General features: G+C 64.0%; 402 protein-coding genes, 9 tRNA genes, 1 pseudogene and 1 riboswitch (2 of these 413 only partly in view). Of the genes and pseudogenes, 219 read left to right on the top strand and 193 right to left on the bottom strand.

All coding sequences use genetic code 11. The annotated features are described in order from the left end of the window. The 4 genes from dprA to AC1VVM_RS13795 form a co-directional block, all read left to right on the top strand. On the top strand, positions 1-932 hold the 3' portion of the coding sequence (dprA, locus tag AC1VVM_RS13810; protein ID WP_482955198.1) for a DNA-processing protein DprA. Its footprint begins 205 nt before the window's first position; only the last 932 of its 1,137 coding nucleotides appear in the window; its start codon lies beyond the left edge, outside the window; it ends in the stop codon at positions 930-932. A gap of 82 nt (positions 933-1,014) precedes the next feature. After that, positions 1,015-1,737, top strand: a complete 723-nt coding sequence (locus tag AC1VVM_RS13805) for a glycerophosphoryl diester phosphodiesterase membrane domain-containing protein (protein WP_482955197.1) — start codon at positions 1,015-1,017, stop codon at positions 1,735-1,737. Between the two features lie 127 nt (positions 1,738-1,864). After that, on the top strand, positions 1,865-4,483 hold the full coding sequence (topA, locus tag AC1VVM_RS13800; RefSeq protein WP_482955196.1) for a type I DNA topoisomerase: 2,619 nt from the start codon (positions 1,865-1,867) through the stop codon (positions 4,481-4,483). Further along, on the top strand, positions 4,480-4,659 hold the full coding sequence (locus tag AC1VVM_RS13795) for a hypothetical protein (protein WP_482955195.1): 180 nt from the start codon (positions 4,480-4,482) through the stop codon (positions 4,657-4,659). Before topA ends, AC1VVM_RS13795 begins: the two co-directional genes overlap by 4 nt. 2 nt (positions 4,660-4,661) lie before the next feature. Here the strand turns inward: AC1VVM_RS13795 and AC1VVM_RS13790 are convergent, their stop codons facing one another. After that, a complete protein-coding gene (locus AC1VVM_RS13790) occupies positions 4,662-6,170 on the bottom strand; it encodes an ArnT family glycosyltransferase (RefSeq protein ID WP_482955194.1) in 1,509 nt (502 codons plus the stop codon). Positions 6,171-6,376: 206 nt separating this feature from the next. On the opposite strand from AC1VVM_RS13790, the gene AC1VVM_RS13785 reads away from it, so the two are divergent. After that, positions 6,377-7,795, top strand: coding sequence for an MFS transporter (locus AC1VVM_RS13785; RefSeq protein WP_482955193.1), 1,419 nt, complete (start codon positions 6,377-6,379; stop codon positions 7,793-7,795). Here AC1VVM_RS13785 and AC1VVM_RS13780 read toward each other — a convergent pair. Genes AC1VVM_RS13780 through lepB form a run of 4 tightly spaced genes read right to left on the bottom strand, consistent with a single transcriptional unit; the run spans position 7,792 to position 11,278 of the window. Next, a complete protein-coding gene (locus tag AC1VVM_RS13780; RefSeq protein WP_482955192.1) occupies positions 7,792-8,802 on the bottom strand; it encodes an SGNH/GDSL hydrolase family protein in 1,011 nt (336 codons plus the stop codon). The genes AC1VVM_RS13785 and AC1VVM_RS13780 overlap by 4 nt on opposite strands. Continuing rightward, positions 8,802-9,740, bottom strand: coding sequence for a GTPase Era (gene era / locus AC1VVM_RS13775; RefSeq protein ID WP_482955191.1), 939 nt, complete (start codon positions 9,738-9,740; stop codon positions 8,802-8,804). Before era ends, AC1VVM_RS13780 begins: the two co-directional genes overlap by 1 nt. Then, complete coding sequence (gene rnc / locus AC1VVM_RS13770; RefSeq protein ID WP_132385603.1) at positions 9,737-10,405, bottom strand: ribonuclease III; 669 nt, start codon at positions 10,403-10,405, stop codon at positions 9,737-9,739. Before rnc ends, era begins: the two co-directional genes overlap by 4 nt. Beyond that, the gene (lepB, locus tag AC1VVM_RS13765; protein ID WP_482955190.1) at positions 10,406-11,278 is read right to left on the bottom strand and encodes a signal peptidase I; all 873 of its coding nucleotides are present in this window, start codon (positions 11,276-11,278) and stop codon (positions 10,406-10,408) included. 212 nt (positions 11,279-11,490) lie between these two features. Between lepB and pgi the strand changes: the two genes are divergently transcribed. Further along, positions 11,491-13,011: a glucose-6-phosphate isomerase gene (gene pgi, locus AC1VVM_RS13760; RefSeq protein WP_482955189.1), complete on the top strand. Its 1,521-nt coding sequence runs from the start codon at positions 11,491-11,493 to the stop codon at positions 13,009-13,011. 231 nt (positions 13,012-13,242) lie between these two features. Next, positions 13,243-15,495, top strand: a complete 2,253-nt coding sequence (locus AC1VVM_RS13755) for a S8 family peptidase (protein WP_482955188.1) — start codon at positions 13,243-13,245, stop codon at positions 15,493-15,495. Between the two features lie 47 nt (positions 15,496-15,542). Here AC1VVM_RS13755 and AC1VVM_RS13750 read toward each other — a convergent pair whose 3' ends face one another. Continuing rightward, on the bottom strand, positions 15,543-16,190 hold the full coding sequence (locus tag AC1VVM_RS13750) for an RBBP9/YdeN family alpha/beta hydrolase (RefSeq protein ID WP_482904371.1): 648 nt from the start codon (positions 16,188-16,190) through the stop codon (positions 15,543-15,545). A 271-nt stretch (positions 16,191-16,461) separates the two neighbouring features. Here AC1VVM_RS13750 and gor point away from each other — a divergent pair, with 271 nt between their 5' ends. The 10 genes from gor to AC1VVM_RS13700 all read left to right on the top strand — a co-directional run bounded on the left by gor (position 16,462) and on the right by AC1VVM_RS13700 (position 28,625). Next, complete coding sequence (gene gor / locus AC1VVM_RS13745; RefSeq protein ID WP_482955187.1) at positions 16,462-17,808, top strand: glutathione-disulfide reductase; 1,347 nt, start codon at positions 16,462-16,464, stop codon at positions 17,806-17,808. A gap of 290 nt (positions 17,809-18,098) precedes the next feature. Next, entirely contained in the window at positions 18,099-19,625 is a 1,527-nt protein-coding gene (locus AC1VVM_RS13740; protein WP_443478670.1) for an acyl-CoA carboxylase subunit beta, read from the top strand. A gap of 102 nt (positions 19,626-19,727) precedes the next feature. Then, entirely contained in the window at positions 19,728-20,909 is a 1,182-nt protein-coding gene (bktB, locus tag AC1VVM_RS13735) for a beta-ketothiolase BktB (protein WP_482955186.1), read from the top strand. A gap of 4 nt (positions 20,910-20,913) precedes the next feature. After that, positions 20,914-21,351, top strand: coding sequence for a methylmalonyl-CoA epimerase (gene mce / locus AC1VVM_RS13730; RefSeq protein WP_482955185.1), 438 nt, complete (start codon positions 20,914-20,916; stop codon positions 21,349-21,351). A 137-nt stretch (positions 21,352-21,488) separates the two neighbouring features. Continuing rightward, a complete protein-coding gene (gene scpA / locus AC1VVM_RS13725) occupies positions 21,489-23,648 on the top strand; it encodes a methylmalonyl-CoA mutase (RefSeq protein ID WP_132385594.1) in 2,160 nt (719 codons plus the stop codon). A gap of 89 nt (positions 23,649-23,737) precedes the next feature. Continuing rightward, entirely contained in the window at positions 23,738-24,808 is a 1,071-nt protein-coding gene (gene bioB, locus AC1VVM_RS13720) for a biotin synthase BioB (protein ID WP_482904367.1), read from the top strand. A gap of 7 nt (positions 24,809-24,815) precedes the next feature. Further along, positions 24,816-25,184, top strand: coding sequence for a lysozyme inhibitor LprI family protein (locus AC1VVM_RS13715; RefSeq protein WP_482955184.1), 369 nt, complete (start codon positions 24,816-24,818; stop codon positions 25,182-25,184). A gap of 262 nt (positions 25,185-25,446) precedes the next feature. Beyond that, positions 25,447-27,471 carry an ATP-binding protein gene (locus AC1VVM_RS13710; protein ID WP_482955183.1) on the top strand — a complete coding sequence of 675 codons (2,025 nt, stop codon included), beginning with the start codon at positions 25,447-25,449 and terminating at the stop codon, positions 27,469-27,471. Then, a complete protein-coding gene (locus AC1VVM_RS13705) occupies positions 27,472-27,843 on the top strand; it encodes a tRNA-binding protein (RefSeq protein WP_482955182.1) in 372 nt (123 codons plus the stop codon). Next, positions 27,843-28,625: a thioesterase family protein gene (locus tag AC1VVM_RS13700; protein WP_482955181.1), complete on the top strand. Its 783-nt coding sequence runs from the start codon at positions 27,843-27,845 to the stop codon at positions 28,623-28,625. Before AC1VVM_RS13705 ends, AC1VVM_RS13700 begins: the two co-directional genes overlap by 1 nt. 144 nt (positions 28,626-28,769) lie before the next feature. Here the strand turns inward: AC1VVM_RS13700 and AC1VVM_RS13695 are convergent, their stop codons facing one another. From AC1VVM_RS13695 to AC1VVM_RS13680, 4 genes are all read right to left on the bottom strand, one after another. Continuing rightward, the gene (locus AC1VVM_RS13695) at positions 28,770-30,164 is read right to left on the bottom strand and encodes a peptide MFS transporter (protein WP_482955180.1); all 1,395 of its coding nucleotides are present in this window, start codon (positions 30,162-30,164) and stop codon (positions 28,770-28,772) included. A 123-nt stretch (positions 30,165-30,287) separates the two neighbouring features. Further along, positions 30,288-30,473: a DUF3008 family protein gene (locus tag AC1VVM_RS13690; protein WP_482955179.1), complete on the bottom strand. Its 186-nt coding sequence runs from the start codon at positions 30,471-30,473 to the stop codon at positions 30,288-30,290. 83 nt (positions 30,474-30,556) lie between these two features. After that, a complete protein-coding gene (aroB, locus tag AC1VVM_RS13685; protein WP_482955178.1) occupies positions 30,557-31,672 on the bottom strand; it encodes a 3-dehydroquinate synthase in 1,116 nt (371 codons plus the stop codon). Continuing rightward, positions 31,663-32,238, bottom strand: coding sequence for a shikimate kinase (locus tag AC1VVM_RS13680; RefSeq protein ID WP_132385586.1), 576 nt, complete (start codon positions 32,236-32,238; stop codon positions 31,663-31,665). The genes aroB and AC1VVM_RS13680 overlap by 10 nt, the downstream gene beginning before the upstream one ends. 213 nt (positions 32,239-32,451) lie before the next feature. Between AC1VVM_RS13680 and AC1VVM_RS13675 the strand changes: the two genes are divergently transcribed. Together AC1VVM_RS13675 and AC1VVM_RS13670 are read left to right on the top strand one after the other, a co-directional pair. Beyond that, the gene (locus tag AC1VVM_RS13675) at positions 32,452-34,323 is read left to right on the top strand and encodes a hypothetical protein (protein ID WP_482955177.1); all 1,872 of its coding nucleotides are present in this window, start codon (positions 32,452-32,454) and stop codon (positions 34,321-34,323) included. A gap of 52 nt (positions 34,324-34,375) precedes the next feature. Beyond that, positions 34,376-35,221, top strand: coding sequence for a tyrosine recombinase (locus tag AC1VVM_RS13670; protein WP_482956353.1), 846 nt, complete (start codon positions 34,376-34,378; stop codon positions 35,219-35,221). Here AC1VVM_RS13670 and AC1VVM_RS13665 read toward each other — a convergent pair. The 3 genes from AC1VVM_RS13665 to AC1VVM_RS13655 all read right to left on the bottom strand — a co-directional run bounded on the left by AC1VVM_RS13665 (position 35,105) and on the right by AC1VVM_RS13655 (position 37,533). Continuing rightward, positions 35,105-36,601 (bottom strand): IS110 family RNA-guided transposase, encoded by a 1,497-nt coding sequence (locus AC1VVM_RS13665; protein WP_482955176.1) that lies wholly within the window; start codon positions 36,599-36,601, stop codon positions 35,105-35,107. The two genes, AC1VVM_RS13670 and AC1VVM_RS13665, sit on opposite strands and share 117 nt — an antisense overlap. 445 nt (positions 36,602-37,046) lie before the next feature. Next, positions 37,047-37,217, bottom strand: a complete 171-nt coding sequence (locus AC1VVM_RS13660) for a Flp family type IVb pilin (protein WP_482904356.1) — start codon at positions 37,215-37,217, stop codon at positions 37,047-37,049. Positions 37,218-37,344: 127 nt separating this feature from the next. Then, complete coding sequence (locus tag AC1VVM_RS13655; protein ID WP_482955175.1) at positions 37,345-37,533, bottom strand: Flp family type IVb pilin; 189 nt, start codon at positions 37,531-37,533, stop codon at positions 37,345-37,347. A gap of 147 nt (positions 37,534-37,680) precedes the next feature. Between AC1VVM_RS13655 and AC1VVM_RS13650 the strand changes: the two genes are divergently transcribed. The 4 genes from AC1VVM_RS13650 (at position 37,681) to AC1VVM_RS13635 (ending at position 38,440) form a co-directional block, all read left to right on the top strand. Further along, positions 37,681-38,049 (top strand): NUDIX domain-containing protein, encoded by a 369-nt coding sequence (locus AC1VVM_RS13650; RefSeq protein WP_482956352.1) that lies wholly within the window; start codon positions 37,681-37,683, stop codon positions 38,047-38,049. 44 nt (positions 38,050-38,093) lie between these two features. Further along, positions 38,094-38,170, top strand: a tRNA-Arg gene (locus AC1VVM_RS13645). 58 nt (positions 38,171-38,228) lie between these two features. Beyond that, positions 38,229-38,305, top strand: a tRNA-Arg gene (locus tag AC1VVM_RS13640). A gap of 58 nt (positions 38,306-38,363) precedes the next feature. Further along, positions 38,364-38,440, top strand: a tRNA-Arg gene (locus AC1VVM_RS13635). Between the two features lie 101 nt (positions 38,441-38,541). Here AC1VVM_RS13635 and AC1VVM_RS13630 read toward each other — a convergent pair. Both AC1VVM_RS13630 and AC1VVM_RS13625 read right to left on the bottom strand, forming a co-directional pair. After that, positions 38,542-39,804 carry a chloride channel protein gene (locus AC1VVM_RS13630; RefSeq protein WP_482956351.1) on the bottom strand — a complete coding sequence of 421 codons (1,263 nt, stop codon included), beginning with the start codon at positions 39,802-39,804 and terminating at the stop codon, positions 38,542-38,544. Positions 39,805-40,134: 330 nt separating this feature from the next. Continuing rightward, a complete protein-coding gene (locus AC1VVM_RS13625) occupies positions 40,135-40,704 on the bottom strand; it encodes a hypothetical protein (protein WP_482955174.1) in 570 nt (189 codons plus the stop codon). A gap of 413 nt (positions 40,705-41,117) precedes the next feature. Between AC1VVM_RS13625 and AC1VVM_RS13620 the strand changes: the two genes are divergently transcribed. The 3 genes from AC1VVM_RS13620 to AC1VVM_RS13610 all read left to right on the top strand — a co-directional run bounded on the left by AC1VVM_RS13620 (position 41,118) and on the right by AC1VVM_RS13610 (position 44,822). Next, positions 41,118-42,650, top strand: coding sequence for a phospholipase D-like domain-containing protein (locus AC1VVM_RS13620; RefSeq protein WP_482955173.1), 1,533 nt, complete (start codon positions 41,118-41,120; stop codon positions 42,648-42,650). Then, positions 42,647-43,258, top strand: a complete 612-nt coding sequence (gene folE / locus AC1VVM_RS13615; protein WP_132385581.1) for a GTP cyclohydrolase I FolE — start codon at positions 42,647-42,649, stop codon at positions 43,256-43,258. Before AC1VVM_RS13620 ends, folE begins: the two co-directional genes overlap by 4 nt. A gap of 112 nt (positions 43,259-43,370) precedes the next feature. Beyond that, entirely contained in the window at positions 43,371-44,822 is a 1,452-nt protein-coding gene (locus tag AC1VVM_RS13610; RefSeq protein WP_482955172.1) for a hypothetical protein, read from the top strand. 86 nt (positions 44,823-44,908) lie between these two features. Here AC1VVM_RS13610 and AC1VVM_RS13605 read toward each other — a convergent pair whose 3' ends face one another. Then, the gene (locus AC1VVM_RS13605; RefSeq protein ID WP_482955171.1) at positions 44,909-45,589 is read right to left on the bottom strand and encodes an SDR family NAD(P)-dependent oxidoreductase; all 681 of its coding nucleotides are present in this window, start codon (positions 45,587-45,589) and stop codon (positions 44,909-44,911) included. Between the two features lie 169 nt (positions 45,590-45,758). After that, positions 45,759-46,238, bottom strand: coding sequence for a redoxin family protein (locus tag AC1VVM_RS13600; RefSeq protein WP_482955170.1), 480 nt, complete (start codon positions 46,236-46,238; stop codon positions 45,759-45,761). Between the two features lie 96 nt (positions 46,239-46,334). Between AC1VVM_RS13600 and AC1VVM_RS13595 the strand changes: the two genes are divergently transcribed. Beyond that, positions 46,335-46,559, top strand: coding sequence for a hypothetical protein (locus tag AC1VVM_RS13595; protein WP_482955169.1), 225 nt, complete (start codon positions 46,335-46,337; stop codon positions 46,557-46,559). Between the two features lie 18 nt (positions 46,560-46,577). On the opposite strand, the gene AC1VVM_RS13590 is transcribed toward AC1VVM_RS13595, so the two are convergent. From AC1VVM_RS13590 to AC1VVM_RS13575, 4 genes are all read right to left on the bottom strand, one after another. Continuing rightward, positions 46,578-47,234, bottom strand: a complete 657-nt coding sequence (locus tag AC1VVM_RS13590) for a molybdenum ABC transporter ATP-binding protein (protein ID WP_482955168.1) — start codon at positions 47,232-47,234, stop codon at positions 46,578-46,580. Continuing rightward, complete coding sequence (gene modB, locus AC1VVM_RS13585) at positions 47,224-47,925, bottom strand: molybdate ABC transporter permease subunit (protein ID WP_482955167.1); 702 nt, start codon at positions 47,923-47,925, stop codon at positions 47,224-47,226. Before modB ends, AC1VVM_RS13590 begins: the two co-directional genes overlap by 11 nt. Positions 47,926-47,950: 25 nt before the next feature. Beyond that, on the bottom strand, positions 47,951-48,721 hold the full coding sequence (gene modA / locus AC1VVM_RS13580; RefSeq protein WP_482955166.1) for a molybdate ABC transporter substrate-binding protein: 771 nt from the start codon (positions 48,719-48,721) through the stop codon (positions 47,951-47,953). A 79-nt stretch (positions 48,722-48,800) separates the two neighbouring features. Beyond that, positions 48,801-49,184 (bottom strand): winged helix-turn-helix domain-containing protein, encoded by a 384-nt coding sequence (locus AC1VVM_RS13575; protein WP_482955165.1) that lies wholly within the window; start codon positions 49,182-49,184, stop codon positions 48,801-48,803. Positions 49,185-49,407: 223 nt separating this feature from the next. Here AC1VVM_RS13575 and AC1VVM_RS13570 point away from each other — a divergent pair, with 223 nt between their 5' ends. Then, positions 49,408-49,611, top strand: coding sequence for a hypothetical protein (locus AC1VVM_RS13570; RefSeq protein ID WP_132385574.1), 204 nt, complete (start codon positions 49,408-49,410; stop codon positions 49,609-49,611). A 12-nt stretch (positions 49,612-49,623) separates the two neighbouring features. On the opposite strand, the gene AC1VVM_RS13565 is transcribed toward AC1VVM_RS13570, so the two are convergent. The 4 genes from AC1VVM_RS13565 to AC1VVM_RS13550 all read right to left on the bottom strand — a co-directional run bounded on the left by AC1VVM_RS13565 (position 49,624) and on the right by AC1VVM_RS13550 (position 54,780). Then, entirely contained in the window at positions 49,624-51,072 is a 1,449-nt protein-coding gene (locus AC1VVM_RS13565; protein WP_482955164.1) for an efflux transporter outer membrane subunit, read from the bottom strand. Beyond that, the gene (locus AC1VVM_RS13560) at positions 51,069-52,541 is read right to left on the bottom strand and encodes an MDR family MFS transporter (protein WP_482904345.1); all 1,473 of its coding nucleotides are present in this window, start codon (positions 52,539-52,541) and stop codon (positions 51,069-51,071) included. Before AC1VVM_RS13560 ends, AC1VVM_RS13565 begins: the two co-directional genes overlap by 4 nt. Before the next feature lie 82 nt (positions 52,542-52,623). Beyond that, positions 52,624-53,733, bottom strand: coding sequence for an HlyD family secretion protein (locus tag AC1VVM_RS13555; protein WP_482955163.1), 1,110 nt, complete (start codon positions 53,731-53,733; stop codon positions 52,624-52,626). Between the two features lie 147 nt (positions 53,734-53,880). Further along, positions 53,881-54,780: an alpha/beta fold hydrolase gene (locus tag AC1VVM_RS13550; protein WP_482955162.1), complete on the bottom strand. Its 900-nt coding sequence runs from the start codon at positions 54,778-54,780 to the stop codon at positions 53,881-53,883. A gap of 158 nt (positions 54,781-54,938) precedes the next feature. Here AC1VVM_RS13550 and trxB point away from each other — a divergent pair, with 158 nt between their 5' ends. Then, the gene (gene trxB / locus AC1VVM_RS13545; protein ID WP_482904342.1) at positions 54,939-55,907 is read left to right on the top strand and encodes a thioredoxin-disulfide reductase; all 969 of its coding nucleotides are present in this window, start codon (positions 54,939-54,941) and stop codon (positions 55,905-55,907) included. Positions 55,908-56,145: 238 nt separating this feature from the next. Here trxB and AC1VVM_RS13540 read toward each other — a convergent pair whose 3' ends face one another. Genes AC1VVM_RS13540 through AC1VVM_RS13525 form a run of 4 tightly spaced genes read right to left on the bottom strand, consistent with a single transcriptional unit; the run spans position 56,146 to position 58,943 of the window. Next, the gene (locus AC1VVM_RS13540) at positions 56,146-56,931 is read right to left on the bottom strand and encodes a hydrolase 1, exosortase A system-associated (protein ID WP_482955161.1); all 786 of its coding nucleotides are present in this window, start codon (positions 56,929-56,931) and stop codon (positions 56,146-56,148) included. After that, positions 56,928-57,602, bottom strand: a complete 675-nt coding sequence (locus AC1VVM_RS13535; RefSeq protein ID WP_482955160.1) for a hypothetical protein — start codon at positions 57,600-57,602, stop codon at positions 56,928-56,930. The genes AC1VVM_RS13540 and AC1VVM_RS13535 overlap by 4 nt, the downstream gene beginning before the upstream one ends. A 34-nt stretch (positions 57,603-57,636) precedes the next feature. After that, positions 57,637-57,900, bottom strand: coding sequence for a phosphopantetheine-binding protein (locus tag AC1VVM_RS13530; RefSeq protein WP_132385567.1), 264 nt, complete (start codon positions 57,898-57,900; stop codon positions 57,637-57,639). 38 nt (positions 57,901-57,938) lie between these two features. Then, positions 57,939-58,943: a GNAT family N-acetyltransferase gene (locus AC1VVM_RS13525; protein ID WP_482904339.1), complete on the bottom strand. Its 1,005-nt coding sequence runs from the start codon at positions 58,941-58,943 to the stop codon at positions 57,939-57,941. 36 nt (positions 58,944-58,979) lie between these two features. Here AC1VVM_RS13525 and AC1VVM_RS13520 point away from each other — a divergent pair, with 36 nt between their 5' ends. The 13 genes from AC1VVM_RS13520 (at position 58,980) to AC1VVM_RS13460 (ending at position 77,246) form a co-directional block, all read left to right on the top strand. Then, positions 58,980-60,515, top strand: coding sequence for an acyl-CoA ligase (AMP-forming), exosortase A system-associated (locus AC1VVM_RS13520; RefSeq protein WP_482955159.1), 1,536 nt, complete (start codon positions 58,980-58,982; stop codon positions 60,513-60,515). Continuing rightward, positions 60,512-61,738: a pyridoxal-dependent decarboxylase, exosortase A system-associated gene (locus AC1VVM_RS13515; RefSeq protein WP_482904337.1), complete on the top strand. Its 1,227-nt coding sequence runs from the start codon at positions 60,512-60,514 to the stop codon at positions 61,736-61,738. Before AC1VVM_RS13520 ends, AC1VVM_RS13515 begins: the two co-directional genes overlap by 4 nt. A gap of 169 nt (positions 61,739-61,907) precedes the next feature. Further along, positions 61,908-62,552, top strand: a complete 645-nt coding sequence (locus AC1VVM_RS13510; RefSeq protein ID WP_132385564.1) for an XrtA/PEP-CTERM system exopolysaccharide export protein — start codon at positions 61,908-61,910, stop codon at positions 62,550-62,552. A gap of 17 nt (positions 62,553-62,569) precedes the next feature. Then, positions 62,570-64,090 carry an XrtA system polysaccharide chain length determinant gene (locus AC1VVM_RS13505; RefSeq protein ID WP_132385563.1) on the top strand — a complete coding sequence of 507 codons (1,521 nt, stop codon included), beginning with the start codon at positions 62,570-62,572 and terminating at the stop codon, positions 64,088-64,090. 11 nt (positions 64,091-64,101) lie between these two features. Next, the gene (locus AC1VVM_RS13500) at positions 64,102-65,088 is read left to right on the top strand and encodes a P-loop NTPase family protein (RefSeq protein WP_482904336.1); all 987 of its coding nucleotides are present in this window, start codon (positions 64,102-64,104) and stop codon (positions 65,086-65,088) included. A 47-nt stretch (positions 65,089-65,135) separates the two neighbouring features. After that, positions 65,136-66,836 carry a preprotein translocase subunit YajC gene (locus tag AC1VVM_RS13495; protein ID WP_482955158.1) on the top strand — a complete coding sequence of 567 codons (1,701 nt, stop codon included), beginning with the start codon at positions 65,136-65,138 and terminating at the stop codon, positions 66,834-66,836. Between the two features lie 49 nt (positions 66,837-66,885). Continuing rightward, a complete protein-coding gene (locus AC1VVM_RS13490; RefSeq protein WP_482955157.1) occupies positions 66,886-68,079 on the top strand; it encodes an XrtA/PEP-CTERM system-associated ATPase in 1,194 nt (397 codons plus the stop codon). Between the two features lie 33 nt (positions 68,080-68,112). Continuing rightward, positions 68,113-68,982, top strand: coding sequence for an XrtA system polysaccharide deacetylase (locus tag AC1VVM_RS13485; RefSeq protein WP_482904333.1), 870 nt, complete (start codon positions 68,113-68,115; stop codon positions 68,980-68,982). Next, positions 68,979-70,052 carry a FemAB family XrtA/PEP-CTERM system-associated protein gene (locus AC1VVM_RS13480; RefSeq protein WP_482904332.1) on the top strand — a complete coding sequence of 358 codons (1,074 nt, stop codon included), beginning with the start codon at positions 68,979-68,981 and terminating at the stop codon, positions 70,050-70,052. The genes AC1VVM_RS13485 and AC1VVM_RS13480 overlap by 4 nt, the downstream gene beginning before the upstream one ends. Next, a complete protein-coding gene (locus AC1VVM_RS13475; RefSeq protein WP_482955156.1) occupies positions 70,049-71,275 on the top strand; it encodes a TIGR03087 family PEP-CTERM/XrtA system glycosyltransferase in 1,227 nt (408 codons plus the stop codon). Before AC1VVM_RS13480 ends, AC1VVM_RS13475 begins: the two co-directional genes overlap by 4 nt. Beyond that, positions 71,265-72,812, top strand: coding sequence for an exosortase A (gene xrtA, locus AC1VVM_RS13470; RefSeq protein ID WP_482955155.1), 1,548 nt, complete (start codon positions 71,265-71,267; stop codon positions 72,810-72,812). The genes AC1VVM_RS13475 and xrtA overlap by 11 nt, the downstream gene beginning before the upstream one ends. Positions 72,813-72,823: 11 nt before the next feature. Further along, a complete protein-coding gene (locus AC1VVM_RS13465) occupies positions 72,824-74,719 on the top strand; it encodes an XrtA/PEP-CTERM system amidotransferase (protein WP_482904329.1) in 1,896 nt (631 codons plus the stop codon). 226 nt (positions 74,720-74,945) lie between these two features. Next, positions 74,946-77,246, top strand: a complete 2,301-nt coding sequence (locus tag AC1VVM_RS13460; protein ID WP_482904328.1) for an EAL domain-containing protein — start codon at positions 74,946-74,948, stop codon at positions 77,244-77,246. A 545-nt stretch (positions 77,247-77,791) separates the two neighbouring features. Here the strand turns inward: AC1VVM_RS13460 and zapE are convergent. Together zapE and AC1VVM_RS13450 are read right to left on the bottom strand one after the other, a co-directional pair. Further along, complete coding sequence (gene zapE, locus AC1VVM_RS13455; protein WP_132385555.1) at positions 77,792-78,907, bottom strand: cell division protein ZapE; 1,116 nt, start codon at positions 78,905-78,907, stop codon at positions 77,792-77,794. 157 nt (positions 78,908-79,064) lie between these two features. Next, a complete protein-coding gene (locus AC1VVM_RS13450; RefSeq protein ID WP_482904327.1) occupies positions 79,065-79,844 on the bottom strand; it encodes a succinate dehydrogenase iron-sulfur subunit in 780 nt (259 codons plus the stop codon). Positions 79,845-80,139: 295 nt separating this feature from the next. Here AC1VVM_RS13450 and AC1VVM_RS13445 point away from each other — a divergent pair, with 295 nt between their 5' ends. Beyond that, complete coding sequence (locus AC1VVM_RS13445; RefSeq protein ID WP_243652385.1) at positions 80,140-80,424, top strand: DUF4242 domain-containing protein; 285 nt, start codon at positions 80,140-80,142, stop codon at positions 80,422-80,424. Between the two features lie 123 nt (positions 80,425-80,547). Here the strand turns inward: AC1VVM_RS13445 and AC1VVM_RS13440 are convergent, their stop codons facing one another. Further along, positions 80,548-83,379, bottom strand: coding sequence for an Rne/Rng family ribonuclease (locus AC1VVM_RS13440; protein WP_482955154.1), 2,832 nt, complete (start codon positions 83,377-83,379; stop codon positions 80,548-80,550). Here AC1VVM_RS13440 and AC1VVM_RS13435 point away from each other — a divergent pair. The 4 genes from AC1VVM_RS13435 to AC1VVM_RS13420 all read left to right on the top strand — a co-directional run bounded on the left by AC1VVM_RS13435 (position 83,360) and on the right by AC1VVM_RS13420 (position 88,803). Next, a complete protein-coding gene (locus tag AC1VVM_RS13435; RefSeq protein WP_482955153.1) occupies positions 83,360-83,491 on the top strand; it encodes a hypothetical protein in 132 nt (43 codons plus the stop codon). The two genes, AC1VVM_RS13440 and AC1VVM_RS13435, sit on opposite strands and share 20 nt — an antisense overlap. Positions 83,492-84,098: 607 nt before the next feature. Next, a complete protein-coding gene (locus AC1VVM_RS13430; protein ID WP_482904325.1) occupies positions 84,099-84,968 on the top strand; it encodes an N-acetylmuramoyl-L-alanine amidase family protein in 870 nt (289 codons plus the stop codon). An 89-nt stretch (positions 84,969-85,057) separates the two neighbouring features. After that, a complete protein-coding gene (locus tag AC1VVM_RS13425; protein WP_482904324.1) occupies positions 85,058-87,607 on the top strand; it encodes a penicillin-binding protein 1A in 2,550 nt (849 codons plus the stop codon). A gap of 110 nt (positions 87,608-87,717) precedes the next feature. Then, positions 87,718-88,803: an alpha/beta hydrolase gene (locus AC1VVM_RS13420; protein WP_482955152.1), complete on the top strand. Its 1,086-nt coding sequence runs from the start codon at positions 87,718-87,720 to the stop codon at positions 88,801-88,803. 119 nt (positions 88,804-88,922) lie between these two features. Here AC1VVM_RS13420 and AC1VVM_RS13415 read toward each other — a convergent pair whose 3' ends face one another. Next, the gene (locus AC1VVM_RS13415) at positions 88,923-89,990 is read right to left on the bottom strand and encodes an AraC family transcriptional regulator (RefSeq protein ID WP_482904322.1); all 1,068 of its coding nucleotides are present in this window, start codon (positions 89,988-89,990) and stop codon (positions 88,923-88,925) included. 164 nt (positions 89,991-90,154) lie between these two features. Here AC1VVM_RS13415 and AC1VVM_RS13410 point away from each other — a divergent pair, with 164 nt between their 5' ends. The 3 genes from AC1VVM_RS13410 to AC1VVM_RS13400 all read left to right on the top strand — a co-directional run bounded on the left by AC1VVM_RS13410 (position 90,155) and on the right by AC1VVM_RS13400 (position 92,890). Then, positions 90,155-91,126, top strand: a complete 972-nt coding sequence (locus AC1VVM_RS13410) for an enoyl-CoA hydratase/isomerase family protein (protein WP_132385550.1) — start codon at positions 90,155-90,157, stop codon at positions 91,124-91,126. Between the two features lie 237 nt (positions 91,127-91,363). After that, a complete protein-coding gene (locus AC1VVM_RS13405; RefSeq protein WP_482904320.1) occupies positions 91,364-92,428 on the top strand; it encodes a helix-turn-helix domain-containing protein in 1,065 nt (354 codons plus the stop codon). Between the two features lie 126 nt (positions 92,429-92,554). Continuing rightward, positions 92,555-92,890: a DUF4286 family protein gene (locus tag AC1VVM_RS13400; protein WP_132385548.1), complete on the top strand. Its 336-nt coding sequence runs from the start codon at positions 92,555-92,557 to the stop codon at positions 92,888-92,890. A gap of 46 nt (positions 92,891-92,936) precedes the next feature. Here the strand turns inward: AC1VVM_RS13400 and AC1VVM_RS13395 are convergent, their stop codons facing one another. Next, positions 92,937-93,746, bottom strand: coding sequence for an enoyl-CoA hydratase/isomerase family protein (locus AC1VVM_RS13395; RefSeq protein ID WP_482904319.1), 810 nt, complete (start codon positions 93,744-93,746; stop codon positions 92,937-92,939). 212 nt (positions 93,747-93,958) lie between these two features. Between AC1VVM_RS13395 and AC1VVM_RS13390 the strand changes: the two genes are divergently transcribed. Next, positions 93,959-95,647: an FAD-binding protein gene (locus tag AC1VVM_RS13390; protein ID WP_482904318.1), complete on the top strand. Its 1,689-nt coding sequence runs from the start codon at positions 93,959-93,961 to the stop codon at positions 95,645-95,647. Between the two features lie 279 nt (positions 95,648-95,926). Here AC1VVM_RS13390 and AC1VVM_RS13385 read toward each other — a convergent pair whose 3' ends face one another. From AC1VVM_RS13385 to AC1VVM_RS13375, 3 genes are all read right to left on the bottom strand, one after another. Further along, on the bottom strand, positions 95,927-96,352 hold the full coding sequence (locus AC1VVM_RS13385; RefSeq protein WP_482904317.1) for a hypothetical protein: 426 nt from the start codon (positions 96,350-96,352) through the stop codon (positions 95,927-95,929). A 60-nt stretch (positions 96,353-96,412) separates the two neighbouring features. Continuing rightward, entirely contained in the window at positions 96,413-97,168 is a 756-nt protein-coding gene (locus AC1VVM_RS13380; protein WP_482955151.1) for a hypothetical protein, read from the bottom strand. A 147-nt stretch (positions 97,169-97,315) separates the two neighbouring features. Beyond that, complete coding sequence (locus tag AC1VVM_RS13375; protein ID WP_482904315.1) at positions 97,316-97,624, bottom strand: hypothetical protein; 309 nt, start codon at positions 97,622-97,624, stop codon at positions 97,316-97,318. Positions 97,625-97,924: 300 nt separating this feature from the next. Here AC1VVM_RS13375 and AC1VVM_RS13370 point away from each other — a divergent pair, with 300 nt between their 5' ends. From AC1VVM_RS13370 to AC1VVM_RS13360, 3 genes are all read left to right on the top strand, one after another. After that, a complete protein-coding gene (locus AC1VVM_RS13370) occupies positions 97,925-99,691 on the top strand; it encodes a class I adenylate-forming enzyme family protein (protein ID WP_482904314.1) in 1,767 nt (588 codons plus the stop codon). Positions 99,692-99,772: 81 nt separating this feature from the next. Then, on the top strand, positions 99,773-100,771 hold the full coding sequence (locus tag AC1VVM_RS13365; protein ID WP_132385542.1) for a thiamine pyrophosphate-dependent dehydrogenase E1 component subunit alpha: 999 nt from the start codon (positions 99,773-99,775) through the stop codon (positions 100,769-100,771). Beyond that, positions 100,768-101,790: an alpha-ketoacid dehydrogenase subunit beta gene (locus AC1VVM_RS13360; RefSeq protein WP_482955150.1), complete on the top strand. Its 1,023-nt coding sequence runs from the start codon at positions 100,768-100,770 to the stop codon at positions 101,788-101,790. The genes AC1VVM_RS13365 and AC1VVM_RS13360 overlap by 4 nt, the downstream gene beginning before the upstream one ends. Positions 101,791-102,154: 364 nt before the next feature. Here AC1VVM_RS13360 and AC1VVM_RS13355 read toward each other — a convergent pair whose 3' ends face one another. From AC1VVM_RS13355 to AC1VVM_RS13340, 4 genes are all read right to left on the bottom strand, one after another. Beyond that, complete coding sequence (locus AC1VVM_RS13355; protein ID WP_482955149.1) at positions 102,155-103,099, bottom strand: cation diffusion facilitator family transporter; 945 nt, start codon at positions 103,097-103,099, stop codon at positions 102,155-102,157. Positions 103,100-103,173: 74 nt separating this feature from the next. Beyond that, positions 103,174-104,175 carry an acyl-CoA dehydrogenase family protein gene (locus AC1VVM_RS13350; RefSeq protein WP_482904311.1) on the bottom strand — a complete coding sequence of 334 codons (1,002 nt, stop codon included), beginning with the start codon at positions 104,173-104,175 and terminating at the stop codon, positions 103,174-103,176. Next, positions 104,172-105,353, bottom strand: a complete 1,182-nt coding sequence (locus AC1VVM_RS13345) for an acyl-CoA dehydrogenase family protein (protein ID WP_482904310.1) — start codon at positions 105,351-105,353, stop codon at positions 104,172-104,174. The genes AC1VVM_RS13350 and AC1VVM_RS13345 overlap by 4 nt, the downstream gene beginning before the upstream one ends. Positions 105,354-105,625: 272 nt before the next feature. Continuing rightward, the gene (locus AC1VVM_RS13340) at positions 105,626-105,940 is read right to left on the bottom strand and encodes a Rieske (2Fe-2S) protein (protein ID WP_132385796.1); all 315 of its coding nucleotides are present in this window, start codon (positions 105,938-105,940) and stop codon (positions 105,626-105,628) included. Positions 105,941-106,145: 205 nt separating this feature from the next. Here AC1VVM_RS13340 and AC1VVM_RS13335 point away from each other — a divergent pair, with 205 nt between their 5' ends. Together AC1VVM_RS13335 and AC1VVM_RS13330 are read left to right on the top strand one after the other, a co-directional pair. Further along, on the top strand, positions 106,146-107,864 hold the full coding sequence (locus tag AC1VVM_RS13335; RefSeq protein ID WP_482904309.1) for an FAD-dependent oxidoreductase: 1,719 nt from the start codon (positions 106,146-106,148) through the stop codon (positions 107,862-107,864). A gap of 181 nt (positions 107,865-108,045) precedes the next feature. Next, entirely contained in the window at positions 108,046-108,819 is a 774-nt protein-coding gene (locus AC1VVM_RS13330; RefSeq protein ID WP_482904308.1) for an SDR family NAD(P)-dependent oxidoreductase, read from the top strand. 1 nt (position 108,820) lies between these two features. On the opposite strand, the gene AC1VVM_RS13325 is transcribed toward AC1VVM_RS13330, so the two are convergent. Further along, complete coding sequence (locus tag AC1VVM_RS13325) at positions 108,821-109,309, bottom strand: hypothetical protein (protein WP_482904307.1); 489 nt, start codon at positions 109,307-109,309, stop codon at positions 108,821-108,823. A gap of 193 nt (positions 109,310-109,502) precedes the next feature. Here AC1VVM_RS13325 and AC1VVM_RS13320 point away from each other — a divergent pair, with 193 nt between their 5' ends. Both AC1VVM_RS13320 and AC1VVM_RS13315 read left to right on the top strand, forming a co-directional pair. Next, entirely contained in the window at positions 109,503-110,648 is a 1,146-nt protein-coding gene (locus AC1VVM_RS13320; protein WP_482955148.1) for an acyl-CoA dehydrogenase family protein, read from the top strand. After that, positions 110,648-111,565: an acyl-CoA dehydrogenase family protein gene (locus AC1VVM_RS13315; RefSeq protein ID WP_482904306.1), complete on the top strand. Its 918-nt coding sequence runs from the start codon at positions 110,648-110,650 to the stop codon at positions 111,563-111,565. Before AC1VVM_RS13320 ends, AC1VVM_RS13315 begins: the two co-directional genes overlap by 1 nt. A 143-nt stretch (positions 111,566-111,708) precedes the next feature. Here the strand turns inward: AC1VVM_RS13315 and AC1VVM_RS13310 are convergent, their stop codons facing one another. Then, on the bottom strand, positions 111,709-112,494 hold the full coding sequence (locus AC1VVM_RS13310) for an SDR family NAD(P)-dependent oxidoreductase (protein WP_482955147.1): 786 nt from the start codon (positions 112,492-112,494) through the stop codon (positions 111,709-111,711). A 140-nt stretch (positions 112,495-112,634) separates the two neighbouring features. Here AC1VVM_RS13310 and AC1VVM_RS13305 point away from each other — a divergent pair, with 140 nt between their 5' ends. Next, positions 112,635-113,453 carry an SDR family NAD(P)-dependent oxidoreductase gene (locus tag AC1VVM_RS13305; protein WP_482904304.1) on the top strand — a complete coding sequence of 273 codons (819 nt, stop codon included), beginning with the start codon at positions 112,635-112,637 and terminating at the stop codon, positions 113,451-113,453. 67 nt (positions 113,454-113,520) lie between these two features. Here AC1VVM_RS13305 and AC1VVM_RS13300 read toward each other — a convergent pair whose 3' ends face one another. The 3 genes from AC1VVM_RS13300 to AC1VVM_RS13290 form a co-directional block, all read right to left on the bottom strand. Then, positions 113,521-114,054, bottom strand: a complete 534-nt coding sequence (locus tag AC1VVM_RS13300) for a nuclear transport factor 2 family protein (protein ID WP_482904303.1) — start codon at positions 114,052-114,054, stop codon at positions 113,521-113,523. Between the two features lie 26 nt (positions 114,055-114,080). Then, positions 114,081-114,893, bottom strand: a complete 813-nt coding sequence (locus tag AC1VVM_RS13295) for an SDR family NAD(P)-dependent oxidoreductase (RefSeq protein ID WP_482904302.1) — start codon at positions 114,891-114,893, stop codon at positions 114,081-114,083. A gap of 114 nt (positions 114,894-115,007) precedes the next feature. Then, positions 115,008-115,469, bottom strand: a complete 462-nt coding sequence (locus AC1VVM_RS13290) for a hypothetical protein (protein WP_482904301.1) — start codon at positions 115,467-115,469, stop codon at positions 115,008-115,010. Positions 115,470-115,575: 106 nt separating this feature from the next. Between AC1VVM_RS13290 and efp the strand changes: the two genes are divergently transcribed. The 9 genes from efp (at position 115,576) to prsR (ending at position 126,534) form a co-directional block, all read left to right on the top strand. After that, positions 115,576-116,139 carry an elongation factor P gene (efp, locus tag AC1VVM_RS13285; protein WP_132385529.1) on the top strand — a complete coding sequence of 188 codons (564 nt, stop codon included), beginning with the start codon at positions 115,576-115,578 and terminating at the stop codon, positions 116,137-116,139. Further along, the gene (locus AC1VVM_RS13280) at positions 116,139-116,579 is read left to right on the top strand and encodes a hypothetical protein (protein WP_482904300.1); all 441 of its coding nucleotides are present in this window, start codon (positions 116,139-116,141) and stop codon (positions 116,577-116,579) included. Before efp ends, AC1VVM_RS13280 begins: the two co-directional genes overlap by 1 nt. Before the next feature lie 72 nt (positions 116,580-116,651). Further along, positions 116,652-117,470 carry an inositol monophosphatase family protein gene (locus AC1VVM_RS13275; RefSeq protein ID WP_132385527.1) on the top strand — a complete coding sequence of 273 codons (819 nt, stop codon included), beginning with the start codon at positions 116,652-116,654 and terminating at the stop codon, positions 117,468-117,470. An 80-nt stretch (positions 117,471-117,550) separates the two neighbouring features. Then, positions 117,551-117,634, top strand: a tRNA-Leu gene (locus AC1VVM_RS13270). A gap of 582 nt (positions 117,635-118,216) precedes the next feature. Continuing rightward, complete coding sequence (locus AC1VVM_RS13265; protein WP_482904299.1) at positions 118,217-120,049, top strand: tetratricopeptide repeat protein; 1,833 nt, start codon at positions 118,217-118,219, stop codon at positions 120,047-120,049. A gap of 76 nt (positions 120,050-120,125) precedes the next feature. Continuing rightward, the gene (locus AC1VVM_RS13260; protein ID WP_482904298.1) at positions 120,126-121,466 is read left to right on the top strand and encodes an amidohydrolase; all 1,341 of its coding nucleotides are present in this window, start codon (positions 120,126-120,128) and stop codon (positions 121,464-121,466) included. Between the two features lie 187 nt (positions 121,467-121,653). Continuing rightward, on the top strand, positions 121,654-123,039 hold the full coding sequence (locus AC1VVM_RS13255; protein ID WP_482904297.1) for a TIGR03013 family XrtA/PEP-CTERM system glycosyltransferase: 1,386 nt from the start codon (positions 121,654-121,656) through the stop codon (positions 123,037-123,039). Then, the gene (prsK, locus tag AC1VVM_RS13250; RefSeq protein ID WP_482904296.1) at positions 123,036-125,159 is read left to right on the top strand and encodes an XrtA/PEP-CTERM system histidine kinase PrsK; all 2,124 of its coding nucleotides are present in this window, start codon (positions 123,036-123,038) and stop codon (positions 125,157-125,159) included. Before AC1VVM_RS13255 ends, prsK begins: the two co-directional genes overlap by 4 nt. 1 nt (position 125,160) lies before the next feature. Further along, complete coding sequence (prsR, locus tag AC1VVM_RS13245) at positions 125,161-126,534, top strand: PEP-CTERM-box response regulator transcription factor (protein ID WP_482904295.1); 1,374 nt, start codon at positions 125,161-125,163, stop codon at positions 126,532-126,534. An 80-nt stretch (positions 126,535-126,614) separates the two neighbouring features. Here prsR and lpdA (AC1VVM_RS13240) read toward each other — a convergent pair whose 3' ends face one another. The 10 genes from lpdA (AC1VVM_RS13240) to AC1VVM_RS13195 form a co-directional block, all read right to left on the bottom strand. Next, positions 126,615-128,015, bottom strand: coding sequence for a dihydrolipoyl dehydrogenase (lpdA, locus tag AC1VVM_RS13240; RefSeq protein ID WP_482904294.1), 1,401 nt, complete (start codon positions 128,013-128,015; stop codon positions 126,615-126,617). 134 nt (positions 128,016-128,149) lie between these two features. Next, entirely contained in the window at positions 128,150-129,388 is a 1,239-nt protein-coding gene (odhB, locus tag AC1VVM_RS13235) for a 2-oxoglutarate dehydrogenase complex dihydrolipoyllysine-residue succinyltransferase (protein ID WP_482904293.1), read from the bottom strand. An 8-nt stretch (positions 129,389-129,396) separates the two neighbouring features. Next, positions 129,397-132,261 carry a 2-oxoglutarate dehydrogenase E1 component gene (locus tag AC1VVM_RS13230; protein WP_482904292.1) on the bottom strand — a complete coding sequence of 955 codons (2,865 nt, stop codon included), beginning with the start codon at positions 132,259-132,261 and terminating at the stop codon, positions 129,397-129,399. Positions 132,262-132,439: 178 nt separating this feature from the next. Continuing rightward, positions 132,440-133,330, bottom strand: coding sequence for a succinate--CoA ligase subunit alpha (sucD, locus tag AC1VVM_RS13225; RefSeq protein WP_132385518.1), 891 nt, complete (start codon positions 133,328-133,330; stop codon positions 132,440-132,442). A gap of 176 nt (positions 133,331-133,506) precedes the next feature. Then, positions 133,507-134,469, bottom strand: a complete 963-nt coding sequence (mdh, locus tag AC1VVM_RS13220) for a malate dehydrogenase (RefSeq protein WP_132385517.1) — start codon at positions 134,467-134,469, stop codon at positions 133,507-133,509. A gap of 460 nt (positions 134,470-134,929) precedes the next feature. Then, on the bottom strand, positions 134,930-135,292 hold the full coding sequence (locus AC1VVM_RS13215) for a hypothetical protein (RefSeq protein ID WP_482904291.1): 363 nt from the start codon (positions 135,290-135,292) through the stop codon (positions 134,930-134,932). A gap of 116 nt (positions 135,293-135,408) precedes the next feature. After that, complete coding sequence (locus AC1VVM_RS13210; RefSeq protein ID WP_482904290.1) at positions 135,409-136,527, bottom strand: cell wall hydrolase; 1,119 nt, start codon at positions 136,525-136,527, stop codon at positions 135,409-135,411. A 204-nt stretch (positions 136,528-136,731) separates the two neighbouring features. Further along, the gene (locus AC1VVM_RS13205; RefSeq protein WP_482904289.1) at positions 136,732-138,906 is read right to left on the bottom strand and encodes a M3 family metallopeptidase; all 2,175 of its coding nucleotides are present in this window, start codon (positions 138,904-138,906) and stop codon (positions 136,732-136,734) included. A gap of 314 nt (positions 138,907-139,220) precedes the next feature. Further along, positions 139,221-139,382 (bottom strand): hypothetical protein, encoded by a 162-nt coding sequence (locus AC1VVM_RS13200; RefSeq protein WP_165912071.1) that lies wholly within the window; start codon positions 139,380-139,382, stop codon positions 139,221-139,223. A gap of 134 nt (positions 139,383-139,516) precedes the next feature. Beyond that, positions 139,517-139,936 carry an Rrf2 family transcriptional regulator gene (locus AC1VVM_RS13195; RefSeq protein ID WP_482904288.1) on the bottom strand — a complete coding sequence of 140 codons (420 nt, stop codon included), beginning with the start codon at positions 139,934-139,936 and terminating at the stop codon, positions 139,517-139,519. 93 nt (positions 139,937-140,029) lie between these two features. On the opposite strand from AC1VVM_RS13195, the gene AC1VVM_RS13190 reads away from it, so the two are divergent. Then, a complete protein-coding gene (locus AC1VVM_RS13190; RefSeq protein ID WP_132385514.1) occupies positions 140,030-140,479 on the top strand; it encodes a globin domain-containing protein in 450 nt (149 codons plus the stop codon). Positions 140,480-140,503: 24 nt separating this feature from the next. Here the strand turns inward: AC1VVM_RS13190 and AC1VVM_RS13185 are convergent, their stop codons facing one another. Continuing rightward, on the bottom strand, positions 140,504-141,094 hold the full coding sequence (locus AC1VVM_RS13185) for a septal ring lytic transglycosylase RlpA family protein (RefSeq protein WP_482904287.1): 591 nt from the start codon (positions 141,092-141,094) through the stop codon (positions 140,504-140,506). A 118-nt stretch (positions 141,095-141,212) separates the two neighbouring features. On the opposite strand from AC1VVM_RS13185, the gene AC1VVM_RS13180 reads away from it, so the two are divergent. Further along, positions 141,213-142,736: an ABC1 kinase family protein gene (locus AC1VVM_RS13180; protein WP_482955146.1), complete on the top strand. Its 1,524-nt coding sequence runs from the start codon at positions 141,213-141,215 to the stop codon at positions 142,734-142,736. 225 nt (positions 142,737-142,961) lie between these two features. Here AC1VVM_RS13180 and AC1VVM_RS13175 read toward each other — a convergent pair whose 3' ends face one another. Both AC1VVM_RS13175 and AC1VVM_RS13170 read right to left on the bottom strand, forming a co-directional pair. After that, positions 142,962-144,635 carry a M28 family metallopeptidase gene (locus tag AC1VVM_RS13175; protein ID WP_482955145.1) on the bottom strand — a complete coding sequence of 558 codons (1,674 nt, stop codon included), beginning with the start codon at positions 144,633-144,635 and terminating at the stop codon, positions 142,962-142,964. Positions 144,636-144,770: 135 nt separating this feature from the next. Further along, positions 144,771-145,238, bottom strand: coding sequence for an SRPBCC family protein (locus tag AC1VVM_RS13170; protein WP_482904284.1), 468 nt, complete (start codon positions 145,236-145,238; stop codon positions 144,771-144,773). A gap of 48 nt (positions 145,239-145,286) precedes the next feature. On the opposite strand from AC1VVM_RS13170, the gene AC1VVM_RS13165 reads away from it, so the two are divergent. Continuing rightward, on the top strand, positions 145,287-145,652 hold the full coding sequence (locus AC1VVM_RS13165) for an ArsR/SmtB family transcription factor (protein WP_482904283.1): 366 nt from the start codon (positions 145,287-145,289) through the stop codon (positions 145,650-145,652). Here the strand turns inward: AC1VVM_RS13165 and AC1VVM_RS13160 are convergent. Then, on the bottom strand, positions 145,644-146,120 hold the full coding sequence (locus AC1VVM_RS13160; RefSeq protein WP_482904282.1) for a GNAT family N-acetyltransferase: 477 nt from the start codon (positions 146,118-146,120) through the stop codon (positions 145,644-145,646). The genes AC1VVM_RS13165 and AC1VVM_RS13160 overlap by 9 nt on opposite strands. 7 nt (positions 146,121-146,127) lie before the next feature. After that, positions 146,128-146,997, bottom strand: coding sequence for a 3-methyl-2-oxobutanoate hydroxymethyltransferase (gene panB, locus AC1VVM_RS13155; RefSeq protein WP_482955144.1), 870 nt, complete (start codon positions 146,995-146,997; stop codon positions 146,128-146,130). Positions 146,998-147,183: 186 nt separating this feature from the next. Here panB and AC1VVM_RS13150 point away from each other — a divergent pair, with 186 nt between their 5' ends. The 3 genes from AC1VVM_RS13150 (at position 147,184) to AC1VVM_RS13140 (ending at position 149,926) form a co-directional block, all read left to right on the top strand. Continuing rightward, positions 147,184-148,749 (top strand): amino acid permease, encoded by a 1,566-nt coding sequence (locus AC1VVM_RS13150; protein ID WP_132385790.1) that lies wholly within the window; start codon positions 147,184-147,186, stop codon positions 148,747-148,749. A 216-nt stretch (positions 148,750-148,965) separates the two neighbouring features. Beyond that, positions 148,966-149,163, top strand: coding sequence for a hypothetical protein (locus AC1VVM_RS13145; RefSeq protein ID WP_482904280.1), 198 nt, complete (start codon positions 148,966-148,968; stop codon positions 149,161-149,163). 43 nt (positions 149,164-149,206) lie between these two features. Continuing rightward, a complete protein-coding gene (locus AC1VVM_RS13140; protein WP_482904279.1) occupies positions 149,207-149,926 on the top strand; it encodes an extensin-like domain-containing protein in 720 nt (239 codons plus the stop codon). Positions 149,927-149,966: 40 nt separating this feature from the next. Here AC1VVM_RS13140 and AC1VVM_RS13135 read toward each other — a convergent pair whose 3' ends face one another. Together AC1VVM_RS13135 and AC1VVM_RS13130 are read right to left on the bottom strand one after the other, a co-directional pair. After that, positions 149,967-151,148 (bottom strand): acetate/propionate family kinase, encoded by a 1,182-nt coding sequence (locus AC1VVM_RS13135; protein WP_482904278.1) that lies wholly within the window; start codon positions 151,146-151,148, stop codon positions 149,967-149,969. A gap of 97 nt (positions 151,149-151,245) precedes the next feature. Then, the gene (locus AC1VVM_RS13130; protein WP_482904277.1) at positions 151,246-152,193 is read right to left on the bottom strand and encodes a phosphate acetyltransferase; all 948 of its coding nucleotides are present in this window, start codon (positions 152,191-152,193) and stop codon (positions 151,246-151,248) included. Between the two features lie 467 nt (positions 152,194-152,660). Here AC1VVM_RS13130 and AC1VVM_RS13125 point away from each other — a divergent pair, with 467 nt between their 5' ends. The 10 genes from AC1VVM_RS13125 to ppk2 all read left to right on the top strand — a co-directional run bounded on the left by AC1VVM_RS13125 (position 152,661) and on the right by ppk2 (position 167,974). Beyond that, entirely contained in the window at positions 152,661-154,280 is a 1,620-nt protein-coding gene (locus tag AC1VVM_RS13125; RefSeq protein ID WP_482955143.1) for an L-serine ammonia-lyase, read from the top strand. A 7-nt stretch (positions 154,281-154,287) separates the two neighbouring features. Continuing rightward, on the top strand, positions 154,288-155,577 hold the full coding sequence (locus AC1VVM_RS13120) for an MFS transporter (RefSeq protein WP_482904275.1): 1,290 nt from the start codon (positions 154,288-154,290) through the stop codon (positions 155,575-155,577). 25 nt (positions 155,578-155,602) lie between these two features. After that, positions 155,603-157,873, top strand: a complete 2,271-nt coding sequence (gene pflB, locus AC1VVM_RS13115) for a formate C-acetyltransferase (RefSeq protein ID WP_482955142.1) — start codon at positions 155,603-155,605, stop codon at positions 157,871-157,873. 1 nt (position 157,874) lies between these two features. After that, positions 157,875-158,720, top strand: a complete 846-nt coding sequence (pflA, locus tag AC1VVM_RS13110) for a pyruvate formate-lyase-activating protein (RefSeq protein WP_482955141.1) — start codon at positions 157,875-157,877, stop codon at positions 158,718-158,720. Between the two features lie 220 nt (positions 158,721-158,940). After that, the gene (locus AC1VVM_RS13105; protein WP_482904272.1) at positions 158,941-159,972 is read left to right on the top strand and encodes an HlyD family secretion protein; all 1,032 of its coding nucleotides are present in this window, start codon (positions 158,941-158,943) and stop codon (positions 159,970-159,972) included. Next, complete coding sequence (gene rbbA, locus AC1VVM_RS13100) at positions 159,969-162,770, top strand: ribosome-associated ATPase/putative transporter RbbA (RefSeq protein ID WP_482955140.1); 2,802 nt, start codon at positions 159,969-159,971, stop codon at positions 162,768-162,770. The genes AC1VVM_RS13105 and rbbA overlap by 4 nt, the downstream gene beginning before the upstream one ends. 72 nt (positions 162,771-162,842) lie before the next feature. Continuing rightward, complete coding sequence (locus AC1VVM_RS13095) at positions 162,843-163,901, top strand: ABC transporter permease (RefSeq protein ID WP_482904270.1); 1,059 nt, start codon at positions 162,843-162,845, stop codon at positions 163,899-163,901. 8 nt (positions 163,902-163,909) lie between these two features. Next, positions 163,910-165,379, top strand: coding sequence for an efflux transporter outer membrane subunit (locus AC1VVM_RS13090; RefSeq protein WP_482904269.1), 1,470 nt, complete (start codon positions 163,910-163,912; stop codon positions 165,377-165,379). 67 nt (positions 165,380-165,446) lie between these two features. After that, entirely contained in the window at positions 165,447-167,120 is a 1,674-nt protein-coding gene (locus AC1VVM_RS13085; protein ID WP_482955139.1) for a SulP family inorganic anion transporter, read from the top strand. A 29-nt stretch (positions 167,121-167,149) separates the two neighbouring features. Next, positions 167,150-167,974, top strand: a complete 825-nt coding sequence (ppk2, locus tag AC1VVM_RS13080) for a polyphosphate kinase 2 (protein ID WP_482904267.1) — start codon at positions 167,150-167,152, stop codon at positions 167,972-167,974. A gap of 25 nt (positions 167,975-167,999) precedes the next feature. Here ppk2 and fabI read toward each other — a convergent pair whose 3' ends face one another. Together fabI and AC1VVM_RS13070 are read right to left on the bottom strand one after the other, a co-directional pair. Further along, positions 168,000-168,773, bottom strand: coding sequence for an enoyl-ACP reductase FabI (gene fabI / locus AC1VVM_RS13075; RefSeq protein ID WP_482904266.1), 774 nt, complete (start codon positions 168,771-168,773; stop codon positions 168,000-168,002). Then, complete coding sequence (locus tag AC1VVM_RS13070) at positions 168,770-171,001, bottom strand: DUF3141 domain-containing protein (protein WP_482955138.1); 2,232 nt, start codon at positions 170,999-171,001, stop codon at positions 168,770-168,772. The genes fabI and AC1VVM_RS13070 overlap by 4 nt, the downstream gene beginning before the upstream one ends. A gap of 509 nt (positions 171,002-171,510) precedes the next feature. Here AC1VVM_RS13070 and AC1VVM_RS13065 point away from each other — a divergent pair. Genes AC1VVM_RS13065 through AC1VVM_RS13050 form a run of 4 tightly spaced genes read left to right on the top strand, consistent with a single transcriptional unit; the run spans position 171,511 to position 174,972 of the window. Continuing rightward, the gene (locus AC1VVM_RS13065; RefSeq protein ID WP_482955137.1) at positions 171,511-172,629 is read left to right on the top strand and encodes an ABC transporter permease; all 1,119 of its coding nucleotides are present in this window, start codon (positions 171,511-171,513) and stop codon (positions 172,627-172,629) included. A gap of 5 nt (positions 172,630-172,634) precedes the next feature. Then, on the top strand, positions 172,635-173,417 hold the full coding sequence (locus AC1VVM_RS13060; protein WP_482904263.1) for an ABC transporter ATP-binding protein: 783 nt from the start codon (positions 172,635-172,637) through the stop codon (positions 173,415-173,417). Further along, the gene (locus AC1VVM_RS13055) at positions 173,417-174,328 is read left to right on the top strand and encodes an MlaD family protein (RefSeq protein ID WP_482904262.1); all 912 of its coding nucleotides are present in this window, start codon (positions 173,417-173,419) and stop codon (positions 174,326-174,328) included. The genes AC1VVM_RS13060 and AC1VVM_RS13055 overlap by 1 nt, the downstream gene beginning before the upstream one ends. Then, positions 174,325-174,972, top strand: a complete 648-nt coding sequence (locus tag AC1VVM_RS13050) for an ABC-type transport auxiliary lipoprotein family protein (RefSeq protein ID WP_482904261.1) — start codon at positions 174,325-174,327, stop codon at positions 174,970-174,972. The genes AC1VVM_RS13055 and AC1VVM_RS13050 overlap by 4 nt, the downstream gene beginning before the upstream one ends. Positions 174,973-175,085: 113 nt before the next feature. Here AC1VVM_RS13050 and AC1VVM_RS13045 read toward each other — a convergent pair whose 3' ends face one another. Beyond that, the gene (locus AC1VVM_RS13045) at positions 175,086-175,544 is read right to left on the bottom strand and encodes a hypothetical protein (protein WP_482904260.1); all 459 of its coding nucleotides are present in this window, start codon (positions 175,542-175,544) and stop codon (positions 175,086-175,088) included. Between the two features lie 527 nt (positions 175,545-176,071). On the opposite strand from AC1VVM_RS13045, the gene AC1VVM_RS13040 reads away from it, so the two are divergent. From AC1VVM_RS13040 to AC1VVM_RS13030, 3 genes are all read left to right on the top strand, one after another. After that, entirely contained in the window at positions 176,072-176,857 is a 786-nt protein-coding gene (locus AC1VVM_RS13040; RefSeq protein WP_482904259.1) for a bestrophin-like domain, read from the top strand. A 401-nt stretch (positions 176,858-177,258) separates the two neighbouring features. Continuing rightward, positions 177,259-177,909 carry a MarC family NAAT transporter gene (locus AC1VVM_RS13035; protein WP_482904258.1) on the top strand — a complete coding sequence of 217 codons (651 nt, stop codon included), beginning with the start codon at positions 177,259-177,261 and terminating at the stop codon, positions 177,907-177,909. A gap of 106 nt (positions 177,910-178,015) precedes the next feature. Beyond that, entirely contained in the window at positions 178,016-178,882 is an 867-nt protein-coding gene (locus AC1VVM_RS13030; protein ID WP_482955136.1) for a bile acid:sodium symporter family protein, read from the top strand. Between the two features lie 30 nt (positions 178,883-178,912). Here AC1VVM_RS13030 and AC1VVM_RS13025 read toward each other — a convergent pair whose 3' ends face one another. The 4 genes from AC1VVM_RS13025 to AC1VVM_RS13010 all read right to left on the bottom strand — a co-directional run bounded on the left by AC1VVM_RS13025 (position 178,913) and on the right by AC1VVM_RS13010 (position 182,509). After that, positions 178,913-179,812 (bottom strand): transporter, encoded by a 900-nt coding sequence (locus AC1VVM_RS13025; protein ID WP_482904256.1) that lies wholly within the window; start codon positions 179,810-179,812, stop codon positions 178,913-178,915. Between the two features lie 351 nt (positions 179,813-180,163). After that, positions 180,164-180,976: an OmpA family protein gene (locus tag AC1VVM_RS13020; protein ID WP_482955135.1), complete on the bottom strand. Its 813-nt coding sequence runs from the start codon at positions 180,974-180,976 to the stop codon at positions 180,164-180,166. Positions 180,977-181,064: 88 nt separating this feature from the next. Next, a complete protein-coding gene (locus AC1VVM_RS13015) occupies positions 181,065-181,874 on the bottom strand; it encodes a hypothetical protein (protein WP_482904254.1) in 810 nt (269 codons plus the stop codon). Beyond that, positions 181,871-182,509, bottom strand: coding sequence for a DUF2092 domain-containing protein (locus AC1VVM_RS13010; RefSeq protein ID WP_482904253.1), 639 nt, complete (start codon positions 182,507-182,509; stop codon positions 181,871-181,873). The genes AC1VVM_RS13015 and AC1VVM_RS13010 overlap by 4 nt, the downstream gene beginning before the upstream one ends. 1,309 nt (positions 182,510-183,818) lie before the next feature. Between AC1VVM_RS13010 and AC1VVM_RS13005 the strand changes: the two genes are divergently transcribed. The 11 genes from AC1VVM_RS13005 to AC1VVM_RS12955 all read left to right on the top strand — a co-directional run bounded on the left by AC1VVM_RS13005 (position 183,819) and on the right by AC1VVM_RS12955 (position 194,954). Beyond that, on the top strand, positions 183,819-184,469 hold the full coding sequence (locus tag AC1VVM_RS13005; RefSeq protein WP_482905105.1) for a response regulator: 651 nt from the start codon (positions 183,819-183,821) through the stop codon (positions 184,467-184,469). A gap of 174 nt (positions 184,470-184,643) precedes the next feature. After that, positions 184,644-185,165 (top strand): YqhA family protein, encoded by a 522-nt coding sequence (locus AC1VVM_RS13000; protein WP_482904252.1) that lies wholly within the window; start codon positions 184,644-184,646, stop codon positions 185,163-185,165. Positions 185,166-185,769: 604 nt separating this feature from the next. After that, positions 185,770-186,498, top strand: a complete 729-nt coding sequence (locus tag AC1VVM_RS12995; protein ID WP_482904251.1) for an outer membrane protein — start codon at positions 185,770-185,772, stop codon at positions 186,496-186,498. Positions 186,499-186,914: 416 nt separating this feature from the next. Next, the gene (locus AC1VVM_RS12990) at positions 186,915-188,522 is read left to right on the top strand and encodes a tol-pal system YbgF family protein (RefSeq protein ID WP_482904250.1); all 1,608 of its coding nucleotides are present in this window, start codon (positions 186,915-186,917) and stop codon (positions 188,520-188,522) included. Between the two features lie 255 nt (positions 188,523-188,777). After that, complete coding sequence (locus tag AC1VVM_RS12985) at positions 188,778-189,335, top strand: hypothetical protein (RefSeq protein ID WP_482904249.1); 558 nt, start codon at positions 188,778-188,780, stop codon at positions 189,333-189,335. A gap of 37 nt (positions 189,336-189,372) precedes the next feature. After that, entirely contained in the window at positions 189,373-190,383 is a 1,011-nt protein-coding gene (locus AC1VVM_RS12980; RefSeq protein ID WP_482904248.1) for a hypothetical protein, read from the top strand. Positions 190,384-190,390: 7 nt separating this feature from the next. Then, on the top strand, positions 190,391-191,734 hold the full coding sequence (locus tag AC1VVM_RS12975) for a Dyp-type peroxidase (RefSeq protein ID WP_482955134.1): 1,344 nt from the start codon (positions 190,391-190,393) through the stop codon (positions 191,732-191,734). Beyond that, positions 191,731-193,155 carry a dihydrolipoyl dehydrogenase family protein gene (locus tag AC1VVM_RS12970; RefSeq protein ID WP_482955133.1) on the top strand — a complete coding sequence of 475 codons (1,425 nt, stop codon included), beginning with the start codon at positions 191,731-191,733 and terminating at the stop codon, positions 193,153-193,155. The genes AC1VVM_RS12975 and AC1VVM_RS12970 overlap by 4 nt, the downstream gene beginning before the upstream one ends. 178 nt (positions 193,156-193,333) lie before the next feature. Further along, positions 193,334-194,614: a glycoside hydrolase family 130 protein gene (locus AC1VVM_RS12965; RefSeq protein ID WP_482904245.1), complete on the top strand. Its 1,281-nt coding sequence runs from the start codon at positions 193,334-193,336 to the stop codon at positions 194,612-194,614. 154 nt (positions 194,615-194,768) lie between these two features. Further along, positions 194,769-194,843 (top strand) — tRNA-Glu (locus AC1VVM_RS12960). A gap of 36 nt (positions 194,844-194,879) precedes the next feature. Then, positions 194,880-194,954, top strand: a tRNA-Glu gene (locus tag AC1VVM_RS12955). Positions 194,955-195,673: 719 nt separating this feature from the next. On the opposite strand, the gene AC1VVM_RS12950 is transcribed toward AC1VVM_RS12955, so the two are convergent. Together AC1VVM_RS12950 and recJ are read right to left on the bottom strand one after the other, a co-directional pair. Continuing rightward, a tRNA-Glu gene (locus AC1VVM_RS12950) sits at positions 195,674-195,748 on the bottom strand. 105 nt (positions 195,749-195,853) lie between these two features. After that, complete coding sequence (gene recJ, locus AC1VVM_RS12945) at positions 195,854-197,653, bottom strand: single-stranded-DNA-specific exonuclease RecJ (protein ID WP_482955132.1); 1,800 nt, start codon at positions 197,651-197,653, stop codon at positions 195,854-195,856. Positions 197,654-197,845: 192 nt separating this feature from the next. On the opposite strand from recJ, the gene AC1VVM_RS12940 reads away from it, so the two are divergent. From AC1VVM_RS12940 to AC1VVM_RS12930, 3 genes are all read left to right on the top strand, one after another. Next, entirely contained in the window at positions 197,846-198,319 is a 474-nt protein-coding gene (locus AC1VVM_RS12940) for an NAD(P)H-dependent oxidoreductase (RefSeq protein WP_482904243.1), read from the top strand. 112 nt (positions 198,320-198,431) lie between these two features. Next, the gene (locus AC1VVM_RS12935) at positions 198,432-199,202 is read left to right on the top strand and encodes a hypothetical protein (protein ID WP_482955131.1); all 771 of its coding nucleotides are present in this window, start codon (positions 198,432-198,434) and stop codon (positions 199,200-199,202) included. Between the two features lie 91 nt (positions 199,203-199,293). Further along, positions 199,294-199,758, top strand: coding sequence for an AHH domain-containing protein (locus AC1VVM_RS12930; RefSeq protein ID WP_482904241.1), 465 nt, complete (start codon positions 199,294-199,296; stop codon positions 199,756-199,758). On the opposite strand, the gene AC1VVM_RS12925 is transcribed toward AC1VVM_RS12930, so the two are convergent. Beyond that, positions 199,713-200,663 carry an NAD(P)H-dependent flavin oxidoreductase gene (locus tag AC1VVM_RS12925; RefSeq protein WP_482904240.1) on the bottom strand — a complete coding sequence of 317 codons (951 nt, stop codon included), beginning with the start codon at positions 200,661-200,663 and terminating at the stop codon, positions 199,713-199,715. The two genes, AC1VVM_RS12930 and AC1VVM_RS12925, sit on opposite strands and share 46 nt — an antisense overlap. A 201-nt stretch (positions 200,664-200,864) precedes the next feature. Between AC1VVM_RS12925 and AC1VVM_RS12920 the strand changes: the two genes are divergently transcribed. Continuing rightward, positions 200,865-202,049 carry an FAS1-like dehydratase domain-containing protein gene (locus AC1VVM_RS12920; RefSeq protein ID WP_482904239.1) on the top strand — a complete coding sequence of 395 codons (1,185 nt, stop codon included), beginning with the start codon at positions 200,865-200,867 and terminating at the stop codon, positions 202,047-202,049. A 7-nt stretch (positions 202,050-202,056) separates the two neighbouring features. On the opposite strand, the gene AC1VVM_RS12915 is transcribed toward AC1VVM_RS12920, so the two are convergent. The 3 genes from AC1VVM_RS12915 to AC1VVM_RS12905 form a co-directional block, all read right to left on the bottom strand. Next, the gene (locus AC1VVM_RS12915) at positions 202,057-202,557 is read right to left on the bottom strand and encodes a DUF805 domain-containing protein (RefSeq protein WP_482904238.1); all 501 of its coding nucleotides are present in this window, start codon (positions 202,555-202,557) and stop codon (positions 202,057-202,059) included. Between the two features lie 8 nt (positions 202,558-202,565). Next, the gene (locus tag AC1VVM_RS12910; RefSeq protein WP_482955130.1) at positions 202,566-203,858 is read right to left on the bottom strand and encodes an ammonium transporter; all 1,293 of its coding nucleotides are present in this window, start codon (positions 203,856-203,858) and stop codon (positions 202,566-202,568) included. A 90-nt stretch (positions 203,859-203,948) separates the two neighbouring features. Then, a complete protein-coding gene (locus AC1VVM_RS12905; protein ID WP_482904236.1) occupies positions 203,949-204,968 on the bottom strand; it encodes a 2-hydroxyacid dehydrogenase in 1,020 nt (339 codons plus the stop codon). An 81-nt stretch (positions 204,969-205,049) separates the two neighbouring features. Between AC1VVM_RS12905 and AC1VVM_RS12900 the strand changes: the two genes are divergently transcribed. Continuing rightward, complete coding sequence (locus AC1VVM_RS12900) at positions 205,050-205,550, top strand: SH3 domain-containing protein (protein WP_482904235.1); 501 nt, start codon at positions 205,050-205,052, stop codon at positions 205,548-205,550. A gap of 83 nt (positions 205,551-205,633) precedes the next feature. Here the strand turns inward: AC1VVM_RS12900 and AC1VVM_RS12895 are convergent, their stop codons facing one another. Beyond that, positions 205,634-206,827, bottom strand: coding sequence for an acetyl-CoA C-acyltransferase (locus AC1VVM_RS12895; protein ID WP_132385497.1), 1,194 nt, complete (start codon positions 206,825-206,827; stop codon positions 205,634-205,636). Between the two features lie 438 nt (positions 206,828-207,265). Between AC1VVM_RS12895 and AC1VVM_RS12890 the strand changes: the two genes are divergently transcribed. The 20 genes and pseudogenes from AC1VVM_RS12890 (at position 207,266) to AC1VVM_RS12795 (ending at position 225,570) form a co-directional block, all read left to right on the top strand. Beyond that, on the top strand, positions 207,266-207,640 hold the full coding sequence (locus AC1VVM_RS12890) for an NADH-quinone oxidoreductase subunit A (protein ID WP_132385496.1): 375 nt from the start codon (positions 207,266-207,268) through the stop codon (positions 207,638-207,640). After that, the gene (locus AC1VVM_RS12885; RefSeq protein ID WP_132385495.1) at positions 207,637-208,206 is read left to right on the top strand and encodes a NuoB/complex I 20 kDa subunit family protein; all 570 of its coding nucleotides are present in this window, start codon (positions 207,637-207,639) and stop codon (positions 208,204-208,206) included. The genes AC1VVM_RS12890 and AC1VVM_RS12885 overlap by 4 nt, the downstream gene beginning before the upstream one ends. Before the next feature lie 8 nt (positions 208,207-208,214). Then, positions 208,215-208,826 (top strand): annotated as a pseudogene (locus tag AC1VVM_RS12880) (NADH-quinone oxidoreductase subunit C); the annotation flags it as partial. 14 nt (positions 208,827-208,840) lie between these two features. After that, entirely contained in the window at positions 208,841-210,052 is a 1,212-nt protein-coding gene (locus AC1VVM_RS12875; protein ID WP_482955129.1) for an NADH-quinone oxidoreductase subunit D, read from the top strand. After that, positions 210,049-210,399 (top strand): nuclear transport factor 2 family protein, encoded by a 351-nt coding sequence (locus AC1VVM_RS12870; protein WP_132385492.1) that lies wholly within the window; start codon positions 210,049-210,051, stop codon positions 210,397-210,399. The genes AC1VVM_RS12875 and AC1VVM_RS12870 overlap by 4 nt, the downstream gene beginning before the upstream one ends. A gap of 13 nt (positions 210,400-210,412) precedes the next feature. Next, positions 210,413-210,613 carry a hypothetical protein gene (locus AC1VVM_RS12865; protein WP_132385491.1) on the top strand — a complete coding sequence of 67 codons (201 nt, stop codon included), beginning with the start codon at positions 210,413-210,415 and terminating at the stop codon, positions 210,611-210,613. Continuing rightward, a complete protein-coding gene (locus tag AC1VVM_RS12860; RefSeq protein ID WP_132385490.1) occupies positions 210,606-211,274 on the top strand; it encodes a complex I 24 kDa subunit family protein in 669 nt (222 codons plus the stop codon). Before AC1VVM_RS12865 ends, AC1VVM_RS12860 begins: the two co-directional genes overlap by 8 nt. Next, positions 211,274-212,575: an NADH-quinone oxidoreductase subunit NuoF gene (nuoF, locus tag AC1VVM_RS12855; RefSeq protein ID WP_132385489.1), complete on the top strand. Its 1,302-nt coding sequence runs from the start codon at positions 211,274-211,276 to the stop codon at positions 212,573-212,575. The genes AC1VVM_RS12860 and nuoF overlap by 1 nt, the downstream gene beginning before the upstream one ends. Then, positions 212,575-214,593 carry an NADH-quinone oxidoreductase subunit NuoG gene (gene nuoG, locus AC1VVM_RS12850; protein WP_482904234.1) on the top strand — a complete coding sequence of 673 codons (2,019 nt, stop codon included), beginning with the start codon at positions 212,575-212,577 and terminating at the stop codon, positions 214,591-214,593. Before nuoF ends, nuoG begins: the two co-directional genes overlap by 1 nt. Next, a complete protein-coding gene (nuoH, locus tag AC1VVM_RS12845) occupies positions 214,590-215,636 on the top strand; it encodes an NADH-quinone oxidoreductase subunit NuoH (RefSeq protein WP_132385487.1) in 1,047 nt (348 codons plus the stop codon). Before nuoG ends, nuoH begins: the two co-directional genes overlap by 4 nt. Next, a complete protein-coding gene (nuoI, locus tag AC1VVM_RS12840; RefSeq protein WP_132385486.1) occupies positions 215,633-216,118 on the top strand; it encodes an NADH-quinone oxidoreductase subunit NuoI in 486 nt (161 codons plus the stop codon). Before nuoH ends, nuoI begins: the two co-directional genes overlap by 4 nt. 12 nt (positions 216,119-216,130) lie before the next feature. After that, positions 216,131-216,748 (top strand): NADH-quinone oxidoreductase subunit J, encoded by a 618-nt coding sequence (locus AC1VVM_RS12835; RefSeq protein WP_482904233.1) that lies wholly within the window; start codon positions 216,131-216,133, stop codon positions 216,746-216,748. Continuing rightward, positions 216,745-217,050: an NADH-quinone oxidoreductase subunit NuoK gene (gene nuoK, locus AC1VVM_RS12830; RefSeq protein WP_132385484.1), complete on the top strand. Its 306-nt coding sequence runs from the start codon at positions 216,745-216,747 to the stop codon at positions 217,048-217,050. The genes AC1VVM_RS12835 and nuoK overlap by 4 nt, the downstream gene beginning before the upstream one ends. 4 nt (positions 217,051-217,054) lie before the next feature. Beyond that, a complete protein-coding gene (nuoL, locus tag AC1VVM_RS12825) occupies positions 217,055-219,148 on the top strand; it encodes an NADH-quinone oxidoreductase subunit L (protein WP_482904232.1) in 2,094 nt (697 codons plus the stop codon). A 4-nt stretch (positions 219,149-219,152) separates the two neighbouring features. Further along, complete coding sequence (locus tag AC1VVM_RS12820; protein ID WP_482905104.1) at positions 219,153-220,685, top strand: NADH-quinone oxidoreductase subunit M; 1,533 nt, start codon at positions 219,153-219,155, stop codon at positions 220,683-220,685. Beyond that, positions 220,685-222,148 (top strand): NADH-quinone oxidoreductase subunit NuoN, encoded by a 1,464-nt coding sequence (gene nuoN / locus AC1VVM_RS12815; protein ID WP_132385481.1) that lies wholly within the window; start codon positions 220,685-220,687, stop codon positions 222,146-222,148. Before AC1VVM_RS12820 ends, nuoN begins: the two co-directional genes overlap by 1 nt. Beyond that, a complete protein-coding gene (locus AC1VVM_RS12810) occupies positions 222,145-222,858 on the top strand; it encodes a biotin--[acetyl-CoA-carboxylase] ligase (protein WP_482904231.1) in 714 nt (237 codons plus the stop codon). Before nuoN ends, AC1VVM_RS12810 begins: the two co-directional genes overlap by 4 nt. A gap of 10 nt (positions 222,859-222,868) precedes the next feature. Next, positions 222,869-223,648 carry a type III pantothenate kinase gene (locus AC1VVM_RS12805; RefSeq protein WP_482904230.1) on the top strand — a complete coding sequence of 260 codons (780 nt, stop codon included), beginning with the start codon at positions 222,869-222,871 and terminating at the stop codon, positions 223,646-223,648. Beyond that, positions 223,645-225,270 (top strand): ribonuclease J, encoded by a 1,626-nt coding sequence (locus AC1VVM_RS12800; RefSeq protein WP_482904229.1) that lies wholly within the window; start codon positions 223,645-223,647, stop codon positions 225,268-225,270. The genes AC1VVM_RS12805 and AC1VVM_RS12800 overlap by 4 nt, the downstream gene beginning before the upstream one ends. Positions 225,271-225,279: 9 nt before the next feature. Then, entirely contained in the window at positions 225,280-225,570 is a 291-nt protein-coding gene (locus tag AC1VVM_RS12795; RefSeq protein ID WP_132385787.1) for a DUF1467 family protein, read from the top strand. Between the two features lie 51 nt (positions 225,571-225,621). On the opposite strand, the gene AC1VVM_RS12790 is transcribed toward AC1VVM_RS12795, so the two are convergent. Beyond that, entirely contained in the window at positions 225,622-228,180 is a 2,559-nt protein-coding gene (locus tag AC1VVM_RS12790) for a coiled-coil domain-containing protein (protein ID WP_482904228.1), read from the bottom strand. Between the two features lie 150 nt (positions 228,181-228,330). Here AC1VVM_RS12790 and AC1VVM_RS12785 point away from each other — a divergent pair, with 150 nt between their 5' ends. The 4 genes from AC1VVM_RS12785 (at position 228,331) to AC1VVM_RS12770 (ending at position 232,280) form a co-directional block, all read left to right on the top strand. Continuing rightward, positions 228,331-228,633: an Hpt domain-containing protein gene (locus AC1VVM_RS12785; protein ID WP_482904227.1), complete on the top strand. Its 303-nt coding sequence runs from the start codon at positions 228,331-228,333 to the stop codon at positions 228,631-228,633. A gap of 90 nt (positions 228,634-228,723) precedes the next feature. Further along, positions 228,724-229,905, top strand: coding sequence for a hypothetical protein (locus AC1VVM_RS12780; RefSeq protein WP_482955128.1), 1,182 nt, complete (start codon positions 228,724-228,726; stop codon positions 229,903-229,905). 36 nt (positions 229,906-229,941) lie between these two features. After that, positions 229,942-230,886, top strand: a complete 945-nt coding sequence (locus AC1VVM_RS12775) for a hypothetical protein (protein ID WP_482904225.1) — start codon at positions 229,942-229,944, stop codon at positions 230,884-230,886. After that, positions 230,886-232,280, top strand: coding sequence for a sensor histidine kinase (locus tag AC1VVM_RS12770; RefSeq protein WP_482904224.1), 1,395 nt, complete (start codon positions 230,886-230,888; stop codon positions 232,278-232,280). Before AC1VVM_RS12775 ends, AC1VVM_RS12770 begins: the two co-directional genes overlap by 1 nt. 85 nt (positions 232,281-232,365) lie before the next feature. Here AC1VVM_RS12770 and AC1VVM_RS12765 read toward each other — a convergent pair whose 3' ends face one another. The 3 genes from AC1VVM_RS12765 to gltX all read right to left on the bottom strand — a co-directional run bounded on the left by AC1VVM_RS12765 (position 232,366) and on the right by gltX (position 235,492). Beyond that, positions 232,366-232,593, bottom strand: a complete 228-nt coding sequence (locus tag AC1VVM_RS12765) for a hypothetical protein (RefSeq protein WP_482904223.1) — start codon at positions 232,591-232,593, stop codon at positions 232,366-232,368. 147 nt (positions 232,594-232,740) lie between these two features. Then, on the bottom strand, positions 232,741-234,024 hold the full coding sequence (locus tag AC1VVM_RS12760) for a citrate synthase (protein ID WP_132385471.1): 1,284 nt from the start codon (positions 234,022-234,024) through the stop codon (positions 232,741-232,743). 13 nt (positions 234,025-234,037) lie between these two features. Then, on the bottom strand, positions 234,038-235,492 hold the full coding sequence (gene gltX, locus AC1VVM_RS12755) for a glutamate--tRNA ligase (RefSeq protein ID WP_482955127.1): 1,455 nt from the start codon (positions 235,490-235,492) through the stop codon (positions 234,038-234,040). Between gltX and AC1VVM_RS12750 the strand changes: the two genes are divergently transcribed. Beyond that, positions 235,474-237,723 carry a ComEC/Rec2 family competence protein gene (locus tag AC1VVM_RS12750; RefSeq protein WP_482955126.1) on the top strand — a complete coding sequence of 750 codons (2,250 nt, stop codon included), beginning with the start codon at positions 235,474-235,476 and terminating at the stop codon, positions 237,721-237,723. The two genes, gltX and AC1VVM_RS12750, sit on opposite strands and share 19 nt — an antisense overlap. 132 nt (positions 237,724-237,855) lie before the next feature. Here the strand turns inward: AC1VVM_RS12750 and lexA are convergent, their stop codons facing one another. The 3 genes from lexA to moaC all read right to left on the bottom strand — a co-directional run bounded on the left by lexA (position 237,856) and on the right by moaC (position 240,362). Continuing rightward, positions 237,856-238,545: a transcriptional repressor LexA gene (gene lexA / locus AC1VVM_RS12745; RefSeq protein ID WP_482904221.1), complete on the bottom strand. Its 690-nt coding sequence runs from the start codon at positions 238,543-238,545 to the stop codon at positions 237,856-237,858. A gap of 114 nt (positions 238,546-238,659) precedes the next feature. Next, the gene (locus tag AC1VVM_RS12740) at positions 238,660-239,880 is read right to left on the bottom strand and encodes a molybdopterin molybdotransferase MoeA (RefSeq protein ID WP_482904220.1); all 1,221 of its coding nucleotides are present in this window, start codon (positions 239,878-239,880) and stop codon (positions 238,660-238,662) included. Beyond that, complete coding sequence (gene moaC, locus AC1VVM_RS12735) at positions 239,880-240,362, bottom strand: cyclic pyranopterin monophosphate synthase MoaC (RefSeq protein ID WP_482904219.1); 483 nt, start codon at positions 240,360-240,362, stop codon at positions 239,880-239,882. The genes AC1VVM_RS12740 and moaC overlap by 1 nt, the downstream gene beginning before the upstream one ends. Before the next feature lie 219 nt (positions 240,363-240,581). Between moaC and AC1VVM_RS12730 the strand changes: the two genes are divergently transcribed. Then, complete coding sequence (locus AC1VVM_RS12730; protein WP_482955125.1) at positions 240,582-241,487, top strand: AraC family transcriptional regulator; 906 nt, start codon at positions 240,582-240,584, stop codon at positions 241,485-241,487. A gap of 12 nt (positions 241,488-241,499) precedes the next feature. On the opposite strand, the gene trpC is transcribed toward AC1VVM_RS12730, so the two are convergent. From trpC to AC1VVM_RS12700, 6 genes are read right to left on the bottom strand one after another with little or no spacing between them, the layout of a single operon-like run. Beyond that, positions 241,500-242,291, bottom strand: a complete 792-nt coding sequence (gene trpC, locus AC1VVM_RS12725; protein ID WP_482904217.1) for an indole-3-glycerol phosphate synthase TrpC — start codon at positions 242,289-242,291, stop codon at positions 241,500-241,502. Between the two features lie 19 nt (positions 242,292-242,310). After that, positions 242,311-243,303: an anthranilate phosphoribosyltransferase gene (gene trpD / locus AC1VVM_RS12720; RefSeq protein WP_482905102.1), complete on the bottom strand. Its 993-nt coding sequence runs from the start codon at positions 243,301-243,303 to the stop codon at positions 242,311-242,313. Between the two features lie 5 nt (positions 243,304-243,308). Next, positions 243,309-243,908, bottom strand: coding sequence for an anthranilate synthase component II (locus AC1VVM_RS12715; RefSeq protein WP_482955124.1), 600 nt, complete (start codon positions 243,906-243,908; stop codon positions 243,309-243,311). Further along, complete coding sequence (locus AC1VVM_RS12710; protein ID WP_482955123.1) at positions 243,905-244,717, bottom strand: phosphodiester glycosidase family protein; 813 nt, start codon at positions 244,715-244,717, stop codon at positions 243,905-243,907. The genes AC1VVM_RS12715 and AC1VVM_RS12710 overlap by 4 nt, the downstream gene beginning before the upstream one ends. After that, positions 244,714-246,225, bottom strand: a complete 1,512-nt coding sequence (locus AC1VVM_RS12705; protein ID WP_482904214.1) for an anthranilate synthase component I family protein — start codon at positions 246,223-246,225, stop codon at positions 244,714-244,716. Before AC1VVM_RS12705 ends, AC1VVM_RS12710 begins: the two co-directional genes overlap by 4 nt. 40 nt (positions 246,226-246,265) lie before the next feature. Then, on the bottom strand, positions 246,266-248,236 hold the full coding sequence (locus AC1VVM_RS12700; protein WP_482904213.1) for a peptidylprolyl isomerase: 1,971 nt from the start codon (positions 248,234-248,236) through the stop codon (positions 246,266-246,268). Positions 248,237-248,569: 333 nt separating this feature from the next. On the opposite strand from AC1VVM_RS12700, the gene tpiA reads away from it, so the two are divergent. The 3 genes from tpiA (at position 248,570) to AC1VVM_RS12685 (ending at position 251,687) form a co-directional block, all read left to right on the top strand. Then, a complete protein-coding gene (tpiA, locus tag AC1VVM_RS12695; protein ID WP_482904211.1) occupies positions 248,570-249,328 on the top strand; it encodes a triose-phosphate isomerase in 759 nt (252 codons plus the stop codon). A 156-nt stretch (positions 249,329-249,484) separates the two neighbouring features. Next, positions 249,485-249,898 carry a preprotein translocase subunit SecG gene (secG, locus tag AC1VVM_RS12690; RefSeq protein ID WP_482905101.1) on the top strand — a complete coding sequence of 138 codons (414 nt, stop codon included), beginning with the start codon at positions 249,485-249,487 and terminating at the stop codon, positions 249,896-249,898. 160 nt (positions 249,899-250,058) lie between these two features. Then, the gene (locus tag AC1VVM_RS12685; protein ID WP_482904210.1) at positions 250,059-251,687 is read left to right on the top strand and encodes a CTP synthase; all 1,629 of its coding nucleotides are present in this window, start codon (positions 250,059-250,061) and stop codon (positions 251,685-251,687) included. A gap of 59 nt (positions 251,688-251,746) precedes the next feature. Here AC1VVM_RS12685 and AC1VVM_RS12680 read toward each other — a convergent pair whose 3' ends face one another. Then, positions 251,747-252,682 (bottom strand): AEC family transporter, encoded by a 936-nt coding sequence (locus AC1VVM_RS12680; RefSeq protein ID WP_482904209.1) that lies wholly within the window; start codon positions 252,680-252,682, stop codon positions 251,747-251,749. Positions 252,683-252,839: 157 nt separating this feature from the next. Continuing rightward, on the bottom strand, positions 252,840-253,307 hold the full coding sequence (locus AC1VVM_RS12675) for an Hsp20 family protein (protein ID WP_482904208.1): 468 nt from the start codon (positions 253,305-253,307) through the stop codon (positions 252,840-252,842). Positions 253,308-253,468: 161 nt separating this feature from the next. Between AC1VVM_RS12675 and grxC the strand changes: the two genes are divergently transcribed. The 6 genes from grxC (at position 253,469) to AC1VVM_RS12645 (ending at position 256,609) form a co-directional block, all read left to right on the top strand. Beyond that, the gene (gene grxC, locus AC1VVM_RS12670) at positions 253,469-253,732 is read left to right on the top strand and encodes a glutaredoxin 3 (RefSeq protein WP_132385456.1); all 264 of its coding nucleotides are present in this window, start codon (positions 253,469-253,471) and stop codon (positions 253,730-253,732) included. Positions 253,733-253,744: 12 nt separating this feature from the next. Beyond that, the gene (locus AC1VVM_RS12665) at positions 253,745-254,566 is read left to right on the top strand and encodes a carbon-nitrogen hydrolase family protein (RefSeq protein ID WP_482904207.1); all 822 of its coding nucleotides are present in this window, start codon (positions 253,745-253,747) and stop codon (positions 254,564-254,566) included. A 25-nt stretch (positions 254,567-254,591) separates the two neighbouring features. Then, positions 254,592-255,101: a DUF1178 family protein gene (locus AC1VVM_RS12660; protein WP_482904206.1), complete on the top strand. Its 510-nt coding sequence runs from the start codon at positions 254,592-254,594 to the stop codon at positions 255,099-255,101. 369 nt (positions 255,102-255,470) lie between these two features. Then, the gene (locus AC1VVM_RS12655) at positions 255,471-255,596 is read left to right on the top strand and encodes a hypothetical protein (RefSeq protein WP_482904205.1); all 126 of its coding nucleotides are present in this window, start codon (positions 255,471-255,473) and stop codon (positions 255,594-255,596) included. Continuing rightward, entirely contained in the window at positions 255,593-256,288 is a 696-nt protein-coding gene (locus tag AC1VVM_RS12650) for a hypothetical protein (protein ID WP_482904204.1), read from the top strand. Before AC1VVM_RS12655 ends, AC1VVM_RS12650 begins: the two co-directional genes overlap by 4 nt. Before the next feature lie 244 nt (positions 256,289-256,532). Continuing rightward, positions 256,533-256,609 (top strand) — tRNA-Arg (locus AC1VVM_RS12645). 42 nt (positions 256,610-256,651) lie between these two features. On the opposite strand, the gene AC1VVM_RS12640 is transcribed toward AC1VVM_RS12645, so the two are convergent. The 4 genes from AC1VVM_RS12640 to AC1VVM_RS12625 all read right to left on the bottom strand — a co-directional run bounded on the left by AC1VVM_RS12640 (position 256,652) and on the right by AC1VVM_RS12625 (position 262,975). After that, entirely contained in the window at positions 256,652-259,864 is a 3,213-nt protein-coding gene (locus AC1VVM_RS12640; protein ID WP_482904203.1) for an error-prone DNA polymerase, read from the bottom strand. Further along, complete coding sequence (locus tag AC1VVM_RS12635) at positions 259,861-261,396, bottom strand: Y-family DNA polymerase (protein WP_482904202.1); 1,536 nt, start codon at positions 261,394-261,396, stop codon at positions 259,861-259,863. The genes AC1VVM_RS12640 and AC1VVM_RS12635 overlap by 4 nt, the downstream gene beginning before the upstream one ends. Further along, a complete protein-coding gene (locus AC1VVM_RS12630) occupies positions 261,284-262,048 on the bottom strand; it encodes an ImuA family protein (RefSeq protein ID WP_482955122.1) in 765 nt (254 codons plus the stop codon). The genes AC1VVM_RS12635 and AC1VVM_RS12630 overlap by 113 nt, the downstream gene beginning before the upstream one ends. A gap of 114 nt (positions 262,049-262,162) precedes the next feature. Next, complete coding sequence (locus AC1VVM_RS12625; protein WP_482904200.1) at positions 262,163-262,975, bottom strand: alpha/beta hydrolase; 813 nt, start codon at positions 262,973-262,975, stop codon at positions 262,163-262,165. A 295-nt stretch (positions 262,976-263,270) separates the two neighbouring features. On the opposite strand from AC1VVM_RS12625, the gene AC1VVM_RS12620 reads away from it, so the two are divergent. The 5 genes from AC1VVM_RS12620 to AC1VVM_RS12600 all read left to right on the top strand — a co-directional run bounded on the left by AC1VVM_RS12620 (position 263,271) and on the right by AC1VVM_RS12600 (position 271,869). Next, on the top strand, positions 263,271-265,574 hold the full coding sequence (locus AC1VVM_RS12620; protein ID WP_482955121.1) for a TonB-dependent receptor: 2,304 nt from the start codon (positions 263,271-263,273) through the stop codon (positions 265,572-265,574). Between the two features lie 26 nt (positions 265,575-265,600). Continuing rightward, a complete protein-coding gene (locus AC1VVM_RS12615) occupies positions 265,601-267,217 on the top strand; it encodes an alkaline phosphatase D family protein (RefSeq protein ID WP_482955120.1) in 1,617 nt (538 codons plus the stop codon). A 108-nt stretch (positions 267,218-267,325) separates the two neighbouring features. After that, on the top strand, positions 267,326-269,011 hold the full coding sequence (gene acpA, locus AC1VVM_RS12610) for an acid phosphatase (protein WP_482904197.1): 1,686 nt from the start codon (positions 267,326-267,328) through the stop codon (positions 269,009-269,011). 144 nt (positions 269,012-269,155) lie between these two features. Then, the gene (locus AC1VVM_RS12605; protein ID WP_482904196.1) at positions 269,156-270,565 is read left to right on the top strand and encodes a M20/M25/M40 family metallo-hydrolase; all 1,410 of its coding nucleotides are present in this window, start codon (positions 269,156-269,158) and stop codon (positions 270,563-270,565) included. 5 nt (positions 270,566-270,570) lie between these two features. Next, positions 270,571-271,869 carry a Xaa-Pro dipeptidase gene (locus AC1VVM_RS12600; protein WP_482904195.1) on the top strand — a complete coding sequence of 433 codons (1,299 nt, stop codon included), beginning with the start codon at positions 270,571-270,573 and terminating at the stop codon, positions 271,867-271,869. Between the two features lie 5 nt (positions 271,870-271,874). Here the strand turns inward: AC1VVM_RS12600 and AC1VVM_RS12595 are convergent, their stop codons facing one another. The 3 genes from AC1VVM_RS12595 to AC1VVM_RS12585 all read right to left on the bottom strand — a co-directional run bounded on the left by AC1VVM_RS12595 (position 271,875) and on the right by AC1VVM_RS12585 (position 275,898). Continuing rightward, positions 271,875-272,957, bottom strand: a complete 1,083-nt coding sequence (locus AC1VVM_RS12595; protein WP_482955119.1) for an acyltransferase family protein — start codon at positions 272,955-272,957, stop codon at positions 271,875-271,877. Between the two features lie 173 nt (positions 272,958-273,130). Then, positions 273,131-274,735, bottom strand: coding sequence for a phytoene desaturase family protein (locus tag AC1VVM_RS12590; protein ID WP_482955118.1), 1,605 nt, complete (start codon positions 274,733-274,735; stop codon positions 273,131-273,133). Then, complete coding sequence (locus AC1VVM_RS12585; RefSeq protein WP_482904192.1) at positions 274,732-275,898, bottom strand: aromatic ring-hydroxylating oxygenase subunit alpha; 1,167 nt, start codon at positions 275,896-275,898, stop codon at positions 274,732-274,734. The genes AC1VVM_RS12590 and AC1VVM_RS12585 overlap by 4 nt, the downstream gene beginning before the upstream one ends. 36 nt (positions 275,899-275,934) lie before the next feature. Here AC1VVM_RS12585 and AC1VVM_RS12580 point away from each other — a divergent pair, with 36 nt between their 5' ends. Further along, entirely contained in the window at positions 275,935-276,579 is a 645-nt protein-coding gene (locus AC1VVM_RS12580) for a TetR family transcriptional regulator C-terminal domain-containing protein (RefSeq protein ID WP_482955117.1), read from the top strand. Here AC1VVM_RS12580 and AC1VVM_RS12575 read toward each other — a convergent pair. The 4 genes from AC1VVM_RS12575 to ggt form a co-directional block, all read right to left on the bottom strand. Then, entirely contained in the window at positions 276,523-277,752 is a 1,230-nt protein-coding gene (locus AC1VVM_RS12575; protein ID WP_482956350.1) for an amino acid permease, read from the bottom strand. The two genes, AC1VVM_RS12580 and AC1VVM_RS12575, sit on opposite strands and share 57 nt — an antisense overlap. 85 nt (positions 277,753-277,837) lie before the next feature. Continuing rightward, a complete protein-coding gene (locus AC1VVM_RS12570) occupies positions 277,838-280,249 on the bottom strand; it encodes a TonB-dependent receptor (protein ID WP_482905100.1) in 2,412 nt (803 codons plus the stop codon). Between the two features lie 158 nt (positions 280,250-280,407). Further along, on the bottom strand, positions 280,408-282,189 hold the full coding sequence (locus AC1VVM_RS12565; protein WP_482904189.1) for a tetratricopeptide repeat-containing sulfotransferase family protein: 1,782 nt from the start codon (positions 282,187-282,189) through the stop codon (positions 280,408-280,410). 62 nt (positions 282,190-282,251) lie between these two features. Next, a complete protein-coding gene (gene ggt, locus AC1VVM_RS12560; RefSeq protein ID WP_482904188.1) occupies positions 282,252-284,003 on the bottom strand; it encodes a gamma-glutamyltransferase in 1,752 nt (583 codons plus the stop codon). A gap of 326 nt (positions 284,004-284,329) precedes the next feature. On the opposite strand from ggt, the gene AC1VVM_RS12555 reads away from it, so the two are divergent. Genes AC1VVM_RS12555 through AC1VVM_RS12535 form a run of 5 tightly spaced genes read left to right on the top strand, consistent with a single transcriptional unit; the run spans position 284,330 to position 289,431 of the window. Continuing rightward, positions 284,330-284,710 (top strand): MarR family winged helix-turn-helix transcriptional regulator, encoded by a 381-nt coding sequence (locus AC1VVM_RS12555; RefSeq protein WP_482904187.1) that lies wholly within the window; start codon positions 284,330-284,332, stop codon positions 284,708-284,710. Further along, the gene (locus AC1VVM_RS12550) at positions 284,707-286,779 is read left to right on the top strand and encodes an FUSC family protein (RefSeq protein WP_482904186.1); all 2,073 of its coding nucleotides are present in this window, start codon (positions 284,707-284,709) and stop codon (positions 286,777-286,779) included. Before AC1VVM_RS12555 ends, AC1VVM_RS12550 begins: the two co-directional genes overlap by 4 nt. Then, positions 286,776-286,991 (top strand): DUF1656 domain-containing protein, encoded by a 216-nt coding sequence (locus AC1VVM_RS12545; protein WP_132385438.1) that lies wholly within the window; start codon positions 286,776-286,778, stop codon positions 286,989-286,991. Before AC1VVM_RS12550 ends, AC1VVM_RS12545 begins: the two co-directional genes overlap by 4 nt. Next, the gene (locus AC1VVM_RS12540; RefSeq protein ID WP_482955116.1) at positions 286,988-287,992 is read left to right on the top strand and encodes an efflux RND transporter periplasmic adaptor subunit; all 1,005 of its coding nucleotides are present in this window, start codon (positions 286,988-286,990) and stop codon (positions 287,990-287,992) included. Before AC1VVM_RS12545 ends, AC1VVM_RS12540 begins: the two co-directional genes overlap by 4 nt. Positions 287,993-288,009: 17 nt before the next feature. Next, a complete protein-coding gene (locus AC1VVM_RS12535; protein ID WP_482956349.1) occupies positions 288,010-289,431 on the top strand; it encodes an efflux transporter outer membrane subunit in 1,422 nt (473 codons plus the stop codon). Positions 289,432-289,482: 51 nt separating this feature from the next. Here AC1VVM_RS12535 and AC1VVM_RS12530 read toward each other — a convergent pair whose 3' ends face one another. From AC1VVM_RS12530 to AC1VVM_RS12510, 5 genes are all read right to left on the bottom strand, one after another. Further along, positions 289,483-290,634: a glycosyltransferase gene (locus AC1VVM_RS12530; RefSeq protein WP_482955115.1), complete on the bottom strand. Its 1,152-nt coding sequence runs from the start codon at positions 290,632-290,634 to the stop codon at positions 289,483-289,485. 27 nt (positions 290,635-290,661) lie between these two features. Beyond that, positions 290,662-291,165, bottom strand: coding sequence for a DUF2141 domain-containing protein (locus AC1VVM_RS12525; RefSeq protein ID WP_482904183.1), 504 nt, complete (start codon positions 291,163-291,165; stop codon positions 290,662-290,664). Further along, the gene (locus AC1VVM_RS12520) at positions 291,162-292,106 is read right to left on the bottom strand and encodes a hypothetical protein (RefSeq protein ID WP_482904182.1); all 945 of its coding nucleotides are present in this window, start codon (positions 292,104-292,106) and stop codon (positions 291,162-291,164) included. The genes AC1VVM_RS12525 and AC1VVM_RS12520 overlap by 4 nt, the downstream gene beginning before the upstream one ends. A gap of 28 nt (positions 292,107-292,134) precedes the next feature. Beyond that, positions 292,135-293,325: a glycosyltransferase gene (locus AC1VVM_RS12515; RefSeq protein ID WP_482904181.1), complete on the bottom strand. Its 1,191-nt coding sequence runs from the start codon at positions 293,323-293,325 to the stop codon at positions 292,135-292,137. A gap of 207 nt (positions 293,326-293,532) precedes the next feature. Further along, entirely contained in the window at positions 293,533-294,321 is a 789-nt protein-coding gene (locus tag AC1VVM_RS12510) for a DUF2334 domain-containing protein (RefSeq protein WP_482955114.1), read from the bottom strand. Between the two features lie 247 nt (positions 294,322-294,568). Between AC1VVM_RS12510 and AC1VVM_RS12505 the strand changes: the two genes are divergently transcribed. Beyond that, a complete protein-coding gene (locus tag AC1VVM_RS12505) occupies positions 294,569-296,395 on the top strand; it encodes a DEAD/DEAH box helicase (protein WP_482904179.1) in 1,827 nt (608 codons plus the stop codon). A 280-nt stretch (positions 296,396-296,675) separates the two neighbouring features. Here the strand turns inward: AC1VVM_RS12505 and AC1VVM_RS12500 are convergent, their stop codons facing one another. Both AC1VVM_RS12500 and AC1VVM_RS12495 read right to left on the bottom strand, forming a co-directional pair. After that, positions 296,676-297,134, bottom strand: a complete 459-nt coding sequence (locus tag AC1VVM_RS12500; RefSeq protein ID WP_482904178.1) for a GreA/GreB family elongation factor — start codon at positions 297,132-297,134, stop codon at positions 296,676-296,678. Then, positions 297,131-299,008, bottom strand: coding sequence for an ABC-F family ATP-binding cassette domain-containing protein (locus AC1VVM_RS12495; RefSeq protein ID WP_482904177.1), 1,878 nt, complete (start codon positions 299,006-299,008; stop codon positions 297,131-297,133). The genes AC1VVM_RS12500 and AC1VVM_RS12495 overlap by 4 nt, the downstream gene beginning before the upstream one ends. Positions 299,009-299,157: 149 nt before the next feature. Here AC1VVM_RS12495 and AC1VVM_RS12490 point away from each other — a divergent pair, with 149 nt between their 5' ends. The 10 genes from AC1VVM_RS12490 to AC1VVM_RS12445 all read left to right on the top strand — a co-directional run bounded on the left by AC1VVM_RS12490 (position 299,158) and on the right by AC1VVM_RS12445 (position 310,255). Next, a complete protein-coding gene (locus AC1VVM_RS12490) occupies positions 299,158-300,174 on the top strand; it encodes an HlyD family secretion protein (protein ID WP_482904176.1) in 1,017 nt (338 codons plus the stop codon). Further along, complete coding sequence (locus tag AC1VVM_RS12485) at positions 300,171-301,979, top strand: ATP-binding cassette domain-containing protein (protein ID WP_482904175.1); 1,809 nt, start codon at positions 300,171-300,173, stop codon at positions 301,977-301,979. The genes AC1VVM_RS12490 and AC1VVM_RS12485 overlap by 4 nt, the downstream gene beginning before the upstream one ends. Then, on the top strand, positions 301,976-303,130 hold the full coding sequence (locus AC1VVM_RS12480) for an ABC transporter permease (protein ID WP_482904174.1): 1,155 nt from the start codon (positions 301,976-301,978) through the stop codon (positions 303,128-303,130). The genes AC1VVM_RS12485 and AC1VVM_RS12480 overlap by 4 nt, the downstream gene beginning before the upstream one ends. 4 nt (positions 303,131-303,134) lie before the next feature. Then, on the top strand, positions 303,135-304,271 hold the full coding sequence (locus AC1VVM_RS12475) for an ABC transporter permease (protein WP_482904173.1): 1,137 nt from the start codon (positions 303,135-303,137) through the stop codon (positions 304,269-304,271). Positions 304,272-304,289: 18 nt separating this feature from the next. Next, complete coding sequence (locus AC1VVM_RS12470; RefSeq protein WP_482904172.1) at positions 304,290-305,804, top strand: efflux transporter outer membrane subunit; 1,515 nt, start codon at positions 304,290-304,292, stop codon at positions 305,802-305,804. 162 nt (positions 305,805-305,966) lie between these two features. After that, complete coding sequence (locus AC1VVM_RS12465; protein ID WP_132385425.1) at positions 305,967-306,281, top strand: FtsB family cell division protein; 315 nt, start codon at positions 305,967-305,969, stop codon at positions 306,279-306,281. 181 nt (positions 306,282-306,462) lie between these two features. Next, a complete protein-coding gene (pdhA, locus tag AC1VVM_RS12460; protein ID WP_482904171.1) occupies positions 306,463-307,548 on the top strand; it encodes a pyruvate dehydrogenase (acetyl-transferring) E1 component subunit alpha in 1,086 nt (361 codons plus the stop codon). After that, positions 307,548-308,909 carry a pyruvate dehydrogenase complex E1 component subunit beta gene (locus AC1VVM_RS12455; RefSeq protein WP_132385423.1) on the top strand — a complete coding sequence of 454 codons (1,362 nt, stop codon included), beginning with the start codon at positions 307,548-307,550 and terminating at the stop codon, positions 308,907-308,909. The genes pdhA and AC1VVM_RS12455 overlap by 1 nt, the downstream gene beginning before the upstream one ends. 117 nt (positions 308,910-309,026) lie before the next feature. Next, positions 309,027-309,707, top strand: coding sequence for a hypothetical protein (locus AC1VVM_RS12450; protein ID WP_482904170.1), 681 nt, complete (start codon positions 309,027-309,029; stop codon positions 309,705-309,707). Positions 309,708-309,787: 80 nt separating this feature from the next. Further along, the gene (locus AC1VVM_RS12445; protein ID WP_482904169.1) at positions 309,788-310,255 is read left to right on the top strand and encodes an EF-hand domain-containing protein; all 468 of its coding nucleotides are present in this window, start codon (positions 309,788-309,790) and stop codon (positions 310,253-310,255) included. A 1-nt stretch (position 310,256) separates the two neighbouring features. On the opposite strand, the gene trmFO is transcribed toward AC1VVM_RS12445, so the two are convergent. From trmFO to gyrA, 3 genes are all read right to left on the bottom strand, one after another. Further along, positions 310,257-311,633: a methylenetetrahydrofolate--tRNA-(uracil(54)-C(5))-methyltransferase (FADH(2)-oxidizing) TrmFO gene (trmFO, locus tag AC1VVM_RS12440; RefSeq protein WP_482904168.1), complete on the bottom strand. Its 1,377-nt coding sequence runs from the start codon at positions 311,631-311,633 to the stop codon at positions 310,257-310,259. A 98-nt stretch (positions 311,634-311,731) separates the two neighbouring features. Beyond that, a complete protein-coding gene (locus tag AC1VVM_RS12435; RefSeq protein ID WP_482904167.1) occupies positions 311,732-312,073 on the bottom strand; it encodes a DUF952 domain-containing protein in 342 nt (113 codons plus the stop codon). Continuing rightward, positions 312,070-314,862 (bottom strand): DNA gyrase subunit A, encoded by a 2,793-nt coding sequence (gene gyrA, locus AC1VVM_RS12430; protein WP_482904166.1) that lies wholly within the window; start codon positions 314,860-314,862, stop codon positions 312,070-312,072. Before gyrA ends, AC1VVM_RS12435 begins: the two co-directional genes overlap by 4 nt. Positions 314,863-315,181: 319 nt before the next feature. Between gyrA and AC1VVM_RS12425 the strand changes: the two genes are divergently transcribed. Beyond that, positions 315,182-316,513, top strand: a complete 1,332-nt coding sequence (locus AC1VVM_RS12425; protein WP_132385417.1) for a hypothetical protein — start codon at positions 315,182-315,184, stop codon at positions 316,511-316,513. A gap of 90 nt (positions 316,514-316,603) precedes the next feature. Here AC1VVM_RS12425 and AC1VVM_RS12420 read toward each other — a convergent pair whose 3' ends face one another. Beyond that, positions 316,604-317,278 carry a carbonic anhydrase gene (locus AC1VVM_RS12420; protein WP_132385416.1) on the bottom strand — a complete coding sequence of 225 codons (675 nt, stop codon included), beginning with the start codon at positions 317,276-317,278 and terminating at the stop codon, positions 316,604-316,606. A gap of 83 nt (positions 317,279-317,361) precedes the next feature. On the opposite strand from AC1VVM_RS12420, the gene lipA reads away from it, so the two are divergent. Together lipA and AC1VVM_RS12410 are read left to right on the top strand one after the other, a co-directional pair. Next, complete coding sequence (lipA, locus tag AC1VVM_RS12415) at positions 317,362-318,318, top strand: lipoyl synthase (RefSeq protein WP_482956348.1); 957 nt, start codon at positions 317,362-317,364, stop codon at positions 318,316-318,318. A 40-nt stretch (positions 318,319-318,358) separates the two neighbouring features. Continuing rightward, positions 318,359-318,805 (top strand): type II toxin-antitoxin system RatA family toxin, encoded by a 447-nt coding sequence (locus AC1VVM_RS12410; protein ID WP_132385415.1) that lies wholly within the window; start codon positions 318,359-318,361, stop codon positions 318,803-318,805. A gap of 93 nt (positions 318,806-318,898) precedes the next feature. On the opposite strand, the gene AC1VVM_RS12405 is transcribed toward AC1VVM_RS12410, so the two are convergent. Genes AC1VVM_RS12405 through AC1VVM_RS12395 form a run of 3 tightly spaced genes read right to left on the bottom strand, consistent with a single transcriptional unit; the run spans position 318,899 to position 321,181 of the window. Continuing rightward, the gene (locus AC1VVM_RS12405) at positions 318,899-319,408 is read right to left on the bottom strand and encodes a CinA family protein (protein ID WP_482904165.1); all 510 of its coding nucleotides are present in this window, start codon (positions 319,406-319,408) and stop codon (positions 318,899-318,901) included. A 1-nt stretch (position 319,409) separates the two neighbouring features. Further along, a complete protein-coding gene (locus AC1VVM_RS12400) occupies positions 319,410-319,985 on the bottom strand; it encodes a hypothetical protein (protein WP_482904164.1) in 576 nt (191 codons plus the stop codon). An 11-nt stretch (positions 319,986-319,996) separates the two neighbouring features. Next, positions 319,997-321,181 carry a bifunctional 2-C-methyl-D-erythritol 4-phosphate cytidylyltransferase/2-C-methyl-D-erythritol 2,4-cyclodiphosphate synthase gene (locus AC1VVM_RS12395; protein ID WP_482904163.1) on the bottom strand — a complete coding sequence of 395 codons (1,185 nt, stop codon included), beginning with the start codon at positions 321,179-321,181 and terminating at the stop codon, positions 319,997-319,999. A gap of 117 nt (positions 321,182-321,298) precedes the next feature. Here AC1VVM_RS12395 and dusB point away from each other — a divergent pair, with 117 nt between their 5' ends. The 7 genes from dusB to hflX all read left to right on the top strand — a co-directional run bounded on the left by dusB (position 321,299) and on the right by hflX (position 330,831). Continuing rightward, positions 321,299-322,342 (top strand): tRNA dihydrouridine synthase DusB, encoded by a 1,044-nt coding sequence (dusB, locus tag AC1VVM_RS12390; protein ID WP_482904162.1) that lies wholly within the window; start codon positions 321,299-321,301, stop codon positions 322,340-322,342. Then, positions 322,339-323,481 carry a two-component system sensor histidine kinase NtrB gene (locus tag AC1VVM_RS12385; RefSeq protein ID WP_482904161.1) on the top strand — a complete coding sequence of 381 codons (1,143 nt, stop codon included), beginning with the start codon at positions 322,339-322,341 and terminating at the stop codon, positions 323,479-323,481. Before dusB ends, AC1VVM_RS12385 begins: the two co-directional genes overlap by 4 nt. Next, complete coding sequence (locus AC1VVM_RS12380; RefSeq protein ID WP_482904160.1) at positions 323,478-324,923, top strand: sigma 54-interacting transcriptional regulator; 1,446 nt, start codon at positions 323,478-323,480, stop codon at positions 324,921-324,923. The genes AC1VVM_RS12385 and AC1VVM_RS12380 overlap by 4 nt, the downstream gene beginning before the upstream one ends. A gap of 60 nt (positions 324,924-324,983) precedes the next feature. Further along, positions 324,984-327,215 (top strand): sensor histidine kinase, encoded by a 2,232-nt coding sequence (locus AC1VVM_RS12375; RefSeq protein ID WP_482904159.1) that lies wholly within the window; start codon positions 324,984-324,986, stop codon positions 327,213-327,215. A 52-nt stretch (positions 327,216-327,267) separates the two neighbouring features. Further along, positions 327,268-328,671, top strand: coding sequence for a nitrogen assimilation response regulator NtrX (gene ntrX / locus AC1VVM_RS12370; protein WP_482904158.1), 1,404 nt, complete (start codon positions 327,268-327,270; stop codon positions 328,669-328,671). Positions 328,672-328,892: 221 nt separating this feature from the next. Next, the gene (gene hfq / locus AC1VVM_RS12365; protein ID WP_132385407.1) at positions 328,893-329,471 is read left to right on the top strand and encodes an RNA chaperone Hfq; all 579 of its coding nucleotides are present in this window, start codon (positions 328,893-328,895) and stop codon (positions 329,469-329,471) included. Between the two features lie 19 nt (positions 329,472-329,490). Continuing rightward, on the top strand, positions 329,491-330,831 hold the full coding sequence (gene hflX, locus AC1VVM_RS12360; RefSeq protein ID WP_482955113.1) for a GTPase HflX: 1,341 nt from the start codon (positions 329,491-329,493) through the stop codon (positions 330,829-330,831). Here hflX and mazG read toward each other — a convergent pair. The 11 genes from mazG to AC1VVM_RS12305 all read right to left on the bottom strand — a co-directional run bounded on the left by mazG (position 330,808) and on the right by AC1VVM_RS12305 (position 341,135). Then, positions 330,808-331,593 carry a nucleoside triphosphate pyrophosphohydrolase gene (gene mazG, locus AC1VVM_RS12355; RefSeq protein WP_482955112.1) on the bottom strand — a complete coding sequence of 262 codons (786 nt, stop codon included), beginning with the start codon at positions 331,591-331,593 and terminating at the stop codon, positions 330,808-330,810. The two genes, hflX and mazG, sit on opposite strands and share 24 nt — an antisense overlap. Before the next feature lie 11 nt (positions 331,594-331,604). After that, a complete protein-coding gene (locus AC1VVM_RS12350) occupies positions 331,605-332,816 on the bottom strand; it encodes an ISNCY family transposase (protein ID WP_482955111.1) in 1,212 nt (403 codons plus the stop codon). Between the two features lie 159 nt (positions 332,817-332,975). Then, positions 332,976-333,161, bottom strand: coding sequence for a hypothetical protein (locus AC1VVM_RS12345; RefSeq protein ID WP_482904154.1), 186 nt, complete (start codon positions 333,159-333,161; stop codon positions 332,976-332,978). Beyond that, positions 333,158-333,937, bottom strand: coding sequence for an MBL fold metallo-hydrolase (locus AC1VVM_RS12340; protein ID WP_482904153.1), 780 nt, complete (start codon positions 333,935-333,937; stop codon positions 333,158-333,160). Before AC1VVM_RS12340 ends, AC1VVM_RS12345 begins: the two co-directional genes overlap by 4 nt. Beyond that, positions 333,934-334,722, bottom strand: a complete 789-nt coding sequence (locus AC1VVM_RS12335; RefSeq protein ID WP_482904152.1) for a TatD family hydrolase — start codon at positions 334,720-334,722, stop codon at positions 333,934-333,936. Before AC1VVM_RS12335 ends, AC1VVM_RS12340 begins: the two co-directional genes overlap by 4 nt. Beyond that, a complete protein-coding gene (metG, locus tag AC1VVM_RS12330; RefSeq protein WP_482904151.1) occupies positions 334,722-336,287 on the bottom strand; it encodes a methionine--tRNA ligase in 1,566 nt (521 codons plus the stop codon). The genes AC1VVM_RS12335 and metG overlap by 1 nt, the downstream gene beginning before the upstream one ends. 26 nt (positions 336,288-336,313) lie before the next feature. Then, entirely contained in the window at positions 336,314-337,291 is a 978-nt protein-coding gene (locus AC1VVM_RS12325; RefSeq protein ID WP_482904150.1) for an AAA family ATPase, read from the bottom strand. Next, the gene (gene tmk, locus AC1VVM_RS12320) at positions 337,288-337,938 is read right to left on the bottom strand and encodes a dTMP kinase (protein WP_482904149.1); all 651 of its coding nucleotides are present in this window, start codon (positions 337,936-337,938) and stop codon (positions 337,288-337,290) included. The genes AC1VVM_RS12325 and tmk overlap by 4 nt, the downstream gene beginning before the upstream one ends. Next, complete coding sequence (locus AC1VVM_RS12315; RefSeq protein ID WP_482904148.1) at positions 337,935-339,098, bottom strand: D-alanyl-D-alanine carboxypeptidase family protein; 1,164 nt, start codon at positions 339,096-339,098, stop codon at positions 337,935-337,937. The genes tmk and AC1VVM_RS12315 overlap by 4 nt, the downstream gene beginning before the upstream one ends. 62 nt (positions 339,099-339,160) lie before the next feature. After that, positions 339,161-340,102, bottom strand: coding sequence for an SPOR domain-containing protein (locus tag AC1VVM_RS12310; protein WP_482955110.1), 942 nt, complete (start codon positions 340,100-340,102; stop codon positions 339,161-339,163). Beyond that, on the bottom strand, positions 340,086-341,135 hold the full coding sequence (locus AC1VVM_RS12305) for a lytic murein transglycosylase (protein ID WP_482904146.1): 1,050 nt from the start codon (positions 341,133-341,135) through the stop codon (positions 340,086-340,088). Before AC1VVM_RS12305 ends, AC1VVM_RS12310 begins: the two co-directional genes overlap by 17 nt. Positions 341,136-341,308: 173 nt before the next feature. Here AC1VVM_RS12305 and AC1VVM_RS12300 point away from each other — a divergent pair. After that, positions 341,309-341,398: transfer RNA gene (locus tag AC1VVM_RS12300), tRNA-Ser, on the top strand. Positions 341,399-341,489: 91 nt separating this feature from the next. Here the strand turns inward: AC1VVM_RS12300 and AC1VVM_RS12295 are convergent. From AC1VVM_RS12295 to AC1VVM_RS12280, 4 genes are all read right to left on the bottom strand, one after another. Then, on the bottom strand, positions 341,490-342,716 hold the full coding sequence (locus AC1VVM_RS12295; RefSeq protein ID WP_482904145.1) for a CaiB/BaiF CoA transferase family protein: 1,227 nt from the start codon (positions 342,714-342,716) through the stop codon (positions 341,490-341,492). Between the two features lie 373 nt (positions 342,717-343,089). Continuing rightward, positions 343,090-343,875 carry an enoyl-CoA hydratase/isomerase family protein gene (locus tag AC1VVM_RS12290; RefSeq protein WP_482904144.1) on the bottom strand — a complete coding sequence of 262 codons (786 nt, stop codon included), beginning with the start codon at positions 343,873-343,875 and terminating at the stop codon, positions 343,090-343,092. A gap of 63 nt (positions 343,876-343,938) precedes the next feature. After that, entirely contained in the window at positions 343,939-345,036 is a 1,098-nt protein-coding gene (locus AC1VVM_RS12285) for an AraC family transcriptional regulator ligand-binding domain-containing protein (protein ID WP_482904143.1), read from the bottom strand. 147 nt (positions 345,037-345,183) lie between these two features. Further along, positions 345,184-345,924 carry a FadR/GntR family transcriptional regulator gene (locus AC1VVM_RS12280; RefSeq protein WP_482904142.1) on the bottom strand — a complete coding sequence of 247 codons (741 nt, stop codon included), beginning with the start codon at positions 345,922-345,924 and terminating at the stop codon, positions 345,184-345,186. 258 nt (positions 345,925-346,182) lie between these two features. On the opposite strand from AC1VVM_RS12280, the gene AC1VVM_RS12275 reads away from it, so the two are divergent. After that, a complete protein-coding gene (locus tag AC1VVM_RS12275) occupies positions 346,183-347,121 on the top strand; it encodes an alpha/beta hydrolase (RefSeq protein WP_482904141.1) in 939 nt (312 codons plus the stop codon). Positions 347,122-347,141: 20 nt separating this feature from the next. Here the strand turns inward: AC1VVM_RS12275 and AC1VVM_RS12270 are convergent, their stop codons facing one another. The 8 genes from AC1VVM_RS12270 to AC1VVM_RS12235 form a co-directional block, all read right to left on the bottom strand. Continuing rightward, positions 347,142-348,053, bottom strand: a complete 912-nt coding sequence (locus tag AC1VVM_RS12270) for an SDR family NAD(P)-dependent oxidoreductase (protein ID WP_482955109.1) — start codon at positions 348,051-348,053, stop codon at positions 347,142-347,144. Further along, the gene (locus AC1VVM_RS12265) at positions 348,050-348,937 is read right to left on the bottom strand and encodes an SDR family NAD(P)-dependent oxidoreductase (RefSeq protein WP_482955108.1); all 888 of its coding nucleotides are present in this window, start codon (positions 348,935-348,937) and stop codon (positions 348,050-348,052) included. Before AC1VVM_RS12265 ends, AC1VVM_RS12270 begins: the two co-directional genes overlap by 4 nt. A gap of 25 nt (positions 348,938-348,962) precedes the next feature. Further along, on the bottom strand, positions 348,963-349,856 hold the full coding sequence (locus tag AC1VVM_RS12260; RefSeq protein WP_482904138.1) for an SDR family NAD(P)-dependent oxidoreductase: 894 nt from the start codon (positions 349,854-349,856) through the stop codon (positions 348,963-348,965). Next, complete coding sequence (locus AC1VVM_RS12255) at positions 349,853-350,395, bottom strand: nuclear transport factor 2 family protein (protein ID WP_482904137.1); 543 nt, start codon at positions 350,393-350,395, stop codon at positions 349,853-349,855. Before AC1VVM_RS12255 ends, AC1VVM_RS12260 begins: the two co-directional genes overlap by 4 nt. A 107-nt stretch (positions 350,396-350,502) precedes the next feature. Next, complete coding sequence (locus AC1VVM_RS12250) at positions 350,503-351,486, bottom strand: phosphotriesterase family protein (RefSeq protein WP_482955107.1); 984 nt, start codon at positions 351,484-351,486, stop codon at positions 350,503-350,505. A 12-nt stretch (positions 351,487-351,498) separates the two neighbouring features. Then, entirely contained in the window at positions 351,499-351,621 is a 123-nt protein-coding gene (locus tag AC1VVM_RS12245) for a hypothetical protein (RefSeq protein WP_482955106.1), read from the bottom strand. A gap of 176 nt (positions 351,622-351,797) precedes the next feature. Continuing rightward, positions 351,798-353,504: a class I adenylate-forming enzyme family protein gene (locus AC1VVM_RS12240; protein ID WP_482904134.1), complete on the bottom strand. Its 1,707-nt coding sequence runs from the start codon at positions 353,502-353,504 to the stop codon at positions 351,798-351,800. Between the two features lie 10 nt (positions 353,505-353,514). Further along, complete coding sequence (locus tag AC1VVM_RS12235) at positions 353,515-354,702, bottom strand: FAS1-like dehydratase domain-containing protein (protein WP_482904133.1); 1,188 nt, start codon at positions 354,700-354,702, stop codon at positions 353,515-353,517. Positions 354,703-355,048: 346 nt separating this feature from the next. On the opposite strand from AC1VVM_RS12235, the gene AC1VVM_RS12230 reads away from it, so the two are divergent. After that, the gene (locus AC1VVM_RS12230) at positions 355,049-355,867 is read left to right on the top strand and encodes a sugar phosphate isomerase/epimerase family protein (protein ID WP_482904132.1); all 819 of its coding nucleotides are present in this window, start codon (positions 355,049-355,051) and stop codon (positions 355,865-355,867) included. Between the two features lie 50 nt (positions 355,868-355,917). Here the strand turns inward: AC1VVM_RS12230 and AC1VVM_RS12225 are convergent, their stop codons facing one another. Then, entirely contained in the window at positions 355,918-357,168 is a 1,251-nt protein-coding gene (locus AC1VVM_RS12225) for a glycosyl transferase (RefSeq protein ID WP_482904131.1), read from the bottom strand. 491 nt (positions 357,169-357,659) lie between these two features. Between AC1VVM_RS12225 and AC1VVM_RS12220 the strand changes: the two genes are divergently transcribed. The 6 genes from AC1VVM_RS12220 to AC1VVM_RS12195 all read left to right on the top strand — a co-directional run bounded on the left by AC1VVM_RS12220 (position 357,660) and on the right by AC1VVM_RS12195 (position 368,755). Next, complete coding sequence (locus AC1VVM_RS12220) at positions 357,660-358,328, top strand: response regulator (RefSeq protein WP_482904130.1); 669 nt, start codon at positions 357,660-357,662, stop codon at positions 358,326-358,328. Then, a complete protein-coding gene (locus AC1VVM_RS12215) occupies positions 358,325-359,680 on the top strand; it encodes a sensor histidine kinase (RefSeq protein WP_482904129.1) in 1,356 nt (451 codons plus the stop codon). The genes AC1VVM_RS12220 and AC1VVM_RS12215 overlap by 4 nt, the downstream gene beginning before the upstream one ends. Positions 359,681-359,755: 75 nt before the next feature. Next, positions 359,756-361,036: an efflux RND transporter periplasmic adaptor subunit gene (locus AC1VVM_RS12210; RefSeq protein WP_482904128.1), complete on the top strand. Its 1,281-nt coding sequence runs from the start codon at positions 359,756-359,758 to the stop codon at positions 361,034-361,036. After that, the gene (locus tag AC1VVM_RS12205) at positions 361,033-364,167 is read left to right on the top strand and encodes an efflux RND transporter permease subunit (RefSeq protein ID WP_482904127.1); all 3,135 of its coding nucleotides are present in this window, start codon (positions 361,033-361,035) and stop codon (positions 364,165-364,167) included. The genes AC1VVM_RS12210 and AC1VVM_RS12205 overlap by 4 nt, the downstream gene beginning before the upstream one ends. After that, a complete protein-coding gene (locus AC1VVM_RS12200) occupies positions 364,164-367,352 on the top strand; it encodes an efflux RND transporter permease subunit (protein ID WP_482956347.1) in 3,189 nt (1,062 codons plus the stop codon). The genes AC1VVM_RS12205 and AC1VVM_RS12200 overlap by 4 nt, the downstream gene beginning before the upstream one ends. Then, positions 367,349-368,755, top strand: coding sequence for an efflux transporter outer membrane subunit (locus AC1VVM_RS12195; protein WP_482904126.1), 1,407 nt, complete (start codon positions 367,349-367,351; stop codon positions 368,753-368,755). The genes AC1VVM_RS12200 and AC1VVM_RS12195 overlap by 4 nt, the downstream gene beginning before the upstream one ends. Positions 368,756-368,762: 7 nt before the next feature. On the opposite strand, the gene AC1VVM_RS12190 is transcribed toward AC1VVM_RS12195, so the two are convergent. Continuing rightward, a complete protein-coding gene (locus AC1VVM_RS12190) occupies positions 368,763-369,872 on the bottom strand; it encodes an acyltransferase family protein (RefSeq protein ID WP_482904125.1) in 1,110 nt (369 codons plus the stop codon). A 124-nt stretch (positions 369,873-369,996) separates the two neighbouring features. On the opposite strand from AC1VVM_RS12190, the gene AC1VVM_RS12185 reads away from it, so the two are divergent. Then, a complete protein-coding gene (locus AC1VVM_RS12185) occupies positions 369,997-370,266 on the top strand; it encodes a hypothetical protein (RefSeq protein WP_132385379.1) in 270 nt (89 codons plus the stop codon). A gap of 112 nt (positions 370,267-370,378) precedes the next feature. Here the strand turns inward: AC1VVM_RS12185 and AC1VVM_RS12180 are convergent, their stop codons facing one another. The 10 genes from AC1VVM_RS12180 to AC1VVM_RS12135 form a co-directional block, all read right to left on the bottom strand. Further along, entirely contained in the window at positions 370,379-370,771 is a 393-nt protein-coding gene (locus tag AC1VVM_RS12180; RefSeq protein ID WP_482904124.1) for a Dabb family protein, read from the bottom strand. Positions 370,772-370,807: 36 nt separating this feature from the next. Further along, complete coding sequence (locus AC1VVM_RS12175) at positions 370,808-371,845, bottom strand: LacI family DNA-binding transcriptional regulator (protein ID WP_482904123.1); 1,038 nt, start codon at positions 371,843-371,845, stop codon at positions 370,808-370,810. Positions 371,846-371,924: 79 nt separating this feature from the next. Further along, the gene (locus AC1VVM_RS12170) at positions 371,925-373,607 is read right to left on the bottom strand and encodes a GMC family oxidoreductase (protein WP_482955105.1); all 1,683 of its coding nucleotides are present in this window, start codon (positions 373,605-373,607) and stop codon (positions 371,925-371,927) included. A 16-nt stretch (positions 373,608-373,623) separates the two neighbouring features. Next, complete coding sequence (locus AC1VVM_RS12165) at positions 373,624-374,463, bottom strand: sugar phosphate isomerase/epimerase family protein (protein WP_482955104.1); 840 nt, start codon at positions 374,461-374,463, stop codon at positions 373,624-373,626. A 2-nt stretch (positions 374,464-374,465) separates the two neighbouring features. Next, positions 374,466-375,035 (bottom strand): gluconate 2-dehydrogenase subunit 3 family protein, encoded by a 570-nt coding sequence (locus AC1VVM_RS12160; protein WP_482905096.1) that lies wholly within the window; start codon positions 375,033-375,035, stop codon positions 374,466-374,468. Beyond that, positions 375,032-375,859: a 3-keto-disaccharide hydrolase gene (locus AC1VVM_RS12155; RefSeq protein ID WP_482955103.1), complete on the bottom strand. Its 828-nt coding sequence runs from the start codon at positions 375,857-375,859 to the stop codon at positions 375,032-375,034. Before AC1VVM_RS12155 ends, AC1VVM_RS12160 begins: the two co-directional genes overlap by 4 nt. A gap of 13 nt (positions 375,860-375,872) precedes the next feature. After that, a complete protein-coding gene (locus AC1VVM_RS12150) occupies positions 375,873-376,793 on the bottom strand; it encodes a hydroxypyruvate isomerase family protein (RefSeq protein WP_482904119.1) in 921 nt (306 codons plus the stop codon). Then, positions 376,790-378,094, bottom strand: coding sequence for an MFS transporter (locus AC1VVM_RS12145; RefSeq protein ID WP_482904118.1), 1,305 nt, complete (start codon positions 378,092-378,094; stop codon positions 376,790-376,792). Before AC1VVM_RS12145 ends, AC1VVM_RS12150 begins: the two co-directional genes overlap by 4 nt. 63 nt (positions 378,095-378,157) lie before the next feature. Then, complete coding sequence (locus tag AC1VVM_RS12140; protein WP_482956346.1) at positions 378,158-379,201, bottom strand: sugar phosphate isomerase/epimerase family protein; 1,044 nt, start codon at positions 379,199-379,201, stop codon at positions 378,158-378,160. Between the two features lie 14 nt (positions 379,202-379,215). Continuing rightward, positions 379,216-379,587, bottom strand: a complete 372-nt coding sequence (locus AC1VVM_RS12135) for a c-type cytochrome (protein WP_482904117.1) — start codon at positions 379,585-379,587, stop codon at positions 379,216-379,218. Between the two features lie 107 nt (positions 379,588-379,694). Here AC1VVM_RS12135 and AC1VVM_RS12130 point away from each other — a divergent pair, with 107 nt between their 5' ends. Together AC1VVM_RS12130 and AC1VVM_RS12125 are read left to right on the top strand one after the other, a co-directional pair. Further along, positions 379,695-380,864, top strand: coding sequence for a Gfo/Idh/MocA family protein (locus tag AC1VVM_RS12130; protein WP_482904116.1), 1,170 nt, complete (start codon positions 379,695-379,697; stop codon positions 380,862-380,864). Between the two features lie 133 nt (positions 380,865-380,997). Beyond that, a complete protein-coding gene (locus AC1VVM_RS12125; RefSeq protein ID WP_482955102.1) occupies positions 380,998-382,581 on the top strand; it encodes an EAL domain-containing protein in 1,584 nt (527 codons plus the stop codon). A gap of 9 nt (positions 382,582-382,590) precedes the next feature. Here AC1VVM_RS12125 and AC1VVM_RS12120 read toward each other — a convergent pair whose 3' ends face one another. The 4 genes from AC1VVM_RS12120 to AC1VVM_RS12105 are packed head-to-tail and all read right to left on the bottom strand — an operon-like array spanning position 382,591 to position 385,281. Further along, positions 382,591-383,025: a hypothetical protein gene (locus tag AC1VVM_RS12120; RefSeq protein WP_482904114.1), complete on the bottom strand. Its 435-nt coding sequence runs from the start codon at positions 383,023-383,025 to the stop codon at positions 382,591-382,593. A gap of 43 nt (positions 383,026-383,068) precedes the next feature. After that, complete coding sequence (locus tag AC1VVM_RS12115) at positions 383,069-383,845, bottom strand: SDR family NAD(P)-dependent oxidoreductase (RefSeq protein WP_482955101.1); 777 nt, start codon at positions 383,843-383,845, stop codon at positions 383,069-383,071. Further along, the gene (locus AC1VVM_RS12110) at positions 383,842-384,336 is read right to left on the bottom strand and encodes a nuclear transport factor 2 family protein (RefSeq protein ID WP_482904112.1); all 495 of its coding nucleotides are present in this window, start codon (positions 384,334-384,336) and stop codon (positions 383,842-383,844) included. The genes AC1VVM_RS12115 and AC1VVM_RS12110 overlap by 4 nt, the downstream gene beginning before the upstream one ends. Positions 384,337-384,348: 12 nt before the next feature. Beyond that, on the bottom strand, positions 384,349-385,281 hold the full coding sequence (locus AC1VVM_RS12105) for a class I SAM-dependent methyltransferase (RefSeq protein WP_482955100.1): 933 nt from the start codon (positions 385,279-385,281) through the stop codon (positions 384,349-384,351). A gap of 378 nt (positions 385,282-385,659) precedes the next feature. Further along, positions 385,660-385,901, top strand: a riboswitch (cobalamin riboswitch). Positions 385,902-386,075: 174 nt separating this feature from the next. On the opposite strand from AC1VVM_RS12105, the gene AC1VVM_RS12100 reads away from it, so the two are divergent. Beyond that, positions 386,076-387,155: a HoxN/HupN/NixA family nickel/cobalt transporter gene (locus AC1VVM_RS12100; protein WP_482904110.1), complete on the top strand. Its 1,080-nt coding sequence runs from the start codon at positions 386,076-386,078 to the stop codon at positions 387,153-387,155. 49 nt (positions 387,156-387,204) lie between these two features. Here AC1VVM_RS12100 and acs read toward each other — a convergent pair whose 3' ends face one another. Further along, on the bottom strand, positions 387,205-389,154 hold the full coding sequence (gene acs, locus AC1VVM_RS12095; RefSeq protein WP_482904109.1) for an acetate--CoA ligase: 1,950 nt from the start codon (positions 389,152-389,154) through the stop codon (positions 387,205-387,207). 373 nt (positions 389,155-389,527) lie between these two features. On the opposite strand from acs, the gene AC1VVM_RS12090 reads away from it, so the two are divergent. Continuing rightward, positions 389,528-390,043 (top strand): GNAT family N-acetyltransferase, encoded by a 516-nt coding sequence (locus AC1VVM_RS12090; protein WP_482904108.1) that lies wholly within the window; start codon positions 389,528-389,530, stop codon positions 390,041-390,043. A gap of 94 nt (positions 390,044-390,137) precedes the next feature. After that, entirely contained in the window at positions 390,138-390,446 is a 309-nt protein-coding gene (locus AC1VVM_RS12085; RefSeq protein ID WP_482904107.1) for a PilZ domain-containing protein, read from the top strand. Positions 390,447-390,530: 84 nt separating this feature from the next. Here the strand turns inward: AC1VVM_RS12085 and lpdA (AC1VVM_RS12080) are convergent, their stop codons facing one another. From lpdA (AC1VVM_RS12080) to AC1VVM_RS12070, 3 genes are read right to left on the bottom strand one after another with little or no spacing between them, the layout of a single operon-like run. After that, positions 390,531-391,946 (bottom strand): dihydrolipoyl dehydrogenase, encoded by a 1,416-nt coding sequence (lpdA, locus tag AC1VVM_RS12080; RefSeq protein WP_482904106.1) that lies wholly within the window; start codon positions 391,944-391,946, stop codon positions 390,531-390,533. 4 nt (positions 391,947-391,950) lie between these two features. Next, on the bottom strand, positions 391,951-392,343 hold the full coding sequence (locus AC1VVM_RS12075; protein WP_132385360.1) for an acyl-CoA thioesterase: 393 nt from the start codon (positions 392,341-392,343) through the stop codon (positions 391,951-391,953). Position 392,344: 1 nt separating this feature from the next. Beyond that, positions 392,345-393,667 carry a pyruvate dehydrogenase complex dihydrolipoamide acetyltransferase gene (locus tag AC1VVM_RS12070; RefSeq protein WP_482904105.1) on the bottom strand — a complete coding sequence of 441 codons (1,323 nt, stop codon included), beginning with the start codon at positions 393,665-393,667 and terminating at the stop codon, positions 392,345-392,347. A 173-nt stretch (positions 393,668-393,840) separates the two neighbouring features. Here AC1VVM_RS12070 and AC1VVM_RS12065 point away from each other — a divergent pair, with 173 nt between their 5' ends. Further along, positions 393,841-394,296, top strand: coding sequence for a universal stress protein (locus tag AC1VVM_RS12065; RefSeq protein ID WP_482904104.1), 456 nt, complete (start codon positions 393,841-393,843; stop codon positions 394,294-394,296). Between the two features lie 127 nt (positions 394,297-394,423). Here AC1VVM_RS12065 and rnr read toward each other — a convergent pair whose 3' ends face one another. Next, entirely contained in the window at positions 394,424-396,697 is a 2,274-nt protein-coding gene (rnr, locus tag AC1VVM_RS12060) for a ribonuclease R (RefSeq protein WP_482904103.1), read from the bottom strand. Between the two features lie 300 nt (positions 396,698-396,997). Here rnr and AC1VVM_RS12055 point away from each other — a divergent pair, with 300 nt between their 5' ends. After that, positions 396,998-398,974: a M3 family metallopeptidase gene (locus AC1VVM_RS12055; protein ID WP_482955099.1), complete on the top strand. Its 1,977-nt coding sequence runs from the start codon at positions 396,998-397,000 to the stop codon at positions 398,972-398,974. Between the two features lie 18 nt (positions 398,975-398,992). Here the strand turns inward: AC1VVM_RS12055 and AC1VVM_RS12050 are convergent, their stop codons facing one another. The 10 genes from AC1VVM_RS12050 to radA all read right to left on the bottom strand — a co-directional run bounded on the left by AC1VVM_RS12050 (position 398,993) and on the right by radA (position 409,486). Continuing rightward, entirely contained in the window at positions 398,993-399,844 is an 852-nt protein-coding gene (locus AC1VVM_RS12050; protein ID WP_482955098.1) for a sulfite exporter TauE/SafE family protein, read from the bottom strand. Between the two features lie 183 nt (positions 399,845-400,027). Next, positions 400,028-401,407, bottom strand: a complete 1,380-nt coding sequence (locus tag AC1VVM_RS12045) for a M20/M25/M40 family metallo-hydrolase (RefSeq protein WP_482904101.1) — start codon at positions 401,405-401,407, stop codon at positions 400,028-400,030. A 51-nt stretch (positions 401,408-401,458) separates the two neighbouring features. Continuing rightward, positions 401,459-402,043 (bottom strand): DUF805 domain-containing protein, encoded by a 585-nt coding sequence (locus AC1VVM_RS12040; protein WP_132385353.1) that lies wholly within the window; start codon positions 402,041-402,043, stop codon positions 401,459-401,461. A 21-nt stretch (positions 402,044-402,064) separates the two neighbouring features. After that, positions 402,065-403,603 carry a proline--tRNA ligase gene (gene proS, locus AC1VVM_RS12035; protein ID WP_482955097.1) on the bottom strand — a complete coding sequence of 513 codons (1,539 nt, stop codon included), beginning with the start codon at positions 403,601-403,603 and terminating at the stop codon, positions 402,065-402,067. A 96-nt stretch (positions 403,604-403,699) separates the two neighbouring features. After that, positions 403,700-404,257, bottom strand: coding sequence for a polyhydroxyalkanoate synthesis repressor PhaR (gene phaR / locus AC1VVM_RS12030; RefSeq protein ID WP_132385351.1), 558 nt, complete (start codon positions 404,255-404,257; stop codon positions 403,700-403,702). Between the two features lie 96 nt (positions 404,258-404,353). Beyond that, positions 404,354-405,397 (bottom strand): alanine racemase, encoded by a 1,044-nt coding sequence (alr, locus tag AC1VVM_RS12025; protein ID WP_482956345.1) that lies wholly within the window; start codon positions 405,395-405,397, stop codon positions 404,354-404,356. After that, positions 405,387-407,018, bottom strand: a complete 1,632-nt coding sequence (locus AC1VVM_RS12020; protein ID WP_482904099.1) for an MFS transporter — start codon at positions 407,016-407,018, stop codon at positions 405,387-405,389. Before AC1VVM_RS12020 ends, alr begins: the two co-directional genes overlap by 11 nt. 50 nt (positions 407,019-407,068) lie before the next feature. Next, positions 407,069-407,500, bottom strand: a complete 432-nt coding sequence (locus AC1VVM_RS12015) for an iron-sulfur cluster assembly scaffold protein (RefSeq protein ID WP_482904098.1) — start codon at positions 407,498-407,500, stop codon at positions 407,069-407,071. 5 nt (positions 407,501-407,505) lie between these two features. Continuing rightward, positions 407,506-408,033 (bottom strand): CvpA family protein, encoded by a 528-nt coding sequence (locus tag AC1VVM_RS12010; protein ID WP_132385348.1) that lies wholly within the window; start codon positions 408,031-408,033, stop codon positions 407,506-407,508. Between the two features lie 85 nt (positions 408,034-408,118). Next, complete coding sequence (gene radA, locus AC1VVM_RS12005) at positions 408,119-409,486, bottom strand: DNA repair protein RadA (RefSeq protein WP_482904097.1); 1,368 nt, start codon at positions 409,484-409,486, stop codon at positions 408,119-408,121. Between the two features lie 71 nt (positions 409,487-409,557). Between radA and AC1VVM_RS12000 the strand changes: the two genes are divergently transcribed. Next, entirely contained in the window at positions 409,558-411,861 is a 2,304-nt protein-coding gene (locus AC1VVM_RS12000) for a patatin-like protein (RefSeq protein WP_482904096.1), read from the top strand. A 135-nt stretch (positions 411,862-411,996) separates the two neighbouring features. Here AC1VVM_RS12000 and dnaJ read toward each other — a convergent pair whose 3' ends face one another. Next, on the bottom strand, positions 411,997-413,130 hold the full coding sequence (gene dnaJ / locus AC1VVM_RS11995; protein WP_132385345.1) for a molecular chaperone DnaJ: 1,134 nt from the start codon (positions 413,128-413,130) through the stop codon (positions 411,997-411,999). Positions 413,131-413,211: 81 nt separating this feature from the next. After that, positions 413,212-415,122 carry a molecular chaperone DnaK gene (gene dnaK, locus AC1VVM_RS11990; RefSeq protein ID WP_132385344.1) on the bottom strand — a complete coding sequence of 637 codons (1,911 nt, stop codon included), beginning with the start codon at positions 415,120-415,122 and terminating at the stop codon, positions 413,212-413,214. 233 nt (positions 415,123-415,355) lie between these two features. Between dnaK and AC1VVM_RS11985 the strand changes: the two genes are divergently transcribed. Both AC1VVM_RS11985 and AC1VVM_RS11980 read left to right on the top strand, forming a co-directional pair. After that, on the top strand, positions 415,356-416,006 hold the full coding sequence (locus tag AC1VVM_RS11985) for a copper chaperone PCu(A)C (protein WP_482955096.1): 651 nt from the start codon (positions 415,356-415,358) through the stop codon (positions 416,004-416,006). Then, positions 416,003-416,506 carry a vgr related protein gene (locus tag AC1VVM_RS11980; RefSeq protein ID WP_482905093.1) on the top strand — a complete coding sequence of 168 codons (504 nt, stop codon included), beginning with the start codon at positions 416,003-416,005 and terminating at the stop codon, positions 416,504-416,506. The genes AC1VVM_RS11985 and AC1VVM_RS11980 overlap by 4 nt, the downstream gene beginning before the upstream one ends. Positions 416,507-416,513: 7 nt before the next feature. On the opposite strand, the gene AC1VVM_RS11975 is transcribed toward AC1VVM_RS11980, so the two are convergent. From AC1VVM_RS11975 to hrcA, 3 genes are all read right to left on the bottom strand, one after another. Further along, positions 416,514-416,768: a glycine zipper domain-containing protein gene (locus AC1VVM_RS11975; RefSeq protein ID WP_132385342.1), complete on the bottom strand. Its 255-nt coding sequence runs from the start codon at positions 416,766-416,768 to the stop codon at positions 416,514-416,516. Positions 416,769-416,898: 130 nt separating this feature from the next. Beyond that, positions 416,899-417,462 carry a nucleotide exchange factor GrpE gene (gene grpE / locus AC1VVM_RS11970; RefSeq protein ID WP_132385341.1) on the bottom strand — a complete coding sequence of 188 codons (564 nt, stop codon included), beginning with the start codon at positions 417,460-417,462 and terminating at the stop codon, positions 416,899-416,901. Positions 417,463-417,479: 17 nt separating this feature from the next. Then, the gene (hrcA, locus tag AC1VVM_RS11965; protein WP_132385340.1) at positions 417,480-418,523 is read right to left on the bottom strand and encodes a heat-inducible transcriptional repressor HrcA; all 1,044 of its coding nucleotides are present in this window, start codon (positions 418,521-418,523) and stop codon (positions 417,480-417,482) included. Positions 418,524-418,621: 98 nt separating this feature from the next. On the opposite strand from hrcA, the gene rph reads away from it, so the two are divergent. The 4 genes from rph to AC1VVM_RS11945 all read left to right on the top strand — a co-directional run bounded on the left by rph (position 418,622) and on the right by AC1VVM_RS11945 (position 422,106). Then, a complete protein-coding gene (rph, locus tag AC1VVM_RS11960; RefSeq protein ID WP_132385339.1) occupies positions 418,622-419,338 on the top strand; it encodes a ribonuclease PH in 717 nt (238 codons plus the stop codon). A gap of 84 nt (positions 419,339-419,422) precedes the next feature. After that, positions 419,423-420,052: an RdgB/HAM1 family non-canonical purine NTP pyrophosphatase gene (rdgB, locus tag AC1VVM_RS11955; RefSeq protein ID WP_132385338.1), complete on the top strand. Its 630-nt coding sequence runs from the start codon at positions 419,423-419,425 to the stop codon at positions 420,050-420,052. Between the two features lie 9 nt (positions 420,053-420,061). Beyond that, complete coding sequence (gene hemW / locus AC1VVM_RS11950) at positions 420,062-421,213, top strand: radical SAM family heme chaperone HemW (RefSeq protein ID WP_482955095.1); 1,152 nt, start codon at positions 420,062-420,064, stop codon at positions 421,211-421,213. Then, complete coding sequence (locus AC1VVM_RS11945) at positions 421,210-422,106, top strand: tyrosine recombinase XerC (RefSeq protein ID WP_482904093.1); 897 nt, start codon at positions 421,210-421,212, stop codon at positions 422,104-422,106. Before hemW ends, AC1VVM_RS11945 begins: the two co-directional genes overlap by 4 nt. A gap of 47 nt (positions 422,107-422,153) precedes the next feature. On the opposite strand, the gene aqpZ is transcribed toward AC1VVM_RS11945, so the two are convergent. The 5 genes from aqpZ to rsmI form a co-directional block, all read right to left on the bottom strand. Next, complete coding sequence (gene aqpZ / locus AC1VVM_RS11940) at positions 422,154-422,852, bottom strand: aquaporin Z (protein WP_482904092.1); 699 nt, start codon at positions 422,850-422,852, stop codon at positions 422,154-422,156. A gap of 89 nt (positions 422,853-422,941) precedes the next feature. Next, a complete protein-coding gene (locus tag AC1VVM_RS11935; RefSeq protein ID WP_482955094.1) occupies positions 422,942-423,565 on the bottom strand; it encodes a DedA family protein in 624 nt (207 codons plus the stop codon). A 27-nt stretch (positions 423,566-423,592) separates the two neighbouring features. Further along, positions 423,593-424,579: a glutathione synthase gene (gene gshB, locus AC1VVM_RS11930; RefSeq protein WP_482904090.1), complete on the bottom strand. Its 987-nt coding sequence runs from the start codon at positions 424,577-424,579 to the stop codon at positions 423,593-423,595. 151 nt (positions 424,580-424,730) lie between these two features. Continuing rightward, positions 424,731-425,093 carry a YraN family protein gene (locus AC1VVM_RS11925; RefSeq protein WP_482955093.1) on the bottom strand — a complete coding sequence of 121 codons (363 nt, stop codon included), beginning with the start codon at positions 425,091-425,093 and terminating at the stop codon, positions 424,731-424,733. A gap of 10 nt (positions 425,094-425,103) precedes the next feature. Beyond that, complete coding sequence (gene rsmI, locus AC1VVM_RS11920) at positions 425,104-425,931, bottom strand: 16S rRNA (cytidine(1402)-2'-O)-methyltransferase (RefSeq protein WP_482904088.1); 828 nt, start codon at positions 425,929-425,931, stop codon at positions 425,104-425,106. Positions 425,932-425,971: 40 nt separating this feature from the next. Between rsmI and AC1VVM_RS11915 the strand changes: the two genes are divergently transcribed. Both AC1VVM_RS11915 and parE read left to right on the top strand, forming a co-directional pair. Beyond that, positions 425,972-427,147, top strand: coding sequence for a penicillin-binding protein activator (locus tag AC1VVM_RS11915; protein WP_482904087.1), 1,176 nt, complete (start codon positions 425,972-425,974; stop codon positions 427,145-427,147). A gap of 133 nt (positions 427,148-427,280) precedes the next feature. Next, positions 427,281-429,290, top strand: coding sequence for a DNA topoisomerase IV subunit B (gene parE / locus AC1VVM_RS11910; RefSeq protein ID WP_482904086.1), 2,010 nt, complete (start codon positions 427,281-427,283; stop codon positions 429,288-429,290). 27 nt (positions 429,291-429,317) lie between these two features. Here the strand turns inward: parE and AC1VVM_RS11905 are convergent, their stop codons facing one another. Both AC1VVM_RS11905 and AC1VVM_RS11900 read right to left on the bottom strand, forming a co-directional pair. Beyond that, positions 429,318-430,034, bottom strand: a complete 717-nt coding sequence (locus AC1VVM_RS11905; RefSeq protein WP_132385328.1) for an NYN domain-containing protein — start codon at positions 430,032-430,034, stop codon at positions 429,318-429,320. A gap of 15 nt (positions 430,035-430,049) precedes the next feature. Continuing rightward, positions 430,050-431,237 (bottom strand): glycosyltransferase family 87 protein, encoded by a 1,188-nt coding sequence (locus tag AC1VVM_RS11900; RefSeq protein WP_482905092.1) that lies wholly within the window; start codon positions 431,235-431,237, stop codon positions 430,050-430,052. Positions 431,238-431,376: 139 nt separating this feature from the next. Here AC1VVM_RS11900 and AC1VVM_RS11895 point away from each other — a divergent pair, with 139 nt between their 5' ends. The 5 genes from AC1VVM_RS11895 (at position 431,377) to AC1VVM_RS11875 (ending at position 435,388) form a co-directional block, all read left to right on the top strand. Then, positions 431,377-432,222 (top strand): AAA family ATPase, encoded by an 846-nt coding sequence (locus AC1VVM_RS11895; RefSeq protein WP_482904084.1) that lies wholly within the window; start codon positions 431,377-431,379, stop codon positions 432,220-432,222. 111 nt (positions 432,223-432,333) lie between these two features. After that, positions 432,334-432,762 (top strand): GFA family protein, encoded by a 429-nt coding sequence (locus AC1VVM_RS11890; RefSeq protein ID WP_482955092.1) that lies wholly within the window; start codon positions 432,334-432,336, stop codon positions 432,760-432,762. Then, positions 432,707-433,660 carry a DUF817 domain-containing protein gene (locus tag AC1VVM_RS11885; RefSeq protein ID WP_482904083.1) on the top strand — a complete coding sequence of 318 codons (954 nt, stop codon included), beginning with the start codon at positions 432,707-432,709 and terminating at the stop codon, positions 433,658-433,660. Before AC1VVM_RS11890 ends, AC1VVM_RS11885 begins: the two co-directional genes overlap by 56 nt. 191 nt (positions 433,661-433,851) lie before the next feature. Continuing rightward, entirely contained in the window at positions 433,852-435,033 is a 1,182-nt protein-coding gene (locus AC1VVM_RS11880; protein WP_482955091.1) for a vWA domain-containing protein, read from the top strand. 64 nt (positions 435,034-435,097) lie between these two features. After that, positions 435,098-435,388, top strand: a complete 291-nt coding sequence (locus AC1VVM_RS11875; protein ID WP_482904081.1) for a hypothetical protein — start codon at positions 435,098-435,100, stop codon at positions 435,386-435,388. On the opposite strand, the gene AC1VVM_RS11870 is transcribed toward AC1VVM_RS11875, so the two are convergent. Beyond that, positions 435,382-436,578: an exo-beta-N-acetylmuramidase NamZ family protein gene (locus AC1VVM_RS11870; RefSeq protein ID WP_482905091.1), complete on the bottom strand. Its 1,197-nt coding sequence runs from the start codon at positions 436,576-436,578 to the stop codon at positions 435,382-435,384. The genes AC1VVM_RS11875 and AC1VVM_RS11870 overlap by 7 nt on opposite strands. An 11-nt stretch (positions 436,579-436,589) precedes the next feature. Beyond that, a complete protein-coding gene (locus AC1VVM_RS11865; protein ID WP_482904080.1) occupies positions 436,590-437,126 on the bottom strand; it encodes a DOMON-like domain-containing protein in 537 nt (178 codons plus the stop codon). Between the two features lie 150 nt (positions 437,127-437,276). On the opposite strand from AC1VVM_RS11865, the gene tyrS reads away from it, so the two are divergent. The 6 genes from tyrS (at position 437,277) to AC1VVM_RS11835 (ending at position 444,244) form a co-directional block, all read left to right on the top strand. Then, positions 437,277-438,506, top strand: a complete 1,230-nt coding sequence (gene tyrS, locus AC1VVM_RS11860) for a tyrosine--tRNA ligase (protein ID WP_482904079.1) — start codon at positions 437,277-437,279, stop codon at positions 438,504-438,506. A gap of 117 nt (positions 438,507-438,623) precedes the next feature. Next, positions 438,624-438,962, top strand: a complete 339-nt coding sequence (locus tag AC1VVM_RS11855) for a PilZ domain-containing protein (RefSeq protein ID WP_132385319.1) — start codon at positions 438,624-438,626, stop codon at positions 438,960-438,962. Positions 438,963-439,134: 172 nt separating this feature from the next. Continuing rightward, complete coding sequence (locus AC1VVM_RS11850) at positions 439,135-441,249, top strand: TonB-dependent receptor (RefSeq protein WP_482955090.1); 2,115 nt, start codon at positions 439,135-439,137, stop codon at positions 441,247-441,249. A gap of 63 nt (positions 441,250-441,312) precedes the next feature. Next, positions 441,313-442,623, top strand: a complete 1,311-nt coding sequence (locus AC1VVM_RS11845) for an MFS transporter (RefSeq protein WP_482956344.1) — start codon at positions 441,313-441,315, stop codon at positions 442,621-442,623. Next, positions 442,623-443,540 (top strand): cysteine synthase A, encoded by a 918-nt coding sequence (gene cysK, locus AC1VVM_RS11840; protein ID WP_482955089.1) that lies wholly within the window; start codon positions 442,623-442,625, stop codon positions 443,538-443,540. The genes AC1VVM_RS11845 and cysK overlap by 1 nt, the downstream gene beginning before the upstream one ends. Before the next feature lie 5 nt (positions 443,541-443,545). Next, positions 443,546-444,244 (top strand): dienelactone hydrolase family protein, encoded by a 699-nt coding sequence (locus tag AC1VVM_RS11835; RefSeq protein ID WP_482904075.1) that lies wholly within the window; start codon positions 443,546-443,548, stop codon positions 444,242-444,244. Between the two features lie 63 nt (positions 444,245-444,307). Here AC1VVM_RS11835 and AC1VVM_RS11830 read toward each other — a convergent pair whose 3' ends face one another. The 3 genes from AC1VVM_RS11830 to AC1VVM_RS11820 form a co-directional block, all read right to left on the bottom strand. Further along, positions 444,308-444,712 carry a hypothetical protein gene (locus tag AC1VVM_RS11830; protein WP_482955088.1) on the bottom strand — a complete coding sequence of 135 codons (405 nt, stop codon included), beginning with the start codon at positions 444,710-444,712 and terminating at the stop codon, positions 444,308-444,310. Positions 444,713-445,112: 400 nt separating this feature from the next. Then, a complete protein-coding gene (hisI, locus tag AC1VVM_RS11825; protein WP_132385313.1) occupies positions 445,113-445,490 on the bottom strand; it encodes a phosphoribosyl-AMP cyclohydrolase in 378 nt (125 codons plus the stop codon). Between the two features lie 361 nt (positions 445,491-445,851). Further along, positions 445,852-446,592: a double zinc ribbon domain-containing protein gene (locus tag AC1VVM_RS11820; protein WP_482955087.1), complete on the bottom strand. Its 741-nt coding sequence runs from the start codon at positions 446,590-446,592 to the stop codon at positions 445,852-445,854. 133 nt (positions 446,593-446,725) lie between these two features. On the opposite strand from AC1VVM_RS11820, the gene AC1VVM_RS11815 reads away from it, so the two are divergent. Further along, positions 446,726-447,493: a methyltransferase domain-containing protein gene (locus tag AC1VVM_RS11815; protein ID WP_482904072.1), complete on the top strand. Its 768-nt coding sequence runs from the start codon at positions 446,726-446,728 to the stop codon at positions 447,491-447,493. 36 nt (positions 447,494-447,529) lie between these two features. Here the strand turns inward: AC1VVM_RS11815 and ppdK are convergent, their stop codons facing one another. The 3 genes from ppdK to AC1VVM_RS11800 all read right to left on the bottom strand — a co-directional run bounded on the left by ppdK (position 447,530) and on the right by AC1VVM_RS11800 (position 453,274). Next, positions 447,530-450,193, bottom strand: a complete 2,664-nt coding sequence (gene ppdK / locus AC1VVM_RS11810; RefSeq protein ID WP_482904071.1) for a pyruvate, phosphate dikinase — start codon at positions 450,191-450,193, stop codon at positions 447,530-447,532. Positions 450,194-450,254: 61 nt separating this feature from the next. Continuing rightward, positions 450,255-452,372 carry a glycine--tRNA ligase subunit beta gene (gene glyS, locus AC1VVM_RS11805; RefSeq protein WP_482904070.1) on the bottom strand — a complete coding sequence of 706 codons (2,118 nt, stop codon included), beginning with the start codon at positions 452,370-452,372 and terminating at the stop codon, positions 450,255-450,257. Then, positions 452,369-453,274, bottom strand: a complete 906-nt coding sequence (locus tag AC1VVM_RS11800) for a glycine--tRNA ligase subunit alpha (RefSeq protein ID WP_482955086.1) — start codon at positions 453,272-453,274, stop codon at positions 452,369-452,371. The genes glyS and AC1VVM_RS11800 overlap by 4 nt, the downstream gene beginning before the upstream one ends. 178 nt (positions 453,275-453,452) lie before the next feature. Between AC1VVM_RS11800 and AC1VVM_RS11795 the strand changes: the two genes are divergently transcribed. The 5 genes from AC1VVM_RS11795 to ychF all read left to right on the top strand — a co-directional run bounded on the left by AC1VVM_RS11795 (position 453,453) and on the right by ychF (position 457,824). Then, entirely contained in the window at positions 453,453-454,343 is an 891-nt protein-coding gene (locus AC1VVM_RS11795; protein WP_482955085.1) for a TraB/GumN family protein, read from the top strand. A gap of 7 nt (positions 454,344-454,350) precedes the next feature. Beyond that, entirely contained in the window at positions 454,351-455,202 is an 852-nt protein-coding gene (locus AC1VVM_RS11790) for a TraB/GumN family protein (RefSeq protein ID WP_482955084.1), read from the top strand. Positions 455,203-455,353: 151 nt separating this feature from the next. Then, the gene (locus AC1VVM_RS11785; RefSeq protein ID WP_132385305.1) at positions 455,354-455,965 is read left to right on the top strand and encodes a 50S ribosomal protein L25/general stress protein Ctc; all 612 of its coding nucleotides are present in this window, start codon (positions 455,354-455,356) and stop codon (positions 455,963-455,965) included. Positions 455,966-456,081: 116 nt separating this feature from the next. Further along, positions 456,082-456,651: an aminoacyl-tRNA hydrolase gene (gene pth, locus AC1VVM_RS11780; RefSeq protein ID WP_132385304.1), complete on the top strand. Its 570-nt coding sequence runs from the start codon at positions 456,082-456,084 to the stop codon at positions 456,649-456,651. A gap of 72 nt (positions 456,652-456,723) precedes the next feature. Then, a complete protein-coding gene (gene ychF / locus AC1VVM_RS11775) occupies positions 456,724-457,824 on the top strand; it encodes a redox-regulated ATPase YchF (protein WP_482904066.1) in 1,101 nt (366 codons plus the stop codon). Between the two features lie 4 nt (positions 457,825-457,828). Here the strand turns inward: ychF and AC1VVM_RS11770 are convergent, their stop codons facing one another. Continuing rightward, positions 457,829-458,266, bottom strand: coding sequence for a MerR family transcriptional regulator (locus AC1VVM_RS11770; RefSeq protein WP_482904065.1), 438 nt, complete (start codon positions 458,264-458,266; stop codon positions 457,829-457,831). A 42-nt stretch (positions 458,267-458,308) separates the two neighbouring features. Between AC1VVM_RS11770 and AC1VVM_RS11765 the strand changes: the two genes are divergently transcribed. Next, positions 458,309-459,064: a MauE/DoxX family redox-associated membrane protein gene (locus AC1VVM_RS11765; RefSeq protein WP_482904064.1), complete on the top strand. Its 756-nt coding sequence runs from the start codon at positions 458,309-458,311 to the stop codon at positions 459,062-459,064. A gap of 43 nt (positions 459,065-459,107) precedes the next feature. After that, positions 459,108-460,379, top strand: coding sequence for an alkaline phosphatase family protein (locus AC1VVM_RS11760; protein WP_482955083.1), 1,272 nt, complete (start codon positions 459,108-459,110; stop codon positions 460,377-460,379). Positions 460,380-460,401: 22 nt separating this feature from the next. On the opposite strand, the gene AC1VVM_RS11755 is transcribed toward AC1VVM_RS11760, so the two are convergent. Next, positions 460,402-460,444, bottom strand: the 3' end of a protein-coding gene (locus tag AC1VVM_RS11755; protein ID WP_482904062.1) for a hypothetical protein. It continues 512 nt past the right edge of the window; the window shows 43 of its 555 coding nt (coding positions 513-555); its start codon lies off the right edge, out of view; its stop codon occupies positions 460,402-460,404.

Genomic DNA, 460,444 nt, shown 5'->3' with positions numbered 1-460,444 from the left:
TGGTCGAGGCGGAAGTGGCCCGCATCCGCAAGGCGGGGGCCAGTTATCTCTTCCACGATTCCCCGGACTATCCGCGCCTGCTGGCCCAGAGCGAGGGCGCCCCGCCGATCCTGACGCTGCGCGGCGATCCGGCACTGCTGGGCAGGCCCTGTGTCGCCGTGGTCGGCGCGCGCAATGCCTCGGCCGGCGCGGTGCGACTGGCGCGCGGGTTCGCGCAAGGGCTGGCGGAGGCCGGTTTCACGGTGGTCTCCGGCCTTGCGCGCGGGATCGACGGTGCTGCGCATCAGGGCGCGCTGGCCGGTGGGGCGACGATCGGCGTGATCGCCAGCGGGATCGACATTGCCTACCCACCCGAACACGCAGAGCTTCAGGAGCGCGTGGCCAAAGAGGGCCTGCTGATAGCCGAGCAGCCACCGGGTACCGAGCCGCTGGCCCGCCACTTTCCCAGCCGCAATCGCATCATTGCCGGGCTCTCGGCGGGAACGCTGGTGGTGGAGGCGGCGCCCAAGTCGGGTTCGCTCATCACCGCACGGCTTGCGGGAGAAATGGGGCGCGAGGTCATGGCGGTACCGGGCTCACCGCTCGATCCGCGGTCTCAGGGGTGCAACCAACTCATCCGTGATGGTGCGGTGCTGGTTCAGTCGGTCGCGGATGTGATCGAACTGCTCACCCATTTCGACGGGACGCCGCGCGCGACTTTTCGGGAAGGCCAGGCCGAAAGGCGGCAGCCGCCGGAAGAAGCCGGTTCGGAACCTGCTGGTCCGGGTGAGCCGGCCGGGCTCGCCCAAATGCTCACCACGGCGCCAGTCGCCGTGGACGAAATCATCCGGCAGTCCGGAGCAAGCCCGTCTGTCGTGCAACTGGAATTGCTGGAACTGGAGATCGCCGGAAGGCTGGTCCGCCACGCCGGAGGCAGGGTGAGTCTGGGGTGACTATCCGCAGGTCGATGGGGCGACTTGCCAAACATTGTATATTTTCAGCAGTTTGACTGCGGAATTCTTTATGGGGGACATCTTGAGCGGTTATTTGGGCGCCTTCACAGTGGGCGATATCTTCACCAAAACTTTTGCCGTCTTCGTTGCGAATTGGCGAGCCACAGCCATCTATGCGGTCTTCGTGGCCTTGCTCACAAGCGGGTTGCAATTCACGCTTGCGCGCAACGGCGGATATCCCTTCTCAGGGGGCGGCTTGGCGGCCACGATTGCTGCAACGCTCCTCTCCAACATCGCCGGATATGTACTTGTGTGGCATATCCTCGATCACCTCGATTTTGCCACGACTTCGTTTTCCGGAGGGCGTTATTTCCTCTATCTCGGCGCCACTATCGTCATGGGTATCGCAAGCTGCTTTGGCATGCTGCTCCTGATCGTGCCGGGCCTGCTGCTCATGGCGCGCTGGTCTGCGGCGCTCCCGCTGATTACGGCCCGAGGAACGGGAGTGTTCGATGCGATGGCCGAAAGCTGGGAGATGACTCGGTCGCGTATGTGGACGATCATAGGATTCTATTGCCTGTTCGGGCTGGTGATCATGGCAATTACGTTTCCTGTCATGGCGGGAATTGGCATTATCAGTCTTCGCGAGGGCCTTCCCACAGAGGTCAGTGTGACCAAATTGGGGCTTCAGCTTGTCGGCAGCGTGCTGCAAAATCTCGTTTCGGGTGTCGTCGTCTGTTCGAGCGTGGCTCTTTTTGCCCTCTTGCTTGAAAATGCGGGCGCCGAAACCGAAGTCTTCGCTTGATACCCGCCGCTGACATCCTTTTGTCGCATCGGGGTGCTTGACGAAGCGCCCCAAAGCTTCTCACCCTATGCGTGTACACACATGCGCCCGCGTGGGAGCGCGCGCGTAGGGGCTATAAGAGTAACGAATGCAGCTAGTCATCGTCGAATCGCCGGCCAAGGCCAAAACCATCGAGAAGTACCTCGGCAAGGACTACAAGGTCCTCGCCAGCTACGGTCACGTCCGAGACCTGCCGCCCAAGGACGGCTCGGTCCGCCCGGACGAGGGCTTCGAAATGGACTGGGAACTCTACGGAGACAAACAGCGCCAGGTGAAGGCCATCACCGACGCCGCGAAGGAGGCTGACCGCCTGATCCTCGCCACTGACCCTGATCGCGAGGGTGAGGCGATTTCGTGGCACGTGAAGGAACTGCTGGCCAAGCGAAAGGCGCTGCCGAAGGACGTGCAGCGGGTGACGTTCAACGCCATCACCAAGGAAACGGTGACCAAGGCGATGCAGCACCCGCGCGAGCTCGATCAGGACCTGATTGATGCCTATCTCGCCCGCCGCGCGCTGGATTACCTGTTCGGCTTCACTCTTTCGCCGGTGCTCTGGCGCAAGCTGCCCGGCGCCAAGTCGGCGGGCCGCGTGCAGTCGGTCGCGCTGCGCCTGATCGTCGACCGCGAGCGCGAGATCGAGGCGTTCACGGCGCAGGAATACTGGTCGGTCGCGGCGCAGATGGCGCATGACGGCACGGACTTCACCACCCGTCTGGTGACGTTCGAAGGCCAGAAGCTGGACCGTCTCAGCATCGGCGACGAAGGCACGGCACTGCGCGCCAAGGCCGCTGTCGAGAGCGGCGCGTTCCGCGTCGAATCCGTCGAGACCAAGCCGCACAAGCGCAACCCGCAGCCGCCGTTCACCACGTCCACGCTCCAGCAGGAGGCCGCCCGCAAGCTCGGCTTCTCGGCCAGTCAGACGATGCGCGTGGCGCAGACGCTCTACGAAGCGGGCGCGATCACCTACATGCGTACCGACGGCGTGCAGATGGACCCGAGTGCGGTTTCAGCCTGCCGCTCGGCGATCTCGGACCGTTTCTCGGGCCACTACCTCCCCGAGAAACCGCGCCACTACGAGACCAAGGCGAAGAACGCGCAGGAAGCGCACGAAGCGATTCGCCCCACCGAGTTCACCAGGGACCGTTACGGCTCGGGTGACGAGGGCCGTCTCTACGACCTCATCTTCAAGCGCGCGATGGCCAGCCAGATGGCCTCGGCCAGCCTTGAGCGCACCACGGTCACCCTGCGGGACGGCACCGGCCAGCACGAACTGCGCGCAACCGGTCAGGTCGTGAAGTTCCCGGGCTTCCTCGCGGTTTACGAGGAAGGTCAGGACAACAAGTCCGACGACGACGATTCGGGCCTGCTGCCCTTCATGAAGGCGGGCGACATGCCGGCCAAGAAGGACGTCACCGCCGAACAGCACTTCACGCAGCCGCCGCCGCGCTTCTCGGAAGCGAGCCTCGTCAAGCGTCTGGAAGAGCTGGGCATCGGCCGTCCGTCGACCTATGCGGCGACGATTCAGGTCATCAAGGACCGTAACTACGTCCGCACCGAGAAGAACCGTTTCTTCGCGGAAGAATCGGGCCGATTGCTGACCTCGTTCCTCGAACGCTTCTTCCAGCGCTATGTCGCCTACGAATTCACGGCGGGCATGGAGGACGAGCTCGACGACGTTTCTGGCGGCCGCCAGGAATGGAAGGCGCTGCTCGAAGCCTTCTGGCGCGATTTCAAGCCGAAGTCGGACGAAGTCATGGAGAAGAAGCCCTCGGAAGTGACCGAGGCGCTCGATGAATTCCTGTCCGACTACCTGTTCCCGCCCAAGGCTGATGGCACCGATCCGCGCCTTTGCCCGAAGTGCGGCGAGGGCCGTCTGTCGCTGCGCGGCGGGCGTTATGGCGCGTTCGTCGCCTGCTCGAACTATCCGGAGTGCAAGTTCACGCGCAAGTTCGCGCAGCCGGGCGGCAGCGCCGATGGCGGCGGCGATGATGAGGCGCTGGGCAAGGATCCGGAAACCGGGTTGGAAATCGTGCGCCGTACCGGCCGCTTCGGTCCCTACATCCAGCTTGGCGAAGGCAAGGAGGCCAAGCGCGCATCGATTCCCAAGGACATCGACGAGTTGACGCTGGAATGGGGCATCAAGCTGCTCAGCCTGCCGCGCGCGATCGGTCCGCACCCGGAGACGGGTAACGAAATCACCGCGAGCATCGGCCGCTATGGCCCCTATCTGGCGCACAACGGCAAATATGCACGCCTGCGCAATACCGCCGAAGTGTTCGAGACGGGCATGAATGCCGCCGTTTCGCTGCTCGCCGATGCCGCCAATCGTGGCGGCGCCGGATCGCGCACCAAGGCGGAGCCGATCAAGGTTCTGGGCGCACACCCGACCACGGCCGGTGAGATCAAGGTCATGGCGGGCCGTTATGGTCCCTATGTGACCGACGGCACCACCAACGCGACGCTCCCGCGCGACCAGAAGCCCGAGGATCTGACGGCCGAGCAGGCGATCGCTCTGATCGATGCCAAGGCTGCCAAGGGGCCCGTGAAGGGCAAGAAGAAGGCCGCACCGAAGAAGGCTGCTGCCAAGAAGGCCCCGGCCAAGGCGGCTTCGGAAAAGGCACCTGCTGCGAAAAAGGCTCCCGCCAAGAAGGCTCCGGCCAAGAAGGCCGCTCCCAAGGCGGCAGCGAAGAAGGAGGCCGCCGAATGAGCGACAAGATCGCCAAGCACAAGCAGCCGTGGAAGCCCGAAGAGCTTCAGAAGCTTCAGGTCCTTGCCGGAAAGGGCAAGGGTCTGAAGGAGATCGCCAAGGCTCTCAACCGCACCGAGGAATCGACCAAGGAGGCGGCGCGCCAGCATGGGTTCGCCGTCGCCAAGGCCCGCTAAGCTCACGCCCTGAGGCGGTATAGCCCGTATTGGCGGGTGCCGAGGGTCACCCCCGCATAGCGCTCGTAGGCCGCGGCAAGCCGCTGGCGGACGAGCGCGCGGGTGGCGAGGTTGGGCAGGTTCGGGCGGCCGGATTCGTCCACCACGACCACGCCCGGGCGGGTATCGAACACGCGCCCGACTTCGGCGCTGGGATCGACCCCCAGCGCACCGGCCTCGTTCATGGCATTGAGGTGGCTGGGATAGGCGAAGCGGGTGGGGATGCAGGCGTTCGTCGTGCGGTAGAGCGCACTGTCGCCCTCATAGACGTAGAGGCAGCGGCCGTGGAGTTCGCGGGCGACCTGATCGCTCGCCAGCGCGAAATCGGCTGCCGTGCCTTTTTCGCGGATCTGGAAAGCGGGCACCAGCACGGCGCCGATCAGGCCAAGGCCGATCAGCAGGTTGCCGTACCAGCGCTCACCCTTGCGCGTCCGCGCAAGGGCAGGTGCGGCGAGCACGGACAGCGGCACCAGAACCGGGCCAAGGTAGTGATCGTACCAGGTCCCGAACACCAGAAAACCGCCGATCGCGAAGAGCGCCCAGATCCGCAGGGCCGGAAGCACCCCCGGCCGCTCGCCGCGCGAGGTGGAGAGCCGGATCGGCGAGAGGCGGTAGGGCGCGAGCAGGATCGCCAGCGCAAAGGGCGTCATCGCCAGCACTTCCTTGCCGAGCTGGGCAAAAGCGTCGGCATGGTCGGTGGCCCGGCCGAAAATCGACAGCATGTTGCTCTGGACGAAAGCATCGAAGTGCCCGGCCATGGCATAGCCGGCGGCGACCGCGATCGTCGGCAGCAGGGCCACGAAAGCCCAGAGCGCTCCGGTGGCGACAAGGCGTGGCAGCCGCCAGCCATCGGCACGGCCGCGCGCGAGCAGTAGCAGGCCGAAGCCGATCCCCTCGAACAGCACCGTGTACTTGACCTGCATGGCCAGGCCGAGCAGCAGCATCGGCACGAGCGCTCGCCGTCCCAGCAGCGGATCGCGGACCCGTTGGCAGGCCTCGATCGTCAGCATCGCGGCCAGTGCCACCGGCAGATTGTAGAACACCGGAGCCTGCCCTAGCGCTGCGTTGAATACGACCTGCCAGAGCAGATAGACGATCCCCGCTGCCTGCGCGGCGCGCGGCGGGGCGATCCAGCGGGCCATGCGCTCGATCACCAGCGCGGTCAGCACCGAGCACGCCAGCCCCAGCAGTTGATAGGTCAACACGGGGTCGAAGGGCAGCAGGTAGACCCCGCGATAGATCGCGAAGAGGCCCCAGGGCTTGCGGTCCCAGATATCGACGAAGGGCAGCGCGCCCGCCGCCATGCGCTGGCCGACCAGCAGATAGAACTGCTCGTCCGACTGGAAGGCAGGTTTGCCCAGCATCATCAGCCGCACCACAAGGCCGACGACGATGTAGAGTGCGGGAGATGCCATGCCCGGGCGGACAATCCGTCCGGTACGGGCAAACAGGCGCCCGGTTGCTGCGATCATGGTCGACCCTTCGTATTGTCCGCGCCCGCCGCAGGATGGGGCAATGATGTCGCCGCTTCGTCATGGAAGTTGAAGATGGCAATTTAGAGACGCCGCCACGGGTCGGAATCAGCAGCTTGCCTTTGCGGCGCAGCCTGCGACAATTTCTTACAGCGCCGGACTTGCTTCGAAGGCGGCCTTGGGGCGTTGGTCAAGACATGCTGCAAATGCGAGATGATGGTCGGGCCAATGCGCCCGAGGCCCGGCAATCCGACATCGGTGCGCCCGATATGGCCGATATCGACACCGGTCTGGAAATGCCGCGCCGGCTCTGGGCGATCGTGGCGATTTCCTTCGGCACGGCGCTTTTCGTGCTGGACGGCACGATTGCCAATGTCGCGCTGCCCACCATCGCTCGCGACTTGTCGGTGGAGCAAGGCGTCGTCGTCAATGTGGTGACGGTCTACCAGTTGGTCATGGTCATGGCGCTGCTGCCTTTCGCCAACCTTGGCGAGCGGCTGGGCCTGCGACGGGTCTACCAGACCGGGCAGCTGATCTTCATGGCCGCTTCGGCACTGGCGTTTCTGGCCCACTCGCTGCCCACGCTGCTAATCGTGCGCGCGGGACAGGCGTTCGGCGCGGGCATGGCGATGAGCGTGTCGGCCGCGCTGATCCGGCAGATCTATTCGAAGCGCAGCCTTGGCAGCGGGCTGGGCATCAACTCGGTGATCGTCGCCAGTTCCAACGCGCTCGCGCCGGTTCTGGGCGGCTTGATCGTGGCCCATGCCGACTGGCGCTGGGTCTTTGTGGCGGCGGTGCCGCTGGCGGCGCTGTCGCTGCTGATCGGGCGATTCCTGCCGGACCCCGTGCGAGGATCCACGCCGTTCGATTGGCGTTCGGGCCTGTGGAGCGCGGCGAGCTTCGCCCTGCTGATCGGCGGCATCGAACTGGCCGCCCATGGCGGCATGGTCGCTCTTGGCGTCGTGATCGCGCTGGCGGGCCTCGGCTCGGCACTGGCGCTGGCCTGGCGCGAGCGGCAGCGGACGAACCCGGTGTTTCCGGTCGACCTTCTGGCCATGCCGTCGATCGGCCTGTCGACACTGGCCGCCATCGCCGCCTTCGTCGGTTCGGCCGCGCTGGTCGTAGCGCTGCCGTTCCGGTTGGAGCAGGGGATGGGCTACACGCCGCAGGAAGTCGGCCTGCTGGTCCTGCCGTTCCCGCTCACCATGCTGGTGGTGGCGCCGATTGCGGGCTGGCTTTCGGATCATGCCTCGCCCTCGATCATGGGGCTGATCGGCATGATCATTGCCGTGGCCGGCCTGTGCTTTCTGGCGTTCCTGCCCGATCATGCAGGCGTGGTCGCGATTGCATGGCGACTGGTGGTCGCCGCACTCGGCTTCTCGCTGTTCTTCTCTCCCAATGCGCGCATGATCGTCGGTAACTCGCCGCGTGAGCGCGCGGCGGCGGCGGGCGGACTACTCGCGACAGGTCGCCTCTTCGGCCAGACGCTGGGTGCGGCGCTGGTCGGCATCACGCTGTCGTTGGGTTTGGGAGAGGGCCCGGTGCCGATGCTCGCTTGCGCGGTGCTGGCGGCCGTGGCGGCTTTCGCCAGCCTCGTGCGGTGGAGGCTGGCGGAGAAGGCCTAGTTACGGTTGCGGGTGCCGGTCGGGGACGTCGTCTGCGGGGGCACGGGCGGCGGCACCACGAGTGGCACCGGCTGCGGCAGCAGGTTGGGCCGCACCGACTTGACCCCAACGCGCGTCAGCCACCAGGCGATTTCGTTGGCGGTGGCTTCCATGCCCGCATAGTTGAGGTGCCACTGCAGGCCGAGATGACCGTCATAGCCATCGGGAGAACCGATCATCCACGGCATCGCGTCGCAAGGCGTGTGCGTGGCCGAGGACTGGTTCATTTCCACCAGCACGGCGCCGTTGGCTGAGGCTACGCGGGTGGTGATGTCGGCCAGACGAACGCCGATCTGGCGCACGATCGCGGCGTGTTCCTCGCTGATCGGCGTATCGGCGCAGAGCTTGCCGGGCGCGGGCAGCGGGGTCAGGTACTGGACGAAGACGAGCCGCGCATGGGGTGCCTGCGTGCGGATGCGCCGGGCGATCTCCATCAGCTGCATTTCGTCGCGCGCATAGTCGTATTCGGTCGGGATCTTGACCGCCGCACAAGGGCGCGGCTTGCCGCCCGCCGCAAGCGACTGTTTCGCACGATAGGCGCAGGACGCGTTGAACAGGTTGCCGACGTAGTTGAGGTCGTTTCCGCCGATGGTGAGCGTGACCAGCCGGGTCTGCGGCGTCACCGCGTTGATCTGCGGCGCAATGTCGCCCCAGGGGCCCAGCACATTGTCGGTCGTCGCGCCGGAGCACGACCGGTCGGTGAGCACCATGCCGAAGCGTTCGGCCAGCAGCGAGGGATAGTTGTTGAGGCTCTGCCCGCAGCGCGCCGGCGCGCCGCCCTTGGCGGGCGGCAGCATCGGCCCGGCCGCGAAGGACGAGCCGATGGCGACGTAACGCTGGCCGGCCAGCGTCTCTTCCACTTGCGCGGTGGGATCCGCCTGGGCGGCGTGGGCAGTCGTGAACGATGTGGCGCAGCCGCCGAGCAACAATGCCGTGGCGGTCAAGCCCGCCAGGGTATTCCTTGGCATTACTTCACCCAGTCCAGTCCGATTTCCTCATAGAGGTCGCGTGCGTCGGCCCAGTTTTCCTCAACCTTCACGTGAAGGAAGAGGTGGACCTTCTGGCCCAGCACGTCGGCGAGTTCCTTGCGCGCCGCTTCGCCAATCGCCTTGATCTTGGAGCCACCCTTGCCCAGCACGATGGCGCGCTGGTTGTCGCGGGTGACGACGATCTGCTGGCGGATCTCCACCGAACCATCCCTGCGCTGCTCGTAGGCTTCGGGGCGCACGGCGGCATCGTAGGGCAGTTCCTCGTGAAGCTGGCGGTAGAGCTGCTCACGCGTGATTTCGCAGGCGAGCAGGCGCTCGCTGGCGTCGGAGACCTGATCCTCGGGATAGTGCCAGGGGCCTTCGGGCATCAGCCCGGCGAGGTGCGTCTTGAGTTCCGGCACGCCGTCGCCCGAGAGCGCCGAGACGAAGAACACTTCGTCGAACTGGACTTTGCCGGTCAGTTCCTGCGCCAGCACCAGCAACGGTTCCTTAGCGCCGGCATCGACCTTGTTGATGACCAGGATCTTGCGTTCCGGGCGCGTCGCCAGCGATTCGAGCAGGGGCTCCAGCTCGTGGCGGCGCTTCTTGATCGGATCGACCACCAGCAGGACCGCGTCGGCCTCCTGCGCGCCTTCCCAGGCGGCGGCGACCATTGCGCGGTCAAGGCGGCGCTTGGGGGCGAAGATACCGGGAGTATCGGCCAAGATGATCTGGACCGGACCGTCCAGCGCGATGCCCATCAGGCGGGCGCGGGTGGTCTGCGCCTTGGCCGAGGTGATCGCCACCTTCTGGCCGACGAGCGCGTTGACCAGCGTCGACTTGCCCGCATTGGGCGCGCCGATGACCGCGACGAGGCCGCACTTCTGGGGCAAGCCGTTATTCTCGCCAATATTCTCGGGAGCGCCGTCCTGGCTCATCCGAATTTCCTCATGAATTCCTCGGCGGCGTGCGTTTCCGCATCCTGCTTGGAGTTCGCGGTTGCGCGCGCCGAGCCGACATTGTGAATCGAAACCTCGACAGTGAATTTCGAGGCATGGTCGGGGCCTGAGCGCTCGACCAGCTTGTATTCGGGCATTCGCCGGCGATTGCCGGCTGCCCATTCCTGTAGCGCGGACTTGGGGTGCTTACGCTTCCCGGCCTTGCCCTGCATAGCATCGTGCCAGAGCTTGCGCACCATGGCGCGCGCGGATTCAAAGCCGCGCTCGATGAAGCAGGCGCCGATCAGCGCTTCCATCACGTCTCCAAGGATGTTGTCGCTGTCCAGCCCGCCATCGTCGCGCGCCTGCTTGCCCAGCCGCATGCGCGGACCCAGATCGATGCCGCGCGCCACCAGCGCGCACGTGGCGCGGGCGACAAGCGCGTTCAGGCGCTGCGAGAGGCGGCCCTCCGCTTCTTCGCTGTTCTCGTAAAGCCATTCGGCGACCGTGAGCCCAAGCACGCGGTCGCCGAGGAATTCGAGGCGTTCGTAGTTGCGCTTCTCGCCGGTGCTGCCGTGGGTTAGCGCGGCGAGCCAGAGGGCTTCGTCGGCGGGCACGGCGCCCGAAATTTCGGCGATGAAGGCGCGATCCTGCGCGTCAAGCACTCAGATCAAGCTCCCGATGCGGCTCCAGCGCGCCGCTGTGAACCAGGTCCAGGGTTCGAACCAGCTGGCCGAACCGTCGGTGGAGAACATCATGATGGCCGCACGGCCGACCAGATTGTCCTGCGGAACGATGCCGATGCCCTGTCCTTCGACGGCGGGGAAGCGGCTGTCGAGCGAGTTGTCGCGGTTGTCGCCCATCAGGAACATATGGCCTTCGGGCACGACATAGACGCCGGTATCGTCCTGCGGCGTGTGGCCGAGGTCGAGCACGTTGTAGCTCTTTCCGTTCGGCAGCGTCTCGCGGTACTGCGGATAGTTGCAGACCGGGCCGCCCTTGGCGTCGGTGCCCTCGAACTCGGGGGCGTAGCAATGGGTATTGGGCGTGACGGGCAGCGCGAAATCGGGCTGCTTCACGCGCGGCACCGGCTTGGCGTTGATCCAGACCTGACCGCCCTTGACCTGAATCTCGTCACCCGGAAGGCCGATCACGCGCTTGATGTAGTCCACGTCGTTGCCGGGAGGGGCCTTGAAGATCACCACATCGCCGCGCTCGGGCTGGCTGGCGAAGACGCGGCCCGGGATCAGCGGCAGGCTGAACGGCAGCGAATACTTCGAATAGCCGTAGGACCACTTGGTGGCGAACAGGTAGTCGCCATTGAGCAGGCGCGGCAGCATCGATTCGCTCGGGATGTTGAACGGCGAGATGATGAAGCTGCGCAGCACCACCACGCCGAGCACCAGCCAGAACAGGAACGCGAGGAAGCTCTCGTCCTTCTTGGCGGGCTGATCGGAGCGCTTGTCGCGCGCGGCCGACGTGGCTGCACCGGGGTTTGGGGTGGGGTTTGCGGAGGCCGCTGTGTCGGTTTCGCTCATGAGGCAAACCCTTGTTGCGCGCGCGCGCTTCCGTCAAGCGCAATCCCGCCGAATTGGCGACGTTGATCGACCAAAATCGTCATCATCCGGGGATGATTGGTCTGCAACAATGGTCTTGGCCAAGTGGGTCAAGCCCTGCATAACGCCCCGCGCGATTAGGGTGCAATTCGGGCCGGAATTTGGCCGCAAATTCGAATGAAGGGATACAAGGCATGAGCAAAGCGGCGTGGAACAAGCTGGAGAGCCTTCCCAAGCTGAGCCTGAAGGAGCTCTTCGCTGCCGATTCCGGCCGTCTGGACACTTTTGCCACGCGTTTCGAGGCGGGCGATCCGGAAGCCGCCTGCGGCATGCTGTTCGACTGGTCGAAGACCCATCTCGATGCCGCCCATGTCGCCGCTTTCGAGGAACTGGCCGAAACGATGAACTTCGCCGGTCGCCGCGCCGCGCTGTTCGCCGGTGAGATCGTCAACCCCACCGAAGGACGCGCCGCCGAACACACCGCGCAGCGCGGCGTCGGCAAGGAAGAGAGCGTCGAACTCGCCGCCGAGTATCACCACCGCATGGCCGCCATCGTCGAGGCCATCCACCGCGGCGCGATGGGCGAGGTAAAGCACCTCATCCACATCGGCATCGGCGGTTCGGCGCTGGGTCCGGCACTGGCGATCGACGCCTTGGCGCGCGATGGCGCCATGGTCGACGTTCACGTCGTCTCCAATATCGATGGCTGCGCGCTTGAAGCGGCTTTCGCCAAGTGCGATCCGGCCACGACCATGCTGGCGGTGGCATCCAAGACTTTCACCACCATCGAAACCATGACCAATGCCGAGAGCGCGATCACGTGGCTGCGCGAGAACGGTGTCGAGGATCCCTATGGCCGCATCGTCGCGCTGACCGCCGCGCCGGACAATGCGATCGAATGGGGCGTTGACGAGACCCGCATTCTGCCGTTCTCGGAAAGCGTCGGCGGGCGTTATTCGCTGTGGTCTTCGATCGGGTTCCCGGTCGCCATGGCGCTCGGCTGGCCGGATTTCGCCGAGTTCCTGAACGGGGCAGCGGCGATGGACGTCCACTTCCGCGATACCGACGGCCTTGCCAACCTGCCGCTGCGCGCGGCATTCGGCGACCAGTACTATACACGCCTGCGCGGCTGCCAGACGCGCGGCGTCTTCGCCTATGACGAGCGTCTTGCACTGCTGCCGGACTATCTCCAGCAGCTGGAAATGGAATCGAACGGCAAGTCGGTCACGGCCGACGGTGCGCCGATCGATGGGCCGACCGCGCCGATTACCTGGGGCGGCGTCGGCACCGATGCCCAGCACGCGGTGTTCCAGCTCCTGCATCAGGGCACCAACATCGTGCCGGTGGACTTCATTGCCGCCATCGCGCCGGGCGACGATCTCAACCCCGCGCATCACCGCATCCTGCTCTCGAACTGCTTCGCGCAGGGCGCCGCGCTGATGGCCGGCAAGGAAAGCGACGATCCGGCGCGCGCCTATCCGGGCGACCGTCCTTCGGCAACGATCCTGCTTGACGAAGTCAGCCCCGCCACGTTCGGCGCGCTGGTTGCGTTCCACGAGCACCGCACCTTCGCCAATGCCGTGCTGATGGGCATCAATCCCTTCGACCAGTTCGGCGTCGAACTGGGCAAGGAAATCGCCAAGCAGATCGAGAAGGGCGACACCGCGTTCGACCCTTCGACCGAGGCGCTGCTCGCATTGGCGGGCATCAAGTAAGTCGGCGGGGACACTGCTCGCAAATTGAAGGCCTCCGCAGCAATACTGCGGGGGCCTTCAATCGTCTTGCGATGTCCCGCTCTATAATGACCCCATGGGGACATGGCCGGGGCCACCGGTGCCGAAAGGCACGGGCGGCCGGCCGTATCATGGGGAATGGCGGCAATGGGGGGAGCGCGAAAAGCTCCGGGGCGTACGGCTTCGGCATGGCACGGCGCTGCGACGGCGAGTTTGCTGGCACTTGCTCTGGCCGGCTGCGGTGGAAGCACCGGTGGCGGCGTGAATTCGACGCCCGTTCCCACGCCGACCCCGACGCCCGTTCCGACCCCAACACCAACCCCGACGCCCACACCCACGCCGACATCCTCGATACCGTCCGGCTATGTCATCACGCCCGCCGCCCAGCAGGTAAAGCGCTCCGCCAATGATGACGCCGAATACCGGCGTAATTACGTCTCATTCGAATATGTAAACGCGCTCTACGCGCTCGATTCCGGACATACCGGGCAGGGCGTATTGGTCGGCGTGCTCGACGACGGGGTGAAGGCCGTGTCCGAACTTTCCGGGCAGATTTCCTCGCTCAGCCGTGACTTCGGCACCGTCACGCAAGGCGGCGTGACGACGAGCCGCAATGTCTTGGGGGACGACTGGTCGGATCACGGCACCATGGTCGCCGGGGTGATCGCCGCGAAGAACGACGGGGCAGGGGTTCAGGGCATAGCGCCCGGCGCCAAGATCGTCGCGCTGCGCATCAGTGCTGTCGATCTCGACGAGAGCGACACGACAAAAGCGGAGACGCTGGGCATCCACATGGCCGAGGCGCTCGACTACGCCGGACAGAACGGGATCAAGGTGGTCAACGCCTCGATCGCCAAAGCCGATTCTTCCGTGCCCAGCGCCTATTGGTCGCAGGCAGTGGCGAAATATGCGGCGACCGGCGGCCTGTTCGTCAATGCGGCGGGCAACGAAGGCCTTGCCAATGCCGATGGCTATCTGGATGTCACCGCCGCCAATCGCGATGCCTGGCTTTTCGTGGTCGCGCTCGAAGGCACGCAGACCAGCTACCAGCTTACCGATTATTCGAACCGGTGCGGCGCTGCCGTCATGGACCACTGCGTTGCGGCGATGGGCACCAGTGCCACGCAGGCGGTGGACGGCAGCTATGATTGGTTTTCAGGCACCAGTGCGGCGGCGCCGCAAGTCTCCGGCCTTGCCGCGCTGATCTTGTCCAAGTGGCCGCAGCTTACCGGCCAGCAGGCGGGGCAAGTGATCCTCGCCACCGCGCGAGACATCGGGGTTCCCGGCGTCGATCCGGTTTTCGGCCACGGGCTGATCGATGTGCAGGCCGCGCTCTCTCCGGTGAATCCCACGCTTTCGAACGGAACCGTCGCCACGGCGGCGGGGACTACCGAGCTGTTGCTGCCGGATGCCATTGCGGCAACGGGAATCAAGGCCAAGGCACTGTCCTCGGTGACAGTGCTCGATGCGTTCGGGCGGGATTTCAGCGGCGATCTGTCCGGTCTCGTGGCCCGGCCGCGCGATGTGCCGCGCAGCATGGAGCGGCAAGTGGAAGTGCAAAGCCGCGCCGGGAGCACCCGCTTCGATACCGGGGATTTGCACGCCAGCATGGGCTTCTCCGCGCTGCGGACCGGGCCGGACGGCAGCGAAATGCGCGGGTTCCTCACTAGCGGCGAACTGGCGGTGCGCACGGGCTCGACATGGCTCACGGCCTCGCTCCATTCCACCGACGCCGTCTCGCCCGAGTTCTTGGGCATCGCGCCGAGTTCGGACGCGGTGTTCGCCTATTCGCCGCTCGCCGACATGGCGTTCGGCGCGGAACATCCGCTGGCGGGCGGCAGGCTGGGGATCGCCGTGGTGGGTGGATCCGAGCGCGGGGAAACGGCCCGCCAGCCCCGCGCGGCGGGTGCGGTGGTGAACTGGCGCACGCAGGGGACCAGTCTCAAGGCGGGCGTGATCGATGAGGATAACGCCGTCTTCGGCACGCCGACAGGCGGCGGTGCGCTGCGCTTCGGAGACGGCGCGACCACTACGTTTGTCGAGGCGGCGCAGTCCGTGCCGCTGGGCGGAGGCTGGGGGCTGTCAGGCTATGCCAGCCTTGGCGCAACGCGGCTCAAGCTGGCGGACGACATGCTGCTCACCCATGTGGGCATGATGACCACCACACGTTTTGCGCTGACGGCGAACCGGGGCCTAGCGGGCGGCGTGCTGCGCATCGGCTTCGCGCAGCCGCTGACCGTGATCGCGGGCCAAGGCACTTACACGCTGGCGACCGGCTACGATCTCGAGGGCCGCTCGCTGGTGTTCGGCCAGCGCAAGGTCGGCTTCGGCAAGGGCATCGATCCGCTGCTCACGTTCGGCTTCGAGAAGAGCGGCAAGGCGTCGCAATTGCAGCTCGCGGCGGCGGCGAGCGCGGACGGCGGCGACGTTCGGCTGCTCGGCACGTGGCGCCTCTCGCTGCGCTGAGGCCGCATCGGGGCCGGAGCGCACGCAGCGTCCCCGGCCCTTCGCTTTCAGGAGCGGTATTCAAGCCCTTCCGACCAGTCGCCGTTCAGCGGGACGTGCGACGTGGCGGCAGCAGGCTGCGTATTCATCAGGCGGTGCAGCAGGCGTTTGCCTTCGTCCCAGCTTCCAAGCTTGGAATCGGCATTGATATGGCCGGCGTCGCCCGCGTCCTCGAATTGGCTGCCCCATTGCTTGGCGAGGAGCTTGGCCGTCGGAAAGCCGATCCACGGATCGTTGCGGCTGGCGACAAGGATCGAGGGGAAGGGCAGCGCATCCGCCGGAGTGGGTGCAAAGCCGTTGAGCCGATCGTCGCGCGGGAAGAAGTCGACCTCGGGTGGGGCGACCAAGAGCGCGCCGATCACGGGATTCGACCATCCGGGCTGCTCGAACTTGGCCCACCACGCAGTGAGCAGGCAGCCCAGGCTATGGGCAACCAGCACCACCGGACGTCCGGCGCGTTGCACGGAAAGGTTCAGCCGGTTGATCCAGGTGTTGCGATGCGGCTTTTCCCATAGGCCGAGGTCGACCATCTGGGCGTCTTCCATTTCGTCTGCCCAGCGGCGCTGCCAATGACCTGCCCCACTGCCGTCAAGGCCGGGGATGAGCAGGACGAGCGGCTTTTCGGCAGGCGCTTCAGGGATTTGCGTCTGTGCCATTTATCTTCTCCCGTAAGGGGCGCCCGCCGGCGATGAGGGGGGAGACCGGAGGGCGATGCGACTCCTATAAACTCAACCAAATGAGTTGACAATGAGTCTGCGCCCAGCGGAGGGCCGCTTTCGACGATCCGTTAAGGGGAGGGCAGCCGGGCCCCATGCACCTGTCCGCAAATGATGCGTTGGCAATCGGCCCGCCCATGCCCCATATGCCCCCGGCCCGGGACCGGGCCCCGAACCAAGCGCGCCAAGGGGCGCATCAGGAGCAAGCCGCATGTCCGAATTCGACTACGACCTCTTCACGATCGGCGCCGGATCGGGCGGCGTGCGGGCCAGCCGGATTGCGGCGTCGCACGGTGCGCGGGTGGCGGTGGCGGAGGAGTACCGGGTCGGCGGGACCTGCGTGATTCGCGGCTGCGTGCCCAAGAAGATGCTCGTCTACGGCGCGCACTTTGCCGAGGATCTGGAAGACGCCAAGCAGTTCGGCTGGGACATTCCCGAAGCGAAGTTCGACTGGGTGAAGCTGCGCGATAACGTGCTGGGCGATGTCGACCGGCTCAACGGGCTCTACACGCAGACCCTAGAGAACAACAAGGTCGAGATCTTCCACGAGCGCGCGACGATCACCGGCCCGCACGAGATCACGCTGTCGAGCGGCGAGAAGAAGACCGCCAAAGTCATCCTCATCGCCACCGGCGCGCGCCCGCAAGTGCCCAATTGCCCGGGGCACGAACTGGGCATCACGTCGAACGAGGCGTTCCATCTCGATGCCATTCCCCAGCGCATCCTGATCGCCGGGGCAGGCTATATCGCCAACGAGTTCGCCGGCATCTTCAATGAATTCGGCACCAAGGTGACGCTCATCAACCGCTCCGACCAGCTCCTGCGCGGCTATGACGAGCAGCTGCGCGACCGCCTGCTGGAGATCTCGATCGCCAAGGGCATCGACTTCCGCTTCAATGCCGACTTCCGCGGCATCGAGAAGAATGCCGATGGCTCGCTGACCGTCTCGATGACCAACCACGAGCCGCTCGAAGTGGACTGCGTGATGTTCGCCACCGGCCGCGTGCCCAATGTCGAGGGGCTGGGGCTGGAGAACGTCGGCGTCGCACTGGACGACAAGAACGCCATTCAGGTCGACGACTATTCGCAGACCAATGTCGACTACATCTATGCCGTGGGCGATGTGACCAACCGCGTGCAGCTGACCCCGGTCGCGATCCGCGAGGGGCAGGCCTTTGCCGACACCGTGTTCGGCGGCAAGCCGACGACGGTCGACTATTCGTGCATTCCCTCGGCAGTGTTCAGCCATCCGCCGATCGGTTCGGTGGGTCTTACCGAGGCGCAGGCGCGCACACAGTACGGCACGGTGGAGATCTACACGAGCGACTTCCGGCCGATGAAGAACGTGGTCGCGCACCGCAACGAGCGTTCGCTTTACAAGATGGTCTGCGAGGCGGGCACCGGCCGCGTGCTGGGCTTGCACATGATCGGGCCGGAATCGCCCGAGATCATCCAGGCCGCCGCCATCGCCGTGAAGGCGAAGCTGACCAAGGCCGATTTCGACGCCACCATCGCCGTTCATCCGACGATGTCCGAGGAACTCGTGCTGATGAAATGATCGCGGGCGGTTTCGTCCGACTGATTGGCAACCGGGGCTGCGGCGACTGTTCGTTCAGTTGTCGCGGCCCTTTTGCGTTTGCTTCGGGGCGCCGGAAAGGTGGAGGGCGGGAGCATCTTGTCGCACAGGCGATGGCTGCATGCCCAAACCCATCGGTGGGGCGAAATCGGCCCGAATGTGCCACTTTTGTCGTTTAACCGTGCGATTAAAACTATTGACCTTGGCGTTTCAACCTGCCTTAGCAAGTGCAACGAATTCGTGCCGTCAAGGTCACTGCCAAGGGATAACGGATGTCAGCCAATATCGCCGAAATGGAGAAGCGCCGCGCCGCAGCAAAGCTGGGTGGTGGTGAGAAGCGCATTGCCGCGCAGCACGCCAAGGGCAAGCTGACCGCGCGCGAACGCCTCGATATCCTGCTGGACGAAGACAGCTTTGAAGAGTTCGACCTTTACGTCGAGCATGACTGCACCGATTTCGGCATGGAGAGCCAGAAGATCCCGGGCGACGGCGTCGTCACTGGATCGGGTACCATCAACGGCCGCCTTGTCTACGTGTTCAGCCAGGACTTCACGGTGTTCGGCGGCTCGCTCTCGCACCGTCACGCGCAGAAGATCTGCAAGCTGATGGACAACGCGATGAAGGTCGGCGCGCCGGTGATCGGTCTCAACGATTCCGGCGGTGCGCGCATTCAGGAAGGCGTGGCTTCGCTCGGCGGCTATGCCGAAGTGTTCCAGCGCAACGTGCTCGCTTCGGGCGTGGTGCCGCAGCTTTCGCTGATCATGGGCCCCTGCGCGGGCGGCGCGGTCTATTCGCCTGCCATGACCGACTTCATCTTCATGGTGAAGGACAGCTCCTACATGTTCGTCACCGGGCCCGACGTGGTGAAGACCGTGACCAACGAGGTCGTCACGCAAGAGGAACTGGGCGGTGCGATCACGCATTCCAGCAAGACCTCGGTGTCCGACCTCGCGCTGGAGAACGATATCGAGGCGCTGCTGGCCGCGCGCGATTTCTTCGACTTCCTGCCGCTCAACAACCGCGAGGAAGTGCCCGAGCGTCCCTGCGCCGATCCGTGGGACCGTGCCGAGGAAAGCCTCGACACCGTGATCCCGCCTTCGGCCAACCAGCCTTATGACATGCATGAGGTGATCAAGAAGACGCTCGACGAGGGCGATTTCTTCGAGGTTCAGCCGCTGCATGCCGGCAATATCATCGTCGGTTTCGGCCGTATCGAGGGCAAGACCGTGGGCGTCGTCGCCAACCAGCCGATGGTGCTGGCGGGCGTGCTGGACATCAACTCGTCCAAGAAGGCCGCGCGTTTCGTGCGCTTCTGCGATGCCTTCAACATCCCGATCATCACTTTCGTGGACGTTCCGGGCTTCCTGCCGGGCACTGATCAGGAGCACAACGGCATCATCAAGCACGGCGCCAAGCTGCTGTTCGCCTATGCCGAGGCGACCGTGCCGAAGATCACCGTGATCACCCGCAAGGCCTATGGCGGCGCTTACGACGTCATGGCGTCCAAGCACCTGCGCGGCGATCTCAACTATGCCTGGCCGACCGCCGAAATCGCGGTGATGGGCGCCAAGGGCGCGGTGGAGATCATCTTCCGCGGCCTCTCGCCCGAAGGCATTGCCGAGAAGACCAAGGAATACGAAGACCGCTTCGCCAATCCCTTCGTGGCGGCGAGCCGGGGCTATATCGACGAGGTTATCTACCCGCACTCGACCCGCAAGCGCATCGCGCTCGGCCTGCGCAAGCTGCGGACCAAGAGCCTCGAAAATCCTTGGAAGAAGCACGACAACATTCCGCTTTGATAGCGTCACGGATCGCGACGCATCGCCTTTGGGCGAGCACCGCGATCCACCCCAGCCGCGAAAGACGGCACGCATCGAAAAACCAGATTGGGAAGTCAGGTCATGGAAGACATCTACATCGTCAGCGGCGTACGCACGGCAGTTGGTGATTTCGGCGGCTCGCTGAAGTCGTTCATGCCCTCCGATCTCGGCGGCAAGGTCGTGACCGAGGCGCTGGCCCGCGCGGGCGTTTCTCCTGAAGACGTCGGCCATATCGTCATCGGCCAGGTCATGCCGACCAGCGCCAAGGACGAGATGCTCAGCCGCGTGATCGGCCTCAATGCCGGCGTGCCGTTCGAAGTGCCTTCGATGACGCTGAACCGCCTTTGCGGATCGGGTGTGCAGGCGATCGTTTCGGCCGCGCAGATGATGAAGCTGGGCGAGGCGGGCATCACCGTCGCGGGCGGCGCGGAATCGATGTCGAACGTGCCCTATCACGACCACGGCGTGCGCTGGGGCAAGAAGATGGGCGATAACACGCAGGAAGACGCCCTGACCGTCGGCCTGTCGGACGCCATCGGCGGCTACCACATGGGCATCACCGCCGAGAACGTGGCGGAGCGCCACTGCATCTCGCGTGAGGATATGGACACGGTCGCCGCGACCAGCCACCAGCGCGCCGCCAAGGCTATCGCGGAAGGTCGCTTCAAGGAGCAGATCCTCCCCGTCGAAGTGAAGACCCGCAAGGGCGTCACTGTCTTCGATATCGACGAACATGTCCGCGCCGACACCACCGTCGAGACGCTCGGCGCGATGCGTCCGGCCTTCAAGAAGGACGGCACGGTCACGGCGGGTAATGCCTCGGGCATCAACGACGGTGCTGCCGCGGTGGTGCTGGCGACGGCTTCGGAAGTCGAGAAGCGCGGCTTGAAGCCGATGGCGAAGATCGTCGCCTGGGGCCACGCCGGTGTCGAGCCCGCCTACATGGGCGAAGGCCCGATCAAGGCGGTGCCGGTGGCGCTGAAGCGCGCTGGACTTTCGCTCGACCAGATCGATGTGATCGAGAGCAACGAGGCTTTTGCCGCGCAGGCTGCCGCCGTTTCCAAGGTGCTGGGCTTCGATCCGGAGAAGGTGAACCCCAACGGTTCGGGCGTCTCCATCGGCCACCCGGTCGGCGCGACCGGCACGATGCTCGCGATCAAGTGCATGTACGAGTTGAAGCGCACCGGCGGGAAGTACGGCCTTGTCACCATGTGCATCGGCGGCGGGCAGGGCATCGCTCTCGTCCTTGAGAACGTAGGATAATCCGATGAAGCTGGGTCGTCTCAACCACATCGGCGTCGCCACGCCTGATCTCGATGCCTCGATTGCGTTCTATCGCGACGTGATGGGCGCTACCGATATTACCGAGCCGTTCGTGCTCGAAAGCCAGCAAGTGCGCGTCTGCTTCGTCAACACGCCCGGTGAAGAGGGCACGACGGGCACGCAGATCGAACTGCTCCAGCCCACCACGCCGGACTCGGCCGTGGGCAAGTGGCTGGAGAAGAACCCGCTCGGGGGCCAGCACCACATCTGCTACGAAGTGCCGGACATTCACGCGGCCAAGGCGTGGTTCGAAGGCCTTGGCAAGCGCGTGCTGGGTGAGCCGCGCATGGGCGCGCACGGGACGCTGATCTTCTTCGTCCACCCCAAGGACATGGGCGGTCAGCTCACCGAGATCATGGAAACGCCCAAAGAGGCGCATTGAATAGAAGCCGTCGCCTAAGCTCCACCGTCATCCTGAACTCGTTTCAGGATCCATTTCGCCTCCGGGCGACGACGGTGAGAGGGTGAGGAATGGATCCTGAAACACGTTCAGGATGACGAAGCTGCAAGGGTAGTGCGATGACCGAGGGACCGAACATCAACGACTGGAAGGCAGCCGCCGACAAGGAGGTCAAGGGCAAGGACCTGACCTGGAACACGCCCGAGGGTATCGCGGTAAAGCCGCTCTACACCGCCGAGGACGTGACCGTCGATCCCGGCCTTCCCGGCTTCGCGCCGTTCACGCGCGGCGTGCGTGCCTCGATGTATGCCGGCCGTCCCTGGACCATCCGCCAGTACGCGGGCTTCTCCACTGCCGAGGAATCGAACGCCTTCTATCGCCGCAATCTTGCGGCCGGTCAGAAGGGCCTTTCGGTCGCCTTCGACCTTGCCACCCATCGTGGTTACGACAGCGACCATCCGCGCGTCGTGGGTGACGTGGGCAAGGCGGGTGTCGCGATCGATTCCGTCGAGGATATGAAGATCCTGTTCGACGGTATTCCGCTCGACAAGATGTCGGTCTCCATGACGATGAACGGCGCGGTGATCCCGATCCTGGCCTTCTTCATCGTTGCGGGCGAGGAGCAGGGCGTCGATCGCAAGCTGCTCGACGGGACCATCCAGAACGACATCCTCAAGGAGTTCATGGTCCGCAACACCTATATCTACCCACCCGAACCTTCGATGCGGATCATTTCGGACATCTTCGGCTACACCAGCCGTGAGATGCCGAAGTTCAACTCGATCTCGATTTCCGGCTATCACATGCAGGAAGCCGGCGCGACGCAGGTGCAGGAACTGGCCTTCACCATCGCCGACGGCGCGGAATACGTGAAGTACGGCGTGGCCTCAGGCCTCGATATCGACAAGTTCGCGGGCCGCCTGTCGTTCTTCTTCGCCATCGGCATGAACTTCTTCATGGAAGTGGCCAAGCTGCGCGCCGCGCGCGTGCTGTGGCACCGGGTCATGACCGATCTGGGTGCCAAGGACGAACGTTCGAAGATGCTGCGCACCCACTGCCAGACTTCGGGCGTGTCGCTGCAGGAGCAGGACCCCTACAACAACGTCATCCGCACCACGATCGAGGCGATGGCTTCGATGCTGGGCGGCACCCAGTCGCTGCACACCAACGCGCTGGACGAGGCGATTGCGCTGCCGACCGACTTCTCGGCCCGCATCGCCCGCAACACGCAGATCATCATCCAGGAAGAGACCGGCATGTGCAATGTCGTCGATCCGCTGGGTGGGTCCTACTACATTGAATCGCTGACGCAGCAGCTGGTCGACCAGGCCTGGGAGATCATCGAGCGCGTTCAGGCCGAAGGCGGCATGGCCAAGGCCGTCGCTGCCGGCTGGCCCAAGGCGATGATCGAGACCGCCGCCGCCGCCCGTCAGGCCCGTGTGGACCGGGGCGACGACGTGATCGTCGGCGTCAACAAGTACCGCCTTGCCAGCGAAGACCTGCTGGAAACGCTGGAAGTGGACAACGCCAAGGTCCGCGAAGGCCAGATCGCCCGCATCAACAAGATGAAGGCTGACCGTGACGAGGCTGCCTGCCAGGCTGCGCTCAAGGCCCTGCGCGACGGTGCCGCCGCGCCTGCCAGCATCGAGAACAACCTGCTCGCACTCGCCGTCGAATGCGCCCGCGCCCGCGCTACGCTGGGCGAGATCAGCTCGGCCATGGAAGACAGCTTCCAGCGCTACGGCACCCAGCCGACCCCGGTGAAGGGCGTCTATGCCGCGCCTTACGAGGGCGACAGCCGCTGGCAGCAGGTGCTGGACGGCGTGCAGGCCGTCGAGCGTCGTCTCGGCCGCAAGCCCAAGGTGCTGGTCGCCAAGATGGGTCAGGACGGCCACGATCGCGGCGCGAACGTGATCGCCTCCGCCTTTGGAGACATGGGCTTCGACGTCGTGTCCGGCCCGCTGTTCCAGACGCCGGAAGAAACCGTGGTGCTGGCGCTGGAGAGCGCGGTCGACGTGGTCGGCGCGTCCAGCCTTGCGGCCGGTCACAAGACGCTGATCCCCGAACTGATCCAGAAACTGCGCGAAGCCGGTCGCAGCGACATCAAGGTGATCGCCGGCGGCGTCATCCCGCCGCAGGACTATGAGTTCCTGCGCAACGCGGGCGTTCAGGGCATCTACGGCCCCGGTACGAACGTGGTGGAATGCGCCGCTGACGTGTTGCGCTTGCTCGGCCACAACATGCCGCCGCTCGGTTCTTCGCTGGAAGCGGCGGAATAAGGACGGCGATGCTGGATCGACGCCGCGCTTGTGATTATGGCGGAGCTTTGGCCCCGCGTTATCCCGCGCGCGTTCCGGCTGCCTGAGGAATGACTATGACCGAGACCCCCGCCGTCACCACCCGCCCCTTGGCCCGAAACGACTGGACCCGCGAGGAAATCGCGGCGCTGTTCGATCTGCCGTTCACCGAACTGGTGTTCCGCGCAGCCGAAGTCCATCGCGCCAGCCATCCGCACAACGAAGTGCAGCTTTCCACGCTGCTTTCGATCAAGACCGGCGGCTGCGTGGAAGACTGCGGCTATTGCTCGCAGTCGGTTTCGGCCAACAGTGGCGTCAAGGCGACCAAGCTGATGGAAGTGCAGCAGGTGCTGCAGCGCGCGGCGCAGGCGGCGGATCAGGGCTCGACCCGCTTCTGCATGGGCGCCGCCTGGCGCAACCCCAAGGACCGCGATATGCCCGCTATCATCGAGATGGTGAAGGGCGTGCGCGCCATGGGCATGGAAACCTGCATGACGCTGGGCATGCTGACGCCCGATCAGGCGGACATGCTCTCTGAAGCGGGCCTCGACTACTACAACCACAACATCGACACCTCGCCCGAGCGTTACGATCAGGTGATCACCACGCGCACGATGGACGACCGTCTCGATACGCTGTCCAACGTGCGCATGGCGGGCATCAACGTCTGCTCGGGCGGCATCGTCGGCATGGGCGAGACGCGGGCTGACCGCGTGGGCTTCGTCCACACGCTGGCGACGCTGCCCGATCACCCGCAGTCGGTGCCGGTCAACGCGCTGGTTCCCGTGAAGGGCACCGTGCTGGGCGACATGCTGGCCGATACCCCGCTCGCCAAGATCGACGACGTGGAATTCGTGCGCACCGTGGCGGTGGCGCGCATCACCATGCCGCTGTCGATGGTGCGCCTCTCGGCAGGCCGCGAATCGATGTCCGAAATGACGCAGGCGATGTGCTTCATGGCCGGCGCGAACTCGATCTTCACCGGCGACAAGCTGCTGACCGCGCCGAACTCGGGCGACGACAATGACGCGGCGATGTTCGCGCGCCTCGGCATCAAGCCGATGGCCATCGAACTGACCCCGGCGCAAGTCGAAGCCCAGCGCATGCCCAAAGGCTGTGCGAAGCTGGAAGCGGCTGAGTGATCCAAGGATGATCCTGCCGATCCTTCTCCTGGCCTCGGAGCCCGCGATCGATTGCGCCAATGCGATGACGCAGACGGACATGAATGTGTGTTCGTACCGCGACTTCCAGTCGGCCGACCGCGCGATGAACGAGGCCTGGGGGAAGGCGGCAGCGGCGGCGAAGGGGGGCGACAAGCAGGGCCCGGGCGGAAATTTCAATCGGCTGCTCGATGCGCAGCGCAAGTGGCTCGCTTATCGCGACGCTCAGTGCCTCGCAGTGAACGGCCCGCGTGAGGAAAGCGGCACGATCTGGCCGCTCCAGCAGAACGGTTGCCTTAAGGAATTGACCGAGGCGCGCACAAAACAACTGCGTGACTATGGGAATGCGGGGAATTGATGCTCCACGCCTTCCGCTCGCAAACCCGTCATGCTGAACTTGTTTCAGCATCCATTTCTCGCCTCGCGCCGATGGTCTGTGCGGCGCGATGGACCCTGAGCCGTCAGGCCAGCAGAGCTAAACGAGTTCAGGGTGACGATGGGGGAAGGCGCGGGAAGTGAATGCAAAGACGACCATGCCGGAATGGCCTTGGTCGTCGCGGCACTGGTTTTGATGTTCAACGCCGGGTTCAAGCACGGCGACTGAGTTGGGAGTTACGGGGTTGTTCAAGAAAATCCTCATCGCAAACCGGGGCGAGATTGCCTGCCGCGTGATCAAGACCGCGCGTCGCATGGGCATTCAGACGGTGGCCGTCTATTCGGACGCCGATGCCCGCGCACCGTTCGTGCAGATGGCCGATGAGGCCGTCCACATCGGCCCAGCGCCGGCCGCGCAGTCGTACCTGATTGCCGACAAGATCATTCAGGCCTGCAAGCAGACCGGCGCCGAAGCCGTCCATCCGGGCTATGGCTTCCTGTCCGAGCGTACCTCCTTCGCAGAGGCGCTGGCCGCAGAGGGCATCGAGTTCATCGGCCCCCCCGTCGGCGCGATCGCCGCGATGGGCGACAAGATCGAGTCCAAGAAGCTTGCCAAGCAGGCCGGCGTTAATGTCGTGCCCGGCTTCGTCGGTGAGATCGAGGACACCGAGCACGCCGTGCGCATCTCGAACGAGATCGGCTATCCGGTGATGATGAAGGCCTCGGCGGGCGGCGGCGGCAAGGGCATGCGCCTTGCCTACGACGAAAAGGACGTGCGCGAGGGCTTCGAGTCCGTGAAGCGCGAAGGCCTGAACTCCTTCGGTGATGACCGCGTCTTCATCGAGAAGTTCATCCTCAACCCGCGCCACATCGAGATCCAGATCCTCGGCGATAAGCACGGCAACATTCTCTACCTGAACGAGCGCGAATGCTCGATCCAGCGCCGCCACCAGAAGGTGGTCGAGGAAGCGCCGTCGCCCTTCGTCACCGAGAAGATGCGCAAGGCCATGGGCGAGCAGTGCGTCGCCCTGTCGCGCGCGGTGGGCTACTATTCGGCCGGCACCGTCGAACTGATCGTCTCGGGCGCCGATCCGACGGGCGAGAGCTTCTACTTCCTGGAAATGAACACCCGCCTTCAGGTCGAACACCCGGTCACCGAAGCGATCACCGGCGTCGATCTGGTCGAGCAGATGATCCGCGTCGCCGCCGGTGAGAAGCTGGAGATGACGCAGGCCGACGTGAAGATCGACGGCTGGGCCATCGAAAACCGCGTCTATGCCGAAGATCCCTATCGCGGCTTCCTGCCCTCGACCGGCCGCCTCGTGCGCTATCAGCCGCCGGTTGACGGCTGGGACGACGACGGCTCCGCAAACGGCCGCCGCGGGATCGACGGCGTGCGTGTCGATGACGGCGTCTATGAAGGCGGAGAAGTGTCGATGTTCTACGATCCGATGATCGCCAAGCTGATCACCTGGGGCGAGACCCGCGACGAGGCAGCCGACAAGCAGGTCGCCGCGCTCGACCTGTTCGAGATCGAGGGCCTCGGCCACAACATCGATTTCGTCTCGGCCATCATGCAGCACCCGCGCTTCCGCTCGGGCGAGCTGACCACGGGCTTCATCGCCGAGGAATATCCCGAAGGCTTCACCGGCGCGCCTGCGTCGGAGGAACTCAAGGGCAAGCTGGCCGCCGTTGCCGCCTTCGTCGCCACCGCTCGGGCCGACCGTGCGCGCCGGGTCGACGGGCAGCTCGCCTCGCGCCGTCTGGCGCCGCCGTCGGAATGGACCGTCATCATCGACAAGGCGCCCTACGAAGTCGTCATCGACGATGAGGACGTGACCGTGAACGGTATCTCCGTCGATCTCGCGATGGAATATACGCCGGGCGACCGCCTGATCGACGCCGAGATCGACGGCGAGGCCATCGGCATCCGCGTCGCGCCCACGCGCACGGGTCTGAAGATGACCACGCGCGGGGCGATCCACGACGTGCAGATCCTGCCCAGCCGCGTGGCTTCGCTGACCAAGCACATGATCGAAAAGATCCCGCCGGATCTTTCGAAGTTCCTGATCTGCCCGATGCCGGGTCTGCTCGTCGCACTCCATGTGGGCGAGGGTGACAAGGTCGAAGCCGGACAGCCGCTTGCCGTCGTCGAGGCCATGAAGATGGAGAACATCCTGCGCGCCGAGAAGTCGGGCGTGGTGAAGGCGGTCAACGCCAAGGCAGGCGAAAGCCTTGCAGTGGACGCCGTGATCCTCGAAATGGAATAAATGCATCTAGATCATGACCCCGCCGCACCTGCCGGCGAAGAAATCACCTTTGATCAGTTCCTTTCCGTAGACATCCGCATCGGCACCATTGTCGCGGCGGAAGTCTACGAAGGGGCTCGCAAGCCGAGCCTCAAGCTGCGGATCGATTTCGGTCCCGGTATCGGCGAGAAGAAAAGCGTCGGGCAAGTCGCGGCGCTCTATTCTCCCGAGGAACTGATCGGCAGGCAGGTGGCGGCGGTCGTGAACTTTCCCAAGCGGCAGATCGGCAAGGCGCTGTCCGAAGCGCTGACGCTGGGCTTTGCGGACGAGGAAGGCCGGGTGGTTCTCTTCGCGCCGGACAAGCCGGTTCCCAACGGTTCGAGGTTGTTCTGATGGCGGGTTTTGCCGCGCTCCTGTCCGAAGCGCCGGAGATCGAGGGCGGCTTCGCGTTCGATATCACAGAGGATTGGCTGCAGGGGCGCACTGCCTATGGCGGGCTGACGTCAGCGATCGCGCTGGCCGCCGCGCGGCGGGTCGATCCAGAACTGCCGCCGCTGCGCTCGGGCCAGTTCGCGATGATCGCGCCGCTGGCCGGACGCGTCGAGGCGCGGGCGCGGATCGTGCGCAAGGGGCGCAATGCCACCTGGGTTGCGGCGGAACTGTCGGACGGGAAGGGCGTCGGTTTCAGCGCCAGCTTCGTGTTCATGCGCCAGATCGAGAGCGCGGCCGATATCGCGGGCTATACGATGCCGGAAGGCGTGAGCCCGGTCGAGAGCGCCAAGCCGGTGCCGATGGACCATGCGCCGGTGTTCCTGAAGCAGAACTTCGATGCGCGTTTCGCGCTGCCGAAGTCGGCGCTGGGTGAGGCGGACTTGTGCTGGTGGGTACGGCTCAAGGAACGCGAGGGCCTCGATCCGGCCGTGGAGGCTGTGCTCGTAGGGGACGCACTGCCAACGGCGGTGCTGCCGCTGCTCAATTTCCGCGTGCCGATCAGTTCGATGCACTGGCACGTCAACATGCTTGAGCCCGCGCCTACGACCGAGGACGGCTGGTGGCTGCTGCGTTCGACCAGCGAATTCGCCCGCGATGGCGGGGCGAGCGAGCATATCCTTCAGTGGAGCAGCTCGGGCCGGCCGGTGATTGCCGGCTTGCAGTCGGTCGCCGTCTTCGGCTGAGCGCGAGCCGCCACTCCACCTGCCATTTCAACAAAAATCCCCGTCGCCCCCGCGAAGGCGGGGGCCCCGCTTTTCTTGCTCCATGCACCAGGCTTGAAGAACAAGCGGGATCCCCGCCTTCGCGGGGATGACGGGTTTATCCGGTCAGGCGGGGTTCGGCTCACCCGCCAGAGTCTTGCCCAGCAGCAACTTGAACACCGAGAAGGCGACGAGCCCCAACGTGGCCGCGCCGACGTGCATCAGCCAGAACGACACGATGTCCATCGTCGAGTACCAGCCGCCGACCACGCCGACGATCTTGTTGGCCCCGAAGAACGCCAGATAATAGATGCCCACCACGGTTGCATTGAGGGAGCGCGGCGCGATCTTGGTGAACAGGGCAAGGCTCACCGGCATGATGTGGGCAAAGCCGATCGAGTTGAACAGGTGGAACATCACCGGCCAGAACAGGCCGATCTTGCCGCCGCCGGCCGTTGCCGCAGCGATCACCAGGCACATGCCGCCGGCCATCGAGAACAGCGATCCGATGATCATCTTGCCCAGTTCGTCCGGCTCGCGCCCGGTGCGGCTGGAATGCCACTTCCAGAACGCCGCGACCGCGACCAGCATCGAGAAGCTGAGCGTCGCATCCACCGTGATCATCCAACTCGTCGGCAGGGTCTCACCGAAGAAGGTCAGCTGGAACTTCGCGTCCGCCCACACGAGGTAGGCGTTGAAGATCTGCTGGTTGCTCATCATCGAAATGGCCAGCACCGGGACCAGCACGGCCAGCGCCCCAAGCCGCGGCCAATCGCTGCGGGTGAGGGGTTGGCGGGGCACCTTTTGCCCGCGCGCCGCGCGATTGTCTTCCGGCAGCCAGGGGCGCGCCTTCAGGTAGATCAGCAGGCCGATCACCATGACAACGCCGGCAGTGCCGAAACCGTAGTGCCAGCCGACCTTCTCGCCCAGCGTACCCGCGATCAGCGGGGCGGCGATCACCGAGACGTTGATGCCGATGTAGAAGATCTGGAACGCCATGGCGCGGCGCAAGTCTTCCGGTTTGTAGAGTTCGCCCACCTGGCTGGCGATGTTGCCCTTGAACAGGCCCACGCCCACCACCAGCGAGATCAGCGCGAGCAGGAACATCCCCTCGAACGCCATCAGGAAGTGGCCGAGCGACATGACGATCCCGCCGGCGATCAGCGTGGCCCGGCGGCCCAGCCAACGGTCCGCGATCACGCCGCCGAGGATCGGCGTCAGGTAGACCAACGAGGTATAGTCGCCGAAGATCGCCGATGCGAGCGGCTGACCTTCCAGCCCGGCATAGTGCCAGCCGCGCAGCCACGAAAGACCCAGCACTTTGCCCACGTTCTCAGGCAAAAGCAGATACTTGACCATGTAGAGCACGAGCAGCGTCTGCATCGAATAGTACGAAAAGCGCTCACAGCCTTCGACGAACGAGAGGTAACCCAGTCCGCGCGGATGGCCGAGGAAGGCGCGGTCGTCGCGCTCGGCTTCCTCGGGGAAGTCCTGCTCGGGGGTGGCTTCGGCAATAGTCATCGCATTCCCGGAAATATTGTTATATTTTAAGGATGTTTGTGTTCTTGGCGCATGCCTATAATGACGTGCCCCGGAAATGTCACGTCGTTGACGTCATGGCGTCGGATTCCACTGCTTAGCTCGTCAGCTTTTGACGTGCTCGGGCTTGCCCTTCCGCTTGGTGGCGGCAAGCTCTTCAAGCTGCTTTTCGCTCATCGAATCGACCATCTCGCGCGAGGCGCCTTTGAGCGCGCTCTTCGCCGTCTCTCCGCGCTTGGCGGAGAGGGCTGCACCGGCGGCTTTCTGCTGGGCTTTGGACTTGGCGGGCATGGCGGTCTCTCCCTTGCCGTGATGCAAGGAAGGACGCGCATCACGCCATCGAAGTTCCCGAAAAACGCCGAAACCGCGCCCGATCAGGCCGGGCTGCGCGCCAGTTCTGCGTCGAGGAACTGGGCCACGTCCTCAAGCGAGACTTCGCGGTCCAGATAAGTCTGGCCGATGCCCTTCATCAGCAGGAAGGGCAGGGTGCCTGCGTCCATCTTCTTGTCGTGGAGCATGTGATCCACCAGCGCCTTGCCGTCGCAATCGAGGCCCAGCGCCGCGAGGCTCGCGGGTAGCCCGATCTCGCCGATATGGCGGGCGACATGCTCGGCAGTGGCCTGCGGCATAAGGCCCTTGCGCGCCGAATAGCGGGCGGCAAGCACCATGCCCAGCGCGACGCCTTCGCCATGCAGCAGGCGGTTCGAAAAGCCGGTCTCGGCCTCCAGCGCATGGCCGAAAGTGTGGCCAAGGTTGAGCAGGGCGCGCTTGCCGGTGGTCTCGAATTCGTCCTCGGCAACGATTCGGGCCTTGCTCGCCACCGAATGGGCCACGGCATATTCGCGCAGCGCGGCATCGCCATCGATCATCGCCGCCCCATGCGCGTCGCACCAGGCGAAGAAGTCCGCATCGTCGATAAGGCCGTATTTCACGACTTCGGCATAGCCTGCCAGCAGTTCGCGCCGCGGCAGGGTTTCAAGCGCGGAGAGATCGGCCAGCACCAGCGAAGGCTGGTGGAACGCGCCCACCAGGTTCTTGCCGGCGGGGGTATTGATCGCGGTCTTGCCGCCGACGCTCGAATCGACTTGTGCCAGCAGCGTGGTGGGCACCTGGATGAACTTGCAGCCGCGTTTGAGCACGGAGGCGCAGAAGCCGGTGAGATCGCCGATCACGCCGCCGCCCAGCGCGATCACGCTGTCCCCGCGCTCGACGCCGAGTTCGAGCAGCCAGTTGACCGTGGCGGCCAGTTCTTCCCAGGACTTGGTTCCCTCGCCCGCAGGGAGGATGCGCCAGTGCGGCTCGTGCCCGTTTTCGCGCAGCGAGGCTTCGATCACGCCTCCCCATGCGGCGTGGACATTGCTGTCGGTGACGATCGGCACGCCGCGCTTGCGCAGCAGCCCCCGGCAGTTCGGTACGAGTTCGGCCAGCAGCCCGGCGCTCACGCGCACTTCGTAAGGGCGTCCAGCGATGTCGACGGAGATCACAGCCATTGCGAGAGTCCCTGAAGTACCTTGTTGATCGTCTGGACGTGCGGTCCGCTGGCGCTGACCACGTGAATCGGTGCCTGCGCATAGTGCGGCCGGCGATCCTCGCGCAGGCGCGCCAGAATTTCGCGCGGCTCGCCGCCTTGCAGCAGCGGGCGATTGTCCTTGCGCGCGGTGCGTTCGACCAGCGTGTCCACCTCGCTGTCGAGCCAGACAGTGATAGCATGATCGAGGATCAGCGCGCGCGTCTCTTCATTGCAGAAAGCGCCGCCGCCGGTCGCCACGACGCAGGGGGCAAGGCCCGCTCCGAGCAGGCGTGCAATCACGCGGCGCTCGCCGTCGCGGAAATAGGCCTCGCCATAGGTTTCGAAGATCTCGGGGATCGTCATCTGGGCCGAGCGTTCGATTTCCTCGTCCGCATCGACGAAGGGAAATTCGAGCAGGGTGGCCAGCCGCTTACCCACGCTGGACTTGCCCACGCCCATCATGCCGACCAGCACGATAGGCCTGTCGATCCGCCGGGCGAGAGCGGCAATTTCTTGCGCGGAAAAGCGGGTCTGTTGAACGTCCATTGCCCCACCGCCTATAGTTGCGCTAGGTCGCAGCGCAAGCATCGGTGAAGGAAGGTGAGTGACGATACCAAAGGGCAGGCGAAGGCTTCCGGGCGTGACTGCGGCTGTGGTCGTCGCGATTGTGGTGGTTGTCGGGGGCATGGCCTGGGCTGACGGTGGTCGCCGGCAGATCCGCGATATCGTTCAGCCGGTGTCTGTTCCGGAGCTTCCGCGATGAATTCCCGTATCCGCGCCTGGCATGTCATGGTCGGCACCGCCCTTGCGCTCACGTCGGTATGGGCGGTGGCGCAGGATGCGCCCGAATCGCTCCTGCCCAAGGGTTTTGAGGAACCCACGCCCACACCTACGCCCGCTGCGGCACCGGCTGCGGGCGGCAACGCCGCCGCGCCGCGTGCGATTTCCACGCCCATGGTGCAGCCGATTCCCGGTGCCGCGCCTGCGGCCGTCGATGCGGGAGCGGCGATTCCCGCGCTTCTCGGTCAGGGCGGGTTGACCCGCGTGCCCACGCTCGAAGAGCTTGAGCGCATGTCGCCCGAGGATTTCGAGGATCTGCTCGGCAACAAGATCGATCTCGACATGCCGCCGCAGGCGCGTCGCTCGATGGAGCAGATCGGCCTGATGGACGATAGCGAAGGGGGCCTGCCTGCCTCCTCGCTGAGATCGCAGAGCGCCTCGGTGGTAGAAGCGGCGCTGGCGGCCAATCAAGGCCAGCTGGTGTCGCGCTGGGGGCATATCCTGCTCCGCCGTGCGCTGATCTCGCGCCTTGCCCCGCCTGCCGGGATGAGCCCGCAGCGCTTCCTTGCACTGCGCGTGGCGCTGCTGCTGCGCATGGGCGAAAGCGATGCCGCGCGGGCCGTGTTGCAGGACATCGACATTGCCAATTACACGCCGGAACTCGGCGATCAGGCGTTCGAGACGTACCAGCGCGCGGCCGATTTCACCGGTCTTTGCCCGGTCTTCTCGTCCGTGGGTTCGCTGCGCGACGATGCGCAGTGGGATGCGGCCAAGGCGATCTGCGAGGCATTCCGCGGCAGTGGCGCTTCGGCCATGGCCAAGCTCGACAAGATGCGCGTGCACGGTTCGATGGAGCGCATCGATCTGCTGCTTGCACAGAAATATGCCGGTGCCGCAGGTCGTTCGCGCAAGGCCGTGACGATCGAGTGGGACGGCGTCACGACGATGACGCCCTGGCGCTTCGGACTGGCCAATGCCGTTGGTCTGACGCCGCCGGACAGTGCCATGGCCGATGCCGATCCGCTTTATAATGCGATGACCGCGCTTGCGCCGATGGTCGGGCTGGAGCGGCGCGCCGCCGCGGCCGATCACGCCGGTTCCAGCGGCGTGCTGTCGAATGCGGCGATGGTCGACCTCTACGGCCAGCTCTATTCCGATCCCGAAGTGACCGGCGACTGGCAACAGCGTGCGGAAACTCTGCGCAATGCCTATGTGCTGGAGAATCCCTCCGCGCGCTTCTCGGCGATGCAGAGCTTGTGGAACGGGGCCAATGGCGCCGATGCCGTTTATGCGCGGCAGGTGCTGACCGCCGCTGCTGCTGCACGCATCGCGCCCACCAAGGATATGGAGGATCAGGCTCCGGCGCTGCTGACCTCGATGCTGGCGGCCGGATTCGATTCCAACGCGCTGGCCTGGTCGCCGGTAGTGGCATCCGGCAGTCAGGGCTGGGCCTTGCTGGTTCTTGCCGCTCCGGGGCGCATTCGCACGGTCGGGGCCAGTCCGGTGAACACCTATATCGATGCGGACAACAGCACCGACAAGCGCCGCAGTGCTTTCCTCGTTGCCGGTCTGGCAGCGCTGGGGCGCATCGATTCGAGCGATGCAGGCAGCCTTTCCGGCCAGCTGGGGCTGGGGCTGGATAGCAGTACCCGCTACACCGCCGCGCTCGACCGCGCCGCTGCCAATGGCGATTCCGCCGGCGTGGCGCTGCTTGCCGGGCTTGGCATGCAGGGTGACGACTGGCACCGGATGACGCCGCGCTATCTCTTCCACATCGTTTCGGCGCTGCGCACCGTGGGGCTTGAGGCCGATGCGCGGATGATCGCGGCCGAGGCCGTGGCGCGGGCCTGATCCGGTGACGTCGCGCGGCTCGCCGGTCGGCGCGCCCGAGCGCTTCCTCACCATGCTCGCCGCCGAGCGCGGGGCGGCCGCCAATACGTTGGCGGCCTATCGCCGCGATCTCGATGCGGCGGCCGACGAACTGGGCGATCTGGTCGTTGCTGACGGCGATGCGCTCGCCTCGCTGGGCGAGGCGTGGAGTGCGGTTTCGCCCGCGACACTCACGCGGCGCTGCTCGGCATTACGGCAGTTTTACGGCTTTCTTGTCGATGAAGGGCTGCGCGAGGACGATCCTTCCCCCGCCTTGCCGCGTGCGCGGGCACGGCGTCCGCTGCCGCGCGTGCTTTCGCGCGATGAAGTCGAGCGCTTCCTGACGCAGGCGGAAGAGGAAGCTGCGGGAGATCGGTCCGAATCGGTGCGCCTGCTGGCCTTGCTCGAATTGCTTTACGGCTCCGGCCTGCGCGCGAGCGAACTGGTCTCGCTGCCGGTCACGGCGGTACCGCGCGATGCGCCTTTTCTCCATGTCACGGGCAAGGGCGGGCAGCAGCGGATGGTGCCGGTCAGCACCCGAGCGCGGGCCGTGCTTTCGCGGTGGCTGGCCGTGAGGAAAGGCACCTCGCGGCATCTGTTCCCCTCGCGGGGCGAGAGCGGCCATCTCACGCGCGTGCGGCTGTTCCAGCTTCTGCGCGAACTGGCGGCGCGTGCCGGGCTGGATCCGGAGCGCGTCTCGCCCCACGTGCTGCGCCATGCCTTCGCCACGCATCTGCTGGAAGGTGGCGCGGACTTGCGCGTGTTACAGACGCTGCTCGGCCATGCGGACATCGCCACCACGCAGATTTACACGCATGTCGAGAGCGCGCGGCTGGTGGCCCTCGTCAACACGCGGCACCCGCTGGCTCGGCGCGGCTAAGGCTATCTCTGCTGAGCGGGGGGGGGCTCCCCACCGTTTGGCAAGGGATGCGCTGAACGTAGGGCACTTGGTTGGGCAGGCGCGCGAAATGGCGACGCTACGGAGCATGCTCCGTAGCGGAGTCCATTGATTTTTAGTGCCGTGCTCAGGCTGTGTGCAACGGGTCAAAAGTAGTTTGGTTTTCAGCATCGTGCACGCAACGGCGAGAAGTCGATCGGCAACTGATCGCAGCGCCCGGCCGTGGCCGTGCCCGCGTGCAAGAAGTGCGGCGTATTTCGCTTTGCTGAGCAGACCGTGTTGAACGGCAACGCGTGCCCAATGGTAGACGCTGTTTCGTAACCTGACGTGGACTGCCTGGTGCATCAGGACAATCCGGCTTTTGCCAGATCGCTTGGTGATTGGGGCAACGCCGGACAAACAGCGTAGCGCGTGGTAATCTCGACGCTGCAGAGCATCGGATGCTTCTGCGAGCAGCGTGGCGAGGACGATTCTTCCGACGCCCGGCAAGGATCGCAGGATCGTCACGTCACGCTGCTCAGCTTGGTCGCCGTCCTCAGGAGTTTCCTTTTCCGCGAGTTGGCCGGTGAGCTTGTCGAGTTGGGCCTCGGCTTGAGATACCTGTCGGTTGACGAGAGCCAGGCGGATAGCAATGGCACCAAGGTGGCCTGTTGCAGCTTCGATCGTTCCCGGGGCAACTGGGATGGCCGGCTCATGCAGTTTCTCAAGCACTTGGCATGCGGTGAGCCGGGGTATTCGATGATGTTTGAGGAGCTTGGCAACGGTCACTTCACGCACGCGCGCTGCTTTTCCTGGGGTGGGTACAAGGCGCCAGAGGTCGAGGAACCAAGTTGCCGCGACATCGTCGGTCAATTCGAGAAGCTGCGGGTAGTATCGCCACAGGAGCTCTCGCACGCGGTTGCTGAGTCGGTTGCGTTCATGGCGCAACTCCTCGGTAATGCGTGACCATTCGCGCAGCTCGACAAGGATGGGATCGAGAGTGGCTAGCGCGCGGAAGCAACGGGCATCGGTTCTCAAGACATCGCACAAGACCCAGGCGTCCCAGCTGTCATTCTTCGCCCCGGCCGGCGAGAAGCGGTCTCTGAATCGATCGAGTTGCTTCGGGTTGATCGCGTAGACGTGAAAGCCGCGCTCCACGAGGCTTTCGACGACGGGCCCATGAGGCACCTCGATGGCGATATGAATGCAGCCCGGCGGCGCCTGGGTCAGCTGCAGTATCCAGTTCGCCAGTTCGGCTAGCCCTTCACCGCCGTGCTTGACGGACCGCTCCCCAATTTTGGTGCCGTGAACATCCGACAACCGGACTTGATGAATTTCAGAAGCCCAGTCGATACCGACGAACCAACGCCTCTCGTTTTCCATGGCCTTGACCTCCTATGGTCCGGGCCAACCGCGATCTTCGTCGTTCCCTGTACTGGCGCTCCAGGCGCAAACTCCCCACGGGACGACATCGCGGCCACCTGTCGGGGCACATGTCCCCCCCCCCCTCAGGGGCTCAAGGCGCAGGGGGCGAATTGGTCGCTCCCGGCAGGGTGGCCCATCCGCAGAACCTACAGCAGGTTCGCGCGGACACGAACGAGGTACAGGGGGCGTTTCGCTGACGGGGCGTCAACGGCTTTCGATGTCTCCGGGACTTGTTACTGTCAAGCAGGACGACACTTTCGCGTCGTCGGCCCCGCGTATGGCCTTTCCCGATAGGAGATGGATCGCTTTCCAGTGTCCAACGGCCCGTAGATGGGCCGCTAAAACGGAAAGGGGCGGCAGGTTTTGCCTGCCGCCCCGAACCGTTTAGCTCGAAAGCTTCCGATTAGTTCGTCGAGGCGAGCGTCGACGAAGTCTTCGAGAAGGTCGAGGTGAGCTGCGAGCCCATGCCCTGGAGAGCGGCGATCGCGGCAACGGCGATCAGAGCGGCAATCAGGCCGTATTCGATAGCGGTGGCGCCTTCTTCATTGCGACGCAGCTTGGCGAGAAACTTCATGGTATGTCTCCTGATGTAAGCAGTCTTCATGTACCCGGTCCTTCCCGCCTGGCGTCTTGCTTCAGCGCTCCGGACAATTTCGCTTTTAGAGAGGAAGTGTTGAAAAATACTTAAGTTTGCGTGACTTTTATTGGGAACCGATTGCAGTAGCTGACTTCGATGCAATGGTATTCCACATGCCGATGATCTCATTGGCGGCACCGCTTAAGGACACGATCATCACCATTACAATCATCCCGAGGATGAGGCCGTATTCCACAGCGGTCGCGGCTGTATTGTCCTTGAGAATACGGATGCCGATCGATCGGATAGTCATGAGCAACCCTACAGTTCGCCAGATCAATCGAGGAAATGCCATCTTGGCGTTAATGAGTTCCTAAGAAGGATATCGAAGCTGGAAAATTCTTTTACACCGCTGCTGGTTGTCGCCGTGGCGCTGATACGCGCGGACGGGCGCGTGCTGATGCAGCAGAGACCTTTTAAGAGCGCGCATGGCGGACTCTGGGAATTTCCGGGCGGGAAGGTGGAGCCCGGTGAAACGCCGGAGCAAGCCGCCGTTCGCGAGCTGGAGGAGGAGCTGGGACTGTCGCTTCACGCCGAATCCCTGGCGCCGGTAGCCTTCGCGAGCGGGCACGCGGGCGCGCATGCAGGCGCGCGTTCGCTTGTCATACTTCTTTACGTTTGCCGGGAATGGCAGGGGGAGCCGCATGCGCATGAGGCGGAAATGCTGGACTGGTATGCCCCGGATGCGGTTCCGGGCCTGATAATGCCGCCGCTCGATTATCCGCTGGCGGCGGCGCTGTGCAAATTCCTTCACCTGAGTGCGATATAGGCGTTGACGGGGTGAGAATCCCCTCCTATTGGCGCCTCTCCAACGCGCCCGTAGCTCAGCTGGATAGAGCATCAGACTACGAATCTGAGGGTCGGACGTTCGAATCGTTCCGGGCGCACCATTCTCCTTCTGGGGTCTTTGTGGCTTCGTGTTGGTGGATGGATACATAAAGCACTTTTGCGCCCGTAGCTCAGCTGGATAGAGCATCAGACTACGAATCTGAGGGTCGGACGTTCGAATCGTTCCGGGCGCACCATTCTCCTTCGGGAGTTTTCGTGGCTTTGTGTTGATGGTTGGATACATAGGCAATCTGTGCGCCCGTAGCTCAGCTGGATAGAGCATCAGACTACGAATCTGAGGGTCGGACGTTCGAATCGTTCCGGGCGCACCAATTGCCAGCGACATACGAAAAACCCCGCAAGGCTTTGACCTTGGCGGGGTTTTTCGTGTTTTGGTCTCACGCGGGCCGGACAGTCGGTGCCGGCACCCGAATCAGCTATGCGCCGGCTCGGCGTCGTCCGGGCGCTTCGGCCGCGCGAAGCCTTTCGAGAGGCCGTGGTAGAGCTTTTCCTTGCAGACCAGCGTGCTTGCACCATCCGCGATGATCGCGGTCAGGAACAATGGCACGATCATTCCCCGGCTCGCCGTCGTCTCCATCAGGATGATGACGGCGGTCAGCGGCGCGCGCACCACGCCGACGAAATAGCCGACCATGCCCAGCAGCACGATGGCCGGCATCGGATAGTCGGGGAAGCCGTAGGCGAGCAATTGCCCGAGCCCGGCGCCGACCGAGAGTGAGGGCGCAAAAATGCCCCCCGGCGCACCTGAGACCGCCGTGGCGGCGGTCGCCAGGAATTTGGCGGGGCCGAACCAGGGAGAGGCGGTGCCGTGCCCTTCGATCATGTGGCGGGTGGTTTCGTAGCCGGTGCCCCAGGTCGATCCGCCGCTCACCACGCCGACCACCGCGACCACGAACCCGCAGGCGAGGGCGAGCAACACCGGGCGTCGCCGTACGGCCAGGAAGGCGGGATGGGCGCTACGCGCGAAAGCCAGCAATGTGCGCGAGAACAGTCCGCCCAGCACACCGCCCGCGATTCCCGCAACTGGCGTCACCAGCAGCACCGGGACCACGCCCAGCGTCTCGCGCATCGTGCCGAAGTAGACATAGTCGCCCGCCACCGCGAGGCTGACGAGGCCCGAAATGACGACGGCGCCCATGACCAGTACAGCGACTTTCTGCTCGAAAGCGGCCGCCAGTTCCTCGATGGCGAACACGACACCGGCCAGCGGCGTATTGAAAGCGGCGGCAACACCCGCCGCGCCCCCGGCGATGAGCACGCCGGCCGAGATCGGCACGCGCAGGATGCGGTGGCAGGTCACCATGATCGAGGCGGCCACTTGCACCGTGGGCCCCTCGCGTCCCACCGAGGCGCCGGCCAGCAGCATCACCGTTGTCAGCAGCAGCTTGGTGACGGCAGTGGGCAAGGCGAGCAACCGCGAACGGGTAAGTTCAAGATCCTGTCCGGCGGCCATGACTTGCGGAATGCCGGACCCTCGGGCTCCCGGAGCCCAGCGATGGGCGATCGCCACCGTGGCGGCGAAGACCAGCGGCGTGAGCACCAGCGGTGCGAACCGGTGCTCGGCCTGGAACTGGCTGAAAATCTTCTGGGCAAGGTCGCCCATCCACGCGAACAGGATCGCAACGAGGCCAAGCAGGATGGCGCCGATCACGGTGGCGGCGCGGCGGCGGGCCATGTCCAGCGATTGGTCGATACCGGGTACGGACTTCTGGAAGGTCCGGAGGTGATCCGCGAGAGGCAATGGAGTTCCGTTCGCAAAGGAGGCAAGGGATCGCCGCACCGGAACCGTGCGGCGGGCTTGCGGCACCCCCTTGGTAGCCGCACTTTCCGAGTCGACAGGATTTCACCCGATCCGGAAATGCTCCAATGCCCCCGTGCGGCCGCGCATCGCAAGGACTTTCCCCGAAAATACGCAAAAGGGCCGGGAGCGCACATGGCGATCCCGGCCCTTCCGGATTTGTCGATTCGGAGCGGTTTGCGCCGCAGCCCGATTCGTGTCCGGCGTTTACTTGCCGGCGCCTGTGGTGCCTGCGGCGGCGGCGCCCGAAGCGGCAGCACCGGCCTGAACCTGCGAGTTGAACTGGGCCGCCGTCACGCCAAGCGCGAGGCTTCCATCAGTGCCGACGCCGATGGCGCTCTTCTGGAGAGCGACGGCGGAGCCGGTCTTTAAAGCCACGGTCACGTTGTCGCCGTCGACCTTGCTGACGGTGCCGAGCACGACGCCATCGGCGCTTTTGACCGGGGCATCGACGACGAGCGCGGAAGACAGCGTCTCAGCCGACTTCGCTTGTGCGCCCTGAACGGCGGCTTCGAGCTGGGCCTTGGTCATGCCGATGGTCAGGCCCTTGTCGCGCGTGGCGAAGGCCGATTTGGGCAGGCCGGCGCGCGCGGTGCCGGTGTTGAGCGTCACGACGTCGCCCTGAACCGCCTCGACCGAACCCACTTCATTGCCTTCGGGGTCATAGACCTTGGCGCCTGCCGTGGGGGTGGCAGCGGCCGGTGCGGCCTGTGCCATGGCAGCGGCGGGAACGAGCGTTGCGGCAGCCAGCGCGGCAGCGATGAGCGATTTCTTCATGGCGTAACTCCTTCTCCATGCGGGCGCCGACCCGGCGGCGACCGACACGCAACCCTCCAACGCGAGAGGGCCTCAAAAAACTGGTCCGGAAAATGACGACCCGGACGGCTCTACCCGGCATTTGCCGGAACCCGCTCCGCGCGCTTTTGCGCGTGGGAAGGAGCGGGGATGAAAGACATGCGATGTGCATGTTTGTAACGGAATGGCGGGTGAACGGTGCCGGATCAACCGTCGGACCGACCGCGATTTGCGGCGAATCGGCGTAAATCCGGCGCCTCGGTGGCTACATGCGATGAACTGTGTGGTCATCCCACCGTCATGTGATCGAAGCCTTCCGCTTGCTCTCGGGAACATGTTGCGCTCTGGTTCGCTGGGGCCCCTGGTGGTGGTTACCGGATCGGACGGGTGGACGCGTGAATACCGAGAATTCGAGCGGGATCGACGATGGGGCGGTCTCCCCGTCGGTCTGGCGCTATGCCAAAGCCCGGCGCGCGCATGTCGTGATCGATGCCGCAGCGTATTTTGGAGTCATCCGGGAAGCGATGGACGATGCCCGGCAGCGGATCTTCTTGATCGGCTGGGACTTCGATTCGCGCATCCTGCTCCCCGCCGGTCGGCGCTGGTGGCAAGGCGGGCGGGGGGAACATTTCCCGGCACGACTGGGATCATTCATCGTCTGGCTGGTCCACACCAAGCCGAAGCTGGAAATCCTGCTGCTCAAGTGGAATGTCTCGCTGGTGAAGTCGCTGTTTCGCGGCACCATGGTCATCGATCTGGTCCGCTGGGCGCTGCGCAAGCGCATTCACTTCCGCTTCGACGGTGCGCATCCCATCGGATGCAGCCATCACCAGAAGATCGTGGTGATCGACGATGTCTTCGCGGCCTGCGGCGGGATCGACATGACTTCCGACCGCTGGGACACGCCGGAACACCGCCCGCATGACCCGCGCCGCCGCAAGCCGAGCGGGCGGCTCTATGGACCCTGGCACGATGTCACAATGGTGATGGAAGGGGAGGTGGCGGCCACGCTGGGCGATCTCGGGCGCGACCGCTGGCAGGTGGCGGGCGGCGCCGAATTGGCGCCGTGCGCACCGCAGGAGTTCAGCCCCTGGCCGTCCGATCTCATGGCCGAGTTCGAGAATGTCGAGATCGGCATCGCTCGTACCCGCGCCGAGTACGAAGGCTGTACGCAAGTGGCCGAGATCGAAGAGCTGTTCGTCGAGCAGATCCGCCGCGCGCGCCGTTTCGTCTATGCCGAGACGCAGTATTTCGCCTCGCGCGCGGTTGCCGAGGTCATCGCCGAACGCCTGATCGAGCCCGATCCGCCCGAATTCGTCATCATCAACCCGCTCAGTGCCAGCGGCTGGCTCGAACAGGTGGCCATGGACACCGCGCGCGTCGAACTGATCAAGACGCTGCGCAATGCCGACCATGCGGGGCGCTTCCACGTCTTCCACCCGCGCGCGTCCGACGGCACGCCGATCTATGTCCATGCCAAGCTGCTGATCGTCGATGACGAGATCCTGCGCGTGGGTTCGGCCAACATGAACAACCGTTCGATGGGGCTCGATTCGGAGTGCGACGTGTTCATCGATGCGGCACGGCCGGCCAATGCCCATGTCGTGCCCGCGATCCGCGCCTTGCGCATTCGATTGCTTGCCGAACACTGCGGGAAGCGGGAGGACGTGATCGTGGAGGCGCTGGATCGCCACGATTCGATGGCCGCGATGATCGAAAGCCTTGTGCCGGTGGGCAAACATCTCGAACGCTTGCCCTTGAAACATCTCTCCGATGCTGAAAGAGCGCTGGGGGAAAGCGCTCTGCTCGATCCGGAACGACCCGGGGAGATGTTCGAGCCGATCGAGCGGCGCGGTCTGTTTCGCCGCAAGGGGCAGCTCATGCGGCTGCACCTACAGGAAAGATTGCGAAGGAGTATCAAGGGATGAGCAGCCTGGTCGGTCCCGACGAGGACAGCCCTTTCGAAAAGAAGCCCCCGGTGCCGGAAGAAGTGCAGGACGCGATCCGCACCTTGATCCGCTGGTCCGGCGACGATCCGGAGCGCGAGGGCCTGATCGACACGCCCAAGCGCGTGGCGCGGGCGTGGAAGGAATATTGCCAGGGTTATGGCGAGGATCCGGCCATCCACCTCAAGCGCGTGTTCGAGGAAGTGGGCGGCTATGACGAAGTCGTGCTGCTCAAGGACATTCCGTTCCAGTCGCACTGCGAACATCACATGGCGCCGATCATCGGCAAGGCGGCGATTGCCTATCTGCCGCGCAACCACGTGGTGGGCATCTCCAAGCTCGCGCGTGTGCTGCAGGGCTATGCGCAGCGCCTGCAGATCCAGGAACGTCTGACCGCCGAAGTGGCCGAATGCATCTGGACCCATCTGAAGCCGCACGGTGTTGCCGTGGTGATCGAGGCGAGCCACGCCTGCATGTCCGCGCGCGGCGTGCGCACGCCGGGCGTCAGCATGATTACCAGCCGCATGATGGGCACGTTCCTTGAGGACGAGCGCAGCCGCAAGGAAGTGCTCAGCCTGATGGGCTACTGACGCTTATCCCCGTTTCCGCGCGGTTTTAGCATGCGGGGGGGCTTGAACAGCGCCCCGGCATGCGGTGATGGATGCCGGGCGGCACCATTCACGGTGCCGCGCGGGGGTGGGTTTGAGCGGCCGGATCGAAACTGTCAAAGCGCCGGGTGAGCGGCAGAGGGGAAGCTCTGCACGCCTGTGGCTCGGCGGCGCGGCCGCGCTGGTTCCGGCGGCCATGTTGCTGGTGCTGCTGCTACGCCGCGTCTGGGACGTCGATATCTTCTGGCAGCTCAAGCTGGGCGAGATCATCCTTGCCCACGGAGGCCCGATTGCGCGCGAGCCTTTCGCGGCGCTTCACCTTGGAGAACCGTTGCCTGCCGTCGGCTGGCTGGCGCAGGCGAGCATGGCGTCGGTGCGAATGGCCGGTGGCTGGGGCGCGCTGCGGGTGTTCGATGCGCTGTGCTGGCTTGGCGGATTCTGGGCCGTGGCGGCGGCCTGCCGCCATCGCGGAGCGGGCCGTCAGGCCGTAGCGCTCGCGCTGGCACTCACATTCTTCGCCGCCTTGCCGACCGCGAGCATCCGCCCGCAGAGTTTCGCCGCGCTGTGCTTCGGCCTGCTGCTGGCGTTGCTGCAATTGCGCCTGCGCCCGCTGGTGACGATCGCGCTCGGCGCGCCGCTATTGGTGCTGTGGCAGAATTTCCATCCTTCGGTGAGCATCGGCGCGCTGGCGCTGGGGATCTACACTGCCGTTGGCCTGCTGGACTGGCTGCGCGACCACAACCGGCCCTTGCCCATCGCCGCCGCCGCGTTGACGGTGATTTCGATAGCCGCGATTTTCGCAACGCCGGACGGTTTCTCGATCCTCGCGATCTCGGCCACCAATGCCGAGATGAGCCTGGCCATCGGCGCCAGTGAGTGGCGGCCCCTGTGGATCCCGGACAACTGGACCAATGCATTGCCGGTGCTGGCGGTCGTGCTGCTGACGCTGCGCATCGTGCTGCGCACGCGCCGTTATGAGGTAACGGAAGTGCTGGTAGCGCTGGCCTTGCTGGCGATGACTGCGCTGGCCTATCGCTTCGCGCTGTTCTGGGCACTGTCGATGGTGCCGGTGATCGCGCGCGGGGCGAGTTCGGAGGAACGGGACGAGGCGACCATCCCGCGCTGGCTTCCGGTCGCTGCCGTGGCGCTGGTCGCGATGGTGACGCCCTTGCTCGCGCCCACGCGCTTCGCCGCGACTTTGCCGCTGGAGAGCATCGCCCGGCTGCGGCAGGAGCATCTGCGCGGCACCATCTATGCCGATTTCCCCTATGGCGGCCCGATCATCGATGCGGGATGGCCGGACTGGCGGGTTGCCTATGACGGGCGCTATTACCGCTATGGCCATGACGAGTGGCAGTACAACGGCGGGATCGAGAACGGCTACGTCCCGCTCGTCGACGTGATCGCCAAGTGGCACCCCGTCGCGTTCCTCATTCAGGAAGACCACAATGCCCCGCTCGCGGGTGAACTGGCTCGTTCGCCGCACTGGACGCGGATTTTCCGGGGTGAGGACGGGGTGGTGGTCTATGTCAGGCGCGAGCACTGACAGTTCGATCCGTCCAAGGGGCGCGGAACTTTAAATCATACTCTCGTCGCCCCCGCCTGCGCGGGGACGACGAGATTGGACGATATTCAGCCGCCGCGCGTGACCGGCACCAGCGCGCCCGTAACCGCACGCGCGGCGTCGGAGGCGAGGAACAGGATCACATCGGCAATCGCCTCGGGCCGGACCCAGGTCGAGAAATCGGCGTCGGGCATGTCGGCACGGTTGGTGGGCGTGTCGATGATGCTGGGCAGGATCGCATTCACCGTAACGCCGGTGCCTGCCAGTTCCTCGGCCAGCGCTTCGGTCAGGCGGTGAACGCCGGACTTCGACGCGGCATAGGCGCCCATGCCCATGCCCGCCTTGATCGCCGCGCCCGCGCCGATATTGACCACGCGCCCGGCGGCAGAAGCCTTGAGTCCGGGCAGCGCAAGCTGGGTGATGGTGGCGGCGGTGGTCAGGTTCATCGCCTGCATCTTCGCCCACGAGGCGAGCGATCCGCCTTCCAGCGTTTCCCAGACGAAGCCGCCCGCGATATTGACCAGAATGTCGATCCCGCCATGTGCGCTCACCACTTTGTCGAGCGCCGCGCCGGTCGCCTGTGCATCGGTGAGATCGACGCCGCCGATATCGAGCGCGCCTGCCAGCGGCTCCTTGGCCGAAGGCGCGAAGTCGATGCGGGCGACCTTGTCGCCCCGGGCGGCGAAGGCGGCGGCGACGGCATTGCCGAGAACACCGAATCCACCGGTGACGATAACCGAACGGGCCATGGAAACTCCTCTATTTGCGGCGAGGCTATCGCGCGGGCCGGGGGGCGACAAGCCGGGGAGGGCAGCCGTCCTCAAGCCAACGCCCCGCCGATGCGAAATACCGACAGTTCAGGCACGAAAAAGGCGGCCCTTCCAAGGAAGAGCCGCCTTTCGCATGGTCAGTCCGGGATCAGAGCTGGCCGAGCATGTGGTCGGCCGAGCTGACCTCGAAAGCGCCGGGCGCTTCGACGTTGAGCTGTTCGACGACGCCGTCATTGACGACCATCGAGAAGCGCTTGCCGCGCTCGCCCATGCCGAAGCCGCTGCCGTCCATCACGAGGTCGATGGCCTTGACGAAATCGCCATTGCCGTCCGCCAGCATGGTCACGTCGGCCGAGCCCGAGGCCTTGTTCCACGCGCCCATCACGAAGGCATCGTTGACGGCGGTGCAGACGATCTCGTCGATGCCCTTGGCCTTGAGTTCGGCGGCCTTGTCCACGAAGCCCGGCAGGTGCTTGGCCGAGCAGGTCGGCGTGAAAGCGCCGGGAACCGAGAACAGGGCGACCTTTTTGCCGGCAAAGAAGTCGGCGCTCTGTACCGGTTCGGGGCCGCTTTCGCCGGCCTTGGTCAGCTTCACGTCGGGCAGCTTGTCACCAACGGCGATGGTCATGGAGTTTATCCTTTGTCTGCAAGTGAATCGCAACGCCGGCAGATATAGGGCCGCCGCGCGGAGGGGCAATGCCGCGCGGGTTAAGACCTCTTCACCGTGAAGATCAAATCCACCGAAACCATCGCCATGCCATTCTTCGGGGCGGCCGGGAGATATCCGGCCTGCGGAGGAGGATGGAGCATGAAGCACGCCTGCCTTTATTCCGGTCGGCACCCCGGACGCGGCGACAAGCGCGCACGATTTTGGAAATCCGAAGACAGATTGCTGATCGCGTCGTTGATCGGCCTTGCAGCCGCACTGGCGATTGGGCTCACAGGCTGAGGCTATTTGGCCCCAGGCCTACGGTGCTGGCGGCAAGGTAGCGGGGTGGGCTCCGATCGCTATGACGCGGTCGGCCAGCCTGTCCACTTCGGCGCGGTCGTGGCTGACGTAGAGGATCGGCAGGCGCAGTTCGTCGCGCACGCGTTCGATCACGCGCAGGATTTCCTCGCGCCGCTCGGCATCGACCGAGGCGAGCGGTTCGTCCATCAGCAGCACGCGCGGGCCCGAGAGCAGGGCCCGTCCGATGGCCACGCGCTGGGCCTCGCCGCCCGAGAGCGTGGCGGGTCTCCGGCCGAGCAGATGGCCGATCCCGAGCACGTGCAGCGCGGTGTCGAGATCGAGCCAGCGGTGCTCCGGCACGGCGAGCCGCCAGCCATAGAGCAGATTCTCGCGGACGTTTCGGTGCGGGAAGAGGCGCAGGTCCTGAAACACGTAGCCGCAGCGGCGGCGTTCGGGCGGCAGGTCTATGCGGCGTTCGCGGTCGAACACCACGTCGTCGGAAATCACGATATGGCCGCTGCTTGGGCGCACGAGCCCGGCGATCATGTCGAGCAGGGTGGTCTTGCCCGCGCCGGACGGGCCGAACAGCGCGGTCAGCCCGCCTTGTTCGGCCTTGAAGGCATAGTCGAACGTGCGGCCGCCGCGCTTGAGGCCGATCGAGATGTCAAATGACATAGCGCATCGCTCCTGCCCGGTGGCGGCGGGCCAGCCATTCCGAAATGACCAGCGCGGCCAGCGAAAGCAGGATCGACAGGCCGGCAAGGCGCGCTACCTGCCATTCCGCTCCGGGAACCTGCAAGGCGCTGTAGATGGCGAGTGGCAGGGTGCGCGTCTCGCCCGGAATGTTTGAGGCGAAGGTGATCGTCGCGCCGAATTCGCCCACCGACCGCGCGAAACCGAGCACCAGCCCCGCCAATATACCGGGCAGGGTGAGGGGCAGGGTGATCGTGGCGAATGTGCGCAGGCGGCCCGCGCCAAGGGTGCGGGCGGCCTGCTCGTAGCGCCGGTCCACAGCCTCGATCGACAGGCGCATGGCGCGCACCATCAGCGGGAGTGCCATGATCGCGGCGGCCAGCGCCGCGCCGGTCCAGCGGAACATGAAGGTAAGGCCGAACGTGTTCTCGAAGAACCGGCCGAGCGCGGTGTTCGGGGCAAGCGCGATCAGCAGCAGCCAGCCCGTCACCACCGGCGGCAGCACCAGCGGCAAATGGACCAGCGCGTCCAGCACGATGGCGCCGGGAAAGCGCCAGCGCGCCAGCACCCAGGCCAGCGCGAAAGCCAGCGGCAGCGCACAGGCCATGGCGACGCCGCTGACCTTGAGCGACAGCAGCAGGACTTCCCATTCCTCGCCGGTCAGTGTGGTCATGCGGCCCTCATGTACTTAGGGCCGGTTACTTGGTGCCGAAGCCGAAGCGGCGGAACAGGGCGTTGCCTTCGCCTGAGAGTAGGAAGCGGCGGAAGCCTTCCGCATCCGGGTGGCGCGAGGCAGTCAGCACGGCCACCGGATAGCTGATCGGGGCGTGCGAATTGGCCGGGAACACGCCCGCCACGCGCACGGCGGGTTCGGCGCGGGCGTCGGTGGCATAGACGATGCCGAGCGGGGCCACGCCGCGGCCGACCAAAGCCAGCGCGGCGCGCACGTTCTCGGCCGGGGCGAGGTGGTCCTTGACCGAATCCCAGACGCCCAGATTGGTCAGCGCCTGCTTGGCATAGATGCCTGCCGGAACCGCCGCCGGATCGCCCACCGCAAGCCGCCCGTTGCCGAGCGCGCGGGCCAGCGGGAAGCCGGGCTTGATGGCGATGTTCTGCGCATTGCCCTTCGGTGCTACCAGCACGAGGCTGTTGGTGAGGAACGAAACGCGGGTGTTGTTGCGGATCAGGCCCTTGCCCTGAACTTCGTCCATCCAAGGCTCGTCGGCGGATACGAAGATGTCGGCGGGCGCCCCGGCCTCAATCTGGCGGGCCAGCGCCGAGGATGCGGCGAAGGAAATCTTCGGGCGCGGATGGCCCTTCGCGGCCCAGCCATCGGCGGCGGCATTCATCGCTTCCTGAAGGCTCGCGGCGGCCAGCACCAGCGGGCCGTCGGACTGGGCCATGGCAGGCGAACAGAGCGACGCAAGAAGGAGCAGGACAGGCAGGAACAGGGCGCGAAGCCTAAGCATCTTCAAATACCTCCCGAAACAACTGTATTCGGCTGTATATGGTCGCGCAGGTCTTGCCTAGGGCACCTTCAGGTACGGTTCAGTGCTCTTGCCGCTCGGTCGGAATCGGGCGCAGCAGGGCGGCGAGCGCGGCGGTGTCGGGATTGTCCGCTGCTTGCTCGATTCGCTGCTCCAGGGCGCGGTAATGGGTCAGAATCGTCTCTCCCGCCTCGGTGAGCTGCGCGCCGGAGCCACCCGCGCGGCCGGGTGAAGTGGCCACTAGCGGCTGTGCCCAGCAGCGATTCATCGCGTCGACGAGCAGCCAGGCACGGCGATAGCTCATGTCCATCGCCCGCGCCGCAGCAGAGATCGAGCCATGCGCGCGGATCGCCTCAAGCAGGTCGGCCTTGCCCGGGCCCATGGCGATTTCCTCACCGCACAGAAGCCGTGATCGGATCGAGAGTTGAGGAAAACGGCCAGTCATGATGGGCCCTATGCCATTGCCGGCCCGGTCAATCCACGCGGAAGTGCCGGAATGGAGAGGCGTTGCAGGAAGACATCTATCTGATAGCATCCCCGATGAGGCCATTGGCTTCGGATCGCCACGTCAAAAAGTCGGGCGATAAGGGAGTCGCGGGGGCGGTCCGGAAAAGGAACAGGGGGCAAAAGCCCTCCGGTCGCGCCCGCGCACGAGAGAGGATGCGTGGATGAAGATTGCCGACGAAAAGATTGTCCGCTTCGAACGCCGTCTCGATTCGGCCATTGGAATGATGATTCCCGGGCCGGAATTGGCGCTCGGTAGTGCGGAAAGAGACGGAAATCGCCAGGGACGCGATGTTCGTTCGCTAACTATCGCGGTGGCGATGTGCATTGCCTGCTGGGTCTTGCTGGGCTGCTACCTGTTGTCCTGAAACGGGCGGCATTCAGCGCGCGGCGACCGGCGGCGCGGGCACCCAGCCACCGGCAGTGGCGGCATAGAGCCGGGCGACGTTCTGGAACTGACGCGCGCGCGTATCCACCAGCGCCAACTGGGCATGCTGGTAGGAACGGCCCGAATCCAGCACTTGCAACACGCCGCTGTTGCCGACTTCGAAGCTCCGGCGAGACAGCCGCAGCGAGTGGTCGGCAACTTGCGCCGCCGTCTCGCGCGCGGCGAGCTCGCGCGTGTCGTTGCCCAGCGCCGCCAGCAGGCCGGAAACCTGCCCGAATGCCTCGGTGACGACCTCCTGATATTGCGCGGCGGCGACACGGGCTTCGGCCTCTGCCCCGCGCTTTTCGGCCTTGAGCGTGCCGCCGTGGAAGATCGGCGCGGAAAGCCCGGCGAAGATGTCGAAGGCATTGAACTTGTTGCTGAACATCTTGTCCAGCTCGGACGTCGACTGGCTTGAGGTCACCCCCAGCGTGATGTCGGGATAGAGATTGGCCGTGGCGACACCCACGCCTGCAACGGCGGCGTGAAGTCGCGCCTCGGCCTCGCGGATGTCGGGGCGGGAATGGACCAGTGCCGAGGGCAGGGCGACCGGTACGCTGGCGGGCAGCGTGAAGGCCTGGAGCCCGAACCCGGTTGCACCCAGTTCCGCTGGCGAGATGCCCAGCAGTACCGCCAGCATCGCCCGGCCTTCGGCCAGTTGCTGCTCGACGGAGGGCACGTCCGCAAGGTCGTTGGCGAGTTGGCCCTGCGCGCTCAGAACCTCGACGCCGGTGCCTTCGCCGGCATGTTCGCGCTTCTGGGTGAGCGAGACGTTGCGCTCATCCTCGGCAATCAGGGCCTTTTCGGTGGCAAGGCGGTCATTGAGCGCGGCGATGGCGAGGACCTGACCCACCACGCGTGCGGCGATCATCAGATGCGCGGCTTCGGTCGCGCGGGTTTCGGCCTCGGCCTGAGCGCCGGCCCGTTCAAGTGCGCGGCGTGTGCCGCCGAACAAGTCGAGATCGTAGCTGACGCCCCCGCCCAGCGTATAGAGGTCGAACTTCGGATTGGGGATCGAACCAAACTGGGAATCGCTGGAAAGGCCGAACGCCGCGAGGTTGACGCGCTGGTATTCGGCGCGGGCATTGGCGTCGACTTGCGGCAACTGGCGTCCGGCCACGGCGGCGACCTGCTGGCGGGCCTTCTCCAGCGTTGCGCGCGAGGCCGCGAGCGAGTGATTGCCCGCCAGCGCGCGGACCACCAGCGTGTCGAGATCCGGATTGCCGAAGGCCTTCCACCAGTCGGCCTGCGCCGCATCGCCGAGCGCCGCCTGTTCGCCCGATGCAGCGCCATAACCGGCTTCGGCCGAGGGCTGGGCCGGCGGCGCATAGTTCGGTCCTACCGTCGTGCAGGCGGCGCAGAGCAGGAGCGGAAGAAGGGTAGCGGTCTTGCGCAAGGTCATTCCCCGATGGGCAGTGTATGGGTGTCCGCCTCGACCTTGCGCACGCGCATCAGCAGCACGAGCGGGATCAGGCAAAGGGTCAACACGAATACGAAATGGAACAGTGTGATATTGCCCACCATCGTCGCCTGTCGCGAAATCTCGCCATAGATCGCGCTCATGGCCTGCTGCGATCCGAAGTCGAAATCGGGCCGCGCCCAGGCGAACATGGGATTATCAGGTCGTACGTGCTGGACGAGGTCGTTTTGCGACTGGGCGATGAAGTGGAGATATTCGTACTGGATCGCAGAGATGCCGACAGCATTGCCGACATTGCGGGTGAGCGCAAAGATCGCCGCGCCTTCGTTGCGCAAGGCCGGATCGAGCGTCGAGAACACGATGACGGATAGCGGCACAAAGATCATCCCGCTGCCCAGCCCTTGCACAAGCCCCGCGAAAACCAACGTGCGCTGGTCGACGTAAAGGTCGACATGCGAATACATCAGCATGCCCGAGCCCATCAGCACGAGCCCGGTGACGATCACTGCGCGGGTGTCCACGTACTTGAGCAGGCGCGAGACCAATAGCATCGATGTCAGCGTGCCGATCGCACGCGGCAGGCTGATGAAGCCTGCCTGTAGCGCAGAGTAGCCGAGCAGCGACTGAGTCATCACCACGATCATCGGGATCGTCGCGAAGGCGACTACGCCGATCATCATCGAGAAGATCGAGCCGATCGCGAAGTTGCGGTCCTTGAACAGGCCGGGCCGGATAAAGGTATCGCGCGCGGTCGCCATGTGCACGACCATGAGATAGCTCGCGAGCCCGCAGATCAGGGCATAGATCCGGATTTCTCCGGAATCGAACCAGTCGAGGTGCTCGCCGCGGTCGAGGATCAGTTGCAGCGTCGTCAGCGCAACGGAGACGAGCACGAAACCCAGCAGGTCGAACCGCGTCTGCAAACGGCTCGGGCGGCGGCGCAGGAATGCCAGCATGCCCAGGAAAGACAGGGCGCCGAACGGAAGGTTGATGAAGAAGACCCAGCGCCACGTCAGCGCGTCGGTCAGCCACCCACCCAGCGTTGGTCCGATGATCGGTCCGGCCATGGAGCCGAGCGCGAAGATCGCCATGGCCTTACCGTGTTCTTCGGGCGGATTGATGTCGAGGAGGATCGCCTGGCTGAGCGGGACCAGGCCCGCTCCGCAAGCGCCTTGCAGGAAACGGGCGAGGATGATCGTCTGGAGATCGGTGGCGAGCCCGCAGAGAGCGGAGGCCAGCGTGAACCCGGCGACCGAAAACAGCATCACGTTCTTGCGGCCCACGCGCCCGGCCAGCCAGCCGCTCAGCGGCGTGGCGATGGCGCTGGCGACGAGGTAGCTGGTCAGCACCCAGAGCACTTGTTCCTGCGAGGCGGAAAGGCTGGCCTGCATGTGCGGCAGGGCGACATTGGCAATGGTTATGTCCACCGCGACCATGGTCGAGGCCAACATGCAGGGAATTGTGATCAGCAGCCGTTGCAACGGCGACGGATAGGGGGAGGGCGCTGCGGGCACCGGCGGCATCCGCACCGGCTCAGGGTTTGCGCGCGGCGGAATTGGACGAGGTATCGGCGGCGAAGAGGTGCCGTTCGTGGCCGGTATCGACTTTGACGCTGGCGCTCAGGCCCGCGCCGAGCGGCAGGTTGCCCGCCGGTTCGTCCAGCGTGACCTGCACCGGCAGGCGCTGCACCACTTTCACCCAGTTGCCCGTGGCATTTTCGGCCGGAAGCACCGAGAAACTCGATCCGGTTCCGGGGCTGAAGCTTTGGACATGGGCCTTGAAGGCATGATCGGGGAAGGCATCCAGCGTTACCGTCGCCGGCTGCCCGGCGCGCATGTAGCGAAGCTGGTCTTCCTTGAAGTTCGCCTGCACCCAGAAATTGAGCCCGGTCAGCATGAACACCGCGCGGCCGGGCGATACGTAGTTGCCGACCTGAAGCTGGTTGACGCGGGTGACGATGCCGTCCTGTGGCGCGCGGACTTCGGTATCGGCAAGGTCGATGCGTGCCTGCGCCAGCTTGGCGGCCGCCTTGCGCACGTCGGGAAGCGCAGAGGTATCGCCCTCGACATGCCCGGCGAGACCGGCACGGAGGCTCTCGGCGCGCGCTTCGGCGGCGGCAATGGCCTGAAGCGCCGTGCGCGCCTCGGTCGAGGCCTGTTCGTACTGGGCGCGTGAGGAAATGCCCTCGCCGGTCAGCGACTTCTGCCGCGAGGCCTCGCCCATGGCGAAGTCGTGACGGGCCTGGGCCGCGGAGACCTGGGTCAGCGCTTCCTGATAATCGGCGCGGCGCGAGGCGGCGTCCGTCTGGGCTTTGGCAAGTTCGGCCTCGGCGGAATCGACAGCGGCCGTGAAGTTGGTGGGACGGATGCGAAACAGCACTTGTCCCTTGCGGACATGCTCGTTCTCGCGGACCGCGATGTCGACTACGGTGCCGGCCACATTCGGGCTGATCGCGACCATCCCGGTCTGGAGCGCGGCATTGTCGGTTTCCTCGTAGCGCCCGCCGGAGAGATAGAACCATCCGGCTCCGGCCAGCACGATCAGCGGACCCGCCAGCATCAGCACCGCGCGCAAGGGCTTGCGGCGGGCGGAGGGAACCGAGACGCCTTCGTCTTCGGCCACGATCGAGGTTTCCGCGTTCATTCCAGTTCCTTCGCGCGCCCCTCGGCTCCCGGACGAGAGACTCGGGGGCACAGATAGTAAGCATAGTTAGTATCAGCTATGCGAGGATCGCAAGAGGAACGTGGGCCTGATCGCGAATGCGATTTTGGCTGAAGACGCGGGAAGAATTCAGCGGGCGAGGAAGGCTTTCACATCGGTCATGAAACGGTCGAACTGATCGTGGTGCAGCCAGTGGCCGGCATTCTCGTACTCGATCAGTTCAGCCGACGGAAAATAGTCCACGCGGCCGTCGGTGGCGGGGCTCTGCGAGAAGCTGTTCTTGCCCCAGAGCATCAGCATCGGACAGGTGATCGCCTGCCACAGGGCGATCACATCGCTGGTGGGCATGTCGGAAACCGACCAGATGTTCACGTAATTGTCGAACTTCCAGCTCCAGGTGCCGTCCTCGTTACGGTTGGTGCCGTGGATGGTGAGGTGGCGGGCCTGCTCGTCGGTGAGGAAGGAATTTTCCTCCTTCATGCGCTGATAGGCGTCGCGCCGGGTCGCATATTTGCGCGGCGTGCGGCCCGAGGCGCGGCGTTTGTCGTCCACCCACTGGCGCAGCCGTTCGCCCGCGCCGCGCTCCTCCATCTGGCGGCGGATATGCTGCGGCGGGCCGAGGCCCTCGATATTGACGAACTTCTCCACCTTCTCGGGAAACATCCCGGCGAAGCGCGTGGTGATCCCGCCGCCCAGCGAATGGGCGATGATCGTGACCTTGTCGTAACCCAGCGTGTGCACGAGCTGCGCGAAGTCGTAGACCATCGCGTCCATGCCGTAGTGCCCTTCGGGCGACCATTCGGAATCGCCGTGACCGCGCAAGTCCGGGCAGATCACGTGCCAGTCGCGGCGCAGTTCCTCCGCCACCCAGTCCCAGCTGCGGCAATGGTCGCGCCCGCCGTGCTGGAGGATCAGTGGCGGTGCTTCCGCATTGCCCCAATCGACATAGTTGAGGCGCAGGCGCTGCGAAACGAAGCGGTTCGAGGTAGGTCCGAGTTGGCTGTCCATCATCGAAACGTGATCTGCCATGGGGATAAGGTCAACTGCGACGAAGCGATGATTTGCGGGGATCAAGTATTTCGATGAGGCCCGAAACGCTTGGCAAACCGGGGGGCTTGGCCCTATCTCGCGCCCCGACGATTTTCACGAAATCAATTTCAAGAGATATTAGGCCGGAGGCTTCGTAAATGGCGACCACGCACAAGACCCGCATGCTCATTATCGGCTCCGGCCCCGGCGGCCTGTCCGCCGCGATCTACGGTGCGCGTGCCGGCATGCAACCCATTGTGGTGCAGGGTCTTCAGCCGGGCGGCCAGCTGACCATCACCACCGATGTCGAGAACTATCCCGGCTTCCGCGAAGTGATCCAGGGCCCCTGGCTGATGCAGGAAATGGAGGCGCAGGCCGTCCATGTCGGCACGCGGATGATGTACGACGTGATCACTTCGGTCGATCTCAAGGGCCCGGTGTTCACGGCCGTTGGCGATTCGGGCGACATCTACGAAGGCGATACGCTCGTCATCGCCACTGGCGCGCAGGCGCAGTGGCTGGGCGTTCCGGGTGAGCAGGAGCTTTCGGGCAAGGGCGTTTCCGCCTGCGCCACTTGCGACGGCTTCTTCTATCGCGGCAAGAAGGTCGTGGTGATCGGCGGCGGCAACACCGCTGTCGAGGAAGCGCTTTACCTCACCAACCACTCGGATGAAGTGACCCTGATCCACCGCCGCGACAGCCTTCGCGCCGAGAAGATCCTGCAGGACCGCCTCTTCGCCAACCCGAAGATCAAGGTCGTGTGGAACAAGCGCGTCGAGCGCTTCATGGAAGGCGAGAACGGCGACCTGCGCGCTCTGGCCCTGATCGACACCCAGACCGGCGAGCAGAGCGAAATCCTCACCGACGGCGCTTTCGTCGCCATCGGCCATGCTCCGGCGACCGAACTGTTCAAGGGCAAGCTGCCGATGGACGAAACCGGCTACCTGCTGGTCGAGCCCGGCACGCCCAAGACCGAAATTCCGGGCGTCTTCGCTTGCGGTGACGTTATGGACCACACCTATCGCCAGGCGATCACGGCTGCCGGCACCGGCTGCATGGCAGCGCTCGATGCCGAGCGCTACCTTGCCCATCGCGACTTCGCAGAGGCCGCGAAGGTCGAGGCGTAACTATTCGATCGGGCGGGAGAGCGCTCCGAAGACGGCTCTCCCGCCTGAATGCCGACCCCGATTTAAATCCTGCCTGTCAGGCTCTGGATCTCACATTCCGGACATAGAACCCCGTCGTCCCCGCGAAGGCGGGGACCCCGCTTGTTCTTGCGAGGCGAGAAAGGAAGCGGGGCCCCGCCTTCGCGGGGGCGACGCAGTGTTACGGGGTAGCCTCGACTAGATAGCCGGGGCACCCGGTCTAAGCTTCGGTGTGCAGCGTTTCCAAAACCTGCCTGAACAACCAGTCCTGAGCCTCAGGCTCGACGTAGCTGTGCGTGGCATCGGAACAGATGCGCGAGCGGTCGTCCGACTTGTCCCAATTCGCCAGAAAAGCGAGCCCCGTGCGGTCCCGCCCGGCAACCAGGAAGCGTATAGGCCTCCTGAAGCCCGCAAGGCCGGAAGCGATCTCGGCGGCAAGACCCTTCGGCGCAGCGGGAGCAGGTCTCGCGGCAGCAAGTAGACTGCGCAGCAAGGGTGCAATGGCGACTTTGCCGGTCAGCAGGCGCTTCAATGCAGCCGCATCAGCAAGCCGCCGTCGATAGTGATTGCGCACGACCTCCGCAGGGGCCTCGTCGGAGGAATCTTCTTCGAAAGTCCAGGGGTTTGAAAGGATCAAGGCGTCGAAACCCGCTCCGCCAGCCAGCATCAGCGCGCTGGCCGCATCGCAATTTCCGAATCCGACGACGCGCGTGACCTGCGGGCACGCCTTGCGCAGGGCGGCGAGTGCGGCCGCGATATCCGGCCCGCTCGAACGGAAGCCTCGGTTGTCTCCCTCGCTGTCGCCAACACCCCTTCGGTCAAATCGGAGGACCGGATAGCCCTCGGCCGCGACGCGGGCGGCAAGGAGGGCCTGACTGTTCCATGCCCCCGCCCGTGTCTCGTTGCCCCCGGAGACGATGAGCAAGGCGGTGGAGCCCGATGCCTCGTCGAGCGTCGCGGCAAGCTGCGCACCTTCGCAGGCAAAGCTGAAATGCCGCCGGTTCATGCGCCCAATCCCGCGATAAGCAGGGCGGCAAGCGCATCGGCCTGCGCGGCATCCTCGTCAGGCTCGGCGCGCAACCAGAGGCCGCTGCCGCCGAGTTGCTCCTGCGCAATCACCGTAGCGGACGGATCCGGTTCGCGGGTTTCCAGATCGCCGAACAGGGCCGCACCGAGCGAATATCCGGCCAGAACCACGCCTTCGCGGTGCGCCATTTCGGTCAGGACCTCGCGTGCTTCCTCTCGCCCCGCCTCGCGGCTTGCGAGCACGCGGGCCCGAACCATCGAGCGCAGGATGCTCGTGCCTTTCACCGGGGCGTAATGCCATGAGGGAAGCCCAACCGGAGCGAACAGGCACCCTCCGCGCAGGGCAAGCATATGCGTCGCGCCGAAATGCTCTGCGGCGAGGGTCATAGACGCGCGCCAGCTATCGGCGTCCTGATCGCAAAGATTGCGCGAGCTTTCGTTGGTGCCGGGAAAGTCGGGCAGGAAGGTGTCTACGCCGGCCCGATCGAGTCGCCGCATCACCTCGACCGTAAAGCGCCGCAGACGGTTTGCTTCGTCGAACAGGGCGGGCACCATCAGCAGTCGCCGCGCGCGGCTCCGATCGCAGACGAGCGCATATTCCTCGCCCGCGCCGAGATGCGCTTGCGGGCAACGCCAGAGCAGGGGAGTCATGCGACGGTCCCCCCGGTAACAACGCTAAGGCCGGTCAGGCCGTGGCGCGCTTGGCCTGGGCAAATTCGAGCAGGCCGCCGAAGGTCTCCAGCATCTCGCCGTCGATCTCGTCGTCCTCGATGATGATGTCCAGTCGGTCTTCCAACTCGGTCAGTAGGCCGGCCACCGCCATCGAGTCGAGCTCGGGCAAGTGTCCGAACAGGCCGGTATCCGCCTGGAAAGTATCGGCTTGTCCCTGCTTGAGGCCCAGCACGTCCGTCAGGATTCGGCGCAGCAGCAGGTCGGTATCGTCTGGCATGGCCCCTCTCTTCGGGCATTATCGTAATCTCCGCGCCTCTAGCCGCGCTTCGCGGCTGCGGCAAGGCGGCGTGCGGTCCCCTTGGCGATATTCGGCCAGTTTCTGGGATCGAGCGGCCTGTACATCTCCAGTCTGTATCGCGGTCGCACAATTTCCATCCAATCGCGCTTGTAGGGATCGTCGCCGGTGCCGAAGTCGACGAGATCGACCTTGTCCACATCGATGACATGACGAAAAAGGGCCGCGCTCAGCACCGAGCCGGGCGAAAACGGCTTGGCGCTTTCGCGGTGCGCCAGCTTGTGGATCCACGCGGTGCCGCCCTCGACTGTCCACATCTGTGCCGCCACGGCCTCGCCGCCGACCTGAGCGATGCCAAGACGCAGCCGCCCCGCCTGGCCCTCGGCCATGGCAAAGGCCCGCAGGAAAGCGGGGCTGCCTTCCGCGACTTTCCAGCTTTCGGCGTAGATATCTTCGTAAGCCGACCATGCCGAGGCATCGAAATGATCGAGGATCATGGTGGAGACCTTGCCGGACTTGCGCTTCAGCGTGGTGCGCAAGGGGCCGGGGCGCGCGGCGATATATTCTTCATAACTGCGGCCACTTACGGGGAGGACGTGATTGACGTCGCAAGGTTCGCGGAAGACCCGCCAGCCTGCCCGTGCGAACGTGCGTGCGAGCAAGGCCGCGCTGTCGTCCTCGTCCGGCACACCGCGCAACGTCAGCCGGTGCGCCCGTTTTCCAAGATCGCGGGCAAGCGTGGTCAACAAGGCCTCGGTATCGCTCGCGACCGGGCGAAAACGAAAAGTATACCAGTTGGATAGCGCCTGAAGTTCACCCAATTTATTGGCCAGCGCCAGCGCAGCCAGAGTGTCTCCATCGCGCGCGACGGCGATCAATGGATCCATGTCGCAGTGCTCGGCCAGCATAGCGAACCAGTCGAGCCGGTCGAACGGGGCGTGCTGGTTGCTCTCGGAAAGCCGGAGCGCTAGCTGGCCGTCCGATTGCACTTGCTTAAGATCGCGGTGATAATCGACCTTTATCACGTAGCCTAACAACCTTCTGCGGAGCTTTTCCTCGACATGAGTGGCAGTCCCGATACTCCGATCCTGCCGCTCGACCATCTGGCGCTGTGCGGGCAAGACGATGCCCCGGCGCTGGAGCTGCGTGGGGAGACTCTGGACTACAATGCCTTAAGATCGCGTGTCTCCCGCCTGGCGGCGTGGCTGGCCCAGGAAATTCCGCAAAAGGGCGCGCGCGTAGCGACTTGGGCGGCCAAAGGCGAACTCACCTGCCTTATGCCGCTGGCTGCCGCACGCGCGGGGCTGATCCATGTGCCGGTGAACCCGCTGCTCAAGCACGCGCAAGTCGCGCATATCCTTGCGGATAGCGGCGCCGTGATGCTGATCGGCACTCCCGCGCGACTGGCGACGTTGGGCGACGCGGATGTGCCGGTCGCCTGCCGTGTTGTTGAGGAAGCGGCCGCACTGTCCGAGGCGGCGGAATTCGCCGGCGATCTGGCGCCGTCTCAGGCTGATCCGGACGAACTGGCAGCGATTCTCTATACCAGTGGGTCCACCGGCCGCCCCAAGGGCGTCATGCTCAGCCATGCCAATATGTGGTTAGGGGCAGAGAGTGTGGCCCAATATCTCGGGCTTGAGCCCGATGACCGCACGCTGGCGGTTCTGCCGCTCTCGTTCGATTACGGCCAGAACCAGTTGTTTTCGACCTGGTTTGCGGGGGGCTGCGTGGTTCCGCTTGATTATCTCGTTCCGCGCGATGTCGTGAAGGCGGTCGAGCGGCACGGCATTACCACTTTGGCGGCCGTGCCGCCGCTCTGGGTGCAGATTGCCGAACTCGACTGGCCGGCCGAGACGGCGGCCAAGCTGCGCCGCCTCACCAACAGTGGCGGAGCCTTGACGGTGGATCTCGTCCGGCGGCTGCGCGCGCTGTTCCCGGATGCGCGGCTTTTCGCCATGTATGGCCTGACCGAGGCGTTCCGTTCGACGTACCTCGATCCCATGCTGATCGATACACACCCTACCTCGATGGGGATGGCAATACCGCATGCAGAAGTGTTAGTTATCAATGTATTAGGAGATATTTCTCAGGACGGAGAGGAGGGTGAACTCGTCCATTCCGGGCCACTGGTCGCGCAAGGCTATTGGCAGGATCCGGAACGCACCGCAGAGCGCTACAAGCCCGCTCCGGCGGCGTCGCGCTATGGCGGCATGGCCGTCTGGTCCGGAGACCGGGTGCGGCGGGCGGCCGATGGCCTGCTCTATTTCGTCGGACGCCGTGACGCCATGATCAAGTCTGCCGGCAACCGCATCAGCCCGCAGGAAGTCGAGGAGGCTGCGCTGGCAACCGGGCTGGTTGCCGAGGCGGTGGCGCTGGGCCTGCCCGATCCGCGTCTGGGTCAGGCGGTTCACCTTGTCGTGAGGGCGATGAAGAGAAGTTCAGGTGTGGACGAAGAACTGGCACGCAAGCTCAAGGAAGATTTGCCTAATTTTATGATTCCAAAATCCATTCACTGGCGCGAAGCCATGCCGATCGGCCCCAATGGCAAGATCGACCGCACCGGCCTTGCCGCCGAGCTGGCTGAGATGGCGTCGTGAAGCCGCTCGGTCCGATTCCGGCTGGTTATGCGGCAACCGATGGCGTGCTGGCCGTCGGCGGCAAGCCGGTGACTGAATGGGTCGAGCAGGCGGGCGATACGCCGCTGTTCCTCTACAGCGCCGATCTTGTCCGCGCGCGGGTCGCGCAATTGCGCGCCGCCATGCCTGCACGGTTGGCGCTGCACTATGCCGTGAAGGCCAATCCCTTCGTTCCCTTGCTTGCGCTGATGAATGGCCTTGTCGACGGGTTTGATATTGCCTCGTGCGGCGAGCTGGAGATCGTTCGCGGGGCCGGGATCGACCTTGCGAAAGTCAGCTTTGCCGGCCCGGGCAAGCGTGATCGCGAGATCGAGGCGGCGATTGCGGCAGGCGTCACGCTCAATCTCGAATCCGAGGCCGAAGCGCGCCGGGCCTTCGCCATCGGCGAGAAACTGGGCCGTGCACCGCGCCTTGCCATTCGCGTGAATCCCGATTTCGACCTCAAGGGTTCCGGCATGAAGATGGGCGGCGGTGCCAAGCCTTTCGGCGTCGACGCCGCGCGTGTGCCCGCATTGGTGCGCGAAGTGGTGACGAGCGGCGCGGAATGGCGCGGCTTCCACATTTTTGCGGGCTCGCAGGCACTCGACGCTGCCGCCATTGCGGAGACGCAGGGGCAGACGCTGGACCTCGCCGCGCGGCTGGCCGAGGAGAGCGGCGTGGCGCTGCCGCACTGCAATCTGGGCGGTGGTTTCGGCATTCCCTATTTCCCCGGCGATGTGCCGCTGGATCTTGCCGAAGTGGGCGCGCGTCTGGCCGAGCGCTTCGAATCGCTGCCGGAAGTCCTGCGAGAGACCGACTTCTGCATCGAACTCGGGCGCTATCTGGTGGGCGAGGCGGGGGTCTATATCGCCCGCGTGATCGACCGGAAGGAGAGCCACGGAGAGGTCTTTCTCGTGACCGACGGCGGTCTTCACCATCAGCTTGCCGCTTCGGGCAACTTCGGAACCGTGGTGCGCCGCAACTATCCCTCGGCCATCGCCACGCGTTTCGACGCCTCGGTGGAGGAGGAGGCTTCGATCGTCGGATGCCTTTGCACTCCGCTCGACAAACTGGCGGACAAGGGCGGTTTTCCGCGCGCCGAAGTGGGCGATCTGGTCGCGGTGTTCCTTGCCGGGGCCTATGGGGCCAGCGCCAGTCCGGCCGCCTTCCTGGGGCAGGGTCCGGCCCGCGAAATGCTGGTGTGAGAGGGCGTTAAGACTCTCTTTCAGGTTGTCTCATTCCGGGACTGATCGGATTCCGGGCAAATTGGCTAACGCAATGTTCACCCTTTCAACCGATAGCGGAGGCTGAATTCTGCCGGGTCCGCGACGGGGAAGCATTTCCTCGGTGGATCGGCGCTGGAAGGAAGAGCTTATGCCGCACTCCCGCTTTGTCCGTCTGCTGGGCGGAACCGCGCTTGCCAGCGTGGTCCTGACGGCGTCTGCAAGCGCAGCCTCGCGCCCACAGCTGCCGCCCGCGCAGTTCGTGGCGATGCAGGAGGGCCCCGGCGAGGAGTACGTGATCGGCCCGCTGGACCAGCTGACGGTCTTCGTCTGGCGGAACCCGGAACTGGGCGCCAAAGTGCAGGTTCGGCCCGATGGGCGCATCACCACGCCGCTGATCAGCGACATGCCGGCCGTCGGCAAGACGCCTGCGATGCTGGCCGAGGACATCCGCCTTCAGCTCTCGCAATATATCCAGGACCCGCTCGTTTCCGTCATTGTCGACGGTTTTGCAGGCACGTTCAGCCAGCAGATCCGCGTGGTCGGGGCGACGGAGAAGCCCGCCTCGATCCCCTACCGCGCCAACATGACCGTGCTCGATGCGATGATCGCGGTGGGCGGCCTGTCCGAATATGCGGCGGGCAACCGCGCCCGGCTGATCCGCTTCGACAAGGCGAGCGGCACCCAGAAGGAATACCAGCTGCGCCTCGCCGATCTGCTCAAGAAGGGCGAGAGCAAGGCCAACGTGATGCTCAGCCCCGGTGACGTGATCATCATTCCCGAAAGCATGTTCTAAGAGGGACCTAGGGTGACATGAACGGCCTCTACGAAGAACTGCTGAGCGCGATCCACAGCGTCTGGCACCGGCGCTGGATTGCGCTGGGCGTGGCCTGGGCGATCTGCCTGCTTGGCTGGCTGGTGGTCGCCCTGATTCCCAACGCCTACGAATCGCAGGCGCGCATTTTCATCCAGCTCGACGATGCGCTGGCCGAGCAGGTCGGCATCGGCGTGGCGGACAAGAAGCGCGATATCGAGCGCATTCGCCAGACGCTGACCAGCGCCGTCAACCTCGAGAAGGTCGTGCGCGGCACCCGGCTTGGCGAAACCGTCAATACGCCTGCCCAGATGGAAGCGGCGGTGCTGCGGCTGGGCGACAAGGTCAAGGTGGTCAGCCAGGAGGACAACCTCTTCGAAATCACCGCCAGGGCCGACTACGGCTCGTTCTCCGATGCCGAGAATGCCCGGCTGGCGCACGAAGTGGCGCAGAAGATGATCGACATCTTCCGTGAGGAAAATCTCTCGGGCGACCGGGGCGACATGGCGGAAACGCTGACGTTCGTGAACGGCCAGCTACAGGTCCGCGAGAAGGAACTGGAAAGCGCCGAACAGCGCCGCACCACTTTCGAGGCGCAGCACCCGGAAATGGCGCAAGGCGGCGCCGCCGTCGTGCAGCGACTGGAATCCTCACGCACGCAGCTTCGCGATGTCGAGGCCGATCTCGTCGCCGCGCAGAGCGCGCTGGCCTCGATCGACGGTCAGCTTTCCAGCATGCCGCGCACGATCGCCGGTACCGGCGTTGGCGGCGCGGCGGCCGCGCTGGCCCATGCGCAGGCCGATCTGGTTCAACTGCGCGGCCGGGGCCTTACCGAAAACCATCCCGACGTGATTGCCGCCCGCAACCAGATCGCCGCACTCAAGGGCCCGGCGGCGCAGGAGGCCGCGAGCGGCGGCGGCACGCCGAACCCCGCGTACAGTTCGCTCCAGTCGATCCGTGCCGAGCGTCAGGCCGCCGTTCAGGCGCTCGTCGCCCGCAAGGCCGGGCTCCAGTCCGACATCGGCTCGCTGACCGCCTCGGCCATTCAGGACCCCGCGCTGGCGACCGAGGCGCAGCGGATCAACCGCGATTACGACGTCCTCAAGGAACAGTACGACAAGCTCCTGCAAGACCGCGAGGAACTGCGTCTGCGCGGCGAGGTCAAGACCGGGCGCGAGGCCGTGAAGTTCCAGGTGGTCGACCCGCCGACGAGCCCGCGCAAGCCGATCGCGCCCAACCGCCCGCTGCTGCTTTTCGGTGTGTTGCTGGTGGGGATCGGCGGTGGCTGCGTGGCGGCCTTCGCACTGGGCCGCGTCCGTTCCGTCTTCGCCACGGCCGGAGGGCTTGAGAAGGCCACCGGACTGCCGGTTCTCGGCGCGATTTCCCAGCACGTGACCGATGGCGTGCGGACGATGCGTCGCCGCAAGCTCAAGCTGTTCTATGGCGGCGGGGCGGCGCTCGGGGGGCTCTTCGTGGTGTTGCTCGCGGTGGAGTTCATCCAGCGCGGCACGGTGACCTGAGGACCGTGACTATGACCGAACACAGCAAGATCCCGCAGCCCGGCGCGACCGCAGACGATGCTGCCCCGGCCAAGCGTGAATCGCTGATCGAGCGCGCGGCCGGCCGCTTCGATTTCTCGCGCATGACGCGTCCCGTGCTTCCGGCTGTGCCCGAGGTTCCGTCGGCTCAGGTCCAAGCCGCGCTGCCCGCACCCGCGCAACCGGTTGTCCAGCCCGCCCCCGTTCCGGCGGAACCTGCCACGCCGTCCCCGGTGACTTTCACCGGCCCGCGTCATCCGATCGACCGCGAACGGCTGCGCGAGCAGGGCCTGATCGTGCCCGAAGGCACCGTGACCGCGCTTCTGGAGGAGTTCCGCATCGTCAAGCGCCAGCTCTTGGTGCAGGCGGCGGACCTGCGGCGCCAGAATGCCGGTGCGGCCGCGCAGCGCGTGCTGATCTGCTCGCCGCATCCGGGTGAGGGCAAGACCTATTGCGCGCTTAACCTCGCGCTCGCCATCGCGGCGGAGAAGGAAAACGAAGTGCTGCTGGTCGATGCCGACTTCGCCAAGCCGTCGATCCTTTCGACCCTCGGTCTGCCGGGCGGGCGGGGGCTGATGGACGCGCTGATGGACGAAACCATCGACGTGGCCGACTGCGTGCTCGGCACCGACGTGCCCGGGCTCTGGGTGCTTCCGGCTGGCGATACGACCGTCAACGACAGTGAATATCTTTCCACCTCGCGCACCGCCGAAGTGCTCGGCCGCCTGACCGAGGGTACCCAGCGCCGGATCGTGATCTTCGATTCGCCCCCGGCATTGGCCGCGTCGCCCGCTGCCGAGCTTGCCAAGCATGTCGGGCAAGCCGTGGTGATCGTGCGCGCCGACCGGACCGGGCAGGGCGCGCTCGACGATGCGGTGTCGTTGCTCGATGCCTGCCCCAATGTCCAACTGCTGCTTAACGGCGCGCAGTTCAGCCCAAGCGGTCGCCGCTTCGGATCCTATTACGGGTACAGTGGATGAGCGTTGGAAGTGTGTTTGCGTACCCGGCCTTAGCGTGTCTTGCCGTAATGATGCTGGTACCCGTCGCAGCCCAGGCGCAAGTCGCGGGTAGCGGTGCGGCGGGCATGGCCGGTACGGGTTCCGGCATGGGCGGCACGAGTGCCATGGGCGCCGATTCCGGTGCCACGGGCAAGAGTGCCGGGGGCACGGGAAACGGCGGCGCGAAAGGCGCTCGCCAGCTTGCCGTCACGCCTTATATCGAGGTTGATCAGATCGTTACCGCCGAACTTTCGCCGGGTAGCGACGTTCTTACCTGGACCCAGCTCGCGGTCGGCGTCGATGCCTCGATCACCGGGCGCAACAATGCGCTTGCCGCCTCGGTCCGCTACCAGAAGCAGATCGGCTGGGGCCGGGCGTCGAATGGCGACGTGCTGAGCGGTGTCGCGCGCGGCTATACCACCGTGCTGCCGGGGCTGACGCTGGAAGCCGGTGCACTGGCGACGCAGACGCGGGTAGGTTCGGGCGGATCGGCGCTCTCCGGCGGCACGCTGCCGGGCACCTCGCGCACCAATATCTACACCGTCTATGGCGGCCCTTCGTTCAAGACCCGCACTGGCGACCTCAATGTCTCGGCGGATTACCGCGCCGGTTACACCAAGGTGGACGAGCCCAGTGCCTATGCGGTCACGCCCGGTGGCGCGGTAGGACCCGACATCTTCGACAGCAGCGTCACCCAGGTCGCCGATCTGGAAGCGGGCGTCGAACCCGATGTGATCCTGCCCGTGGGCCTTGGCGTCGGCGGCAGCTTCTATCAGGAAGACATCTCCAACCTCGACCAGCGCGTGCGCGACATGCAGGCGCGGGGGATGGTGACGGTGCCGGTCAGCCGCACCGTGCGTGTCGTCGGCGCGCTCGGTTACGAGGATGTCGAGGTGTCCAGCCGCGATGCGCTGCGCGATGCCGACGGTAACCCGGTGATCGGCAGCGACGGCCGTTATCGGACCGACAAGAGCGCGCCGCGCGAACTCGCCTACGATGTCAGCGGGCTGATCTGGGATGTGGCGGTGATGTGGCGGCCCAGCCGGCGCACTTCGCTCTCGGCCCATGTCGGGCGGCGCTACGGCGGAACGGCCTATGGCGGCACGCTGGCCTGGGCGCCGAACGACCGCAGCAGCGTGAACCTTGCGGTCTACAACAATATCTCGGGCTTCGGCGGCCAGCTCAACCGCGTGATCGACCAGTTGCCCGACGATTTCGAGGCGGTGCGCGATCCGGTTACGGGTGACCTGCGCGGCTGCGTGTCCTCGCTCGACGGCGGCACTTGCCTCTCGGGCGCGCTGGGATCGGTGCGCTCGGCGGTGTTCCGGGCGCAGGGCTTCGCAGCGAGTTATTCGACGCGCTTCGGTCGCCTCGATGCCGGGATCGGCGCGGGTTACGACCACCGCCGCTTCATCGCCCGCGAGGATTCGGTGCTGGCCGCCGCCAACGGTACGGTGGACGAGAACTGGTGGCTGGCCGCCTATCTCTCGGGCCGTCTGGGCCGCGAGGCGGGCTGGTCCACCAGTGTCTACGCCAACTGGCTGTCGAGCAGCGACCCGCTGACCGGGAATGTCACCGGCTATGGCGGCAGCGCTTCCTATTACCGCATGCTGGCCCGCCGCCTGCGTGCGTCGCTCGCGCTCAGCATCGACGGTGCCAGCCGCGACGATACGTTCGATGACGATATCTGGACCGCATCTGCCCTCGCCGGCTTGAGGTACAGTTTTTAAGAGTTCCGCTTTAATTCGCGCTTTAAGCAGTGCGCGAGGAGAACAGGAAATGTTCGAAGATTTCTACGGGCTCCGGGCCAGGCCCTTCCAGCTCACCCCCGATCCGGCGTTCTATTTCGAGAGCGCGACGCACCGCAAGGCGCTGTCCTACCTTGGCTACGGCCTTGCGCAGGGTGAGGGCTTCGTGGTCATCACCGGCGAGGTGGGTGCGGGCAAGTCCACTCTGGTGGCGCACCTCATGGCGACGATCGACCCCGCGCAGCTGACCGCCGCGCTCGTGGTGACCAGCGCGCTTGACGGGGAGGAGATCGTCCACGTCGTTGCGCAGGAGTTCGGCCTACCGGTGGCGGGGCACGACAAGGCCTCGGCGCTGGGCGCGATCGAGCACTTCCTCCACGGCGAGGCGCGCGCCGGTCGCCGCTGCTTGCTGATCGTGGACGAGGCGCAGAACCTTTCGATCAGCGCCATCGAAGAACTGCGCATGCTCTCGAACTTCCAGCTTGGCGCGCATCCGCTGTTGCAGACGCTGCTGCTGGGCCAGCCCGAGTTCCGCACGACGCTGCTCGAAAGCGACCAGCTGGAGCAATTGCGCCAGCGCGTGATCGCGACGCATCATCTTACCGCGATGACGGCAGGCGAAGTGCGCGGCTATGTCGAGCACCGGCTCGCCTGCGTCGGATGGCAGGGCCGTCCCGCCTTCGACGACGAGGTTCATGGTGCTATCCATGCCGCGACCGGCGGCATTCCGCGCCGGATCAATCAGGTACTCAACCGCCTGCTGCTGCTGGGAGCGGTCGAGCAGCGGGTGCGGATCGACGTCTCCATGCTGAACGAAGTGCTGGGCGAGCTTGATGACGATGGCGCCATCGCGCTCGTCAGCCCGCGGCCGTCCAAGGCGCCTTCGCCGGCGCCTGTGCACACCGAACCGGCTGGCCAGGCCGTGGTTCTCGATACCGGGGCCACCGCCGCGATGATCGAGAGCGCTCTGGCCGAGCGCGATATGCAGATCGACGAACTGCAACGCGCGGTTCTCGAACTCGCCGCTGCGGCGGAGCATGTGGATCGCACCGCCACTGGCGATCCGCAGGCAATCGCTACGCTTCAGAACCAGCTCGCGCAGGCACAGGCGCAAGTCGCCCGGCTGGAAACGCGCGTCGAGGAGCAGGAGGCCACGCTGCGCCACATGCTGACCATGCTCATCGAATGGTTTGAGGGCGGCGAAGGCCACCGCGCGGCGGCCTGATCCGACTGCGCGCGCCGGGAATTGGAGCCAGACATGCGTGATATGCGGCCGATCAACGGGCTTTCGGTCGACGTCGAGGACTGGTTTCAGGTCGGCGCCTTCGAGACGGTGATCGACCGCGCCCAGTGGCCCTCGCTGCCCTGCCGGGTCGAGCGGAACTGCGATGAAATTCTGGCGCTTTTTGCCGAGGCCGGTGTGGTCGGTACGTTCTTCACGCTGGGCTGGATCGCCGAGCGGTATCCAGCGGTGATCCGCCGCATTGCCGAGGCCGGGCACGAGATCGCCAGCCACGGCTGGGACCACGAGCGCGTGTTCCGCATGGACCCGCACCGTTTCGGCGAGGATCTGTCCCGCGCACGCAAGACCATCGAGGATGCGGCGGGCGTGGCCGTCACCGGCTACCGCGCGCCGAGCTTCTCCATCGACGCGCGCACGCCGTGGGCCTTCGATGTGCTGGCGGAGCAGGGCTATCGCTACTCGTCCAGCGTCGCGCCGGTGGTGCACGATCACTACGGCTGGCGCGAGGCGCCGCGTTTCGCATTCCAGCCGATCGCCGGGTCGGATTTCGTCGAGATTCCGGTGACCACCGCGCTCTTCCGGGGACGGCGACTGGCGGCGGGCGGTGGCGGTTTCTTTCGCGTCCTACCGTACGCCTTCTCGCGCTGGGCGATCCGGCAAGTGAACGGCGAGGGGCGCCCGGCGGTGTTCTACTTCCACCCTTGGGAAATCGACCCAGGTCAGCCGCGCGTCGACAATGCACCGCTGCGGTCGTGGCTGCGCCACTATACCAATCTGGCCGTGATGGCCGGGAAGCTGCGCCGGCTCATCGGCGAGTTCCGCTGGGGCCGGATGGACGAGATCGCCGCGCGTGAGGCGGCGGGCGTGACGGCACTGGCGGCATGAACGCGCCGTTTTCGCTTCCGGCGAGCCTGCGCCTGCCCGATCTCGACGATCCCGGCGAACTTGCCCGGATCGAGGACTTTCTGGCGCGCCATCCCGATGCCACGCCGTTCCATCGTCCGTGTTGGTTCATCGCGGTCGCCAAGGCCACCGGCAACCGCGCGCTGGCGCTGGTGCAGGAGCGGCACGGCGAAATCGTCGCTTTCCTGCCGCTCGATGCGATCCACTCGCCGGTCTTCGGGCGCCTGCTGGCGTCGAGCGGCTTTGCCGTCGGCGGCGGTCTGCTGGCGACGCCGGAGGCCGATGTCGAGGCGATCTTCGCCGCGCTGGAGGAACTGGCGCTGCGGCTCTCATGCCCCGCCATCGAACTGCGCGGCGGCGTGCTGCCCGATGCGCGCGCGAACTGGGCGCTCAAGACCGAGAGCCACTGCAACTTCCCCCGCCCGCTCGCAGCGGATGACGAGGCCGAACTGCTCGCGATCCCGCGCAAGCAGCGCGCTGAAGTGCGTAAGGGGCTCGCCAACGATCTCGAAATCGAAATCGGCACCGCCGAACGTGACCGCGCGGCGCATTACGCCGTTTTTGCCGAGAGCTATCGCAATCTGGGCACGCCGGTCTTTCCGCGCGCGCTGCTCGATGCGGTGATCGATGCGTTCGGGTCGGACGCCGACATTCTGACCGTGCGCCATGCCGGAGCGCCGGTAGCCAGCGTCATCACGCTCTATCACCGGGGCGCGGCGATGCCCTACTGGGGCGGCGGAACCCATGCGGCGCGGGGGCTTCGTGCCAACGACCGCATGTACTTCGAACTCATGCGCCACGCCCGCACGCGCGGCTGCACGCATTTCGACTTCGGCCGTTCGAAGACCGCGAGCGGCGCCTATCACTTCAAGCGCAACTGGGGGTTCGAGCCCGAGCCGCTGACTTACGGAACCTGGACCGCGCCGGGGGCGGCCAGACGCAATGCCGATCCCACAAGCGCCGGGCTCTCGCTTCAGATACGGGTCTGGCAGCGCCTGCCGCTCTTCGTCGCCAACCGGTTGGGGCCGTTGATCGCGCGCGGGATCGGGTGATGGAGATCCTGTTCCTCGCCCACCGGATTCCTTTTCCCCCGGATCGCGGCGACAAGATCCGCTCGAACCATATCCTGAAGGCGCTGGCGCGGCTGGCGCCGGTCCATGTCGGCTGCTTCGCCGATGACCCCGCCGACCGGGACAGCGAGAGCGATCTGGCGGCACTCGCGGCGAGCCACTTGCTGCTCGATCGCACCAAGCCGCTGGCGCTGGCGGGGATTGAGGCGCTGGCGCGCGGGCGGCCGCTCAGCATCACGGCGTTCCACGATGCCCGCATGGCGCGCTGGGTCTCCGAAACGCTGCGGACCCGTCCGATTGCCGCGACCTACCTCTTTTCCGGTCAGGTGGCGCAATATGTCCCGGCCGAGTTCGCCGGGCGCGTGATCGCCGATCTCGTCGATGTCGATTCGGCCAAGTTCGAGGCTTATGGCGCGAAGAGCCGCGGCCTGCGCGCATGGATGGAGCGGCGCGAAGGCCGCCTGCTCGCCCGCGAGGAAGCCGATATCGCCCGCCGCGCCGATGCCACGCTGCTCGTCAGCGACGCCGAGGCCCGGCTGTTCCGCGAACGGCTGGCCGATCCCTCCTGCCGCGTGGAAGCGATGGGCAATGGCATCGACAGCGACCTGTTCGATCCGGCCGGAATCTCGCCCGAGCCGCGCATGGCGGGCATGACCGGGCCGCGTCTGATCTTCACCGGCCAGATGGATTATGCGCCCAATGTCGCTGCAGTGAAGGGCGCGATCAACCGGATCCTACCCGCCGTCCGCGCGCGTTTTCCGGGTGCAAGCCTTCACGTCGTCGGCCGCAATCCGCCACCCGCATTGACCGCGCACCATGGGCGCGACGGCATTCACGTTTGGGGCCGGGTGGACGATGTTCGCCCGTTTCTGGCAGCGGCCGACATGGCGCTGGTCCCGCTCGAAATCGCGCGCGGCGTGCAGAACAAGGTGCTTGAGGCGATGAGCATGGGCCTTCCCGTGGTTCTCTCGTCTGGCGCGGCCACCGGCATCCCCGCCGAGGACGGACGCGATTTCCTCGTGGGAGAGAACGATACGGCGCTGGCCGAGGCAGTCTGCACACTGGCGGCGGATCCCGCGAGGGCGAAGGCAATGGGGCAAGCCGCGCGCGCGTGGATCGAGGCTCATGCAGGCTGGGATGCCGCGCTCGCCGCGCTGCCGGGACTGATGGGATGCAATGCTCCGGGGCTCAGCGATGCCGCCTGAAGCGCTTTCGCTCGCGCGGGCGCATGCGGTTCCGGAGCACTGGCGCGGCGCGCTCCTGCGTATCTCTCTGGGCTGGCTGGCGCTGATCGCGGCCTTTTTCCCCGACTGGTCGGCAATGGCGCGGCAGTGGTGGGATATTTCGACCTACAACCACGTGATCCTGATCCCGCCGATCATTGGCTGGCTGGTTTGGCAGCGGCGGGACGAACTGGCGAAACTGACGCCATCTTGCTGGTGGCCGGGCGTCGTTCCCTTCGCGATGGCGGCCTTCCTCTGGCTGCTGGGCGCGCTTTCGGGCCTCGACCTTGCAAGGCAGGCCGGGGCGGTGGCGCTGCTCGCCTCATCGGTGCCGCTGTTGCTGGGGCCGCAAGTGACCGCCGCACTGCTGTTCCCACTTTGCTACATGGCCTTCCTCGTGCCGTTCGGAGAGGAACTGGTCGAAGTTCTTCAGACCGTGACGGCCCGGATAACGATTGCACTGACGCATCTCTCCGGGATCGAGGCGCGGATCGACGGCGTGTTCATCGATACGCGCGCCGGGCTGTTCGAGGTCGCCGAGGCCTGCTCCGGCGTGAAGTTCCTGATCGCCATGATCGCGTTCGGCGTGCTCGCCGCCAATGTCTGCTTCGTCAGCTGGAGGCGGCGCGCGGCGTTTTTGCTGGCCTGTGTCGTCGTACCGGTGCTGGCCAACGGGGTACGCGCCTGGGCGACGATCTTCGCCGCGCAGTTCGTGGGCACCGAGAAGGCGGCGGGGTTCGACCACATCGTCTACGGCTGGATCTTCTTCGCGCTGGTGCTGGCGGGAGTGATCGCCGGAGGCTGGCGCCTCTTCGACCGCCCGCTCGACACGCCGATGATCGATGCCGAACGGATCGAAGCCGATCCCCTGTTGGCCCGACTTGGAGGCGCGCGGATTTCGGCATCGCTGGCGCTACTGGCGATGACAGCCATCGTGACAGGCGCATTCCTGTGGGCGCACCATGCCGACAATCTGAAGGCTTCCGTGCCTGCGCGTATCGATTTGCCGGAGGTCGCAGGGTGGCACCGGGTCGATTATGCCCCGGCGATCTGGTGGCAACCGCGCGCCGAGGGTGCCGACCACCGACTGCTTGGCCGCTACGCGGATGGTGAGGGCGATCAGGTCGATGTCTTCGTGGCACTCTATGCCAGTCAGGGAGAAGGACGTGAGGCCGGAGGCTTCGGGCAGGGCGCCTTGACGCCGGACAGCCCGTGGGCCTGGCAGGGTGTCGGCCCCGCCTTTGCCGATGGTCGCAGCGAACGGCTTCTCGGTGCCGGAACGGTCGAGCGCCTCGCGGTAACATGGTACCGCACCGGAGCCTTGCTGACCGGCAGCAATGCCCGTCTCAAGCTGGCGGTGATCGGCGATCATCTGCTGCTGCGGGAACGGCCGACGATGATGCTGATTCTTTCCGCCGAAGATCGGCCCGGCCGACCGGCGGAACGTGCGGTCGCCCGGTTCGTCGCCGCGACGGACCGCCCCTCAGGGTGGATGGACCGCATCGGCAAGCTCCGCTAGGTCCGTCATATATGTGCGGGATTGCCGGTATCTACCATCTCGAGACGCCCAAGCCCGTCGATCCCGCGCGGGTTGAGGCGATGTGCGATGCCATCGCCCATCGCGGGCCTGATGGGCAGGGCGTCTGGACGGCGCCGGGCGTTGCATTGGGCCATCGCCGCCTCTCGATCATCGACGTCGCCGGCTCGCCGCAACCCATGGCTTCGCCCGATGGCCGGGCGATGCTGGTGTTCAACGGCGAGATCTACAATTTTCAGGCGCTGCGCAGCGAACTGGAAGCCCATGGCGCCACGTTCCGCACGCAGGGCGACAGCGAGGTGATCCTCGCCGCGTGGCAGCGCTGGGGGCCTTCCTGTGTCTCGCGCCTCCACGGCATGTTCGCCTTCGCGATCTACGACCTGGAAGCGCGATCGCTGTTCCTGGCGCGCGACAGGCTGGGGGTGAAGCCGCTCTATCTTGCACCGCTGAGCGACGGCAGTCTGGCGTTCGGTTCCGAACTCAAGGCGCTGTTGGCGCATCCCCTGCTGCGGCGCGAGATCGATCCGCTGGCGGTGGAGGACTATCTCGCCTGGGGCTACGTGCCGGACAGCCGGGCGATCCTCAAGGGCGTTTCCAAGCTTCCGGCGGGCCATACGCTGCTGCTGCGCCATGGCGCGCCGATGCCGAAGCCGGTGCAGTACTGGGACGTGACTTTCGCCGAGCGGCGCAAGGGCCGGATCGCTGATCTTGAGGCGGAACTGCTCCACCTCATGCGCGAGGCGGTGACGTCGCGCATGGTTGCCGATGTGCCGCTGGGCGCGTTCCTGTCGGGTGGGGTGGACAGTTCGAGCGTGGTTGCGCTGATGGCCGAGGCGTCTTCGCGCCCGGTGCGGACGTGCTCGATCGGCTTCGACGTCGCTGCGCTGGACGAGACCGGCTATGCGGACGAGATCGCCCGGCGCTTCTCCACCGACCATGTTTCGCGCCGGGTCTCGCCGGATGATTTCGATGCGATCGATACGCTTTCGGCAATGTTCGACGAGCCTTTCGCCGATGCCTCCGCCTTGCCGACCTGGCGCGTGTGCCAATTGGCGCGGGAATCGGTGACGGTGGCGCTCTCGGGCGACGGCGCGGACGAGGCTTTCGCGGGCTATCGGCGCCACGTGTTCCAGCATGGGGAGGATCGGGTGCGCTCGGTGCTGCCGCAGTCGCTGCGTGGTCCGGTGTTCGGAACGGCAGGGCGAATCTGGCCCAAGGCGGACTGGGCGCCGCGTCCGCTGCGTGCCAAGGCGACCTTCCAGTCGCTCGCGGCGGACAGTGCGACGGGTTATGCGCGCGCCATCTGCTTCACGCCGCCGGAACTGCGCGACACGCTCTATTCGGACGCCTTCCTGCGCCTGCGCGGCGAATATCGGGCCGAGGACGCGGTGATCGAGACGATGCGCGGCGCCCCGGCCCGCTCGGGTCTAGACCGCGCGCAATATGCCGATCTCAAGCACTGGTTGCCGGGCGATATCCTCACAAAGGTCGACCGCACGAGCATGGCGGTCAGCCTTGAAGCGCGTGAGCCGCTGCTCGACCACCGCCTAATCGAATTTGCCGCCAGCCTGCCCGAATCGATGCGCGTGCGGAGCGGGCAGGGCAAATGGCTGATGAAGCGAACGATGCGGCGGATGTTGCCGGACGACATTCTCTATCGCCCGAAACAGGGCTTCGTGACACCCATCGCGCAGTGGCTGCGCGGACCGCTTGCGAATACCGCCCGGGAAATCGCGACCAGCGCCACACTCGGGCGCACCGGCTGGTTCGATCTGAGGCGCCTGACCGCGCTGGCGGAGGCGCATATTGCCGGGCGGGCCGATCACTCGCGGCTCTTGTGGCAGCTTCTGATGCTGGACAGGTCGCTCGCGCGGCTGGGGATCGCCTGAGCCTGATGCCGCGCGCAAGCAGGTCCCGCGGCGAATCATCGTGAACGTGGATTAACCTAACCTATTCTTAGGACCTTTGGCCTAGGTCCGGTCACCAGGCCCCATTGCAGGACGTGCATGAAGATAGCAGGTCGCCATTATCGGACGCCAGAGCGCGCGATTTTCGCGCCTCTCGAATCCGTGCGCTGTGTGGGTGCGGGTGGAGATAATTCTCCAAGGCGGTTCCGTGGCTGAGATCCTTTCGCGCCTCGTCAAGATCTGGAAGAGCCCGCGATTCCGCATCGTGTTCTGGGCCGCGCTGACCGGCGTGCTCCTTGGTGTGAGCAACGCGTGCCTCCCGCTTGAGGATATGATCGTCAACGGCCGCTCGATGCTGCGAAGCCACCCGTCCGATGGGCAGATCGCCATGGTGTTCCAGGATGACCGGACCCTGGAAGAGTTGCAGCTTGCGGAGATCCCGCGCGCAGACGATGCCACCATGATCAACAATCTGTTCGCAGCCGGCGCCCGGCGCGTATTTTTCGATCGGTCGCTCAGCTTTGCAAGTGACGACCCCGGTAACGAGGCCTTCATCAAAACACTGAAGGCCCACCGTGGGCGGATCTTCCTTGGCGCGCTTCCAAGCAGCGAGCAGGCGGGCGGCAATTACGCTGCGACCATTCCGCCCACCGCATATCGCGCGGATGTCGATGTCGTATCATTGCTTGCGCTGAACCATCCGTTCAATCTCAGCATCAGCATGCCATTCGCGTCTGACAGCCCGATTGGCCGCATTCCAAGCTTGGCAGCCAGAATTGCTGGCGTATCGGGTTCGGTGAATGATCTCTTTCGGCCCGATTATTCGATCAACTACAGGACCATCCCGACCGCGAGCTACGTCGACGTACTAAAGGGACGGCTCGATCCACGGATTGTGCGCGGTAAAGACGTGATCATCGGCCTCAGCGCGATTACCTATCACGATGGACACCCTATGCCGACGCAAGGCTATGCGCCGGGAGCTTTTTTCCATGCGATTGCCGCTGAGACCTTAAAGCGAGGCGTGCCCATGCAACTCGGATGGTTGCCGCCGTTCTTGCTAATCCTGGTGGTGATTGTGTCCGGTGTAGGCAGAGGTCGGGCTCTCGATATCTACCGCTTCACGGGTCTCGTTGTTGTTCTGATAGCCATGCCGTTGCTTCTCGATGGTCATAATATCCAGGTCGATGTCGTACCTGCGATTGCCATGGCAGCAGTGGCGGTGTTTCGCATGCGGCACCTCGACAAGATCGAGGTAGCAGGCGAAACCAATGCCGGCTCGGGCCTGCCTAGCGTTCAGGCGCTGCGCAAATACGACGAGGTGTCGAACCGGATTCTGGTGGCCCTCAAGATTCGCAACTACGCCGCCATCATCGGCAGCTTTGCCGGCGAGCTTGAAGCGCAGATCGCGCACGAGATCGTGCGGCGCATCCGGATCAGCGACAGTCAGGTGGTGGTCTACCACGAAGGCGGCATGTTCCTCTGGCTCTCGACCATCCGCAGCACTTTCGACCTGTTCGAGAACCTCGAGGGGCTGCACCGCATCGTCCAGAACGGCATTCAGGTCGGCGGGCTCGACATCGACCTCTCGTTTAACTGCGGTATCGATTCCGAGTTCGATCGTCAGGTATCGAGCCGCGTCGCCAGCGCCATGCAGTCCGCCGAAGAGGCGGTGCGCAACGATGAGCTCGTCTACAAGTACGACAGCCATAAGCACGAAGCGCGCTGGGAGATCTCGCTGCTTACCCAGCTTGACCGCGCCATCGACAATGGCGAGGTCTGGGTGGCCTATCAGCCCAAGCTCGACGTCGCGACCAACCGTGTCACCGGGGCTGAGGCGCTGGTGCGCTGGACCCATCCGGAGCGTGGGCCGATCAGCCCCGACAAGTTCATCCGTATTGCCGAGGAATTCCACCGCATCGAACGCATTACCCGCTTCGTCGTCAACGAAGCGGTGCGTGCTGCGGTGGAATTGCGGCGGCAGGGGCTGGATCTGTCGATTTCGGTCAACATTTCGGCGCAGCTCCTGCGCAATCCCGGACTGCCGGGCATGATCCTCGACATCCTCGCGTTGCATGGTCTCGATCCCGAGAAGCTGACGCTGGAGATCACCGAGACCGACAGGCTCGATCGCAGCTCGCGCACCTTCCAGATGCTCCAGAAGCTCGTTCAGGCCGGTCTCAAGCTGTCGATCGACGACTTCGGTACAGGCAACGCCACGATCGATTACTTGCGCTACCTGCCCGCGGGCGAGGTCAAGATCGACAAGGTCTTCGTCCAGGCGATGGAGGCCAACAAGGAAGACCTGCTGCTGGTGCAGTCGATTGTCGAGATGGCGCACTCGCAAGACCGGACGGTCGTAGCCGAAGGCGTGGAGACATTGGCCGCGCTCGAGATCCTGCGGGCCATGAATTGCGACATCATCCAAGGGTACTATGTCTGCCGTCCTGTCCCATTCCGGGATCTCGTCACGGAAATTAAGGGCCGGGAGGCAAGGCGTACTGGTTAAAAAAGTCTTGATGACCTTTTAACGCATTGTTATCCATTTGGGCAGCCGCGAAACAGCGGCGGTTCACATGGGGTAATTACAATGACCAAGGACTTTTGGGGCTACGGCTGGACGGGCCTCGGCGGCCGTTAATAGTTAATTTTTGCGGCGTTTCATGAGTTGAACTTTTGAAACGCCGCAACCAAATTAAGAAAACGACGGAAATCTGCGAAAAATACCAGGTTCAATACCTGGTCTTTTAATAGGTTTTACCTACAGCGCCCTTCCTGCCAAGGATCGGGCGCTTTAATTTTGCCTGAAGAATGGGCGCTAGACCGGGTGCGTGAATGGTGTGGGGGGCGCATGGTCTCCGGGCGGAGTCGCTGCCATCGAGTCGATCGTTAAGGCTTCGATCGTTAACTTTTGTCGGGATTCGAGACCTTAACGAGCCTTCAAAGACCAGTCGTCACTAGTCTTGCAAAATGTTAACAGCAGGCTTCGCCGGGCAAGACTTGCGGCAAGACTTGGCCGATACGCAACTTCGTTAACGCCGGTAAGGCAGGGGGTCAGTCTTCGCCGTGACCCATGGCGAGGTACTCAGCGCTCTGCATCTCGTTAAGCCGGCTGACAGTGCGCTCGAATTCGAAACGACCGTCTCCAGCCGCGTAGAGGTCCTCGGGCGGGGCGTCGGCGGCGGCGATCAGCTTGACCTTGTGCTCGTAGAGCGCGTCGATCAGCGTCACGAAGCGTGCCGCTTCGTTGCGGCGGTCGGGCCCCATCTTCGGAATGCCGACGACGATGACGGTGTGATAGGCGCGTGCAACCGCCAGATAGTCGGCTGCGCCACGCGCTTCGCCGCAGAGGCGTTTGAAGCTGAAGACGCCCACGCCCTTGAGGCTCTTGGGAACGTGCAACATGCGTCCGCCGCCGACATCGAGTTCGGCCGACGGTACGTGGTCGCTGTCTTCCGGCGGGTAGTCGGTCAGGCGGTAGAAGGCTTCACGCGTCTGCTCGGTCGCGTCTTCGCCCAGCGGATAGTGCCAGGTCGCCATGCCACCAAGGCGGTGCAGGCGATAGTCGGTGGGGCCATTGAGCGTCAGCACATCCATTTCCTTCTCGATCAGGTCGATGAAGGGCAGGAAGTGCTCGCGGTTAAGACCGTTCTTGTAGAGATCCTTGGGCGCGCGGTTGGACGTCGTCACCACGGTCACACCCTCATTGACGATGAGGTGCGTGAACAGCCGGCTCATGATCATGGCATCGGCGGAGTTGTTGACGACCATCTCGTCGAAGGCGAGGCAGCGCACGTCGCGCGCGATGGCAGCAGCCACCGGCGGGATCGGATCCCCGGTTTCCTTCTTGCGCTCGTCCCGCAGGCGCGCGTGAACTTCCAGCATGAAGGCATGGAAGTGGATGCGGCGCTTGTCGGGGATGTCGAGCGTGTTGTGGAACAAGTCCATCAGCATCGACTTGCCGCGCCCGACGCCGCCCCACATGTAGAGACCGCGCGGCGGCGGCGCTTTCTTGCCGAGAAGCTTGCCGAACAGGCCGCCCGCCGCGTTCGCCTTGTAAAGCTCGCGCTGAAGGCGGTCGAGCCGCAAGGCAGCGGCAGCCTGCTCCGGATCGGAGCGAAGCTCGCCGGTCGCGACCAGCGTTTCATAGCGTTCGAGTATGGCAGTCATGGCAGAGTGCGCTTGGCCAAATGGGACGGATGCACGGTAAGCTTGCGGAACACCGCTCGATGCGCGGCGCAGCGGATATCGAGCCGGATATTGGGTCGGCACTCCGCTGCGTCAATCCGGATCACGTTCTGTCAGGCCGTCAGGCGATCGGGCGCGATCAGACCTGGCGTTCTGCCTGCATCTTCTTGATCTCTGCGATCGCGCGTGCGGGCGAAAGGCCCTTCGGGCACACGTTGGCGCAGTTCATGATGGTGTGGCAGCGGTAGAGGCGGAACGGATCTTCCAGATCATCCAGACGCTCGCCGGTCATTTCGTCGCGGCTGTCGGCCAGCCAGCGATAGGCCTGGAGCAGGATCGCCGGGCCCAGGAACTTGTCGGAATTCCACCAGTAGCTCGGGCACGAGGTCGAGCAGCAGGCACAGAGGATGCACTCGTAGAGGCCGTCCAGCTTTTCGCGCTGTTCGGGGCTCTGGAGGCGCTCCTTGCCGGGCGTGGTCGAAACCGTCTGGAGCCAGGGGCGAATCGAGGCATACTGCGCGTAGAAGTGCGTGAAATCAGGGACGAGGTCCTTGATGACTTCCATGTGCGGCAGCGGGGTGATGCGGATGTCACCCTGGAGGTCCTCGATTGCGGTGGTGCAGGCGAGGCCGTTCGAGCCGTTGATGTTCATCGCACACGAACCGCAGATGCCTTCGCGGCACGAGCGGCGGAAGGTGAGCGAAGGATCCTGCTCGCTCTTCATCTTGATGAGCGCGTCGAGAACCATCGGGCCGCAGTTGTCGAGATCGATCTCGAACGTGTCGTAGCGCGGATTTTCGCCCGAATCGGGGTCGTAGCGGTACACAGTGAACTTCTTCACGTGCGACGCGCCTTCCGCCTTGTGGACGTTGCCCTGCTTCTTGATCTTGCTGTTGGCCGGGAGGGTGAAGGTCGCCATGAAAGAATCCCCGTGATCTTGCACTGCGGCATGAACCGCGACTGATGACCCCCTCTAGCGATTCAGCGGCGCGGAGCAAGGGCAAGTGTACGCGCCGTGGCGGATTGCATGCGCCACGGCGTGAAATGCAAGCGCAGAGCGGGCTTGCAAGCGCGTCTCCCTCGAATTCGCATGACGAAATCGCGGCCTTTTCGCGGTAATCTGGGTTTGGAGGCAAGGGCAGGGCGGCCCCGATCCGCGAACGCGGCGAGTCTCGCTCGGCCCTGTCCGGCTTGTGAACGGAAGGATTCTGGCGATGTTGAAGCGATATGTGATCGAGCGGGACTTGCCGGGCGTGGGCAGCATGAGCGCCCCGGAACTGGGCGGCGCGACTAAAGTGTCGAACGATGCTCTGGCGGAAATACCCGGAATTCAGTGGGAGCATTCCTATGTCACCGCCGACAAGACGTTCTGTATCTACCTTGCCGAGAGCGAGGATAAGATCCGCAAGCATGCCGAAAAATCGGGCTTTCCCGCCAACAAGATCACCGAAGTGGTCGGGATGATCGATCCCACCACCGAGCGCAACTGCATGGTCTGAATACAGAATTCCCGTCCGATTGATTCTCGGCGCAAACGAAAGGGCCCCGCATGTTGCCATGCGGGGCCCTGTTCATGTCGGCTGTGGTGCCGGAGAGGAGCGGTTTACGCTCCCCTGGCCGGATCAGTTGCCGAACGTGCGCTGCCACCAGCCGCGACGCGGCGAGGAGTCGTCGCCGCCGTCTTCATCGGCCGATACCGTGGCTTCCTCGGCTACCGGAGCGGCGGGCAGGGCGGCTTCGGTGACCGGCTCGGCCGGGGCTTCAGCCGTCGCTTCGACGGTTTCGACCTTCTTGCGGCGCGTGCGCTTCGGCTTTTCCGCTGAGGGAGCGGGTGCTTCCTCAGTGACGGCTTCGGCAGGCTCGGCCTTCTTGCGGCGCGTGCGCTTCGGCTTTTCCGCTGCGGGAGCGGGCGCTTCCTCGGCGGCAACCTCGGTTACCACGGCAGCAGCGGCTTCGGCGGGTTCGGCCTTCTTGCGACGCGTGCGCTTGGGCTTTTCCGCTGCGGGCGCAGGCGCTTCCTCGGCTTCGACCACAACCTGCTCGGCTGCTGCCGGAGCTTCCGCCACGGCATCGGCCTTCTTGCGACGCGTGCGCTTCGGCTTCGGAGCTTCCTCGGCTTCGACTGCAACCGGCTCGGCGATCGCTTCGACGACTACGACTGCTTCCGCCGGGGCGTCATAAGCGTCGTCTTCGTACGAACCGTCTTCGGAGCCTTCGCTCGCCTCGCCGTTTTCGGTGCCGTGCTCGCCATTCTCACCGTTGCGGCGGTTGCGACGGCGACGGCCACCACGGCGGCGGCGCTTGCGGGGAGCTTCGCCATCCTCGTCCTCGGCTGCGGGGGCAATGCCCTCTTCGCCTTCGGCCTCGGCTTCGTTGCTCTCTTCGGCACCTTCGTCAGCGTCGCTGTCGTCGGCTTCGTTTTCGCCTTCGGCGTCCTCGGAGGTCTGCTCGTCACCACGGTCGCGGTTGCGGCCCCGACGGCGCTTGCGGCGCTTGCGGCGCGAGCCTCCTTCGCCATTGGCATCGTCGCCGCCGTCACGGCCGCGCGATTCCTCGCGGACTTCCTCTTCCTCGAACTCCTCCTCGTCGTCGATGAAGTCGTCCTCGACCTCTTCGGCGATGGGTTCGAAGCGCGGCACGAAGTCGTTGCGCGGGCCCGAGGAAACGACGCGCATCTTCGCGCCTTCGTTCTCGCCCTCAGGGATCACTTCGACAGTGACGCCGTAACGATCCTCGATATCGGCAAGGTCGGTGCGCTTGGCGTTGAGCAGGTAGATGGCCGCTTCGGTCGATGCGAAGAGCGACACGACGATGCCCTTGCCCTTGGCGGCTTCGTCTTCAATGAGACGCAGCGCCGAGAGACCTGCCGAGCTGGCGGTGCGGACGAGGCCGGTACCGTCGCAGTGCGGGCAGGAACGCGTGGTCGCTTCCAGAACGCCGGTGCGCAGGCGCTGGCGGCTCATTTCCATCAGGCCGAAGCTGGAAATGCGGCCGACCTGAATGCGCGCGCGGTCGTTCTTGAGCGCTTCCTTCATCGCCTTCTCGACCTTGCGGACGTTGGAGCCGTACTCCATGTCGATGAAGTCGATGACGACGAGGCCGGCCATGTCGCGCAGGCGAAGCTGGCGGGCGATTTCCTGCGCGGCTTCGAGGTTGGTGGCGACCGCCGTCTGCTCGATCCCGTGCTCCTTGGTGGCGCGGCCCGAGTTGATGTCGATCGAGACCAGCGCCTCGGTCGGGTTGATGACGATATAGCCACCCGAACGCAGCTGCACGACCGGGTCGTACATCGCGGTGAGCTGGTCTTCTGCGCCGAAGCGTTGGAACAGCGGAACCGGATCGGCGTAAGGCTTAACCTTGCGGCCGTGGCTGGGCATCAGGAGCTTCATGAAGTCCTTCGCCGCGCGGTAGCCTTCCTCGCCCTCGACGATCACTTCCTCGATGTCGCGGTTGTAGATGTCGCGGATGGCGCGCTTGATGAGGTCGCTGTCCGAATGGATCAGCGCCGGAGCGGCCGAGCGCATCGTCTGTTCGCGCAGCTCGTCCCACAGGCGGGCGAGGTAGTCGAAGTCGCGCTTGATCTCGGTCTTGGTGCGCTGGAGGCCGGCCGTGCGCACGATGCAGCCCATCGAACGGGGTAGCGCCATTTCGGCAATGATCGACTTCAGGCGCTTGCGGTCCGATGCCGAGCTGATCTTGCGGCTGATGCCGCCGCCATGGCTCGAATTCGGCATGAGCACGCAGTAGCGGCCAGCGAGGCTGAGGTAGGTGGTGAGGGCAGCGCCCTTGTTGCCGCGCTCTTCCTTGACGACCTGCACGAGCAGAACCTGGCGGCGCTGGATGACGTCCTGGATCTTGTAGCGGCGGCGCAGTGCCATGCGCTTGGCGCGCAGGTCATCGGCTTCCTTCGAGCGGCCCGAATTGCGGCCACCCTGACGGCGGCCACGGCCGCGACGGCCACGATTCGAATTCTCGCCGCCTTCGTCCTCGGCAGCGTCTTCGTCCGCGGTTTCGAAGCCGTTCTCGACGTTGCCGTCCTCGATCGTGGCGACATGGTCCTTCTCGGACGTGTCGACCTCGGTCAGGCCGCCATCGTCGTAGCCTTCGCCGCCTTCCTCGTCCTCGTCATCGCCTTCCGAAGCGCGCAGAGCGGCTTCTTCCTCGGCATGAGCTGCCTCTTCGGCCAGCAGGGCCTCGCGGTCCTCCTTGGGGATCTGGTAGTAATCAGGGTGAATTTCGCTGAAGGCCAGGAAGCCGTGGCGATTGCCGCCGAAATCGACGAACGCTGCCTGAAGCGAAGGTTCCACGCGGGTAACCTTCGCCAGGTAGATATTGCCCTTTATCTGCTTCCTGTCGGCCGATTCGAAATCGAACTCTTCAATGCGATTTCCCTTGAGTACCGCCACCCGCGTTTCTTCCGGGTGGCGCGCATCGATGAGCATGCGCGTTGCCATTGTGTATTCTCCATGCGCGCTCGGTCCCGGCCTCGAAGGCGGTGACGGCGCGATCCTGTTCGATGATGTCCGCAGCCTTGGCATCAGCGCCGCTGTATCCAGCGAGGCCTGATGAGACAGAACCCGAAATTGGGCTCACGTCGGCGCGGACGGGGGTAAAGGTGAAGTCGGGGCCGTTTGGCTCCCGGGATGCGACTCTGTTGTCTATCGTCCTTGCGGGCATGCCGGATGGCGTGCCTGCGGACGTGAGCGTGTCTGCCAGAGTGAGTTCGCGCAGTGATCCGGAATGCGATCTTGGATACGCGGAAAATTGCAGCCAAGCTGCCCACGCCCCTTCGGGCGTCGGCTTGCAGGGCGGCAATTGGCTTCTCATCTCTCGCATCAACCTGTTCGTTCCGGACAGAATTCATCCGGATCTTGCAACCGGGTACTGGCTTCTTCGGTCCTGTCCGGCGGCATGTAGGCATGCACTTGCCGAATTGCTTGGACCGGAAGTTTTATGGGCCCGGGCCGAAACGCCTAGCATTCATAGCCTTGCACGGCAAGGTCATTGCCATGCTTTCATTGCATGGGGGAGCCTGTTGGATGGCCTGGGAATATTGGCCGGTTCGGCGGGGGAGGGCGGGTTGCCGGCGCAACAAGTTTTTCCGCCGATAACCGGGGGAAAGCGTGGCCCTGCGGGATTGCCGAGCGCATTGCCGCCGCCTAGTCACAGGCCCATGTCGCGCAGGCTGCAATTGCTTCTCCTCCTGTCGGCGCCTCTGGCGCTGCTGGCGGCGTTGCCTGTGCTCTATCCGCGTCTGGCGGTTTCGGCGCGCGATCTCGAATATGTCGTCCGCTTCGACCTGCCGACCGCCGATGCGCCGGTGAACCTTCCGCGCGTCGATGGCCCTGCGGATGCAAGCCGTCCGCTGGTGGTGATCGATGCCGGTCACGGCGGTTTCGATCCGGGCGCCGGGCAGGGCGACTTGCGCGAGAAGACGGTGGCGCTTCAGGTCGCGCTGGCGATCCGCGAGAAGCTATTGGCGGCAGGCGGCATTCGCGTGGCGCTGACGCGTGACACGGACCGTTTCATCGCGTTGGCCGACAGGCCCGATATCGCGCGGCGGCTCAATGCCGACCTGTTCCTGTCCATCCACGCCGACAGCGCCGAAAGCGACGGGGCGCGAGGCGCAAGCGTCTACGTCCTGTCCGAACGCGGATCGAGCGAGGCGGCCGAGCGTTTCGCCGCGCGCGAAAACCAGTCGGGCAAAGTCAATGGCGTGACGCTCACGCAGACCAGCCAGGATGTCGGGGCTATCCTGCTCGATCTCTCGCAGCGCGGTGCGCAACAGGGGTCGAGCCAGTTCGCCGGTCTTATTCTGCGCGAGATGCAGGATGGCGGGCTGGGATTGCACCATGACCAGATCGAGACCGCCGCGCTGGCAGTGCTCAAGGCGCCGGATATCCCCTCGGTCCTGTTCGAAACCGGATACATCAACAACCCGGACGATGCGCGCTTTCTGGGCTCGCACCAAGGGCAGCAACAGCTTGCTGAAGCGGCCGCGCGAGCGGTCCGGGCGTGGTTCGCGCGCCGGGCCGGGGCGTGACGGATGGGCATCGTCCGACGCGAAAAGCGCGCGGCGGATCGTGTCCTGTCTGGCCTAGCACAAAATCCCCATGCTAGAGGGCGGTCGCAATGACTGACGATATCAGCGAAAACGGCGCCGAGCAGAACCCCGGGGACGCTCACTTCCGCCTGCGCCGTGGGGGTGCCCGTGCCGCCATTTCCGGTCGCCTTGCGGGGCTGCGCAAGACCTGGCGCGAGCGTAAGTGGTTCCGCCGCTTCGGCTATCTGGCCGCAGCGGGCGCCATCGTGCTTGGCGGCAGCTACGTCGCGATCGGCTATGGCCTGCCTGACGCCAACAAGCTGCTCGAATACCAGCCGCCGCTGCCGACCATGGTGCGCGGCGTCGATGGCGAGATCGTCTACAGCTATGCCCGCGAGCGCCGCGTGCAGCTGCGTTACGTCGATTTTCCGCCCAAGCTGGTCGACGCTTTCCTCTCGGCCGAGGACAAGACGTTCTGGACCCACGGTGGCGTCGATTTCGGCGGTCTTGCCGGCGCGGTTGTCGACTATGCGTCCAAGCTCGGCTCGGGCGGGCGCGCACGCGGCGGTTCGACGATCACCCAGCAGGTCGCCAAGAATATCCTGATCGGTGACGAGTATTCGGTCACCCGCAAGCTCAAGGAAATGATCCTGGCGCGGCGGATCGAGGGCGTGCTGACCAAGCAGCAGATCCTCGAACTCTACCTCAACGAGATTCCGCTCGGCCGCCAGAGCTTCGGCGTGCAGGCGGCAGCGCGCGCCTATTTCGGCAAGGACGTGGACCAGCTTGACCTCCATGAGGCGGCGTTCCTCGCGATCCTGCCCAAGGCGCCCGAGCGCTATGGCCGCAAGCAGTACGAGGAAATGGCGATCAATCGCCGTAACTGGGTGCTCGACCAGATGGTGTCGAACGGCTGGGCCACGCGCGCCGACGCCGATGCCGCCAAGGCGCAGCCGCTGGGGCTGATCCCCCGCCGCGTCGAGACTTACGACACCGCCAACGCCTATTTCATCGAGGAAGTGCGCCGCCGCCTGATCGACCAGTATGGCGAGAAGGCCGAGGACGGCCCCAATAGCGTCTATGCAGGCGGTCTCTGGGTGCGCACCTCGCTTGATACCGAGATGCAGAAGGCGGTGCGCGACTCGCTGCGCGCGGGCCTGCTCAACTATCAGGGCAACCGCGAATGGGCGCATCCCATCGCGCATGTCGACGATCTTGAGAATTGGCAGACCCAGCTGATCGTCGCCAACAAGACGATCGACTACAAGGACTGGCGCGTCGGCATCATCCTCGACCGGTCGGGCAGTACCGGGCGTGTCGGCTTCTCCGATGGCAATGTGGGCACGCTTGCCAATGTCGCGGATGCGGCGCGGCCGGGTGACATCGTTGCTGTCGCGCCGGTCGGTGCGGGGACTTATGCGCTGCGGACGATCCCCGAGGTTTCGGGCGGCATGATGATGCAGGAGCCGGGCAGCGGCCGCATCGTCGCCATGCAGGGCGGTTTCGATGCCGGGCTCGATTCGTTCAATCGCGCGGTTCAGGCCGAGCGGCAGCCGGGCTCGACGATCAAGCCCTTCGTCTACGCCACCGCGCTCCAGTACGGCATGACCCCGGCGACGCAGGTGCTGGACGGCACGTTCTGCGTCTATCAGGGCGCGGCGCTGGGCGACAAATGCTTCCGCAACTTCGGCAACGAGGGCGGGGCGGGCAGTCACACCATGCGCTGGGGCCTCGAACAGTCACGCAACCTGATGACCGTGCGCATCGCCAACGACACCGGCATGCCGCGCGTGATCAAGACGTTCCACAACGTCGGCATCGGCGATTTCAAGCCGTACCTGTCCTTCGCGCTGGGCGCGGGCGAAACCACGGTCGCGCGCATGGTCAACGCCTACTCCGCGCTGGCCAACAATGGCGTGCAGTTCCAGTCCTCGCCGATCGACTACATTCAGGACCGCAACGGCAAGGTTATCTGGAAGTCGGACAATCGCCGCTGCGATACCTGCAACATGCCCGAGTGGGACGGCAAGCCGATGCCGCGCGTGGATCGTCGCGGCAAGCAAGTGCTGGATGCACCCACGGCGTTTCAGGTCGTCCACATGCTGGAGGGCGTGGTTACGCGCGGTACCGCTGCGCGCCTGCGCGAACTCAACATGCCGCTGTTCGGCAAGACCGGCACCACCAACGGCCCGACCGACGTGTGGTTCGTGGGCGGCACGCAGGACTATATCGGCGGCGTCTACCTCGGTTACGACAACCCGCGCTCACTGGGCGGCTATGCGCAGGGTGGCCGCATTGCGGCACCGATCTTCAAGCAGGTCGTCGATACCACCCGCCCGCGCTGGTCGATGCAGCCCTTCATCGCGCCTGCCGGTATCCGCATGGTCCGGATCGACCGCGTGACCGGCAAGCGGGTCATGGGCGTGGAGCCCAGCGACGATCCCAAGGCTGCGGTGATCTGGGAGGCCTTCAAGCCCGACACGGAACCACGCCAGTATACGCCCGAGGATGAGTTCACCCGTCGCCGTGACGCGCTGGTGGCTGAAATCCGCCATGCCCGCGACGTGCGCGAAGCGGCGGCAGGCGCCAATTCCGGCGACACGACTGACTTCGTCGAAGAGCAGGGCGGAGTTTACTGACTGTCCGAGATGGATGATTTGACGGCCCGGGCAAGCGATTGTCCGGGCCGTCTCGCCAGTTACACCTAGCGTGGTTAGGATCGCTTCCGGAACAGGGAGAGGATCCATCGATGAATAAGATCGATCGTGCAGGGGGTTACCGGAAGTCTGCTCTGGCCATGGCGCTCGCTGCCGCGGCGCTGGTGCCACTGAGCCTTGCGCTGGCCGATGCGCCCGCCACCACTTCGACAACGGCCGTTGCAACCGCCGATACGCCATACATTCGCCCCGATGTGGCGGCCTATCTGAAGGCGCAGGAGGCCCATCCTCTGCCGGCGATGACCGCTGAAGTGCTGGCTCAGATCCGCAAGCTTCCACCCGGCGCCCTGCCGTCGCGCGACGTGCCGGTCGGTGAGATGGCGGTAAGCAAGGATCTCGAGATGCCCGGACCGGCGGGCCCCATCAAGTTGCGCCTGTTCGACGCGCGCGCCAAGCGCGGACCCGGGCCGGTGCTCGTGTTCTATCACGGCGGCGGCTACATTCTCGGCAGCATCGACACCCATGCCGCGCTAGCGGCCGAAATCGCCCGCCGCCTCGACCTGCCGGTGGTCTCGATCGAATATCGTCTTGCGCCCGAGAATCCCTGGCCCGCCGCGCCGGACGATGGCGAAGCCGCCGCCCGCTGGATCGCCGCCAATGGCAAGGCGCTGGGCCGCGACGTCACCGGACTGGTGCTCAGCGGAGACAGCGCGGGCGGCAACCTGACGCTGATCGTCGCCGCTGCGTTGCGCGACAAGCCGGCAGCGGTTCCGGTCATCATGCAAGTGCCGATCTATCCGGCGACGGATTTCGTCGGCGACTATCCCTCCACACACCTGTTTGCCAACGGCTACGGGCTGGACAAGAGTTCGACGGACCTGTTCCGCAAGCATTATGCGGCAGATCCGAACAGCCTGCGCACGTCGCCGCTTCTGGGCGATCTCAAGGGCTTGCCGCCGACCGTTCTGGTGACCGCCGGGCTCGATCCGCTGCGCGATCAGGGCCGCGCCTATGCCGCCAAGCTGGTCGAGGCCGGGGTGCCGACGGTCTATTACGAGGGCAGGGGGCTGGTCCACGGCTTCACCACGTTCCGCAAGGATATCCCCTCGGCCCAGCAGGATACCGAGAATTTCCTGACGCTGGCGAAGGTCATGTTGGCGGAAGTGGAGAAGAAGTAGGCTTCCAGCGTCGCCCTCGCTTGGCGGGGGCGGCGTGTTATCTGAAGAAAAGCGGGGTCCCCGCGTTCGCGGGGACGACGGGGATTGGGGGTGAAGGCGGGTATTCGCCTTCGCTTCAATCAGGACCCAGCTCGGAATTGCTGCGGCGTGATGCCGGTCCAGCGCTTGAATGCGCGGCCGAAGCTGGTCTGTTCGCCATAGCCTAGCCTGTCGGCGATCTCGTCCAAAGACAGGCGGCGGTCGGCAAGGTGGGCGCGGGCAAGCGCCTCGCGCTGTTTCTCGACCAATTCGGAGAAGCGCATGCCCTGTTCGGCCAGTCGCGATTGCAGGGTACGCACCGAGATACCGGTCTTTTCCGCGCAGCGCTCGATCGAGCAGCTTCCCGAGGCGAGCGCGCCGCGAATGTAGCTGTTCACCTTGTCGACGATCGAAGGGCTGTGCGACGATTTCACTTGCTGGAGATAGGACCCCAGCAGCTTGTAGAGCAGCCGGTTGGCGCTCGGCACCGGTTGTTCCAGCGTGCGCACCGGGAAGGCTACCGAATTGCGCGGCGAATGGCCGCGTACCTTGCAGCCCAGCAGTTTCTCGATTTCCGGCAAGTCGCTGGAACGCGGATCGGCCGAAAGACTTACCCAGTTCGGCCGGAACGCGGGCCCTCCGATCGCTTGCAGCAGCTTCAGGTTGAGCATGGCGGCCTGATAATTGGCCTGATCGTTCAGCCCGATATCGGTGTTCACCAGCCAGGTCAGTTCGGCGGTTTCGCGGCCCTCGATCAGCACGACCTCGCAATCGGGCGCGTGGACGACGGGCAGGAACTCGATCAGGCAGCGAATGCCTGCGCGCACGGTGGGCGCGGCGCGGCACAGCGCGGTGACGCAGCCGAACACTTCCGGATCCTGCATCGAGCCGAAGTGGAGGCCGAACAGCGGATCGTCGAAGATCGCGCTGCAATATTCGAAAGTGTCCGCCACTTGCTGCGGGGCGATCAGGCTTTCCGGATCGGTCAGCACGCGCGCTTCCATGCCGTGCCGCTCGACAATGCCGCGCGCATCGCGTCCGTGGCTGCGCGCCAGATTGGCGAGCCCCGCGAAATTGGCCGCGCGCACTTGCCCGCCGCTGGGTGTGACGTCCAGCGGGCCATCGAGGCTGAAGAAGCTGTTGCGGTCCATCGGCGTCCTTTTCGGCATCGTCCTCTCGCGCATGTATTTCGGGCAGTTCCGCCTCTTCATGTCGCGCATCCAATATCGAGAATGCCGCGCCTAATGCCAATCCCCCTTGCCTTGCCTGTGGCAGCACTCGGGCAAGCCCCGGGGGTCAGCTTTGGCGCCATGCGGGAGAATGGGAGAGAACCATGAAGACGATTGCCGACCACAAGAAGGTCGCCGAACAGCATGTCCTCTACGAGAAGGACCCGGTGACCAAGATCGCCACGATCACGTTCAACCGTCTGGAAAAGCACAATACCGCCACGATCGGCATGCGCGCGCGCTTTGGCGAGCTGGTGTTCAAGGCGAACATCGACGACGACGTGAAAGTGCTGGTGATCCGCGGCATGGGCGATCACCTCGGCAGCGGCGGCGATCTCGACGAGCATGGCGATCTCTACCTGAATCCGCAGCCGGGCGACGGTTTCCTTGTCGATCTGGAGATCGAGGATCCGGACGTGAAGTACCCGCCGCCGGGTTCGTTCCGCTATCTCCACGGCCTGACCGACTATTACGCCAAGGCGCGTTCGGGGAACCGGCCGCTTCAGGAATTCAAGAAGATCTCGATCATAGAGGCCAAGGGCTATTGCTATGGCTGGCACTTCTATCAGTGCGCCGATGCGGACATCATCGTCTCGTCCGACGATGCGCTGTTCGGTCATCCCTCGTTCCGCTACGCCGGCTGGGGGCCGCGCATGTGGCAGTGGCTGGAGATGGTCGGCCTGCGCCGCTTCTCGGAGATGCTGTTCACCGGCCGCCCGTTCACGGCGGACGAGATGAACAACTGCAACTTCGTGAACTCGGTCGTGCCCAGGGACAAGCTGGAGGCGGAGACCGCCAAGTATGCGCACGCTTGCTCGATCACCCGCCCGACCGACGTGGTGGTGGCGCAGAAGACCTTCATCGAAGCCTACAAGCAGTATCGCGGCGAATATATGGGCAGCCTGCTCACCGGCTGGCTGGAAGGCATGCTGCCGCTGATGAAGGACGATGGCGAGAACGACGTCAATCTCGGCAAGGGCAGCACGTTCAAGCAGGGCATCGGCAAAGTCGTGAAGGGCCATGACGAGAACTATCCGCCCGAATGGCGTCTCTCGATGAAGGGCCGGAAGGGCTGATTTTGGGCCCGCAGCCGTGCGCGGACAAGCCGCGTGCGGCTGCAACAGACGCGTCAAATTGCAGCTTTGGCCAATATATGCACGCATTGCAGATTGCGGTGCATGAGATGTAGAGTTGCGGCGCGTTCTGATGATAGGTTCATCGAGAGCTTGCGAGACCGTCAGCAGTCGGCCGCAGCCTCGCCACAACGGGTCGCGCGCAGCAATGCACCGGCCCCAGCACCCGAGGAGAGGGTCATGGCTGAAACATTGTTCGCGCTGGACAGGCGCAATGTTCACGAAGGTCAGAAAGTGTTCCGGGGGGACCGGGCGCAGGAATACTATCGCGGCGACTTCTGGGTGGAAGATGCACCCAATGTCGACGTCCGGTCGGAACGCCGGGCCGTCGGCCCGGTTTCGATCATTCGCCAGCGTTCGGCGAGCAACCTGTTTTTCCGCCGCTCGCGCCAGCATATTCGCGAGGATGCCACCGATCTTTCGATCCTGTGGTTCGTCCGGCGCGGCGAATTCGCGTTCTCCAACCAGTGCGGCGCCAAAGTCGCGGTGGAGGGTGATTTCGTCATCACCCGCTCTATGGAGCCGTTCCTGATCGAATGCCGCACGGACGAGGCGGGGCAGAGCGAAGTGCTGCACGTCACCGTGCCCACGCACCTGCTGCGCTCGCATGTCGCGCAGGATTGCAACAGCGCGCTGGTCGTGCCGGCGCTGCGGGCGCGGATGGTCCCCGAACTGGCAATTGCCGAACAACTGTTGGGCGACGTGTTTGCGGATGACGGCCGTCTTTGCGAGAATTCGGCGCGGCTGCTGGTCGAAACGGCTTTCGGGCTGATCGGCCATGCCGTGCGCGCGCTGGAAGAGCCGCGTCCGGCCCGCCAATCGATAGCCGAACGGCGGCTCGAGGATGTTCTGCGCTTCATCGAGGTGCACTTGTCCGACCCGCAGCTCTCGACCGCGATGGTGGCCAAGGGCTGTGGAATCAGCCCGCGCTACCTCTCTTTCCTGCTGCGGCTGCGCGAGACGTCGTTCTCCGAACTGGTCTGGGAACAGCGGCTGACCAAGGCGCGTGACTGGCTGACCGATTCCGACCCTCGCGACATCTCGATCAGCGAGATCGCCTATGGCGTCGGCTTCAAGAGCCCGGCGCACTTCAGCCGGATGTTCAAGCGGGTCTTCGGGGCCAATCCTCGCGAATATCGGGGCGATTGCGGATCGGAAGTGCCTGTGCGGCCCGCGCTCACACCCTCATCCACCGGGGCGGCCGGGTTTGGCGAATTCGTCTCCGGCTCCAGCCTGCTCCAGTAATTCCTGTTCCCGCGGCCGGGGTGCATGTCGCCCCGGCGATGCCTTCGTCCGTCTCGCCGCGGCGCTTGCGCAGGCGTGCGGGGCAGGGCGATGTTCGCCCGCAAACGCATGAGAGGATGATTTCCGATGCCCCGTTACAAGCTTGTCGCGCTGACCACGCCGCTGCCTGGCCGTGAGGACGACTACCACGAGTGGTACAATACCAAGCACTTGCCCGAGCTGGTCAACAAGTTCGGCATGAACGGCGCGCAGCGCTACGAGCTGGTTGCCAAACTTATCGGCAACGACACCAACCCCTATCTCGCCATCTATGACATCGAGTGCGAGGACCCGATGGCCCTGCTCGGCGCGATCGGCAAGGCGACCGCTGCCGGCGAACTCACCCAGAGCGACGCCTCCGACATGGCGGTGTGCTACACCGCGCTGTTCACGGAACTGGGCGCACCGGTGCTGCCGGCCTGAACCGTCAGCGGAGAATGCCCCGGGCGGGGCATTCTCCGTACGACTTTCAGCGGCCGATGAACTTCGGCGCCCGCTTTTCCTTGAGCGCCAGAACCGCCTCCAGATGGTCGGCACTGCGCACGCTGACGCTTTCGTAGGCGATGCCGGCGTCCATCAGCGCCGTGGCGAGGCGCTTCAGTTCCAGATTGGTCAGCAGCTTGGTCGCGCGGATCGCCATGGTCGCGCCGCCGAGTAATTTCGCGCAGAAGGCATCGACCTTCTCGTCGAGTTCGCCTGCGGGCACGCAGTGATTGACCAGACCGATTTCGGCGGCCTTGCTCGCGGTGAGCAATTCGCCGGTCAGCAGGTATTCCTTGGCGCGGGTCAGGCCGATGCGCTGGGCCCAGATCACCGCGCCGCCATCACCGGCGACTAGGCCGATGCCCACGTGAGGATCGCCGATCTTGGCGCCTTCGGCGGCGAAGATCACGTCGCACAGCAGCGCCAGCGTCGCGCCAAGGCCCACGGCATGACCGTTCAGCCGGCACACCACCGGCTTGTCGATGTCGAGCAGGGTCAGGACGATGCGTTTGGCGACGCGGGCCTCGTGATCGAAGAGGTGCGGATTGCGCGCCGAGTTCTCGATGTGGTCAAGGTCGCCCCCGGCCGAGAAGGCGCGACCGGCGCCGGTCAGCACGATCACGTCCGACCCGGCATCGTTCTGGGCGAACCACAGCGCCTCCGCCAGTTCGTCGTGAAGCTGGAGGTTCACCGCATTCATCGCATCGGGCCGATTGAGCGTGATGCGCAGGAGCCGCCCCTCACGGGCAAGCAGGATGGTGCCGAACTCCGGCAGCGGCAGCAGATCGTCGCTCATTTTCGGCGTGTCTCCCTTCGTTTCCCTCGCTCATAATCGCCTCGCCGCGTTCGGCCACCTGCAATCGTCCGGTGAGCGAAGCCTTCGCCGGGGCGAAACATGCGTGGTGACAAGGCCTTGATGGTCCGCTTCGCTTGCCATTGGGCGGCAAGTCCGATCTACCTCGCCCAAAGCCCGCGCATGTAAGCGCGGGGCACGGGTGAGAGGGCGAGATGGCTGAGTTCGACGAGACGTTCGACTGGGTGGTCGTGGGCAGCGGGGCGGGCTCGATGGCTTCGGCTCTGCTGATGAAGCAGGCGGGCAAGTCGGTCGTCATTCTCGAAAAGGCGCAATGGGTCGGCGGCACCACTGCCAAGTCCGGCGGCGTCATGTGGATTCCGAACAACCGCTTCATGGATCCCGGCGAGGACAGCTTCGAGCGTGCCTGCCAGTACCTCGACGCGGTCGTCCCCGATGGCGAGGACAGCCCCGGCACCAGTCCCGAACGCCGCCGCGCCTATGCGCGCGAAGCGCCGAAGATGCTGGACTTCATCGTCTCGCAAGGCGTGGCGATGGAGCGCGGCTCCGCCTTCTGGCCGGACTATTATGACGATCTTCCCGGCGGCATGAAGACCAGCCGCACCGTCACCGCGCTGCCGTTCGACAAGAACCAGCTGGGCAAGGAATGGGCGCCCCGGCTGCGTCAGGGCTTCGCCGAAGTGCCGGTCAAGCTGGACGACGGCATGAAGCTGCCGTTTGCCAAGCACTCGTGGGCTATCAAGATGCTGCTCGTGCGCATCGGGCTCAAGATCATTGCGGGCAAGCTCACCGGCAAGCACTGGGTCACGGCGGGGGCGGCGCTGCAAGGGCGGATGCTCAAGGCCGTCATCGAGAAGGACGCCGCCGACATCCGTCTGGAATCGCCGGTTTCCGAAGTGATTATCGAGGACGGCAAGGCCGTTGGCGTTGTCACCAAGAAGGACGGCAAGCCTTGGCGCGTGGGCGCCCGTCTCGGTGTGCTGATGAACGCGGGCGGCTTCTCGCAGAACCAGCCCATGCGCGACCGGTACATGCCCGGCACCCGTGCGGTGTGGTCAAACGGGATCGAGAGCGATGCGGGCGACATGCACGTCGAGCTGGAGCGCAAGGGCGCGGTGCTCGCACAGATGGACCAGATGGTCGGCTTCCAGATGAGCGAGGCGCCCGGCTGGGATACCGATTACGTCAAGCCCGGCACCCAGAGCACCACCGGCAAGCCCCACGCGATTCAGGTCGATCAGTCCGGCGTGCGCTACATGAACGAGGGCGGCTCCTACGAGGAGTTCTGCGAGAACATGCTGGTGCGCAACCGCACGGTTCCCGCGATCCCGAGTTGGGCGATCATGGACCAGCAGTACATGGACGAATACGCCGTGGCCGGTAAAGGCACGGCCAAGAAGAACATGGCAAGCTGGCTCGCTTCCGGCTGGATGCGCAAGGCGGATACGGTGGAAGCGCTCGGCCAGCAGATCGGCGTGCCGGCGGAGACCCTGAAAACCACGGTAGAGCGTTGGAACGGCTTCGTTCGCGGCGGCAAGGACGAAGACTTCCACCGCGGCGAGCGCGCCTATGACAATTGGCTGGGCGACCCGTTCTTCAAGGACGGCCCCAATGCCTGCATGGGCACCATTGAGAAGGGGCCATTCTACGCCATTCCCGTGGTTCCCGGCGATGTCGGCACTTATGGCGGCGTGATCTGCGACTGCGATTCCCGGGTGCTGAAGGCGGACGGTACGCCGATCGAGGGGCTTTATGCCTGCGGCGTCGTCACGGCCTCACCGATGGGCCGGGTCTACCCCGGTGCGGGTGCGAGCGTGGGGCCGTCGATGACATTCGGCTGGGTCGCGGCGAAGCATGCGGCGGGGCTCGGCAACCAGCTTTGATCCGTTCGGCCCGGCGTCCCGCGAGGTGGCGCCGGGATGCTCCGTGAATGTGAGTTTGGGCGGAGAGCGCTTGCGTGCCGGGCATGGGATAAGGCGGCGCCATCCATCATGGTGGGCTGGGCATGCAACCTGTTGAATTGCGAAAAATGACGGTGCTAGGTGACGAGATCGCGCCTCTTGTCATTGAGGCAGAAAGCGAAGGTCATCACTCCATGCGACGGCTTCGCAACGACTCCCGCCTCCCGCCTGATTCTTGCCGCCTCCGGTTTTTGAAATCGGTTAGAAAAAATCGTTCAGGAATTTTGCGGTCGCTTCCGTCAGGCTGACGATCTTGTTGGTGGCCTGACGGTAAAACTTGAAGTTCAGTTCCGTTTCGGCGTGACCGTCGTCCCAGTTCACCCAGCCGCGCAATTCGGATCGACCCAGTGGCCGCTTTGCCGTCGCAATGCGCTGGACCTGGATCGATACGCGGGGCGTTTCACGGGCGGCGTCTTCGCGTTTGGGTATCGCTTCGCTGGCGGTGACCCTGCCGCATGCAAATAGTCCGGATCCTCCCTCATTCTCGCTCGCGAACAGGAAGATGATGTCACCGGCACGGATATGCTTTCCGCCGTACATGGTCTTTAGTGCGGTGAACGCGAACGTGCTCGCTTCGGTATCGCGAATTTTGGCTTTGATGGCGAATGCGGTTTGGGGACGGGTCACCGCTCTATTGTACGCATTTTAGGTCCGGGCCGCGAATCCGCCGATGTCGGCTTCAGGACATCAGTTACCTGCAGCAGCCGTGGTGGTCACGAATGACTGAACGCGTAGGCGGGGGAAGACGTCCTCGATCGGCGTGCTATCGGGCAGCACGTAGACATAGCCGCCCTTCTTCGCGAACAGGGGTTCTACGCCCCTTTTGTAGAAGGCCTGCGGCACGTTGATGCAACCGAAGGTGATGCGGTTGTCGTCGATCGTCGGCGACAGCATTCGCGCCTTGCGGTTTTCCTTGTTGCCGACCGGAATCGTGTGGAGCGCCACCGACGTCGCATAATCGACCCAGAGCACTTTCTGCTGACCCGCGGCAAATCCGAACTTCGCCAGGAAACGGCCGGCAGGTGTGGTCTTCTCGGCCGGGCCGATCTCGGACAGCGACTTGGCGCCGATGCCGGGGGTTGCTTCGTCGCCGAGCGCCTTGCCGATCAGTACCGGCGCATTGGCCAGCAACTTGCCATCGGCATCGTACAGATAGGCACGCGCGGCCGGCTTATCGACGATGACGTAAGGCAGCGACTGGTTGTCGCCCGAAGAACCGACCCAGTCGGCCACGCGGGCGGCATCGACGGAAATTTCCAACGTCTTCGCGGGCTTTGCTTCCTTTGCTGAAGCATCTGCCGGTGCGGCTTTGCCCGGTGCGGCTTTGGCCTTTTTCGGGGCGGTTTTCTTCTTGGCCGTCTGTTCGGAAGTCGCCGGCTTGTGGACGGGCGGCTTCGCCTGTGCCGGAGCGGCACCAGCCAGCGCTAGCGCTGCAAACGCCATGGGGACACTGATCATTGTGTAAGTGTACTCGAAGAAAATCGCGTGGAAAATAGGTCGCAGAAAACACGTACTCGAAATAATCGACAGGAATGGTCGGCGTCACGAAGGCGCCGACACATCACATCATCAATTGAGCCGAAGGTTCGCTTAGTTGCGAGCCTTCTTGGGCTTGGTCTTCATGGCCGCCAACTGCTGTTCGACACCGTCGACACGGCCGCTCAGCTGATCGATCCGCTGGCTGTTCTGCTGAGCCTGACCTGAGGCGGCCTGCGCCTCGGAAAGGGCCTGTTTGGCAGTGCCGTCAGTCTGTTGGAGCTTCGCATCCAGCCCATCGATGCGCTGGTTCACGGTCGCGATCTGATCGTTCACATATTTCTCGGTGGCACAGCCACTGAGACCAATCGATCCCGCGAGGATTACTGCGACAGGGGCAAATTTCGTCAGATGTAATGACATCGCATTCACTCCTACTGTTTCTACCGTGTAACCGCCCCAATACGCTCCAAGCCGAGCGTGAGAGCGCGAACAATGCGATTCTGGTCGACCGTGCATCCACTGAGATGAATGGATGTAACGGGCCTTCCAAAGGCAATAAGTGATGTGCGTTCGATCGGTTCCAAACTATTTGGTTGTCTGCATCGGCGCAGCGAAGTGACTGCGCTGACCTTGCATATGATCTCAGCTTTAACCGTACTATGCGCCGCTGCTAGTCGCTGTTGTAATATAAAGACGCACGACTGGGAAGGAATAAGGATCATGCATCAAGCCGGCACGGGCGCTTGCGAGTTGCCGGATCGCGGGCAATCACTGGTGAAGGCGCCGCCTTTGGCTCAGGAAGAGGGCCAGGGCGCGCATACAATCGCCGGTTATTTGCGCGAGGTCGTCCGCCGCCATGGGCCGTGCGAGGCTGTCGTTCTGCGCAAGTGCGAGCACCGCATTGCATGGTCCTACGACGAGCTTCTGGCGCGTTCGATGGACGTGGCCCGCGCGTTGATCGCTTGCGGAATCGGCAAGGGTGAACGCGTAGGCATCCTGATGACCAACCGGCCGGAGTTTCTCTCCAGCCTGTTCGGCACGGCGCTGGCGGGCGGGGTGCCGGTGGCGCTCAGCACTTTTTCGACGCCGCAGGAGCTGGATCACCTGCTGCGCGCGTCCGAGATCACGCTGCTGCTCTATGAGGCGCGGGTGCTCAAGAAGGACTTCGGCGCGATGCTGCGCGAATTGGAGCCGGCGATTGCCACCGCGCGGCGGGGGGAGCTGGCTTCGGCGCATTTCCCTTATCTGCGGCAGCTTGTGGCGCTCGGCGGGCTGCGCGGCGAAGCGGAGCCTTTCGCGGTAGAAGCGGGCGGCGCGGTGGAGACGTGGGACGAATTCGTTGCCCATGGCACCGGGATCGCCGACGATCTCGTGCTGGCGCGGGCCGATGACGTGCATCCGGCTGATGTCGGCGGCATCTTCTTCTCATCCGGCACGACTAGTCTGCCCAAGGGCGTGGTCCATTCACAGCGGGCTTTCGCGGTGCAGTGGTGGCGCTGGCCCCGGCTTTTCGCGATGTATGAACCGGTGCGAAGCTGGACGGGCAACGGCTTCTTCTGGTCGGGCAATGTCTCGATGGTGGTGGGTACGGCGCTTTCGACCGGTGGTACGGTGGTGCTCCAGCGCGTGTTCGATGCCGACGAGGCGCTCGAATTGGCAGAGAAGGAGCACGTGACCTTCCTCAATGGGCGGCCGCACCAGTGGGCGCGGCTTCAGGCCTCTCCGAAGTGGGCGGGCGCCGACCTCTCCAGCGTGAAATATGTGCCGCGCGGCGAACTGATCTGGCAGCACCCGACTGTGAACACCGAGTGGGAAGTGCCGATGTCGTTCGGCTGCACCGAAACGATGACGATCTGCACGTCCTTCGTTGCGGGCGACACCGAACATGGCTTCGAAGGCTCGTTCGGGGCCCCTTTGCCGGGGAATTTCCTAAAAATCGTAGAGCCGATATCGGGCCGTCCGGTACCCGTCGGAACGGTTGGAGAGATGTGCATCAAGGGGCCGACGCTGATGTCCGGCTACCTCGGCAAGGCGCCGGAGGAATGCTTCGATGCAGAGGGTTTCTTCTGCACGGGAGACGCCGGACGGGTCGACGAGGCGGGGCGCTTCTTCTGGGAAGGGCGCATGACCGAGATGATCAAGACCGGCGGGGCCAATGTCGCACCGATCGAGGTGGACGATGTGATCGCCCGGATTCCGGGGGTGAAACGGACCCAGACAGTGGGCGTGCCGGACGATCTGCTGGGCGAAATGGTGGTCGCCTGCATCGTTCCGATCGACGGGGCGGCGCTCGACGAAGCGACTGTCATCGCCTCCTGCAAGGCGGAGATCGCCAGCTTCAAGGTGCCGCGCCGGGTGCTGTTCTTCCGCGATGAAGACTACGCCATCACCGGCAGTGAAAAAGTGAAGTCAAGCGAAGTTCGCGCGCTGGCGGTCGCCCGGCTGGCGGCGGATAACGCCGAGGCGGTCCGGCCCACCCTTGCGTGAAGGCGGCCTTGGGGTACTGAACTTGAGTTCAGCCAGCCCCGTTCATGACTGGGCGGAATGAGGCTGTTCTAGAGAGGACTTATGAGCCAGACACTGGAGAACCGGGCCAAGCCCGACGCCAAGACCCAGCTCGACATTTATCGCCGGATGATCCGGATCGAGCGCAACGACGACGCCACCCGCACCCAGATCCGTCGCGGCCGCATTACCGCGCCGTACTACTCGGCGCGCGGGCAGGAATGCATTCCTTCGGCCATCTCGGTGCTGCTGAATAACGACGACAAGATCTGCACGATCTATCGCGGCATCCACGACATGGTCGCCAAGGACATGCCGCTCCGCCCGCTCTGGGCAGAGATCTGCGGCCGCGTCGACGGCACCTGCAAGGGCAAGGGCGGCCCGATGCACCTTACCCACCCGGAAACCGGCGTGATGGTCACCACCGGCATCGTCGGTTCGTCCATGCCGATCGCCAACGGCTTCGGCTGGGCGGCGCTGCTGGACGGCACCAAGCAGGTGACGGTCGCCTATTTCGGCGACGGCGCCAGCAACATCGGCGCGTTCCACGAAGCGCTGAACCTGGCCTCCGTGTGGAAGCTGCCGGTGATCTTCGTGTGCCAGAACAACGGCTTTGCCGAGCACACTCGCTACGAGAACGGCACTTCGGTAGACCAGATCTCGAAGCGCGCGATCGGCTACGGCATGCCGGGCTACACCGTGGACGGCAACGACCCGGTCGACGTCTATGCCCACGCCCATGCCGCCATCGAGCGTGCCCGCGCGGGCGAGGGGCCGACGCTCCTTGAATGCAAGACCTTCCGCTTCATGGGTCACGTCTTCGGCGATGCCGACGGCTACATGACCAAGGAAGAGAAGGCCGAGGCGATGGCCAAGGATCCGCTGCCGATCTACCGCCAGAAGCTGATCGACGACGGCATTGCGACGGCTGAGGAACTCGACGCGCTGACCGCGAAGATCGAGGCCGAAGTGAACGACGCCATCGAATTCGCGATGGCCTGCGAATTCCCGTCCGACGACGAACTGCGCCGCGACGTCTTTGCCGAGGAGATTCCGGCATGAGCACCGATACCCTTGAAACCACCACCGTCGAAACGGTGAAGATGAACGGCCTCCAGGCGATCAACGCCGCGTTGATGGAGGCGATGGAGGCCGATCCCAAGGTTCTCGTGCTGGGCGAGGACATTGCGGACAACGAAGGCGGCGGCGTCGTCGGCGTCACGCGCGGTCTTTCCACCAAGTTCGGTACGATGCGTGTGCGCTCGACGCCGATCTCGGAACAGGCGATCATCGGTGCGGCCATCGGCGCGGCCATGGGCGGCTACAAGCCCGTTGCCGAAATCATGCTGATGAACTTCACGACCGTGGCCATGGACATGATCGTGAACCACGCGGCCAAGCTGCGCTTCATGTCGGGCGGCCAGAGCCAGGTGCCGATGGTGATCCGCACCCTGACCGGCGCGGGCAACCAGACCGCCGGCCAGCATGCCGACTTCTACGAGGCATGGTTCTGCCACACCGCAGGCATCAAGGTGGTGATCCCCTGGACCCCGGCGGATTTCAAGGGCCTCTACCTCTCGGCCATTCAGGACCCGGATCCGGTCATCATCGTCGAAAGCGGCAAGACGCTGTTCGTGCCGATGGACGTGCCGGTGAACCAGGGCCCGATCCCGCTGGGCAAGGCGAACGTCGTTGCACCGGGTAGCGATATCACGATCGTTTGCTATGGCCAGATGATGTTCACCGTGATGCAGGCCTATGAAGAACTGACCAAGGCAGGCGTCTCGGTCGAAGTGATCGACCTGCGCACGATCTCGCCGTGGGACAAGGAAACCGTGCTGGCTTCGGCCGAGAAGACCGGTCGCCTGCTCGTGGTTCACGAAGCCGGCCGCAACTTCGGCCCGGGCGCGGAAATCGCCGCGACCGTGCAGGAAACGCTGTTCGGCAAGCTCAAGGCCCCGGTCGGCCGCCTTGGCGCGCCTTATTGCTCGGTGCCTTTCGCCAAGAAGCTGGAAGACGCTTTCCTCGTGCAGCCGCCCGAAATCATTGCCGAGGCGCAGCGCCTCGTCGCGATGGGCTGATCCGGCAGCGCCGCGTTACGAAAACGAAGGGCCTCCGCAGCAATGCGGGGGCCTTTTCGTTTGCGGGGAATGGCAAAGGTGTTGAACGTGGCGATTTTGTGCTGACCAAGCTTGAGGCCGGGACCGCTGTAGACCGCCACACATCTAACCCATCCAACTTAGTCCAAACCAGACCTCTCCCGTCGTCCCCGCGAAGGCGGGGACCCCGCTTTTCTTGCGCGCGTGGCAAAAAGGCAGCGGGGCCCCCGCCTTCGCGGGGGCGACGGTGTCTGGGGGAGGGTGCGAGGCAGAGCAGAGCCAAGCCAAGCCAAGCCAAGCCAAGCCAAGCCAAGCCGGGCCACGATGTCGGAATTGCCGAGTTAGTCTACCACACCATCGCATCCGCCCGTTTTTCGGGCCGAATGTAGATCGAGGTGATCCACGGTGAGAGCGCTTTCATCCGGTGCTCCAGTTCCTCGATCAGGGTTTCCGCCTCGCCCATCAGCAGGTCGTCAGCGAAGTCGGCGCTGATGGCCACGAAGATTGCCTGCGGGCTCGTGTGGATGGTGCGGATGTGATTGACGGCATCGATACGCGGATGGCCGTCGAGCACGCCGCGAAGCTGGCCGATGAGCACCGGGTCGGCCGCTTCGCCGATCAGAAGACCCTTCGCTTCGCGCGCCAGGACGATGGCCACACCCGCCAGCACGCAGCCGATCAGGACCGAGGCCACGCCATCGATGCGCGGATCGTCGAAGTGGATCGCGGCCCAGATGCCGATCGCGGCGATGACGAGGCCGATCAGCGCGGCGCTGTCCTCGAACAGCACGATGAAGCCGGGAGGGTCCTTGCTGCGGTGGATCGCGCGCCACCAGGTCTGGTCGCCGCGACCGGCATTGAACTCACGGACGGCAAGGGTCCATGAGGCGCCTTCCAAGACGAAAGCGATGGCCAGCACGATATAGTTCAGCGTCGGATCCTCGATCCGGCGCGGGTTGGTGATGTGGACCAGCCCCTCGTAGATCGACACGCCCGCGCCCACCGCAAAGATCAGGATGGCGACGACGAAAGCCCAGAAATAGAGTTCACGCCCATAGCCGAAGGGGTGTGAAAGGTCGGCGGGGCGGCTGGCGCGCTTCTGGCCGTAGAGCAGCAGGATCTGGTTGCCGCTGTCGACCAGCGAGTGCACGCCCTCGGTCAGCATCGAGGAGGAACCGCTGATCGCGGCGGCCGTGAACTTGGCGCCGGCGATGCCGAGATTGGCCGCGAGCGCGCCGTAGAGGACGATATTGGCCTTGAAGTGCGCGGTAACGCTGGCTGGCTCGCTCATCGGGGACGGTTCCTGCGGGGACTTGGGAGTCCCAACTGTCACCGCCCCCGCAAGGTTGCGCAAGTCCCGCCTTTTCAGGCGAGTGCTTCGCGCCCCACGCGCTCGTTCCAGAGGTCTGCATTGCCGCAGAGCTGCAGGTTCAGCAGCGCGCGCTTGAGGAACAGGTGGCAGGGATGCTCGTCAGTAAGGCCGATGCCGCCGTGAAGCTGCACCATCTCTTCCGTGACGAAGCGGAAGGCTTCGGCAGCCAGCACTTTGGCGGCGGCGAGTTCGGTGACGCTGGCGCTCTCGTCCCGCACGCGCTTCCACAGCAGGGCTTCGGCAACGACGATGCGCGTCTTCATGTCGGCGGCGCGGTGCTTCAGGGCCTGGAACAGCGCAATCGGCCGGTCGAACTGACGGCGGACCTTCATGTACTCGATCGTCATGTCGAGCGCGGCGCCCGCCGCGCCGATGCAGTCCGCCGCGAGGGCAAGTTGCGCCTCGCCCGAAAGCCGGTCATGGAGCGCCTTGGCGCCCGACGCGTCGGTGAGCATGAGGGTAGGGGCGTAGCCTTCCAGCACCACGTCGAAGAGACGGCGGCTGGGGTCCCAGATCGGCCGTTCGACCAGCGAGACGCCCGGCGCATCGAGCGGTACCAGCGCATAACCACCGGGAAGCTGCGCGACCACGGCAACGGCCATGTCAGCTTCGAAAACGCCGAAAATCGTGCCCGAAATGCTGCCGTCCGAACCTTGCGTCAGCTTTGCGGACAACATCGGCAGCGGCGCATATTCGCCGCCGGCCAGCCGTTCGAGCCAGTCAGCCCGCTCGGTGAAATTCTCGCTGGCGACAACCGCCTGAAGGCCCAGTTGGGCCGGGATCAGCGGCATGGCGGCCAGCACGCGGCCCATTTCGAGGTGCAGCGCCGTCGAAGCCTCCCGCGTGAAGCCAAGGCCACCGTCCTCTTCGGGCAGGCGCACCATCAGCCAGCCCATTTCGGCAGCCAGTTGCCAGCTTTCATCGCGCGAGGGCGAGAGCTTGTCGGCCGGGAACGCCTTCTGCGCGGCGTCGGTCAGTTCGTTGAGCTCGATCACAGCACCCACCCCTTCGGCTCGCGCGGCATGTCGAGCATGCGTTCGGCGATGATGTTGCGCTGTACTTCTTCGCTGCCGCCGGCGATGGTCCAGGCATAGGAATTCATGAAATCGGCCATCCAGTTGCCGGTATTGAGATCGCCGAAAGTGATCGGCGCGACATATTGCTCGTCCATGCCGCCCAGCCGCAGGCCCAGCGCTGAGTAGGCCCGCAGCGCGCGACTATAGGCGTTTTTGACGATGGAGGCGTCGCCCATGCGCTCGATCCCGTTGATGCGGTTATCGAGGAACTGGTCGGCAATCGCGCAGACCGCGTCCACTTGCGTGACCAGCGTGCCGAAATCGCGCAGCACGCCGCGATCGTCTTCGTGCCCATGTTCGCGGATGAGCTTAGCCACGCGGCCCAGCGCGCCGCGCATGCGGTAGGACAGCTCCATCAGCGTCAGACCGCGTTCGGAGGCGAGCGTTGCCTGTGCCACGGCCCAGCCTTTGCCTTCCTCGCCTACGCGTTCGGAGACGGGGATTTCGACGTTATCGAGGAAGATTTCGGCGAATTCCTCGTCGCCCTGGATCTGATGGATCGGGCGGACGGTGACGCCGGGGGCCTTCATGTCCATCAGCAGGTATGTGATACCCGCCTGCTTGACGCCATCAGACGAAGTGCGCGCCAGCAACAGGCACTTGTCCGCGAACTGTGCCATCGTCGACCAGACTTTCTGGCCGTTGATGACGTAGACATCGCCCTTCAGTTCCGCGCGCGTCTTGATCGCGGCGAGATCCGATCCGGCGCCGGGCTCGGAGAAGCCCTGGCACCATGTCTCGCCTTCGAGGATTTTCGGCAGGTAACGGGCCTTCTGCTCGGCATTGCCGCATTCGTGCAGCGTGGCGAAGGCGTGATAGGTGGAGACGAAGGAGAGCAGCAAGCGCGGACAATCGGCGCCGGCCAGTTCCTCGTAGATCACTTTCTGCTCGGCCAGACTGCGGCCGCCGCCGGGATATTCGGCGGGCCAGTGCGGGATCGCATATCCGGCGCGGACGAGCTTGCCGAACCAGTCCCGCTGGGTGCGGACGAAATCGTCCTGCGTGCGGCTGGCATCGCGCCAGCCGGTGGGCGCTTCGGCGGCGAGGAAGCTGCGGACTTCACGCCGCAGGGCTTCTAGATCGGCATTCTGGGTCATGCCCTGTCCTTGCCGGTCGCGCTTGTGGGCGTCCAGACGGAGGTGGGTCGCTGCGGCGATATCGGGGATATGGGCCAAGTCAGCGTTAGAAGGCGCCGACAGATGGTGAGCAACAGAACTCATCATCTCCGCGAAGGCGGAGATCCCGCTTTTCTTGGCTGGAGTGCCAAGGAAGAAGAAGCGGGGCCCCGGCCTTCGCGAGGGCGACGGAGTGAGTTTGGGTCAGGGCAGCGTCAGGCAAAGGGAGGCAGCGATTGGTCCGCCAGCCGCCTTCACACGGCCACTTCGATCATCTCGCCTTCCACCCGCACTTCGTAAACCTCGATCGGCATCGTCGCGGGCGGATTGATCGGCGCGCCGGTTTCGAGATCGAAGCGGGCACCATGGACCGGGCAGGAGATCCAGCCATTGCGCATCCGGCCGCATTCCAGGGTCTCGTAGGCATGGCTGCACAAGTTGCGCACGGCGAAAATGCGGTCCTTCGTGTTGCACAGGAGCACGCTGATGCCGTTCACTTCCACCATGAGCTTCGAGCCGGCGGGCACGTCTTCCAATTTGGCTGCGGCAACGAAGGTCTTTTCGGTCATCATCATCCCGGTTCGCTTAGGGCCCTGAAGGGGGCATGTCTTGCGGACCTGCTTGCGGTGCCGCCGCGACGCAAGGGCGCGGAGCGGGCACAAGCAGGATCAAGCAAGACGCTGTACCGTGGCGGTCATTTCGCGGGCAAGCCGCCGACGCGATAAGACTCCCGAAAAATGCGCGCCGCATGATGCGCACATCGGGAGAACATGGGTGGCGGCTGCTGAGAGTTTCGATGTCGTGGTGGTGGGATCGGGCTCGGCGGGCGCCATGGCGGCGCTGCGCAGCGCCGATCTTGGCCTGAAAGTGCTGATCGTCGAGAAATCGCACAAGTTCGGCGGCACCTCCGCCACTTCGGGCGGGGTCATGTGGATCCCCAATCACGGGCTCGACGGCGATCAGGGAGACAGCCGTGAGAGCGCGCTGGAATATCTCGACGCCACCATCGGCGTGCCGGTCAACCGCGAGCGGCTGGAGGCCTTCGTGGACGAGGCGCCGCGCATGCTGCATTTCCTCAAGTCCACCGGCGTTTCGGTCATGGCGGCGGCGTGGCCGGACTATTTTCCCGGACGCCCGGGCGCGCGGGCGGATCGCTCGGTGATCGTACCCACGTTCGACGGGCGGCAATTGGGCGATGGGCGCTATGCCTTGATGCGCGAGCAGTACAACCGCTTCAAGCTGTTCGGCCGCTATGCGATGGACCTGACCGAGACGTTCGCACTGATGATGCAGTCGAAGGGCTGGCGCATGGTCGCGGGCAAGATGATCGGGCGCTACTGGATGGACCGCTCGACCCGCAAGGTTTCGCACCGGGACAAGCGCTTCACGCAGGGCGCGGCACTGATGGGGGCGACCTACGAGCAGGTCTTCGCGCGCGGTGTGGAACTGCGGATGGAGACTTCTCTCGAAGGCCTGACGGTGGACAAGGGCGGCCGGGTTACCGGGATCGAGGTTTCCAACTTCGGCCGTAAATATGCCGTGGAGGCGCGGCACGGGGTCGTGCTGGCGGCGGGCGGGTTCGAGTGGAATCAGGCGCTGCGTGATCGGTTCTATCCGGTGCCCGGCCTCACGCGCCATTCCTCGACGCCGGAAGACGGCAATCGCGGCGAGGCACTGATCGCGGCGGAAGGGATTGGCGCGTCTACCGAGCATACCTCGCAAGGCTGGTGGATCCCGACGATGACCCTGCCGATGAAGGGCGCCTCCAACTTCCATGAGATCCATCAGGCCGCCTTCGATGTCGGCCGTCCGTGGAGCGTGGTGGTGAACCGCAAGGGCGTGCGCTTCGTGGACGAGGCTTGCGGTTACGACCAGTTCGGGCAGGCTATGGTGCGGGATCAGGTCGAGAGCGGCGCGAATTGCCCGTGCTGGCTGATCTTCGATGCCAAGTTCCGCAAGAAGTTCAGCGCCGGCGGGCTGATGCCCACGGTGCATACGGCCGAGCACAAGGTCCCGGCCGACTGGTGGGATCACTACGTCTTCCGCGCGGAGACCATTGAGGAACTTTGCGCCAAGACGCATTTGCCGGTCGAGGCCGTGAGGCAGACCATCGCCAATATGAACGGTTATGCGAAGACCGGCATCGATCCTGAATTCGGGCGGGGGATGAACCCCTATGACCAGATGTTCGGCGATCCTTCGTCCACGCCAAACCCGAATATCGGGCCGATCGACAAGGCGCCGTTCTATGCGGTGCCGATCAACAATGGCGATCTCGGCACCAAGGGCGGGCTGCGCTGCGATGCGCGGGCGCGGGTGCTGGATGGCGCGGGGCAGCCGATTGCGGGGCTCTATGCGGCGGGCAACAATTCGGGGACGCCGTTCGGCGATACGTATCCCGGGGCGGGGGCGACCATTGGACCAGCTATGACCTTCGGGTTCGTTGCCGCCAACGACATTGCCGAGCGTGCGGGGAACCAGCGAACGGGCTAAATCGAGAGATTGAAGGGAGCGGGATCCCCGCCTTCGCGGGGATGACGGAGTAAGGTGGGGGCGATCTCGCTGGCCTCGTCGCAGGTTCCCAGCTCAATCGTGATTGAAAAATTACCGTCATCCCCGCGAAGGCGGGGATCCCGCTTCCTCAAAGCGGCGACGGCACAGCGGAGCAGGATCAATGAAGGGCAAGGTAGCAGTCGTCACCGGAGCGGCAGGCGGCATAGGCGAGGCCATAGTCCGCGCGCTGGGCGCGAAGGGCGTGAAAGTCCTCGGCACCGGGCGCAATGCGGGCAAGCTTCAGGCGCTGAAAGATACGCTGGCAGGCACAATGGCGTTCGATTTCGTCGCCGTCGATGCCACGGCGGACGACGCGCCGCGTGCGATTGTCGAAGCTGCGGTGGAGAAGTTCGGCCGGCTCGACGTGCTGGTCAACAATGCGGGCTCGTTCAACTTTGGGCCGGTGGACCAGACCACTGACGACATGCTTGACGAAGTGCTCGGCATTTCCCTGCGCGCGCCGTTCCGGCTCTGCCGCGAGGCGTTGAAGGTGATGAATGAGGGAGGTTCGATCCTCTTCATCGGCTCGACCTGGGGGCTCTACGGCACGCCAGGCGGCGGGGCCTATTCCACCGTCAAGGCCGGGCAGATCGGGTTGATGCAGACCATGGCCGCCGAATATGGCCCGCGCGGCATCCGCTCGAACTATGTGGCGCCGACTGTGGTGCGCACGGAGATGACGACCGCCTTCTGGGACCTCGATTTCTTCCGTCGCACCAACCACGAACTGACCCCGCTCCAGCGCGATTGCTCGGCGGCGGATATCGGCAATATGGTCGCCTTCCTTGCTTCAGACGAGGCAGGCTTCGTCAATGGGCAGACTATCGCGGTGGATGGCGGGATTTCGACCACGCGCTATGTCTCGCCTGCGGCCATCGGGGCGGTTCGCCAGTGATTCAGCGCGGCGGCTTGCAGGGCTTGCCTTCGTAAGCGAAGCGGATCGTCTTGTATTCGCTGCCGCTCCAGCGGGCGATGGGGAAGCAGAAGCCGGGGCCGCCGATCTCGATATCGGGATAGCCGTCCACCCCGCGCGTGGTCTGGAAGGTGGCGATGCCGGTCTCGTTGGCCATGAGCTGCCAGCCGGCGGGCGTCTGGCGCAGAAGTTGGAAGCCCGTGCCGGCCATGCCGAAGCATTCGGTGCTTTCGGCGGTGATGAGGGCTTCGGGGTGGCCGTCTCCGTTGATGTCCTTGAGTTCCACCGCCTGACGGGTGGCGGTAGTGGCGCCGTCGCAGCCGTGCCAGACATTGCCGGCCTTCACGTAGCCCGCCGCGCGCATCAACTGGTCGAACTGTGCGGGTGGCAGGGCGGCGGCCTTCGGGGCCTGCGCGGCGGCCGGAGCGGCAAGAGCAATGCTGAGCAGGATGATCTGGCGGATTGCCGGCATCGTTGTTTCCCCAATTCCGGTCCCGGGTTTGGCGATCGACCGGCCGAGCCCCTTGGCAAGAGGGTGCTCACGATGCGCATTTTCGTCAATTCGGTGAACTCCCAGGCGGTTTTCGCCGGGGCGTTGGCCCTTGGCTTGTGAGTGGGATGCCCGCTGGGTAACGCCGGGAGAAAGAACAGACGCGAAGGATGCCATGCAGTTCGAATGGACCGAGGAACAGAATGCGTTCCGGCACAAGATCCGGGACTTCCTGCACGCCCAACTGCCCGAGGGGTGGGAGAAGTTCTCCGAACACGGTCCCGCGTCTCCGGCGCTGACGGCGTTTGCTCGCGGTTTTTGTGAGAAACTGGCCGAAGTGGGCCTGCTGTTCCCGCACTGGCCCAAGGAGATGGGCGGTGAGGGGCTGGGGCCCTGGGAGCAGCAGATCCTCTCCGAAGAGATGTGGATCGCCGGTGAGCCGCGCGGCGGCCAGTACATGAACGTCAACTGGATCGGCCCCACGCTGGAAAAGTACGGCACGGCCGAGCAGAAGGCGCGCTATCTGGAGCCGATCACGCGCGGGGAATCGCTGTGGTGTCAGGGCTTCTCGGAGCCGGATGCGGGATCGGACCTTGCGTCCTTGCGCACCCGCGCGGTGTTGAAGGACGGCCATTACGTCATCAACGGCCAGAAAATCTGGACTTCCTACGCCGGGCTGGCGGACACCTGCTTCCTGCTCACGCGCACCAGTGATGACCGCAAGAAAGGCATTACCATCGTCCTCGTGCCGATGGACACGCCGGGCATCACCGTGCGCCAGATCCCCTCGCTGATCGGTGAGGGCGACATTCACGAAGTCTTCTTCGACGATGTGACCGTGCCCGAAACCGCCCGTTTCGGCGAGGAGGGACAGGCCTGGGAGATCGTCGCCTATTCGCTGCGCAACGAACGCCTTGGCATCCCGCGCTTCACGCTTGCCCGCGCCGCGCTCGATCGCGCGGTCATGATGCTCAAGGATCGCGGCGACTTCACCCGCGAATACGTCCGGATCGAGGCGGCGCGCTGCGCGGCGCTCTGCGAGGCGGCGGGAACGGCCAATTATGCCGTCGTCCAGAAGCGCGTGGACGGGCTGGCCATCGGCGCCGAGTCCAGTTCAGCCCGCTATGCCACCGTCATGGCCGAACGCGCGGTTTGCGAATTCGTGGTGGAGTTTCTGCCCGAGGCGCTCGCGGGCGCTTCGCCCTATCTCAAGATGCACCACCAGCGCGGCATTGTCGCGGGCGTCGCCGCCGGATCGGCCGAGATCCAGCTCAACATCATCGCCAGCGACGTGCTGGAACTGCCCCGGGAGCCGCGCTGATGCAGCTTGCCCTTAACGAAGACCAGACGCAGGTCCTCGATTTCGTCGAAGCGCTTGCACGGCCCTTCGCCTCGGCGCCGCTCCATGATGCCGGGCTGGCGTTGGAAAGCACGGAGCTTGACGCGGCGCTTGTCGAGAACGGCTTTCTCGATGTCATGGCGGTTGAGGAACTCGGCCCTGTAACCGCAGCGCTGGTGGTCGAGAAGCTGGCGCGCCTGCCGTTCGCGGTGGAAGCGGCGGCATCGGCTCTGGTGCGCCCGCTGATCGATCCCGAGTTGCCGCGTCCGCTTTGTCTGGTCGAGGAAGGCCGGACCTCTGGGCCCGTGCGCTTTCTGCGTCCCGGTGCGACGGTGGTGGTTGTCGGCCACTCGGGCGTGCGCAGTTTCACGGCGAGCGCGGATGGGATCGCTCCGGCGCAGGAGGATACGCTCTACGCTTATCCGGTGGCGTTTCTGACCGGACTGCCCGAGGCCATGACTCCGCACGATGTCGATCCGGTGAACGTGACCCGAGCCTGGCGCGTCGCCATGGCGGCGGAGGCGGCGGGGTTGCTCGGCGCGGCTCTGGCGAGCGTGGTGACCTATGTGTCCGAGCGCAAGCAGTTCGGTCGCCCGCTCGCGACCTTCCAGGCCATGCGGCACCGTTTGGCCGAGGCGCAAGTGGTGACCAATACCGCTTACTGGCTCACCATGCGTGCGGCGGCCACTGGCGACAGCGCCGATGCGGCGATGGCGCTGCTTCATGCGCAGGAAGCCGCCAAGCGGGTGTGCTACGATTACCACCAGTTCCTTGGCGGCATGGGCATGACGCTGGAGCATCCGCTGCATTTGTGGACGTACCGGCTCAAGCTGCTCACCTCGGAACTGGGCGGACGCGGTGCGCAGGGGCTGGCGGCGGCAGAGGCGCTCTGGGGATAGGGCGCGCTACTTATCCAAACACGATCCGTCGTCCCCGCGCAGGCGGGGACCCCGCTTGTTCTTGAGGCGTAGCGGGAAGGAAGCGGAGCCCCCGCCTTCGCGGGGGCGACGAGTGAAGTGCCAAGAGTGTAGCGCTCCGCCACTCAATCCGCGTCGATCATGCCTTTGAGCTGCGGTCCGCCGCCCACCGTCAGCGTTTCGCCGGTAATGTAGCTGGCCGCATCGCAGGCAAGGAAGGCAATCGCCTGAGCCACTTCCAGCGGGGTCCCCGGTCGGCGAAGAGGAAACACCTTGCACGCATCGGTGGCGTCGAAGCCGACCTTGGCCCAGCCCCGTTTCGCAAGCTCGGTGGCAATCATGCCCGGCGCCACGCAGTTTACACGCACTCCGGCAGGCCCCCATTCGGCGGCGGCGACGCGGGTGAACATCTGGAGTCCTGCCTTGGCGGCGGAATAGGCGCCGCAACCTACCGTGCCGTTGATCCCGGCCAGCGACGAGACATTGACCACCGCCCCGTTCCCATGCGCCTTGAGATGGGCGATAGCCGCGTGCGAGACGTAGAACGCGGCATTGAGATTGAGCCGAACGTCCTTGTCCCAAAGCTCGGGCGCCATCTTCGAAAGCGCGGAAAAGCTCGACATCCCGGCATTGTTGATGAGCACGTCGAGCCGCCCCAGCCGATCTGTCGCTTCCTGAACCATGGCCGTGGCCGCGTCGGCGTCGGTCACGTCGCAGGACAGGCTTGCCACGCGGCGGCCGGTCTCTTGCGCGATCTCGCGCGCGGCGGCCTCCAGCCGGTCGGCGCGGCGGGCAACCAGCATGACATCGGCGCCGCGCCGCGCCAGCAGGCGTGCCACTTCCTTGCCGATGCCAGTGCCGCCGCCGGTGACCAGCGCGGCGCGTCCGGTCAGGTCAAAGCCTTCGATCATCCCGTCTCTCCCGATTTCCTGTTTGCGGACAAGACTAAGCACCCTTGGAGCGATGGCGTAACCGCGCGCGCGATATCGGGCTTTGCACCGTCGCGAGGCGCGTGAGGGCATGCGAAACTTGACCGTGACAGAAGAAATCAATGGATGAGGACAGAATGCAGGGAAGCGATCTGATCGATCTGGGCGGACAAGTGGCTCTGGTCACCGGCGCCGGACAGAATGCGGGCCGGGCGACCGCTCTGGAACTGGCGCGGCACAATGCGGGCGGCATCGCCGTGAACGACTACGTTGCCGAGCGGGCCGAGGCCGTGGCAGCCGAAGTGCGCGCGCTGGGCGTGCCGGCACTGGCGGTGCCGTTCGATGTTACCGATCTGGAAGCGGCAAGGGCGGCCAACGCGGCGATCACCCGGGAACTGGGCGCGGCGACCGTGCTCGTCAACAATGCCGGCATGGCGGGCCCCACGGCCTCGATCCGGCCGACGCAGAACTTCTGGGAGGAAGACCCGGCGCACTGGCAGCGCTATCTCGGCACCAATCTCTACGGTGTCTACAATTGCAGCTATGCGCTGATCCCCAACATGGTCGAGGCGAAGCGCGGGCGGATCGTCACCATCGTTTCGGATTCGGGCCGCGTGGGTGAGGCCAAGATGGCCGTCTATGCCTCGGCCAAGGCAGGCGCGCAGGGCTTCATGCGCTCGATCGCCAAGGAACTGGGGCGCTATAATGTGACCTGCAATTCGGTCTCGCTTTCGGCGCTGATGCCGGACATGAGCGAGGAACAACTGGCCGAAGTGACGGCGAGCGATCATGCCAAGGCGATGCTGTCGCGTTACACGATCCGCCGCTACGGCAAGTCGAGCGATGTGGCCGCGCTGGTGAGCTTCCTCTGCTCGAACGCGGCGGAATGGATCACGGGGCAGACCTATCCGCTTAACGGAGGCTACGCGCCTTCGGCCTGAGCCTGCTGCAAGGCACCTCGGCAGACGATCATCGTGCTGCCGAGGGTAGGCGGCGAGGGCTGTTTTCTCAGGTCCGCGCGCCCCGCGCGAAGAGCGGATGGTCGCACAGCGCATAGCTCGGGTCCGCTGCGCCCTGGCCGAGCAATCCGCCGCCGTCGAAGGGGCGGCGCAGCTTGAAGTCGTAGGTCACCACGCGCTTCGAGAAGCGCCATTTGCCGTCGGCACAGCGGCGGTAATTGTCGATGTAGCGCACCGCCATGAAGTCCTCTTCCTGCGAGCCGTCGCGCGCCGGAATGAGGTGCCACGCCAGCGCGTAGACTTCGCCGCAGGCCGTATCGCCCCCGGCATCCACGGCGATCATGTGGTTGCACACATGGTGGCCCGAATAGGGCATGTAGGGGAACGACCCCTCGATGAAACGGCAGTAGTCTTCCGCCGGACCATCGAAGCTGTCGCCATGCGAGTCGGTGGCATCTTCGGTGTAGAGATCGCGCAGCAGCGCAATGTCCTGCCGGTCGATCGCGCGCGAATAGAGCAGCACCAGGTCGCGGATCGCGTCCTTGTCGAGCAGTTCGCAGAGTGCCTTTTCGTCGATAGCCATGTCTTCGCCTTCTCGATTGCCGTGCTTTAAAGCAGCGCGCCGCCGTCCACCGGATAGACCTGCCCGGTGATGAAGCTGGCGCGCTCCCCTGCAAGGAATGCCACGATGCCGGCCATTTCCTCGGGCAACGCGAAAGGCCGGCCGACAAAAGTGCGGCGCTGACGGATTGCGCGATCTTCTTCGGACACGCTGGCGGTTCCGCGGCTGAACATGCCGGATTCGGGGTGGAAGCGACTGCCCTTGCTGAATGCGGCGGGATCGCGGGAGATCGTGGCGTAGGGCGCGATGGCGTTCACGCGGATACCGTGCTGACCCAGTTCCTTGGCCAGGACCACGGTGAAGCTGTGCACCGCGCCCTTGGCGGCCGAATAGACCGCAAGCTGGTAGTCGCCGACAAGCGCCGCGGTGGAGCCGACATTGACGATGGCGCCCGCCTTGCGCGCGATCATGCCCGGCAGCACGGCGTGGGTCATGCGCAGCACCGTGCCGAAATTGAGGTCGATATCGGCCATCCAGGTGGCGGGATCGGAATCGGCGAAGAAGCCCTGCGCGACATTGCCGCCCACGTTGTTGACCAGCACATCGACCGGGCCAAGTGTCTCGGCAGCGTCCAGCACGCGAGCCGGAGTGCCCGGGTCGGTGAGGTCGGCGGCAACGAAAAGCGCCTCAGGCGCTCCGGCCTGCCGGCATTCCTCGGCCAGTCGTGCGCCGGCCTCCGCATCGCGGCCAACCAGTACGGTCCGTGCCCCTTCGCGTGCCAGTTCGAGCGCTATGGCGCGGCCGATATTGGCGGTCGCCCCGGTGACGATCGCCAGTTTTCCGGCCAATCCGAGGTCCATTGTCCTGCTCCCCGCAATTCGTATTGCCGGTGGCTAGAGTGGATCGGAAGTCAGGGCAAACCGCCGGAGCGATCAGCCGCTGGGACCTTTAGGTGCTGTCATGAAGCGGAGAGATCAACCGTCGCTGTCGGAATCGGAACCGGAATCGCCATGGAACTGCGGCCTGCGCGAACTCAGCACGCAGCGCGTTTCGGTATCGGCGCCGTCCGCACCGACCACTCGCAGGAAGCCGGGCGAAATGCGGTGCAGGCGCATGCCCCTGAGCCCGCCGCCGGTCATCACCACGTCGTCGCCGGTTAACAGATAACTGCCGCGCACGCCGTCGACGCCTTTATAGCTGGAATAGATGACCACCTGGAAATTGAGCGTCGGCACCGGGATTCCCACCGGACCACCGGCATCGCCGTCCTTCTCGCAGTTGTAGCGGCCCAGCGCCAATGTTCCCAAGGGGCCGCCGGGGATCGGCGGTGCCGAGTTGCGCGCCGCCACCGGCGCGGCCATGGTCATCAGCAGGACGGGCGCAAGCAGCAATGCGGGCGCAAGCGCTCGGGCAGGGGCGAATAGGGCGCGATTCATGACCAATGCGCTAGCATTGGCGCGAAGCAATTGCCACAGTCAGTGTCCTCGGCTAAGGGCCCATGCTTTCCGTACACCGGCTCTTTCCCATCTTAAGGTTTACTCCATGAAGATCAGCGGCGTCGACATTCGTCCCGGCAATATCCTCGAATACGAAAAGGGCATCTGGAAAGTTGCCAAGACGCAGCACACCCAGCCGGGCAAGGGCGGCGCCTTCATGCAGGTCGAGATGAAGAACCTCATCGATGGCCGCAAGACGAACGTGCGCTTCCGCAGCGCCGACACTGTCGAAAAGGTGCGTCTCGACACCAAGGACTTCCAGTTCCTTTACGTCGAGGGTGACCAGCTGGTGTTCATGGACATCGAAACCTACGAGCAGATCCAGCTCCCGGCCGACCTGCTCGGCGATGCCGCGTCGTTCCTTCAGGACGGCATGCAGGTTCTTCTCGAACTGTGGGAAGAGCGTCCGATCTCGGTCCAGCTTCCCGAACAGGTTGAAGCCACCATCGTCGAAGCCGACGCCGTGGTGAAGGGTCAGACCGCCTCGTCCAGCTACAAGCCCGCCGTGCTCGACAACGGCGTGCGCGTGATGGTGCCGCCGCACATCGAAAGCGGTACGCGCATCGTCGTTGACGTGTACGAGAAGGCCTACGTCAGGAAGGCCGACTGATGCGCCGGGCGGTCGTTTCCGCGCTGCTCGCCGGTTCTCTGGCATTCGGCGCCTCGCCGGTGCTGGCGGCTGCGGCCAAGCCTGCCGCGAAGCCGGCCGCCGCGTCCGCAGCCAAGCCGGCCCCGCAGCCTGCGGCACCGCCGCCTGAGGTGCAGCACGCGCTGCTCTACCTCAAGGTGCTGATCTCCGGGCTCCAGTCCGACAAGGTTGATGAGCCGATCAAGGGTGTGCTGGTCGGCTGCCTCTACAACAATTCGCTCTCGCGGATCAGTACGGCGATGGACAAGGTCATCGCCGACAATCCCGAAAAGGTGCACCGCGACAAGCCTGATGAAATGCTGAGCGCCATGGTGGCGATCTGCAATCACAGCGCGCAGGCGGCACCCGGCCAAGCTGCACCGGGCCAGCCCGCGCCCGGAAAGCCCGTTCAGGGCCGATGACCGGGTCGGCGCGGCCGACTTGCATATGGATAACCGGCCGGTAACATCCGGCCATCGAAGGACTAAGGTATTATGGCGGCCATTTCCGGTCTCATGCGCGTGATGGAAAAGGCGGCCCGCAAGGCGGGCAACCGGCTCCGTCGCGACTTCGGCGAAATCGAGCACCTCCAGGTCTCGCGCAAGGGCCCGGCGGACTTCGTCTCCAAGGCCGATCAGGCTGCCGAGCGGACGATCTGGGACGAACTGCGCGCCGCGCGCCCCGATTGGGGCTTCCTGTTCGAGGAAGCGGGCGAGATCGAGGGCGATCCCACCAAGCCGCGCTTCATCGTCGATCCGCTCGACGGCACGACCAACTTCCTGCACGGCATTCCGCATTTCGCGATCTCGATCGCGGTGCAGGAACCGCGCCTTGACGGCAAGGGCTGGGGCGAAGTCACTGCCGGACTGATCTATCAGCCCGTCACCGACGAGAGCTACTGGGCCGAGAAGGCACGCGGTGCCTGGCTTCAGGATCGCCGCCTGCGCGTGTCCTCGCGCCGTCACCTCGATGAGAGCGTGATCGCCACCGGCATTCCGTTCGCGGGCCATGGCGATGCCGGGCAGTGGACGCGAATCTATCACGGGCTTGCCCCGCAGGTTGCGGGCATCCGCCGCTTCGGTTCGGCCGCGCTCGACCTCGCATGGGTGGCCTCGGGCCGTTACGAAGGCTTCTGGGAAGCCGATCTCAAGCCGTGGGACACGGCAGCAGGCTGCCTTCTCGTGCGTGAAGCCGGCGGCTTCGTTTCGGACTGGAAGGGCCGTTCGCCGTCGATCTGCGACACCGAGATCCTTGCCGGCAACGACGTTTTGCACTCGCGTCTCCACAAGATATTGGTAACTGCGCTCAAGTGACTTGAGCAAGGGCGCCGGCGCGGCTAAGGCGTCGGCGTCAGAGCAGTTCATCATCGTGTGAACGGCCGGCGTGCAAGCGTGCCCCTGTGGCGGAATGGTAGACGCGAACGACTCAAAATCGTTTGTCGCAAGGCGTGCCCGTTCGAGTCGGGCCAGGGGCACCACACGCGATTCGCCGGATCGATCATGATCCGGCCGAGAATGATCACCGGGAATCGGGCCTGCCTTATCGGCCGCCCTTCCTTGGTAAAATGCTGATGTTTCAGCGCCGATAATCCGAAATCCCGCGCAGTTTAACGGTTAAACACTGACGGCCCCGGCCGATTTGGGTCATTAGCCGTTTCGTCGCTCGATACGTCGATGCCTTCCGTATTGCGGACTTGCCGGCTCAGGCTGTCTTCCTCCGGTTCGCAAACTGCATTCGTATCGAGAACTGCTGGAATCCGGCCCGTTTCACGAGTGCCGAGTTGGACCGGGCGCGTGCGGTTTCCCCTACTGCCGCCGATCGGATTCCTGCATTTCCCGCAAGTCCGGCCACGCCCGCCCCCCGAGGACGGCCGTGGCTGCTTCGGGTCGCAAAACGGGCAGGAGTTCACTCCGCCCCGCTGCGCCGGTCTACTCCGGGGGAGTGGACCGGCGCGGATTGCCCTGAACCGCGCCGTACCGCGCCCGGTTGCATGCAACGGGCGGCAAGTGCGTTTGCCAAGTCTCTCTATCCGGACTATTTTGTCCGCGAAGGGAATGACATGGAACGTAGTCATGCCGAATTCCAGGACGCGCTTTCGCGCGTTGTCGGATCCGCTACTTTCCGATCCTCGCCGCGGCTTGCGGAACTTCTCACCCATCTTGTCACACAGACTGTCGCTGGTCATGCGGACAGGCTGAAAGGCTATGCCATTGCGCTCGATGTCTTCGGGCGGGACGAGGATTTCGATGCCTCGTCGGATTCGATCGTGCGCGTACAGATGACGCGGCTGCGCAAGGCGCTGGTCGAACACTATGCGGGAGAGGGGCAGGACGATCCCGTCCGCATCGTTATCCAGCGGGGCTCCTATGTGCCAACGCTGGAGGACGCGCCGGTTCGCACGTATGCGTCGGAACCGGCGCTGGTGACGGCGGCTCCAATTCCGCCAACGAATGAGGTGCCGGCCGGTACGGAGACAGCGCTCACCGATGCGGCTGACAGGAATGGACCGGCTGAGCCGGACGCCCATGTCTCGCCCGCGATGGATACCCCCCCAATCGAGCCCCGCCGCGAAGACATGATCCATTCGGCGAGCGCGCTGAACTTGCGCCGCCGCGCCTGGGTACTGCTGGCAGTGCTGGCGCTCGTATCTGCGCTGCTGATCGTCTATTGGCCGGGGGACGAGCGCGATACCGCGATCGCCCGTGCCGGAGAAATGCCGCAGGGGCCGACAGTCTTCGTTGTCCCGTTCGCCCTCAGCGGGGCCTCGCCCGAAATCACGCAAGTGCGCGATGGCATCCAGTACGATCTCGTCAATTATCTCTCCCAGCTACCCAATCTCGCGGTGATTGGCCTGGACGAGAACGGGGTCTCGCCGGCGGTCGAGCGGCGGGCGAAAGCGGCGCCGCGCGGCAGCAGTTTCGTGCTGCAGGGCTCCGTCGTGGCGGCGGGGGACAAGTTCCGCGTGAACTCCAGCCTTGTGCGGATTCCCGGCGGGGTGGTGGTCTGGTCGCAGAACAGCGATTTGCTCTCCTATGATCCCAAGCATCTGCTCCAACTTCAGTCCGAGATCGCGCTGGGCGTCGCTTCCCGGCTCGGGCAGCCCTACGGCGTGATCCACGAGACGATGCGACAGGATCTCGAAAACCACCGCGATGTCTCGATGGAGCACTATTTCTGCGAATTGCGCGCGTTCGAGTTCATGCGCAGCAAGCAGCCCGGCACGCTCGGACCGGTCAAGGCGTGCCTTGAGCGCGCGGTTGCCGCCAATCCCAACTATTCGAACGGCTGGGCGCTGCTCTCGTGGGTTCACACCTATCAGGCCGTCGCCGAGGGCACCGGCAGTTCGCAGGCCGCACTCGATGCCGCGTCAAGGGCGGTGGCGGCGAATGCGACCAATGCGCAGGCATATCAGTTCCTGGCGATCGCGCGTTTCCACAACGGCGACTTCGACGCCGCGCGCGAGGCGATCGGCAAGGCGCTGGAAATCAGCCCCAACAATTCCGAGATCCTTGCCGACGCGAGCCGGCTGCTCGGTGTGCTGGGCGAGCATGACATTGCCCCGGCGCTGGCCGAGAAGGCTATCCAGCTCAATCCCGGCCATCCGGCATGGTACTGGTCCGGGCTGGTGATCGATGCCCTTTTCCGCGAGGACGGCGCGCAGGCCGTGCACTATGCCCGCCTCAATGCCGAGGATCGCGGGCTCATTCCGCGCTATCTGCTGGCGTCGGCCTATGCGCTGGACGGGCAAGTGCAGGCGGCGGGCAAAGTGCTCGATCAGGCCGCGAAGGACTATCCCAAAGTCGCGCGGGATCGGCGGCAACTGGTGCGCGAACTGCATATGCCGGACTTCGTGACGCGCCCGCTTGAGGAGCATGGCCTGCTGGGGGCCTGAAGTACCGGAGCGGGTTGGAGAAAGTCGCGAACAGAGCGGCTTGTCGGACTGCCCAGCACGACATAGGCTGTGCTTCATGAAAGCCAGCGCAACCCTGTTCGTCACTGTCTCCGCAGCCGTTTTCGGCTTTTCCTCCCCGGCACTGGCCGCTGCGCCGCAGGACGAGCTTTCAGCCACGATCAGCCGCGACTTGCCGGGTTTGATGACGATCTATCGCGATCTTCACGCTCATCCCGAACTGAGCACACAGGAACTGCGCAGCGCTGCCATCCTTGCCAAGGCCGCGAGGGACGCAGGCTTCACCGTTACCGAGAAAGTCGGCGGAACCGGCGTCGTTGCCGTCCTCAAGAACGGCGAGGGGCCGACCGTGCTGATCCGCGCCGACATGGACGCGTTGCCGGTGGTCGAGCAGACGGGGCTGCCGTTCGCCTCGAAGCAGCGCGGCACGTCCACCGCCGGGGTCGAGAGCGGCGTCATGCACGCGTGCGGGCACGATACGCATATGACCGCGTGGATCGAGACCGCGCGGCTCATGGCGGCGCATAAGTCCGAGTGGTCGGGCACGCTAGTGATGATCGGCCAGCCTGCAGAGGAGACGGGCGAGGGCGCGCTCGCGATGCTCAAGGACGGGCTCTATACCCGCTTCCCGAAGCCCGATTTCACGCTGGCCTTCCACGATTCGGCGGATCTTCCTGCCGGGCAGGTGGGCGCGGCGGTGGGCTGGGCGCTCGCCAATGTCGACAGCGTCGACATGGACGTAAAGGGCATCGGCGGCCACGGTGCCTACCCGCAGACGACCAAGGACCCGATCGTTCTGGCCAGCAGCATCGTCATGAAGCTGCAAACGCTTGCCAGCCGCGAAACCAATCCGCTCGATCCGGTGGTGGTGACGGTGGGCTCGTTCCACGCCGGAGCCAAGCACAATGTCATTTCCGACGATGCCAAGCTCCAGCTGACCGTGCGCAGCTATTCGGATGAGACGCGTGAGCACCTGCTCGACGGGATCCGGCGCATTGCGCGCGGCGAGGCCATCGCCTCCGGCCTGTCGGACGATCTCATGCCGGTCATTACCGTCAAGGAACCGCATACGCGAGCAACATGGAACTCGCCGGAATTCACCCAGACGGCCGTCGCCGATCTCAAGGGAAAGATGGGCGATACCAATGTGATCATCACGCCTTCGGTCATGGGCGGTGAGGATTTCGGCGAATTCCGCCGTGCGGACGAGAACCATATCCAGTCGGTGATTTTCTGGGTGGGCGGGGTCGATCCGGCCAAACTGGCTGCTGCCAAGTCCGGCGGGGCGCCGCTGCCTTCGCTTCACAGCCCGTTCTGGGCACCGGTGGCGGACAAGGTCATTTCCTCGGGCAGCGAGGCGATCACGCTCACCGCGATGAGGCTGATGCCACGCACCTGATCTCTTAAGATATCGCATCTACCGGGCTGTAAATCCGCCCGACATCGATGCCAGGCAAAGGACGCATTCGGCTGAAATCGGTGCGTCCCGCGGCAATGGCGATTGTCAGATTTACCGACAGTTTACCCATTTTCCTTAGGATCGGGGCAAGGCCGCATCCGGCCCGGCAAATGGCGCCCCCGCGACTATGATTCGCCTGTTCAAACATTACATTCCCCACGCGGTCGTGCTGCTCTGGCTTGTCGACGTGGTGCTGCTGGCGCTGGCCAACGAAATCTCGTGGCGGCTGCGCGCGGAGCAGATCGGAATGGAGGCGGGCGATCTTGCCGGCCGGCTCGGGGTCCACGGCGCCTTTGCGGCGGTGATCGTGCTCGCCATGGTCGCGGTCGGGGTATACGGCGGCGATGCGCTGCGCTCCATGCGCTTTGCGGCCGCCCGTCTGCTGGTGGCGGTTTCGCTGGGCGTGATCGCGCTTTCCTTCGTCGATTTCCTGGTTGCCGGGCAGCACTTCTGGCGCTCGACGCTGGCCTATTCGATGGCGTTCGCGATCCTGCTGCTGATGGCCAACCGGCTGGTGTTGAGCGGTTTCCTTGGCACATCCGCGTTCCGTCGTCGCGTGCTGGTGCTCGGCGCCGGAAATCGGGCGCAGCGTCTGCGCGATCTGGCCGAACGGCCGGAGAGCGGCTTCGCCATCGTCGGCTACATCGGCATGAGCGAGGCCAAGCCGGTGGTCGAGGAAGCGATAGCGCGCGGCGCGATTCACGATCTGACCCGCTTCGTGGGCAATCTTGGCGTCAGCGAAGTCGTCCTCGCGCTGGAGGAACGGCGCAATTCGCTGCCGCTCAAGGACCTGTTGCGGATCAAGACCACCGGTGTCCACGTCAACGAGTTCTCCAGCTTTCTGGAACGCGAAACCGGCCGCGTCGATCTCGATACGGTCAATCCCAGCTGGCTGATCTTCTCCGACGGCTTTTCCTCGGGCCGGATGCTTTCCAGCGCGGCCAAGCGCGTGTTCGACATCTGTGCGAGCGCTCTGCTGCTGGTTTTGGCCGCGCCCGTCATCGTCCTGTTCGCGCTGATCGTGAAGATCGACAGCCGGGGCCCGGCGTTCTACCGGCAATCGCGCGTGGGCCTGTTCGGTGAGGCTTTCGACGTGGTGAAGCTGCGCTCGATGCGCACCGATGCCGAAATCGCGGGTGCAAAGTGGGCACAGAAGGACGACCCCCGCATTACCCGCGTCGGCCGCTTCATCCGCAAGGTGCGGATCGACGAACTGCCGCAGGCCTGGAGCGTACTCAAGGGCGAGATGAGCTTCGTGGGCCCGCGTCCGGAGCGGCCCGAATTCGTGGCCGATCTAGAAGAACAACTGCCCTATTACGCTGAGCGGCACATGGTGAAGCCGGGGATCACTGGCTGGGCGCAGATCAATTACCCTTATGGCGCCTCGATCGAGGATTCCCGCCACAAGCTCGAATTCGATCTCTATTACGCGAAGAACTACACGCCATTCCTCGATTTTCTGATCATTCTTCAGACGTTGCGAGTGGTGCTGTGGAGCGAGGGGGCACGATGATTATCGGGCAACAGACCGCCATATTGTGGTCGAGCGTCGGCGCCGCGCTCAACCTCTCCGGAGCGGTCGCCGTGGCGAGCCTGGCGTTCTGGCTCTGGCCGCAGCGCGGGCGCTTCGCCAAGGCCGGCACGCCGATCGTCGCCGCGCTGTTGCTGACTGCGACATGGGCAGTAGCCGCAGCGGCGACCGCGAACATGCTGACAGTCTCTCTGGCAGAGAGCGCGCGCAATCTGGGCTGGTTGATGGCCGTATACGCGCTGTTCGCCAGCGATGGGCGCCACGCCAGCCTCGCGCCGATCCGTCCGGTAATCTACGCGCTGGTCTTCGTTGAAGTGCTGCATCTGGGGGTAGACCTTGGCCTTTCGCGCCCCGCTTTCGAGCGGCATATTGTGCAAGTGGCATTCGACTTCACGGTGATGCTTCGTCTGTTGGTGGCCGTGGGCGGGCTGGTGCTGGTCCACAACCTCTACGCCGGTGCGCCGCGTGAGGCGCGCGGAGCGCTGCGCTGGCCGGCAGCAGGGCTCGCGGTGCTTTGGGCCTTCGACCTCAACCTTTACACGATCGCTTATCTGGGGGGCACATGGCCGGTAGAGATCGCGGCCCTGCGGGGGCTTTCGGCGATGGCGTTGGCGGCATGCCTTGCCATCGGCGCGGCGCGCAACCGTGACGAACTGCGCCTGCGCCCCTCGCGCGCGGTGACGTTCCAGACGTTTTCGCTGCTGGTGATCGGCGTCTACCTCGTCGCCATGGTCGCCGTGGCGCAGTGGCTGGCTTATGCAGGAGGCGATTTCGCGCGCCTGATCGAACTGGCCTTCCTGACGCTGGCCAGCGCTTTTGCGCTTGTCGTGCTACCGTCGCGGCGGGTGCGGGGCTGGCTGAAAGTGACGCTGGCCAAGCACTTCTTCCAGCACCGATATGACTACCGCGAGGAATGGCTGCGGTTCACGCGCACCATCGGCAGCGGCGGCGAACAGGCGCTGCCCTTGGGAGAGCGCGTGGTCCAGTCGGTCGCAGATGTCACCGCCAGCGCGGCAGGCCTGCTGCTGACCCCCGGCGATCAGGGCGACCTCACCATTGCCGCGCGCTGGAACTGGCGTGACATCGACGTTCCCGCGGTGGCCTACCCGCTGCGTGCGCTGGCGCCGTTCGAGAGGCACGCCTTCATCGCTGACCTTGATGAGCAGCGCACCGGCGTCATGGCCGGCGGACACGAAGTCGAAGTCCCGGCATGGCTGCTGGCCGAGCCGCGCGCCTGGGCGCTGGTGCCGCTGGTGCATTATGAGCGGCTCGTCGGCATGGTCGTGCTTGCGCGTCCGCAACTGACGCGCAAGCTGGACTGGGAGGATTTCGACCTGCTGCGCGTGATCGGCCAGCAGCTTGCGAGCTACCTTGCGGAGAATTCCAGTCAGGAAGCACTGGCGGAATCGAGCCGGTTCGAAGATTTCCACCGCCGCATCGCTTTCGTGATGCACGATATCAAGAACCTCGCCAGCCAGTTCAGCCTGCTGGCCCGCAATGCCGAGCTTCATGCTGACAAGCCCGCGTTCCGCGCCGACATGCTGGTGACGCTGCGCAATTCGTCGGACAAGCTCAACGCCTTGCTGGCCCGCCTTTCGCGCTATGGAAACGGCGCGGTGGACAAGCTGGAACCGGTTCCCGCAGGTGATGTCGCACGGGGCGTGATCGAGCGATTCCGCGACAATCCGCAAGTCGTTCTGGCGGAAACGCTGGAGATCATGGTCACGGCGAACCGTCATTCGCTCGATCAGGTGCTCGTCCACCTCATTCAGAACGCGCTCGATGCCAGTGAGCCTGACAGTCCCGTGTTCCTCTCGCTCGCCACGGACGGCCTGAATGCCCGGTTCGAAGTGCTCGATTCCGGTTGCGGGATGTCCGCCGAATTCGTGCGTAACCGCCTGTTCAAGCCGTTCGTCTCCACCAAGAGCGGCGGCTTCGGCATTGGCGCGTTCGAAGCCCGCGAGCTGGTGCGGGCGATGCGCGGCCGCCTCGAAGTGGAATCCCGCGAGGGGCTGGGATCGCGCTTCGTCGTCCGCATCCCGCTCGCCGCCGCCACCGATTTTTACCAGACCCTTGCCGCCAAGGATCAGAAAGTAGCCTGAGATGACAGAAACTTCCAAGGCGCTGCCGAAGCTGCTTGTCGTAGAGGACGATGCCGGGCTTCAGGCCCAGCTCAAGTGGGCTTACGAGGATTTCGAGGTCCTGATCGCGGGCGACCGCGCGCAGGCCATGGCGCTGCTGCGTTCCGAAATGCCCGATGTCGTGACGCTCGATCTCGGCCTGCCGCCCGATCCCGACGGCGTGACCGAGGGTTTTGCCGTGCTCGACGAGATCATGGCGTTGAAGCCCGATACTAAGGTGATTGTCGCCTCGGGCCATGGCGCGCGCGAATCCGCGCTTCAGGCCATCGCGCGCGGGGCTTACGACTTCTACAAGAAGCCGGTCGATATCGATGCGCTGGGGCTGATCGTGCGCCGTGCGCTTCAGTTGCATCGACTTGAGGACGAGAACCGTCGTCTGGCCTCCAAGGTGGAGAAGGACGACAAGGTTCTCGGCCGCATGATCACCGCAGCGCCGGAAATGGTGCGCGTCGCGCGGACGATCGAGCGTGTGGCCAACACCAATGTCTCGGTGATGCTGCTCGGCGCGTCGGGCACCGGCAAGGAACTGCTGGCGCGCGGGCTGCACGAGGCGAGCGGGCGGGCCAAGGGTGAATTCGTGGCGATCAATTGCGCCGCGATTCCCGAGAACCTGCTGGAAAGCGAGCTGTTCGGGCACGAGAAGGGCGCTTTCACCGGGGCCGTGAAGACCACCCCCGGCAAGATCGAGCAAGCGGGCGGCGGTACGCTGTTCCTCGACGAAGTGGGCGATATTCCGCTCCAGCTTCAGGTGAAGTTGCTGCGCTTCCTTCAGGAGCGCGTGATCGAGCGCGTGGGTTCGCGGGAGTCGATCCCCGTCGATACGCGCATCGTCTGCGCCACGCATCAGGATCTGGAGGCGATGATCGCCGATGGACGGTTCCGCGAGGACTTGTTCTATCGGCTCGCCGAGATCGTCGTGAAGATCCCCAGCCTTGCCGAGCGGCCGGGCGACGCGACCTTGCTCGCGAAGGCCTTCCTCAATCGCTACGCCAAGGAAATGAACCCGCGCGTGCGGGGCTTTTCCGCCGATGCGCTGGCGGCAATCGATGCATGGCAATGGCCGGGCAATGTCCGCGAACTGGAGAATCGGGTGAAGCGCGCCGTCATCATGGCGGACGAAAAGCTGGTCTCTGCCGTCGATCTCGACCTCGCCGAGCCGGACGAACAGGTGGCCAATGCCCTCAATCTTAAGACCGCGCGTGAGCAGGCCGACCGCAAGGTGATCCGCCATGCACTGGCCCGCAGCGAGGGCAATATTTCCAGCACTGCCAAGATGCTGGGGATCAGTCGGCCGACGCTGTACGACCTGCTGAAGCAGTACGATTTACAGAGCTGATTGGTTCGCATTGCCAAAGAAAAAGGCCGGTAGCGCATTCAGCGCCACCGGCCTTTTCTATGCCTTCAAGGCGGACCCGATCAGATGTGTATCGGCTTGCCCTGCACGGCCATGGCCGCTTCCTTGATCGCTTCCGAGTGGGTCGGGTGCGCGTGGCAGGTGTAGGCGATGTCTTCCGAGGTCGCGCCGAATTCCATGGCCTGCGCGGCTTGGGCGATCATCGTGCCGGCCACCGAAGCAATGCACCACACGCCGAGAACGCGGTCGGTTTCGGCGTCGGCGATCACCTTCACGAAGCCGTCGGGCTCGTGGTTGGTCTTGGCGCGCGAGTTGGCAAGCATCGGGAACTTGCCGACCTTCACCGCTCCGCGAGCCTTGGCGGCTTCTTCGGTCAGACCGACGCCCGCGATTTCCGGCTGCGTGTAGACCACGCCCGGGATCACGTCGTGGTTCACGATGCCGGTCAGGCCCGCGATGTTCTCAGCCACGGCGATACCTTCGTCTTCGGCCTTGTGGGCGAGCATCGGGCCGGGGATCACGTCGCCGATAGCCCAGACGCCGTCGACCTTGGTGCCGAAGTCGTGGTCGGTCTCGATCTGGCCGCGCTGGTTGAGTTCGAGGCCGATGTTCGCGAGGCCGAGGCCGTCGGTGTTCGGCTTGCGGCCGATGGCGACGAGCACGACATCAGCGTCGATCATTTCGGCAGCGCCGCCAGCGGCGGGCTCGACGGTGACCTTGGCAGCCTTGCCTTCAACGGCAACGCCGGTGACCTTGGTCGAGAGCTTGAGCGTCATGCCCTGCTTCTTGAAGATCTTGGCGGCTTCCTTGCGGACGTCGAGGTCCATGCCGGGCAGCAACTGGTCGAGGAATTCGACGACGGTGACTTCCGTGCCGAGACGACGCCAGACCGAACCGAGTTCAAGGCCGATCACACCGCCGCCGATGACGACCATCTTCTTGGGAACCGAGGCCAGTTCCAGCGCGCCGGTCGAGTCCACGACCACACCGCCGGCGTTGTCGATTTCCACGCCCGGAAGCGGGGTGACCGAGGAACCGGTGGCGATCACGATGTTCTTGGCGGTGACGGTCTTGCCGGCCACTTCGACGCTGTGCGCGTCCTTGAACTGGGCGTAGCCCTTCAGCCAGTCGATCTTGTTCTTCTTGAACAGGAATTCGATGCCGCCGGTCAGGCCCTTCACCGCGTCAAGGCGCTGGCCCTGCATGGTGTCGAGGTCCAGCTCGGGCGTGACCTTGATGCCCATCTTGGCCATCGAGCCGCCTTCCTTCGCCGCTTCGAAGTATTCCGAAGCGTGGAGCAGCGCCTTCGAGGGGATGCAGCCGACGTTGAGGCAGGTACCGCCCAGCGTCTCGCGGCCTTCGGCGCAGGCGGTCTTCAGACCGAGCTGCGCGGCGCGGATCGCTGCGACATAGCCGCCGGGGCCGGCACCGATGACAAGGACGTCGTAATCGTAATCAGCCATTGTTTAGGCCTCCGTCGCGCTAAGGGGCTTCGACAAGCTCAGCCTGAGCGGGAATTGTTCTAACTTCAAGTAACTACCGCGCGACATCCGCTCATCTGCGAGCTTGTCGAAGGTTGCCGCGCGGCATTGGACCCTCAGAGGTCGATGAGGAGACGCGTGGGATCCTCGATCGCTTCCTTGATCGTCTTGAGCGCGGTGACTGCCTCGCGGCCGTCGATGATGCGGTGATCGTAGGACAGCGCGATGTACATCATCGGGCGGATCACGATCTCGCCGTTACGCACGACCGGACGGTCCTCGATGCGGTGCAGGCCGAGCACGGCCGACTGCGGGGGGTTGATGATCGGGGTCGACATCAGGCCGCCGAACACGCCGCCGTTCGAGATGGTGAAGGTGCCGCCGGCCATGTCGGCCATGGTCAGCGTGCCTTCCTTGGCCTTCTTGCCGAATTCGGCAATGGCCTTCTCGATGCCGGCGAAGCCCAGCTTGTCGCAGTCCTTCACGACCGGAACGACAAGGCCGTTCGGGGCCGAGACGGCGATCGAGATGTCGACGTAGTCGTGGTAGACGATCTCGTCACCGTCGATCTGCGCGTTGACGGCCGGGATGTCCTTGAGCGCCAGGACCGAAGCCTTGGCGAAGAACGACATGAAGCCCAGCTTGATGCCGTGCTTCTTCTGGAACACGTCCTTGTACTTCTCGCGCGCTTCAATGACGGCCGACATGTCGACGTCGTTGAAGGTGGTGAGAAGTGCGGCGTTGTCCTGCGCGGACTTCAGGCGCTTGGCGATCGTCTGGCGCAGACGCGTCATCTTGACGCGTTCCTCGTTGCGTGCGGCCGGGGCAGCAGCAGCCGGGACCGAGGCGGCAGGTGCCGAAGCCGGCTTGTTCTTGGCCGCTTCAAGGACGTCGTCCTTGGTGATGCGGCCGTCCTTGCCGGTGCCCTTGATGGTGGCCGGATCGATGCCGTGTTCCAGGATCGCGCGGCGCACGGCCGGCGACAGCACCGACGAACCGGCGGCAGCGTCGTCCGCTGCGGGAGCCGCAGCAGGGGCGACGGCAGCGGCTGCCGGGGCAGGGGCCGGAGCAGAAGTGGCCGGTGCGGCAGCGGCGGCGGGGGCCGCAGCGGCGCCCGAACCGGCTTCGATCGTGGCGATCAGCGCGCCGACGACGACGGTGTCGCCTTCCTTGACAAGCTGCTGGCCCATGACGCCGGCATGCGGCGCCATGACGTCGATGGCGACCTTGTCGGTCTCCAGGCTGGCGATGGGTTCGTCAGCGGCAACCGCTTCGCCGGGCTGCTTCAGCCACTGGCCGATGGTGGCCTCGGCGACGGATTCCCCAAGGACGGGGACCTTGACTTCGGTGGTCATGATTTATCTCAAGCCTTCTGCTTGCGGCGGAGTTCGGAACGTACGGAGAGGTGCAGCGCATCGGCAACCAGCGCGGCCTGTTCGGCGACGTGGCGCTTGGCGAGACCGGTGGCCGGCGAGGCCGAGGCGTTGCGGCCGGCATAACGGGGACGCGGCTGGGCGACACCGGCTTCCTTGGCGGCAGCTTCGATCTGCGATTCGACGAAGAACCAGGAACCGTTGTTCTGCGGTTCTTCCTGGCACCAGACGATCTCTTCGAGATTCGGCATGCGCGACAGGCGCTTGGTCAGCGGCTCGCCCGGGAAGGGATAGAGCTGTTCCATGCGGATGATCTGCGTGTCGTCGATCTCGGCGGCATCGCGGGCTTCTAGGATGTCATAGAAGACCTTGCCCGAGCACAGGATGACCTTCTTCGTCGCCACATCGCTCGGCGCATTGGGGTCCGAGAGCAGGCGGCGGAAGTGGCCGTCACCGAGGAATTCCGAAGCGGGCGACTTGGCCAGCGGATGACGCAGAAGCGACTTCGGCGTCATGATGACCAGCGGCTTGCGGAACGGACGGTGCATCTGACGGCGCAGAACGTGGAAGTAGTTCGCGGGCGTCGTGATGTTGCAGACCTGGATGTTATCCTGCGCGCAGAGCTGCAGGTAACGCTCCAGACGGGCCGACGAGTGCTCCGGACCCTGGCCTTCGTAGCCATGGGGCAGGAGCATGACGAGGCCGTTGGCGCGCAGCCACTTGGACTCGGCCGAGGCGACGTACTGGTCGATGATGATCTGCGCGCCGTTGGCGAAATCGCCGAACTGCGCTTCCCACAGCACCAGGGTCTTCGGATCGGCGCTGGCATAGCCGTACTCGAAACCGAGCACGCCATATTCCGAAAGCGTCGAGTTCAGCACCTCGAAGCTGCCGTGGGGCAGGGTCTTCAGCGGCGTGTACTTGTGCTCGTCCTTCTGGTCGACCCAGACGGCGTGACGCTGCGAGAAGGTGCCGCGTTCGCAGTCCTGACCTGACAGACGCACGCTGTAGCCTTCGGTGACGAGGCTGCCGAAAGCGAGTGCTTCCGCCGTGGCCCAGTCGAAGCCGTCGCCCGACTTGAACATCTCGTCCTTGGCGGCGATCACGCGGGCCAGCGTCTTGTGGACGGTGAGGTCTTCAGGAACGGTGGTCAGCACGCGGCCGAGGCTGTCGAATAGCTTGTTCTCGATGCCGGTTTCGACGTTGCGACGCGCGGTTTCGGGATCGGCAGGCTTGTGGAAGCCGCTCCACTGACCGGCGAACCAGTCGGCCTGGTTGGCCTTGTAGGTCTTGGCGGCCTCGAACTGCTCTTCCAGATGCTGCGTGAACGCGGCCTCGGTCTGCGGCAGGAACGCGTCGTCGATGACGCCTTCCTTCTTCAGACGCTCGGCATAGATCTGGCTGACCGGCGGGTGCTGGCGGATCTGCGCGTACATCAGCGGCTGCGTGAAACCAGGCTCGTCGCCTTCGTTGTGGCCGAAGCGGCGATAGCACCACATGTCGATCACGATGTCGCGGCCGAAGGTCTGGCGATAGTCGATCGCCAGCTTGCACGCGAAGGTCACGGCAGCCGGATCGTCACCGTTGACGTGCAGGATCGGGGCCTGAACGCCCTTCGCCACGTCCGACGGGTACGGCGAGTTGCGCGCGAACTGCGGGCTCGTCGTGAAGCCGATCTGGTTGTTGATGATGAAGTGGATGCAGCCGCCGGTGTTGTAGCCCTTCACGCCCGAGAGGCCGAAGCACTCCCAGATGATGCCCTGGCCGGCGAAGGCCGCGTCACCGTGGATGAGGACCGGCAGCACCTGCTTGTGCTTGGCGCCGGGGCCGACGTCGTCGCCGATGTCGTCCGCGATCGTCTGGTAGGCGCGGACCTTGCCGAGCACGACAGGATCGACGGTTTCGAGGTGCGACGGGTTGGGCATCAGGCTCATGTGGACCTTGATGCCGTCGAACTCACGGTCGGCCGAAGTGCCGAGGTGGTACTTCACGTCGCCCGAGCCGCCGACGTCTTCCGGGTTGGCGGTGCCGCCCGAGAATTCGTGGAAGATGACCTTGTAGGGCTTGGCGAGGACGTTGGCGAGCACGTTCAGGCGGCCGCGGTGGGCCATGCCGTACACGATTTCCTTCACGCCCAGCGTGCCGCCGTACTTGATCACGGCTTCCAGCGCCGGGATCATGGCTTCGCCGCCGTCGAGGCCGAAGCGCTTCGTGCCGACGTACTTCTTGCCGAGGAACTTCTCGTACTGCTCACCGCGAACGACGGCTTGAAGGATCGCCTTCTTGCCTTCGACGGTGAACTCGATCTCCTTGTCGGCGCCTTCCATGCGCTCCTGGAGGAAGCGGCGCTCCTCGACATCGGAGATGTGCATGTATTCGAGGCCGACCTTGCCGCAATAGTTGGCGCGCAGGATCTGCACGATCTCGCGAACGGTCGTCCACTCAAGGCCCAGCGCGCCGCCGACGTAGACCGGACGGTCCTGCGCAGCGCCCACGAAGCCGTGGTATTCGGGGGTCAGGTCAGCCGGAAGCTGGCGCTGGTTAAGACCAAGCGGGTCGAGTTCCGCCGCCAGGTGACCGCGCACGCGATATGTGCGGATCAGCATCATGGCGCGGATGGCATCGGCCGCCGCTTCGTCTATGCGGGACTGGTCGATCTTCGGACCACCCTTGGCGGCGGCCTTCTCGATCTGGACCTTAAGCGCCGCGGGGTCGAGGCCCTGCGTCAGGTCGTCCTCGAACTCGGCGCCGACGAGGGGCCAGTTCTTGCGCTGCCAGCTGGGTCCGGCCTGAGGGCCGTCGAGGGCGCCATTGTCAGCCGAGCCGGGGGTGAAGTCGAAACTCTCGTCGCCCATGGGAATCACCTTCATGTGGCGTCGGGAGGGGATTCCCGGCGCTACCGAGCATAATCTGCGCGAAGCCGGAATCCGGGGAGGAATTCCCGGTTCTTCGCATATCATCCGGCGTCAAATCGCACCGGCTATTTATAGACCCGTGGCGGCGGCAATGGGCTGCCGCCACGGGCAAAACTGGTTACGCCAGTTCCTTGAGAACCTCGACCAGCGTCTCGCCAAGCAGCGAGGGCGAGGGGGAGACGCGGATGCCCGCTTCTTCCATCGCCGCGATCTTGTCCTCGGCGCCGCCCTGGCCGCCCGACACGATCGCGCCGGCGTGGCCCATGCGGCGGCCCGGAGGCGCCGTGCGGCCGGCGATGAAGCCAACCATCGGCTTCTTGCGGCCACGCTTGGCTTCGTCCTTGAGGAACTGCGCCGCTTCTTCTTCGGCGCTGCCGCCGATTTCGCCGATCATGATGATCGACTTGGTTGCTTCGTCGGCCAGGAACAGTTCCAGGACGTCGATGAAGTTGGTGCCGTTGACCGGGTCACCGCCGATGCCGACGGCCGTGGTCTGGCCGAGGCCGGCGTTGGTGGTCTGGAACACGGCTTCATAGGTAAGCGTGCCCGAGCGCGAAACAACGCCCACCGAACCCTTGGAGAAGATGCTGCCGGGCATGATGCCGATCTTGCATTCGCCGGGGGTCAGGACGCCGGGGCAGTTCGGGCCGATCAGGCGCGACTTCGAGCCCGAGAGGGCGCGCTTCACGCGGACCATGTCGAGAACCGGGATACCCTCGGTGATCGCGACGATCAGTTCCATCTCGGCGTCGATCGCTTCGAGGATCGAATCGGCGGCGAACGGCGGCGGAACGTAGATGCAGGTGGCCGAGGCGCCCGTGGCGGCCTTGGCTTCAGCAACGGTGTTGTAGTTCGGCAGACCGATGTGGGTCGTGCCGCCCTTGCCCGGGGTCACGCCGGCGACCATCTGCGTGCCATACGCAAGGGCCTGCTCGGTGTGGAAGGTGCCGGTGGCACCGGTCATACCCTGGGTAATGACCTTGGTGTTCTTGTCGACGAGAATGGACATAGGGGAATCCTAATTCCTGTTCCTGAGGTAGGCCGAAGTGCGGCTTGGGAAGCGCCATGGCGCAAATTCTGCGAAGTGCAACCGTCCAAGTCGTAAAATCAACGGCCCTGAAAATATCCGGACCGCCCGAAGGCTCTACCGGCAGGGTGCCGGGAGCCTTCGGGCGGTCTTTCGGATCAGGCCAGCGAGCCGTCGATCGCCTTACAAGCGACCAGCAGTTCCTTGACCGCATCGATCGAGACCTGAAGACCGGCCTTCGCCTTTTCGTTCAGTTCGATTTCGATGACCTGCTCGACGCCGCCGGCGCCGATCACGACGGGCACGCCGACGTAAAGATTGTCGACGCCATACTGGCCTTCGAGGTGCGCGGCGCAGGGCAGAACGCGCTTCTGGTCGCCCAGGTACGATTCAGCCATGGCGATCGCCGAAGCGGCCGGTGCGTAGAAGGCTGAACCGGTCTTGAGCAGGGCAACCACTTCGCCGCCGCCGTTGGCGGTGCGCTTGACGATGGCGTCGATACGCTCCTGCGTGGACTTGCCCATCTTGATGAGGTCGGGAACCGGGATGCCCTTGACGGTCGAGTATTCGACCACCGGCACCATGGTGTCGCCGTGGCCGCCGAGCACGAACGAGGTCACGTCGCGGACCGAAACGCCGAATTCCCAGGCCAGGAAGGTCGAGAAGCGGGCCGAGTCCAGCACGCCGGCCATGCCGACGACCTTGTTGTGGGGCAGGCCCGAGAATTCGCGCAGCGCCCAGACCATCGCGTCGAGCGGGTTGGTGATGCAGATCACGAATGCGTCGGGTGCATTGGCGGCGATGCCTTCGCCGACCGACTTCATCACCTTGAGGTTGATGCCGAGCAGGTCGTCGCGGCTCATGCCGGGCTTGCGGGCAACACCGGCGGTGACGATGATGACGTCTGCGCCGGCGATGTCTGCATAGTCGTTGGTGCCGGTGATCTTGGCGTCGAAGCCTTCAACCGGACCGCACTGCGACAGATCGAGCGCCTTGCCCTGCGGCAGGCCTTCTGCGACGTCGAAGAGGACGATATCGCCCAGTTCCTTCTGCGCGGCGAGGTGCGCGAGGGTGCCGCCGATGTTGCCGGCGCCGATGAGGGCAATCTTCTTACGAGCCATGATGCGTGCTTGTCCTTCCCACAAGGCGGGATCGACGGACTATAAGGCGGCCTGCTTTCGTCCCGCTGAAGGCAGGTGCCGGGTTCAACGAAGGGCGCGTTACGCCCCTCGATCCGACATTGCAACCGGGAAACCGCTTTGCATCCGCATGGCGACGAAGATTTTACCGATAATAGTTCGCAATTGCAATAGGGGGGTAGGAAGCGCGGGAAACTGGGCCCGGAATCGCATCCGACCAACCGCTCGGCGCAAGAGCAACCGCGCAATTCGCAAGCCTGTGGCAGCCTTGCGTTGCCCGGATTCTCCCGCAGCAAAATGGCACTCGCAAGAACGGACGATGCGAGTCGGCGCGTCGGCAAGGCGCGTTGTCGCGATTGGGGTGGCAAGGCAAAGGGCAAACGAAAGAGGCGCGGGCCTTTCGACCCGCGCCTCTTTTATGGATTTCGATGGGGAAACGAGGTCAGGCGCCGTTGGCGATCTTGCGTGCGAGCGCTTCAGCCATTCGGCGGTCAAGCTGGCGGCAGATCGCCACCCACCAGTTGCAGGCCTTCTCGTCACCGTGGAGCCGGGCTTCCTCGGCATTGGCGCGGGCATGCCGCGCGGCGGACAGGCCGTAGACCGCGAAGTGGCGCAAGGCCTCGGTCAGCATCCGCTGGTCATGGCCGTTCTGGTTGGCGGCGGAAGGGAGGAGCGGGCCGGACGCGAAAGTGCTGCGACGTTTCGGGTCGTTGTCGTTCGCGGCGTCGAGCGGCGCCCAGGCACAGCGCATGCGCTTGATAACCGGCGTCATCCCGCCCCGTGCAGCGGAAAAGCGAATGGTCATCGTCGCAGGCCCTTTTTGTGATTGTCGTAGGGCCTTCTATTGCCACGGAGCCCGCTAAGTCTTCGTGAGGGGCTATGGTTTCCAGAGTGTTCAGATTAACTAGGGAAAGACCCTTATCAGGTGCCTGGGGCGGCGATCCATTTGCCGGAATTGGCATATTCAGGACGGATGCCCTGCGCCTCCGGCAGGCCCTGCGCGCGGTCAATGGCATCGCCGCCGCGGGCGCGCACGTCCTGCGTGTAATGCGGGGGCGGTGAAGGCGTAGAAGCGGCGTCGCTCTCGGCTGGCGGAGGCGCAGTTGGCGCCGTAGCGAAGGTGCGTTGCAGCGCGACCGGATCCAGCGCGGCATCGGCCAGGGCGCTGGCGGCGGACAAGTCGCGCGGGCGCGGCGCGGCCATCGGCTCGCCACCAAGATAGGCGAGGCGGAACGCGGCAGGCGCGCCCGCCGAACCTTCGAAGCTGTAGAACCGGTGCGCGCCGATCGTGGTGAGATAATGCAGGGTCGGCGCCCAGTAGGGATTGATCTGGATCGTATGGTAGTGCGTCGCGAGGCCCACGGGCGCGTAGACATAACCGGCCAGCGCGGCGCGGGCGACAGCGGCGGCGCGGTCCCAGAAAAAGCGCTGCGGCGCGCGGGCCAGCGACCCGTCGCAGGCGAAGGTGAACTGGCAGCCGGTCGGCCGCTCCGACCCCTGAAACACGACGCCGCACACGGTCTTGGGATAGGCGGGATGCGCAAGGCGGTTGAGCACGACTTGCGCCACCGCGCGCTGCCCGGCATCGGGCTCGGTCGCGGCCTCGTAATAGATCGCCATGGTCATGCACTGCTGCGCGCGGGCCCGGTCCAGTTCGGTGCCGGCGAAACGAAACGCGCGGGCTACCGGTCCTGACGGATCGGCGGGAAGGGCCGCGCTGCCGTCGTTCGTCTCCACGTCCGGCTCTGGTTGGAGATAATAATAAGCAGAGCCCGGGAAGCTGCTGCCGGGCTGCTCGAAGGGCATCGGCAGCACGGCGCCCTCACCACTACGGGCATCGGCGATAGTAAAGCGATCCCAATTGCCGGGTTCGGCCACGGCGGGCAGGGCGACGGCCGCCAGCGCCCCAGCCCCAAGCGCCCAGCGTCGCCGTAGCCGCCGCCGGGCATGACGTCGCCCGCCGCGCGCGAACTTCCCTGTGAAGTCGCGCGGGCGCGGCTCCATCTGGGTGAGTGCGGCAGGGAAGGAGATTTCGGTCACGCGGTCGTCCTAGCGGTTCGGCGCGGACAGCGCATGCGCGCGCTCGCGACTGTCCCGGAGCGGCACGATCTGACGGAAAAAGATGAAGGAGTGGCGAACGGGCCGTTACGCCGGCCCGTTCGCCACTCCTTCTGCGCTCAATCGAGCGCCGGCGTTTCGGCATGCAGGAGGCCGCAAAGGCCCCCTGCATGATCCCTGTCTGTCTTACTTCGCGGGCTGCGTAAGGCCGCGCGCTTCGAGCATTGGCTGCACGCTCGGGTCGTGGCCGGTGAAGTTGCGGAACATCTCGCCCAGTTCCTTCGAGTGGCCCTGGCCCAGGAACGTGGCGCGGATGTGGTCGCCATTGGCGCGGGTCATGCCGCCGTTCTGCTCCACCCAGGCCCAGCCGTCATGCGCAAGGACTTCGGTCCAGATGTACGAGTAGTAGCCCGCCGCATAGCCGTTGTCCCAGATATGGCGGAAGTACGGCGTCCGGTAGCGCGGCGGGATAAGGTCCGTCCGCAGGCCTGTCTCGGCCAGCGCCTTGGCTTCGAAAGCCATTGGCGGCAGCGCGGCGGCTTCGGGGCTCAGCGTGTGCCAACGCAAGTCGAGCATCGCGCCGGTGAGCGTTTCGCCCAGCGCAAGGCTCTGGTTGAACTTGCGCGCCGCCTTGATCTTCGTGAGCAGGTCCGCCGGCATCGGCGCGCCGGTCTGATAGTGCTTGGCGAAGTTCTGAAGCACTTGCGGCACGGTCGCGAAGTTCTCGTTGAACTGGCTGGGGAACTCCACGAAGTCCGTGGCGGTATTGCTGCCCGAGAGCGAGGCGTACTTCTGGCTGGCGAAGAAGCCGTGCAGCGCGTGGCCGAATTCGTGGAACATCGTCGTGACATCGTCCCACGTGGCGAGCGGGGGCTGCCCCTCGGCCGGCGGGTCGATGTTCAGGGTGTTGGCCACCACGGGCTTGGTCCTGTTGACGAAGGACTGGTCAACGAAGTTGTTCATCCACGCGCCGCCCTTCTTGTTGGCACGCGCGAAGGGATCGTAATAGAACAGCGCCAGCGACGAGCCGTCCTTGTCGAAGACTTCATAGACGCGCATCGTCGGGTGATAGACCGGCAGGTCGGTGCGGCGCTTGAAGGTGATCCCGTAAGTCTGCGTGGCGGCGTAGAACACGCCGTTTTCCAGCACGTTCCAGACTTCGAAGTAGGGCTTGATTGCCGTTTCATCGAGGTCGTACTTCGCCTTGCGCACCTTCTCGGCATAGTAGCTCCAGTCCCAGGGCTGGAGCGCGTCGGTCACGCCGTCGGCCTTGGCTGCTTCGGTCAGCAGCACAGCTTCGCGGTCCTGCGTGGCGCGCAGGGCGGGAACGAAGCCATTCATGAAGTCCATCGCCTTCTGCGGCGACTTGATCATGCGGTTGTACATCTGGAGCGTCGCGAAGTCCGGTTTGCCGAGCAGCTGGGCCTTCTTGGCGCGTGCCACCGCGATCTGGGTGACGATGCCGGTGGTGTCGTACTGGTCGCCCGAGGAGGTGCGATTGATGCTCGTCTCGAACACCTGCTTGCGGCTGTCGCGGTTTTCGAGCTGGGTCAGAACCGGCTGCTGCGTGAAGTTGAGAAGCGGGATCAGGTACTTGCCGGGCTTGCCCTGATCGGCGGCGCGCTTGGCGGCGGCGGCGATGTCGGAATCGCTCATGCCCTTGAGCTGGGCCGCGTTGTCGAACACCACCGCATGGGCGGCGGTACCGGCGGTCAGCGTCTGCGAGAACTTGGTCTCAAGGGTGGCGATCTCAAGGTTGATCTTCTTGAGTTCGACCTTCTGCACGGGTGAGAGCAGGGCGCCGCGATTGACGAACTTGTCGTACGTCGTGGCAAGCAGCATCGCGTCTTCGCCGGTCAGCGCCTTGCCTTCCGCGCTGTCGTGCACGGCCTTGACGCGGGCGAACAGCGCGGCGTTGAGGTAGATATCGTCGTTGAGCGCGGAGATCTGCGGGCTGACGGCGGTGTCGGCAGCGTCGAGCGTGTCATTGGTGTTGGCCGACGTGAGCTGGCTGAACACGTTGTAGACCCGGTCGAACATGCTGCCCGCGCGCTCCATGGCGACCACGGTGTTCTCGAAAGTCGGCTTGGCCGGGTTGGCGGCGATCGCCTTGATTTCGGCGCGCTTGGCGGCAATGCCGGCCTCGATCGCGGGCTGCCAGTCGGTGTCCTTGTAGAGGGGAAAGTTCGGCGCCTGGAATTGCAGCGTGCTGGGTTGGGCAAACGGCCCGGCATAGGCGGTTGCAGCGGCGGGCGCCGCGCTGGCCTTGGCATCCTTGGCAAGAGCGGTCATCGGCATGCCTCCAAGCAGGCCGGTGCCCAGCACGAGGGGGGCAGCAGCGGCCATGAGCCGGGTCTTCATCGGTCATTTCTCCTGGCGGCGGCAACCCTGAAAGATGTGCCGGCATCCGGGGGAGCGTTTGCGTGAAGCCGGCTCCCCTGGCGCCGGTGAGGGCGCCGCAGGTGGTGGAAGCCATGGGTTGAAGCGCAGAAATCCGCCACAGGCAAGCGCTCACACGCACCATTCCGGCGCATTGCGCAAGCGGGCTTACGGGCTTTCGTTATCGCCAAGCGCAATGACGCCGGAGCGCAACCATGTTACGCTCCGGCGCCTCGACGGTCGCGCCATGCCTCTGTGAAGAGGCGAGTTTGCCGGCGGGGGGATTTCCGGCCCGGTCAGTTCGACCGGAAGCGACCGTTCGACCAGATCTGCATGGGTTGCTCGCGGCCTTCGTCGTGTGCGCGCACGCGATCCTCAAGCTGGCGATCGAAGATCAACGAGCCGGTGCGGCGGGCAAAGCGGCTGCGGCGGTAAGGAAGTTCGGCCCCAATGTTCATAATGTATCTCCTCTCACGCCCAGCAACGCCGAAGCGGCGACTAGGTTCCCACTTTGGGACAGCGAATCCGAGGAAGGAGTCAGGTCAAAAGAGTTAGGTCAAGGAAATCAGGCCACCAGATTCTGGGCTCGGATTCAGGTCGCAGAAAACAGCGCCAGTGGCAGGCGCGTACCCGCGGCGGCGTCGGCCAGCGTGGAGCGGTCCAGTTCGGCCAGAAACGCGCCCACGGCATTCCGCAGCAGGCCGGTGAGCCCGCAGGCCCCCTTGAGCAGGCAATTGTCGCAATCGGCCGGTTGCAGGTTGGGCTCGGTCAGGCGCACGACTTCGCCCAGTGTGATGTCGCTCGCCGGGCGGCCGAGGCGAAAGCCGCCGCCGCGCCCGCGCACCGTCTCCAGCAAGCCCGCGTTCCCCAACAGGTTCACCACCTTCATCGCATGATTGCGCGAGATCTCGTGCGCTTCAGCCACTTGCGCGATCGAGAGCAGGTGATCCCGGTCCATGGCGGCGTGAAGCAGGATGCGCAGGGCGTAATCGGTGTGCGCAGTCAGGCGCAATCGCGGTCTCCGTAAATTGATGCTTCTGGTTTACATCTTTTTCAATCGACGTATAGATGCATTCAGTTTGCATCTTTAAAAGGACGACTCGACATGACTGCTCCTCTCGGCGAACGGACCGTCGCCATCGTCAAGGCCACCGCGCCGGCGCTTCAGGAACATGGCGTGGAGATCACCACGCGTATGTACGAACGGCTTTTCGTGAATGAGGAGGTGCGGGCGATGTTCGACCAGGCTGCACAGCAGTCGGGCGAGCAGCCGCGCCGGCTTGCCGCTGCGATCCTTGGCTATGCGCAGAATGTCGACAAGTTGCAGAAGCTGGATGGCGCCGTGGCCCGCATGGTCCATCGCCACGTCGAGACCGGGGTGAAGGCAGAGCACTACCCGCTCGTGGCCGAAGCGCTGCTCCCCGCGATCCGTGACGTGCTGGGCGATGCCGCCACCGACGAAGTGCTCGCCGCTTGGGGAGAGGCATATTGGTTCCTCGCCAATCTTCTGATCGGCAAGGAAGAGGAAGCTTACGCCGAGCGCGAGATGGCGTGACCGCCCTCGCGGTCGAGCCGGTCCTCAGCGCGTGCCGACGCCGCGATCGAACTGGGATTGCAGGTTCGCCAGCGTCGTCGGACTGACCGGCGGGAGTTCCTGCGCCGCCTTGCCCTTGCGCAGGGCGGCGCGGTCTTTTTCCGGGGGCTCGACCACGCGCACGCGGACGGCCGCCTTGCCCTTGCCGCGAATGCCAAGAGCTTCTGCGGCGCCGCGTGACAGGTCTATCACCCGGGCGCTCTCGCCATAGGGCCCGCGGTCGTTGACGCGCACCACGATGCGGCGGCCGGTGTCGAGCGAGGTCACTTCGACGTAGCTCGGCAGTGGCAGCGTCTTGTGTGCGGCCGTGATCCAGTCGGGACGGAAGCGCTCGCCATTGGCGACCTTGTTGCCGGATTCGTTGCCGTACCACGTGGCGTAGCCGAGCACGTCGTAATCGGGCTGGGTCGCGGGCGAATAGGTGACGCCGCGCACTTTGTAGGGCGCGCCGACGCGCACCGGAACGTCGCTGACCGCGCGGAACTTTGTCCCGCCGCCGCAGGCCGATAGCGCCATGGCCAGCGTGACTGTCAATGCGAATGCGGGCCTCCGCGCGCCCGTTAAACTGCCGCTCATTTGAAATTCCTAGCTTTATGGGCGTCGCCGTGTCCAATCGTTCCGGCGCTGACTGCGGGCGGGTCGCCGGAACCGGGGCCGCGTCCGGCAGGTTGTCCACGGCTGAAGGAGTGCGCGCATGTTCAAGTCGATCGCGGTGGCCACGCGCGACCGGGGGCGGATGGCCGAAGTCTCTGCCGTGATTGCGCGTTTCGGGCTGGAATCACTGGCGGTCCGGCTGGGGCTGGGTGAGAGCGACAGCCGCGAGGGCGTGGAAGCCCGCGACCTGCCGACACGCACGCGCCGCGCGCTGGAGGCGCTGGGGCCGACTTACGTCAAGCTCGGCCAGATCCTCGCCACCCGGCGGGATCTGCTGCCTGACCCGTGGATCGCCGCCTTCGAGCAACTGCAGAGCGATGCCCCGCGCCTGCCGTTCGAGCAGTTGCGCGCCGAAGTGGAAGCCGCACTGGGCGAAACGCCCGAAACCGCCTTCGCCGCCTTCGATACCGAACCGCTGGCGGCGGCCTCGATCGCGCAAGTCCACCGCGCCCGGTTGCAGGACGGCACTGAGGTCGTGGTCAAGATCCGCCGCCCCGGCATTCGCGCCCGGATGGAGGCGGACCTCCGGCTCATGCGCCACCTCGCGGCATTGGCCGAGGCGCGGAGCGGCGCAGTGCGGCGGATGCGGCCGACGGCGATGATCGAGCAACTGGGCCGCGAGATCCTCGACGAGCTGGATTTCGCCAACGAAGGCCGCAACGCAGACCTGCTGCGCGCCGATCTCGCCTCGCTGGAACATGTCATCGTGCCCCGCATCCACTGGGAATGGACCGGCGAGCAAGTGCTCGTCATGGACTATGTCGAGGGCATTCCGCCGCGCGACCCGGCCGCACTCAAAGCCGCCGGGATCGATCCTTCGCGCATCGCCTTGCTGGGGGCGGAACTGGTACTGGAGATGGTGCTGGTCAACGGGCGCTTCCACGCCGATCCGCATCCCGGCAACCTGCTGTGCATACCGCCGAAACAACCGGGAGACGATGGGCTGGCCTTGCTGGACCTTGGCTCGGTCGGTTTCGTCAGCCCGCGAAGACAGCACGAATTCCTGACTTTCATTCTCGCCCTGCGCAGCGGTGATCCGCGCGGCGTGGCCGACATGCTGGTGGCATGGTCCGAAGGGGGTGATATCCCGCGCGAGACGTTGCTGCGGGCCTCCGAGCGCCTCGTCTCGCGGCATGGCACCGGCAAGCTCGTGCTCAATGCGATGGTGGCGGATTTCTTCCCGCTGCTGCGGCAGGAGGGGCTGGTGTTGCCGCCCGACCTTGTGCTGATCTTCAAGGCGATGGTGACGATGGACGGCGTGCTGGCGGGCATCGCCCCGGACTTCGACCTTTCGGATGCGCTGGGCCGGATGCGCGGCAAGCTCGTCGCCTCGCGGCTGTCGCGGCTGACCGAGCCGGATAAGCTGGAAGCCGCGCTGCTGGAATTCTCCCGCGTGGCCGAAGAGGCGCCCCGTTTCCTGCGCGCCGCTGCCGCGAGGATGGAAGCGCCCGTCTCTCAGGCCCGCGACGAGAGCGCGGCCAGAGCCATCAAGCTGGCTGGATGGCTGGTAGGCGGCGCGGTGGTGTTTCACGCGCTTGCCGCCTTGTTGATCCACTGGGCCTGAACCAGCGCCCGCCGTCCGTAGTCCGTAGTCCGTAGTCCGTCGTTCCTCCACCGTCGTTCGTCATTGCGAGCGGAGCGAAGCAATCCAGAGCGGTTTGGGCCTGCTCTGGATTGCCGCGCGTCTTCGCCGCTCGCAATGACGAGGGTGGGAAAACGGTGGGCGATAATCAAGTGTGGCCCGTGTAGCCCCCTTAGGTCGCCGCCCACTGTGTTAAGGGCGAGGCGCTTACTTGCGCGCCGCTTCTGACTTGTCGCGTGCTGCCTTGAATTCCGAACCCGGCTTCCACTGCGGCCACCGGGACGAATTGGCGAGGTCGGTACCGATCGTGCGGATCAGTTCGATATCCTGCACCGCGCCGTCCATGTTCCAGTCCGGCGACCACATGTCGCAGGCCTGATGGTAGCACTGGCCGGTATAGGCATCGATCCATGCCTGACCCGCCTTGACGCCACCTTCCTTGAGGTCCGCCGCGCCGGCGATGCCCATCAGCAGCATCACCGGCACGCCGCGCTTGGCGAAGGAGAAATGGTCGGCCCGGTAGAACAGCCCACGCTCGGGCAGGCCCTCGGGTGTCACGCGGCGGCCTTGTGCAGCGGCGACGCGGGCCATGTCGTCCTCCAGCGTATCCTGACCCTTGCCGATCAGCGTGACGTCGTTCGCGGTGCCTGCCGTCTGGAGCACATCGATGGCGAGGTTGGCGACCGTCTTCTCCATCGGGAACACCGGATTGGCAGCGTAGAATTCGGAGCCGAGCAGCCCGCGCTCCTCCGCCGTCCACGCGGCGAAAACGACCGAGCGCTGCGGCGGCGTTTCCGCCTTCATGACGCGGGCGATGTCGAAGAGCGCGGCGATGCCGATCCCGTCGTCATTGGCGCCCGCGCGGTAGATGCGGCCCTGCGCGTCCGGAGCGCCCTTGCCATAAGCGTCCCAGTGGGCGCCGAACATTACCACTTCGTCCTTGCGCGTGGTGCCGGGGATCTGGGCCAGCACGTTGTGGCTCATGACCTGTTCGTGGTTCACCTGCACATCGGCATCGAACGCTACGCCCTTGAGTTCCACGGGCTTGAAGTCGGCCCGCCGGGCGGCGGTGGAGAGTTTTGCAAGGTCCAGTCCGGCCGAAGCGAACAGTCGGGTTGCCGCATCGCCCGAGAGCCAGCCTTGCAGGGCCAGGCTGGTGAGCTTGCCCGGCGTGCGTACGATGTCGTAATTCTCGCCGCCCGGGCTGGTGACGACGTTCCAGCCATAGCCAGCAGCTTCGGTCTCGTGGACGATCAGCGCGCCGATCGCGCCTTGCCGCGCGGCTTCCTCGAACTTGTAGGTCCAGCGGCCGTAATAGGTCATCGTCCGGCCGCCGAACTTGCCCGCGACCGGCTCGCCGCTGGAGGTGTGGAAATCGGGATCGTTGATGAGGAAGACCACGACCTTGCCTTTGAGGTCGGCGCCCTTGAAATCATCCCAGCCGCGTTCGGGCGCGTTCACGCCGTACCCGACGAAGACCACCGGCGCGCCGGCGATCCGTGCCGTGTCGTCCGGGCGCACGGTGGAGATGTAGATGTCTTTCGCCACCTCGACCGGCATCGTGCCCTTGGGACTGGTAAAGGCAAGCGTTCGCGGCGCTCCCAGCCGGGTGTGCAGCAGCGGCACCTTCTGCACCCACTGTCCGTCAGGCCCTGCGGGCTGGAGGCCGAGATCCTGGAAGCGCGCGATCAGGTAGCCGATGGTCCGCTCCTCGCCCACGGTGCCGGGCGCGCGGCCCTCGAACGTGTCGGAGGAGAGCGTCTTCACGTCGGCAACGATCCGCGTGGGATCGATGGCGTCCTTGGCGAGGGCAGGGTGCGAGGCGGCGGCGAGCAGGGCTGCGACCAGAATGGGGATGCGCGGGGGGGATATCGTGTTCATGCCTCACGCTTTTAGATCGCGAAGTGGGGGAGGCAAGGGGCGGTGCTTGTCTGCGGGGCCTTCGACAGGCTCAGGCTGAGCGGGATTGGGAAGTGGTTTGGGGTCTGCGGGTTCCGGGGCGCTGCGGATGTGCCCCTATTTATAGAATCCTTCGCGCAAGTTTATCCCGTGTTCCAGCCACGCTTTCATCGCTGCCAGCATCCCGGTCCAGCCTTCGCAATTGCCGTAGGAGGCCTTGATACCTTCCGGCGTGTCCAGCCAGCCTTCCTCGGAGATCTGGACGCGCGTGCGGCCATCGTCGAGCGCTTCGAACGTCATGGTCACGAGCGTCCGATGTGTGCCGTCCGCGCCTGCCGGAACCGCGCTCTTGTCGCCGTCCCAGCGCAGGACGATGCGCTTGTCCTTCTCGACCTCGACCACATGGACGGGGAAGGCGCCGGGGAAATCGTGGAAATCCCAGGTGACGACGGCACCCGTCTCAAGCCGGCCTTTCGCGCCGCCGGTGGTGAAGAATTCGGATAGCGTGTCAGGGTTCGCGACGGCTTCGAAAACCTCTCCGACAGGCTTTGCGATCCGGCCTCCGACAGTGAACTTCGGCGTCATGGCTCGACTCCCTTGCAGGTCGATCCGATTATGTTATGATTTTGTAACATGTCAACCGACGATCAAGACGACGCGCTGTTCAAGGCGCTCGGGCACCGGGTGCGGCGGCGCATGCTGGACGTGCTGAAGGAACGCGCCTCCACGACCGGCGAACTCTGCGCGTTGATGCCCGAACTCGATCGCTGCACGGTGATGCAGCATCTCAAAGTACTGGAGCAGGCCGGGGTGCTGATCGTCGAGCGGCGCGGGCGAGAGCGGTGGAACCATCTCGACGCGCTGCCGATCCATGCGATTCACGAGCGCTGGATCGGCCCCTACGCCGCTTATGCCGTGTCGATGCTCAGCCGCCTCAACCGTATCGTCGGCGAGCCGGAAAGTCCCGGCGTGGCACCCGATATAGAAGCATCACGCTGAGATAAAATCAAGCACCATGAACTGGTTATGGGGGCTTTCTGCGTAGTCCGCGAAAGGCGGGCACGAGGTGAAGCCACCCTTGCGGTAGAGCGCGATGGCCGGTTGGTGCAGCTCTGCCGTGCCGGTTTCCAGATAGAGCCGCGCATAGCCACGCGCACGGGCTTCGGAGATCACATGATCGAGCAGGGCACGCCCGACGCCGGTTCCCCGCGCTTCGGGCGCCGCGCGCATCGATTTTACTTCGCCTTCGCCGTCGCCCAGATCCTTGAGCGCGGCGAAACCGGCAAGCAGGTCCCCGCGCCAGGCCGTCCAGAAGGTCACTTCCGGTGCCGAAAGGCCGCTGGAATCGAGCGCGAAGGCATGCTCGCCCATGACCGAGGCCAGCTCGGAAAGGTGATGGGTGAGCAAGTCGGCGACATAGGGCGCCGTCGGATCGTCGATCCGCAGGGTGAGCGTTGCCGTGACCATGATCGGGTTACTTCGGCTGATAGGTCTGTTCGACGCCGGGGAAAGTGCGGGCGCGCACTTCCTCGGCATATTTGGCTGCCGCCTCGGATACCAGCGTGGCCATGTCGGCATAGCGCTTCACGAAGCGGGGCACGCGGTCGAACATGCCCAGCATGTCCTCGGCCACCAGCACTTGTCCGTCGCACTGCGCCGAAGCGCCGATGCCGATCACGGGCACTTCAAGGCTCTGCGTGAGCGCGACCGCGATCGGTTCCACCACGCCTTCGACGACAACCGAGAAGGCGCCCGCATCCGCCACGGCCTTGCCGTCGGAGATGATCTTGGCGTGCTCTTCCTGGCTGCGTCCGCGGGCGCCGTAGCCGCCCAGCGCGTTCACGGCCTGCGGGGTGAGGCCGATGTGCGCCATCACCGGAATGCCGCGGCTGGTCAGGAAGGCGATGGTTTCCGCCATGGCGACGCCGCCCTCCAGCTTGACTCCGGCGCAGCCCGTCTCGGCCATGAGCCGCGCGGCCGAGGCGAAGGCCTGCTGCGGGCTTTCCTCGTAGGAACCGAAAGGCATGTCCACGATGACCAGCGAGTGATAACTGCCGCGCACCACGGCGGCACCATGGGCGATCATCATGTCCAGCGTGACGGGCAGGGTGGAGGGCAGGCCATAGATGACCTGCGCCAGCGAATCCCCCACCAGCAGAATGTCGCAATGTTCGTCCAACAGTTGTGCCTGCCGGGCAGTATAGGCCGTTAGCATGACCAGCGGCTCGGCGGTCAGGCCGCCGGATTTGCGGCGCTGAATGGCAGGAACCGTCAGGCGCTTCATCGGTGCCGGAGTGGGATTGGCGCGGCTGGTCGCGGTGTCGAGCTGGAAGGTCGTGGACATGGCTCGGGCTTTTAGCGGGCTCGTCCGTGCTCGGTAAACCCCATTAGCTCGATGTCTTCGGCACAGCCCGGAACTGGCCCCATTATGCGGTCCAGATACAGCAAAACTGGGGAACCAAGCGCGTTATCGCTTGCGATGTTCGGGCATGGCGCTAGCGTCGCCGCCATACAAGAACTCGGGGGTCCAATAATGTTCGGACGCGTAAAACCGCTCGACGCCATTCTGGCGACGGCGGAAAAGAAATCTCTTCACCGGTCGCTCGGACCCGTGCAGCTGACGCTTCTGGGTGTCGGCGCAATCATCGGCACCGGTATTTTCGTTCTCACTGCCGCGGCGGCCCAGAAGGCCGGGCCCGGCATGATGTGGAGCTTCGTGATCGCCGGCGTCGTCTGCGCCGTGGCGGCACTGTGCTATTCGGAACTGGCCTCGATGGTGCCGGTTTCGGGTTCTGCCTACACATACAGCTATGCCGTCGTCGGCGAATTGTTGGCCTGGATGGTCGGCTGGGCACTGATCTTGGAATATGCGGTTGCCGCATCGGCCGTTTCGGTCGGCTGGTCGGGCTATTTCATGGGCCTGCTCAAGAGTTTGACAGGGTTCCAGTTACCCGAATTGTTATCGGCGGGGCCCAGCTGGTCGCTCACCGGCGTTGATTTCAGCCACGGCATCATCAACGTCCCCGCCATCTTCGTGGCGCTGGCGGTGACGGCGCTGCTGGTGATCGGCACCAAGGAAAGCGCCACTTTCAACGCAATCCTCGTCGCCATCAAGGTCGCCGCGCTTACGATGTTCATCGCGCTGACCCTGCCGGTGTTGAAAGTCGAACATTTCGAGCCTTTCACGCCCAACGGCTGGTTCGGCCCGGCGGGTAGCAGCGGCATGGGCGTCTTCGGCGCCGCCGCTTCGATCTTCTTTGCCTATGTCGGCTTTGACGCGGTTTCCACCGCGGCTGAGGAAACCAAGAACCCGCAGCGCAACGTGCCGATCGGCCTGATCGGCAGCCTTGCGATCTGCACCGTGTTCTACCTGCTCGTCGCCGGCGGCGCGATCGGTGCCGTTGGCGCGCAGCCGACCGCAGCGGGCATTCAGCCCGGCTCGCCCGAGTTCGCCGCACAGTGCGCCGCACTCGCCAAGCAGGGCGCAACGCCGCTGGTCTGCTCGAACGAGGCGCTGGCCCAGGTTCTCCGCTCGATCAACTACACCCGCGCGGGCGACCTCATCGGTCTGGCCGCCAACCTTGCGCTTCCCTCGGTCATCCTGATGATGCTCTACGGTCAGACCCGTATCTTCTTCGTGATGGCGCGCGACGGACTGCTTCCCGAGAAGCTGGCGACCGTCCACCCCAAGTGGAAGACGCCGCACATCGTGACCATGATTACCGGCGTCTTCGTGGCGATTGCCGCTGCGCTGCTGCCGGTAGGCCAGCTTGCCGACATCTCGAACTCGGGCACGCTCTTCGCGTTCCTGATGGTCTCGGTGGCCGTGCTGATCCTGCGAGTGCGCGATCCCAAGCGCGTCCGTCCCTTCCGCACCCCGCTGGTGTGGGTGGTGGCGCCCTTCGCGATCATCGGCTGCGTGGTGCTGTTCTTCAACCTGCCGGTTGAAGCGATGCTGGTGCTTCCGGTCTGGGGCGGCATCGGCCTCGTCGTCTACTTCGCTTACGGTTACCGCAAGAGCCATGTCGGCCGCGGTATCGTCGAGACCCACGAGGAAGACTTCGACGCTCCGCCGCAGCCGCTTCCTCCGCACTGAGGCAGGGCTTCGCGAAAACAGGAAAGGGGGCTTCGCGCCCCCTTTTTTGTTGCCTTGTGTGCACAGGTTGTCCCTCGATTATCCCCGTATTTTCCTCTGGTTTTCCCGTAGTTGTCCACAATGCGACAATCGTTTTAATCGGCCGTGCCGGTAGCACGAAATTTACCAATTGATGCGAGACTCCCGGCAAGGCACAGTCAAACCAGGTCTATCGTCATGGCAATCATCAAGGCGTTGATCCCGGCTTTCCTGCTTACAGGGGTCGTATCGCTGATCATCGGATCGCAAGGCTCGCGCGGGGGAGCGCTCACGATCACGCATACCCTCTACCAGGGGCACGAGTTCTATTGGTCCTGGCCGTTGTTCCTCGGCGCCACCGGACTGGCCTGGGCGATCTTTTCGATGCTCGAATAAGCCGATGCGCGGAGCGAAGGGGAGGTGCGGGCGTTGATGCGGCATGATCTTTCCCATCGACCGCGTGGCGATGTCGCTCATTCTGCTTGCCTGTCTCGGGCTGGCGACGGCGGACTGGCTGCACGACCATCCCGGAAACAATCCCTGGGCGCCGCTGACGCTGGCTGAACGTCCGGGTTGGGCGACCAGCCGCAAGCTGGCGGCGCTGCGCGTCGACCCCGCCGCCTGTCAGTCTTTCCTCCTGCGCAGCGATTTTCCCGGCGAGGCCCTCCCGCCGGTGGGCGAAGGTGCCTGTCGTCGGGCCGACCGGCGGATGCTCGGATTCCCCGGCCCGATGGCGCTCGCTCTCAAGCCTCGGCATGCGGAGGGAACCTGCGCGCTGGACATGGGTCTGGCGTGGTGGCTGCGGCACGGCGTCCAGCCCCATGCGGAAGTGATCTACGGCAGTCCCGTGGTGCGGATCGAGCATCTTGGCACGGTGAACTGCCGGCGCATCGGCAACGGCGATACCGGCAACTGGAGCGAGCACGCCACCGGCAATGCCATTGACGTGGCGGCCTTCGTGCTGGCCAATGGACGGCGAATAGAGGTCCGGCGCGACTGGAAGGGCGGCATCGACGACGCGGTCTTCCTCCATGCCGTTCGGGACGTGGCCTGCAAGAGTTTCGCGACCGTGCTTTCGCCGGACTACAATGCCGCGCACGCCGATCATCTGCATCTCGATCAGGCGAACCGCGTGGGTGGCTGGCGGGCCTGTCATTAGTCCGGGGCGACAGGAGGAGCGCGACCCCGGCGTCGGTGGATCAGGTGTTCATTCCCAACACATCCAGCGTGTGCTCCGCGATCATCCGTTCTTCATCGGTTGCGATCACCCAGGCTTCGACCGCCGCTCCTTCAGGACTGATTTTGTCCTCGCCGCGCTGGTTGGCGTGCGGATCCGCGGAGAGACCAAGCCATCCGCATTGGGCCAGAACCTCGGACCGGGTGCAACTGTCATGCTCGCCGATGCCGGCGGTGAAGACTAGGGCGTCCAGCCCGCCCAGGGCAGCCGCCATCGAACCAATCTCGCGAACGATGCGATAGACGAAAAGGCCAGTGGCTTCGCCCGCTTCGGGCGCATCTGATTCCCGCAAGGTGCGCATGTCCGAGGATATGCCAGAGACGCCGAGGAGCCCGGATTCCTTGTAAATGAGGCGCTCGATCGCTCGGGCATCCATGCCCTTTTCATCCATGAGCCAGATCAGGACGCCAGGATCGATGCTGCCGCAGCGGGTGCCCATCATGAGGCCTTCGACCGCAGTGAAGCCCATGGTGCTGGCAATGCTCTTGCCGTCGCGGATCGCGCAAAGGCTGGCCCCGTTGCCTAGATGCGCGACCACGACCCGCGCTTTCGTGAGATGCGGCGCAACATCGGCAATGCGTCGGGCGATGAATTCGTAGGACAGCCCGTGGAAGCCATATCGCAGCACGCCCTCGGCGGTGAGTGCGCGTGGTATGGCGTAGCGTCGTGCCTGCGCCGGTTGCGTGGCGTGGAAGGCGGTATCGAAGCAGGCTACTTGCGGAATTTCGGGCACTTCGTCCCGCAAGGTGCGGACGGGCGCAAGGTTGTGGGGCTGGTGCAATGGGGCGAGCGGGATCAGCGCCTCCAACTGCGTGATGACCTCGGAATCGATCCGTACCGGAGCGGCGTAGTGCGTTCCGCCATGGACTACGCGATGGCCGACGGCTGCCAGGGTGTGGCCGGCCAGCCGCTCGCGCACTTCGGACACGATGGCGCGTGTGCCGATCCCATGGTCGAAGCCTTGCGGATCGAAATCCTGGGTCCCCGCGACGGCGCCGTCCGGCCCCTTCACTATCAGTTTCGGGGCGACTCCGATGGCTTCCACCTGACCTCGAAGCAGCGAGGAGAGGCCTTTTGCGATATCGTAGACGGCGAATTTGATACTGGACGAGCCCGCGTTGAGAACGGCAACAACGGAAGTCATGCCCGATCCTCTCTTTCAAGTGACGATATTCGGCCCATCCCGGGCGCATGAACGGCACGGCAGGCGTTCCGATCCGGCGCCGGCCCGACCTCGCGGCTCATAACGCGCTGATAGCTTTCGCCTGTGCTTCGCGGGCATGTTGGGCGACAAGCGATGCCACCGCACAACTCGCCCGGCGGGCGAGGGTGCTATCCGCCCGGCTCGTCAGAATGACGGGCACTCTTGCTCCCAGCACAATGCCGGCGGCATCCGCACCGGCAAGGAACGTAAGGCTCTTGGCCAGCATGTTCCCCGCTTCGAGATCGGGCACGATCAGGACGTTCGCCCTCCCGGCCACGGGCGAGGAGATTTTTTTGATTCGCGCTGCTTCCGGGTCGATCGCGTTGTCGAGCGCCAGTGGGCCATCGAGGGTTCCTCCGGTGATCTGGCCGCGATCCGCCATCTTGCACAATGCGGCCGCCTCGATCGTGCTGGGCACGTTGGGATTGATGGTTTCCATCGCCGAAAGGATGGCCACTCTGGCTTCCGCACGAAGCGCGTGACAAAGGTCGATGGCATTCTGGACGATGTGGACCTTTGCCTCGAGGTTCGGGGCAATGTTCACGGCGGCGTCGGTGATGATCAGGGCGTCGTCATGGCCGGGGACGTCCATGACGAAGCAGTGGCTGATACGGCGTTCGGTGCGAATGCCGGTGTCGCGCGCAACCACTGCGGACATCACCTCATCGGTGTGGAGGCTGCCTTTCATCAGGGCCTCTGCCCTGCCTTCTCGCACAAGCTCTACCGCCTTGCAGGCGGAGTCATGACTGTGCTCGGAGGCGACTACCGGGTAGCCGGCGATATCGATGCCATGCTCTTTGGCAACGGACATCAACTTGTCGGGCGGGGCAACGAGTATTGGTTGAATGAGGCCAAGCTGTGCGGCTTCGACAGTCGAACTCAACGAAACTTCGTCGCAAGGATGAACAACAGCAGTCGGCAGCGGTGGGGCGCTGCGGGCAATCTCAAGAAGCCGCTTGTAGCGGGCATGCGTTTCGCCGCTCATGCAGATTGTCCTTGTCTTTCTTGTCGTTCTTCAGGGCGCTGGTCTTTGTCGCAGTTCCGTAGAGCGGCAAAAGCGTGTCGTGATTGAGAAACGTAAGTCGGTTCACAATTCCAACTTGCTCTTGAATGGACTCATTATGAATCGTGTAATTTTTCTTAAAATCGATGTATAGTATGGTCACTAAAAGACTCACTCAACTCGGCAATTGTCCGTCATTGGAATCATGGTTTGACCGGATTGCAATGACAGTATGGGTTAGTAACTTAACTATCTTAAGGATTATATTTCATAGTTGATCGCGAGTTTCTTCCTTTGGTGGGAAGTTGGTGGCGACCATGACGCTGTAATATCTATAAAATGTCGAATTCTGCGAAGCTGGCAATGCGTGATTGGCCTTCCGACGTGCCTTTCGCGCCCGATTGTCGAGTTTGCTTTTGATTCCGGTGGCTCACACGGAGGAGGGAGTTATGGCCGACGCTCGCTTGGAACTGGGTGACTCTGGCAGCATCCGTAAGGTCATTAGGCGCGAAGATTTCGCCGTGACCCGGATCGATGTACCCGAAGGGTGCGACCGTCGTGCGTTCATCGTGCGCTCCGCCCTGGCCACCGCTATTGCCGCCCTGACCGGTAACCCGGTCGCTTCGTTCGCGCAGGCCGTCGCAGCCTCCCCGATGTCGGGAATGAGCCCGAACCTTGAAGTGGTAAGGCGCTCCAAGGGGCCGGTGATGACGACGGTGGACGAGATGTACAAGGTCGGCCCCGGGCCGTCTTCATCCCACACCATTGGGCCGATGCGGATCACCTATGACTTTTACCAGCGTGCCATCAAGCTGCCGCCGGACCAGTTGAACCAGGCGACGGCGCTGAAGGTCCACCTTTACGGCAGCCTCAGTGCCACGGGGAAAGGCCACGGTACCGAGCGTGCGTCGCTGGCCGGGCTTGTCGGCAAGGAGCCGGCAACCATCGACCCGGCTTTCCTCGACGATCTTGCCGCCAATCCGAACCAGTCGTTTGACGTGAAGCTCGGGCCGAAGACGATCAAGGCTTCGCTGGCGGACGTCACTTTCGATGAAGTTAAGGGGGACTGGCCACATCCCAACACCATGACCTGCAAGCTGCTAGCGAACGACAAGGTCCTGCTCGAGCAGGAGTATTACTCGGTCGGCGGCGGGTTCATTGAATGGAAGGGCTATACTCCGCCTAAAAAGGGCGCGCCCAAGTATCCCTATTCGACGATGGCTGAAGTGCTGGAGCACACCCGGACGGCCAATATTTCCATCGGCCAACTCGCCATGGCGAACGAGATCGCGGTCTCCGGCAAGTCTGAGACCGAGATCAATGCCTATCTCGACAAGATCCTTGGCGCCATGCGGGCGACGGTAAAGACCGGCATTGCCGCGCCGATGTCGGTGCTGCCGGGGCCGATAAAGCTCAAGACCAAGGCGCACGATGTCTATACGCGGGCCAATCAGGCAGAATTGACGTCCACCCAGAGGGCCATCGCGCTGGTCTCGGCTTTCGCACTGGCGGGCTCGGAAGAGAACGCTCGCGGGCATCTTGTGATCACTGCCCCGACGGGGGGATCGGCAGGAGTCATGCCCGCAGTGGTGGTTTCGCTCGGGCCCGAGGGCACGAAGCTGACCGACGATGCGCTGCGGCGGGGTCTGCTGGCCGGCGCGCTGGTGGGCTATCTCGGCAAGCACAATGCCACTCTGTCGGGTGCCGAGGGCGGTTGCCAGGCAGAGATCGGAGTCGCCTCCGCCATGAGCGCCGCGCTGATTGCGGAAGCTTATGGAGAGCCTCCACAAGTCGTTGCCAATGCGGCGGAATCCGCACTCGAACATCACCTGGGCATGACCTGCGACCCTGTAGCGGGTTTCGTCCAGATCCCCTGTATCGAACGCTGTGCCTTCGGCGCGGTCAAGGCATGGACGGCCTACATGATCACCAAGAACGAAATTCCGGCGAACCGCCGTGTCGACTTCGATACGACAGTCGCGGCGATGGCGCTCACCGCGAAGGAGATGAACAGCAAGTACAAGGAAACCTCCGAAGGCGGCCTCGCCGTTTCGCTGGTATTGTGCTGAGCGGGCGATGGCGCAGAAGGCCGCCCAGACCGCAACGGGCACGGGAGCAACGGGCCTGGCCATAAGCGCCTGGCTCGTCGCATCCGTTTTCTACTTCTACCAGTACATCCTTCGCTCCGCGCCGGCCGTGATGGTCCCCCAGTTGACCGAGGCCTTCGGACTGTCGGCAGGCGGTCTCGCCGCCATGCTTGGCCTGCTGTACTACGGCTATTCGCCGTTCAGCCTCGTTGCCGGCGTGGCGATGGACCAGTTCGGCCCTCGGAAGGTGGTGCCGTTCGGGGCGGCCTGCGTCGCTATCGGCTCGCTCATGTTCGCGAGCGGCGATCCGGCGATCGCAAGTGTGGGCCGGTTTCTCCAAGGCGCGGGCGGTGTCTTTGCGCTGATCGGCGCGGCCTTTATCGCGACCACCCGCTTTCCCGCCGCGCGCGCCGCAACCCTGATTGGCGTTACGCAGATGTTCGGCATGGCGGGCGGATCGGCGGGACAATTCGCTGTAGGGCCGGCGATCGCCGCAGGGCTTCGTTGGCAGACGTTCTGGATTGGCATGGCGGTCGCCGGGCTGGTGATCGCGGTCCTTCTGTTCGCTTTGCTGCCCGAAACGGCGGCGAAGGCGCCGGGCGAGGGTTCGAGCGTCAGTTGGGTGCGCAAGGCCCTGTCGGCGCTGGGCGCGGTCTTTTCCAATCCGCAGTCATGGCTCTGCGGGCTGATTGCCGGCCTCATGTTCATTCCGACAACGATCTTCGACATGACCTGGGGGGTGCGCTTCCTGGAGGAAGGGCATGATATCCCTTATGCCGAAGCAGTCATGCGCTCGGCCTCGGTGCCGTTGGGCTGGATCATCGGCTGCCCACTGATGGGCTGGCTGTCGGACCAACTGGGCAAGCGGCGGCCCGTGATCATTGCCTGCGCGGCAGTGCTGCTCGTCACGCTGATCGTCATCCTCCATGCACCGCACGGGGCCGTGCCGCCAATGACGCTGGGACTGATCGCCGGCATCGCATCCGGTGCCGCTATGATCCCTTACACGGTCATCAAGGAAGCCAACCTGCCGCAACACAGCGGTACGGCTACCGGCGTCGTCAATTTCATCAATTTTTCCTTTTCGGCCCTGCTTGGCCCGGTTTTCGGCGCGCTGCTCACGCGGGCGAGCGGGGGCGGCGAGCGGGAGCTCGGCCACTATCAGATAGCCTTTGAACCGCTGATCTACGGAGTTGGCATCGCGATCCTGCTTGCCTTCGTTCTCAAGGAGACGGGCAAGGGGAGGCGGCCCGATCGGGCTGCCGTGCGGGCGGATTGACAGCCTCGGCGACGGGAGACAAGTCTTGGCAACGCAACAGAAATCGACGCAGCACGGAGCAACGGTGCCGGGGCCCGACAATCCCTGGGCGGGGTTCGAGGCCGGTTTGTGGCAGCGCGAGATCAACGTCCGCGCGTTCATCCTCAAGCATGTGACGCCGTATTACGACGGGGAAGACTTTCTCGCCGGCCCGACACCCCGGACCACGGCAATCTGGGATAAGCTTTCCGCCCTGTTCGTCGAGGAGCGGAAGAAGGGCGTGCTGGACGTCTCCCACATTCCCAGTTCCATCACGGCGCATGAACCCGGCTACATCGACAGGGACCGGGAGATCATCGTCGGCTTGCAGACCGATGCACCGCTGAAGCGGGCGATCATGCCCAACGGCGGGTTCCGGCTGGTCGTCGCCGCATTGGAGGCCTTCGGCTACGAGCCGAAGCCCGATGTGGTCGAAACTTTCACGAAGTACCGCAAGACGCACAATGATGCCGTCTTCGACGCCTATACGGAAGACGTCCGGAAGTGCCGTTCCTCGCACATCCTGACCGGCTTGCCCGATGCCTATGGCCGTGGCCGCATCATTGGCGACTACCGCCGGGTAGCGCTTTATGGCGTTGATCGGCTTGTCCAGGTCAAGCAGACCGAAAAGGCCGAACTCGACCGCAAACCGTCGCTCGATGACGTGATCCGCGACCGCGAGGAACTTGCCGAACAGATCCGCGCCTTGGGTGAACTGAAGGAGATGGCGGCCAAGTACGGATTCGACATCTCCCGTCCGGCGGCCTCCGCGCGGGAAGCGGTGCAGTGGCTCTATTTCGGCTACCTTGCCGGCGTGAAGGAACAGAACGGCGCCGCCATGTCGCTGGGCCGGACATCCACGTTCCTCGACATCTATTTCGAGCGCGATCTCGCTGCGGGACTCCTCACCGAAGAGCAGGCGCAGGAGATCATCGACGATTTCGTCATCAAGCTTCGCATCGTCCGTTTCCTGCGCACGCCGGAATATGACGAACTCTTCGCAGGCGATCCGACCTGGGTGACCGAGAGCATTGGCGGGATGGCGGATGACGGCCGGCCGCTGGTGACGAAAACGAGCTTCCGTTTTCTGCAGACGCTCTACAATCTCGGCCCGGCGCCGGAGCCCAACCTGACCATCTGGTATTCGCCCGCGCTTCCCGAACCGTTCCGGCGCTTCACCGCCAAGGTTTCGATCGACACCTCCTCCATCCAGTTCGAGAACGACGCGACCATGCGCGGGGCCTGGGGCGACGACGGCGCGATCGCCTGCTGCGTTTCCCCAATGGCGGTCGGCAAGCAGATGCAGTTCTTCGGCGCCCGCGCCAACCTTGCGAAGTGCCTGCTCTATGCCATCAACGGGGGACGGGACGAAGTCTCGGGCAAGCAGATCGGCCCCGCATTGCCGCCGCTTACGGACGACACGCTCGATTTCGACACCGTGGTCGAACGTCTCGAAACGATGATGGACTGGCTGGCCGGAACTTACGTCAGCGCCATGAACGTCATCCACTACATGCATGACAAGTACGCCTACGAGCGGATCGAGATGGCGCTGCACGACTATGATCCGTTGCGGACCATGGCCTTCGGCATCGCCGGAATGTCGGTGGTGGCCGACAGCCTGTCCGCCATCCGCTATGGCGCCGTAAAGCCGATCCGTGACGACACCGGACTGATCGTTGATTACGAGACGACGGGCGATTTCCCGAAATTCGGCAACAACGACAACCGGGTAGACCACATGGCGGCCTGGCTGGTTTCCACGTTCATGAGGAAACTGCGCCGCTATCCGACATATCGGAATGCGCTGCACACCCAGTCAGTCCTGACCATCACGTCCAACGTGGTCTACGGCAAGGCCACCGGGCACACGCCTGATGGCCGGCGGCAGGGTGAGCCTTTTGCTCCGGGCGCCAATCCCATGCATGGGCGCGATAGTCATGGCATCCACGCCTCGGCCGCATCGGTCGCGAAAATCCCCTATCGCGACGCGGCAGACGGCATTTCCCTGACCACCACTCTGGTGCCGACCGGCCTCGGGGCGACGCTCGACGATCGCATCACCAACCTGACCGCGATCCTCGACGCCTACTTCGGGGCAACCGGCTATCACATGAATGTGAACGTGCTCAATCGCGAAACGCTGATCGATGCGATGGATCATCCCGAGAAATATCCGAGTCTTACCATTCGGGTGTCCGGTTACGCGGTCAATTTCGTGCGACTGACGAGGGAGCAGCAGACGGACGTCATCAACCGTACGTTCCACGGCGAATGACATGGTGCCGCGCGATCTCGCCGAGACAGTCCTTACCGCGAACAGTCCCTACGACATGCGTCTGGCACAAGGAGAACGCGTGCCCGAAGACGAGATGCGCGAGGCGCTGGCGTCCGGAGATCTCGGCTTCCTGCACAGCTTTACCACGGGCTCCGCAGTGGACGGTCCCGGTTTGCGGGTGGTCGCATGGACCACAGCCTGCATGTTCCGCTGCGCCTATTGCCACAACCCGGATACCTGGACGCTGCGCAACGGCATCCCTGTCACCATCGGTCAGGCCACTGCTTTTCTGCGCAAATATGCGCGTGGCCTCAAAGTGATGAAAGGAGGCTTCACGCTTTCGGGCGGGGAGCCGCTGCTGCAACCGCGCTTCGCGGTGAAGCTGTTCGCGGCGGCAAAGGACATGGGGATCCACACCGCCGTGGAGACCAACGGTTTCAATGGCGAAAAGCTTACGGACGAAGAGTTGAATCTCATCGACCTCGTCATCCTCGACATGAAGGCCATGTCTCCGGCCCAGCACAAGCGCGTCACCGGGCTGGAGGACAACGCACCGGTCCTTGAATTCGCCCGGCGGCTGGCCGCGCACAAGCGACCGATGTGGCTGCGCTACGTTCTCGTCCCCGGCCTGACCGACATGGTGCAAGAAATACAGGGCGTCGCCGAATTCGCGGCCTCTCTAGGCGTAGTCGAACGCGTGGAAGTTCTGCCGTTCCACCAAATGGGCCGATACAAGTGGGACCGCCTCTCCATCCCCTATTCGCTGGCCGACACGGCCACTCCGTCGCTTGCTCAAGTTGATGCCGCAGCGAATATTTTTCGCGGTTTCGGCCTTTGGGATGTCTAAATACAATCACCGATAAAAATACAAAATTTCACCTATTTGAAGTCCCGGTACAAAACGTAAAATAGCTTACAATTCCAGAGCTATGTCAGAAGAGTACAGGCTTTTCTGGCGTATTCTTGTTGTGGGGTATGTGTCCATGTCGAGAAAGAAGATCGGAATCATTGCTATTCTGGCTTTGGTCATCGTCGCGGCGGCGTGGTTCTTCCTGAGAAAGCCTGGAATGCCGGCAGGATTTGCGTCCGGAAACGGCAGGCTGGAAGCGACCGACTATTATATTTCCGCAAAGCGCGCAGGGCGAATTAAGGAAGTTCTGGTCGACGAGGGCGATACGGTCGAGGCCGGCCAGATAATCGCCCGCATGGACACCGAGGAATTGGAGGCCGCGGTCCGGGAGGCGCAGGCCAAGATCGCTCAGGCCGAGGCCCAGAAGCAGGTCGCGATCGCCAACAAGGGCTATGCCGCCGCGCAGGTTGCGGTGCACCAGGCCGACTATCAGTACGCCCGCAGCACCCACACCCGCTCGCAAGGGCTGGTCAAGCAGGGCGCTGTCTCCGAACAGGAAGCGGAAGTCGATCTGGCCCGTCAGTCCGCAACCGGCGCTGAAGTCGTCGGCGCGAAGGCGCAGGTCACGCAGGCCCAGTCACAAGTCGCGGCAGCCGATGCGGAAATTCTTGCCGGGCGCGCGCAGGTAGATCGCCTTCAGGCCGAAATCCGTGACGCGGTGCTCACTGCTCCGATCCGCGGACGTGTCGAACGCCGCATTGCGCAGCCGGGTGAAGTGCTTGCCTCGGGTGGGCGCGTATTGTCGGTCCTCGATCTTTCCGATGTGTTTATGTACATCTTCCTGCCGACAGAAGTTGCCGGCAAGGTGGCCATGGGCAGCGAGGCGCGCATCGTGCTCGACGCGGCGCCGAACAACCCGATCCGCGCGACCGTATCGTTCGTTTCGCCCGAGGCGCAGTTCACGCCCAAGACTGTCGAAACGGCCGAAGAGCGCTTCAACCTCACGTTCCGCGTCAAGCTGCAGATAGACAAGGAGCGGCTGCGCGAGTTCGAACCGCTGGTGAAATCGGGCATTCCGGGCATGGGCTACGTCCGCACCGATCCGAACGCGGCCTGGCCTGAATCCCTGACCCCGAGAGGCGCGCCCAACTGGGCCAAGACAGGAACGCCCCGCCCGGCAGGAACTCCTCGTCCGGCAGGGACTGGCGCCGGCTCGACGGGAGCGGCTGGGAGCGGGGCTGGCAAATGAGCCTCGTCGTCTCTGACGCACCTTGCGTGAGTATCCGGGATGTCACGCATCGATACGGCAAGACCGTATCGCTTGACCGGGTGAGCCTCGACATCCCGTCGGGCCGCATGATCGGCATGATCGGGCCGGACGGCGTCGGGAAATCCACCCTGCTTGCAATCGCGGCGGGCGTGCGCAAGCTGCAGGAAGGGACGGCAACTGTCCTGGGCGGCAATATCGACGATCCGGCGTTTCGCAACAGCGTGGCCTCGGGCATCGCATATTTGCCGCAAGGTCTCGGCAAGAACCTGTACCCGACACTGTCGATTTTCGAGAACGTGGACTTCTTCGGCCGCCTGTTCGGGCAGTCGGCCAATGAGCGCGCCATGCGCATCGATGACCTGCTGCAATCAACGGACCTCGAGCCTTTTCGCCACCGCCCGGCAGGCAAGCTTTCGGGCGGCATGAAGCAAAAGCTCGGCCTGTGCTGCTCGCTGATCCATGACCCCGATCTGCTGATCCTCGATGAGCCCACCACCGGCGTCGACCCACTCGCCCGGCGGCAATTCTGGGAGCTGATCGATCGTATCCGCCTGCGCCGGCCGCAGATGAGCGTCATCGTCGCCACTGCCTACATGGACGAAGCGCAGGGCTTCGACTGGCTGGTGGCGATGAATGCCGGCAATGTCCTGGCTACCGGTACGCCGACGGAGATCTTCGAGCGTACGGGCTGCGACAATCTCGAAAAGGCGTTCATCAGGCTGCTGCCCGAGGAAGCCACTCGCGGCCACAAGGAGCCTGTCATAACGCCGCTGGTGAAGCGCTCCGATGTGCCGGCGATCGAAGCCACGGGACTGACCCAGAAGTTCGGCGATTTCACAGCTGTCGATCATGTGAACTTCAGCATCGAGCAGGGTGAGATATTCGGATTCCTGGGGTCGAACGGCTGCGGAAAGACCACCACGATGAAGATGCTGACCGGCCTGCTGCCGCCCTCGGAGGGCGTGGCCAAGCTGTTCGGCAAGGAAGTGAAGGGTGGCGATCTCGACTCCCGCCGCCGGGTCGGCTTCATGAGCCAGGCCTTCTCGCTCTATACCGAACTTACCATTCGCCAGAACCTGCTGCTTCATGCCCGGTTGTTCGACATGCCGGACGAAAAGGGCAGGGCGCGCGTGGAAGAGATCATCCGCGACTTCGGGCTGCAGGAAGAGGCTGACACGCTGGCGGAAGCCCTTCCGCTCGGCATCAGGCAGCGCCTGTCGCTGGGCGTGGCGGTCCTGCACGAGCCGGAAGTCCTGATCCTCGACGAGCCCACCAGCGGCGTCGATCCGGTCGCCCGCGACGGGTTCTGGGAGCTGCTGATCCGCCTCTCCCGGGAAAACGGCGTAACGATCTTCCTCTCCACGCACTTCATGAACGAGGCGGAGCGTTGCGACCGGATGTCGATGATGCACCGAGGTACGGTCCTGGCGCAGGGCCCTCCCGCTGAACTGGTCAGGGAGCGTAACGCTTCGACGCTGGAAGAAGCCTTCATCGGCTATCTCGAAGATGCGGCGGCGGACCTCAAGGCCGAGGAAGCGAAGGCAAGCACGGTCAGTGCCGAACTGAAGGTCGAGGAAGACGCGTTGCAGGCTGAGCCTGCGCTCATGCAGCCCGGAGAACTGCCGGAAAGCCACGCCAGCAAGCGGGCAGGGCGCTTCACGTTTGCGCGCGTCTGGGCCTTCGCACGGCGCGAGGCGATCGAGATCGGGCATGACAGCGTGCGGCTCACTTTCTCGATCCTCGGGCCCATATTGCTGATGATCGTTTTCGGCTTCGGCATCACGCTGGATGTCGAAAACCTTACCTTTGCGGTGCTCGACAACGACCAGACGCCGACCAGCCGCATCTATTCCGATGCCTTCCGCGGATCGTCCTATTTCGACGAGCGGCGTCCCATTCGGAACTACGATGAAGTCGATCGGCGGCTCCGCAATGGCGAACTGCGCTTCGTCATCGAAATCCCGCCCGGTTTCGAGCAGGCATTGGAGCGTGGGGGGCAGCCGCGCGTGCTTGCATACCTTGACGGCGCCAACGCCTTCCGCGCCGAAACGTCGAGAGGCTATATCGAGGCCGCCCATCGCCGCGTCGAAGGGCAATTGCGGCGGCAGTTCGGCATCCCGCCTGCCCAAAAACCCATGAATATCGACGTGCGCGCGCTCTACAACCAGTCGTTCGAGAGCGTCTACGCGATGGTGCCGGGCAATATCATGCTGTTGCTCATGCTCATCCCCAGCATGCTCACGGCCCTGTCGGTCGTGCGCGAGAAGGAGCTGGGTTCGATCGCCAATTTCTACGCCGCACCGGCGACGCGCGGCGAGTTTCTTCTGGGCAAGCAGCTTCCCTATGCATTTATTGCCCTAGTTCAGTTCCTGACCCTGGTGCTTATTGCAGTAATCATATTTGGAGTGCCGATAAAGGGCAGCGTGTCGACCCTGTTGGTTGGCGGAGTACTGTTCGTTCTGGCGTCTACCGGATTCGGTTTGCTGATATCGGTCTTCGCCAGCACCCAAACCGCCGCCATCTTTGCCGCAGCCATTATCGCGATCCTTCCGGCGGTGCAGTTCTCTGGCATTTTCGTGCCCGTTTCCTCGCTGACGGGAGGGGCCTCGATTGCGTCCTTCATCTTCCCGAGTACCTATTTCCAGGCAGTGAGTGTCGGCACGTTCACCAAGGCGCTGGGCTGGGCGGCGCTATGGCGCAGCGTTGCCGCGCTGGGCATCATTGCCGTGACATTTTTCAGCCTTTCGGTTCTTCTTCTGAAGAAGCAGGAGGCTTGAGCCATGCAAAAGCTGCGGCACATCTTCCATCTTGGCGTAAAGGAACTGATCAGCCTGTTCAGCGATCCGGTATTGCTGTTCCTGATCGCCTACAGCTTCACCTTTTCCATATACACGCCGTCCAAGAGCGCGGTGATGGAAGTCAAGAACGCGTCGATCGCGATAGTCGACGAGGACAACAGCGCGGTCGCGCGGGCCATTGCGGATGCGATGCTGCCGCCGCTGTTCTTGCCCCCGCACCAATTGCCCTTTGGCGAGATCAACCGGGCGATGGACGCGGGCAAATATACCTTTGTGGTCGTCGTGCCGTCGGGCTTCGAGGCCGATCTGCAACGTGATGCCCAGCCAACGCTGCAGGTCATCTCCGATGCGACGGCGATGGCCCAGGCAGGGCGTGGTCCGTCCTACATCGAACAGATCGCCAATCGCGCCGTCGAGCCGTACTGGCCGCAAGCAGGCCGTGCCGAGAACCAGCCGCTGGTCGGGCTGGAGACCCGCGCCCGCTTCAATCCAAATCTTGAGCAAGGCTGGTTTGTCGCGGTCAACCAGATCATCAACAACATCTCTGTCCTGGCAATCTTCCTGTGCGGCGCCGCCGTGCTGCGCGAACGCGAGCACGGCAACATCGAACACCTTCTGGTGATGCCGCTCGATTCCTTCGAGATCATGTTCGCCAAGATCTGGGCCAACGGGCTTGTGGTGATCGTCGTTGTCATGGCCTCGCTGTTCCTTGTCGTCAAAGGCATGCTCGGAGTGCCCATCAGCGGGTCGCTCCTGCTCTTCATGATGGGGCTGACGATCTATCTTTTTGCAGTCACGGCGCTGGGCATCATGCTGGCGACGATCGTCAATTCCATGCCGCAATTCGGCCTGCTGGCCTTTCCCACATTCATCAGCATGACCTTGCTCTCGGGCGGTCAGACCCCGCTCGAATCGATGCCGTCGTGGCTCCAGACGGTGATGCAATTCGTGCCATCGACGCACTTCGTCAGCTTTTCGCAGGCGGTGCTGTTCCGGAATGCGTCCTTCGGGATGGTGTTGCCCGACATGCTCAAAATGTTCGCAATCGGCAGTGTCTTCACCGTCTACACTCTGTCTCGTTTTCGCAAGATGCTGGCAGCCATCAAATGAGGCGAATCATGCGCATAACGGTCGTATCCCGCTTCGCCCTTGTCGCAGGTTCTGCGATCTTGCTGGCGTCGTGTACGCAGGGTCCCGATTATCACCGGCCAGAGGTAGCGACGCCGCCCCAGTTCCGGTCGCCCGTGGCTTTGCAGGACGCAAGTTCCATTGCCGACGCGCCATGGTGGGAGGTGTTCAACGACCCGGTCCTGCAAGACCTGATCAATCGATCGCTGAAGGCCAATCCGGATATCGCCGTGGCCGCGGCCCGGGTGGAGGAGGCGCGCGCCATGGTTGGCGTGGCCAAGTCGGAGGCCGCCCCGCAGGTCAATTACAACGCCGGCATCGCCGCCGAACAGACTTTCATTCCTCTTCCCAACGCGCCGACCGAGGCGCGGTACTGGGGCTGGAAGGCGGGCCTTTCGGCAGCCTGGGAACTGGACATCTGGGGGCGTATCAAGCGGTCCACCGAAGCGGCGCAAGCCAACATGTTTGCCGAAGAGGAAGTCCAGCGCGGCGTGCTGCTGTCGCTCGTGACCGATGTTGCTTCCAACTATTTTCAGCTGCTTGCGCTAGATCGCCAGCTCAAGATCGCCGAGAGCAGCGCCAGTGTGTATGGCGAGAACGTCAACTTCTTTACGCTGCGTTTCAATGCCGGGCGCGACACCAAGTTGCCGGTGGAGCGTTCGCAGGCGAACTACGCGCACAGTCAGAACAGCATCGCCGAACTCAAACGGCAAATTGCCGTGCAGGAAAATGCCATAGCGGTCCTGATCGGGGGCTATCCCGATAACATTCCGCGCGGACCCGCGCTCGACGAACAGGTGCTGCCGGAAGTGCCGGTGGGTGCGACCACAGTGCTCCTTCAGCGCCGTCCCGATATACGGCGGGCCGAGCAGATGATGATCTCCGCCAATGCGCAAGTCGGTGTTGCTGCGGCCAATTTCTTCCCGCGCATCGGTCTGGGTGCCTTTTTCGGCGGACAGGGCCTCAATTTCGAGAACTCCGTCAACGCGACTTTCGCGGTGTGGAACGTCGCCGGCGCGATCAGCGGTCCGCTGCTGGACGGCGGCAAACTGCGTTCCGAAAAGAAGAACCGTGAAGCCTATTGGGACGAGATGGTCGCCAACTATCGCAAGACGATCCTGACCAGTTTCCAGGAGACGTCGGACGCGCTCTATTCCAAGCGGGCGGCCGCCGACCGGCGGGCCGCGCTGGAACTTCAGGTCGCTGCGCTCCAGCGGGCGGTAGACCTTTCCATGGTGCGCTTCCGCGCGGGCCGCGCGAACTATTTCGAGGTGATGGAGGCCGAGCAGCAACTGTTCCCCGCCCAATATGCCCTCGTGGAAGCACGGCGCGATCAGCTGGTGACGGTCGTCGCGCTGTACAAGGCGCTTGGCGGAGGCTGGCAGTTGGCCCCCGATCAATGGAGCAACGGGGCGGCGGTGACTCCCGCCTCCGCAACCACGGGACCGGCCGGCAAGTAATCCGGGAGAGGGGAATGGCCTGCGTTACGGGGAGGCAGGCGCATTCATGACCTAAGGATTCAATCCCATGGCGCTGGCCCGGCAGTTACCCATCGCGCAGACACTGGGAAGCTACCGTGCCTCCTGGATTGGCAAGGATGTCTCGGCGGGGCTGGCGATCGCCATGGTCGGTCTGCCGAGCGCGATCGCCTATCCAGCCATAGCCGGACTCCCGCCCGTGACGGGACTATATGCCAGTATCTTCGCGGCCATCGGCTATGCGCTTGTCGGACCCTCCGATCGTCTGATTACGGGCCCGGATGCGCCGACCATGATGATGCTGGCCGCCGTCTTTGCCGCGCTGGGCAATGGCCCGCCGGATGGGCGCGTCGTGCTGGCAGCCGCAATTGCCGTGATGGTGGGCATCTATTCCTTCATCGCGCGCCTGCTGCATCTGGATCTTGTGGCGAACTTCCTGTCGCGGCCGATCCTGATGGGCTTCATGACCGGCATTTCGCTGTCGATCCTCGTCGGTCAGATTGGGCGCATTACCGGTTTGACGATCGAATCCGATGGGCTGCTCCGTCCGATACTGGAGCTGGCAAACAAGGCCGCCGACATCCACTTGCCGTCCTTGTTTCTGGGCCTTGGGATGCTCGTCCTTCTCCTGCTCATAAAGCGCCTGCGGTCGCCCGTGCCGGGGCCGGTCATTGTCGTCATACTGGCCGGCGCACTGTCGTTCTTCTTCGACCTGAAATCGGAAGGCATCCGCGTCGTCGGTGAGGTTCCGAGTTCGCTGCCGCAATTCAGGATTCCCTGGTCGATCCCGATTCCGCTCAACCAGTTTCTTGCCGACAGCCTGGCCGTCTGGCTCGTCAGTTTCAGTGCCGGCATCGTGACAGCCCGCGCATTCGGCATTCAGGCGGGCTATCGGGTCGATGCCAACAAGGAACTGGGCGGATTTGCGGCGGCCAATGTCGCCGCCGGGATGTTCGGCGGATTTCCCGTCACATCCTCTGATTCGCGCACTGCGATCAACTTTTCGGTCGGGGCAAGGACAAGGATCGCCGGGTTGGTGTCTGCCTTCGTTCTGCTGGTGATCCTAGTCTATCTGAACGACCTGCTCCGCTTGATCCCGATCCCGGCGCTGGGCGCGATACTGGCCGCGGCTGCGCTGTCCCTCATGGATTTGAGCGGCCTGTCCCACCTCTGGCGAGTCAGCCGTTCGGAATTCCTGTTCGCGGTGATCGGGCTGATCGCTCCCGTCCTCTTCGGTGTGCTGAATGGCGTGACGATAGCCATAGGCGCGACCCTCGCCTACCTGCTCTATCGCAGCATGAACCCCCGAGCCGTCCTGCTTGGCCGGATCAGCGGGGAATCCGGCTTTCACAAGCTGCACCGCTTCAAAAAGGCGCGGGCCGTCCCCGGACTGACCGTCTGCCTGCTCCAGGGCAGCCTTCTGTTCTACAATTCCGATCATGTCCGCAGCGAGATAGAAGCGTTCGCCGAACAGGCCGGTGAACCTGTTCGATGGCTGATACTTGATGCCGGCTCCATTCCACACATGGATACGACTGCTGCGGCGATGCTGACGGAGATCAGTGGCGATCTTGCCTCGCGCGGCATCCGGTTCGGCATCGCTGACCTGCATCACGAATGCCTGAAACTTCTCGAAGCGGCCGATACCATCGACGCCATGGGGCGCGACATGGTTTTCGATAATCTTGAAGACATGTTCGAGGCATTCATGGCCTCGAAATAACCCGGTCAACCCGCAGCAAGGTAAGGATCATGGGCAAAAAGGACAAGCAATCGACGGGAATCGGTGCTGATATGGGCGAGCGCCTGAAGCGCAAGGACTATGAAAAGGAACTTCGCAAGCTTCAGGTCGAACTCTGCCATTTGCAGGAGTGGATCAAGGCTACGAACTATCGTGGGATCGTGGTGTTCGAAGGGCGGGATGCCGCAGGAAAAGGCGGCACGATCAAGGCGATCACCGAACGGGTGAGCCCCCGCGTGTTCCGCGTCGTCGCGCTGCCGACGCCATCGGAGCGGCAGAAATCGCAGATGTTCATGCAGCGGTATATCGAACATTTCCCGGCAGCCGGCGAAATCGTCATATTCGATCGCAGTTGGTACAATCGCGCGGGCGTCGAACGGGTCATGGGTTTTTGCACGAAACACCAGACAAAGCGTTTTCTGGAAGGGTGCTCCGAAATAGAGAATTATATTATCGAGGGCGGCATCCAGCTTATAAAATTCTGGCTCGAAGTCGGCATGGAGGAGCAGACCCGGCGCTTCCAGGCCAGAATTGACGATCCTATTCGGCAGTGGAAGCTAAGCCCGATGGATATCAAATCCTACGACCGCTGGTACGAATATTCGAAGGCTCGGGATGACATGCTCGAAGCAACCGATACGCCGATTTCCCCATGGAATATCGTCCGAACGGACGAAAAACGCAGGGGTAGGCTGAATCTCATCAGCCATCTCCTCAAGCTCATCCCCTATGAGCAGATCCACAAGGAAAAGATCAAGCTGCCCGAGCGATCGGACAAGCATGCCTATGACGATCAGGCCACCCTGATCGGTCGCCGTTTCGTGCCGGAGCGGTGAGGGGCTGCTTCAGGCGCGCCTCGCGTCAGGCGACGACATTTGAACCGCCGTCTACGTAGACGGTTCCGCCGGTGATCCGTCTGGCAAAGGGCGAGGCGAGATAGGTGCATACGGCCCCGACATCCATGATGTCGGCAAGTTCGCCCATGGGCGCGCGTTCGGCCGCAGCGGCAAGCATGTGCTCGAAATCGTGGAGACCCGAGGCGGCGCGGGTTTTCAAGGGTCCGGGCGATATAGGGTGCACCCGGATGCCGCGTGGACCAAGCTCATAGGCGAGATATCGGCAGGCCGCCTCCAGCGCCGCCTTGACCGGCCCCATGACATTGTAATTGGGTACCACCCGATTGGCCCCGTAATAGCTCATGGCGAACATCGTGCCGCCATCGGTCATAAGCGGAGCGGCCAGTTTCGCCATGCGCACGAAACTGTGACACGATATGTCCATCGCCTTTGCGAAGCCCTCGGCCGAGCAATCGAGCAATCCGCCCGCAAGATCCTCCCTGGGCGCGAAAGCAATCGAGTGGACGAGTACGTCCAACTTTCCCCAGGTCTCCGAAACGAGGCGGAAAACCTCCTCGAGTTGTCCGGGGATGGCGACGTCGAGCGGGGCCGTGATCGAGGCGCCCAGCGCTTCGGCCAGCGGCTCGACATAGGCGCGCGCCTTGTCGTTCAGCCAGGTGACGGCAAGTTCCGCTCCGGCCTCGCGAAACATGGCCGCGCAGCCATAGGCGATCGAGGAATCGTTCGCGATGCCAACGACGAGGGCCTTCTGCCCGGCAAGTACGCCATCCCGGTTCATGCTGCACGAACCCTCGCCGATTGCCCTCTGGAAGTATCGCCCGAGCCGGTCTCGGGCGCGTCAGGGGCAAGGAGCGCTCGCAGCAGATTCAGCCGCCGTGTTCCCTCCTGATTGAGAAGATCGCTATCGAGGGCGAAGAGCCCTTCCAGACTGGAGATGATACGCGCTCGCCCCGCGGGATCGGCGCCTGCCATCGCCGGGATAGCCGCGATCGCTTCGTCCGGGGACATCGCGAGGATTGCCTGCTGATCCCGCAGCACCGCCCGGACAGCCGACAAGCCCGCCTGTTTGAGCAAGGGTATGGTCTTCACGCCTTTGACCACTGCCTGCAGGACGCGTTCGTCGGCGCGACCGACAGTCATTGCGACCCAGACCAATGCGCGGAGCGCGGCCTCCATCGGTCCGCCTTCGCGAAGCTGGTCACGCAGTTCCTTTTCCCGGAGCGCCGCCAGCGCTTCGCGGGGCAAGTCGCGGTATATCGGCTCGGCCATGCCCGCTTTTTCGTCGACACCGGCCAGCGCCTGGATCATCGGGTGGCCATAGACGCTCAGGAAAGTCGCTTCCTTCCACCAGTCGGTGACGTTGCCGAACGCGGTCAGCGCGCTTTCGATGAAATCGGCCGAGACGTGCTCCGCCTGGACGAATGGATTGTCCTTGTCGACCGGCTGCCGCCATTCACGGGCTCCAGCCGCGAGAGCAGGGACGGCGGTCATCAACGGGTTCTCATCTGAGAACAGTTCGAACCGCAATCGATTTGGATGGAGGCGCCGCGCGATACCGGCCGTGAGGTCATTCGTCACTGCCCTGACCGCCGGGCGGGCAAAGGCGCGATAGAAGGAAAGGTTGATATCGGAAATCCGCGCGACGGCTGCAAAGCGGCGATCATCCTCCGGATTCTGCTGGCAGATCGCGCGAACATCATCCAGCGTCCGGCGTTCCAGCGTGAAGATATACTTGCCTTCCACCAGTTCACGGTGGGCGATATCCTCATCGATGTTGTCGATTACGGCCTCGAAAACGCCGGGTCCAAGCAAGTCGATCGCATCCATGACCTGGGCAAATTTCTCATGCTCCCTCGTGGCCACCTTCCCGGAAACGAAGATTCCCAAATGCCCGATGGTCTGATGGAGGCAATAGACGATCGTCTGCCCGGATTTCCGCAAGTTTCCATCGGTCTCGTAGAGGTTTGGAATCCACTGGAGTGCCTGCGGGGGCGGCGTAATGTCGTCTCCCCAGGAACAAAAGACGATGATGGGAGAGCGGATGTTCCGCAGGTCAATTCGCGTCCCGTCAGGCGCGCTAAGTTGGCCGGACGACAGCTTGTTGCCGACGAAGAGGTTGTTGGCGATCGACAGCATCTCGTCCGCCGTCAGCAGCACGGGGCTGCCCCACCATCGCTCGAAATCGATGAAGCGCTCGGCTTCGGTGTCGACGTTGTCGTAGACATTGTACGGTTTCGACCACAGCGTATTCGCCGGGTTGAGGCTCTCGAAATTGGCGACGAGGTAGGCGCCGTCGAACAGGCCATTGCCCAGATCACCTGTCAGCGCATTGAGCCAGGTGCCGCCGAGAAGCCCCCCCGAATATCGCATCGGGTTCTTGCCTCGCACGCCTGCCCAGTAGGAAAGCGGAGAGCCGGCGAGCATGATGGGGCCGAAGAGCTCGGGCCTTGCGGCGGCGGTCATCATGATCTGCCAGCCCGCCTGGCAATTGCCGATCACCACAGGACGGCCGTCCGCATCGGGATGCCGTTCGATCACTGTCTCGACGAAATGCGCCTCGGCCGCGCAGACGTCGCCCACGGTCTGTCCATCGACCGGAATGGGCGCGAAGCCGACGAAGTAGCACGGATGGCCTGCCTCCATCGCCTTGCCGATCTCGCTGTCACGCTTCATGCCGCCGATGCCCGGGCCATGACCGGCGCGCGGATCGACGACGATGAACGGACGCTTGGCGGGGTCGATCGTGTATTCCGGACCCGGAACGATTTCCACGAGGAAGTAGTTCACCCGCCGGTCAAGGGTGCGGCCATCGACAATCACGCGCGCATCGAACACGAGGACATGCGGCACGCTTTCCCTGGCGCGATCGTTATGGATGTTGCCTCGCTGGCGCATCGTATCCAGAAGCAGAACCGACTTCTGGGCGGCATCGTAACAATATGCTGCCCAATCCGTGGACAAATGCAGCCAATGATCGAAGATTGTCGGGCTGATCTCCTGGGACATTGCGAATCTCCGGTGACGCCTGATTTGCGGAAACATACGCGGGCGCCAGATGTGTCGCAATCAGGGTAAACGGATGAGGGTGATCGAAGTGGAATCGCTTCTTGGCCGAACTTCACATAGCTCCATCAAAACATGCGAAATTCCACGGGTCGGTATCTGTGTTGTATAAATGCATAAGACTTACGTGCCCGCGCTCTTCGGGAGATCTTTGCTTCCGGCCTGAACCGCTTCGCCATCGCGTCACTCCCACGACCATGGTTCAGCCCGCTGCCCGTGTCGGCTGGTGAGCGGCCAAGTATCCCTTTTTGCATTGTCCGCCTTCTGCGACAGAAATCGGTCAAAGAAATAAATCCACCCGGGGCCGATATTTCATGACGTGGCCGATCGGAATGTCTCGAAATTCGTTTTGGTTATGGGGAATGATTGGGCCGGAAATGGGGACCAGTACTGATGGTGTCCATCGTCGTTCATGAATAGATCATCGAAGTCGATGGCGAGTTATTTTCGGTATGGGACTGGCCTCCTTCAGCATACGTTCGGACTCGACCGGGAGCACGATTGCCCTCTCCGGCGATTGGACCTCGCTCACCATGGACAGGGCGGTAGCGGCCCTTCCGGAGGCAATGCGCGCCTCTTCCGCATCGCCGTTGCGGTTGGACCTGAGCGAGTTGGGGCGGCTCGACACTGCCGGCGCCTATACGATCCTGAGCGCGATATCGCCCGGCGCGAAGGAGAGTGGCAGCGACACTCGACCCGACGTGGCACGTCTCTTCGATCTGGTCCGACCCTCCATTGGGGAACCGGTGCCGGAACGGCCGCGCACGTCTTCGTTCCTCTATTTCGCCGATCAGGTAGGACGCGGCGTGGTCTCGTTCGCACAGGAAGGCCTGCGCATTGCGGAATTCGCCGGGGAACTCAACGTGGCGCTGGCGCGAACGATCCTCCATCCGAGCCGCCTGCGGGGCATTTCGCTTGTCAGGTTGATGGAAACGGCGGGCGTCAAGGCGCTCCCCATCGTGATCGTCATGAACTTCTTCATCGGCGCCGTCGTCGCATTGGTGGGCACCAATCTGCTCGCCTCGCTGGGCGTGTCGGTGTTCACCGTGGAGCTGGTCGGGGTGGCGGTCCTGCGCGAATTCGGCGTTCTCATCACGGGTATCCTGTTGGCCGGCCGATCCGCATCCAGCTTCGCGGCGCAGATCGGCACAATGAAGATGACCCAGGAGATCGACGCCATGAAAGTGATGGGTGTCGACCAGTTCGACGCACTCGTCGTGCCGCGCGTCCTTGCCCTGCTCCTGACGATGCCATTGCTGGTCTTTGCCGCCATGATGGCGGGGATCGCCGGCGGGCTGATCGTCAGTTGGCTCGCGCTCGGCATGAGCCCGATCTTCTTCCTTTCGCGCATGCAGGAAGCGGTCGACATCCGGCATTTCTGGATCGGCATGAGCAAAGTGCCGCTGCTTGCCATATTGATCGCCATGTCGGGCTGCCGTCACGGCCTGTTCGTGAAGTCCGATGTCGAGAGCCTCGGGGAGCGCGTGACCCAGGCGGTCGTGCAGGCGATTTTCATGATCATCCTGTTCGACGCCATTTTCGCCGTCATCTACATGGAGTTGAAGCTCTGAACGGCGTGGGCAGCCCTCCGCCGATCCGCGTGATCGGGCTGCGCAGCGCTTTCGGCGAGCATGTCGTGCACGATGGACTGAACCTCGAACTGCGCGATGGCGAGATTCTGGGCGTGGTCGGAGGATCGGGGGCAGGCAAGTCCGTACTTCTCAACACGATCCTCGGCCTCAAGAATCCAGACGGTGGCCGGGTCGAGGTGTTCGGGTGCGATGTCCACGATCCCGCCGCCGAGGCCAACGTCAGCCGCAAGGCCGGGGTCCTGTTTCAAGGCGGTGCGCTCTTTTCCGCGCTGACGGTGGGGCAGAATGTCGAAGCCCCGATGCATGAACAGGCCCATCTTCCCAACGGGTTGGTGCGCGAACTGGCGCGGCTCAAGATCAAGTTGGCCGGTCTCGATACCCGTGTGGCCGACCAGATGCCGTCGGAACTTTCGGGAGGCATGGTAAAGCGTGCAGGCGTCGCCCGCGCGCTGGCACTCGATCCTTCTCTCCTGTTCCTCGATGAGCCCACGGCGGGGCTCGATCCGATCAGCGCCGCCGATTTCGACCAATTGGTCAGGGGGCTGTGCGATACGCTCGGGCTGTCGGTCTTTCTGATCACGCACGACCTCGACACGCTTTACACGATAACCGACCGGGTCGCTGTCATTGCCGATAAGCGCGTGGTGGCCACTGCGCCCGTGGCCGAGCTGGAGAAATCCGAACACCCCTGGATTAAGGCCTATTTCAAGGGGCCGCGCGGTCGCGCCGCGCAGGCGGCGCGGCGCGGGAATGACGGAGCGAGCTGATGGAACGGCAAGCGAACTACGCATTGGTTGGGATCATCAGCATAGTGCTGATCATCGCGGCGCTGGTCTTCGTCGTCTGGCTTGCGCAATTCCAGTTCAATCAGACCTACGACACCTATCGCATCATCTTTCGAGGCCCTGTGAGCGGCCTCAGCAAGGGCGGGGAAGTTCAATTCAACGGCATCAAGCTCGGCGAGATCATTGATATCAGGTTGGACGAGGCCGATCCGAACCGCGTCATCACCGACATCGAGCTTCAGCACGGAACGCCCGTGCGGGCGGATTCCCTGGCGCAAAGTGCTGCCCAGGGGATAACCGGCGTGCGCTACATCCAGATCAGCGCCGGCACCGTGAGCCAGCCGCTGCTGCGCAAGAGCAGCCGCCAGCGGCCGCCGGTCATCCGCTCACAGGGTGCGCGGTTCGATGTGATCGTCCAGGACGTCGGCAGACTTACCCGTGACGGCGCGGAGGCCCTCGAGCGCGTCAACAAGGTGTTGTCGGACCAGAATATCGCCACGATTTCGCGCTCGATCGACAACGTGGGATCGATCAGCGATGAACTGCGGGCACGCCGGACCATGTTCGCGAAACTCGATCGTGCGTCCGCCGACCTGGAGCAAGCGGCTGCACAGACGCGCAGATCGCTGGGAGGACCGAACGGTACGCTGGCGCAGATCAACGGGAGTGTCGGAGAGCTGCACCAGACACTGGTGGGAGTCCGGACGCTGGTCGGGCGTGTTGACGGGTCGGTTTCAGACGTCTCGTCGGGGACATTGCCGGAATTGAATGCAGCGCTCGTCTCCATCCAGCAGGCCAGTGCGTCGTTGAACGAGCTAAGCTCGGAAATCAGGCGAGACCCGCGCGGAGTGCTCCTGCGCTCGCAAGCCCAGGAGGTGAAAGTCAAACCATGACTGCAAAGGGCCGTCCATCGCTGGTGCTCGTCGCGACCTTTTTCCTCGCCGGATGTGGCGGCCTGTTGGGCGGCGGCGGTCATCCGGCCACACTCTACCGCTTCGGCAATATATCGCCATCGCCGCAGGTTGCCGAACCGAATAGCCCCGCGGCCGGGCCGGTACGCGTAGTGAGTTACCGCGGCGCCGTATTCCCGCCCGAAAGCCGCAGTGACCGCATCCTGACGACGCGCGGCGCAAGTATGGCCTATGTGGCGGAATCACGCTGGATTGCCCCTCCCGACGACCTGTTCGACACGGCGCTGCGGCGAGAGTTCGCCCGGACGCAACCCGGCTTGCGCCTGATAGGTCCCGCTGAAGGGCCTCGGGCCGATTTCGTGCTGTCCATAGATGTGCGCCGCTTCGAAGCCGCCTATGAGGGGCCGACGGCACCCGTCGTTACCATGGAAGCGCAGGTCAGGCTCATGCGCTGGGCAGACCGCTCCATCATCGGCGAATGGGTCTTTTCCAGTCGGCGGCAGGCGGCGGAAAACAGGGTGACATCCATAGTCTCCGCCTACGACGAGGCGACGAGCGAAGTAATCGGTCAAATCGGCGGAGTCGTGAGCCGTTTTGCGAACAACGCATCGAATCCAGTCCCTTGACCGGCAGTCCATGCTGCCGCTCCGCAAGGCGATGCTCTGTTTTCGCAGGGCTTCGCCTCCCGATAAATCTCGTCAATCGGGAACGCCGCAAAATCCGGCGCGGTCGGAGGCGGCTACTTGATCGGATAGAGATGCCGGGCATCAAGAGTGGGAACCGATGGGGCTGGAACCTTGCAGTATTCCGCAGCCGTTCCGATCGTCTTCTGGATGCGTTTGCCGACGACTTTCGTGTCGCTGCTCGAGGCTTTTTCTCCGATTTCGTATTCGTTCCATGCGACATTGGCGCAGCCACGGAATCCGGCGACGATGCGCAGGTATTTCTTGTTCCGCTCGGCGCTCACAACGAGGTCACCGGAAGTATAACCCGCTTCGCATGCGTCGAGCGTGCATGGATCGTTGCCCGACCATAACTGTTTCGCGAAGGCCCACGTGCCGGGCGGAAGCCTGAACAGATCTTCTGGAAGCGCCGGAGTATCGGGGCTTGTCGTTTTGACCTCCTCGACCGGTTGGCTGTGGCCAGCTTGCGAAACAAGGAGAAGGGACGTGCCGAATATGAGAAGGGCGGCTTTCATCTGCAGATCTCCAGCATGCCGGAGGCTGTTGAGGTGGCGTAGAACAGGCGCCGCCTTGCGTGCCGCCGGTCACCGTGATTTGGTCATGGCGCAATCCGCGATTGACGACACTCCACAATAATCGATCGAAGGCGTCAACCTCGGTTGAGATACCATGGCACAATTACATGTATGTCAGCTTCCTTGAGCCAGTTCTCGGCATGGTCATTGCACCATGCCGAGTGGGATAGTGCGCCTTCAATTGGCGGAAAGGAAGGTCCCAATGGCTTTCGACCGGACCACAGCGACGAAGTCATGTGCTTTCCGGTACCCGTGAGGCCGAACACCGTGGTTTCTTTCGAAAATTACCAATAATCCGTATAATTACCTATGTCGCCACCCGTGGATCGTACATATCGTTACGGGTGGAAAAATGAGACGATTATTGAAATTCCGATGGGAAAATCGCCCAGCGTAATTTTCGAATTTATGCGTGAACATGATTTGGAATTAATAAAATCCGAGTCTGGATATTCAGGGGAATGCCGATGGCATCTGTTCTGCAATGGCTCTTCATTGAGGCTCCATTCTGGTTGATTGCACTCAGCGTTCTCGGCATCCTCTCGGCGGCCTATTTTCTAGGAGTTGCGGTTCGGCATTACCGGAAAGTATCGGATTCAGAGGAGACGAAAGACAGCCTGGCCTTGTCTACCGCCATGGGTTTGCTCGCACTTCTTCTGGGTTTCACATTTGCGCTTGCACTTGAACGATTTGACGGACGGCGCGGCTTGGTTCGCGAAGAAGCGCTGGCAATTCGTACAACTTACTTGCGCGCGGGTACTTTTGCAGAGCCTCATCGCACGCAATTGGAAAACCTCCTGAAGACATATGCCGATGTCCGTGTAGCCTTGGGCAATGCGACGCAGCCGGCCGATGTGAAGCGATTGTCAGGCGTCAGTGACGGTCTGCAAAACCAGATGTGGCAAGCCACCGAAGCTGCCCTTGTTGGAAATCGCGACGATGTGTCTTCAAGTTTCATGGATTCGATGAACCGGGTCATTGAAGCCGATGCATCACGACGAATTGCCCGCAGAACTCACGTCCCCTCACGGGTTCTTGGAACGCTTCTGTTTTACATGTCCGTATCATCGGCAATGATCGGATATGCTGTCGGGGCAAAGCGTCGTGGAGAAATATTGCTGATGCTGGGGCTGACGGCCACAGCTTATTTGCTCATTATCGATATCGATAGTCCCACACGAGGCAGCATTCAGGAAAGTCAGGCTGCAATGGAGGACCTTCAATATGTTCTGCGAACAAATATGAACCATTGAGCATGCCGATTTCGATTTTATGCCGTGAGCGGGCATGTCCGAGTTGGCTTTCAGGATGAATCAATGGGATAAATCAGGTAAACTACTGACAAATGAGATGGCATTTCTGATTGTTATCGCGTTGAGTTCCAACGATGTTGCCGGCGTCGTTTGACAATGCCCGCAGTCCGGCGCAATAGGCTGTCTCCTTACTTTACCCTATATCTTTTCGACGGCGGTTCGCGCACATTCCTTCGATTGGCGCAAAGGCTGAATATTATGCGTGCTCATGTGGAGCCATGCCGAGAAAACATGGTCTCAGGAACGCGCATTTTACTGTGTAGATAGCGCCAGTGCGTCGACCTCGGATGGGTGCCCTCAAGGCAGGGGGCTGCGGTTTTTTCTTGTTAGAGGCTGCAACAATGACGGGCCGTTTCGTTGAAACGATTGTGCTGGCGATCGTGGCCCTGTTTCCGATCATGAACCCGTTCAGCACCGCTCCGTTGTTCGTGTCGTTGACGGCGGGCTTCGATGAGCAAAAGCGGAAGCATCAGGCCCTGATGGGGTGCATTTATGCATTTGCCATACTGGTCGTATTTCTGCTCATGGGATCGGCTATCATCGATTTTTTCAGTATTTCGGTGGCCGGTATCCGCGTGGCTGGGGGCCTGATCATATCGACCATCGGGTTTCGCATGCTGTTCACAACTCCGGCCAGCACACCGGATGTATCGACGGCCAAGCCTTCGGCCACCAACATTGCTTTCACGCCTATCGCCATGCCGAGTTTGGCCGGTCCGGGATCGATCTCCGTCGTGATGAGCGCGGCCGGACGAATTGAGGGCATGGATCCCCAGCAGTGGCCGGCGATTTATGCCGCACTCATCATTGGCATCACGGTGACGCTGGTCATTTCCTATGTGGTCTTGCGCGCAGCCAGTGTCATGGTCCGGTTCCTCGGTCATGACGGTCTCGACGCGATGACCCGGATTTTCGGGTTTCTGCTGATCTGTATTGGCGTGCAGTTTTTACTGGCTGGCGTCGCCTACTTTTACGGAATCCCTCTCCGATAGTTCTGATCAACCGGTTTGCGTGGCGAAATCGCTGGTCGTTCCGCTTCGAAGGCAAGTGCGAACGCGAGGCCATCGAAATGTTCGACAGCAAGGCAGGAGAAGCGCGATGACCTTCGCCGAGATCCTCAAACTGCTGCTGGTGGTCAGCATCTTTCTCAATGTTTTCGCGCTGGCTCTGCAGGTGAACGCGACGGACGCGGTCCATCTCTTCCGCGAATGGCGATTGGCGATCTGCGCATTCCTGGCGATGTTCGTCGTCGTGCCGGTCATCGCCGTCCTGATTGCCTATTCGTTCGACTTGAAACCGGCCGTGAAAATTGCGCTGGTCGCGCTGGCCTTTTCGCCAGTGCCGCCGATCCTGCCCCAGAAGCAGATCAAGGCAGGTGGCAGTCTTTCCTATGTCACTGGGTTGCTGGTGAGCGCAGCGTTGATTTCCTTGTTCGTCGCGCCGCTCGGCCTGGAACTGGCCGGATGGCTATTCGGGCGGGAAACGGAAGTCTGCACTATCGGCATGATCCGGACTTTGGGCATAGGCATCGCGGTACCGTTCGCCAGCGGACTGCTTGCACAGAGGTTGTTCGGTGAACGGACGCGCCGCTTCGCCGCCGGAATGGCCAAATTCGCAACGATCCTGCTGATGGCGTGCTTGCTGTTGTTGCTGATCGCCTTTGCGCCAGAGATCTGGCAGGTCATCGGCGACGGCACGATCCTGGCGCTCGTCGCGATGAGCGTTGCCGGGCTCGTCGCCGGCTATTGGCTGGCGGGTGACGTTGCGGAGAACAAGACCGCGCTCGCGCTCGCGGCCGGGGCAAGGCATCCCGGCGTGGCCATCGGAATCGCCATGTCGAGCTTCCCGACGGAGAAACTTGCCATCGCGGCGATCTTGCTTGCGACAGTGCTGGACGCATTCATCGCAATGCCCATTATGCGGCAACTTAATAGATTTGATCGCGTAAACGCGCGGGTAGCGTGAATGGCTCAGGCCCGAAGGCCGTGGGTGCCGTCAGAACGTGAACCCCAGAATCGTGCGGAAAATCCATCCGTTCGGCCCGTACTGGTTACGGTCGACGACGCTGCCATAGCTTACACGCAAGGATGAGTTCCGGCTGAGGGCCAGCGTACCGGTGGCGCCGAGCGATAGGGTATATTGGGAATTGTCTGCCCCGATGCCATCGATCTTCATTTCGCCGCCGCGACGCCAGAGCAGATCGAGCGAGGCCCAGAATTTGGGCGTTAGACCGTGGGTGAGGTGGCCCTCGACAATGTACAGCGGCTTCTGCTGGCTGCTGTCGGCACCGAACGGGTCTCCGTTCCTGCCGAAAAAGGTGACGGTCGGCATCAGTTCGATCGTGGTCAGATGCGGATCGGCCATGCGCTTGCCGATGGCATAGACCAAGGGGGCACCAAGCCGCAGCGCCCATCGATTGGCTCCGACATTGAGCGATTGCTTGCTATCGTATTCGCCCGTCGGGAAGAAGATTTTGGCGAGAAGATTGACCGCCAGTCCGGGCCGATGCTCCGCATATGCCGCCGGTGCCAGCGCCGGCGTGCCATGGACGCCCAGGACGAAGCCAAGCTGTGCGTCTCCTATTCCGGACACGCGATCCGACTGCGCTTGCGGCAGCAATGCGCCGTCCGGCTCGATGTTGCTGACCGGGAGGACCAGGAAAACGAAGGATTGACTGTCAGCGATCTTCAGCGCCTGGACGAACTGGAAGACGACCAGATCGGTATCCAGATGATCGTTCTCGGCGACATTCCCCGGATCGACCGCAAGATTGCTGTGCATGCGATGATAGCGCACCGAGAAGATGGTCGTCTTGTCCGGGATCACCATGTAGAGCCGCGCGCCGTCGTCCTGCGCCTCTGCCGGGCTGGAGCCGATCGGCAGGGCAAGTGGCAATGCAAGACATCCGGCAATCAGGAGACGGAGTGAGGCCCTCTTTTTCGTAGTCGCGGACATCATCTGTCTAGGCTCCGCGCGCTCTGAGTGTCGCCGTACGTCGCCGCCAAACCGGCGTTAGGACGTTCGGGAAGCCCAGAGCGCGGCTTTCTCGAGCACGACAGCTGCAGGCCATCGAACACCGTTGCCGGCAGAGCGCCGAGTTAGGCAAACCGCTCTCAAGACAGGCAGTGTCTGGCGGTGCGCTCAGTATGCCCGAAACGAGCCCGCTCTCCTCAATGAGAGCGGGCTACACCTGATCCCGGCGCGATCGCATCCCGGTCTCTCGTATGTCACGCGCCATTTGCCAGGCTACTGCTTGAGCTGTCCCTTTGGCGTAACCACCCGCACCACAACGCGGCGCGCCTCGGCGTCGCTGGTCGGGGTGGCTTCGCCCGGGGCAACAGTGCCTTCGCCCATGGCCGATGGTGACAGCACGCGACCAGGCTGGATCAGCCCGGTCTGGCGCATATAGTTGCTCACCGCAGCGGCACGCTTCAGGCTAAGGCGTTCGTTCGCTTCGGCGTTGCCCCTCTGGTCCGCAAAGCCCAGGATGGAGATGCGATAGTTGCCGAAAGTCGGCGCCTTCTGCGCAATGGCGCGAAGGTTTGCCTTGTACTGCTCGGCAATGTTCGCGCTTCCTGTCTCGAAGTAGACCGCCGTCTCGTCCTGGATGACATATTCCTGGCCATCGATGATGGCTTGCCGCAACTCGGCGAATTCCGCTTTCGTGCCGGCCTTGGTCGCCACTGCGGCACGCCAGTCGTCATCCTTGAATTCGATCGATTGCGCGGTGATCGTGTGGTCCTGCAGGTCACCCTTGACCTTGAAGATCAGGCCGGGGATCAGGCTCGACACATCGCGGTCCTTCGACCGGACGAGGCCGCTGCGTTCGCTGATTTTCGTGGAGGGCGTCAGGACGACTGTCAGGTCACCTTCTCTCGTACGCGCCGTGATATTGTTATTGGCGACCGAGACGATGACGGCTTCCTGGTTCACGTCTTCCGCAAAAGCGGGCGTCGTAAACATCAGTGCAGCAGCAAATACCGCGAGGCCATGTTCCTTGACGCCCATTTTACACTCCTTTTGATAGATCCCGCTTGCAGTCGGCAAAATGAAGTACATCCATCCTGACAACCACCAGAGACAGAGGCGCTGACATGCTCGATGCGCGATCGCAAAAGCATGTCAGCGGCAGGTGACGGGTTTCGGCCTACTGCGGTTGGGGCGCAGGAACCGTTGTCGTCGTCGTTTGGCCTGGCTGTGGTACAGTCACATATACCACCGTATCGCCTTCATATTGCGGCTGATAATAGACACCGCCGCAATTGTAATAGTGGTAGCTGGCGTAAGGATAGGGTGCGCAGCCGCCCGGCAATGCGTAATATGCCGAGCCGAATGCTGCCGCCGTCATTCCCGCCACCGCGCCGATAGCGAGCCCGGCCGCGATCGGATAATCAACATCTCCACCCCAGCCGTCAAAATCGTTGCCGCTGACGTTGATGTTTCTGCTGTTGTCGATGTTGGTATTGCGATCACCGCGATTGGCCTGACGGTCCCCGCGATTGTCCGAACGCGTTGTCTGGCGGTCGGTACGATTGTCCTGGCGATTGCCCTGATTGTCCGAACGTGTTGCCTGACGGTCGCTTCGATTGGCACCACCGGCGCGGTCACCACCGGCAGTCCGCTGACCCGCACCTGATCCGCGCGACGATGCAGCCCCTCCCGCGCCGCCGACGCTGGGGCGCGTGGCAGGCCGGTTGTAGCTGCCGCCGCCCGGTCGGCTGTAGGTGCCGCCACCACGGCCGGCGCCGCCGCCACGGTTCATGGTGCTGCCACCGCCACGGCTCATACCGCCGCCGCCCCGGCTCATGCCACCTCCACCGCCTCGGCCGCCCATGCTCATCGATCCACCGCCGCGCGCGCCACCGCCGCCACCACGTCGCGCATCGGCGACTTCAACCTGTCCGGCGATGAACAGCAGGATAATGGCGATACGCACAAATGTAGAGGTCGCAGTCATTGCTTGTCCTCCGGCGTGAACTGGGCTGCCTGGATCTGCATCGCATCCTTGTTGGCCACGAACGCAAAATCGCTTGCGGTCAGGGGTGGATTGAGTGTCCAGGTCAGCCGGGCAGTATAAGTGGGATATGTCGGGTCCGTTCGATCGATGATCACGATCTTGCGCGGAACGGGGCGATCGCCCTGTTCGATCCATACCTCCCAATCGAAGTCGCCTCCGCGGAATGCCCAGTGGTCGGTTGCAACACCGTCGATCTTGGCAGTCCCGACGCTGAAGCCCGAAGTGAGCGCCTTGATGTCGGAATCGTCACCGTCGCTCCAACGGAACAGATCCTCGAGCGGCAGCTTTATTCCCGTCCGGTCGTAAAGCGCCTTCAAGAACTCGCGGTTGGTGCCCGGAGCCGGCACGGTGGCGTAAAAGCCGAGTTTGGGGGCGAAAATGGTGAATTGCTTGCCGTCGTAGATATATTGGCGGGATTTCTGATCGCTCTCATAGTCGATAGAAATTCCCGGGCGCATGACTTTATAATCGATCGTCGCGTCCATTTGCACGCGCTGTCCCGCCACCGTCACAACGTCGAGACTCGATTCAGCCGTCAGCTTGAACGTATTCAGAGACATGAGAAACTTGCTCATCCTCTGTAACGCCAACACGGAATCTGGATCGACTTCAGTACTTGCACTGGCCGAAGCCGGCGCAGGTGCCGTCGCTGAGGGTGTAGACTGAGCGTGGACGCTTGTGCTGATCGTCATGATCGCAGCGCAGCCGATTAATGCTAAAGCCCGCATCATCAATCTCCTACGTAACAAGTAGGTAAAATAATCGGCGGGAAAATAAAGAGGAACTACCCTGAAAATTACCAGAATAAATACTAATCTGGTCTCGACTGTGGCGCGGTCGACAGAGGGTGTGGCGTGATAAATCGGGCCGGTATTATATATGTTATGCAATATTTTGACGGAAATCCAAGTTTGGCTTCCTCCGCGACTAATCGGGACTCGATTCGATGCTTGTCATCAAGCTCCTTGATGGGCTCGCGGAGTATGTGTGCGAATTCGCGTTCGCGCCGGGATGGAAATGACCAACTTGGCATATAACTTTCAGCGTCTCGTCTAGTTCATGATCGCTCGGTCGGGCCTAGCCCTGCAGTCCTTCCATGCCTCCTCTGAGAAGGCGCCATCCTTTTAGCGGTTCTGTCCTCATGAGTGGTCAGATCGGCTACGATTATCTCGTTTTATATGTGCTCGGGTCTACAAATGGCGCGGCGATATCACTCGGATAACGAATGAAATTCACTCCTCTTTCGCATTCGCTAATCCAGATATGTTCGTTCTTTTGCATCTCAATCTGGTGGCGCCGTTGGAGGCCAGATGCGTTCGCGATACTCCGCTCCGCACAAATAGACATAGAGCGAAATGGCGTATGCGACGAATTCGGTGAGGCGTTAATTATGTAAATTGATCGAAGCTATATATGGTGTGGCCAAAATATACGAAAACGATTAAATTTGCCTAAGGATTGATGAGGAAAATAATTCGTAAAATGCGGATTCATCCCGATATTGTGTGGAAATAAAGGGGTATATTCTGATTTTTCAGAGTTACAGTTGGCTTTGTTAGAGCTATCGTGAATACGATATCGCACGGGATTCTAGGTACAGGGGGAATCGCATGTGCACTTTCCTGCTCTCGATAAGTAGTTCCACACACGGGGAAAGACTGCCGAACGCCTTGCAGGCTTGAAGAGGTTCGGCGCGGTGATTTCGAAATCCCGTGCCGCCTTTCGTTCTGCCGCGCTGTTTTGCAGTAGTTCCGGATTCGCCAGAATTTTCACCGTCTGGATGAAACTGGCTTGCCTGCAGAAGGCAAAGTCACCGGCCGACGGTGAAATAGTACGATCAAGGATCTCAGGCCATTTAATCAGCAACTTATGGGGAGCGTGGGGATGTCTCTTTCTTGCTGCCGGATACTGATCGCTGACGATCACGAAGCCATACGCCAAGGCGTTCGCGCAATTCTGAAGGACCGACGGGGCTGGCACATCGCCGGTGAGGCGGCGGACGGTCTCGATGCGTTGAAACTCGTGCGAGAGACTCAGCCCGACATCGCCATTGTCGACTATTCGCTGCGGCAGATGAATGGCTTGGCGCTCACCCGCGCAATCAAGCGCGATCTGCCGGGTACGGAAGTCCTGATCTACACGATGCACGACCGCGAAAGCATTTTGATCGAGGCTCTGGACGCAGGCGCACTTGGCTATGTGCTGAAATCCGACACCATCACAAACCTGATCGCCGCGCTCGAAGCGTTGATCAAGCACAAGCGGTATCTTTCGGCCGGAATAGCGGGCAGGTTGGAGAGCTATTTCATTGAACATGGCCGCAATAAAGCTGGCGCTTCGGTGCTCACCTCGCGGGAGCGCGAGATCGTCCAGCTTATCGCGGAGGGCAATATCAACAAGTGCATTGCCCATAAGCTCACCATCAGCGTCAAGACAGTGGAGACACATCGCGCGTCGCTAATGCACAAGCTCAAGATGCGATCGACCGCCGATATTGTGCGCTACGCCATACGCAACAACATGGTGGATCTTTGAAATCTCTTTCGGGCGCCCGGGATCTGCTTGGTATAGCCAGCACTTTCCGGATGAAACGGGCGCATAAGACAGATCTACGCCATGACGGACGTAATTCTTCACTGGGGTAATACCCGATAGCGCTGCCCGGCAACAATATTTACACCGCGCCGGAGTTCTCAGATTGGGTGGCATATGAGCATCAGATACGAGCTCGAAGCGAATTTCGAAAAGGTTATCTTCGCTGCACGATGGCTCGTGGCGCCGATCTACGTCGGCCTGATATTCTGCCTGATTATGCTCGTGGTTATACTTGTAAAGTATACGTTTTGGGTGGCGATGCAGCTACCTTCCATCAACGTCCATGATGCCATTGTCGCGACGCTGTCGTTCATCGACTTGGCGCTCATCGCGAACCTGGTCTTGATCGTGATGTTTACAGGATATGCGAGCTTCGTCTCGAAGCTGGATATTGAGGATGATGAGGACAAGCCGGCATGGCTCGGGAAAGTCGATTTCTCCGGGCTGAAGCTGAAGCTGTTCGCATCCATGGCTGCCATTACCGGAATAGAGCTTCTGAAAGCTTTCATGGATTTACGTGAAACAGGAGCGGTAGACGCGCAGGTTATGCGCTGGCTGGTGATCATCCACGGAATGTTTCTTATAACGACCGTGGCTGCGGCCATTAGCCAGAAATTGGAGGGGCACTCCTCCTAAGTTGTCACTGTGTTCAAGCCGCTGTCGGGAAACAAGTTTCCGCGACTGATGCGGGGAACATACCGCGGCAATGTATTCGTGGCCCGGCACCGCCAGGATTAAAGGATGGGGAATCTTATATCGTATACGTCCGGGGAAGATCCTTTAGGATCGGCCTGAGATTTGCCGGCCTTCGGTTAGGCGGCCCGGACGTTGATCCGGCATGTCTGGATGGGTGTGTAAACGGCGGCGGTGCTCTCATCTTCGCGGGCAAAACCCAAGAATTTCCAGTTGCGTCGATCGATTTCGAACGGAGCCGCCCTGTTTGAATCAATTTCCCATTATAAGCATGCTGGTTGTTCGAATTATATGACGGTACTGACAGAATGTCGTCATATACTCATATTGACAAGTATATTGTTGAGTATAGGGTCGTTTACGGAATCGACTCTACTTTTATGGGGCCACTTTCTGCGGCTTTGATTATGGATTTGGTTCTGGCTTTAAGTGTATGATAACCGAGAAAGGTTCCGAGATGATCTCCTCGAAAAAAACACTAACTGGCGTGATGCCGCTTTCCGCCACGGTTCTTTGTCTCGGTATTCTGGGACTTTCGGCTCCCGCCATGGCCCAGGACAACCAGACCAGCCCGTGGAGTGGCTTTTACGTCGGGCTCAATGCGGGCGGCGCCTGGAGCAATTCCGACGCAGACTCCGTGCTCACGGTCAACGGTCTCCCCAACGTGCCGTCCAACCCGATTGCGGGCGGAGACGCCTCTTCGCTCAATGGCGCGACTGTGAAGGGCCATCTCGACAGCGGGCACCACAATACCTTCACCGGCGGTGGCGAGGCGGGCTACAATTACGTGCTGAATAACGGCCTGCTGTTCGGCATCGAGACCGACATCAGCTACTTCCGCATTAATCGCAGCAGGACCGAGACGGTACCATCATCGCTCAATCCCGGGGTCACCTATACAGCAAGCCAGAGAGCCAGCACTGACTTCCTCTGGACGCTGCGCCCCCGGATCGGTTACGCGATGGACAAGTTTCTGATCTTTGCGTCCGGCGGCCTGGCGCTGACGGAAGCACATTACGATGCGAGCTTCACCGACAGTTCCTCCACCGCCAATTCGTTCAGCTCGACAAAGAGCTCGACACGGACCGGGTGGACGCTCGGCGGCGGCGCGGCTTATGCGATTACCCCCCAAATCTCGGTGAAGGGCGAATACCTTTACCAAGACTTCGGAACCCAGAGGTCTACGGAGACGTCGCCGAACGGCTATCTCACGCTCGCGACAGATACGAACCTCAAGTCGCACTTGTTCCGCGCCGGGATCGACTATCGCTTCTAAAGCGTAGTCACCGAAGTTTGTACGATAAAAGCATCCGGCTTTGATTGCCTTGGTGGCGTCGCGCCGGATGCATTGGTTTATTGTCCAATAAGCTGCGATGCTGCGCGTCGATAATAGAAGACATGTTCGACACCGGCGTCGCGATTGTTCCCAGGTGGGCTCGTCACCAAAATCCACGCAGTCGTCGGCGGGCAGGGCCTTGTGTTCCTCCCGGAGCAACAGCTTAACATCAATGGTAGTACCACCTTTGCCGATCCTCGAATTAATCGGCATCTGTTTCGCTAACCCGATTTGACAGGTACTTATGATGGTAAGGGTTTATCCCTATTGTGGGGCCCTTTTTAAAATGGAATTCAAGGTATATCGCCGGCTTCTCTGGAAGATTGGCAATTCGCGTCTGGGGGGAACAGATCGTCATGCCTTCACTTCCCAAAAAGAGCGGCTGCGTTATCGATCGTCGAATTCAGTTGTTTGTCGCTTTCCTTCTCGCGAATACCATTGCATTTCCGGCTCATGCACAGACGGCCCCTACGGCGGCCGATGTTGAGCGTATAGAGAAGAAAATCGACGAGCTACGCGCCTCACGCCAAGAAATGCAGCATCAAATTGGTGCGCTTCAGACGCAGATGAATGAATTCGACAGCCAGATCGACACGCTTGAAAAGGATCTCGGTCGCACTTCTCCTGCGCAATCCGTCGCGACAGTACCTGCGCCGAGCGGTAACACCTCTTCGGCCCCCGCAACGCAAAGCAGCGCAGTGGCAACTGCCGGGCCGCCTGACGGGCAAACCGCCAAGGGGTTCAAGGGCTTCATGGAGCGAACGGAACGTGCGGGCACTTATGATCCCAATCTGGGTTTCGTGGTCGCCGACAGCAAGGATGGCTTGCTGGCCGTAAGTTTCACGACTTATGTGCGCTATCTCAACCAGAATGCCCTCGACAGTACTTACACGGACAGCTTCGGCAGGGTTAAGTCCATCGATCTTCGCAATGAAGTTCAGCTCAACAAGGTCAGTCTGAACTTCAAGGGCTGGTTGTTCGATCCGAAGTTCCAGTATCTCCTGTTCGCATGGACGAACAACGCCAATCAGGGCGAGGGTGCCCAGGTCGTCGTGGCCGGGTTCCTGCGCTACAAATTTGCCAATTGGCTGACCGTCACGGGCGGCATCATGCCGCTTCCGACGACGCGTAGCACCAACTGGAGCTTCCCCAACTGGCTCCGTCACGACAATCGCGTCATGGCGGATGAATTCTATCGTGGCTCTTATACCAGCGGCATCGATATTGCGGGAACGATAACCAAGGGTCTCGAATATCGGGCGATGATCGGCAATAACTTGTCGACGCTGGGCGTCAGTTCCAGACAACTCGACAACAAGATGGACACTGTTTCAGGTGCGCTGACCTGGATGCCCACGACCGGTGAATTCGGTAAGAACAACGGTTTCGGTGACTACGATTATCACGAGGAACTGGCGACACTGCTCGCGGGCTACTACACGCAAAGTACCGAGACTGCGCAAGGTCAGCCTTCCGCCGATGAGTTCGAGAATTCGCAGATCAGGTTGACCGACGGTACGCTGCTGTTCAGTCCCGATCCGTTCGGGACCGGTGGCAAGATCGAGCGGGCCCGTTATCGCATGACCAGCATTGATGCCGGCGTGAAATACAAGGGCTTTTCGCTTGAAGGGCAGTGGTACTGGCGCTGGGTAGATAAGTTCAAGACGATTGGATACGTTCCGGTCGACGAGATCTCCGACAATGGCTTCGTGCTTCAAGCCTCGGCCATGCCGGTCAAGGATTTGCTGCAGGTCTATGGAACGGCCTCGAAAATCTGGGGCGCCAACGGAAATCCCAGCGAGTTCGCCGTCGGTGCAAATCTCTATCCTTTCAAGCGACGGGAAATGCACGTGAACCTTGAGGTTCTCAAGCTGAACCATTCGCCGGTCGGTGGCTATCACTTGCCTGTTCCTGTCGGGGGCGACGGCTACGTGTTCCTGACGGACTGGGTCGTGATGTTCTGACCCTGATCGACTGATCTGCCCCAAGAGGAACAGGCCTCGCCCGTGGCCCAGCAGGCAGCCGAACAGGCGCCTTTCTCGGCCCGTTGCCTTTCTCCGGCACGAGGGGCCTAGGCACTCACACCGGCACCAAACGCGGGGTTTCACTTATGTGCCGCTGTCGGGGTGTCGGCTACCTTGCCTCCGCAGTCCGTCTGGGAAAGCCCCCTCCAAGGAGGCGAAATCGAGCCGCGGGCGAGCTGAACGAGGAACCACGTCATGGCAGTCAACGAAGATCCGCTTACGCCGGCCGCACTCGCCATTCCGAAGGAGGGGTATTTCGAACGGGAGGATGGACCCTATGGCCCGCTCTTTCCGAAGACCCCCGCAAACTACGGTTTCTCGATCCTCGGCAAGGTGAAGCCCGGCCGGGAGGAAACGGTTCGCGGCTATGCCAAGACTATCGAGGGGGCGGTTCAGGCGGATCCCACGGTTCTGGCTCCCTTGAAGCTCCATTATCTTCGCTGGATCATGTTCCCCATCGGCGACGATACCTATTTCATGTACCAGGGAATATTCGATACATCGTTCGACAAATATCTGGACGACGCGATTTCCATATTTCTTGCGTCGGGAATAACGACGGTGTTCGTCAATCTCGAAGGTTTTCCGGATGACTGGAGGGAAAACCTGCCCGCGGTCATCCAATATTTTCGGGAGCATCAGGTCCCGAGTTTCCTGGAATACGGCGAATATCCCTACGTCAGCGCGGACGAGATCAAGAAGGCGCTTCGGCTGAAGGCTGCGCTGACCACGGCCCTCGACCAGCTTCAGTAATCGCCCTCCACATCCTCCTGTCGGGAAGGCTCTCCAGATGAGCGAACCAGCTCGCACCTATAACCAGACGCACGTGCCACGGCTCTATACGCCGGGGCGTCGCCGGTTGAGCGTCTATATCTCATGGACCTATCCCGGTGAGGCCGGGCGGGACGTGACCCAGATGGACAATCGCTACTCGACGATGACGGAAGTCCGCCGCGTAACATGGCCGGCATATGAAGCGCCGCGCTTCTCCGATCCGCTCTCCTTCCAGCAGGGAATATCCGGATCGATGGAGCTGTTCTTCTGGGCCTGGATCCCGTTCCAGCAACTGGCCGGAGAGGTTACGGGCCATCAGGTCCCGGTCTTCCAGCGGGTGGATCAGGCGGGCTTCTTCCTGCCTCTGGACGAGCGGGTGCTGGCCGACGTCGATACGCTGCTGATTTTCGGACTGGACCACAACGTCACGGGTCAGGAAGCTACGGTGGCCGAGATCGAGGCCTTGCGCGAGTTCCTGAAGCGAGAAGGGACCTGCCTCGCGATCGGGCCCCATCACGATGTGGGGCGATCGGACGATCCCGCAGTGCGGGCGATGGAATATGCCCATCATGGCGATGCCCTTGTGCCCCGCCAGCAGCGCTTCGGACGCTACACGCTGTCGCTTCTGGAAGGGCTGGGCATTGCGGTTGAGAACCAATTCGCCCTGCGCCCCGCCGTGGTTCCGGGCACCAACAAGATCGCGCCTCTTTCGGTCGATCGCGATCTTGATGCCAAGGGCTGGCTGGAAGGAGTGGAATCGCTCAATTTCCACCTCCATCTGCCCCATTATGCCATTCTTCGCGACGACGGCTCCGCCTGCGTTCTGGCGCGCCAACCGATAGACCTGTCGCGCCCGCACCCCTTCACGGAGGCTGGCGAGAGGGAATTCAACACGCTCGTCTGGGTTCCTCCCAAGGGTGACCGTGCCGGCGACGTGCTGATCGTCGATTCCACCAATTTCAGCACATTGTTCGGCGGCGACGAGAGCCTGAAGCGGTTCTGGAAAAATCTGGCCACGGTCAGTTGAGGTCGACATGAGCCAAGCCACCATCCCGGCTCTGGAGCTTGACGACATCCAGAGCGGTGTCCTGCGTCCGCGCCCTTCGCCCTATGCGGCGGTCTATTTCGCGCTGCGGATCGATGAGGCGGAGGCCGGCCGCGAATTGATGCGGCGCATGGTCGGCGTGGTCACATCCGCGGCAGCGCCGGAACGCGTTGGATACGATACGTTCGTCAGCCTCGCACTGACCTATCGGGGTTTGAAGGCGCTCGGCGTTCCGACAGCGTCGCTCGAGAGCTTCTCGTGGGAGTTCCGGCAAGGGATGGCGGCGCGGGCCAGGGCGCTGGGCGACATCGGCGAGAGCGCTCCGGAACACTGGGAGCAGCCGCTGGGAAGCCCCGATGTCCATGTCATCCTGACTGGTATCGCGCCCGAAAAGGAGCGTCTCGAAGCGGCCATCGCGCGGGCGCGCGAGGCCTTTGCCCAATTGCCGGGGGTCGTCCCGATCTGGCGTCAGGATTGTTATGCGCCGCCAGACCACAAGGAGCCGTTCGGGTTCCGGGACGGGATCAGCCATCCCGCGATCGAAGGCAGCGGCATTCCCGGCGACAATCCCTTGGAGGCGCCGCTCAAGGCTGGCGAACTGGTGCTGGGCTATCGAGACGAGATGGGGCACTTCCCGCCATCGCCGCAGCCGGATATTCTCGGCCGCAACGGCACCTATGTGGCCTTTCGCAAGCTGCATCAGGATGTCGCGGGCTTCCGTCGTTATGTGCGGGCCAATGCTGCCGATCCCGAAGACGAGGAACTCGTCGCTGCCAAGATGATGGGCCGCTGGAAGAGCGGTGCGCCGCTGGCGCTGTGCCCCTTTCATGATGATCCCGCGCTTGGCGCCGACGATGCGCGCAACAACGTGTTCGGTTTCCTCGATGACGATGCCACCGGCTACAAGACGCCGCTCGGCTCGCACGTCCGGCGCTGCAATCCCCGCGATGCCGATGTGGCCGGCGTTGTTCGCCTCCACCGGATGGTCCGGCGAGGCACTGCCTATGGCCCGCTGTTGCCGGAAGGCGTGCTGGAGGACGATGGTGCCGAACGCGGCCTGATGTTCGCTTTCGTGGGCGCGCATCTGGGGCGCCAATTCGAATTCGTCCAGTCGGAATGGATCAATAACGGAGAGTTCCTCGCACTGGGCAATGCCCTGGATCCCATCGCCGGGCGGCAGGAGGATGGATCGTTCACCATCCCGAAGCGGCCACTGCCGCGGCGGCTTCGCGGCCTTCCGAGCTTCGTCACCACGCGCGGCGGCGAATATGCGTTCATGCCGGGCCTGCGGGCGCTCCGCTGGCTTGGCGGAGAGACGGGCTACGCCTCATGACGGGCAGCGATGTTGACGTGCTTGTCGTCGGCGCCGGACCCGCGGGAGTCACCGCCGCAACCAGAGCCGCCCAGCTCGGCGCGCGTACCACACTCGTGACCAGCAGCGATTTTGGCGGCATGGCGGCCAATGACGGGCCGGTTCCCGTGCGAACTCTCGCCCATGCCGCAAGGCTGATCCGGGAGGCGTGCCAACTGCCCGCTTATGGCGTGATGATCGGTGAACCGATCCTCGATTACAGCAGGCTGCTCGATCGGACGAAGGAGGTTGTGAAAATGGCGCGGGCGCGCTCGATGTTGCGTGCCCAGGCCGAGGCCGCCGGTGTCACGATCCACGAGCATCTGGGCGAGATCCGCTTCATCGGCGCCCACACTTTGCAGTCTGCGGCGGGCGCCGAGTTCACATCGGACCGCGTCATTCTCTGTTCGGGAGGTGTTGCCCGCAAACTGCGTGTTCCCGGCGCGGAACTGGTTGTGAGCCACAGCGCGGCCTGGTCGCTGGCTGCGGTACCGGCCTCGATGATCGTGATCGGGGCCGGTGCGACGGGTCTGCAGGTTGCCTCCGTGTTCAACGCCTTCGGGGCCCGGGTGAAGCTCTTCAACGCCCGGGGGCGGATCATTCCGACCGAGGATGAGGACGTCTCCGCCGCAGTGGCGACCGCTATCGCGGAAGCCGGCATCGAGGTTCATCAAGACTTCGGCACCATCGACAGGTTCGAGGCAACGCCGGACGGCGTCCGCATGGTCTTTGCGAAGGACGGGCATACGTTCCACGCCGAAGCCACCGTGGCGGTCGCGGCGGTGGGCTGGGTGGTCGACAGTGCCGCATTGAACCTGACCGCAGGGGGCATCGAGATTGATGCGAAGGGCTTCATCCGGGTCGATCAGTATCAAAGGACAAGTGCGCCGCATGTCTGGGCGGCGGGCGACGTGACAGGCGGGTTGATGCTCACTCCCCAGGCTGTCCAGGAAGGATTCGTTGCGGCGACCAACGCCGTGACCAATGCGCAGGTTTCGGCTCGCGAAGAGATCAGCCCGATCGGGAGCTTCACGGATCCGGAGTACGCGCAAGTAGGCCTGAGCGAAGCCGCTGCCCGAAGCCGGCATGACGTGGAAGTGGTGGTCGCACGCTCCGAGGACATGACGCGAGCAATCATTGACGGGCGTACGACCGGGTTCTGCAAGCTCGTGACGGATCGGGCGGATCACCGCATCCTCGGTTGTCACATCGTGGGCGACCGGGCGGTCGATGTAGCCCAGATCGCGGCGGTGGCCATGGCCGGCAGGTTGACCGTGGACGAGCTGGCCCGATTGCCGCTGTCCTTCCCGACTTATGCCGGCATTTTGGCAAGAGCCGCCGCATCGGCGGCATATCGCCTGAATGGCGGCAATCTCGGCCCGGTCGATGCGGGTGGAGTCTAGGACACCCAGCTAGCGCGTCGGCAGCGGCGGGGATTTTGAGGGTGCGATGCATAGGGCAGGGGACCCGGGCCGAGCCGCTGGCATGGGTTTCCGAAGGGCAGCGACTGTGTCACTATTCGCAAGTCGCCCCTTCTGCCGATAAAGTTGCGAGGCCGCATCTGGCCTGTGGGACAGAACGATGGATGTCGATGGCGTCTTCACCCGATACGACCTCACGCTCCGGCCGGATGCGTCGAGAACGGTGCTGCGGCCGTTCACGCCCAGTGATCCCGCGCCCTTCGAGCGCGGCGAAGCGCGACGCGAGAACCACCTCGTACGGGCCATTCTCGAACTGGATGAGGAGCGGTTCGCGTGCGCCTACGATGCCATCGTCGGCTCGCTTCAGGACCGGCACCGCGACGTCGAAGCCTATTTATATAACAGGTATCAGCAGTTACAGGACAAGATCGGGTTGCCGCCCGCATCCGGACCATGCGCGGCGCTGATCGGCGCATATTTTACCCAGGAATACGCATTCCAGTCGGCAGCGCTGTTCAATCCGACCTGCATCGTGATGGACAATCAGTCCAACGTGCCCGACGGCGCGACCCGTCTGTTGTTCGCGCTGCGCGGCATCGGGGAAGGACATGTCTCCACGGTGACCTTCCGGACCGGAACCTGGAAACCGGGCTTTGAGCCCGAGATCGATTCCAGCTCGTCTCGCTGCATACAGCCGAGAGTGGAAGAGGCCGAGGGAGACGAAGTCCACTTCTCGTGGCCCGAACTGGACAACATATCCGACGCGGTCCTCTTTCCGGTCACACCCAGCCAGCGGCAGGGAATCGAAGATCTTCGCCTGACCCGGCTGAAAGGGGAAGACGGTTCCGATGAACTCTATGGGACCTATACCGCCTTCAGCGGTTCGGCGGCGCGGCCCGAGATGCTGCATTCGGCCGATCGTGTAAGATTCGATCTCAGGCCGCTGACCGGCATCTACGCCCTGAACAAGGGCATGGCGCTTTTCCCACGCCGCGTCGACGGCCGCTACATGATGCTGGGCAGGGCGGACAACGAAAGCATCTGGCTATTGCGTTCGGACGAGCTCTATCGATGGGACGAGGGCCAGCGCCTGGCGCGACCCCGGTTCGACTGGGAACTGGTCCAGATGGGCAATTGCGGCCCGCCCATCGAAATCGACGAAGGCTGGCTCGTGCTGACACACGGCGTTGGAGCCTTGCGCACATATTCGATCGGCGCGCTGCTGCTCGACAAGGCCGATCCCGCACGCATTATCGCTCGGACCCCGAAGCCGCTGCTGACTCCGCGCCCGGAGGAGCGCGACGGCTATGTCCCCAATGTCGTCTATAGCTGCGGCAGCGTGGTCGTGGATCGGCATCTGTTGCTGCCCTATGCGGTAGCCGATCAATATACCGCGTTCGCGAGCGCCCCGGTAAGCGACGTGCTCGCCTGCATGCAGTGAGTGGCACGAGGTTGATCGTCGCGCCGTGGATGCCGCATTTCTCGACTGATTTCGGGAACTGACACGAAGAGTTCATTTTATTCGCCGAGAGGGGGTTGACCCCCTGTAGGACCGCCGCTAGAGGGCCGGTCCTGCCTCCGGCACAGATCGGAATGGCCCCTTCGTCTAGCGGTTAGGACGCGGCCCTTTCACGGCTGAAACACGGGTTCGATTCCCGTAGGGGTCACCATCTTGGTGCACGAGCGCAGGACCAAAATGCCTTTACGGCCCCTTCGTCTAGCGGTCAGGACGCGGCCCTCTCACGGCTGAAACACGGGTTCGATTCCCGTAGGGGTCACCAGCATTTTCAGGCGTTTGGCCCACTCTTCCAAGCATTGATCTGATATAGCTTCAGCAAACCGAGCGAATTGTCGCACTCCGGTGGGATGCAATCCGGCTCATGTAAAGACCGACCGGCTTGCCTGAAGGCGCACCGGCGTAATCCGCAGCACTTCAGACGCTCCGCTTTCGCTCCGCTTTCGCGCCAACCCACGCCTGCCGCCGAACGGTTGCATGACCACGGCAACGTACGTGCCTGTCGGGGCTGAGGGCGTCTTTCCGATCGAATTCACCCCCGTCTGCATCTCTGCCCATCACGGGCAGCGGCCAAGCGCTTCGTCAGTGCCGCAAGCAACCAGCCGCCTTCGTCGCGACGTTCGCCTGATGGCTAGGGTAGGTCCGGGTCTGCCAGGTGGCATGCGGAGATTCAGTTTGCAGGCGGGCCTGAAGATCGCACTGCCAGTCAGTTCTGGAAGTCGTTTGAAATCCAGATACGCTGGCCGGAGCGATGTCGCGCCAAGCATCATCCGGCTGCGGCAAGCAAATCACTTTCACCGTAAGCCGAAGTCTCATCTGATCGAATTCGAACGCCGTGGTTGCCCGCCAAGCGGATATTGGACCTTACGGACCAAACGCGGCACCGCATTATTTTCGGGGAGGGTGGGTTCTTGCTCTCGCGAGAATGTCGCGTCCCGGCCACTGAAACAAGTGGTCGCTTGCCATTCCATTTACGCACCAAGATGGTGACCCCTACGGGAATCGAACCCGTGTTTCAGCCGTGAAAGGGCCGCGTCCTAACCGCTAGACGAAGGGGCCATTCCGATCTGTGCCGGAGGCAGGACCGGCCCTCTAGCGGCGGTCCCCCGGGGGGTCAACCCCCTCTTGGCGAATAAAATGAACTCTTCGTGTCAGTTCCCGAAATCAGTCGAGAAATGCGGCATCGTCGACATGGAGTTCGGCTTGCGGGCGGCTGCCCCAGTCGTCGATCTTGGCCCGTCCGGCCAGCCACAGGCGGCGTCCTTGCGAGGCGTGGAGCAGGGCCTGCCCAAGGTCGGTTTCGGCCGCACGGAAGGCCATGGCCTTGAAGCGGCCGCCGTCGTTGCCGCCAACGATCAGGCGGACGTGATCGGCGCCCACCGTATCGGCCTTGATGACACGTACCGGCCCGACTGCCACGCGCGGGCCCGGCCAGCCCATGCCGTAAGGCCCCGCGCTTTCGAGCGTCTCGACCAGATCGGGGGTGAGGCCGCCAGGTGCGAGCGCCAGATCCAGCAGCATCGACTGGTGGGCGCTGGCCGCCGCAACGTCGGCGCCAAGGCGCGAATCGAGCCATTCGGCCAGTGCGTCCAGCTTGTCGGCCGCGATCGTGAGGCCGGCCGCCATGGCATGGCCGCCGCCCGCCACCAGCAGGCCCGTCTCGCGCGCGGCGATGATCGCGGCGCCAAGGTCCACGCCCGAGATCGAACGGCCCGAGCCTTTGCCGTTGCCTGCCTCGTCGGCGTCAAGGGCGATGACCAGCGTCGGCTTTCCGGTCTTTTCCTTGATCCGTCCGGCGACGATGCCGATCACCCCGGGGTGCCAGCCGGCACCCGCGACAACGATCACGGCGCGGTTGTGCTGGGCCGCAAGCTGCGCTTCGGCGGCTTCTTGAACTGCCTGCTCGATGGCGCGGCGCTCGTCGTTGAGGCGGGATAGCTGGGCGGCGATCGTGCCCGCTTCTTCCGTGTCCGTGGTGGTGAGCAGCCGCACGCCCAGCGTCGATTCGCCGACGCGACCGCCTGCATTGATGCGCGGACCCAGCGCGAAGCCGAGGTCGGAGCAGGTGGGCGCGCGATTGAGGCGGCTTGCGTCGATCAGCGCCGACATGCCGATATTCTCGCGCTTGGCCATGATCTTGAGGCCTTGCGCCACCAGTGCGCGGTTGAGGCCGTGGAGCGCGGCAACGTCGGCCACGGTGCCAAGTGCGACAAGGTCGAGCAGGGCGAAGAGATCGGGTTCGCGGCGCGTTTCGAAGAAGCCCTTGCGGCGCAGGGCGCGCACTGTCGCCACGGCCAGCAGGAAGGCGACCCCCACGGCTGCGAGATGTCCGTGCCCGGCGGCGAGTTCGCTCTCGTCCAGACGGTTCGGATTGACCAGCGCCATGGCGCGCGGAAGCACGGCGGAGCACTTGTGGTGGTCGACCACGATCACATCGACACCGGCGTCATTCGCCATGTCCAGCGCCTCGTACGCCATGGCGCCGCAGTCGACCGTGACGATCAGGCTCGATCCCTCGCCGGCGATTCGCACGAGCGCCTCACCGCTGGGGCCGTAGCCTTCGAGCAGACGGTCGGGAATGTAATAGCGCCCGTCATGGCCGAGCCCGCGCAGCAGCAGGATCAGCAGCGCGGCGCTGGTGGCGCCATCGACGTCGTAATCGCCGTAGACGGTCACGGTCTCGTTCGTCAGCACCGCTTGGGCAAGGCGCTCCGCGGCGGTGTCCATGTCGCGGAATTCCGAGGGATCGGGCAGGAACGAGCGCAGCGAAGGACTGCGGTGCCGCTCCAGATCCTCACGCGGGACGCCGCGCGAAAGCAGCAATTGGGTGACGATATCGTCGCCAAGACCGCCTCCGAAGCCGGAGCCGGGCTCCGAAAGGTCCATATTGCCGCCGCGCCAGCGCCAGGACTTGCCGGAGAGCGAACGGTCTATGCCGAAGACGGATGCGGGTCTGGATGCCATGCAGGGCGGTTATACCAGCCAGTGCCCGGCGGGAAGCCCGCGCACTCATTCAGGCGGGATTGCCTGCATTGGGCACTAGGGAGCGGCGGCGATGCGCGGTATAGTTCCACGGATAACGGAGAGGAAGCGGCCATGACCAGATCCACGGAGCGTCCGGTGCCCCTGCTCGCGGTCACGGAGGGAGGCTGAGCGATGCTGGCGATCATCTGGCACAGCCGCACCGGCGCGGCACGGGCGATGGCGCTCGCCATTGCCGAAGGCGCGGGCAGGGCGTCCTTTCTGCTTCCTGCAGTCGAGGCGATGCCGGCCATCCTGATAGGCGCGACCGGCTACGTTTTCGTTTGTCCGGAGAACCTTGGTTCGATGTCCGGACAAATGAAGGAAATGTTCGACCGCTGCTACTATCCGATGCTCGGCCGGGTGGAGGGGCGGCCCTATGCCACCGCGATCGCTGCCGGTTCCGACGGTGCCGGGGCGCAGGCGCAGATCGAGCGGATCGTTACCGGATGGCGGCTCAAGCGTGTGGCGCCGCCGCTGGTGGTTCGGCTCGGCGCGCAGACGCCGCAGGAAATTCTTGCGGAGAAGACAGTTTCGCCGGTCGATCTCGATTCTTGCTGCGAATTGGGCATGGCTTTCGCGGAAGGGCTTGCACTCGGCATTTACTGAGGCCTTCATGTGCTTCCAGGGTATGGTTAATGTCCGGTCGCGGGGCGACGATTGAACGGATTCGACGGGGGGCAAATTGATGTCAGGTGCTGGGGTGGAAACAGATGATCCGGTGAGCTTCGACTTTCGTGGTGCGGAACGACGGCCAGGCTCTTCGGTCACGGGCGTCTCGCTGCTGTTTTCGGCGGGGAAACGCCCCTCGGCGGAAGACATCGAAAGGCTGCTTGGCGGGGGCGAGGGCAGTGCTCCGGCGGCCCGGATTACCCACAAGCCGCCGCGCGAGCAGGGATGGCTCGAACTGCTGTCGAGCGGGCTGACATTTGACCTGTCGGGCCTTGCGCCCGCTAATCCGGCATCCGGTGCGGAAATTCGCCACGCCTACGGTTTCGATGCGGTGCCTGAAATGGGCGCTTTGGAAGCGGTCGAGATTGTACCGGGCGGCCACATCGCAGGGGGCAGCACGATGCTGCCGGTCGTGCGTACCTTGGCCGGTCTGGCGGCCGATCTTGCCCTGCAGCTACCGGTAAGCGCGGTGGCGTGGCATTCCGCGGGTACGGTCATGGCGCCAGGCTATTTCGCGCGCATGGTGATGAACTGGCTTGGCGGCGGCGCTTTTCCTGTGCTGGGCTTGACCGCATTGGTACCGGCAGAGGACGGCAGCATCGCCAGTCAGGGGCTCGCTGCGTTTTCCGGACAGGAATTCCAGCTCGAAGCGGCCGAGGGGGAGCGGGGGGCCGACACCGTCAAGCTCGCGATCCGGGTGGTGGACCATATCGTACGCCATGGCCCGCTGACGACGCCCGGCCCTATCGACGGCGCGCCCGGCCTTTTCGCGGAGCCGTCGCAGGTCGGCAAGGTGGTGTGGATCTGGCGCCAGAATTGACAGGATCATTGACGGGATCGGCCGGGCACTGCGAGAATTCCTGTCTTTCCGAGCGGTCAACCGCAGGCATCAGCCAGACTACGATCCCGGTTTGCAGCGACATCATCTGCTGCCGCGCGAACTGCTCGGGCGCAGGCCGTTCGCGCGCATGTTCACGACTCTCGGCCGGGAAAGCCTGCGCTTCGAGGATTTTCGCGATAACGGATTGCTGCTGCCCTGCGATGAGCGGGCGGCCCTGCGCATGGGGCTGCCGCTCCATCGCGGGCCGCATCACCGTTACACCGAGCTTGTCGTTGAGCGCGTGGCGCAGATCGAGGCGCAGATGCGGCTCGATCTTTTGCGCCGCGCGTTGCGGCGGCTGTTGCTGGCGCGGCGGGCCACACGCCCTTTGCTGAACCGTCACGATCCGCTTGGCCATGGTCTCGATTTCTCGGACCTTGACGCTCTGGCGGATCTGCTTTGGGACGGGACGGCCTTGCCGGCTCGGCTGCCTGTCCCGTCCGTATTGCCTCAGGCGATGCCGGTGCGGGCGCGCAGCTCCGTTTTGGCCGACTGATACTGCGCGTCCAGTGCAGCGACGAGATCGGCCACCGGCTCGATCCGTTCGATGGCGCCCACGCCCTGACCGGCGCCCCAGATGTCCTTCCAAGCCTTGGCTGCGGTATTGCCGCCCGAACCGAAGTCCATCTGCCCCTTGTCGCCTTCGGGCAGATTGTCGGGATCGAGGCCGGCGGCAACGATCGAGGCGCGCAGGTAGTTGCCGCGAACGCCCGTGAACAGGCTGGAATAGACGATATCGGTGGCGTGACTGTCGACGATGCCTTGCTTGTAGGCGTCGGTCGCGTTGGCTTCGGTCGTGGCGATCCACGGGCTGCCGACATAGGCGAAGTCCGCGCCCATGGCTTGTGCCGAGAGGATCGAGCGCCCGCAGGCGATCGCGCCCGACAGCGCTAGAGGCCCGTCGAACCACGCGCGGATTTCCTGCATCAGGGCGAAGGGAGACTGGGTTCCGGCGTGTCCGCCCGCGCCCGCTGCAACCGCGATCAGCCCATCGGCGCCCTTTTCGACGGCCTTCTTCGCAAACCGGTCGTCGATCACATCGTGCATGACCAGTCCGCCCCAACTGTGAACGGCCGCGTTGACTTCCGGGATCGCGCCCAGCGAGGTGATGACCAGTGGAACCTTGTGTTTTTCGAGCATCTTGAGGTCTTCCTCAAGTCGGTTGTTGCTCTTGTGGACGATCAGGTTGACTGCGAAAGGCGCCGTGCAACCCTCTGTTTCTTCGGAAATTTGGTGCAGCCAGTCATCGAGCTGACTGGCGGGGCGGGCATTGAGCGCGGGAAAGCTCCCGACGATTCCCGAACGGACCTGGGCGATCACCAGTTCGGGGTTGGAGACGATGAACATCGGGGCGGCAATCACGGGAAGGCGCAGGTTCGCGAAAAGCGCAGGCAGGGTCATGTCTCGTCCGTTTAAGTGATCGATTAAATCGTGGCATAATCGGACGCCCGCGCCGTGTCGAGGGCGTGGTAGCGCCACGGCGTTACTGCAAGTGGGCAAGGGCCTTGGTGCGTGACCTCGATGCCTCACGATGTAATAGACAGCACTGTCGCCTAGTAACAAGGCCATTGCGAATGGCCCGCAAAGGAGAGGAATTTCGTCATGGCTGATGCCACATCGACAACGGGCGCCACGCTCGATTGCTCGGACATCGATCAGTATCTCGGCAAGGTCATCGATTCCTCGCCGATCCGCGAGCCGCTCGGTAACAACGACATTCGCCGCTGGGTGCAGGGGATGCACTATCCCAACCTGCTCCATTTCGACCCAGCTTATGCTGCCGCGAGCCGCTTCGGCCGTCTCGTCGCGCCGCAGAGCTTCCCGATCGTCATGGACGACGGCCATGGCACCGCGCCTTCGTGCATGGGCTGCATTCCCAACTCGCATCTGCTCTTCGGTGGCGATGAGTTCTGGCACTACGGGCCGCGCATTTTCGGCGGCGATGTCGTTTCGAACGAGCGCATTCCGTTCGATTACGTGGTCAAGAACACCGGCTTTGGCCCGACCTGCTTCCAGCGCGGGGACAATTTCTACCGCAATCAGAACGGGGAACTGATCGCGAAGCAGCGTTCGACCGCGATCCGCTACCTCGCGTCCGCCGGCGGTGACACTGTCAACACGGCAGAGTTCGATGAACCGGAGTGGACCGACGAGGAACTGGAGAAGCTGGAAGAGCGCAAGTTCGCGTGGATCCAGATGCTTCACGATCTCGGCCATGGCGAGCGCTGGTGGGATGACGTGCAAGTCGGCGACCATCTTCCCGAGCGTGTTATCGGTCTCCACACCGTCGCCAGCTTCACCACCGAGTGGCGTTCCTATCTCTTCACCACCTGGGGCACGCTCGACCGCCGTGAACTCGATCTTGCCGCGCTGGGCTTCACGGCAGAGATGGCAGGGCACGAGAACGACCCGCATATGGAGCGGATCAATCCCGAACTGACCGACGGCGCCTATATCGGCCCGTCGCGCGGGCACCTCTTCCCGAAGTATGCGCGCAAGATCGGCATGCCCCGCGCTTACGGCTATGGCGCTTCGATGGGTGCCTGGGTGACCGATTATCTGGCGGGTTGGGCCGGCGAATGGGGCATGGTGGTCCATTCTACCGCCAACTATCGCGGTCCTGCGCTTTCGGGCGACATCACCATCCAGACTGCCGAAGTGGTCGACAAGATGGTGGACGAAGAGGGGCGTTACCTCGTGCAGGTCAAGCACAAGATGATGAACCAGAAGGGCACGCTCATGTGCGCCGGCGTGGCCGAGATCGCCCTGCCGAAGAAGCCCGGCTGACGACCCTTCAGGCTGTTTCCGGTCCGGATGCGGGAGGCGTTATCGCCCTCGGATCCGGACCGAAACGGTTCGTACCGCGCGTTCCGGGGATGCAGACCAGCGCAAGGCAGACAAGCGCGAATGCAGGAAACAGCAGCCAGTCGAGATAGCGCGTAACCGCTTCGACACTGCCGCGCGCATCCCAGCCTGCCGTCAGGGTCACGAGGTCCAGAGACAGGTTTTGCAGCGCAAGGATCGGGACTGGCAGGGTCCACAAGCCGCTGAAATTCAGGTCGTGCGCGCGCCGGACGAACAGCGCGAAGCAGGGCAGTACGATCAGGGCGGGAATACCCAGCCGGGCCCATTTCAAGGCATCGCCTGACAGAAACAGTGATGCCGTTCCCGACAGTAGCAGATTGAGCAGGATCAGGCTCACCCCACATGCCAGCACTTCGGCGCGACTTGCGCGACCGGCGGCACTGAAAGTCAGGCGCAGCGCCCGGGTGCCGTATCGAAGCCAAGTCTTCATCGTATCGTTCATGTGGCGGGGCCGATCCCGTGGCTGCTGAAGTCGAGCCCGTTGCGTTCGGCATGTTCCGACATGCGCATCGGGAAGAGGACCGAGGCCATGAGTGCGGCGATGGTGCTCGCGACGGTCGCCCAGAGGACCACGGCGCCAAGGCCCAAGGCCTGCGCGAAGATCTGCGAGATCATCGTATGACCGCGGGCATACCCGGTCCCGCCGAAGGATGGGCTCAGGAACAGGCCGAGAAGGAGGGTTCCAATCATGGCGGGAAGCCCGGCTATCGCAAAGATGCCAAGAGTGTCATCGATCCGTGCGCGGGCGAGTAATCGCAGTCCCTGCCGTGCCGCCAGGGCTCCGAGAATGCCCAGCAGCAGCGCGGCACCGGGCGATATGTATCCGGCGGCGGGAGCGACGGCGGCAAGGCCGGCGATCACGCTTGAACCGAGGCCCGACGATCCGATACGGCCGTGGCTCAGGCGGTCGGCGGCAAGCCAGGTGAATACGCTCGCGGCCATGGCGACATGCGCATTGATCGCGGCGGCGGCTGCGCCATCGGAAGCGCCAAGGGCCCAACCTCCGCAGAGGCCAAGGCCGCCGATCCAGACCAGCGCGCTGCCGACCAGTCGCAGCGGGATGCCGCCGTTGCCGTCACGTTCACCGGAATAATCGAGACGGCGACCCATCATCACCGCGACGACGAGCGAGGACGCACCCGTCGCGACGAAGATGGGCAGACCGCCGCTCCAGTCGAACGTGCCGACTGAACTCGCCAGCCAGCCTCCGCCCATGACCCAGTGCGAGATCGGCGCTGCGGCCATAAGCGACCACAGCGCGCAGAACAGCACGACCCATCCGAACCGCGCGCGCTCGGCCCAGGCGCCCGTCATCAGCACGGGAGCCAGCGTTGCCGCGACAAGCTGGAAGAGAACGAAGGCGCTTTCGGGAATGGCGGTGCCTGCGCGCACGGCGCTCAGCCGGATCAGCATCCAGGCATTGCCGGCGCCGATCCAGCCGCCCGATACGTCACCGAAGGCCAGCGTGTAGCCAACCACCGTCCAGATCAGGCTGACGACGGCAACGATGGCGAGGGTTTGAAACAGCACGGACATGCCGTTTCCCGCGCGCACCCGCCCGGAATGGAGCAGGGCTATGCCGGGAAGCGCGGCCAGTAGTACAAGCGCGGCGGCGGCAAGCAGCCATGCGGTATCGCCGCTGTTCACCGCATCATGCAGCGATTGCGCCAAGGCAGGGCGCGGCAGTGCCGCAAGCAAAGTCGCCACGGTAACCGTGCCGCGCGTGTTCATCGAACCATTCCCCCCGAAATGGACCGGCCAGAAAGCCGGGCCCCGGGGAGGACTTAGAGCAGGAAAAGGTTACGAGACAAGTTACCGCGCCTAGGGCAAGTCGGGCAGGACCTGATCGGGCGGGCGGTGGCCGTCGACCCAGAAGCGGATATTGGCGATGATCCGCTCACCCGCTTCGCCGCGGCCCTCGAAAGTTGCGCTGCCGAGATGGGGAAGGGCAACCACATTGGGGAGCGCGAGCAGCCTCGGGTCGACGCTCGGCTCCCGCGCGAAGACATCGAGCCCCGCGCCGGCGATCCGGCCTTGGGTCAGCGCGTCGATCAGGGCGTCCTCGTCCACCAGTTGCCCGCGCCCGGTGTTGATAAGGCAGGCGCCGGACTTCATCAGGGCAAGCCTGTCTGCATCAATAAGCGGCGCACCGCCGGGCAGGGCGGGGCAATGGAGCGTCAGAATGTCACTTTCGGCAATGAGGCGCTCCAGATCCGCTTCGAACCGGGCGCCGAACATGGTCTCCAGAGCGGACGGGAGACGGCGGCGGTTGTGATAGACCACCTCAAGGCCAAAGGCGCGGGCGCGATGGGCAACGGCCTGACCGATGCGTCCCATTCCGACGATCCCGAGTCGCTTGCCGGAGAGCGCGCTGCCAAGCATCGTGGACGGCGCCCAGCCTTTCCATTGGCCGTCGCGCAGAATGGCCTGGTTCGCGCCGAATCGCCGCATGGTGAAGAGAATGAGCGCCAGCGTGAGATCGGCAGTGTCGTCGGTGAAGACACCCGGTGTATTGGTGACGACGATGCCCCGCGCTCGTGCGGCATCGACATCGATATGTTCTGTTCCGGCGCCGAAGTTCGCGATCATGCCGAATCGCGGATCCGCCTGCGCGATCAGTTCGGCGTCGATGCGGTCGGTCACCGTGGGGACGAGCACGTCGCATTCGCGCATCGCAGCGGCAAGCGCGTCGCGCGTCATCGGTGTGTCGTCGGCATTGAGAACCACGTCGAACAGTTCGGCCATGCGCGTTTCGACCCCCGGCAACAGGCGCCGTGTGACGATAACGCGGGGGCGTCCACCAGGGCGATGGGCCAGATCTGTCTCGGTAACCAGAGTCATCACGGGAATGGGCTAGGCCGTCCACAGGCGGCGGGTCAAGCAGCCTTGAAGCGGTGCCCGGGGGCAAGGTATGAATGGGGCATGTCTCAAGGAAAATCGTTCCGCCTGCGCGCGGTTGCCTGCGCCGTCATTGTCGGTGCATTCGCCGGCTTTCTCGCGGTGCCGGCTTCGGCTGCTGATGAGGGCAAGGTTCCCTATTGGGCGTCAATCGATGCTGACCTCGCGAACTTGCGCGTGGGGCCGGGGGAATCGTACAAGATCGACTGGGTCTATCGCCGCGAGCACTTGCCGGTGAAAGTGATCCGCCGTGAGGGGCCGTGGCGTCTGGTTGAGGATCCCGACGGTACGCAGGGCTGGATGCGCGACCTGCTGCTTTCGCGTACGCGCTCGGCGATGGTCCGCTCCAAGGGCGTGATCGAGATGCATGCCGAACCGCGCGGCTCCTCGCCGATGCTCTGGCGGGTCGAGCCGGGCGTCGTCGGACTGCTGGGCGAGTGCAAGGAGGGCTGGTGTCCGTTCGATATCGCCGGACATAAGGGTTTCGTCGAACAGGAGGACCTCTGGGGCGCGGGCACGCTCTGAGATGGATACCCCAACCTGCTGATGACAAAGAAAAACCCCCGCCGTTTCCAGCGGGGGTTTCTTCTTGAGAGCTTGTATTGCGATCAGGCCAGTTCGATCGCCACGGCCGTTGCTTCGCCGCCGCCGATGCAGAGCGAGGCAACGCCCTTTTTCAGGCCCTTTTCCTTCAGGGCATTGATAAGGGTGACGATGATGCGGGTGCCTGAAGCACCGATCGGGTGGCCAAGGGCAGTGGCGCCGCCGTGGACGTTCACCTTGTCATGCGGGATGCCAAGGTCATGCATCGCGAACATGGCGACGCAGGCGAAAGCCTCGTTCACTTCGAACAGGTCGACGTCCGAAAGCTGCCAGCCCACTTTGTCCATCAGCTTGGTGATGGCGCCGACCGGAGCCGTGGTGAACTTCGCGGGCTCCTGCGCATGGGCGGCAACGCCGACAACGGTGGCGACCGGAGCGAGGCCCTTGGCTTCGGCCACGCTCTTGCGGGTCATCACCACGGCAGCAGCGCCGTCCGAGATCGAGCTGGAGGTGGCGGCAGTGATCGTGCCGTCCTTGGCGAAAGCGGCCTTGAGCGTGCGGATCTTGTCCGGGTTGCCCTTCGGCGGCTGCTCGTCGGTGTCGATCACCAGATCGCCCTTGCGGGTCTTGACGGTGACGGGAACGACTTCGTCCTTGAACGAGCCGTTGCTGATCGCTTCCTGCGCGCGGCGGAGCGACTCGATCGAGTAATCGTCCTGATTTTCGCGGGTCAGCTGATACTCGTCGGCAGTGACCTGCGCGAAGGAGCCCATCGAGCCGCCTTCATAGGCGTCTTCAAGACCGTCGAGGAACATGTGATCGTAAAGCGTGTCGTGGCCGGCGCGGGCGCCCGAACGGTGCTTCTTGGACAGGTACGGCGCATTGGTCATCGATTCCATGCCGCCCGCGATGATCACGTCGAGCGAGCCCGAAGCGAGTGCCTCTGCGCCCATGATCACCGTCTGCATGCCCGAGCCGCAGACTTTATTTACAGTGGTCGCCTGCACCGACTTGGGAAGACCGGCCTTGATCGCCGCCTGACGGGCAGGGGCCTGGCCGAGGCCGGCGGGCAGCACGCAGCCCATATAGATGCGTTCAATGTCGTCACCGGCGACACCGGCGCGCTCGACGGCGGCCTTGACCGCGGTTGCGCCGAGGTCGGTTGCCGACACTTCGGCGAGCGAGCCTTGCAGACCGCCCATCGGAGTACGGGCGTAGGAAAGAATGACGATAGGGTCCGAAGCCGAGATCTGGGCCATTATTATGCCTTTCACGCTGGAAAACAGGTATCCTTGGCAGGTGAACTAGTGTTGCGCTGCATCAATTGCAATTGGCGACTCTGGCGATAACGGATGCGACCATGCTCCATCCCCATGGCGTTGGCCTATTGCTGTTGAGCGTCATTTTTCGCAATCTGGCTGCGAAATCTTGCATCTGTGGGGCAGCCCGGCGTTTCTTATGCCCGTTCGGGCAATGCCGCGGGCTTTGCCGGGGTTGCGCTACGCCGCCGTATGCCCGCGATCGGTGTCCCCGTCTCGGCTTATTGCGAACGTGTTGCAATGCAACGAACTTGGGCCGAATATTCCGCTTGGACACCTTGCAGAGGGGGGAGGGCTGGCCTAAGAGCGCCCGCAACGACCGGACATTGTCTTTGGCATGAGTCCGGCTGCCGTAATACCGGTATGAGGCCAGAACCATTGACTGATCTGTCACAATACCTGCCGATCCTCATCTTTCTGGTGATCGCGCTCGCGCTCTCCTCGGTGATTGTGCTGCTGCCGATCGCCGTCTCCCGCCTGACCGGCACCCACAACCCGAGTGCTGACAAGAACAGCGAGTACGAATGCGGCTTCCCCGCGTTCGAAGACCCGCGCAGCCAGTTCGACGTCCGCTTCTATCTCGTGGCGATCCTGTTCATCGTCTTCGATCTTGAAGCTGCGTTCCTGTTCCCCTGGGCCGTTTCGCTCAAGCTGACCGGCTGGGCCGGCTGGCTGACGATGATGGTGTTCCTCGGTGAACTGGCCATCGGCCTCGCCTATGCATGGAAGAAGGGAGCTCTGGACTGGGAATGAGCACGCTCGTTAACTCCGCCGGCCAGCCTCTGGCGCCGGCTGCAAGCCAGGGCGGTGCTGTTACGCCGCCCGATCAGTCCTTTTTCAAGGACCTCAACCAGGAAGTGTCCGACAAGGGCTTCCTCGTCACCTCGACCGAGGAACTGTTCCAGTGGGCCCGTACCGGCTCGCTGTGGTGGATGACCTTCGGCCTCGCCTGCTGCGCGGTCGAGATGATCCACGTGAACATGCCGCGTTACGACATGGAACGCTTCGGTGCCGCGCCGCGCGCGTCCCCGCGCCAGTCGGACGTGATGATCGTTGCCGGCACGCTCTGCAACAAGATGGCTCCGGCGCTCCGCAAGGTCTACGACCAGATGTCGGACCCGAAGTACGTCATCTCGATGGGCTCGTGCGCCAACGGCGGCGGCTACTATCACTACAGCTACAGCGTCGTGCGCGGTTGCGACCGGATCGTTCCGGTCGACATCTACGTGCCTGGCTGCCCGCCGACTGCCGAAGCGCTGCTCTATGGCGTGATGCAGTTGCAGCGCAAGATCCGCCGCGTCGGCGCGCTCGATAGGTAAGGACGACGATGACCGTTCTGCATTCCGCCCCGAAGTTCGCTTCGAATGAAGGTGTGATCGAGACGCTCTCGGCCGCGCTGGGCACCATGGTCGAGGCGAGCAAGGAAGAGCACGGCGAAGTCGTGCTCACCGTTGCGCGTAATCAGATCGAAAACGCGCTTCGCCTGCTGCGTGACCATCACGAATACCAGCAGCTGATGGAAATGGCTGGCGTCGACTATCCGTCGCGGCCTGAGCGTTTCGAAGTCGTCTACATGCTGCTCTCGGTGACGAAGAACCATCGCCTCATGGTGAAGGTGAACGCCGCCGAAAGCACGCCGGTGCCGACCGTGACCACGCTATGGCCCAACGCGGGCTGGCTGGAGCGCGAAGTGTTCGACATGTACGGCGTGATCTTCGCCGGCAATCCGGACCTGCGCCGCATTCTGACCGACTATGGCTTCGAAGGGCACCCGTTCCGCAAGGACTTCCCGCTCACCGGCCATGTCGAGTTGCGTTATTCGGAAGAAGACCAGCGCGTGGTCTACGAGCCGGTCAAGCTCGCGCAGGACCTGCGTCAGTTCGACTTCATGAGCCCTTGGGAAGGCGCCGAATACGTGCTTCCGGGCGATGAAAAAGCCGAAGGAGACAAGGCGTGAGCATCCAGCTCGAACAGTCGCCGACCACCGGCGATGAAGTCATCACCAACTACACGATCAACTTCGGTCCACAGCACCCGGCGGCCCACGGCGTGTTGCGCATGGTCATGGAACTCGATGGCGAGATCATCGAGCGCATCGACCCGCACGTCGGCCTGCTGCACCGCGGCACCGAAAAGCTGATCGAACACAAGACGTACCTTCAGGCGCTGCCGTATTTCGACCGTCTGGACTACTGCTCGCCGCTGGGCATGGAGCATTCCTACGTCCTTGCGGTCGAAAAGCTGCTCAACCTCGAAGTTCCGATCCGCGCGCAGTACCTGCGCGTGCTGTTCGCCGAGCTGACCCGCATCTGCAACCACATGCTCAACATCGGTTCGCACGTCATGGACGTGGGCGCGATGACCCCGAACCTGTGGCTGTTCGAAATCCGCGAGGACTGCCTCAACTTCTTCGAACGCGCATCGGGCGCACGCATGCACTCGGCCTGGTTCCGCCCCGGCGGCGTCCACCAGGACGTGCCGCTCAAGCTGCTGACCGACATTGCCGACTGGCTCGACACCCGCCTGCCGGAGCTGTTCGAGGACGCGATGAGCCTCGTGGTCGACAACCGCATCTTCAAGCAGCGCAATGTTGATATCGCGCTGGTGAGCAAGGAAGACGCGCTGGCATGGGGCTTCTCCGGCCCGATGATCCGCGGCGCGGGCATCCCCTGGGATATCCGCAAGTCGCAGCCTTACGACGTCTATGACCGCATGGACTTCGAGATCCCCGTCGGCACCAACTCTGACTGCTACGACCGCTTCATGGTCCGCGTCGAGGAAGTGGGTCAGTCGGCCAAGATCATGAAGCAGTGCCTGGCGCAGATGCCCGAAGGCCCGATCGCTTCTTCCGACCGCAAGGTGGTGCCGCCGAAGCGCGGTGAGATGAAGCAGTCGATGGAATCGCTGATCCATCACTTCAAGCTCTACACCGAAGGCTTCCACGTGCCGGCCGGCGAAGTCTACGTTGCCACGGAAAGTCCGAAGGGCGAATTTGGCGTCTATCTGGTGTCGGACGGCTCCAACAAGCCGTACCGCTGCAAGATCCGCCCGACTGCCTTCTCGCATCTCCAGGCGATGGATTTCATGTCGAAGGGGCACATGCTCCCCGACGCGACCGCCATTCTGGGCGCCATCGACGTGGTGTTCGGGGAGTGCGACCGTTGAGCAAGCTCGCCATCGCCGAAGCCATGATCGCGGCCTACAACGCGCAGGACGCCGATCTTTACGTGACCTACATGACCGACGAAGCCAGCGAAGCGAACTATCGCGGGGCTGTGGTTCGTGAGGGCAAGGAAGGCACGCGCTCTGGCCTCAAGGCGGCTTTCGCCAAGTGGCCCGAGAACAAGGCCGTGATCGTCTCGCGCGAAGAGACCGACAACTATGTCGTCTTCCGCGAGCATGTCACGCGTGGCCCGGCGACGGACGGTTCCGATCTCGTCGAGCCGTTCGACGTTCTGGCCGTCTACAGCTTCGAGGGCGACAAGTGCTCGCGCGTCGAGTTCATCCGGTGAGGGAGGTCTTCCGGTGAAGTTCAACACTCTCGAACTGACCCGTATCTGGGCCGCTGTCACCGGTGTGGCGCTTGCGGTCTGGTATTTTGCCGCCGTCTACCTCGCATTCCAGCCTTCGGCCATGCTGCCGATGATGGTGACTGCGATCGGCGGTTTCGAATTGTTTCTTTTCGGCCAGGACCAGTGGCTGAAGCGCAGAGGTAAGCATGGCTGACCGCTATATCGAACCCGATACGCCCGAACTGCGGGCGCGTTGGGGCAATTTCGCCTGGACTCCGGAAAACGCCGAAAAGGCGAAGGAAGTCGTCGCGCGTTATCCGGAAGGGCGCCAGCGCTCGGCCGTGATGCCGCTGCTCGATCTCGCTCAGCGTCAGGTTGGCGCGGAGCTGAACACGCAGGGCTGGCTGCCGATCCCGGTGATGGAATACATCGCCGCCTATCTCGACATGCCGATCATCCGCGTGGTTGAGGTCGCGACCTTCTATACGATGTACAACATCGCGCCGATCGGCCGTTTCCACGTGCAGGTCTGCGGCACCACGCCGTGCATGCTGCGCGGATCGGACGATCTGCTGGCGACCTGCAAGTCGCGCGGCATGAAGAAGGGCCACATCTCGGAAGACGGCCTCTGGTCGTTCACCGAGGTCGAGTGCATGGGCAACTGCGCCTCGGCCCCGATGGTCCAGATCAACGACGACAACTACGAAGACCTCACGTCCGACCGCCTGAACGCGGTGCTGGACGCGCTGGCGCGTGGTGAAACGCCCAAGGCCGGTACCCAGGATCCCGCCCGTCACACCGTCGAACCGGTGGGCGAGCCGACCAACCTGGCGGCCATGATCACCGAAAACCATGACTATCGGAGTGAGTGGTAATGGCTCTCCTCGATAAAGACCGCATCTTCACCAATCTCTACGGCTATCAGCCGTGGAACCTGAAGGAAGCGCAGGCGCGCGGTGCCTGGGACAACACCAAGGCGCTGATCGAGCGCGGCCGTGATGCTATCATCGACGAGATGAAGGCTTCGGGTCTGCGTGGTCGCGGCGGCGCGGGCTTCCCGACCGGCATGAAGTGGTCCTTCATGCCCAAGCAGCCGCCGCTCGACCAGAACGGCAATCCCAAGCCGAGCTTCCTCGTGATCAACGCGGACGAATCCGAGCCGGGTTCGTGCAAGGATCGCGAGATCATGCGTCACGATCCGCACCTTCTGTTCGAAGGCGCGTTGGTCGCGGGCTTCGCAATGGGTGCGCGCGCGGCCTACATCTACATTCGCGGTGAATACATCCGCGAGGCGGAGACGCTGTTCGCGGCGCGTGAAGAGGCTTACGCAGCCGGCTTGCTGGGCAAGAACGCCTGCGGTTCGGGCTACGATTTCGACGTCTTCGTCCACCGCGGCGCCGGCGCCTACATCTGCGGTGAAGAAACCGCGATGATCGAAAGCCTCGAAGGCAAGAAGGGCCAGCCGCGCCTGAAGCCGCCGTTCCCGGCCGGTGCAGGCCTCTACGGCTGCCCGACCACGGTGAACAACGTCGAATCGATCGCCGTCGCGCCGACGATCCTGCGTCGCGGTGCCGCGTGGTTCTCAAGCTTCGGCCGTGAGAACAACAAGGGCACCAAGCTCTTCCAGATCAGCGGGCACGTGAACCGTCCCTGCGTGGTCGAGGAAGAGATGTCGATCCCGTTCAGCGAGTTGATCGAGCGTCACTGCGGCGGCATTCGCGGGGGCAAGGACAACCTGCTGGCGGTGATCCCCGGCGGTTCGTCGGTTCCGCTGGTCCCGGCTGCCGACATCTGGGATGCCCCGATGGACTTCGACGGCCTGAAGGCCGTCGGCTCGGGCCTCGGTACCGCTGCCGTCATCGTCATGGACAAGTCCACCGACATCGTTCGCGCCATCAGCCGCATCTCGTACTTCTACAAGCACGAGTCCTGTGGCCAGTGCACCCCCTGCCGCGAAGGCACGGGCTGGATGTGGCGCGTGATGGAGCGCCTGCGCACCGGCGACGCGGAAGTCGAGGAAATCGACATGCTGCAGCAGGTGACCAAGCAGGTCGAAGGCCACACCATCTGCGCTCTGGGCGACGCTGCGGCGTGGCCGATCCAGGGCCTGATCCGTCATTTCCGTCCGGAGCTTGAGCGCCGGATCGCCGAAAACGTCCGCGAGGCTGCCGAGTAATGCCCAAGGTCAAAGTCGACGGCGTCGAGATCGACGTCCCCACCGGCGCAACCGTGCTGCAGGCCTGTGAGCTTGCCGGCAAGGAAATCCCGCGCTTCTGCTACCACGAACGCCTGAGCATTGCCGGTAACTGCCGCATGTGCCTGGTCGAAGTGAAGCCCGGACCGCCGAAGCCCCAGGCTTCGTGCGCGCTTCCTGCCGCCGAAGGCCAGGAAATCCGCACGGATTCCGAAATGGTCAAGAAGGCGCGGGAAGGGGTGATGGAGTTCCTCCTCATCAACCACCCGCTCGACTGCCCGATCTGCGATCAGGGCGGCGAATGCGACCTTCAGGACCAGTCCGTTGCCTACGGTCGCGGCGCTTCGCGCTATGACGAGAACAAGCGCGCGGTCACTGAAAAGTACATGGGCCCGCTCATCAAGACGACGATGACGCGCTGCATCCACTGCACCCGCTGCGTGCGCTTCTCGGAAGAGATCGCCGGCGTGGACGAGATCGGCGCGCTTTATCGCGGCGAGAACATGCAGATCACGACTTATCTCGAACATGCTGCCAAGCACGAGATGTCGGCCAACGTGATTGACCTGTGCCCGGTTGGCGCGCTCACCTCGCGTCCCTACGCCTTCGAGGCCCGTCCCTGGGAACTCAAGAAGACGCTGGGCATCGACGTGTCGGACGCCACGGGTGCCAACATCCGCATCGATGCGCGTGGCCGTGAAGTGCTGCGCGTGCTTCCTCGTAACAACGATGACGTGAACGAGGAATGGATCAGCGACAAGGCGCGCTACATGGTCGACGGGCTTACCAAGCGCCGCCTCGACAAGCCGTTCCTGCGCCGTGACGGCAAGCTCGTCGCGGTCAGCTGGAACGAGGCATTCGCTGCCATCGCCACGCTGAACCCGGGCAATTCGATCGCCGCCATGGCTGGCGACATGGTCGATTGCGAAACGATGTTTGCGGCCAAGAAGCTGGTCGGCGCACTCGGTTCGAAGCTTATCGAAGGTCGCCAGACCGGGATGGACTACGCGACCGACAACCTCGCCGCCGTCAACTTCAACACCACGTTCTCGGGTATCGAGACGGCTGACGCGATCCTGATCGCGGGCAGCAACGTGCGCTGGGAAGCCCCGCTGCTCAACGTTCGCCTCCGGAAGGCAGTGAAGCGCGGTGCCAAGGTGTTCCTCGTCGGTCCCGAGTGGGAAACCACTTTCGGCGGCGAGTTCCTTGGCGAAGACCTCTCGGTCCTTGGCAATCTTCCGCAGAACGTCGCCGATGCGCTGTCGAACGCGAAGCGTCCGGCGGTCATCCTCGGCGGTGCGGCGCTCGGCCGTGGTGGTCTGGAAGCGGGCCTCGCGCTCGCCGCCCAGTTCAACCTCGTTCGCGATCTTGAAGATGGCACCAAGTGGAACGGCTTCAATGTCCTCCACATGGCGGCGGCCCGCATGGGCGGCCTGATGCTCGGCTACGCGCAGAAGGGCGGCATTGCCGACCTCGTCGCCGCCAAGCCCAAGGTTCTGCTCGCGCTCGGCGCCGACGAAGTGGACTTCACCAAGTTCGCCGATTCGATGATCGTCTACATCGGTCACCACGGCGACAAGGGTGCCCACGCTGCGGACGTGATCCTGCCGGCTTCGGCCTACACCGAAAAGGCGGGCACGTACGTCAACACCGAAGGCCGCGTGCAGTGGGCTGACAAGGCCGTCTTCGCACCCGGCGACGCGCGTGAAGACTGGACGATCCTGCGTGCGCTCGCGGACGCCTTCGGCGTGTCGGTCGGCTTCGACAGCTTCGATCAGCTGCGAAATGCAATGATCAAGGAAGTTCCTGCACTTGGCAGCGAAGGTCTTGCCGATTACGGGAGCGTTCTGCCCAATGGCGGCGGTTCCGCTGCCGGTCAGATCGCCTATCCGATCAAGGACTTCTACATGACCAACCCGATCGCCCGTGCGAGTGCCGTCATGCAGCGCTGCTCGGCCGAAATCCTGCACGGTGAAGATCTGGCGGAGGCCGCGGAATGACCGCTTTCTTCCAGACTCTCGGGATGAGCCACGAGTGGGCATGGTTCGTGTCCACCGTCTGCGGCATCCTGCTCATCGCGCTGCCGCTGATGCTGGCTGTTGCCATGATCATCTATGTCGACCGCAAGATCTGGGCCGCCATGGCGCTGCGCCGTGGTCCCAACGTGGTCGGCCCGTTCGGCCTGCTTCAGTCCTTCGCGGACGGTCTGAAGGTTTTCCTTCAGGAAACCATCATTCCTTCGGCGTCGAACAAGGGCTTGTTCCTGATCGCGCCGGTTGTCACGTTCACCGTGGCGCTGCTGGCCTGGGCGGTGATCCCGTTCAACTCGGGCGCGGTTCTGGCGGACATCAATGTCGGCCTGCTTTACGTGCTCGCGATCAGCTCGCTCGGTGTCTACGGCACCGTGATGGCGGGTTGGGCATCGAACTCCAAGTACCCGTTCTTCTCGGCGATGCGCGCTTCGGCGCAGATGATCTCGTATGAAGTCTCGATCGGCTTCATCCTGATCTGCGTCGTTCTCTGGGCCGGTACTTTCAACCTCAACGGCATCGTCTGGGCCCAGAAGGGCCACGTTTTCGGGATCATCAACGGCTTCGTCGCGAACCCGCTGCTCTTCCCGATGTGGGTGATGTTCCTGATTTCGGGCATGGCCGAAACGCAGCGCGCTCCCTTCGACCTTACCGAAGCGGAATCCGAGCTCGTTGCCGGTTACCAGACCGAATATTCGTCGATGGCCTTCGCTGCCTACTGGCTGGGTGAATATGCCAATGTGCTCCTGATGTGCGCGCTCAACGCGACGCTGTTCTGGGGCGGATGGCTGCCGCCGCTCGACATTCCCGTTCTCTACCTCGTGCCGGGCTTCATCTGGTTCCTGCTCAAGGTCGCATTCTTCTTCTTCGTGTTCAGCTGGGTGAAGGCGACGGTTCCGCGCTATCGCTATGACCAGCTGATGCGCCTGGGCTGGAAGGTCTTCCTGCCCGTATCGCTGCTGTTCGTTGTTCTCGTCAGCGGCTACCTCATGGCTACCGGACACTTCCAATGACCGTCGGACAACTCATAAAGAGCTTCACGCTCTGGGAGTTCGTGAAGGCGCACTGGCTGACCTTGAAGTATTTCTTCAAGCCCAAGGCGACGATCAACTACCCATTCGAGAAGAACCCGCTTTCGCCGCGCTTCCGTGGTGAGCACGCCCTGCGCCGTTATCCCAACGGCGAGGAACGCTGCATCGCCTGCAAGCTCTGCGAAGCGATCTGCCCGGCGCAGGCGATCACCATCGAAGCCGCGCCGCGTGCCGACGGTTCGCGCCGTACCACGCGCTACGACATCGACATGACGAAGTGCATCTACTGCGGTTTCTGCCAGGAAGCCTGCCCGGTGGATGCGATCGTCGAGGGGCCGAACTTCGAATACGCGACGGAAACGCGCGAGGAACTGCTCTATGACAAGGCCAAGCTACTGGCGAACGGGGACAAGTGGGAGCGTGCGATCGCCGCGAACCTTGAAGCCGACGCGCCGTACCGATAGGGGGCCGCGGACATGATCCAGATTATCGCCTTCTACCTTTTCGCGGCGCTGACCATCGCTTCGGCGGTGGCCACCATCGTCTCCCGCAACCCGGTGCATTCGGTGCTGTTCCTGATCCTGGCGTTCTTCAACGCTGCCGGGCTCATGGTTCTCGTCGGCGCCGAGTTCATCGCCATGCTGCTCATCATCGTCTACGTCGGTGCTGTCGCGGTTCTGTTCCTGTTCGTCGTCATGATGCTGGACATCGACTTCGCGGAGCTTCGTGCAGGGTTCGTCAAGAACTTCCCGCTGGGCTTGCTGGTCGCGGCCGTATTGGTCGCCGAACTGCTCGTCGGTCTCGGCGTCCTGAAGTCGGGCGCAATGACGCTCGGCACGCCTGACGGCACGGCAGCGATTCCGGTCGGTGCGTCGAACATCGAGGCCATCGGCGCCCTGATGTATGGCCGCTATCTCTTCCTGTTCGAGGCGGCGGGCCTGATCCTGCTCGTTGCGATGATCGGCGCCATCGTGCTGACCCATCGCCAGCGCACCGACACGCGTGGTCAGAACATCAGCAAGCAGATTGCACGTCGTCCCGACGAAGCGACCGTCAACGTCAAGCCCGAAGTGGGCAAGGGGGTTCAGCTGTGATCGGCATCGAACATTACGTGGCCGTCAGCTCGATCCTTTTCGTGCTCGGCGTCCTCGGTATCTTCCTCAACCGCAAGAACGTCATCGTTCTGCTCATGGCGATCGAACTGATCCTGCTTGCGGTCAACATCAACCTCGTCGCCTTCAGCGCGTTCCTGCACGACCTCACGGGTCAGATCTTCGCGATGTTCGTGCTGACGGTTGCTGCCGGCGAGGCCGCAGTGGGGCTTGCTATCCTCGTGATCTACTTCCGTGGCCGCGGCACGATTGCCGTCGACGACGTCAACCGGATGAAGGGATAAGGCCTTGCACCCGATCCTGATCATCGTCTTCCTGCCATTATTGGCAGCGATCATCGCCGGGCTTGGCAACAAGCAGCTCGGCAACGTCGCGGCGAAGTCCCTGACAACAGGCGCGCTCTTCGTGTCGTGCCTGCTGTCGTGGCCGATTTTCCTGCAGTTCCTCGGCGGCCACGCCGAAGCCAGCGTCGTTCCGGTCCTCAAGTGGGTCCAGTCTGGCGCGATGACCTTCGACTGGGCGCTGCGTGTCGACACGCTGACCGCCGTCATGCTGGTGGTCATCACCTCGGTCTCCGCGCTCGTGCACCTCTATTCGTGGGGCTACATGAGCGAGGAGCCGGATCAGCCGCGCTTCTTCGCGTACCTGTCGCTGTTCACCTTCGCCATGCTCATGCTGGTGACGGCGGACAACCTGGTGCAGATGTTCTTCGGTTGGGAAGGCGTGGGTCTCGCGTCGTACCTTCTGATCGGCTTCTGGTTCCGCAAGCCTTCGGCCTGCGCCGCCGCGATCAAGGCCTTCGTGGTCAACCGCGTGGGTGACCTTGGCTTCATGCTGGGCATCTTCGGCACCTACCTGGTGTTCGGCACGGTCTCGATTCCCGAGATCCTGCACGCAGCGCCGGGCATGGCGGGTTCGACCATCGGCTTCCTCGGCCACCGCTTTGACACGATGACGGTGATCTGCATCCTTCTGTTCATCGGCGCGATGGGCAAGTCGGCGCAGCTCGGCCTGCACACCTGGCTTCCGGACGCGATGGAAGGCCCAACCCCGGTCTCGGCCCTCATTCACGCCGCGACCATGGTCACCGCCGGCGTCTTCATGGTCTGCCGCCTCTCGCCGATGTTCGAGACCAGCGAGACCGCGATGCACCTCGTCGCCTTCGTTGGCGCCTGCACCTGCTTCTTCGCCGCCACCGTGGGCTGCACGCAGTGGGACATCAAGCGCGTGATCGCGTACTCGACCTGCTCGCAGCTCGGTTACATGTTCTTCGCCGCCGGCGTCGGCGCCTATGGCGCGGCCATGTTCCACCTGTTCACGCACGCGTTCTTCAAAGCACTGCTGTTCCTTGGTGCCGGTTCGGTCATCCACTCGATGCACCACGAGCAGGACATGCGCTTCTACGGCGGCCTGCGTAAGCATATCCCGATCACCTTCTGGGCGATGACGGCGGGTACGCTGGCCATCACCGGCGTGGGTATCGCAGGTTTCGCGGGCTTCGCAGGCTTCCACTCGAAGGACGCGATCCTCGAAGCAGCCTTCGGTTCGGGCACCCAGATCGGTGGTTTCGCCTTCTGGATGGGCATCGCTGCCGCGCTCATGACGAGCTTCTATTCGTGGCGCCTGGTCTTCCTGACCTTCTTCGGCAAGCCGCGCTGGATCCAGTCGGAGCACATTCAGCACGCCGTTCATGACGCGCATGGCCATGGTCATGACGATCATGCTCACGATGGCCATGAGCACGCTGAGGACGAAGATTCGCATGCGAGCGAAGAAATCGGTTCGCGCGGTCCGGACTACACGCAGCACGGCGACGGCACGGGTGGCTACCACCCGCACGAAAGCCCGCCGGTCATGCTGCTGCCGCTGATCATCCTCTCGTTGGGTGCGATCTTTGCCGGCTTTATTTTCCAGCATGCCTTCGTCTCCGAAGGAGAGGGCGAGTTCTGGAAGGGCGCACTGGTCTTCCACGAACACCTGATCCACGCGATGCATGGCGTTCCGACCTGGGTGAAGTGGGCTCCGTTCACGGTGATGGCGCTGGGCCTGCTGACCGCATGGTACGGCTACATGAAGAATCTCTCGTTCCCCAAGGCAGTCGCCGAACAGCTCGGGCCGGTTTACACCTTCGTGTACCGCAAGTGGATGTTCGACGAACTCTACAACACGATCTTCGTCCGTCCCGCTTTCTGGCTCGGCAAGGTGTTCTGGAATGTCCTGGACATCGGCGTGATCGACAAGTTCGGTCCCGACGGTGCGGCCTGGGTCGTCGCCAGGGGTTCGACTTACGCGCAGAAGGTCCAGTCGGGCTATCTGTACAGCTACGCACTTGTCATGCTGATCGGCGTCGTTGCCGCCATCAGCTGGGTGATCGCGGGATAAGATGATGAGTGGTTTTCCGATCCTCAGTCTGATGTTGCTGGTGCCGCTCGCGGCGGCACTGGCTTGTCTCTACCTTGATGCCAAATCGGCCCGAGTGGTGGCGCTTGTCGCCACCCTCGCGGACCTTGCTCTTGGCATTGTCCTCTGGATGAACTTCGACATTGGCGGAGCGCAGTGGCAGTTCACGGAACGGCATGAGCTGTTCTCGGGCTTTTCCTACGCTCTCGGCATCGATGGCATTGCGCTGCTGCTGATCCTGCTTTCGGTCTTCCTCATGCCGATCTGTATCGGTGCGAGCTGGAACTCGATCGAGAAGCGCGTCGGCGAATACATGGCCGCTTTCCTGCTCATGGAAACGCTGATGATCGGCGTCTTCGCGGCACAGGATATCTTCCTGTTCTACATGTTCTTCGAAGCCGGCCTGATCCCGATGTACCTTATCATCGGTATCTGGGGTGGTGCGGACCGTATCTACGCTGCTTACAAGTTCTTCCTCTACACGCTGCTCGGTTCTGTGCTGATGCTCGTGGCGATGCTGTGGATGGTCCACACTGCCGGCACGACCTCGGTTCCTGCGCTGATGGCTTATGACTTCGATCCGCAGGCTCAGACCTGGCTGTTCCTCGCCTTCTTCGCCAGCTTCGCGGTGAAGATGCCGATGTGGCCGGTCCACACCTGGCTTCCGGCGGCGCACGTTCAGGCGCCGACCGCTGGCTCGGTGATCCTGGCAGGCGTGCTACTGAAGATGGGTGGCTACGGCTTCATCCGCTTCTCGCTGCCGATGTTCCCCGAAGCTTCGGCCTACTTCGCGCCGCTGGTGTGGGGTCTCTCGATGGCCGCTGTCGTTATCACCTCGCTGATCGCGCTGGTGCAGAGCGACATGAAGAAGCTGATCGCCTATTCGTCGGTCGCTCACATGGCGATCGTGACCATCGGTCTCTTCGCCTTCAACCCGCAGGGCCTCGAAGGTTCGATGCTGGTCATGCTGAGCCACGGCCTCGTCTCGGGCGCGCTGTTCCTTTGCGTGGGCATCATCTACGACCGCCTGCACACCCGTGAGATCGTCCGTTACGGTGGTCTTGCCATCAACATGCCGCGTTATGCGCTGTTCTTCCTGCTCTTCACGATGGCCTCGATCGGCCTTCCGGGCACCAGCGGTTTCGTCGGCGAATTCCTGAGCCTTGGCGGCATTTACCAGGCATCGAGCTGGACGGCGCTGATCTGCACCACCGGTATCATCCTGGGCGCTGCCTACATGCTCTACCTCTATCGCCGGATCGCCTTTGGCGACCAGAAGAACGCCGATGCCGCCGCCATGGCCGACCTCGACGTCCGCGAACTGCTTATGGTGGTTCCGCTGGGCCTCGCGGTGCTGTGGATGGGCGTCTATCCCGAGAGCTTCATTGCTCCGATGCGCGCCGACATTGCCGCGCTCGACGCCCGGATTGCGCGTGCAAAGCCGGAAGGAGACGCCAAGTTGGCCATGGGCAAGGAAAAGCCTGCGCATGAAGAAGCTGCGCATGAGGGGGCACACTGATGGACTGGTCGCAGTCACTGCGCCTGATCGCGCCTGAAGAAACGCTGAGCTTCGCAAGCCTCGTCTTGCTCCTGATCGCCGCCTGGGGTGGTGACAAGGCTGCCCGGTTGATCTCCGTTCTCGCCGTGGCGGCGCTCGTCGCCGCCGGCGTCCTCGTCGCCCCCGCGCTTTGCGGCGGTGCCATGGGCGTCGAAACTTACGCCTTCTTCGGCCAGTTCAAGGCCGACGCTTTCGCTTCCTTCGCGAAAGTGCTGATCTACATCTCTGCCGCCGTTTCGATCATGGTCGCTCCGGCCTACTTCGATCGCTTCAAGGCGATGCGTGCCGAATATCCGGTGCTCGTCGTTCTGGCGGCGATCGGCATGAGCATGATGGTTTCGGCAACGAACCTCATCACGCTCTACATCGGCCTTGAGATGAACTCGCTCGCCGCCTACGTCCTGGCCGCGTTCCTGCGCACCGATGGTCGTTCGGCCGAAGCGGGCCTCAAGTACTTCGTGCTGGGCGCGCTGGCTTCGGGCATCCTGCTGTTCGGCATGAGCCTGACGTACGGGTTCGCAGGCACGACGTCGTTCGACGGCATCAGCGCCTCGATGGCGCATGGCCTCTCGCATGGCGCCCTGTTCGGCCTCGTGTTCGTCTTCGCCGGTCTTGCCTTCAAGATCAGCGCCGTACCGTTCCATATGTGGACGCCGGACGTTTACGAAGGTGCACCGACCCCGGTGACCACGCTCTTCGCAACGGCCCCCAAGGTCGCCGCGATGGCGCTTACCATGCGCGTTGCCATCGAAGCCTTCGGTGAACAGGCGCATGCCTGGCAGCAGATCGTTGTCTTCGCAGCACTCGCTTCGATCGTGATCGGTGCTCTTGGCGCGATGCGTCAGTCGAACATCAAGCGACTGATGGCCTATTCGTCGATCAACAACGTCGGCTTCATGCTGGTCGGCCTCGCGGTGGCAACGCCGGAAGGCATCTCGGCGATGCTGTTCTACCTCGCGATCTATGTTGCGATGTCGATTGGCGGTTTTGTCATGATCCTGATGCTTGCCGACGAAAACGGCAATCCGGTCGAGGATCTCGGCAAGATGGCCGGCCTGTCGCGCACCCGTCCGGGCCTTGCCCTGGCGCTGGCGATGATCATGTTCAGCCTTGCCGGTATCCCGCCGATGTTCGGCTTCTGGGGCAAGTTCCTGGTCTTCAAGGCCGCGGTTGACGGCGGCATGATCGCGCTCGCCGCGCTGGGCTTTGCGGCTTCCGTGATCGGCGCTTTCTACTACCTCAAGGTCGTCAAGATCATGTACTTCGACGAACCGGCCGACGTGGTGAAGGGCCAGAGCGACATCTGGCACAAGCTCGTCCTCGTGGGTTCGTGCGTGGTCATTTCGCCGCTGGGCTTCCTGCTCACCCGCTGGCTGGGCCATCTGGCTGACACCGCTGCGGCGGCGCTCTTCTCCGGCCTTTGATAGAGGTCGTCGAAGAGACCGCTTCGACCAATGCCGATCTCGTCCGGCGCCTCGGCGCCGGCGAGGGCATTGCTGAAGGGTTCTGGCTACGCGCGGTGCGACAAAGCGCCGGGCGCGGGCGTCGCGGCAAGGAATGGTCCTCGCCTGAGGGCAATCTCTACGCCAGCACTGTCATCGCGCTTCGCGCCGATGACCCGGCGGCTCATACGCTGGCTTTCGTGGCGGCGCTCGCCGTCCGTGACCTGATTGCCGCGCTGCTACCTGCGGAAGCGGGCGTTCAACTCAAATGGCCCAACGACGTTCTTGTCGCGGGCGCCAAGATCAGCGGCATTCTGCTGGAACGCTGCGGCGATCATGTGATCGTTGGCATCGGTATCAACCTTGTATCCGCCCCCGAACTGGCCGACCGCGCTACGGCGTCGGTACTGGCTTCGGGTGGAAGCGATGTCGATGCGCAAAAAGTGCTCGAAAAGCTGGCGACTGCTTATGCGAGGCGTCTCTCGCAATGGCGGAGCGAAGGGCTTTCGGCCACGCTGGGGGCCTGGCAGCAGCATGCCTATCCGCAAGGCACGCCTCTGAAGGTTGTGCTGGACGGGGAAGGGGAGGCGCTCGGCGCTTTCGCCGGGCTTGACCCCGACGGTGCTCTGCGCTTGCGTCTGCCGGACGGAAGCCTACGTGTCATCCATGCGGGCGACGTCTCGCTGGTCTGAAGGAATTCCGATGCTGCTCGCGATCGATGCCGGCAATACCAATGTCGTTTTCGCGCTCTTCGAAGGGCGCACGCTGCGAGGCCGCTGGCGCATTGCGACCGATCCGCGCCGTACGGGCGACGAATATGCGGTCTGGCTGATGCAGTTGCTGGCGATCCGCGGCGTCGATCCCAAGGCGGTGGACAGCATCATCATCTCCACTGTGGTGCCGCGCGCGCTGCACAATCTGGAGATCCTCTGCCGCCACTATTTCGAAGTGGAGCCGCTGATCGCGGGGCAAGGCAAGGCCGACTACGCGATCGATATCGACGTTGACGAGCCGCGCTCGCTGGGTGCCGACCGTGCGGTCAATGCGATTGCCGCGCATGAACGCCACGGCGGCGATCTTATCGTCGTCGATTTTGGCACGGCCACGACTTTGGACGTGGTTGACTATCATGGCGCCTACAAAGGTGGCATTATCGCGCCGGGCATCAATCTTTCGCTGGACGCGCTGGTCGGCAATACCGCCAAGCTCCCGCGCATTGCCATCGCCGTGCCGCAGAGCAAGTCGGTGATCGGCCGCAATACCGAAGACCAGATGCTGATCGGGGTATTCTGGGGCTACGTCGCCATGATGGAAGGCCTGATTGCCCGCATGCGTGCGGAAATCGGCCGTCCCGCCAAAGTAATCGCCACCGGCGGTCTCGCCGTTCTGTTCGACAAGGCGACGGACATCTTCGATGCCGTCGATGCCGACCTGACGCTTGAGGGCCTCGCCATACTTGCCGAGAGGGCTGTAAAGAAGTGATACCGGGTAACGAACTGCTGTTTTGCGCGCTGGGTGGTTCCGGCGAGATTGGCATGAACGTCAATCTCTATGGCTGCCAGGGCAAGTGGCTGATGGTCGATCTCGGCATGACTTTCGGCATGAACGAGTACCCGGGCGTCGATCTCGTCTTCGCGGACCTCGAATTCATCGAGGATGAGCGCGAGAACCTGCTGGGCATCGTCCTGACCCATGCGCACGAAGACCACATCGGCGCGGTACCCTATTTCGCCGAGGCGCTCGACGTACCGATTTATGCGACCCCTTTCACCGCGCGTCTTGTCGCGGCGAAGCTGGAGGAAGCGGGCATCCTCGGTGAGGTCGAACTGATCGTGGTCGAGGATCTCGAACGCTTCGAACTCGGGCCGTTCGGTATCCGCTATGTGCCGCTGGCGCATTCGATCGCGGAAGGCAACGCGCTGCTGATCGACACGCCTTACGGCAAGATTTTCCACACCGGCGACTGGAAGCTCGATGACGAGCCGCAAGTTGGCACGCCGACGACCGCGGAAGAATTGACGGCGATCGGTGACGAGGGCGTGCTCGCGCTCGTCTGCGATTCGACTAACGTGTTCAATCCGCAGGCGTCGGGCTCCGAAGGCGAGGTCTATCGTGGGCTGCTGGAGGAAGTGAAGTCGCATCGCGGCAGGCGTGTGCTCGTCACGACTTTCGCCTCCAATGTGGCGCGGCTTCAGACGCTGGGCGATGTGGCCCGCAAGACCGGGCGCAAGCTCTGCGTGGCCGGGCGTTCGCTGGATCGAATCATCGAGACGGCAAAAGCCAGCGGCTATCTGGAGAAGCTGCCCGAACTGATCGACATCGATACCGCGATGGACCTGCCGCGCGGCGAGGTCCTGATCGTCGCCACCGGCGGGCAGGGCGAGGCGCGTGCGGCGCTGGCGCGTATTTCGGAGGGCAACCATCCGATCAAGCTTGAAGCGGGCGATGTCGTATTGTTCTCGAGCCGCCAGATCCCCGGCAACGAGATCGCCATCGGCCGCATCCAGAACCGTCTTTCGGATTCCGGCATAGTTATCGTCACCGACCGCCAGAGCACCATCCACGTATCCGGACATCCCGGCCGTCCGGAGCTTCAGGCACTCTATGGCTGGATCCGGCCCGAAATCCTTGTTCCGGTTCACGGAGAGGTACGGCACATGCGCGAACAGGCGCGGCTTGGTCTCGCGAGCGGTATTCCCAAGGCCCTGTTCCAGAAAAATGGCGACCTCGTGCGCCTTGCGCCAAGCCATCCCGGAAAATTCGGTGAAGTGCGCTCGGGCCGCCTGGTGCTCGATGGCGATATCATCGCGCCCGCGGATGGCGATGCGATGGTGATGCGCCGCCGGATTTCCTTCAACGGCGTGGTCTCGGTCGCAGCCGACCGGAAGGGCAACGTGCAGGTTGCCGCAATCGGGTTGCCGCTCGATGAGGACTACGAGAAGTTCGTCGAAGAAGCGCAGCAGGATGTCGTCAATGCGCTTGGCAGGGCGAAGAAGTCTGACCGCGAAGTTCGGGTCGAGGCGGCGCGGCTTGCCGCGCGCCGGGCAGCGACGCGCTGGTCCGGAAAGAAGCCGCAAGTGCAGGTTCTGCTGCTGGAGGATTGAGCGATGGCCATGCAATGGACTTCGATGATTGCGATTTACGGCCTGTTCTGGGTCCTGGCCGCGTTCCTCGTCATGCCGTTCGGCCTGCGCACACCCGATGAGGTGACGGGCTATCGGGTCGAGAAGGGGCACGCCAACAGTGCGCCGGTGAACTTCCGCCCGAAGCTTATCGCCAAGCGCGCCACGGTCCTGGGACTGGTGCTTTTCGGGCTCTATTACATGAATTACGCCGAGCAGTGGGTCACTGCCGACGATCTCAATGTTTTCGGGCAGCCGCCGGTGAAAGATATCGGCTACTGATCCTGGAAGGTCGGACGCGAGGCTGTTCCAGCCTTGCGGCTCCGGCCCAAATCAATTGCGCAGCCGCTCGATAGCCTGTGCCAGCGCCACGTAAAGCTTGCCCATGTCCGATGAGAGCAGGGTGACGCCCAAGGCATTGCCGTCGCGTGTCGAAAGTACCTGACGCAGGATCGCCTCGAAATCGTGGATGTAGCGGCTGACGTGCTCGCGGAAGGCAGTCTCGTGCTCGAACAGATGCTGGATCGACTTGACCTCGCCCGCATCGAGCAGGGCTACCGCGCGGCGCGTGAAGATGCCGCGATCGCCGCGAAGATAGGCAGCCCAGGCCGTATCGGATACGTCGGCCGAGAGCGACGTGGCAATGTCGATCGCGTTCGAATTGAGCGACTCGGTAATGAGCGCGACGCGCCGGGCAAAATCGTTGTCGATTTCCTCTTCGGCCCGTTCGCGCGCTTGGGCGACGCGGTTTTCCAGGTTGCCGACGAGTTCGTCCACTTTCGCAAGCTGGTCGCGAAGCTGGATCGTGGCCTCGCGCGTGGCGCCCGAAGCATGGGCGACGGCCTGATCCAACTGGCCGGTCACTTCCGCCACACGCTGGCGCATGGCCTTGTCGATGGCCTGTGCGCTTTCGTCACCAAGCTCTTGCGCCACGCGGGCGATGCGCTCGGCACTATCGCCCTCGATGGCTTCGACAGATCCCGCAAGCGCTGCCTGCAAAGCCGAAACGGCATCGCGAAGCTCGCCTTGCGCCTTTCCGGCGGCATCGTCCGTGGCGATTTCGATGGCGGAGACCGACTGGCGCAGTTCGTCCAGCAGCTTACCGTGAGCGGTACCGCTGCGTGCCAGTTCGGCTTGTGCCTCGGCAAGCTCGGTGGTGAGGGCCTTGAGGCCGAGACCGGAAGTCTCGATCGTCCCGGCGAGTTCCAGGCCATTGCCGGCCGATTCCCTCAGCGATGCGAGGAGGGCGGCGATCCCCGCTTGGAGGCGATTCAGCCGATCCTCGGATAGGGCGAGGGATTCGGGCAAGTCATTGTGGGCATATCGTGCGCTGCCCTGAATCAGTTCGAGCAGGCGGACGCTGGCTTGGGTGAGCGATTCCACATCGCCATCGGTCGCCGCAAGCGTTGCCCGAGCGGCGGTGAGGCGTTCAGTGAGCGAGCCGAGGCTGCCGGTGAGGCGGCTCTCGATATTTTCGCTGGTGACAGCAATGGCATCGAACCGGGCCTGATAGCGCTCCAGTTCAGCGGTGATAGCACCGGCCCGCTCGCCCAGCGTCGCGGCTTGCAGGCGATGGCGTTCGAGCCTTTCGGAAATCCCCGCGTCAAGATCGCCGAGCATGGCTTCGATGCGGGTAATCGCGGCCCGTTCGAGTTCGGACTGGCGTGACTGGCGCGCATCGAGTTCCGCAGCGAGCCGCTCACGGCGAGCTGCAATTGTGCCGTCGAGTTGCTCGGCATCGGCAGCGATGGCGTTCAATGAGGCCTTGAGCGCGCCGATAGTGGCGTCCTGTGTACGGGTGATGCCACGGCCGACTTCGCGCTGCTCGTCCTCAAGCTCTTCCAGCGCCTTCCGCCAGTCTTCCGCGGCGCGACCCTCGCTGTCACGCAGCGCGCGGGAAACGACATCGCTCTCCTCACGCAGGGCGATGAGCCGGGCGCGCAGGGAGGTGAGGCTCTCTTCCTCATGCCGATCGAGTTGTGCGCGCGTTTCGGCGATCTCGGTTTCCAGCGCGTTGGCGCGCGTGCGGATACCCGCGAGTGCTTCCACCTCATGCCGTTCGAGTTCGGTGCGGAACGCCTCGCCACGTTCGTTCAGAACGGTGAAGCGTTCGTCCGCCAGCGTGCCCATGCGGTCGGTGCGGGTGGTGAATTCGTCGAGCGCTGTCGCCACCGCTTCACGCAGGCGCGAGACCTGCCGTTCGCTGGCGGAGCCGAACTCGTTGAGGCGGTTGAAACCGTTGATCATGTCCTCAAGCTGGACATGCGCCGCCCGGCCGGCGTTGCCGATGTTATTGGTGACGTCCTTGGCAGAGCTGGCGATCACGGGGAGCTGGCTGCGCAGCTTCTCCATGTTGTCGAGCGCGGTCGCGCTGACAGTGCTGATCGAATCAACCTGGCCGCCATTTTCGCGGATAAGATCCTGCAATCGTTCGGCATTTTGCGAAAGACGCTCGGTAGCGATGCGGCCCAATGCTTCAAGATCGCGGGACTGCGCGGCCACGAACTCCCGCGCGAGGCTCAGCTCGCGGTTCACGGCAGTCAGCCGCTTTTCGAGATTCGCGGATTCGCGCGACAGCGTCCGTGCGACATCGCCGAAGCGTTTACCTTCGCGCGCGCTGTGGCGCATGGCAAGCAGCCAGACGAGGCCGATCAGCAGCAAGGGAACCGCCCAGGTCGTCACCATCGCCGGGATCGCCACCAGTGGCAGGCTATTCAGGAGCGGCCATTGCGATCCCAGGAAGAAACCGGTCCAGGCTGCGGCGGTAAAGGCGGCGAGGGCAGGCAGCAGCCACTTTGGCGCACCGGTTCCACGCGTCAACGCTGCCGGCGCCAGCGCGCGATGCCATTCTTCCTGCGACAGGGGCATGGCATCGCCTTCGTTTTCCGTCATGGGAGGCTGCGAAACCGCTGCGGCATCGCCATTTTCACTATGGTTCGCGCCGAACGCGATGATCCTGTTTTCCCCGGACATGGCGGCAGGATACCATGTGTGATCCTCCAATAAACCCCACTTTAACCCTTCTCGGATTAAGCTGGGGAAATGGCATATGAAGCAGGTGCACTCGAAGCAACGCTGTCGGCAGCGGCAGGCGGGGACGCGGATCTTTTCGCGGAACTGCGCGCGTCTTACGTCGAAAGCGTGGACCGGCAAGTGGATCTGCTCGTGCGCGCCCGCTGCGACGGAAACTGGCAAATGGCGGCGATGCGGCTCAAGGGCATCGCGGCCAGCTTCCACAGCGCCTCGCTGCTGATGCTGGCCGATGAGGCGTTGGACGCGGCTCCGGGCGACCCGGCGGTGGTTCGCCGCCTTCGTGCTTATATCGCCGAGTTTTCCGCCGACTGATTGCAGGCATACGCTTGGCACTCGCGCGTCCCATGTTTACATGGTGCGGGGTCGCTGGAGGGTTACAAGCTGCGCATCGCATTGCTGGCCATGACGGAGCCCGCGGGAGCGGGTCAGCCGGTCCCACGCGCGTTCCTGCGTGTGGGCGGGGCTATGCTTGCCCGGCACCAGCTTGGCCTTGCGCTGGCTATGGATTGCCAGAGGGTGATCTGCATCGCGCGCGGCGCTTCGCCGGAACTCATCGCGCTTCAGCACGCGGCTGAGGATGCCGGGCTGCAATTCTACATTTCTACCGGTTCCCGCCCGCTTTCCGGGCTGGTAACCGCCAATGACGAACTCGTCGTCGTCAGCGAGGGGCTCTTTGCCGAGCCGGCGCGCGCGGTTTCGCTGTTCGACGGGCCCGCCCCGGCGGTGCTGGTTCAACCCGTTGAAGGCGCGCTGGCCGAAGGGTTCGAGCGGATCGATCTCAATCGGGCGGGGGCCGGGCTGATGCAGATTCCCGGGCGCCTGGTCGAGCACCTTCACGAACTTCCTGCCGATTGCGACGTGCCTTCCGCGCTGATGCGTATCGCACTGCAATCCGGCATTCCGATGCGCGAGATACCCGCCGATGCAAGGGCTGGGGCGAACTGGCGCATGATTCGCACCGAGGCTGAGGCGCACGCGGTCGAAACCGAGTGGTTGCGCACACGGTTCGGCGAAGGGGAGCCGATGTCTCCGGGGCAAGCGATTGCGCGCCAAGGCGTAGTGGCGTTCGGCTCTTCGCTGCTTCACGCCGGCAATGCGAGCAATGCTCTGAGCGCCGCGGTTCTTGTGGTGCTGGCGATTTCCGGCGGTCTTGCGTGGTTTGGGACGCTTTCGGTCGCGTTTCTGTTCGCATCGCTCGGCGCTATCCTTGTCGAGGCGAGCCGACTGATCCGCTCTGCCGAACGTCAGGCGCTGGGGCAGCTTCCTCCCGCGATTCCGCGAGCCCACGTACTCGGTTGGGCGATTGATGCGACTTTTGGACTTCTGATTCTCGCCAGTGTCCCCCGGCTTTTCGGCGAAAGCCTTCTGTCCTGGATGTTTCCTCCCACAATGTTGATGATGTTGTTGGCCTTGGTGCCGCGCGTCGTCAGCGGGCCGGCAACGCGGCTTGCGGGGGACAGGGCGCTGCTTGGCGTTGTGCTGGCGTTTGCTGCCGGTTTCGGGCAGGTTGAACCCATTGTGGAGGTTCTGGCAGTTGCTCTGGTCATCCTTGGCATGGCTCTTCCGCTGCGCAGAAAAGGCTAACCGGGGCTTAACCAAATACAGGGTATTAAGGGACGGATGATCGACAATGCTGTCCATCCGGCCAACGTGGAGAACGTCGAGGCCGTGCTGCGCGCCGAACTGGCGCGGGGCGACGCATTGGCGGCAAGCGTCCAGCCCGTCCTTCGGCATTTGCTGACGGCACAGGATGGCGCGCTGTTCAGTGACGAGATCCTTGCGCGGGTGCGCGGCATGTTGGGTGACCTGGCCGGGGCGCTGCTCGAAACGCCGGGCGGGCTGCCCGCACAGGGTAGCGAGGAGCACGAGGCGCTTGTGCTGGCCTTGATGGACCAGCGCGCACTGTTGGGCCACGTTCACGCACTCGCGCTGGAATGGCGTCTGACCGAATGCTTGCAGGCCCGCATGGCGCTCGACCCCGTCGTTTCGCCGCTGCTCCAGTCGCTCGTTTCTTCCGAGAACGAGGGCGTTCAGGCCCTCGCGATGACATGGCTTGCGGCGCAGGCGCGTTGGTGTCAGGCGCAGCGCCGGATGGGGCTGCCGTTCACCGAACTGCCGGGCGAACTTCTGCACGGGGCGCTTCAGGCACTCCGTATCGCGTTGTCCGGTACGGCCGATGCGGGCGCGAGGATTGCCGCGACCGAAGCTGCGGTCAGACTACGCTATGAAGAGGGGGCTAGCCGCCTTGGCCTTGCTGCGCAGCTCGTCATGGGGCTGGGCAATCATGTGGACGACGCGCTGGCGATCGACCACGGCGGTCTGGCACTGTTCCTCACCGCGCTGGCGCTGCGATCCGGACTTGGGCGCGATGCGCTGGTGCTGTCCACCCATGAGGCGCAGGCTGCGCGGCTTGCACTGGCACTTCGGGCCGCAGGGCTTTCGGCCGCCGAAGTCACGCGCCAGATGCTGGTGTTCCATCCCGGCCAGATCCTGCCCGAGGTGTTCGACGAGATCGGCGGGGACATGGCAGCGATCATCCTGGCAACGGGACGTCTGGGGGGCTGATGCTCGCCATCGGCAACATCGTGGCTCGTGCCGAATGTGACGCGCAGGACCGCCTGACGCGCGCTGACGAGCCGCTGGCCGGATTGCAGACGCGGTGCGGCGGCGCGGTTCCTGGTGCGATTGCGGTGCCGGAACTCCTCGATATCGTCCGCAAGGCCCGGAGTTACGGCTTCCGCCTGGCACGCGCAATTACGGCCTTTGATGGCGCCGAACTCGTAACAGCCTGGGTGGAGATCCAGCCGCTCTTCGGCGAGGACGATTCGGACGAGGCCGGATGTTGCGAGATCGTCGTCCGCAACTGGCAGACGACGCAAGTGGCTGTCGAGGACACCGCAGCTTCCGACCGCCGCCGTACGATGATCGACCGGCACCTTGCCGAGTTGACGGCGCGGCTTGACGGCGCGCAGCGGGTGCTTTCGGTTGAGACCGACAGTCCCGAACTCGCAGGCGTTGCCGCAGCCATGGCGGGCGGACTTGGCAAGCCCTGGACCGATTTCGTGCCGCCGGAAAACTTTACGCAGCGTCAGCCGCTGCATTGGCGCCTGCTCGACGGGGCCCGGGTCTGCGTGGTGGGTTCGCAGAGGCCTTGGCGAGTGGCGCTTGTTCCGCAGTTCCAGCCGGGTTTTGATCCGACCGGGTTCGAACTGCTGCTGGTTTCGGATGCGCCTTCGGCACCGTTGCCGACAGTGCATTCGCCGGCCGAGCCGCTCATGCGGCGCAGTCTGGTGGGACAGGATCTCGCGCCGGTGCTGCGGCAGCCGATCGCTCGGATCATCGCCAATGCGGAGACGATCCGCACGCGGCTCGCTGGGCCGTTGCCTGATGCCTACGCTGAATATGCCGGCGAGATCGCGGGGGCGGGCAAGCTCCTGCTCGGCTTGCTTGAGGACCTGGCCGACCTCGAAGTCGTCGAATCCGACAATTTCGACACGATCCCCGACCATATCGATCTTTCCGAAGTTGCCCGGCAGGGCGCGGGAATTCTCAATGTGCGTGCGCAGGAAAAGGGTATCAGGGTCGAGGCGCCGCACTGGACCGAGAGCCTGCCAGCCATCGCTGAATTCCGCCGCGTTCTACAGATCATGCTGAACCTGATCGGCAATGCGGTCCGCTATTCGCCCGAAGGCTCACAAGTCTGGATCAGGCTGGATTCGCTTGATGGGCGGGCTTACGTGACGGTGGCTGACCAGGGGCCGGGCTTGGCGCTTGAGGATCAGGAGCGTGTCTTCGAGAAGTTCGAACGCCTGGGTCGCAGCGGGGATGGTGGTTCTGGGCTTGGTCTTTACATTTCGCGGTGCCTGGCGCGTGCCATGGGCGGCGACCTTACCGTGGAGAGCGCTCCAGGGCAGGGTGCGCGGTTCATTCTTGAACTGCCGGCCGACCGCGATGCCTGACGATTCAGTTCAGGTCGAGCCGAGATGGTTCGATCATTGCATTGATTTAAAATAATAATGCCAGAATAGGCTGCGGCGAAATGGCCTAGAGCCGGTTGTCGCTGCTGCTGCGCCCGTTATTTCGCCACGCCAGCCACAGCAGAATCGCGCCAACACAGACCATGACGGCACCGCGAACGGCCCAACCGCGATCGTCTATCATGAAGCTGTTTGCGGGCCAGAGCACCAGTCCGGTCCCCTGTCCGACCCAAAGCACGCCCAGCGCTACGGCCAGGAAGCCGATGATGCAGGCGAGAATTCTCAAGAACAGCATGGTAATTGCCCCATAATGGCCCAGTGGCTGTGTAGTAACAACTTGCGGCCAATTTGTGGCTTTCGCAACAATATCCTTGATTCGTAGAGCAACAAAAAAAGGCCCCCGCTTTCGCGAGGGCCTTTGATCTTGTCCGATGCGCCGGGATCAGCGCTGATTCATCGGCACGTAATCGCGCTGCGTCGGGCCGGTGTAGAGCTGACGCGGGCGGCCGATCTTCTGGCCTGGATCCGAGATCATTTCGTTCCACTGCGCGACCCAGCCCACGGTGCGGGCAAGGGCGAAGAGCGCCGTGAACATCGTGGTCGGGAAGCCGATGGCCGAGAGGATGATGCCCGAGTAGAAGTCCACGTTCGGGAACAGCTTCTTCTCTACGAAGTACGGATCGTTCAGCGCGATCTCTTCAAGGCGCAGTGCGGTCTCGAAGAGCGGGTCGGTAACCTTGAGCGCGTCGAACACTTCGCGGACGGTCTTCTGCATGACCGTGGCGCGCGGATCGTAGTTCTTGTAGACGCGGTGACCGAAGCCCATCAGGCGGAACGGATCGTTCTTGTCCTTCGCACGCTCGATATAGTGCGGGATCTTGTCCGGCGTACCGATTTCCTTGAGCATGTTGAGCGCGGCTTCGTTCGCGCCGCCATGTGCAGGGCCCCAGAGGCAGGCGATGCCGGCCGCGATGCACGCGAACGGATTGGCGCCCGACGAACCGGCAAGACGCACGGTCGAGGTCGAGGCGTTCTGCTCGTGGTCGGCGTGGAGGATGAAGATACGGTCCATCGCCTTTTCGACGGCGGGGATCACTTCATATTCTTCCGCCGGCACGCCGAAGGTCATGCGCAGGAAGTTGCCGGTGTAGCTCAGCTTGTTGTCCGGGTAGAGGAAAGGCTGGCCAACCGAGTACTTGTATGCCGCAGCGGCGATCGTCGGCATCTTGGCGATCAGGCGGTGCGAGCTGATCTTGCGGTGCTCCGGATCCGAAATGTCGGTCGAGTCGTGGTAGAACGCCGAAAGAGCGCCGACCACGCCGCACATGATCGCCATCGGGTGGGCGTCACGGCGGAAGCCGCGGTAGAACGTCGCCAGCTGCTCGTGGAGCATGGTGTGGCGCGTGATGGTGTTGGTGAACGTGTCGAGTTCGCCGCCATTGGGCAGCTCGCCGTTCAGCAGGAGGTAGCAGACCTCCATGAACGAGGAGTTCTCGGCCAGCTGGCCGATCGGATAACCGCGGTGCAGAAGGACGCCTTCGTCACCGTCGATATAGGTGAGCGCGCTCTCGCAGCTGGCCGTCGACGTGAAGCCGGGGTCGTACGTGAACTTGCCCGTCTGGGCGTAGAGCTTCCGGATATCGATTACATCCGGGCCGACACTGCCCTTGAGCACGGGATAATCGAATTCCGTGCCACCAGCATTCAGTTTGACCTGATCACCCACCAGTTCTTACTCCTTATATTTGCGTTCCGGCCGCCACGTCCGCCTGCGCGCCAATGCGAGCAAGGCTTTCGTCCCGACCGAGCAGAACCAAGACGTCGAAAATGCCCGGAGAGGTCGTTTGACCGGTCAGGGCGGCTCGCAGCGGTTGTGCGAGCTTGCCGAGGCCCAGTCCCAGCTCCTCGGCCATTGCCTTGAGGTTGGCTTCCAACGCCTCGAGGGTCCATTCGGACTCTCCCGAGAGACGTTCATGCATTACGGCAAGGCGCGTACGCGCTTCGTCGGTCAGCAGCGCCTGCGCCTTCTCGCTCATGGCGAGCGGGCGCTTGGCGAATAGGAAGGCCGCGCCTTCGGCAAGTTCGTTGAGGTCCTTTGCGCGGACCTTCAGCACCGGCATGGCCCGCGTCAGCAGGGTCATGTCCGGATTGTCACAGCCTGCTGCCTCAAGGCGCGGCAGGACGAGGCCGGCAAGCCGGGCGTCATCCGCTTCGCGCAGGTAGTGGCCGTTGAGATTTTGCAGCTTGGCAATGTCGAAACGCGAGGGCGACTTGCCGACATCGGCCATGTCGAACCATTCAACAGCCTTTTCGCGGCTGATGAACTCCTCGTCGCCGTGACCCCAGCCGAGCCGCAGCAGATAATTGAACAGCGCTTCGGGCAGGATGCCCATCTCATCGCGATAGGAATCGACGCCCAGCGCGCCGTGGCGCTTGGAAAGCTTGGCGCCATCCGAGCCATGGATCAGCGGCACGTGGCCATAGACCGGCACGTCCCAGCCCATGCCGTGGATGATCACGAGCTGGCGGAAGGCATTGTTGAGATGATCGTCGCCGCGCAGGACGTGCGTGACGCCCATGTCGTTATCGTCGACCACGACTGCCAGCATATAAGTCGGCGTTCCGTCCGAACGCAGGATCACGAAATCGTCGATCTCCTCGTTCTTCACGGTAACTTCGCCCTGGACCAGGTCCTGGATCGTCGTTTCACCCTCGCGCGGCGCCTTGATGCGCACGACATAGGGCTTTTCTGCGGGCCAGGCCGAGGGATCGGCGTCGCGCCATTCGCTGTCGATGCGGAACGGGCGGCGCTCTTCCTGTGCCTTCTGACGGCGTTCGGCGAGTTCCTCGCTCGTCAGGTAGCAGCGATAGGCGTGCCCCTTGGCGATGAGTTCGTCTGCGACTTGTGCGTGCCGATCCGAGCGGGCGAACTGGAACACTGCCGGTTCGTCGCCGCCGAGGCCCAGCCAGTTCAGCCCGTCGAAAATCGCCTCGATCGCCGGTTCGGTTGAGCGGGCGCGGTCGGTGTCCTCGATGCGCAGGAGGTACTTGCCGCCATGGTGGCGGGCATAGAGCCAGTTGAACAGCGCCGTACGAGCGCCGCCGATGTGCAGGAAACCCGTGGGCGAGGGGGCAAAGCGCGTGACGACGGGCTTTCTGTCCGTCTGTCCGCTCGATGCGCTACCGCTTGCCATTGTTATCACCTTCCGTCCTTATGTCGGCCATGGCCAGCCTAGCCGCCACGACCGATGATCCCGTTTTTCCGGCCTCTGCCGGAGGCGCTGCGTTGCAGCATCGCCCATGGATCAGCCAGAGCCACATGTCGAGGTGTTTGGTCGGTGTCGAGTGTTTTCTTTCGAACTGCGGTTTCGACAAGGCGCCGTGGCTTACAGTGGGCTTTGGGGCCGGAATTGCGGGCTGGTTTGGGCTGCCCCGGCCTCTCTATTGGATTGCATTTTGCGCAACTTGTGCGGCTACCGCAACTGCTGCCAGCGTCTGGCGGCACGGTCGGGCCAACTTTCCGCTGGTGCGACGTGCGGTCATGTCGATGGCGCTGGCTTTGCTGTTCGGTTGCCTGGCCGTGTGGGGCCGTTCCGAGCTGGTTGGCGCGGCGCCGATTTCGCGCTCCTTATCGGGTACGTTCATGGCCCGCGTCCTGTCGGTGGAAGAGCGGCCGGCCCAGGAACAGCGCCGGTTTGTGGTGGCAATGCGGGAGCCGGCGACCGGCCGTGCGATAATGGCGCGGGTGACTGTGCCCAATCGATTCGGCGCTCTGCACGCCCATTCGGGATCACAATCGCAAGTCGGGCCGGGCGCGTTGATCCGCTTCCGTGGCAGGCTGGTTCCGCCGGCTTCTCCGCTCATCCCAGGGGGGTACGATTTTGCTCAGGCAGCGTGGTTTGCGGGCCTTTCCGCAACGGGCAGCGTCCTCGCGCCGATTGAGGTCTTGAACGCCGGAACGGGGGGAGACCTTTTGGCTGCCTGGCGGGAAGATCTGAGCGGTCATATCCAATCGAGGCTACCGAGCGGCAGTGCAGGTATCGCCGTGGCATTGGTTACCGGAGACATGGGGAGCATTTCCCAGCAGGATGGGCAGGCCATGCGCGATGCCGGGCTGGCGCATCTGCTTTCGATCAGCGGTCTGCACGTCAGTGCGGTTATCGGCGCCGTCTATTTTCTGGTGCTTCGCCTGCTGGCGCTTTCGCCCGGATTGGCGTTGCGCTGGCGGCTTCCCATTCTGGCGGCAGGCGTGGGCGCACTCGCTGGCATCGCCTACACGTTGTTGACGGGATCGCAGGTGCCGAAGGTACGCTCCTGCGTGGGATCGCTCTTGGTGCTCACTGCACTGGCCATGGGGCGGGAGGCTTTGTCCGTCCGCCTACTGGCAGCCGGCGCCTTTGTTGTCATGCTGTTATGGCCCGAATCTCTTGCCGGGCCGAGCTTCCAGATGAGCTTTGCAGCGGTTCTGGCGCTGATCGTGGTGGCAAATGCCGGTCCGGTGAAGCGCTGGATGGCGCCGCGTGAGGAAAGCATTGTGATGCGCCTTCTGCGCGACATTGTCCTTACGCTGGTGACCGGGATCGCGATCGAAGCCGTACTCATGCCGATCGGCCTCTATCATTTCCATCGGGCGGGCGTGTACGGAGCCATGGCCAACATCGTGGCAATTCCGCTGACGACCTTCATCATCATGCCGCTGGTCGCTGGGGCCCTGTTGCTCGACATCGCCGGACTGGGCGCCCCAGTCTGGTGGCTGGCGAATTGGGCCATTGCACTGCTGCTGGACCTTGCTCACGGAACGGGAGGACTTCCCGGCGCCGTGAGGTTGTTCCCGACGATGGGAACGGGCCATTTCCTGCATTTCGTTGCGGGCGGACTTTGGTTTGCCTTGTGGCGTGGGAGAGTGCGATTTCTGGGGCTCGTTCCCGCAATCGCAGGTGCTCTTGGTCTGGCATTGCTGACGCCGCCGAACATCCTTGTTGCAGGCGACGGCCATTACGTGGGCGTGGTTGTCGACGGCGGAAGAAATCTGGCCCTCTTGCGCGAGAGCAAGAGCGATTATGCCATGGACAACTTCCTGGAAGTGGTCGGTCAGAGGAATGCTCCGCTTTCCCTGCCTCGGCGGCCGGAAGCACACTGCAATGCGGATTTCTGCGCGGTATCACTTGATCGTGGCGGCCGGACGTGGCGCGTACTGATAGCGCGCAGCGATGCCTATGTTCCTGTCCCGGCACTTTTGCGCGCGTGCAGTCAGGTCGATATCGTCATTGCAGATCGCCGCTTGCCAGGAAGTTGTCATCCCCATTGGCTCAGGATCGACCGACCTATGCTCAAGCAGACGGGCGGTCTCACCATCGACCTGTCTGGGCAGACAGTGCAGACCGTTGCCCAAGAGCAAGGCGGTCATGGCTGGTGGCGGCCTTAGAGCGTTTTTGAACAAGGCGGAATCACCTGACGACTCGGAAAACGCGACAAACCAAAAACTTGGAGCGTTTGATCCGATACAGTCGGATCAAACGCTCCAGATCGTCGTAGATGCAGGATTTCGCTGCTCGCTTCAGTGATAGCGGCGCAGAATCCCAGCGAGTTTACCCTGCACCTGAACTTCATCCGCACCGTAAAGTTGGGCTGTATATGCCGCATTGGCCGGGTCGAGCCGCACCTTGGGGCCTTCGCGCCGCAGGTACTTTAGGGTTGCCTCTTCACCACGGATGAGGGCGACGACAATCTCGCCGTCACGCGCGGTATCGGTACGCTTCACGAGGGCCAGATCACCATCGAGAATTCCCGCCTCGATCATCGAGTCGCCCGAAACTTCAAGGGCGTAGTGGTCACCGGAACCAAGCAGGGCCGCCGGAACCGGCAGCATCGACTGACCCTCTATGGCCTCGATCGGCGCCCCGGCAGCGATACGGCCGTGCAGCGGAATCTCGATCACGTCGTTGGCCGGTTCGGGTGCCCGAGGAGCCGGACGCAGTGACGGCGCCGTCTCGCGCGGCGGCGCAGCTGCGGTAGTTGGCTTGCTATTGACGTCTTCGGGCTGGCGAAGAACTTCCAATGCCCGTGCGCGGTTGGGCAGGCGGCGGATAAAGCCGCGCTCTTCCAATGCCGAAATCAGGCGGTGCACGCCCGACTTCGACTTGAGGTCAAGTGCGTCCTTCATCTCTTCGAAGCTAGGCGAGACGCCGCTGTCTTCGAGCCGCACCTGAATGAACCGGAGCAATTCGTGCTGCTTGCGCGTCAACATCTGGCCTGCCTCACCTGCTGGGCCGCCGTCAGCGGCCTTGTTGCCATCGCGAAGAACACTTGCAGGTTCGTTCGCGAACAATGAGGGAACAATTAAGCAACGAATCCGGTAACGTCAAGCAATACCGCCATTCTGGAGCAAGTAGACTCGCACCGGATCGCCTGCCCCGGCAACTGGCGCACGCGCGGGGCGATCGATCAGGACATTGCTGGTGGCCAGCGAAGCCAGCGCGCCACTGTCCTGAACGACTTGCGGGGTGACGTTTTCTCCGTCCCACACGCCCCGCAGGAATTCGCGGCGATCGCCGGTCGCGGGTACGGGGCTTGTTAGCAGGGCGAGCATGGACATCGACGTCGGCCGGCCCGCGCCCAATAGCGCGCGCAGGACCGGCAGCAGGAAGTGATACGCGGTAATATGGCTGGAAACGGGGTTTCCGGGCAGTCCGATAACGAGTTGGCTGCGCCGGCCTTTGGCTTTCCGGGCGACCAGGATCGGCTTTCCCGGTTTGATCGCTACGCGCCAGAAATCGAGTTTGGCGCCCCAGGCTTCGAGCGCCGGGCGCACCAGGTCGTGCTCGCCGACGGAGGCGCCCCCGCTGGTGACGATCACGTCCGAATCCGCCGCCGTCTGGAATGCTTTGACCAGTGCTTCCAGTTGATCCTCGACCGGTCCGATCCTGTCGACTTTCACAGGCAGATTGCGCGCCATGGCGGCGAGCATGGCGCCATTGCTGGCGGGGATCTGATGCGGTTCGCAGCATTCCGGGTCGGAAGCCAGTTCGTCCCCGCTGTCGATCACTGTGAGGTGGGGAATGCGCCGGACAGGAAGGTGTTTGTGGCCGGCTGCCATTGCGAGCGCCGCCTGCGAGGATCCGATCCGAACGCCAAGTGGAAGGATTTCCTTGCCTTCGGGGAAGTCCATGCCGCGACGGCGTATGTGCTTGTGCGCAGGGATGGGTGCCTCGCCGGTTAGCGAGATGCGATGCTGTTCGCGGGACAGATCTTCCTGGAGGATGACCGCCTCGGCGCCCGCGGGCATCAGTGCGCCGGTGGAAATGCGCACGGCCTGACCCGGTGCCACGGTTGCGTCGTAGGGATGACCCGCCGCGCTCTCACCCACCACATGCCACGGGCCGGTGAGGTCTTCGGCGGTGACTGCGTAGCCATCCATCGCCGAGACATCTGCCGCCGGTTGGGTGCGGCGAGCCAGCATGGGTTCGGCAAGGTAGCGGCCCAGCGCACCCTCTATGTCAACGCGCTCGATCGGCAGGGGGTCGACAAGCGACAGCAGCTTGGCCTGTGCGTCTTCGAGCGAGAGCATTGGATGTCCGGCCATCAGGCAGTGCCTTCCAGAGTCCAGTGTCCCGACTTTCCGCCGCGTTTCTCGATGAGCCGGATTTCGCTGATAACCATGCCTTTATCGAGCGCCTTGGCCATGTCGTAAATTGTCAGAAGTGCGATGGAAGCTGCTGTAATAGCTTCCATTTCGACACCAGTTTTGCCGGTGAGGATGGCCGTGGCGGTTGCGCGGATGGCGCTGTCTTCGAAATGGAAATCCACGTTTACCGCATCAAGCATTAGCGGGTGGCACATGGGGATCAGATCGGCGGTCTTCTTGGCGGCCATGATCCCGGCGATGCGGGCTGTGCCAAGAACATCGCCCTTGGGCGCGTTTCCGAGGCGGATCGCTTCGAGGGCGTCCGGCGTCATGGAAATCCGGCCAGATGCCACGGCGAGGCGTTGGGTTTCGTCCTTGGCGCCGACATCGACCATGCGGGCGGTTCCATTCGAATCGATGTGGGTCAGGCTCTTGGTCATGTTCAGCCTTCGGCTTCCGCAAGGTGACTCAGTTTACATGGTCCTGAGAAAGATGCCGCAGCCGCGCCGGATCGCTGGATTCGCGCGGTTTTTCTGGAAGTTCTGCAAAGGTCCATGAAGGACCGATGGCAGATTTTGTGCGAGTAGGACAGGGATTGCGGCGCGATTATCGCAAGATCGATCAGGCAGGTATTTGGGTTTCGTGGCAGGACAGCCTGCATGACACGAAGCTCGAAACAGGATGAACATTCGCGCCGCCGCTATTTTGACCGGATGGCGCGCGTGGTCGAGCGGATCGATGCAGAGCAGGACGCGTCGCCGGACCTAGAAACGATCTCAGGATGGGCCGGATTCTCGCCGTACCATTTCCATCGTCAGTTCCGGGCGCTGAGCGGAATGCCGGTCCAGCGTTTCGTTCAGCTTTCGCGGTTGCATCGGGCGGGTACGAAGCTGGCCTATCAGCCCCGCACGCGGGTTACCGATGCCGCGCTGGATGCCGGTTACGAAGCGCCGGAAGCCTTTGCCCGCGCCTTTCGCGCGTGGATCGGTCAGACGCCTTCGGCTTTTCGCGCTGGGCCGGACTGGTTGGCATGGCAGGCCCTGAGCGACACACTCCAAGTGGCAAGGAACAGGACAATGGTTGAAACCACGGCAATCGACGATGTCGAGATTCGCGAATTTGCGCCGATGCGCGTGGCGGTCATGGAGCATCGCGGCGACATGGCAAAAATCGGCGACACGATCCGGAGATTCATCGACTGGCGGCAATCGGCGGGCTTCGTGCCGCCAGGCAGCCGCACGTTCAATCTCTTCCCGACCGTTCCGCGCACCACACCGATCGAGGATCATCTGGTCATGCTCTGCGCGTCGGTACCGGCATGGTTCGCCGGTGACAGCCCGGCCGGCGTGCGTGTAGATGAGATTCCCGGCGGTCGCTATGCGGTGCTGCCGATCACGGGCCCGGCAATGGACCTGGAGGAATCCGCGCTGTGGCTCTACCGCGAATGGTTGCCCGCCAGTGGCGAGAGCCTGCGCGATTATCCTCTTTTCTGCGAGCGCGTGCGCCTTTACCCGCAGTTTTCCGCGACCGAGGCGCTCACGGAAATGTTTCTGCCGCTGTCCTGACCGGCGCGCTGATCAGGCCCCGGTGAGCAGAGCCCGGGTTGCCGTTTCCACGTTCGCTTCGCGCATCAGGCTTTCACCAACAAGGAAGGTCCGCGCACCGCAACCTGAGAGTCTTTCGAGGTCGGCGTGAGTGTTGATGCCGCTTTCGCTGACCAGAAGCGTGCCCTCGGGCGCCAGTGGCGCAAGGCGTTCGGTGGTGGCGATGTCGGTGACGAAGCGCTTGAGATCGCGGTTGTTCACGCCGATCAGCCGCGACTTCAGGCGAGCGGCGCGCTCCATTTCAGCTTCGTTGTGAACTTCGACGAGGCAGTCCATGCCGCGTTCGTGGGCGGCGGCTTCGAGTTCGGCCATCAGCACGTCGTCAAGAGCGGCGACGATGATGAGAATGGCGTCGGCGCCGATCGAGCGGGCTTCGGCCACCTGCCAGGGATCGACCATGAAGTCCTTGCGGATCACCGGCAGCGTGCAGGCGGCGCGGGCGTCCATAAGGAAGTCCTCATGGCCCTGGAAGTAAGGCGCGTCGGTCAGGACCGAGAGGCAGGCGGCGCCGCCGCGCTCATAGGCGACGGCATGTTCTGCGGGACGAAAATCAGGACGAATCAGCCCTTTGGAAGGCGAAGCTTTCTTGATTTCTGCAATCAGGGCAAAGCCGTTTTGGGCCTTGGCACGCAGCGCCGCTTCAAAGCCGCGCGGGGCGCTCTGGTGCGCGGCGTGGGCATCAAGGTCGGCCATGGTGGCCACGGTCTTGCGCTCGGCAACTTCCTCGCGCTTGGTGTCGCAGATCTCGGTAAGCTTGTCGGACATCGTAAACCTTTCGCGCGGCTCAGCCCTTGAGCGCGGAAATCCAGCAGTTGAGCAGGGCATTGGCGAGGCCCTTGTCGATGGCTTCGGCCGCTTCCTCGACGCCTTCGCGCCAGGTCTCAGCCTCACCGGCGACGATCAGGGCACCGGCCGCATTGAGCAGCACGGCATCGCGATAGGCGCCGTGTTCGCCCATGAGCAGGCGGCGCAGGGCTTCCGCATTGTAGGCCGCGTCGCCGCCACGGATCGCGCCGACGGGTGAGACGGGCAAGCCGACATCCTCGGGCCCGACGCGGCGCATCGAGAGTTCGCCGTGCCGGATCTCGGCCACTTCGTTGCCGCCCGCGAGGCTGAGTTCATCCAGCCCTTCGTCGCCTGAGATGACGAAGGAGTGATCGCTGCCAAGGCTCATCAGTGCTTCGGCGTAGATCGGCACATAGGCCGGGCGGGCGATACCGACGAGCTGGCGGCGCACATTCGCCGGGTTGGCTAGCGGGCCCATCAGGTTGAAGATGGTGCGGCGGCCGATCGCCTTGCGGATCGGCATGATCCTGCCCATCGAGGGATGGTGGCGGGCGGCGAAGAGGAAGCAGATGCCGAGGTCGCCGAGTGTCTCTTCCGCCGTCTCGGCCGCGCGGTCGAGATTGAGACCGAGCGCTTCCAGCGTGTCCGCCGCGCCGGCCTTGGAACTGGCGGCGCGGTTGCCGTGCTTGGCGACCGGCACGCCACAGGCCGCGACGACCAGCGAAACCGCCGTCGAGACGTTGAGCGTGTGGTGACCGTCGCCGCCGGTGCCGCAGACGTCGATGGCGTTTGCAGGGGCATCGATCGGGATCATGCGGGTTCGCATGGCGCGCGCGGCGCCGGCGATCTCGCTCGCCGTCTCTCCGCGCTCGGTCAGAGCGAGGAGGAAGCGGACCACGGCGTCGTCGCCCACGCGGCCATCGAGAATGGCACCGAAGGCCTCTTCGGCTTCGGCTTCCTCGATGGGATGAAGGGGATCGGGCAGGATCATCGTCGTCATGCCGCGGCGAGCCGTGCGGGCATTCGGGCTTCGATGCCGCAGAGGTTCAGGAAATTCGCCAGCATCGCGTGGCCGTGCTGGGTAGCGATGCTTTCCGGGTGGAACTGCACGCCGTGGATCGGCAGCGCCGTATGGCGGAAGCCCATGACGTGGCCGTCATCGGAGCGGGCATTGATCGTCAGCGTCTCGGGAACGTCCTCGACGATCAGCGAGTGATAGCGCGTGGCGGTGAAGGGCGAGGGCAGTCCTGCGAACAGCCCGGTGGCGTCATGCGTCACGGCCGAGGTCTTGCCGTGCATCAGTCCGCCGCGCACGACTTTACCGCCGAAATACTGGCCGATCGACTGATGGCCAAGGCAGACGCCGAGCAGCGGCTTTCCGGCATCGGCGGCTGCGCCCACGAGGTCGAGGCTGATGCCTGCCTCATTCGGGGTGCAGGGGCCGGGCGAGATCAGGAAGCCCCGCGCGCCGCTGGAGATCGCCTGCCCGGCCGAAAGCGCGTCGTTGCGCACGACTTCGACTTCGGCGCCCAGTTCCATCAGGTAGTGGACCAGATTCCAGGTGAAGCTGTCGTAATTGTCGATGACGAGGATCATGATCCAGCCTTTCCAGAATTGGCCCCGATAGCGGCCTTTGCGCTTTTCTCGACAACGATCAAGGGGCCGAGCGGCGGACCGCCGTCGACACGCCCGTGATCAGGGTCCCAAAGCGAGGAGACGCTGCCGTCGAGAAACAGCGCGTTGGGGCAATCCAGCTTGTCGCGAAACAGCCGGGCGAGCTTGCCGAACGAGACCGGCTCATCCGAGATCACGAAATGGGCCCGCCCTTGCCGGTCGACACCAACGGCATTGCGCAGCTTGAGCGATTGGCCGTCTTCATCGATCCGGGGATGAAGCTTGCCGTCGATCACCAGCATTGGACCGGACTGCGTGCCGAAGTCGGGGCGATGGTTCACTTTGCTCGCGAACTGGTCGGTCGTGCGGATCTGCCAGTGTCCGGCGGCATCGCCGAAGAATACGCCGTTGGGCAAGAGGTGGAAATTGCCCCAGCCCTTGTTGGTGTTGAGCGTATGGACGCGCTCGCCCTCGATCGCGGCATAGCCGATCGGCTTGCCGTCCCCGTCGAACATGCCGCCGTTCATCGCGAAGGCGACTGCCGGGCTGCCCGACGGCCGCCCGACCGCAAGCTGCGAGAGGCTGCGATAGGGCGCGCCGTTCTTCGGCCCCAGAACGAGGTGGATCGTATGGCGGCCGGGCGTGGCAGTGCAGTGCGTGAAGCTCGCGCCTTCGAAGCTGGCGCCCTCGCATGGCGGCGGCGGTGGGGCTTCCGCTCGCCGCTGCGGTTGCTGAGCGCCCGAGGAACAGGCAGCGAGGGTTAGCGCAGCCGCAAGAGCGGCGGCCCTCATTGGCCGAAGCCCGGCTCTCCCGCCACGCGGATGGCCTCGCGCGCGGCGGCGAACAGGGCGCCGGACTTGGCCTCGCACTCACGCTGTTCGTAAGCGGGATCGCTGTCGGCAACGATGCCCGCACCGGCCTGGACGTGAAGCACGCCGTCCTTGAGCACGCCGGTGCGCAGGACGATGCACGAGTCGACGGAGCCGTCGGGCGCGAAATAGCCCACGCCGCCAGCATAGGCGCCGCGCGTTTCGGGTTCGAGGCTGGCGATGATCTCACAGGCGCGGACCTTGGGTGCGCCCGAGACGGTGCCTGCCGGGAAGCCCGCGAACACCGCGTCGATGGCGTCGTGCTTGGCCGTGTCGAGCTGGCCGATCACGTTCGAGACGATGTGCATGACGTGGCTGTAGCGCTCGATCGTGTAGCTGTCCGTCACTTCGACGCTGCCGGCGGCGGCGACCCGGCCAACGTCGTTGCGGCCAAGGTCGAGCAGCATGAGATGCTCGGCGCGTTCCTTGGGATCGGCGAGCAGGCTCACTTCGTTGGCCTTGTCCTCGGAGACGGTCTTTCCGCGCGGGCGCGTGCCGGCGATCGGGCGGATCGTCACTTCGCCCTCGCGAACGCGGACGAGGATCTCCGGGCTCGATCCGATCAGCGCGAAGCCTGGCAGGTCGAGGAAGTAGAGGAACGGAGACGGGTTCACGCGCCGGAGCGAGCGGTAAAGCGCGATCGGCGGGAGCGGGAATTCGCAGGTAAAGCGCTGGGCCAGCACGACCTGGAAGATGTCGCCCGCCTCGATGTAGTCCTTGGCGCGCGTGACCATGGCTTCGTAGTCGGCGGCGGCCATCATCGGCGTCCGTACCGGCTCGGGAAGGTCCGTCACGGCGGGCGCCACCGGGACAGGCGCGGAAAGCTTGCGCAGCGCCTCATCGATGCGTTCGGCCGCCATATCCACAAGCGTTTCGGGCTTGCCGTTTTCGGGCCACAGCGGGGCGACGAAGAACAGCTCGTCGCCAAGCCGGTCGAAGATCAGGATCAGCGAGGGGCGGACGAAGAGCATGTCCGGCAGCGCCAGTTCACTCTGCGGTGCACGGGGCAGCTTTTCGACAAGACCGATGGTCTCGTAGCCGAAGTAACCGACCAGGCAGGCGAGAGCCTTGGGCAGCTCGGCCGGAACCTCGAAGCGGCACGATTCCACCAGTGCGCGCAATTCGGCGAGGGCATCGCCCGGGAGCGCCTCGAAGGCGTCCCGGTCATGCTGCCACTTGCGATTGATCGCGCAGGAGTGGCCATCGGCGCGGAACACCAGATCGGGATCGAGGCCAAGCAGGCTGTAGCGCCCGCGCGTCTCGCCGCCTTCCACCGATTCGAGCAGGAAGTCGCCGCGCCCTTCGGCAAAGAGCCTGAGCGCGGCCGCCACGGGCGTTTCGGTATCGGCGACGAGACGGCGCCAGAGCAGCGCGGGCTTACCCTCGCGCAGCCGTGACAATGCCTCTTCGCGATCCGATTCGCGCTTCATGCCGATGGGTGTCCTTCTTTGGGGGTTACGGGTTAATCGGTCAGTTCGCCGGCGTGGTGCCGCCAAGCTGGTCGCGCACCGTCTTGAATGCGGGGGCGTGCTTCTCGGAGCCGACCTGCTTGGTGATCGCCTTGGCGAGCGCGTCGGTATAGGCCGACCCGAGCTGGCTGGAGAGTTCGCGCTGCGTACCCTGCACGACAACCGGGTTGCCCTGGCTGGGTGTCTGGACGTCGTTGAGCGCGACGACGAACCAACCGCGTCCGCCACCGGCCGACTGCACCTTCACGGTGCCCTTGGCCATGTGGAACAGCAACGAGACCGGCGGCGGAACCTGACGGCCCTGGCGCATGGCTTCGGTCAGCATCGGGCGGCTCATGGCCACGTCCTGCACCGGCGGCAGCGTCTTGCCGAGCGCGGCGACGGCCTCGTTCAGCGACTTGCCGCTGCGCACGGCAGCCTGAACCTTGAGTGCGGCTGCCTTGGCGTCGACCGAACCCTTGTCGAGCTTCCACGCCTCGGTCACGTCGGTGACGATTTCCTTGAACGGGGCAGGGGCGGAGGGGGTGATATCGGTCACGTCATAGATGACGTAGCCGGCGGTGGTCGGAGCCGTTGTGCCCGGGGTGAGCTGGGCAAGCTGCGGCTTTTCCTGCTCCATCGAGAAAGCGGTCGAGAGGATCGGCTGAAGCTGGGCAGGAGCGGTTTCGCCGGGCTTGCCATAGACGGCGCCCGTAGCGGTGATGGGCTGGGTCGCGCCGACCGTAGCGCCGATCGCCTTGGCAACTTCGACAAGGCTCGCGCCGCTCGAGAACTGGTCGTCGATGCGCGAAAGCAGGTCGGTGAAGGCCGCGCGCTGCTTTTCTGCGGTGAGCTTGGTGACGATGTCGGCGCGAACGGCGGCGAGCGGACGCTCTGCGGTCTTCTGTTCCTGCTCGACACGGATCACGTGCCAGCCCAGCGCGCTCTTCTGCGGAGCGGTGAGCTTACCGGTCGGCGTCGCGAAGACGGCGTCGGCAACTGCCGGTGAGAACTGCGCGGAAAGCTGGTCGTGGCTGAAGAATTCGAGGTTGGCGGCCGAAAGGCCCTTTTCCTTGGCGGCCTGTTCCAGCGACTTGCCGCCGGCGACTTCGGCAACCACGGCCTTGGCGGCGGCTTCGGTCGGGACGATCAGCTGCGTGATCTTGCGGTCGTCACGTGCGGCATAAAGGGCGACCTTGTCCGCTTCGTAGCGCTTGGCGATTTCGGCATCAGTCGGCGCGGCGACGTTCTTGAGCGTGTCCTCGCCGAAGATGGCGTAACGGATCACGCGGCGTTCGGGGCGCACGAACAGGTTCGAGTGAGCCTTGTAGAACCTTTCGAGTTCGGCCTGCGACGGTGCCTGCGTGGGCGCAAATGCCATCGACGGCACGGTCACGACCTGACCCTTCCGGTTCTCTTCCAGCAGCGACGCGTAACGCGTGGCAAGCGAGAGCGGCATGGTCGCGCTGAACTGCGCAGGGATCATGAGCTGCTGGGCGATCAGGCCCTGGCTGAAATCGTCGCGCAGGGCCTGCTCGGGAATTCCCTTCTGCGCCAGCGCCTGCCGGAAGGTGGTCTGGCTGAACTTGCCGTCCACACCCTGGAATGCGGGGATCCGTGCGATTTCGCTGTCGATGAGGCGCTTGCTGGCAATAACGCCGTTATCGTTACCGAACACGGCAATCGCAGTGCGCGAGATGATCTCGTCGAGGATACGCTCAAGACCGCCCTCAGCGACCAGCATCTTCATCGTTGCTGTCGGGTTCTGGGCCCGGATCTGCTCAAGCTGCGAATTGGCAGCCGAGGTCAGCTCGGTGGCTTCGACATTCTTGCCGCCCACGGTGGCAACCGCCGTGGCGCTGCCCAGGCCTGCGGAGTTGCGCATGCCGTTGATGTCCCCGCCGGCAAAGGCGAGCGTGATGAGCACGAGTACCGCCAGGGCAATGCCGGCACCGATCTTGGACTTCAGGAAGTTACGGAAGAATGAGAGCATGGACCGGGCCGATCAGCGTGGAGAACGAATATACGGACAAGCGCAAAGGCGAAACCGATGCGGGCGCAGGCTTTAGGGGGCGCAATGCGATCCTGCAATGGCTGACCTGCAGTGGTTGGCGTGGAGAGTGCAGGGGTATGGCGCTCGCCGGGCGGCAACTCGGCGCAATTCGCCCCGTCCCGGCGGTTTTGCGTGTTCTGGGGCGGCGCGACTTTTGACAAGTCGGGCCCGGCTGCCTAGCAGCGCCCCGCAAGCGTTCGGCTGATTCCCGCCCTCGGCGGTAGAACTACGTGGCCGGACGCAGACCAAAAAATGATTCAGGGTTTTTGTTAGATGGCTGCTCTGCCTTACATCGTCGGTAACTGGAAAATGCATGGCACGCGCGCGATGCTTACCGAGGCGCGCGCGATTGACCGGGCTGCCGCACGCTTTCCCAAGGTGCAGGTTGCCCTCGCTCCGCCCGCCACGCTGATCTTCCGCATGCGCGACGCTGTCGAGCTGATCGGCGTCGGCGGTCAGGATTGCCGTTCCGAGGAGAGCGGCGCTTTCACCGGCGATATCTCCGCGCCCATGCTCAAGGATGCCGGTGCGGACTTCACCATTCTCGGCCACTCGGAGCGCCGCACGCTCCACGGCGAGAGTGACGCGCTCGTGAAGGCCAAGGCCGAGGCCGCGCTGGGTGCGGGCCTTGCGGTGATTCTCTGCGTCGGTGAAACCGAAGCGCAGCGCGACGCGGGCGATGCCGTCGCCGTGGTCGCCGCGCAGCTTGAGGGTTCGTGCCCGCGTACCGACGGGGCGCCCGAAAAGCTTTCGATTGCCTATGAGCCGGTCTGGGCCATCGGCACCGGCCGCGTACCTTCGATCGAGGACGTGGCCGAAATGCATGCAGCGATCCGCGCAAAGCTCGTCGCGCTTTATGGCGAAGGCGGTGCGGACGTGCGTATCCTTTACGGCGGCTCAGTAAAGGCTGAGAACGCGGCCGAGCTGCTCTCCGTGCCCGACGTGGGCGGAGCGCTGGTTGGCGGTGCCAGCCTGAGCGCCGAAAGCTTCACGGCCATCATCGGCGCCGCGGCCCTGCTGGACGCCGACTGACACCGAAATGTTGCGCTTTGCCGGAAGCGAACGGGCAGCGATGTCGTTCGAATTCCGGCTGGTGGCTTGCGCAGGGGCGCTCCAGCGCCTATCTGCGCGGCTTGAATCGCGGGACGAGCAATCGCCCCCTCCGAAAGATCGAGACTTAACACGATGCTGTTCACTTTCCTGACCGTGGTCCAGGCCATCGTTGCCCTGCTTCTTGTGGTCGTGATTCTGATTCAGAAGTCGGAAGGCGGCGGCCTTGGTGTTGGCGGCAGCCCCTCGGGCATGCTTTCGGCGCGCGGCGCGGCGAACTTCCTGACGCGCGCGACCGGCGGTCTTGCTGCGGCTTTCGTGATTCTCTCGATCGTGCTTGCGGCGCTGGCGGTCAACAAGACCGGCGACGACGTCGATACTTCGCTTCAGCGTGCAGCGGTTCCCACCGCGCCGGCACCGGCCGCTCCGGCGCCCGCGCCGACCGATCCGCTCGCCGGCGCGGCCAATCCGGCCGCCGCTCCGGCCGCTCCTACCGGTGGCGCCACTCCGGCCCCGGCGAATGATCCGCTTTCGGGTGCCGCTGGCCACTAAACCGGCCCGGTACCCCCGCGTATCATCGTAAAGAGAATGCCGTCTGGCTCTGACAGACGGCATTCTATCGCTTTTTGGTCTTTGGCCATCCGTTTGATCTGTGGATTGAAGCACAGCGCTCTTGCGCTCGTGCCCCCATGCAATTTAAGGGCCGACTCCCATGGCGCGGCATATTTTTATCACCGGCGGCGTGGTTTCCTCGCTCGGTAAGGGTCTCATGGCGGCGAGCCTCGCCGCACTTCTGCAGGCACGCGGTTATCGCGTCCGCATCCGCAAGTTCGACCCCTACCTGAACGTCGATCCGGGCACGATGAGCCCCTATCAGCACGGCGAAGTCTTCGTTACCGACGATGGGGCCGAAACCGACCTCGACCTTGGCCACTACGAGCGCTTCACCGGCGTCTCGGCGCGCCAGGCTGATAACATTACGTCGGGCCGCATCTATCAGGACATCATCGCCAAGGAGCGTCGCGGCGCCTACCTCGGTGCCACGGTCCAGGTTATTCCGCACGTTACCGACGCGATCAAGGACTTCGCCATGGCGGAGACCGAGGACCTCGACTTCGTGCTTTGCGAAATCGGCGGCACCGTCGGCGATATCGAGGGCCTGCCCTTCGTCGAGGCGCTGCGCCAGATGCGCAACGAGCTCGGCCGCGAGCAGACCTGCTTCGTCCACGTCACGCTGGTGCCTTACATCGCCGCTGCCGGCGAGCTGAAGACCAAGCCGACGCAGCACTCGGTGCGCGAACTGACCGGCCTTGGCATCCAGCCCGACATCCTGCTGTGCCGCTGCGATCGCGAACTGCCCGAGAGCGAGCGCCGCAAGATCGCGCTGTTCTGCAACGTGCGTCCGCAGGCGGTCATTCCCGCGCTCGACGCGCCGAACATCTACGCGGTGCCGCTCCAGTATCACATGGAAGGCCTCGACGCGGAGGTTCTGCACCACTTCGGCATGTCCTCGCCCGCGCCGGAACTCCGCCGCTGGAGCGACATCACCGACCGTTTCGAACACCCCGAAGGCGAGGTGACCATCGGCGTCGTCGGCAAGTACGTCGGCCTGCCCGATGCCTACAAGTCGCTGAACGAGGCGCTCGTCCACGGTGGGATGGCCAACCGCGTGAAGGTCAACGTCAACTGGATCGATGCCGAGATCTTCGAGAAGGAAGATTCGGAAATTGCCGCTGCCCTCGAACCGATGCACGGCATTCTGGTGCCCGGTGGCTTTGGTGAGCGTGGTTCGGAGGGCAAGATTGCCTCGGTCCGGTTCGCCCGTGAGCGCGAGGTGCCGTTCTTCGGCATCTGTCTCGGCATGCAGATGGCCTGCATCGAAGGCGCGCGCGCTGCCGGTATCGAAAAGGCCAGCTCGACCGAGTTCGGCCCGACCGAAGAGCCCGTGGTTGGCATCATCACCGAGTGGATGACCGAAGACGGCCTCCAGACCCGCGCCGAAGGTGGCGATCTGGGCGGCACCATGCGTCTTGGTGCCTACAAGGCGATGCTTTCGCCCAACAGCCACATCGCCGCGATCTACGACGCGACCGAGATTTCGGAACGCCATCGCCATCGCTACGAGGTCAACGGAAAGTACCGTGACGCGCTTGAGGGCAACGGCCTGATCTTCTCCGGCATGTCGCCCGACGGCCTGTTGCCCGAGATCGTCGAGCGTCCGGACCATCCGTTCTTCGTCGGCGTGCAGTTCCACCCCGAACTCAAGTCGCGTCCTTTCGAACCGCATCCGCTGTTCAAGGGCTTCATCGCTGCCGCGCTGCGTCAGGCGCGTCTGGTCTGATCGGACCGGATCGAATTTGGAAGGGCCGGCCTCCCCAGCGGAGCCGGCCCTTTTTCGTTTCAGCCGAGAAGCGAGAGCAGCAGCGTCACCGTACCGATCGAGAGGATCGTGGAGGTGAGGATGACTTTCGCGGTCAGCGCGCCTTCGCGGCGGTGGAATTCGGCCAGCATGAAAGGGCCGGTGCCGGTAGGCAGCGCTGCCAGCAGTACCGCCGCATTGCGCAGCGGTGCGGGCAGGGGAAAGACCCATAGCGCCAGAACCAGCGTCAGCGCCGGATAGACGAAAAGCTTGAGCACCACGAGAAGCGCGGTCGTGCCAGCCGCGCCTTCGCCCTTGTCGCGCGGTTCGGCCAGGAACATGCCGAGGCAGACCAGCGCGCAAGGGCTGGCGGCCGAACCCAGCAGCTTGAGGAACGCATCGAGCGGGGCGGCAATGCCAAGGCCGCTCGCCATCACCGCCGCGCCGGCCAGCGGGGCCAGCACCAGCGGATTGCGAAACAGCGCCTGGCCGACGCGCAGCATGATAACGGCGGGATTTCCGCCCTTCTGGTTACCGAATTCGATCAGCACGATGGCGAGCGCGAACAGCACGCAGACGGTGTTGATCGTGGCGATCAGGGTAAGCGTCTGGGATGCCGGTCCGAGCGTCGCCAGCAGCAGCGGAAAGCCAAGGAAGGCGGTGTTCGAGTAGCTCGAATTGAGTCCAAGGATCGCGGCATTGCCGATGTCGCGCCCCATCCAGCGGCTCGCGGCCACGGTCAGCACGAAGAACGCGAAAGTGCTGATCGCGAAGACGGCGACGAAGCCCGGTTGCCAGAGCTGGGCAAGGTTTGCCTTGGCAACGATGTCGAACAGCAGCGCGGGCAGGGCGAGATAGACGACGAAACGGTTCAGCTCGGTGGTCGATTGCGGACTGAAGATGCCGACGCGGCGGGCCAACCAGCCGACAAATGTCAGCGCGAAGATCGGCAGGACGACCAGAAGTATCGAGAGCATGGTGGAATTGCGGTCCGCTATGTCGGGAGCGTGCCGCTTATCGGTTGCAACGCTCGCGTTCCAGCGCGGAAACGGCGTAGGGATGTGCGGTAGACGCAAAAAGGGTGGCCCGGATGTCCGGACCGCCCTCGATCATGTCAATGCGTCAGGGCTGCAATCAGGCCGCCGCTATCTCGTCGGAGCCGCCTTCGACCACGGTCAGCGTATTGCCGCCGATCGCGATCTTCTTGGGCTTCATCGCCTCGGGCACCTCGCGCACGAGGTCGATCACGAGTAGGCCGTCGGCAAGGTCTGCCTGTTCGACGCGAACATAGTCGGCCAGTTCGAAGCGGCGCTCGAACCCGCGCTGGGCGATGCCGACATGCAGCATCTCGCCTTCATTGCCATCGTCGGGCTTATTGCCCCGAACGACGAGGAGGTTCGCCTGCGCGGTGATGTCGATGTCGGCCGGCTTGAAGCCCGCCACTGCCAGCGTGATGCGATAGGCGTCGGCACCGCGACGTTCGATGTTGAAGGGGGGGTACTTGTCGCCGGCGTTGGCGCGGGCCTGGTTCTCGATCATGTCGAACAGGCGGTCGAACCCGACCATGGTGCGGCGATAGGGGGTAAAATCGATGCGATTCATGACAAAAATCCTCGTCTGAGCAATCTTCGTTTGATGAGGCCCGAAAGCTCGGCGCCTCGTAATCGAGCCATCCCCATGGCGGGCCATGACTCGAGTGATTAGATATGGTAGCGCCCCACGCTTTCAAGGGGACGCTAACCCTTTTGACGGAGCCCGTTTTGATGAGTGAACCGAAGGTCGAGATCTACACCAAGTGGGGTTGCCCTTATTGCGTCGCGGCCAAGGCGCTGCTCGACGACAAGGGTGTGCCTTATGAGGAGTACGACGTGACCATGGGCGGACCCAAGCGCGCCGAAATGGAAGAACGCGTGCCCGGCGCGCGCACCGTTCCGCAAGTGCTGGTGAACGGAAAAGCCTATGGCGGATTCGACGACATCAATGCGCTCGACCGTGCGGGTGAGCTTGACCCCGTCCTCGGCCTGTAAGGCGCCGGACAGATGACGCGCGCCGCGCTATTCCAGATGACCACCGGTATCGATCCGGCGGTCAATGCCGAGGCGATCGTTGCCGCTGTCGCCGAAGCGAAAGCGGGCGGTGCGGCCATGCTGTTCACGCCCGAGATGTCCGGCCTGCTGGACCGCAAGCGTGATCGTGCGGCCGCCAGCATTGTCACGGAGAGCGAGGACCGCGTACTTGCCGCCGTGCGCGACGCGGCGGTGCGGGAAGGCTTGTGGGTCCACATCGGTTCGCTTGCGGTGCGCCCCGAAGGCGGTGACGGCCGATACGCCAACCGCGCCTTCGTGATCGACGACAAGGGCGAGATTCGCGCCCGCTACGACAAGATGCACATGTTCGACGTGGATCTTGCGACCGGGGAATCCTGGCGCGAATCCAATGCCTATGCGCCGGGCGACAAGGTGGTGACGGTGGACACGCCGCTGGGCCGCCTGGGCCTTGCGATCTGCTACGATGTTCGCTTTCCCGCGCTGTTCGAGGCACTGGGGCGTGAAAAGTGCGACGTGATTGCCATTCCCGCGGCCTTCACCGTGCCCACCGGCAAGGCGCACTGGCAACTGATGCAGCGCGCCCGCGCGATCGAGGCCAGCGCATTCGTGCTGAGTGCTGCGCAAGTCGGCCATCATGAGGACGGACGAGAGACTTACGGGCACAGCATCGCGGTCGATCCCTGGGGCGATGTTCTGATCGACATGGGCGGCGAGCAGGCGGGGCTTGGCTTCGTAAACCTCGATTTCGCGCGCATTGCCGAAGTTCGCGCACAATTGCCGAGCCTTGCCAATCGCCGCGCGATCGCCAAATAAGCGGTTAAACGCAAGAAGTGTCGCAATGATTGTCTATGATCTCGAATGCCGGGGCGCGCGCCATCGGTTCGAAGGCTGGTTCAAATCCTCCGATGATTTCGTGCGTCAGCAGCAAGGCGGCCTCCTGTGCTGCCCGCAATGCGGTACCGGGGATGTCAGCAAGGCGCTTCAGGCACCAAGGCTGGCGCGCAAGGGCAATCAGCGGTCCGAACCGGTTCCGTCCTCGCGGGCCGTCTTCAAGCCAGAGCCGCAGCCGGTCGCTCCACGCGAAATGCCTGTCGCCAGCGCGCCCCTGCCACCCCAGGCCGTCGAACTGATCCGAAAACTGGCGAAGATGCAATCCGAAGCGCTGAAGGACAGCCGCTATGTCGGGAAGAGCTTCGTCGATGATGCGCGCGCCATGCACTACGGCGAGCGCGAGGCGGAAGTGATCCACGGCGAAGCCAGTGTCGAGCAGGCACAGGAGCTTATTGAGGAAGGCATCGCCGTGGCGCCCCTGCCGTTTGCGGTGGTTCCGCCTGAACAAGCGAATTGAGCGAATTGCGGTCCTTCACGCACTGAGGCGCGAGACTCTAAGAATGCCCGAGGCAACGATGCCATCGATGCCGGCATTCGGCCCAATGGGGCGCTTCAGTGCGATTGGTTTGTGAGCGGGCGAAACGTCGACACACTATTTGCGCTAAATCCCCCTGACTTTCACCGAAAGGAAAAGGGGGTTTGGACTGACCTCGTTTTGACATGGGTATGTGCCACGGGGCAGTTTCAGCGATCGAGCCAACGTAAGGCGTTGTGTACGAAGCGACACCCATTGCTCGATTGCCAAATCCTTGTGAGAAATCGGCAATCTGAAAAGGCGTGAGCATTACGCGTGAACTGCCGTTCGTCCGCCGGTGCGGATCACGGAATGGCATTTGACATTGCGGACCGGGAAATGGTCGATCCTGCCCGTCTACAAACCGCGCTCGCCTGCGGCTGGAGACTGGTCGCCACGCCAAGCGGCGCCGACGAATTTGGAAAGACAGTTTCATGAGCCTTCGTTTCATCTTCATGCTCACGCGCAACGATCGAACTGTCGAGGACGCCATGGAACATGTCCAAACCGCGCTGGGCCTTGGCGTGCGGCACATCGGCTTCAAGGATATCGGCCTGTCGCCGGACCGACTGAAAACGCTGAACGCGGCGATCCGGGAGGGCGGGGCGACCTCCTATCTCGAAGTCGTCTCGCTTGGCCGCGATAGCGAGATCGCCTCGGCAGGGGTTGCGGTTGATATCGGCGTGGATGTGCTGCTCGGCGGTACGCATGCCGAGGACGTGCTGCCCATCATTGCCGATACGGAAATCCGCTATTTCCCGTTTCCCGGCCGAATTTCCGGCCATCCGAGCGTGCTGGAAGGGACTATCGCGGAGATCGTCTCCAGCGCGGCGGAACTGTCCGCCCGTGAAGGTGTGCATGGGCTTGACCTGCTCGCCTATCGTTCGACGGAGGATGCTTCGACCTTGATCGGGGCTATCTGCTCGGCGGTGTCCAAGCCTGTCTATGTCGCGGGCTCGATCGACAGGCCGGAGCGGATTGCAGCCGTGCAGAAGGCGGGCGCAGCGGGCTTCACGATCGGCACGGCCGCGCTCGATAGCAAGTATCCGGCCGACGATGAGCGATTGCCGGGTCAACTTGCCGCGATTATCCGCGATCTTGCGGCTTTGGGCCGAGACAAATTGGAATAGAACAGATGTCCGGCGTGAGCGTGATCGGTAACGACAGGATTCAGGCGCCAAATTGACAACAGCCACAACCGCCTTGCGAGCCCACCCTTCACACGGGCGGGGGCGCACGGTCTGCCTGTTCCTCATTCTGCCGCGCCGCGTAAGCGATTGCCATTGCTGGTAAGGGGAGCCGTCTCGCCTGCACGACCAATTTACGAACAGGCTGGACGCATGATGCGTCCATCGATAAGGACCGCCGATAAGTGGCCCCGTAGCTCAGCCGGATAGAGCGACAGATTCCTAATCTGTAGGCCGCGCGTTCGAATCGCGCCGGGGTCACCACTTTCCGCACCTCGTCCTCGCCGACTGCGCCCGCTCAACCCGTTAGTGGAAATCCCTCGATCTTGGGAGGATGCGCACATTGCGGGGATGCGACGAGTGTCGGATTTCGTCACCGCGTCCGCTGTCGGGAAGAGCGTGTTGAGGCTGCGATGCTTGTGCCTGTGAGAGGCGGGACAATGCGTTGCTGGCATCGGTGACCTTGGTGACGATCAGGTGAACCACGTCCTCCTTGCTCCGCTGAACCTCGCCATCGATCACCATGAGGCGTGCGGCCATGAGCGCGCGTCGTTGGGGCTCCATATCGCGTGCCCAGAGCAGCGCGTTGACGACCCCGGTCTCGTCCTCGATCGTGATGAAGATCGCATTGCCCTTGCCGGGCCTCTGGCGGACCAGCACAACCCCCGCAACGCGCAGTTTCGTGCCGTCCCGCGCTGCGTTTACCGTGGCGCAGTCGGTAACGCCTCGCTCTGCGAAATGGCCGCGCAGGAATTGCATCGGGTGGCCCTTCAGGGAAAGCCGCTGGGTCTGGTAATCGGCCATGACTTCTTCCGACGGCGTCATGGCCGGTAGCGGTGCATCCGGTTCCTTGCCCAGTTCCGGCGCATCCAGCGCGGCGAACAGCGGTAATTGGACGGGCGGAACGCGCCGCGTTTCCCACCCGGCTTCGCGCCGGTTCTGCCCCAGCGAGCCCAGTGCGTCGCCATCGGCCAGCAGGCGCAGCGCGCGGGCAGGCAATTCGGCGCGGCGGGCAAGGTCTTCCATTCCGGCGATGGGCCGTTCCTTGCGCTTTTCGGTCAGCATCTCCGCCCATTCCTCGCGAAAGCCGTCGATCTGGCGCAGGCCAAGGCGCAGCACGCGCTCATTCTCCAGCGTATTGTCCCATTCGCTGGCATTGACGTCGATCGGGCGCACTTCGACCCCGTGCTCCTGCGCATCCCGCACAAGCTGGGCGGGGGCATAGAAGCCCATGGGCTGGCTGTTGAGCAGTGCGCAGGTGAACACTGCCGGATAGTGGCATTTCAGCCATGACGAGACATAGGCCAGCCAGGCAAAGGCCTGCGCGTGGCTTTCGGGAAAGCCGTATTCGCCGAAGCCCTTGATCTGCTCGAAACATCGCTCGGCGAACTCGCGGGGATAGCCGCGTGAGACCATGCCTTCGATGAGCCGGGGCTGGTAATGATGCACGGTGCCGTTGTGGCGGAATGTGGCCATGGCGCGCCGGAGGCCGTCTGCCTCTGCGGGTGTGAAACCGGCTGCGACCATGGCGAGTTTCATCGCCTGTTCCTGAAACAGCGGGACGCCGAGTGTCTTCTCGAGAACGCCTTCGATTTCGCCCTTAGGTCCTGGATATACAACCTCTTCTTCCTTGTTCCGTCGCCGCAGATAGGGATGGACCATGCCACCCTGAATGGGCCCAGGCCGCACGATGGCGACCTGGATGACGAGATCGTAAAGGCATTCGGGCTTCATGCGCGGCAGCATGGCGATCTGCGCGCGGCTTTCGACCTGAAAGGCGCCGATGCTGTCTCCCTTCTTGAGCATATCGTAAGTGGGCTTGTCCTCGATCGGAACGGTGGCCAGCGTCAGGTCGCGCAGGTCATGATCGCGCAGCAGGTTGAAGCTCTTCCGGATCGCGGTGAGCATGCCCAGCGCCAGCACGTCAACCTTCATCAGGCCCAGCGCTTCGAGGTCGTCCTTGTCCCATTCGATGAACGTGCGATCCGGCATCGCGGCATTGTGGATCGGCACCAGTTCGTCGAGCCGCCCTTCGCTCAGCACGAAGCCGCCGACATGCTGCGAGAGGTGTCGCGGAAATTCGAGCAATTGGCCGACCATGTCGCGCAGGCGCGCCAGTTCCGGATTGCCGGGATCGAAGCCGGCCTCGGCAAGGCGGCTTTGGGGCAGTTCCTCGTCGCCCCAGCTACCCCAGATCGTGCCTGACAGGCGGCTGGTCACGTCCTCGGTCAGACCCAGCGCCTTGCCCACCTCGCGGATGGCGCTGCGCTGGCGGTAGCGGATGACAGTGGCGGCGATCCCGGCCCGGTCGCGGCCATAGCGCTTGTAGATGTACTGGATCACTTCCTCGCGCCGCTCGTGCTCGAAGTCGACATCGATGTCCGGCGGTTCGTTGCGTTCGCCCGAGAGAAAGCGTGAAAACAGCAGCTTCTCCCGCACCGGATCGATCGGCGTGATCTCCAGCAGGTAGCAGACCAGCGAATTGGCGGCCGAACCTCGCCCCTGACACAGGATCGGCGGTTCGCGGGTGCGGGCGTGGTTGACGATATCATGAACGGTCAGGAAGTAGCAGGCGTACTTCTTGTCGCGGATCAGGCTGAACTCCTCGTTGAGCACCTTGCGGTAGCCATCCGGCAATCGGTCGCCGAAGCGTTTCCTGGCACCTTCCATCACGAGATGTTCGAGCCAGCTCTGCGGCTCCCAGCCTTCCGGCACCGGTTCGCGCGGATATTGGTAGACCAGTTGGTCGAGCGTGAAGTGGATGCAGTCCTGCAAGTCCTGCGTGGCGGCTATGGCTTCGGGGCAGGCGAGGAAGAGGCGCGCCATTTCCGCAGGCGGCTTGAGATGGCGCTCGGCATTGGCGGCAAGGCGGCGGCCGGCGGTCTGGACGGTCAGGCCTTCGCGGATGCAAGTGAGCACGTCCTGCATCGGCCTGTCGTCAGGCGTGGCATAGAGCGCATCGTTGGTGGCGATCAGCGGCACGCCGGTCCGCGCGGACAGTGTCATGCGCTGTTTCAGATAGCGGGCATCGCGTCCGGCGCGGGGCATGGTGGCGGCGAGCCAGAGATGGGGCGTCGCGGTGCGCAGGGTTTCGAGCAGGGCGGCATCGCCGTCCATCGCGATCAGGGCCATGTCCTGCGCGTGCTCGAGCAGGTCGGGCAGGTGCAGCGTGCATTCGCCCTTTTCCGCGCGGCGATTACCCAGTGTGAGCAGCCGCGTCAGCCGTCCCCAGCCGTGGCGCGTGGTGGGGTAGGCGACTATGTCTGGAGTACCGTCTGCAAAGATCAGTCGCGCGCCGACGAGGAGCCGGAAACCGCTTCCGGCTCCGCCCAGTTCCCGCCATGCCTTGAGCGCACGGGCCACGCCGGCCACGGTGTTGCGGTCCGCGATGCCGATGCCGGTCATGCCCAGCGCATGGGCCCGCGCGACCATGAACTGCGCGTGGGAGGCGCCGCGCAGGAAGCTGAAGTTGCTGGCGGCCACCGCCTCCAGGAAGCGAGGGGCTCCGGCATCGCTCATGGAAACAGCCCGTGCAGATACCAGCGCGGGCTGGAGGTTTCCTCGAACAGGCCGTGCCGGAACATCCAGTAACGCCGCCCTTCGGCATCCTCGATCCGGTAATAGTCGCGGGTCGGCGGTTTTTCGCCGGAAAGATGGCCCGTCGGCTTGCGCCACCATTCCGCCCCGATGCGCTCGGGCCCCTCGGCAAGTCGGACCTCATGCAACCGGTTTTTCCAGCGAAAACGCAGCGGAGGGCCATCCGGCACGCCGGCGACCACGTCCACCGGCTGCGGAGGATCGAGCAGCAGGACCGGGCGCGCAGGCCGGTCTTGCACATTGGGCCAGTCGCTGGCTTGCACCCGCATGGCCGGTTCCAGCTTTTGCGCCACTTCCGGTAAGTGCCTGTCGCAAGGCGTGAGGCGGCGAACGCGGTTCGGGCCGAGCCGGACGCTGAGCCTGTCGATCAGGGCGGCCAGATCGTCGGTCAGGTCTTCCGCCGCGCCTTCGAGCGCCATCTGGCGCGAGGGCAACGGTTCGGTGCGCGAGACCGCCAGTTCGATCGAATCGAAGCCGAAACCGGGATCGAGGGGATCGGACAGGGTGTCGATCCGTTCGTGGAGCAGCCGCATCACGATGGCCGGATCGCGTTCCGGGCGGCCCGTTTCCACGACCAGTCGGCGCCGGGCATTGTCACTCCGGCAGAGCACGACCGTGAAACGGCGGCCGCCCAACTGACGGGCTTCCATGTCTTGCGCCGCTTGCTCCAGCAGGTCCTCGATAGCGTCGAGCGCGTCGTCGGTGCGGATAAGAGGCTCTGGAAAGCGCGTTTCGAGACGGATTGGCGGAGAAACGCGGCGCGGGGCGATTGCGCTGGAAGCCTCCCCCAGGATCTGGCGCAGGCGCGTGACCATCTCCTCGCCGAAACGGGCGGCCAGCGTCTGCATCGGTCGCCGGGCAAGGTCGCCAATCTGCCGCAGGCCAGCTCTGCGCAAGGCCGCCTGCGCCTCCTCGGGCAGTTCCAGTGAGGTGATGGGCAGGGCCAGCACATCCTCGTTTTTGCCGCCATGCCGAGCCAGTGCACGCGCGGCCGCCGCGTTCGGTCCCAGCGCGTGGCGGGTGGTGTAGCCGGACAGGGACACGGCTTGCCGCGCCAGTTCGGCTTCGCCGCCGAACAAGTGCGAGCACCCGGTCACGTCGAGCACGATCCCGTCGGGCGGATCGGCAGCGACCATGGGAGTGAAGCGCACCATGGTCCGCACCAGAGCATCGAGTTCGCGGGTATCGAGCGCCGGATCGGCCGGACGGGTCGCCAGCGTCGGACAGCGCGCCCGGGCGTCGGCCAGAGTCATGCCCTTGTCCAGTCCTGCCGCGTTCGCGCAGGAATCCACGGCGGTCAGGCGCAGGGCATTACCTACTCGCGATACGAGGGCAAGGGGTTCAGGCGGCGCGGGTATGCTCGGGCCCGCTACCTTCCGCACCCTCTCGCATGCCAAATAGGGGAACCACAGTGCCAGGCAGCGGCGCCCGGTGGGTTGTGTCGTCAGTTGCATCGCGGAATGTTCCATGATCCCCATCCCATTCCAGCCGCCACCGGCGGCCTGCGGGGCCATTGCGCCAGCGCAGCAGGGTCGCCTCCATCGCGGGCGATCCCGGGGCATTGGCTTCGAGGGCGTGGGAAGGCGCGCTGGATATGGCCCAGCGTGTCTGCGCGGCGCTGGGACGTGGTTCGGCATCCTGACGCAGCACGATGACCCGGCAGCGCGATTGTTCGGCCGCCAGAGCCAGCCTTCTGCTGGCGGTCAGGTCGTACTTCGCAAAAGATCCGCGCGTTTCCAGCAGGACGAGTTCCACGCCCGGGCAGCGCGCCGCTTCGAGACCCGCGCGCAAGAGGTCGAGTTCGTTTTCGGTCTCCACAAAGAGCAGCCGGGCAGGGGGCACGCCGAGCAGCGCCAGCCCGTCTCCAGCGGGGATCGCCCGGCCGGGTGCCCGGGCCATTTGCACGAACACCGCCGCGCCGGGCTTGCCGGGCTCACCCCTGAGATCGCTTCGGCACAGGGCAAAGGCAAAAGCGGCGGCGCGGTCGTCTGCGCTCGCGTGGATTTCGTGCAGGCGCCCGCATTCGAGCGGGGGTAGTTCACTACCGGCCGCCAGTGCGAGGCGCTCGGCCACGCTTCCCGTCAATTTGAAGACCTTGTCGGCCATACTCCGAATCGCCTGATATGTTCTCTATATGTTCCATACAACAACCTTCGCCGCTTGCCAAACGGAGCGGCGATCAGCAGCCTCGATGTACGGGGATCTTCAGGCGTTACAGCGTCAGCCGGCAAAGGCCGTGGCGACCGTTGCGGTCATCGTCGCGAACATGGGGGAGCCGTGGCCCCGGCCCCGAAGTGCCAGATATCGGGCCTGTGCCCCGCGGTTCTGCCAGCGAGCGACCAGCGCCTCTCCCGCGGCGCCGCTGCATCCGTCAGGACCGCGTTCGGCAGTACCGCTGGCGATCAACAGGCGGGTCTTCAGCGTGGGATCGGCCTTGCGCTCCTGCGCCTCCAGCATGCCGCCGCCGAACCAGAGTGACGGGTTCACCGCGACGATTGTCGAATAGCAGCGTCTCGTAAACAGGCTGTGCAACGCCAGCAGGCCGCCGAAGTTGTGCCCGGCAAGCGTTTGCTGCGCGGGATCGAGGTGCCAGCGTCCCTCGACCAGTGGGCGGAACGTCTCTTCGATTAGATCGAGGAAACGCTCCGCGCCACCGGTTGGGACGCCGCTAGCGGGAAAGCCCTTGGGGATCGCGTAGCCCGGCACCGCAGGGGTGTAATCGGCGATGCGGCGCTCCAGCGGGCCGGATTCGATGGTGACGATCATGCCTTCCGCGATGCCCTCGCTCCGCGCGAGACGGCGGGCAGTCATTGTGGCAATCGCGAAATCGTCCTCGCCACCAAGCAGCCAGAGCACGGGCCAGCCTTGTGCGGGCGGCTCACCTTCGGGCCACGAGACCAGAATGCGGTAGAGGTGACCGTCGGGGGCAGGAATTTCCTGCATATCCGAACGCGGCAGAGCCCACGGCGCCGCGTCGAACGGATCCGCAGAAAGCATCGAGAGCAAGGCTGTGATACCCAGGATAGGCTGCATGGTGGGGGCTCCTTGACCAGCGGATATCGAGGCGGACGATCACCCCGCGGCGAGAACGGCCATGGGGGCAGGCGGCTTGCTCACGATTCTCTCCCGGATTGCGATGTCGCTTCATTCGCTAATGATAATCAATCGCAATTACAAGCCTTGTGCGCGAAAGGAGGCGCAGATCGGCAGCAATCGGGATCGTGCACCATAGGTGCGCGATCCACTCTGCATGGCAGATCGCCATTGAAGCTTCATTTCCAGCCGCTAACGCCGGGGCAACGGCAGAATGGGGTACAGGGAAACGGCAATGAAATTCGCAGCTTGCGTCGCAGCTTTGATGGCGGGCACCACGCTTGCCGGTACGCCCGGCACGGCCTTTGCCGAAGAGGCCGATGCAGCCGCGAATAGCTCCTCCGCTACGTCCGATTCCAACCAGATCGTCGTTACCGCGCAGAAGATCGCCCAGCGCGCAGTCGATGTGCCGATCACACTTTCGGCCATCACCGGTGAGCGCATGCGCCAACTGGGCGTTACCGATATGGGCGAGCTTTCGGCCTATGTTCCCGGCCTCAACATCCAGATCCAGAGCGCCAACAATCCCGGCTTCGTGATTCGCGGCATCACTTCGGACAGCGGCTCGGCGCAGGAAGGGCCGCGCGTCACGCTCTATTACAACGGCATCGATATCTCGCGCTCGCGCGGGGCCTATCAGGGGAACTTCGATCTCGACCGCATCGAAGTGGTCAAGGGCCCGCAGGCAACGTTGTTCGGTACGGCCGCCGCCATTGGCGCGATCAGCCTTGTTTCGGCCAGACCCCAGCCGGGCCTCTCGGCGCAAGTCACCGGCGCTTACGGCAACCTCGACGCCTATCGGCTGGAAGGCTTCGTCAATGCCGGCAACGACGTTCTTGCCGGGCGTATCGCTTGGCAGTGGAAGAAGCGTGACGGCTATGTGAAGAACCTCGCTCCCGATCAGGACGATCTCTACGCGCAGGATCAACTCGGCCTGCGCGGATCGCTGCGCTTCACGCCGACCAGCGACTTCACTGCCGATCTCATCTTCACGTACGATCGCCAGCGCAATTCGGGCACGCCCTTCCTGTCGAAGGACCTCGGCTCGACTTCGGTCGACGGACTGTACGGCCCAGCCTATCTCGGCGGTTCGCCCTATTCGGCCGAAGTTCTGGGCAGCGACAAGCTGGGCCTCCACCGCGACGTCTACGATGCGAACCTCACGGCAAGCTGGGATTTCGCGGACGGCTGGAACTTCACCACCGTCAACGGCTACCGCCACTTCGATGCGCTGGAAGTCTTCGACGCCGATGGCTCGGCCGCCTGGTATCTTGAATTCGCCGAACACGCCAAGGGCTGGCAGGCCAGCCACGAGAGCCGCTTTACCTACAGCGACGACCAGTGGCGCGCCTCGTTCGGGTGGAACTATTTCATCGAGGACAGCTACCAGTACGTGCCGTTCTCCTCGGAAGTCGGCACCTATCTGCAATGCACCGCGAACATCATTCCGGGCCTTGGCTGCGTCTCGGCAGACAACACGGTTACGGCATCGGCGGCAACCTATCTCGCCAGCCGGGGACTGGTCAGGCAGCTGCCCTATTCGAGCTGGTACGAGAACAAGGGGCGCAACCAGTCGTGGTCGATGTTCGGCGACGTGGCGTTCAAGCCGGTTCCAGCCGTCGAACTCACCGCCGGTGCGCGCGTGCTGATCGAGAAGCGCCGCTCGGGCTATGCCGCCAACCAGCCTGCGGCGCCGCTATACGGCCAGCCGCTGCTGCCGCTGGTCGATACCGGCGGGCAGACGTTCTATGCGCAGCGCTCCTACGCCGCCGTGCTGCCGCGCTTCAACGCGCTCTGGCACCTCAACTCCAACGTCAATCTCTACGCGACGATTTCGGAGGGGCGCCGTTCGCCGGTGGTGCAGCTTTCAGCCGCTACCGGGCCCGTCGCGGATCTGAACCTGATCGAGGCCGAGACGGTCTGGAACTACGAAGTCGGCATCAAGGGCTCGGCGGGCATCTTCTCGGGCTCGCTGGGCGTCTATTATGACGATTACAGCAATTTCCAGGTCGACGTGATCGATGCCACGACCGGCGTCGCCCGCACGGAAAGCGCGGGCTCTGCCACCAACATCGGCGTCGAGGCCGAACTGGAAGCGAAGTTCACCGACTGGCTGAGCGCGTTCGGCAACGTCGGCTTCATCAGCGGCGGCATCGACGACAAGGAAGCCAACGGCATCTACGCCGGTAACCAGTTCCGCCTCCAGCCCAAGTGGCAGTGGGCGGCGGGCCTCAATCTCAATGTCCCCGTCACCCAGAACACCAGCGTGTTCCTGACGCCCAGCGTGACCTATCGCAGCAAGATCTACTTCGAAGTCCCCAACAGCGAAGCGATCAGCCAGGACGCGGTAACGCTGGTCAACGTGCGCGGCGGCGTCTCGTTCATGGACAACCGCTTGCAAGTGGCCGGCTATGCACGCAATCTGGGTAACGAGAAGTACCTATTGGACGCGGGAAATACGGGCGGCTCGTTCGGGCATCCGACCTTCATTCCCGCAGAGCCGCGTACTTACGGCATCGAACTGACTGTGCGTTACTGAACCTTCGTAAACGGGAAACAGGACCCATGACGCTCGCTCTCGACCGCCGCCTGCTGATCAAGGCAGGCGCTCTTGGCCTTGCCGCGCTTTCTACACCGGGTCTTGCGCAAGTGCTCACCGCGCGCGGCTTTACGCATGGTGTCGCCAGCGGTGAACCGGCGGCGGACTCGGTCCTGCTGTGGACGCGCTACGTCGGCAGCGGGGAGACGAAGCTGCGCTGCGAGGTGGCGGAAGACGACGCTTTCCGTAAAGTCGCCAGCGGAGGTGACGTCGTGGCCTCGCCCGCCCGCGACAACTGCGCCAAGCTGGTCGTCGCGGGGCTCCAGCCGGGCAAGTGGTACTTCTACCGCTTCATCGCGCCCGATGGCACCATGAGTGAAGTTGGCCGCACCCGAACTTTGCCGGTGGGTGAGGTTGAGCGTTTCGGCATCGGCCTGTTCTCCTGCTCGAACATGCCGTTCGGCTGGTTCAACGCCTATGCCCATGCCGCCGAGCGTGACGATCTCGACCTGATCGTCCACATCGGCGACTACATCTACGAGTACAAGCTCGGCCAATATCCCGAGCATCCGCTGGCGGGCCGTCCGATCGAGCCGGCGAACGAGATCGTCACGCTGGCCGACTATCGCCTGCGTTATGCGAGTTATCGCCTCGATCCCGATCTGCGGGCGCTGCACCGCCGGTTCCCGATGATCGCGCAGTGGGACGATCACGAGTTTGCCAACGATGCCTACAAGGATGGGGCGGAGAACCATCAGCCCAAAACGGAGGGCTCGTGGGCGGTGCGCAAGGCGGCGGCCGAGAAGGCCTATCGCGAATGGCTGCCGGTTTCCGATGCCGACTGGGGCAGCTATCAGATCGGCTCGCTGGCAACGATCTTCCGTCCCGAGACGCGGGTGACGCAGCGGATGAAGCAACTCGATCTCGGCTCGGCCTTCAAGGGTGGGGATGTCGGCAAGGCGCTGCTCGCTTTCCGTGATGGGCCGTGGATGTCGGCCGACCGCACCCTGATGGGCGCCGCGCAGGAGGACTGGCTCTACAAGAGCTTCGCTGCGTCGACCAAGGCGGGCACGTGGTGGCAGATCCTTGCCCAGCAAGTCGTGATGGGCATGCTCAAGGCGCCGCAGGCGCTGGCCGATTTCGTTCCCGCCAAGGGCGATGCCAGGATTCGCCGCCAGCTCATGGCAATTTCGGCTGCCGCGAAAGTGGGCCTGCCGTTCAACATGGATTCGTGGGACGGCTATCCGGCTGCGCGCGAACGCCTGCTCAAGGCGGCGCGCGAGGCGGACTGCAATCTCGTCGTGCTTTCGGGCGACAGTCACAATGCCTGGGGCAACGAGCTTTCGAGCGGCGGGACGGCGGTCGGCGTGGAATATGCAGGGCAGTCGGTCACTTCGCCGGGGTACGAGGAATACCTGCCGCTGGCCAAGCCCGACACGCTATCCGCCGCGTTGCGGGGGGCCAATCCGGAACTGGTCTTCGCCGATGTCCACCGCCGGGGCTATGTCTCGCTTGACGTGCGGCCCGATCAGGTGCGCGGCACCTGGCACTTCATGTCCACCATCGCCGAGCGCACAACCGCCAATACGGACAGCACCACATTGGCCGTGAAGTGGGGCGATCGGGTCTTCACAAAGACCTGAGATCTTTCCCTGAACCCGCGCCAAACCGGGTTCGGAACGGTTGACGCAAGGGGCGTTGCCGCCGCAGAGAGTGCCGGTTTCCTAATTCCGCAAGGATTCCCCCCGCCCATGTCCGATTCTGATTCCGATCCCACCTCCGGTTCCGGCGAAGCCATGTCCGGCAATCCCGACCGCCGCGATTTCCTGGGCGGTCTTGCCGCCGCAATCGGGGCGGTTGCCGTTGCAGGCGCGCCTACCGAAAGCGCCGAGGCCCGGCCCGCGAAGGCGTCCTCCCCGCGCCCGGTCAGCGATGCGAAGCTGCGTGAGGCGATCGATACGGTCGTGGTGATCTTCGCTGAGAACCGCAGTTTCAACAACCTTTTCGCGGACTTCCCCGGGCTGGAGCAGCCGCTCGCTGCGATTCCGCCCGAACGCACCCGCCAGCGGGACCGTGACGGCAAGGTGCTGGAGCGGCTGCCGAAAGTCTGGGAAGGTCTGGTGCCGTCGAAGCAGGTGGTCCAGCATACCGAGTACCAGATCGGGCCGGACGATCTCGGCCCGATCCCCAATGGCGCCTTCGCGCTCAAGACGCCCGACGGCGATCCGCTTCCGCACGGGCTGGTGACGCGGGACCTCGTCCATGCATTCTACCACAACCAGATGCAGATCAACGGCGGCGCCAATGATCATTTCGTTGCCTTTGGGGACAGCGGCGCGCTGGTCATGGGGCACTATGGCGACACCCGCGCCCAGCTTCGCCTCTGGCAGCTGGCACGCGAGTTCACGCTCTGCGACAACTTCTTCATGGGTGCGTTCGGAGGATCGTTCCTCAACCACCAGTACCTGATCTGCGCGCAGCCGCCGTTCTACCCGGATGCCGACAAGAGCCCGGCCGCCAAGCGCATCGCCCATCTTGAAGGGGACGATCCCAAGGGCACGCGCCTCAAGCTCGATCCCAAGACCGCGCCGAGCGCTCTGGACGGGCCGGCGGTGTTCGGGCCGAGCACGCTCTCGCCCGATTTCTGGGCGGTCAACACGATGCTGCCGCCCTATGCGCCGACGTACGAATTGGATCCGGATAAGCCCGGCTTCGCCAATGCCGCCAGCGCCAACACGCTGGTGCCGCAGCAGCACAAGACGATCGGTGACATGCTCTCGGCAAAGGGTGTCGAATGGGCGTGGTATGCTGGCGGGTGGAATACGGCGCTTGAGGGAAAGATGAACGACGCCTCGTTCCCTTCGCGCCCCAATTTCCAGCCGCATCACCAGCCGTTCAACTACTACGGCCGCTTCGCCCCCGGCACGGCCGACCGGGCACGGCACCTGCGCGACGGCGGTGAGGGTGATACCGCCCGTACCAACCGCTTTCTGGCGGATGCCGGCGCGGGCAAGCTTCCGGCGGTCAGCTATTACAAGCCGCAGGGCAACCTCAACATGCATGCGGGCTACTCGGACATCGATTCAGGTGACCGGCATATCGCCGCCGTGGTCGATGCCCTGCGTGCCAGCCCGCAGTGGGAGAAGATGCTGATCGTCATCACTTTCGACGAAAACGGCGGCTGGTGGGATCATGTCTCCCCGCCGAAGGGCGACCGATGGGGTCCGGGCACGCGCATTCCGGCCGTGATCGTCTCACCCCACGCCAAAAAGGGCGTGGTTGACCATACGATCTACGACACCGGATCGATCTCTCGCTTTCTCACCCGCCGCTTTGGACTGGAGAAGCTTTCCGGCCTGAAAATGCGTGAAGATGCCATGGTCGCTGCCAGCGGCGTGGCGCCGGGGGACCTGACCGGAGCACTTGATATTGCCTGAGAGCGCCTGAATTTTTAGCGGCGCACCAAAACAGGTGCGCCGCTCCTGCGAATGCGACAGAGTGCTGACATTGGGGCCGATTCTCTTTGGCTTCGATGAACCAGAACCTTCGGGCGAATCGCATTTCAGGGCAGGGCAATTTCCATGAGGCATATCCTTCTTCCGGCGGCGTCGCTCGCCGCCATCGTGCTTTCCGCGTCTTCCGTTCAGGCCGCGCCGACGGCTTATCCCGATGCCGAGGCGCATGTGCTCGACATGGCCAAGAAGGCCATCGCCCTGCGCTCCGTGGAAGGCGAGGGTAACCAGACCCCGCAAGTCGCCGCACTGTTCAAGCAGCGCCTGATCGAAGCCGGCTGGGATGCCAGTGACATCGATATCGTCCCCTACAAGGACACCGCCTATCTCATCGCCACCTGGAAGGGCAGCGACCCGTCGCTGAAGCCGCTGGTCGTCTCCGCGCACATGGACGTGGTCGAAGCCAAGCCTGCCGACTGGGAGCGTGATCCCTTCACCCCGGTGGTGGAGAACGGATACCTCTACGGCCGCGGCGCCAGCGACACCAAGTTCGAAGCGGTGCTGGCGATGGAATCGATGATCGAACTGCGCAAGCAAGGTTTCAAACCGAAGCGCACGCTCGTCATCGCCTATTCGGGTGACGAGGAAACCTCGATGGCGACCTCCAAGCTGATCGCCGAGCGGCTGAAGAACGCCGAACTCGTGCTCAATGTCGATGGGGCTTCGGGCACACTGTCCGAAGAGACCGGCAAGCCGCTGTTCTGGACCTGGCAGGGTGCCGAGAAGACCTACATCGATTACGAGATCACTGTCACCAATCCCGGCGGCCACAGCTCGGCCCCGCGTCCGGACAATGCGATCGTGCAGCTTTCCGAAGCGCTGGTGCGGATCGGCGCCTACAAGTTCAAGCCCGAACTCAACGACGTGACCCGCGCTTACTGGACCGAGGCGTCGAAGCTGGAGGCCGATCCGAAGAAGGCCAAGGCGATGCGCGACTTCGCCGCCAATCCGAACGACCCCGCCGCGCTGGAAGTGCTGCGCGCCGATCCCGCCAGCGTGGGCCGCGTCAGCACGACCTGCGTGCCGACCATGCTGTCCGGCGGTCATGCCCGCAACGCCCTGCCGCAGCGGGCGAGTGCCAATATCAACTGCCGCATCTTCCCGGGTCACACGCGGGAAGAGATCATGGCCGAATTGGCGAAAGTGGCCGCCATGCCCGCCGCAAAGTTCTCGGACGTGACGGGCGACGATTCCACGATGGCCCCGGCCTCGCCGATGCGACCCGATTTCGTCGCTGCCGCGCGCAAGGCCGTGACAGCGGCCTGGGGCCCGGTGCCGCTGATCCCTTCGCAAGCGTCGGGTGCCTCGGATTCGATGTGGTACCGTGCGCTCGGCGTGCCGAGCTACGGCGCTGCCGCCTCGATGATCAAGGACTCGGACGAATTCTCGCACGGCCTCAATGAGCGGATTCCGCTGCTCAATATCCGGCCGGGCATCACTTATTACCTGTCGATGTACAAGGATCTGGCTGGAAAGTGAGAATCATGGGGGCGGAACGGAAGCGGGTGAAGCAGGGGGCTTTTCTCGCGGCAATCCTGGCGGGCGCGCTGGCCGCGCCCGCTTCGGCGGCAACGCTTTATGTCCGTGCGGGACGACTGATCGATGTGGACTATGGCACCACGCGCACCGGGCAGTGTGTGCTGGTGACCGACGGCCGCGTCATCCGCGTGGAGGCCTGCGGCAAGACACCTTCGGGCGCGCAGGAGGTGGACTGGTCGGCCTATACGGTGCTGCCCGGCCTCATCGATCTGCACACCCACCTTGCCGATACCGGGCAAAGCGCCGATGTCGCCGCGCCGCTCAAGACCTCTCCCCAGCTGACCGCGCTGATCGGGGCACACAATGCCAAAGTGACGCTCGACGCCGGCTTCACCACCGTCCGCGATGTCGGCACCTATCGCGGGCTTACCGACGTGGCCTTGCGCGACGCCATTGCCGCGGGTGACGTCCCCGGACCGCGCATGTTCGTGGCCGGTGCCTATATCACCAAGCCGGGCGGCGGGGGTGAGCTTAACGGGGTGGTCCCGAACGACCAGCTTCCGGCGGACATGCGCTACGGCGTGATCCGCAACCCGCAGGAAGCGCATGAGAAGACCGAATTCCTGTTCGAGCATGGGGCCGACTTCATCAAGATGATCGCCACCGGCGCGGTCCTCGCCATCGGTACCGAGCCGGGACAGGTGGAATTGACCGAGGACGAGATGCGCGCGGTCGTTGCCGTGGCGAAAGAGCATCACTCCTACGCCACGGCCCATGCCCACGGCGCGGAGGGTATCAAGGCGGCGATCCGTTCCGGCGTGCATTCGGTGGAGCACGCCAGCCTGATCGATGACGAGGGCCTGAAGATGGCCAAGGATGCCGATGTCTGGCTGGTCATGGATATCTACGACGGGGATTGGATCGATCAGCAGGGCACCAAGGAGGGCTGGCCCGCCGAATACTTGCGCAAGAACCGCGAGACCACGCAGATCCAGCGCGACGGCTTCGCGAAGGCGGTGAAGATGGGGGTCAAGCTAGCCTTTGGCACCGATGCGGGGGTCTATCCGCACGGTCTCAATGCGCGCCAGTTCGCCTATATGGTGAAGTACGGCATGACACCGATGCAGGCGATCAAGGCGGCGACGATCGATGCGGCGAAGCTGATCGGTCACGAAAGCGAACTGGGCTCGATCGCGCCCGGCAAGTTTGCCGACATGATCGCGGTCGAAGGCGATCCCTTGCGCGATGTGAGCGTGCTGGAGCATGTCTCGCATGTGATGAAGGCGGGGACGGTCGAGGAATAGCGGCCTCAGGCCGCTGCCAGCCGTCCTCCGCTCAGCACTTTCGCCGGTCCGGGCGCTGCGCGGACCAGTGCGGTTCCAAGCGCCACGACCGCCAGCAACACGATGAACGGCTGAGCCAGCAAGAAGTAGGGATAGAGTGGCGAACCGAGCTTGCCGAACAACGCGCCAAGCAGCGGGCCGCCCAGCCAGATCAGGATCAGGTGCGAGCAGAACAGGAAGAAGGCAAAAGGTTCGATCCGCAGCAAGGGGGCCTTCAACGGGCTGGCCGAAAGAGCCCAGGCCAGGCGCCAGTAAGCCGTGGCCGCCGTCAGTCTGATCGCCAGATCCAGCGTTGCGCTGGCGGCATTGTCCGGCTGCATGCCGTACCGAAGCGTCAAAAAGAGCTGCAGCGCCATCAGGCTCGCGAATGGCAGAAGTGCCACCGGCAGGGGCCATGAGGCCACTCGGTCGGCGAAATTCTCGCGCCGGGCGAGAATGCCCAGCACGAAAAAGAACGGGATCGAAGCCCGCATCACCACCGGCGCGCCGATGCCGACGATCTGGCAAACGGCGGCGATCGAAGTGATTGCCACCAGCCATGGGTTCGCAAGCCGCACCAGCCAAGGCGCGGCCAGCATGCAAACGAAGAGGTCTCGCAGGAACGGCATCTGTACGTTGATGTCGGGGTTGCGGCTGGCCACGAACAATTCCTCGAACACCCAGTCGAACGAATGCGGCGTTGGCGCGGGCAGGTTCAGCAACCATGCCGTCCCGGATACCAGCAGCAGGGCGAGGGCGTTCCACAGGACCATTGGCAGCAGGATCGTCCGCGCCTTGCGGGCGACATGCGTGGGCCAGTCACGCGTGCGGCTCGACGATGCGACCAGCCAGCCCGAGATCAGCCCGAGCAGCGGCACGGCGCTGCGTCCGAACACGTCCATGAGCACCCAGCGGAAATCGTCCTGCGGGGTGCCGCGGGCCAGTTGCAGGTCATAGCCGGTCAGGCCCGTCCAGGCGTGGACATAGACCACGCCCAGGATGCAGATGACGCGCGCGATGGAGATCGCAGCAGACTTGCGTGAGGAGTCGGCAATCAAAGTGCTGGTCAAGCGGTCTTCCCGTTCTTGGCGACCCGGCCGTTCTTGGCACCGGTCCGGAAATCGGCCCTCCGCTTGCCGCGAAAGGTGCCGATTTCCCGTAACCGGACCTCAGGACGGTTTTATCCGCTATGCCCAGCGTGATTTCGGTGGGTTGCCCGCTCGAAGGGATGAAGCGCCCGGTTTCAGGTCCTGAAGCGTCCGAAACGGCCCTTGTCGGCGATCACCTCGTGCGCGCAGTTGTGGCCCGGCGCGCCGGTCACGCCGCCGCCCGGGTGGCTGCCCGAGCCGCACATGTAGAGCCCTTTGATCGGCCCGCGATAGCTGCCATGGCCGAGCACCGGCCGTGCCGACCACATCTGGTCGAGCGTCAGGTTGCCGTGCATGATGTCTCCGCCGACCAGGCCGAACTTGCGTTCCAGCCCCTTGGGGCTGAGTACCTGCCGGCCAAGTATCGAGGCGCGGAAGCCCGGTGCGTATTCCTCCACCGTGTCGATGATGGTGTCTGCCGCCTTGTCTTCCTCCGCATCCCAGTCCCGGCCGTCCGGCAGTTCCGGTGCGAACTGCTGGCAGAACAGGCTGGCGACATGCTGGCCTTCGGGCGCGAGGCTGTCGTCCACGGTCGAGGGGATCAGCATCTCCACGATCGGCTTCTTCGACCAGCCATAGGTCTTCGCGTCGAGGAAGGCCCGGTCCATGTAGTCCAGCGTCGGCGCGATGATGATGCCGGACTGGTGATGTTCGCCCGGCTCGGGCAGGCAGGTGAACTTGGGCAGTTCGGACAGTGCCACGTTCATGCGGAAGGTGCCGCTGCCGGTCTTGAAGCTTTTCATGCGGCGCTGGAAATCGGGGGCGAGGTCGCTTTGCGCGATCATCTTGCCATAGAGCAGCTTGGGTCCGACATTGGCGATCACGCGGGTGGCGGCAATTTCTTCGCCGCTTTCAAGCCGCACGCCGGTCACCTTGTCGCCATCGACGAGGACCTGATCCACCGGGCTTTCCAGGCTGATCTCCACGCCCAGCTTGCGGCAGACTTCGCCCATGATGCGGGTGATATTGCCCATGCCGCCCACCGAGTGGCCCCATGCGCCCTTCTTGCCGTTCACTTCGCCGAAGACGTGATGGAGCAGCACGTAAGCGCTGCCCGGCGTATCGGGCGAGGCATAGTTGCCGACCACGGCGTCGAAACCGAACGCGGCCTTGACCGCCTCGCTCTCGAACCAGCCGTCCAGCAGCCCGCGCGCGGATTTGGTGAAGAGGTCCAGCACATCGCGCTGCGCCTCGATGGAAAGGCCCGCCAGCTTGCGGCCCTGAAGCGCTGCGTCGATCAGTCCGCGCCAGCCGTCGCCAGCGTTGGGCGGCGATTTCAGCGCCAGATCGCGCAGGACTTCGGCCACGACTTCCAACGAATCGTAATAGGCGGGCAGCACTTCGGCATCGTGCTTGGAAAAGCGGCGGAACTCCGCTTGCGTGCGTTCCAGCCCGCCGCCCAACTTGAGGTAGCCACCGTCTTCCTGCGGCAGCAGGTTGGAGATCGGCCGCTCGATCACGCGGTAGCCATAGTCGGCCAGCCGCATGTCGGCGATGACCTTGGGCTGGAGCAGGCTGACGGTATAGCTGGCCACCGAATTGCGGAAGCCGGGGTGGAATTCTTCGGTGACCGCCGCGCCGCCGACCACGTCGCGGCGCTCCAGAATGCGGACCTTCAGCCCCGCGCGGGCAAGGTAAAACGCGCAGACGAGGCCGTTGTGGCCACCGCCGATAATTACAGCATCGTATTTCTGGGTCATTTTTGGCTCCAGCCGGATGCGGGCCGCTCGTTCTGGCGGGCCTCTGGGATCAGTTCGCGGATGCGCTTGCAGAAGTGGCGCAGGCAGACTTCCTTGTTGGACAGCGGCCCGACCGAGAATGTGCGAGAGGCCATGCCCGCCTGCACGCGGGTGATGAGCTGCGTATCCTCGGCATTGACTTGCCGGTTGATGCGCCAGTTGAGATAGCGCGCGGCGCGCATCTCCCGGCGGTCATCAGGCAAGACGTAGCTGATCTCGCGGATCATGCAGGTTTCCGGCCCGGTGGGCAGCCATTGCATGAAATCGACCTGATCCGGATAGATGTCGAAGGCGACGCACGGCCAGAGCTTGAAATAGAGCCAATGGCGCTGCCGATCCTCGGGCAGGTGCGGTACCGGCGGCAGCAGTCGCTGGTACATGCGTTCGGACCAGTTGGACGAGGGCGCATCCATCAGATCGCCCCACATGCGGTCGACATGGCGCTCCGCTTCCACGCCGTAGCTGCGGCCGAACAGGCGGGTGAGGCCGGGATGGGCGACGGGGATGTGCAGCCCATCCGAATAGTTGTCGCCCACGTTCTTCCAGTTCACCTCGCGCGCGCGCATGGTGACGCGGCCGAGGGCCTTCAGATCCTCAAAGCGATAGGGGGCGACCATCTCCTCGTAGGGGGCCATCATCTGGCTGACCGTCGGCCCGCTATCATCTACGAGGCGCACGAAGATGAAGCCGCGCCAGACTTCGATGTCCACCGGGGATAGGCCGTGGCTGGCCTTGTCGAAATCGGGATAGCTCTGGCTGTCGGGCACGCCGGTAAGGCGGCCGTCGAGATCGTAGACCCAGGCGTGATAGGGGCAGACCAGCTTCTTCGCGCAGCCGCTGGCTCCATCAACGACGCGCGATCCGCGATGGCGGCAGACATTGGTGAAGGCGCGCAATTGCCGGTCATTGCCGCGCACGACGATCACGCTTTCGCCGATATACTCCAGCGTGTGCCAGTCGCCCACGTTCGGCACGTCGCTCTCGTGGCAGACGACCTGCCAGCTTGGGGCGAAGACGCGCTCCTTCTCCACCTCCAGGAATTCGGGATCGGAATAAGTCCAGGCCGGCAGACTCCAGCCATCGAGCGGATCGTTTTCCGCGAAATCCCTGAGCTGCGTTGCCATGGGCGACTCCTTGTTATACGATCGTATAACAACGCGATGACTACCAAGCAATCCTCCACACCGGCCTATACGCGCGGTGATCCCGACGAGCGGCGGCAGAGCCTGATCGAGGCGACGGCGCGGTGCCTTGCGGTGCATGGTGTGGGCGGGACTTCGGTCCGTTCGATCTGCGGGATGGCAGGAGTGTCGCCGGGGCTGTTGCGACACTATTTTGGCGGCGTGTCCGATGCGATTGCCGAAGCCTATCGCTGGACGGGAAACCGGGTCGCACGGGCGCTTGAAGAGGCCGTGGCCGAGGCGGGTGAAGAACCGAGGGCGCGGCTGCTGGCCTATCTCGCTGCCAGCTTTCGTCCGCCCATCGCGGATCCCGAACTGCTGGCGACCTGGCTGGCATTCTGGGCAATGACGCCGCAGGACTCCGGCATCGGCGCGCTCCACGAGGAGATCTATGGCGAGTTTCGGATCGGCATGGATGCGCTGATCCGCGCGTGCCGACCGGGCATGGCCGATACCCGGCTGATCGGCGTGGGCCTGACCGCGCTGATCGATGGGCTCTGGCTCGAACTCAGCCTGGGCAAGGCGCCCTTCACGCCTGAAGAGGCGGCCGGACTGGTCGAGGCGTGGCTAGACGCGCTGCTCGGCGTTTCGGCGCCGGACCATGAGCCAGATCGGCAGGCCTAGCGCCATCAGCACGAAGCTGAGCCCGCTCGCGCCGATCCCGGCCCCCCAGAGCGTCCATAACGCATAGACAGCACCCAGAATGGCAGCGGGGCGCGCAACTCCCAATCGCAGCGCCGACAGCGCGCAGGCAAGGTAGAGCCACAGCGTTGCCGAGGTCGATAGCAGCAGCAGATATTCGAACAGCGCCTGCATCGACCGGCTGGCGTTCATCGCCGCAAAAAGGCTGGCGATCACGGTCGAGATCAGCAGTGCGCGGCGTGCGACCCCGCGTCCATCGGTCTCAGCGAACCATGCAGGGAGCAGGCGGCGGTTCGCCATGTCGCGCACCATTTCGGCTTCGAGCAGGGTCCAGCCGTTGAGCGCGCCGACGCAGCTGATGACGGCAAAGAGCGTGATGAACGTGGCTGCGTCTGCATTCCAGAAGCGCGCGACGAATGTCGCGAAGGGGGCTGGTGAATGCGCGGCAAGCTCCACCGGCAGCAGTAGCGCAACCGCCGAGCAGACCAGAAGGTAGAGAATGCCGGTAAGCCCCGTGCCCCAGAGCGTGGCGCGGGCGATGTTCACTTCAGGATTGCGCACGCGGGCCGCCGCGACGCTCGCGCTCTCGAAGCCGAGCAGGGCCCAGAGCGTCAGCGTGGCGGCGCCGTTGATCGCGCCGAAACCGATGCTGCCGGGAACGGGAGGCGCCACATGCGCGCGTCCGCTTCCGAGTACGGCTGCCGCGATCACGATGACGACGATGAGCGGCAAGACCTTGAGAGCAAGAGTGACGATCTGGAACTCACCGGCCGCGCGCACGCCGCGCAAGTTGATGAATGCCATGAGCCAGAGCAGTACGATGGCGGCCATCGCCGGGACGTACTCGCCCACGCCGAGCAGGGGCACGATGCTGGACAGATAGCTGACGGCGGCCACCGCGATCGCGACCACCGAGGTCCAGATCGAGACCAGATAGATCCAGCTGATGAAGAACCCGGCAGCCGGTCCGAAGGCGTCGGTAACGAAGCCCGCCGGTCCACCGGCTCCGGGACGGGCGCGGGTAAGGCGGCTGAGAACATAGGCGAGCACGAGCGCGCCGCTGATCGTTATGAGCCAGCCGATCACTCCGTTCCATCCGAACGGCGCAAGGCTGGCGGGTAGCAGGAACACGCCGGAGCCGATCATGTTGCCCATGACCAGCGCCGTGGCCGCCACGAGGCCCAGACTTCCGCCCGGGCCTCCGGCTGTTGGCTTTTCTTCCGTCACCTGCACGAGGGGATCAGAAATCTGCGCCGAATTTGATACCGATCACGCGCGGCCTGATGACATAATCGTAAAACACGCCGCCGGTGCCGGACACTCCATCCGGATCGCCGCACGTCGTCTCCAGGCACTGGACGCCGGTATTGACCACGCCGTTGCTGTTGAACAGATTGGTGGCGTAGAGTTCCACCCGGTAGCCGTCGCGGGCCACGCCCAGGCTGACGTCGGCAGTGGTATAGGCGCCGAGTTCGCCCTTGATCTGGTTCTCCAGCGTGCGCAGGTCGCTGCGGCGCTTGCCGATGTAGCTTGCAGCCGCCTGAATGTGGGCGTTCCAGTCACCGATCGGGAATTCGTAGCGGGCGACAGCATTGCCCTTGAACTTGGCGGTGATCGGCAAATGCGTGCCCTTGGGGGCGAGCAGGGCGTTCTCGGCCCCGTCGGAGCCGGGCAGCGTGCAGTCGAACGCACTGTTGGCGATCAGGCAGAAGTCCTTGCGGATGGTCGCATCGTTGTAAGTGCCGGACAGGTCGAACGAGAAGCCGTTCTTGTTGTAACCCAGATCGAACTCGATGCCGCGGATCCGGGCGACGCCGGCGTTGCGGATCTCGGTCAGGCCATTGGCGCCCAGGAACGATAGCTGGATGTCGTTCCAGTCCTGCTGGTAAACTGCGCCATTGAAACGGACCGGGCCCCACATGGTCTTCCAGCCGAGTTCGTAGTTGTCCAGCCGGTCAGGCTTGTAGGGCGGCAGCGTGCCGCGCCGATTGATGCCGCCCGGGCGGAACCCGCGCGACCAGGTGGCGTAGACGAGCGCATCGGGCGTGATCTTGTACGTGAGGTTCGCCTTGTAGATCGCGTCCGTCTTGGCAGTCGACTTGTCGAGGTTGGTGCAGGGCGAACCGGCGACCACGGCGTCCGCGAAGCAGGAGGCAACGCCCGTGCTGCTCGAAAAGCCGGCGCTGTAGCCATAAAAACCGACAAGCGAGTTGTTGTAATGATAGAGGCGGACACCGCCGGTGGCGCTCAGCTTGTCGGTGATGTCGTACGTCAGTTCGCCGAATGCGGCATAGTCACGGTCCACGCGTTTCTGCTGCGTCAGCCAGATGTCGCTTTGGGTGCCCGGAACCTTGAGATCGTCCGCCAGACCGTCGATGATGTAATTCTGCACGATGTGGTGCGACTGGCGTTGGTAAAACAGCCCGCCGATGAAGCGCAGCGGATTGCTCTGCGGCGAACTTATGCGCACTTCGCCGAATTGCCGGTGATAGGTGTCCTGGCCCTTGATGTACTGGTTCGGGCTGATGAGGTTACCGGCATTGTCCGTGAGATAGGCGCCCGATCCGAAGAGCGCGTCGTAGAAATAGGCGTAGTCGGAATAGTCGGACTGGGTCCAGTCCTTGCGGTTGAGGATGCCGCCAGTAGCGGTGAGATCCCAGTTGCCGATCTTGCCCTCGATAGTGAGGGCGGCCTGGATCCACTCGTCCTTGCTCTTCTCCGGGTTGTACTGGACGGTCTGGAGCTTGCCGGTGACCGCGCTGGAGCGTTCCTGCGCGAAGCTGCCGTTGGTTTTCTGGACCTGTCCCATGATCGTGGGCTTCAGCGTCCAGTTGCCGTCGAGATCGATGCCGAGGGCAAGACGGCCGCCATATGTATCGACGTCGTTGTAATTGTCCTCGACGAGGTTGGCGTTGTCCTGCGTGATGCCCGAGACCGGGAATGTGCGGGTACCGTGTATGTTGTCGATATAGCCGCCGTCATGGCGATACCAGCCGACGAGACGGGCGGCGACCGAATCCGAGATCTTGTAGTTGAGGAAGCCTTGCAGCACGCCGCCCATGCTGCCGTGCGAAACGGTGTTCACTTCGCCGTCGACCGCGCCGTAAGTGCTGGTGGTATCCGGCGCGTTGGTCACGATCTTGATGGTGCCCGCCATCGAACTGGCACCGTAGAGCGTGCCCTGCGGACCGGCCAGAGCCTCTACCCGGGCAATGTCGTAGGCATGGATGTCGAGAGCACCCTGGATCGTGGTGATCGGCATTTCGTCAAGGTAAGTGCCGACCGTCGGCAGCGGGCCGGAGTGGTTGGCGTTCTCGCCAGAGGCCACGCCGCGGAAGTAGACCTGGCTGAAACCCGGCTGGAGGGTCTGGATGGTCACCGAAGGCAGGAACTTGACGACATCCTGTAGCTCCTTGACCTGAAGGTCCTTGAGCTTTTCGGATCCGAGCGCCGTGATGGCGATCGGCACGTCCTGAAGATTTTCGACCCGCTTTTGCGCGGTCACATAGATGACGCCGCTTTCCGGAGCGCCGACGGGCTTGGTATCTATCTTGCTGGCGGGAGTAGTCTGCGTTTCGGGAGGTTGCGATTGCTGCGCTTGCGCTGGTTGCGCTGCAACAATTGCGGTGGAACAGAGCAGGACGGCAACCATGCCGTGGCGAAACGAAACACTCGATGCGACCACCCGAAGACCCCCATTATTATCTGGATCTTCAAGCCGCCATAGTTCCGCGATCTTGGCAATAGGCCTTTCGGATGACAATCATGTTGCACTGCACCTATTGCATTTGTGCAACATGAACAAAGCGTTCAGGAAAGCGCGTAAGTATCCGGCAAATCGCCTAATGCTGCGCGAAGGGGGGCCAGCCATTCCGCGTAAGCCCGCCATTGCCCCACGCCGTCGCGGTTGATCGGACGCCGCACTTGCTCGCTCGACGCAGTGCGTACCGCGCGGGTGTTGGTGTGGAACTCAAGGCAGGCCTGTTCGAACGGCAGGCCAAGGTGATCGAGCAGGGCACGCACTTCGGTTTCGGGATCGTCGAGCAGGCGCTCGTGAATGACCCGGTGGACGCGGCCGGGCATGACAGTATCGTAGTGCCGCATGGCGCGCACGTAGTCGGCATAATACCGCCCCATGTGCGCAAGGTCGTAAGAGAAGGCCTGCCCTTTGGCATAGTGCTGACGGAAGTTGGACACGCAGCAATCGAGCGGATCGCGCCGCGCGTCGATGATCTTCGCATTGGGTAAGGTCAGCGCGATAAAGCCGAGATAGGCCCAGTTATTGGGCAGCTTGTCGATATAGCAGGGCTTGTCCGTCTTGCGCTGAATGCGCGTGCGATCAAGGAATTCCGCGCCGAGTTCGGCCAGCCGCTCCGGCGCCATCGCGGCGAGCGCGGCCGGCCAGTCGCGCGGCTTGCCGCCGGTGGCCTGCGCCTCGCGCATGGCCAGCGCAGGAATGTCGGGCAGTTCCATCGTCCCCTCGACTTGCGAGTGGCTGGCGAGGATCTGTTCGATCAGCGTCGATCCCGCGCGCGGCATGCCGAGGATGAAGATCGGATCCGCCGAAAGTTCGCCCTTATCGGCATGGGCTGCGACGAGGGCGGGGGTGAAGGTTTTGACCACCGCGTCCACCTGTTCGGTCACGGCGTCAGGGTCATGCTGCAGGTCGATGCTGCGCAGCGCATTGGCCTTGGCATAGTGCGCGAAGGCCGTTTCGGTCTCCCCGCGCTCCTCGCAGGCCTTGCCCAGCGCGAAGTGAAGGTGGAGTTCATCCTCTCGCGAAAGTGCGCCGCCGGTTGCAAGCGCGGTTTCCATCGCGGCAAGATCGCCGTCGTCGAAGCGCACGGTCTTGAGATTGGCAAGGCTCCACCACGCCTCGCCCATCGTGGCTTCGAGCACGATGCAACGGCGATAGGCGGTGACGGCCTCGCCCTGTTCGCCCAGCGTCTTGAGGATGTGGCCATAGCTCATCCAGAGCTTGGCGTGATCGGAGAAGCTTTCGAGCAGCTCACGGTAGATCCGGCGCGACTCCTCGTATTCGCCGATCCGGCCGAGCGCTGCGGCACGCAAGTTGAGATCGCCCGCATTGGCGGCGTTGTCGGCGAGTACGGTATCGAGCTGCGCGACCGCATCGGCAAAGCGGTTCTGCTTGTAGAGTACGATTGCCAGATTGGCGCGCGCCGCCGCAAAGCCGGGTGCGAGGTCAAGGGCGCGGTACAGCAATGTCTCGGCGTCGCGATAACGGCCGATGCGCCCGGCGAGTTCGGCCATCATGCGGATCGCGGCCACGTCGCGCGGCTGGGCTGACAGGCGCTGGCGCAAACCCGCCTCGGCGGCGGGCAGGTCGTTCGCGAGGAGGGCATGGGCGATGGCGATCAGTTCCGGATCGCGCACCGAGGCGCGGATCGCCGCATTCTCGGCCAGTTCTGCCTCGCCGTCGCGGCCAAGCTTGCGCAGCGCCTGACCGAGCAGCCGCAGCGCGCGCGGATCCTCACCCTGTCGTGCCAGTGCTTCGCGCAGCAAAGGCACGGCGCGAGCAGGATCGGTGACGGCAAGCTGGCCGAGCGGGATGGCGGATGCGGTCTGATTCATTGCGGGCGACTATGCGTGGCCAGACGCCGCCGCTCAAGCCACCCGCATCAGAAGCCCCTTTATCAAAAGCCTCGCGCCACGCCTTCACGCCGAGGATCGGCACCGCCGACAAACCCCTTCGGCGTCACGATCACGGCTTGCAGGCCGGATTCCTCGCCCCGGCTGGTCGACAGCGGCATGCCGCGCGCGGCAAGGGCGGCCATGATCGGATCGGGGAACACGTCGGCGCTGTAAGTGTCGCCCTTCGCCACGAGATTGGGCAGCGAGACCGCGTCCTGCGGGCTCATGTGCCAATCGAGCAGGGCAACCAGCACTTTCAGGTTATAGGCCTGGATCGCAGAGCCGCCGGGCGAGCCTGCGGCCGCCACGAACTTGCCTTGCGGCGTCAGCACGATTGCCGGGCCCATGCTGGAACGCGGGCGCTTGCCGGGCGCGGGGGCATTGGCAGCCGGGGCGCCGTCATCGTCGGTGGGCGAGAACGAGAAGTCGGTCAGCTGGTTGTTAAGGAAGAAGCCGTCGACCATCCGGCCCGAACCGAAGATGCTTTCGACCGTGGTCGTCATCGAGACGACGTTGCCTTGCGTATCGACGATCACGAAGTGGCTGGTGCCGCCCGGCTCGGCCGTGGCGTCGGCTCCGTTGACAGGGGCGCCTTCCGGCATGCCGAAGGTGATCGGGCCGGCCTTTTCGCCAATCAGCGCGGCGCGGGATTTGAGGTAGTCCGGCGCGAGCAGGCCGGAGATCGGCACTTTCACGAAAGCCGGGTCGCCAACGTAACGGTCGCGGTCGGCATAGGCGAGGCGGCTGGCCTGCGCGAACTGGAACCAGGCTTTCTCGTCGGTGGCGGAGCGCTTGTCGATATCGGTATGAGCCAGCACGCCGAGCGCGATTTGCAGGCCCGGGCCGCCGGAAGGCGCCTGCGGCGTGCAGACCACATAAGTGCGGTAGGGAGTGCAGAGCGCCGGGCCCGAATGCGGGCGATAGGCGGCAAGGTCGGCCAGCGTCATCGTGCTGGGGCGCGAGCCTTCATGAAGGCGGGCAACAATGTCCTGCGCGATCGGGCCGGTGAGCAGGCCCGAGGCACCGAACCGGGCGATCCGCTCCAGCGACTTTGCATAGTCCGGATTGCGCAGGCGGTCTCCGGCGACATAGCGCGTGCCGTCGGCCTTGGTGAAGTACCGCACCGCATCGGGCGCGGAGGCCTGCGGCGCCTTCGAGGCGATCATCCCGGCCAGGCGCGGGCTGACGATGAAGCCATCCTCTGCCAGCGTGTGCGCTTTGTCGAAGAGGCCGGCCCATTCGAGCTTGCCGTGATCGCGGTGGGCCATGTCCAGCATGGCGATGGCACCCGGCACGCCCGTCGAAATGCCGCCAAGTACCGCATCGAAGAAGGGCAGGCGCTTGCCGCTATCATCGACGAAGAGGTGGTTGTTCGCCCCCATCGGCGCCATCTCGCGCCCGTCATAGGCCGTGACCTGCTTCGTCTTCGCGTCATAGAAGATCATGAAGCCGCCGCCACCGAGGCCCGAGCTTTGCGGCTCGACCAGCCCCAGCACCGCCTGGATCGCCACCGCGGCGTCCACCGCCGAGCCGCCCTTGCGCAGAACCTCGACCCCGGCCTCGACCGCGAGCGGGTTCGCAGCGGCGACCATGGCATGGCGCGTTGTGGCGGATTGTTGCGGGCGCGCAGCCTTCGCAACGGCAACATCGACGGGCGCCTCGGCCCATGCCTGAGCTTCCGGAACCAGCGGAGCGGTGAGGGCGAGTGCCAGTGCAAGGGCAGTGATTCGGCGGAAAGGCGAGGGATGACGCAAGCGCGATCTCCGGCAAGGAGGGATTGAGAGCGACCGATTTTCCCGAGGCTTAACGAGCCTTCCGGCTTCGCACCAGCCCTCCTGCGCGCAGATATTCTGCAAGGCGGCCGGTTCGGGCGCCCATGGTCCGAACGATCCTTCGCATTTGCAGCGTGGGTGGTGAGGGGGACAGTTGCCTATTCGCTTGCATTACTTGCAATAATATCTCCCTTGGAGTGACTTGCTGCCATTAGTTAGCGTGCTAAGGACCGCGCATGCAGGAACGACGGTTGCGTGAGCGGGCCCTTGCCACAAGGCTGGGCCCGATCTCGCGCTCATGGCTACAATTGGCGGACGATGCGCTGTCCTCGCTCGGGATATCCAATTCCTCGGGCTGGGCGCTGGTGCATCTGCTGCGTCTTGGAGAAACTGTGCGGCAGGGGGAACTGGCGCGTGTCGTCGGCGTGACCGAGCCGTCGCTGGTGCGCACCTTGAATATGCTCGAAGGCGCAGGCTTGATCGAGCGCATTGCCGACGAGAGCGACCGCCGCGCCAAACACCTTGCGCTGACGCCCGAAGGCGCCGCGCTGGCAGAAAGAATCGATACGCGACTCAATGCATTGCGCGCGGGTCTGCTCGATGGCATTTCTGATGAAGACCTTGAAACCACGGTGGCGGTTCTTGACCGGATCGCTGTTCGCGTGGCCGAGAGCAGCGGCAAGCCATGACCACGCGCTTTGGACTCGATACAGCGCTGTTTTCGGTAAAGGCGTACGCCGCCGCGATTCTGGCCGTCTATATCGCGCTCTCAATCGGGCTCGACCGTCCTTACTGGGCATTCCTCACCTCTTACATCGTCGCGCAGCCGCTGGCGGGCGCGGTCGTGTCCAAGGCGGTGTTCCGCGTGATGGGTACATTCGTGGGCGCGGCCGTGGCTGTCATCATGGTGCCGCCGCTGGTCCACGCGCCGGAACTGCTCACGCTGGCTATCGGGAGCTGGCTGGCAATTTGCGTCTTCATCTCGCTGCTGGATCGCACGCCGCGCGCCTATGCTTCGGTTCTGGCGGGCTACACGGCCGTGCTGATCGTGTTGCCCAGCGTCGATACGCCGCAACTGATCTTCACCACTGCGGCCCTGCGCGTGCAGGAGATCACCATCGGCATCCTGTGTGGCAGCTTCGTCCACGCGCTGGTGCTGCCGCAGTCGGTCTCGGCCTTCCTGCTTCACCGCGTTTCGACGATCCTGGCCGATGCCGAGCGGTGGTCGGGCGATTCGCTGCAGATCGAGGTTGATCCTTCGGTCGACAGGGAGCGCCGCCGACTGGCGCTCGACGTGACCGAACTGCATCAGCTCTCGATCCACCTTCCTTATGAGAGCACCCGGATCGCGCCTCGCATCCGCACGGTCCGCGCCTTGCAGGACCAGCTCTCGCTGATCATGCCGCTGGGTGCGGCGGTTGCCGACCGTATCGCCCAGCTTCATGAATCCGGAGGCGGCCCCGCCGAAGTGGCCACCCTGCTGGCTGATACGCGCGACTGGTTTTCCCGGCTCGATTCCATGGATATCGCGCGCAGGAGCGAAGAGGCTGAGGCCTTGCGTACGCGCTGCGCAGCGCTGGAGCCGCAAGTCGGCGAAGGGGCGTCCTGGCACGACCTGATCCTGCTCAGCCTGCTGTCCCGCCTGGCGACCCTGATCGGCGCTCACCGCGATTGCCGCGACCTTGCCGAGCAGTTGGCATCGCCCACCACTCGCCCGGTCAGCGGGCGCACGGCAGCATTGCTCGAAGGGCGGCGCGGGCGTGAGCTTCACCTCGATTTCGGCGGCGCCGTTCGAGGCGCGCTCAGTGCCTTCATCACTATCGTGGTGGGCTGCGTGATGTGGATCTACAGCGGCTGGCACGACGGCGGCACCGCGATCATGCTGGCCGGCGTCTTTACCGCGCTGTTTGCCTCCGCGCCCGATCCACTGGCACCGCTGCGCTCGTTCTTCGTGGGCACTTTCATCGCCACGCTGCTCGGCATGCTCTACGGTTTCGTGATTTTGCCCCGGCTCGATGGCTACCTGGAATTCGCCGCCGCCATGGCGCCGATGCTGCTGATACTGGGCATGCTCATGCAATCGCCGCGCTTCGGCGGTATCGCGGTGCCGCTGCTGCTCGGGCTCGGTACTCCGGTGCTGGTGGCGGATCGCTACGTTGGCGGCTTTGCCGGCTACATGAACGGCTCGCTCGCCCAGCTTACCGGCATTCTCTACGCCATCGTCATGATCCGGCTGCTCAGTTCGACAGGGGCAGAGGGCGCCATCCGGCGTACGCTGCGGGCAGGCTGGATGGACATTGCCGAACGCTCCAACCTCATAGCCCCGCCCGACGTGCGCGCCTGGATCAACCGTATGCTCGATCGAATTGCCCAACTTGCCCCGCGCCTTGCCATGGCCGGTCGCTCGCCCGGAAAGCCGCTCTACGATGCCTTGCGCGATCTGCGCACCGGCATCGCCATCGGCGAGCTGCGCGAACTGCGCCTTGGCATGTCGCCCGAACGCAGTGCCCCGCTCACCGCCGTGCTGCGGCGCGTCGGCGAATATTACCGCAGCCTCGTGCCCGATCGCCCGGCACCGGCCGATCCAGAACTGCTCCAGGACATCGACCTCGCGCTGGACGCGGTACTGCGGGACAAGGACCGCGATGTCAGCCGCGCCGGTGCGCTGGGGCTGGTAAGCCTGCGCCGCAACATCTTCCCCGATGCCGCGCCCATCGCCGCTTCCACGATGACCCCCGCTTCGCAGGTTCCGGCATGAGGGGAGAAGTCTCGTTCGACGGCGTGTTCGTGCCGACGCTGCTGGTGCTGGCAGTGATCGCCTCGATCATCACGCTGATGCTCATGCGCATCGCCAATCTCGTGGGTTTCTACCGCCTGTTCGCTTATCGTGCGGCGGTTGACCTGTGCCTCTACATCTTCGTGCTCGGGCTTCTGGTCTGGGCCGCTCCGCTGATCGGTTTCCGCCAATGAAGAACCTGTTTGCCCGGATTGCCCCGAGCCTTGCGACCCTCGTGCTTGTCGTTATCGCCGCGCTGGTGGCGATCTGGCTCTGGAATCATTACGAAAACAGCCCTTGGACCCGCGACGGCCGCGTTCGTGCGGACGTGGTGCGGGTCACGCCCGACATCGGCGGTCTCGTCACCTCGGTGGAGGTGCGCGACAATCAGGAGGTGAGGGCGGGGGACCTGCTCTTCGTGATCGACCGGCCGCGCTATTCGCTGGCAGTGCAGGCGGCGCAGGCTGCGGTGCAGAGCGCGCAGGCGAAGCTCGGCCAGGCGCAGCGCGAGGCTGCGCGCGACCTTGCGCTGGGCGATCTGGTCGCGACCGAAAGCCATGAACAGAACGTCGCCGCCGTTGCCACCGCGCGCGCCGCGCTCGACCAGTCGCTGAGCGCGCTGGACAAGGCCAAGCTCGATCTTGCCCGCACCAATGTGCGCGCCTCGGTCAACGGCACCGTCACCAACCTTGACCTGCACCCGGGCGACTTCGTCGCGCCCGGCAGTCAGGCGATGGCGCTGATCGACCGCGATTCGATCCGGGTCGAGGGCTATTTCGAGGAAACCAAGCTGCCGCACATCCACGTCGGCGCGCCGGTTACGGTGGTGCTGATGGGCGAGACCCGGCCGGTGAAGGGCGTGGTGGAGAGCATCGCGGCGGGCATTGGCGACACCACCCGCACGGACTCGCACAACCTGCTGCCGAACGTCGATCCCACGTTCACCTGGGTCCGTCTGGCCCAGCGCATCCCGGTCCGCATCCGCCTGACCGAGGTGCCGAGCGGCGTGCGGCTGATCGTCGGCCGGACCGCGACAGTGACGATCGAACAGCACGATCAGGCTCCGGCCAAGGGGCAACCGGCAGGTCAGCGCGCTCCGGCCGCTCCGGCTCAGCCAGCCCCCGCCCAGACCATCGCTGCACAACCCGCACCCGCACAGACTGCTGCGGCCGCGCCGACGGAGCATGCCAAGTGATCCGCTCCGCCTGCCATATGTCCGGTCGTCTTCTCGGCGCCGCTTCGCTGGGGGCGCTGGCGCTGCTCGGCGGCTGCGTGGCCGGGCCCAATTACAAGCCGCCCGAGAACTCGGCCGCCACCGCACCGGGTGCCACCGGTGCTTTCGCATCGGCGCAGGGCTCCTACTTCTCGCAGGATCCGCTGCCCGACCACTGGTGGCGCCTCTATGACGATCCGCGCCTCAACGCGCTGGTCGAGCAGGCGCTGGAAGCCAATACCAACTTGCACGCGGCCGATGCCAACTTGCGCAAGGCCGATGCCGTGGTGCGCGAGTATGTCGGCGAGAAGGGCCTCGAAACGACAGTCCAGGCCAATGTCGCTCTCGAACGCGACTATACGCTGACCTCGGTGGGCACCAACATGCCCGGCGTGGTGACTTACGATCTCGGCCTGGCGCTGAGCTATCCGCTCGATCTCAACGGCAAGCTGAAGCGCGCCATCGAAAGCAGCCTTGCCGACCGCGAGGCCGTGGAGGCGGCGCGGGACGCGGTGCGCATCAGCGTCGCCGCCGCGACCACCAAGGCCTATGCCGACGTCTGCGCCGCGAACTATCAGGAAGCGACCGTCCGCAAGGTGATCGAGCTGCAACAGCAGACGCTCGATGCCACCACCCGGCTCAAGCGCGGTGGCCGCGGCACGGCGTTCGACACCAGCCGCTCGCGGACTGCGGTCGAGACCAGCAAGTCGACCCTTCCGGGCTATGCGGCCAAGCGCAAGGCGGCGCTCTATCTGCTGGCGACGCTGCTTGGAAGGCCACCGGCGGAATATCCGGCCGATGTCGAAAGCTGTTCGGCGCTGCCCACCTTGCGCAGGCCGATGCCGGTGGGTGACGGCGCGGCGATGATCCGCCGTCGTCCCGACATCCGGCAGGCGGAGCGCACCATCGCGGGCGATACCGCGCGCATCGGCGTCGTCACGGCCGATCTCTATCCCACCGTCAGCATCGGCGGCGGGATCATCAACGACGGCAAGCTCGAAAACATCGGCAAGACGCACAGCTTCGGCTTCAGCTTCGGGCCGATGCTGAACTGGAGCTTCCCGAACCGGCCACTGGTCAAGGCGCGGATCGATCAGGCGAATGCGCAAGTCGACGTCGATCTGGCGAAATTCGACGGCACCGTGCTCGATGCCCTGCGCGGTACGGAAACGGCGCTGGAGACCTATGCGCGCGATACCGACCGGGCCGCCGCCCTCGGCAGTGCGGCCAGAAGCGCCGGCGTATCGCAGGCGCAGGCGGCCAAGCTGTTCCGTTTCGGCCGCAGCGACATTCTTTCGCTGCTGACGGCGCAGGGCAATCTGGCGACCACCGAAGTCAGCCACGCAGCCGCCGAAGCGGCGCTGGTGGACGATCAGATCTCGGTATTCATCGCTCTTGGCGGAGGCTGGGAGCAGGACTGACGTACAGGCGCTCCGGGAAGGTCGTCCCGGGACGCATGCACTGCCGCCGCATCAGGCCGCGCGCCGGCGCTTGACGAGACTGCTTTCGTAAGCGGCGAACAAGTCGTTGAAATGCTCGTCCATGGTCCGCGCGGTTGCCGCCGGACGCGGACGATCACGCACGACGGCGCGGATCGCTTCGGCGGCGGCGTGGACATCGGCGGCGGCATAAGTCCGCCCGGCGCCATCGCGCGCGTGATCGGCGGCGCCGCCCGCATCGGGGACCACCACCGGGACGCCGCTCGCCCGCGCTTCGGCCGCGGTCATGCAGAACGTTTCCGCCTCGCAGCCGTGGACCAGCGCATCGGCGCTGGCCATGATCCGTGCGAAAGCCAGCCGGTCTCGCTCCGGCGCGAACAGGCGCACGTGCGGGTTTCCGGCGATATGGCGCAGGATCGTGCGATGCTCACGCCCTTCGCCCAGCATGACCAGGCCGATCGGGGTCTCCTGACTGGCCATGCTGACGGCATCGATCACCATGGGCCAGCGCTTTTCGGGTGCAAGGCGGCCCACCGCCAGCAGCAGGGCGGCGCTTTCCGGCAGATCGCAGTCCGCCAGCAGGCGCGCGTGCAAGGCGGGATCGCGCAGGGCGGGCGAGAAGCATTCTGCCTCCACGCCCATCGGGATCGTCATCGTGTGCTGCACGCCCCCTTCGTCGAGACGACGGGACAAGTCGCTGTTGGCGCAGACGACATAATCATAGCGGCGTGAGTGCCGCCGCAGGTGCTCCCAGAATACCGAGAACTGCCGGTCGATGGTCTGGCGGGAAAACACGTCGCCCAGCCAGCGATAGGCATAGGCCGAAAGCGGATCGGCATGCATGACCAGACTGCGCGGCGTGGCCGAGGGCCAATCGGCGACGAGCGAGGCGCTGCGCCATGGCGAAGTGGCTTCCACGAAATCGGGCTCCAGCGCGTCGAGCGCGGCGTGCAGACGCCCCGCCTCGTTGAAATACCAGTATTTGCGGTCGAGGGGAAAGCGCGGGCTTTTGAGCGTGACGATGCGGGCGGCGGGCCCGCGCTCGATCACCGCGTCCTCGTCACCGGGGGCGAGGATGACGATCTCGTGCCCCAGCGTGGGGCCGATGCGCAGCTTCTGCTCGACATAAGTCCGCACGCCGCCGCCCTGCGGCGAGTAGAAAGCGCAGACGTCAACGATTCTCATGTTGTTATCCTTGCGACCGGTACTGGCTTAGTTGAGTGGGGCGACGCCCAGCCCGTGGCGATAATTGAGCACGATGCGCAGCGAGGTCATGCCGCTGCCGGCAACGGTGCTGACGCTGCGCACGCTCGGCTTGCCCCAGCCGAGCCGGGGGTTCTGGGAAAAGCCGATGCCGTCGACGCGCCAGTTGAACTTGCGGTCGCTATCGCGGTCGTGAAGCAGGGTGACCGCGAATGTGCCTGGCCCGGGCAGACGCACGCAGAGCTTCGGGTTGCCCGTTGCCGGAACCGGAACTTCCACGCGCCGGAAGGTCTTGCCCGCGCTGACCAGCACGTTGTCGTCGGCCAGGAAATCCTTGTCGTTGGCCGGATAGACTTCGAGCTTGAGCTTGCCGACGCGGTCTTTCAGGCCAACCACTTCGACCTCGAAGGCCGGGCCGCGTTCCCCCGCGCGGCACTGGCCTTCGGCCTTGCCGAGGTCGGGGGTGGAAGGGATCAGCGCGGCGGCGAGCGGGAGCAACAGCGAGAGGCTCATACGGCGATCTCCTCGGGAGCGGCGAGGTCACGGATCGCGAGGAGCGCGCCCAGTACGAGGTGCGTCGCCAGGATCAGGCCTGCCATCAGCGTCATCAGCGGGCCGATGTCGCCCTGATTGCCAAGTGCGAGCACGGCGAAACCGGCGAACAGGAGGTCCTTGTTCGGCATCAGCGGCAGGCGCGAGACGAGCAGGCGCAGCGTCGCCAGGAACAGCCACCAGCTCAGCGGCACTTGCGGCAGGACGATGTGCCACATCACCGCATTCGACAGCGTGGTGAAGGCGATGCGCGCGAGGTGGACCTGCGTGATCATCACCAGTTCGGAGCGCGGCAGCGTGAAGACCTTGCGGCGCAGCAGCATCGTCGCGGCCGAGATCACCACCAGCAGCGCCAGCGAATAGACCAGCATCCGCGAATCGAGCCCCAGCCGCGTCATGCCGACGATCGGCAGCATGATCGCCACCAGCAGCATGGTAACGACATTGCCGGTCATCGCCGAGAGGATCGCCACGTCCTTCACCGCGCCGAACGGCGCCGCCGTCAGCGAAACGCGCTTGCGGGCCCAGGTGTAGAAATAGGCCTCGCCCAGATAGCCGAGCAGCAATTCGTTGTAGATCTTCTTGCGCAGCAGCGCGAGGATGCCGCCGGGCGGAATGCCCCAGAGGCGGTTGAAGATCAGCCATTCGCTGGCCGGGGTGACAAGGTAACCGGCGGCGAAGACCAGCCAGAAGCCGATACTCACGGGCATCATCGCCCGCATCCGCGCGATTTCGAGGCCGCCCATTTCATGGATGACGGCGGCGATGACCGCGAGCGACAGTGCGATCGAGAAAAGAGCCTGCTTGCCGCGATTGGAGGTGCGGTCTTGCGGCGTCAGCTGGATTGGCGGGGCCTGGGGGGGCAGCGCTGGTGGTGCCAGTGCGACGAGGGATTCGTTCACGCGATTCTCCGGGGGTGGGCGCGGGGGCTCAGAAGGTGCGCTGCCAGGACGAGGGCGGCAGCCAGGCGCTCTCGTCGAGCATGCGTATGCGGCTGCGCTCGTGCTCGCGGCGCAGGTCGTCCATGAGGCCGATGTAGCGCGCGGCCGCGCCTTCGATCTCGTAGCGGGATGCAATCGTTCGGGACCGGGCGGGATCGCCCGGCAGTTCGCGGATCCGGGCGAGCCCGTCGGCGAACGCCGCCTCGTCGCCAATGGGCACGAGCAGGCCGGTTCGCCCGCTTTCCAGCAGGCAGGCCATCGATACGCAGCAGTCGGTCGAGAGCACCGGCAACCCGCTCGCCAATGCCTCCACGACAACGCCGGGCAGACCTTCGTAATCCGAACTGAGCACGAAGGCATCGGCTTCGGCCAGCAGCGGATCGATACTGGCAAGATGGCCCGGCAGGCGGATCTGCGCGGTGATGCCAAGTTCGCCGGCAAGCCGCTCGATCGCGGCGCGTTCGGGGCCTTCACCGGCGATGGTGAGCGTGTCGCCCGGCCTTGCCGCACGCGCGAAGGCGCGCAGCATCAGCGGGTGGTTCTTCTGCGATACCAGCCGTCCGGCGGTGAGATAGCGCGTGCCCCAGGCCGAGGCCGGCTTTCGCTCGATCTTGCCGAGGTCGCTCAGCCGGCGGCGGGAGAGGATCGGATTGGCGATCGTCGCCACCTGCCGCGGATGCGCCAGCGTGGTCTCGCGGATTTCGCGGGCCATCGGCTCGGACAGCGCGACCAGCCGGTCGATCATCCGTCCCTGCGCGCGCAGCCAGCCGCCATAGCCGCGCCGGAGCAGCGGCGACATATCGGGCCGGTGGAGCGCATTGCTGACCTTGAGCACCATCGGCGGCACCCGTTCGCCCAGCATGACGCGCATAGCCGCGCCGACCACGGCATACGTGTTCCCGGCAAGGAACAGCACGTCCGCGCGATGTTCGAGCAAGTAGCTGTGAAGGCAGTGGATCATCCACGGCGTTTCCCACGCGGCGGTGGGGAAGGGCGCGGGCAGTTTCCAGTAATCCAGTGCCGGCGCCGATGTCAGATGGCTGCTGCCCGAGCGGCCGAGGACAATCGTCACTTGATGTCCCGCACGGTCCCACTGCGTGGCCAGCCCCAGGGCCACACGTTCGACACCGCCCGGATCGAGGCTGTGGATCGGTATCAGGATCCTGAGCTTGTCCTTCATATTTCCCCCGACGTCGCCGGCGGGCTCGATCCGCAGCCGGCGCGTGCAATTTCCTTCGTGGCGACCCTTGCGGAGCGATGCTCCGAGACGGCGTTTGCGGAGAACCTCTCCGAGGTGGCGTTACTGTTCGGGATCCATGTCGGGTTCGTGACGGCGGCGCGGCGGTCATGTTCCGGACGGAAAAGCGTATTCAAAGCGTCACGCCCGCTAGGGGTTGGCCCTTAGTTCGGCGTACCGCGCGGGTCGGTGGGTGACGGCGAAGCGCTTCAGCGTCGCATCGATGCTGTCGAGCAGCGACGTCTTGGTCACGTCGCCCGGATGGACGGCGATCCGCACTGTGCTCAGCACCCCGAGCGCGGCACGCGCCAGGCCTGCGAAGGCGAGCGAGGAGGCCGTGCGCATCGTCGAGCGGCTTGCCCAGGTGATGACCGGGCCCTTGGCCAGAACCGCGTCGGTCGAGGCGTCCCAGACGCGCCAGTGATCTTCACAGAGCGCGAAATCGGCTTTGCGCAGCGCCGTCCTTGCGCCTTCGCCGTAAAGCCATGCCGGGGCGATGAAACCTGCGCTCTCGCGCCCGATCACGTCCTCGACCAATGCCTTGCCTTCCAGCATGCGGGCGAGGGCCGTGGCATCGTCCAGGCCGAGGAATTCGCCTTCACCGGCGGTCATATGCTTCGCCTTGAAGCGCGCGGCGGCGTCGGCGTGTTCGGCCATGTCCTTGTGGAACCAGCCGTGGACGAACATCTCGATCCCGCGATCCGACCATGCCCGCAGCCGCGCCTGAAACGCTCTGTCAGCCTTCAGGGGATGACGGCCCCAGTGATCGGGCACCACCAGCATGGCGAAGTTCGGGCCGCCCAGCCGCCGCTCAAGCAGATCGACCAGTTGCAGCACCGCGAGTTCGCTGCCGGGGCCGACATCGTGGATCGACGCCAGAAGCCGCTTGTTCTGCGGTTTTCGCACGGTTTGAGACAGGCGCTGGGGTGGGGAGGGCATCGTTTTCGTACAGCTCCATGGCTCGCGCCACGCCGACTATGCGTGCCGCGTGACTTTCCCATGACGCCGACGAAGGGGGATTTCCGCAGTCTTGCAGGGATCTCCATCGCCTGAGTGAAATTGGAGCGCGCCAAACCGGGTTTTTTCCGCTATGGCCGCCCAAACACAGACCGATGGGTCGTAAACTCCTCCCCATGTTACCCCCCAAGAGACCGCGCAAGCGGCACAGGACAGATTCGACAAACTCATGACTTTTTCCCAGCTTCCCCAGCCTCTCGCCGACGCGCTTACCGCGCAAGGTTACGAGACCCTGACCCCGGTCCAGGCCGCCGTTGCCGAAGCCGAGGCGCGCGGGCGTGACCTCGTTGTTTCGGCGCAGACCGGCTCGGGCAAGACCGTTGCCTTCGGTATCGCCATGGGCGACGAACTGCTCGCCGACGGCTCGATTCCTTACGCCGAAGCGCCGCTTGCCCTTGCCATCGCACCGACGCGCGAACTGGCGCAGCAGGTCAGCCGCGAGCTTGAATGGCTCTATGGCAAGACCGGCGCGCGCATCGTCACGTGCGTAGGCGGCATGGACCCCGTGCGTGAACGCAAGCAGCTTGAACGCGGCGCGACGATCGTCGTGGGCACGCCCGGCCGCCTTCGCGATCACCTCGAGCGCGGCAAGCTTGACCTCTCGGCGCTGCGAGTCGTTGTGCTCGACGAAGCGGACGAGATGCTCGACATGGGCTTCCGCGAAGACCTTGAGGAAATGCTCGACGCGATGCCGGCAGGCCGCCGCACGCTGCTGTTCTCGGCCACCATGCCGCGCCCGATCGAAGCACTGGCCCGCCGTTATCAGAACGACGCGCTGCGCATCTCGACGATGAGCGAGAACCGTGGCCACGGCGACATTGCCTATCAGGCCGTCACCGTCGCTCCCGCCGATGTCGAGAACGCCGTGGTCAACCTGCTGCGTCTTCATGACGCCGAGACCGCGATCCTGTTCTGCGCCACGCGCGACAATGTGAAGCATCTCCACTCGACGCTGACCGAGCGCGGCTTCTCCGCCGTGGCGCTGTCGGGCGAGCATTCGCAGAACGAGCGTAACAACGCGCTTCAGGCGCTGCGCGACAAGCGCGCCCGCGTCTGCGTCGCCACCGACGTTGCCGCGCGCGGCATCGATCTTCCCTCGCTGACGCTGGTCATCCACGTGGAGATCCCGCGCGATGCCGAAACGCTTCAGCACCGTTCGGGCCGTACTGGCCGTGCGGGCAAGAAGGGCACTGCCGTCATCGTCGTGCCGTTCCCGCGCCGTCGCCGCGTCGAAGGCATGCTGCGCGGCGCGCGCATTGAGGCGGACTGGATCGCGGCGCCGACCCCCGAGGTCATCCGCGCGGCTGACCGTGGCCGCCTGATGGAAAAGCTGCTGGCCCCGGTCGAGGCTGACGAGGAAGATCGCGAGATCGCCCGCGAAATCCTCGACAAGGTTAGCGCCGAGGATCTCGCCGCCGCACTGGTTCGCGCTCACCGCGCCGCCATGCCGCAGCCGGAAGAGCTGATCGGCAGCAGCCCTGAGGCCCGCGAGGCGCGCCAGCGTCCGGGATTCGACGATGTCGTGTGGTTCACCATGGATATCGGCCGTGCCCAGCACGCCGATCCGCGCTGGATACTGCCGCTGCTGTGCCGTCGTGGTCACGTCACCCGCAATGCGGTGGGCCAGATCCGCATCGGCGCCGACCAGACGCACTTCCAGATCCCGCGCGCGCAGGCTGACCAGTTCATCCGCGCCGTGGAGCGCACTGCGCATGACGAGAGCGGCGACGTGGAAAACACCATCCGCATCGAACTCGCGACCGATACGCCGCGCGATGTCGCGCGCGACCGTCGTCGTGACCGTGAAGGCCCGCAGGGCCGTGGACGCAAGCCGCACGGCCGTGAAGAAGGTGGACGTGGCGGCTACGAAGGCCAGCGTTACCAGCCGCGTCCGACCGGCGGTCGTCCGGAACGGAGCGGTGGCGGTGCCACGGGTCCGGGCGGCGGCAAGCCGTTCCACAAGAAGCCGAAGAAGGGTGGCCGTCAGCCTTACTGAGGCTGATGGCATGATGGGGATGCAGGTTCCTGCATCCCGTCTGCCCAAATGGTGATCTGCCGCCGACGTAAAACCGTGCGGCGACCCAAACCCTATCCATGACACAATAAACCCGTCGTCCCCGCGAAGGCGGGGACCCCGCTTTTCTTGCGCCGAGGCAAAAAGATAGCGGGGCCCCCGCCTTCGCGGGGACGACGGGTCTTATTCGGTAGGTTTTGTTTCGGGAAAATATCTCAGGCTTGCTCAGGTCCCGATTGGGGCCAGCATACAGCTAAGCCTCTCAGACAAGCAGTTCGATAACCTCGATCGCCTCGTCCTGCCCATTGAAATCCACGAACTCACCTGCTTCCGCGCCCAGCAGGGCACGGGCGAGCGGTGCGGTGAAGGCAAGGTCGCCCTTGGCCGGATCGGCCTCATCGTGCCCGACAATGCGCACATCGCGCGTCTTGCCATTCAACACAAACCGCACCCGGTGTCCGAACATCACGGTATCGCCCGAAGGCGCGGGCTGGACTTCGGCCGTCGCCAGCCGCTTGCGCCAATATCGCAAATCGCGCTTGGCGGTATTGAGCGCGGTTTCCTCGGTCAGCGTCGGGATCTGCGCCTCCAGCGCGGCGATCCGTGCCTTGACGAGTTCCAGCCCCTCGCTCGTCACAAGGTTGGGGCCGGGCGGGATCGGCACTTCGAACTTGGGTTCGAGATGCTCCTCGTCCCCGTCGCGGCGGAAGGCGACGCTCACGCCGTCTTGCCCATGAGCATGTCCATCGCCTCATTGGCCTCGAACCAGCCCATTTCCGCGACTTCCAGGTCATCGGCGGCCTGCGTGCGGCGCTTGCCGAGTTCGCCGAAGTTCAGTTTGGCAAGATCGCCCTTGGCGGCAGCCGGATCGGCCAGCGCGGCGTCGAGCGCGTCGAGCTGCTGCTGGATGCGCTTCATGCGCGTCTCGGCCTCGGTGACTTTCTTGCGCAGGGCCTTCAGTTCCTCGCGGGCGATGGCGCCGGACTTGCGCGCGGGCTTGCCGTCGCCCTGATCGGCAGCCGACTTGGGCTGGTTCCGGCCGAGCACGAAATCGATGTAGTCCTCGATCGAACCGTCGTAGTTCGTCGCCGTGCCCTGATCGACCAGCACGAGCCGGTCGGCGGCCAGTTCGACCATGTGACGGTCGTGGCTGACCAGGATCACCGCGCCTTCGAAGGCATTGAGTGCCTGCACCAGCGCTTCGCGCGCATCGACGTCGAGGTGGTTGGTCGGTTCGTCGAGGATCAGCATGTGCGGCGCATCGCGCGTCACCAGGGCCAGCGCCAGACGGGCGCGCTCGCCGCCCGAGAGCGTGCCGATGCTCGCCGTCGCGCGGTCTCCCGAGAAACCGAAGCGGCCAAGCTGACCGCGCACCGCCACCGGGGCCTTGCCGACCATGGCGCGGGTCATCAGTTCGAGCGGGGTCGAATCGGTTGGCAGTTCCTCGACCTGATACTGCGTGAAGTAGCCGACGCGGATCTTGGGCGAGAAAGTGAGCGAGCCTTCCATCGGCTGAAGCTGGCGGGCCAGCAGGCGCGCCAGCGTGGTCTTGCCGTTGCCGTTGCGGCCGAGCAGGGCGATGCGATCCTCGGGATCGATACGGAGATTGAGGCGGCGCAGGATCGGCTTGTCTGCCTCGTAGCCCACCGAAGCAAGGTCGAGCGTGACGAGCGGTGGGCGCAGTTCGTCGGGGCTGGGGAAGTCGAAGCTGAGCGAGGGATCGTCGATCATCGCCGCGATCGGCTGCATCTTGGCCAGCATCTTGGCGCGCGACTGGGCCTGCTTGGCGGTGGAGGCGCGAGCCGAATTGCGCGCGACATAGTCGGCCAGCTTCTTGCGTTGCGCATCCTGATTGGCGCGCGCGGCGGCTGCCTGCGCGGCGCGTTCGGCGCGGATGCGCTCGAAGCTGTCATAGGTGCCCGGATAAAGCGTCAGCTTGCCGTGTTGCAGGTGCAGGATGTGATCGACCACGTTGTTGAGCAGATCGCGCTCGTGGCTGATGACGATCAGCGTCTTGGGATAGGACTGGAGGAAATTCTCCAGCCACAGCGTCGCTTCAAGGTCGAGGTGGTTCGACGGTTCGTCGAGCAGCAGCACGTCGGGCTGCGAGAACAGCAGGCCTGCCAGCGCCACGCGCATTTTCCAGCCGCCCGAAAAACTGTCGAGCGGGCGGCCCTGCATCTCCTCGTCGAAGCCGAGGCCGACAAGGATGCGGGCGGCGCGTGCCGGGGCGGTGTAGGCGTCGATGGCGATGAGGCGATCGTGGATGTCACCAAGGCGATGGGGCTCGGTGCAGGTTTCCGATTCCTCGAGCAGGGTGGTGCGCTCGACATCGGCGTCAAGGACGGCTTCAAAGGCCGTTCGGGTACCGCTAGGTGCTTCCTGGGCGATATAGCCGAGCCGCGCGCGGCGGGGCATGTCGATCGAGCCGCCGTCGGGTTCCAGTTCGCCGATGATCGCCTTGACCAGCGTGGACTTGCCCGCGCCGTTGCGGCCGATCAGGCCGACTTTGCCGCCATTGGGAATGGTGGCGGCGGCCTGGTCGAGGATGGTGCGCCCGCCAAGGCGAACGGAGATGTCACGGATCGTCAGCATGGAAGGCCGCCTAGAGGCTTTCGCGCGCCGTGGAAACACCCCCTGCGGAACATTCCTGCGCGGCCGAGGTTTGCTTCGCTGCGATGCAGTGTATGTATGTGCATGGTATTGCCCAAGTATCGCCAGCGATTCACCCCGGGGGGCCGTTGATGAAGAAGAGCGTGATCGCCGCGATTGCCGTTGTGCTGGTGCTGGCGGCAGGTCTCGTCTGGTGGATTGCGCGGGGGCACCATGCTTCCGATGAGATCGTGCTCCACGGCAATGTCGATATCCGGCAGGTTTCGCTGGCTTTCGATGGTTCGGGGCGGGTTACCCAGATGGCTGTCGAGGAAGGTGACGCGGTTCGCGCCGCGCAGGTTCTGGCGCGGCTCGATACGGTGACGCTGGGCCTTCAGGCACGCAATGCCGATGCGCAGGCCGCCGCAATGCGCGAAAATCTGCGCAAGTTGCAGAACGGCACCCGCCCGGAGGACCTTGCGCAGGCTCGCGCGCGGGTGGCCTCCGCCCAGGCTAGTGCAGCCCGCGCGGCGGACGATTACAAGCGGGCGCAATCGGTCTCTGCCAATACGGCGGGACGCGGGGTAAGCGGGCAGGAACTCGATCAGGCCCGCAGCGCTTCGCAGATGGCCAATGCCCAGCTCAAGGAAGCCAGTGAAGCGCTGAATCTGGCGGTTCGCGGCCCCCGCGCAGAGGATATCGCTGCCGCCGAAGCACAAGTGAAAAGCGCCGAGGCCCAACTCGCGCTGTTCCACCACCAGATCGATCAGGGCGAGTTGAAGTCACCGGCGGACGCCGTCGTCCGCTCGCGCCTGCTTGAAGTGGGCGACATGGCCACTCCGCAAAAACCAGTATTCGAACTTGCGCTCACCAGTCCCAAGTGGATCCGCGTCTATGTAGAGGAAGCGGATCTGGGGCGGGTCCGCATCGGCCAGCAGGCGCGCGTGGCCAGTGACAGTTTTCCGGACCAATCGGTCGCCGGCACCGTGGGGTTCATTTCTTCCGTCGCCGAATTCACGCCCAAGTCGGTGGAGACCGAATCGCTGCGGACGGCGCTTGTCTACGAAGTTCGCGTGCGGGTCGACGACAAGGAGGGCCGTCTCAGGCTCGGTCAGCCAGTGACGGTGCGGATCGATCCCGGAAACACAAAGGCGGGGCGCGCCCCGTGAGCACCGCCACCGCGCCATTGGACGCGGTCGGCGATCTGACCGTCGCCTGCGAAGGCCTGCGCAAGGTCTTCAACGGGCCGGACGGCAAGCCTTTCGATGCGGTGCATGATCTCTCGTTTTCGCTGCGTGCGGGCACGATTTCCGCGCTCGTCGGACCGGACGGCGCCGGCAAGACCACGCTCATGCGGATGCTTACCGGGCTGCTGAAGGCGGACGGCGGCACGCTGAAAGTGCTCGGCATCGATGTCGCGGCTCATCCGCAGGCAGTGCAGGACCGGATCAGCTACATGCCGCAGCGTTTCGGGCTCTACGAGGATCTCAGCGTGCAGGAGAACCTCGATCTCTACGCGGATCTCCATGGCGTTCCGCAAGACGTGCGGGCCGAGCGCTTCAAGCGCATGCTCGAGATGACCGACATGGCGCGCTTCACGGGGCGGGCGGCGGGCAATCTCTCGGGCGGGATGAAGCAGAAGCTGGGGCTTGCCTGCACGCTGGTGCGCGTGCCCGATCTGCTGCTGCTCGATGAGCCGAGCGTCGGCGTCGATCCGCTTTCGCGGCGAGACCTTTGGGAAATCATCGAGCAACTCATCGAATCCGACGGTCTCAGTGTTCTGGTCAGCACGGCCTATATGGACGAGGCCGAACGCTGCGACGAAGTTCTGGTCATGGATCATGGCCGTCTGCTCGCACAGGACACGCCGGCCGAAATCACGGCCAGAGCGCGTGGCCTCACCTATCTCGCCTCGCCGGCGCCCGGCACGCCCGCACGCGACTTGCAGGCGCGGCTGATCGACGCCCCGGAGCGGGTGATCGATGCAGTGCCTCGCGGTGGGGCGGTTCGGTTCATCCGCCAGCCCGACACGCCGGTCGAAAGACTGGACGATCTGTTGCAGGGGCGGCCCGTCGAGGAACGCGGCGAGGAACTGGAAGACGCCTTCATGCTCCTGTTGCGCCAGCATAACGCGGGCGGAAAGCCGGACGCCACGCACGAGGCGGCATCGCAGGATGCCCTTGTCTCTCCCGCTCCTCCCGATCAGACGGAGGGGGAGAACGTCATTCACGTGCGCGATCTCGTGCGCAAGTTCGGGGATTTCACCGCCGTTGCCAACACGTCCTTCGATGTGCGGCGCGGGGAGATATTCGGACTGCTCGGTCCCAATGGCGCAGGTAAGACGACGACGTTCCGCATGCTCTGCGGCCTGCTTCCGGCAACCAGCGGTACTCTGGAAGTCGCGGGCGTGAACTTGCGCCGAGCGCGGGCCGAAGCGCGGCGGCGGATCGGTTACGTGGCGCAGAAGTTCTCGCTCTATGCCAATATCTCCGTGCGCGAGAACCTGGAGTTCTTCGGCGGTGCGTATGGTCTGCGCGGGCCCGCGCTCAAGCAGCGCGTCCAGACCATCGTCGAGCAATTCGGGCTCGATCCCGCTGCCACGAGCGGTGCCCTCCCGCACGGCTACAGGCAGCGCCTCGCCATGGCGGCAGGGCTGGTGCACGAGCCGGAGATCCTCTTCCTCGACGAGCCGACCAGCGGCATCGATCCGCTCGCCCGCCGGGCTTTCTGGAGGACCATCACTTCGCTTTCCCAGTCCGGGGTGACCATTATCGTCACCACCCACTTCATGGAGGAAGCCGAATACTGCGACCGCATCGCCATTCAGGATGCCGGTCACATGCTGGCGCTGGGGACGCCGCAGGAAGTGCGGGAGCAGGCTGGCGGTGACAGCGTCGACGACATGAATGAGGCTTTCATCGCCATCGTCGAACAAGGCCGCGCGCACGACGCCGAGGAGAAAACGGCGGCATGAACGGCACGGAAAAAGGCACAGGCAACGGCGAAAGCGCGTTCACGACCCGGCTTGTGGCGCTGGTCCGCAAGGAGACGCGGCAGATGTTGCGCGATCGCAGCAACCTCGCGGTGGGCCTCCTGCTTCCCGTCGCGCTGATCCTGCTGTTCGGGTTCGGCCTTTCGTTCGACGTTCGCCATGCCCCGATCGCGCTCATCATGCAGGACCGGTCGGAAGGTGCGCGCGAGATCGTGTCGGGGCTGCGCGGTTCGGCCTATCTCGATCCTGTCGATGTGGAGACGATGGAAGAGGCCAGCAGGATGCTGCGCGATGGCAAAGTTGATGCCATCGTTCAGATTTCAAGCGATTTCGCCCGTCGTCAGGTCAAGGGCGGCGCGCAGATCCAGCTTATCCTGAACGGGGTGGATTCGACCACGGCGCAGACGCTGGAAGCCTATGTGCAGGGCGCCGTGGCGACGGCCATGGCGCGTCAGGCCGACCGCGGCGGCGTGGTTTCGCCGGGCGGTTCGGTCATGCTGATGACGCGGACGTGGTTCAACGAGGAAGGGAACAGTCGCTGGTATCTCGTGCCGGGGCTGGTGGTGCTCATCATGACGCTGGTGGGGGCCTTTCTCAGTTCGCTGCTGATTGCCCGCGAGTGGGAGCGAGGCACGCTGGAATCGCTGTTCGTGACGCCGGTGCAGCCGCTCGAACTCGTGCTCGCCAAGCTGGCGCCCTATATCGTTGTCGGGCTGATCGACCTTGCGATGTGTCTGCTGGCGGCGGTGTTCCTGTTCGGCGTGCCGATCCGGGGATCACTGTTGGCGATCGTTGTCGTCTCAATCCTCTATCTGCTGGTCTCGCTGCTGGTCGGCCTGCTGATATCCGGGGTGACGCGCAACCAGTTCGCGGCAAGCCAGGTGGCGCTGCTGATCAGCTTCATGCCCGCGCTCATGCTGTCGGGCTTCATCTTCGATTTGCGCAATATTCCCATCGCCGTACGCATCGTCGCCGAGTTCCTGCCGGCTACGCATTTCATGGGTGTTATCAAGACGCTGTTCCTTGCCGGGACCGACTGGGGAATGGTGGCGAGCAACAGTGCGATCCTGATCGGCTACATCCTCGTCTTCACCTTCCTGACCCGCCGCACCTTGCGCAAGCGACTGGACTGATCCGATGGCCCCGGCCCCAAATCGCTTTCCAAATCGCGCCGTTGCATGGCTGGCCGAAGTCGCCTTCCTGTTCCGCAAGGAAGTGCTGGCGCTGTTCAAGGACCCGGCCAATCGCATCATCCTGTTCGCGCCGGCCTTCATCCAGACGCTGCTGTTCGGCTACGGCGCGATCCTCGATCTTCAGCATGTGCCCTATGCGCTGTTGGACCAGAGCCGAGGGCAGGCGGCGAGCGAACTGATCGCGCGACTGGACGGCACCGGCGTATTCTCGCGGCAGGCGACGCTGGACAACACCAACCAGATCGCGCCGCTGATAGACCGCCAGAAAGTACTCATGGCGATCACGATCCCCGCCGATTTCGATCGACGACTGGCGAGCGGCGAGGATGCGCCGGTGCAGGTCGTGTTCGATGGGCGCAATTCGACGACGGCGGGCTCGGCAGCGGCCTATGTCGCCTCGGTCGTGCAAGCGTTCAACGCCTCGCGCAGCGGCGTGCAAGGTGTGACCGTGGTGCGCCGCGCCTGGTTCAATCCCAATCTCGAATCGCGCTGGCAGATATTGCCCGCCATGATTGCAACCCTGTCGATGTTGCAAACGATGCTGCTCGCCGCGCTTTCGGTCGCCCGCGAGCGGGAGCAGGGGACGTTCGATCAGTTGCTGGTCACGCCGATGACGCCGCTCCAGATCCTGGTGGGCAAGGCGCTGCCCTCGATCGTCGTAGGCTTGCTCCAGTCGACCATCGTGTTGCTGATCGTGCTCCTCTGGTTCCGGGTGCCGATGAGCGGTTCGCCCTTTTTGCTCTATTTCGGGCTACTCTGCTTCAATATCGCATCGGTGGGTATCGGCATGACGCTTTCGGCCTTCGCGCTGAACATGCAGCAGGCGATGCTCTTCTCGTTCATGCTGATCATGCCGCTGACGCTGCTTTCCGGCATGCTCACACCGATCCGCAACATGCCCCTGGTGCTTCAGTACGTTACATATGTGAACCCGCTGAGATTCGGCGTTGCCATCGTGCGCCGGGTCTATCTCGAAGGGGCCGGGCTTGGCGAGATCGCCCCCAATTTCCTGCCTTTGCTGGCCGTGGCGGCGGTTACGTTGCCGCTTTCGGCGTGGCTGTTCCGTCATCGGCTTGCCTGAATGCGAGGATATCCTGCCATGTCTCGTGCCCGGATCAACGCCTGTCTCCCGCTCGCGGCCGTGCTGGCGATCAGCCTTGGCGCGTCCGGCTGCACGGTCGGGCCCAACTTCAAGGCGCCCGTAGCAGAGGCTCCGAACGACTGGTCACAATGGCGCAGTGGAACCGGCGATGTGGTGGCCATCCCTGCCGGCGCGCAGGCCATGCCGGCCGAGTGGTGGACCCTGCTTGGCGATCCCGTGCTGAACGATCTCGAACGCCGCGCGCTTGCCGCCAGTCCCGATCTACGGACGGCAGCGCTCCATTTTGCTCAAGCCCGCGCCCAGCGCGGTGAGGTCGCTTCCGAGGGGCTGCCACAAGTCAACGGAAGCGCCAGCGTCACGCGCGAACGGATGAGCGAATACGGCGCATCGACCCGCCTCTTTGACATACTGGCGGGAGACAATCGCAATCAGCTTGCCCAGTACCTCGCCCGGCCATTTACGCTCTTTCAGGGCGGTTTCGATGCAGGTTGGGAGATCGACCTGTGGGGCAAGGTTCGCCGCTCGGTCGAAGCGGCCGATGCCAATGTCGCCGGGCAGGGGGCGCTGCTCGATTTGACGCGGCTCTCGGTCACCGCCGAAGTGGCACAGGCCTATTTCGCGATGCGCAGCGCGCAGGCGCAAGGCGCGGTTGCCGGGGAGGATATCGCCCTGCTCAAGGACCGCGTGGGGCTGGTCGGTGCCCGCGTCGATGGCGGGATGAACGATCACACCGCGATCGAGAGCGATCAGGCCAGCTTGCGCGCGTCGGAGGCGAATCTGCCCGCGCTTCAGGCGGAGGCGGCTGTGCAGGCCAACCGCATCGCGCTGGCTCTGGGCGTTCAGCCGGGAACGCTGCGGGACGAATTGAAACCGGCCGCGATGGGGCCGGTGCCTCCCGCACTGCCCGACCTGTCGCTGGGCCTGCCGTCCGAAGTGGCGCTGCGCCGGCCGGACGTGCGCGCGGCGGAGGCCAAGCTCCATGCGGCGACGGCGCAGATCGGCGTCGCGACCGCCGATCTCTATCCCACCATTACGCTGGGCGGTGGTTTCGGCCTGGAAAGCTACCGTTCGCAGAACCTGTTCGATTGGGCGAGCCGCACCTGGCAGATCGGCCCGAGCCTCAGCCTGCCGATATTCGACGGCGGCCGCCGCCGCGCGACAGTGGAGTTGCGCAAGCTGGAGCAGCGCGCGGCAGCGGTGAACTTCCAGGTTGCGGTACTCAAGGCGTGGCAGGAGATCGACGATGCGCTCACCGGCTACACGGCCGACTGGCAAGCGCGCGAGCGCCTGTCCCAGCGCCTAGAACATGCGCGCGCCAATGCCGAACTGGTGGAGGCGCGATACAAAGGGGGGCAGGTCAACTACCTTCCGGTGATCGACGCTCGCCGCGCGGTTCTGGCGGCAACGCGCGAACTCGACGACAGTGACGCCCGCCTGCGCACCCGTCTCGCTGCGATCAACAAGGCTATCGGTAATGTTCCGCCGTCCGCTCCGCAGTCGGCAATGCGATGACCGATCGCGCTAGGCGCGCAGGGTTTGGATCCGGATAAGAGTTATCAACACTTATATCGACGGTTTTGCGGTGCAATGATCCCTCTGGACCTGTCGCTAAAGAGTGCGAATCGCGTAATATTCGTACTTGCAACGCGGAATCACTTGTGATTCTATCACGGCATGAGGGCCATGCGTCACGACACCAACCTTGCGAAGGAGCGTTTGGTACAGGGTTCTGCCCTGGCCTTGCTGCTGCTCATGGGCGGCTTCGCTATTGCGGGGCCCAGCGGCGTGCTGGCGTGGGGTGAAAACCAGCGGCTGCTGGAGCAACGGCGAGAGAAGCTGGCCGAGCTTGAAAGCCAGCGCGATCACCTCAAAAACCGCGTGGCCCTGCTGGATTCGCGCAAGGTTGATCCGGATCTTGCCGGCGAACTTCTGCGTGCCAATCTGAATGTCGCGCGCCCTGACGAAATGGTCATGCTGATCAAGCGCTGACTTTCCGTCGGTTTTCGGGCTTAGGTATTGGCCCGGCTCGATTTCCATGCTGCGATGCAACATTTCCATTTGCCATAATTTTTGTGCTGAATACGGCAAATTTCCGTCATCGTGCTTTCGATTTCCGCGCGGCGTCCTATAAGCGGCGAGAAATCAATCGCACCAACGATGGGGAGTCCCGTTGCCCAAAGCCAAGAGTGACGCCGGGTCCGGCGCCGAGCCAGCCGCAGTACCGGCACAGGACGAAGACTTTGCGCTGCACAGCCTCCAGGAATCACTGGAAGCCGACAAGCGCTACACGCCCAGCAAGGAAGAACTGCTCCACTTCTATGAGCAGATGTTGCTCATTCGCCGCTTCGAGGAAAAGGCGGGCCAGCTTTACGGCCTCGGCCTGATCGGCGGTTTCTGCCATCTCTACATCGGCCAGGAAGCCGTTGCCGTGGGCCTTCAGTCCGCGCTCGATTCCAACCGCGACTCGGTCATCACCGGTTATCGCGATCATGGCCATATGCTTGCCTACGGCATCGATCCCAAGCTGATCATGGCCGAGCTGACCGGCCGTGCGGCCGGCATCTCGCGCGGCAAGGGCGGCTCGATGCACATGTTTAGCGTGGACCATAAGTTCTACGGCGGACACGGCATTGTCGGTGCGCAGGTCTCGCTCGGCGCGGGCCTCGCTTTCGCGCACAAGTACCGTGAAGACGGCGGCGTCGCGATGGCCTACTTCGGCGACGGCGCGGCCAACCAGGGCCAGGTCTACGAGAGCTTCAACATGGCGGCTCTCTGGAAGCTCCCGATCATCTTCGTGATCGAGAACAACGGCTATGCCATGGGCACCGCCGTGAAGCGCGGCTCGGCCGAGACGCATTTCTATCGTCGCGGCACCGCGTTCCGGATTCCCGGCATGCAGGTCGACGGCATGGACGTGCTCGAAGTCCGCAAGGCAGCCGAAGTGGCGCTCGAATACGTGCGTGCGGGCAATGGCCCGGTGCTCATGGAGCTGAATACCTACCGCTATCGTGGCCACTCGATGTCGGACCCGGCGAAGTATCGCAGCCGCGAGGAAGTGCAGGACGTGCGTGAGAAGCGCGACCCGATCGACCACGCGAAGACCGAGCTGCTGGCCCTGGGCGTGGACGAAGCCGCGCTCAAGGAAATCGACAAGCGCGTCCGCGCTGCCGTGGCGGAATCGGCCGACTTTGCCGAAAATTCGCCCGAACCCGAAGCTGCTGAACTCTATACTGACGTCCTGGTGGAGCGCTACTGATGGCGATCGAACTCAAGATGCCGGCGCTCTCTCCGACGATGGAAGAGGGCAAGCTTGCCCGCTGGCTGGTGAAGGAAGGCGACGAAGTCACTTCGGGTGACATCCTCGCCGAAATCGAGACCGACAAGGCCACGATGGAATTCGAATCCATCGATGAAGGCACCATCGGCAAGATCCTCGTGCCCGAAGGTACCGAGGGTGTGAAGGTCGGCACCGTGATTGCCGTTCTCGCTGGCGAGGGCGAGGACGCTTCGGCGGTTTCCGCCCCCGCTCCGAAGGCAGAGGCTGCCCCCGCAGCCGAAGCCGCGCCCGCTGCTGCCGCTTCGGCGCCGGCTCCGGTCGCTGCGAAGAAGGATCCCGAGATCCCCTTCGGCACCAACATGAAGACCTCGACCGTTCGTGAAGCTCTGCGCGACGCCATGGCCGAGGAAATGCGCCGCGACGACCGCATCTTCGTGATGGGTGAGGAAGTGGCCGAGTACCAGGGCGCCTACAAGGTGACCCAGGGGCTGCTTGAAGAATTCGGCCCGCGCCGCGTGATCGACACGCCGATCACCGAATACGGCTTTGCCGGCATCGGCACCGGCGCCGCCATGGGCGGCCTGCGTCCGATCATCGAGTTCATGACGTTCAACTTCGCCATGCAGGCGATCGACCACATCATCAACTCGGCGGCCAAGACCAACTACATGTCGGGCGGCCAGATGCGTTGCCCCATCGTGTTCCGCGGTCCGAACGGTGCGGCCTCGCGCGTGGGTGCGCAGCACTCGCAGAACTACGGTCCGTGGTATGCCAACGTCCCCGGCCTGATCGTGATCGCGCCTTACGACGCTTCGGACGCCAAGGGCCTGCTCAAGGCAGCCATCCGTAGCGAAGATCCGGTCGTTTTCCTTGAGAACGAGCTGATCTACGGTCGCACGTTCGAACTGCCCGAACTCGACGATCACGTCCTGCCGATCGGCAAGGCGCGCATCATGCGTGAAGGCAAGGACGTGACCATCGTGTCTTACTCGATCGGCGTCGGCCTCGCGCTCGAAGCCGCCGAGCAGCTGGCTGGCGAGGGCATCGATGCCGAAGTCATCGACCTGCGCACCCTGCGCCCGCTCGACAAGGAAACGGTGCTGGCCAGCCTTGCGAAGACCAACCGCATCGTGGTTGCCGAAGAAGGTTTCCCGGTCTGCTCGATCGCTTCGGAAATCTCGGCGATCTGCATGGAGGACGGCTTCGACGACCTCGATGCCCCGGTGGTCCGCGTCTGCAACGAGGACGTGCCGCTGCCTTACGCGGCGAACCTCGAAAAGCTCGCGCTGATCGACACGCCGCGCATCGTCGAGGCAGTGCGCAAGGTCTGCTATCGTTAAGGCCCTGGTGCCGATTTGGCGTAAGCGCTGACAAGTAAGACGGCGGCGAAGCGAAGGCTTCGCCGCCGTTTTGCGTTACGGGCTTGCGCGGCAGACCATGGGGGCTAGAGAGGCCTCGTGTCCGAGCTATCCGCCCCCGAAAGTCGTCCCGAAGACCTGCTCCTTCCCGCATTGCCGCAGACCATGCGGCTTGCGCTGGCCTATGCGCCGTCGCGCGCAAGGTTGCCGACGCTGGCGTTGCTGGCGCTCGATCAGCGGCTTGCGGGCCTGCTTCGGCACTCGCGAGAACCTATGATGGCGCAGATCCGTCTCGCCTGGTGGCGCGAGACGCTGGCGCGCGATGCCAGCGAATGGCCGGAGGGCGAGCCCTTGCTGGCCGCGCTTCGAAGCTGGAATGGCGCGCATACGGCTCTCGTGGCGCTTGTCGACGGTTGGGAAGCGCTGACCGGGGAAGCGCCGCTGGCTCCCTCTGCGCTGGAAGAGATGGTCGATGGCCGCGCCGCTGCCTTTGCGGGCCTTGCTCATGCACTGGGCCATGAGGGGGAGGCTGAGGCCGCACGAACTCTCGGACGGCGCTGGGCACTGGCCGACCTCGCGACGAAGCTGAACCATCCGGGCGAAAGCGTGGTCGTGCGCCGTCTCGCCCAGGCCGAACAGGAGCGACCCGCGCGGGTGTCACGCGCGCTCAGGCCGCTTGCGGTGCTGGAAGGGCTGGCGCGCGAGAACATGATGAGCGGCGGGCAAGGCTCGGCGCGAACCGTGCTCAAGGCCATGCGGATCGGCCTGCTCGGTCGCTGAATTTGCAGCGATAACAGACATGTAATTTCCCTGAGGCGCGAAGCCGAGTGGATAAGCCGCGCAATTTCAGGGAGATTGCGATGCAGCGCTTCATCCTCGGCGGCGAGACGGTGCTACTGCTGCTGTCGCTGGGACTGTTCTGGTGGCAAGGGCGTGCCGAAGTGGAAAAGGCGGCGCCGCCTCCGGTCGCGGCCAAGCCGCAGCCTCATCCGACCGACATTCCCAGTGCCGATCTTGAAAATCTGGCGGGTCCGGAACTGCCCGAAGCGACGCCGCTCACCCGGGAGCAGCGCCGCTTCGCGCGTTACGATTTCAACCGCAACGGCAAGATCAGCCGTCAGGAAATGTCGTCGACCCGTACCGCGGCATTCCGCAAGCTCGACAAGGACGGCAACAATCTGCTGACTTTCGAGGAATGGGCCTTGGCGACGATCGACAAGTTCGACCGTGCCGATGCCAACCACGACGAGATCCTGACCCCGGACGAATTCCGCGCGACCGCGCCGCCCCCTCCCAAGCCGAAACCGAAGTGTTCGTGCAAACCCTGAGTTATGCGGGCGTCAGGTCTGCCAGCCAGGGGGCGATCTCTTCCTTGGCGCGCTCGGTATAGGCTTCCTTGCGCTGCTTCTTCTTCACGTCATGGAGCGGCGGGAAGAGGCCGAAGTTGACGTTCATCGGCTGATAATGCTCGGCTTCGGCATCGCCGGTGATGTGCGAGAGCAGGGCGCCGAGCGCGGTCGTGCGTGGCGGGGCCTGCCATTCGCGACCCGTCAGTTCGGTCGCCGTCATCAGGCCGGCCATCAGGCCGACCGCCGCGCTTTCGACATAGCCTTCGCAACCGGTGATCTGGCCCGCGAAGCGCACGTGCGGCGCGGTCTTCAGGCGCAGCTGGCGGTCGAGCAGGACCGGCGAATTGATGAAAGTGTTGCGATGCAGGCCGCCGAGACGTGCGAATTCGGCGTTCTCAAGGCCCGGAATCGTGCGGAACAGGCGCACCTGCTCGGCATGCTTCAGCTTGGTCTGGAAGCCGACCATGTTCCACAGCGTGCCTAGCTTGTTGTCCTGCCGCAGCTGGACGACGGCATAGGCCCAGCGGCCATTCGGGTGTTCAGGCGTGGCCCAGTGCGGATTGTCCAGCCCGACCGGCTTCATCGGCCCGAAACGCAGTGTTTCAACGCCGCGTTCGGCCATGACTTCGATCGGCATGCAGCCATCGAAGTAGGGCGTATTCGCTTCCCATTCCTTGAAGGCCGTTTTCTCGCCATCGAGAAGTGCCTGATGGAAGGCAAGGTACTGCTCCTTGTTCATCGGGCAGTTGATGTAGTCCTTGGTCTCGCCGCCCAATTTCGAAGGCTTGTCCCAGCGCGAGGCCATCCAGCACACATCCATGTCGATCGACTCGCGATAGACGATGGGGGCAATGGCGTCGAAGAAGGCCAGGCTGTCGGCTCCGGTCGCCGCGCCGATGCTGTGGGCCAGCGATTCGGCGGTCAGCGGGCCGGTGGCGACGATCGTGGTGCCTGCTTGCGGCAGCACGTCGATCCGTTCGCGCACGACGTCGAGGTTGGGCAGGGCGGCAAGCCGCGATTCCACTTCGGCCGAGAAGGCGTCGCGGTCGACTGCGAGCGCGGAACCGGCGGGAACCTGCGCCTTGGCCGCCGCCGCCATGATCAGCGAATCGCAGCGGCGCATCTCGTGGTGGAGCAGGCCGACCGCATTCTTCTCGTCGTCGTCGGAGCGGAAGGAATTGGAGCAGACCAGTTCGGCCAGGCCATCGCCCTGATGGGCCGGGCTTCTTTCGCCGCCCTTGTCCGCGGACGCGCCGCGCATTTCCGAGAGGCGAACCTTGAAGCCGCGACGGGCAAGCTGCCAGGCGGCTTCGCTGCCAGCCAGGCCGCCGCCGATGATGTGAACGTCATAAGTCATGGCGGTTGCGCCTAGACCTTTGCGGCGCGATGGGGAAGGGCAAGGTCATCCCCGGTGAGTGCGCATCCGCGCAGCCTTCGGCGTTTCAGGCCGAAAATTCAGGCCGGAAAGAGCAGCTTGCCGTCCTCGGCATAAGTGACAGGAGCGTGCGCAACGACGGCCGACAACGGCAGATCTGCGTAGATATGCGGAAAAAGTGCGCCGCCGCGCGAGACTTCCCACTTCACCGCATCGCCGAGCACATTCAGATCAACGGCGGCAAGGGCGAGGCCGGTCTGGCCGGAAAAGTGCTTTTCCAGCGTTTCCTGAGCCTGCGCGGCAGTGGACATGTGAATGTAACCGTCGGCCTTGTCGATCGGTGCGCCGGTGAAAACCCCTTCGGCGAGCAGCTGCTGGAGCTGCTCGCCGGTCAGGATCTTGTAGGCGATCGAGTCGCTCACGCTTCGGTTTCCGGCGTCTCGTCCGGAGTTTCCGGTGCATCGGATGCGCCGGCTTCGATTTCGGTGCCTTCGCCTTCGACGACATCCTCATCGGCCTCGTCGAGACGCACCGCGCTCACCACATGCTCATCGCCGGAGACGTTGAACAGGCGCACGCCGGCCGAGCCGCGACCGATTACGCGGAGCGAATCGAGCGGCAGGCGGATCAGCTTGGCCTGATCGGTAACCAGCATGAGCTGGTCGGCACGAGTCGCCGGGAAGCTGGCGACAACCGGACCGTTGCGGGCGATGTTGTCGATATTGGTGATGCCCTGACCGCCACGGCCGGTGCGACGGTACTCGTAGGCCGAGGACAGCTTGCCGTAACCGTTGGCGCAGACCGTGAGGATGAACTGCTCCTTTTCGACAAGGTAGTCGAAACGCTCGGCGTCGAGCGAGCTTTCGCCTTCCTTCTCGCCCTTCCAGGGTGCGAAGCGGAGGTAAGCCTCGCGCTCTTCCTGGTCCTGCACGCCGACGCGGTGCAGGATCGAGAGCGAGATGACCTCGTCATCGTCCTTCAGCGTCATGGCCTTCACGCCCGTGGACGTACGGCTTGCGAATTCGCGCACCAGATCGCCGGCGAAGCGGATGGCCTTGCCCTGACGGCTTGCCAGCAGAACGTCGTCCGAGTGCGAGAGCAAGGCCACGCCGATCAGACGATCGTCGTTGGGCGTGCCGTCCGCATCGGGCTCGAACTTCATCGCGAACTTGCCGTTCGACGGGATGTTCGCGAAGGCGTCCATCGAGTTGCGGCGCACATTGCCCTTGGCCGTCGCGAAGACGACCGAGAGCTTGCTCCACTCCTTCTCGTCTTCGGGGAGGGCGAGAACGGTCTGGATCGTCTCGTCCTTGTCCAGTGCGGGCAGGAGGTTGACGATCGGGCGGCCACGCGTGGTCGGGCCGCCTTCAGGCAGCTTGTAGACCTTGAGGCGATAGACTTTGCCGGCGGTCGAGAAGAACAGCACCGGGTTGTGCGTGGACGTGACGAACATCGTCGTCACCACGTCCTCGTCCTTCGTCGCCATGCCGGCGCGGCCCTTGCCGCCACGGTTCTGAGCGCGGAAGGTCGAGAGCGGGGTGCGCTTGATATAGCCGTCCATGGTCACGGTAACGACCATGTCCTCGCGCTCGATCAGGTCCTCGTCCTCGATGCCCTCGGCAGCGCCGGTCAGCACCGACACGCGCGAAGTGGCATAGAGTTCGCGCACGGCGACCAGTTCGCCGCGCATGACGCCGTAAAGCTTCACGCGGTCGGCGAGGATCGAGAGGTATTCCTCGATCGCGGTGGCCAGTTCCTTGAGCTCGTCGCCGATCTCGTCGCGGCCCAGCGCCGTCAGGCGGTGCAGGCGCAAGTCGAGGATCGCCTTCACCTGGATCTCGGACAGGCGGTAGGATCCGCCATCCTGCTCGGCGCTGGGCTCGATCGCCTCGACGAGGCGGATATAGGGCGCGATATCGCCGATCGGCCATTCGCGCGTCAGCAGGCGGGACCGTGCCTCTGCCGGATTCGGCGCGCTGCGGATGATCTTCACCACTTCGTCGAGGTTCGAAACCGCGACGACGAGGCCCAGCAAGATATGCGCCCGGTCACGCGCCTTGTTCAGTTCGAACTTGGTGCGGCGGGTGATGACCTCCTCACGGAACTGGATGAAGGCCTGGATGATATCGCGCAGGTTGAGGACTTCGGGGCGGCCGTTCTTGATGGCCAGCATGTTGGCCGCGAAGTTCGACTGCGCCGGGGTGTTGCGCCAGAGCTGGTTGAGCACGACTTCCGGCGTGGCATCGCGCTTGAGGTCGATGACGACGCGCATGCCTTCGCGGTTCGATTCGTCGCGGATGTCCGCAACGCCGTCGATCCGCTTGTCCTTGGCGGCTTCGGCGATCTTCTCGACGAGGCCGGCCTTGCCCACCTGATAGGGAATCGAGGTCAGCACGATCGAGCGGCGATCGCCGCGGCCTTCCTCGATCTCATGGCGGCAGCGCATGATGATCGAGCCGCGACCAGTGAGGTACGCATTGCGCGCACCGCCCTGGCCGAGGATCAGAGGCGCGGTCGGGAAGTCCGGCCCCGGGATGATCTGGATCAGTTCCTCGATCGTGACCGCCGGATTGTCGATCATGGCAAGGCAGCCATCGATCACTTCGCCGAGGTTGTGCGGCGGAATGTTTGTGGCCATGCCGACGGCGATACCGCCGGCGCCATTGATCAGCAGGTTCGGGAAACGCGCCGGCAACACGGTCGGCTCGCTTTCGGAACCGTCGTAGTTGTCCGCGAAGTCGACCGTGGCCTTTTCGATATCGGCCAGAAGCTCGTTCGACACCTTGTCGAGACGCGCTTCGGTGTAACGCATGGCGGCCGGCGGATCGGGGTCCATCGAACCGAAGTTGCCTTGGCCGTCGATCAGCGGAACGCGGAGCGACCACGGCTGCGTCATGCGCGCCAGCGCGTCGTAGATCGCGCTGTCACCATGCGGGTGATACTTACCCATGACGTCACCGACGATGCGGCTCGACTTGCGGTAAGGACGCCCGGCAACATAGCCTGCTTCGTGGCAGCTATAGAGAATGCGGCGGTGCACGGGCTTGAGGCCGTCGCGCACGTCCGGAAGCGCGCGGCTCACGATCACGCTCATCGCGTAATCGAGATAGCTCGTCTTCATCTCATCGACGATGTCGATGCGGGTGTATTCGCCTTCGGGACCGGGGTGTCCGGGACCGTTCTGCTCTGGAATGTCGGTGTCGTCGCTCACGCGCTGGATCGTTCGTTGCTGCGGGACAAGGGATGATGGATCGCCCTAGGGCATGCGTAAGGCGAAAGCCACCGGAACGCGCTGGGCGAGGGGGTCAAGCGTTCCTTTTTCCACACTTATGGAGTGTGCGGAGCAAACCGGCGCGCTGCAAACCCGGAAAGCTTGCGACGAAACGCATTCAATCAGCGTTAAGCGGCGTACATCTAATCGGGCGCCGAGGTTGCCAAGCGACCATTTCGACGCCAAACCGGCGCGGCGCTTTATGCGGTGCCGCTGTTCGCGGCGCGACCGTATGTGTCTTGTTGAGGAGTTGGCCTTGATGGCTCGCAAGTTCCTGATTTCCCGAATTGCCCTCGCCGTGGCCCTGAGTGGCGGCATGGCGGTTGCCATGGTGCCGGCTGCGGCGTCCGCCAAGGACGCCAAGAAGGCAGACGCGGCCAAGTACTCGGATGCCTTCATCAAGGCTGCCGGTCCCATTGAAAAGGCCGTCAACGCGGCAACTGCGGCGCTTCCGCAGGGCGCAGGTCCGGATGCTTTCCCGGCCGCCAAGTCGAGCATCGACACCGCGCTCGGCGGCAACGGCAAGGCTGCGATGGAAGCCGCCATTCCCAGCGCGACGACGCCTGACGACAAGCTTGCGCTTGGTCAGCTGATCCGCACCTATGGCGTGCTCGCGCAGGACCTCGCGTTCAAGCAGAGCGGCGTGCAGATGATGATCGCGAGCGGCAAGATCCCGGCGACTTCGGCCGGTTCGACCTACTTCGACGCGGGCGTCAACGCTTTCAACCTCAAGGACTACGCCAATGCGGCGACGTACCTGAAGCAGGCCAAGGACGCCGGCTATCAGGATCCGCAGGGCCAGCTCGACATGATTCTGGCGGAATCCTACAAGCGCGGCAACAACCCCGAAGCCGCGATGGCGATGGCCAAGGCCGACATCGACGCGGCCCGCGCCAAGGGCGTCGCGCCCAGCGAATCTTCGCTGCGCAGCGTTCTCCAGCAGGCTTACAACGCCAAGCAGCTTGATGCTTCGGCCGAATATGCCGGGCTGCTGGTGCAGTATTATCCGCGCGACGAGACGTGGAATATTTCGACCTCGATCGTGCGCCAGTTGGGCTCGTTCGACAAGTCGGACAACCTTGACCTCATGCGCCTGATGTTCATCAGCGGCGGCATGAAGGACAAGCGCGACTACTTCGAATACCTCGAAGATGCCGATCCGCGCGCCTATCCGGGTGAAGCGCTCAAGGTCATGGACCAGGGCCTTGCCAAGGGCCTGCTGACCCAGGCTGAAGTGGGTGCGGACCGCGCCAACAGCGCCTCGCGCGTTCCTGCCGACAAGGCTTCGCTGCCCGCAACCGAGCGTGATGCCCTGAAGCCCGGCGCCACTGCCGCGCAGGTGATGACCGCTGCGGACGTGTTCCTCAGCTACAGCCAGTACGACAAGGCCGAAGAACTCTTCAAGGCCGCGCTCGCCAAGCCCGGCGTCGATGCCAACAAAGCCAATCTGCGCCTCGGCATGGCGCAGGCGATGCAGGGCAAGAACGCTGAAGCGCAGGCGACCCTTGCCAAGGTTACCGACAAGCGTTCGTCGATCGCCAAGCTGTGGTCGGCCTATGCTGCCGGCAAGGGTGCACGCCCGGCTGCCTGATCCCGCGGTTGCGGTGCAAAATGAAAGGGCGGCGGGTTATCCCCGCCTCCCTTTTCGTTTGCTGTCGATTGTTCGCCGGGTGGGCGATCGTCAGCGAACCGGTGCGAACTTTCCGGTGTCGTCGTCCATCAGGTGCAGTTCGCCATCGGAAATCGCGAAGAACGTGCCGCGCAGCTTGAGTTCGCCGTTCTTTACCTTGTGGCGCACGCAAGGGAAGGTCATCAGGTTGTCGAGGCTGACGCGCACCGCGGCCTGTTCCATCTCGCGCTCGGCCGGGCGGCCCGTGATGCCGAACTCGGCCGCGACCGGGGCGCGGGCGTCGTCGAGCATGGATATCCAGTCGGCGATGAATCCGCCTTCACCCGGCTCGGTTCCACGCAGTTCCTGTGTGAGGGCCGCCTTGCAGCCGCCGCACATGCCGTGGCCCATGACGACGATTTCCTTCACCTTCAGCACCTGCACCGCAAATTCGAGCGCGGCGGAGACGCCGTGATGGCCGGGATTGGTCTCGAAGGGCGGCACCAGCGCAGCGACATTGCGGACCACGAAGATTTCACCGGGATCGACGTCGAAGATCTGCGAGGGATCCACGCGGCTGTCCGAACAGGCGACGATCATGATTTCCGGCTGCTGGCCTTCGCTGAGGCGGGCCCAACGCTCGCGATGCGGGGTCCAGCCCGAGTCGCGGAAGCGGCGATATCCGGCGATCAGGTTGTCGAGGACGCGGTTTTCTGGAGCGTTTGATTCTGTGGGTGAAACGGTCATCGGGTCCTCCATTGATGCGCACGCAACCCATAGAGCGGATATTCGCACTGGCAAGCCGGCAAGCTTGCGACTATCTGGGCCCCATGAACGACCTCTCCTCCGTGCCGAGCCCCGAGCAGAAGCCTGAACGTCAGCGCAAGCCCGACTGGATCCGCGTCAAGGCGCCGACCAGCAAGGAATATGGCGAAACTCGCCAGCTCATGCGCGATCTCAAGCTTAATACGGTTTGCGAAGAGGCGGCATGTCCGAACATCGGCGAGTGCTGGACCAAGAAGCACGCCACGGTGATGATTCTGGGCGACACCTGCACGCGCGCCTGTGCGTTCTGCAATGTGAAGACCGGCATGCCCGGCCGCGTCGATCCGCTTGAGCCCGAGCATGTGGCCGAACTGGCCGTGAAGACGGGCCTTGAGCACATCGTCATCACCTCGGTCGATCGCGACGATCTTCCCGATGGCGGCGCCAACCAGTTCGTGAAGGTGATTCAGGCCCTGCGCGCCGCGACGCCCAACACGACCATCGAGATTCTGACGCCCGATTTCCGGGGCAAGATGCGCCGCGCGGTCGAGGCGATCGTGGCCGCGGGTCCGGACGTCTACAACCACAATCTGGAAACCGTGCCCCGGCTCTATCCGACCATTCGCCCGGGTGCGCGTTACTATGCCTCGCTGCGTTTGCTGGAAGAGGTGAAGGCGCATAACCCGCTGATCTTCACCAAGTCCGGCGTGATGCTGGGCCTCGGTGAAGAGCGTTTGGAAGTTCATCAGGTGATGGATGACATGCGCTGCGCCGACATCGATTTCCTGACCATGGGCCAGTACCTGCGCCCGACGCCGAAGCATGCGGAGGTCAAGGAATTCGTCACGCCCAACGCGTTTGATGCCTATGGCGCCATCGCCCGCGCCAAGGGCTTCCTGCAGGTTGCATCCTCGCCGTTGACGCGTTCGAGCTACCATGCGGGCAAGGACTTCGCCGAAATGCGCGCCGCGCGCGAGGCCAAGCTGGCGAAGGCCGCATCCGGGGCCGGAGCGGCCCGTTGATGCTCCGTACCTCCAAAGCAGCGACGACCAAGGCCTGACCGTGCCCGGAATTCACGAAGTCTACCGGCTGCCTTATAGCGCCGAACAGATGTTCGACCTCGTCGCCGACGTGGGTCGTTATCAGGAATTCCTGCCCTGGGTGGTGGCCACGCGCGTCAAGTCCGATACCGGGACCGAGATGATCGCGGACATGTTGGTGGGCTTCAAGGCACTGCGGGAGAAGTTCACCTCACGCGTCGAGAAGGTTCGTCCGCGCGAGATCAAAGTCCACTATGTCGATGGCCCGATGAAGGACCTCGACAACTGCTGGACCTTCCATCCGGTCGACGCGCATAGCTGCGACGTGGAGTTCGACGTGCGCTTCAGCTTCCGCAACGCCCTGTTCGAGAAGCTGGCCGGGCAGTATTTCGACAAGGCTTTCCGCAAGATGGTGGCCGCCTTCGAAGCGCGGGCGCACGATCTCTACGGGGAACCGCAGACCAGCTGAGCAGCCTGCGGCCGCCCAGTTTCGGTCAATTTTCCCAGCGGCACCTAAAGTGACCCAAGGCGTAGCTTGGGATCACCTAACCCGGTTTTGCAGTCACTCGCTGCCCGGCAGCAGCAGTTCGAGCGCGATGAGCGCGGCCTGATGCCGGATTTCGGCGCGGCCGGTGCCATCGAGCTGCTTTTGCTCCGCATTCACATCTTCCTCACCGCGCTCCGCACGGGCGAAGACCACGGTGCCGACCGGCTTGAACTCGCTGCCGCCATCAGGCCCGGCGATACCACTGATCGCGACGGCGACGTCGGCACGGCTGTGGGTGATTGCACCTTGGGCCATCGCCCAGGCCGTCGCCGGGGAGACCGCGCCCAACGTGTCGATGATGTCGGCGGGCACGCCGAGCTGTTCCTGCTTGGCCTCGTTCGAATACGTGATGAACCCGCGATCGAGCACCGCGGACGAGCCCGGCACTTCGGTGAGCGCGGCGCAGACGAGCCCGCCGGTGCAGCTTTCCGCCACGGCGACCTTGCGCCCGATCGCCTTGTTCTCGGTAATCACGCGCTCCGCGAGGTCGTAGAGATCCTGCGGGAAGAGGATGATGTTCGGCATGTCAGTCCTTGCAAAGGGTCAGCCCGGCGATCCTGGCCTTGTCCCCGACATCGGCGGGGGCAATGTCCCGGGCCTTGGCGGTGGCTTCGACGATCAGGGCGATCAGTCCGGCAGTGTTCTCGGGCGGCAGGGGCGACAGCAGGTCGATCGCGAGATCGATGCGGTCGCATGATTTGAGCGGAAGGTTCTGCGAGACCAGCCCTTCGACAGTGATGTCGACGAGCGGGCGCAGCGAATCGTCAGGCAGGTTGCGTGCGAACTTGGCTACGTCCGCGCTCTGGCCTTCGCCGAGCTTGAGGAAGGCGGCCTTGGCTTCGGGCCAGTAGCGGCCCTTTTGCGAGGCGTAGCGGGCCACCAGCTCGTCACTATGTGTGCGCAGATAGGCATTGGCGGGCAGCACTTGCTGGCAGCGCTTGGACGTGCCCGATATGACTTGCGGCAGCGCGTAGCTGAACAGCGCCTGCGCCTCGCCGCGGGTCAGGCAGGTCGCTTCGGCGGCCTGCGCCATGCCGGGCACCAGCGCCATGACGGGCGCGAGCAGGGCCGCAGTGAGCGACAGGATCTTGCGATGGGCCATGTTGAGCGCTCCTAGATCCGGACGAGGCTGATCGCCGCCTGTGCGGCAATGCCTTCGGCTCGTCCGGTGAAACCCAGTTTCTCGGTAGTGGTTGCCTTGACGCTGATCGCGGCGATGTCTGCGCCGAGGATTTCCGCGAGTCTTGCGCGCATGGCCTGCCGGTGCGGGCCGATCTTGGGCGCCTCGCAGATGATCGTCACGTCGGCATTGGCCAGCATGTAGCCGGCCTCGCCCACCAGCTTTCCGGCATGCGCCAGGAAGCGGTCGGACGCGGCGCCTTTCCATTGCGGATCGCTCGGCGGGAAGTGCTGGCCGATGTCACCCGCGCCGATTGCGCCCAGCAGCGCATCGACGAGAGCATGGATGGCCACGTCCGCGTCGCTGTGGCCGGAGAGGCCGTGCGTATGGTCGATCTTCACGCCGCAGAGCCAGAGTTCCTCGCCCGCTTCGAGGCGGTGGACGTCGTAGCCTGTGCCGACGCGGATCGGCGGCGTGGAAGGGGTGAAGTCGGCGGCGAAAGTCAGCTTGTGCAAGGCTTCGTCTCCTTCGACGAGCGCGATTTCGAGACCGCCCGCCTGTGCTACCTGAGCATCGTCCCCGGCGGTGGCGGCGCCTTCCCACGCCCGGTGGGCGGCGAGGATCCCGGCGAATCGGAAGGCCTGAGGGGTCTGCACCCGCCGCAAGGCTTCGCGGCGGGCCGGGGCGCCCATCGTTTCGCCGCTATCGCCGCATTCGGCGTGGGCAAGGCTGTCGACCACCGGCAAGACCGGGATCGCACCGTCATGATGCCCGAGGGCGGCGGTCAGCCGGTCGATGACGGCAGCGGGCAGGATCGGACGGGCGGCGTCGTGGATGAGCACGAGGTCGGGCGCGGAACCCGCCAGAACTTCAAGGCCGAGTCGCACCGATTCCTGCCGCGAGGCACCACCCGTGGTTAGCTGGATGTCCTTGATCCCGGCGAGAATTTCGCGAACCAGCGCATCGGCGCCTTCGGGGATAGCCACCATGATCGGCGCAACGCCTGCGCCGCTGAGCGCCTCGACCGAATGGCGAAGCACCGGCTTGCCGCGCCAGAGCGCGAACTGCTTGGGCAAAGGCTGCCCGGCCCGGAGGCCCTGACCGGCGGCAACGACGATCGCTGCCACCTTTTGCCCGTCTTCAGTTCGCTGGTGCGGAATTGTCTGGTCGTGCGACATTGTGCTCGCCGGTAATCGCTTGCCGTCGTGAGGGCAATCCACTATGCGCTGCCTGTTTTTTAGGCACGCTGCGTTTTCAGGGCACGTGACATTTTTAAGGCAATTTCGAGCTCGCTTATGAACGAACTTCCCACGCCACCGGCGGTCACGCCGATCGAGGTCGGACCGGTAAGGATCGACTGCCCGGTCGTGCTCGCGCCGATGACGGGGGTTTCGGACCTGCCGTTCCGGCGCATGGTCCGTAGCTTCGGTTCGGGCCTCAATGTCACCGAGATGATTGCCAGCCCGGCTGCCATCCGTGAGACCCGCGTTTCGCTTCAGAAGGCGATGTGGGATCCGGTAGAAGACCCGGTTTCGATGCAGCTTGTCGGTTGCGATCCGGAACAGATGGGCGAGGCGGCCAAGCTGGTCGAAGATCGCGGCGCGGCCATTATCGACATCAACATGGGCTGCCCGGTGCGCAAGGTCGTCAACGGCGATGCCGGCTCGGCACTGATGCGCGACGTGCCGCTGGCGAGGCACCTGATCGAGGCCACGGTCAAGGCCGTGAAAGTGCCTGTCACCGTCAAGATGCGCATGGGCTGGTGTCATGACAGCCTGAACGCCCCGGAGCTCGCACGCATTGCCGAGGATCTGGGCGCGAAGATGATTACCGTGCACGGCCGCACCCGCAACCAGATGTACAAGGGCTCTGCCGACTGGAGCTTCGTGCGCAAGGTGAAGGACGCGGTTTCGATCCCTGTCATCGTCAATGGCGACATCTGCGAGATCGGCGATGCCGCCACGGCGCTGGAGCAATCCGGCGCGGACGGCCTGATGATCGGGCGCGGTGCCTATGGCAAGCCCTGGGCTCTTGCGCAGGTCATGCAGTGGTGGCGCGGCAACGGCCTGCTTGCGGAGCCCGGCTTCGGCGCGCAGTACGAGATCATCCGCGAACATTACGAAGAGATGCTCTCCCACTACGGCCGCGAAACCGGCGTGAAGATGGCGCGCAAGCATCTTGGTTGGTACGTAAAGGGCATCAAGGGATCGGCCGAGTTCCGCAACCGCGTGAACTTTGTTGACGATCCCGACGTGGTTCTGGCCATGCTGGCCGAATTCTATGCGCCATTCCGGGATGAGCCGCGCGAGGCGAACGTCCTGCAACGCCAGGCCGCATGAACCTCGCGCCGGTCAATGCACGACCGGATGTCGGGCGGCTCATGGCCAGCCTGCCGCTCGCCGTTGTCGTGCTTGAACCCGGCCTCAGGATCGCGTCGCTCAATCCGGCGGCGGAGCAGTTTTTCGGCCAGTCGCTGCGGCGTCTTACCGGTAGTCCGCTGCGCGATGTGATGACGGTGCCTGACGGGCGTCTGCTGGAGCGGCTCGACGATTACGAGACGCCGGTTTCCGCGCGCGAAGTCACGGTTTCGATCCGGGGACGCGGCGTGCGGCGGATCGACGTGAACGTCGCGCCGGTTGCCGATACGCCGGGCTGGCAGGTGCTGACGATCCACGACAACAGCGCGACCGAGGCCATGGGCGACGATTCGGGAAGTGCAGACAATGCTGTCCTGCGCGGTCCCGAGATCATGGCGCATGAGATCAAGAACCCGCTGGCGGCCATTCGCGGTGCCGCGCAGCTGCTTTCGCGCCATGCGGGTGAGCGGGACATTGCGCTTACCGAACTGATTACGTCCGAAGTCGACCGCATCGCCAATCTGATCGAGCGCATGCAGAAGCTGTCGCGCCGGACCACGCCGCCGGTCGAACCCTGCAACCTGCACGAGGCCGCGCGCCGCGCGATCGACGTGATCGCGACGGCGCATGAAAGCACGGCCCGTAAAAACACGGCAACGGCCGTACGCATCGTCGAGGAATTCGATCCTTCGCTGCCTGCCGTTCTCGGCAGTTCAGACGCGCTGGTGCAGGTGATCATCAACCTCGTTTCCAATGCGCGCGAGGCCTGCCAAGGCGAAGCGGAGCCGCGCGTGGTGATCCGCACGCGGTTTGCCAGCGGCCTTCAGCTTCACACCACCGATTCGGGCGAGCCGGTGCGGCTTCCCGTCGAACTGCGCGTGACCGACAACGGCCCCGGCGTCGATGCGGCGATGCGCGATCATATCTTCGAGCCCTTCGTCACCACCAAGAAGGCGGGACAGGGGCTTGGCCTGCCGCTGGTGCGCAAACTCGTTCGCGACATGAACGGGCGCATCACGCACGAGCGCGACGACGAGGCGGGGCTCACGCATTTCCGCGTGCACCTGCCGCTGGCGCGCGAAACGCGCGGGCGGGCAAGCAGGAGGAAGGTCGCGCCATGAGTGTTCTGCTGGTCGAGGACGACGTCTCGATCGCCATCGTCATTACCGCTGCGCTTGAGGCGGAGGGGTTCTCCGTTGTCCATTGCCAGACCATCGCCGAGCGCGACCAGATGCTGGAAGATGGCTGCTTCGACGCGCTCGTCACCGATGTCATGCTGCCTGACGGCGACGGTATCGAGACGATAGGCCGCGTGCGCGATGCTCATCCGATGATGCCGATCATCATCCTCTCCGCACAGAACACGCTCGATACCGCCGTGCGGGCGAGCGATACCGGCGCCTTCGAATACTTCCCGAAGCCGTTCGACATCGACGAACTGGCGCGCACGGTCCGCCAGGCGGCGGGGGCGGGGAAGGGGCTTTCCCCCGCAGGCGACGAGCCGCTGGGCGACGGGTTGCCGCTGGTTGGCCGCAGTGTCGCCATGCAGTCCGTGTTCCGGATGATTACCCGGGTGCTGCGCAACGATCTGACCGTGCTGATCCTGGGCGAATCGGGAACCGGCAAGGAACTCGTGGCCGAGGCGATCCATAATCTGGGGCACCGCCGGGGTGGGCCGTTCATAGCGGTCAATACGGCCGCGATCCCTGCCGATCTCATTGAAAGCGAGCTTTTCGGTCATGAAAAGGGCGCCTTCACCGGCGCTGTCGCGCGCCATGTCGGCAAGTTCGAGCAGGCTTCGGGCGGTACGCTGTTTCTCGATGAGATCGGCGACATGCCGATGCAGGCGCAGACCCGGCTGCTGCGCGCGCTCCAGTCGGGCACCGTACGGCGCGTGGGCGGGCGCGAGGAAGTGCGGCTCGATGTCCGCATCGTGGCGGCCACCAACAAGGATCTCGAACCCGAGATCGCCGCCGGGCGCTTCCGCGAGGACCTCTATTACCGCCTCAATGTCGTGCCGATCCACATGCCGCCGCTGCGCGAGCGGCGGGACGACATCGATGTGCTGGCCCGGCATTTTCTCCAGCTTGCCGCTGGGGAAGGGCTGCCGCGCCGCCAGCTCAGCCCGGAGGCGGCGCAATTGCTGGCGCGGCAGGCGTGGCGCGGCAATGTCCGCGAACTGAAGAACTTCATCTACCGCCTCGCGCTGCTCGCGCGTGAGGACCTGATCGATACCGAGAGCGTGCAGGCCCTGCTCGTGCCCGAAGGCGCTGTCCCGGCCAATGGCTCCGGCCATGCACCGGACGACTGGAGCGGCACGGACAGCGGCGACGGAATCGCCGATGCCGTGTCGCGCTGGCTCGCGGCCGAGCGGCCCGCCAGCGGAACGATCTACGAAGCCGCCGTGGCGGCTTTTGAGCGTCCGCTGTTCTCGGAAGTGCTCCGTGAAACCGGCGGCAACCAGCTGCGCGCGGCACAGGCATTGGGCATAAATCGCAACACCTTGCGCAAGCGCCTCAGCGAACTCGCGCTCGATCCTGAGGAATTCACCCGTCGTTCATGATCCAGCCTTGATGGATTTGCTCTTGCAAACCGGCAACACTAGCGTTGTAACTTGGCCACGATGAGCGAAATCAAGGTCCGCAAGCGCGCTTGGCCGCGTTGGTGGCGGCGTGTCCAGATTGCGGCACGCCGGGCGAACTTCTTTGCCGTGATGGAAGTGGTCTCGGTCCTCGCCTTCCTGCTCGGCATGACGGCGGCGACCTGGATGGCGCTGGACAACGGGGACGACAAGCGCGCCCTGCTGCCTTCCAATCTCACGGCCACGCTGCTGATCGGAACACTGGTTCCGGCCATGGCGATCCTCGTGCTGTTCGGGCGCCGCATCGCCCTGCGCCGCGCGGCAGAACACATTGGCGGCACCGGGCAGATGCACGTCCGCATGGTGTTCATCTTCTCGCTGATCGCCGCGGTGCCGACGCTGCTGGTGGTGGTCTTCGCCTCGTGGCTGTTCCAGTCCGGCGTCGAGTTCTGGTTCTCCGATTCCTCGCGGGGGCTGCTGGAAAACGCCAACAAGCTGGCACGTGGCTATTACGAGCAGACGCAGCGGGACGTAGGCTACGAATCGGTCGCGATGGCGCAGGACACGCGCGTCATGCTGGGCGAATATCCGGTCGCGAGCCGCGAATTTCAGGCCTTCTTCGCCGATCAGGTGTTCCGCCGGAACCTTTCCGTCGCCGCGCTGATCCAGGTGGCCGGAGACGGCAGCCAGCGCACGCCAATCATTGTCGATCCGGATGGAAAGTCCGATTCCAAGCGGATCGGGCAGGACGTGCAGCAGCGGCTCCAGAAGGGCGAGCCCTACGTCGTGACCACCGATGCAAACCGGATCGTCGCGGCCGTGCCGATCGAGCGGCAATCCGGCGTCTATCTCTATGCCGCCCGAAGCAACGACCTGCTGGCGCTGAGTCAGGGCCAACGCGCGGAGAACGCGGAAAATATCGTTCAGGCCTACGAGGTTCTGACCAGTCGCGCCCGGGTGTTGCAATTACGCTTCAACATCGCGCTGTTCATCGCTTCGCTGGCGCTGGTCGGGCTGGCGGTGTGGGTCGCGCTGCGGTTCGCGGACCGGCAGGTCAAGCCGCTCTACGAACTGGTCGACGCCGCGCGGACCGTGGGCAGCGGCAACTTCGCGCTGCGGCTTGAAGGGCGTACCGGTACGGACGAGATCGGCCTACTCAACCGCGCGTTCAACCGCATGACGGCGCAGCTAGAGAAGCAGACCCAGGCGCTGCTGGGGGCCAATCGCCAGCTTCACGAACGCCGCGTGTTTATCGAGGCCGTGCTCGAATCGGTGACCTCGGGGATCATCTCGGTCGACAATCAACGGCGGATCCTGCTGATGAACAGCACCGCCTTGAAGCTGCTGACCGATCTTCCGCAGGCGCCCGAAGACTTGCCGCTGGACGATCTGGCGCCGCAGTTCGCCGCGCTGATCGACCAGAGCAGTTCGGGCGGGCTCGTCCAGTATCACCGCAAGGGCGATCTGCTGACTTTCGCTGTGAAGGTGACCCGCGATGCCACCGGCCACGTGCTCACGTTCGAGGATATCACGCGGCAATTGCTCGACCAGCGCACTGCTGCATGGTCGGACGTGGCGCGCCGCATCGCGCATGAGATCAAGAACCCGCTGACCCCGATCCAGCTGGCGACCGAGCGCCTCAGCCGCCGCTATCGCAAGCAGATCATCGACGATCCCGAACTGTTCGAAGACCTTACCCGCACGATCATCCGGCAGGTGGGCGAGCTTCGCAAGATGGTGGACGAGTTCTCCTCGTTCGCGCGCCTGCCGAAGCCGGTGTTCCGCAACGAGGACCCGGTCGCGCTGACGCGGCAGGCTTTGTTCCTTCAGGAAGTGGCCCGGCCCGATATCAACTTCCGCTTCACCAGCGATCCCGACATCGGCAGCATCGATTGCGACCGCCACCAGTTCGGGCAGGCGATGACCAACGTGCTCAAGAACGCGGTGGAGGCGATCGAGGCCAAGGCCAAGGATGCGCCGGAAGGCTATCACGGAACTATCGCCGTCGGGGTCGATGCACTGCCCGAAGCGATCCTCGTGCGCGTGGCCGACAACGGCATCGGACTCACGCAGGACCGTGAGCGGATCATCGAACCCTATGTCACCACGCGCGAAAAGGGCACCGGCCTCGGCCTCGCCATCGTCAACAAGATCATCGAGGAGCATGGCGGCGAAATGCAGTTCCTGCCGACCCCCGGCGGCGGCACCACGGTAACCATGCGCTTCGCCATCGATCCGACGGCCCAGGCGCGCAAGGCGGAGGCCGCCGAATGAATTCAGCGCGCTTTCCGCATTCCCATCCATTCAAGTCCAAGAAGATAGTGTCATGGCCCTCGAAATCCTGATCGTCGACGACGAGCGCGACATCCGCGAACTGGTCGCGGGTGTGCTGAGCGACGAAGGCTATGAATGCCGCACCGCCGGCGACAGCGAAGCGGCACTGGCCGCGATCGACGCCCGCCGCCCGTCGCTGGTGCTGCTCGATGTCTGGCTTCACGGCAGCCCGATGGACGGTCTGGAAGTGCTCGATGCGATCAAGGCGCGCGAACCGGGCTTGCCGGTCATTATTTTCTCGGGCCACGGCAACATCGACACGGCCGTCGCCGCGATCAGCCGCGGCGCGGTGGACTTCATCGAGAAGCCCTTCGAAGCCGAGAAGCTGCTCCACCTCGTCGGCCGCGCCACCGAGACCGAGCGCCTGCGCCGCGAAAATGCCCAGCTCCGTTCCGACTTCACCATGGGGGAGGAGTTCACCGGATCGAGCGGCTCGATCAACCAGGTGCGCGCGACGCTCAAGCGGGTCGCCAACACCGGCAGCCGCCTGCTGATCACCGGCCCCGCCGGTTCGGGCAAGGAAGTGGCCGCACGCCTGCTTCACGCCTGGAGCGCGCGGGCGGACAGCGCCTTCGTCAGCGTCAATTCGGCACGCATCACGCCCGAGCGCTTCGAACAGGAACTGTTCGGCGAAGAGAGCGAGGGCTCGCTGATCCGCCCCGGCCTGCTGGAAATGGCCGACGGCGGAACGCTCTATTTCGATGAAGTGGCGGATATGCCGCTTTCGACACAGGCACGCATCCTGCGCGTGCTGACCGATCAGGCCTTCGTGCGCGTGGGCGGCACCCGCCAGATCCGCGTCGACGTGCGTGTGGTTTCTTCCACTTCGCGCGATCTCGAAAAGGAAATCGTCGAGCGCCGGTTCCGTGAGGACTTGTTCTACCGCCTCAACGTGGTCCCGGTGTCGATCCCGGCGCTGCGCGAACGCCGGGATGACATTCCCTCGCTGATCGATCATTTCTTCGCGCGCTATGCCAACGAGCAGGGCGTTTCGCCGCCGCAAGTGAGCGCCGAGGCCATGACCGCGCTTCAGGCCTACGAGTGGCCGGGCAACGTCCGCCAGCTGCGCAACGTGGTCGAGCGGACAGTCATCATGGCCCCGCGCGAGAAGCTTGCCCGGATCGAGGTGGACATGCTGCCGCCCGAAATCTTCAGCAACCGGGCCGGCGGCGAGGCGGGCATCTCGGTGATGATGAGCGCACCGCTGCGCGAGGCTCGCGAGAGCTTTGAGCGGGAATATCTGCGGCTGCAAATCCGGCGCTTTTCGGGCAATATCTCCAAGACCGCCTCATTCATCGGCATGGAGCGCTCGGCCCTTCACCGCAAGCTGAAGCTCCTCGGCATGGCCGAGCGGCGCGAGGGCGAAGGTGAGGGCGAGGTGGACGACGAAATCTGATCGTGACGGGCTTGCGACAGGTCTACTGATAGGGGGAGGAGAGGGGGCAAGCTCGGAATTTCCCATTCCTTTCCGATCGTGTCATTGTACTGCTACATTTTTCGCGTTTACTGCATTGCAGCAAGTCGATAGGTTTCGATTCGCAAAAACGGCCTCTCCCCCCCCGGAAGAGGCCAGATCGCGGCCCGCAAAAAGCGGGGCGCCAAAAAAAGGAGCAAGATATGGCTGGCCGCACGCTCACCGCGCGTCCTCGTCCCACCCCGGCCCCCGGCGATGAAACGCCTGAGGCGCCGGTTCCCGTTGCAGCCGGAACCTCGGCAGGCAAGGGGCAGAACCTTCAGGACCAGTTCCTGAACCTCCTGCGCAAGAACAAGACCCCGGTCACCATGTTCCTCGTCAAGGGCGTGAAGCTCCAGGGCATCGTTACGTGGTTCGACAACTTCTCGATCCTGCTCCGCCGCGACGGTCAGTCGCAGCTCGTCTACAAGCACGCGATTTCGACGATCATGCCGTCGACGCCGATCGACGCACGCCAGTTCTCGAATGGTGCGGAAAGCTCCAAGAAGACCCGCGTGCTGCAGGACGTGTTCCTCTCCAGCATCCGCAATGCCGGCGTTCAGGTGACGATGTTCCTGATCAACGGCGTCATGCTTCAGGGCCGCGTGGCGGCATATGACCTGTTCTGCATGCTACTGGAACGCGAAGGCTACGTTCAGTTGGCCTACAAGCATGCGGTTTCGACGATTCAGCCCGTGACTCCTGTCGATCTTCAGGCGCATGAAGAAGCCGACGAAGACTGACGAGAAAAGCTGAACCGATTTGAACGATGAACTGAAGGGTGAGGTCACGCGCGGCGCGCGTGCCCTCGTCGTATATCCGCAAATGCGGGGTCGATCTGACCTCGATCCCGAAGCCCGGCTTGAAGAGGCAAAGGGCCTTGCCCACGCGATCGGCCTTGTTGTGGCCGAAGCCATGGCCATTCCGATCCGCGAACCCCGTGCCGGCACGCTGTTCGGCGAAGGCCAGATCCAGAATATCGGCGTTGCCTGCGAGTTGAACGAGGCCGAGCTGGTCATCGTCGACGGCTCGCTCTCGGCGATCCAGCAGCGTAATCTGGAGGAAAAGCTCAAGCGCAAGGTCATCGACCGCACCGGACTGATCCTTGAGATCTTCGGTGAACGGGCAGCCACGGCCGAGGGCCGTTTGCAGGTCGAACTCGCACACCTCGATTATCAGGCCGGTCGCCTCGTGCGCAGCTGGACGCACCTTGAGCGTCAGCGCGGCGGCTTCGGCTTCCTTGGTGGCCCGGGTGAGACGCAGATCGAGGCCGACCGCCGGATGATTCGCGACCGGATGAGCAAGATCCGCCGCGAGCTGGAACAGGTGCGCCGCACGCGCGGCCTGCACCGGGATCGTCGTGAGAAGGCGCCTTGGCCGGTGGTGGCGCTTGTCGGCTATACAAACGCTGGAAAATCTACGCTTTTCAATTACCTGACAGGTGCCGAAGTGATGGCACAGGATCTCCTGTTCGCCACGCTCGATCCCACCATGCGGGCGATCCGCCTGCCGGGCGTCGAAAAGGCGATCCTGTCGGACACCGTGGGCTTCATCTCGGACCTGCCGACCCAGCTCGTCGCGGCTTTCCGCGCGACGCTGGAGGAAGTGACCGCGGCGGACCTCATTCTCCACGTCCGGGATATCGCCAATCCCGATACCGAAGCGCAGAAGCGGCAGGTGCTGGACGTACTTGCCGACCTGGGCGTGCTTGGCACTGGCGAGGAGACGGCGGATGACGAGGACGTCGTACCCGCGATCCCGATGATCGAGGTCTGGAACAAGTGGGACCTGCTGGACGCGGAGCAGGCCGCCGATCTCAATGAGACCATCGCGCAGCGCAAGGGCGAGACGATCGCGCCGATCTCCGCACAGACCGGTTTGGGCTGCGACGCGCTGCTCGAAACCGTAGGCCTGGCGCTGACCGAGGATTCGAAGCTCTACACCTTCGTCCTGCCCGCCGCAGATGGCCAGCGCATGGCATTCCTCCACGCACGCGGCGAAGTCGTGTCCGAGGAGGATGCGGGCGAGGGCGAGGAGGGGCCCCTACTGCGTTTGCAGGTGCGCCTGTCCGAGCGCGAACTAGGCCGTTTCGGCGCGCTCTGACGCCTTGACGGCCTGCCAATAGGCTTCCTGCTCACCGAGCGAGAGCGCCGCAAAATCCCGGCCGTCGGTGGTGGCAAAAGCCTCCATCGCCCGGAAGCGGCGCTCGAACTTGGCATTGGCGGCGCGCAGGGCATCCTCGGGTGCGATGCCGCTCAGGCGGACGAGGTTGACGGCGGCGAACAGGAGGTCGCCGGCTTCCTCCAGCTTTTCAGCGTCGGAGGCTTCGGCCAGTTCGCCCATTTCTTCGGTCAGCTTCTCTGCCGCACCGCTGGGATCCGGCCAGTCGAAGCCGACGCGCGCGGCGCGCTTCTGGAGCTTCTCAGCCCGCATGAGGGCGGGCAGCGAGATGGCCACGCCGTCTATGGCGCTGGTTGCGCCTTTGTCCGCCCGTTCCTGGGCCTTGAGCTTTTCCCATCGCTCGGTCTGGGCATCGCCCGATGCTTCATCACCAAAGATGTGCGGGTGGCGCGCCTCCAGCTTGTCCGAAATGGCTGCTGCGACGTCCGCGAAAGCGAAGTGCCCGAGTTCCTCGGCCATGCGGGCGTGAAACACGACCTGAAGCAGCAGATCGCCAAGCTCGCCGCGCAAGTCGGCCAGATCATCACGCGCGATGGCGTCGGCGACTTCGTAGGCCTCCTCGATTGTATAGGGGGCGATGGTCGAGAAATCCTGCTCGCGGTCCCATTCGCAGCCCGAAACCGGGTCGCGCAGCTGCGCCATGATGCCGAGAAGGCGGTCGATCTGATGATGGTGCTGGGTCATGTCGAGCACACCTATAGCGGCGGCTTTCGGGGAGCGCACGCTTGCTGTGAGGGTCCTTGCGGAAGTCCGGTCAGGTGTTCCCGCAATTTAGAAAAGACACTTGCTGCGCAAGATAGAAATGTCACCGCTCGATACAGCAGGGGCAGCGCGTAGCCCGTCGGTTTTGCGCAGCGCTGACCCTGCTGGTGCAAAGGTCCATCGATCATGCGCCCCGGACCCGCTGCGTCAGCAGTCAGCAACGCGGCATCAAGGTGCTTGTTCTCAACAATCGCCGCCTGGTTCACCTGCCGGATCTTGTCGAACATCCGATAAGGAAGGGCAGTGCCCTCGTGCCGGATCTCCAGCGTCCCGTCCGGAAACTCGCAAACCTCGCCCCGCTTGCCCGCGAGCGGCCGGCTCACCGGGTTCGGCTCCAGAATGAACATCGCCTTGTTGTAATGCAGCGTCAGCGCCCGGGTCACCGAGCGCCATTCACGCCAGACCATCTCGGCCCGCAGATCTTCATGCGGCGCGAGCGGACGATGCAGGTCGCGCGCATCGAAGGGCGCTATGCCATCGCCCGTCGCCGAGGCGGTGTTGTTGCGGAATACCGAATGCTTGTCCGAATAGAACGCCACCGGCTTGCCGTGCGCCTCGATGTACGCCCGCGTCGCCTCCATGTAGGCAAACGTGCTCTCGCTCTCGACCATCCTGAGATGCATTAGCTCGCTGGTCGCATCGTCGATGTAGACGAGCAGGGTGCATTGCGGCCCACGATCCTCGAACCACCAGTGCTTCGAGCCGTCGATCTGGATCAGCTCGCCGCGACAATCCCGCCGGTAGCGCGGCTGATACGGCCGTGGCCGGCGCGCCTCGCGATCCTTCCATATGCCCGCCTTTATCATCCACTTCCGCAAGGTCTCGTGTGAAAGAGTGATGCCGTGCCGTTCGGCAAGATACTCGCTAATCAGGGTCGGTCCGAAATCGTGATAATGCTCGCGCACGAGGCTAAGCACTCGGTCACGGAAATCATCGCCGAGATCCCGGTAGCTGGTGCGGCCGCGCTTCCAGGAAACCAGCGCTTCAGGACCGTCAGCGCGCAATCGATCGAGCAGGCGGTAGACCTGGCGGCGGCTCAAGCCGAGCAGCATGGCGGTGTCTTCGATCCTCAGTTCGCCGCGATCGAACCGACGAAGCGTATCGTATCGTGAAAGCTCGCCATGGCTCATAGCCACCACCGACATTAGCGCGTCCTCTCAGCAAACAGGGAGGACTATGCCACCGGGACCACGAGACGTCCCAGCGTGGTGACATCTCTAAGTTGCGCTTACACCGGATCAGGATGATAATATGTATTATGTTAAATAATGGGTGGTTTGCAGGTGCCCCTTCAGTGCCGCCGGTCACTTGCGACTGTGCAGACCGAGCATCTGGATCAGCATTACCAGTCCAATGATGATCACGGCCCAGATCAGCGCGAGCTTGAGGCCTTTCGAAAATCCCAGCTGCCGAAACCGCGAATTGCTCGTAACCAGAATGAGCGCGCAAACGACCGAAATGACACCGACGATCGTTGCTGCATTGCTCATGGTTCGATCACCATCCCGTCATAGCCGACCAGCACGTTGTCCGGCACTTCGCCGCTCAGTGTGGCATAGTCCATGGACTTGTCGAGATGCGTGAGGACGGCCTTGCCGACCCGGCAGACCGAAGCCAGTTCCAGCGCCATGCCAAGGTGCGCATGCGTCGGATGCGGTTCGCGGCGGAGGCAATCGACCACCAGCAGATCCGCGCCGTAGCACAAGTCGATCATGCCTCTTGTGATTTCGCTGAAATCCGTCGCATAAACGACTGATTTTCCGTCACAATCGAAGCGGAATGCGGTTGATTCCGCCGGGCCGTGCGGCATCTGGACATGATCGACACGGAAGCCTTCGCAAAGGCGCAGAGTGTCGAGATTGTCGAGGCTGACCAGCGTCGGATAGCCGAACTGCCCCGCGAAAACGTAGCCGAAGCGCTGGCGCAGGCGGCGGACGGTTTCCGAGTTGGCGAATCCCGGGATCGGACCGGCGCGGCCATAGCGCAGCGGACGCATGTCATCGATGCCGTGGCAGTGGTCCGCGTGATCGTGGGTCCAGAACACGGCATCGATGCGGTGAATGTCGTTGGCGAGCAACTGCGCGCGCAAGTCCGTTGAGGTGTCGACGAGAATGCGGTTGCCGGCATCGCTTTCGAGCAGGATCGAGACGCGCGTGCGGCGGTTTTTCGGCTCGTTGGGATCGCAAAGGCCCCAATCTGCGCCGAATTCGCCGCCGAGGCGCGGCACGCCGGTCGACGTACCGCTACCAAGCATCACGACTTTCACGCGACTGCCTTTCGGTCCGCCTTGGTGAAGAGCGCGAAGAAGTTGCGCGACGTAACTTCTCCAAGCTGCTCGGCGCTTACACCGCGCAGATCCGCCACGAAGCGTGCGGTGTCGGCGGTATAGGCCGGTTCGCAGCGCTTGCCGCGATGCGGGACTGGCGCGAGGAAAGGCGAGTCGGTTTCAACCAGCAGCCGATCCTCGGGAACGATCTTCACAACCTCCTGCAAGTCCTTGGCATTCTTGAAGGTTACGATGCCGGAGATCGAAATCGTGAGGCCAAGATCCAACACTTTGGCGCCGAAATCGGCGCTGGCGGTGAAGCAGTGGATCAGCGCCGGGAAGGCCCCCTTCCTCATCTCGTCCTCAAGGATGCGGAACGTATCCTCTTCCGCATCGCGGGTATGGATGATCAGCGGTAGCCCGGTTTCACGCGAGACCCGGATATGGGTGCGAAACAGCGCTTGCTGCACGTCCCGGTCCGACTTGTCGTAATAGTAGTCGAGGCCGGTCTCGCCGATGGCGATGACCTTGGGGTGCCGCGTCGCTTCGAGCAGCACGGCTTCGCCAAGGTCGGCATGCTGGTCCGCTTCATGCGGATGAATGCCGACCGAGGCCCAGACGTCCGGGATGCGCGCGGCCGTGCCGACCACGCGATCCCACTCGCTCTGCCGCGTCGAGATATTGAGGAAGCCCTTGATCCCGGCTGCACGGGCGCGATCGAGCACGCCCTGCTGGTCTTCGACAAGGCCTTCATATTCGAGATGGCAGTGCGAATCGATAAACATCAGGTGGTTGCTTCCGTTTCCTCGGGAAGTTCGAGACGCGGGAACACGCCTTGCGGCTTGTCGACCTTATAGCCGCTGGCGGCAAGAGTTGCGAACCAATCGGCGTCTTCCAACGCGGCATAGGTGCGCGCATCGGCGGCGATGCCCATCTGATCGAGCAGTGCGTCGATCGCGGTCGGCACGACGGGACGGACTGCAATGGCAAGGTCACGCACGACGCGGAACAGCGTCATCAGTACGGCTTCCATGCGCTCGGGATCGGACTTCCGCAGCGCCCAGGGCGCCTGCTCATCGACGTACTGGTTGCAGGCGAAGACGGCGCGCATCCAGGCTTCGAGGCCATCGCTGAAGGCGAGATCGGTGAAGCCCTTGCGCAGGCCGGCAATGCCATCGGCAACCGTTGCGAAGAGGGCCTTGTCTGCCTCGCCATCTTCGTAATCGGCCTTGATAGTCCCATCCATGTTCTTGAAAATCATGGAAAGACTGCGCTGGGCAAGATTGCCGAAGCTGTTGGCCAGTTCGGCATTGGCGCGCGTCACGATCGCTTCTGGTGACCACGAACCATCCTGCCCGAACGCGACTTCGCGCAGCAGGAAGTAGCGCACGGCATCGACGCCGAAGGTTTCGGCAAGCGCAATCGGATCGGTGACGTTGCCGAGCGACTTCGATTCCTTCTGCCCGCGATTGAGCAGGAAGCCGTGGCCGTAGACCTGCTTCGGCAGCGGCAGACCGGCGCTCATCAGGAAGGCAGGCCAGTAGACCGTGTGGAAGCGAACGATATCCTTGCCGATCAGGTGCAGATCGGCGGGCCAGTATTTCGCGTAATCGCCGCTCTCGTCGGGGAAGCCGAGGCCGGTGATATAGTTGGTCAGCGCGTCGACCCACACGTACATGACGTGGTTGTCGCTGCCGGGTACTTTGATGCCCCAGTCGAAGCTCGTGCGCGAAACCGAAAGGTCGCGCAGGCCGCCTTCGACGAAGCGCTGGATCTCGTTACGGCGCGTTTCCGGGCGGATGAAGTCGCCCGAATTGTAGAGTTCGAGCAGCTTGTCCTGATACTTCGACAGGCGGAAGAACCACGATTCCTCGACAGTCCATTCGACCGGCGTGCCTTGCGGAGAGAGCTTCGCGCCCTCCTCGCCTGCGACCAGTTCGGACTCGTCGTAGTAAGCCTCGTCGCGGACCGAGTACCAGCCCTCGTAACGGTCGAGATAGAGGTCGCCGTTGGCTTCCATCCGCCGCCACAGTTCCTGCGTCGCGGCATGGTGGCGCGGCTCGGTCGTGCGGATGAAGACATCGTAATCGATGTTAAGAGCAGCGCACATGTCAATGAAATGCTGCGACATTTCCGTTGCCAGCTCGCTCGGCGTGATGCCCAGATCGCGCGCCTTCTGCGCCATCTTCAGGCCGTGTTCGTCGGTTCCGGTCTGGAACCGCACGTCGAAGCCTTCCGCCTTGCGGTGGCGGGCGATGACGTCGGCGGCAATGGCCTCGTAGGCATGGCCGATATGCGGCTTGCCGTTGGGATACGAGATGGCGGTGGTGACGTAATAAGGCTCGGCCATGCGGCGTCGCAGTTCCTTGCTGGGTGTTATGGGCGAGCCGCTTCTCTAGGCATCGCGGCCGAAGCCAGCAACCCGCCAATTTCCATTATCAGGAGCCCGGCGTCGAAATTGTAGGTGGGAGCCTGCGCGGAAATCCGCATCAGGGTGCCATGCGCCTCGATCAGCGCGAGTTGCCGCGCGCGCGATGCTCCGGCCAGTTCGCCTACCAGCACGGTGCGCGCCAGTTCGAGCGCGGCAAGCTGACGGTCGCGCGCGGGGCGCGCGCCCATTTCGTCGGCAAGGGCGCCCCGCAGGTGATAGTCCCGGTCTCCCTCGTGAAGGATCCGCAGCATCAGTTCGTGGATCGGGCCGAGATCGTGCTCGACGAAGCTGAGCGCCATTCCCGGCGAGCCCTGCGCGGCCTTGATCGCCGCCTGCCGGGTCGTGGCGTCGGATTCGGGAATATCACGCCGGATCACCGCATCGAGTTCGGCTTCGCCCAGCGCGGCAAAGCGCAGCACGCGGCAGCGTGAGCGAACCGTGGGCAGAAGCCTGCCGGGCTGGTGGGTGACGAGCAGGAAGAAGGTACCCACAGGCGGCTCTTCCAGTGCCTTGAGCAGCGCGTTGACCGCGCTTTTCTCCAGTTCGTCGGCCGGATCGATGACGATCGCGCGGCGTTCGCCCAGTGTCGGCTTGGTCGTGAGGCGGCGGATCATCTCACGCACCTGATCGACCGAGATGCTGCGCTTGGCTTGCCAGGGCTTGCCCTCGGCCTTCTTCTTCGCCTCGTCGTCGTTGGCGGGAAGCGCCTGAAGCACGTGAATGTCGGGATGTGATGCCGGATCGGGCCGGGGCTGGCCGGACAGGCGCACCAGTTCGGCGGCGGCGGTGCGCGCGAAGGCCCGCTTGCCGAGCCCGCGCGGACCGGCGAGCAGCCAGGCGTGATGCATCCGCTCCGAACCGATCGCGGAGATCCATTCGTGCCAGGCGTCGCGCTGGCCGATGAAAGGCAGGTCGTCGCTCAAGCGCGCGGTTCCGGAGTGCCGGATATCAGGGGTTCCAGCGCAGCCATGGCATAGGCCACGGTCTGTTCCGGGGTGCCGTTCCCGTCGATGCGGGCAAAGCGCGTTGGCTCGGCTTCGGCAAACCGGGCGAATGCCTCGGCCACGCGGGCGTGATAGGCCGCTTCTCGGCCGCCGATGCGGTCCGTTCCTTCGGTGTCGCGCCGCGCAAGGCGGGCGCCCGAAACCTCGGGCGAGACTTCGAACAGCAGAGTCAGGTCGGGCAAGAGGCCTTCGCTGCCGATCGCATGAAGCGTGCGGATATCGGCATCGGAAAGTCCGCTGCCGCCGCCCTGATAAGCGCGGCTCGAATCGAGATAGCGGTCGCAGATAACCCACGCGCCGCGTTCCAGCGTGGGGCGGATCAGTTTCTCGACATGGTCGGCGCGCGCTGCCGCGAAGAGCAGCGCTTCGGCGCGGGCGCCCCAGCCGTCACCCTCGGCATGAAGCAGCAGGTTGCGGATCGCCTCCGCGCCTTGCGTGCCGCCGGGCTCGCGGGTGGTGACCACCTCGATCCCGCGCGCGCGCAGTGCTTCGGCTAAGAGCCGGGCCTGGGTGGACTTGCCCGCCCCTTCCCCGCCCTCAAGCGCAATGAATTTCCCCCGGCTCATGCGAAGAGATTGATAAGCCCGTTCCACAGCCTGTCCAGCGGCCCGCCAACGGCGACATCGCGGGCAGCGTAGAGCGGGACGTGGCCGGGAGCGAGACCGTCGACCTTGATTTCAAGCTGGCCGACTTCGTCACCCTTGCGGATCGGTGCCTGCAACGGCCCCTTGTAGTGGACGGCGAGCGTGATCTTCGGATTGTCGCCCTTGGGCAGCGTGGCGTGGACTTCACGATTGGCGACAAGCGGCACCGAGCGGGCATCGCCGCCCTGCACCGCGGCCTCGGTCACCGGCTGCCCCTGATCGAACAGATGGCGCGGCGTCCAGGCGGAGAAACCCCATTCGAGCAGGGCACGCGCCGCCACGTCGCGCTGCTTGGGCAAGGGCGAGGCGGCGAGCACCATGACAAGGCGGCGGCCGTCACGCTCGGCCGTGCCGAGGAAGTTGTAGCCGGCCTCGCGGGTGTAACCGGTCTTGATGCCGTCCGCGCCGGGGACCACGCCCACCGTCGGGTCATGGCTGCGCATGGCGACATCGCGCCAGAAGTAGTGCTTTACGCCCGAAAACTCGCGGTAAAGCGCGGGGTGACGGATGATCATGGCATCGGCCAGCCGCACCAGATCGCTGGCGGTGACGTAAGTGTTGCCCTCGTCCATCCAGCCGTTCGGCGTGTTGTAATGGCTGCGCGTCATGCCGAGCCGCCGTGCCGCGTCGTTCATCTTCGCGGTCCAGCCGGGAATGCTGCCCGCGTAGCCTTGGGCCAGCACGATGGCGCCGTCGTTCGCCGAGGCGGTCATGATGCCGTGGAGCAGGTCCGCCGTGGTGGGGTGGTCCTTCTCGGTCAGGTACATCGACGTGCCCTTGGCGAACCACTCGTGCGCCGTTTCGGGACGGACGGAGAACCGGCGGTCGATCGGCAGACGGCCCGCGTCGATCTCCTCGAAGGCGACGAACGCCGTCATCACCTTGGTCACCGAGGCAGGCAGGAAAGGCACGTCCGGATGGCGCTGGACCAGCACCTGCCCCGAACCAAGGTCGACCAGCAGGCTGACGGGAATCCCCTCAAGCTCCGGCGGAGGCGTCGGAATGGCGGCATTGGCCGGCACACCCAGCGCAAGGGCCAGCGCGGGAACGAGATAGCGGGCGGACTTCGGGAACAACTTCAAGACGCGACTTCTCCCGGCGCATCCTTGGCGGATGGCTGATGCGGGTGGTGCGCGCCGCAAGACTAGTCGGTGCGCGAGATTCGTGCGTCGCTATACCCTGCCGCGCGGGCCTTCTCCAGCGCTGCGGCAGCTTGTGCACCATTTGCGAAGGGGCCGAGGTGAACGCGCCAGAACTTGCCTGCGGGCGTGACCTGGGCGCCAAGGCCGCTGGCCGCCTTGCGGGCGTTGGCCTCGACGGAAAACGTGCCGACTTGAACAACTTGCGTGCCCTTTACGGGAGCAACAACAGTGGGTTTCGGAATGGGCTTGGGGGTGGGCTTCGGAGCGGGAACGACGGGAGCAATCGGCTTGGGCTCGATTGTTGGCACAGGCGGCTTCCGTACCGGAGCGGCGGCGGCCAATGCGGATGCGGGGCTCCTTGGCATCGTCGGCGGGGTCGAGGGAGGAGGCAGCAACGGTGATTGGTCGGCAAGCTTGCGGCGCAAAACCTTCAGCAGGCCGTCCGGCGTCGCCATGCGTTCGGGCGCCCGGCCGCCGCTGCGCAGAAGGGCGCGCTCGGCCTCGGGAGGGTTGACCCGGCGCACGCGAACGGCGCTGTGGGCGCCAGCGGCGATCCCCAGTTGCGCGGCGGCATCGGCCGAGAGTTCCATCAGCGCATCATTCGTCATCGGCCCGCGCCGGGTGATCCGCACGAGAATCGTCCGGCCGCTGTCGAGCGCGGTCACCTCGGCATAGCTGGGCAGCGGCAGCGTCTTGTGTGCGGCCGTTATGCCTGCCCCGCCGCCCTCTCCCACCTGGGCATAACCCACGGCGTCGTAATTGAGTTGATCCTCAGGGGTCCAGGTCGTGCCGCCGATGGCGAACGGTTCGCCAACGACAACCGGATAGTCGGCTGCCGGTCCGCTGACGGGCGGCGACGGCGGATTGCTCTTGGCGGTTGCGGGAACGGTGGTCAGGAATATCAGCGCCGCGAGCGGCAGCGCATGGTTAACGGGCAATCTCATCTGCAAGCAACCCAACGGACAATGCGTAGTAGTTCGAGCAGTTGTACTGGAGGATCACCCGATAATTCCCGGTTAACAGATAGGCAGGCGTCCCCGGACCGTCAGGCTGGAACAGAGAGGCTTGCACGTTATCGCCGATAGGCCCGAGAGCATTAACGCCAAGCGCGCGCCATTCGGCCACGCTCTTCCACTGCGAATGACGAGCATGGACTTGCGTGCAAGTGGGCGCCGAAAGCTTCGAGCCATAGGAACCGATCGAGAAACCGGCCGGCAACGAGGCGCGTACGCCCCAGGGTTGGCCCGGTCGCCAGCCCGCATCGCGGAAATAGTTCGCGATCGAGGCCAGCGTATCCGCCGGGCTGGAGAAAATGTCGCGCGTGCCGTTGCCGTCACCATCGGCGGCGAGGCGCAGATATACGCTCGGCAGAAACTGCGGATAACCGAAGGCCCCTGCCCAGCTTCCCTTGAGCTTGTAGGTCGGCACGCCTTGATCGACCATCTTCATCAGCGCGATCAGCTCGTTTTCGAAGAGCTGGCGGCGGCGCCCCTCCCACGCCAGCGTCGCCAGCGAGCGGGCAAGGTCGAAATCGCCGACATAGCTGCCGTAATTGGTCTCATGCCCCCAGATCGCGAACAGCATCTTGGCGGGAACGCCGTAGCGCCGCTCTATCGAGGGAAGAATCGAGGCGTTCTGCGCGTAGCGATCGCGCCCCCGGGCGATGATGCTGGGGCCGACATGCTGGGCGATGTAAGGCGCCACCGGCGGCGGCGCGCTGCTGCGGTTGGGCTGCGCGCTATCGAGCGCGATCACACGGTCGTTAGGCGTAAGGCCGGTGAGGACCTGCGAAATCGTGCTTGCGCTGACGCCTTCCCGCCGGGCGCGGGCCGCCACCGATTGCAGGTAGACGTCGAAACTCTGCCCACCAACACTCTGCACCACCGGCTGCGCATCGACCGACGAAAGCGGTACGAGAGCAAGGGCTGCTGCAAGAAACGGAAGACGCAGGGACCGAAGCTTCGAAGAACAACTCATCACGCCTAAATCTTGCACAATGCGCCGGCGATGCAAATGGGCCGAACGTCTCAGCCGTGGACAGCCGCCGCAAATGGGCTGCATTCCATCCCGATCGTCGTTTCCGGATCGGGTGGTTTCGGTGCCGCCCCTCTTGCAAGGCGCTCGCTTTTCGCTATGCGCGTTGCCGAAGCGGACAGGTGGCCGAGTGGTTTAAGGCAGCGGTCTTGAAAACCGCCGTGGGTGCAAGCTCACCGTGGGTTCGAATCCCACCCTGTCCGCCAAATGACCCCCGGAACATCCCAAAACAGCTATTTTTCGCCACAGGGTACACGGCACCACGCCGTGCACCGATGCACGGCGTGGTAACAATAGTTAGGCGATCGCCCCCTGTGCTTTGAGCGCCTCGATTTCATCCCATTCGACACCAAGTTCCATCAGGAACGTCTCGGTATGCTCGGAAGCCTGAGGCGCGCGGGTGGTTTCCACGGGCTGGTGGTTGAATTGAACCGGCCCGCGAACCAGTTTGAGCGGAGCGCCGCCGTCGGCCGCTTCCACCTCGATGAGCATGTCGTTTGCCAGCGCCTGTTCGTCGCTTGCAAGGTCGAGCAGGCTCTGGAACGGCGCCCATTGGCCGGTGAAGGTCTTGAGGTGCTGCCGCCAATACTGGAAGGGACGCTCGGCGAATTTGCGGGTGAGGATGTCGCTGGCCTCTTTCCAGTTTTCCATCAGGCCCTGAACATTGGCAAAGCGCGGATCGTCGGCGGCTTCCGGCGCACCCACATGCTCGAACATGCTGCGAATATGCGGACCCGGCGTGAGCGTGCAGAGGTTGATGGTGCCACCATCGGAGGTGCGGAAATTGCCCATGAAGGGATTGCCCGCCTTTCCGCCCGATGAGGGCATAGGCACGCGCATGACTTCGTTGTGTTCGATGAACTGGTCGACTGCGGCGCCGGCGGCCCACCATGCCGTACTGATCAGCGATACGTCGACCTCCAGGGCCTCCCCCGTGCGGTCACGATGGAAGAGAGCGGCCGAAATGCCCCCGGCGATATTCATGCCGCCCGACGAGTCACCGAATGCCGGAATACCCTGCGACAGGGGGCCGTCCAGACCGTCAGGACTCATCGAATAGCCGACGCCGCTGCGCGCCCAGAATGCGGTGCCGTCGAAGCCGCCGACCTCCCGCTCAGGACCCTTGTCACCGTAAGCGCTTCCGCGCGCATAGATGATTTTGGGATTGGCAGCGCGAATCTGTTCGACATCGATGTTCAGCTTGCGCCGATGCTGTGGGAGGTAATTGGTAAGGAATACATCCGCCGTCGCGGCGATCCGGTAGATGAGTTCCTGCCCCTCGGGTGTCGAGATGTCGATCCCGACGCTCCGCTTGCCGCGATTGGGATGCTCCATCAGCGTATTGCGGCGCGGATCGACCCGTTGGCCACCGAGATTGACAATCCCGCGCATCGCGTCCCCGCGAACCGGGTGCTCGATCTTGATGACGTCGGCTCCCCAATCGGCGAGTATCCCACCCGCCGACGGGACGAACGTATGTTGCGCCACTTCCAGAACGCGGATTCCCTGCATTACTTTCGTCATTCGTTCGGTATCCTCTCCGTCGCAGCCGCGGGTTCCGGAAACGCTGCCATTGCAAGTCGTTGGGGGATCGCAAATTGGCGGCGTGGCCGACTACGCGTGCTCACTCTGTCGGCGCATAAGCAAGCGCCGACATGCTCATGGGCTTGGCTGTATCGGCATCATCCCGAGCGTCCTACGGGTAGTGGTTCGCCATGACGATTTCGGCAGACATCCGACAGCAGGGAAGACGTCGCGCGGCTTCGAGGAACGCTTCCCAACTCGCATCAGCTGCGGAAAGTCGCGAATTTTTACAGAAAGCTGGTCTGTTGCATGATACGGGTAGAGCCACGTTCGTCTGAACGTCCTCAGTTCGGTCCTATCTGGAGCGCGCGGATCAATCTTCGAGACCGTCCGGAACCCAGCTGGGTGCCCGCTTCTCGATGAAGGCTCGCATGCCTTCGCGCGGTTCCTGCGAGTTCTGTAGCGACCAGAACATCGTCTGATAATCGATCGGCCGATAATGTTCGTTGAGCAGCCGCTTTGTATGCATCCGGGCCTCCGGCGCGGTCCGCAGGATTTCGGTGGCCGCCTTCCGGGCCTCGTCGTGAAGGCGCTCGTGCGGCACAACGCGGGAAATCAGGCCGATGCGCAGTGCCTCCCCGGCGTCAATGGTCCGGGCACTGAGCAGGAGATCGCGAGCGACCGCCATTCCCACATGCAAGGGCAGCGTCGCCGCATAGGTTGCATCGATCAGCCCCCTCAGCAGCTCGGGAACGCGGAACGTCGCGCGATCGCTGACCACTGCAATGTCCGACATCATGGCGGTCAGGAGACCACCGGCCTGACATATTCCGTTTACCGCCGAGATGATCGGCGCGGTGCTTTCGCGGATCGCGATAAAGGGAAGCGTCTCATAGGTCAGGCCCGTCGGCACGGGTTCGTCACCTTCGACCTTTCGGCCGCCCATGTCGCCGCCGGGGGCAAAGACATCGCCGGTGCCGGTGATGATAAGAGCCCTTGCTTCCTTGTCGGTGTTGACCAGGCGAACGGCCCGTTTGAGGCCGAGGTACATCGCAGGCGTCATGGCATTGCGCGCTTCGGGCCGATCGATGATGCACCAGGCAAGCGGACCTTCCCGCTCTATGCGAAGCCCGCCCGTACCCAGATTCCAGTCGTCCATGAAATGCATTCCTCCACCCGGTGTTAACGGCGCTGCCGCCTTCGAAGTCTCTTTCATGCACGCTCAGGGCAAAGCGGCGACGCAGCTCTGGCGTAATTGCCTCGGCGTCGCATTCAGCTGGGTTCTTGCGAAACGCGACATCGCGGACTGTTCGGAGAAGCCGAGCTTCTCGGATATCCGACCAAGTGGAAGCGCGGTGTGACGCAGGTAGTACATCAGGACGTCGCGGCGCACCTCGTCCTTTATCGTCTGAAAGGTGCAGTGTTCCGATTGCAGCCGCCGATGGAGAGCTCTGCTATGGAGGTCGAGCACATGTGCCACGTCCTCGACGGCACTGTTGCCGGTCCAGAGCAGTTGCATGACAACGCTGCGGACCAATGCCTGGAATGCCGGCCGCTGAGTGCCATATTCCCTTTCGATGCGTTCGATGAGTTCGCTCAGCGAAACCTCGTCGGGATCGAAGATCGGCCTCGACAAGTCTTCTGCCGTGAAGGCAACGCCATCTTCGTTGCAGCAGAACCGAACGTCGCATTGGAAGTATCGGCGATAGAGCGAGGGGCGCGATATGGCCTCATGACGGAAATGCACGCGGCGCGCACCGACATGCCCGCCGGTCATGGAACGGGCAGCCAGATGGCCGGCAAGCAGGGCATGCTCGATTGCCTGGCTTCTGCTTGAGATGTCCTCCGCGAGCAGCTCGTGCCCCATGAACACGGTCTGTCCGGATATCGTCCGCCCCATCCAGACCCGGGCGCCCAGACTGTGCGCCGCGTTGTGCGTGGCCGCGTAAGTGAGGGATTCGCCGAAATTGCGGCAGTTTCGCATCACGTTGCCGAGCGGCCCGAACAAGGCCGTCCCGCCCTGCCGTTCGGCAAGCCGCATTCCAAGATCATCGACGTTGAGAGTTGCCGCGGCCTGTTCCAGAACCCCGACCCACTGACGGCAGCTCACAGCCCCCTCGATCTCGCAGCTTTCGCAATCCAGATCGAACGCCCCGAGAATATCTTGCGCATCACCGCCCAGCTCACGGATCAGTTCGGGCAAAAATCGCAAAATCCGCGCCTGAATTGTCTGTGATGCGGATTCTGCCATCCACTGCGCAACTGTGTCTTGCGTTTGACGGTTCATCTTCTGATGTCCGCTTCCTGAAGTCAGCACCATCTCATGAGCGCCTTCGGATTGAAAGCTCGCAGGCTTCCCGCACCATGCATGTACCGTCAAGCCTGCTCGGATTGCTGGAGCGATGCCCGACAAAATGCGGATCTGCGGAGCAACGAAGTGGTGCGCGCCACGCTCGCCCGCCCGTAATCAATCGAGTTCTTCCTGCTCGCGCTTCATATGGAAGCGTGCCCGGATGCGGCGCGCCCAGACTTTTCGGCTGTACTGGCTGGCAATAGCGGCAAGTTCCGGATCGCCCTGAATGAGTGCCCCAAATTCCATCAGCCGGGCATTGCGCCAGCTCTGTACGAAACGGCGATGTTCAGGCGAAACATCGTCCGCTGCCGGCCCCTGGTAAGTCCTGCGCGAGAAGGCCACGTTGATGTCGAAGATGAGCTTGATGTACGCGCTGTCAGCCAGCTCGAACACAATATCCTGCGTCTCACGCTCGAGTTCCCGGACTTCGTCGAAACCGGCATCGTCGGAGACCGCGCGGGTCCGCTCCACAAGCGTCGCCGTCTTCTCCACAATCACGTCATGCGGCGCATGAGCGGCCTTGCGCATGGCCTCGACCCATAACGCGGTGGCGATGACGGTGACATCCTCCGGGGGCACCTCCATCATCGACAGGTACATGCTGACAATGGATTCGATCGTTTTCGAGTCCGGCCGGGATGCGAAATAGCCACCGGCATTGCCGCGGCGAACGGCAAGAAAGCCCTCGCGCTCAACCAGCCTTGCGGCTTGCCGAACGGTAGCCCGGGCAAAGCCAAGCTCGGAAATAAGCGCCTCTTCCCGGCCAATATAGGTTCCGGGCTCGCGTGCGAGGACGATCTCTCTCAACTTGTCCGCCGCGGTGTCGAGTGCCGTTCTGCTTTTGCGCTTGTCCATCCCGCACTTTCAAATCACGAAACCGATCGCATCGTCCAGTCGGTTGGCCTGGGGCGATGCGGCAAGTCCTATGCCACGCCTGACAGCCTTTGAGTATCCTTTTTGACATCGATATCGCCAAAAGAGGAAGCGTAACGCGCGCTCCGCATGGGCCGCTTCCGAAGCATAGAAAATGCCTATGGCATTGCCAAGAAAGCCTATTTGACCCTATGCCTTCGTGCGTGCCATCCCCTCCCCACACAACAGGGGAGATGCTGGATGACGACGGGCAAGTCGGTATATTTTGCCTTGGCAATGGCCTGCATGACGGCAGCCGGTAATGCGGCGGCGCAGCCCGCCGACTATCCGGCGCCCGCTCCGGCAAGTGCACCGGCCGAGACGGGCGCCATTCCGCTCTACGGAGCCAAGACCCCCGGATCTGCCGACAGCGAGAACTGGTCCCGGTATTTCGGCAAGGACTACTCGGTCCGCAATGTCACCCGGCCCACCCTGACACCGGTTCTTCCCGATCCGGGCAAAGCGACCGGCGCCGCCGTGATCGTGGCGCCCGGTGGAGCTTTTATGGCGCTTTCCATGTCGCACGAGGGCTGGGATGTCGCGCAGGCGCTTGCAGATCGCGGTATTGCCGCGTTCGTTCTGAAATATCGCCTCCTTCCGACCCCCAAGGACGAAGCGGAAGCCGGAAAATATGTCTGGGCCAAGATGATGGCGGGCATTCCCGATCCAACCAGACAGCCGGAGCTGACCAATCCGCAGGCCACTGAGGATGGCCTTGCCGCGCTGAAGGTGGTGCGTGAAAACGCCGCGAAATGGGGCGTCGACCCTGCCCGCGTCGGCATGATCGGCTTTTCGGCCGGCGCCATGACGTCACTCCAGACCGTCCTTGCCGCGAAGCCGGGCGAGCGGCCTGCCTTCTTCGGGTATATCTACGGTCCGCAGGCAAAGATCGACGTTCCGGCTGACGCATCGCCGATGTTCGATGCGATCGCCCTGGACGATCCCCTGTTTCCCTCGATGGGCTTTCCGATTGCGCAGGGCTGGCTTGCAGCCAAGCGACCTGTCGAAATCCATGGCTACCAGCAGGGTAGGCATGGTTTCGGGCTCGGAAAGCCGAACACGACGACAACACTCGTGCTCGACGAATTCACCGCGTGGCTTGCAATGCAAGGGTTCCTGACCCGCAAAGCCGCGCCCTGACCCGGGGAGAGTGCGCGCCGTTATCCGGCGCGCACCATTTCGAAGCTTCGCGCCATGTGCTGCGAAAAGCCGTCCTCTGCCGGATGGAAGGTCCACAAGCGATCGGTGTCGCGGATCGCATCGATGTTGTCGCCAACGGTGTCGATGCTCCAGTCCGGCCGGTAGAGTCCCTCCGTCTCGGTAATGAAGGCACGCGCGACGCGCCCGCCCATCGAGACGTACATCTCACCCGTAACCGAACAGCTCTCATGTGCCAGCCAGCCGACAACGGGGGCTACGAGTTCCGGCCCCATCGGCGGATACTGCGAGATATCAAGGCCCTCGGCCATGCGCGTCACCGCGCCGGGCAGGATGATGTTGGACTTCACCCCCCGAGCCGCGCCTTCGATCGCGACGATGTTGTTGAGGCCGATCATCCCGGACTTCGAAACCGCGTAGTTCACCACGCTGGGCATCGAGTATAGCCCGCCGATCGATCCCGTCAGGACGACGCGTCCATAACCGTCCTTCGTCATGCGTTCGAACGCCGGGCGAACGACGTGAAAGGCACCGAGCAGGTGGACATCCACCACCGCGCGGAAATCCTCGTAGCTGATCTCATCCAGCATCGCGAAACGGTTGTTTCCGGCGTTGTGGATCAGCACGTCGATCCGGCCGAAAGCATCCAGCGCCGCCTCGACGATTGCCTTGCCGCCTTCCGGTGTCGCAACGCTGTCGGTCGAAGCCACCGCCTCATATCCGGCATCGCGAAGGGTCTGGGCCGCCTCCTCGGCGGGTCCGGTATCCGATCCGCTCCCCGACAAGGCGCTGCCATTGTCGTTGATGACGACTTTGGCGCCGAGCGAGCCGAGCAGTTCGGCATAAGTCCGCCCCAGCCCGCGCGCGCCGCCTGTGATGACGGCCACCCGCCCATCGAAACGACGATCTCTCATGATGCTCTCCACGTTGTATCGCCAGCCGCCCAAAGAGGGGCGCCGCGCGTTTCTCTGAGGGACGGAATCGTGCGTCCGTCGCGGTCGGTCAGACCATATTCGGCGGCCAGCTCCGCGTTGATGAAAGTGCCGCCCGAACGCGAGCCGACGTGCGGGTCCATTGCGAGCGCCGCGATCACCCGGCCTGGAAACTCGGGAGAGGAGCCGACCGCGCTGTTGAGCTGGTTCGCCATGCCCGGCACCGTCTTCAGATTTTCCGTCGCGCGTTCGGTGTAGGTGAAGCCTTGCCACAGCGAGACTGCCGAAACGCCTGTCCCGCGCAGTTCATGGCCCATGTCCCGCATCATGCGGTCGGTTGCGGTCTTCGTGGTGCCGAAGATCACGTCGTACGTGTACGTGACGCCCACATAGCCGGACAGGGCCGCGATCAGCCCCGATCCCTGCGGGACCATGATCTGCGCCGCGTGCCATGCCGCGATGTAGGCCGCGCGCATCCCGGTGTCCCAGATCTCCCACTCGTCGAGCGGCTTCTCCCAGAAGCCATCGCGCCGGGTCATCGCATCGGGAATGGCCATCGCATTGTTGACCAGGATGTCGAGGCGGCCCTCATCGCGGCGAACCTGCTCGAACAGCGCCGCTATCTGGGCATCGTCGGCAAGATCGAGGGGAACCGCGACCCCTCTGCCCCCGCGCGCGTTCACCTCTTCCACCGTCTGGTTGACCGTTCCCGGCAAGGCGTGCTGACCGGGGTCGACGGTCCGGCCGGTTATGTAAACCGTCGCACCGTGCTCGGCGAGGGCACAGGCGATCCCCTTGCCGATGCCGCGACTGGCGCCAGTGACAACGGCGACCCGGCCTGCCAGTCCATTCGATAGGCTACCCATGGTTTTCCTGCCTTCTACAAAATGCTCATCGGGCATCGGTAGTCGCCGCGATCGGCTTCCACACCGGCGATCCGCGCGTGGCGCGGGCGGACTGGATCACCTGCCCGTCGACATCGGTGAGGCCATATTCCTGCGCCAATTCGGCAGTGACGAACTCGCCGCCCGAACGCTTCATGATCTCCGGATCGGCGGCCAGCGCGGCGATGACCCGTCCCGGATGCTCCACGCTGCTGCCATGCATCTGCGTGATCGAGGTGGTCATCTGGTCGCCCATCTTCGCCAGATTGTCCTTCGCCTTCTCGGTAAGCGTCAGCCCCTGCCAGAGCGTGAGCGAGGCAACGCCGTGCGGCTCCAGTTCGATCGCCATATCGCGCGCCATGCGGTCCACGGCGGACTTCGACGTCCCGAATATCACGCCATAGGTGTAGGTGACGGCCGCAAAACCGGAAATGGCGACGATCAGCCCAGACTTCTGCGGAACCATAAGCCGGGCGCCATGCCATGCCGCGACGTAGTTGGATTTCACGCCCACGTCCCACATCTCCAGGTTGGAGAGCGGCTTCTCCCAGAACCCCTTCGGCTCCAGCAGGTCGTCGGAGAGCGAGAAGGCATTGTTGACGAGAATGTCGAGACGGCCCTGCTCTCCCCCGATCCGTTCGAACAGGGCTGCCACAGCCGCATCGTCGCCGTGGTCGCAGGCCACGGCGATACCGCGTCCCCCGCTTGCCTTTCCGCGCGTATCGCACTCGGCAGCCGTGCCGCCGACGGTGCCGGGCAGGTAGTAGTCGCCCTCCCGCACGGTGCGCCCGGTGACGTAGACGGTTGCCCCCTGTTCGGCGAGAACGAGTGCAATACCCTTGCCAATGCCGCGACTGGCCCCGGTTACGAGCGCGACTTTTCCGGTGAGCGGCGCGCTCATGCGTCCGCCCCGGTGAACCAGCGTTCGCTGAAATCGCCCTTGGCCCGGCCGGGGAAGTGCTCGGCCGTGAAAGGATAGCCCATCACGCCCTTCGACCAGTCGGCTGCGGCGCCCCAGTCCTGCTCCCAGTCGTAGAGCATGATGCGATCGATGATGCGCCACTCGCTGCCGCGTTTCTCGAAGCGATCGAGATAGCGACCGCCGATGCAGGTATCGCGCTCTCCTCCCTTGGCACCTTCGCCCACGTCGACGCGGTGGTAGGAAAACACGTGGCTTTCCACCGACGCCCGGTCTCCGTCGAGTTCGATGTACGACTGTCCGATCAGGTGCTGCGTGTCCTTGATGGCATCCGCGCCCGGGACGACCCAGGCGAGATAGGCTTCGAAGTCACCGGAATAGACGCCGTAATCGAAGTGCGCTTCGGGCCACCAGCAGGAGCGGATCAGCTCGGCGCTGCGACGATCCTCGCCGCGTGCCAGGCGGGCAATGCAATCGCGAATTGCCTCGCGATCGGCGAGCAGAGTGAAATCGGGGCTCATTGTTCCTCTCCTTGACAGGCTTGCGGCGCCTGATTGTTTCTTGATTACCGCGCGGCAGACCCTGAACTCTTGACGGATTGCGACAGCTTGGGCCTGCGAGCCATCGGTCAGTGTGGCACGCGTTCCTTCACGAGCACGCGCCGAGGGTTGGCGATCAACATGCGCTCTATGTCGAGCTGAGAGACGCCAGCGTTACGGAGTGCCGGCAGCACGTCGTCGTGAATATGCAGGTAGTGATGCTGGGGCATGGCCTGGTTATAATCGTCGACTTCGGGAAAGAAGTCCGACCAGCAGCAGCAGTCGTGGCTCAGAACCATCTGCGAGGCATAACCGCGACTGACCATTTCGGCGATCGTGGCCACGCGCTGTTCCATGGAAATTTCGAACTCCACGCCGAACCGGTCCATTCCCAGCATCGAGCCGCGGTCGGCGATCCTCATCAGGTAATCGATATCCGTGGTGTCGCCGCAGTGGCCGATTACCACATTCTCAAGGTCGACGCCTTCTTCGGATAGCACTTTCTGTGCGATGAGGCCGGTTTCGTGCTTCGCCGAAGTGTGAACCGTAACGGGGGCACCGGTCAGCACATGGGTTCGTCCGACGGCCCGCATGATGCGCTCGACACCGCCCGTCAGGCCGGGTGCATCGATCGCACATTTCAACATTCCTGCCTTGATGCAGGTGTCCGCTATGCCCTCGACGATGTCGGCTACGAAGTGCCCGACCATCGGTTCCACGCCGGTATCGTGGAGCAGTCCGGGGCCCCAGTACTGAAACGGGGCCGGAACCGCATCGAACGTGTAAGCGCCTGTCGAAACGATGATGTTTATACCGGTTCGGGCCGCAACTTTGGCGATGCTGGGCATGTGCCGCCCAAGTCCCAGCACGGTCAGATCGATGATCGTATCGAAGCCGGCCGCCTTCAGGTCGTCGAGCCGCGAGACCGCGTCATCGATCGTCTTGGGGGACAGGAAATCGGGCCGATAATTGAAGGTGTATTCCATATCCATGAGGAAGACATGCTCATGGATCAGGACCCGGCCGAGGTCCTTCTCGGAAATCGTCCCGTTTGCCGTTTGAATCGTGGACACACCTCAATCCTTTCAGATTTCCAGGCAGACTTTGCCGAGCAGGTCAGGCCCCGGCGAGGTGACGCCGATCGGCATATCTCGCGGGTTCAGGTCGATGATGAAATCCTCCCTGGATGCGTCGCGGTTGTCGCTCACCATCTCTTCGTGTGCCGGTCAAAGCGCCTTCGGCGTTCTCATCAAATGGAACGGCGCGGCGGCTTCAAACTTGACGGATCGCGACACGTCGCCATCAGCGGCCGAACTTCGCTGTAGCGATGGCGCCCGGATTCACCATGTCTCCGCCGCCATCACGCAACCGGCATGGGGAATGGTCAGGCCGTTTCATTCGCCAGCCATTTTGCCGCAAGCGATCGGAGTTCGGATGTCTTGATCTTGGCCGATCCCGTCAAACCCAATTGCTGCTCGTCGAGACCAATGACCCGGCGAGGTACCTTGTAGCTTGCCAGCACCGCACGCAGCCTTTCGCGAACCGCATCCTCGCTCATTTCGCCGGCGACATGGAACACCACGCAGGAGACGACGATTTCACCCAGCGTTTCATGCGGCACGCCGACCGTCTGGCTCATCTTGACGCCAGGCAGCGCGCGAATGGCCTCGTCGATTTCGAGCGGGGAAACGTTGGCACCGCCGGTCTTGATGATGTCGTTCAGTCTGCCTTGCCAATGAAGGCGGCCCCGCTCGTCGAGCCGTCCGCCATCTCCCGTGCGGAAGTAGCCTTCCTCGTCCAAAGTCTCGAACAATGGCGTGCCGAGATATCCCAGCATCAGCGTCGGCCCCTTGACCGCGATCTCTCCATTCTCGCCCAGTGGGACCGGGTGCCCTGTGAGGGGATCGACGATCTTGATCAGATTTCCGGGCAGCGGCACCCCGTGGCTCTCGGCGGCATCATCGGCGGTGGTCATTGCCGGAAACGCCGCGCTCAGCGTGAAAGTCTCGGTATTGCCGTAGCAGTGCCTTGGCTCGATCCACGCAGTTGTGACTGTTGGATGAGCGGCAATCGGACATGCCGTATCCACGAATGCCAGCGAGGAGAGGTTCACCGCTTGCCAGTTTGGAGCCGCCGTAAGCTGCTCCCATTGATGCGGCCACGCGAAGGGAAATGTCACGCGCTCCGCCTGAAGGAGATCCAGCGCCTCTGCCGGATGGAAGGTGCGCTGAAGGATCAGCGATCCGCCCATCGACAGGGTGCCGCCGATAATCATCGCAAAATTGCCAGACCAGAAGAAACCGTTGGCCGTCCAACTGCGCACGGCGTCGCTCAGCCCCTGCTGGCGCCCCATCCGCCACATTTGCAGCGATACGCCTTGATGGGCGGAAAGGATGCCTTTTGGCCGCGCGGTCGAGCCCGAGGAAAAGAACAGCGCGCCCGGATCGGCCGGAACCACACTTTTCGCTCTCGCGTCCAGCCGGTCGTCCGGCACCGCGCGCCCCAGATCCAGAAAGCCATGCCAGGAGCGGGCAGCCCCCCTCCCTTTCCCGCCCACCACGGCGAGTTCCCGCAGAAACGGAAAGCGGTTCGACGCATAAAGGCCAGGCGCGCTTGTCCCGATTTGCGGATCAAGCCCGCAAAGGATCTCAAGGAAATCCTTCTTGAGCACGCTCTCCTCAAAAAGAAGATATGACACTGCCGAATGCTCGATCAGATATTCAAGCTCGGCCGGGGTCGAGAACGTGCTGATCGGCGTAGCGACCCCGCCTGCCAGTGCTGCCCCGAACATGGCTGAAAGGAACTCGGCCCGATTGGTCATGAGGACGCCGACACGCTCCCCCTTGCCCAGCCCGGTCGCTATCAGCGCCTTGGCGACTTCCCGCGAACGGTCCCACAAGTCGCAATAGCTCCATCGCTCGCGCGACCCGTCGTCAAGCCGGTGGACCAGCGCCTCACGGCCGCCATAGCGGGTCGTAACTTCCCGCAGAAAGCCGCCAAGCGTCAGTTCTCCCAGCCCCGTCTCCTCGCTGAGCGGAAGCCCGCGTGCGATGGAGACGGAGCGATCGACGACGAAATCGTGCGAAGACAATGGCCGCCCCTCAGTACGGAAGCTGAACTTCGTTGACCGAGGTGACGACGATCTTGCCGTCCTGATTGGTCATCTTCACCTCGATCCGTACGACCGGGAAGCCCCATTCGGAGTTCTCGATTTTCTCGATGACTTCGCCTTCGATGTAGGTGACATCACCTTCGAAAGCAGGGCCTCTGAATTCGCTCTTGGCATGGCGGACCATGCCGTCATGCCCGGCCCAGAATGCGAGGTAGTCGGTATTCCAGGCTGCCATCGTCGCGCCGTAGCCATAGGCCCGGTGCATGCCGATCTCGCTGGCACGACCATCGTCGATATGTCCGCGCGAGGGGCCGAGGTAGAGGCCGTCACGCAGACGCGGATCGGTCATCGCGCCCACCTCGTCGAACGAAAAGCCGTCGATCCAGCCCATGTCCTGATTGACCCAGCAATCGGGAACGCCCTCGACGCCCTGCCAGTAGAAGCTGCCCCAGATGTTGAAGATAAAAGCGCGGTATTCGGTGGTGAAGCTGGCGATCGAGTGCGGCCCGATCACGCGGCGGGGCAACTTCTGGCCCACCGAGACTTCCTCGAAATGCGGCGACTTGCCTTCGCGGTTGGACAGGAACCAGTCGCGGCGGATCTTGTCTATCTCGTCGAGTTCAGTAGCGGTCCACTTGTGCGGCGTGCCGGCGGTGGAGGCATACATGCCGCGCTTTTCCGCTTCCTTCGCCAGATAGCGGATCACCGTGGGGCAGGATTTCGCCACCAGATCGCCGCGCTGGTTGCGGTGGATCGTATCGCCGCGCTGGAACAGCGTGGGGCCGGCAAACTTGGTGTCGGTCAGCTTGTAGCCGGTAAAAATGCGCTCATGGCTCAGGTGGTCGCCGGGGCGAACGTGGGTGCCGTACCACCACCATTCCTCGCCGCCGAAGATCATGTGCTGGCCGTCGATCCGGCCGACGCAGGCCTGATTGTTGCCGTGACCGTAGTCCAGCGCGACACAGATCGATTGCGGGGCGATGATGTCCCCGAACTTCGTCTCCTGTGCGAAGCGCTGATCCCAGTGGAGCGGGTTCACATAGTCCATCGCCATGACCCAGCGGCGGATATCGGTCTTGTTGCACGGCTCCCAAAGCTCGCCGCCGCCGACCTTGTGGCCAAGCCGCCATTCGACGTCGCTGATGTCCATCTTCACCTGGGTGTCACTATCCGTCACGCCAACTCTCCCAATTGTCGTCTTGGTCTGCCGCCGGCGGATCACCGCAGGCTGCCAGCCGTCCGTGAGACAATCGCGGGGATTCGCCGCGCAGACTTGACGGATCGCGACGCCCGGCAACGCGCTGTGGCGATATCGGCGGCAACGCTCTGCGCGAGCGCCGTGGCGGTGGGCAATCAGACGCATCGTCTCTACGACGCCGAAGGTAATCCATCAGCCATCTGAGAACAGAGGCGCCGGAGGGATCAATACCGGCGTTCTTGGTTCAAGGTGTTGAGATTGATATCAATTTTAGAGGTGGCCGTGAACATAATCTCGGCATCTCAAGCCTGGAGAGGACCCGAGCATGCAAGATTCGACCGACCAGAAATTCGGCATGGAATTCATAAGCGTGCTTGGTCAGGAGCCGTCCGAGTTCGTGGAGCTTGCTGCAAAAGTGGGGTGCTCCCGGATTGGACTGGCCCCCTCACCCATTACCGGACCGCTTGGAACCGACCCGCAATGGACGCTTCGCGGCGACCGACCGCGTATAGCGCGGCTGAAACAGGCGCTGGCAGATCACGGGGTAAAGATCAGCCTCGGGGAAGGCTTCATCATCATGCCTGGCCGAAACATCGCCGATGCTGAAGCCGATTTTGATCTCATGGCCGAACTGGGTGCCGAGCGCCTCAACATCTGCGCGATGGACCCGGACCCCGTGCGCAATCTGGAACAATTTTCGACCTTTGCGGCTTTGGCTGCCGAACGGGATATGCCGGTTACGGTTGAGTTCATGCCGGCAACACCTGTTCCCGATCTTGCCGCTGCACTGGCATTCGTGGAAGCGTCCACGGCATCGAACGCCAGCGTGCTGGTCGATGCGATGCACTTCTTCTGCTCTGGCGGGACAATCGAAGAACTGCGCAATGTGTCCGAGAACAAGATCGGCTATGCGCAGCTATGCGACGCGAAGCAGGTCAGCTTTTACGACGAATACTTTCAGGATGCGCGGCAGGAACGGCTGCTGCCAGGTTTGGGCGTGCTGCCGCTGGCCGATTTCCTTCATGCGCTACCGCCCGGCTGCCCGACAGGTCTGGAAGTTCCGTCGATCACCAGCGCTTTGGCCGGTTTGCCGCGAGAAACGCGCCTGATCCAAGCCCTCGATGCAGTCCGGGCGCTGCTCTGACACTCACGGACCGGCGGGTATCGAGCGGCGTCCGGGTAGGGAGGACAAATCTACCTGAACGATAAGTCGCCGCTCTGAAGCCGGATCGCGGCTCTGCCCGATGCGGGCAGCGCATGATCGACTTTCATGCTTTTCTCGATGAGGACTGCCGCCCTCGCAATCGGATCGGCGGCGGAAAATTGCGCTTCACCGTCCTCATTCCAATCGAGCCCGTCCAGAGCAGCCTGTGCGCGTGCCATCTGCGCGCCCTTGAATCGAGGATGATGCTGGAACGCCTGCCCAATCGCGTCGAGAACATCGCAATCCGGCTGAATGACGTCGCCAAATTGCCACATGGCATAGTCCGCGTTGCCATTCCATTTCGCGTAATGCGAATTGACGAACAGGCAGGGCCGCGGTTGGACGAGAAATTCGTAGACTTGGCTGCTGACATCTCCAACGTAGAGATCGGCCCCCAAAGTATAAGTCATGTCTATCGAACGGCATGATCCCAGATCGATAATAACACGGCCAGTTACAGCCATCGCCTCCAACGTTTTTCGGCGAGTATCGTCCCAATTCTGGGCCAGCCGAACATGAGGCGCGACGACCAGATTGTATCGATCATCGCCTGCAACGGCCTCGATCAGGCGACAAGTGAAACTGTCCGCCGATGAAAGCTTTTCGCTGAAATGCGGATTGTACAGAATGACCGGCCGATCGTTGTCGAACAGGCGAGGTGCCTGTGCATGTCTGCGGAGACTTGCTGAAATTTTTACCGGTCCGGACGCCGCGCATCTGTCTTCGTTGACCAGCCCTTCGGCCAGCAGCCTTTGGCGGTCTTTCTGGCCTGCGACCACGACATAATCGAAATAGCGAAAGCGCTTTTCAAAGCCCACTGCGCGATCGCCCGCGCCGTGCGGGATATGAACGATCTTCGGGCATCGTCCGGGCAGGCGCTTGAGAAGCGTGGAGGTACGCTCCGCGCACAGAATGGCATTTCCCGCCCGAATTCGACGTGCCCAGACCAGAAGCCGTGCAAGCTTGTCAAGCTTTCGCGGCGCGCCCCGACCGAGTGGCGTCGGAAGATCCATCGTCACGATGGTTGGCAAAGGGTATCCCAGGGCAGTTGCCATGTCTTCTACGTCGGCAACTTCGTCCGCATCCGGAACGAAAATGGTGACGTCGAAAGTCCCCCGGCGCTGCAGTTCAAACGCTACAGGCAGGAAATGGGCAAACTGATGCCGCCCGCCGATGGCAGGCACATGCAAGCGCGGCTTCACGTCTGTCAGCCGTTGTGAAGGTGATGCGGAAGCGAACATGGTGCAAATTCAGTAGAAGACACTGGATCTCCGGGGGGCATCGCTACTCCGCCAACGGGGCATGTCCTTTTCACATCGAAACCAAGCGCGCCCGTCATATTTCCTCAAATCAATCGCACGATTTGCCCCAATTTAGGTGGCGCTTAAGCAGCGAAAGAGAGCGCTGTCCAGAGATCTGTTTGAACGAACAGGCCGGATGGCCCATGCAATTGATGCGGATAATAGTTCGGCGAATTGCGGGTTTGCCGATAAGGCACTCGGGCAAATAAAGAAGGCGGCCTTTCCGGGGTGTTCATCCGGTTGCGGAGCCGGCGGCGATGTTAAGCGAAATCTATCTCGACGCTATCACGAAGACGCCACACTTTGCGGATGGGCAAAGTGTGCGACGTCACGCAGATATATGCTGATTTTTCGTGAGTCGGGGCCGTCCATGGAGTCGGTTTCATGACGCGGGCTGTTCAAGGCGTGCTCCACCCACAAGGAAGCGTCGGATGCGATTGCTGGTAGTCGAAGACAACCCCGATCTTGCGAACGCGATCGCACAGGCCTTTGCAGCGCACGACATTCGCTGCGACTGGGCCGCGACGGCCGGCGATGCGGAGTTACTTGTCGAAACCACGGACTATTCCGCGCTCATCCTCGATCTTGGCCTTCCGGACGAGGACGGGCTCTCTTTGCTCAAGCGCCTGCGGAACGCACGCATTACCGTGCCCGTCATAGTGGTAACGGCGCGCGGCGAAAGTGAGATGCGGATCAAGGGGTTGGATAACGGCGCCGACGACTATGTCGTGAAGCCGTTCCTCTTTGCCGAACTCCATGCGCGCCTGAACGCGATCCTGCGCAGGCAGAGCGGCTATGTCGATACGCTGCTGCGGACGGCGAACCTGACCCTCGACCAGCGTTCACGGGAGGTCACAGTCGACGGCAAGCCTTTCGAACTGTCGACCCGTGAAATCGAGGTTTTAGAGCTGCTTATGCGCCGAAGTGGGCATGTCGTGCCCAAGCAGGTGCTTGAAGATCAGCTGTTCGGAGCCGGGGACACGCTCGGTTCCAACGCCGTGGAAGTCTATGTCCACCGCTTGCGGCGAAAGCTCGAAGAATTGGCCGCTGTCAAAGTGCAGACGGTGCGCGGAATCGGTTACATGCTGTCCGCGGCATGAGGGGCCAATGGCTTCCGCGATCGCTGTTCGGCAGGCTCTTGCTGGCGCAGATCGCCAATATTCTGGTCCTGGCGATCATACTGCCCGTGATCCTTTCGCACACGCTTGCCGCCACCGCAGATAGTTTCATCGCCGCGCGGCTTGCCCGGACCGCAGACCAGGTGGCTCGGCAGGTTGAGGCGCCGGGCGATCCGACCAGAATTTCCGACAGTTCGGCATGGCGGGGCGGCCGCAGTTTCGCATTGCTCGATCCCGAGGGAAAGATCCTCCTGCGCAGCCCCAGGGCCTTGCCCGAAGGCATTCTCCACATGCCCCGGCCCGGAGAAAAAGGCTTGGAAAGGCATGGTCGCTACGACGTTCTCACCCGCCCTCTCGTGCGCGGCGGCGTGCCGGTCGGCCGGATCGTGGTCGCGCAGGATCGCACGGTTCCCGACGAGATCGTGGACGATGTTGTCGATGAGTTCCTCGGCCATTTCCTGTGGGTGCTGCCGCTTGCCCTGCTGGCTTCGCTGTTCGTCTCGCTGGTCGTGATGCGGCGCGTGACAGGCAATTTCCGGCGTGCCGCTTCGCAGGCGGACCTTATCGGCCTGACCCGCCTTGATGCGCGGATCGATGAAGCACGGCTGCCGAGCGAGGCCACCCCCCTCGTCCACGCCACGAACCGTGCGATCGCTCGGCTTGAAGCGGGTTACCACGAGCAGGGCGAATTCGTGGGCAATGTTGCGCATGAGCTGCGCACGCCGCTTGCGCTGCTGTCGCTGCACACGGAACAGCTTCCCGGCTCTCCTCAGCGCGATCAGTTGCAGGCGGATATCGAGAAGGCCAACCACGTCGTCCGCCAGTTGATGGAACTTGCCGCGATCGACCGTCTGCATCCCGAATGCCGGCCGGTGGATTCGATCGAGGTGGCGCGCCGGGTTGTCGAGTCCATGGTCTCCATCGTCTACAACGCGCGCCACAGCATTTCGTTGGAACTACCGGACGAGCTGCCTCCTCCGGTGCAGGCGGTAAGCGAATTGCTGGAAATCGCGCTCACCAACCTGATCGACAATGCCGTACGGCACACCCCGGAAGGCTGCATAATCTGGGTCGTCGTGGAGGCAAACGGGTGTCTGGTGGTGGAGGACGACGGGCCCGGGATCGATTTCGACGACAACGAGACAGGGCGCCGCCGTTTCCGCAGGGGCGGCACTGCCCGCACCGACAGCGCGGGTCTCGGCCTCAGCATCGTCGAGCGCATTATGACCGTCTGCGGTGGAACGCTGGAAGTGGAGCGTGCGCCCAACGGCGGCGCCCGCATCCGTTTGCGAATGGCTCCGGCAGACAGTCGTAATGTTGATGTAAGTTCGTGAGCCCAAGCATCGGCGGATCGTGCTTCCGACAATGACTGCGGGCATCACGACCGGCAGGCGAGGAGAGCAGCGGGAATGGCAATTGAAGGTCAAACCGGCGAAGATCCGGCGGGGCGCTACGAAGGCGAAACACCGCCCGTCAAGCGCAGGAAGCCTTTGCTCATCGCCCTCCTGATTCTGGCGGCACTGGTATTGGTCGCGCTGGGCGTGCGGCATTTTGCCACGAAAGCGCGGGAATCGAACGGGCGCCCTGCAGCAGCGGTCAATGTCGGCAAAGCGGTACGCGCCGACGTTCCCGTCAACATCTCCGCGCTGGGCACGGTCCAGCCGGTCGTGACGGCCACTGTCCGCACGCAACTGGCGGGGACCCTGTTCAAGCTGTTCTTTCAGGATGGCCAGATGGTGCGGCAGGGGCAGGTCCTCGCGCAGATCGACCCCCGCCCCTACGCGCTTGCGCTCGCGCAGGCGAAAGCGAACCTTGCCCGCGATCAGGCACAGCTTGCCGCCGCACAAGTGGACCTAGGCCGTTATCAGACCCTGCTGCGGCAGGATTCGATCGCAAGCCAGCAGGTGGATACCCAGCGCGCCACCGTACACCAGCTCGTAGCCACGGTGGCGGCCGACCGGGCCGGTATCGGCACCGCGCAGCTCAATCTCGAATATACCTCGGTCAAGGCGCCCGTGACGGGGCGGGCCGGGATCCGTCAGGTCGATATCGGTAACTACCTGACGCCGTCCGACACCAACGGCATTGTGGTGGTGACCGAGCTCGATCCGATCGACGTGACGTTCTCGGTGCCACAGGCCCAGCTCTCCGCGATCGGGCATGAGGCCGGCAGCGGCGCGGGCTTGCCCGTGCAGGCGCGTGACCAGAACAGTCTGGCCCAGATCACGGCAGGCCATTTCCTGACGTTCGACAATCAGGTGGACACGACGACAGGCACGGTGAAGGCCAAGGCCCGGTTCGACAACAGTGGCAACGCCCTGTTCCCCAGCCAGTTCGTCAATGTCTCAATGCTGGTCCAGACGCTGCACGGCGTCGTGACCGTGCCCGTGGGAGCCGTGCGCCACGGCGCGCCGGGCGACTTCGTCTTCGTCCTTCAGCCGGACCACACGGTGAAGCTGGTCCCCGTGAAGATCGGCCCGTCAACTGCCGACCGCATCGCGATCCTGTCCGGCCTTGCTGCCGGATCGACGGTCGTTACCGAAGGCGCGGACGGCCTCGAAGACGGTGCGAGCGTGCGGCTTCCCGGTGAACATGGCACGCCCGGCAAAAACGGCGGGCATAAAGGCGGCCACGGGCACGGCCATCATGCCTCCGGCACTTCCCGGTCCAGCGACGCGGCGGGCGGATGAAGGCTCCGGAGACCTCGGCCCCGATCCCGCCCACATCGGGCGGTCCGTCGCGCCTGTTCATCCTGCGTCCGGTGGCGACGACGCTGCTCATGGTCGCCCTGCTGCTGGCCGGTCTGGTCGCCTACCGCAGCCTGCCGCTTTCGGCCCTGCCCGAAGTCGATTACCCGACGATTCAAGTCACGACGCTTTATCCCGGCGCCAGCCCAGACGTGATGGCGCTGACCGTCACCTCGCCGCTCGAACGGCAGTTCGGTCAGATGCCCGGGCTGACGCGGATGACTTCCGCGTCGTCATCGGGGGCTTCCGTCATCACCATGCAGTTCCGGCTCGACCTCTCGCTGGACGTGGCCGAACAGGAAGTGCAGGCGGCGATCAACGCGGCCACCACGCTTCTGCCCACCGACCTGCCGGCACCGCCGATCTACGCCAAGGTCAATCCCGCCGACGCGCCGGTCCTGACGCTCGGAGTAACCTCCCCCACCCGGCCGCTGGGCGAGGTGCAGGGCATTGTCGAGCGCCAGTTCTCCAACAAGATCGCACAAGTGCCGGGCGTCGGGCTCGTCTCGATGTCCGGCGGCCAGCGCCCGGCGGTTCGTATCCAGGCCAATGTCCCCGCCCTTGCCGCGCGGGGGCTGTCGCTGGAGACGATCCGCACCGCCATCGCCAATGCCAACGCCAATGCCGCCAAGGGCAGCTTCGACGGCCCGACGCGCAGCTGGACCATCGATGCCAACGACCAGCTTGCCGATGCCGCCAGCTATCGCAACCTCGTGATCGCCTTCGCCAATGGCGCGGCGGTCCGGCTCGGCGATGTCGCCAGCGTCGTGCAGGGCACCGAGAACGTGCGGCTTGGCGCCTGGATGAACGGCAGTCCGGCCGTGGTGATTGACGTGCGCCGTCAGCCGGGCGCCAATGTCATCGGCACGGTCGATGCCGTGCTGGCATCGCTGCCCGACCTTGAGGCGCAGTTGCCGGCGGACGTCCATGTCACGGTGCTGACGGACCGGACCACCGGGATCCGGGCCTCGGTCGCCGACGTGCGCTTCGAACTGGTGATCTCGGTGCTGCTGGTCACGCTGGTGATCTTCCTGTTCCTCGGCTCGCTGCGCGCGACAATCATCGCCAGCATCGCCGTACCGCTCTCGCTCGTCGGCGCCTTTGCGGCGATGTATTTCCTTGGCTTCTCGATCAACAACCTGACGCTGATGGCACTGACGATCGCGTCGGGTTTCGTGGTGGACGACGCCATCGTCGTGCTGGAAAACATCGCCCGCCACGTGGAAGACGGACTCAATCCCTTCGAGGCGGCGCTGCGCGGCGCCAGCGAGATCGGCTTCACGATCATCTCCCTCACTGTCAGCCTGATCGCGGTGCTGATCCCGCTGCTGTTCATGGGCGACGTGGTGGGGCGCCTGTTCCGCGAATTCGCCGTCACCCTGGCCGTGACCATCCTGCTTTCCGCCGTGGTCGCGCTGACGCTCGTACCGATGCTTTCCGCCCGCTGGCTGAGGCCGGCGCACGAGGAGCGGCAGCACGGCCTCTCGCGCATGACACAGGACGGATTCGCCCGGATCTCGGCGCGCTATGCAGTGCTGCTCGACCGTGTCATGGCCCGCCAGACGCTCACCCTGTTGGTCTTTGCTGCGACGCTGGTGATTACCGGCCTGCTGTTCTGGGTCATTCCCAAGAACCTGTTCCCGGAACAGGACACCGGCCAGATCGCCGTCACCACGCGCGCGCCGCAGGATGTCGGCTATGTGCGGATGGCGGCACTGCAGCAGCAAGTCGCGGCACGCATCCTTGCCGATCCCGCGGTGGCCAGCCTGAGTTCGGCCATCGGCGTCGACGGGCAGAATGCCACGCTTTCCCAAGGGCGGATGCTGGTCAATCTCAAGTCTCCGGGCGAGCGCTCCAGCTTGTCCCGGCTTCTGCCCGGACTCGAGCGCGCCGTGGCGGACATACCCGGCGTGCAGGTCTATTTCCGCCCGGTTCAGGACCTGACGATAGACACGTCCGCAGGCCTCAATGCCTATAGCTTCTCGGTTCAGGGGGCGGACGAGGGCATGGTCGCCGAGTGGGGCGCGAAACTGGCTGCGGCGCTGCAAGACAACCGGCATTTGCGCAATGTCACGTCCGACGTACTCGCCCATGGCCGCGCGGTGATGGTCGACATCAACCGCGACACGGCCGGACGGCTCGGCCTCAGCGCGCTGACCATCGACAACGCGCTCTACGATGCGTTCGGCCAGCGCATCGTCTCCACCATCTACACCCAGTCGAGCCAGAACCGGGTGATCCTGGAAGCCCTGCCGGGCAGCGTTGCCGATCCGCAGGCTCTGGGCGACTTGCGCATTCCCGTCAGCGGTACGCAGAGCGTGCCGCTTTCGACGGTGGCGACGATCCGTACCGCCGATGCCCCGCTCGTCATCACACGCGAAGGGCAATTTCCCGTGGCGACGATCGGCTTCGATCTGGCGCCCGGCGCCTCGCTCGGCAGCGCGGTGAGCGCGATCAACCGGGTCGAACGGAGCATGGGCATGCCGGAGGCGCTGACGACCAGCTTCATGGGCGCGGCCAGTGCCTTCCAGTCCTCGCTCGGCAATGAACTCTGGCTGATCTTCGCGGCGATCGTGGTCGTCTACATCGTGCTGGGGGTGCTCTACGAAAGCTTCGTCCATCCCGTGACGATCCTGTCCACGCTGCCCTCGGCAGGGATCGGCGCCCTGCTCTGCCTCTGGCTGACAGGGGCGGGACTGGGCGTGATCGGGATCATCGGCATCGTTCTGCTGATCGGCATCGTGAAAAAGAACGCCATCATGATGATCGACTTCGCGCTGGAGGCGATGCGCGCGCGGCAGGCCAATCCCCGCGACGCGATCCGCGAGGCAGCGCTGCTGCGCTTTCGGCCGATCATGATGACGACTTTCGCGGCGCTGTTTGCTGCGCTGCCGCTCATCTTCGGCGGCGGCATGGGGCATGAACTGCGCCAGCCGCTCGGCATCGCCATTGCCGGGGGACTGGTGTTCAGCCAGGTGCTGACCCTGTTCACCACGCCTGTCATCTTCCTGGTGCTGGAAGAGCGGCGAGAGCGCGGATGGCTGCGGCCACGGCCAGCCGAGGCGGCGGCGTGAACATCTCGGCGCCCTTCATCCGCCGCCCGGTCGGCACGATCCTGCTGACGATCGGGCTCATGCTGGCGGGCGCCGGGGCCTTCTTCATGCTGCCGGTGGCGCCGCTGCCACAGGTCGATTTCCCCACGATCCTGGTGCAGGCCAGCCTGCCCGGGGCCAGTCCCTCGACAATGGCCTCCAGCGTTGCCGCGCCGTTGGAGCGTCACCTCGGCACCATTGCCGGGGTTTCGGAAATGACCTCGCGCTCCGGCGTCGGATCCTCACAGATCACGCTGCAATTCGACCTTTCGCGCGATATCGACGGCGCCGCACGCGACGTGCAGGCCGCCATCAATGCCGCCCGGGCAGATCTTCCGGCAACGCTCAAGTCCAACCCCAGCTACCGCAAGGCCAATCCCGCCGAAGCGCCGGTCCTCATCCTTGCATTGACTTCCTCCACACGAAGCCCCTCGGAAATCTACGATGCGGTCTCGAACGTGGTGCAGCAGAGGCTGTTGCAGGTTCAGGGCGTGGGAGACGTGGAACTCGGCGGCGCGGCGCTGCCGTCGGTGCGGGTGGAGGTCAATCCGCTCGCCCTGTCGCACTTCGGCATCGCGCTGGAAGATGTGCGCACCGCGCTGCAATCGGAAAGCGCCAACCGCCCGCGCGGGGTGTTCGACGGTCAGGGCTATAGCTGGCAGATCTACTCCAATCAGGCCGGGCTCCACGCCGCCGATTACAAAGACACCGTGATCGCCTGGCGCAGTGGCGCCGCGGTCCGCCTGTCCGACATTGCCAATGTCACCGACGGACCAGAGGACGTGCGCACGATGGGCCTCTTCAATGGGCAGAAGGCCGTGCCGATCCTGATCAGCCGCCAGCCCGGTGCCAACATCGTGCAAGTGGTGGACGCCCTGAAGGCGCAGCTTCCGGGCCTGCGCGCGGCTCTTCCCGCCGATATTCACCTCGCCGTCGCCTCCGACCGGACGCTGACCATCCGCGCCTCGCTGCGAGAGGTGGAAGTGACGCTGCTGATCGCCACGCTGCTGGTCGTGCTGGTGGTCAGCCTGTTCTTGCGGAGCTGGCGCGCCACGCTGATCCCGGCAGCGGCGGTCGTCGCCTCGCTGCTGGGCACGTTCGGCGTGATGTATCTGGCCGGCTTCTCGCTGGACAACCTCTCGCTGATGGCGCTGACCGTCGCGACCGGGTTCGTCGTGGACGATGCCATCGTCGTCGTCGAGAACGTCAGCCGCCATGTGGAGGCCGGGATGAAGCCGCTGGACGCCGCGCTGCTGGGCGCGCGCGAAGTGGCCTTCACCGTCCTGTCGATCTCGATCAGCCTTGTCGCCGTATTCGTGCCGCTGATCTTCATGGGCGGGCTGGTCGGACGCTTGTTCCGCGAATTCGCGTTGACCATGTCGGTTGCGGTGCTGATCAGCCTTGTCGTTTCGCTGACGACCACGCCCATGCTCGCCTCGCGCCTGCTGAAGACCGAAACGCAGGAGGGCCCGGTCATGCGCGGCGCCCGGCGCGTGTTCGACTGGGCCCTTGCCCGCTACACCCGCGCGCTCGACTGGGCATTGGCCAATCGCGGGCCGATGCTGCTGCTCCTGACAGGCACAGTGGTGCTCAACATCTACCTGATCGCCATCGCGCCCAAGGGGTTCTTTCCGCAGCAGGATACCGGCGGGCTGCTGGGCGGCTTGCGCGCGGACCAGAGCATTTCCTTCTCCGAAATGAAGGACAAGCTGACCCGCATCGCCCGGATCGTGAAGAGCGATCCCGCCGTCGCCACCGTGATCGCCTTCACCGGCGGGTCGCGCGCGGGCGGCGGTTTCCTGTTCACCACGCTCAAGCCCCGGTCAGAGCGTCCCCCGGCAACGCAAGTGATTGCCCGGCTGCGCCCGAAGCTGGCGAGAGTGAGCGGCGTCAGCCTGTTCCTCAATCCCGTGCAGGACCTCCAAGTCGGCGGAAGGCAAAGCAACAGCACATATCAGTACGTGCTGAAGGCCGACGATCCCGCCGTGCTCAAGGCGGCCGGACAGAAGCTGGTCGATGCCCTGAAGCAGCAGAGCGGCGTTCTCACGGATGTCGATATCGATCAGCAGGACGCCGGGGCCAATGCCTTCGTCGACGTCGACCGCGATGCGGCGGCGCGGCTGGGCGTACCGATGGGGACCGTGGATTCAACGCTTTACGACGCCTTTGGCCAGCGACAGGTGGCAAACATCTACTCCGGCCTCAACCAGTATCATGTGGTGATGGAAGCGGCGCCGCAGTTCAACGGTTCGCCTGCCGCGCTGGCGAACATCTATCTGCCGATTGACGGCGCGGCCGCGGCGACCGGAACCAACGGCGCCAGCAACGGCGGCACGGCCGTCGCCGCTGGCAATGCCGTCAGCACGGCGGCGCGGACGATGACACCGCTCTCGGCCTTCGCCCAGTGGTCGACCGGCTCCACCAACGCCGCCGTCAGCCATTCGGACGGCGAACCTTCCGCCACGATATCGTTCAACCTGCCCTCCGGTTCGTCGCTCGGCGTGGCGGCGCGTACGATCACGCAGGCACAGGCCGGGCTCGGCCTTCCCGCCACTGTCCACGGCGAATTCGGCGGCACTGCCAAAGTCTTCGCGCAATCGACTGCCAGCATGCCGCTGCTGATCGTCGCCGCGCTGGCGGCGATCTACATCGTGCTCGGCATCCTCTACGAGAGCGCGATCCATCCGCTAACGGCCCTTTCCACCCTGCCCTCGGCCGGGGTGGGCGCGATGATCGCGCTGATCGTCTCCGGCGGGGAATTCGACATCATCGCCCTGATCGGAATCATCCTCCTGATCGGCATCGTGAAGAAGAACGCGATCATGATTATCGACTTCGCACTGGAGGCGGAGCGCGGACGCGGCCTCTCGCCGGTCGAGGCCGTTCGCGAAGCGTGCCTGCTGCGCTTCCGCCCGATCCTGATGACGACACTGGCCGCCGCGCTGGGCGCCCTACCGCTCGCCATCGGCTTCGGGGATGGTGCCGAACTGCGCCGCCCGCTGGGCATCGCCATCGTCGGCGGACTGATCGCCAGTCAGGTGCTGACGTTGTTGACCACGCCTGTAGTCTACCTCGCGCTCGATCGCTTCCGTCGCCGCGCCCCTCCTCGCGAGGGCTTGCCGAGGCTATACGGAAATCCGGCGCCCATCCCGGGAGGCCCGGCATGAACCGCAAGCCGTTCACCACCTGCGCCTCTCTGGCCGTTCTGCTGCTGGCCGGCTGCAATCTCGCCCCCGCCTATCACCCGCCCACGACCGTCGCCATCCCGCCCTCTTTCAAGGAGGCGCCGGATTGGGCCCCTGCCCGCCCGAGCGACGATGTCGCGCGCGGCGCGTGGTGGTCGCTGTTCGGCGATCCGGTGCTCGACGGGCTGGAGCGCAAGGTCGCGGTGACCAACCAGAACGTCGCGGCCTCCCGCGCCGCCTATGAGGCCGCGCGCGCGATCGTCGCCGTGCAGCGCTCTAACCTGTTCCCCACAGTCACCGGATCCGTCAGCGCCGCGCGAACCGAGCCCTTTAGTGCGAGTTCCGGCACAGATCCAACGACGACCACCGGCTCTCGCTTCGCCCTTGGTATCGGCGCGAGCTGGGAGCCGGACTTGTGGGGGCGGCTGGGTAATGCCGTCACGCAGGCGGGCGCGAATGCGCAGGCCGCCGCCGGAGACCTCGCCAACGCCACCCTGTCCGCACAGGGCGAACTTGCGACCGACTATGTCCAGCTACGCGGCATCGACGAGCAGCGCGTGCTGCTGGACGCCACGATCAAGGATTACGCCCGCGCGCTGACGATCACGACCAACAAGTACAGCGCGGGTACCGTCGCTCATTCGGATGTCTATCAGGCGCAGACCTCGCTCGCCAACGCCACGGCCACCCGGCGGGATCTCGATCGCCAGCGGGGCCTGCTGGAACATGCGATTGCGGTGCTGATCGGCGAAAACCCCTCGACGTTCTCGCTTGCCCAGACCGACGTGAAGCCGACGGTGCCGACGACGCCGGGAATCCTACCGGCCACGTTGCTCGAACGCAGGCCGGACATTGCCGCCGCCGAGAGGCGGGTGGCGGCAGCGAATGCCAACATCGGTATCCAGCGTGCCGCCTACTTCCCCCAGATCTCGCTATCCGCGAATGCGAATACGGATGGCGGCTCCGTCAAGCAGCTGTTCTCTGCCGCGACGAGCCTGTGGTCGTTGGGGCTTACCGGCCTGATGACCTTGCTCGATTTTGGCGCGCGCCACGGTCAGGTCATGCAGGCGCATGCCGAGTACGATCAGGCCGTCGCAACCTACCGCCAGACAACGCTCACGGTATTCCAGCAGGTGGAAGACAACCTGATAGCCACCCGGGTCCTGGCGGAAGTGACGAAAAGTCGCATTACCGCCGCCGATTCCGCAAACCGCGCGGAGACCATCGCGAACAACCAGTACCTTGCCGGTATCATCGATTACTCGCAGGTCATCGTCGCCCAGACTACCGCCTTCAATGCGCGCCAGACCCAGATACAAGCGGTGATCGACCAGCAGACAGCCACTATAGCGCTGATGCAAGCGATTGGCGGGAAATGGGAATGATGTGCCTTCAATGAGCCGGGGCGAGGCTGATACGTTCCGTTCTGCGAGCGCTTAGCCAATGCCTGACCGGCTCATCGAATGCTACCGTCGCGATCCAGCCCACCGTTAGGGAAGCGATCACAAAGGCGACAAGCCAAAGCAGACGTGCGCCAAGGTCAAGGGCAGCAGGTTGAACTGAACTGGCTATGATAAGAAGCGGGTAGTGCGTCATGTAGAGTGGATAAGACAACCGTCCTATCCTCGCCCAGTTGGGGGATGAATACCTTGCCGTCAGGGCTACGATCAAGATCGCAGGAAATGCCAAGGTTACGATTAGCAGGTCAACTACGCCGGATTTACCGGGAATGGCGAAGCACGCTGTAAGAGCAAGTGCCACAGCCCCTAAATGTAAGCCAGGCAGGATACACGGGAGTCTGCGCGTCTGTTTGAGTCGCCAAATCAGAATGCCAATGGAGAACGGCAGCAGGGTACGCGGTGCACCTGCCAGGATGTCGCATGATGAATAGCCTATCTCGAGCGTCGATGTTGAAATGATGATGAGGTAGAGATAGGTGAAGGAGACTAGCGAAATTCGCGCCCATGTACCATTTTCACATCTTACCAAGATGGCGGCGAACGATATATTCGCTAGTGTTTCGAAAAATAGAGACCAAGTGGGCGGATCTATTATCCAGATGTTGGCGCGTCCGTTCGACACGAACTTTGCTGGTAGCAAGAAGAGCTGCAAAATCACGGCTCTAATCAGTTCAGGCCATCCGATGTTGACCGTCGCGACAAGCGCGATTGTGCCCAAGACCGTGCCAAGCAGAATCATCGGATAGAGGCGTACGATCCGCGCCAAGGCGAACGCCCGCAGGCTCATGCCTCCGCGCAAGCGCTCCTGATACGAGTGGGCCATGACGAAACCGCTCAACAGGAAAAAGAAATCGACGCCCAGGAAACCGCGTGGAACCAGTACGCTGCCAAACAGGCGCCAGCCGTGCATACACATCACCACAATTGCGACGACGCCGCGAAGGCCATCCAGAGATCCATAATGATATCGCGTCTGCACTGAATGACCGATCCCTGTTGTCGTCAGATTGATGTGCTGAACACCGCGAATTTTTTGGCACACATTGGTTTATTGGCAGTTACCATGCGCTGGATCATCTCTCACGCTGCGGGATTGAATTCAGAGAGGTGCGTCGCTCGCCGCAAGGTGATAGCCTGTCGCCACCTATCAAGAGGGAGAGAACTTGATGCCGCTGATCGATAGAGCTGCGCGGGCACTGGCGAAGGCTGAACATGGTTCCGATGAATGGAATGGCCTCACTCCCGAAGATCAGGAGGTGCTGAGGCAAAATGCGTTGGCGGTTATTTCGGCGATCCGCGTTCCCTCGCCGGCCATGACCGCTGCGGGCGAGAAACTGATTGGACAGGAGCGCCGTCACGCCATCGACCACGGCGATATGCACGACGCCTGGCAGGTCATGATCGATGTGCTCTTGCAAAAGAACGTCAGCGGGTGAGCGGGAAGCCGGCCTGACGTTTTTCAATCGCTATGGGTTTGGCGAAAGTTCGTCCGTAAGCGCCAGCAGGACGACTTTCGCCTTGCGACTGCGGATTGCCGGGCTTTTGCGATTAGACGGACACAGGCTCCGGAATAATGGTCATGTCATAGACGACCACCTTCTCCCATAGATGTTCGCAGGATTTGACGAAGGCCTGATGGATCGGGTGATCCTGATAGGTTTTCTGATCTTCCGCGCTCTCGAAATACATCAGTTCCGACACGTCGAAGCTTGAATCCACGACCTCGCGTTTTTCAGTGCTCGCTGGAACGCCGATTTCCAACCGGCGGATGACCGGAATGCCCTGCAACTTACGAAGACCGGCAATGAGTTCGCCGCGGTCCGCTTGCGATCCGGGCTGCTTCAGCCAGAAAAACACGTGATGCACCAGCTTCGTGCCGGCAAGGGATGTTGCCGCCTTGACCGAGGAGGCGGCGCTGAGCGCGTCATTCGATGCTGTCATTGCCGCCGTTTCCTTTCTGCGCGTTTCCAAGGAAGATCATTGCTGAGGCACGCGCGCGATGGATGCGCGCTGGACGATGTCGTGATCGAAAATTTCGTCGCTCACACCGACCTCTGCCTTGCCGAGCGCGGCGATCAGGCACTGGGTGGCGCGAAAGGCCATATCTTCGACCGGTTGCCGCACCACCGTCAGCGGCGGCCAGATGCGCGATGCCAGAATAGTGTCGTCGAAGCCCGTGACGGTCAGATCTCCGGGCAATTGCAGTCCCATGTGATTGGCCTGCGCGACTACGCCTGCCGCCAGATCGTCGCTGCTGCAAATGATTGCGGTCGGCCGGTCCTGTCGAGACAGAAGCGTCTGCGCGGCCGCCATGCCCGATGCGTAATCGAACTCGCCGTGCTGCACGATCAGGTCGGCCTCTTCGGACAGACCGGCCTCGTGCAAAGCCGCCCGGAAGCCGCCTAGCCGCGCCGCCACCACGCTGTAGGGATCCGGGCCGGCGACATAGGCGATACGCTGGTGGCCGCTGGCAATGACCTGCCGGGTGATGGACTGCATGGCGGCGCGGTTGTCGATCCTGACCGTCGTGATATAGGGCATCGCGGTGCCGGTCGCGATGGCTGCTAGCGGGACGCCCAATGCGGAAAGAATGCCCGATCCGCCGAGCTGTTCGGCAAAGGGCGGGATGAGCAGCAAGGCATCGGCGCCGGACCGCACGAGATCCTGGGCCATGCGTTCGGCTTCTTCGCGCGTGTCGCCGTCCCCGTCGCGCAGGATCAGTTGGAGGCCATGCGCGTTGGTCGCGCGCAGCGTTCCCACCAGTACGGCATCTAGAAAAGGCGTCCGTCGGTTGCTGTAAAGAAGGCCAACCGTCGTCGCCCGCGCCTTGGCGAGGCGCCGTGCGGCCAGATTGGGGACATAGCCCAGTTCCACAATCGCGGCCTGTACGGTCGCCACGGTGGCCGCGCTGGCCCTGCCCGCCCCGTTGATGACATTCGATACGGTCATGGCCGACACTCCGGCCCGCTGCGCAACCGCGCGGATCGTTACGCCATTTTCGTTTCGTCTCGCCATCAGGTCCCCGTCTCCATAGGTTCTGATAGCGTGTTTCCAGCGCCTTCATAGCGCTGGAAACGGCGGTTCAGCCTAGAGATCAGATCGTGCCCGCTTTCATCGCTTCCACGGCGTGATCGACGGCGCGCGCGGTCAGGGCCATGAAGGTCAGCGAGGGATTGACGCAGGAAATGGAGGCCATCTGCGCTCCGTCCGTGACGAACAGGTTGGAGGCATCGTGCGCCTGACTCCACTTGTTCAGCACCGACGCGTGAGGATCGGCGCCCATGCGGGCACCACCCATTTCGTGGATGGCGTCACCCGGCACATGTTCCTTCACGCTGCTTTGGACGTTCTTCAGCCCAGCCGCGCGCAGCATCTTTTCGCCCTGTTCGCGGGCGTCCGCCATCATCCGCAATTCATTGTCGCGGAACCTGACGTTGAACTGCATCAGCGGAATGCCGAAGCGGTCGGTCTTGTTCGGGTTCAGCGCGACGTGATTATCCTCGTACGGCAGGCATTCGCCGAATGCGCCCATCTGGAATTTCCAACCGCCATAGCGGCGCATCCCTTCCTTCATCGAGGCGCCGAAGCCCACAGGTTTGGCCGGCTCCCGGTAGGCGGCGCCCTGATAGCCATAGCCGCGCCGGAACCCCAGATCCTCGTCCTTGCCGATATTGCGGAAGCGCGGGACATAGATGCCGCCGGGGCGGCGGCCATATTCGATGAATTCTTCCATTCCGGGGATGTCGCCCTTCACGCCGACGCGGAAGATATGGTCCATCACATAGCGACCCAGCGTGCCGCTCGTATCGAAATGGCTGCGCTGGCTCCCTTGCGGGCGCGAGTTCATGAGGATCTGCACCGAGCCAAGCGTCGAGGCATTCAGGAAGACGACCCGTGCGCTAACCACTTCGGCCTGACCGGTCTTGGCATCGACGAAACGGACGCCCGTGACCTTCCTGGTCGCGGGGTCGTATTCAAGATTGGTGACGACGGCATCCGATCGCAGCGTCAGCCGCCCCGTTGCGCGCGCGGCGGGCAAAGTGACCGACTGCGTCGAAAAATAGGCGCCGAAGGAGCAGCCATTGCTGCACTGGTTGCGGAACTGGCACTTGGTGCGGTTCTGCTCGGGCTTGTCCTCGGTCATGTTGGACAGGCGGGCATTGATCATCTTGCGGCCGGGGAATTCTGCCTCCAGCCGCTGCTTCATCCATTTTTCGGCGATGTTCATCGGCATCGGCGGTTGGAATTCGCTATCCGGCAGATAGTCGAGATTTTCGCGCGATCCGGACACGCCGATGTATTTCTCTACATAGCTGTACCACGGCGCGAGGTCTTCGTAACGGATCGGCCAGTCTCCCCCGATACCCTCGCGCTTGTTCGCTTCGAAATCGGCGGGGCTCCAGCGGAAACACCACCGCCCCCAGATCAGCGACTTGCCGCCGACCGCGGAGGGGCGGATCCAGTAGAACTTGCTGCCTTCGCCGTAATCGTAGGGATTGAGCCGGTCGTTATTGTAGAAGGCCTGATTGCTGGGCGTGACATAGCCGTGCTGGGCGATGAAATAGTCGCTCTCACGGAGGCCGTCGGGCATGATGTTGCGCGCGGGGACTTCATAAGCGGGCTTGCCGTCGTACGTGTAGTCCTCGCCATGCTCGACCATGTGGCCCCGGTCGAGCATCAGTACGCGCAGCCCCTTTTCCGTCAGTTCCTTCGCGGCCCAACCGCCGCTTACGCCTGAACCGATGACGATCGCATCGAACCTGTCCGTAGAAGCCATGATGATCCTCTCCCGGTCAGAAGCGCAGCGCGCTCAGCGTCTGGAAGCTTTTCGTGATGTCGGGGATGAAGGGCGCGGGCGCCTGATCGTTTTCGACATAGAAATGCTGCACGCCGGCAAGCTGGTTCAGCTTGAAGATGCTGGCGAAGTCGATCGTGCCGGCGCCAACGGCCGCCATGCTGCGGTCGGCGCGCATGTCCTTCACGTGATAGGCATAGATGCGGCCCGGCAAGCTGCGGATCAGTGCGTGAGGATCCTGCCCGGCATAGATGGCCCAGTAGAGGTCCAGCTCGAACTTCAGCAGCGCGGGATTGGTGCCCTCGATCAATCGCTCGTAGAGGCTGACGCCGTCCGGTTTGACCGTGAATTCGAAGTCGTGATTGTGGTAGGCGAAGCCCAGGCCGGCCGCCTTCAGCTTTTCGCCAATGCGGTTGATGTTGGCAATCGCTGCATCCCATGCGGGGCCATTGCGGTGCTTGTCGACCATGTAGGGCAGGACGATCGTTTGCGCGCCCAAAGTCCTGGCCATGGTGATGCTGGCGTCGAAATTGTCCAGCAGCGCGTCATAGCCGACATGGATGGACGGGCTCTTCAGGCCCAGCCGGTCCATGGTCTTGCGCAGTAGGGCATGATCCATGGTGTCATAGCCGCCACCGCCATATTCGACTTCGCGATATCCGACCTTGGCGACCTGTTCGAGCGTTCCAACCGGATCGGCAGCGAAGATTTCGCGCACAGTGTAGAGTTGCAATCCGATTTTCGAAAGCTGCGCGGCGCGGGCGAGACCGGCAAGAAAAGGCTGGCTGGCGAGCACGGCAAGGCCGCCGGCGCCCAACATCACGGAACGACGATTCATGATCATGCGGAATAGACCTTGTTGACCTGAGAATAGGGAAAGGCGCCGTTGTATTCGCTGGGTACCGGCAGATATTCGCGCTCCTGCGTGATGCCGATTTCGGACGTGTAATAGCCGACGATCACCATCTGTCTGAACGCCTTGAAGAACTCCGCGCCGCCCGGAAGCGCGTCGTTCATGGTGAGAGTCAGCAGCGCATCCTGCTGATCGGGCTTGGCCTGAACGGCGGGCAGTCCATAGTCCTGCCGGCTGCGGGCATCGATTTCGGCGAGACCGGACAGGATTGGCTCGCGGTCTTCCGCAACGGCCCAGTCCGCGAGCAGCTTTTCGATATAGGCGGGCACGCCAGCGGTGATGGCGCCGGGGGTGTCGGTCGTCGGCATGACGCGTTCGCTCAGGGCCGACATCAAGGCACGCTGATCGGGTGTAAAGACCTGAACACTGGGCGCGCCCTGGTCTATCACCGGCATTCCGGCGCCGGGCGTGACCCCTGCCGCCCGGGCCAGCGGGGCGAAAATCTGGGCACCGAACATGGCGACCATGCCGGCTAGTGCGTCTCTGCGGTCCATTATCGTGTGGCCCCTTTCAGATCTTGCGCGATGGCATCTTCCGGCAAGGGACGAACCCAGATGTTACGGAAGGACACCGGCGAGTTGTGGTCCTGCAACTGGATCGGCGCCTTGTCGCCATGCGCCTCATACTGCGCGACTTTGCGCCAGATGGTGGTGCCGAGCATGGCCTGATGGTTCTGCACCAGCACGCCGTTCAGCAGCACCGTGACATAAGCCGGGCGCGCAAGACTGCCGTCCGGGGCGAAGTGCGGGCGTTCGAAGACGATGTCGTAGCTTTGCCATTCCCCCGGCGGCCGGGACGGATTTACCAGCGGGGGTTTCCACCCGTAGACCGCGCCGACGGTTCCATCGGCATAAGTGGCGTTCTGGTAGCTATCGAGGATCTGAACCTCGTAGCGCTGCATGAACCAGATGCCGCTGTTGCCGCGATCCTGAGAGCTTTTCTGCGGCGGATTGGGCGAGCGGAACTCGAGATGGAGCTGAACATCGCCGAACTCCTGCTTCGAGATCAGATTGTTCTCACCGCCGCTTTGGGCGCGGGACGGGATCGTCATCGCGCCCTGTTCCAGCAGCCACGGACCGCGCTCGCCGTGCCATGCGTCCAGCGATGTACCGTCAAACAGGACGATGGCGTCGGACGGCGCACCGCCGGGTGTCGCGGCAGGCGTGACAACGGCCGGCGCCGGGCGACCGGGATCATGGACGTGCCATTTGCCGCCGGGGAGGATCTGTGTGTCCCTGAAGCCCGGCCTATCCTCAGCGTGGGCAAGCGTGCCGGCCATCACGCAAGCCGCCGTTACCATGCCGATGTGGATGCCCTTCATCCTCGCGCCCCCTTCATGCCTTGTCGATGGCGCGATAGGCGGCGATCAGCCGATCCTCGCCTGCCCGCCCGTCCAGCGAATTTCCGTGCTCCATGCCGATCACGCCGGCATAACCGCGCCCGCGCAGCCAGCGGGCAATATTGGCGAAGTTGATCTCGCCGGTGCCCGGCTCCTTGCGTCCGGGGTTGTCGCCGAACTGGATGTAGCCGATCTCCCCCCAGCAGGCGTCGAGCGTCGGGATCAGGTTCCCGGACTGAATCTGTTCGTGATAGAGGTCCGCCAGCACCTTGATGCCCGGGCTATTGGCGCCGCGCGCGATGGCATAGCCCTGCGCGATCGACTGCATGAAGACGCCGGGATGGTTAGTGCGCGTATTGAGCGGCTCCATCACCAGCGCCAATCCATGCGGCGCGACAATGTCTCCGGCGCGCCGCATGCAATCGATGATCCGCCCGGTCTGGATCTCCACCGGTACCTTGCGGTCCATGAAGCCGGTAACGACGGTCATGTGCTTGGCATTGAGGCGCTTGGCCACATCGATGGAGGTACGGATATCCTCCAGAAACGCACCCCGCTCGGCATCGTCGTTGCTGCCCAGAACCGGCCGGAAATCCGCCCATTTCGGCATGCTGGCAACGAAGACGCCCATGGTCATGCCACGCTGGGCAAGCGCGCGGGCCATGGCTTCCTGCTGTTCGACCGGGCGCTTGCGTGCCTCGTTATCCTCCCAGCCGCGAAACCCCTGGTCGGCCGCGTAAGCGATCTGTTCCAGCAGACCGCCCCGGCTGGCGAAACTGCCTTCATGAGGCGCGTAGCCGAGCGAGAAATGCGCGGCATTCGATCCGCCTGCGCCCTTGTCCGTGCTGATCGACAGGGCCGGAGTTGCCGCAGCAGCAAGTCCGGTGGCGATCACCGCGCGTCTGGAAAGGCTCATGCCACGCCCTCCATAACGCGCGCGGCGCGGCGGCTGGCGCGTCGTTCGGTCAGCCAGATCGCGCCGAACACGAAGAGCAGGGTCAAGGGAACGAACGTCAGCCGCGCGAAGGATTGGGAGGCGGCGGCATCTTCCACGGCGTGCAGCGCGGAACCGCTCAGCTGCGTGAAGGCTTCCGGACCGCCCGCAATCTCGACTTTCGCCTGATCGAACATTTCACCGAGGCGAGGCAGAACAAAGAAGCTTGCCAGAGCGCCGGCCGAACCGACCAGTCCCAACGCCCAGGAGTCCCCGCGCGGATAGCGTTCGGCGACGGAGGCCAGCATCGTCGGCCACATGGCGCAGACGCCGAGGCCCCAGACGGTCGATGCAAGGATCGCGGAAACGGGCGACTGGGCCTGCGACAGCAGGAACAGGCCGATCGCGGCAAGCAGGCTCGAAACCCAGAGCAGCCCCGGATTGGACAGGCGGCCGGCAATCCGCCCGGCGAAATGGCGGAAGACGAACATCAGCGCGCTGACATAGACCAGCAGCAATATGCCGCGCATGCCGACGCGATTGCTGAGTGCAACATCGATCCACTGACCCGGTGCCAGTTCCGAGGATGCGGTAAGGAACATGGCGCCGAACCAGACGAAGAAGCTGGGGCGGCGCACCACTTCCAGCATCATGTCCTTCATGGCCCGCTCACCCGCCATTTTGGGTGGTTCGGGAAACCGGGTGGTCGCCGCGATCACGATGACGCAGACGGCGGGCAGGAACACCAGTGCCATGATCGCCTGCCACGGCAGCAGCGGCGCCAGGAATACGCCCGCAAGGCCGCCGACGATCAGCCCCCCGGGATACCATGCGTGGAGCACATTCAGGCGATGCGTGGTGTCCTCGGGATAGAGACGCGCGGTGAGCGGGTTGATCGACGCTTCGGCAAAGCCCCAGCCGATGCCGCTCAGCAGCATGCCCAGCCACACCAGATGATAGACGGCCATGCCGGTGGCGAAGGCCCCTGCCCCCACGATCAGCGTCGTGCCAATCAGGAAAGCGACGCCGCAGCCGATCAATATTCGGCGGATACCCACCCGATCGAGCAGCGCGCTGACGACGAAGACCGTGATCGCAAAACCCAGAAAAGCCGCGCCCAGAGCCGCGCCGATCAATTCGCCCGCAGCGATCGGCGCGATGGGATCGATCCATTGCGCCTTCAGGCTGCTCGCCACTGCCGCGCGCAAGGATGCGCTCATCGATGCCGTGAAGAGCGCCAGAACGCTCAGCCAAAACAGCCTCTGCCGGTTTACGCCCGTCATGCCCCGTTCCTCTGCCCAGTGCCCCGTTCAATGTTTTTTATCGGGGTCGAGTCTGCTTTGCCGTCAGGTTAGTCCCAACCAGCGCTTGTTGTTGGCGGGGTCACCGCCGCCTGCAAAATCGTCGAAGGCCCGTTCCGGCCGGCGGATCATGTGTGCCGCAATGAAGGGCGCACCTTCGCGCGCGCCGTCCTCAGGATGCTTCAGGCAGCATTCCCATTCCAGCACCGCCCAGCCGTCATAGCCATACTGCGTCAGGCGCGAGAAAATGCCGGTGAAGTCGATCTGGCCATCACCCAACGAACGGAAGCGGCCCGGCCGGTCGATCCAGTCGGCGTAACCGCCATAGACGCCCGCCCGCCCGGTGGGATTGAACTCCGCATCCTTCACATGGAACATCTTGATGCGGTCATGATAGATGTCGATGAACTGGAGATAGTCCATCGCCTGAAGCACGAAGTGGCTTGGATCATAGAGAATATTGGCGCGCGAATGGCCGCCTACCGCGTCGAGAAAGCGTTCGAACGTCAGGCCGTCATGCAGATCCTCGCCTGGATGCAATTCGTAGCAGAGATCGATGCCCTGCTCGTCGAACGCATCCAGAATAGGCCGCCACCGGCGCCCCAGTTCTGTGAAGGCCTCTTCCACCAGACCGGCAGGCCGCTGCGGCCAAGGGTAGAAGTATGGCCACGCCAGAGCGCCCGAAAAGGTCGCGTGCGCGGTCAGCCCCAGTCGCCGGCTTGCCTTGGCCGCCAGTTTCAGTTGATCGACCGCCCATGCCTGCCGTTCGGCGGGTTTGCCGCGCAATTCGGGAGGCGCAAAATTGTCGAACGCCGCATCGTAAGCGGGGTGAACCGCTACCAACTGCCCCTGCAAATGGGTCGACAGTTCGGAAATCTCGACGCCCGCCTCGCGGCAACGCCCGGCCAGTTCGTCGCAATAGTCCTGGCTTTCCGCCGCCAGCGCCAGATCCATGCAGCGCGGATCGTTACTGGGCACCTGAATGCCCTTGTAACCGGCCTGCGCCATCCAGCGTGCGGCGTTGTCCAGTGTGTCGAACGGCGCCGTGTCGCTCATGAACTGGGCCAGGAAGATCGCGGGACCGCGCATGGCCTGTCGCGCCTTCACTTCAGGCTTTTGAGATAGGCGATGATCGCCGCGCGCTTGGCTGGATCCGGCGTGGAAATCGGCATGCGCGTACCGGGAACCTTCTTCGACGGCGCGGTCAGAAAATCATCCAGGCTCTGATCGTCCCAACGCAGTTTGGAACCCCGGAGAGCCGGCGAATAGCCGAAGCCGGGAAGCGATGCCGCCGGACGACCCACGACACCATGCAGATTTGGGCCAATGCCGCTCTTTCCGTCGCTCTCCACGCTGTGGCAGGCACGGCACGCGTTAAAGGCCGAAGGCGCTGTTTGGGCCATGACCGGCGCGGCAAACAGCATCGCCGCGACTGCGGCAACCGGTGTCAGGCTGAGGTTTGCTGTCATGCGCATCCTCGACTCTCCGTCTTATTTATTGTTGCCTAACGTTTACCGGTAAATCATATCAGATCAAGGCCAGAATTATGGGGCTGGGACAAAGCGAAAAAAGGAGGAGAGAGGTGAGCACACGGACCTTGCGTCTGGCCATGGCCGGAGGCGGAGAAGGCGCTTTTATCGGTGCTATCCACCGCGCGGCAGCCGCACTCGACGGACGCTGGCGGCTTGTCGCCGGCACGTTCAGCAGCGATCCCGAGCGCAATCGTCGCTCCGGCGAAACGCTGGGGATCGAACCTGCCCGGACATATGACTCGCTCGACGCATTGCTTGCAGCGGAATCTGCTTTGCCGGTCGGGGAACGCGTCGACGCCATATCCATCGTGACGCCGAACCATCTTCACGCCCCCATGGCGATCGCCGCGCTGGACGCAGGGTTTCACGTGTTTTGCGAAAAGCCGATGGCGCTCGATCTGGAAGAGTCCCGCCTGATCGCGCAGGCGGCGGCGCGATCAGGCCGTCATTTTGGCCTGGCCTTTACCTATAGCGGCTATCCCTTGGTGGAAGAAGCACGCCTGCGCGTGGCGCGGGGAGACTTCGGCAAGATCCGGCTGGTGCAGGTCGAATATTCGCAGGGCTGGCTCAGTCAGGCGATCGACAGGGAAGGCAACAAGCAGGCGGAGTGGCGCACGGACCCCGCCCGCGCCGGATTGGGTGGATGCCTTGGCGATATCGGCACCCACGCCTTCCATCTGGCGGAACATGTCTCGGGCCTGCATGTCCGGGAACTCTGCGCGGACCTGACGACTCACGTTCCGGAACGGCGGCTGGACGACGATGTTAGTGTCCTGCTTCGTCTGGACGGCGGCGCGCGCGGAACGCTGAAGGCAACGCAAGTCGCGGCGGGGGACGAGAACGGCCTGAAACTGCGCATTCACGGCGAACGCGGCGGTCTGGAATGGGCGCAGATGGAGCCCAATACGCTGACCTTGCGCTGGCTGGACCGCCCGGCCGAAACGCTTCGGGCCGGCGGGCCGGGTCTGGCGGAATCCACCCTCCTCCGGTTGCGCACACCCGCCGGACATCCCGAGGGCTATATCGAAGCGTTCGCCAACCTCTACTGCGCTTTCGCCGCCCGAATATCGAACAGCGCGGCAGTGCCGGGGGTGGATGACTGGTTCCCATCGATCGAGGCGGGGCTCAGGACCATGGCTTTCGTCGAAAGCGTGATCGCCAATTCCGCGTCCGAGGAGAAATGGACGGAACTTGCGGTCGGGCCTCTCCCATCGGGCTGACCGGCTTCGGTCAGGCGATGCCGCGTCAATCAGCCTCATTTTCGGTCGCGGATGTCACTTTGAGCGGGCAATTCATGCACTGTGCGCACAATCGCACATATAATGTGCTGAATTGCTGGACATCTCGCTGCTCATGTATCGCCGACGGGTCGTATTTTTCGCTGGTTTCCTCGCTGTGCTGGCGGCCGTGGTGCCGCTGGCCGGAATTGCGGCCTATGCGCGATATCGGGCCAGCGCGGCCGAGCAGGAGCATCGCCTCGAATACAGCAATTGGACGCTCATGCGGGCCGGTCGGCAACTGGCCTATACGAAAGCGGCCTTCCGCAAGCTTGAGGCGGAGAACTGGAGGGGGTGTTCGCCCGACCACATCGTGCGCATGCGTCAGGTCACCGTAGACACCCGTACGGTTGACGAAGTCGGATACTTCATCGACGGCAAGCTTGCCTGCACAAGCTGGGGCATGGTGAAGAAGGACATCGCGAAGGGCACGCCCGATGCCATGTTGCCCGATGGCTTCGGCCTCTTCCTCAACGTGAGGCCGAAAATCACGGGTGGCGCTCCCACTCTGGTGCTCGCCCACGGCGACTACAATGTCCTGATGCGGCCTGAGCGGCTTGTCGATGTCCTGACGGACACGGCCATGACGCTGGGGATCGCCACGCTGGACGGAAAGCTGGTAGCGATCAACGGCACCGCGGGTCTGCCTCTGGCGCACCGGATCGCGCGAACCGGCGGTTTCGGCCGATCGGGAGCGCTTGTCTATGCTTCAAGCCAGGACAGGAATTTCCGCGCCTTTGCGATCACCGACCACTCGCTCGTCGAAACGCGCGTAGATCGGGAACTGTGGCTGCTGGTCCCGATAGGTCTGGCGGTTTCCGCGCTTCTCGTGTGCCTTGTGGTATGGCTGTCACGCCAACGGCTTTCGCTGGAGCGTGAGATTGCGATCGCCATCAAGCGGCGCGAATTCCGGGTCTGCTACCAGCCGATCATCGAGCTTTCGACAGGTCTCTGCGTCGGTGCCGAAGCGCTGCTACGGTGGGAGCGGGCGGACGGATCGTGCGTGCTGCCGGACCTTTTTATACCGCTTGCGGAACGCAACGACCTGATCGAACCGCTCACCGACCTCATGATCGCTTGTGTCGTGGAGGATCTGGCGGAAATGCTGCGTCGCAAGCGCAACGTTCATATCGCCATCAACATTTCTTCGGCCGACATGCAGAGCGGGCGTTTCCTTCCGATCCTGACGACGGCCCTTGCCCGCACGAACGTCGCGCCCGAGCAGATCTGGCTGGAGGCAACCGAGCGCGGCTTCATGAATGCGGCTGCTGCGCGCGCGACACTGGAGACCGCTAGGGCGCAGGGGCATCCGGTTGCGATCGATGACTTCGGCACGGGCTATTCCAGCCTCTCGTTGCTGGAACTGCTCCCGCTTGATGCCCTGAAGGTGGACAAGTCTTTCATCCGGGCAATCGGAAAATCCGCTGCCACCAGCGCCGTCATCCCGCACATCATCGATATGGCTCACGGCCTGAACTTCAAGATCATCGCGGAAGGTGTGGAGACGCGGGAACAGGAGGCCTACCTCCGCAGCGCCGGTGTCGAATTCGCGCAAGGCTGGCTCTATTCGCAGGCGCTCCCGGCCGCCGATTTCCTGCGATATTATGAGCGTACGAACGCAGATGCCCCATCGCCGGAATTCCGGGGCATCGCGGGCTGATCGGAGAATTCAGCGCTTTCCAAGCGGCATCACATAGACATCCAGATGGCGAAGCTTCTGCGCGTCATCGAATTCGTAAATCGTCACCGTGTTCGACACGTCCGTTACCCCGTCACGCGAATTGCGCTCCTCCAGTTCCAGGATCACCCGGTTCGCCTGTTCGGTGACATGGCGCAAAGTTCCTTCCCAGGAGCTGCCCGCCGCATATTGCGAGATATAGAACTTGTACTTCGGCCAATCGATCACTTCGGCCTGAGGGCCCAGAAACACGCCCATGCGTTCATAGGCGTCGACATTGACGAGCGCCTCGATCCCGGCCCAGTCCGAGGCTTCCAGCGGCCCGGACTTCGCTTTCTCGACGATGCCCGCGAAGGCTTCGCTATAGGCGATGACCTTTTGCGTGAGACCGGTGAAATCCGTCGATTTCGGCATCTCATTCGCCATATACCCTCTCCCGATTTTATGGATTTCCCAGAATAATTACGCGTCAGGACATCACCAGGCCGCCATCGACGTTGATCGACTGCCCGGTCACCGTGCGCGCCTCGTCAGAGGCGAGGAACAGCGCCATCCGCGCCACATCGTGAGGCGTGGAGAAGGTCTTCAACGGCACGCCCGCGACCAGACCGGCCTCGACGTCCTCGAAGCTTTTCCCCTGCTCATCGGCGATCCGCTTCATGTAGTTGATCATGAGGTCGGTGCCGATGGCACCCGGCACCACGCAATTGCAGCGGATGCCGAATTCACCCACCTCCCGCGCAATCGTCTTGGTGAGAATGCGCAGTGCGCCTTTGGCCGCGGAATAGTGGCTCTTGCGGGCCATGCCGTCCCACCCCGCGCTGGACGAGAAGTTGACGATGGAGCCCGTCCGCCGTTCCAGCATCGAACGGTTCAGCACCTCGCGCGTGCACAGCATCGCGGCCATGCAATCGACCCTGTATGTGTCGAGGAAGTTGTCGACGGTCTGCTCCCAGATCCACTTGTCGACGCCGGGGACGGCCGCATTGTTCATCATCACGTCGACCTGGCCCCAGCGGGCCATCGCCGCCTCGACCATGGCTGCGACGTCCTCCTCCACGGTAACATCGGCGCGCACCGCCACAGCGTCGGCGCCGATTGCGGCGGCAACCTCCTCCACCAGCTCGAGCCGCCGGGCCGCCAGAACCAGCCGGGCGCCCTCCTGCGCCATCATCTTCGCCATGACCGGGCCCAGCCCGGTGCTCGCGCCAGTAATGATCGCGACTTTCCCTTCGAAGCGGCTCATATCGTGGCCACCTTGCGCATGGTCTCGTGGCTCTCCGCCGAACCGTCGAGCGCGCGGTTGAAGCGCTCGATGATACGCCAGCCCTGCCCGCCGCGCTCCAGAGTCCAGTGATTGACCGCCGCGCGCCAAAGGAACCAGCGGTCCTCTTCGCGAAGGATCACGACCGAATAGCCAACCGCCTCGGCCTTATCGCCATGCACGCTGATCTTCGGCGTCGCCGTGAGGTGCGCGCAGCCGGTCTTGACCAGTTCGAGATGGCCTTCCCACGCATACATGTCGGCGATTTCGTCAGGCGCCGAAAGGCGCAGAGTACCGCCATCGGGCAAAGTGAAGTTGTAGCCGCCGCCCTCGACCCACAAATCGCCCGCAGGCCGTGCCGTGCCGCTATCCACCAAAGGACCGTAAGTGTTCAGCAGATTGAGGATCTCCAGATGATCCTCCGCCTTGCGGCAGCGCTCTTCCAGCGCCGCCAAGCGCGCTTCGACATCCATCCCTGACAGTCCTTATGGTTTGCGTCCGGTCTTTTGGTGCCCGGTTCGATGACAGCTTACGCAACAGGATGGATCTGAAAAGCCTTTACGCGCGATCGCCCATGGCCGGGTGTGGGAGGGGCACGCGGCCACCTGCTCTCCGCCGGAACCGCCCCGCGAAGATTCTTCGGCGGCATTCATTTCGGACGAGGCGGCGAGCCGGCGGTATTTGATGCGCCGGTAAAACCTTCGGCATTTCGCCACGAAATCGGGTGCGACCTCCTGCCCCTGCTCCAGGAGATAAGAACGAAGCCGTTGCAGGCGATTGGTCGAGGCGGTCTGAAAAACGAGCTGTCGATAGGCCTCAAGCGTATCGTCGCGGTCGATGATACTGTTCGCGTCGGCGATGACTTCACCGAAGTAGGTGTCCACCAGCTGTTGCCCGGCGCTGAGCTTTCCCGACTCGGTGAGCTTGTTGATCAGCAACCATGACAGACGCATCTTGCTGTCTATGCGGTAAGTCGCGCCCTGACGCTTCACCCGCACCTGATCGGCGATATCGTCGATTATCATGGAGCAACCGGGCGCAAGCCGCTGCTCAAGCGTTTCCAGATCGCGATCGATCCGCCCATCGGCGTCGAGCATCAGGACGGAAACGGTCTGGTCGTCCGGGAGAACCGAAAGCCCGCTTCGCAGATCGGATGGCGTAACCGTGACCAGATCCTGGACACCGTAGCGCGCCAGATTGGCCTCTATTCGCGCGATGCGTTTCCCTGGCGAGTTCAACGATCGCCTCGGGCCGCCTGTCATCGGATCGAACGTGAACACATGGCCAGATTTGCCCGAATTTCGCAAACCCAGCGCGAGTGCGACCGTGGCCGCCCCCATGGCCGTGCCGACTTCGACGATCTGACCGCCGCGTTGGGCGGTTTCGTAGATGCGCGCATAGACGGCCGGCGCCAGCATCCCGTCACAAGTTGCGATAAGTTCAGAAAAAAGCTCGTTTCTTGCACCCTCGAGCGTCGGAAGCCTCCCGAAATGCCTCTCCTATTCAAGTGTCGCTACTGTGAGTCAGAAATATATGATCCACCATCTCGAGGAGAATATTATTTCACATGAAATTCAGCCGGATTCACCATCGACTCTTAATGATTTCACTCGCAGTAATTGCCTATTGTAGAGTGCGGATCATTTTTACGCTCATAAAATCACCTTCCGATCGGGAAAAATCGCGACCCATTTGGTCCGGGCGCCGAAATGCGAAGGCGGTTCCGGCTCGTGAAGCGCTCTTGCCCTGATGCACCGCCGAGACTACCAAAGCGGCCGTCGAGACGCTTTCAGGGTCTCGGCACTGATCGCGCCGGTGTCCCGAAAGGGGCTTAAAAGGGAACGCGGTGAGGACCTTGCGTCTGAAACCGAGGCTGTCCCTGCAACTGTAAGCGGCGAGCGCGATGCACATCGCGGCAGGGCAAGGCGCCCTTGCCGCAGCCACTGGGCCGGACGCTAAGTCATGCGGGGCCTGGGAAGGCCGTGCATCGAGGCCTTGACCCGCAAGCCAGGAGACCTGCCGGCGTCTGGTCGCTCTTGCCCTGGCCCAGGGGATGGCCGTGGCACGGTAACTCCGTCTGAGCGACGCACGTGCGGCGAGGGCCGCACCGGCATGCGTGCCGGGCGCTGGACGGCGTCCGTCCGGCGCACAGGCCGGCCGTTCGCGCGGAGGCCCTCCCCGAAAGTCGCTGACGCCGACGGGGTATTCACGAATGCAAGTCAGTTCTGTTTCGCATCGAACAACGGCGGCCGAGGGGCCTTCCGGCAAACCGCGCCTGCGCCGTCGGGTCGCGGTGCTTTTTGCCGCGCTCGTGGGCGCGAACGTCGCCACCTGGCTCTGGGCGTTCGGCGCGTTCCACGGCAATCCCGTGATGCTCGGCACCGCCGTGCTCGCCTGGAGCCTTGGCATGCGCCACGCCGTGGACGCCGACCACATCGCCGCGATCGATAATGTCACCCGCAAGCTGATGCAGGACGGGCAGCGCCCGCTCACGGTCGGGCTGTGGTTCGCGATCGGGCACTCGGCCATCGTGCTGATCGCGGCGACCACGATCGCGGCGGCGGCCAGCACGCTGGACGATTTCGAGGCATTCGGTCAGTCCGGCGGGGTTATCGCCACGGTCGTTTCGGCCAGCTTCCTTTTCGCCATCGCCATCATGAATCTCGCGATCCTACGCGGCGTGTGGTCTCGCTTCCAGCAGGTTCGTGGCGGCGGCACTTATGCGGAGGAGGATCTGGACATCCTGCTCGCCGGGCGCGGCCTGATGGCGCGCATCCTGCGCCCGCTGTTCCGTCTGGTACGCAAGAGCTGGCACATGGCCCCGCTCGGCTTCCTGTTCGGCCTGGGCTTCGATACCGCGACCGAAGTGGCGATCCTCGGCCTTTCGGGCGCTCACGCGGCGGACGGCATTTCGCTCGGAACGGTGCTGGTGTTCCCGGTGCTCTTCGCCGTGGGCATGGCGCTGATCGACACTGCCGACGGGGTCATCATGCTCGGCGCCTACGAATGGGCTTTCGTGAAGCCGATCCGCAAGCTCTACTACAACATCACGATCACCTCGATCTCAGCCCTTGTGGCGCTGGTGATCGGGTCGATCCAGACGGCGGCGCTGCTGGTCGACAAGTTCGGGCTGAAAGGCGGCTTCTGGTCCGGCGTCAGCGCACTGTCCGAGCATTTCAACACGCTCGGCTTCCTTATTATCGGCCTGTTCGTGCTGTGCTGGGTGCTGAGCTACGCCGTTTACCGCTGGCGTGACTTCGACGCCATCGAGGTGGCCACCGACGCAGGCTGAACCCACGCGGAGGATGCACCGGGCTTTCCCGGGCATCCTCCGCGTCCGGTCATGCAGTTGCCGGCTGCGGCCGGTTGGCGATCAGGTTCTCGACCACCGAGGGATCGGCAAGCGTCGAGATATCGCCGAGGTTCGAGAAGTCGTTCTCGCCGATCTTGCGCAGGATGCGGCGCATGATCTTGCCCGAGCGGGTCTTGGGCAGGCCCGGCGCGAACTGGATGACGTCCGGCGTAGCGATCGGGCCGATCTCATGGCGAACCCACTTGATCAGTTCCTTGCGCAGCGCCTCGTCCGGCTCGACTTCGGCATTGCAGGTGACGAAGGCATAGATGCCCTGCCCCTTGATCTCGTGCGGCATGCCGACGACTGCCGCCTCGGCAACCGCCGGATGGGCCACCAGCGCCGATTCGATCTCGGCCGTGCCCATGCGGTGGCCGGAGACGTTGATCACGTCGTCGATGCGGCCGGTGATCCAGTAATAGCCATCCTCGTCGCGGCGGCAGCCGTCGCCGGTGAAGTAGCATCCCGCGAATGTCGAGAAGTAGGTCATGAAGAAGCGCGCGTGATCGCCCCAGACGGTGCGCATCTGCCCCGGCCAGCTGTCGGTGATGACCAGACAGCCATCGGCTGCGCCTTCGAGCACGGTGCCGTCGTTATCGACCAGCATCGGCTTTACGCCGAACATCGGCTTGCTGGCCGAACCCGGCTTGAGCGCGGTGGCGCCCGGCAGCGGCGTGATCATCGCGCCGCCCGTTTCGGTCTGCCACCAGGTGTCGACGATCGGGCAGCGCCCCTCGCCCACGACCTTGTGATACCATTCCCACGCCTCGGGATTGATCGGTTCGCCCACCGAGCCGAGCAGGCGCAGGCTCTTGCGCGAGGTTTTCTTCACATAGTCGTCACCCTCGCGCATCAGTGCGCGCAGTGCCGTCGGCGCGCCGTAGAAGATCTCGACCCCGAACTTGTCGACCACTTGCCAAAAGCGGCTCGCATCGGGGAAGTTGGGCACGCCCTCGAACATCACCGTGGTCGCGCCGTTGGCCAGCGGGCCGTAGACGACGTAGGAGTGGCCCGTGACCCAGCCGATATCGGCCGCGCACCAGTAGATCTGGCCCGGCCGGTAATCGAAGACGTACTCATGCGTCATCGAGGCCCAGACCGAATAGCCGCCGGTGGTGTGGAGCACGCCCTTGGGCTTGCCGGTCGAACCCGAGGTGTAGAGGATGAACAGCGGATCTTCGGCGTTCATCTCTTCCGGAGCGCAATCGGTGGACTGCGCGGCGACCGAGCTGGCCCAATCGATATCGCGCCCCTTGACCATCGGCACGCCCGCGCCGGTATGGCTGAGGACGACGACGGTCTCGACGTCCGGGCAGGCCTTCAGCGCTTCATCGACATTCGCCTTGAGCGCGATGGTCTTGCCGCCGCGCAAGCCTTCGTCGCTAGTAAGCACGATACGGCTGTCGCAATCCTGGATGCGGCCAGCCAGCGCGTCGGGCGAAAAGCCGGCGAAGACAATCGAGTGGATCGCACCGATGCGCGCGCAGGCGAGCATGGCAACGGCGGCTTCGGGCACCATCGGCAGGTAAATGGTCACGCGGTCCCCGCGCTTGACCCCACGCGCCTTGAGGAGGTTGGCGAAGCGGCAGACCGATTCATGCAGCTCGCGGTACGTGATCCGGCGTTCCGGGTTCTTTGGGTCGTCCGGTTCCCAGAGAATGGCGATGGCGTCGCCGCGCTCGGCTAGGTGACGATCAAGGCAATTGGCGGAGAGGTTGAGCGTACCGTCGGAGAACCAGGAAATGCCGAAATCGGCTTCGTGGAAACTGGTCTTCTTCACCTCGGTGAACGGCTTGATCCAGTCGATCCGCTTCGCCTCGTCGCGCCAGAATCCCTCGGGATCGCTGACCGAGCGCTGGTACATTTCATCGTAACGCGCTGCGTCGATCAGGGCGTTCCGGGCCCATTCTTCAGGCACGGGATAGATGGCCTCAGCCATGACGTATTCTCCTCTCCGGCCGAGTGCATCCGGCGAAACCCTATTTCGCGCCGGCCCTGGACTCGCTTCGAGAATCCGGTCGGCGTCTCACTCGTTCGGCGTGACGTTAGCCAAAGATCGCGCGCCTTGCACCATGTTCGCAAAGGCTTCTTCAAAGGACGCGGGGAAATCCCGTTCCGGTTCCGGGACGGTTCTCCATCCCGGCGCGCGACAGGGCCGGTGGCTTGTGTTATCCCGTTGATATTGCCGCAGCGAAGGCGGCGGCGATTGGTCCCGTTACAGGCAAGTCCCTGATTGCGATTGCTGATCCCGATCAAGGACAAGTCCCGCGCGGTGGCCCAAGGAACCGGCACTTCTCGATGGAGTCTCGTCCATGTCTTTCAGTGACGTCATTACCCTGCCCACCCGTTCCGGCATCGAGCTGGAGGTCCGCCCCGCCAAGGAAAGCGACGAGGCCGACGTTACCGCCTTCTTCGAACGCGTGGCCGACGAGGATCGCCGTTTCCGTTTCTTTGCGGCCGCCGACAAGGTGAGCGCACAGCAGATCGCCCCGCTCGTCAATGCCGACCAGTTTCGCACCGAATCGTGGATCGGCTTCGACAAGGCGAGCGGCCAACTGGTCGCCTCGGGCGTGCTGGCCTGTGACGAGGCGCTCGATACCGCCGAAGTCGCGATCTCGGTTGCCAGCGCCTACAAGGGAAAGGGCATCGGTTGGGCCATGCTCGATTTTCTTGGCAAACAGGCCGATGCGCGTGGATGCCGCCGAGTGATCGCGATCGAGAGCCGTGAAAACAGCGCCGCCATCGAAGTGGAGCGTGACAAGGGCTTCACGCCCGAAACTTTCGAAGGCGATCCGACGCTGGTGGTGCTTTCCAAGACGTTTCGCTGAAAGGTTTCCACCGTTTCGGTGCGAACCGTCGGTGCCGCTAACCCCTTGGTAAGTCTACTTCTTGCAAGGCAATTCTCACATCAGGGAGGATGCCTTGCAAGACGTTACGAGTCCCGATCTACTCGTCCGCGATACCCGAGTGGGCGTATCGATCCTGTGCGAGGTGCGGCAAGGCATGCGCCCTTGGAAGGCCGCGCGACTGGATGATCTGTCTCCGGGCGGTTTCCGCATCGCCTGGCTTCCCGACACCCGCGACGACATGCCTCTGCGCATCCGCATTCCGGGGCTTCAGATGCTTGGTGCGCGGGTTTGCTGGGTGCGCGGGGCCACGGTCGGCTGCGAGTTCGTCGAGCCGCTCCATCCCGCCGTTTTCGAACATATCGTCCGCGCCGCCGCCAACTGACCGGTCCCCGGCAGTAGCGACAGCAAACGAAAAGGGCGGGCCTTGCGGGCCCGCCCTTCGCGTATTCCGTATCGGCGCTTAGCCTTACATGTGCAGCGCGCGGCCATAGGCGGCGAGCGTTGCCTCGTGCATCGTCTCCGAGATGGTCGGATGCGGGAACACGGTGTTCATCAGCTCGGCCTCGGTGGTTTCGAGCGTCTTGCCGACCACGTAGCCCTGGATCATTTCGGTCACTTCCGCGCCGATCATGTGGGCACCGAGCAGTTCGCCGGTCTTGGCGTCGAACACGGTCTTCACGAAGCCTTCCGGCTCGCCCAGTGCGATGGCCTTGCCGTTACCGATGAACGGGAAGGTGCCGGCCTTCACTTCGTAGCCCGCTTCCTTCGCCTTCGCTTCGGTCATGCCGACCGAGGCGATCTGCGGGTGGCAGTAGGTGCAGCCCGGGATGTTGCGACGGTCGAGCGGGTGCGGATGCACGTCCTTGTTGCCCAGTTCCTGCGCAATCGCCTCGGCGGCAGTGACGCCTTCGTGGCTTGCCTTGTGGGCCAGCCAGGGACCGTCAACGCAGTCACCGATCGCCCAGATGCCCTTGACGTTGGTGCGGCCGTAGTCGTCCGTCTTGATGTGGAAGCGCTTGTCCGGCTCGATGCCGAGGTCTTCCAGACCGATGTTCTCGACGTTCGGCACGATGCCGATGGCGACGATCATGTGGCTGAATTCCACCGCCTCGGCCTTGCCGGCCTTGTCGGTGATCGTCACCTTCACGCTGTCCTTGCCGACGACCATGTCGCTGGTCTTGGCGCTGGTCATGATCTTCATGCCCTGCTTGGTCAGCTGCTTTTCGAGGAACGCCGAAACGTCGGCATCCTCGACCGGGACGATGCGGTCCATCATCTCGACGACCGTGACGTCAACGCCCATGTCATTGTAGAAGCTGGCGAATTCGATGCCGATGGCGCCCGATCCGATGACCAGAAGCTTGGTAGGCATTTCCTTCGGCGTCATCGCGTGGCGGTAGGTCCACACGCGGTTGCCGTCAGCCTTGGCGTGCGGCAGGTCGCGGGCGCGGGCGCCGGTGGCGATCACGATGTGCTTGGCTTCAAGGGTCTCGGTGCCCTTCTCGCCGGTCACCTGGAGCTTGCCCGGACCGACAAGCTTGCCGGTGCCCATGTGCACGGTGATCTTGTTCTTCTTCATCAGGTGCGTGACGCCCTGATTGAGCTGCTTGGCAACGCCGCGCGAACGCTGGACCACGGCATCGAGATCGGCCGTGATGTTCTCGGCCGAAAGACCGTAGTTCTTGGCGTGCTTCATCTGGTGGAACACCTCGGCCGAGCGCAGCAGCGCCTTGGTCGGGATGCAGCCCCAGTTGAGGCAGATGCCGCCGAGCAGTTCGCGCTCGACGATGGCGGTCTTCAGGCCCAGCTGTGCGGCACGGATTGCCGCGACATAGCCACCGGGACCCGAGCCGAGAACGATGACGTCATAGGTATCAGCCACTGAGTTACTTCTCCTGATCGATGACGCGCGGTTTGCCGAATTCGTTCACCGCGACGAAGGTGAACACGGCCTGCGTCACCTTCACTTCTTCTTCTTCATGCCGATGGCGGCGCCAGGCTTCGATGGCGATCGTCAGCGAGGTACGACCGACGCGCTTGATCTCTCCATAGACAGACACTTCGTCACCTACCTTTACAGGCAGATGAAACTGGGTGCCGTCCATGGCGACGGTGACCGCGCGACCGCGCGAACGGCGGGCGGCGATAAGGCCGGCACCCATGTCCATCTGGCTCATCAGCCAGCCGCCGAAGATATCGCCATAGGCATTGGCGTCGGCCGGCATCGCCGTGACCCGGATCACCGGGTCACGCGGGCAACCGCTGGTCTTGTCTTCCATCTCAGGCAACCATGCCCAGCGGCGTTTCGACGTATTCGCGGAAGGCGGCCATCAGGCGCGCACCATCGGCACCGTCCACCGCGCGGTGGTCGAAGCTGCCGGTTGCGCTCATGACGGTGGCGATGCCCAGCGAATCGTCGGGCATGACCCACGGGCGCTTCTCGCCGGCGCCGACCGCAATGATCGTCGCCTGCGGCGGGTTGATGACGGCCGTGAACTGCTTGATGCCCATCATGCCCATGTTCGAGATCGAGGCGGTACCGCCCTGATACTCGCCCGGCTGCAGCTTGCCTTCCTTGGCGCGCTTGCCAAGGTCCTTGGTCGCCTTGGCGATTTCGGAGAACGACTTGCCATTGGCATTCTGGACGATCGGGGTGATCAGGCCGCCCGGGATCGAAACGGCAACCGAAACGTCGGCACGGGCATACTTGATCAGCTCGTTGCCGGCGAAGGTCACATTACATTCCGGCACGTCGATCAGCGCGCGGCCGAGGGCCTTGATCAGCATGTCGTTGACCGAAACCTTCACGCCCTGCTTTTCGAGCATGGAGTTGATCTCGGCACGCAGGGCCATCAGCTTGTCGAGGCGCACGTCCACGGTGAGGTAGATGTGCGGCGCTTCCTGCATCGACTGCGTGAGGCGGCGCGCAATGGTCTTGCGCATGCCCGACAGCTTTTCGACGGCGTGCGGGATGCGGTCATCGAGCAGGGCGCGGGTTTCGGGCGCCATTTCGACGGTTGCGGGCTTGGCTTCACCGGCAGCGACGGGCGCGGCGGCAGGCGCCGGGGCGGCGGCCGGAGCAGCTGCCTTGGGCGCGGCGGTACCGGGCTGAGCGGCTTCGACGTCGGCCTTGACGATGCGGCCCTTGGGGCCGGTGCCGGTCACGGCGGCAAGGTCGACGCCCTTGGCGACGGCAATGCGCTTGGCGAGGGGAGAGGCAACGACGCGGCCGTCAGTGGCCACGGCGGCAGGCGCGGAAGCTGCGGGAGCCGGAGCAGCAGGTGCAGCGGCCGGAGCCGGGGCAGCCGCCTTGGGCGCCTCGGTCTTGGCAGGAGCGGCGGCGACAGCGCTGGCGTCTTCGCCTTCACCGGCGATCACGGCGATCACGGTGCCGACCTTCACGCCTTCGGTGCCTTCCGGCACCAGAATCTTGCCGACGACGCCTTCGTCGACGGCTTCGAATTCCATCGTGGCTTTGTCGGTTTCGATTTCGGCCATGATGTCGCCGGAGTTGACGGTGTCGCCTTCCTTAACCAGCCATTTTGCCAGTTTTCCCTCTTCCATCGTGGGGGACAGGGCGGGCATCTTGATCTCGATGGGCATGGAAGCGTGTGTGTCCCTTGTTATCCTGTGGAGGGGGGAGGGTTGGCCTTTCCTTGGACAAGTTGCGCGCAGCATACAAGCGCCTTCGCAATCCTTTCGCCATTCGTGATCTCTTGCACAGAGACCTGAATGGCCTGATAAGCAGTCCGCAAGGGGATCAGGGCCAAAAAGTCATGCGTATCTATCTGGTTATCGTTGACGAAACCGAAGAGGCGCTGGTCGCTCTCCAGTTCGCCGCGCGCCGCGCCGCGAAGACCGACGGCATGTTGCATCTCCTGGCGCTGGTGCCGCCGCAGCCTTTCAATGCCTTTGGCGGCGTCCAGGCGACGATCGAGGAAGAAGCCCGCGCCCGCGCCGAAACGCTGGTGACGGCAGCGGCCGGCAACCTGCTGTCGCAAGGCGCGAAAATGCCGGTGATTTCGGTGCGCATGGGCGAGGATATCAAGATCGTGCGCGAATATCTCAAGGAGCATCCGGAGGTATCGGCGCTTGTTCTGGGTGCGGCGAAGGAAGGTGGTCCCGGCCCTCTGGTGGCGCACTTTACGGGTGCGGGACTTGGCCAGATGCCCTGCCCGGTCTTCGTGATTCCCGGGACGCTCGATGCCGATGCGATCGAACGTCTGAGCTGAGCCACTTTCTTTTTTCGTCATTGCGAGCGTAGCGAAGCAATCCATCGGCGGCTCGGGTCGCTCTGGATTGCTTCGCTACGCTCGCAATGACGGGAATGGGGCAGGTAATCCCCCTGCCCCACTCGCGCTACTTCTTCTTACGGCCCTGATGGCGGATATTGCCCGGCCTGCCGCGCTGACCGACCATATGGCCGCCCTTCTTTTTCAGCGGTTTCATCGGAGTCGGCCGACCGCGCGGTTCGATCCGGCCGCCGCCTTCCTCCAGCTCGAACTTGAGCGCGCCGGTCAGCGGATTCGCCTCGGCAAGGCGCAGGCGCAGGATCTGGCCGACGGCATAGCTCGTGCCGCTGCTCTCGCCTTCGAGGACTTGCGCCTTCTCGTCATAGGCAAAGCGCTCGTCGCCCAGAGTCGAAACCGGCACGAGGCCGTCGCCGCCAAGGCTGATGATCGTCGCGAAGAAGCCGAACTTCTGGACGCCAGTAATGCGCGTATCGAAGACTTCGCCGACACGGCTTGAAAGCCAGGCGGCAACGTAGCGGTCGATGGTCTCGCGCTCGGCCTCCATCGCGCGGCGCTCGGCCTGGCTGATGGCGTCGCTGACGCGGCCAAGATCGTCGCGGTCACGCTCGGACAGGCCCGAGGTCGCCGGGATATCGCCCTTGGGCGCGGGCTGTTCCAGTCCATAGGCATCGACCAGCGCGCGATGGACCAGAAGGTCGGCATAGCGGCGGATCGGCGACGTGAAGTGCGCATAGGACGCGAGCGCGAGGCCGAAGTGGCCTTCGTTGCGCGGGCCGTAATAGGCCTGCGTCTGGCTGCGCAGCACCGCTTCCATGATGAGCGCCTTCTCGCTCTCGTCCGCGATGTCCTTGAGCATGCGGTTGAACAGGCCCGGCGTGATGACCTGCCCGAGCGAGAGCTTGCGGCCGAATGTCGCCAGATAGTCCTTGAGCGTGGTCAGCTTCTCGCGGCTCGGCGTTTCGTGGATTCGGTAGACGACGGGAGCCACTTTGGCTTCCAGCGCCTTGGCGGCCGCGACGTTGGCGGCGATCATGAAATCCTCGACCACGCGGTGCGCATCGAGCCGCTCGCGAATGGCGATCTCGGCAATGCGGCCATGCTCGTCGAGCTTCACGCGGCGCTCGGGCAGTTCGAGTTCCAGCGGATCGCGCGCCTCGCGAGCCTTGGCAAGCAGCTTCCAGCAAGCCCAGAGGTGCTGGAGATGCTCTTCCGCTCGGTTCTCGTCGATGCGGGTCTGGGCGTCTTCGTAGGCGATCACTTCATGGATGCGCACGAGCGCGCGGGTGAAGCGCCAGTCTACGACCTTGCCCTCGCCATCCACCTTGAGGTGACAAGCCATGGCCGCGCGGTCCTCGCCCGAACGCAGCGAGCAGACATCGGCGCTGAGCACTTCAGGCAGCATCGGCACCACGCGGTCAGGGAAATAGACCGAGTTGCCGCGACGGCGCGCTTCGCGGTCCAGCTCGCCGCCGGGCCGGACATAGAAGGAGACGTCGGCAATGGCCACAAGCGCGTCGAAACCGCCCTGCTCGTTCGGCGTGGCCCAGATCGCATCGTCGTGGTCGCGCGCGTCCGAGGGATCAATGGCGACGATAGGAAGGTGACGCAGGTCCTCACGCTTCTCATGGCTGAGGGGCATCTTCGCGGCCGCCTCGGCTTCAGCGATGGTCTCTTCGGTGAAGTGGTTGGGGATCCCGTGCTTGTGGATCGCGATCAGGCTGAAGGCCTTGGGTGCCAGCGGCTCGCCGAGTACTTCGGTAACCTTGACCGAGGGTCGCGCGGAGCGGCCAATGGGTTCGGCCAGCACGAGTTCGCCCTTCTCGGCGCCACCGAGGTCGGAAATCGGCGAGGAATTGCGGATGCGCTTGTCCACCGGCGCCAGCCAGGGCTTGCCCGCGCCGTCGATCTCGACAACGCCGAGAAGCTGTTCCGAGCGCAGCGTCAGCTTCTTCATCGGATAGCCGCGCCATCCGGTGGGCGTCTCTTCCGTGCGAGCCAGCACGCGGTCGCCCTTCTTGAGTGCCGAGCGGCCTTTCTCGATCAGGCGGATGCGCGGCGGCGGCGAGGCATCGTCCGGCGTCCAGGTATCGGGAACGGCGATCGGCTCGCCTTCCTCGATCATGATGATGCGCAGCACCGTGACCTTGGGCAGCCCGCCCATGCGGTGGAACGCCGTCCGCTTGCCGTCGATCAGGCCTTCCTCGGCCATGTCCCTGAGCAGCGCCTTGAGCTGGATCTTCTCCTGCCCCTTGAGGCCGAAGGCCCGCGCGATCTCTCGCTTGCCGGCCGGTTCGGTCGAGTTCTGGATGAAATCGAGCACCTGCTGGCGGGTGGGCAGGCCGGGCTCGTGCCGGGGCGTAGTGTTCTTGGGGCGAGGCATATCTCCGCACTTGGAGACAAACGCGGGTAAATACAATCCGCGATAAGACGCGCCCTGCGCCCACGCCGCCGTTTTGCCGACTTCAGTGCATTCACCACGCAACATCGCCGATTGAAGCCGACGCTAATGACAAAAGCCGGAGTGGCCCGTGCCTGTCCGCTCCTGCGGCTTGTCGCATCTTAATTACTACAGTATTGTTCGAAGAAATTGGGGATATTGGGGGATATCGACATGCTTCGGACACCATCATCTTGTCGATTTTCGGCGTTTTTGTCCGGTACGGCGCTGGCCTGTACTCTGTTGGCCACACCGGAAGTAGCAAAAGCAGCTCCTGCACCTGTCGATACTTTCATTGGCAGCATTCTTGCCGATGCGCCCGATGCTGCCGCGCTCAATGCACGTTGCGACAAGCTCGCGGGCGAGATCGACCGCCGCATTGCCGAACTGGAGGCCGAACGCGGCGCTGCCACTGTCGACGGCACCTTGCAGCGTTTCGATGACATCTACGACCTGATCGCGGCCACACAGGGTGAATTCGGCCTGTTTCGAGAAGTGATGGCCGATGCCCCGCGCCGAGACGCCGGTGCCGCGTGCGAGGTCCGCATGCAGAATGCATCGGCCAAGCTCAGCCTGTCTCGACCCGTGTATGACCGCTTGAAGGCCGTGGACGCGGGCACCGATCCGGCCACGCGCTATTACCTGACGCGCTCGCTGGAGGCTTTCGACCGCGCCGGTGTCGCGCAGTCGCCCGATGGCCGCAAGGCGATCCAGGCGTTGCAGGATCGCATCGCCGCCAACGGCACCGCTTTCGAGAAAGGCATTGCCGATGCCCGCAAGACGCTTGAAGCCGATCCGGCCGAACTGGCTGGTCTGCCCGACGATTTCATAGCCGCCCACCCGGCGGGCGCCAATGGCAAGGTCACGCTGTCCACCGACAGCACCGACATTGTGCCGGTCCTGACGTATGCCCGCAGCGACGATCTGCGCGAGCGCGTTCTACGGGCTTCCCGCACGCGCGGCTATCCGCAGAATGACATCCTGCTGACGAAGCTGCTGAACGATCGGGCGCAACTGGCATCCGACCTCGGACGCAAGGACTACAGCGCGCTCGCCCTCGAAGACCGCATGCTGAACACGCCGGCGAAAGTGGACGAACTGCTCGGCGGCGTGGAAACCATCGCCCGTCCCATTGCCGAACGAGACTATGCCAAACTGCTTGCGGAGCGGCGGCGTGACGATCCCGGGGCAAGCGAACTCACACTGTGGCAACTGCCATTTTACACGCAGCGCGTGCAGCAGCGGGACTATTCCTACGATGCGCAGGAGGCCCGTAAGTACTTCTCCTATGCGAAAGTGCGGGACGGCATCCTGAAGCTGACGTCGGACCTGTTCGGCGTCGAGATTCGCCCATGGCGGACCGCAACGTGGGATCCGCGCGTCGAAACCTATGAAATGGTCGAAAACGGAGAGGTCATCGGTGCCTTCTATTTCGATTCGCACCCGCGTCCGGGCAAGTACGAACACGCCAACATGATCGGCCTGCGTATGGGGATTGCAGGCCGCAGCATTCCCGTGGGCGCGCTCGTCACCAATGTCTCGGCGGGCGAAGATGCCGATGCGCTGATGGAGCATGGCGACGTCGTCACCTTCCTTCACGAATTCGGCCATATGCTGCACCACATCTTCGGCGGCCAGGCCGCGCGCTGGGCGGGCCAATCGGGCGTGGCCAACGAATGGGACTTCGTCGAGGCACCGTCCCAGATGCTGGAGCAATGGGCCTACGACTACGACACGCTCGCCACGTTCGCATCCGATGCGCAGGGGAAACCCATTCCGCGCGATCTTGTCGCCAGCATGAATCGCGCGCGGTATTTCGGCCGCGGAATGGATGAACTGCGCGGTGTCGCTTATTCAGAGATTTCGTTGCGGCTGCATCAGGCCCCCGCGCCCGCCGATCTCGGTGCGGCGACGCGGGCGATCTATGCGCGTAATGTCGTCTGGTCGGTGCCCGACTGGTGGCAGTTCCAGGACAGTTTCAGCCACCTGAACGGCTATAGCGCGACGTATTACACCTATACCTGGTCGCTGGTGATCGCCGACGATCTCTTCACGCAGTTCCAAACGCACGGCCTGCGGGATCGGGCAACTGCGGAACGCTATCGTCAGCTGGTTCTGGCGCCGGGCGGTTCCCAGCCCTCGGCCGAACTGGTGAAAGCGTTCCTGGGCCGGCCGATCAGCCTGGATGCCTACAAAGCGCAACTGGCCAAGGACCAGTAACCCCGCCCCGGCTCAGGCTCAATGCGCCGGAGCCAGTTCCCGGGCCACGGCCTGAACCGGCGCATGCACCGCATCCTGCATCCGCGACTTCACCATGAGCTGCCACGAAGAGACGGCCAGCACGCAGGCCAGCAGCGGCTGAAGCACTCTGTCAGGCGCGTGCGAGGAGAGATAGCTGCCCAAAACCACGCCGGGGATAGAGCCGATCAGCAGGTTCCCCAGAAGCACCAGATTGACGTCGCCGATGATCCAGTGGCCGGTCCCCGCGATGAGAGCCAGCGGCACGGCATGGGCGATATCCGATCCGATAAGGCGCGAAACCTGCAGGCGCGGGTAGAGCAGCAGCAGCACGGTCACGCCGATGGCACCGGCACCGACCGATGAAATCGAGACCGCAACGCCAATCACCGCGCCCAGCAAGATCGTGCCGAACGTGACTTTGCCCGGAGGGGTGAGCTCGTTGCTATGGCGTGCGAAACGCATCAGCCATTTGCGCGACGCGACCGCCAGCGCGGTTGCGAAGAGCAATATCGCCAGCGAGAACAGGATCACGCTCTCCGACGATTTTCCGATCTTGCCGACATAGGCGAGCACGCCCACGGTCACGATAGCTGCGGGGATGCTGCCGGAGGCCAGACGGCGAACGATCGTCCAGTCAACCGTCTCGCGCTTGCCGTGGACCACCGAACCGCAGATCTTGGTGACTGCAGCGAAGAGCAGGTCCGTGCCGACAGCGGTTTGCGGGTTCACGCCGAACATCAGGACCAGCAGCGGTGTCATCAGCGAGCCGCCGCCAACGCCGGTCAGGCCCACGAGCACGCCGACGAGAAGCCCCGCGATCGCGTGCATCATGTCCAGAGGGTGGGTCATTGCCAGTTCACTCTCCAAAACGCATGCCGGGGGCCTGAACCGGTTGGGACCGGGCGGCAGGCGCGGGATAGTATGGCCGTGTCCGGCCCTGCTTTCCCCGCGCGCCCTTGAAGCGCTGGTTCTCTATCCATACGGCGCTGCTTGGCAAGCACCTCGATATACTCATTCTGGATCGCAGACAGCCTATTGCGGCGAACCAAGGGGCAAGAAGCCGCCGCCGGGCACGGCCGCAGCGACCGGGCTTTCGCTACCGTCTGCCGCGATCGAACTGACGCCAAGGATCCAGTCGTCACCGCGCAGACCGTCGAGCTTGACGCTTGTCGCGGCGGTTTTGGCCACGAGTGGCTGCGCCTCCCATTCGCCGGCATCGGTGCGGCGACGCCACACAGAGTACGCCACCGCGCCATCCACCGGTTTCCAGCTCACGTCGGTCCAGGTCTTCACGGCAGAATCGGCCTTGGCCTCAGGCGGCATCGGCACTTTTGCCAGCGCAGCAAGGGCTGCAATATTCAGGCGGGTGACACGGGCCAGATAGGGGAAATCCATCCGGTCGATGGTATCGCCGTACCGCACGCCGTTCTCGGTGCGCAGGTCCTGATGCTGTTCGTTATAGTCCTCGATGGCGACCGAGAAGCGCACTGCCGGATTGCCTTGTTCAAGGAACGGAAGCTGGTCGCCGCCGCGCCCCATGCGATCGGTGCGCCAGACCTGACGGACCTCAAGCTTGTCCTGCACGCCGCCCGAGAGCGCGGCGATGAAGCGCGAGATGTTGCGCGAAGGGCTGTCGTTCTCGCCGCCGAACCGGCGGGCGTCGGCACGGGTCTTGTCCGTGGAATCCGCGCGCGGCCCTTCGGAGAAGAGACGCACATGGGAATCGTCGACCACGCCGTCCGAACCGTGGGTGCCGCCGACGATATCGTTGTTGAGCACCGCCTTCACGGTCCAGCCCTGCTTCTTCGCATAATCGGCCAGCAGCTTGCCGCCGTAGAGGCCCTGCTCTTCGCCCGAAAGCGCGGCATAGACGATAGTGGTCGGGAACTTGCGCTTCGAGAGCACCCGCGCGGCCTCAAGCACCAGTGCGGTGCCCGATCCGTCGTCATTGGCGCCGGGGGCATCGCTCTTGATGTCCATCACGTCGGTCACGCGGCTGTCGATGTGGCCTTCGACGATCACGACTTCGTTCGGACGTTCCGTGCCGCGCTGGATGGCCACCACGTCGACCATCTTGACCGGAGTGGGGATGCGCGTGCCGCTGACCATGCTTTCGGGCATGACCACTTCGAGACAGCCACCGCAGGCCTTGGAGGTCTTGCGGAACTCATCGGCCGCCCAGCGCCGCGCGGCGCCGATACCGCGCTTAGGATCCGTGTCGGACGAGAGCGTGTGACGGGTGCCGAAAGAGACCAGCTTTTCGATATCCGCGTGCATCCGCGCTTCGGATACGTCGACGGCCTTGGGGGCGGTCTTGGCATCCACCACAGCTGGCGCATCGGCAGCGCTGGCGGCGATCGGGCTGAGAATGCTGGTAGAAAGTACGGCGGCGACCAGGATCTTATTCGTCATGGGCGCGCTTGTCGGGCCTCACGCCACGATTGGCAAGGCCCGAGGTGGCGATCAGTGCCGAACCGGCGCGTCTCCGTAGCGGTTCGGCCCTGGTGTCGAGGGCCAGACGCCGAAGACGATGACGATCAAAATCGCACCCCAGCTCATCAGGCTGGCGCCCAGAACCTTCGATTGCATGGAGAGGATGGCGGTGGGGTCTGAGCCCGAAACCCGGTTCATCGCGACGATGATTTCGCCCATTTTGGACCAGATGAGCGCCTGCGCGGCAAGCGAAAGGACCAGTGGAATCAAGGCAATCCAGCCCGGTCGATTCGAATCGTGCAGCCTGCGGATGAACGCAGTGAGCAGCAACAGCCCGGCAATCACCGCAACCACCGCATTGAGTGTCATGGCGGTGCGCATGTACCCGGCCATCTGCGCCATCAGCCGGGCCTGAAGCTCGGCCTCGGTCGCGCCTTGCTGCGCAGCGCTGAACGCGCCTTTCATCATCCCGCTCATCATCGGCATCGAGATGAGCAATCCCGCCGCGTATTGCAGAATGAACAGGAAGAGGACGTAGAACCAGAAGGTTTGCCGCGCTTCGCGGCCCTTGAAGTTCAGCAGGTTCGTCAGGTTGTACTTGATCGATCCCAGCACGTCCTCTTCCTTTCCGTTTCCTCAGTAGGCGCGGGCCACGTAGATGCGTTCGACCGCCGGGCGGCCGGTAAAGACGCAGGCGCCGGTCACCGCGTCACCGCCGAGCGGGGTGTTGCGCATGGTCAGCTTCAGCGCCTTGAGCTTCTGCACCACGGTTTCCAGTTCATCGCCGGTCGGGCGGGCCCATTCGACTTCGACCCAGCCCGGATAGCGCTTGTCTTCCGTGAAGAAGCCGACGAGTTCGTCGAAGCTGCCGACGCGGGTGATATTGGCGTCATGGCGCGCCTTCGCCTCGGCGTAGAGCGCGGTCTGGAATTCCTCGATCTCGGCAGCGGCGCGGGCGATGAAGTCGTCCTTGGCCATAGCGACGAAGTTGGCCTTGCCCGCTTCGTTCCAGAGCCTGTCGCGACGCAGCATCGAAACCTGACCCCCGGCCGCATCGCGTCCGCCGATTTCGAGAATGAGCGGCACGCCCTTCTTGACCCAGGCCCAGCGCTTCTGCGTGGCCTTGCCCGGACGCTTGTCGAGCAGGACGCGGACGGATTCGCCCAGAGCCGACTGCTTGACCAGCGACTTGCGCAAGTCCTCGCAATAGGCGAGCAGCGCCGCGTCCTCGTCATTGTCGCGTAGCATCGGCAGGATGATGATCTGGTGCGGCGCAACCATCGGCGGCACGCGCAGGCCGTCATCGTCGCCATGGACCATGATCATGCCGCCAACCATCCGGGTCGAGGTGCCCCAGCTGGTGGTGTGGGCGTACTGCTGCGTACCTTCCTTGTCCTGGTACTGGATGCCGGAAGCCTTCGCGAAGCCGGTGCCGAGGTAGTGCGAGGTGCCGGCCTGAAGGGCCTTGCCGTCCTGCATCATGGCCTCGATCGAATAGGTCGCTACCGCGCCGGGGAAGCGTTCGTTCTCGGGCTTTTCACCGGCGATCACCGGCATGGCCAGCTCGGTCTCGGCGAAGTCGCGGTACATTTCGAGCGCCCGCAGCGTCTCTTCCATCGCGTCTTCGCGGTTGGCGTGGGCCGTGTGGCCTTCCTGCCAGAGGAACTCGCTGGTGCGCAGGAACATGCGCGTGCGCATTTCCCAGCGCACGACGTTGGCCCACTGGTTCACCATCAGCGGCAGGTCGCGCCACGACTGGACCCAGCGCGCCATGGCAGCGCCGATCACCGTCTCCGAAGTCGGGCGGACGATCAGCGGCTCTTCCAGCTTGGCTTCGGGATCGGGCACGAGGCCGCCCTTGCCGTCACCAATCAGACGGTGATGGGTGACGACCGCCATTTCCTTGGCGAAGCCTTCGACGTGCTCGGCTTCCTTGGAGAAGAACGAGAGCGGGATGAACAGCGGGAAATAGCAGTTGGTGACGCCCGCTTCCTTGATGCGGTCATCCATCAGGCGCTGGATACGTTCCCAGATTCCATAGCCCCATGGCTTGATGACCATGCAGCCGCGAACGCCCGATTCCTCGGCCATTTCGGCCTCGGAAATGACTTCCTGATACCACTGGGCGAAGTCGTCCTCGCGCTTGACGGAGAGGGCGTGGCGAATAGCGGACACTGGGGCTACTTCCTGCTTGTCTGTGATGCGGGCGGACCATCCGCCGCATTCGGGCCCATCGGGTTTCTACACCGCGAAGGGCCCTTGCGCAGACCCTTATTTGCCCAGCGCGTCAAGCCTCTTCTGGATTTCGGCCATCTGTTCGCGCAGCACCGCAAGGTCACCCTTGTCCTCGGCCGGCGGAGCCTTGGGCTCTGCTTTTTCGGCACCGGGCATGAAGGCAGCGGCGGCGGCCTTGAACATGGCCATGTTCTGTTCGGCCAGCTTGGCAAGCGGATTGTTGCCAAGGCTGTCCTCGAACGCCTTGTGAAGCTTGGTCTGGTTGGCGCGGAAATTATCCATCGACGCTTCCAGATAGTGCGGCACCAGCGACTGCATGGAATTGCCGTACATGCTGATGAGTTCGCGCAGGAAGTTGACGGGAAGCATCTGCTCGCCGTTCGATTCCTCTTCCATGATGATCTGGGTGAGGATGGTATGCGTGATATCGGTGCCGGTCTTCGCATCCAGCACTTTGTAGTTCACGCCCTCGCGGGTCATCTTCGCGAGATGGTCGAGCGTGATGTAGCTCGACGAACGTGTATTGTAGAGCCGCCGATTTGCGTATTTTTTGATTATGACGGTGTCGTCTTCGTGCGCACCCGTTTCAGCCATAGCCAATCCCCAATGATTTAGGGGGCCGAGGATACCACTCAGGAATATCGCAACGCAACACAATTTGCTGCGCAGCAAAAGACGGTTATGTCGGACTTAACGACCGAAGCGGCGCCCCAAAGAAGTCAGCAGTTCATATTGCGAAAGGCCGGACACGGCCGCCGCTTCGGGAAGCGCGTAATCGGCCGTCACCCAGTCGCCTTCGCCCAGCTCGGACGCCGATGAAAGGTCGATCACGGTCATGTCCATGCTCACCCGGCCGAGCACGGGAAGACGCTCTCCGTTCGCGTGGAACGCGCCCTTGCCGGACCAGCACCGCAAGTAGCCATCGGCATAGCCCAGTGCGATCGTGCCCACGCGCATGGCGTGCGGCGCAGTGAACGTGGCGTTGTAGCCAATGGTCTCTCCCGCCGCGACATCGTGGACCTGAAGGATCGCGGCCTGCGGCCGCGCGACCTGCCGCAGCATTGCGGCCATCTCGCCGCGCGGCACGCCGCCGTAGAGCGCGATGCCGGGGCGTGTCAGATCGCCGTGGAAATCCGGTCCGAGCGCGATTCCGCCGCTATTGGCAAGGCTGGCACGGGCATGGCGCACCTCTCCGCGCGCAGCATTCCAGCGCGCGCATTGCAGCGCGTTGAGATCGGTTTCCTCTTCCGACGCGACGAGGTGCGAAAGCATCACATCGATATCGAGCGCACGCACCGCATCGTCGCCCAATTCCGTGAGCGAAACGCCGAGACGGTTGATCCCGGTGTCCACCATCAGGTGGCACCGTCCCCCGCCCGCAGCATTCCAGCGACGGGCCTGCGCGAGCGAATTGATGACCGGAACGATGCCGGAAGCACGCGCGAAAGCGACATCGGCATCGCTCAGCGGACCGTGCAACACGGCGATGCTTGCCGGTTCGGCAGAGTTCAGAAGTTCGGCCGCCTCGCCCCAGTGGGCTACAAAGAAGTCTGCGCAGCCCGCCTCGCGCAGCAAGGGCACGACCTGCTTCGCGCCAAGACCATAGGCGTTCGCCTTGACTGCCGCCCCTGCCCGCGCCGCTCCCGAAAGCCGATCCAGCGCGCGCCAGTTGGAGACGAGCGCGTCGCGATCGATGTCGAGACGGAGAGCGGGTTCAAGAATTTCAGGGAGCATCTTCACCATAGTCACGCGGGGGGCCTCCCCGCAGCCCCCATAGCGAGACCACGAGGGCGACTGCGACCACCCCCCAGGTGTACCAGAGGCCCTGGTAGGGGTTGCCGCTGCTGGCGACCATGTAGCTGGAAATCAGCGGAAGGAAACCGCCAAAATAGCCCGTGCCGATGTGATAGGGGATCGACATCGAGCTGTAGCGGATGCGCGGCGGGAACATTTCCGACAGCAATGCCGCAACGGGCCCATAGGTCGCGCCCGAAAGCGCCATCAGCACGACAAGCACGCTGCCGATCATCACAGCCTCGCCAATGCCGGGCCGAACCTTGGCGAAATCGTATCCGGACTGCCCCAGCCAGTGCTGCAGCATCTTCCCGCGCGCGGCCTTGTCCTCCCATGGATAGGCGGCCAGCGGGAGGACCCTTTCCCCGACCTGAATTTCCAGTTCTGGTGCCGCATCCAGCCGATACGATACACCCGCGCCGGCAAGATCGCCGAGCAGCTTACCGCAGGGCGTGGCCTGTTCGGTCCTGAAGGGATTGTAGCGGCAATCCGGCCCTGCCACGAAAAGCGGGGCCTGTTCCGCCGCATTGGCAAGGCCGGGATTGGCGTAATTGCCGATCAACCAGAACGACGGGAAGAGCAGCAGCAGCGTCAGCACATAGCCCAGTACGATCGGCTGCTTGCGGCCGACCTGATCGGACAGGCTACCGAAGATCACGAAGAAGATCATGCCCAGCGCGGCCGAGACGCCGACGATGATCTCCGCGCTGGTATCCTCCATCCGCATCGCGCCCTTGAGGAAGCTCAGCGCCGAGAACATCGCCGTGTACCAGATGACTGTCAGCCCCGCGGCAATGCCGAACAGCGCGATGAAGATGCGTTTGCGGTTGCCGGGGTAAGTGAAGCTTTCCTTGAAGGGATTGCCGGAGAGTTCCCCCTCCTCGCGCATTGCCTTGAAAACCGGGCTCTCGGAGAGCTTGAGGCGCATCCATAGTGAGACCGCCAGCAAGCCGAGCGACAGCACGAAAGGCACGCGCCAGCCCCACGCCTCCCATGTCGCCGGCCCCATCACCGCCTTGCAGCAGAGCACTACGAGCAGGCTCAGCACGAACCCGCCGACCACGCTCGCCTGAATGAAGCTAGTATAAAAGCCGCGTCGACGCGGCGGCGAATGTTCCGATACGTAGATCGCCGCACCGCCGTATTCGCCCCCGAGCGCAAGGCCCTGCAATACGCGAAGCAGCAGTACTATGGCGGGCGCGGCCATGCCGATTTGGGCGGTGGAGGGAATCAGGCCCACCCCGGCAGTGGCGATGCCCATCAGTGTGACGGTGATGAGGAATGTGTATTTCCGGCCGAGCCGGTCACCCAGAAACCCGAACAGGATCGCGCCGAGCGGGCGAAAACCGAAGCCGACTGCGAAGCCGGCCCAGACCAGCAGTGTTTCCAGCGTGACATTGCCCGATGGGAAGAATGTCTTGCCGATGATCGCGGCAAGCGTGCCGTAGATGAAGAAGTCGTACCACTCGAACACGGTACCCATCGACGAGGCGGCGATCACCAGCCTGATGTCGGACGTGCTGGGCGCCGCTGCTTGCCGCTGCCACACTGCCTCTGCCATTTTCACCCCCATGTGGCCGCATTGCCCCCCGGCAGGCCGTTTGGTCCGGTTTAACCGGTCTCGCCTGCCTCGGGAAGCGCGGCGAGAGCAGCTCTCCACGGGAGCATGACCGCGCCATGCCGCGCCGGATAGTCCCGCGCAGCGGCGATCGTTACAAGGCCGGGCCAATCGGGCAGCGGCGCGTCGCCGGAGAGCCAGCGGGAAATGGCTTGCCCCGCCTCGGCCAGTTCCGCACGGTTACGCCCCTGTGCGGCATCGGCGAAGATTGCGGCGGCTGCCTGTCCGATCGCACAGGCCTGGCTGCGCACGCCGAGCCTGGCGACTCTGCCCTCCCCGTCAAGCGAGAGGCCGAGCGCGATCGTGCTGCCGCAACTGGGCGAGCGCGCTTCCGCCGTGAAGGGCAGTTCGCCGTCCCAGCGGTATGTCGCCAGCCTTACCGCCAGGCCAAGGACTTCGGGGGTATAGAGGACCGTTGTTGCCATACCGGTCAGGACTTGCTGTCCTGCGCGTCGGCCGTCTGGGCCTCACGCCGCCGGTCGGCCAGCATCTTCACGAGCGCTTCGCTGCTGGCATTGACGAAGGAATAGGTCCGCGCCTCCTTGATCCAGTCGGGGCGGCCGGCCGCCCCCCAGATCGTGTCGTAGCCGAGCACCAGCACCGAGAAACCGATCACCGTGATCAGCACGCCCTTGACCGCACCGAAGCCGAAACCGAGCACCCGGTCGATCGGGCCCAGCAGCGAGGCGCGGCTTGCGCGGCCCGCCCAGTTGGCGACCAGCTTGACCGCCGCGAACGGCACCAGCAGGCAGAGCGCAAAGGCAAGGACAGGCGTTGCCGAACCGTCGCCGGTATGGGGTTCGAGCCAGTGTGCGACCGGCGTGTGCAGTGTGCGGATGGCGATGACAGCAGAGACCCACGCCCCCAGGGCAAGGATCTCTTGCACGAAACCACGCATGAAACCCGTGACGGCACCAACGCCGACGATGACGAGAACTGCAATATCGAAACCGGTCATGGTATCCGCGAAACTAGAGCCTGAAGATCGAAGAGATAACACCGAGAACGCCCATGGCGATCCTCGCTCCCTTCGCCGGCAGGCTCTAGGCATCCGCCAGAATACGGTCAACGAGGTTGGGCAACATAGAAAGGCCCGTGAAGTCCAGCCCCTTCTCGGGCTTGGTGGTGGCGACCGGACCGAACGCGCTACCGAATCCAAGCTTGGCCGATTCTCGCTGTCGGATCGATGAATGGGCCACCGGGCGAATCTCGCCCGCCAGCGAGACTTCGCCGAACCAGACCGCGTTCTTGGGCAGAGGGCGGTCCCCCAGCGCGGAAACCAACGCGGCGGCCACGGCAAGATCGGCGGCCGGGTCTGCCAGACGGTAGCCACCGGCGACGTTGAGATAGACTTCCGCACTGGAGAAATTGAGCCCGCAGCGCGCTTCCAGCACCGCCAGCAGCATGGCCATGCGGCCCGAATCCCAGCCAACCACGGCACGGCGCGGTGTCGCCCCGCTCTGAAGACGGACGATCAGCGCCTGGATCTCGATCAGGACCGGCCGCGTGCCCTCCATCGCCGCGAAAACCGCACTGCCTGCCATCGCGTCCTCACGACCCGACAGGAACAGCATCGACGGGTTGCCGACCTCGGCCAGCCCGGCACCTTCCATCGCGAAAACGCCGATCTCGTCGACCGGACCGAAGCGATTCTTGAGACTGCGCAGGATGCGGTACTGATGGCTGCGTTCGCCCTCGAAGCTCATCACCACGTCGACCATGTGTTCCAGCACGCGCGGACCGGCGATGCTGCCGTCCTTGGTGACATGGCCGACAAGGATCAGCGTGACGTCGTTTTCCTTGGCATAGCGGATCAGTTCGAAAGCGCAGCCACGCACCTGGCTGACCGTGCCGGGTGCGCCCTCGATCGTGTCCGAATGCATGGTCTGGATCGAATCGATCACCAGCAGCGAGGGCGGATCCATCATCCCCAGCGTCGTCAGGATATCGCGCACGGAAGTCGCTGAAGCGAGCTGGATCGGCGATTTCGACAGGCCAAGGCGTTCCGCTCGCAGGCGCACTTGCCCCGCCGCCTCTTCGCCGCTGACATAGACCGCCGTACTGCCGGAATTGGCGATATGCGCCGCAGCCTGAAGCAGCAGCGTCGATTTGCCGATGCCCGGATCACCGCCCAGCAGAATCGCCGAGCCCGGCACAAGTCCGCCGCCCAGTGCGCGGTCGAATTCGGCAAGTCCGCTCGCTCGCCGCTTGGGCAATTCGCCCGGGGCATCGAGGGGCGTAAACAGGATCGGCCGCCCGCCCGACGAAAGATCGTGCTTCGAGGAGAACACCGTCTGCGGCGCATCCTCGGACAGCGTGTTCCACTCGCTGCAATCGGGGCACTGACCCTGCCAGCGGTTGGAAACGCCTCCACAGGCCTGACAGACATATCTACGCTTGGGCTTCACCATGGCGCATCGATTATCTGGAACGGAATGAGAACGCAATTGCCTTTCGGCGCGAGCCGTTCCAAGCTAAGTGCATGCGCCAGAAGGAACTGCGGATCGCGCTCGTCTGCTACGGCGGCGTCAGCCTTGCCGTCTACATGCACGGTGTCACCAAGGAGCTGTGGAAGGTCCTCCAAGCCAGTCGTGCCTATTGGGCCGGCGATGTCGAACCGGTGGGGACCACCGCCGTCTACCTGCGCCTGCTGAGGGGGCTGGAAGCGGCCGGAAACCTGCGTTTGCGGGTGCTGTGCGACATTGTCGCCGGAGCCAGTGCAGGCGGCATCAACTCGATCTTTCTGGCGCAGGCGGTCCACTCGGGGCAGTCGCTGGAACCGCTGACCGACCTCTGGCTCGAATGCGCCGATGTCGACGAACTACTCGATCCCGAGGCGAAACCGTGGTCGGGGCGCACCAAGTTCTGGGCGCATCCACTCGTGTCTTATCTGCTGACACGGCCGGGCAATGCCGTGAATGCCAGCGTCGCCCCGGAAACGCGGCAGGAAGTGCGCGACAAGCTCTCCCGCCTGATCCGCTCGCGCTGGTTCGAGCCGCCTTTCAGCGGCATCGGCTTTTCGCGCCTGCTCGCGCGCGCGTTGACGGCCATGGGGGCGACTCAAGGGCCCGCCTTGTTGCCGCTGCGCCACCCGATCGACCTGTTCGTCACGGCCACCGACTTCAAGGGACATCTCGAAACCTTGCGGCTCCATTCACCCGAACTGGTGCTGGAAAGCGAACACCGGCTGACGTTCGGCTTCCGTGCGCGCAGCGGCGAACCGGAACTGGCGGCGCTTCCCGAGCTGGTGATGGCTGCGCGGTCGACCGCCAGCTTTCCCGGCGCATTCCCGCCGCTTCAGTTGGAGGAGATCGACCGGCTTGTCAGCGAAAGCGGCATCGATTGGCCGGGACGCGACGCGTTTGTGCGGCGGGTCATGCCCGAGCATGCGGCACGCGGCGATCTCGATTCGGTCTCGCTGATCGACGGTTCGGTGCTGGTGAACGCGCCCTTCGCAGATGCCATGCGGGTGCTGCGCGATCGCCCGGCCACGCGTGAGGTGGACCGCCGCTTCGTTTATATTGATCCCGCGCCGGACCGGATCGGCGCCGACCTCAGGCGCGATACCCGGCCTCCGGGCTTCTTCACCACGATCTTCGGTTCGCTCTCCTCGATCCCGCGCGAACAGCCGATTCGCGACAATCTGGAAGCGCTGGAGGAAGATTCGCGCGAGATGGCCACGCTGCGCGCCATCGTGCGCGCACTGCGGCCGGAGATCGAGGACACGGTGGGCAGCCTGTTCGGGCATACGCTGTTCCTTGACCGACCGACTCCCAAGCGGCTCGCAAACTGGCGGGCGCGCGCGCAGCAGGCCGCGTTCGAGCAGGCGGGCTTTGCGTACCACGGTTATGTCCAGGTCAAGTTTACCGGCGTCGTCACCATGCTGGCGCGGCTCGTGTTCGAAGCGGCGAAAGGGCTGGGTGTCGGCTCGACCGCGCCCATCGTCGAGCGGCTCTATTCCTATCTCTCGGAGAACGGGATCGACCGCATGCAGCCGCTGCGCGGGGGGACATCTCCCGGCATGGCGGCCTTCTTCCTCATGCAGGACATCTCCTTCCGCATCCGCCGTCTGCGCCTGCTGGCGCGCCGGGTAACGCAAGAATGGAGCCTCGACGGCGACGTTGACGAGAGCCAGCGCGACGCCGCGCGCGAGGCGATCTACGGCGCGCTGGCGCTCTATATCGACGCCGAATCGGTGTCATATCTGGGTGAGGAATTCACCGCGCTTGCCGAACGCGTGTTCGAGGACCCCGGTGCCCTGCTCGATCATGTTGCCGACCGCCGCGAGCTGCTGGAAATCGACGCGCAAGTAGACGAGATCCTTGCCGAAATGCTCTCGGCCATGCCGGCGGGACTGCGCAAGCGGCTGCTGCTCGCCTACCTCGGTTACCCGTTCTACGATACTGTGACGCTGCCTTTGCTGCGCGGCGATGGGCTGACCGAGTTCGATCCCGTGCGCGTAGACCGCATCTCGCCCGAGGACTGCACCGCGATCCGCGAAGGGCCGACCTTGCGCGGATCGGAATTCTACAACTTCGGCGCCTTCTTCAGCCGCGCCTACCGTGAGAACGATTATCTCTGGGGCCGCCTTCACGGCGCCGAGCGGATGATCGACCTGCTCGCTTCCACGCTGGACGGCGAATACGCGCTCCCGGAACGCGAGATCGAAACGCTGCGCCGGGACGCTTTTCTGGCGGTTTTGAAGGAAGAAGAGGATCGGCTGACTGCTGATCCGGAGCTCATCAAAAACCTGCGTGAAGAGGTGCTGCGCGGTGGGAACACCTGAGGCTCTCGTCCCAAAACCACTCGTCGCCCCCGCGCAGGCGGGGGCGACGCTGCCTTTTTGCTACATCGCAAGAAAAGCGGGGTCCACGCCCACGCGGGGACGACGAGGGTGTTATCGGATGAGTTCCCGCCCGAATTACTCGGTCAGGTCGTTCCACGCTTCCTTGATGCGGTCGAAGAAGCCCTTGGAACCGGGGCATTCCTCACCCGTCTCGGTGGACTGAAGTTCGCGCAGCAGTTCCTTCTGGCGCGCGGAAAGCTTGGTGGGTGTCTCGACGGTGATCTCGATAACGAGATCGCCCCGGCCCCTGCCCTGCAACACCGGCATGCCAGCGCCGCGCTTGCGCAACTGCTTGCCCGACTGGATGCCAGCGGGAATGTCGAGCGTGATCGGCTCGCCGTCGATGCCCGGAATCTCGATCGATCCGCCGAGTGCCGCCGTCGTGAACGTGATCGGGACCCGCGTCAGCAGCGAAGTGCCGTCGCGTTCGAACACCTTGTGGCGCTTCACATGAAGGAAGATGTAGAGATCGCCCGGAGGAGCGCCGAACGGCCCGGCCTCGCCCTTGCCGGCAAGACGGATGCGGGTACCCGAATCGACACCCGGCGGGATCTCCACCTGAAGCGTCTGGGGCTGATCCACCCGACCTTCGCCGCCACAGGAGCGGCACGGCTTTTCGATCACTTCGCCCCGGCCGTGGCAGGTGGGGCAAGTCCGCTCGACCACGAAGAAGCCTTGCTGCGCACGAACTTTGCCGTGGCCGCCGCACATGTTGCAGGTGCGCTTGCCGGTGCCAGGCTCGGCGCCCGAACCGTGGCAAGGCTCGCAGCTTTGCGAGACCTCGATGGTGATTTCGGTGGTCTTGCCCTGGAAAGCCTCGTCGAGGCTGATTTCCATGTCGTAGCGCAAGTCGGCGCCGCGGCGTGCCTGCTGGCGTCCGCCGCCGCCCCCGAAGGCGCTGCCGAAGATGGATTCGAAGATGTCGCCGATGTCACCGAATTCGGCGCCCATGCCGGGGCCGCCACCGCCCATGCCCTGCTGGAACGCAGCATGGCCATAGCGATCGTAGGCCGCCCGCTTCTGGGGGTCCTTGAGGCAATCGTAAGCTTCGCTGATCTGCTTGAAGCGCGCCTCGGAATCGCCGCAACCGGGATTCTTGTCGGGGTGATAGCGCATCGCGAGCCGGCGATAGGCGGACTTGATAGTCTTGTCGTCGGCGCTGCGCTCTACTTCGAGCAGTTCGTAATAGTCGATTTCGGTAGCTGACACGTTTCGTTATTCCCCGCGTGCGACCTGGCCGCCACCGCTACGATCCGTAACGATGGCGGCCACGCTTGTCATGAGGACCGGTCAGCCCTTGTTGTTTTCGTCGACTTCCGAGAATTCGGCGTCGACAACGCCATCGTCCTCGGCCGGAGCGGCGTCCGGAGACGCAGCCGAAGCCTGCTCCTTCTCGTAGATGGACTGACCCATCTTCATCGCCACTTCGGTCAGTGCCTGCGACTTGGCCGTGATGTCGGCGGAATCGCCGCCTTCGATCGCTGCCTTGGTCGCGGCGATGGCCGCTTCGACTTCCGACTTCAGGCCGGCGTCGATCTTGTCGCCATGCTCGGCGATCTGCTGCTCGGTCGCGTGGACGAGGCTGTCGGCGTTGTTCTTGGCCTCTGCGGCCTCACGACGCTTCTTGTCCTCTTCGGCGAACTTCTCGGCATCCTTGACCATCTGGTCGATGTCGTTGTCCGACAGACCGCCCGAAGCCTGGATGCGGATCTGCTGTTCCTTGCCGGTGCCCTTGTCCTTGGCAGAGACGTTGACGATGCCGTTGGCGTCGATGTCGAAGGTCACTTCGATCTGCGGCACGCCGCGACGTGCCGGCGGAATGCCGACGAGGTCGAACTGGCCGAGCATCTTGTTGTCCTGCGCCATCTCGCGCTCGCCCTGGAACACGCGGATGGTCACCGCCTGCTGGTTGTCCTCGGCGGTCGAGTAGACCTGGCTCTTCTTAGTCGGGATCGTCGTGTTACGGTCGATCATCTTGGTCATGATGCCGCCCAGCGTCTCGATACCCAGCGACAGCGGGGTCACGTCGAGCAGCAGCACGTCCTTGACGTCGCCCTGAAGCACGCCGGCCTGGATCGCGGCGCCCATGGCGACCACTTCGTCCGGGTTCACGCCGGTGTGCGGATCCTTGCCGAAGAAGTCCTTCACGACTTCGCGCACCTTGGGCATGCGGGTCATGCCGCCCACGAGCACGACGTCGTCGATGTCCTTGGCCGAGAGACCGGCATCGGCGATCGCCTTGCGGCAGGGTTCCAGCGTGCGCTGGATCAGGTCCGCAACCATCTTTTCAAGATCGGCGCGGGTAACGGTTTCGACGAGGTGCAGCGGGGTGGTGGCGCCGCCTTCCATGCGTGCGGTGATGAAGGGCAGGTTGACCTCGGTCGTCGCGGTGGACGACAGTTCGATCTTCGCCTTTTCGGCCGCTTCCTTCAGACGCTGCAGAGCCAGCTTGTCGCTGCGCAGGTCCATGCCTTCCTTGGCCTTGAACTTGTCGGCCAGCCATTCGACCAGCTTGGTGTCGAAGTCTTCACCGCCCAGGAACGTATCACCGTTGGTCGACTTCACTTCGAACACGCCGTCGCCGATTTCGAGGATCGAAACGTCGAAGGTGCCGCCGCCAAGATCGTAGACGGCGATGGTCTTGCCGTCCTGCTTGTCGAGGCCATAGGCCAGCGCGGCCGCAGTCGGCTCGTTGATGATGCGTAGCACTTCAAGACCGGCGATCTGGCCGGCGTCCTTGGTCGCCTGGCGCTGTGCGTCGTTGAAGTAGGCGGGCACGGTGATGACGGCCTGCGTCACGGTCTCGCCGAGGTACGATTCGGCGGTTTCCTTCATCTTCTGCAGAGTGAAAGCCGAGATCTGCGACGGGCTGTAGTCTTCGCCGCCGGCCTGGACCCAGGCGTCGCCGTTCTTGCCCTTGACGATGTGGTACGGAACCAACTCGGTGTCCTTCTTGGTCACCGGGTCGTCGAAGCGGCGGCCGATCAGGCGCTTCACCGCGAAAATCGTGTTGTCGCCGTTGGTCACGGCCTGGCGCTTTGCCGGCTGCCCGATCAGGCGCTCACCATCCTTGGTGAAAGCGACGATCGAGGGCGTCGTGCGAGCGCCTTCGGAATTCTCGATAACCTTCGGCTTGCCGCCGTCCATCACGGCCACGCAGCTATTGGTGGTGCCGAGGTCGATACCAATTACTTTTGCCATTATCCCCATTCCTCACGTCAGTGGATGACACCGCGCGGATAGCCCCCCCCGAACGAGGCAAGGCGGCTTGCACGGCTCGATGACGTTCAAGTCGTCGATGCGGCATATAGGTGCGGTTTGTGTTGGAACAAGAGCGTTGCAATGGCATTAGGCACGCGAAATTTTCATGGCCCCCAAATTTTTTACAGCCCAGAGACCGCCCCGGCCGAACGCCTGCCAGAAGGATGCCCAGCTTGAACATCAGCGTGAACATGAACGTCGACAAGAGCCGTACGCTGAGCCTGATCGCCGCCGCCCTGATCGTGACGCTGGCCGGCTGCAAGCAGGAGGCCTCGAATCCGCAGGACGGCACCGCCACTTCGGCGGCTGCGCAGGCGGGCACCGGCATCTCCGCACGCGATGGCAAGCTGGTCCTGCCGCCGATTCCCGGTCGTCCGGGCGCAGTCTACTTCACCGTGCGCAATGACGGTTCGGCACCTGTGGCGCTGACTTCCATCGAAGTTACCGGCGCGGGCAGCGCGCAGATGCACGAAACCAGCGGCGGGACGATGAAGGCGGTCGATTCGCTGCCTATCGCCCCGGGCGCCGAAATCGAATTCGCACCCGGCGGTCTCCACGTGATGGTCTTCGATATCTCGGGGGGGCTCAAGCCGGGCCTCACCACCGACCTCGTGCTGACCTTCTCCAATGGCAAAAAGCTGACGATGCCGGTCATGATCGACACCATGGGCGGCGGCGCCGATGGCAGCGACATGGACGGCATGGGGCCGATGGCAATGCCGAGCGGCGATGCTGGGGCCGGGGCCGGACACGGTCACGGCAATCACGGCGATCACGACAAGGGCGACGCCGCGATGGGGTCGATGCCGGGAATGGGCCACTGACCGTCCCGGGCGCCGCCCTCACCTGTCCAGCTGGCGGCGAACGCGGGCTGACGGCGGGGGAGGCAGCGCTCATCACCTCGGTCTTCGGCGCCGCGATCGACTGTGCGCCGGTTCGCATAAAGCGGCGACGCTGGTTTCCGGTGCAGCCGCCGCACGTCGTCATGGCGCCGTGCGGGCATTTGCACTTCCACCCGCGCTCACCGCTTTATGTTGACGATTTCGCTGAGGCCTCGCTGCCATTGCAGGGCCTCTTCATCCACGAAATGGTTCATGTCTGGCAGACGCAGCGCAAAGGTCGATGGTACCTTCCGCTGATGCGCCATCCGCTGTGCCGGTATGATTATACCCTGCGCCCCGGCTGGAAGCTGGAACGCTACGGCATCGAACAGCAAGCCGAGATCATCCGCCACGCCTTCCTGCTGGCGCGAGGAGAGCAGATCGCCGGCGCGCCGTCGCTGGAAAGCTACCGGGCGATACTGCCCTTTGGCGCGCCGTCCTAAACCGCGATCAGCAGTCGCGGTCCCAATAACGGTTACCGTCGCGGTCGTAGCGATAGCAGCCATTGTGCTTCTTCTGGGTCGAACCCACCGCGGCACCGGCCGCCGCGCCTATCGCCGCGCCCGCACCGGCATTACCGGCAATCGCACCGACACCGGCACCCAACGCACCGCCTGCCAAAGCGCCTTCGCCGCCGTAGTTACTGGCACATCCGGCCATGCCGAGCACGCCGGCAGCAATGATGGGAAGCATGAGCTTACGCATGACAATTCTCCCGAATCAGTTTCATACCTGAGCAACGGGCCGCCTGGCGGACGGTTCCTGTCCGCCGCGCGAATTGTCTACGACCCGCCCCCGCTCGTCGTGAGGAGGGCGGGCCGCCAAGGGTAGTCTATCAGTCCGGCTTCTTGGCCACGGCGACCATGGCCGGGCGCAGGAGGCGGTCCTTGATCATGTAACCGGCCTGGAGTTCCTGCACCACGGTACCGGGCTCCGCATCGGCCGAGGGGACCTCGATCATTGCCTGATGCTGGTTGGGATCGAGCGGCAGGCCCATCGCAGCGATTCGCGTGATGCCGTGGTTGGTGAAGACCTTGTCGATCTCGCGCCCGGTCGCCTCGATGCCGGCGACAAGGCTCTTCAGCTTGTCATCCTCGCGCAGTTCGGCGGGAATCGCCGTGAGTGCGCGGGCAAGGTTGTCGGCAACCGAAAGGATGTCCCGCGCGAAGCCCGTCGCGGCATAGGCGCGGGTGTCGGCGATGTCCTTTTCAAGGCGGCGACGTACGTTCTGGGTTTCGGCGCGCGCATAGAGCGCGTCCTGTTTGGACGTTTCGAGTTCCTCGCGCAGCTTTGCGACCTCGTCGCCAGCACTTGCCTTGTCGATCATGTCCTCGGGCACACCCTTCAGTTCTTCGGCCACGGCCGATTCTTCTGCCGACTGGGTTTTTTCTTCGGTCATTCTTCTTTGGTTCCAAGCTATCCGATGAGCTTGCCCAGGCTCTGGGCAGTGAAGTCCACCATGGGGACGACGCGCGCATAATTCAACCGAGTCGGGCCGATTACCCCCACCACTCCGACCACCCGACCCTCCCGGTCGCGATAGGGCGAGGCGATCACCGCCGAGCCGGAAAGCGCGAAAAGCCGGTTTTCGGAGCCGATGAAAATGCGCGTCGAATCGGCCTCGCGCGCAATGTCCAGCAGCTCGGCCACCGACTGCTTGTTCTCCAGATCGTCGAGCAGCGAGCGTACCCGTTCGAGATCGGACAGCGCCGTTTCATCGAGCAGGTTGGCCTGACCGCGCACGATCAGCACCGGGCGGTGCATGACATCCTCGCTCCAGACGGCAAGGCCGCGCTCCACGAGATCGCGGCTCGCCGCGTCGAGCGCCGAATGGCCGGAGGCGATCTCCGCACGCATGCTCCGCGCTGCTTCGGCAAGCGTCCGCCCGGCCAGATGCGCCGAAAGGTAGTTGGAGGCTTCCTCCAGCGCGCCCGGCGGCAAGCTCATCGGCAAATCGAGTACGCGGTTCTCCACTGCGCCGTCCTCACCCACCAGAACGGCCAATGCCCGGCCCGGCCCCAGTTCGACGAGCTGAAGCTGCACGAGTCGCGGTTCTCGCCGGGGCACCATGACCACGCCCGCGCCTGACGACATGCTGGACAGCAGCGCGCTGGTCGCCTCCAGCGCCGCCTCGATCGGGCCCGGCGCGGCGATGCGGCTTTCGATCGCCATGCGTTCCTCGGCCGTGGGTTCGGCCACTTGCATGATGCCGTCGACGAAGAGCCTCAGCCCCGCCTCGGTCGGCAGGCGGCCCGCGCTCGTGTGCGGCGCGGCCAGCAGGCCCAGCGATTCGAGGTCCGCCAGAACCGAGCGGATCGAGGCCGAGGAAAGATTTACCCCGCTCGTCCCCGCGAGCACTTTCGAGCCCACCGGGGTTCCGGTCGCAAGGTATCCCTCCACGACAAGGCGGAAAATGTCCCGGGCACGGGAGGTCAGTTCGGTTATCGGTTGGCTCGGCATCTCGCTTACAATTTAGGCAATGCCCTTGCGGCCTCAAGCCTATTCCGCCTAGGGGCACCGGGTTAATTCACGATCCGACTTCGAGCAGAGGAAATTCCATGCGACCTTCCGGCCGTGCGCCCGACGAGATGCGCGCTATCGACATCCAGACCGGTTTCACCAAGCACGCCGAAGGCTCGGTGCTGATTTCCTTCGGTGACACCCGCGTTCTCGTGACCGCTTCGGTCGAGGAAAAGGTGCCGCCGTTCCTGCGTGGCAAGGGTGAAGGCTGGGTAACGGCCGAATACTCGATGCTGCCCCGCGCCACCCACACGCGCGGTTCGCGTGAGGCCGCCAAGGGCAAGCAGTCCGGCCGCACGCAGGAAATCCAGCGCCTGATCGGCCGTAGCTTGCGCGCCGTGGTCGACATGAAGAAGCTCGGCGAGCGCCAGATCGTGCTCGACTGCGACGTGCTTCAGGCCGATGGCGGCACCCGCACCGCCTCGATCTCGGGCGCTTGGGTAGCGCTTCGCCTTGCCGTCGACAAGCTGATGGCTGAAGGCAAGATCAAGGAAGACCCGATCACCGGCCGCGTCGCCGCGATCTCCTGCGGCATCTGCGAGGGCACGCCGGTGCTCGATCTCGATTACGTCGAGGACAGCGCCGCCGATGCCGACGCCAACTTCGTGCTCATCGAAGGCGGCATGATCGCCGAAGCACAGGCAACCGCCGAAGGCGCGACTTACGACGAAGAAGGCCTGCTGCGCCTCCTCCGCCTTGCCCGTATCGGCTGCGACGGCATCTTCGCCGCGCAGGCCAAGGCGGTCGGACGCTAAGTTACCTCCCCCCACGACATTCCGTCGCCCCGCGCACGCGCCGGGGCGACGGAATTTAAGTACTAAGTACATCGGAAGCAGAGCATGACCCGCAAGCTCGGAAACACCCGCCTCGTCATCGCCACGCACAACGCGGGCAAGCTGAAGGAAATCTCGGCTCTGCTCGCGCCCCATGGGCTCGAATGCGTGTCGGCGGGCGAGCTTGGCCTGCCCGAACCGAAAGAGACCGGCACGACGTTCGTCGAGAACGCGCTGCTCAAGGCCCATGCCGCCGCGAAGGCGTCCGGGCTGCCGGCGCTCGCCGATGACAGCGGCCTCTCCGTGGTCGCGCTGGACGGGCGCCCCGGCGTCTACACCGCAGACTGGGCCGAGCGTCAGTGGTTCGAAGGCCCCAAGGGCCGCGACTGGTTCATGGCGATGGGCAAAGTCGAGGGGCTGCTCTGCGAACAGGGTCCCGACGTCGATCGCTCCTGCTGGTTCTCCTGCGTCCTCGCGATTGCCTGGCCCGATGGTGAAGAGGCCGTCTACGAGGGCCGTTCCAACGGCACGATGACCTGGCCGCCGCGCGGCACGATGGGCTTCGGCTACGATCCGATCTTCGTGCCCGATGGCTTCGAGATGACTTTCGCCGAACTCGATCCCGCGGACAAGGACCGCATCAGCCACCGCGCCGACGCCTTCGCCAAGCTGGTCGCGGAGCAGTTTGCCGCGTAAAGACCTGCCATGGCCCGCGCACTCTACATTCATTGGCCGTTTTGCCTCGCAAAGTGCCCCTATTGCGACTTCAACAGCCATGTGCGCGAGCGGGTCGAGCATGATCGCTGGCAGACGGGCCTACTGGCCGACATGCGGCGCGAACACGAAGTCGCGGGCGGAGAAAAGCTGTCGTCGATCTTCTTCGGCGGCGGCACGCCCTCGCTGATGCCCCCTGCCCTTGTGGCACGACTTCTTGAGGAAGCGGAAACGCTCTGGGGCTTTGACGAGGGCATCGAGATCACGCTGGAGGGCAATCCCTCCTCCGTCGAGGCAGCAAACTACGCCGCGCTGGCCGGGGCGGGCGTCAACCGCGTGTCGCTCGGGCTTCAGGCGCTGGATAATGAGACACTGCGATTCCTCGGTCGTCTGCACGATGCCAGCGAGGGTTTGAAGGCGCTCGACGTGGCGCAAAAGCAATTTGTGCGCGTCAGCTTCGACCTCATTTACGCGCGGCCGGGACAGAACCTCGACCAGTGGCGTGCGGAACTGGAACGCGCGCTCTCCTACGGCACTGGGCACCTTTCGCTCTACCAATTGACCATCGAGCCGGGCACCAAGTTCGCGACGATGGTGCGTCAGCACGAGTTCGAGCCGCTGGATGAGGACGCCTCAGCCGACATGTTCGCCCTCACGCGCGAGATGACGGCGGCCGCCGGAATTCCGGCCTATGAGATCAGCAACCACGCTCGTCCGGGCGAGGAAAGCCGCCACAACCTCGCCTACTGGCGTTATCAGGACTATTGCGGCATCGGCCCCGGCGCGCATGGACGGCGCGGCGGTGTGGCAACCACGCGCCATCGCAAGCCCGAGAACTGGCTGGAAGCGATCGACCGCGCCGGCCACGGCATCAACGAAACCCGCGAACTCGGCCGCCGCGAGCAGGCGAGCGAGGCCATGCTGATGGGCCTGCGCCTTGGCGAAGGTGTCGATCTCGACGCCACGGCGTCACGCTTCGGTCTTTCTGCCGCTGAGTTGTGCGACGACGCCAAGGCCGCGTTCTACGGAACGCAGGGCCTCGTCCGGCGCGAGGGCAAGCGCCTGATCGTGACCGAGGCCGGAATGGCACTGCTCGATGGCCTGCTCGCCGAGCTGGTGCCCGCCGATCTCGTCGAGACATGACCAAGGCGGACTTGCTCGAAGCCTGGGGCAGCCACCTCGTCCATGCCCGGCGGCGCAGTCCGCATACCTGCCGCGCCTACATCGCCACTGCCGCGCGGCTGATCGACGGCCTTGAAACGCCTGACTGGGATGCGCTGACCCGCGTCGATGCCGCCGCCTTGCGTCGCCATCTCGCGGATCGGCGCGAGGACGGGATCGGCAATGTTTCGGCCGCGCGCGAACTATCCGCCATCAAGGCCTTCCTCACTTTCGCCCGCGCGCAGGCAGGTGTGTCCGAACGCGCTGGACCGCGTATCCGGGGGCCGCGCATCAAGAAGGGCATTCCGCGCCCGGTCACGCCGGACGAAGCCGTAAATCTCGCCGCTACCGTGGAGGAAGATGCTCGTGAGGAGTGGATCGGCGCACGGGATCGCGCCGTGCTCTTGCTGCTCTATGGCGCCGGAATGCGTATTGCCGAGGCACTCTCGCTGACCGGCGCGGCCATGCCGCTTGGGGAGACGATCACGGTCACGGGCAAGGGCAACAAGCAGCGGGTCGTGCCGCTTCTGCCGGTGGTGCGCGAAGGGGTCGCGGACTATGTGGACAAGTGCCCCTGGCCGCTTGAGCGCAGCGGTCCGCTGTTTCGCGGCGCCAAAGGCGGCGGGTTGTCTCAAGGCATGGTGCAGAAGGCCATGGCGCGCGCGCGCATCGCGCTCGGCCTGCCCTCCACCGCGACGCCGCATGCCCTGCGCCACAGCTTCGCGACGCATCTGCTGGGTGCGGGTGCGGACCTGAGGAGTCTTCAGGAACTGCTCGGCCACGCGAGCCTTGGCTCGACGCAGATCTATACGAAAGTGGACGCGGCGACGCTGCTTGACGTCTACCGCAACGCCCACCCGCGCGAGCAGGGGTAGAAATCAGAGGGGGAACAGGGGGCACGTGGCCCCCTGCGTCAGCCCATTCAGATCGCGCCTTCGTCTGGCGCCAGCAGGAAACGCCAGATCAGCGCGCCGATGGCCGCGCCGACCAGCGGAGCCACCCAAAACACCCAGAGCTGGCTGAGTGCCGCCGTCTCCGCGAAGAGTGCCACGCCGGTCGAGCGAGCCGGGTTCACCGAGGTATTGGTGACCGGGATCGAGATCAGGTGGATCAGCGTGAGCGCCAGACCAATGGCCAGCGGGCCGAATCCGGCCGGTGCTATCCTGGAGGTCGAGCCAAGGATGACGATGATGAAGCCCGCCGTCAGGATCGTCTCGATGAGCAGCGCCGCGTGGAGCGAATAGCCACCGGGCGAAAGATCGCCGAAGCCGTTGGTGGCAAAGCCGCCGGGTGTCCACCCCGCCTTGCCCGAAGCGATAGCGAAGAGCGCCGCCGCCGCCACGATGGCGCCGATGACCTGGGCGATCCAGTAGGGGATCAGGTCTTTCCAGTCGAGCCGGCCGCCGACGGCCATGCCGAACGACACCGCCGGATTGAAGTGTCCGCCGGAAATCGCGCCGACCGCATAGGCCATTGTCACCACTGTAAGCCCGAAGGCCAGTGCGACGCCGGCAAATCCAATGCCAAGTTGAGGGAAGGCCGCTGCGAGGACTGCAGAACCGCAGCCTCCGAAAACAAGCCAGAAGGTACCGAAGAATTCAGCTGCCAGTCTCTTGGACATAACGCCTGCTCCCCTATGGTTGCGGGGGAAGAATACGTCAGTATGCTTAAGCAGGATAGCTGGGAATTACACTAAGCCGATATCCGACTTCATTTTTTTACATGAAGGGGATTCTGGCCGGTCGGCTTCCAGCTCATGACGCGCCAGAGATACCAGCAGAGCGTCATTATCGCGAGCACCAGCGTACCCCAGCCGATCCACTGCCCGGCCTCCGCGAAACGGCGTCCGAGCCACTGACCGCCCATCAGCAGAAGCGTGTTCCAGACCGCCGCTCCGGCAGCCGTATAGAGAAGAAACGGCACGCGCCGCATATACGCGAGACCCGCCGGAATCGAGATCATCGTGCGGAACATCGGCATGAAGCGCATGACGAAAACGACCCAGTGGCCCCGTCGCCGGAAGAAGTCTCCTGCCCGCTCCACATCATGCCATTCCATCGTCAGCCAGCGCCCCCAGCGGTCGACCAGCGGCCGCAACCGCTCGTAGCCAAGCCGGTCCGCGATGAGGAACAGGATGTAGTTGCCCACGGTGCAACCCAGCGTCCCGGCCAGCAGGACCGGCCAGAACGTCATCGTCCCGCGCGCCAACGCGATCCCGGCGACACCCATGATGAGTTCGGACGGGATCGGCGGCACCAGGTTTTCCAGCGCCATCAGGAAAGCGATGCCCCAGTAACCGCCACCTTCGATCAGGTGGATTACCCATTCATCCATGGCGGCATTCCCGGGGCAGGCTTACGGTCACATCGCCGCGTGGCGGATTTCGATGGCTTCCCAGATGAGTGCTCCGGTATCTGTGCCGTTGAATCGGTCTATCGCGACGATACCCGTGGGCGATGTCACATTGATTTCGGTCAGCCATTTTCCGCCAATCACGTCGATGCCGACGAATACCAGCCCGCGCGCCTTGAGTTCAGGGCCAAGCGCCGCACAGATCTCCATTTCGGTCGAAGTGAGTTCGGTCGCCTCCGCCGAGCCGCCCACTGCAAGGTTGGAGCGGAATTCGCCGGCGCCGGGGCGGCGATTGATCGCGCCCGCAACCACGCCGTCGACCAGTACGATGCGCTTGTCGCCTTCCGAAACGTCGGGAAGGAAGGGCTGGACCATGAACGGTTCGACCCAGGCGTTCTCGAACATCTCGATCAGCGCGCCGAGGTTGCTGCCGTCGGCAGGCACGCGGAACACAGCCTTGCCGCCATTGCCGTGGAGCGGCTTGATGACCAGATCGCCACCGAAACCGGCCTCGATATTGCGCTGCTGGAACAGGCGCACGTCCTCGATACGGCGGGCGATGAAGGTCGGCGGCATGAAGCGCGCGAAGTCGAGCACAAAGACCTTCTCAGGCGCGTTGCGGACCGAGGCGGGATCGTTGACCACCAGAGTCCGCCCGGCAAGCCGTTCGAGCAAGTGCGTGGCAGTGATATAGCCAAGGTCGAACGGCGGATCCTGCCGCATCAGCACCACGTCGATATCCGCGGCAAGGTCGATCAGGCGATAGTCGCCGCGCGTGAAATGCGCGCCTTCGACGCGCTGGACGGCGACCGGCGCGGCCCAGCAGGTAAGCCGACCGCCCGCGCCTTCGGAAGCGTCGTAGGCCAAGGTCCGCACGTCATAATGAAACAGAGTATGCCCGCGCTCCTGCGCAGCAAGCATCAGGGCAAAGGACGAATCGCCCGCGATGTTGATCGTTTCGAGCGGGTCCATCTGGATGGCGACGCGTAGGCTCATGGAATTCGGTTCCTCGGGAGAATCTGGGGGAGGATAACGGGGGGAACTACGGGGCGGAGGCTTAATGAAATTCGGCAAGCCGTGCGAATAATTTCGTCGCCGTTCCTCGCCCTATTTCTTCGATCGATACCGGACTTCCTACCCCCCGCTGTCACGCGAAAGGTTGCCAGGCATTGGCAATCCGTCGCGGCCAGCACCCCGGCGACAGCAGCAGGACATCAATCCTGAGGCTGTCGCCGGGTTTCTGATAGCGCGGCGCAAGCGCTTCGGCGGCCGCCGCGACACGCCGCAGCCGATAGCCATCGATCGCATGGTCGAGATCGGCCTTGCGGGCGCGCCATTTCACTTCGACGAAGCAGAGCACCCGGCCGCGCCGCGCCACCAGGTCCACTTCGCCGCGCGGCGTCTTCACCCGATCGGCAAGGATCCGCCAGCCCGACAGGCGCAAGTACCAGAGCGCGAGCGCCTCGCCCCGTCGGCCCTGCCGTTCCGCCCTTGCGCGCTGCTCGCTCACCGGATGGCGCTCACTTCAGTTCGAGCGCGCGCGCATAGAGGGTCTTGCGGTCGAGCCCGGTCGCCTTGGCCACGCTCGCCGCTGCCTGCGAGGGCTTGGCTTCCTCCAGCGCGGCGCGGAGCAGCGCATCGACGTCGACCTCCCCCATCGGCTCGTCGCCGGGCGGGCCGACCAGCAGCACGATCTCACCCTTGGGCGGATGCGCGGCATAATGCGCGATCAGCTCCTGCGGCGTGCCGCTGCGGCATTCCTCGAACTTCTTGGTCAGTTCGCGCGCGACCGCCACTTCGCGGCCCGGCAGCACCGAATCGATTGCCGCCAGCGCATCTTCAAGACGCGGCGCGGTTTCGTAGAACACCAGCGTCGCCGGAACGCGCGCCAGATCGCCCAGAACCGTCTCGCGCGCCTTGACCTTGTTGGGCAGGAAACCGGCGAACAGGAAGCGGTCGTTGGGAAGGCCGGAGAGCGTCATCGCCATGACCGCTGCATTGGCACCGGGCAGGCTGGTGACAGCAATTCCCCGCTCACGCGCGGTGCGGACCAGACGGTAGCCCGGGTCGGAAATCAGCGGAGTTCCGGCATCGCTGACCAGCGCCACCGGCTCGTTTGCCATCAGTGAGAGCAGCCGCTCGCGGTCCCCCTCCCCGGCATGATCGTCGTAGCGGATGAGGCGCTGCTTGATACCCAGGTGGTGGAGCAATTTGCCCGTTACCCGCGTATCTTCGCAAGCGACCGCACTCACGCCCCGAAGCGTCTCTACGGCGCGGACTGTAATGTCCCCAAGGTTGCCAATGGGGGTTGCCACTATGTAGAGGCCTGGCGAAAGACTGTTTTCCATTATCGGCCTCATGGCCCAAGGACTGCGGGAGCGGCAAGCAATGTTCGACAAGAGCCTGAATGGACGACCCAATCGGCGTAATTTTCTGGCCGGGGCCGCCATGGCACTGCTTGCGGGCTGCGCGGTCGTTCCCAAGGCTCCCGCGCCTGCTCCCGCACCAACGCCCGCTCCCAGCGACAACGTCGTCGCCACCGATACCGAGCGCCACCGCGTAGCCCTGCTGGTGCCCACCACGGGTCCCAATGCCGGGGTCGGCCAATCGCTGGCCAATGCGGCGAACATGGCGATCCTCGATACCGGCGCGAAGGACCTGCGGATCACGGTCTACGACACCGGCACCAACCCCGGCGAGGCCGCGCGCCGCGCGGTGACGGACGGCAACAAGCTGATCCTCGGCCCGCTGCTCGCCGACGACATCGCCGCCGTGCGCGCCGTTGCCCGGCCTGCGCGAGTGCCGCTGATCTCGTTCTCAAACGACGAGAAAGCCGCCGAGAGCGAAGTCTTCATCATCGGCAACCTGCCCGGCCAGTCGGTCGCGCGCACGGTGGCCTATGCCCGCCAACAGGGCGTTTCGAGCTTCGCCGCGCTGGTTCCGCGCGGCGAGTATGGCGAACGCGTGAGCAGTGCCCTGCTCGCGTCGGTACGCGCCAGTGGCGGCACCGTGCTGGCCATGGAGCCCTATGACCGTACCGCCGCCTCGATCAGCGCCGCAGCGACGCGGATCAAGGCCAAGGGCGGCTTCGGCGCACTGTTGATCGCCGACAGCGGCGGCCTCTCCTCACGCGCCGCCACCACGTTCCGCACCGGAGGCGGCACCGGCACGGTCCGCCTGCTCGGCACCGAACTCTGGAGCGGCGAAAAGGAACTGACGACCACTCCGGCCCTGAACGGCGCCTGGTTCGCCACAGTGTCGGACACCCGCTTCGGCCAGTTCGCCAAGAGCTACCGCGCGCGGTTCGGCGCCCAGCCCTTCCGCATCGCCACGCTCGGTTACGATGCGGTGCTGCTGACCCTGCGTGTCTCGCGCGCATGGAAGCCTGGAGCGATCTTCCCGACGGCGGACATGTTTGCGCCCGACGGATTCCTGGGCGTCGACGGTGCCTTCCGCTTCAACCGCAACGGTCTGATCGAGCGCGCGCTGGAAGTGCGCGCGGTGGAGAGCGGCGGCGTCAAGGTGATCGACGCCGCGCCGACCGGGTTCGCCAAGGGCAAATAATCGCGAGCGGAGGCACCGTCGGCCGGCTGCCTCCGCATTTTGTTCCCTTTTTCTTCTCCATTCAACCAAACCCCTGCGGATAAGCACAAGCGCCTGCTTGATCGCTGATTCCGGGCCTGCCTATAGTCCGCCCATGTCCGATGACCTCTTCGACAAGCTCCCCTCCGCCGCAGGGGAAACCTATGACGGTTCCGCGATCGAGGTGCTGGAGGGGCTGGAGCCCGTCCGCCGCCGTCCGGGCATGTATATCGGCGGCACCGATGAGCGCGCGCTGCATCACCTTGCCGCCGAAGTGCTCGACAACGCGATGGACGAGGCTGTCGCCGGTCACGCCAACCGTATCGAAGTGACGCTGGAAGAGGAGCCGGGCACCGCCGGGCGCCTCACCATCACCGACAACGGACGTGGCATCCCGGTCGACGAGCACCCCAAGTTCCCGGGCAAGTCGGCGCTGGAGGTCATCCTCTCCACGCTGCACTCGGGCGGCAAGTTTTCCGGCAAGGCCTATGCCACGTCGGGCGGCCTCCACGGCGTCGGCATCTCGGTGGTGAACGCGCTCTCGGTGAAGACCCGCATCGAAGTTGCGCGCAACAAGGAACTGTTCGCGCAGGAATTCTCGCGCGGGCAGACGCTTGGCCCGCTCCAGAAAGTCGGCGCGGCGCCCAACCGGCGCGGTACGGCCGTGACCTTCACGCCCGATCCCGAAATCTTTGGCGACCAGAAGTTCAAGCCCGCCCGCCTCTTCAAGCTGGTCCGCTCCAAGGCCTACCTTTTCGCCGGCGTCGAGATCCGCTGGAAATGCGCGCCCTCGCTTACCTCCGAAGAGGTGCCGGCAGAGGCGACGTTCCAGTTCCCCGGCGGTTTGGCCGACCATCTGGCCGAGCAAATCGGCGGCCGCGAATGCGTGACCACGCAGTTCTTCTCCGGCACGCAGGATTTCCCGCGCGGCGATGACGGTTCCGAACAGGGCCGCGTCGAATGGGCGATCGCCTGGCCGCTCTATTCCGACGGTTCCTATTCCTGGTACTGCAACACCATTCCGACCCCGGATGGCGGCACCCACGAACAGGGCCTGCGTGCGGCGCTGACTAAGGGCATCCGCGCTTTCGCGGACCTTGTGGGGCAGGCGAAGAAGGCCAAGGACATCACTCCGGACGACGTGGTGACGGGCAGCGAGGTCATGCTCTCGGTCTTCGTCCGCGACCCCCAGTTCCAGAGCCAGACGAAGGACCGACTGACCAGCCCCGAGGCCGCGCGCCTTGTCGAAGCGGCGATGCGCGATCACTTCGATCACTTCCTGACCGACAACATGGAGCGCGGCAAGGCGCTGCTCGGCTCGATCATGGAGCGCATGGATGAGCGGCTTCGCAGAAAAGCGGAGCGCGAGGTCAAGCGCAAGACCGCCACCAATGCCAAGAAGCTGCGCCTGCCCGGCAAGCTCACCGACTGTTCGGGTGAAGGCGATGGCGAGACCGAACTGTTCATCGTCGAAGGCGATTCGGCAGGCGGATCGGCCAAGCAGGCGCGTGACCGCAAGACGCAGGCGATCCTGCCGATCCGTGGCAAGATCCTCAATGTCGCCAGCGCCACCAACGACAAGATCCGCGCCAATCAGGAAATCGCGGACCTTGGCCTCGCACTCGGCTGCGGCACCCGCAAGGACTGCAACGCGGACGACTTGCGCTACGACCGCATCGTCATCATGACCGACGCCGACGTCGACGGCGCCCACATCGCGACGCTGCTGATGACGTTCTTCTTCCAGGAGATGCCGGACATCGTGCGGCGCGGGCACCTCTACCTTGCCCAGCCGCCGCTCTACCGCCTGACGGCGGGTTCGACCTCGGCCTATGCCCGCGACGATGCGCACCGCGCCGAGCTGGAAAAGACCGTGTTCAAGGGCAAGAAGGTCGAAGTCGGCCGCTTCAAGGGCCTTGGCGAGATGAACCCGCAGCAGCTGCGGGAGACGACGATGAGCCCGGCCTCGCGCTCGCTGATCCGGATCACCCTGCCGCCCGAATACGAGGACCGCGCGGCGGTGAAGGACCTTGTCGACCGCCTGATGGGCCGCAATCCCGAACACCGCTTCCAGTTCATCCAGAACCGCGCAGGCGAGATCGATCCGGAACTGATCGACGCGTGAGGCTTAGGCGGGCACTGCTCGCCAGCCTCAGCGCATCCGCTTGATGAACAACCCGCTGTCGCGCATTTCCGTCGCGAAGTTGGGAAGTGTCTTCACCAGTTCCGACAGGCGCGAGAAACCATAGCTGCGGGCATCGAAGCTGGACCGGTTGGCAACGCGCTGGCCGACTTCCGAGAGACTGGCATAGCCGTTCTCGTCACGCTTGCTGGCCTTCCAGCCCTCGCCGATGAGCTTGACCAGATCGGCGTCGATGGGCGGCACAGTGGTCTCGCCCGGCGTCTCGTCCTCATCGGCGGCGGGTAGCGCGGCAAGGTCGATGAACCGGGTGCAGGCCTCGCGAAATGCCTCGGGCGTGCGGCTCGTGCCGAAGCCATAGACCGGCGTGCCGTTCTGGCGGATGCGGATGGCGAGCGGCATGAAATCGCTGTCGCTGGTCATCAGGCCGAAGCCGTCGACATGGCCATCGTAAAGCAGGTCCATCGCGTCGATCGTCATTTTCATGTCGGTCGCGTTCTTGCCCTTGGTCACGTCGAACTGCTGCTGCGGTTCCAGCGCGTGACGGTGGACGAGTCTGGACCATCCCTTGAGCGAAGCCTTGCTCCAGTTCCCGTAGACGCGCCGGACATTGACCGAGCCGAGATCGCCGAGGATGGTCAGCGCCGCCTCAAGGTGACTGGGCGAGGCATTGTCGGCATCGATCAGCAGGGCAATGTTGCGCGCGGCGCGGGGCTTGTTCTCGGGCACCTCAGGCTCCTTCGTTCAGGGCTGCTCCTCGTCGTCATGCGACTTGGGTCTGGAGTTGGCCCGGCGCCAGACTATCGCGAAGAATGCGGCCAGCACCAGCGGCATGATCGGAACCGAAAAGTTCAGCGCCAACGGCCGCGCGAAAGCGGGGGCGACGAACGTCAGCAGCAGTACCAGCTTCTCGTAAGGCGCAAAGCCGGTTCGCCGCCCCTCGCCCGCCAGCCAGAGCATCGGGAACGCCAGCAAAACCATGTCGTAATCGAGCACGAAGGGCGTCGCCAATGGCGCTCCGGCCAGCACAAGCGAGGCCAATGCGGGCCGCCAGCCCTTGGTCCACGCCGCGACAACAACCAGCGCCGCTACGGCAAGAGCAACCAGCCCTTGCACCCCGTAAGCCGCCCAAACCGGCGCCCCGAGCAGCCGCAGCGCTGCGAACGGGCTCACCATCTTGCCGAAACCTACCGCGCCTTCCGCCATGGCAGCCTGCGCGCGGTCGCTTGCCGCAAGCCAGTGCAGCCATGTTTCAGAGCCGAAGGCCAGCGCCGACAGTCCCGCGAGCGCCAGTGCCGTCACGACCGCGACGCCGATCACTTTCCACTCACGCGAAGCGATCAGCGCCAGCGGAACCAGCAACCCGAATTGCGGCTTGATCGTCGCCAGTCCCAGGCAAAGCCCCGCCAGCAAAGGCTGCCGGCGAACCATAAGCACGCCGGTCCCGAGCAACGCCGCAACAAGCCATGAGGTCTGCCCATGCGTCACCACAATCGGCATCGCCGGGAATGCCACCATCAGCAGCGCCAGTGGTTCTCCGATCTCGGCATTTCGCCACCAGACCCGCACCGCCGCCGCATAGAGCGCGCCCGTCGCCAGCAGCCACGCCGCCAGCGCGGGAAAATATCCCAGCCAACCGAGCGGCCAGCACAGCGGCAGGAACAAGGGCGGATAGAAGAACGCGGTGTAGCCGCCCGGCGACGCAAACCATGCCTGCTGCGCCGCGATATGCGCCGCCGCGTCGTATGGATCGCCGTGCGCGATCAGCATCCGCCCGGTGGTCCAGAAGCTGATGAAATCGCTGCCGAGCAGGAAGCCGTTGGCATCAACCCCGCCGTGCGCTGTCACCAGTAGCCAGGCCAGCATGGCCAGATTGAGCCCGGCCAGTAGACGCAGGTATCCCCGCACCCGGTCCGCGCCCAGCCAGTTCATTTCGCGCAAGAATCCAGCCCCCATGCGCCGCTGATTGCAACGCCCCGGCGGCGAAGTCCATGCCCTCGACTGCCCGCTTGCCATGCTGCGACGCAAAACTTAGGGATTAACCGAATAGTTAAACAACGGGACAGGCCGAATGCAGCGTTTCGAAGGCACCAGCAGCTACGTCGCCACCGACGACCTGAAAGTCGCGGTCAACGCCGCCGTCCTGCTGCGCCGCCCCCTGCTGGTAAAAGGGGAGCCCGGCACAGGCAAGACGGTGCTGGCCGAACAGATCGCCGCTTCTCTCGACGCGCCGCTCATCACCTGGAACGTCAAGTCCACCACCAAGGCGCATCAGGGCCTCTACGAATACGACGCCGTCGGCCGCCTGCGCGACGGCCAGCTGGGCGATGCCCGCGTCCACGACATCAACAACTACATCCGCAAGGGCAAGCTGTGGGAGGCCTTCACCTCACCCCGGCTGCCCGTCCTGCTGATCGACGAGATCGACAAGGCCGACATCGAATTCCCCAACGACCTTCTGGCCGAACTCGATCGCATGGCTTTCGATGTCTACGAGACTGGCGAGCACGTCGCGGCGAAGGAGCGCCCGATCGTGGTCATCACATCCAACAACGAGAAGGACCTGCCGGACGCTTTCCTGCGCCGCTGCTTCTTCCACTATATCAAGTTTCCCGAGCGCGAGACGATGCAGGCCATCGTCGACGTGCACTTCCCCGGCATCCAGAAGACCCTCGTCACCAAGGCGATGGAGATCTTCTACGAACTGCGCGAAGTGCCCGGCCTCAAGAAGAAGCCTTCCACCAGCGAACTCCTCGACTGGCTGAAGCTGCTGCTGAGCGAGGACATGCCGCTGGAGGTCCTCCAGAATCAGGACCCGGCCAAGGCGATCCCGCCGCTGCACGGCGCGCTGCTGAAGAACGAGCAGGACGTCATGCTGTTCGAAAGGCTCGCTTTCATGGCCCGCCGGGGAAGCTGACTTTCCCCGCTTCGCATTTTCTTCCAGGTATCCATCAGGCCATCGACACGGAAATTCCGGCCAGATATCGATTGCCGCTGATGTCGCCAGAAGTGAGGAAAGCCTGACCCAATGACAGCACCCTATCCCGGCCGCTGCGCCTGCGGCGCCGTCACGCTCGAAATTTCGGGCGAGCCGATTGCCACGCGTCAGTGCTGGTGCCGCCAGTGCCAGCAGCTTGCGGCAGGCGGTCCGACCAACAATGCTATCTTCAACGCCGAAGATATCGCCATCGAGGGCGATCTCGCGTCTTCCACATGGACAGCGGCGAGCGGCAATACGCTGACGTTCCACTTCTGCCCCAAGTGCGGAACGCAGATATTCGCACAAAGCTCGGCGCGTCCCCATCTCAAGACCATGCGCCTTGGCGCGCTGGACGCAGGCCATGGCCTGAGGCCGGAAGCCGTGATCTGGACCGACGACGCGCCGGAATGGGCGCACTTCGATGCCGCGCTGCAAATATGGCCGCAGCAGCCGCCACCACCACCCTCTCCGGCATGATTTTGCCGTGACCAGGGGCTCGCAGACCCGTTTCGCGGCGATCCGCGCGCGGCTCGAAGCGTTCGAGCCGCGTCCCGGTTGGCGGGCGTGGCTTTATGAGTTCCTGCTGTTCGGCTTCAAGCAAGGCTGGGCCTGCCTGTTCGGCGGTTTGCTGCTGGCGCTGCTGGTCGCCACGCATCTGTTCTATCCCGCGCAAGCGCCGCTGGCCCGCTACGATTTCCTGGCGCTCGCCGCGCTGACAATCCAGATCGCAATGCTGACACTGCGGCTTGAGACGATGGACGAGGCGAAAGTCATTCTCGCTTTCCATGTCGTCGGCACCGTGATGGAACTGTTCAAGACCGCGCACGGGTCATGGGAATATCCCGAGGCGAACATGCTGCGGATCGGCGGCGTTCCGCTGTTTTCGGGCTTCATGTATGCCGCCGTCGGCAGCTATATCGCCCGCGTCTGGCGCATCTTCGATTTTCGCTTCACGGGTTATCCGGCCGAAGCCGTCTCGGTGGCGTTGGCCGTGGCAATCTACGTCAATTTCTTCGCGCATCACTGGCTTCCGGACATTCGCCTTGGGCTCTTCGCCGTCCTCGGCGCGCTGTTCCTGCGCACGCGGATCTGGTTTCGGGTCTGGCGAGAGGATCGCTGGATGCCGCTACTGCTCGGGTGGTTTCTTGTCGCGCTGTTCATCTGGTTCGCCGAAAACCTCGCGACCTTCTCGCAGGCGTGGATCTATCCCAGCCAGCGAAATGGCTGGACCATGGTGCACTGGAGCAAGCTCGGCGCGTGGTACCTGCTGATGTATATCTCCTTCGTGCTGGTCGCGCTGGTGCATCGGCCCAGATCGCGCGAGGGCCGCGCGGTTTCCTACGGCACCACGGGTGGTGTAGGTTCGCAATCATGAACCTCGCACGCTCCCTCCGCTCGGTAACTTGGCCAAAAAAGGCATCGGTACAAAGTGACACCGAGGCGGTGTTATCAGGTTTTGAAAAGTCACACAGGCATATGCAAAGTGACAGGTAACACATTGATTTCACAACAAGGTGACAGATCGCTTCATCCCGGCTTTCGTGTCAACCGGAGCGGAGCCACACCATGCTGCTGAACTTCGTGGAGGAACTGCGCGCGGCGGGGATCCCGGCCTCGCTCAAGGAGCATCTGGTGCTGCTGGAAGCGCTGGACCGCGAGGTGATCGAGCGGACGCCGGAGGCGTTCTACTACCTCAGCCGCGCCACTTTCGTGAAGGATGAAGGCCTGCTCGACCGGTTCGACCAGGTGTTCCAGAGGGTCTTCAAGGGCGTGTTCAGCGACTACGGCCAGCAGCCGGTCGATATTCCTGAGGACTGGCTGAAGAAAGTGGCCGAGCGCTACTTCTCGGACGAGGAAATGGAGCAGATCAAGGCGCTCGGCTCCTGGGACGAGATCATGGAAACGCTCAAGAAGCGTCTGGAAGAACAGGAAAAACGCCATTCCGGCGGCAACAAGTGGATCGGCACCAACGGCACTTCGCCGTTCGGTCATGCCGGCTACAATCCGGAAGGCATCCGGATCGGCGGAGAAGGCAAACACGGCCGCGCGATCAAGGTCTGGGAGAAGCGCGAGTTCGCCAATCTTGACAACACCCGCGAACTGGGTACGCGCAACATCAAGGTGGCGCTGCGGCGCCTGCGCCGCTTCGCGCGCGAGGGTGCTGTCGAGGAACTGGATCTCGACAGCACCATCTCCGGCACCGCGCGGCAGGGTTGGCTTGATATCCGCATGCGGCCCGAGCGGCACAATGCGGTGAAAGTGCTGCTGTTCCTCGATGTCGGTGGATCGATGGACCCGTACATCCAACTGATGGAAGAGCTGTTCAGCGCCGCCAGCGCCGAGTTCAAGAACATGGAGTTCTTCTACTTCCACAACTGCCTCTACGAAGGCGTGTGGAAGGACAATCGCCGCCGCTGGTCGCAGCGCACGCCGACCTGGGATTTGCTCCACAAGTTCGGGCATGACTACAAGGTGATCTTCGTCGGTGATGCAGCGATGAGCCCTTACGAGGTCAGCCATCCGGGCGGCTCGGTGGAGCACATGAACGATGAAGCCGGCGCGGTCTGGCTCCAGCGCGTGGCGCAGACCTATCCGGCCACCGTCTGGCTCAACCCCACGCCCGAGATCCAGTGGGGCTATTCCAGCTCCACGCGGATGATCCGCGACCTGATGGGCGGCGCGATGTTCCCGCTGACGCTGGACGGGCTGGACGCGGCGATGCGGGAACTGACGCGCAAGAAGGCATGACGGGCTTGCCTACATCTTGGGACGGGAGGATGATGCGGCGGTAACCGGAAACGGGAGTGCGACGATGAAGGACATTGCACTAATTCTTGTCATGGGTGCCCTGACGATGGGCGCGACACCTTCAACGGGTGCAGGCAAGGCTCCGGCCGCCAAGGCTAAATGCGGCTATACCATTCAGCGTGCCAACGAGGCGGCGGGGCATGGCACACCCCGCTCCAATGACGACAAGCCGGGAATGATCCGCGCGGTCGACACACGCCTGGCGGGTTGCCCGGTTCTCGTGCTCGCCGACGGCAAGATGATGGCGCCCCCACCCGTTGCCGATGGGAAAGCGGCCTTGTCGCCCGCTCAGTAGAGCAGCAGGTCCGCGATCTCGGTTTTCCACGCGGCTTCGTCGGCACCGGCCGCCGCATCGAGATCCTCGGGAAGCGATGAGGGATTGTCGACCCACTCCCGCAGGCCGGGGCCGCCGTTGATGACGTCGATGGCAAGGCGCGTGAACTCGTACTCGTACGGGAAGTCGCGCCAGATCGGATAGTCCGGATAGAGGTTACGGATCGCCTTGAACGCCAGCGCCTGAAGTCGCCACGGGCGGAAGGCATGGTGATCGTAGAACTTGCCTTCGGCGTGGATCATCAAGCCGCTGCACAGGGTCTTGGCATGCTTGTGGAAGGTCGGCTCAAACCAGCATTCGCGCAGGGCGCAGCCTTCGAGCCATTCAGGCGCAAAACGCTGCATCTCGGCCAGAACCGCCTTGGCATCGATATCGGGCGCGCCAAACAGCACTTCCAGCGGGCGCGTGGTGCCGCGACCTTCCGAAAGCGTCGCGCCCTCGATCATCACTGTGCCGGCATAGGCGCGGGCCATGTTGAGATCGGCCGCGTTGGGGCTGGGATTGATCCAGATGCGGTCCTGCGGCCAGCCGAAGCCGGGGCCTTCGGGCTCCCAGCCTTCCATCGCGATCACGCGGTAATCGACATCGAGCTTGAAGTGACGGACGAACCAGTGGCCCATCTCGCCCAGCGTCAGGCCATGGCGCATCGGCATCGGGCCGGCACCGACGAAGCTCTCCTGCCCGGGCAGCAGAGTCAGCCCCTCGACCGGGCGGCCGGCGGGGTTGGGACGATCGAGCACCCAGACGCTCTTGCCCCGCTTCTCGGCCGCTTCGAGCAGATAGAGCAGCGTCGTCACGAAAGTGTAGATGCGGCAGCCGAGGTCCTGAAGGTCGAACAGGAACACATCGGCGCTGTCCATCATCGCCTCGCTCGGGCGGCGGACTTCGCCGTAGAGGCTGTAGATCGGAATGCCGTAAGCCGGGTCCAGCTCGTCGGCAGTCTCGACCATGTTGTCCTGCTTGTCACCCTTCAGTCCATGCTGGGGACCGAAGGCGCTCGTCACATTCACGCCCGCCGCGATCAGCGCGTCGAGCGAATGGACGAGATCCTCGGTCACCGAGGCGGGATGCGCAACAAGCGCCACGCGGCGCCCTACGAGAGGCGCACGCAGTTCAGGATCCGCCAGCAGGCGGTCGATGCCGAATTTCACAGGGCCGAATTTCATGAACCGATCGGTGCCGCAAGCTCGAGCGTGAAGCAAGACGGATCGTGGAAGTCAGGCTCGTCCCTGCTGTGGGAAAGCGCCCAGTAGCTCTTAACGCCGCCCTCTTCCTCGATCACCGCCGTGAACCCGTAGTTCAGCGGCAGCGCGGGCAGCCCGGCCGCGGGTATGGCGGCGTCGAAGATTGCGATGTCCGAACCCTTGCGCATGGTGCAGTCGGGCTCGCGCGGCATCGACCGCTCGGCCATGCCTTGGCGGCGGCCGGTGAAGTCATAGACGTTCCAGCGCTCGGACGGGGAAAGGTTGATCTCGACATAGGACGGGCCGCCGGGCGGCTGAAGGAACAGCTCGAAACAGGTGGTCTGCCAAAGACCTTCCGCCCGGCCCTTGCCCGCGAAAGCCGGCACCACCAGCTTGCCAGCGCCGAGAATACGCCAGCGCACGCGCAGCCAGCTCTCGTCGAAACCGATCACACGCGTTTCGATACTGCGGACAAGGACAGGAGGATGTGCCGGGTGGCAGGTCAGGTCGGCCATGTGGGCATCCGTAAAGGGCTGCCTATCCGCCTGACAATCCGGATTCGGCCGGATGTCACCACGAAAGCGACCAACCGCTTTCGCTTGGCTGCTTCATCTTGAGCCTTTCGCATGCTAGGCGCCCGGCTCCCATTAACGAAAAGCACGGTCATGACTTACAAATCTTCCCTGCTCCGCGTCCTCGAAGAGCGCGGCTACATCCACCAGACGACGGATGCCGAGGGCCTTGACGCTCTCGCAGAGAAGCAGGTCGTGCCGGGCTATATCGGCTTCGACGCCACGGCGGCGTCGCTCCACATCGGCAGCCTCGTGCAGATCATGATGCTGCGCCGCCTACAGCAGACCGGCCACAAGCCCATCGTGCTGATGGGCGGCGGCACCACGCGCATCGGCGATCCCACCGGTCGCGACGAGAGCCGCAAGATGCTGTCCGACGAAACGATCGAGACCAATATCAAGGGCATCTTCTCGATCTTCTCGCGCCTGCTGAAGTTCGGCGACGGCCCCACCGACGCAATCATGGTTAACAATCAGGACTGGCTGGGCCAGCTTGGCTACATCCAGCTGCTGCAAGAAGTGGGTACTCACTTCACGGTGAACCGGATGCTCTCGTTCGATTCGGTCAAGCTGCGCCTTGAACGCGAACAGCCGATGACCTTCCTCGAATTCAACTACATGATCCTGCAGGGCTACGACTTCCGTCACCTGTGCAAGGACAAGGACGTCCGCCTGCAGATGGGTGGCTCCGACCAGTGGGGCAACATCATCAACGGCGTCGAACTGACCCGCCGCATGGACAGCAAGGAAGTCTTCGGCCTGACGACGCCGCTGCTCACCACGGCGGATGGCGCCAAGATGGGCAAGTCGGCCGCCGGCGCGGTCTGGCTCAACGAAGAGATGCTGCCCAGCTACGACTTCTGGCAGTACTGGCGCAATTGCGACGACCGCGACGTGGGCAAGTTCCTGCGCCTGTTCACCGACCTGCCGCTGGATGAGATCGCCCGCCTCGAAGCCCTCGAAGGCGCTGCGATCAACGATGCCAAGGTCGTGCTCGCCAACGAAGTGACCAAGCTCTGCCGCGGCGAGGATGCCGCCGTGGCTGCCGAAGCAACGGCCAAGGCGACGTTCGCAGGCGGCGGCATGGGCGACGATCTGCCGACGCTGGACGTGACGGGCGAAGGCGTGCGGCTCGGCGCGGCGCTCACCGAACTGGGCTTCACCGCGTCTAATGGCGAGGCGAAGCGCAAGATCGGCGAAGGCGCCGTCCGTCTGGACGACGTCCTCATGAACGATCCGGGTTTCCTGATCGAAGTGGCTGCCGGGGAAACCCGCAAGCTCAGCCTCGGCAAGAAGAAGCACGCGATCCTGCGCAACGCTTGATCGCAGGTGAAGCACCATTGAACCCGGCAGGACGGCAAAATTCTGCCGGGTTTACGGATTGTTTGCCATTTTGATGCACTGTGTCCCCTCACGGTCACAACCAGAGGCTAAATGGACATGAGTGCAGGAGCACAGCTCTCTGTAACCGACAAGCGGCGGGCGGCTCGCCATCCTGTCGATCACAAGCTGATTGCCGAGCATCGCCAGATGGGCGACGTTCATCTGCATATCATCAACCTTTCGGCTCAGGGCTTCATGTCCAAGGGCGAACTCCCTCTGGATCGCGGAGAGCGCCTCGTCATGCGCCTTCCGGTCATCGGCAGGATCGAAGCGCACATGATCTGGTCGCACGAGGGCCGTTCAGGCTTTCAGTTCGAGCGGATCATCCGCATCGACGATTTCCTAAAGCTGGTGGACACCGCCCAGCCCAACCCCCGACTGCGCCCACGCCGCTGAGCGCCCGCCCTGTCGGGCACTCCTTCAAGCCATTGGCGAAGCACGAAGACGCCGCGTGGACTAGTTCCGCGCGGCGTCTTCGTGTGGCGTTCGCGCCGCATCGCAACATGAAATTTCCGTCATGTGCGATTGACACTTGATATAGTATATCATCACCCTTAGCCAAGTCGCCATGACGACGCCTCAAGCCCGAATCGCCCTGCTGGCCTCCGCCGGCGCCCTGGCCACCGCAGCCTTGCTCGCCGTCCCCGGCACGGCGTACGCCGAGACGGCCGCCGCTCCGGCTGCCGCCGACGACAGTTCGCATCCGCAGGAGAGCGGCCCTGAGATCATCGTTTCCGGACGCGTGATCTCGGGCAATGCTGATCCGATCAATGCACCGGTGGTGCTGACCGGAGACAGCCTCACGCGCGATCTGAAGCCTCAGATCGGCGAGATGCTGGCAAGCCTTCCCGGCGTTTCGAGCAGCGGCTTTGCGCCCGGCGTCTCACGCCCGGTGCTGCGCGGCTTCGACGGTCCGCGCGTTCAGGTTCTGCTCGACGGTATCGGTTCGCTCGATGCCTCATCGGTCTCGGCTGACCACGCGGTTTCGCTCGACACGCTCAATATCGAACGCGTCGAAGTGCTCCACGGCCCGCGCGTTCTGCTCTACGCCAGCGATCCTTCTGGCGGCGTGGTGAATGCGGTGGACAAGCGCATTCCGCATCAGGTTCCCGACAAGGCCTTCACCGTTGACGCACTCGGCTCCTACGGCACGGCGGCGAACATGGTGAACGGCGGGATTGCCGCCGATGTGCGCCTCGCCAGCCGCCTCGTTGCCCATCTGAACGCCTCATACAACCACAGCGATGATCTCAATATCGGCGGCTATGTTCTCTCGCCCGAACTGCGCGCGCAGACCCTGACGCAGGCGAGCGACCTTTCCGCCGCCGGCGATGCCGTGGGCGCCGCAACGCTGACCGCGCAGGCCAACAGCAAGGGCAAGCTCACCAATAGCGGCACCGAAGGCTGGACAGTGGGCGGCGGCCTCGCCTTCATCGACGATGGCGGCGATATCGGCGTTTCCGTGCAGCGCCTTGCCAATGACTACGGCATTCCGCCGCGCCCCTCGACCGACCCGGATTCGACCAGCATCTCGCTGCGCCAGACCCGTGTGGACTTGCGCGCAGGCCTCAACCTCACCGGCTTCCTCAAGCGCCTCGAAGTGCGCGGCGCCTATGGCGACTATGAGCACGCCGAAATCGAGGACGGCAACATCGGCACCCAGTTCAACAACAAGGCCGTCGAGGTCCGCCTTCAGGCTGATCAGGAAAAGCACGGGATCTGGAGCGGATCGAGCGGCGTTCAGTACTCCTCCTCGCGGCTCTCCATCAGCGGCGATGAATCGCTGTTGCCGGATAACAACACTGACCGTTTCGCGGTCTTCACGCTCCAACAGTTCGAAGTGGGCCACTTCGACCTCGAAGGCGCTCTGCGCTACGAAAACACGCAGATCCGTACGATTCCGGACGGTGACCAGCGCAATTTCGATCAGTATGCGGCGGTCGGCGGCGTCGCCTGGCATGCGACTGACACGCTGACGTTCTCGGCCAACTTCTCACATGGCGAGCGCGCACCATCGGCCGAGGAACTCTTTGTCGACGGCCTGCACGATGCCACCCAGTCCTACGAGCGCGGCGATCCGAACTTCACGGTCGAGCGCAGCAACGGCGTCGAGGCAGGCATGCGCTACAATGGCGACGCGGTGGTCGGCTCGGTGACCCTCTACGGCATCAATTTCGATAACTTCATCACGGCCGTACCCACCGGCGAGATAATCCAGGACTTCCCGGTCTATCAGTACATCCAGGCCCCCGCCCGCTTCCGTGGCGTCGAGGCCGAGGGCGCCGTCACGTTCGCCCGCTGGGGCGACAATTCGCTGAAGGCCGATGCGGGCGTCGACTATACCCATGCCAAGCTGGTCGACATGGGGCCAGTACCGCGCATTCCGCCGCTGCGCACCCGTGGCGGTCTGGAATTCGACTCGCCCGCGGTCACCTTGCGCAGCGAAGTCGAATGGAACGCCAAGCAGAGCCGCGTGACCGAGAACGAGAACCCGACGAGCGCCTTCACGCTGGTCAACCTCAGCGCGACCTGGCGCCCGCTGGGCGAACATGGCCCGCTGTCACTGATCCTCGCAGCCGACAATCTCTTCGATGTCACCGGCCGCCTTGCCGCTTCGGAAACGCGTGACTTCGTGCCCATCTCCGGGCGCGACGTGCGGCTCACCGCGCGGTTTACTTATTGACTGCAAACATAACCTTTCGAGAAAGATCGGCGGCATGACTTGGCAAGGCCGGGTCATGCTGCCATGCAGCCGGTCGTGAATACGCCCTCGTCTCCCCCGCATTCCTCGGGCGCCGCCGCGCAGCCCACTTCGCCGCTTCGCATCGCCGATTATCGCAAGTTCTGGCTTGCCCGCTTCTTCGCGGTACTCGCCTCGACCGGTATGGTCGTCATCATCGGCTACCAGCTCTACGACGTTGCCCGCAGCGACTATGGCATGTCGATCACGCAGGCATCCTTCCAACTGGGCCTGCTGGGCTTCGCGCAGTTCCTGCCGATCTTCCTGCTGACCCCGGTCTCGGGCGTCATCGCCGACAGGTTCGACCGCCGCCGCGTGGCCGGTCTGGCGATAGCAGTCGACATTCTGGTAGCGATCGGTCTGGGCATCGCGACTACGCTTGAATGGCGCAGCCTGCCGGTGCTTTACATGTTCGCGGCAGTGCACGGAGCGGTGCGCGTATTCGTCGGCCCGTCGATGAGCGCAATCGCACCCAATATCGTTCCCGCCGAACTGATCCCCCGCGCCATCGGTTTCAACTCGATCGCCATGCAGGCCGGCACGATCATCGGACCGGCAGCCTTCGGCTTCCTTTTCGCGAGGCACCACGCGCTCCCTTACTGGATCGCGGCCGTCCTGATGGCGCTCTCGGCGATCAGCATCCTCGCCATCCGCAATCTTCCGCCGCTAGCGAAGGACGCGCGAAAGGCCCACCCGCTGCGCCAGATCGTCGATGGCTTCCATTTCATCTGGCATGAACGCTTCCTGCTCGGTTGTATCACGCTCGACCTTTTCGCGGTCCTGCTGGGCGGTGCCACTGCTCTAATGCCGGTCTTCGCGCGCGACATCCTGCACGTGGGGCCGGAAGGCCTTGGCCAGATGCGCGCCGCAACGGCGGCCGGCGCGGCCGTGGTCGCCCTCTGGCTCTCGTTCCGCCCGCTGGCGAAGAACGTCGGCGTCAAGATGCTGCTCTCCGTCGCCGCCTATGGCGCGATGACGGTGGGCTTCGGCCTCTCGCGCAGCTTCCTGATCTCGCTGGGCTTCCTTGCCCTGCTCGGCGCTGCCGACATGATCTCTGTGTTCATCCGCAGCTCACTGGTCCAGCTGCGCACGCCGGACGACAAGCGCGGCCGCGTCTCCGCCATCTCCGGCCTTGCCATCTCCGCCTCGAACGAGCTGGGCGAGATGCAGTCGGGCGTTGCCGCCGCACTGCTCGGCGCGACGGGGGCTGTTGTCTTCGGCGGCACCGCTGCCATAGTCATTACCGCAATCTGGGCCTGGGGTTTCCCTGAGATCCGCCGGGCCCGAACCTTCGCACCACGTTGGGAGCACCACTGATGAAGGCCGACAACATCCTCGCCACCATCGGCAATACGCCGCATATCCGCGTTTCGCGGCTGTTTCCCGACCATGAAGTCTGGATCAAGGCCGAGCGCGGCAATCCCGGCGGCTCGATCAAGGACCGCATCGCGCTGGCCATGATCGAGGCTGCCGAAGCCGATGGCACGCTTTCCCCCGGCGGCACGATCATCGAGCCGACTTCGGGCAACACCGGCATCGGCCTTGCCATGGTGGCGGCGGTCAAGGGCTATAAGCTGGTCCTCGTCATGCCCGAATCGATGTCGATCGAGCGGCGCCGCCTGATGCTGGCCTATGGCGCCACGTTCGACCTGACTCCGCGCGAAAAGGGCATGAAGGGCGCCATCGAGCGCGCCAAGGAACTGATCGCGGAAACGCCCGGTTCGTGGATGCCGCAGCAGTTCGACAACCCGGCCAACGTCGCGGTCCACGCCGAAATCACCGCCCGCGAAATTCTCGCGGACTTTGTCGATACGCCCATCGATGCCCTAATTACCGGCGTCGGCACCGGCGGCCACATCACGGGCTGCGCCGAAACGCTGAAGGCCGTCTGGCCCTCGCTCAAGGCCTATGCGGTGGAGCCCACGCTGTCGCCGGTCATTTCCGGCGGCCAGCCGGGTCCGCACCCCATCCAGGGCATCGGCGCCGGCTTCATCCCGGGCAATCTTCACACCCAGGCGATCGATGGCGCGATTCAGGTCGATCCGGCGGACGCCAAGGAATGGGCACGCCGCTGCGCGACCGAGGAAGGCATGCTGGTCGGCATCAGCTCCGGCGCAACACTGGCCGCGATTGCACAGAAGCTGCCGTCGCTTCCCGCCGGTTCCCGCATTCTGGGCTTCAATTACGACACCGGCGAACGCTACCTCTCGGTGCCCGACTTCCTTCCGGAGTGACCGAAATGGAGGCGATCACCTACAACCACGCAGGGCAGACCCTTACCGGTTGGCTCGCCCGACCGGAGGGTACGCCGCGCGGGACAGTGATCGTCTTCCCCACAATCGCCAATTACGCCCCTCCCGTGGAACGCCGCGCGCGAATGCTGGCCGACCTTGGCTATCTGGCCATGGTGGCGGATTTCTACGGCGAGCCGGTGGAAAGTTTCGAAGCCTCGTTCCCGCTGGCCGAAAAGCTGCGCGCCAACGTCGATCACTATCGTGGCCGATTGGCGGCGGCGACAGCAACGCTGCGCCGGGTTCCGGGCGCGGCCCACCTGCCGATGTTCGGCATCGGCTATTGCATGGGCGGGCAGGCCGTACTCGAAGCTGCACGAGACGGGCAGGACCTGCTGGCGGCGGTGAGCTTCCATGGCACACTCGCCACGGCCAAACCGGCCAAAGCGGGCGTGGTCAAGCCGCGCATTCTCGTCTGTCACGGCGATGCCGATCCGCTGGTTCCACGCGAACAGGTTCTGGAATTCTGGGACGAGATGGATCGCGCCGGGGCCAACTGGCACTTCCATGCCTATTCCGGCGTCCGTCACGGCTTTACCGATCCGGGTAGCGCCGCGCGTGGGATCGCGGCCATCGGCTACAATGCCAGCGCAGACCGCCAGAGCTGGGCCGCCATGACAAGCCTGTTCGACGAAATCCTCGGCTGAAGCGTCTGTTCAGCACATGAAACCGTGGCCGCCAAAGCGGCGGCCACGATCGGTTCCCAAAGCTTAGCAGCCGTGAGACTTGGTGCCACCACCATCGTGGTGACCATTGTCGCCACCACCATAATGATGGTCGCTGTCGCCCCAACCATTGTGATGACCGTTATCACCGCCACCGTTGTAATGGCCGTTACCGCCACCATTGTAGTGGCCGTTGCCGCCACCATAATAGTGACCGTTATTGCCATCGTGGCGGCCATAGTTGTTGTCACTGGGCCGGTAGTCGTGATCACGACCGCCACTGCTCCCACTAAAGCCACGACCGGAGTCGCCCCTGCCGAAATAGCTGGCCAGCTTGAACTTCTGGTAGTTTAGCGTGGAACTGGCAGGTCTTTGATCCGCCAGCGCAGCGGTTGGAATGCCGGCCAGCAGGCCAGCAATCGCCGCAACGACTGTCACTCGTCGGTTCATGACATTTCCCTTCCTTCTTGCGCCCCGTAAAAGCCTCTCGGCTTCCCTCCATCATGCCCGCGACGGAAAAGCCGCGGCGTCCCCGTCGAAGGCATGCCCTACCCGTTGACCGGTGACGGGGCAGGACACCGGCCTGGAGCAGCCACATATTTTCTTTGCTTCATCGTAGGACAGCGGATTTCTCACGAGAAATCAGTGCTGTCGTCCGCAGCTTTGCCTTCCCCGATGCAGCATACGAGCCGCTTGCGGCGATATGTCCGCCTGATGGGTTAAGCCGAAATTGCCACCGTCAGGTCCGAAAGAGGGGATTTTTAACACAAGTAAGGAAAGTTATTGTTTTTAAGAGATTATAGCCCCCACCTGCCAGCCTTCACGCGATGTGGGGGCTGTAAGGCAACTGTCAGCTTTCGAATGATTCGAGGTCATTACCGGCGAGTCGCCGATAGAAACAGCTGCGAGCACCCGTGTGACAGGCGGGGCCTTCCGGCCGAACGAGGAGTTCCAGTGCGTCCTGATCGCAATCGACTCGAATCTCTTCGACTCTGAGGAAATGCCCGGAAGTCTCCCCCTTGAGCCAGAGGCTTCCGCGTGAGCGTGAATGGAAGTGTGCAAGCCCCGTCTCGCGCGTCTTGGCCAGTGCCTCGGCATCCATGTAGGCGACCATCAGGATCTCCCGCGTTTGCGAATCCACCGCGATCGCCACCAGCAGTCCATGTGCATCGAACTTAGGGAGAAATTCGCTGCCCAGCTCGCGTTCTGCCTTGGTGATCTCACGCATTTTCGGAAATTTCCCTCTGCTCTCGCACCGGCCTGCCGATGTTGCAGGATAACCACAGCCGATGACCAAAATCCCCGTAACGCCCTCATGCCTCTTTTCAACCCCCGGCTTTGCGTGGATTGTGGCCTTGCAGCTGGGGGGCTGCTTCCGACCACAGGTCGCTGACTGGTAACAAAAGCCTCAGGCAAAGTTACCGAGAACAGGCGCCACGGTTCAGGGAAATGTCGACCTTCCGGTCGGCGAAAGAATGAGGGATCGGACTAGGCGGCCTGCAGGGGGGCCGCCGAACCGCTCAGCGGAGTCCAAGAGTTTCGTCACGAGACGCCCGGAACCTTTGGTTCCGGGCGTTTTCGTATCTGGCTCACACGATATCCAGCGCCTCATCGAGGACGCGCGCGAAACAGGCGATCAGAACCTCTTTGGCACCGGCACGCTTGAGCGCCGACAAGCAGGCCTCGCTGGTGGCGCCACTGGTCAGCACATCGTCCACCAATACGATGCGGGCGCCCTTGACCCGCGCGCGCCGTCGCGGGGAGACGCCGATGGCTCCCGAGAGTACCCGTTGTCGCGCCTTGCCGCCCAATCCGCCCAGCGACGGCGTGGCCTTGCGCCGCTCCAGCATGTCCACTTCGAGTCGCGCACCTCTCATACGAGCGATCACGCGCGCGAGTTCGGCTGCCTGATTGTAGCCCCGGTGCCAGATGCGCCAGCGATGCAGCGGTACCGGCACGACCAGACACTCTTCGCCGACCTGCGGCACGCGTGCTGCCATGAAAGCACCAAGCATGTCTGCAAGTGCCAGACGATTGCCGTGCTTGAGCGCGAGAACGAGCTTGCGCGAGGCGTCGTTGTACAGGGTGGCGGCAGCGATCCCGTCGTGACGTGGCGGCTCCGCGAGGCAGGGCGCGCAGATCAATCCATCCGGAATGTCTCTCGGGAAGGGCCGCGCGCAGGACGCGCACGAGGGATCACCCGGGATGGCCAGACTGCTCCAGCACTCCGGACACAGCCCGTTCTGCGCAGCAAGCGAGGCTCCGCAAAGCGGACAACGCGGCGGGAAGATAAGGTCCAGTACAGGTGTGAAAGCAGCGGCAATCATCATCGGCACCAAGCCTAGGCGGCCGATGCGCAAGCTCAAGCTACAAGCTGTTCATCGCTGCACGTCCATCATGGATAACGCACCTGGCTGACGGGCACGGTTGCGCAAGCCGTCAGGACGCGGCAGGGAGCGCGGGATGGCTGAAACCGCTCCCCCTGCGCCCCCCCGCATCTTTGCCCCTTCCCGCCGCATCGCCGCGCGACGCCGCGCGCTGGCTCTCCAACGATTGCCGGATGCCCCGCGCTATCTGCTTGAGGACATGATCGAGGACGTGGAAGAACGCCTCTCGTTCCTCCGCTTCGAGCCCAAACGCGCGCTGATCGTGGGTGACTGGACGGGAACGCTGGCCCGCTCTCTCGCTGCTCGCGGCGTCGAGGTCGTTGAAGCCGAACCGGCGACGGGCTTCGACGAAGAAGCCCCCTACCCTTTCGATGGCTTCGACCTCATCGTCAGTCTCGGCACGCTGGACACGGTCAACGACTTGCCCGGCGCGCTCATCCACGCCCGTCGCGCGCTGGCACAAGGCGGCATGCTGATCGCCAGCTTCCTGTCGCTGGGAAGCCTGCCCCGGCTGCGCGAGATCATGATGGCCGCCGATGCTGAGCGCCCTGCTGCGCGCATTCATCCCATGGTGGACGTGCGCGCGGGCGGGCAACTGCTCCAGCGTACGCTCTTCGCGGATCCCGTGATCGACCAGCGTCCACTTCAGGTCTCTTTCCGTAGCCTCGAACGCCTCGTTGCCGATCTGCGCGCGCAGGGTCACGGCAGTCTGTTGGCCGACCCCGGCCCGCCACTTGGCAAGGCTGCGCTCGAACGTGCCCGGAAGGCTTTCGCCGAGGCCGGAACGGACGGACGGACCGTGGAACGCTTCGAAATCCTCACCCTCTCGGGCTGGAAGAAATAAGAAAAAGGCCGGAGGATCACCCCGGCCTTTTCATCTTCAGGCCAGCGCGGCCTGAGCCGCCGCCAGTCGCGCGATCGGCACGCGATACGGCGAGGCGCTGACGTAATCGAGGCCGACCTTCTCGCAGAACGCGATCGATGCCGGATCGCCGCCATGCTCACCGCAGATGCCGAGCTTGAGATCGGCATAAGTCGCGCGGCCACGTTCGGCACCCAACTGCACGAGCTGGCCGACGCCTTCGATATCGAGGCTGACGAACGGATCGCGCGGATAGATGCCCTTTTCGACATAGGGGCTGAGGAAGCGCGCAGCATCGTCGCGCGAAACACCCAGCGTGGTCTGCGTCAGGTCGTTGGTGCCGAACGAGAAGAACTTGGCCTCCTCGGCGATCTCACCCGCCATCAGCGCGGCACGCGGCAGTTCGATCATCGTGCCGACCATGTAGTCGAGCGTCCGGCCCTTCTCGGCGAAGACCTTGGCAGCGGTTTCATCCACCACCTTCTTGAGGATCTGCAGTTCGCGCTTGGTGGCGACGAGCGGGATCATCACTTCCGGCACGATCGCCTCGCCCGAAGCGGCTGCGACTTCGCAGGCGGCCTCGAAGATGGCGCGGGCTTGCATCTCGTAGATCTCTGGGAAGGTGATGCCCAGGCGGCAGCCGCGATGGCCGAGCATCGGGTTGAACTCGTGGAGTTCGTCGGCCCGGCGCTTCAGCGTGTCGACGCCGATGCCGATCGTTTCCGAAAGTTCTGCAAACTCGGCATCGCCGTGCGGCAGGAACTCGTGGAGCGGCGGATCGAGCAGGCGGATGGTGACCGGCAGGCCGGCCATCACCTCGAAGATCGCGATGAAGTCCGCACGCTGTTCCGGCAGCAGCTTTTCCAGCGCGGCGCGGCGGCCGGCCTCGTCTTCGGCCAGGATCATCTGGCGCACGGCCGAGATGCGGCCGGCATCGAAGAACATGTGCTCGGTGCGACACAGACCGATGCCTTCGGCGCCGAACTGGCGGGCCATCTTGCAGTCGGCCGGAGTCTCGGCGTTGGTGCGCACCTTCATGCGGCGGTGCTTGTCGGCCCAGACCATCAGCGTGGCGAAATCGCCGGCCAGTTCCGGCTCGATGGTCGGCACTTCGCCGGCCATGATGTCACCGGTCGCGCCGTCGAGTGTGATGATGTCGCCTTCCTTCAGCTCACGGTTGCCCATGCGCAGGGTGCGGGTCTTCATGTCGATCGACAGGCCCGAAGCGCCCGACACGCAGGGACGGCCCATGCCGCGCGCCACGACCGCCGCGTGGCTGGTCATGCCGCCGCGCGCCGTGAGGATGCCCTTCGCGGCGTGCATGCCGTGAATGTCCTCAGGGCTGGTCTCGACGCGGACGAGTACCACGGCCTCGCCCATTTCAGCACGCTTTTCGGCGGTGTCGGCATCGAGCACGATCGCGCCCGAAGCCGCGCCCGGCGATGCGGGAAGGCCCTTGCCGAGAATGTCGCGGGCGGCCTTGGGATCGAGCGTGGGGTGCAGAAGCTGGTCCAGCGCCATCGGATCGACGCGCTTGATCGCGGATGCCTCGTCGATCAGGCCTTCGTCCACCATGTCGACCGCCATCTTGAGCGCGGCCTTGGCAGTGCGCTTGCCCGAACGGGTCTGCAGCATCCACAGCTTGTTGCGCTCGACGGTGAACTCGATGTCCTGCATGTCGCGGTAGTGCTTTTCGAGAAGCTCGAACACCGCGGCAAGCTCGGTGTACGCGCCCGACATCGCCTCTTCCATCGACAGCGGCTTGGCCCCGGCACGCTCACGCGCGGCCTTGGTCAGGTACTGCGGGGTGCGGATGCCGGCGACGACGTCCTCGCCCTGCGCATTGACCAGCCATTCGCCGTAATAGGCCTTTTCGCCGGTCGCCGGGTCGCGAGTGAAGGCAACGCCGGTGGCGGAGGTATCGCCCATGTTGCCAAAGACCATGGCCTGCACGTTGACGGCCGTGCCCCAGTCACCCGGGATGTCGTTCAGGCGGCGATAGACCTTGGCGCGGTCCGAATCCCAGGAATCGAACACCGCCTGGATCGCGCCCCAGAGCTGTTCATGCACGTCTTGCGGGAACGGGCGGCCGAGTTCTTCCTCGACGATGCCCTTGTATTCCTTGACGATGGCCTTCCAGTTCGACGCCGTCATCTCGACGTCGTTCATGTAGCCATTGTCTTCCTTGGCGATCTCCAGCGCTTCCTCGAAGCGGCCGTGATCGAGGCCAAGGACGACGTCCGAATACATCTGGACGAAGCGGCGATAGCTGTCCCAGGCGAAACGCTCGTCACCCGAGGTCTGGGTGAGGCCCTCTACGGTGGCGTCGTTGAGGCCAAGGTTGAGAACGGTGTCCATCATGCCCGGCATCGAAACGCGCGCGCCCGAACGGACCGAGACCAGCAGCGGATCGGCGGCATCGCCGAAGTTCTTGCCCACGGTCTTTTCGATATGCGTCAGCGCCTCGGCAACGTCGGCGCGCAGTTCGGCCGAGAAATCACCGCCTTCGGCGAGGTATTTCACGCACTCTTCAGTGGTAATGGTAAAACCGGGAGGAACCGGCAGGCCAATTCCGGCCATTTCGGCAAGATTAGCACCCTTGCCGCCGACTACGACCTTGTCGCGCGCGCGTGCGTCTTCATTCTTGACGCCGCCGCCGAACGTGTAGACCTGCCTGCTCATCTATCCCCTGACTTTCCTGTCCTGGTTGATAAAACTCTTCGAGAACTCCGGGGATCAGCCCCTAGCCCTCGATCCTCGAAAAATCCGCGACGTTGTGCACTGCAGCACGGAATCGATCAAGCAAGGCAAGCCTTGAATGGCGCTTCACCTGATCGCTGTCGTTGACGATAACCTGCTCAAAAAACGCGTCTATCGGCGCGCGGAGCGACGCCAGCGCGGTCATCGCGGCGGCGAAATCTTCCGCCGCCACGGCGCGGGCAACTTCGGGCTCGGCAGCCGTGACCACGGTCATCAGCGCCTGCTCGGCGGGCTCGGCTGCGTAAGGCAGCACATCGTCGCCCGCATGCCGGTCCGCCATCTTGGCGGCAATGACCGGCGCAAGATCGGGATCGTCGACCATGGCGAGCGGATCTTCCTCGCCGGTGCGGGAGATTTCTCCCTCCACGCCGTGCCAGTCTTCCTTCTTGAGGATGTTCGCCGCGCGCTTGTACCCGGCGAGCAGGTTCACGCCGTCGTCGGTCTGGACGAAAGCCTGAAGCGCATGGACGCGTGCCAGCAGGCGGACCAGATCGTCTTCACCACCAAGCGCGAAGACCGCATCGATCAGGTCGTGGCGGACGCCGGCTTCCTTCTGCTGGACCTTGAGACGATCCGCGAAGAAATCGAGCAGGTCGCCCTCGGCAACGCCGAAACGCAGGCCGTTGTCGGTGATGAGACGGATGATGCCGAGCGCCGCACGGCGCAGCGCGAAGGGGTCTTTCGAGCCGGTCGGCTTCTCGTCGATCGCAAAGAAGCTGCGGAGCGTATCCAGCTTGTCCGCCAGTGCGACGGCCACCGTCACTGGTGCAGTGGGGACCTCGTCGCCCTGCCCAACCGGCTTGTAGTGATCGCGAATGGCATCGGCCACGGCGTCCGGCAGGCCTTCGGCTCGGGCATAATATCCGCCCATAAGCCCCTGAAGTTCCGGGAATTCTCCAACCATCTCGGTAACGAGATCAGCCTTGCAGAGTTCCGCAGCCTGACGCGCCAGCGTTGGATCGCAGTTCGGGACGATGCCCTCGCTGGCAAGCCATTCCGCCAGCTTGGCCACGCGCTCGACCTTGTCGGCGACAGTGCCCAGCTTCTCGTGGAAGGTGATGCGGGCCAGCTTCTCGGCCTGAGCCGAGAGCAACGTCTTGCGGTCCTGCTGCCAGAAGAAGCGCGCGTCCGACAGGCGCGCCGCCAGCACCTTGCGGTTGCCGTCGACGATGGCTGTGCCGCCGTCGGTGGCGACGATATTCGCCGTGCAAATGAATGCGTTAGCCAGCGAACCTGCCGCGTCTTCGCACACAAAATACTTCTGGTTCACGCGCGCGGTGAGCTGGATCGTCTCAGGCGGAACTTCAAGGAAGTCCTCCTCGAAGCGGCCGAGCAGCGGCACCGGCCATTCGGTGAGGCCCGCGTTCTCGATGACGAGGCCTTCGTCCTCAACCAGCACGAGCCCGGCAGCCGCAGCCGCCTCGCGCGCCTTGGTGCGGATGATGTCCTGCCGTTCCTCGTGGTTCACGAGGACATGGGCGAGGTGCAGCTTGTCTGCATAGTCATGCGCGCCGCCGATGGTGATCTCGCCGGGGGCGTGGAAACGGTGGCCAAGCGTCACGAAGGACGACTGGATGCCGCCCACTTCGCAGGCCACAAGCTCTTCACCAAAGATCGCAACGATGCCCGAGAGCGGACGCACCCAGCGCAGCGATTCGGTCGAGATCGAGGCCGCGCCCCAGCGCTGCGACTTGGGCCAGGGGAAGTTGCGGATGATCGAAGGGATCACTTCGGCAAGAACCTCGGCCACAGCGCGGCCAGGCTTCTCGACGACGGCAAAGTAGGTGTCCTTGCCCTTGAGATCGCGGACTTCGAGCTGGTCCTTGCTGAGGCCTGTCTTGCGCAGGAAGCCTTCAAGCGCCTGTTCCGGTGCGCTGGTGGCTGGACCCTTGGTTTCCTCGTGCACTGCTTCGGTCGCGAGCGGCAGCCCACGCGCGATCAGCGCGAGGCGGCGCGGGGTGGACCAGACGGTCACTTCACCCACGGTGACGCCCGCCGCCGCCATGTCCTTGCGGAACAGCTTTTCCAGATCGGCGCGCGCGCCGGCCTGCATACGGGCCGGGATTTCCTGCGAGCGGAGTTCGAGAAGGAAGTCGGTCATACGGTCCACCCCGGGAACTTGGCTTCCCATTCGGCCTTGTTTTTCTCGATCCACGCCTCGCACGATCCCTTGGCGAGATCCCGCACGCGGCCGATGTAGCTGGCGCGTTCCTGCACGGAGATCACGCCGCGCGCCTGAAGCAGGTTGAACAGATGGCTCGCCTCGATCGCCTGATCGTAAGCCGCGAGCGGGATTTCCGCCACGATGCAGCGCATGCACTCGGCCTCTGCGGCCTTGAAGCCCGCGAACAGCGCCTCGGTATCGGCGATCTCGAAGTTGTACTTCGACATCTGCTGCTCGTTGGCGAGGAACACGTCGCCGTAGCTCACGCCTTCGTTGTTGAAGCGCAGGTCGTAAACGCGGTCCACGCCCTGAATATACATGGCAAGGCGCTCTAGCCCGTAGGTAAGCTCACCGGCGACCGGCTTGCAGTCGAACCCGCCGACTTGCTGGAAATAGGTGAACTGCGTCACTTCCATGCCGTCGCACCAGACTTCCCAGCCAAGGCCCCAGGCGCCCAGCGTGGGGCTTTCCCAGTCGTCCTCGACGAAGCGGATGTCGTGCGCCAGCGGATCCACGCCGATCGCTGCGAGACTCTGGAGGTAGAGTTCCTGAAGGTTGTCCGGATTCGGCTTCAGGATCACCTGATACTGGTAATAGTGCTGAAGGCGGTTCGGGTTCTCACCATAACGGCCGTCGGTCGGGCGGCGGGAGGGCTGCACATAGGCGGCCTTCCACGGCTCGGGCCCGAGCGCGCGCAGCGTCGTGGCGGGGTGGAACGTACCTGCGCCCATGCGCATGTCGTACGGCTGAAGGATGAGGCAGCCCTGCTTGCTCCAGAAATCATGGAGCGTCAGGATCATGTCCTGGAAGCTGAGCGGCTGTTTGGCGGCGGTCGACATCGAAATCCCGTCAAAACTCTTGGCTGCGCGGCCTTTGGCGGATCGAACCCGGCAAATCAACCGCACAAAAAGACCGTCTGGTGACTGGGAGCGCTACCCTGAGCCAGTCGAGGCCGCTAATGGGCCTGGCGGCGGCCTGTTAATGCGCCGTTTGCCCCTCCCCCTTCATGGAACGGCGATGCGAATCCTCCGAAAGTCCCGCCTTCGCCTTCTCGCCGCCGCGCTCGGCCTCTGCGTCGCCGCGCCCACGCTGGCGCGGGATGAAGCCCCCGCGCGTCCCGCCATGTGGAAGATCGAGGACAAGGACACCACCATCTACCTCTTCGGCACGATCCATATCCTGCCCGAGGACACCCACTGGTTTGCCGGTCCGGTTAAGAAAGCCTTCGATTCGTCCGACCTGCTGGTGACCGAGACGCTGGTCGATTCGCCCGAATCGCTGCAAAAGCTGTTCATCGAAAAAGGCATGCGCGCCGATGGGACCACCCTGCGGGCCAGCCTTGCGCCCGAGGAACGCGCCGCGTTCGAGAAAGCGGTTGCCGGAATGGGGCTGCCCGCGGAGACCTTCGATCCCTACGAAGCATGGTACGCGGGGCTGCTGCTTTCGCTCCTGCCGCTGAAGGCGGCGGGATACGACAAGGCCAATGGCGTCGAAACGCTGATCGATGCCAAGGCGGCCGAAGAGCACAAGGCGCGCAAAACGCTGGAAACGCCCGAGTACCAAATCGAACTGTTCGACAGCATGCCGGTCGAGAGCCAGAACCGCTATCTGGGCGAAGTGCTGGACCAGCTTCCGACGCTGCGCGAGGACGTGACCAAAGTGGTTGCCGCATGGAAAAGTGGGCGCCCCAACGAACTCGCCAAGCTGCTCAATGAGGACGAATCGGACGAGGCCATGCGCAAGGCCTTCATCACCGACCGCAATCAGGCCTGGGCCAAATGGCTCGAAGCGCGCATGGCGGTGCCTGGCACGGTCTTCGTTGCTGTCGGCGCCGGACATCTTGCCGGGGAAGGCAGCGTGCAGGATGAACTGGCCAAAGTCGGAATCAAGGCAACAAGGGTTCAATAACAAGACGATGCGTTGGTTTCTTGCCATCTGGTCCAGCCTACTGCTCGCCGCCTGCGCCCAGCAGCCGGAGCCTGCCAATCCGGCGCTCTGGCGCATCGAAGGGCCGCATGGCGAGCAAGGCTGGCTGTTCGGCACGATCCACAGCACCCCGCACCCCTTCGCGTGGCAGACCCCTGCCGTGCGCAAAGCGTTGGCAGCGTCGGACACGATCATGGTGGAAGTGGGCAACCTTGCGGACGAAAAAGCCGTCGCGGCCACTTTCGCAAGACTTGCCAAGAGTGATGGACAACCTCCTCTTTCACAACGCATATCTCCCGAAGAACGCCCTGCCCTTGCCGCGCTGCTCAAGCGCGGCGGCTATTCCGATGGCGACTTCGCGCAGCTTGATACATGGGCAGCCGCCCTCACACTGGCGCGGATCGGCGCGAGCGATGACGATGCCCGCAATGGCGTCGACCGAGGGGTAATGGATGAAGCCGGAGGCCGGCCCATCGTCGAACTTGAAGGCGCCGAACGCCAGCTTGGCCTGTTCGACAGCCTGCCCGAGACCGACCAGCGTGACCTTCTGGCCGCCGTTGTCACCGAGCAGAGCGACGACGACACCCGGCTCGCCGACAGCTGGCGCAAGGGCGACATGGCGGCGATCGAGAAGGAAACCCGGCGCGGGATGCTGGCCGACCCGGAACTGCGCGCCGTGCTCTTCACCGGCCGCAACCGGGACTGGACCGGCAAGATCGCCGCCGCCATGCAAGAAGGACGGCGCCCCTTCGTGGCCGTAGGCGCGGCGCATATGGCCGGGCCGGAGGGCCTGCCCGCCATGCTTGCCGCACACGGCTTCACCGTCACGCGCGTGGAGTGACCGCCTCACCCTGCCGCGCTTGCATTTCCGCCGCTTTCCCATTAAGGGCGCGCGCTTCCCGTCATGGTCATCCCTGGAGGCGTGGCGGGACGGTGCGGGCCGATGAGCGGTTCGATACCGAACTTTATCCAGTTTCTGAAAGGCAAGTCCTATGAGCGATACGCTTAACCTGCCGGCCGAGACGCGTGAACGGGCTGGCAAGGGAGCCTCCCGTGCTCTGCGTCGTGATGGCCGCGTTCCCGCCGTCGTCTACGGTGGCAACGAAGAACCCCTCGCGATCCACGTCGAGGAAAAGGAGCTGACCCGTCAGCTCATGACCGGCCATTTCTTCAACTCGATCATCGAGGTCGAAGTTGACGGCAAGAAGCTGCGCACGCAGCCCAAGGACGTTGCCTTCCACCCGGTCTCCGACCGTCCGCTCCACGCCGACTTCCTGCGCGTCGTCAAGGGCGCAACCGTGCACGTCAACGTGCCGGTCGTCTTCGCGAACGAAGATGCCTCGCCGGGCCTGAAGCGCGGCGGCGTGCTCAACGTCGTTCGCCACGACCTCGAACTGGTCTGCGACGCCGAGAAGATCCCGCACGAGATCGCTATCGACGTGACCGGCTTCGAAGTGGGCGAATCGATCCACATCAGCCACGTCAAGCTTCCGGCCGGTGCCGAGAGCGCGATCACCGACCGCGATTTCACCATCGCGACGATCGCTGCTCCTTCGGCTCTGAAGAGCTCGGAAGGCGATACGGCCAAGACCGACGCCGAGTAATCGGACGGTCCCAGATTGGCCCCTCCCGCCCCGGCATGTCCGGCGTGCGGGAGGGGCCTTTCGCTTTTCTGGGCCCCTCTTCTCGAGATCGGCCCTTTTTCAGGATCAGCTAAGCCATGCAGCTATGGGTCGGCCTCGGTAACCCCGGACCGCAATATGCGATGAACCGCCACAACGTCGGCTTCATGGCGGCGGATGCGATCGCCGAGATCCATCGCTTCGGCCCGGTCCAGAAGAAGTTCCAGGGCTGGCTTCAGGAAGGCCGCATCGGCACGCAGAAGGTGCTGCTGCTCAAGCCCGCGACTTTCATGAACGAGAGCGGCCGCGCGGTCGGCGAAGCCATGCGCTTCTACAAGCTGGCGGTTTCCGACCTTACCGTGTTCCATGACGAACTCGATCTGGCGCCGTTCAAGGTCAAGGTGAAGCAGGGCGGCGGGCATGCCGGGCACAATGGCCTGCGCTCGATCGACCAGCATCTTGGCCCCGATTTCCGCCGCGTTCGCCTTGGCATCGGCCATCCCGGCCACAAAGACCGCGTGCATGGCTACGTGCTGGGCAACTACGCCAAGGCGGAGATGGACCCGCTTGCCGGCATGCTCGGCGCTGTCGCCGCCGAAGCCGATCGCCTTGCCGCCGGTGACGACGTGCGCTTCATGAACGACGTGGCACTTCGTCAGCAAGACTGATCGCGGCGCCAGACTCGCTATCCGCCGCGACTGGCGCTAAGGCGCGGCCAATCATTTATTCCGGAGTTACACATGGGTTTCCGTTGCGGAATCGTGGGCCTGCCCAATGTCGGCAAGTCGACCTTGTTCAATGCGCTCACCGAGACGCAGGCAGCGCAGGCGGCCAACTATCCCTTCTGCACGATCGAGCCCAATGTCGGCCAGGTCGGCGTGCCAGATCCGCGTCTGGACAAGCTGGCCGCGATCGCAGGTTCTGCCAAGATCATCCCGACCCAGCTGTCGTTCGTGGACATCGCCGGTCTGGTGCGCGGCGCCTCGAAGGGTGAAGGTCTGGGCAACCAGTTCCTCGGCAACATCCGCGAGGTGGATGCTGTCATCCACGTCCTGCGCTGCTTCGAGAACGATGACATCCAGCATGTCGACAACAAGGTCGATCCCATCGCAGATGCCGAGACGGTCGAGACCGAGCTGCTGCTCTCCGACCTCGAAAGCCTCGAAAAGCGCGTTCCCGCCGCCCAGAAGAAGGCCGCGCAGGGAGACAAGGAATCGAAGATCATCGCTTCGGTTCTCGGCCAGGCGCTGGAACTGCTGCGCGAAGGCAAGCCCGCGCGCCTCACCCAGCCCAAGGACGAAGATGAAGCCCGCGTGTTCGCGCAGGCTCAATTGCTGACCGCCAAGCCGGTACTCTACGTCTGCAACGTCGAGGAAGAAGCCGCGGCCGAGGGCAACGCATTCTCCGCCCGCGTCTTCGAAAAGGCCAAGGCCGACGGCGCCACTGCCGTCATCGTTTCGGCTGCCATCGAATCGGAACTCGTCGGCATGGAAGCCGAAGAGCGCATGGTCTTCCTTGAGGAAATGGGCCTGCACGAGACCGGCCTCGCGCGGATCATCCGCGCCGGTTACGACCTTCTGCACCTGCTCACCTTCTTCACCGTCGGCCCCAAGGAAGCGCGGGCATGGACCGTGCACCAGGGCGCCAAGGCTCCCGAAGCGGCGGGCGAGATCCACTCGGACATGCAGCGCGGCTTCATCCGCGCCGAGACTATCGCCTATGACGACTACATCGTCCTGAACGGCGAAGCAGGCGCCAAGGAAGGCGGCAAGCTGCGTCAGGAAGGCAAGGAATACGTCGTGCACGACGGCGACGTCATGCACTTCAAGTTCAACGTCTGAACCCTTATCCGGCGCGGGGCTTCTGTCCCGCGCCGCATCCTTGCGTATCCTCGAATGATTCGAGGATGGGACATGGCCCCTCATCGGAACCAGCGCATTCCCGGGCCAGACGGCGCAGCGATCGGCGCGCAGCTTCCAGTTCCGCGATCTCGCGGTCCAGCGCTGCCAGACGCACTTTCGCCATTTCCCGCGCTCTCGGGCGATCTCCCGTGTGATCGAGGCTGATCAGTTCGGCGATCTCGTCGAGGATGAACCCCGCCGCCTTGGCCGAGCGGATGAACCGCAGGCGCCGCACGTCCTCTTCGCCGTAATGCCGCCCACCGCCACCGCCGCCGGTTCGCGCGGGCCGGGGATCGAACAACAGTCCCTTGCGCTGGTAGAACCGCACCGTCTCGACACCTACACCGCTCGAACGCGCCAGTTCGGAAATCGTCAGGGCCATGCTTGACTCCGTACCATGGTACGGAAGGTATAGCCTCTTTCCATGACGCAGCAACCGACCGGAAAGCCGACCGCGGTACTCCACCGCATGGTCATCGACAGACACCCCTGCCCGTGGGGCCTGAAGTCGAAGCACTTGCTTGAGAGACTGGGCTACGCGGTGGAGGACCACTGGCTCACCACGCGCGAGCAGACGGATGCCTTCAAGGCCGCACAAGGCGTTTCCACCACGCCGCAGACTTTCATCGGCGGAGAGCGTATCGGCGGTTACACCGATTTGCGCGCCCGTGTCGGCCTCAGGGTCCACGATCCCAAGGCGAAGAGCTATCGCCCGGTCCTTGCCGTCTTCGCCACCGGGCTGGGCCTTGCCGCGGCGGCGAGTTGGGCAGCCTTTGGCACGCCGTTCACCTTGCGCACGGCGGAGTGGTTCGTCTCGATGACGATGATGCTGCTGGCCATGCTCAAGTTGCAGGACATTGAGCAGTTCTCGACGATGTTCCTCGGCTACGACCTCTTGGCCATGCGCTTCGTGCCTTATGCCTATGCCTATCCGGTGCTCGAATTCCTGACCGGCGCGCTGATGACGGCGCATGCCCTGCCGTGGCTTTCGATCCCGGTCGGCCTCGTGATCGGCAGCATCGGCACGGTCTCGGTGTTCTATGCGGTCTATATCCAGAAGCGCGATCTCAAGTGCGCCTGCGTCGGCGGCTCGGGCGCAGTACCGCTGGGTTTCGTCTCGCTGACCGAGAACCTGTTCATGGTCGTCATGGCACTTTGGATGCTCGCACGAATGGGCTGAGCCGACATCGACCTGTCATCACTTCGCGGCTAGGGGCGCGGGCATGAAACGCTTTCTCCTGCTGCTGGGGGCCTGCCTTGCCCTCCCCCTTTCCGCCGCCCCCCTTCCCGCAGCTGCCCAAAGCGCCCCGCCTGCCGCCGAAGTCCGGACGCCCGTCACGATCCTCGTTTCGATCGACGGATTCCGCGCCGACTATCTCGATCGCGGAATCACCCCCAACCTCTCGGCTCTTGCCGCGAAGGGAATCAGCGCCTCGATGCGCCCCGCGTTCCCGAGCAAGACTTTCTCCAACCACTGGACATTGGTGACCGGAAAAGTGCCCGATCACCACGGCATCATCGCCAATCGCTTCGAGGATCCCACACGTCCGGGTGAAGTCTTCACGATGGCGAGCGACGATCCCTTCTGGTGGAACGCCGCCGAACCGATCTGGGTAACGGCGGAAAAGGCCGGGATCCGCACCGCCACGATGTTCTGGCCGGGCTCGAACGTCGCCTGGGGCGGCCACCATGTTAAAAAGCCATGGGCCGAGGACGTGGGCGGCATGCGCGCGTCCGACTGGCAGCAGTACAATCAGGCCGTCACCCCCGTGCAACGCGTGGCGGCCGTGATCGACTGGCTGCGCCGCCCCGCCGCGACCCGCCCGCGACTGGTGACGCTCTATTTCGATCAGGTCGACACCGCCGGTCACCGCTACGGCCCCGTCGATCCGCACACCGATGCCGCGATTGCCGATGCCGATAGCGATATCGGCCTGCTCGTCTCCCAACTGCGCGAACTGGGTCAGCCGGCCAATCTCGTGATCGTCGCCGATCACGGCATGGCTGCCACCTCCAGCGAACGCACGATCGTACTCGACAAAGTGGCCGACCCGAAGCTCTACGAACTGGGCGACACCGGCCCCTTCGCCACGATCACCCCCGTCAAGGGCAAGGAAGCCACGGTGGCAGAGGCCCTGCTCAAGCCCCATGACCACATGCAGTGCTGGCGGCGTCAGGATATTCCCGCCCGCCTCCGCTACGGCAGCAATCCCCGCATCGCACCGTACTTCTGCCTTGCCGAAACCGGTTGGGGAATCGCCGCCACCGCGCCGACCAAGGTCGAGAGCGGCGGATCGCATGGCTTTGATAACGCCGCTCCCGAAATGGCCGCACTGTTCGTGGCAGCGGGACCGGCGTTTCGCCCGGCGGGCAAGCTGCCCGCGTTCGACAATGTGGATATCGCCCCGCTGCTGCGCGACTTGCTCGCCCTGCCCCAGGCCAGCGACGGCGATGGGGACGATGCCCCGTTCCGTCCGGTACTGACAACGAAGTAGCCGAGCTTTCCCCGCCTGCCGGTCAATCGGGGGCGGGGGTACTCGGGGCCTCCTCAGGGCCGCTC

This window comes from Novosphingobium sp. BL-S-33 (assembly GCF_056857025.1).
Note: the sequence above shows the minus strand (reverse complement) of the source record. Positions and strands in the feature narration are given on the sequence as shown.

Coding starts and splice junctions, on each gene's coding strand:
- topA (WP_482955196.1), top strand. CDS start 1,865: ATGCAGCTAGTCATCGTCGAATCGCCGGCCAAGGCCAAAACCATCGAG.
- AC1VVM_RS13795 (WP_482955195.1), top strand. CDS start 4,480: ATGAGCGACAAGATCGCCAAGCACAAGCAGCCGTGGAAGCCCGAAGAG.
- AC1VVM_RS13790 (WP_482955194.1), bottom strand. CDS start 6,170: ATGATCGCAGCAACCGGGCGCCTGTTTGCCCGTACCGGACGGATTGTC.
- AC1VVM_RS13785 (WP_482955193.1), top strand. CDS start 6,377: ATGCGAGATGATGGTCGGGCCAATGCGCCCGAGGCCCGGCAATCCGAC.
- AC1VVM_RS13780 (WP_482955192.1), bottom strand. CDS start 8,802: ATGCCAAGGAATACCCTGGCGGGCTTGACCGCCACGGCATTGTTGCTC.
- era (WP_482955191.1), bottom strand. CDS start 9,740: ATGAGCCAGGACGGCGCTCCCGAGAATATTGGCGAGAATAACGGCTTG.
- lepB (WP_482955190.1), bottom strand. CDS start 11,278: ATGAGCGAAACCGACACAGCGGCCTCCGCAAACCCCACCCCAAACCCC.
- pgi (WP_482955189.1), top strand. CDS start 11,491: ATGAGCAAAGCGGCGTGGAACAAGCTGGAGAGCCTTCCCAAGCTGAGC.
- AC1VVM_RS13750 (WP_482904371.1), bottom strand. CDS start 16,190: ATGGCACAGACGCAAATCCCTGAAGCGCCTGCCGAAAAGCCGCTCGTC.
- gor (WP_482955187.1), top strand. CDS start 16,462: ATGTCCGAATTCGACTACGACCTCTTCACGATCGGCGCCGGATCGGGC.
- AC1VVM_RS13740 (WP_443478670.1), top strand. CDS start 18,099: ATGTCAGCCAATATCGCCGAAATGGAGAAGCGCCGCGCCGCAGCAAAG.
- bktB (WP_482955186.1), top strand. CDS start 19,728: ATGGAAGACATCTACATCGTCAGCGGCGTACGCACGGCAGTTGGTGAT.
- mce (WP_482955185.1), top strand. CDS start 20,914: ATGAAGCTGGGTCGTCTCAACCACATCGGCGTCGCCACGCCTGATCTC.
- scpA (WP_132385594.1), top strand. CDS start 21,489: ATGACCGAGGGACCGAACATCAACGACTGGAAGGCAGCCGCCGACAAG.
- bioB (WP_482904367.1), top strand. CDS start 23,738: ATGACTATGACCGAGACCCCCGCCGTCACCACCCGCCCCTTGGCCCGA.
- AC1VVM_RS13715 (WP_482955184.1), top strand. CDS start 24,816: ATGATCCTGCCGATCCTTCTCCTGGCCTCGGAGCCCGCGATCGATTGC.
- AC1VVM_RS13705 (WP_482955182.1), top strand. CDS start 27,472: ATGCATCTAGATCATGACCCCGCCGCACCTGCCGGCGAAGAAATCACC.
- AC1VVM_RS13700 (WP_482955181.1), top strand. CDS start 27,843: ATGGCGGGTTTTGCCGCGCTCCTGTCCGAAGCGCCGGAGATCGAGGGC.
- AC1VVM_RS13695 (WP_482955180.1), bottom strand. CDS start 30,164: ATGACTATTGCCGAAGCCACCCCCGAGCAGGACTTCCCCGAGGAAGCC.
- AC1VVM_RS13690 (WP_482955179.1), bottom strand. CDS start 30,473: ATGCCCGCCAAGTCCAAAGCCCAGCAGAAAGCCGCCGGTGCAGCCCTC.
- aroB (WP_482955178.1), bottom strand. CDS start 31,672: ATGGCTGTGATCTCCGTCGACATCGCTGGACGCCCTTACGAAGTGCGC.
- AC1VVM_RS13680 (WP_132385586.1), bottom strand. CDS start 32,238: ATGGACGTTCAACAGACCCGCTTTTCCGCGCAAGAAATTGCCGCTCTC.
- AC1VVM_RS13675 (WP_482955177.1), top strand. CDS start 32,452: ATGAATTCCCGTATCCGCGCCTGGCATGTCATGGTCGGCACCGCCCTT.
- AC1VVM_RS13670 (WP_482956353.1), top strand. CDS start 34,376: ATGCTCGCCGCCGAGCGCGGGGCGGCCGCCAATACGTTGGCGGCCTAT.
- AC1VVM_RS13665 (WP_482955176.1), bottom strand. CDS start 36,601: ATGGAAAACGAGAGGCGTTGGTTCGTCGGTATCGACTGGGCTTCTGAA.
- AC1VVM_RS13660 (WP_482904356.1), bottom strand. CDS start 37,217: ATGAAGTTTCTCGCCAAGCTGCGTCGCAATGAAGAAGGCGCCACCGCT.
- AC1VVM_RS13655 (WP_482955175.1), bottom strand. CDS start 37,533: ATGACTATCCGATCGATCGGCATCCGTATTCTCAAGGACAATACAGCC.
- AC1VVM_RS13650 (WP_482956352.1), top strand. CDS start 37,681: ATGCAGCAGAGACCTTTTAAGAGCGCGCATGGCGGACTCTGGGAATTT.
- AC1VVM_RS13630 (WP_482956351.1), bottom strand. CDS start 39,804: ATGGCCCGCCGCCGCGCCGCCACCGTGATCGGCGCCATCCTGCTTGGC.
- AC1VVM_RS13625 (WP_482955174.1), bottom strand. CDS start 40,704: ATGAAGAAATCGCTCATCGCTGCCGCGCTGGCTGCCGCAACGCTCGTT.
- folE (WP_132385581.1), top strand. CDS start 42,647: ATGAGCAGCCTGGTCGGTCCCGACGAGGACAGCCCTTTCGAAAAGAAG.
- AC1VVM_RS13605 (WP_482955171.1), bottom strand. CDS start 45,589: ATGGCCCGTTCGGTTATCGTCACCGGTGGATTCGGTGTTCTCGGCAAT.
- AC1VVM_RS13600 (WP_482955170.1), bottom strand. CDS start 46,238: ATGACCATCGCCGTTGGTGACAAGCTGCCCGACGTGAAGCTGACCAAG.
- AC1VVM_RS13590 (WP_482955168.1), bottom strand. CDS start 47,234: ATGTCATTTGACATCTCGATCGGCCTCAAGCGCGGCGGCCGCACGTTC.
- modB (WP_482955167.1), bottom strand. CDS start 47,925: ATGACCACACTGACCGGCGAGGAATGGGAAGTCCTGCTGCTGTCGCTC.
- modA (WP_482955166.1), bottom strand. CDS start 48,721: ATGCTTAGGCTTCGCGCCCTGTTCCTGCCTGTCCTGCTCCTTCTTGCG.
- AC1VVM_RS13575 (WP_482955165.1), bottom strand. CDS start 49,184: ATGACTGGCCGTTTTCCTCAACTCTCGATCCGATCACGGCTTCTGTGC.
- AC1VVM_RS13570 (WP_132385574.1), top strand. CDS start 49,408: ATGAAGATTGCCGACGAAAAGATTGTCCGCTTCGAACGCCGTCTCGAT.
- AC1VVM_RS13565 (WP_482955164.1), bottom strand. CDS start 51,072: ATGACCTTGCGCAAGACCGCTACCCTTCTTCCGCTCCTGCTCTGCGCC.
- AC1VVM_RS13560 (WP_482904345.1), bottom strand. CDS start 52,541: ATGTTGGCCTCGACCATGGTCGCGGTGGACATAACCATTGCCAATGTC.
- AC1VVM_RS13555 (WP_482955163.1), bottom strand. CDS start 53,733: ATGAACGCGGAAACCTCGATCGTGGCCGAAGACGAAGGCGTCTCGGTT.
- AC1VVM_RS13550 (WP_482955162.1), bottom strand. CDS start 54,780: ATGGCAGATCACGTTTCGATGATGGACAGCCAACTCGGACCTACCTCG.
- trxB (WP_482904342.1), top strand. CDS start 54,939: ATGGCGACCACGCACAAGACCCGCATGCTCATTATCGGCTCCGGCCCC.
- AC1VVM_RS13540 (WP_482955161.1), bottom strand. CDS start 56,931: ATGAACCGGCGGCATTTCAGCTTTGCCTGCGAAGGTGCGCAGCTTGCC.
- AC1VVM_RS13535 (WP_482955160.1), bottom strand. CDS start 57,602: ATGACTCCCCTGCTCTGGCGTTGCCCGCAAGCGCATCTCGGCGCGGGC.
- AC1VVM_RS13530 (WP_132385567.1), bottom strand. CDS start 57,900: ATGCCAGACGATACCGACCTGCTGCTGCGCCGAATCCTGACGGACGTG.
- AC1VVM_RS13520 (WP_482955159.1), top strand. CDS start 58,980: ATGAGTGGCAGTCCCGATACTCCGATCCTGCCGCTCGACCATCTGGCG.
- AC1VVM_RS13510 (WP_132385564.1), top strand. CDS start 61,908: ATGCCGCACTCCCGCTTTGTCCGTCTGCTGGGCGGAACCGCGCTTGCC.
- AC1VVM_RS13505 (WP_132385563.1), top strand. CDS start 62,570: ATGAACGGCCTCTACGAAGAACTGCTGAGCGCGATCCACAGCGTCTGG.
- AC1VVM_RS13500 (WP_482904336.1), top strand. CDS start 64,102: ATGACCGAACACAGCAAGATCCCGCAGCCCGGCGCGACCGCAGACGAT.
- AC1VVM_RS13495 (WP_482955158.1), top strand. CDS start 65,136: ATGATGCTGGTACCCGTCGCAGCCCAGGCGCAAGTCGCGGGTAGCGGT.
- AC1VVM_RS13490 (WP_482955157.1), top strand. CDS start 66,886: ATGTTCGAAGATTTCTACGGGCTCCGGGCCAGGCCCTTCCAGCTCACC.
- AC1VVM_RS13485 (WP_482904333.1), top strand. CDS start 68,113: ATGCGTGATATGCGGCCGATCAACGGGCTTTCGGTCGACGTCGAGGAC.
- AC1VVM_RS13480 (WP_482904332.1), top strand. CDS start 68,979: ATGAACGCGCCGTTTTCGCTTCCGGCGAGCCTGCGCCTGCCCGATCTC.
- xrtA (WP_482955155.1), top strand. CDS start 71,265: ATGCCGCCTGAAGCGCTTTCGCTCGCGCGGGCGCATGCGGTTCCGGAG.
- AC1VVM_RS13465 (WP_482904329.1), top strand. CDS start 72,824: ATGTGCGGGATTGCCGGTATCTACCATCTCGAGACGCCCAAGCCCGTC.
- zapE (WP_132385555.1), bottom strand. CDS start 78,907: ATGACTGCCATACTCGAACGCTATGAAACGCTGGTCGCGACCGGCGAG.
- AC1VVM_RS13450 (WP_482904327.1), bottom strand. CDS start 79,844: ATGGCGACCTTCACCCTCCCGGCCAACAGCAAGATCAAGAAGCAGGGC.
- AC1VVM_RS13445 (WP_243652385.1), top strand. CDS start 80,140: ATGTTGAAGCGATATGTGATCGAGCGGGACTTGCCGGGCGTGGGCAGC.
- AC1VVM_RS13435 (WP_482955153.1), top strand. CDS start 83,360: ATGAGCATGCGCGTTGCCATTGTGTATTCTCCATGCGCGCTCGGTCCC.
- AC1VVM_RS13440 (WP_482955154.1), bottom strand. CDS start 83,379: ATGGCAACGCGCATGCTCATCGATGCGCGCCACCCGGAAGAAACGCGG.
- AC1VVM_RS13430 (WP_482904325.1), top strand. CDS start 84,099: ATGTCGCGCAGGCTGCAATTGCTTCTCCTCCTGTCGGCGCCTCTGGCG.
- AC1VVM_RS13425 (WP_482904324.1), top strand. CDS start 85,058: ATGACTGACGATATCAGCGAAAACGGCGCCGAGCAGAACCCCGGGGAC.
- AC1VVM_RS13420 (WP_482955152.1), top strand. CDS start 87,718: ATGAATAAGATCGATCGTGCAGGGGGTTACCGGAAGTCTGCTCTGGCC.
- AC1VVM_RS13415 (WP_482904322.1), bottom strand. CDS start 89,990: ATGCCGAAAAGGACGCCGATGGACCGCAACAGCTTCTTCAGCCTCGAT.
- AC1VVM_RS13410 (WP_132385550.1), top strand. CDS start 90,155: ATGAAGACGATTGCCGACCACAAGAAGGTCGCCGAACAGCATGTCCTC.
- AC1VVM_RS13405 (WP_482904320.1), top strand. CDS start 91,364: ATGGCTGAAACATTGTTCGCGCTGGACAGGCGCAATGTTCACGAAGGT.
- AC1VVM_RS13400 (WP_132385548.1), top strand. CDS start 92,555: ATGCCCCGTTACAAGCTTGTCGCGCTGACCACGCCGCTGCCTGGCCGT.
- AC1VVM_RS13395 (WP_482904319.1), bottom strand. CDS start 93,746: ATGAGCGACGATCTGCTGCCGCTGCCGGAGTTCGGCACCATCCTGCTT.
- AC1VVM_RS13390 (WP_482904318.1), top strand. CDS start 93,959: ATGGCTGAGTTCGACGAGACGTTCGACTGGGTGGTCGTGGGCAGCGGG.
- AC1VVM_RS13380 (WP_482955151.1), bottom strand. CDS start 97,168: ATGGCGTTTGCAGCGCTAGCGCTGGCTGGTGCCGCTCCGGCACAGGCG.
- AC1VVM_RS13375 (WP_482904315.1), bottom strand. CDS start 97,624: ATGTCATTACATCTGACGAAATTTGCCCCTGTCGCAGTAATCCTCGCG.
- AC1VVM_RS13370 (WP_482904314.1), top strand. CDS start 97,925: ATGCATCAAGCCGGCACGGGCGCTTGCGAGTTGCCGGATCGCGGGCAA.
- AC1VVM_RS13365 (WP_132385542.1), top strand. CDS start 99,773: ATGAGCCAGACACTGGAGAACCGGGCCAAGCCCGACGCCAAGACCCAG.
- AC1VVM_RS13360 (WP_482955150.1), top strand. CDS start 100,768: ATGAGCACCGATACCCTTGAAACCACCACCGTCGAAACGGTGAAGATG.
- AC1VVM_RS13355 (WP_482955149.1), bottom strand. CDS start 103,099: ATGAGCGAGCCAGCCAGCGTTACCGCGCACTTCAAGGCCAATATCGTC.
- AC1VVM_RS13345 (WP_482904310.1), bottom strand. CDS start 105,353: ATGACCCAGAATGCCGATCTAGAAGCCCTGCGGCGTGAAGTCCGCAGC.
- AC1VVM_RS13340 (WP_132385796.1), bottom strand. CDS start 105,940: ATGACCGAAAAGACCTTCGTTGCCGCAGCCAAATTGGAAGACGTGCCC.
- AC1VVM_RS13330 (WP_482904308.1), top strand. CDS start 108,046: ATGAAGGGCAAGGTAGCAGTCGTCACCGGAGCGGCAGGCGGCATAGGC.
- AC1VVM_RS13325 (WP_482904307.1), bottom strand. CDS start 109,309: ATGCCGGCAATCCGCCAGATCATCCTGCTCAGCATTGCTCTTGCCGCT.
- AC1VVM_RS13320 (WP_482955148.1), top strand. CDS start 109,503: ATGCAGTTCGAATGGACCGAGGAACAGAATGCGTTCCGGCACAAGATC.
- AC1VVM_RS13315 (WP_482904306.1), top strand. CDS start 110,648: ATGCAGCTTGCCCTTAACGAAGACCAGACGCAGGTCCTCGATTTCGTC.
- AC1VVM_RS13310 (WP_482955147.1), bottom strand. CDS start 112,494: ATGATCGAAGGCTTTGACCTGACCGGACGCGCCGCGCTGGTCACCGGC.
- AC1VVM_RS13305 (WP_482904304.1), top strand. CDS start 112,635: ATGGATGAGGACAGAATGCAGGGAAGCGATCTGATCGATCTGGGCGGA.
- AC1VVM_RS13300 (WP_482904303.1), bottom strand. CDS start 114,054: ATGGCTATCGACGAAAAGGCACTCTGCGAACTGCTCGACAAGGACGCG.
- AC1VVM_RS13295 (WP_482904302.1), bottom strand. CDS start 114,893: ATGGACCTCGGATTGGCCGGAAAACTGGCGATCGTCACCGGGGCGACC.
- AC1VVM_RS13290 (WP_482904301.1), bottom strand. CDS start 115,469: ATGAATCGCGCCCTATTCGCCCCTGCCCGAGCGCTTGCGCCCGCATTG.
- efp (WP_132385529.1), top strand. CDS start 115,576: ATGAAGATCAGCGGCGTCGACATTCGTCCCGGCAATATCCTCGAATAC.
- AC1VVM_RS13280 (WP_482904300.1), top strand. CDS start 116,139: ATGCGCCGGGCGGTCGTTTCCGCGCTGCTCGCCGGTTCTCTGGCATTC.
- AC1VVM_RS13275 (WP_132385527.1), top strand. CDS start 116,652: ATGGCGGCCATTTCCGGTCTCATGCGCGTGATGGAAAAGGCGGCCCGC.
- AC1VVM_RS13265 (WP_482904299.1), top strand. CDS start 118,217: ATGGAACGTAGTCATGCCGAATTCCAGGACGCGCTTTCGCGCGTTGTC.
- AC1VVM_RS13260 (WP_482904298.1), top strand. CDS start 120,126: ATGAAAGCCAGCGCAACCCTGTTCGTCACTGTCTCCGCAGCCGTTTTC.
- AC1VVM_RS13255 (WP_482904297.1), top strand. CDS start 121,654: ATGATTCGCCTGTTCAAACATTACATTCCCCACGCGGTCGTGCTGCTC.
- prsK (WP_482904296.1), top strand. CDS start 123,036: ATGATTATCGGGCAACAGACCGCCATATTGTGGTCGAGCGTCGGCGCC.
- prsR (WP_482904295.1), top strand. CDS start 125,161: ATGACAGAAACTTCCAAGGCGCTGCCGAAGCTGCTTGTCGTAGAGGAC.
- lpdA (WP_482904294.1), bottom strand. CDS start 128,015: ATGGCTGATTACGATTACGACGTCCTTGTCATCGGTGCCGGCCCCGGC.
- odhB (WP_482904293.1), bottom strand. CDS start 129,388: ATGACCACCGAAGTCAAGGTCCCCGTCCTTGGGGAATCCGTCGCCGAG.
- AC1VVM_RS13230 (WP_482904292.1), bottom strand. CDS start 132,261: ATGGGCGACGAGAGTTTCGACTTCACCCCCGGCTCGGCTGACAATGGC.
- sucD (WP_132385518.1), bottom strand. CDS start 133,330: ATGTCCATTCTCGTCGACAAGAACACCAAGGTCATTACCCAGGGTATG.
- mdh (WP_132385517.1), bottom strand. CDS start 134,469: ATGGCTCGTAAGAAGATTGCCCTCATCGGCGCCGGCAACATCGGCGGC.
- AC1VVM_RS13215 (WP_482904291.1), bottom strand. CDS start 135,292: ATGACCATTCGCTTTTCCGCTGCACGGGGCGGGATGACGCCGGTTATC.
- AC1VVM_RS13205 (WP_482904289.1), bottom strand. CDS start 138,906: ATGAAGACCCGGCTCATGGCCGCTGCTGCCCCCCTCGTGCTGGGCACC.
- AC1VVM_RS13200 (WP_165912071.1), bottom strand. CDS start 139,382: ATGAACATTGGGGCCGAACTTCCTTACCGCCGCAGCCGCTTTGCCCGC.
- AC1VVM_RS13190 (WP_132385514.1), top strand. CDS start 140,030: ATGACTGCTCCTCTCGGCGAACGGACCGTCGCCATCGTCAAGGCCACC.
- AC1VVM_RS13185 (WP_482904287.1), bottom strand. CDS start 141,094: ATGAGCGGCAGTTTAACGGGCGCGCGGAGGCCCGCATTCGCATTGACA.
- AC1VVM_RS13180 (WP_482955146.1), top strand. CDS start 141,213: ATGTTCAAGTCGATCGCGGTGGCCACGCGCGACCGGGGGCGGATGGCC.
- AC1VVM_RS13175 (WP_482955145.1), bottom strand. CDS start 144,635: ATGAACACGATATCCCCCCCGCGCATCCCCATTCTGGTCGCAGCCCTG.
- AC1VVM_RS13170 (WP_482904284.1), bottom strand. CDS start 145,238: ATGACGCCGAAGTTCACTGTCGGAGGCCGGATCGCAAAGCCTGTCGGA.
- AC1VVM_RS13165 (WP_482904283.1), top strand. CDS start 145,287: ATGTCAACCGACGATCAAGACGACGCGCTGTTCAAGGCGCTCGGGCAC.
- AC1VVM_RS13160 (WP_482904282.1), bottom strand. CDS start 146,120: ATGGTCACGGCAACGCTCACCCTGCGGATCGACGATCCGACGGCGCCC.
- panB (WP_482955144.1), bottom strand. CDS start 146,997: ATGTCCACGACCTTCCAGCTCGACACCGCGACCAGCCGCGCCAATCCC.
- AC1VVM_RS13145 (WP_482904280.1), top strand. CDS start 148,966: ATGGCAATCATCAAGGCGTTGATCCCGGCTTTCCTGCTTACAGGGGTC.
- AC1VVM_RS13140 (WP_482904279.1), top strand. CDS start 149,207: ATGATCTTTCCCATCGACCGCGTGGCGATGTCGCTCATTCTGCTTGCC.
- AC1VVM_RS13135 (WP_482904278.1), bottom strand. CDS start 151,148: ATGACTTCCGTTGTTGCCGTTCTCAACGCGGGCTCGTCCAGTATCAAA.
- AC1VVM_RS13130 (WP_482904277.1), bottom strand. CDS start 152,193: ATGAGCGGCGAAACGCATGCCCGCTACAAGCGGCTTCTTGAGATTGCC.
- AC1VVM_RS13125 (WP_482955143.1), top strand. CDS start 152,661: ATGGCCGACGCTCGCTTGGAACTGGGTGACTCTGGCAGCATCCGTAAG.
- AC1VVM_RS13120 (WP_482904275.1), top strand. CDS start 154,288: ATGGCGCAGAAGGCCGCCCAGACCGCAACGGGCACGGGAGCAACGGGC.
- pflA (WP_482955141.1), top strand. CDS start 157,875: ATGGTGCCGCGCGATCTCGCCGAGACAGTCCTTACCGCGAACAGTCCC.
- AC1VVM_RS13105 (WP_482904272.1), top strand. CDS start 158,941: ATGCCGGCAGGATTTGCGTCCGGAAACGGCAGGCTGGAAGCGACCGAC.
- rbbA (WP_482955140.1), top strand. CDS start 159,969: ATGAGCCTCGTCGTCTCTGACGCACCTTGCGTGAGTATCCGGGATGTC.
- AC1VVM_RS13090 (WP_482904269.1), top strand. CDS start 163,910: ATGCGCATAACGGTCGTATCCCGCTTCGCCCTTGTCGCAGGTTCTGCG.
- AC1VVM_RS13085 (WP_482955139.1), top strand. CDS start 165,447: ATGGCGCTGGCCCGGCAGTTACCCATCGCGCAGACACTGGGAAGCTAC.
- ppk2 (WP_482904267.1), top strand. CDS start 167,150: ATGGGCAAAAAGGACAAGCAATCGACGGGAATCGGTGCTGATATGGGC.
- fabI (WP_482904266.1), bottom strand. CDS start 168,773: ATGAACCGGGATGGCGTACTTGCCGGGCAGAAGGCCCTCGTCGTTGGC.
- AC1VVM_RS13070 (WP_482955138.1), bottom strand. CDS start 171,001: ATGTCCCAGGAGATCAGCCCGACAATCTTCGATCATTGGCTGCATTTG.
- AC1VVM_RS13065 (WP_482955137.1), top strand. CDS start 171,511: ATGGGACTGGCCTCCTTCAGCATACGTTCGGACTCGACCGGGAGCACG.
- AC1VVM_RS13055 (WP_482904262.1), top strand. CDS start 173,417: ATGGAACGGCAAGCGAACTACGCATTGGTTGGGATCATCAGCATAGTG.
- AC1VVM_RS13050 (WP_482904261.1), top strand. CDS start 174,325: ATGACTGCAAAGGGCCGTCCATCGCTGGTGCTCGTCGCGACCTTTTTC.
- AC1VVM_RS13045 (WP_482904260.1), bottom strand. CDS start 175,544: ATGAAAGCCGCCCTTCTCATATTCGGCACGTCCCTTCTCCTTGTTTCG.
- AC1VVM_RS13040 (WP_482904259.1), top strand. CDS start 176,072: ATGGCATCTGTTCTGCAATGGCTCTTCATTGAGGCTCCATTCTGGTTG.
- AC1VVM_RS13035 (WP_482904258.1), top strand. CDS start 177,259: ATGACGGGCCGTTTCGTTGAAACGATTGTGCTGGCGATCGTGGCCCTG.
- AC1VVM_RS13030 (WP_482955136.1), top strand. CDS start 178,016: ATGACCTTCGCCGAGATCCTCAAACTGCTGCTGGTGGTCAGCATCTTT.
- AC1VVM_RS13020 (WP_482955135.1), bottom strand. CDS start 180,976: ATGTACTTCATTTTGCCGACTGCAAGCGGGATCTATCAAAAGGAGTGT.
- AC1VVM_RS13015 (WP_482904254.1), bottom strand. CDS start 181,874: ATGACTGCGACCTCTACATTTGTGCGTATCGCCATTATCCTGCTGTTC.
- AC1VVM_RS13010 (WP_482904253.1), bottom strand. CDS start 182,509: ATGAGCAAGTTTCTCATGTCTCTGAATACGTTCAAGCTGACGGCTGAA.
- AC1VVM_RS13005 (WP_482905105.1), top strand. CDS start 183,819: ATGTCTCTTTCTTGCTGCCGGATACTGATCGCTGACGATCACGAAGCC.
- AC1VVM_RS13000 (WP_482904252.1), top strand. CDS start 184,644: ATGAGCATCAGATACGAGCTCGAAGCGAATTTCGAAAAGGTTATCTTC.
- AC1VVM_RS12995 (WP_482904251.1), top strand. CDS start 185,770: ATGGCCCAGGACAACCAGACCAGCCCGTGGAGTGGCTTTTACGTCGGG.
- AC1VVM_RS12990 (WP_482904250.1), top strand. CDS start 186,915: ATGCCTTCACTTCCCAAAAAGAGCGGCTGCGTTATCGATCGTCGAATT.
- AC1VVM_RS12985 (WP_482904249.1), top strand. CDS start 188,778: ATGGCAGTCAACGAAGATCCGCTTACGCCGGCCGCACTCGCCATTCCG.
- AC1VVM_RS12980 (WP_482904248.1), top strand. CDS start 189,373: ATGAGCGAACCAGCTCGCACCTATAACCAGACGCACGTGCCACGGCTC.
- AC1VVM_RS12975 (WP_482955134.1), top strand. CDS start 190,391: ATGAGCCAAGCCACCATCCCGGCTCTGGAGCTTGACGACATCCAGAGC.
- AC1VVM_RS12970 (WP_482955133.1), top strand. CDS start 191,731: ATGACGGGCAGCGATGTTGACGTGCTTGTCGTCGGCGCCGGACCCGCG.
- AC1VVM_RS12965 (WP_482904245.1), top strand. CDS start 193,334: ATGGATGTCGATGGCGTCTTCACCCGATACGACCTCACGCTCCGGCCG.
- recJ (WP_482955132.1), bottom strand. CDS start 197,653: ATGGCATCCAGACCCGCATCCGTCTTCGGCATAGACCGTTCGCTCTCC.
- AC1VVM_RS12940 (WP_482904243.1), top strand. CDS start 197,846: ATGCTGGCGATCATCTGGCACAGCCGCACCGGCGCGGCACGGGCGATG.
- AC1VVM_RS12925 (WP_482904240.1), bottom strand. CDS start 200,663: ATGACCCTGCCTGCGCTTTTCGCGAACCTGCGCCTTCCCGTGATTGCC.
- AC1VVM_RS12920 (WP_482904239.1), top strand. CDS start 200,865: ATGGCTGATGCCACATCGACAACGGGCGCCACGCTCGATTGCTCGGAC.
- AC1VVM_RS12915 (WP_482904238.1), bottom strand. CDS start 202,557: ATGAAGACTTGGCTTCGATACGGCACCCGGGCGCTGCGCCTGACTTTC.
- AC1VVM_RS12910 (WP_482955130.1), bottom strand. CDS start 203,858: ATGAACACGCGCGGCACGGTTACCGTGGCGACTTTGCTTGCGGCACTG.
- AC1VVM_RS12905 (WP_482904236.1), bottom strand. CDS start 204,968: ATGACTCTGGTTACCGAGACAGATCTGGCCCATCGCCCTGGTGGACGC.
- AC1VVM_RS12900 (WP_482904235.1), top strand. CDS start 205,050: ATGTCTCAAGGAAAATCGTTCCGCCTGCGCGCGGTTGCCTGCGCCGTC.
- AC1VVM_RS12895 (WP_132385497.1), bottom strand. CDS start 206,827: ATGGCCCAGATCTCGGCTTCGGACCCTATCGTCATTCTTTCCTACGCC.
- AC1VVM_RS12885 (WP_132385495.1), top strand. CDS start 207,637: ATGAGCACGCTCGTTAACTCCGCCGGCCAGCCTCTGGCGCCGGCTGCA.
- AC1VVM_RS12860 (WP_132385490.1), top strand. CDS start 210,606: ATGGCTGACCGCTATATCGAACCCGATACGCCCGAACTGCGGGCGCGT.
- nuoF (WP_132385489.1), top strand. CDS start 211,274: ATGGCTCTCCTCGATAAAGACCGCATCTTCACCAATCTCTACGGCTAT.
- nuoG (WP_482904234.1), top strand. CDS start 212,575: ATGCCCAAGGTCAAAGTCGACGGCGTCGAGATCGACGTCCCCACCGGC.
- nuoH (WP_132385487.1), top strand. CDS start 214,590: ATGACCGCTTTCTTCCAGACTCTCGGGATGAGCCACGAGTGGGCATGG.
- nuoI (WP_132385486.1), top strand. CDS start 215,633: ATGACCGTCGGACAACTCATAAAGAGCTTCACGCTCTGGGAGTTCGTG.
- AC1VVM_RS12835 (WP_482904233.1), top strand. CDS start 216,131: ATGATCCAGATTATCGCCTTCTACCTTTTCGCGGCGCTGACCATCGCT.
- AC1VVM_RS12820 (WP_482905104.1), top strand. CDS start 219,153: ATGAGTGGTTTTCCGATCCTCAGTCTGATGTTGCTGGTGCCGCTCGCG.
- nuoN (WP_132385481.1), top strand. CDS start 220,685: ATGGACTGGTCGCAGTCACTGCGCCTGATCGCGCCTGAAGAAACGCTG.
- AC1VVM_RS12805 (WP_482904230.1), top strand. CDS start 222,869: ATGCTGCTCGCGATCGATGCCGGCAATACCAATGTCGTTTTCGCGCTC.
- AC1VVM_RS12795 (WP_132385787.1), top strand. CDS start 225,280: ATGCAATGGACTTCGATGATTGCGATTTACGGCCTGTTCTGGGTCCTG.
- AC1VVM_RS12790 (WP_482904228.1), bottom strand. CDS start 228,180: ATGACGGAAAACGAAGGCGATGCCATGCCCCTGTCGCAGGAAGAATGG.
- AC1VVM_RS12785 (WP_482904227.1), top strand. CDS start 228,331: ATGGCATATGAAGCAGGTGCACTCGAAGCAACGCTGTCGGCAGCGGCA.
- AC1VVM_RS12780 (WP_482955128.1), top strand. CDS start 228,724: ATGACGGAGCCCGCGGGAGCGGGTCAGCCGGTCCCACGCGCGTTCCTG.
- AC1VVM_RS12775 (WP_482904225.1), top strand. CDS start 229,942: ATGATCGACAATGCTGTCCATCCGGCCAACGTGGAGAACGTCGAGGCC.
- AC1VVM_RS12770 (WP_482904224.1), top strand. CDS start 230,886: ATGCTCGCCATCGGCAACATCGTGGCTCGTGCCGAATGTGACGCGCAG.
- AC1VVM_RS12765 (WP_482904223.1), bottom strand. CDS start 232,593: ATGCTGTTCTTGAGAATTCTCGCCTGCATCATCGGCTTCCTGGCCGTA.
- AC1VVM_RS12750 (WP_482955126.1), top strand. CDS start 235,474: ATGCGCTACCGCTTGCCATTGTTATCACCTTCCGTCCTTATGTCGGCC.
- gltX (WP_482955127.1), bottom strand. CDS start 235,492: ATGGCAAGCGGTAGCGCATCGAGCGGACAGACGGACAGAAAGCCCGTC.
- lexA (WP_482904221.1), bottom strand. CDS start 238,545: ATGTTGACGCGCAAGCAGCACGAATTGCTCCGGTTCATTCAGGTGCGG.
- AC1VVM_RS12740 (WP_482904220.1), bottom strand. CDS start 239,880: ATGGCCGGACATCCAATGCTCTCGCTCGAAGACGCACAGGCCAAGCTG.
- moaC (WP_482904219.1), bottom strand. CDS start 240,362: ATGACCAAGAGCCTGACCCACATCGATTCGAATGGAACCGCCCGCATG.
- AC1VVM_RS12730 (WP_482955125.1), top strand. CDS start 240,582: ATGACACGAAGCTCGAAACAGGATGAACATTCGCGCCGCCGCTATTTT.
- trpC (WP_482904217.1), bottom strand. CDS start 242,291: ATGTCCGACAAGCTTACCGAGATCTGCGACACCAAGCGCGAGGAAGTT.
- trpD (WP_482905102.1), bottom strand. CDS start 243,303: ATGATCCTGCCCGATCCCCTTCATCCCATCGAGGAAGCCGAAGCCGAA.
- AC1VVM_RS12715 (WP_482955124.1), bottom strand. CDS start 243,908: ATGATCCTCGTCATCGACAATTACGACAGCTTCACCTGGAATCTGGTC.
- AC1VVM_RS12710 (WP_482955123.1), bottom strand. CDS start 244,717: ATGAGGGCCGCCGCTCTTGCGGCTGCGCTAACCCTCGCTGCCTGTTCC.
- AC1VVM_RS12705 (WP_482904214.1), bottom strand. CDS start 246,225: ATGAAGCGCGAATCGGATCGCGAAGAGGCATTGTCACGGCTGCGCGAG.
- AC1VVM_RS12700 (WP_482904213.1), bottom strand. CDS start 248,236: ATGCTCTCATTCTTCCGTAACTTCCTGAAGTCCAAGATCGGTGCCGGC.
- tpiA (WP_482904211.1), top strand. CDS start 248,570: ATGGCTGCTCTGCCTTACATCGTCGGTAACTGGAAAATGCATGGCACG.
- AC1VVM_RS12685 (WP_482904210.1), top strand. CDS start 250,059: ATGGCGCGGCATATTTTTATCACCGGCGGCGTGGTTTCCTCGCTCGGT.
- AC1VVM_RS12680 (WP_482904209.1), bottom strand. CDS start 252,682: ATGCTCTCGATACTTCTGGTCGTCCTGCCGATCTTCGCGCTGACATTT.
- AC1VVM_RS12675 (WP_482904208.1), bottom strand. CDS start 253,307: ATGAATCGCATCGATTTTACCCCCTATCGCCGCACCATGGTCGGGTTC.
- grxC (WP_132385456.1), top strand. CDS start 253,469: ATGAGTGAACCGAAGGTCGAGATCTACACCAAGTGGGGTTGCCCTTAT.
- AC1VVM_RS12665 (WP_482904207.1), top strand. CDS start 253,745: ATGACGCGCGCCGCGCTATTCCAGATGACCACCGGTATCGATCCGGCG.
- AC1VVM_RS12660 (WP_482904206.1), top strand. CDS start 254,592: ATGATTGTCTATGATCTCGAATGCCGGGGCGCGCGCCATCGGTTCGAA.
- AC1VVM_RS12655 (WP_482904205.1), top strand. CDS start 255,471: ATGGCATTTGACATTGCGGACCGGGAAATGGTCGATCCTGCCCGTCTA.
- AC1VVM_RS12650 (WP_482904204.1), top strand. CDS start 255,593: ATGAGCCTTCGTTTCATCTTCATGCTCACGCGCAACGATCGAACTGTC.
- AC1VVM_RS12640 (WP_482904203.1), bottom strand. CDS start 259,864: ATGAGCGATGCCGGAGCCCCTCGCTTCCTGGAGGCGGTGGCCGCCAGC.
- AC1VVM_RS12635 (WP_482904202.1), bottom strand. CDS start 261,396: ATGCAACTGACGACACAACCCACCGGGCGCCGCTGCCTGGCACTGTGG.
- AC1VVM_RS12630 (WP_482955122.1), bottom strand. CDS start 262,048: ATGGCCGACAAGGTCTTCAAATTGACGGGAAGCGTGGCCGAGCGCCTC.
- AC1VVM_RS12625 (WP_482904200.1), bottom strand. CDS start 262,975: ATGCAGCCTATCCTGGGTATCACAGCCTTGCTCTCGATGCTTTCTGCG.
- AC1VVM_RS12620 (WP_482955121.1), top strand. CDS start 263,271: ATGAAATTCGCAGCTTGCGTCGCAGCTTTGATGGCGGGCACCACGCTT.
- AC1VVM_RS12615 (WP_482955120.1), top strand. CDS start 265,601: ATGACGCTCGCTCTCGACCGCCGCCTGCTGATCAAGGCAGGCGCTCTT.
- acpA (WP_482904197.1), top strand. CDS start 267,326: ATGTCCGATTCTGATTCCGATCCCACCTCCGGTTCCGGCGAAGCCATG.
- AC1VVM_RS12605 (WP_482904196.1), top strand. CDS start 269,156: ATGAGGCATATCCTTCTTCCGGCGGCGTCGCTCGCCGCCATCGTGCTT.
- AC1VVM_RS12600 (WP_482904195.1), top strand. CDS start 270,571: ATGGGGGCGGAACGGAAGCGGGTGAAGCAGGGGGCTTTTCTCGCGGCA.
- AC1VVM_RS12590 (WP_482955118.1), bottom strand. CDS start 274,735: ATGACCCAGAAATACGATGCTGTAATTATCGGCGGTGGCCACAACGGC.
- AC1VVM_RS12585 (WP_482904192.1), bottom strand. CDS start 275,898: ATGGCAACGCAGCTCAGGGATTTCGCGGAAAACGATCCGCTCGATGGC.
- AC1VVM_RS12580 (WP_482955117.1), top strand. CDS start 275,935: ATGACTACCAAGCAATCCTCCACACCGGCCTATACGCGCGGTGATCCC.
- AC1VVM_RS12575 (WP_482956350.1), bottom strand. CDS start 277,752: ATGGGCAACATGATCGGCTCCGGCGTGTTCCTGCTACCCGCCAGCCTT.
- AC1VVM_RS12570 (WP_482905100.1), bottom strand. CDS start 280,249: ATGGTTGCCGTCCTGCTCTGTTCCACCGCAATTGTTGCAGCGCAACCA.
- AC1VVM_RS12565 (WP_482904189.1), bottom strand. CDS start 282,189: ATGAATCAGACCGCATCCGCCATCCCGCTCGGCCAGCTTGCCGTCACC.
- AC1VVM_RS12550 (WP_482904186.1), top strand. CDS start 284,707: ATGACCACGCGCTTTGGACTCGATACAGCGCTGTTTTCGGTAAAGGCG.
- AC1VVM_RS12545 (WP_132385438.1), top strand. CDS start 286,776: ATGAGGGGAGAAGTCTCGTTCGACGGCGTGTTCGTGCCGACGCTGCTG.
- AC1VVM_RS12540 (WP_482955116.1), top strand. CDS start 286,988: ATGAAGAACCTGTTTGCCCGGATTGCCCCGAGCCTTGCGACCCTCGTG.
- AC1VVM_RS12535 (WP_482956349.1), top strand. CDS start 288,010: ATGTCCGGTCGTCTTCTCGGCGCCGCTTCGCTGGGGGCGCTGGCGCTG.
- AC1VVM_RS12530 (WP_482955115.1), bottom strand. CDS start 290,634: ATGAGAATCGTTGACGTCTGCGCTTTCTACTCGCCGCAGGGCGGCGGC.
- AC1VVM_RS12525 (WP_482904183.1), bottom strand. CDS start 291,165: ATGAGCCTCTCGCTGTTGCTCCCGCTCGCCGCCGCGCTGATCCCTTCC.
- AC1VVM_RS12515 (WP_482904181.1), bottom strand. CDS start 293,325: ATGAAGGACAAGCTCAGGATCCTGATACCGATCCACAGCCTCGATCCG.
- AC1VVM_RS12510 (WP_482955114.1), bottom strand. CDS start 294,321: ATGCCCTCCCCACCCCAGCGCCTGTCTCAAACCGTGCGAAAACCGCAG.
- AC1VVM_RS12505 (WP_482904179.1), top strand. CDS start 294,569: ATGACTTTTTCCCAGCTTCCCCAGCCTCTCGCCGACGCGCTTACCGCG.
- AC1VVM_RS12495 (WP_482904177.1), bottom strand. CDS start 299,008: ATGCTGACGATCCGTGACATCTCCGTTCGCCTTGGCGGGCGCACCATC.
- AC1VVM_RS12490 (WP_482904176.1), top strand. CDS start 299,158: ATGAAGAAGAGCGTGATCGCCGCGATTGCCGTTGTGCTGGTGCTGGCG.
- AC1VVM_RS12480 (WP_482904174.1), top strand. CDS start 301,976: ATGAACGGCACGGAAAAAGGCACAGGCAACGGCGAAAGCGCGTTCACG.
- AC1VVM_RS12475 (WP_482904173.1), top strand. CDS start 303,135: ATGGCCCCGGCCCCAAATCGCTTTCCAAATCGCGCCGTTGCATGGCTG.
- AC1VVM_RS12470 (WP_482904172.1), top strand. CDS start 304,290: ATGTCTCGTGCCCGGATCAACGCCTGTCTCCCGCTCGCGGCCGTGCTG.
- AC1VVM_RS12465 (WP_132385425.1), top strand. CDS start 305,967: ATGAGGGCCATGCGTCACGACACCAACCTTGCGAAGGAGCGTTTGGTA.
- AC1VVM_RS12455 (WP_132385423.1), top strand. CDS start 307,548: ATGGCGATCGAACTCAAGATGCCGGCGCTCTCTCCGACGATGGAAGAG.
- AC1VVM_RS12445 (WP_482904169.1), top strand. CDS start 309,788: ATGCAGCGCTTCATCCTCGGCGGCGAGACGGTGCTACTGCTGCTGTCG.
- trmFO (WP_482904168.1), bottom strand. CDS start 311,633: ATGACTTATGACGTTCACATCATCGGCGGCGGCCTGGCTGGCAGCGAA.
- AC1VVM_RS12425 (WP_132385417.1), top strand. CDS start 315,182: ATGGCTCGCAAGTTCCTGATTTCCCGAATTGCCCTCGCCGTGGCCCTG.
- AC1VVM_RS12420 (WP_132385416.1), bottom strand. CDS start 317,278: ATGACCGTTTCACCCACAGAATCAAACGCTCCAGAAAACCGCGTCCTC.
- lipA (WP_482956348.1), top strand. CDS start 317,362: ATGAACGACCTCTCCTCCGTGCCGAGCCCCGAGCAGAAGCCTGAACGT.
- AC1VVM_RS12405 (WP_482904165.1), bottom strand. CDS start 319,408: ATGCCGAACATCATCCTCTTCCCGCAGGATCTCTACGACCTCGCGGAG.
- AC1VVM_RS12400 (WP_482904164.1), bottom strand. CDS start 319,985: ATGGCCCATCGCAAGATCCTGTCGCTCACTGCGGCCCTGCTCGCGCCC.
- AC1VVM_RS12395 (WP_482904163.1), bottom strand. CDS start 321,181: ATGTCGCACGACCAGACAATTCCGCACCAGCGAACTGAAGACGGGCAA.
- dusB (WP_482904162.1), top strand. CDS start 321,299: ATGAACGAACTTCCCACGCCACCGGCGGTCACGCCGATCGAGGTCGGA.
- AC1VVM_RS12385 (WP_482904161.1), top strand. CDS start 322,339: ATGAACCTCGCGCCGGTCAATGCACGACCGGATGTCGGGCGGCTCATG.
- AC1VVM_RS12380 (WP_482904160.1), top strand. CDS start 323,478: ATGAGTGTTCTGCTGGTCGAGGACGACGTCTCGATCGCCATCGTCATT.
- AC1VVM_RS12375 (WP_482904159.1), top strand. CDS start 324,984: ATGAGCGAAATCAAGGTCCGCAAGCGCGCTTGGCCGCGTTGGTGGCGG.
- ntrX (WP_482904158.1), top strand. CDS start 327,268: ATGGCCCTCGAAATCCTGATCGTCGACGACGAGCGCGACATCCGCGAA.
- hfq (WP_132385407.1), top strand. CDS start 328,893: ATGGCTGGCCGCACGCTCACCGCGCGTCCTCGTCCCACCCCGGCCCCC.
- mazG (WP_482955112.1), bottom strand. CDS start 331,593: ATGACCCAGCACCATCATCAGATCGACCGCCTTCTCGGCATCATGGCG.
- AC1VVM_RS12350 (WP_482955111.1), bottom strand. CDS start 332,816: ATGTCGGTGGTGGCTATGAGCCATGGCGAGCTTTCACGATACGATACG.
- AC1VVM_RS12345 (WP_482904154.1), bottom strand. CDS start 333,161: ATGAGCAATGCAGCAACGATCGTCGGTGTCATTTCGGTCGTTTGCGCG.
- AC1VVM_RS12335 (WP_482904152.1), bottom strand. CDS start 334,722: ATGTTTATCGATTCGCACTGCCATCTCGAATATGAAGGCCTTGTCGAA.
- metG (WP_482904151.1), bottom strand. CDS start 336,287: ATGGCCGAGCCTTATTACGTCACCACCGCCATCTCGTATCCCAACGGC.
- tmk (WP_482904149.1), bottom strand. CDS start 337,938: ATGAGCCGGGGGAAATTCATTGCGCTTGAGGGCGGGGAAGGGGCGGGC.
- AC1VVM_RS12310 (WP_482955110.1), bottom strand. CDS start 340,102: ATGAGATTGCCCGTTAACCATGCGCTGCCGCTCGCGGCGCTGATATTC.
- AC1VVM_RS12305 (WP_482904146.1), bottom strand. CDS start 341,135: ATGAGTTGTTCTTCGAAGCTTCGGTCCCTGCGTCTTCCGTTTCTTGCA.
- AC1VVM_RS12295 (WP_482904145.1), bottom strand. CDS start 342,716: ATGACGAAAGTAATGCAGGGAATCCGCGTTCTGGAAGTGGCGCAACAT.
- AC1VVM_RS12290 (WP_482904144.1), bottom strand. CDS start 343,875: ATGGACGACTGGAATCTGGGTACGGGCGGGCTTCGCATAGAGCGGGAA.
- AC1VVM_RS12285 (WP_482904143.1), bottom strand. CDS start 345,036: ATGGTGCTGACTTCAGGAAGCGGACATCAGAAGATGAACCGTCAAACG.
- AC1VVM_RS12280 (WP_482904142.1), bottom strand. CDS start 345,924: ATGGACAAGCGCAAAAGCAGAACGGCACTCGACACCGCGGCGGACAAG.
- AC1VVM_RS12275 (WP_482904141.1), top strand. CDS start 346,183: ATGACGACGGGCAAGTCGGTATATTTTGCCTTGGCAATGGCCTGCATG.
- AC1VVM_RS12270 (WP_482955109.1), bottom strand. CDS start 348,053: ATGAGAGATCGTCGTTTCGATGGGCGGGTGGCCGTCATCACAGGCGGC.
- AC1VVM_RS12265 (WP_482955108.1), bottom strand. CDS start 348,937: ATGGGTAGCCTATCGAATGGACTGGCAGGCCGGGTCGCCGTTGTCACT.
- AC1VVM_RS12260 (WP_482904138.1), bottom strand. CDS start 349,856: ATGAGCGCGCCGCTCACCGGAAAAGTCGCGCTCGTAACCGGGGCCAGT.
- AC1VVM_RS12255 (WP_482904137.1), bottom strand. CDS start 350,395: ATGAGCCCCGATTTCACTCTGCTCGCCGATCGCGAGGCAATTCGCGAT.
- AC1VVM_RS12230 (WP_482904132.1), top strand. CDS start 355,049: ATGCAAGATTCGACCGACCAGAAATTCGGCATGGAATTCATAAGCGTG.
- AC1VVM_RS12225 (WP_482904131.1), bottom strand. CDS start 357,168: ATGTTCGCTTCCGCATCACCTTCACAACGGCTGACAGACGTGAAGCCG.
- AC1VVM_RS12220 (WP_482904130.1), top strand. CDS start 357,660: ATGCGATTGCTGGTAGTCGAAGACAACCCCGATCTTGCGAACGCGATC.
- AC1VVM_RS12215 (WP_482904129.1), top strand. CDS start 358,325: ATGAGGGGCCAATGGCTTCCGCGATCGCTGTTCGGCAGGCTCTTGCTG.
- AC1VVM_RS12210 (WP_482904128.1), top strand. CDS start 359,756: ATGGCAATTGAAGGTCAAACCGGCGAAGATCCGGCGGGGCGCTACGAA.
- AC1VVM_RS12205 (WP_482904127.1), top strand. CDS start 361,033: ATGAAGGCTCCGGAGACCTCGGCCCCGATCCCGCCCACATCGGGCGGT.
- AC1VVM_RS12195 (WP_482904126.1), top strand. CDS start 367,349: ATGAACCGCAAGCCGTTCACCACCTGCGCCTCTCTGGCCGTTCTGCTG.
- AC1VVM_RS12185 (WP_132385379.1), top strand. CDS start 369,997: ATGCCGCTGATCGATAGAGCTGCGCGGGCACTGGCGAAGGCTGAACAT.
- AC1VVM_RS12180 (WP_482904124.1), bottom strand. CDS start 370,771: ATGACAGCATCGAATGACGCGCTCAGCGCCGCCTCCTCGGTCAAGGCG.
- AC1VVM_RS12175 (WP_482904123.1), bottom strand. CDS start 371,845: ATGGCGAGACGAAACGAAAATGGCGTAACGATCCGCGCGGTTGCGCAG.
- AC1VVM_RS12170 (WP_482955105.1), bottom strand. CDS start 373,607: ATGGCTTCTACGGACAGGTTCGATGCGATCGTCATCGGTTCAGGCGTA.
- AC1VVM_RS12165 (WP_482955104.1), bottom strand. CDS start 374,463: ATGAATCGTCGTTCCGTGATGTTGGGCGCCGGCGGCCTTGCCGTGCTC.
- AC1VVM_RS12155 (WP_482955103.1), bottom strand. CDS start 375,859: ATGAAGGGCATCCACATCGGCATGGTAACGGCGGCTTGCGTGATGGCC.
- AC1VVM_RS12150 (WP_482904119.1), bottom strand. CDS start 376,793: ATGAGCCTTTCCAGACGCGCGGTGATCGCCACCGGACTTGCTGCTGCG.
- AC1VVM_RS12145 (WP_482904118.1), bottom strand. CDS start 378,094: ATGACGGGCGTAAACCGGCAGAGGCTGTTTTGGCTGAGCGTTCTGGCG.
- AC1VVM_RS12140 (WP_482956346.1), bottom strand. CDS start 379,201: ATGCGCGGTCCCGCGATCTTCCTGGCCCAGTTCATGAGCGACACGGCG.
- AC1VVM_RS12135 (WP_482904117.1), bottom strand. CDS start 379,587: ATGCGCATGACAGCAAACCTCAGCCTGACACCGGTTGCCGCAGTCGCG.
- AC1VVM_RS12125 (WP_482955102.1), top strand. CDS start 380,998: ATGTATCGCCGACGGGTCGTATTTTTCGCTGGTTTCCTCGCTGTGCTG.
- AC1VVM_RS12120 (WP_482904114.1), bottom strand. CDS start 383,025: ATGGCGAATGAGATGCCGAAATCGACGGATTTCACCGGTCTCACGCAA.
- AC1VVM_RS12115 (WP_482955101.1), bottom strand. CDS start 383,845: ATGAGCCGCTTCGAAGGGAAAGTCGCGATCATTACTGGCGCGAGCACC.
- AC1VVM_RS12110 (WP_482904112.1), bottom strand. CDS start 384,336: ATGGATGTCGAAGCGCGCTTGGCGGCGCTGGAAGAGCGCTGCCGCAAG.
- AC1VVM_RS12105 (WP_482955100.1), bottom strand. CDS start 385,281: ATGCTGGCGCCGGCCGTCTATGCGCGCATCTACGAAACCGCCCAACGC.
- AC1VVM_RS12100 (WP_482904110.1), top strand. CDS start 386,076: ATGCAAGTCAGTTCTGTTTCGCATCGAACAACGGCGGCCGAGGGGCCT.
- acs (WP_482904109.1), bottom strand. CDS start 389,154: ATGGCTGAGGCCATCTATCCCGTGCCTGAAGAATGGGCCCGGAACGCC.
- AC1VVM_RS12090 (WP_482904108.1), top strand. CDS start 389,528: ATGTCTTTCAGTGACGTCATTACCCTGCCCACCCGTTCCGGCATCGAG.
- AC1VVM_RS12075 (WP_132385360.1), bottom strand. CDS start 392,343: ATGGAAGACAAGACCAGCGGTTGCCCGCGTGACCCGGTGATCCGGGTC.
- AC1VVM_RS12070 (WP_482904105.1), bottom strand. CDS start 393,667: ATGCCCATCGAGATCAAGATGCCCGCCCTGTCCCCCACGATGGAAGAG.
- AC1VVM_RS12065 (WP_482904104.1), top strand. CDS start 393,841: ATGCGTATCTATCTGGTTATCGTTGACGAAACCGAAGAGGCGCTGGTC.
- rnr (WP_482904103.1), bottom strand. CDS start 396,697: ATGCCTCGCCCCAAGAACACTACGCCCCGGCACGAGCCCGGCCTGCCC.
- AC1VVM_RS12050 (WP_482955098.1), bottom strand. CDS start 399,844: ATGACCCACCCTCTGGACATGATGCACGCGATCGCGGGGCTTCTCGTC.
- AC1VVM_RS12045 (WP_482904101.1), bottom strand. CDS start 401,407: ATGACGAATAAGATCCTGGTCGCCGCCGTACTTTCTACCAGCATTCTC.
- phaR (WP_132385351.1), bottom strand. CDS start 404,257: ATGGCTGAAACGGGTGCGCACGAAGACGACACCGTCATAATCAAAAAA.
- alr (WP_482956345.1), bottom strand. CDS start 405,397: ATGCTCCCTGAAATTCTTGAACCCGCTCTCCGTCTCGACATCGATCGC.
- AC1VVM_RS12020 (WP_482904099.1), bottom strand. CDS start 407,018: ATGGCAGAGGCAGTGTGGCAGCGGCAAGCAGCGGCGCCCAGCACGTCC.
- AC1VVM_RS12015 (WP_482904098.1), bottom strand. CDS start 407,500: ATGGCAACAACGGTCCTCTATACCCCCGAAGTCCTTGGCCTGGCGGTA.
- AC1VVM_RS12010 (WP_132385348.1), bottom strand. CDS start 408,033: ATGACCGGTTTCGATATTGCAGTTCTCGTCATCGTCGGCGTTGGTGCC.
- radA (WP_482904097.1), bottom strand. CDS start 409,486: ATGGTGAAGCCCAAGCGTAGATATGTCTGTCAGGCCTGTGGAGGCGTT.
- AC1VVM_RS12000 (WP_482904096.1), top strand. CDS start 409,558: ATGCGCCAGAAGGAACTGCGGATCGCGCTCGTCTGCTACGGCGGCGTC.
- dnaK (WP_132385344.1), bottom strand. CDS start 415,122: ATGGCAAAAGTAATTGGTATCGACCTCGGCACCACCAATAGCTGCGTG.
- AC1VVM_RS11975 (WP_132385342.1), bottom strand. CDS start 416,768: ATGCGTAAGCTCATGCTTCCCATCATTGCTGCCGGCGTGCTCGGCATG.
- grpE (WP_132385341.1), bottom strand. CDS start 417,462: ATGACCGAAGAAAAAACCCAGTCGGCAGAAGAATCGGCCGTGGCCGAA.
- hrcA (WP_132385340.1), bottom strand. CDS start 418,523: ATGCCGAGCCAACCGATAACCGAACTGACCTCCCGTGCCCGGGACATT.
- rph (WP_132385339.1), top strand. CDS start 418,622: ATGCGACCTTCCGGCCGTGCGCCCGACGAGATGCGCGCTATCGACATC.
- rdgB (WP_132385338.1), top strand. CDS start 419,423: ATGACCCGCAAGCTCGGAAACACCCGCCTCGTCATCGCCACGCACAAC.
- hemW (WP_482955095.1), top strand. CDS start 420,062: ATGGCCCGCGCACTCTACATTCATTGGCCGTTTTGCCTCGCAAAGTGC.
- AC1VVM_RS11945 (WP_482904093.1), top strand. CDS start 421,210: ATGACCAAGGCGGACTTGCTCGAAGCCTGGGGCAGCCACCTCGTCCAT.
- aqpZ (WP_482904092.1), bottom strand. CDS start 422,852: ATGTCCAAGAGACTGGCAGCTGAATTCTTCGGTACCTTCTGGCTTGTT.
- AC1VVM_RS11935 (WP_482955094.1), bottom strand. CDS start 423,565: ATGGATGAATGGGTAATCCACCTGATCGAAGGTGGCGGTTACTGGGGC.
- gshB (WP_482904090.1), bottom strand. CDS start 424,579: ATGAGCCTACGCGTCGCCATCCAGATGGACCCGCTCGAAACGATCAAC.
- rsmI (WP_482904088.1), bottom strand. CDS start 425,931: ATGGAAAACAGTCTTTCGCCAGGCCTCTACATAGTGGCAACCCCCATT.
- AC1VVM_RS11915 (WP_482904087.1), top strand. CDS start 425,972: ATGTTCGACAAGAGCCTGAATGGACGACCCAATCGGCGTAATTTTCTG.
- parE (WP_482904086.1), top strand. CDS start 427,281: ATGTCCGATGACCTCTTCGACAAGCTCCCCTCCGCCGCAGGGGAAACC.
- AC1VVM_RS11900 (WP_482905092.1), bottom strand. CDS start 431,237: ATGAACTGGCTGGGCGCGGACCGGGTGCGGGGATACCTGCGTCTACTG.
- AC1VVM_RS11895 (WP_482904084.1), top strand. CDS start 431,377: ATGCAGCGTTTCGAAGGCACCAGCAGCTACGTCGCCACCGACGACCTG.
- AC1VVM_RS11890 (WP_482955092.1), top strand. CDS start 432,334: ATGACAGCACCCTATCCCGGCCGCTGCGCCTGCGGCGCCGTCACGCTC.
- AC1VVM_RS11885 (WP_482904083.1), top strand. CDS start 432,707: ATGCCGCGCTGCAAATATGGCCGCAGCAGCCGCCACCACCACCCTCTC.
- AC1VVM_RS11880 (WP_482955091.1), top strand. CDS start 433,852: ATGCTGCTGAACTTCGTGGAGGAACTGCGCGCGGCGGGGATCCCGGCC.
- AC1VVM_RS11875 (WP_482904081.1), top strand. CDS start 435,098: ATGAAGGACATTGCACTAATTCTTGTCATGGGTGCCCTGACGATGGGC.
- AC1VVM_RS11865 (WP_482904080.1), bottom strand. CDS start 437,126: ATGGCCGACCTGACCTGCCACCCGGCACATCCTCCTGTCCTTGTCCGC.
- tyrS (WP_482904079.1), top strand. CDS start 437,277: ATGACTTACAAATCTTCCCTGCTCCGCGTCCTCGAAGAGCGCGGCTAC.
- AC1VVM_RS11855 (WP_132385319.1), top strand. CDS start 438,624: ATGAGTGCAGGAGCACAGCTCTCTGTAACCGACAAGCGGCGGGCGGCT.
- AC1VVM_RS11850 (WP_482955090.1), top strand. CDS start 439,135: ATGACGACGCCTCAAGCCCGAATCGCCCTGCTGGCCTCCGCCGGCGCC.
- AC1VVM_RS11845 (WP_482956344.1), top strand. CDS start 441,313: ATGCAGCCGGTCGTGAATACGCCCTCGTCTCCCCCGCATTCCTCGGGC.
- cysK (WP_482955089.1), top strand. CDS start 442,623: ATGAAGGCCGACAACATCCTCGCCACCATCGGCAATACGCCGCATATC.
- AC1VVM_RS11835 (WP_482904075.1), top strand. CDS start 443,546: ATGGAGGCGATCACCTACAACCACGCAGGGCAGACCCTTACCGGTTGG.
- AC1VVM_RS11830 (WP_482955088.1), bottom strand. CDS start 444,712: ATGAACCGACGAGTGACAGTCGTTGCGGCGATTGCTGGCCTGCTGGCC.
- hisI (WP_132385313.1), bottom strand. CDS start 445,490: ATGCGTGAGATCACCAAGGCAGAACGCGAGCTGGGCAGCGAATTTCTC.
- AC1VVM_RS11820 (WP_482955087.1), bottom strand. CDS start 446,592: ATGATGATTGCCGCTGCTTTCACACCTGTACTGGACCTTATCTTCCCG.
- AC1VVM_RS11815 (WP_482904072.1), top strand. CDS start 446,726: ATGGCTGAAACCGCTCCCCCTGCGCCCCCCCGCATCTTTGCCCCTTCC.
- ppdK (WP_482904071.1), bottom strand. CDS start 450,193: ATGAGCAGGCAGGTCTACACGTTCGGCGGCGGCGTCAAGAATGAAGAC.
- glyS (WP_482904070.1), bottom strand. CDS start 452,372: ATGACCGACTTCCTTCTCGAACTCCGCTCGCAGGAAATCCCGGCCCGT.
- AC1VVM_RS11800 (WP_482955086.1), bottom strand. CDS start 453,274: ATGTCGACCGCCGCCAAACAGCCGCTCAGCTTCCAGGACATGATCCTG.
- AC1VVM_RS11795 (WP_482955085.1), top strand. CDS start 453,453: ATGCGAATCCTCCGAAAGTCCCGCCTTCGCCTTCTCGCCGCCGCGCTC.
- AC1VVM_RS11790 (WP_482955084.1), top strand. CDS start 454,351: ATGCGTTGGTTTCTTGCCATCTGGTCCAGCCTACTGCTCGCCGCCTGC.
- AC1VVM_RS11785 (WP_132385305.1), top strand. CDS start 455,354: ATGAGCGATACGCTTAACCTGCCGGCCGAGACGCGTGAACGGGCTGGC.
- pth (WP_132385304.1), top strand. CDS start 456,082: ATGCAGCTATGGGTCGGCCTCGGTAACCCCGGACCGCAATATGCGATG.
- ychF (WP_482904066.1), top strand. CDS start 456,724: ATGGGTTTCCGTTGCGGAATCGTGGGCCTGCCCAATGTCGGCAAGTCG.
- AC1VVM_RS11770 (WP_482904065.1), bottom strand. CDS start 458,266: ATGGCCCTGACGATTTCCGAACTGGCGCGTTCGAGCGGTGTAGGTGTC.
- AC1VVM_RS11765 (WP_482904064.1), top strand. CDS start 458,309: ATGACGCAGCAACCGACCGGAAAGCCGACCGCGGTACTCCACCGCATG.
- AC1VVM_RS11760 (WP_482955083.1), top strand. CDS start 459,108: ATGAAACGCTTTCTCCTGCTGCTGGGGGCCTGCCTTGCCCTCCCCCTT.